Raw genomic sequence first — 461373 nt, 5'->3', positions numbered from 1 at the left:
AGGGAATGAAAAATGACACCAATGACGATGGCAATCGGCTATTTCGACCAAACCAACTATCCAATGCGGCAACCTTTTCGCTGCGCGCCCTCGTTGCTGCGATGGGTTTCCGTACAGCAACGGGCTTACGGGCATGAAAATCAGGTGGATTGAAAATGATAAGAAATCCTTGGCAACGCTTTCATCCGCCTGCACACGACCCCGGTGGCTTCAATCAATGACCCGAAACGTCAAATTGATTCGTTCCCCGATGGGTCGGGCCGTTTTGGGGATTTGGTGCAGCCAATGATGCTGGGTGGCGCCTTCCATCAATAAAAGACTCCCATGTTCAAGGAGTATTTTATGTTTCAGCTTGGAATCTTTTTTGTGTTTTAGGTGGAAAAAGCGTTCCTGACCCAAGGTGATGGAGGCAATAACGGGATTTACCCCCAATTCCTTTTCATCATCGGCATGCCAGCCGTTGCTGTCTTTTCCATCGCGATACAAATTCAACAGACAGGTAGTAAAATACACCGAGGTCATGGCTTCGATCTGTTGTTTGATGGCCAGTAGTTCCTTTGTAAATGCATGTGGTTCCATGGTAATGTTGGAGTAGGAGTACGCTTTGCCATTGTTTCCATAGAGCGCCGTCAAACGGGGTTGTGCATAGACTTTTCCAAATACCTTGATATCATCTTGCTGCCAGGGAACGGTGTCCCGCAATACCTTGAAGTAGAAATCGGCATCCTCCGACCCCATGAAATTGGGGAAATAACGGATATCACTATCCGGCAGATTCAAATTCCGTTCTTGGGAAAATAGCGTTGCCATTAATTCAAGACGGTCTTTAATTGGTTCCGATACTCTGACGGTGTCTGCCCGGTGAACTGCTTAAAGGACTTATTGAAATGGGAAAAGTTATTGAATCCGCTTTCAAAACAGACCTCGGTAATGCTCAAGGGTTGTTCGGCCAGCAATTTGGAAGCATGCACCAGTCGGTACTCGTTGACGAACTGAACAAAGGTTTTGTTCGTGATTTTCTTGAAATACCGGCAGAAGGAGGGAATGGTCATACTCACCATATCGGCCATGGTTTCCAGTGGAATTTCTTCCTGGAAATTGGATTTTACGTAGTTAAAGATGTTATTGATTCGGTCGTTGTCCTTTACCTCGGCCTCCATGGAGTACCCTTGTGCATTGAGTATCTTGTATTCCTTGGTACTCCCAAGATCGTTCAGGATGTTCAGGATCGAGAGCAAGCGCTGAAAATCGGTCTGATGCTCCAAAAGTTCCATTTCGGCACCAATTTTTTGCTTGATATCGCCATGGAAGGCAATCCCTCCCTTACTATTTTCAAATAGATTTTGAATTTTTTTCATTTCGGGTATGCCGAAAAAGTCATTGCCCAAAAAATCAAATTTCATTTGCACCACAGTTTCACTCTTATTGCCGGTAAGCTTATCGGTAAATCCGCAATGGGGTAGGTTGCTGCCGACTAGTATTAGGTCACCATCGGTATAGCAGGAAACATGACTTCCTATTTGTCGTTTGCCCGAACCCCCATTGACGTAGACCAGTTCGATTTCTGGATGGTAGTGCCACCGATTGTTTTGGTTCAATCGGTCTTCGTCAAATTTTACGTAGGTGAACGAATGCCCGAAAGTGGGTTCGATGGCCTCAAAGGCGGGTTTGTGTTGAATCATATTGCTCATACTTTATTGTTATAAAGTTATGGAAGCCCTTATGCGTAAGACGTTGTAAAATTACCCAAAATATGTGTAATATTACCCCTTAACGATAAATTAACTTTATAGCAGGATAAAATAGCACATAAATAGGAAAAAACTGTGGTAGTCAGCGGAGGTTCATGGCAGTAGATTTGCCTTGTAATTAATTGTTAACCAGTCTGCCGATGGTAGACGTAAAAAACAAAAATCATGAAAAAGACCGCAAAAACAACAGCCACAATCGCCTTGATGTTCAGTATGTTCATCGGGTTGGCGAACGAACCGAAAATCAGCACCGATACCACCAACCGGAGCCTTGATTTCGAAATGGCCGCTCCATCCGCGCAGACCATGGTACGTTTGATAGATGACAAGGAACAGGTTATTTATTCCGCAAATGTGGACACTCAAAGCGACTTTGCAAAACGGTTCGACCTATCAAAACTTCCTAACGGAAATTATTACCTGGTTGTCGAGGATGCCATAAAGGAACTCACCTTTACGCTTTCTTTGGATGCATCGAAGGTTGAGGTCATCGACCGCGATGAGGATACCAAGCCCGTATTCCGAAAAAAAGACGGGAAGTTGTATGTCAATCTTCTGAACCTCGATTTAAACAAAGTCGATATCATCGTCTATGATGGCGATGGTCGAAAGTTATTCTCGGAGCGTAGTACAGGGAAACAGATCGTTCAAAAAGCCTTCAACTTTGAAAACGCCTATAGCGATAGCTATATGGTCGTTGTCCGGGATAACGAAAAAACCTATTATGAGGACATTGTTGTGAAATAGTTTAATTTTGAGTTGAGTTGATTTGGACCCCTGAAGGACACTTTCCTTTGGGGGTTTTTATTGGCAGACACCGAACACCGTACGCTTGTAAGATTGCTCTGGCCGGTGGGGCGAATGATGGTATTTCCGAATAATTTCCGGACTGGCCCTATGAAAGGCTTATAACGGTAGATACACGTAGGCCCAGTACATCAGCGCAAATTGAAGGGGAATCCTAGCGATCAACACCCATTTGGAGAGGCCCATAGAGGCCCTTTCGTTGAACAACATGTGAAAATGTACCGGTAAAAAGAACGTGAGCATAACAATGATGCAGAAAACAGCAATATCCTTGGTTTCGGGGAAACATAATGCCGACCCTAGTACGATTTCCGCAAAACCGCTAAAACTTACCAAAAACTTATGGCCCGGTAGATATCCCGGTAAAATGCGCATATACATTTTTGGGCGCACAAAGTGCATGACGCCTGCAATTACATAGGTAATCGCCATTAGATATAGGTGCCAAGGATAGGGTAGGTCCATAGGTTAGGGGTTGCAGGTGTTGGTTTTTCTTCCAATCAGGTCCAGGAAACAACATGATTTAGGGTTCCAAGTCGAGAAATAGCTCGATGTCGTGTTTCTTCCAATTTCCTGTACCGCCCTTGGGGGAGGCTCCAAAATGATGACCTTTTACGTAATACTCTGCTTAATTTACTAAAAAAAAACGACACTAACCCCTTTCGTCCTGGTCGTACGTCCTTCCCCGTGCCGGTTTTAAGTAGCCCTTATGAAAGAAATTTCTTGAATCGCTCCTTCTTGTAAGCCGGAACCGAGGGGTTATCCAATGCCAATCGAATCATTTCAGGGCTTTTTTGTTTGGCATAGAGCAATTCAAAAAATTGTTTTACGGTGAGGGAGTTTTCACCTGGGCCGACTAATTGTACTTCGTCGCCGGTCTTTACTTCCCCTTCTTCCAGAATGCGCACATAGGTGCCCGAATAACCGTGTTCGATAAATTGTCGTAGCACCTGTTGGTCGCTGAAGCGCACCCCCAGTTTGTAGCAAGGCTCCCGAGGTTGGGAGACCTGTACCAAGGCGGTGCCTATGCTATAGATGTCCCCGATCCGCATGGTAGCTTCATCCATACCTTCGATGGTCAAATTTTCACCGAACATGCCCCAGTCCCATTTCAGCTGAGGGTACAAACCTTTCCAATAGGGGTAGTGGTCTTTCGAAAAAAGATAACAGGCCTTATTGACACCCCCATGATGCTTTCGGTCGATGACGGTATCTTTCGAAACATCCGAACGGGTTAGGTACAGGGGCCCGTCTACTGGATATTTGAAAATACCGGTTCGTTCTTCGGCCCCGTTCCATTGAAAGGTGGTAGGGTTGCCGAGATTGGTAGCGATCACTTTCATTTGGTAAAGATAGAAAACCTATTCCCACGAACCCATATCTTTATCCCAAGGCTTGTTTGCCCCAGCAACCCCTGCCACCATAAAAATGGCAAAGACGGGAGTCGTGGCGCTCGGCACTCTCCCTAAAAGTCCGTATTTTTATAGGCAATACACAAACAGTTCCTTTTGGAGGATATCAAGAAAAAAATACGATCCTACGTAGCCATCAATGATGCCGATTTGGACTATTCCCTCCAGTTTTACAAAAAAATGACGATTTCCAAAGGAAGGTTTTTAGTGCGTCCCGGACAGCCGATAAACCATTTCTATTTTATGCAGCACGGTTGTATGTGTTATTATATCCAGGACACATCCGGAATCAGGGTCATGGAATTTTTTACGGAAAATCAATTTTTTACAGACCTCTATGCGTATATCGAGGAGATTCCTTCGACTAGTTATCTGGAAGCGACCGAAGATTGTGTGGTTTATGCCATTTCAAAGGAGGACGCCTTAAAATCGTTCGATCATTCGCACAATTTGGAACGTTTTGGACGGCTGTCGATGCAAGATGGGTTCATGCAGCTCTTTCGTAGAAACAATCATTTAAAGAATCTCTCAAACCAGGAGCGCTACCTGCGATTACTCCAAAAACGCCCCGACCTTTTTCAACGGGTCCCCCAGTATCTGATCGCTTCCTATTTGGGCCTCACTCCGGTCGGACTCTCCAAGATCCGAAAAAGGTTGGTTGCATCCCAATAGTTCTCGTCGCTGTTGCTTCTTTTTGTGAGTTATGCATACCTTGGTTTTTTTCGTTATTTATCGCATCGGGCATCGGGCATCGGCCATTGGAAATGGAGTATCGAACATCCGTTTAGCCGTTCATTCTTACATCACTTATCTATCCCCCGTCAACTTTCTTCTTACCGCAAAACGGGCTATTTCGATAATTCAAGATTTATTAAACCAGTTTAACAGGAATTTCTCAAATAATCCACTAATTTCAAGGACTATTTTTAAAATTCATTGATATGGCACAGGAGTATTTGGATATGGATACCATCAAGTATTTGTTGTACGACGTACACGGCTTGAACGAACTATTGGCCTATGAGCGTTTTCAAGACCATGATATGGAGTCCCTGGGGCTCTTCATCGATTCGGTAAAGGAATTTGCCGATAGGGAGTTGTTCCCCTATTTCAAGGAGATGGATGAACATCCTGCCTATCATAAAGAAGGTACGGTAATCGTGCATAAGCAGGTAGATGTGATGATGAAAAAAGGAGGGGAAATGGGCTTGATCGCCGCCCCTTTTGACTATGAGCATGGGGGCTTGCAGTTGCCTGCCATGGCCTATACCACGGCGGCCTATATCCTAGACGCCGCCAATAACCATTTACCGGGTTACGCCGGACTCACCTTGGGGTCTGCCGAATTGATCGTCCATTTCGCCAATGAGGAACTGAATGCGACCTATGTTCCTAAAATGCTGGCCGGGGAATGGGGTGGTACCATGTGTTTGACCGAACCTCAGGCGGGCAGTTCCTTATCCGATATTACCACAAAGGCTATTCCTACCGATGAAGGCTATTACAAGATCAGCGGACAAAAAATATTTATCTCCGGTGGAGATACCCAATATGCGGAAAACATTGTGCATCTGGTTTTGGCGCGGATTGAAGGTGCTCCGGCGGGAACAAAAGGCATTTCGCTCTTCGTTGTGCCCAAAAATCGCCCAAATGCCGATGGATCCCTACAGTACAACGATGTGATGACCGTAGCGGATTTTCAAAAAATGGGACAACGGGGGTATTGTACCACCCACTTGGGATTCGGGGATAAAGACGATTGTCGGGGCTGGTTGGTCGGGGAGCCCCATCAAGGCCTAAAATACATGTTCCTGATGATGAACGGGGCCCGCATCGCAGTGGGAAGAGGTGCAGCGGCGATTGCCATGGCGGCCTACCAAGCCTCCCTGGAATACGCGAACGAGCGGCCGCAAGGAAGAAAACTGACCAGCACGGGAAAAAAGAATCCCGACGAAAATCAATCCTTGATCATCGAGCATCCCGATGTACGGAGAATGCTATTACTGCAAAAAGCGATTGCGGAGGCTTCCTTAAGTTTGGTGCTCTTGGCATCCCGTTATCAGGACATCAAGCAAGCAACGAATGATGAGTCCGAAAGAAACAAATACCACCTATTGCTCGAAATGATCATTCCGATCGTAAAAACCTATCCCTCCGAGGCCGGGGCCGTGGCCGTCAATAATGGACTGCAGGTATTGGGCGGTTACGGTTTCTGTTCTGATTTCATCCTTCAACAATATTACCGCGATATTCGAATTTCCGCTATTTATGAAGGAACCACGGGGATTCAATCCCAAGACCTTTTGGGACGAAAGATCACCATGGAAAATGGGAAGGCTTTGGCCCTGCTGGCCGCTGAAATTAGGGAAACCATGGGCACGGCATCGGCCTATGATGATTTAAAGCCTTATGCCGAAAAGCTGGGAGCCAAGCTAACACTGAGCCAGGAAGTGTTGAACTTTTTGATGCCTTTCGCGAAGAAAGGCGATTACGAGCGGTACCTGGCAGACGCCAACCTCTTTATGGAATTCCTGAGTATCGTGGTCATCGGCTGGCTATGGCTCGATATGGCCATCAAGGCAAAACAGCGTTTGCTTACCGGCGATATGAACTATTCGGAAGCGTTTTACGAAAGTAAGATCCATACGATGAAATTTTATTTCCGATATGAACTTCCCAAAACAACGGGACTCGCCGAGTCCTTAATGGATCCGGAGGCACTTACGGTAAAGACGGATAAGAAGGTGTTTGTTTAGGGAGGGGAGCAGGGAAGAAAGAGAATAGAGAATAGAAGAAAGAGAATCGAGGGGAGAGAAAAGAAAAGAGAGAATAGACAAAGGATCAAAGAAAAAAGATTTTTTTGCTTGAACCATAAACCATAAACCAATAGATGTCCAACATCAAACAGCAATTCAAGCTCGAAGGCAAAGTGGCCATTATCACCGGTTCGAGCAAAGGAATCGGGAAGGCCATCGCTAGGGGGCTAGCAGAAAATGGGGCTACCGTGGTGATCAGCAGTCGAGATCAGGACGCCTGCGATACCGTAGTCGCCGAGTTCGAAACAGCCGGACTTAAAGCCATAGGCATTGCCTGCCATATCGGTAAGGAAGACCAACGGCAAAATTTGGTCAAACAGACCGTTACCCAATTGGGCGGAATCGATATTTTGGTCAACAATGCCGCCATTAATCCAGTGTTTGGTCCGTTGGAAGATGCCGGGGAGGCTATTTTTGACAAGATCATGGAGGTAAACCTAAAAGCGCCCTGGATGCTATCAAATCGTGTACTGGCCAGTATGCGGGAGCGTGGTGGTGGAAGTATCATCAACATCGCATCGGTAGAAGCCCTGACCCCGGGCATGGGCCTCGGTTTGTATAGCACCAGCAAAGCGGCTTTATTGATGCTCACAAAAAACCAGGCAAAGGAATGGGGTAAGCATGGCATCCGATCAAATGCAGTATGTCCCGGTTTGATCAAGACCAAATTCAGTGCCGCCCTGTGGCAAAATGAAAAAATCCTTCAAAAAATAGAAAAGACCCTACCCTCGGGCCGTATGGGAATGCCCGAGGAAATGGAAGGACTCGTATGTTTATTGGCCTCCGATGCCGGGGCCTATATGACGGGCGGGGTCTATACCGCTGACGGGGGATATATGATAGCAGGATAACGAATGCACCACTATGGACTTTGAATACACCGAACGCTCAAAATCGCTGCAGGAAAAGCTGAAAGCCTTTATGGGAGAATATATTCTACCCGTAGAGCAGGAGGTATATGCCTTTCATTCCCATCCTGAAAACCGTTGGAAACGATGGCCCGGTTTGGAGGCCTTGAAGGAAAAAGCGAGGGGGGCCGGACTATGGAATTTGTTCTTGCCCAAAGACTATGGGGAGCTTAGCCCCGGATTGACCAATTTGGAATATGCCCCCTTGGCGGAAATCATGGGCCGGGTATTGTGGTCTTCCGAGGTTTTTAATTGTAGCGCCCCGGATACGGGGAATATGGAAGTCCTTGCGAAGTATGGAAATTTGAAACAACAACAGCAATGGCTGCAACCCTTGATGAAAGGGGAAATTCGTTCCGCTTTTTTGATGACAGAACCCCAAGTGGCGTCATCCGATGCAACAAATATTGAAACCTCGATTACCTTGGAGGGTGATGAATACGTCATCAACGGACAAAAGTGGTGGTCCTCTGGGGGAATGGATCCCCATTGTAAGCTGGCCATTGTCATGGGAAAGACCGATTTTGATGCCCCGAGGCACCAACAACAAAGTATGGTCTTGGTGCCGATGAATACTTCAGGGGTAAAAATTATAAGGCCACTCTCTGTTTTTGGCTATTACGATTCCCCGGAAGGCCATGCGGAGATTGAATTGAACAACGTTCGTGTTCCAAAAGAAAATCTCCTATTGGGAGAGGGGCGTGGTTTTGAAATTGCCCAAGGCCGATTGGGCCCTGGGCGCATACACCACTGTATGCGATTGATCGGTATGGCACAGCGCTCGGTAGAACTGATGTCTCAACGTGCTTCGGAACGGTTCGCCTTTGGTAAAACGTTCAAGGATTTTAGTAGTATTCGTCAGGAGATCGCCCGTTCGCAATGTGAAGTGGAACAAGCCAGACTACTGACCCTTTCGGCCGCCGACAAAATGGACAGAGCCGGAAATAAGGAAGCGAAGGATTTGATTGCGATGATCAAGATCGTTGCCCCCAATATGGCCTTAAAGGTCATCGATCGGGCGATACAGATTTATGGGGGAAAAGGGGTGGGTCCCGATACGCCTTTGGCCCACTATTTTGGGGTTGCCCGAATGCTTCGTCTTGCCGATGGCCCCGATGAGGTACATCTATACCAATTGGGAAAAAGTGTTATTAAAAAATACAGCGGCGAATAAGGCCTTAACAAGTATATACCGAATGGCGGAACAGTCCAACCAAAAAGTACGTAAGGGGGAAGCGCTCGACGAATCCGGCCTCAAGCGGTTTATGGCGGACCAAGGGCTTATACAACAGGTCAACAGCGAGCTTCAGGTGGAGCAGTTCACGCATGGCTACTCCAACCTGACCTATCTCCTGAGAATAGAGGACAAGGAATATGTCTTACGGCGTCCCCCTTATGGCGCGATTAAACGGGGCCACGATATGGGCCGCGAATTCAAGGTGCAAAAGACTATAAAGTCTGCGTTCCCCAAAGTGCCGATCATGTACGCTTATAGCGAGGACACGGCAAGTATCGGTTCGTCTTTTTACATCATGGAAAAGGTGAATGGGATCATCCTAAGCTATCAGGAAGCCAAAAGAAGAAAAATTCCAGCGAGCGACTATCGAACCATCGCCGATTCGTGGTTAGATACCATGGTCGAGCTGCATCAAGTCGATTACAAGGCAACCGGTTTAGGTGATTTGGGAAAGCCCGAAGGCTACGTTTCAAGGCAGGTGACCAATTGGGGGAAACAGTATCTGAAGGCAGCGACCGATGAGGTGCCTGCTGCCGAAAAGGTGATGCGTTGGATGGAAGAGCAGCAACCTACGAACTACAGGTACAGCCTGATTCATAACGACTACAAATACGACAACATCGTTTTTAAGGACGATCGTTGGAAAGAGGTCATCGCCGTACTCGACTGGGAAATGGCTACTTTGGGAGACCCTTTGATGGATTTGGGTACTTCCTTGGGATACTGGACCATGCACGGCGATCATGATTTTGTAAAACAGGGCATTCCTTCGCCCACCATTTTTGAGGGTAATCCGAGTCGAACCGAAATCGTGGGGCTGTATGCCCAAAAAAGTGGAAATCCTGTGAATCATGTCATCTTTTACTACGTTTACGGACTTTTTAAGATAGCCGTGATTGCCCAGCAGATTTATTATCGATACAAACATGGCTACACGACCGATCCGCGTTTTGCCAACCTGAACAAGGCCGCTGAACTGTGCTGCAATATTGCCCTGAGGGCAATTCAAACTAAAAAAATTGACTGATATGGGCAACGATTTGTACACCGATATCAACCCTGAGGCCTTACGGGCCTTGGCAGATTTTCCGGATGACCGTCCGTTATATATGTTGAACTACATGAAGTATGCGCCTATAGATCAAGAAACAGGGAAAACGGGGAAAGAGGTGTATCGGGAATATCTTGCGAAAGCGACTCCTTTTTTCGAAAATATAAACGCCCGAATCAGCTTTAAGGCCAAACCTTCGCTGATGATTATCGGCCCTGAAGACGAAGAGCTGTGGGATGAGGTTTTGATCGTCACCTACGACACCAAGGCCGAATTTTTCAAACTGATACAGATGGAAGGATATCCCGGGCACATTCGAAAAAAGGCCTTACAGGATTCAAGAATTATTTTTTGTCAATGAAGATGAATGAATTGAAATTGATTTGCTGAATCCAAGAAAAATCTCCTCCTTCGGAGGGACTAGGGAAGCATTATTGGAATAAAAGCATATGCAGGTAAAAAAAAAGATAGTTATTGTCACCGGAGCGGGTTCTGGGATAGGGGCTGCCACCGCCAAACATTTCGCACATCACGGCGCACAGGTAGTCGTTTCCGATTTGAAGATGGAAAAAGCGCAAAATACGGTGGATGCAATCGTGGGCACTGGAGGAAAGGCGATCACTTTCGAAGCGAACGTAGCCAACTATGAGGCCGTTGAAAACTTGGTCAATAAGACGGTGAGCCAATTTGGCCGTTTGGATGTGATGGTGAACAACGCTGGAATTGGCCCACGACAAATGACCAAGACCGCGGAGTATGCAATGGAGGATTGGGACAATGTCATCGCCGTGAATCAAACGGGCGTTTTTTACTGTATGAAGGTTGCCCTCAGGCAAATGTTGGAGCAGGGGGGCGGAAACATTGTGAACGTTGCCTCATTGGCCGGACTCAAGGCATCCCCCAATAACCTGTCGTATAGTGCAAGCAAATTCGCGGTGGTAGGGATGACCAAATCGGCCGCTATGGAATATGCCTCCAAAAATATTCGCATTAACGCGGTATGTCCCGGATATACCGAATCTGCCTTGTTGGATAAATTGTTGGCTGCCCGTCCCGATATGGACGACATCTTAAAAAGTGTCATTCCCATGAAACGCTATGGCGCTGCCGCCGAGATTGCCGAGGCTATTGTCTGGTTGGCATCCGACAGTACCCGGTTCATCACGGGACAGACGATTACCTTGGATGGGGGAACGTCTTTGTAGGTTGGGCAGAAAAGGGACTTGAGAGAATAGACAAAAGACAAGAGAAAAAGAATTGAGAGATTAAGGACGTAAAAGATAGTTGTTGGGCATATCCTGCAAAGAGGGTTGCTAAGGTGTAGGGATACAGATCATTATAGTAGTCTGTAGAAAAGGATAAAGTACGTCAAGCATCAGTGCCCTTTATGGTGTCCTACAATTTTTCCAAGGGGAGGTGCAGAACAAAAGTGTAATTATTTAGGACAAAAAATTTTCCGTAATGTAGGCAAATTTGTATCGAGTATATGTCAAATATAAATGCCGTTCATAGGGTCCTCCCCTTTTTTCAAGGGGAGGTGCCGAAGGCGGAGGGGTTTTTTCGAAAATTGGTACGTACGTGAAATACAGCGAAAATCAATATCATGGGTAAACGCCTTGATAGTATGAATCTGACAACCAGGCTTTAAGAGGATACAACATTAAAACAAACCATTGAAAACAGTACAACTAACAAAAAAGGAACGCTACACCATCGTACAGCTAAACAGGGGCAAGGTCAACGCCATCAACCATCACATGGTTAAGGAATTGAACGCTGCCTTTACCGATTTGGAGAACGATGACTCGGTAGAAGGGGTAATTTTGACCGGAATCCCACATTTCTTCTCCGCAGGTCTGGATGTCATTGAATTGTACGGCTATAATGAAACCGAAATAACTGCTTTTTTTACCGATTTTGGTACCCTTCACGTTCAAATGGCCCGATTTCCAAAACCGTTGATTTGTGCAATCCCCGGATATGCCCCGGCGGGAGGGTGTGTATTTGCCATAACGGCTGACTATCGCATTATGGCAGTAGGGGAAAAATATACGATTGGTTTGAACGAAGTAGCAGTAAATATCCAAATTTCCAATAATCTGATCCGTGCCTATTCATTTTGGATCGGTTCGGGCAAGGCCCATGAATTTATTCTGGATGGAAAACTGCTGAATGGGGAGGAGGCCCTGGAATGTGGGTTGGTGAATCAATTGGTGCCACTGGATCAGGTATTGCCGACGGCGGAAAAAAAGATGCAGCAGTATCTCCGCGCCGATACCGGCATTTTACGAAATACAAAGCGAAAATTACGAAACAGCTGGTTGGCCGAGCTGGAGAATGATGCATCCAAAGATTTAGGAGAAGCCATCGAATTGTGGTGGTCTCCTCGAATACGAACCAAAATGAAGGCTTTTGTGGAAAGTCTTCAGAAGAAATAACGTTAAAAATATAATACATGAACAAACAGTGGATATTGCGTAAACGCCCTGAGGGAATGCCCGATGCCTCGACCTGGTCGTTGGAATCGAAACCGATTCCGGAACCTGGGGAGGGCGAGGTATTGGTGCAGCAACATTACATCTCCCTTGACCCCGCTATGCGTGGCTGGATGAACGATGCCAAGTCGTACATCCCGCCGGTGGAATTAGGAGCCGTCATGCGGGCGGGATCGGTAGGCAAAGTGATTAAATCGAACAACCATCCGAAATTGAAGGAAGGGGATTTTGTAAGTGGATGGGGAGGGGTACAACAATACACGGTAACCGATGGGGAGAACTGGTATCCCGTAGACCCTGCGCTTGCACCATTACCTATGTATATCGGTACTTTGGGGATGCCGGGTATGACGGCTTATTTTGGTATTTTAAGGGAAGGAAAAATCAAGGAGGGCGATGTAGTTTTGGTGTCGGGTGCGGCCGGCGCGGTCGGTAGTATCGTGGGACAGATCGCCAAGATAAAAGGCTGTAGGGTCGTTGGTATTGCTGGAGGTGCGGCGAAGTGTAAATACGTGGTGGAAGAACTCGGTTTTGACGCCGCGATCGATTACAAATCGGAAGATATATATGATGCCTTGAAAAGGGAATGCCCCAAAGGCATCGATGTTTATTTTGACAATGTGGGCGGAGAGATTTTGGATGCTGCCTTGGCCAGACTGCGCATGAGGGCTAGGGTCGTGATTTGTGGGGCTATCTCCCAATACAATAACCGGGAAAACGTACGAGGGCCTAAAAACTATTTATCGCTCTTGGTCAACCGCGCCAGTATGAAGGGGATGATCGTATTCGATTATGCCGCCGACTACGGCAAAGCAGCCCAGGAGATGGGCCAATGGCTGAAGGAAGGTAAGCTAAAGAGCAAGGAAGACATCTATGAAGGCATCGAGAATTTTCCGGAGACCTTCACCCGCTTGTTCACTGGGGAAAAGATGGGGAAATTGGTGTTGAAAGTCTTGGAGGAATAGGCTCGATTTGGAAGAAGGATACGTTAAAAAGGTGTATACCGAGCCTTTCGGCAGGCTCAGAACAGGACTGTTGAAGGACACAAAAAAAGAAAATGAAAGCAATTGTTTGTAAGGCGTTCGGCCCGCCTTCGGGTTTGGAAGTGATTGAAATCGAAAGTCCCGAACCGAGGAAAAACGAGGTACTGGTCCGGGTAAAAGCCTGCGGGGTCAATTTTCCCGATACCTTGATCATCCAAGGGCTATATCAATTTAAACCAGCACTGCCCTTTACCCCCGGGAGCGATATTGCCGGAGTGGTAAAGCAGGTCGGGGAAGGAGTCACCCACGTAAAGGCGGGCGATGCGGTATTTGGCTTTGTTATGAACGGTGGTTTTGCCGAGGAGGTGATCGTGCCCGCGAACACCTGTTTTTTAAAACCGCCGCAAATGGACTTCCCGATTGCCGCGTCGTTTATGATGGCCTACGGGACCTCCTACCATGCACTAAAGGACAGGGGACATTTGAAAGAGGGGGAAACCCTTTTGATACTGGGTGCTTCCGGAGGGGTAGGTCTTGCAGCGGTGGAATTAGGAAAGTTGATGGGCGCCAAGGTCATTGCGGCAGCCTCCTCTAAAAGCAAACTGACGCTTTGCAAAAAATACGGGGCCGACAAAGTCATCAATTATTCGGAAGAGAACCTAAAGGACACCATAAAGGAATTAACCGATGGCAAAGGAGTCGATGTGGTTTATGATCCCGTCGGCGGCAACTATTCCGAAGCGGCTATTCGAGGCATGGCTTGGGAGGGGAGGTATTTGATCATCGGTTTTGCGGCGGGGGATATTCCGAAGATACCCTTGAATCTGCCGCTTTTGAAAGGCTGTGCCCTCGTCGGGGTTTTTTGGGGAAGTTTCGCCATGAAAACCCCCAAAACCAACCAACAAAACACCATCGAATTAATGCAATGGTACGAGCAGGGAAAGTTAAAACCGCATATCCATAAAGTCTACTCGTTGGAAGAGGCTCCAAAAGCCCTGGAAGAAATGATGCAACGAAAAGTGAAGGGAAAGGCAGTGATCGGCATGTAAACAAATGAAGCAAGGACATCATATAACATTTTTTGGAAGATCCCATGGCCCTAGTTCCACTTGCGGTTCGCTTCGCGCCACATGCGCAACGCCAAAAAAGCGTATGGCGATATTAGGGACACGCTAGAAATAAATCCCGAGGTCTTATGCCCTAAGCCTTACATCTGAAATCTAATATCTTAAATCGAACGAAGTATGCGATTAAAAAACAAAGTAGCGATCATCACCGGAGGTGCTCGGGGAATCGGAAAGGCAATCTCCGAGTTGTTTGCCCAAGAAGGGGCCTCGGTTATCATCTGGGACCTTTTGGAAGAGGGGGCCCAAACGGCCCAAGGCATCAACGCCAATGGAGGCAAGTCCGAATTTTTAAAAATATCGGTTACCGACAAGGCAGCCGTAAATGCCGCTGCGCAGGATATCCATTCCAGGTATGGGAAAATCGATATTTTAATTAATAACGCCGGCATCACCAGGGACAAGACACTACTAAAAATGAGCGAGAACGAATGGGATTCGGTTATCGACGTCAACCTTAAGGGAGTGTTCCTGTGTACCCAAGCGGTTTCAGCTTATATGAAAGAGGCGGGCTATGGGAGAATTATTTCTGCCGCCTCCAATGTGGGTTTAAGGGGTAATTTTGGGCAAACCAATTATTCCGCCACAAAGGCCGGTGTCATTGCCATGTCGAAAACCTGGACGATGGAACTGGGCAAGTACGGCATCACTGCAAATGCAGTGGCCCCTGGCTTCACCTTGACCGAGATGGTCAAGGCAATTCCTGCCCAGCATCTGGAAAGCATCAAAAAACAGATTCCCCTACAAAAAGCGGCCCAGCCGATAGACATTGCCTATGGATACCTCTACTTGGCTTCCGATGAGGCACAATATGTTTCCGGTATTTGTCTGACGATTGACGGGGGAATTTCAAGATAGATGGTATGGAAAAATTGATTTGTAGGAATTTTGAGGAATTCAGAAAACAGGAAGGACAAGACTTACCGATAGGACCATGGATTACGGTCACCCAAGACATGATCAACGCTTTCGCCGAGGCCACTTTGGATTTTCAATGGATTCATGTGGATGTGGAAAAGGCGAAGCACTATTCGCCCTTTAAAGCGCCCGTAGCCCATGGTTTTCTATCCGTTTCGCTCATCTCCAAGATGCTGGCGGATGTAGTGGAAGTACAAAGTGTACAAATGGGGGTGAACTACGGTTTGAATAAGGTGCGTTTTCCCCACCCCGTAGTGGTCGATAGTAGATTGCGATTTATGGGGAAGGTGGTGCAAATCGAAGACTATGGTTCGAATGGTTTAAAAGTTACCTGGGGGTGTACCATAGAGATAGAAGGAGCCCAAAAACCGGCCTGTGTCGCGGAATTTGTATCCCTCATGTTTGAATAATGGCGGAAATGAACAACTCTTTTCAAGTAAATAAGACCGATTTTTTTGAGTGTCGATTGGTAGCATCCCCACTACCTGAACTCAGTGAAGATGAAGTATTGTTGAGAATTGGCAGCTTTGCATTTACCAGTAATAATATCACCTACGCAGTGGTAGGTGACAAGTTGGGGTATTGGAAATTTTTTCCATCGGCCCATCCATGGGGCATAATCCCCGTTTGGGGTTTTGCCGAGGTAGTCGCATCCAAATATGCCAGTATTGCCGTCGGAGATCGGTATTATGGGTATTGGCCTATGAGGGCTTTCTTGAAGGTACGGCCTATTCGTGTAACATCCCATGGTTTTGTAGATGGAACCTTGCATAGAAAAGAATTGCCCCCAATCTATAATTTCTATCTCAAGGATGGGGATAGACGGAATAAAGAGTCTTCTGGCTACTATTCCATAATCAAGCCCTTGTTTACGACCGCTTATTTGAACTACCAATTTTTGAAAAAGGAGCTTTTTTTTGATGCTTCCCAAATCGTTCTGACCGGTGCATCTTCCAAAACAGCTTTGGGGATTGCATTTATGCTACATTTACACAAGAAAGAGCATGGAAAAAAGGTAGTGGCCCTTACCTCAAAACGGAATGCCGATTTTGTAAGGACTACGACGTTTTATGACAAAGTGGTAGCGTACGGGGATATTGCCAAGGAACTTGACAAGGAGGCATCCGTAATAATCGATTTAACCGGTAATACGAAGTTGTTGTTTCAATTGACTGAACAACTAGGCAATCGATTACAACATATCTCGTTGATCGGCTTGGCCGATTGGCAGTCTGCCGGTTCCAAGAAAGCGATTCCCAAATCGAAATTTTTCTTCGCGCCGGACCATGCCAGGAAGTTTTACACCGAGGTCGGACAGGAAGAAGCGAATCAACGTATCGAGATGGCACAAAAGGAATTCACCGCCCAGATGGAAAAATGGCTGGCGCTCCAATTTGTTGATTTCCAAAAAGGGATGGAATTCCTTTACCTTCAAATGCTCAAGGGAACGGTCGATCCCTCCAAGGGCTATGTAGTAACCTTAAATTTATCAGAATGAATGTTCTTTCCACTCCGACTTCGCTATTCGGGAACATCAGGGATTATCCTTTTTGTCCCCATTATTGCGAGGTGGCTCCTGGTCTTAACATGCACTATGTCGACGAGGGGAAAGGGAAAACGATATTGCTTTTACACGGTGAACCCAGCTGGTCGTACCTCTACCGAAAAATGATTCCGATTTTGGTCGAGGCGGGATTCAGGACCATTGCGCCCGATTTAATCGGTTTTGGGAAGTCCGACAAACCAATTGAGCCGTCCGCTTACAGTTTTGAAAAACATGTAACCTGGTTAAAAGCCCTCATTTCGCATTTGAAACTAACAGATATCAACCTGTTTTGTCAAGACTGGGGCGGTTTGGCCGGACTTCGCCTTGCGGCCGAAAATGAGCATCTGTTTGCCACGATTACAGCCTCGAATACGTTTGTACCCCGGACGGGAATGAAGGCCAATGAGGCTTTTTTGAAATGGCGTCATTTCTCCCAAACCACCCCGCATTTTCATGCAGGTGGCGTGTTGCAAATGGGAACGGTCTCCCGGTTGTCGGATGAGGTAATAGCTGCCTATGATGCTCCCTTTCCGGATGACTCCTATAAAGCGGGAGCCCGTATCTTTCCCAAACTGGTGCCTTTTGATGGTGACGATTTTGACAACCAATTACCTGCCTGTGATGCCGCATGGAAAGTGCTGGAACGTTGGGAAAAGCCGTTTTTGACGCTTTTTGGCGATTCGGACCCTATCATGCACGGGGCGGAAACCTATTTTCAGGCTAAGGTGCCAGGAGCCCAGGGACAACCCCATCGGATTATTAAAGGTGCCGGACATTTTATTCAGGAAGACAAAGGAGAGGAGTTGGCCTCGACTTTGGCCGATTTCATTGGCTCCTAAGGAAACCAATCGGCGTCGATTTTTTAAAAAACCCCGGCGCGATAAATCAAAGTTCTCTTACGACCTTTTTCCTATCAGCGCCTGATAGATGCAACCAAAAATTGGAGGGAACTAAAAAAGGGTACATCTATCATGGGGTTTTAGTGGGTGGGGGAATCGTCTTAATTCGGTACCGATTAGAAGTGATTTCCTTCGAAGCGCGCGCTTTCCGTGCCGACCGATTTAAATTCCATGATATGGAAAAGCAATAGCTGTTCACCAATGTTTTCCAGATCAAAAATGGTAGGGTCGTTCTCGGATTGCCAGAAAGTGGTGTCTCCTTTTTTTAGGCGAATCAAAGTTATTTTTCCATTGTTTGCCCTTGATATCGCCAATCCCCTGGTCATCGATATCCAACAACAGTCTGCATTTGATTTCCTGAACGGTAGTCGCTCATTTGGTAGGAGCACCACTTCCCAAACCCGTACATTGCCATTTTCGAATAGCAACTTTTGACCCAAGGAATCACTGATCGGCTTCTTTTGCAATTCCCAGAGTTTGGTCGACTCCCAAGAATCGAAATTGCCGGCAGGGTTTATTTCAACACATTCCATAGGCTACGCTTTGGTGATTTCTTACTGGTTTCATAAACTAAACTTCATATATAGTAACTAACAATAGCAAGGGGAGTATCATTACATCTTATCGTATCGTATCCCCTGCTGAAAGTGACACCGATTGCCGAACCATGCATTCCCATTCTATAAACCTACCCTGATACCAAGTAGGAAAACAGGAATGATTTGTAATCGGTTCATGTCTATTTCCACGGCTGCAAATATTCGGAAAGCAGTTCGGTACAGACCAATAATTTAACAGGGGAAGCGTTCGGATTTCTGAAATCAGAACCAATTCACCTATAGGATGGGCGTACAAGGTTCTTTTCAGGAATCCGTACCCTAATAAAAAGTCTTTTTTCAGTAATCGCAAGGTACATCGCTTGCCAGTGCCGTACAGGAAGTAGGATTATCCGATCTTTTAGGCACTAATTTTTTCCTTGTACTTGGTCGGCGTGGTTCCTGTCTCCTTCTTAAAAGCCGAGTAGAAGGCACTTTTGCTATGAAAACCTACCTCATTCCCAATTCCCTCTATGCTGAGATGGATTTCTTCCTGATTTCTGAGTAACTGTTCCGCTTTCTTGATTCGGAACCGATTCACATAGGTGTTGAAGTTTTGTTGTCGAATCGTATTGATGGCAGTGGAAATGCGTTTGGGATGAACCTTAAGTTTTTCCGCCAAATCTACAATAGTTAGTTCGGTGTGTATGAAGCTTTCCGATCGAACCATATGATTATCTATCTTTTCCATCAGCGCCTCCAACTCTTCGGTAGCGGTTGTTGTTGTGTTGACGGTTTCGGATGGGACCTGAAGTGGAATATGGTACCTTCCCCTTTCATCCAGCACTGACAATACGTTGCGCTGCACTACGCCGTGATAGGAAACCCAATAAATGGCTATCAGGTCAAAAACGGAAAAGAGAATTTTGAAATAATAGTTTGTGGTAGATATATAAAACAGAATGTGGATGATAACAGTAGTTATTAAACTGTAAATAAGAAAAACTCGGGCCCATTGCAATTCCTTTGATTCAATCAAGGAAAAGGAATTGTGTACCTCGATACGGTGGTGGTACAATAGCCTCAGATTCCAAACACCGATTGCCAACGAATAAAAAATCCCAATGTAGGTAAAGATGAGTACATACCACGGACTTTGGGAAATCATCAATTTTGTTTCGTAGGGCAGAAAAAAAATCACCAATTGTGCCAAAAACGATACAACGCCCGGTATCAATACCCAGTAGTGCGTTTTCTCATTGGAAAGTGCGCATACCTGCTGTGTGTATACAAAGAACAAAGGTAGGAGCAACCAGGAAAAATTAAATGGTAAAAGAAACAATGTAGGATAAACATCACTTACCTGTAGGCTTATGGCGATATACGATACCAATTTTAGGGATAGGAAGATTAAAAATAGCCCCAAGAAAAAGGTGCTTCGATATTTCCTTTTGTTTAAGACGATAAGGAGAACCCCTAAGGTGGTACCTTGGATAAGCCCGACCATGTCCAAAAAGGATTGAAAATTATAGTTTAGATTCCCTACCTCAAACATATCTTCAAGATAGCGAATTTTGACCCACCCACGTAGGATTTTAGCTATTCAATAAATGGAGAATAAAAAACCGGAGCCTTGCCCCGGTTTTCTTAAAACTCATTTTCTGGTAGATGATGGTCTACTCCTCCTTATCCATTTTTTTGGTCAGGAAGAAACCTATCAGTAAACTGATTCCGGCCATGGTAAAGATAGACCCTGGATAGGCAACATCCCCATCGACCCTCATTTCCTGAAGAATGGATCCGATAAAAATGGCCAACCCGGTTCCTACTAGCAACAAGGCGAAATTCAGTAGGAACACTTTCCAAAAGGGTAACCTGTTTTTTGGTTTGCCCGAAAGAAAAATACTGGCATCGGCCCCTTTCTCGATTAAAGCCATGCGCTCTTTGTTTCTGGTGGAGAAATAGAGATAGGTAATTGCGAATACTACTAGAAAAAAGCTAACTGGAACTATGATTGCTGCTGCCATTATGATTTTTTTTTAAGCCCGCCCATCGGCAGGTAGATTGATAAATAAACTCGTTTGCTATGTATGACGGCTATGGTTTGATCGAGGTTACACCTTGTACCATTTTTTTTAAAAACCTGTAACCTAATTTGTAATTTATACGTCCTATAGAACAAATGAGCCAAAACGCAGACCAACCCTGTATCGATCGAGTGATCAATGGCGACACACAAGCCTTTTCGGTATTAGTGGATCGCTACAAGTACATGGTGTATACGTTGGCGATGAAAATACTCCGGAACCACGAGGAGGCGGAGGAGGTATCACAGGACGTTTTTTTAAAGGTCTTCCAGGCATTGGCGTCTTTTAAAGGGGATTCCAAGTTTTCAACATGGATCTACAAGATTACCTATAACAAAAGCTTGGACTATCTCAAAAAGCAGGGAAGACATTTGAAGACAGCGTCGATCGATCAATTCAGGGAATACAATATCGCATCGCTAGACAATGCAATCGATGCATTGGAGGCAGACGATCGCAAGGTAACGATCAAAAATGCTATGAAAGAATTGGCCGAAGATGATGCGATTGTTTTGACATTACACTATTATGAAGAACTATCTTTAAAAGAAATAAGTAAAATAATGGGCATTGCGGCCGATACGGTAAAGGTACGTTTGTTTCGAAGTAGAAAACGCCTTGCCAAACTATTACAAGATCGCCTAGAACCGGAAACCCTTGGAAACTATGGAAAGAGATAAGGAAAAGGAATTGAATGATTTCATCAAAAAAGTGGTGAGCGAGGTTGGCGTGGAGTCACCTTCCCCCAACTTTACCGATTCGGTGCTATCCAAAATACAGGCCGGAAAACAGGCAGATACTGTTGCCTATACCCCTTTGATTTCCCGGACGGGCTGGTATCTAATGGGTGCCGTGGTAGTCGTCATCTTTGCCTTCATCATTTTGGGGAATGGCGAAATGGATATCCCATGGTTGGCGTCCTCTGACATTGAAACACTGTCGAACAACTTATTTCTGGAGGCATTTTCCAATCTTCAGGTTTCGAATACCGTCCTGTACGGGATGGCGGGATTGGCTTTCTTCGTTACCATCCAGGTAGTACTGCTAAAAAATCACTTTGGCAGGAGGCTCGTAGTAAGCTGATTGCATCGGTGATTTATCGACGACGATTCATCGAAAGGTATCGAAACCCGATTATGCTTACTTTTATGCGCAATGGCGATAATTACGTTTCTTTTGTTCACGGGTTTTGTGGCCTTCTATGCTACTTGGAAACTGCGCAGGGACAAACTGAATACCCGGGATGGGTATTTTTTAGGAGGTAGGTCCCTTACCGGGATAATTATTGCCGGATCTCTTTTATTAACCAATATCTCGACCGAACACCTAGTGGGCATGAACGGGTCTGCCTATCGAAATGGTGCCATTATCATCGCGTGGGAGGTGACCTCTGCCTTGGCGCTGGTAATTGCAGCGCTCTACTTTGCACCGAAGTACCTGAAAATGGGTCTCACTACCATTCCAGAGTTCTTGGAAAAGCGCTTTGACGGACTCACTCGAACCTTGGTGGCCCTTCTTTTGATCATTTCGTTCGTAGCGACCTTATTACCGATCGTGCTTTACACGGGGGCTTTGAATATCGAAGCGATCTTTGAAATATCCGATTTATTGAAGGTGAGTCAAAGGGAAGGTATTTGGATAACGATTCTCGTCGTTGGGAGTATCGGTGCGGTGTACGCCATTTTCGGAGGATTGAAGATGGTTGCCTATACCGATACGATTAACGGATTCGGTTTGCTGGTCGCCGGTTTGTTGGTCCCAATTCTGGCTTTGTTGAGCATTGGTGAAGGAAATCCCATAGAGGGCCTGTCGATGGTCTTTGAGAATAACCCCGCCAAATTCAACGTAATCAGCAAGGAAGCCGGTATCGGCCCTGGGGCAAGATCGGCTATTCTACCGTTCGAAGTAGTATTTACAGGATTAATGATCAATCAAATCTATTTTTGGGCCATGCACCAATCGATCATTCAACGGGTACTGGGAGCGGTAAATCTAAAGGAAGCACAAAAAGGATTGTTGTTTACCGGGCTTCTGAAAATTTTGGTGCCTTTGATCATCGTACTTCCCGGACTTATCGGTTTCTACTATTTTGGGGAAAGCCTATACGATACTCCGGATAGCGTATATCCAGAATTGGTGAAGAAAGTGCTTCCTCTTTGGTTGACCGGCTTTTTTGTCGCTGTCATGATGGGGGCTATTTTAAGCACTTTCAACAGTGCTTTGAACAGTGCCGCGACCGTATTCAGTTTGGGTATTTTCAAAAGGTACCTCCGGAAGGATATTAGCGATAGTAAGCTGGTGGTCATGGGAAAATGGACGTCTGCTATATTGGCGGTATTCGCTATTGGCATTGCACCCTTTGTCGCAAATGCACCTGAAGGCTTGTATCAGCTATTGCAGCAATTGAACGGTATTTTCTTCGTGCCCATCGCAAGTGTCATAATCGCAGGATTCCTGTTCCCGAAAGTATCTGCAGCGGGTGCAAAAATAGGCTTATTGTTCGGATTGCTCTTTTATGTCGTTACCTATTTTGTGTGGGAGATCGAGCTTCATTTTGTACACATTTGGGGCATCGAATTCGTCTTGAATATTCTGGTGATGCACTTGGCCTCCGCTATACTTCCCAAAGAGGACAGATTTGTTATGCAAGACGCTGGCCTGCTCGACCTGAAGCCTTGGAGGCACGCAAAGTCTTTCAGCCTGTTTTTGATCGCCTTTACCATTATTTTGTACCTTGTATTGGGCAATGTTTAAAAGAGACGAGAAATTGAAACAAGGGCGGTGGACGAAAAGAGAATTCACAGTAATCTGCCAAATAGGAAGTCATAGCCTTTTTTCTTGAACCGGTGTACGCTTTCATCCTTATAGCTAGGCTATTGTTGGAACATGTGTTTGACATTTGAATTGGAGCTTATCATGGAAAAAACCTTTAGAAACTACGATCAATCCGATGTAACCGCTGCCGTGCGCGAACACTATCGAAAAATGCGGAAAAATCAAACCGTGGAGTATGTAGGGCGAATGCATGAAAAGTACCTTACATTCGATAAACCGATGGATCTGTGGGATGCTATGGCACATCTGAACGATTTGATCGATGTAAGCGATCCCGATTTGAATCTCCCGAATGTCCAGCATCTCATTCAAAGTGCCGAAGCCATCCGCGCCGACGGCCGCCCCGATTGGATGCAGTTGACGGGGCTCATTCACGATTTGGGCAAAGTGATGTTCCTGTGGGGCAGCGATGAGGACGGTACCAGCCAAGATGAACAATGGGGAACCGTAGGCGATGTTTTCGTTGTGGGTTGTGCCCTGCCCGATACCTGTGTGTATCCTGAATTCAATTCGCTGAATCCCGATATGCGGGATGACCGCTACAATTCGCCCACCGGAATCTACGAAAAAGGATGCGGTCTCGATAAGCTGGAGCTGGCCTGGGGGCATGATGAATATCTTTATCAAGTGCTGAGCAAGCACGAGGAAAATGCGCTTCCCGAAGAGGCAATGGTAATGATTCGTTATCACTCCTTTTATCCCTGGCACACCGGAGGCAGCTATACCGAATTGTTGAGTGATAAAGACCGGTACTATTTGGAGATTATTCGTGACTTCAACAAATATGATCTCTATACCAAGAGTCAAAAGACGTATGATTTGGAGCAGATCAAGGATTATTACCAACCCATCGCCGAGGAGTATCTAGGTCAAGGACCGATTTATTGGTAGCATCCACCATGATGTTGTACACGACGAATGGTCGGTATCGGTGCGATTTGTTCCAAAAATGCCGGAAAAACAAGAAAGCCGCCCCAACGAAATCGTCGGGACGGCCACTATAGCTATAGTTAATGGTTTCTTGTAATAACAAGATCGACCCAAAGATAGTGTCTGGCAAAGCAGGGTAAAATACCGGGAAACCAGTATTTTTTAGGGAAAAAAATGAAAAAACCGCCCCGACTGTATCGTCAGGGCGGTTTTTGATAATTCCAAACGCTAAGGTCTATTTAACCATTTCATAACTACGTTTGATGAAATTGGTGAGTTCCTCGCCTTTCAATAAGCCTTTCGATAAACGCGCCAAATCGATGGATTGGTTGATCAAACGCTCCCGTTTTTTGGCCGTCTTGGTATTCAGGATTTCCCCGACGAGCTCGTGATTGGTATTCACGATCAAGTTGTACATGTCGGGCATGTTGCCCATGCCGAACATACCACCGCCACCGGTCTTCTGCATATCTTTCATGCGACGCATGAATTCGGGCTCCGTAATAATGAAGGGAGCGGCATCGCTATCCATGGCTTCTAACTGAATGGTATAGCTTTTGTCCTCAATAACCTCCTCTAAATTCGCTTTGAGTTTGTCCTTTTCTTCATCCGACAGTTTGGAAATCTGGGTATCCTCTTTTTTTATAAGATTATCGATATGGTCTGCATCCACCCTGGCAAAAGACAATTTTTCCTTGGAGGTTTCCAACTTTTGCATCAGGTGGGCGATGATGGGAGAATCCATCAGCAATACCTCGTAACCCTTGGCCTTGGCGGCTTCGATATAACTATGTTGGGCCTCTTTGTCAGATGCATATAAAACCACTAATTTGTCGTCCTTGTCGGTTTGGGTGTCCTTAATTTTCCCCTGGAGTTCCTCAAAGGTGAAATAGTGATTGTCTACCGTGGGATACAGGGCAAACTTCTCGGCTTTTTCAAAGAATTTCTCTTCCGAAAGCATTCCATATTCGATCACTATTTTGATATCGTTCCATTTTTTCTCGAAATCCTCCCGATTATTCTTGAAGAGCGAATTCAGTTTATCGGCAACCTTTCTGGTAATATAGGAAGATATCTTTTTAACGGCACCGTCTGCCTGTAGATAAGAACGCGATACGTTCAAGGGAATGTCGGGAGAGTCGATAACACCACGGAGCATGGTCAAAAATTCGGGAACGATTCCCTCTACATTATCCGTAACGAATACCTGGTTCTGATACAATTGGATTCTGTCTTTCTGAATGTTGAGGTCTTGTGTCAACTTCGGGAAGTAAAGGATTCCCGTGAGATTGAAAGGATAATCGACGTTTAAGTGAATATGGAATAAGGGCTCCTCGAACTGCATCGGGTAGAGTTCCCGATAAAAGGCGCTGTAATCCTCATCCTTTAAATCGGTGGGCTGCTTGGTCCATGCCGGGTTGGGATTGTTGATGATGTTGTCTACTTCCTTCGTGGGTGCCGGATCATCCTCTTTGGCATCTTCCGGTTTTGGAAGGGTCTCCGTCTTGGTGCCGAACTTGATTGGTATCGGCATAAACTTATTGTACTTTTTCAGCAATTCGGTGATACGGTGATCTTCGAGGAATTCTGTGGAGTCATCGGCAATGTGAAGAATGATTTCCGTACCCCGATTTTCTTTCTTTCCTTTCTTGATCGTAAATTTTGGTGAGCCGTCGCAACTCCAATGCACTGCAGGCTCGTCTTTGTAGCTCTTGGTTAGGATTTCCACTTTGTTGGCTACCATGAACGAGGAGTAAAAACCTAGCCCAAAATGACCAATGATACCCGTATCTTTCCCCCCATCCTCGTACTTATTCAAAAATTCCTCCGCTCCCGAAAAGGCTACCTCATTGATATATTTTTTCACCTCCTCCTCGGTCATCCCGATACCTTCGTCAATAATGTGTAATTTTTTTCCCTTTTTATCGACTTTTATCTCGATAATAGGATTACCGTACTCTACCTTGGCCTCTCCGATAGCGGTCAAATGTTTCAATTTTAGAGTGGCATCCGTCGCATTGGAAACCAGTTCCCGAAGGAAAATCTCGTGGTCGCTGTAAAGAAATTTTTTGATGAGTGGAAAAATGTTCTCCACCGAAACGTTGATTTTACCTGTTGCCATAATTATTAATTATTTGTTTTCTTCCCTGGAATCAGGGCATCCGATTTATTTTAATCTTGTAATTGGTTGCCGGGTTGTTGCCCGGGTGTTCACAAGCCTGTATCAGTCAAAAAAAATACCATTTTAGGATATCGTGACAAACTGACATTAGATGCCGTATTGGATGAGTAGGATACTGACAATGAAAAGTTTAACATATTTTTTTGTTTAATTATTTTTTAAATAAGTTAAACAATATTATATTTGTAGAGTGATTATGAGTTAGAATTGCTATGAAAAAGATTTTGATTGCATAATCATGTTTGATTATTTATTGGTTAGGTTGTTTGAAAACGTGTCTCCCCCCGGGGACACGTTTTTGTTGGAACACAATCGGTTTGGCAAACACTTAACACACAATCTTGGGCGATACCCGTAATTTTACAGGCAAATACTAGAAACCATGGCGACAAAGAAAACACAAAAAACCTCTGACGATACAATAATAGCGGCCTACATGGATTATGTCTTGGAACATGAGACAGTGCCGAGGTCCATTTATAAATTTTGTAAATCCAATGGAATCGAAGAAGCGGATTTCTACAGTTTTTTCGGGTCTATAGAGGGCCTTCAAAAAGCAATTTGGAATAAATTCTATACCACTACCGATACATTGCTTGAAAAAAATAAAGAGTATGAAAGCTTTTCCAACAAGGATAAAATGCTCACGTTCTTCTATTCTTTCTTCGAGCTATTGACCCTCAACAGGAGCTATGTTCTCTTCGCGTTGGAAGAGCAAAAGAACATGCTCAAGAATATGAACCAGCTTAAAGGGTTGCGACGTCACATAAAAGCATTTGCTACCGAGTTGATAGAAGATGCCAATGCCGATAAAAATCTGAAGATTACAAAACACAATCCCCGTTTGTTTTCGGAGGGGGCTTGGTTGGAATTCTTGTTTGTCTTGAAGTTTTGGATGGATGATGATTCCGCAGGCTTTGAAAAAACCGATATGGCTATTGAAAAATCCATCAATACTATTTTCGATGTATTCGATAATACCCCGCTTGAAAACATTATTGATTTTGGAAAATTTCTTTTTAAGGAAAAAATGTCGTGATGAAGGAGTTAGCCGTAACGATTAAAACGATACTGTAACGATTACCCCCGATAATTAGCCTATGAAAACACTGGATACTATTCCGACCGGTAAGATAGAACGAGCCAGTAAGCTGGTCAAGACCGGAGTAAAGATCGGTGGTAATTATGTGAAATACTACGGCAAGAAATTGGTAAATCCGGAACTCGATCGTAGTGAGCTTGATGAAAACAATGCAGGTGACATTTATGACGGCTTGAAAACCTTAAAAGGAAGCGCCTTGAAAGTTGCACAGATGTTGAGCATGGAGAAAAACCTACTGCCCAATGCCTATGTTGAAAAGTTCTCACTTTCCCAGTTCTCGGTTCCTCCTTTGTCCGCACCACTGGTACGCAAGACCTTTAAACAATATTTGGGCCAATACCCGGAAGAAATCTTCGATAGTTTTGAGCGCAATTCAATTAATGCGGCCAGTATTGGGCAAGTGCACAAAGCGACCAGGGATGGAAAGGAGTTGGCGGTAAAAATTCAGTATCCGGGAGTTGCCAAAAGTATTAGTAGCGATTTGGCTTTGGTGAAACCCATTGCCACGCGTATGTTCAATATCAAAGGGAAGGATTCGGAGAAATATTTCAAGGAGGTAGAGGATAAGCTTATCGAAGAGACCAACTACATACTCGAGGTGCAACAAAGCAAGGAAATCACAGAAGCCTGTAAGCACCTCGAAAACCTTGAATTTCCGAACTACTACGAAGAATGGTCCAGTGAGAAAATCATTACAATGGATTGGATGAAGGGGCTGCATTTGAGCGAGTTTGCCAAGACCGATTTTTCGAGGGATACGGGAAACCGTTTGGGACAAACCCTTTGGGATTTTTATATGTTCCAAATCCATGGATTGCGTAAGGTGCATGCAGACCCACATCCCGGAAATTTTTTAATCAGTGAAAAAGGTACGTTGATCGCGATTGATTTCGGATGTATCAAAGCCGTACCCGATGAATTCTACAATCCGTATTTTGAACTTGCCCAAAAGGAGAATATTGAAAATGATGAAATTTTCATGGAGAAGTTATACCAGTTGGAAATTCTGAACAAGGCCGATTCCCCCCAAGAAATCAAGTTCTTCAAAGCCCTTTTCAAGGAAATGTTGACCTTATTTACCGCACCCTTCAACGAGGAGCGCTTCGACTTCGGAGCGGATACCTTCTGGTCGAGGATAGCGGAATTGAGTGAACGATTTTCCAAAGACGAACAGTTGCGAAAAATGAACGGCAATCGCGGTTCAAAACACTTTCTTTATATGAACCGTACGTTCTTTGGTCTTTATAATCTATTACACGATCTAAGAGCGGAAGTAGTAGTCAACGGGTTTGAAAAATATCTTGACAGACCCCTTGTATCCACCAAAACTCCTCATTAATTATTTTCAGTATATTAGTTGGTGTGTTTCAAGGAGAACACTTTTAAAGAAACCAAATCAACCCTATAATGTATAACTCAAAGATTATCGGTCTCGGATACTATGTGCCCGAGAATGTGGTGACCAATGACGACCTTTCAAAGCTGATGGATACCAACGACGCTTGGATCCAGGAACGTACGGGGATCCAGGAACGGCGTCATGTTGTCAAGGGCAGTGGTGAAACCACCACTAGCATGGGCGTTGAGGCGGCAAAAGTAGCCATCGAGCGGGCCGGAATCGATAAAGACGATATCGATTTTATCATTTTTGCGACTTTGAGCCCGGATTACTATTTTCCGGGACCTGGTGTGCTGGTGCAACGAGATCTTGGAATCAAAACGGTCGGTGCCCTTGATGTAAGAAACCAATGTTCCGGATTTATTTATGCCATTTCGGTAGCTGATCAATATATAAAAAGTGGAATGTACAAGAATATCCTGGTTATTGGATCCGAACTACATTCGCACGGGCTGGACATGACAACCCGTGGCAGGGCCGTATCCGTTATCTTCGGGGACGGGGCCGGAGCCGCGGTTCTGAGTAGGGAAGAAGATACCACCAAAGGCATTTTATCAACCCACTTGCACTCCGAGGGGCAGCATGCGGAAGAACTGTCGGTAATCGCGCCAGGAATGGGCAGTCGATGGGTAACGGAGATTATTGCGGACAATGATCCGGATGACGAATCCTATTTTCCTTATATGAACGGCCAGTTTGTATTTAAAAATGCGGTGGTTCGCTTTAGTGAGGTAATTATGGAAGGGCTTGCCAGTAATGGTCTGAAGCCCGGGGATATCAATATGCTGATTCCCCATCAGGCCAACCTGCGAATATCCCAATTCGTGCAAAAGAAGTTTGGGTTAAACGATGATCAGGTTTTCAACAATATCATGCGCTATGGGAATACGACCGCCGCTTCCATACCTATTGCGTTGACCGAAGCTTGGGAACAGGGAAAAATCAAGGAAGGGGACCTCGTAGTCCTAGCCGCTTTTGGAAGTGGCTTTACGTGGGGTAGTGCTATTATAAGATGGTGATGATAGTCCCTTTGGGCAAATAACAAAGCCCCGACAGAATCGTCGGGGCTCCTTACATTGACAAATCAATGGATCAAGTTCACCAACCAATCCCTTGATCTATTGGTGTTTGTCAATTTTCTTTCTAATTTTTATGTTATCCAACATATGCTAACGCTTTTAACAACCGCCGTTTTCTAATAGACGATCGTTTTTGAAAGATGTTACATTGCCGGAAGTTTTTAAAGTCCCGATAGCGATGGAAGCGATTTTGAATTTGCAAATGTTTTGTATCCAAGTACGAGGTCGCTATTTTTGTTGAACAAAAAATAAAACCCTGGCATTGCTGCCAGGGTTCCTGTTACCGACTCCGCTATACTAAACACTAACCATTAACTATAAACATATAGCTTTGTCGATAACTAATATTTTAACAAAACCTAATACTATTTTGTCAATTCTTTTAATAGACGTACGTTCTCACCAATCGTTACAGCAATTACCAAAAATTTAACATCCTACACATATACATGCGCAAAACACTTGTTTTAGGAGCCTCTTTAAAATCGAATCGTTATAGTAATCTGGCGGTAAAACGCCTAAGGAACCATAACATCATTACTGAAGCTTTCGGTTTAAAAGAGGGTAACATCGGGGACGTACAAATAAAGACCAATTTAAGTGATTTTCAAAATATTCACACGGTTACTTTGTATATGAACAGAAGCCGTCAGCCTGATCTTTACGGGGGTTTGCTAAAATTGAGGCCACAAAGAGTCATCTTCAATCCAGGTACGGAAAACCCAGAATTTTATAAATTGCTAGAAGACAACGGGATAGAAGTACTAGTGGCTTGCACGCTCGTTTTATTGTCCACAGGTCAATATTGACGACCTTATCGAAATATCGTGATTGTTAAAATTTCAATTTTAACATTTCAACCCGTACCGCACATCGATTTTTTTAACTCTTTATCCAACTGCGTCCTCCGTAGTACCGCTTTTTTTAGTACGTATCAACCACAGCCCCAAGTAAGTAAGCAATCCGTTTATGGGTAGTAATTCATAGCCTACTTGATAGCCGCCCAACAAATCTGCGGGTACATTGGCGATTCCGAAGATTACCAGTACCGATAACAAAGCCACCGACCAAACAAGATTATCCTTTACCTGATGTTTCGTAAAAATCCCGAATGCAAAAAGACCAAGCAACGGGCCATAGGTATATCCGGCAACTTGTAAAAGCCCATCAATAACGTTGGTGTCCAGTACATGCTTGAATAGGATTACCACCAAAATGAGCAAAACACTCATCCCCACGTGCGTGGATTTTCTTATTTTTCGTTGTCGAATCTCCGGTTTTTTGTCAATCCCCAGGAAATCCACGCAAAAGGAAGTAGTCAAAGAAGTAAGTGCGCTGTCAGCGCTACTGTAGGCCGCAGCAATCAGTCCCAACATGAAAGTGATGGCCACCGTCATTCCAAGACCACTGTTCAAAGCGATTTCAGGGAAAAGTAAATCCGATTTTGGGGTACCGTCCAATAAGGGAATGCCAATCCCGAGTTTTTTGGCATAAATGAACAACAGTGCTCCCAAGAGCATGAAAACGAAGGTAACGACAACCAGGACCACGCTAAAACTGATCATATTCTTTTGGGCATCCTTCAAAGTCTTACAGGTGAGATTTTTTTGCATCATATCCTGATCCAAACCGGTCATACAGATGGTGATGAACATGCCGCCTAGAAACGACTTGATAAAATGATTTTTAGCAAAGAAATCATCCGTAAAGAAAACTTTGTTGTACGACTTTAGCTCTTCCGAGGCCAAGAACTGGCTAAAACTCCAATCCAGTTGTTCCAGGATGAAATAGATAGAAAGCAGCACCGAGACCAACATGAACAGCGTTTGTAGGGTGTCGGTCCATACAATGGTCTTGATTCCGCCCCTAAAGGTGTAGATCCAAATCAGCAAAATCGACAGGGTTACGGTGAGCTCGAAGGGTATGTTCCAAGCGTCGAACACGAACTGTTGCAGTACAATGGCGACCAAAAACAACCGGAATGAGGCCCCTAAAACGCGGGATACAAAAAAGGAGAGGGCCCCTACCTTGTAACTGACAAAGCCAAAGCGGGTATCGAGATACTCGTAAATCGAGGTGACGTTCTGTCGGTAATATATGGGCATGAGTACATAGGCCGTGACCAAGTATCCCACGAAATAGCCAAAGACAACCTGTAAATAGCTGAACTCGGAAGCTTCGACCCAACCGGGAACGGAAATAAACGTGACCCCGGAAAGAGAGGCGCCTACCATACCAAAGGCCACCAGATACCAAGGGGATTGTTTGCCCGCCTTGAAAAAATCGAGATTGGAATCGTTCTTTCCGGTAAAATAGGATATGAGTAAGAGTACAATGAAATAACTGCCTATGAGTACTAGAATATGGATGGGTGTCATTGAAATGAATTAACGAACGCAAAGTACGAAATAAGGCTTAACTTCAATGTGGTCGCGAGTTCTGTAATTATTTGTAGTAAAAGTAAAAATTGGTTGTAATTTTGTGCGTAAACCAGCATCATGGATTTTTCGTCTAAATTATTGGAAAACGCCGTTTACGAAATGTCCCAATTACCGGGTATCGGAAAGCGAACCGCACTGCGACTGGTACTGCACCTGCTCAAACAGCCTGCCGAGCAGACCGCACGTTTATCAGGTTCCTTGGAACAACTACGCAACACGGTGAGGTTTTGTAGCAACTGTTATAATATCTCGGATACGGAAATCTGTGAAATCTGTGCGAGCCCCAAAAGAGATCGAAGCCTTGTTTGCGTAGTCGAAGACATCCGCGATGTTATGGCTATTGAGAATACGAGCCAATTCAACGGTTTGTATCATGTACTAGGTGGAAAAATATCGCCTATGGAAGGGGTAGGGCCCCAAGAATTGAACATCGCCCCATTGATCGACAAGGCGAAAGGAGGCGAAATAAAAGAACTTATTTTTGCGTTGAGTCCTACGATGGAGGGAGACACCACCAATTTTTACATGTATAAACGATTGGAAGGCCTCGATATACGGACTTCGACTATTGCCAGGGGCATAGCGGTGGGTGATGAACTGGAGTATGCGGATGAGGTCACCTTGGGAAGAAGTATCCTTAATCGTATTCCGTTCGAAGGCTCTTTAAAATCATGATACCACGAATATTTTATGACATAAGTTCAGTAATAGCCCTTGATATTTGCTATTTTTGCAATCGAAACACAAAAAATCGCCAATAAACTACGAATATGTCAAAGTTTGAATTGAAACTACCCCGAATGGGAGAAAGCGTCGCGGAGGCCACTTTGACCTCATGGCTCAAAGAGGTAGGGGATACCATCGAGATGGACGAAGCAGTCCTGGAAATCGCGACCGACAAGGTAGATTCCGAGGTGCCCAGTGAGGTAGAGGGGGTGTTGGTCGAAAAGCTTTTTGAAGTCGATGATGTGATCAAGGTGGGTGAGACCATAGCGATAATTCAAATTGACGGAACTCCTAGTGAAAATGGTCAAAAACAAAACAACAGCACATCGGTAGCTACCGTTGATGAAGGAGAGGAAGGTACCGCGGGAACCGTCGCAGAACTTGAAAATACAGTAAAAATTGCAAAAGAAACGGTGGCCGCACCCGTATCGGTTTCCGAGGGCGGTGAGAACACCCCTGATCGTTTTTATTCCCCTTTGGTTAAAAACATTGCCAAGGCCGAGGGCATATCGATGGCCGAACTAGATGCTATCGTGGGTACAGGTAAAGAGGGGCGTGTTACAAAAAATGATATTTTGGCGCATCTCAAAAGTCGAAAGGATGTGCAGTCGGAAGTACCTTCCGCGGCACCGGCGTCACAGACAACATCACCCTCCGTGGCCGCGGTTTCGCAACAGCTGCCAAAGACCGATGTTTCAACCGTATCGGTAGCTGGCGGCGATGAGATTATCGAAATGACCCGAATGGGCAAATTGATTGCCAAACATATGGCCGAAAGCGTCGCTACCTCGGCACATGTCCAGAGCTTCATCGAAGTCGATGTCACCAATATCGTGAACTGGCGGTCAAAAATGAAAGACAGCTTCGAACAACGCGAAGGCGAAAAGCTGACCTTCACGCCCATTTTTATGGAGGCCGTTGCAAAGGCACTCAAGAAGTTCCCGATGATGAATATTTCAGTAGACGGCGACCGGGTCATCAAGAAAAAGAATATCAACATCGGTATGGCCGCAGCGCTGCCTGATGGAAACCTGATCGTTCCCGTCATTAAAAACGCCGATCAGCTCAATTTGGTGGGGATGGCCAAAGTAGTGAACGATTTGGCGATTCGGGCCCGAAACAACCAGCTAAAACCCGACGAGATTCGGGATGGTACCTATACGGTAACCAATGTCGGTACTTTTGGGAGTGTTTTCGGAACACCTATAATCAACCAACCCCAGGTAGGTATTTTGGCGCTAGGCGCCATTCGAAAGATACCGGCGGTCATCGAGACCAAGGAGGGTGATTTTATAGGAATACGTAGTAAGATGTATCTCTCCCATAGTTATGACCACCGTGTGGTCAATGGCGCCCTGGGCAGCATGTTCGCGAAGGCTGTGGCCGATTATCTCGAGGCTTGGGATCTGAATAGGGAAATCTAATCCTGTTTATAGCATCTTTTGTAAGCATGCCTTGGTTTGGGTATGCGCGATGTTTTCTACGAATAGCGCTAAGCGTTCTGTCTAAACCTGCTATTTTTGCAGCTTACCAAACGCCAAAATTTCATTTGATGAGCATCCACCCCCTCAGGACCCTTCTTTTAGGGTTCGTATTTTTTCACTGTGTTCCCGTGGCTCTAGGACAGTCCAAACCCATTAAAATGTTCTTGGAATGCAACTGCGAAAAAAATTACATTCGGCAGGAAATCGATTTTATCAGCCACGTTCGAGATCAAGATTTGGCCAACGTACAATTAAATATTTATGATATCGCGAACGGGAGTGGGGGTCGTACGTATAAGCTTGATTTTGTCGGAAAGGATGTTTACGATGGGGTGTTATTGAAACGGGAATATGATACCAATGCGAATATGACTCCCGATGAGGTGAGAAAAGGATTGGCAGTGGCCATAAAGTCGGGACTTTTAAGATATCTGGTCGATTCAGACCTTGGGGAAAACATCACCTATCAAATCAACCGGGACGGGCAAGCGAAACTACAGGATATCGATTTTGATGACCCGTGGAATAATTGGATTTTCGAAGTGTATGGAGCGGCCGAGTTGGAGAAGGAAGCGAGTCGACGCAATTTTGAGTACGAAGTCGGTTTCGAAACCGATCGGGTAACGGAAAAGTGGCGGATCCGCGGCGATTTCGAAATGAGCCAGGCAACCAGTAATTTTGTTCGTGATGAGGAGGAGTTTAGCAGTTCCAGGGAGCGTTACTACGGATTCGGAAGCGTAGTCAGGAGCTTGAGCGACCATTGGTCGGCCGGAATCTTTGCAGGGGCCGATTATAATACATTCAACAATTTGGATGTTGCCTTAAATCTGACGCCCGCCGTGGAATATAATATTTTTCCGTATCGGGAAGTCCTTCGACGGGAAATCGTGTTTGCCTATAAAATCGGCTATCTGCACAACGACTATATAGAAACGACCATTTTTGGAAAAGACCGGGAATCACTTTTTAACCACTCGTTGGATATTCAGGTCCGCTACCGCCAGCCTTGGGGCAATCTGTATTCCAGATTAAGGGCTTCCAGCTTTCTCAATGACTTTTCAAAAAATAGGACCCAGCTTTTTGGTCGACTGTCCATTCGAATTATCAAAGGGTTGGCGGTCCGATTTTCAGGTAGGGTAGAATACATTCAAGATCAAATCAACCTGCCGGCGGGAGATGCTTCCCTGGAAGACCTATTACTGCAACAAAAACAAATTGCAACCGATTTTGAATTGGGATTTAGTGTCGGACTCAGTTATACGTTCGGTTCCGCTTTCAATAATATCATTAATACCCGGTTGTAAGCGGGACCAGCGGGAGTTGTTGCACCGGGATTTAGGTCCTTTTAACCAGCTTTCTTTTCCGAGGGCAGCATCTATTTTCGACATATCTTCAAATAAAACCATCCGTATAGACTTCTTCAAACTATTCTAAGAACTATCTTTGCCAAAACAACGCCCCACATGCAGCTCAACCTCACAAAACCCATTTGTTTTTTCGATTTGGAGACGACGGGCACCAATGTTGCCAAAGATCGAATCGTCGAAATATCCATACTTAAAATTTTTCCGAACGGAAATAAAGAAAGCAAAACGTGGTTGGTGAATCCCGAAATGCCCATTCCAGCGGAGGCCTCCGCCGTACATGGAATTACCGATGAAAAAGTGGCCGGCGAGCCTACCTTTAGGGAGCTTTCAAAGGAGATTTATCAAATGATCAAGGACAGCGATTTAGGCGGATTCAACTCCGACCGTTTCGATATTCCCTTGTTGGCAGAGGAAATGCTTCGTGTAGGAGTCGATTTCGATATGAAAAATATGGTCTCGATCGATGTACAGACCATTTTTCATAAAATGGAAAAAAGAACCTTGGGGGCCGCTTACAAATTCTATTGCGGTAAGGAACTGACCGATGCCCATAGTGCCGAGGCAGATACCATAGCCACGTACGAGGTGTTGCTATCACAGCTAGAACGGTATCCGGAATTGGAAAACAACGTCAAAAAATTGGCTCAATTCTCTACCCATCGGCAATTTGTCGACTTTGCCGGATTCATAGGCCTAGATGAAGACGGAAATGAAATTTTCACCTTTGGAAAGCACAAGGGTAAAAAGGTTGATGAGGTGTTGGAGAAGGAGCCGGGATACTTCGGTTGGATTTTGAACGCCGATTTTCCATTGTATACGAAGAAGGTGTTGACACAAATAAAATTGAACAAACTGAACAACAAATTAGATTGAGAACAGGCTTATTTTCAGCGAAACGCTAAAGTATGTTTTCTAACCGCTTCACGCTTTATCCTTAATAATATGAAAATCATATGTATTGGCCGAAACTATTCGGCGCATATAGCCGAGCTCGCCAACGAGAGGCCTACCGACCCCGTGATTTTTATCAAACCGGATTCGGCGGTGCTGCCGAAGGAACAGGATTTTTATATTCCAGAGTTCTCCGATGACGTGCATTATGAAGTGGAGGTGTTGGTGAAAATTAAAAAGGTGGGGAAGCATATCGATGAAAGATTTGCCCATACTTACTACGACGAAATCGGTTTGGGAATCGATTTTACCGCAAGGGACCTTCAATCCAAACTAAAGGAAAAAGGCCTTCCTTGGGAAAAGGCCAAGGGCTTCGATGGGGCTGCGGTGATAGGCAAATGGCTGCCCAAAGAGGATTTTAAGGATTTGAACGACCTCAGGTTTTCCCTGTCGAAAAATGGGGAAACGGTACAAAATGGCCATACGGCCCAAATGCTTTGGAAAATCGATGAACTCATAGCCTATGTGTCCCGGTATTTTACACTGAAAAAGGGGGATATTATTTTTTCAGGTACACCGGCAGGTGTTGGTAGAATAAAGCCAAATGACTATCTTTCGGGAGTCTTGGAAGGGAATGAAATGTTCACCGTAAAAATTAAATGATGATCTATAGTTTGGATAAAATAAACGAGATGGCGGAAGGTGACCAGGAATTTGTCCAATCGGTGATTTCGGTCTTTCTGGAAGAAGTACCTACCGATCTTCAGGATTTGGAAAGTGCGCTTGAGGACAAGAATTATGAGCAAGTCTATAAACTGGCACATAAAATAAAGCCCAATGTGGATTTATTGGGTATGGAGCAGACCCGTGCCGCGGCACTCGAAATAGAGACCTTAGGGAAAAGTGAGGCCAATATGTCGGAGATAGAAAAGATATTTCCCGTTCTTCAAAAAGATATTGCGCAGGTGGTAGCGGAACTCAGGAAAGACTTCAACCTGTAATGCTTGCTGAAATCATTACTATAGGCGATGAGATTCTCATAGGCCAGATTATTGATACCAACTCTGCCTTTATTGCCAAGGAGCTCAATAAGATAGGAATATCCGTCTATCAGATTACCTCGGTTCAAGATGATCGGGAACACATCCTAAAAGCGTTGGAAGAGGCGGGCAACAATGCGGATATCGTAATCTGTACCGGAGGCCTGGGACCCACCAAGGATGATATTACCAAACATACCTTCTGTGAGTTTTTCAATGACTTTCTCGTAGAGGATGCCGATGTTCTGAAACATGTAGAGTACCTGTTCGCCAAATATATCACCACGACCAAAATATCCGATGTGAATCGAAAGCAGGCCATGGTTCCCTCAAGGGCCAAGGTCTTGAAAAACGAGTATGGTACGGCTCCAGGTATGTGGATGTCCAATAAAGACGCCGTGTATGTTTCACTTCCAGGGGTCCCCTTCGAGATGAGGGGATTGCTGAAAAACTATGTGATTCCTCTCATTATGGAAGAATTTCATCGTCCGCATATTATTCATAAAACCTTGATTACCTATGGTCTGGGAGAAAGTGCGATAGCTGAAAAAATAGATAATTGGGAAGACGCCCTCCCCCCTTTTGTTAAACTGGCGTATTTACCCAATCTTGGAAAAGTGCGATTACGGTTGACAGCCAAAGGTTCGGATAGGGAACTGTTGGAACGTACGATAGCGGAGGAATCCAAAAAACTATACCCGCTTATCGGGGATATCATATATGGAGTGGAAGATGAGGAAACCTTGGAAGAAGCCATTAAAAATTTATTTGCTTCAAAAAAGATGACCCTGGCGACCGCCGAAAGCTGTACAGGAGGTAAAATTGCCCAGCAGCTCACTTCGATACCGGGGGCCTCCGCTTATTTTAAGGGTAGTGTGGTGAGCTATGCCACCCAAACCAAAATCGAAGTATTAGGGGTGCCGGAAAAACTGATTCAGGAACATTCGGTAGTCAGCGAAGAAGTGGCCTTGGCTATGGCGAAAAATGCAAGGGAACTGCTCAAAACCGATTTTGCGGTTTCTACCACAGGAAATGCAGGACCGACCAAAGGGGATTCCGATGCGCCGATAGGTACGGTGGTAATAGGTGTCGCCTCTCCGTTGGGCGATTTTTCCGAACGGTTTATGATGGGGAACCATCGGGAAAGAATTGTGCAAAAGGCCGTTCATAAGGCCCTTGAATTGCTGCAAAAAGAAATTTCAAAAATCTGAAGTAGAATCTTGCCCGTCCCGCAAAAATGATATAAATTTGCAGCCTGTAAAAAAATCAGTGTAATGTCTAAAGTTTGTGAAGTTACCGGAAAGAAAGCGATGTTTGGGAACAACGTTTCGTTTTCGATCAACAAGACAAGAAGGAGATTTAACGTAAATCTTTCCAAGAAGCGTTTTTACATCCCTGAGGAAGACCGTTGGGTAACCCTAAAGGTGTCTGCCAAAGGCTTGAAAATCATCAACAAAAGAGGCATTTCCGCAGTTCTTAAAGAGGCAAAAGCAGAAGGATTGATCAAATAATCCAAAAAAGAAGACGACAATGGCAAAGAAAGGCAACAGGGTTCAGGTGATTTTGGAATGTACCGAGCATAAAGAGTCGGGGCAGCCAGGTACTTCACGGTACATCACCACCAAGAACAAGAAAAATACTCCGGAACGAATGGAGCTAAAGAAATACAACCCCATTCTACGCAGGATGACGGTTCACAAAGAAATAAAGTAAGATCTCATGGCAAAGAAAACGGTAGCAACCTTACAAACCAGTTCAAAAAGATTGACCAAGGCCATCAAGATGGTGAAATCACCAAAGACCGGGGCCTATTCATTTTCAGAAGCAATTATGCCTCCTGAAATGGTAAACGAGTGGTTGACCAAAAAATAGGTCAACAATACAAAATAGATGAAAGCTACTTCCGAAAGGAAGTAGCTTTTTTTATGGGCGAAATATCGATTCCAAGAGTTATTAATGTATGGAAACCTATGAACTCCTGTACTACGCCCGGGAAGGACTGGCCAAGTCAAAAATGATTTCAAGGTGCTCGTTCTTTGAACCGGACACCTACATGGGATTTGTAAGGGATCCTGAAAGACGGCCTCGGAAAACTTCGTCCTGATTTTTGCCTTTTACTTTCTTATATTTGAAACAACGTATTTAAGAAACTAATGAGCCTATTCAAGAATATATTTTCTTCCAAGAAAAAGGAAAGCCTGGACAAAGGATTGGAGAAATCCAAAACTACTTTTTTTAGTAAACTTAGCAAAGCGGTCGCTGGTAAGTCAAAGGTAGACGACGATGTACTCGACAATTTGGAAGAGGTTTTGGTAACCTCGGATGTTGGGGTCGATACGACCCTAAAGATAATAGAACGGATCGAGGCCCGGGTTGCCAAGGATAAATATATGGGCACCGATGAACTCAATATAATTTTAAGGGAAGAGATTGCCGGCCTTCTTTCGGAAACCAATTTGGGCGATGCCACTGAGATTAGCATACCTGAAGGAGTGAGGCCTTATGTGATTATGGTGGTGGGGGTAAATGGTGTTGGTAAAACCACTACGATCGGCAAGTTGGCCCATCAATTTAAAAACAAAGGATTTAAAGTAGTACTTGGAGCTGCGGATACCTTTAGGGCCGCTGCCATTGATCAGCTGCAAGTATGGGCGGATCGGGTAGATGTCCCCATCGTAAAGCAGAAAATGGGAAGTGATCCGGCTTCCGTTGCCTTTGACACCCTAAGTTCTGCGGTGTCCCAAGGTGCCGATGTCGTCATTATCGATACGGCCGGGCGCTTACACAACAAGGTAAACCTTATGAACGAGTTGACGAAGGTCAAACGAGTGATGCAGAAAGTGGTAGAAAATACCCCCCATGAGGTGCTCTTGGTGCTGGATGGCTCTACCGGCCAGAATGCGTTTGAACAGGCCAAACAATTTACAAAGGCCACGGAGGTCACGTCTTTGGCGGTTACCAAATTGGATGGAACGGCCAAAGGAGGCGTTGTGATCGGTATATCGGACCAGTTCCAGATTCCAGTAAAATACATCGGCGTAGGGGAAGGGATCGAAGACTTGCAAGTATTCAATAAATACGAATTCGTCGATTCGTTCTTTAGCAACAAAAGTTGAAAAGCGCGGTATGTATAGTATTGTTTCTTTTTTCGCCGCTTCTGTCGGCCCAAATCAATCATCCCAAGGCGAGCCCGTTTTCCACTGTCGTGCAGGAGGTGGGGCTAGCCACTTTGAAAGTTGAATATTCCAGACCGGCGGTTCGTGGCCGCACGATATTCGGTGATGTAGTTCCTTTCAATCGTATCTGGCGGGTCGGGGCCAATGCCTCGACCAAATTAACCGTGGATTCCGATGTCGTCGTACTGGAAAACATACTTCCCGCAGGGACCTACGCACTCTATGCCTTTCCCGATGAAGAGGAATGGCAGATTGTTTTTCATAAGAATACGACCCATTGGGGCGATGGGCGTAAAGCCTATAATCCCGAAGAAGATGCCTTTAGGGTGAAGGTGGTGCCAGAACAGGTTCCTACGTTTCAGGAAAATTTCTTGATCACATTTGATGTCCTTCAACACGGTTCGGTTCATATGATATGGCTTTGGGAACATACGAAGGTGACGATTCCGATGACCGTTGATACCCATAAATTGATGCTAAAAGAAATTGATGCAAGCCTATCCGATAGTCCAACTGCCCAGACATACTATGAAGCGGCGCGGTATCTTCAGGAACAGCAGACCGATTATACCGCAGCCCTTGACTACCTCAACAAAGCATTGGAATTGGGTGGTGACACCTACTATTTTCATCGGGTCAAGTCGTTGGTAGAGGCTGGTTTGGAGGACTATCCTTCGGCGATTGCCTCGGCGCAAAAGAGTCTGGAATTGGCAGAAAGGGAAGGAAAGGATGAGTTTGTGCGGATGAATCAAAAGAACATTGAAATCTGGAGCGGATTCTTGAATCGTGATAAGAAATGAGATACTACATACACTACCTAATACTGTTATTGATAGTTGCATGTAAGCAGGATCCAAAACCGGAAAAAGAAAAAGTGGTCCTATGGACACCTTATAACGATTCGACGGAAGTGGCCGACAACCAGGACCACGAAATCGCCAGAATGCGGTACAAATTGATCCAGTCGAAGGTGTTGGACAAAAATGAGGTGTTCGGGCCCTTGTATAAAGAAGTTTCCAGAATGTCCGATGGAGACTATATGGCACTTCGCCCCTTGATTTTGGAGCAGGACATCCCGACCATCCGTGCCTATATCGAGAGCGGTATGCTCACGTACGAAAAACTGGTTTTGTTCTATCTCTACCGAATTTACAAATACGAACTGGATAATACTACTACCTTGAACACGGTGATTGCATTAAATGCATCGGTGGTCGAAGAAGCTAGGAAGCTTGACCGTTTACGTGCCCGATTTCCTTCCCAAAAGCAGCACCCCATATACGGTATGCCCATTTTGCTGAAAGATAACATCAATACCTTGGGGATGAAAACCACCGCCGGGTCTATCGCTTTAGTGAACAATGAAGTGAACGACGCTTTTATCGTTAAGCAATTGAAATTAAACGGCGCCCTGATTTTGGGAAAGGTCAACCTGAGCGAGTGGGCCTATTACCTATGTCAAGGATGTCCGGTAGGGTATAGTGCCGTAGGAGGACAGACCCTGAATCCATATGGTCGTAGAATTTTTGAGACAGGCGGTTCCAGTTCGGGAAGCGGCACTGCGGTCGCTGCCAATTATGCGGTGGCGGCGGTCGGTACGGAGACGTCGGGATCTATTCTTTCCCCTAGTGGTCAAAATTCGGTTGTAGGATTAAAACCGACGATTGGATTGTTGGGCAGAAGTGGCATTGTGCCCATATCAAGTACCTTGGATACCCCAGGTCCCATGACCAAAAACGTTACCGACAACGCCATTCTCTTGTCTGCCATGACGGGCAGGGACGAGGCCGATAGCAAGTCGGTGGCAACCGATAAAACTTTTATCAATGAATTGGGCGAGGAGGTTTCTTTGGAAGGAAAACGTCTCGGGGCTATGAAGAATTTGATGGAAGGGAACCCGATGTATCGCGCTACCATTGAAAAACTTAGGGAGTCGGGTGCGAAAGTAGTGGAGTTCGATCCGCTGGAGATTCAGTTGAAAGCTTTTCTAAGCATTCTGAACATTGACATGCGGAATGATTTACCAGAGTATCTTACCCTTCATTCAGATAAAGATCGGGTACCGATCAGCTCAGTTGCCGATGTGGTCCAATTCAATGCGACCGATTCCCTTGTACGGATTCCCTATGGACAACAGTTGTTCCGAGGTATATTGAGCGATACGACCAGTGCTGCGGAATTGACAAGGATCAAGTCCCGTTTGGAACAGGAAGGACGTCGTTTCTTCGATGCCGCCTTGGACGAGTATGATTTGGATGCGGTACTGTCGATCAACAACTACCATGCGGGCTATGCCGCAGTAGCCAAATACCCTGCCCTAACCGTGCCTATGGGATATAAGGAAACAGGCGAACCTATGAACCTGACCTTTATTGCGAAACCCTTTCAGGAAGAGAAACTATTGTTGTTGGGAAGGGCCTTCGAACAAGCCACGCAAGTTCGTAAAATACCCGTTGGCATGGCTAATTGATCAAGGCATTGATTTTCTCCCAAAGTTCGTTGTCAAAACTGGAAGGACCCAACAGGGCTTCCCCGGCATCATCTCCCATTCGAACGATTACCAATCCTTTACTGGGAACGATATGTAATTTCTGGTCGTCCTTGCCGAGACCTGCTATGAGGTCATCGGGTGCGTTGGGAATCAATTTTCCCGGGAACTGCAGTTCCAGACCGGGGCTCCGATAACTTTCCTTTCCGTTGAGCCACCAAAGATATCCGTAAGACTTGTTCAGATCTTGGGAGGTATTTACCATTTCGTTGAAGTAGGCCGTGTCTGCAAGAATCTGGTTGTTATCCCAGGTTCCCATATTGAGATTCAGCAATCCAAAACGGGCCATACTTCTTGCCGTACTGTAGTATACCCGCGCATATCCCAATTGAACCCAGGCCCCGTTCATTCCGATGGCCTGTTTCAATTTGGTATCGAAATAGGAGTCGTAATCACCATCAATGGCCCCGGCCACAATGGCATGGTTCAAGGTATAGGGTGCGTTGTGATAGTACCAAAAACTGCCCGGATCATTCAAGAAGGTCAGGCAATTGGCATCGGTACAATTCTGATTGGCTACATTGTAATCCAAGCCCGTTGTCATACTAATATGATGCTTTATGGTAATCTTAGCCTCTTCATTCTCCGAAAGACTCGACCATCCCGAACCTAAATAGTTGGCCGAAGAATCATCCAACGACAAAAAACCTTCCTGCTGGGCCAATCCCACGATGAAGGCCGAAAGGGTCTTTCCTGCTGAATTCCAGGCATTGTTGCTGCTGGCTCCACTACCGTTCATATAGGCTTCGATAACGATTTTTCCATCTTTCAAGAGTAAAAATGCCTTGGTGTTTTTCGCCTCGAGAAAATCCAACAGCGGTTGTTCGGCTTCCATATTCCATCCCAACTCTGCAATCGATGTGGTTTCCCAAGTATCGGCGTCCAAGGGGGGAAAATAAAGACCTTCCACTTCCGGTTCGGGTCCGACCGGAGGTATGGTCGTATCCCCGCTATCCTTTGAACAGCCGAATACTAAAAAGGAAATACCGATTATAAGATGCACTGGGATTTTCATCGTCCTTGTTTTATGGTTTGACGCAACAAACGATTAAAAGGTTTAAATACGTAATCTTTGCGCCTCAAATTACCATAACGAGGAAAAAAGGCCTAGTAGTGTATGGAACACCTAATTTAAGCAGGCACCGGCTCGTAAAAAGTCGTGTTGAACCTACCTAACAGCAGCGGGCATTTTTAAAAAGATGAGATAATCGTTTATACCAAAGGGATCAAAAAAGATGCTAGACATCACAAATCGTGATGCCTTCCTTCAAAGCGGCAATCTTGTCCTCATAGGTGGGTATGAACTCTTGGGCAACGTATCCTTTATATCCTGTTTCGACAATGGCTTTCATGATGGCGGGATAGTTTAATTCTTGGGAATCGTTGATTTCGTGACGGCCCGGATTACCACCAGTATGGTAATGGCCGAAATATTGATGATAATCCTGAATATTCCGAATAATATCCCCTTCCATGATTTGCATATGATAGATGTCGTAAAGGAGTTTGAAGTTTTCCGAACCCAATTGTTTGCAGAGTTCAACACCCCACAAGGTATGGTCGCACATATAGTCTTTATGATCCACCTTCGAATTGAGCAATTCCATCTGAATAACGACCCCATGCTTTTCCGCCAGTGGTAGTATTTGTTTTAAACCGGTTACGCAATTTTGTAGTCCCTCTTCATCATCCATGCCGTTCCGATTACCGCTGAAGCAGATAAGGTTGGTATAACCGGCTTCGCCGACCTTCGGGATGATTTGGAGATAATCGGCGACCAATTCGGCGTGCAGTGTGGGGTCGTTCCACCCTTTTTCAATTCCCATGCCCGCGCCCCAGCACATCGAGGCATGAATGTCATATTTCTTGAGCAAAGGCCATTCTTCCGGCCCGGTAAGATCAATGGCTTTCATTCCCAATTCGTTCAAATCCTGTAGAAATTCTTCCAACGGAATCGAGTTATAGCACCAGTAGCAGGCACTGTGATTAATATTGCCCTTCAACTCAAAGGCAGTGGGTTTTGAGGTGGGTTTGGCTGTGGTCGTATTGCAGGCCAAGAGCCCTACCGAGGCGGCCGCCGAAGTACCGATAAATTTTCTTCTTTTCATGATTTTCGAATTAAGTCAAGAGGACAAAATGAACGGCCTGAAACGTTCCGCCCTAAATCATCAATATGTTATGCTCCCTGTTTTTTACGCTTTTATCCTTACGCTGTTTTCTATGGTCCAAACGCTGACCCTTAAAGATAACAATATTACCTTTATATATGGATTTGACTCCCGATACCGACAAATTGATCGAACTGGCCCACTACCGCATGCCTTTCGGTAAGTTTAAAGACCGATACTTGGTCGATTTGCCGGAAGCCTACCTGTTGTGGTTCAAACAAAAAGGCTATCCCGAAGGGAAACTGGGACAACTGCTCCAATCGATGACCGAAATCAAGATAAATGGGCTCGAACCGTTCATCAGAAAGATACAAAAAGATTTTCCAAGGCATTAACGATGATTTCTGCTGGCAATTTGTATTTTTGCTTGCGTTACGAATTCAACCGAACGCCTCATGTCTCAGACGAAATATATTTTTGTAACCGGCGGGGTTACCTCTTCCCTGGGGAAAGGAATCATCGCCGCTTCACTCGCCAAGCTACTTCAGGCGAGAGGTTATAAGACCACCATCCAAAAGCTTGACCCTTATATCAATGTTGATCCGGGTACCCTGAACCCCTACGAACATGGGGAGTGCTATGTAACCGATGATGGCGCGGAAACCGATTTGGATTTGGGACATTATGAGCGGTTTTTAAATGTAAAGACCTCCCAGGCCAATAATGTTACCACAGGCCGTATATATCAAAGTGTGATCGAAAAGGAACGACGGGGCGAATTTTTGGGAAAAACGGTACAGGTAGTGCCCCATATCACGAACGAGATCAAGGAACGTATCCAATTATTGGGCAATAGCGGTGAATACGATATTATCATCACGGAAATTGGCGGCACGGTCGGTGATATCGAATCGTTGCCATACATAGAAGCGGTACGTCAACTTTTATGGGAATTGGGGGATAACAATGGAATTGTCATCCACCTTACGCTGGTTCCCTTTTTATCCGCTGCTGGGGAGTTAAAGACCAAACCTACCCAGCATTCCGTAAAAACCTTGATGGAGAGTGGAATCAAAGCCGATATCCTGGTCTGTAGGACAGAACACGAAATTTCCGACGATATCAAGGACAAGTTGGCACTTTTTTGTAACGTGAAACGGGAGGCGGTCATACAATCGATCGATGCCTCGACCATTTATGACGTACCTATCATGATGCAAGAGGAAGGGCTGGATACGGTTGCCCTTCAAAAATTGGCGCTTTCCGACGATAAGGCCCCCAACTTGACCCAATGGAATGAATTTTTGCATCGGCATAAGCACCCAAAAAATGAAATCAATATCGGTTTAATAGGGAAGTATGTCGAATTGCAGGATTCCTATAAATCAATATTGGAATCGTTCATTCATGCGGGAGCGGTCAACGAGGTTCGGGTACAGGTTCGTTTCATACATTCGGAACATATCAACAAGAACAATCTCGAGAAGATGATGAACGGACTTGATGGCGTGCTGGTTGCTCCGGGTTTTGGCGAAAGAGGGGTTGAAGGTAAAATTCAAGCCGTTCGGTATGCCCGGGAAAATGGAATTCCGTTTTTGGGTATTTGCCTTGGAATGCAAATGGCGGTTATCGAATATGCCCGAAACCTATTAGGCCTTCCCCATGCCAATTCTACCGAAATGGATGAGAAAACGCCCGACCCTGTCATAAGCCTCATGGAAGAACAAAAGAGCATCACCAACAAAGGGGGGACTATGAGATTGGGTGCTTGGGATTGTGACCTGAAAGATGATAGTTTAGTTCATAAAATCTATGGTGGCGCAAGTTCCATCTCTGAAAGGCACCGTCATCGATATGAATTCAATAACCAATATTTGGAGCGGTTCGAGGAAGCGGGACTTGTCGCATCCGGAATCAATTCCGAAACAGGTTTGGTCGAAATTGTGGAGCTTCCTACCCATCCGTGGTTTATAGGTGTGCAATACCATCCGGAGTATAAGAGTACCGTTGCCAATCCGCATCCGCTTTTTGTTGGGTTTGTAAAAGCTGCCTTAAAGCATAAAAAACAACAAACGAATGCCAGTATGGCATAAACCGCACATTTGGACATATATTTGCGAATACTGAACTTGTTTCAGTATCCGAGCGGAGTTAAGACCAATTGCATATTCTTTTTTGTAACATAACCTATTCGCTCCAAACCAATAGTAAATTGAATTAGATGGAAGAAAAGAAAATCGATATTAATTCCATTATCGGCTTCGTGCTGATTTTTGGAATCTTAATATATACGTTTTACCAAAATCGCCCCACCGCGGAAGAGTTGGAGGCCGAAAAGGCAAAACAGGAACAGGTAGAGACGAAAACCGAAGCAGAAGAGGTGAAGGAGTCCCCAGTGGCAGCGCCCGAAAAAATAAATTTACAAGACTCAACCGCCGTCGCCGATTATCAAAGTTCAATTGGGGCGTTCGGGTATACAGCCCCTTCGGAGGGGACCACCGTTCTCGAAAACGATTTGGTTTTTTTGGAAATAGCCAATAAAGGAGGGGAAATCATTGAGGCGCGGATGAAAAAGTTCAAGACCTATGATTCCATTCCGGTCTATTTGGTAAAGGATGGTAATGCTTCCTTCGGATTGAATTTTTCGACTACCGACAATAGAGTACTCAGCTCCAAAGATTTGTACTTTGAGCCTTCCCTCAGTAAAAACGGAGAGAACCAAGTGTTATCGATGAAGGCCAAAGCCGGACCCAACAAGTTTTTGGAGTACCGTTACGAAATGAAACCTAACGACTATTTGGTCGATTTTACGATACGTTCACAAGGCCTAAACGGAGTGGTGAACGGCAATCAGCCCATTACGCTGGAATGGAAGCTTAAGGGAATACGCCACAACAAGAGCATCCAGTATGAAAACAGGTACACCCGATTGACCTATAACTATGAGGATGATAAAATTAGCAAACTCTCCGAAGGAAGCGACGATGAGGAAACCGAGGAAGCGGTGAAGTGGCTTTCATACCGGCAACACTTTTTCAGTTCTATATTGGCAACCAAGGAACCTTTTGAAAAAGCCGATTTGATCTCTAAAAATTTAGTAGAGGATGAGAATAAGGATGCAGGGTTCACAAAGGAATATACCTCCGTAGTACCGTTAGCACTGACAGGTGGTGAACTTTCAAAAAACATGCATTGGTATTATGGTCCTACCGATGTTGCGGTGCTCGACAATTATGAAGATTTGGGATTGGCCGATTCGATCCCTTTTGGATGGGGTATCTTCGGATGGATCAACCGGTATGTGTTTACACCGTTTTACTCGTTCCTCAGCTCTTTTTTGCCCTATGGGATTGCGATTGTCGTGATGACAATATTAGTGCGCTTGGCCATGTCTCCGGTTACTTATAAGTCCTATTTGTCCCAAGCCAAGATGAAGGTGTTGAAGCCGGAGATTACCGAGCTGGGTGAGAAGTACAAGGACAATGCCATGAAAAAACAGCAAGAGACCATGAAATTGTATAACAAGGCGGGGGTGAGTCCCATGAGCGGTTGCGTACCAGCTTTGTTGCAGATGCCTATCTTTTACGCGCTTTTCATGTTTTTTCCGACCTCTTTTGCCTTAAGACAGAAATCGTTTTTATGGGCCGAGGACCTTTCATCTTATGATACGATCGCCCAGTTGCCCTTCAATATTCCTTTTTATGGAGATCATATAAGTCTGTTTCCAATCTTGGCTTCGGTGGCTATCTTCTTTTATATGATGATGACTACCGGGCAGAATATGCCCACCCAACCTGGGATGCCCAATATGAAGTTCATCATGTACCTGATGCCATTTATGATGTTGATATTCTTCAATAATTATGCCTCCGGTTTGAGTTTGTATTATTTTGTTTCCAACCTGATTACCATCGGAATCATGTTGGTCATCAAGAACTTCATACTGGATGATGAAAAAATACATGCCCAGATACAGGTGAACAAAGCCAAGCCCAAAAAGGAGAATAAGTTCCAACGGAAGATGAGAGAGATGATGGAACAGGCCGAAGAGCAGAAAAAAGTAGGTCGAAGGTAATACTATCCTTTTATAAGAAGAAGTTAAAAAAAGCGCCGGTACCGGCGCTTTTTTCTTTTTTAAAACCTCGATCATCCCTTGACCTATTGATAATGGTAAACTAAATAGCAGCTTTTTTCGTTAAAAGGATATCGATTAAACCATTTTAAAATTAAGGGGTCTTACCCAAGAATAATCATTAAACTAAATTCAAATGAAAAATTTCAAATATGTAATCGGTCTGCTTTTGTTGTTCTTTCTTTTTCCGAACCAGCAAATAGAGGCACAGGTACGAAGTCCGAGGGCCAAAGTGGTTCGCGTAAAAGGTAGAAAGGCAAAAAGAAAAGTTAGAAGAAAAGTGCGAAGGCGCAATAGAAGGGTGGCACGAAGAACCTTACGTCGTTTACCGGCGGGTACGCGGGCAATCGCCTTTAGGAATATCAACTATCACCCAGTAGGCGGTATGTACTTTATTCCAAGGAACGGTATATATGTGCGCGCATTTCCTCCCAGAGGTTTCAGGCTTCGGATATTGCCAAGGAACGCCGTTAGAATTGCGGTAAGGGGCAATGCCTTTATGTATGCCGATGGGGTTTTCTATCAGGAAACCGGTAACGAATATGAGATAGTGGCTCCACCCAAAGGTGCCGTTGTGAACGAATTGCCCGAAGATGCCCAAGAAATCGATTTCAGCGGTGTATCCGCCTACGAACTCAACGATGCGGTCTATAAGGCCATAGAAGATGGTTACGAGGTTATAGAGGTCTTGGAAGAAGAAGATATGGAAGAATGAGCCACCTTTTTTAGTGTACGCCTGAAAACAAAAAACCCCGACGACATCGTCGGGGTTTTTAGCTTTAAGTAGGTTTAGTTTGGTAAGATTTGGGACTGTGAAAATGTGATTTATTTCCTACTAAAAAAAAACTAAGTTGTCAAGTGTCCGATTTTGTATGCTAACCGTTACCGTCTTGTGGTAAGCCTTTCTTCATTTCACAAAAAAAGAAAAAACTTCCAAGTAGCGGTGGCCCGTTACAAGGAAGTTTTTCAACAACCAATTTATCAATCAATCAACAAAAAATCATTTTAGTGCCGTATCGGAAGATGAAAAGCTTCCAGTACTTCTTGTGGCAGCAATACTTTGTCCACGACGTGAACAATACCGTTGCTTGCTAGCTGATCTGCCAGCGCAACATTGGCATCCGTAGTACTTCTATCCCTAATTTGAATCCCATGACCGGTAAGGGCAAACAAAGATTCTCCCTGTACAGTAACCAATTCCTGATGGTCGGTCAGGTCATCCGAGGCTATGGCGGCACCCACTACAACATGATAGGTCAACACGGCCGCTAACAATTCTTTTTCTTCATCGGTGTCAAAGTCGTCCAAACTGGTATAATCGTGACCCAACACATCCAATAAATCCGCAAAAGCCTGGTTGGTTGGTGCAAATACGGTAAAAGGACCATCGCCGCTCAACACCTCTACCAATCCGGCATCCGCTTGGATCAATGCATCGACCAACAAGCTCAAATCCGGAACCGATTGCGCCAAACCGACAATATTCGGTGTTGGTGGACTCAACAAATCCAATACTTCCTGAGGCAACAACACTTTGTCGACAATATGTACTACACCATTGCTTGCTTCCACGTCGGGAATCACTACGCTGGCATTGGTGTCGGTTGCGTCATCGACATGCACGGTTCCGTCCTTGATGTTGATAAGTACATTTTCCCCTTGGAACGTCTCAATCATTTGCCCGTTGCTCAAATCGGTAGAGAAGGCAGCGGTCCCGGCTACAACATGGTAGGTCAAAACTTTTACCAATAGGTCTTTTTCTTCGGCAGTGTCAAAATCCGCCAAACTGTTGAAGTCATCTCCCAACGCTTCCAACAAGGCTACGAAAGCTTCGTTGGTTGGGGCGAAAACGGTGAACGGACCGTCTCCCGATAAAGTCTCGACCAATCCAGCGTCCGCCTGTTGTAGAGCACCGACCAATAGACTTAGGTCGTCGGTTTCTATCGCTAGCTCCACAATGGTCTTTAAACTCAAGGAGGCTACGAAATCGATGGCAGATTGTGGTAACAATACTTTGTCAATGGTATGGGCCACTCCATTGGAAGCCATGATATCGGTACCGGTAATATTGGCATCGGTATCCGAAGCATCCCCGATAACGAAAGTATCCCCTGAAGCGATTACATCTATAGAATTTCCGGTAAGCGCAGTTTCAACAGAACCTTCTGCCAAATCGGCTTCCTTTACGGTAGCTCCAGCGATTACGTGGTACAATAAAATATCCTTCAATAGCATCATTTCAGCTTCGGTATCGAAATCGTCCAAACCGTTATAATCATCCCCAAGGATATCCAACAGTGTCACAAAGGCATCGTCGGTCGGGGCAAAAACCGTAAATGGGCCTTCACTGGACAAGGTCTCGGCCAAACCGGCTTTTATTACCGCGGCCTCGAGGATGGATAGTGCCTCGGTTTCCACCACAATTTCCACCAAATTTTTACTTTCCATTTCTTCGCCACTTAAGGCATCTAATACCTCTTGCGGCAACAGTACCTTGTCGATTAAGTGAACCACGCCATTACTCGCTTCGACATCGGGCAAGGTCACTTGTGCGTCATCCTCGGTGGCATCTTGAATGAATACGCCCCCTTCAAGACGTACGGTGACATCCTCACCTTGTAAAGTGCCAATCGCTTGCCCATCGGAGAGGTCGGTCGATTTGGCAGCCACCCCCGACACGACATGATAAGTAAGGATTTTGGCAAGTAGGGCTTTCTCCTCATCCGTATCGAAATCTTCCAAGGAATCGTAACCGTCCAGACTTTCCAATAGGACGGTAAAAGCGGTGTTGGTCGGCGCGAATACGGTATAAGTAGCCGTATCGTCGCTCAATGCTTCTACAAGACCGGCATCTGCTTGAACTAGCGCAGCAACCAAGGAGCTTAAGGATGCTTCACCGGAAGCTACTGCTGCTATAGTGTTGCCGTCGTCATTATTTCGTTCAATAACGTTATCATCGTCCTTGTCGCACGAAAATGCAAACAGCGTTAAAGTTGCGAGAAGCAACCTATTTTTTAAGCGGATAAATTTTTTCATAATGGTGTGCTTTTAAGATGTAATTGTTTAATTATTTCAAACTGGTTGCTCTGTTTCGGAAGCTATTCCCATCCGTAGAACGTTTTAAACCGAAGTAGCGCTTTGTTTCAGTTTTTTGTTTCAATTGTTGAGAAAAGCTTTGTTCTGTAAAACAGACGACCATTTTTGTTTAATTCTTAATAAAGATACTTGAACATAAATAAGGTTGCTTTTGTTTAATATAATTTTTGAAAAGTTTAACAAATTTGATAAAATATAATGGCTGTCTAGCCGGTGTATTTCATCGATCGTGCTTCATTGCAGCTGGTAGGAACAAAAAAAGACCACCGTATCGGGTGGTCTTTCCTTTTTGAAAAGGATGTGAATTTTTTTAAGAAACTAGTTTTCCGTATTGGGTATCAAAACGGCATCGATTACATGAATGACACCATTGCTAGTCTGGATGTCGGTTACGGGAATACGTGTGCCTGCAGTACCAGACCCGTCCGTTATTTCCAGGCTCCCGGCTACACTTAAAAACTCGATTTCATCTCCTTCCAGAGTGGTAACGGTTTGTCCGTCACTTATCGATGTAGATCTGATATTCCCTGGTACAACGTGGTGAGCCAAAACCGATAGCAGAAGATCTTCGGGAATATCGCTCGAAGAATTCCAATCCGGATTGCTATTCAAAAGAATCTCAAATGCCGTATTGCTTGGAATAAATAGCGTGAAAGGTCCGGTTGCAGTATCCAATTCCTCGTCCAAGTCGGTATTCGGAGATACTACGTCGATGGCCGTATCGAGCTCGCGAAAAGTATCGTCAACCGATACAAAGGTGGCCAAAGTGGGCAATCCTATGACCTCGTCGACAATATGGATGATGCCGTTCGAAGCTACAACATCGGCAGTAGTCACAGTAGCTCCCCCATTGAACTGAACACCGTTCGTTGCATCGAAATACATCGCCAAGTTGGTATCGGTTCCGGGACCGTCTGCCAAGGTTTGCAGGTAATTACGTTGGAGACTCACCAGTAGTGCCGATTCAATTCTTTCCAGAATAACATGATTGAGGAGAAGCTGCTGTAGTGTAGCAACAGGCACTTCGTCGAGACTGGCAAAACCCGCTTCCCCTAAGAAATTGTCAAAAGCGGTATTCGTTGGAGCCAGTACGGTGTAAAGCGTCGTACCTTGAAGGGTACTTACCAAATCGGCCCTTTCCAAAGCGGCCACCAAAGTCGAAAGATCGGGATTGCTTTGTGCAATCTCTACAATATTGGTATCGGGAATAGGAATTGTTGGAGGAGTATCGTCATCCAAATCGCAGGAAGCGGTGAAGACAAGTACCAATACCATGACCAATACGTTGGGAAAATTCAAATACTTTTTCATATCGATTTCTTTTATGATTTTTTTTAAGCAGTACAAGTTTATTGCACATTTTTTGGAAGAGCACTGTTCTTAAGAGAAGTTTAATAAACAGAGATCCGTCTCAACAGAGACGGATCTCACTTTCATTCACCACAAATCTAACTTCTTAATTGGTCGTATCCGGAAGAAGAACGGTATCTACAACATGTATCACTCCATTCCCTGCCTGTACGTCCACGGCAATAATACCAATACCATCATTACCTGCACCATCGACTACATCGGCAATGTTTCCATCGGTTCCTGGTAGCGTGATTGTAAAGGTATCTCCTTCCAGCGTAGCTGGAGTCACCGTATTGCCATCGGGGGTCAAGTCGCCGGAGCGAATATTGGCACCTCCAATAACATGATGTTGTAGAATCGGAGTCAGGTCATCCTCCATGGGGATTGCTGATAGGGCGGCGAAAGCCTCATTGGTAGGGGCGAATACCGTAAACGGCGCTGGGTCTGTGCCCGTAGGAGTGCTTAACACAGCTGCAAAGTCCGTAGCGGGAGTCAACTCGGTCAAGGCGCTTACCAAGGTTGAAAAGTTGGGATCTGCCAAGGCGAAGGTAACCACGGTAGGAATATCGATTACAGCATCAACGGCGTGGATTACTCCATTGGTCGCTACGATATCGGCAATGGCTACTGTACTCACACCATTCAAGTTAACACCATCATCCGTGTTGATATAAAGACTTAAGGCATCACCATCGGAGTTAACACCGGCGGTGGTTGCATAGCTATTGGTCAATGCGCTCGAAAAAGCGGCTGCCCCGACGATTACATGATTACTTAATATGTTGTCCAATTCATTGTTATCTGGATTATCAAAAGCCGTAAAAGCACTGTTTACCGGTGCAAAGACAGTAAATGTCTCATCGATATCCGATAATAGGTCGGTAAAGGTGGTATTACCATCAGCGGTCAAAGCGGCCACCAACTCGGTGAGATTTTCATTGAAAGTTGCATGATCGACGATATTGGGTAAGCCGATTACCTGGTCAACGATGTGTACCACTCCGTTCGTAGCTTCTACATCAGCGGTTACTACGGTAGCGTCATTTATTTTTACCCCGTTTGCAGTGTTGATATAGAGACTCAGTTCTTCCCCTCCAGGGCCTGAGGTGGCAAAAGACCTCACGTAGCCGCTGGAAAGATCCGCTGACAAATTTTTACCCGCGACAATATGATTTAGCAGTACTGCGGCCAAAACGTCTTCCGGCACGTCGGCCACGGAAGTAAACCCATTGTCAACAAGAAAGGTCTCGAAGGCAGCATTAGTGGGGGCAAAAACGGTAAACGGGCCTTCCGCTTCCAAGGCGGATACCAAATTCGCCTCTTGAAGAGCTGCTACTAGATTGGACAGGTCGGCTGTAGCCACGGCCAAATCAACGATATTGTCTCCTTCTTCCATGGGCGGGATGAAAGGATCATTGTCATCATCACTACAGGCTACAAAAACCGTGGATAGCGCTGTTAGGACAAAAATAGTTGTAAGTTTTAAATACTTTTTCATGGTACTTGTTTTAAGGATTATTAGTATTCGTTAATTATGATAGTTGTTCATCAATCAACAAAAAATTATTATTGTTTAATTAAAAAGAAAATAAATTAAACATAACGAAGATATCATCTTAAACGAAAGGTTGCTTTTGTTTATTCTTATTTATTAAAAGTTTAACAAAGGATAGCAACAGGTTGTTGCCAGACTTTCAGGTATTCCGGTCTATCCAATCAGTTGTCATAAGCAGATCACTCTATAAAGCCGAAGTGGCTTATTTCGATATCCCCCCAAAATGGGATATCCCATAGACGCTTTGCCACGTGCATTAACTTTGGTTTCCTTTCCTTTGTCCGAAATCCTTTGTGCATTACATTTTAGTTTGTCTTGTATACCAAAAAAAGGCCAAATACATTTTAGTACACTTCCTTCGCCAAAAAAGGCCATCCACGGCGAATTAAGAAATCGTTAACCTTTTTGATCCAACAAAAGTGCTTATCTGTATAAGAACAGGGGAGTAAAGAAACCTATAATTTGTATTTTTGCACATCAGCAAAGCAAGTGATGAAAAAAGTAGTAGTCGGACTTTCCGGCGGCGTAGATTCCAGTGTAGCGGCCTATCTCCTAAAAGAGCAGGGATATGAGGTCATTGGTCTTTTTATGAAGAATTGGCACGACGATTCCGTCACTATTTCCGAGGAATGCCCTTGGTTGGAGGACAGCAACGATGCCTTGATTGTAGCGGAGAAATTGGGTATTCCCTTTCAGACCGTTGACCTGAGTGCGGAGTACAAGGAACGGATCGTCGACTATATGTTCCACGAATACGAACGGGGCCGTACACCCAACCCCGACGTATTGTGCAATCGGGAAATCAAGTTTGATGTGTTCTTAAAATTAGCGCTGCAATTGGGTGCCGATTTCGTGGCAACCGGTCACTATTGCAGAAAAGGAATCATACACAATGAGGACGGAAGCGAGACCTACCAGCTTTTGACAGGAGTGGATGACAACAAGGATCAGTCATACTTCCTATGCCAACTTTCACAGGATCAGCTGGCAAGGACGTTGTTTCCCATAGGGGAGTTGAAAAAGCCCGAGGTACGTGAAATAGCTGCAGCGAACCAATTGGTTACTGCGGATAAGAAAGATTCACAAGGTCTTTGTTTTATTGGGAAAGTTCGGTTACCCGACTTCCTACAGCAAAAGTTGAAGCCAAAAAAAGGGGTTATCGTGGAAGTACCTTCGGATGCGCCTCAATTGAAAAAGGAAGTACCGTCTTTCCAGAACAAGGAAAAAGAATTGGCGTATTATTCGGAAAAACCGGTATACGATATTAAGGATGGTACCATTGTGGGGGAACACCAAGGTGCCCATTATTTTACCAAGGGGCAGCGAAAAGGACTGGATGTCGGTGGCACAAAAGAGCCGCTATTTGTAATCGAGACCGATGTGGAGGAAAATGTCATTTATACCGGTCAGGGTAAATCACATCCCGGTCTCTACCGAAGAACACTTTTTGTGTACAACGATGAGTTGCATTGGGTGCGGCCCGATTTGGGATTGAAAGTAGACGAGCGCATGGAAGTACAGGCCCGTATCCGCTATCGGCAACCTTTGGAGAAAGCAACCCTCTATAAGGTGGATAACGGCTTATATGTAGATTTTGAACACAGACAGTCGGCTATTACCGAAGGACAATTTGTCGCATGGTATATCGGCGATGAGTTAATAGGGTCGGGTGTTATCTCCTAAACTTCAACCGTCTGCTCAAGCAAGGTCCGGAACAGTGGACATATTGGACATTTCATTATCTGCCGATCTCATCATATCCTGATCAACTATTATGAACGATAGAATTACACAGCTTTTCGGAATTCGATATCCCATTGTTCAAGCCGGTATGGTATGGGCCAGTGGATGGCGTTTGGCATCTGCCGTTTCGAATGCTGGTGGTCTTGGCCTTTTAGGGGCTGGATCGATGTACCCGGAAGTGCTTCGCGAACACATCGGGAAATGTCAAAAAGCCACGACGAAACCTTTTGGTGTCAATGTTCCCATGTTGTATCCCGATATTGATCAATTGATGGATATCATCCTGGAAACAGGCGTGAAAATTGTGTTTACTTCAGCCGGAAATCCGAAAACGTGGACAACCCACTTGAAGGAGCGAGGTATCACGGTAGTGCATGTGGTCAGTAGTGTAAAGTTCGCGATGAAGGCAAAGGATGCAGGAGTCGATGCCGTGGTAGCGGAAGGTTTTGAGGCAGGCGGGCACAATGGAAGGGACGAGACTACTACCTTAACCTTGATTCCCGCGGTGAAAGAAAAGATTCGTATTCCCTTGATTGCTGCTGGCGGTATTGCCACTGGAAGCGCGATGTTGGCCGCCATGGTATTGGGCGCCGATGGCGTTCAGGTGGGAAGCCGGTTCGTGGCAAGTGAGGAGGCTTCGTCGCATCCTAGTTTCAAACAAAAAGTGGTGGAAGCAGGGGAAGGTGATACCCATTTGACCTTGAAGGAACTGGCCCCGGTTCGGCTGATAAAGAATAAGTTCTATCACGATGTGCAGCAAGCCTATGCTCAAGGGGCTTCAGTGGCGGAGCTAAAGGAATTATTGGGCCGTGCCCGCGCAAAACGGGGCATGTTTGAAGGTGATATGGAGGAAGGGGAGCTTGAAATCGGCCAGGTATCGGCCCTTATTCACGACGTCAAACCCGCCGCCCAAATTGTATCGGATATGATGCAGGAATTTGAAGCGGCCAAAAATCGAGTCGCACAACTCTAGTCAATCCCTACACTCGGTCGTTTTTAAGACCACTTTATAGCTCCCCATACCTTTAAGAGGAGGGTTCTTTCTTTAAACTCGCCAGGTAATGGATCAGATTCCGAAGTTCACGTTTGCTGATGAGACGTCCCATAGCTGGCATCGATGAGGGGGCGTTCGTTCTTTTATGGATACGGGAGAGGGCAATTTCCATCGGTTCGGCATCCGAGGTCCGAATTAAAAGTGCTTCTTGGTTCTCTTCTTCAAGGATACCCGTCACCTCTTGACCATCCTTCAAGGTAAGCGTTACATTGCCATAGCCAGGAGCCAAACGTGCGCTTGGTTCGATCAAGGATTCCAGGATTTGCTCCCTGCTCAAGATATTTCCGATATTATCCAAGGGTGGACCTACCTGACCCCCTGCACCGCCTACTGCGTGGCAACGGACGCATTGTGCCGTAGGATTGCTCGTGAATACGGAATATCCTGGCCACCAACTACCACCATAGAGGGTCTCTCTATAGGAATCAACCGAATGTCCCTTTCCTTTTAATACTTCCATTTGAGCAATTAGTTTGTTGGATTCGGACGCTTCAACCGCCTCCATGAGGTCTAAGGTAACGTCGGGGGAAAGCTGGTTCCGTTGTGCTTTTTGGATGAGGTTGCCCAAGACCGCTTCACTTTTTTCCAAAGGCATTTCTCCTAAAACGCCCAGCAAGCGTTGTTGCTCCCGAGATGTTCCGTTTCTAAAAAAAGAATTAACCAGCTCTGGGAGCCGCTCTTTTGAAATCTCCATTTTGTCGAGCAAGCCCACGGCGGTTTCCCGTACTTGTTGGGCTTTGTCGCCCATTCCCCAATTGAGGGCGGTTTCCATATCATCATACCCTAACCGCCCCAAAGCATCAAGCATGGCGGCGCGGACGTCGGGATTTTGATGTCTTTTCATCATCCGAACGAGTTCATCATTGTACGTATCGATTCCCAAGGAAGCCAAAGTTTTGGAGACGCCGACAAGAATATCCGGATTGGTATCCTCCAAGAATTTTGGAATTCCTTTCTCTATTTTTCCCTTGATGACTGCCGAATCCCTTTTGATTTCCCCGCGATAGCGACCGGTTACCCGGTCCAAAACGGAGGGATTTGCCCAACCGCCCAAAGCGGCCAAGGCCTCTCCCCTTAATTTAGGGTCAATATCGTTACGTTTGGCAAATATCAAAAGATTGTTGAGATGCTCATCTCCGCCTACACGTAGTGCCGCATTGATAGCACGGCGTAGTAGGGGTTCCGAGGTAAGTCCTTCTTTCACCAATAGTTTCGCCAGAGCGGGTAAGGCGGGTTCAATAGACCAATCGTCATTTATGGCTCGCGCCGCCTCCGTAACGATATACTCGTCCATGTCGTTTAAAAATTGTGCCACTCCCTCGTGCCGCAAGCGTCGCAAGACTAGGACAGCGCCCAATCGAAGGCTTCGGTTCGGATGGTCAGCCAATGCGAGGATGGGTTCCACCTTGCCAATTCGGGATAGGGCCAATACGGCTGCATGTCGTATGTAGACATCTTCGTCCTTGTTCGATTCCAAAAGTGCCAATAAGGAATCCACGGCTTCCTCATGACCGATGCGCCCCAACGCTTGCGCTGCAAAGAATTGTACTCGTGGATGTTCACTCTGTAGCAATGGCTCCAAATGGGTGCCCGCCAATCGATAGCGTACATCTCCTAAAACTTTTGCGGCCTGCGCGATAATCTCCGGATCCTCGTCGCTTAATAGTTCCAGCAGTGGTTTCGCATCATCGGGGTCGGAAGCGGCTATCTGACCAATGCCCCATATGGCATGGACACGGGCCAGTTGATCCGTTTCCTCCTTGAGCACCTTCTTTAAGGCACGATACCCCCAAAAGGTTCTCGTGGCCAGTTCGAACTGCGCTTTTTTTCGAATACGCATATCGGGATAGCGCAAAAGGGTTACTAATTCGTCGGTATCCTGGTCTTCATAGTCCAAGGTCATCAGGCGTTGTGTCTCTGCCCGTTCTTTTTCCAGGTCATTTTTATCGGGCGTCACATCCAACTTCCAGATGCGGCCATAGTTTTTGGTTCCCCACCCATTGATCCAGTCGGCCGCGTACAAAGCGCCGTCAGGTCCAAACTGGATGGCGGTGGGTAGCACGCCGCTTAATACATCGGTCTCTCCATCCAATTCAAAAGAAGCTCCTTTGGGTTTTAATCCGAAGGACCAAATATGTGACCGACCGGGGTCACCCACAAACTCCACCAAAAAGAATTTGTTCAGCCAATCGGTACCGAGGGCGGTTCCGGGATTGAAGGCCATCCCGGTTGGGCCGTTGTAGTAATTCATGATCGGGGGGATGATATAGGCCGCCTGCCCTTCCCAACGCGGGAGGTACAATTTCTCATCCATCCAAACCTTATAATCATTGTTCTTGGGGTCAGTGTATTTGCCATATTGCCAATTCGATCGCCAACCGGCATCGGAACCCTCCACGATATGCACCAATCGCTCGCTCTCTCCAGCATGATCGCCGTCGTTGTCGGAAGAAATGATATTCCCATAGGTATCAAAAACAAATTCATGGGTATTTCGCAATCCACGGGCGAAGACCTCAAAATCGCTACCGTCGGGATTGCATCGCACAATCATACCTTGGTTGGGGTAATGGTGCTTTTCACCATCGATCGTGGTGATACTGGCTCCGATATCGCCGATTCCCCAGTATATTTTTCCATCGGGCCCCTCGACGGCCCCCGACATCCCATGGGCACCAAAACCGATATGCACGGCAAATCCGTGCGCAATGGAAGTTTTCTCATCCAATACCCCGTCGTCATTCGTGTCCCAAAGTCGCCACATATCGGGACCCACACCAACGAATATGTCTTCATTCCGGACCAATAGGGCCCCGGCGACATCGGTAATTTCATCATTGAAATCCTCCAAAATACGGGTTGAAACATCGGCCAAGCCATCACCATCGGTGTCCTCCAATTTCCAAACTTCTTCCTTCTCCACGGTGAGGTCTTTCCAATCATGAATGCTATCGTTGTTGAGGTCGGGGAACCATTCGTTTTCTTCGCTCTTCTCGGGTGCGAAGGTCTCCCGAAGAAAGTTCCTGCGATCTTCGACGGTCTGTAACGAAATGGAAGGGGTCATCCAATGTTGGTACCCACGGATATCGAATTCCGAATTCTTTTGGCGATTGGTCCGGGTAAGATATACGTTACCCTGATCATCGATTTGCATGGCAATCGGGTCTGGCGCCAATGAGTCTGAGGCCCAAAGGGTCAATTCGAGCCCATCGGCCACTTTGGCCGCAATACCCTTCCTCGCGTCTTCGGCCTTGGTGCGGCCCAGAACGGAATCTTCTTGGATGGCCAAAGGAATCTCTTTGGGCTTGTCGGAGGAAGTAGTGCAGCCCGAGACGATACCAAGCACTGCAAAAAAGACTAATAGGTAAAGCGAGTTCAAACGGATTCTCATAGAGGGTCTATTGGTTTGCTGGTTATGATTGTTGGGTATTTTTTCGGACTTCATCCACGATTTCCCTTGCCCTGGCGACCTCATCGTTATTTACATAGATGTCGACCTGGTCGAGCATGGCACTGGCGAACCCAGCGAGACGGGCAGATTCCGCCTCGTCTTTGACTACCGCCTCGATACCCGTCTCGTGAAGCCGGGTGGCAATTCGTTTTCCCAATAAGTTGTTTCCACTGAAAATTTTTGCATAATCTGAGTCCATCTTCCTTTGTTTTAGAGCATGTTATTCATTTCATCGATATGGGCATGAAACCTTTTCAGGGTCGCTGCCAGTACCCCGATTTGTTCCTGGGCTTCGTTCCAATTTTTTTGTTCGATAGCTTCCCGTACCCCGGGGAGGGTCTTTACGCCATAACCGGTATAAAATCCAGGTGCATAGATTTGGTGTTTGTACCAAGAACGTCGGGGCAAGCCGGCATCCGATGTCAACGCCTGTTCTGCCAGCATCAATTTTTGGTTCATTTTTACCCGTTTATCCATTGATAGTTTCGAAATATCGGCTTCGCTCAAGGTTTGAATACTCGTTTCCAAGGCCGCAAGCTGGTTTTGTAATGGTGTGAAATCCAAAAAGGGGACCGCCTCTTTTTTCTCGGGTCTTACAAATGGCTTTTTGGGATCGGCCGCTAATTCGAAAACATTCTTATCGACCATGTTGTTATGTTTTTCTATTGCTTTCCGCATTTCGGTACACGATTTCATAATGTCATCCAAATAGCCTGAAACGGTGGCTTGCCATGGTTTAAAGGCAAAGGGCAGGACATCGGCATTCGCCAGTCGTAAGGTTATTCTTCCGGCAGTATTCGCCAATGTTACGCCATATTGGAATCCAGGATCTTTGAATCGGGTATAGTGAGGATAGGTATCGTAAATGGTATGGTACTCCCCCCCTGCATTTTCCCCTCCGAAACCGAGGTTCAAGGAGGCGATTCCCGCGTGCTGGATAAAGGGCGTGTAATCGGAACCGGAACCCAAAGCGTAAAGTTCGAACTCTTCCTTTCCACCGTTCACGAGATTGACGGCACTTCGACGTTCCTTGATGGAGACTCCTTTCTGGGGGTCGATAACCGCGCTGGCCACTTCACCGACCATCTGTTGGAGCGAGTGGGATCCGCCTGCTCCCAAGAATCCACGACCGTTTCCGTCGGTGTTGATGTATGCCACTACTTTCCGTTGCAATTCTTCCTTGTGGTCCTCGACCCATTCGGTGGATCCGATGAGCCCGGGCTCCTCTGCATCCCATGCACAATAGACGAGGGTTCGTTTTGGTTTGTTGCCTTTTCGGGCCAATTCCCCGATCGCCCGGGCTTCTTCCATGAGGGCGACCATACCGCTGATAGGATCATTGGCACCGTGTACCCAGGCGTCGTGGTGATTGCCCCGCATCACCCATTGATCGGGGTATTCACTTCCTTGTAAGGTAGCGATGACATTGTGGGCGGGGGTCAACTGCCAATCGAATTCCAATTTTAAATGCACCTTTGCCGGACCGGGCCCCACGTGATAGGTAATGGGGAGTCCGCCTTTCCATTTGTTGGGTGCGACGGGACCTTCCAAGGCTTCCAACAAGGGAAGGGCATCCTCATAGGAAATCGGCAATACCGGAATCTTGGTGATCGTAGGTGCCTGTTCTCGATCTAAACGTTTGGCGTCTTTGGTAGCTCCATAACCGGGTGTAAGCACATCCCCGGGATAGGTGGGCATATCCATCACCGAGCCCCGCTGAACCCCGGTCTTATTTTTAAAAGCGCCCTTGGGATATACATCGCCCCGTACGTAGCCATCATCCTGTGGGTCCGAATAGATGATGCATCCGATGGCTCCTTTTTCCGCCGCTAATTTCGGCTTAATGCCTCGCCAGGAACCTTGGTATTTGGCAATAACTATTTTTCCCTTGACGTCGATGCCCAGTTTGTCCAATTCCTCATAGTCTTTTGGAATTCCATAATTTACGAACACCAGCTCCGCTTCCACATCGCCATCCGTAGAGAATGCATTGTAACTCGGCAGCAAAGCATCCCCTTGGCCGGTAAATTCGTCTCCCTCGACCGGGACGGCTGTCAATTTGGCCTTGTAAGTAGTAGGTGCGGTCAGTTCGAGTAAACGGACTTTTGGGTACGGAAACAGTATGTGATAGGTCTCGATTTTGGCATCATAGCCCCAGGACTTGAATTGTTTTTGAATCCATTCCGCATTTTCACGGCCATAGTCCGTTCCTACCCAATGGGGTTCCGCAGCCATTTTCCGCATCCATTGGTCCAGATTGTCGGTATTGAGTTTTGCTTCAAACGCCTTTTCAAGTGTTAGCTGTTTTTTTGCGTTTTCAGGGGTGAAACCGGTGATAGCCTCCTGGGCGGTCGCAGTGCTTACGAATAACAGTAAAAAAAGTACAACGAAGGTACGCTTCATAGTGGTTGGGTTTTTAATTATTGAAAGTTACGGTATTTTGGACGGATTTGCCAATGCCGTTTAGTTCGTTTTCCCGGGTACCCGAAAGTCTCTCGAAGGGTCATCGATTACCAATACCCAATCGTTATTCTTCCCCGAAGTGGGGGGTTCGATTTCGACTTTTTCGGCACGGGTGATTTGCTCCGATCGGAAGGTATTTCCGGTTCGGGGATCGTACCACCAGCTGTTCAATTCCGCTGCCGCGAGGCTTGAAAGGTCAAGATGAACCGCTTTCCCTGTTGGAAAATAGATAAAGGCATAACTGCCTTCGGCATCACGGGTGGCAATCACATAGTCTTTGTTGTCTTCCTGCACTTCCAAAATCATAGACTGGTCGGGAATACGGCTTAGAAAGGGCCGGGACAGCATTAAGTTCTTTAAATGTTTGACCTGGTGGGCCATGGGGAGGTCCAAAGCCACCGGCCAAGGACGCAGTGGTTGGTTGATACCTTCCCGTTCCGTGGTATACATTTGCCACACGTCGTGGCATCCATAGGTCTGTCCGAACGCACCGGCAAAAACGTTCCAATATAGAATTCGGCGAATGTCCCCGGGAATGCTGTGGCCCAGTTCTTTGGCATTGAAACAGTTTGGATGGTCTTCATAGAGCGGTTCGCCATCGAGTACGGGTTTGGTCGGAACGCGTTGGTAATCGAGCGTGATTTTCCGGTATGTACCCTGATTGGCACAATGACCGGTTTGGTGCATGTTGAAATCCAGCCAAGGTTGGTCGTGGAACCAGGTTGAGGATCCCCCTCCCTCTTTGGGCTGTGGATGGAAGCTCATGAGGGTCGCTTCGTACCCTCCGGCCGCTTGGGCGATGCCCTCGGCCATTCGATTCCATACCGCCACATCGTTACTGCCTTCCCGTGGGTTGCGATCGCCCCCAATAACCCAAATAATATTGTTGTAATCTTTATATCGCGTCCCAATCCATCGCCCAAAGGTTTCAGCGTTTTCAGGGGTAAATACTTCCGGCCCTACACCCCAGCTATTTTTAAAAAGTTTATCGCCCCAGGTAGGGAGCAGCGCAATATACATTCCCAAACTATCCGCTTTTCGGATGATATAGTCCACATGTTCAAAGTATTCGGGATTGGGAGTGGTGGGGTCGTTATTCATCAGGGGTGTTTTTCCGTAGGTATTGGGGGTGTTGAGTCCGTCGATTTCCGCCAGGGCCACCGCTTGAATCACGTTAAAACCCTGTTCAGCCCTTTTGGTGAGGTACATGGTGGCTTCCTCCCGATTACAACGGTGAAAAAGTTCCCAAGCTGTATCGGCCATCCAAAAAAAAGGTGTGCCGTCCACGGTGACCAAAAAGCGCTGGTTGTCACTTACCCGTAGTTGCTGGGCAAGTCCATTAGAAAAGGTCAACAGGGCAACGATCAATACTATTCTCATACAGGAAAGGTTTTACTGATGGAAGATACCAAAATTATTTATTGCAGCCCTGAATAACCTAGGGTACAAGACAAAATTGGTCCAGTATGTAACCAATTCAATAAATGGTCGTCCTACCAATAAACAATCATCCATCAAATAAGGCTACATGAAAAAACGAACACTACTATCGCTCATTACTTTTTTAACGGTAAGTGCGACAAATCTCTATGCCCAAGATTTAGAAAAAATCTTTGACGACCTCGCCAGAACCCTCTATCAACCCGAAAGTCCGGGATTGACCGTTTTGGTCGCCAAGAACGATGATATTTTATACCGGAAAGCTTTTGGGATGGCCAATATGGAACTCAAAGTACCCATGAAGCCTGAAAACGTCTTTGAGCTGGGATCCATTACCAAACAATTTACCGCGGTGGCCATTTTGATGCTCATGGAACAAGGGAAGATAGACCTGCTAGACCCTATTACGACCTACGTGCCAGACTATCCTATGCAAGGAAAACAAATTACCATCCACCATCTGCTCAACCATACCTCAGGGATAAAAAGTTATACGGAGATGGGTGATTTAAGTTCCTTTGCCCGAAACGACAAAACGCCTACTGAGCTTATCGATTACTTCAAAAATGAACCGATGGATTTCAACCCGGGAGACGCATGGCATTACAACAATAGCGGTTATATCATTTTAGGCCATATCATTGAAGTGGTTTCCGGGATGTCTTATGCTGACTTTATCGAAACCAATATCTTTCAACCCTTAGGAATGACCAACTCCTATTACGGGAGCCATACACAATTGATTCGGAATCGGGCCAGTGGCTATATGCCCTCCGAATCGGGCTACCGCAATGCTGATTATCTTAGCATGACCTTACCCTATGCGGCAGGTTCGTTAATGTCCACCGTTGACGATATGTTTTTATGGTTCCAGGCCATTCGGGACAACACCTTGATCAGTGCCCAAAGCAAGGCCAAGGCTTTTACCGATACCAAGTTGAACAATGGTAAACCGACCCATTACGGCTATGGCTGGCAAATCGATGAAATCAATGGTGTTCAAAGTATCGAACACGGGGGCGGTATTTTTGGCTATGTGACACAAGGTGTATACGTACCTTCCGAGAACGTCTACGTTATCATCTTGACGAATCGCAACGGGAACTCCCCCCAGAGCACAGCGATAAAAATGGCGGCCCATGCTATTGGCGAACCTTTTCCATCACCAAAGAAGGCCGTGGCCTTATCGGACGCCCAACTTCAAAAATGGGTGGGTAATTATGATTTTGAAGGGGTGTATCGGAACATAACCCTGAGAGAGGGTAGCCTGTACAGTCAAAGGGAGGGGAGCGACCCGTTAAAGCTTTATCCGGTTTCGGAAAACGATTTTTACTTTGAGGACGGGTTGGCCCGGTACGTATTTGCCTTAGAGAATGGGCAGCGAACTGCCCTTTTTTCGCAACGTATCGATCAGGTCAAAGGCATGGAAACCGGTAAAAAACCTGCTACGGAAAAAGAAGTGATTACCATCGACCCTGCGGTGTTACCCGACTATGAAGGCACCTATGAACTACAACCCGGTTTTTCCATAGCGGTGACCGTAAAGGATGAAAAGCTATATGCCCAAGCTACGGGTCAGCCCGAATTTGAGATTTTTCCGGAGGCGAAGGATACTTTCTTTCTAAAGGTGGTTGCCGCCCAACTGGTGTTCGGTCGGGACGCGCAGGGAACCGTGGTCGAACTCACCCTAAAACAAGGGGGACAGGAGATAACAGGCGTGAGGAAGTAGTAGGCAGTTGGTACTGTTCGTTTGGTAGTGGGCAGCCTCTAAAAAATAGGGTCAAAGCAAAACGGATACGAAAAATCTTGTATTCGTAGGTAAGGCTGATTTTTGTATTTGAATTTGTCAATCCCTTATCTCCAGCTTGATCAAATTCGAATGGCCCTTGGCAATCATCCGACTGCGGTCGGCATTCCAGATTTCACAGTAGGTGTTGATGATCATATTGCCATTTTTGATGATGCTGGTCTTGGCGATGATGGTATCGCCTACCTTGGCCGATGCAAAATAATCGACCGCTAGGTTCACCGTGCTGTACCAGTTGGATTTTCCCAAGGAAAAGACTGCGGCTCCCACCGCATCGTCGATAATCGCCGCGGTAGTGCCGCCATGGAGAATTCCCATGGGATTGGTCATTTCTTCCCTGACGACGTAAGAAAACTCCAAGGCCCCTTCCTCCGCTTTAAGGAGGGTTGGATTCAACCAACGCATCAAGGGGGAAATCGAATCCGAAGCATCTTGTCCAATACGGGCTTTAAAGTGGGCTAAAGGCTTGTTCATGGGATGGGTTTTAAACATACAAAACTAGTCAAATTAGGATTTATTCACCAACGACGGCTCGTAGATTGTCATTAAAATTTCCGGTGAGAAACCTCATGTTACAGCGGAGAGCAAGAGGAAATGATTTTTGTGTAAGTTGGCACGAAAAGCGATAAATTGATACTCCTTGTTCCAAAATATCCCCTCGGGTCTACGCAACCTCTTCCACAAAATGATATCTTTTTGATATATTACGAAAACATCCTTCCTATGAAATCGCTATTTCTTTTTTGTATTTTTTTGATGATAGTTGGTTGCTCCGACAACGATAAATCGAATGTCGAAACCCCGGTTCCACTTCAGGCCGATGTGTATCCTCAAAAATGGTTGCTAACGGCGATGACCGGGAGTATCGCCAACGTGCCACCCACCACAGGCGAAGACCTGGAGTACCAAGAAACGATTCGGTTGCATTCCGATGGTACCTTTACAAAAATAAGGGAATATGATGGGGTAACCCTCCAAGCTTCAGGCGCCTTTGAAGTTGTGGAGAAAAGCGACGGTGACTACCTCATATTGACCTTTCCCGAGAAAAATGCCCTGGTAGGAAACTGCTCTAACGAGCCCAAGGAGTGGTTTCGTTTTGATTCCGACACCAAACTTATTGGTACTTGGTGGGCTTGTGACGGCCCTGGGCTGTTTTACGATCGTGTGGAATAGGAAATTCCGATACAGGCCCAAGCGTACCGTTCAAGGGTAGCGTTGCGACCAAATATTCCATGCTCAAAGTTTACCTGATGGCATCAATTGATGACTACGACCACTGACGGAGTCAAAAGGGGAAAGGGTAAATCGCTTAGAAATAGGGGATGAAAACTACCGTTCTTCAGGCGTACAGTTAAACATTTTTTCATATCTTTAAAAAGGTAATCCGGGGCCTACAAAAGGATTAAAGATTATTCTGCCCTTCCGATACCGGTTCTCCCCCTAGTTTTATAAAAGTCCGAAAGCTGACCGACTCCGATGAATATGAAGAATACGGGATTTACGAAACCTTGACAGGTGTATCCGAATAAACGTAAAAATGGTCGAGCAGCCTGTTTAGTTCTATTCCAATATTAATAAGTAATTCAATAGTTCATGCCTACCTATAGATATCTTAAAGGTTACACTCTCGACCCGAGTTTTTCTACGCTGCTATCGACCTATACCGTGAACGAAAAGGTGTACCGCGTACGCTGGGAAGATGGTGTGGAGCCCGGTCCCAAGGGAGACTATGTGGCCGTCATCGATTTCGACCCGGCAAACCAATGTTGGTACAGGCCGGTAGATATCAACCATGTGGAAGTACTTTCACAAAATGGCCTAAGCCCAAGCGAAGGAAATCCGCAGTTTCATCAGCAATTTGTGTACACGATTGCAATGAGGATAATCGAGGTTTTTGAGGATGCGTTAGGGAGAAAAATTATATGGCGTCCCAGATTATCCGAAGACGATACGGGGAAGTACAACGAAGAATACATCCCTCATTTAAAATTGTACCCCCATGCGTTGTTGGAGCCCAACGCCTACTATACCCCGGACAAGAAATCTATTCTGTTCGGTTATTTCAAAGCGAAAGACCTATTGCAAGGCATTAATGTTCCTGGTGGCACGGTATTTACCTGCTTGTCGCCGGATATCATTGCCCACGAAATGTGCCATGCAATTCTTGATAGTATCCATCCCCATTTTATCGAAAATACCAATGCGGACGTAGGGGCGTTTCACGAAGCTTTCGCCGATACGATTGCACTATTGGAACGATTGAACAATCGCGATCTTGTGGTGCATCAATTGGCATTTGCAAAGGGCAAGTTGGATAACGAGTCGATATTTGGGGAGTTGGCCACGCAGGTCGGACAAGCGATCGACTATGGCCACACCGCCCTGCGAAGCGCCATTGGTATTCAGTCCGAAGATGGCTGGGAGCGCAGGGTGCCCGACCGAACCGCACTGGGCAACGCTACGCAGGTACATGACCGCGGTGCTATATTCGTAGCATGTATTTTTGATGCTTTCATTCGGTTATATGACCATCGCACCAACGACCTTTTTCGAATAGCCAATCCGAACGGAAGTCCCGATAGACGACTGCACCCCGATCTCGTCCAAAGATTGGCGACGGAGGTGATGGAAATCAGTCAGAACTTATTGAAAATTTGCATACAGGCACTTGATTTTGTCCCTCCCTGTGATATTACTTTTGGCGACTATATACGCGCGCTGATCACTGCGGATTTCGAAATGGCCCCTGAAGATGATGGAGGGTACCGCGTAGCGTTGATCGAGGCATTCAGGGAGTGGGGTTTTCAGATAGATCGTGTAAACACGATGTCGGTAGATAGTCTTAGATGGAACCCCACCAGTGAAATGTTCGATTCGGAATTTGATACGCTCGCCTTATCCATCATTATTGAGAATCTGAAACCAATAATCAGGGAATTGTTGGGCTTAAAGGATCGGAAGAACATTTATGAAAAGACAAAGGAAATCAATGCCATCTTGCATGGGATCATTACGAAAGGATTAGATCCACAAAAGAAGGGTGAAAATCGCTTTGCAAGTAGTCTTACCGATTATTACAGCGCCTATGATTCCCAACTAGGCAGCCATCGGGAAAAGATAGAGCAGATGAAAGAAATGCATAACCCTGATTGGATCGGTTTCCTCGAGAAATTGGGCTTGTTGCCCACAATGAAACACGAGCACCGGTATGAAGGGGAACCCATTCCCTTTAATCCGGATTTCAAATTACAGGTATTGAATGTAAGACCCGTTTATCGTAGTAGTCGGGAGGGTATGCGGATCGATCAAGTGGTGGTTACCTTGTTGCAGACGATGCGGGTGGAAAAGAACGGACATGAGTTGGATGGTCTTAAGTTTAGGGGTGGTTGCACCTTGGTCTTTGATCTTTCCGAAAAATCAGTGTTGAACTATGCCATCGTAAAAAGGCTGGGAAGCCAAAGACGCTTGAAGGCGCAACTGGAGTATCAATTAGGAATGGATAATGTTTATTTGAACCAAGCCTCCTATATGGATTCGGACTTGGCCTTTCAGCCGTTAAGCATACAAAATCTACACGCCCATGAATAATGCTTTGACCACCAAGATTCGCATGTATCGCCTACATGAACTGGGTGATTGTTTTCTTTTGTCTTTTAATGATACTACAAGTGAAAGTCATGTTTTAATAGATTGTGGGTCGTTTCGGAATTCAAATGCTTCCTCCAAAAAATTCAAGGAGATAACAAGGGATATTCGAAAAATAGTGGGACCAAAAGGCATCGATTTAATCGTGGCGACGCATCAGCATAACGACCATATGTCGGGCTTTCAACATGCGCGAAAAGATTTTGAAAGTATCGGGGTAGAACAGGTATTCCTATCTTGGCTCGATGATGAAAACGATGCCCTGGCCCTCGATATCGGAGAGCAGCACAATAAGGTAACTCGACGACTACAAAGTATTCGGGGAAGATTAAAATCGGACAGAAGAAAGGAGTTGGCCCCCATACGGATGGCTTTGGATGAGGTAGTGGATGAAAGAAGTTTCGAAATCGACCACTCCTTTACGGGAAAAGCGACGCAATTTTTAAAGGAGGTCGGTACCCGACCGGTTCAATATTTGCGCCCGGGGCAAATTGTGAAGGTACCGAATATGTCAGAGGACTTGGTACGAATCCATGTGCTCGGGCCACCCCGTAACTATAAGGATATACGGTCTACAAACCCCAGAAAGGGAGAGTCCTATGACCGGCATTTGAGTTCGATCCTATTTTCGATCGATGAATTGAACAATGCGCTGAGCGATCAACGGGCCGACCCGAATTTTCCATTCAATGATAAATTCAAGGAAAAGCTTTCGAATAAAAAAAACTGGTCGAAGGATACGCTCGCCCAATGGAAGGATTACAATAAAGAATCCTGGCGGAATATTGATCTTGATTGGCTCAGCATTGCCAAACGATTTGCGCTCCACCTAAATTCCTATACCAATAATACGAGTCTGGTTTTGGCTTTTGAACTCGTGAAGTTAAAAAAGGTATTGCTATTTGTAGGTGATGCGCAGGCAGGAAATTGGCGGTCTTGGGACGCCATTGATTGGAAGGGAGATCATCCGTTGGATATGGATACCCTCTTAAGAAATACGGTGTTCTACAAAGTGGGCCATCATGGTAGCCATAACGCTACCTCGAAAAAAGCCCTGGATCGCATGACCCATGAAGATTTGGTCGCCTTTATCCCCGTCAATAAAAAGGACCCCAATCTGACCAAAAAAAATCCTTGGAGAATGCCGGCTAAAAATCTGTACAAAGCGTTGGACAAAAAAACCAAAGGTCGCATCGCACGGATGGATGAGGGCAAGGTGCAGCGCAAGAAGAACAATTGGAAAGCACGCAGCTTAAAAGTTGATCCTTTATTCGTTGAATATACCATCAAGGATTAAAAAGGGGTTATTTCGTTTAAAGCATCCGGTGGCTATAGAAATTGAAATACAATAAATTTGTTATCCCTTTGGTCATCATGGAAAAAACAATACGAGCGGGCCTTCGAATTGTATTTATTTCATAGAAATTCGTGCAATCGGTTGAATGTTTATAGTGGGAGCCAGTTCGTTGTAGGCGACTACCGCCAGTCTTGGAAAACGTTGCCGCAAGAGCTCCTTAAGGGTGGAACGAATGGCGGTGTAGGTCAAAAGGACCGGATTTTGAGCAGTAGGAGAGAGGTTTCCAAGTTCCAACTCTAGGGCTTTGACCAGTTTGTCTTGATCGGCTACCGATAACCGTTGGTTTTCTGTAATACTCGTTTCTACCATTTCCTCAATTGCTGGGTCTAATAAGTATACTACTAAGGTATTTCCACCTCTTGAATATTTATGGGTTAGGTAGTCTTTCATTGTACTTCGGACATATTCGGCCAGGAATTGAGGTGTTATTTGTACATTTTTCGCAACGGGAGGCAATACAGGGAGTCGGTCATCCAGGATGATATATTTTTTGGGATCGGTCTTGATATAGTCCATATCCAACATCGACATGCAGATCAAACGCAGGTTTCGTATCGATACTTCTTCGGAAAGAAGAAGTCTTAGGGTTTTGGTAATTATTGCAATGGGATATTTGTTTTTCAACACCTCCACCAATTTTGGCCATGCGCTGGAGAGTCTGTCGAGCTCGTCATGAACGAGTTTATTATTTACGAAACAGGCAGCGTAGTTTCTGAGAACACTACTAAAACAAAGTGTTAGATAACCCATAGGGTCCCAAGTGGAGAGTCCGGCCTGTTTTGCGATGGCAACATCTTCCTTGGCAATTATGGCACATTGTGATCCGTTTGCAGGATTCACCGTGGGAGTACCGTTTATACGCAACAGTTTTATACGTTCTACCGTATCGTTTACCAAGCACTCGTTTGCATCGATTCCGGAAAATGCCTCGGTCAACGAATCGTTCACCTGTATTTTATAAAGTCCTTTTTCCAAAGCATCGGTAAATCGAAGCTTGAATTTGGGATATCGTAGGCCGAGCTCGTAAAAAAGACCGTCTCTCATGAGCCCAAAGTTCCCTGCATCATCAAAAGCCCATTCTTCTGAGGTAATTGCCCTGAAATATTCCTTATTGATTAAAATGGATAGGTAATCCGAACTCAATTCGGCAATCAACGCTTCTCTTAGCATTTCCCGATTCGGCAGTTTACCATCGAAGAATTCATTGATCAATCTTGAAACAAATGGCTTATTTGACTTATCCGTGATCGAAATTCCTAGACGCTGAATTTCCATAAAGAGGCTCATCATGCTGGAATGGATTTCAGTTCCAGCATTTTGGGCATGGTCAGTTAGTTCCAGCGAATCCCAATAGTTGTTGAATTCCGTTTTAGTACGAAATAGTGTGGTATCTAACTGAACCCGGTTCATTTGCATTTGGGAATTTATTTCGTTTCGTTCCATATTTCTTCTTTCGCAATCACCATGAGGTCTGCAAACTCAAGTTTTATCAGTTCCCTGACATAAGGTCTCAATTCCGACCGCTCCACTTCTAGAACAATCTTCCGAAAGGGTTGGTTGGCTATCACCTCCCTTATTTCTGTAAGCACTTCTTGACATACAACCGGCTCCATTCCCAAAAATGTTTTGTTCTCGTCCTTTTTCAATTCATCCTGAATTTGCTGTTCGACCGACCTTGGAAGTTTGATGCGTTTTAGGTGGGGTTGGTTTCCGGGCAAAACTGATTTTAGATTCAATCTTATTTTTTGAATACGTTGCTTCTGGTCGACATGTAAATCGGTATCCATAAAATTTTGGATGATTACATCACGCTGGTTCGCGGGTACTTGCTCCTTTAATAGTCCCCTGAGAACCTGATCAAATAGTAGCAAAAGTTGGTTATCACTCTTTATCTCGTCAGCAAGGGTTCTTACGTCTGGGTCAAAGGCTTCAAAACCATTCAAATAATCATAGGTGTAATTCACATCATAAAAGAAATCCAATCTTTGGGCAAGCGCTAGGTCGAGATGAGCGATGATATATTTAAAGGGATCGTCCCAATATATGATATTATGCTCTTTCAGCGAGGATTCGTTGCTCCTAGCGACCCATGCCCCGGCAAACGGATATTGGATTTCATTATAAGTAAGTCCCAGTTTCTCAAGCTCCTCCGATGCCGATGGTACAAAAAACTCATTTTTTCGAACCGTCCCGGAACCGATCGGAATCTCATCAATTAAAATGTAGTAGGTACCGTCCGGAAGGTTGTTGTCATTTTCCCTGATACGAATCCCAGGGATTTGTACGTGGTATCGCTGCTGGAAGTCGTCCCGTAGGTTCGGTATGAATTCTTTGAAGACGGGCCACTCCAATTCTTCACCCTCCGGGACCATGTCAGTCCCAATTTCGATGGCGATCGGTGTTACGGCGAGGAAGTAGTTGGAAGTTTGTCCGTCGCCTAGACGCTTTATCCAATAGGTGTTTAGTAGATCCTGAATGCTCTTGATGAGATGGGTGATGTCCTGATCGTCGACATCTTGGAGACAAGCATTCATCAAATCATCTAATTTCCAAAATAAGCGATTGCTGGGTATACTCTCTAAAAGGGATGCTATAAACCCATCGTCGGCCAACGTTTTATCGTGCTGCTTTGATTCCTTCAAATGCAGCATGAGAAGGGCCTTTGCCTGCTTTCGTTGATTGACCCCTAGATACGCTAATAGTAGAAGTGCGCTTGCTTCCGGTCCTTCTACAAAACCGTCTTTAAGTTCCATGAGAACCGTATCGTATTCCGATTTTTTGAGTCTTTCCTTGGTTACCTCGATTATTTCTTTCCGAATTTCCTCAAGGGCAAATTTTGCATCGGGAAAATCTTTCATGAACCCTATCAATTCATGGTAGTACTTCGAGGCATGTGCATATTCCCCGTTTTCCCACGACCGTCTGGCCAAGCCAGCCTTTATGGTGAGCCATTGCACGCTGCCTGGATGGTATTTATTTTGCTCCAAGATATTTTTTAGCTCCTCGACCGACTCGTAGGTTTCCAGGGCATTGCTTTTTATTTGGTCGCGAAGCCTTTTGATCCAGCCGGTTTCGGTATTTCCGATGATTGCCGCCAATTCCTTTTCATGGGGTAGCTTACCAGCTTTCGCAAACTGTTTCAAGTGCCCCAATTTTTGTATGGTCAATTCAAGGGCTTCCGGTCTTTTCTCTACTCGCAAGTGATGTTCAAATTGATCCGTTGCATTGGATAGTTCGTTATCGTATAAGTAGAATAGTAAAAGGTGACTATCCAAATAGTAGGGATCACCAGACTTTGTAACGGCATCGGCGGCTATGGCTATGGCCTTTTTTGTTTCTCCAGTGATAAAGGCGGCCATGGCATAGGTATATTCTTGGCGCTGGATATTTTTATTCTTGGAAAGTTCCAAGATTTGAGCGGCACAATTTTTGGCTTCCCCGAAATCCTGGAGCAACCAGAAACATTCCATTTTTATGCCATGCGACCACACGTCAAGTGGTGTGTCTTTCAAATATTCATTAAAGAAGTGTAATGCTTTGTGATAATCACCCTTTATGTATGCTATGAATCCTTTCCATGCCAAGTAGGGATATTTTGTCTTATCCTCAAGGCGTGAAATATATTTTTCAGCCTCTTGGAAGCGGTACAAATTTAAAAGTACCTTGGTATATTCATCGATATTAACTATATCCTCGGGGTCATATTCCATTGCCTTCGTCAATGCCTCAAAGCTATTATGATATAAACCGATGTTGTTATAACATTTTCCGAGATCGGTCCATACGGTGGCTTTATTTTTTTCATAAATGATGGCGCGCTCGGCGTATAGTATTGATAGCCATGTATTCTGTAGAAATAGTGTTTCCTCAAAGTAGAATCCCAGATCGTGTATCCTACTACCCACAAGATAGCCCCAATACTGTTCCTTTTTTTCAATGACAAACCCCTGAGGTTGGCTAGACCAAACGCGATAAGCAAGGCCTACATAATAGGGATCGTTGTAAGGTGGCTCGTTAATCGTGCTCAACAGCTTATAGGAATCGGCCAAATGCCAGTACATCGGGTTGTGGGAAGGGTCAAGTTCAATGGCCTTCTCAATATAAAAGACGGCATGCTCATATTTTCCTTCCCAATAGCATTTTTTACCTGCCTCGTAAAATTGGTTTGCGGCTTCTTCTTTTTTTCCGTTGAATTCCAGGGAATAGCCGTCAAGCACATGGATTGCCTTTTCTGGATAGGTACTAGGAGCATTACTATCGACGTCATCAAGTATTCCCTCTTTTCTAACCTGCTCCAGATACTGCTCAAAAACCGTTTCTTCTTTGCCCATCAGTACATAAATAAAAGCTACGAAGTAGCGGGCATTTTGATCCTCTGGCCGTCTTTTTTTGATTAGTTGAAGTCTCTTTTGAATATTTTCTTCACTTTCTTCCGAAGCGTAATTTTCAAGAAACAATTGACTTCCTGCTATGATATTAAGCTGACCTTCGACGTATGCCTGGATTTTAAGGAATAAAAGGTGATGACTTGATGGATACGCCTCCGTGGCATCCTGCAATTCTTCAAAGGCGAGCGAATACCTGTGAAGGGCCAAATAACTTTCAATTTTAACGCTATATGAGAATTCGCTTGTATCCTTCGCTTTGAGTTGTTGAACGAAGAAGAGGGCGTCGTTCCATAGGCTATACATTAAATAACAAGAGGCAATCTGAGTAATTTCATCGGATGTGGGGGATGCGCCTCCCGTCTCCCATTTCAACCTGTAATCCTTTAATTTGTTTCTTGCCAAAAGGTGTTCTTCCGTCGCTATTAATGTCCTGATATAGAGAAGGGAAATTTTTGGCTTAAAATGGTTTTCTTTATCAGCAGCGATGGCGGCTTCCAGTTTTTCTTTGGCAAGTCGGAAATTTTTATTTTTATAGTGGATTTCACCCAATCCATGAAGAGCCTCGATTTGAAATTCGATGGGAGCATCTTTTGATAGTGAATTGAAGTGTTTTTCCGCGGCGGTCAAATCGTTGTTGGAAAGAAATACCTTTCCATGAAAAACATGCAATAGGGGCTCCAAAATCATTTCTTCGTCCCTACCCAAACCAGTAAACCGCTTTTGCTTAAAGTTGTCCTTACTGGCAGGGAGTTTTCCCGCATGGTCGTTTTCAATGACATGGCTTAGCTGATCCAAAAGCATAGAGAGATTTTGCTGTGAAGATTGAACTCCCTTGATACTGATAATTCCCTTTATATAAGACATGACCGCCTCGACAGGCCGTTTTTGATTTTCGTAGCACTGGCCCAAGGAATAAGCGATTTCCCAGCCAAAGGGGACACTTCCTTGCTGTTCCGAGGCTTTCCGAAAAGTTTTGATCGCATTTTCGAACTGATTATTTTGTACGTAAGATCGTGCAAGCTGGAAATAATTCCATCTTAGGGATTTAGCCGGGCCGTATTTACTTCTCAAGTGGTCCATCTGAAATTTTATTTTGGGTAGATCCACATATCAGATCGCTGCTTTTTGTATTTATCCAAGAGCTGTTCAATTTCTTCGTTTCCCAATTCGAAGAATTTGGTCAAAATATCATAAGCCATGGGTTCCAAATCGGTACCAAGTACATTTACCGTTGTGATGGCCGCACTATCTTTATAGGGGTTGCAAAAAATTATCATGTTTTCCCAGGGAAAGTTGTTTTCCTTGAAATTGTTATAGGATACAAGGATATCCTCATAGACGTCCTTGGTAGGTTTTTTTCCCCACTCTTCCAGCTGTTCGGCCAGTTTGCCCAACTTTTTAAAATCGACCACATGAGGCAACGCATTCTCATTGGCCGCAGTGTTCTCTCCTATCTTTTTTGGCTTTGATGGAATCTCGGTCTTTTGAATACCAATGGTTGGGGTTTCTTCATTGACTTTACCGAACGAACCTCCCATTGCAGGTTCAGTTCTTTCGACTTTTTTGGAGAAGGAGAAATCACAGTCAAAATTTAAATATATCAAGGGGCGACTGATTGGATTGTGGTTTCCCAATCTTCTGGAAAGGGGTAAGAACGATTTTCCAAGGTTGATTCCTTCCGCTAAATCAGTATAGAAATGTTTAAAAATTGCATACACCTTTTCATCGATTTCAAGGTTGAAGGGTAGTGAGATTACCGATGCAAAGGGACGCCTCCACGCTTCTAGAAATAATTTGGCGTTGTAGTCAAAAGTTTCATATTCGTTTGCCCCCGAAGTGGATTGTTGAATCAATACAAAAGTTTGATTGTTCGATCTATTTGGATGCTTTCCGACAAATTGAATAATGTCTTCCCTGTCTTCACGGTTCAAGTCGCCGATGATATGAATAATATGCGGCAATTCCCTTTCGTCCATAATTTCACGAACTCTTAGGCTTTTAGATTTAACGGCAAGCAAGGTTTCTTTGGTTTCCAAACCTTCCAGCTTCTTGCCTATGGCCGACATCGAATCATCGGCGACGACAAACCAAACTTGTAAACTGTTAAGCTGGGTTTCCCTGGCGTCGAGCTTCGTCAACTCTTTTCTGGTATCATCCCGAAATCTTCTGACGATTAAGTTGTACTTAGCAATGTTTCCCGGTTTTCCGTAGTCATCGGCCAAGCTTTCGGGACATCTCAAAAATTCCCACGGAATAGCCGAATAGTTGAACCTACCCTGTTGATATTTACTGACCAACTCTATCCTAATATCCCATCTTTTGGTCAAAGCTTGCCGAAATTGTTTCATTCGATCTCTCTCTAGTTCTCCTTCTTGTGAATGAAGCAACTCAAACAGGGACTCACCGATGGCGTTGACCGTTTCTTCCATATCGATTTGCTTATAGGAAGTTTTGTACAATACTTCGTTACAGGCCCGAAATACTGAAAAATCGTTATTGTAATCGACCACCACTCTTTCGGTCGACTCTAGTATTTCGACCACGTGTTTTTGGATGTCACCAACTTTTTGCAAGGCTGTTATATCAAATGAAACAGTAGCTCTGGGAGTTTCGCTGTGGAATATCGGGAGTAATTTATTATGATAGTGTTTCACTATCTTTTCAAATGCGTGCAGTGGAGTAAAAAGGAAACGACCTTGGTGCTCATTGTCCAATGGCCCTTGATTTTGTATCCCAAGAAGTGAGATTTTACTACCGGATAGCTGGAAAATACCTCCTCCCGACATGCCGCGAAGTTCGTCAATGGTAATGTTTTTTCTGTTTATGGCATCGAGCATTTGCCCCGACCTCTTTACACCACCCAAATCGAAATCAATAGGTTGATGGTTCACATACCACTTTGTATGATCGTCGGGAAATGCATTTCTTCTAAGACCTGGAATTCCCCCAAGAATACAGTCGCTATTTTCCTCCACCTTTTTGACCGGTCTAATCCAGTCTTCTACAATTGGTAAACGTTTTATAACTAAAATGGCGATGTCTGAGTCCTCTGATGGAAAATAATTTTCACCTTTTTGAAGTTCAATTTCCGATTCAATTTCCTTGTAACGATTTTTGATTTCATCAAAATAACGAATGCTCACCTTCGGCAGCAATACTTTATTCCCGTGATTTCTTTGGTAGAAAACATGGTCTGCGGTAAGGATATAGGTCTGGTCATTTTCAGGTTGAAAAAGTACTCCACTGCCGTCATTAAGACAAACTACGCATTTTCGTATGTCGTCGGGGGTTCTCATACAAATTCAAATTCTTTTTCAATTTCGAAGACATTGAATGGATACTCTTGATAATCGTACTTTGAGAATATTTCGGGCTTCGATCCTTTCTTATAATAGTTAAAATATAGGTTGCTGTTCGGTTTTAAATCTATTAAACGTGCCAACAACCTCTTATGTGGATGATAGTGTCGGTCTCCATTGGTACTGATGACAAAATTTTGACAGTCGATTTTATCAATTAAATCGGCACTCATATTTCCAGCACTGCCGTGATGGGCCAATTTCACTAATTCGTACTTTAATTTTTCTTCAGCGGTGAATACCTTCAAACCATCTTCAACGACCGAGGAATACGCATCGGCTAGAAACAAAAAGTTTTTATCTTTCCATTGCATTATGAAAGCTATGGAACTGGCGTTCGGTATACTTCTATCCTTTTCAAACACATCGTTCTTGACATGGTCTCTTAACGACATTGCATAGTCGTGTGATTTAGCCGCAGTATCCAAGTCCGGTTCCTTTTTCTTCCATTCTTTCAATAGCCGTTTGAGGTGTCCGATTTCCGGGGATATGATTTTAAATGTGAGTCCATATCGCTTTAATTCCTGTCCTTGTAAAATTGGCTGTTCGTGCCATTTGATGCCATGGGCCTTGATGTATTTTCCGAACTTAATCCCTTGTGCAACGCTGGTATCGGTAGACTCATCAGTATCTATCCTGTTTTCCAGGTCTTTGTTTTCCAATATTCCCAAGGAGCGTGCAATCATTCTGCCCGAATTGAACCAAATCTCACGAATCAATTCATGGGCTCCCTCGTCTTCTGCAAGCCATTTCAAGATACCGCCGATATGATCATCATCAATATGAGTTAAGATAAGCAGGTCGATTTTCTGTTTTTGGTTTCTTAAGTTCTCGGTTATTGTCTTCAGTTCCCCATATTCGGGAATTCCCACCGGCCCTATATCTTTTTTATAGGTGGCGCCCTCGCCTCCATCCACGAGAATGTTCCTCGGCCCCATGTCCGTATTGACAGTAATCAGAATGGAATCGCCTTTAAAGGCTTTCAAGAATCTAATTTTCATGTCGGACTTTGCTACATGATGAATTCTTTTTATTTGAACTCAAATTTTTGGGGGAAGACTTATAGCATGCGGTTACGGTTTTTGATCTATATGTTACGTACAAGGCCAACAAACCGTCTGTAATCGTTTGCAGCAACGGGCTTCTATGTACTCATTGCGTTTGGGTATCATAATTTACAAATCTTTTTTTAAGGCATCAAATAGCAAAGCGATAATCGTTAGGATGTTCTGGATACCGATTGTAGGGAGTCTTCCATACGCCATTCTTACAAAGTCGGGCCATCCGGATTCTAATTGTTTTTCTCCCTTCGAAGCGATTCCGTCCTAATACCCTTTGCAATCTTATCATATAGCTTTTGGGACAGACTTGGACTGTCATTGTCAATGGCATCCCATCTGGAACGAATATTTATTAGAAAGTCCTCAGGATTGTCGTTCATACCTTTCGGAAGGACCAAAAATTCTTCTATTTCCCGACGCAATGCCCCATATTTTTGGGAGGCCACCCTGTGCATTTCTTCTTTCTCACTATAATTTAAAAAAGTCTGAAGACCCGCGAAAACGGCGGCGGCTACCGAAAGGAACCCCACAAGTATTTTCACCCAGGTTTTGGGTGAACTATCCAGGGTTGCAAAAACACTGGTTCCCACGATGGTGGATAGGATAACCACCACAATGCCCAATACCCGGTGCCGCCGGTTCATGTGCGCGGCTGATCGTATATGGGCCTTATGACAGATACGAATGGCATATTGCCATTTTTGAAGTAGTTCGGAGGTATTCCCCTTTTGTGAATTTTCACTCGTTTTGGCTTTCATGTTCTTTAGTTTTTCTAGCTCGACCTGTTTTGCTATCAAAGGTTGACCACAAATTCCTTAAGGATTCTTATATAATATTCCTACCCTATGATGAACCGCCATCGAAATTTTTTATCTCAATAGGTAAAGGTCTTATCCTGTTTTTTAAGCTCTTTCTTGATTCCCTCCAAAATATCCTCCTTGATCAGGACATACTTCTTTCTTGCATAGGCCCTTAAGGTGGCATAGTACATCACGTTCACGATTTCGGCTCCCGTTATATCGTACTTTTCAGCGATTATTTTCCAATCGATATCGGCATGCGCCTTCATGTTCGATGGGGTACTCTGTGTCCATAGCTTAAAGCGTTCCTTAACACCGGGCAATGGAAAATGGATGACATTGTGAAACCGCCTTAGGAAGGCGTCGTCAATATTGTTTTTGAAGTTGGAGGCCAGTATTAACAGACCCTGAAAATCTTCAATACGCTGCAGCAGATAGGAGACCTCCTGATTGGCAAATTTGTCGTTGGAGCTTTGCACGTTGGTTCGTTTTCCAAAAAGCGCATCCGCCTCATCAAAAAATAGGATCCAATTCTTACGCTCCGCTCTATTGAATACCAATTCGATGTGTTTTTCGGTTTCCCCAATGTATTTCGATACCACTTGTGACAGATCGATTCGGTACACCGGTATCCCGAACTTCTTACCGAGTAGGGAAGCTGTCAAGGTTTTGCCTGTTCCCGCCTTTCCGTAGAAAAGCACCCGATATCCCGGTTTGATCCTTCTTCCGAAAATAGGATCTTTCAACACATTTTGATGATGTGCGACCCAGAGTTGGATATCATTGATGTTTTCTGCGGTCTGTGGATGCAACACAAGATCTTCCCACTCCATGGCGGTGGTGATCTTTCGCGCCGGAAACGCTACGCTATAGGCCGGGGCAGCTTCCTTTCCGAGCAGTATCCTTTCCAACCAATCGGGATCGGGAACCAGTCGACCGCTCATGGACGGTTCCCCATGGGGGGCGCCTTCTACCTGTAATAATCCGTAGGTGGCAAACAAAGCATCACTACTAAAGAGTTTTTGATACCGTAATCGCTCTTTGATATCGGTCCCGGCCAAAACATAAAGGGCCGTTTCCCCAGTTGGTAAAATACCCCGGTGCTGCTGTCCTTTGATTCCTCCAAATACGATGTACTCCCCACCATGGGGCAAGGCCTTTGCCATGACCTCTTCCAAAAAACCTGGCTTTACATAAGGAATGATTGACAATAACAAGATCAATTTCTCCTCAAAAGAAAAAGACGTTTGTAATTGCAATATTTTATCAAGATCGAGGCCAAATTTGGAGGTGTCATAATCGGACAGGACAAATGGACTTTGGTTTTGATCGGCGGTGATACGATTTAGGATCAGATTACCGAACTGCTCTATGGATTGGGTAAAATTGTCGGAATCCTTGCCGACAATTTTCATGGTGCGCTCTATGGGATGCATAACTCTTCAGCTTTTGAACTATTATGGGGGAACGCATTTTATCTGTATTAGAACAGAGTTTAGGGGAAGATTTTGTAGTTAAGATACTACATATTCGAGACTTACAAAAGCGGTTTGACGCTTTTATTCAGGTGCCTCCGGGGAGGGGACAGCAGCCGGTTCATCCTCACAATCCAAATCGACCGAAACATGAAAGGGGTCCAACGCATCACTTGCGGCTTGGGCACTCGCGCGCCTTGTGGCGGCATCGGCGTCATGAAGGCCCTGAACGTATTCCTGTATTCCGGCGCTACAGCCCGTATAGTTAATTGGCAGGGTCACGGTGCCATTGTATTGGTTAAAAGCCGTGACATGGTCTTGTTCGTGTGGCGCTATAACATTGTCGATGGCGTTTCTCACCCGTTCGTGTTGGCAGTCGGTCAATCCCTCCGGAACATCCGGTAGCGACACGGAGGTGGTGACGCTATAATTGATTTGTAGTTGCCCCGTATAGTGAAAGCAATCGTTTTCCGCACAACCAACACAGTCTTCGGATGGGGTCCGGGTCAGATTACGGGTCGATCCGATGCCGCCGTTAAAAGTCGCATCCGTACGGCCTTCGAAGGTTACCGAGTTGGCAAAGGCGGTTTTGGAGAAGGGTGTACCAAAGGTTTGAAAATCGGGCAGGCTTTCCGGGGTCATCATCAGCTGCTCTTCCTGTTCGGCTTCTTTTTCCATCACTGCCGTATCCTCTACAGGAGCCTGTTGCATACCTTCTTCCTTGGTGGGCTCCCCAGCATCTTCTTCGGGCATCATTTGGATTATATGCCTCCCGTTTTTCTGCTGCTGTACGTGTTTCAATTCATGGGCCAATAGTTGTTTGGACTCCACACTCCCTTCTTCGAAGTACTGTTTGTTAACCACGATATGGTTTTGCCAGGTAAAGGCCTTGGCGCCTATTTCCTTGGCGGCACTGGAGGCTTCTTGGTCCTGGTGCAAGCGAACCGCTCCAAAGTTATCGTTCATCCTTCCTTCGAAGAAAGCCCGGTTTTGTTTGGACAATGCGGTTCCTTTGCCATTAATGTTGTTCATGTAGGGCCCAAAAAAGCTTTTGGCCTTCGCGTTCGATTGCCCATCTGACTTTTTCTGCACTCCTTTCTTTTCCTCATCCCCACATTTTTCACATTTGCGCTGAACGGCCGCTTCAAAGAACTGCTCGTTTTGTGGTTTCTTTTGGGAGGGCTGTTGTTTTTTGACCCTACGTCTACGTTTTGGTGTTTTTTTTTTCATGGTTTCGTTATTACTTATTATTGATTGCTTTTTTTAGTTTGGTAACAATACTTTTAAGTGCTATCATTAATCCTATAAACTCACAGTGCTTAAGTTCGACTTTCAAATTGAGTTTATCATTTGAGTAATGAACATTAGTATGATACTAACTTTTGAAAAAGAGACTCCAGTTCGTTTTCAAATTTATCATCAAATACTTTGGGGTATGAATTAATAATGAATTCACAGTTTTCCCTGATTGCACTATTCTTTTTGTCTGATAAATCAATTTTTGTATAGAAATACTGCCAACCCCAAATACCTTTGGTTTTTTCGAGCAATCCTATATATTCATCAATTTGAATTTCCATTCTCAATGGAACATGACCTAAATTGAAAAGCCATAAATCTGGAGTTAATATTCGATCCTCAGTCATTTCCAAGCATACGCATCTAACGGTATCAGTTCCGAAGTAATCAAATGGTTTAAGCCGTTGAAAAAACTTTAATTCGGTTTCCTCTGTTTTGTCAGACCAAATTTCATTTTTCCATGCTCTACCGTCGTAACCGATCATCATATCCCTAAAATTAAGAAGTTGGATGTTTCCTTCCAGGTAATCAAATTTTGTTTCAATGTTCTTTGAATGAAATTGCCACTTAATTCTAAGGCCATTAAAGACGGTATAAATCGATTTGACCTTGTCATGGACTGTAACGGCATATTCGTATTCAAAATCACTAAATTGATAGCCCTTTATAGGATTGCCTATATCAATATAAACCTCTTCAAGTTTTTCCGATTCTAGTGAGCGACAGAGACTGATTAATTTATCTTTTATCATTGTTAATTATTAAATATTTCTTAGCATGCCTAAGCGAATAGCCTGAAGAAACCAATCTTCAATATTGGGATACTTCACTTGTAAGGCTAAAAATTCCGGGCTTGTTTTAAAATCATTCCAACTATCATATCCGCCTCTTCTATTTTTGGCGTTTAAAAGTTCCAAAAAGTCCCTTCGATTTGGTCTACCAGGAATTAGTTGGAGCTCATCAATCCAATAGTGAAGTGACATCGTGTTGATTGAGGGTACGGGGTCCCTGGTTCCAGGGGGGTCCGGTTTTGACACTGGGAAGACATTATCATAAATAACATCGCCTACTCTTACCCACTCATTTATGTCATTCTTTTCCTTAAAGCCATAACTTACCCTAATACCCTCTGCGAAATCAGTGAAACCTGGCTCCGAACGATATCCAGTTATTTCCCCCCTGTACCAAAGTACTCTGTTTTCGTTATGTACAAGATTAATTGCATTGCTCTCTGCCTGATTTACCATATTGGTATTTTCGGTTTTTTTACCTGGAGTAAGATTTCCGGTATCATTACCTGGTCCTCCTAATTCAGAGTGCACCAGGTGAAGCTTTACATAATAATTATCATAGTCCGGTATTGTCATTATATGTGTTGTCCAACCATCAGGATTCGCGGTAGGCCTTGGTGGTTTGCTACTTCCATTTTTTGTAAGTGGATCCGCTTCAACCCATGATGCTTTACCGCCAGAGGATCCCATCCTCACCACGGTTGCCGGTCTGGGACCTCGGGACGAGCCAACCCCTAAAACAACCAAGTGTGGAACAATCTCATCAAATTTTGCATTGAATTGCGTTTGCAAAGTGCTCTTTCTTTCTTGATCTGTTTCAGATGATAGCGAGGTTTTTATTGTCATTATTTCTTGGGAATATATTCTTGAAGCGTTGTTATGGGCATTTTGTTTTGTTGTTTGTGTGCTAGGGTTGGTAATCGCCGATATTTCTGTTTGCTTATTTGCAAGTAACGTTGGGAATGGCATTTCTTCGCTGGCAACCCAAAGTTGGGCGGATGATTCACTTCCTTTGAAGAAAATGCTATGAGACTCACCTTCAGCAGTAAATGTTTTCCGTAATCCCAACCAACCCAATACGGCATCAGCTGCACCCCGTACCGCTTCCCGACCACGTTCGACCACTCCTTCCCCAAACTCGATGACCCGTAACACTCCGTCAATGATGGGCCTTCCGATCCGTAGTGCTTTGGTCACCAGCCAATCGATGCCCTCGGTAATTTTCTCGCGGATATTTCCGATGATTTCCGCAAGTCTTCTGCCGATACCGCCCAGACCGACTTGGTTGGCCAGGAAACCAATCATTACAGGAATGCCACGTGCCATGGCCCCTTCCAAGAAATTGGCCGCGGCACTCACGTTACCAGCAGCAATCTCCGCAATACCGTTGACGAACGAATTCAAGATTTCCAACATGGCTCTGAGCTGTTCGATAAAGGATTGAATAGCCCTATAGATAGCGATGACACTATTGATGACGGCCATAATGCCCGTTGGATCCAACATACTCAGCAATTTGGTAGTGACACTGGCGATGATTCGGGTCATAATCCAATTTTTGGCGGCATCGAGCACCATGTTCCACAGCTCGCTCAACTTCTCCTGTACGTACTCCCAAATGGCAATCGGACCCCGATCGATGACATCCTTGATGAACGTCCAGATACCTGTTAATTTATCAACGGCACCCCTGATTTTGGCTACTTTTTCGGCCCCGATCTGTTCGGTTAGTTTTAACCAGACCCGTTCCATAATTCGATCCACACTAATACCCAGGATCTGCATAATGAGGTTCAGGATACTTCGGAAGCTGAGGTCTGGTGGCATTTGTATGCCCAATTCACCCAGAGAACCAAACAACCAAGTGGCCAGGCCGCTCATGAGGTGGGTGAGGATATTATCGAAAAACTGGGTGAAGCCCTGCTTGATACCCCTCAGGATATTTTTGAGGAAGCCGATAGGATCTCGCTTGATATTACCGAAGGCCTCCAGAGAACGTTGAATGATATTGTTCACCGTCTCGAAGGGGAAGTTCATTGCGATCAACAAGATTTCGACCGCTATTTGAACAACGGTCACTATGAACCGCACCAATCGGATGACCGGATCGCCGAAGGTGGCAACGATTCTTCTAAACACTTCCAACGGATTCAGGAAGTCGTTCCAATCCAACGATTCCCATAAACTGGTAAAGAGCCCCAGTATATACTCCAAAGTGAAATTGAGCTGGTTGACGGCCCGTTCGATTTTTTGAGTCATCTGATCGATTTTCCCACTTTCTTTTAGCTGCTGGAACTGGGCTTCCCCACCTTCCATCAAACTAAAGAAACCGTGTATGATGTTTTCTGTGTTACGCGGAACATCTTGTCTAGTAAACGGATCCATACCAATCAATACGGTGATGAGGAAGTAACCCCGTTGTTCCCTTGCAAAGGCACTTAGCCTGCTCAGCAGGGCATCCCTTAGAATGGCCAGCAACTGTATCATGGCATCCGTGATAAACGAGGTGATGCGCGCGATAGGAGTCAAGAAGGCCTGTGCAATTTCATTGAAGGTCTGTACAGGATGGAAGAGCGACTCAAATGTCAAGGCATCCCAAAGTACGTCAAAGATGTTGCCCACATCGGAAATCAAGGAAAGCGCGAGATCAATGCCTCGATCGATCCAAGCGGCACATTCGGCAAAGATGCCGTTCTCTTCCATTTGCCCTTTGATCTGGGTGCCGCGATCCCCAAGTGCCTTTAAACCGGCATTTAGAATATTGGTTCCGTTACGATCTACCGGTTCCTTGGTTACGGGGTCTTCCCCTAACAAGACGGTCAACAAATCCCAGGCATCCGGGAAAAACTCCTTGACAATGGTGGCCATGGTACTGATCGCAATGTCTGTGACCATGGAGAGGAAATCACCACCAACATCCGCGACGAAGTCAACGATGTCGGTGACAATTGATCGGAACAGGTCGGCCACATCGTTCATCACCCGCTCTGGATTGCCCACATCGTCGATACTCAACCGGTTCCAGAAATTCTCGAACCGGGTCTCGACATTGGCAATGAGGTTGGTGAATCTTGCAACGGACTCAAATAGCCAATTGGCAACGGGATTGATCGCCTCAAAATAGTCCAATACCCATTTTACCATCGTGCCCCCGATAGGAATAATGTCGAGTACGGCATCCAATAGGGTGAGGGGCGTTTTATTCACATTCCTGCCGGTAATGGGGTCATAGCCAAGAATGTAACTCAAAAGCGTGTACCCAGGAATTTCGACCACAAAATCCCGGACCCTATCCAACAACCAATCCTTGGCCGCTTCGAGCCCTTCCTCGATCAAATCCGCTACATCAGACGCTAGGCCGGAAACGGCATTCCATGCATCGCCCAACCAACCACCTTGGATCATGGTTCCCGGGGACTTGTTTCGTACCAGGGTAGCAGCGGGAGCAATGGGTTTGGTCTGAATATCGGCAGCTCCATCATCGGTTTCATAGTCAACCCCCATAGAGGCAAATCCGCCAGAACTACCCGTTTCGGAACGCTGTATCGTTTCTTCCTCCTGTTCTTTTTCAGGATGTTCCGATTTGGCCTGTATCATTTCCTCTTCCTCCTCTTTCTCGGCTCCTTCCGATTTTGCCTGCAATCCTTCCTCCTCGGTTTTACTTTCTGCTTTTCGACTAACGTTGTATTTTAGTTTCCGTAGTTCCTTGAATGTTTTTGGTTCGGTCTCTTCATCGCCATGCCTTGCATCCCGGAGTTTTCCGGTTTTGGCCACCAGGGGATTATAGAATGCCTGCCAGTTACTGATATCATGGGTCTGTACCTGGACCTCCCCTCCCAGGTTATCATCTCCGGCCGTGTTGCCGTTTACGCTTTTTACCCTATTAGGACCTTCCATACCCACTACTAGACCGTAGTGGGAACGTTTTTGTTTGAATGCCAAATCTCCGGGTTTCGGGGTGTACCCTGAAGGATATACCGATTCTTTTGGAATGAACTCTTCCCCTAATTTCCATTTAGGCATGGGTATACCGGCCTTGTTCAAGGCCCAGAAGGCAAAGATTCCACACCAACTGGGCATGGCATCGCGATTTTCTTTGACGTTGGGATCCGGTTGATTGGGCACCTGCCCCGGAATGATGGCTTTCTTTTTAATGTGTGGTCTGTAGACGACCCCTTTTTCCCCGGTGGGTCGGCTAACAATTTTATCCTTTCCGAAGGTGGTCTCAAAATATTCGATGAGACGTTCCCAACCATAGCGATAGCCATCTGACCCTTCTTTGTTGGCGATGACCTTTCCCTGCTCTGCCTGGGCCAGCTCAACAGCAGCCGTTAGCTGAGGTGCTACCTGTCTTTGAAGAATGGATTTGCGCTGTACGGCGGTGAAGATGTGTTTTCGCTGTAATTTGGCCATAACAGGGCTTGCCCCTTGCTGTATGGTATGTGTTAATTCATGCGCAAGAAGTGTCTGTCCCGCTTTTGAATCGGGATCGTATTTTCCGCTGTTGAAGTAGATATGGTTTCCGTAGGTAAAGGCATGCGCGTTTACTTGCTTACTCATCTGCTGAGCGCTCGTGTCGGTATGTATCCGCACACTACTGAAATCTGCCCCGAAACGGGTCGACATGAAGTTTCCAACGGACTTGCCCAAGGGCCTACCGCTGGAGGTTGAACTGTGCAATTGACTTTGGAATTGCGCGGCGCCACCCGGGGGACCACGGCCACTCAGCTGTATCACATCCGAGTGGTACATCGCAGGTGACCGTTGTTTGGATTTGGTTTGAAGGCTTTCTTCCTCTTCTTCGGAAGAAGTCTGCAAGGTAGTATTTGAATTTCGTTGAACAGTATCGGCCTGTTTTGTCTCGATGGCTGGTGATTCTTCCTCCTCATCCATCATTCGCTGCACCGAGAGGGAAGCGGTTTGAAGGGTTTCTTCCTCCTCTTCCTTGGATTCTTCCATTCGCTGTACCTCGGGGACAGCGGTCGGGGCCAGATCGATTTGTGTTTCAGGCATATTGACGACACGTTCGGCGACCAAGTCCGCTTCTTTTTCGAAGTGGTCGTCGGGCCGGTTCACCTTTAATTTAGGTTGTATGGCAGGTTGAAAAAAGGTTGGTTCAGGGGTAGGGGACACCGGCTCTTTTTGGGGTCCAAAAAAAGCTTGCTCCGTTTTGCGTTGAACGCTCAGAGCGGGTTTTGCCGTTTTTTCCGCTGTTGAAAACAAGGGGCGTTATTAACTTTTATTCCATTCCACAAAGAGGATGTTTGGCATCCAATCGTACTTTATTGTCGTATAGTTCCAAGGGATATAGTTGAGTAAAATATCTTCCGTTCGTTCGGTGATGTAGAGGTAGTCAAAGCCATTTTTGGTCTTTAATGTCCCTTGCCTCATCAAGAAAGTAGCCTGGAGTCCGGCCGGACTGGTATTTTTCAATGCCTCCCAATGGCCGATGACTGACTTTAACAACTCATTGATCTGGGCATCCCGTTTTTTTGAGGGCCTGATATTTGTAGCGCAATGGGTTCCCGGGGCCATTCCCGCCAGCACCTTGGGTAAGGTTAATTTCCATTCAAGGGCGCTGGTTTCCCCGGTGGCGAGGTAATGTAAAAGCATGGGTATGCTACTTCTTCTTCTCAGCTGCCCGTTAGTACCAATATGTCCCAAATTTCTGAGGAATTTGGGGAGAAAGGGTGCGAGCAATACAAGACCTGCCTGCCCTACATGGGCACCTTTTTCAATAAGCGGTGACGGTTCTTCCCCAAACCCCTTTTCGCGAACAGGGGCTTTTGTTTTTTTCAACTCGGTTACCGATTCATAAAAGGCCACTTTCATTTCTTGCTCCACTTCTGAGGGAAACCTAAGCTTTTTCCGTGTGAGCCCTTTGGAAACTTGTAGGCCTCTTAGAAGTCGAAATAGTAGGGGTTGTAAATTGTTTCCATTAGTGCCTAGTGTGAGGAAAACCCGGTAATAGAATTCCTCTAGATGAATTGGTTTAAAATAATCTGGGTGGTCCTGAATGAACCGTAGAGCAATTTTCAACTTATTCGAAGCCGCTTTGCCCAGTATTCGATCGAGCAGTATGCCTAAACCCCTGAGGCTTCTCAAGTTTGACAAGCGGTTAAATGCCCCCTCGTTACGAACGGTTTTAAAAAGTTGCTCCCTTAACCGCTTGTTTTCGGGAATGGTATCATATAAAACATTCACAAGATTATTCCAATGTTCATCGGTATAGTAGGTCGACAACTGTCCTGTTCTAATAAAATCAAGTACAATTGTAGCCTGGTATTCGGAAACAGCTGTCTCGGTCGTATCGCTTTGCCGAATGGCCTTTTTTAAACCATTGTATACCTTGTCCCAAACAATAGCCTGTATGTTCGATGGGTCCGAGAAAAAATCGGATTCCTGGTCTATGACAATATCTAACTCCAAAGTGGGAATCTGGACCATCGCGTCGGTGGCCGTCAGGTCTTCCGCATGATGGTCAATGGCTTTCAGGACATTTGTTTTGGCCCAGGAAACGAAAGCATCTCCGTTTCCCATATGGAGTGGTAGGGAGCTCAACTTAAAATGAAGCTCTGCGTTATCGATGGTATTTTGTGGTGCTACCGTCATATTTTAAACCGCCAATTCGGTAAGGATTTTGACCAACGCCTTCAAGAAATCGATGTACTTTGTTTTATGAGGGGTCTCGGTCTGCGTTTTTTGAAATTCTTTAAGGGTCGCCTCCAGCATCGACTGAAGAATTTCCTTTTCATCATCCTTGAAATCAATCTGCCCCCTCCACGAACTGAGATGGCCGACCATAATTTTTAAGGTATTCCCGGTTTTTACCTTGGCCTTGTCTATATCTTGATTCTGGCAACATGCATAGAATTGAACAAGCATTAATAGTACTTCATAAAGCATGAGGGCAAACCGTCTTAGTTCCGGCTTGGTCTGCACCATGGCATTTAGAATCCGCAGCATTTTCTGGATGACGGAAATCGAAAGGTCTGCAACCAATTTTTCAAACTGTTCTTTCTGCAGGAGGTCTTTAATTTCCGCAAACTTATTGATGAATGCTTCCACCAGCAACGCATATCCATCGACAGCATCCTTGAACTTGTCCGAGCTCACTTCGTCCAGCACTTTAAATTTATCCGCGATAGGACCAATTGGGGTACAGCTGCGTTCTTCGTCCGGAGTGTCTTCAAAAGAAACCGGCAAGGGTTGTGATTCGTTCTGGCAAGGACCATTCCCAGCTTTTAAGGTTACTGTGGCTGTTTGTAAATTCCCAAAACTGATGGGTCCGGGATCTCTGTCGGTAGAAGACTGTCCGTTCCCAAAATTCCACTGATAACTGTCCGCAAATTTGGTATCATTTTTAAAGGTGACCACCTTGTTCACATCATCCTTTGTATCGATTGCAATGCTTATTTCTGGCTTTTTGAAGACCGTCACCGTGATATTCTTTACATCGGCATTTACGGTATAGGTGATGACCACTTCTCTCGATGCGTCATTACCATCGGGTTTGAAATTGGTCGGATTGAATTTTTCATCGGTTGGTACAACGGTGCCATCCAATTTTAATTCGCCTCCCTCGGGGGCCAACTTAATTTCGTAATCGGTGTCGTCATCCTCACAATATTCCCTTAGTTTGATGTCCAGGCGAACATTTGTTTCCCCCGGGCCTGGCTCTTTGTCCCCCATGACGATGAAATTCATGGCCATGCAGGACGATTTGCACATATTGGGTACAAAGAAATCCGCAATGACGGTGCCTTCGGGAAATTCATTCACCAAGGCGGCCAACTCCTTATCGGTAAACGAATCCTTGCCAGCTGCGTCGGCAATCTCAAAAATATCATCGAGGCCTTCCGCCTTAACGGATTCCCCTCTTTTTCGGTAGTCTAGAATTGGGTTGCGTCCCGCTTTTTCAACACTTTTTCTAGCTTTAAGGTTGTTCATACTAAATCCAAAATCTCCTTCGGCTGAATTGCGCGTGGTGGAAAAGTTTCCATTGGGTGTAAAGCGTTCCGGGCCATCGGTATCAATAGCCGAGACTACTCGCCTCTCGTTGGTTAGCGCTACTTGTCTTATTTCAGGTTTATCGGTATATACAAGTATCAGGGTACCTCCGGTGGTGGTTCCGGCTTTGTGTTGTACTCCGGGATTTTTAAACGCATATAACGCGAACGTCTGGTTTGCGATAAATAGCACATAGTTGATGAGAAAATTTCGGAAAAGAACGTTAAAGACGTCGGCCTTGCATATCCGGATAATGGCATCCAAGCTTTCTTCCCACATGGCAGGCAATTCAAAATCCGGAATATTGTCTAAAGCCAGTAACATCACCGCGGCTACCCCCGAAGCATCTTCTAGCCGCTGTGTTAGGGTATTTATTTGGAGCTGTACCAACCCATCAGGGAGGGCTTCATAAATTTTTTCCAAATAGTACATCAAATAAATGGGGCTTAATAATTGGGCCTGTGCCGCGAGACCAACAGTCGCTGCTTGGCTCATGAAAGCTTGTGGGGTAATGTAGGGCTGATTTTTTAGTGGTGCGTAGAATGCATCGAAATCCGCTCCGTAAGTATTTGCAAAAGTTCTATAATTTGGAAACTCTTTTCTTACCAAAGTCGATTGGGGTAGATTGGTCGTAGCAACGGGAGGGGCCTGGGCATCGAGCTTTGGTAGATTGTAAAAATATGCCATTACCTTTATTATGGTACATCTCAATTCCGCGGCATGGGCATCGTATTGCGATTCAATATCGGCAAAGTAGCATCGTAGGTCAGCTGCAATATCCTTATTTCCGCTAATTAGATCGGCCAAACTGTTCGTGCTGGTAAGGAGACTTTGTATAAGGGCAAAAATGTCCCCGTTCAAAGCAACCACATCCATTGGCAGACGCTTTTGATATCGAACGCTGTTCACCTCGGCCAATGCATTTTTCCAATTCATCCCAATATGCCCCTCGACCCTGAGAAAATTAAAGGGTTCGAGGTCATAGTTTAATGGGTCTTTAAAATAGGGGTCGTTCGTATATTGATCGGCATCGTACGACAGGTTGTTTTTTCCTTTCCCGAGCTTGGATTTGCTAAAGTTCCAGTGGTCGTACAATTCGTTCGGGCCATTAAAGATGTCGTAATAATAAGGTATGGCCTTTTCCGAAAGGGGGATACTCCCGTAGCTGCTAGGGGTTATCCTTACGCCAAGGGGCTTGTTGGCGGAGCCAATAACCGCTCTAGGGTTACGGAGCTTTTCAATTAGTAAGGCGATTTTCTTTAGTAGAAACTTTATTCGTTCCTCGGAACAGCAATCGCATGCAAACGCAGGAGATTGAATCCAATGATGTCTAAAACCAAGCGGTGGAGCGATCGCGTTTCCCAAGATGAGGTGTCTCGGAAATAAATCTTCGTTAGGACAACAAAGGGCCAGACAGTCGTTGCACATTTTGCGAAGTTCCTGGTAAGCCATAATTAGATCTGAGAAGAAGTCAAAGTAATATTGCACATGCAACAACTGTTGCGCGTTGATACCGCCGTTGAACAAAAATGAAAACCTGTTTTTGAGTCCGCTGAACGGATTGTTTGGGTATTCATCCTTGATGTAATAACCCAAGGAGGCATAAGCGGCCCCAAGTACGTTTTCGACATTCAGCATAAAATCGCTGGTCAATACATTGAGAAAGTTTTTTAGGATGGCCGGGGAACTCAATAGCAGGGTGGCGGGCACATTGTATTTGGGCATTTTGATCTCTGGCCATTCTACACAGGAAGGTTCATGCAGGAACGGATCTTCGTCCCCTCCAAAGATGAGGTTGTCGATATCTTCCTGAGCCACAAGTAGCGGTCTATGCGTCACTTCTACGGTGCATCCCTTATCATCACAGGAATCGGGATCGCAGTTTTTGTTGTCTACCTTTAGCAGCTCCACAAAAACGACCACCACTTTATCTTCCAAAAAATCTGATGTAAGTGGTTTTTGGATTTCCGCCGCCCCGTCGTTGTGCAAGAGGTTCAAAGGAAACTTTTGGGTAGTATCCGCATTCAAAAAGGGCTCATAAAAGAATTCCTGTTCCGCTGAAAATTCATCATTGTAAAAGGTGTAGGTGGTTTCGGGAAACGGTACCAAATATCCTTTTGAGGTGACACCCACCCCATGGGAGATGGTCAACTCCGTACCATCGTCGTTTACACTTACTTCCATACCACATAGGATACCGATACCGATCAGGGTGGTCCTGGTAAGTCGTTGTTGGTCTTCCAAATAGCTGAACATTTGATTGAGGCTTTTCTCTGTAAGCACTTGATCTGCTACAAATTTTGGATACCGATCATGTTGAATAGATTGTGCCATAAGATTGTATTTTAGATGATAGTGCTATTTAACCGAACCCTGTTTTCATCGTCTCCATCTTCGCAATCGTGCAAGGTGGCCTGAGGGTACACACTTTTTAAATTTTTAAATGTTTCTATAAGTTTTACCAGCTTATCGTGCAAATCGATTTTATCGGGCTCCACTTTTGCCAGTTCGGAAAGCCAATCGCAATAATCTGTTTCGAATTCCTGTAATTGTTCCTCGGATACCCAGCAAATCTTTACTCCGAGGTGTGCCGGTGTTTCCAAACGGATGGTTTTTTCGGCGAATCTCCTAAATGCGATTCCCCCATTTGCAACACCCTGCTCCCCATTCAGCACTACGGTGATTCTAAAGGAGTAGGGGTCTTCCTCACCGCACAGGACGCAGTCCTTATCGATACAGATGGGGAGAAAGGGATCGCCCTCGGGTATTGTAATGGAAGGTGCATTTCTTGGGCGCAGCAGTATATGTTCCACTACGTAGACTTTTTCGCTGAGCACGATGTTGTCAATGAAACTTTCGATGCTGTCCTTGTGATTATCGGCATCGGCCTCAAGTGGAAATAGTTCCGGGGCCGTGGCGATGAGGTCTCCGTCTGTGTTTTCCAGCTGCACTGCAAATTCGGGACCGTCTGCGACTACGGAGAGGTGTGTTTTCAAGGCCAACTGTTCCAAGGCAAGTCCCACCGCGTCTTTCAGTTGATTTCGTAGATCGTACTCTTGGGATACGTCGCCGAACCCAATACCATGTAAGAGAGGTTTCCCAAGCTCATCTTCCAGAGTCCAATTCCCGTCCCATTTGCCGGAAACGTTTTTTGTTACCTCATATCGCACAAAGGAATGGGCGCCATTTAGGCCCAATACCACCCGTATGCGTTCACTTAGGCCAGCGGTATTTTCCGGGTGGCATACCATGGTTTCGTCTTTGTAATTGAATGCTTTGGCCCGATTGGAGGAAATTACCGGGAACTTTTCCAGAAAATTGATTTTGTCAAAAATAAGTTCCTCCTCTGCTTTTTCCTCAGAGCCATAGGCTTGGTAAAGCATTAATGCATAGTCGCTGAACGACTCTGAAAAGCGCGCTAGCAAATGGTCAAGGAACCCGTTTCTACGGTCTAGGAACTCGTTCCGGTTTTCTAACAAATCGTGGAAGGCGTTTTCATCGATAGCTACGTACAGTTCGGAAACCCCTTTTAGCTCTTCCTCGGCGAAAAGCCCCGCAAAATAACTTTTGGAGATGGTGGGGTTGATAGACAGGATATCCTTAAACCGTTCGAGTTGCTTCAGAAATACCGATAACAAATGTTCAAATAACAGTAAGTATGCCTTCAACTGTTTGGCATGCGCCTTGCGTTCCAGGGAGGAAGGTTCCTTTAATCCATGGGGTCCTACACCGTAGGTTTCAGGCAAATGATATTGCATGGGATAATGACCATTGTGGTCGATATAATCCCCTTTTGGAACTTCAAGGTCATTATCGGTCTGTTCTACCTTATTTTGCTGGCGGATGCCCTTCCATAATTGTAAGGTATCGTGCAATTCGTCCTGGTATGGGAGAAAGGGCAAATCGTTCTTAAAGACCAGTACCTTTGAAGCATGGATGTACAAACGTGGTTGATGGCCCGGCTCGATATGAAGTTCCCACGGCTGGGACTCTACCAAATTACCTGCATCATCGTATCGGGTCAGCGCTATGTTCTTTACAGCCACGATACCTTCCACATCCATTAAGATGTTGATGATGTCCGAGGTGTAAATAGTGGTCCGTAAATCGGAATTATCCAATTCTTCATCCAACACGAATCCATGATCTAGTTTTGGACCTTGGAAAATCTCCTCGGTGTATTTGCCATCGGAAAGTAACTCACTCAAGGTATAAAACTTGACGACCGGATTTAAATACTCCGTAATCAAATAATAGGCCTCCCCCAGTACCGCCTCGATATCGGCGTCGGCGCTCATCTCGATATCGGCACAGAGCCCAACGTCTACTACCGGTACCGTTGTAATGTTGCAATAGTCTTCCGCCAGGTTTCTATGGGCTTGTAGTACCGCGGTTGCCGCTTCGACCGCTTCGTTCGCTTTTTGAAGCTGATAGAGGTATTGGCTAAAGGGTCCGGTGACCGTCGTATCCTGAAATATGGTTGCAATGTCGCTTTTTTGGATGGTATTCCTCCCTTCTCCGGTCTTGAACCAGATTTTCACCGGTAGTTCTACCAAGCTAACGACTTCCGATCCAGGGTTTGTGTCAACGGTGTAGGTTACATCCACCCGTAACGGATCCCGAAGGGCTTTGTAGAATACGGCATCGGCTACGTCGAGGTTGTAGTTGGTAGGTACAATCGTTACTGTTTTGATATCGCCTGTCTTAATGACATTCATCAACGCGGTATCCAACTGGGCGATATGCCAGGGACTAAAACGGATTTCGGCCGTAGCCCTCTGTTTACCTCCGTCGAAGGAAAATTGATGAAATATCTTGCCACCGTTCAGATCTCCGTACTGTGAATCGACTTCGAGCTCTAATAAGGCATCCCAAAATCCCCTGATATGAATCGGGTGTTCCGTTTCCCCATAGGTGAGAACGCTATCCTTGCAATCGCCATAGAACCCTGGGTGGCAGGGGCAGGGGGTACATTGCATCCAAGCATTGGCAATACCGGGTCGATCAATGACGACCTTGCGCCAATCGTTATTCGTGAACGGATTGATAGTGAGTATTTCACGGGCGGTATAAAAACATTGGTCATCCCATTTGACTTCCTGATCGGTTCTGTAGGCCAATAAATCTTCAATGGAAAACCCCAATTTAAACCCAACTTCGGTTTGGGCAAAGCAGAGCAGTTCCAAAAGGGTGATCCCGGGATCGTGGATGTTATAATCGGTCCAGTAGGCGCTGCCTAATTTTTCAATCAGGTCGATTCCTTTTTTTCTTAGGGTAGCATAGTTCTCACTCTCCCTGAAATCTGGATTTTTTAATATGGTTACATGCTCATTCATCGTTACAATCTATCTCGGAAACTGTTTCGGGGGCCTTTAGACCCACTGCTAAATCGTGTTCAATGGCCGGAACCGAAACCAAAATAGACCTTGCCGTGGAGGCGATGACTTCATCTACTTTGGTGGTTTCCCCGGAGGATTTGATATGGAAGAGTTCAAAGTCGGTCAAGAAATCGACATAGGGTAATTCTTCAATAAAATCGATCAAGACCGATTGATGCACGCTGCCTCCAAAATTCAGGTCGGTATCGGAGGCAAAGGCCCACGGACTAAGGAAATTCATGATATCGTTTTGAATTACCCCTTTGTAGTAGTTGATATCGGGAAACTCGTCCCTTAAGGTAATCGAACACTTTACCTTTACTTCTTCAAAATCGGGTTGTGCCGTATGAATCTGAACCTGGCAGGAAGACCGTTGCCTTAAAAATTCCCCGATGTCCTTTAAAGTACTCTTCTTGGTATAGGGCTTTAGGGGATCGATGTCATTTCTATTCGCCAGGTCGGGTATGGTGATAACGGAAACGTGCCCTGGCGCCACCTCGTTATACACTAAAGTTCCTTCGCTGAGCGAACCTGTGATTTTGGTGTGGTTCAAACACTTCACCTTATAGATTTCGGGAAAAGACTGAAGTATCAGACGTTCAAAATCCCAAATCATAATGGCCCTATCCTTGTGTCGTAACCGTTCGGAGGCCCTAAGGTAGAATGCTTCGTCGTCTTCGGTGGGTTTTCCATCAAAACTGGTATAGGGCTGCTCTATTTTTTTGACCTTCGCTTCGGGTAATTGAAGTTTCTTGATTTCTCCTGCGGCCGTCAACATCGATTCGTATTCCTTGGTGTCTGGTATCACCCGCTGTACCTTGATGGCGTTAGGGTAGATACCGATGATTTTGGCTACCGCATCGGGGGCCTCTTTTACCGAACATCGAATCCATATAAGGGTATTCTCCAAGGCGGTATGTTCCAGGCTTGCGTCTTTTGGGATGATAAAATTGATAATTCCCGATTCGATCAAACCACTGGTATTGTCGCCGACGCCATCTTCGTCGAAGGTCTTCCACACATTATTTTCACCGAGATATTCCCAAAAGAGGTGTTCCTCCGGTTTTTCCAGTAACGGGGCCTCGCTTCCTTCCTGTAACTGAAATAGGATGGATTGGGTATCCCCGGGAGCTAAATTTTCCAGTCCGATAAACAAACTGCCTTGGGGCTTGTAGGTGCCACCGGTTTTGCTTAGAAACTTGGGCACTAATTTTGGATTTGTTTTCTGCAGTGCCTTGTGTTGTTCGCTATCGCCAAAAGGACCTACATGATAAAACTCGAGGGGCCTGTTTTTGAAGGTGGTGGTACTGGAAGTGTTGATATTCAGTTGACAACTGGCTTCGTAGCCGATGTTAAACGCTTCTAAAGTGGGTTTGTAAGGGTACTTTGGAGCGGTGATCGTATTCCCTTCAACTTTGGAGTAACTGATCAATGCATTGTAATAGTCCCGATGCCCAAAGTCATGGTTTAGACTTATTTTCAAAAAACCTTTACTGGAATTTGCTCCGTAGGTTTTCCAGTCTTCGTCTTTGGATAAGAACATTTCTTTTTCCGTGGAACCGGACAGATTTAGTTCCAAACCGACTTCCTGGGACACACTGCTACTTGACGACGGGATAAATACGCTTTTTTCGTCTTGAAGCTCTTCCCATTTGTTTTTGCTAAGCTTCAGGATTTTGATATTTGGAGTGACAGGGCCCGCAACACTGTTGAAGGATACGTAGGGTGCGCCACCATATCCATCAAAATCGATTGCACCCGTGTCTATGGTTCCCGAAGTGGTAAGCGGTAAATCTTTCCACTTAAAATTCAGTTGTAGTTTGGCCCCCGGCTTGTAAAAAATCTCATCACTACCGATAATAAAAGAATTGCCGACGGTAGGCTCCGGACCCCAAGGATGGAACGGTTTGGAAGGGTTCAACGGACTTGCATCGTTATGTAATTCGAGGTTTTTGACGCCTTTTTCGTTATAGCTACCGTTAATATCCCCGACCCTGACATTTAGAAGTACCGAATAGATCAAAGTATCGCTCAGGGTACTGTACGGAAAGTTTGAACCATCGGTATGATTCAAGACAATTTTCAATACCGGTTCGGTGGCGGTAAGACTTCCCATATGTACCTCCTTGTCGTAAGCAACAATAGGGTCTTTATCGGCCGGGATGGAAAGTACGAATCTCATCTGGTTTAGGGAGGGCCCGGTCTGTGTAGCAAGCGTATCGAGTTCCAACCATTCCTTTTCGGTCGTGATATAGGCACGGTATTCTGTATTACTTAACGTAAGCGACTTGCTCAAGTTCAGGGTCAAGGTGATTTCCCGCTCACCTTCCCTTAATCTTAAATAGTGGGAGGCAATGGCAAAACCAACTTCTGCTTTCGGCATGTTGATATGGGCCAATTCCGCATTTACATACTCTTTTATATGAAAGGGATGCCAAGCAATGACATCATCGGCCAGTTCCGCGCCCAGACCATCGGCACTGTTGATTATCGGAGCCGCAAATAGCCTCCCATCATTAATTTGGGTTCCTATAGTATCTTCCGGTCCACCGTAATACAGGGCGGCCAGATGTTTGATTTTAGCTTTGTTGAGCACAGTTTCACGAATGCTCTCATAGGTAATGATGTCACCATTGTCGTCTTTGGGCCCTAGAAATACGGTAGCATCCTTTACTGCATAGGTTGCCGTTACCTTGTTTAGTTCCATTACCAAAAAGGCGGCATCCGGGGATTGCGCCAAGGGTTGTAATCGGAGTACGTTTTTGTAGTAGAAATCCAAATGTCGTCCTGTGAGCTCATTTAAATGGGCTTTAGTATCTTCCAATAACTGCAGCCAAGTGAGGTAAAGTGCGTAATTCGGTTGGTGCTCAGGCCAATCGGTGAGGTACTTACTGAGATATTTCTGGGAATGCCTTGTGATAAAGGTAGCAGAAGCACTGATCTCATCCAGAATGCTGGTGAAGAAATTGTGCTGGGTCACATATTTGATGCGTTTTATAAAACTGGTTTCACCTCCGAAAATAGATTCATCTGGCAAAATCAGACCGTAATAAGTGGCGAAGTCCAAGCTGGCATCGTAACGCGCGCCATTTAAGTCGGATAAACCGGAGGCAATGAAAGCTTCGTGTGCAACGAGCGGCTCATGAAAGATTTCCAGGTCGCTCTCCGGGCCGGTAACGATCAAAACTTGCCCCGTGGGCGGATTGAGCGAAACTTTGTAGTAACTGAAGGCCCTTGATTCCAACGGTAATAACTTGGCACGAATATGATGTAAAAGGATGCTGTTGTATTCGGTATCGGTTTGGGTCAATTTAAAAAGACGGTCCACCACGCTGAAATAGGAGAAGATGATATCGAAAAGCTCGGTATATTTGCCCTTGAGGCCAACGTCCTCGGTTTCCAAAAATAACAGTACTTCCCTGATGTATCTTGACAGCTGCTCCGGAGAATAGCTGGCCACCAATGCCAACTGTGCACTGATATTCGAGTGAAAGAAAGGTTTCATAGTACCTACACTCGCATTGTTGGAGGCTGTATACCCTACATGATCCGAAAATTTAGCTGCCCAAACCATCCAGTCTTCGGTAGATTTATCCAGAATCTCCACTGAAGTCGGACTGAGTTTTGCCAAGGCCCTTTGGCCTTGACTGGTGCCGTTTCTAATCAATGGATTTTTATTTTTTGAACAGTCGCTCATTTTAGACCGCTAATGGATGATTGATGGTTAGAATATTCATTTCCGTTGCTTCTTCACTATAGAAGGGGAATACAAAGTTGAACCTGCTGTTGGTGGCACTGACCACGTACTCTAGGGAGATTAACAAAACACCTTCGTTTTGCCTGGAGTCATCCAGGGTAATTTTCTTGGCCTCTATCCGGGGTTCGAAATATAGGATGGCCGTTTTTATTCGCTCCTTGATCATGGTTTTGGTACCGGTATCCAGCGATTCAAACAACAAAGGTTCCATATGACAGCCATATTTGGGCTGCATCACCCGTTCCCCTGGTCTGGTAGTCAGTAAAATCTCCAGGCTTTTTTGGATATCATCATACAATTTGGTGGTTTCTACCCGTCCCGTCTCGCGATTGAACGATGGAGGGAAACTCCATCCTACCCCTATAAAACTATTCGCATTTTCCATTGCCATTTCCTTATCCGATTAAAACTGTAGGGGCCCCTGCGACGATGGTTCCTCCATGGGCCGTTGAATCCCCCATGCGGGCAGCAGGCATCCCACCGATCATGACGGTCGATGATCCCGCGATAATCGTATCTGGCGGGCCGACACAGGTACACATATCTCCCACACGTGCCGCCGGCATCCCCCCGATCAATACCGTAGCTGCCCCGGGAGGTAAGATAGGTCCGCCCACATGGGGTACGCCACCGGGGTTCACCATTGGACAAACATGCATATCGGTTATTCTTGCTGCGGGTGCTCCCATATTTTCTAATTTAATTGTAGAATACTTCCTTTTACCGTTGTGGCTCCGCTAGATGATAATTCAGCCGCTGCGCTTCCCTCGAATTTCGCATTGGCTCCTCCCTTGATTTCAGCATTGGCGCCCGATTCCATTTGCAGGTTCACAGAGGCATTGAGCTTGACATCCTTCATGCTTTCTATTTCGATGCCGCTATTGTTCATAATCAACTTGTTACCGTTGCTGTCTTCCAACGTAATACTGCTGTCATCATCGTTCATAAAGAATTTGTGGCCCCCGGGGGTTTCCAACAAGATCGATTTTTTATCATCATCAAATAGTAATTTCAGTCCCTCCCTTGATAGGTAACCTTTCTCATGGTTGTCGTCGGCCGCAGGGAACGGGGCGGTGTTTTTGCTGCTATGTACTTTCCCTAAAATGACTCCGAAACGTGGGTCGGCATTCAAGAATCCGACAATCACCTCATCCGCGATTTCCGGACGGGAGACCCAACCTCTGTTCTCGCCGGCATCCAAGGAACAAAGCCGCATCCAGGTACCTTCATCGCTGTCGTGTACCATGGGCAATCGCACCTGAATCCGCTCCTCGGCATCGGGATCCTCAAGGGCCGTCACGATACCGATATGCAATCCCTGTACGGCCGGAAGTAGACCCGATGCGAGTGGCTGTTCGAGCTCGAATTTTTCCGCAAATCGCTCCGGAACTTCACCGAACTGAATGAACGTTTCCCAATTTCCTTTTTCTATATGATGGCGTACTCCGGATACCATTACTTTTCCCTCAAAACGTTCCCCTACATTTTGCAATTCGATTAGTTGCCCAGGTAAAGGGGTGTGAATACCGTCGATTTTGAGCTTTCCCTTTATTTTGGCCAAACGCTGCTTTTGCAAGGTGCTATTGGCCCAAATTTGGAGTTCTTCGGCACCCAAGGCGGCATGCCGTATCTCAAGCTCATTATTATCGGTGGTGGCCGCCAAATCCGTGGCGGCCAGGTTTCCCGCCGCCGGTACCCCTGGGTCTTGGGCTTCACTGTTAACGGCCTCTTGATCCGCCGGACTCCAGCCGATCGATTTCAGGGCCTCGTACTGGTGTCTGGCATCGATTTCCGCATCGAGTTCCTTAATGGTGGCACCGTATGCCAAGGTCAGGACCGGTTCCTGTGAAAAATCGGGTGCCTTAAAACCAACGGTAGTGCCTTCCGTGGTGGTTATCCAAAAACCATTTTCCTCGGCCCTACATGCCATAAAGTCCCAATCGGTGCAGTTGAATTGCACTACCTCTTTATGGGTCATTTGTGTACTATCGGCTTTAAGCGTCAATCCGTGATCGCGACAAAGTTGATCTGCGATTTCATCATCCTTGGTATCATGGAAATAGTTGTTGTTGAGCTTGGTGGTCATCTTAATCGCTTCGTGCCTGCATTCTACCACCAAAGCGGAAACGTTCTTTCTTACTTTTATGCTGTGCTTTACCGTAATACCCTTAAAGACCGTTTCCTCGTCGTTTTGATACCCCGCCTGTATTTCAATTGGTTTGCCGGGCACGAGTTCCTCACTATTACTGGTAGTAAAGCCCTGTTCCGCCGCCGAACCATCCTGTAATAAAACAGTAGCCTTTGTAATACTATTGATTTCCTTTTGTATAACAATGCTCAGTACTTTGAACTGTTCTGAAATTTTATTGCCATCGACCAAAATCGTAAAGGTGGAAACCGATTTTGGTGCCGTACTCGGTATGGTATTCACTTCGCTCATGCTACAGGGGTGTTTTTCGTGATGGGAGGAAAAAAGATTTCGGTTCCCGGTGGGAGATTTCTAAAATTGGGGAGTTTATTGACTTGTGCTACTTGTAAATAGTAACTGGAACTTCCATAAATTTTGTAACACATCATCGGCAGGGTATCCCCTGACTTTATCAATCGATAATGGGTCATATCGGGCGATTCCCTGCGTTCCTCCGCCGTTCGTAGGTTGTCTTCGACGCTTCCGGTAAAGGTAACCTTGCATAGGGCCCTGATAGGCTTCCCGTCGGGGTTGAAGAGCTTGAAATTGATATTGAGTCCGGTACAACGCCCTTTGAAAAGCAAGCTTCCCCAGAGTACTTGGAAGTGTTTCGGTTCATGGATATCCCCCTCGTATTTGAGCAAAAGATCTCGTAATTCGGTGATATCGTCCTCGATCGATTCCCTTGGCTTGCCATCGATGATCCCGGAACTATCGATCAATAATTCAAAGGCAAATTCCTCTGGCTTTTTGACCGAGAAGCGTTGCTGCGAGCTACTGGTGCCCTGTCCCTGACCATCCTGATACTCTACCTTATAGTCCAATGAATAAGTCTCCGGGTTGAGCATTGCCGTAAAGGTTTCCTGTTCACTGGGCGCATCGGAATAGTCCGCATTCTTAAAGGCGATTATTTTAAGTTTTTCCAGTTTTCCAAGTGCCATTATCGTTCTTTTTTATCCTCCATGATTCGCATAACTTGCTCTACGACATCTTTTGCCAGTTTCTCGGGATCGGCCTTTTTACCAGCATCCTGTTCTGAAACAGGGGTACTACTACCTTCTCCTCCTTCGGACTTGGCTTGATTGACAGTGATACTCACTTTTAAATGGTTAATTTTCAAAGACATCCTATCCTTTTTGAACGGTGAAATAATTGTAGGCTATTTCGAGGGTTTCGACCATGACTGAATTCTCACTTGCGTTGAGATCGCTGACATTCCATTTTCGAGGCCAGGCTTTGAAGACCTTCCAGGTCATGAGGGGGTCATGGTCGCTATTCAGGAGGCTGATGTTCATTTCGGCAGGCTCGTACTCCCTATCGTACAAGGCACTTTTCACCCACTTGATAAGTTCTGAATCGAGCAGTAACCCTCTTTTTAGGGAAAGGTCCGAGAATTTACTTCGGCCTGGGAGTTTGTGCTCGAACAAGTTTTGGCCGCCTTCCTTGATATTTTCCACATCAAGTTCCATATTGAGTCCCCCGACACTTTGAAAACGTACATCGTTGTCATTGCCGATATTGATGAACTCGACCCTAAAGTGAAAGCCCACGGGAGGATAATACCCCCCTGCTTTATGTAAATCATCCTTTGCCACAATGGGTATATCTGTGAGATGTCTATTCGATGATCTTCAGGCCTTCATGGGCCAATTCCAATGTCTCCACTGCAATCTCATTGCCATCTGCCTTTAGGTCGCTCGCCTGTACCTTGATCGGAAATGCGTTCTTGATGCCCCAAGTCATGACGGGCTCGTGTTCCTCATTCAAAAGACTAATGGTGATATCCCTGCGTTCCACATTGGTGAGGTTGATGGTTTTCATCCAATTATAGAAATCGATATCGCCGGAATAAGTGCCGCGTTTCAATGTGATGTTGCTGAACTTGTGCATGCCGGGCATCTTGATTTTGTGGTATTCCGGACTGCTGCCTTCGCGATACTCTATGGGCTCCACCTGAAAGTCTAACCCGGTGACTTCGGTAAATCCAATTTTGGCGCCACTCCAGTCAACCCTGAAATGAAATTTAGTTAATGGATATGTTTCCATGATACTGTTTATTTATAGATTATTTTTTTGTTTGAAACTTCCCGATTACGATTCCGCCAGCTTGTGCGAGAATTGTAGGATAATGAATTCTGCAGGCCGTACGACCGCCATTCCAATTTCAACGATCATTCTGCCTTCCAGAATATCCACGGCCGACATTGTTTTGCCCAGACCGACCGCCACGTAGAAGGCATGCTCTGGTTTGGCACCCTGCAGTGCTCCCTGTCGCCATTGAAGGGTCAGGAAGTTCTCGATCATGGTCTGTACTTTGGTCCATGTATTGGCGTCGTTGGGTTCAAAAACGAAGGGCTCGGTCGATTTTTTACAGCTCTCCTCGACCATATTGAAAAATCGTCGGACGCTGATGTAACGCCACTCGTTGTCGTTCCCTGCGAGCGTTCTGGCTCCCCAGACCAGGGGACCTTTTCCGATGAAAGTGCGGATAGCGTTGATAGATTTACCCGCTACGGCGTCTACATTGATATTCGCCTGTTCTTCATGGCTGATTACTATAGAAGGTTCGCTCACCGAATTCAAACTTACGTTTGCAGGGGCTTTCCATACACCCCGTGAATTATCCACTTTTGCGTAAACACCTGCTATAGCACCGCTAGGGGGTAAGGTGTTGATGCTTCTAGTGATATGCTTTACCAGATTACTGATGACGGGATGCCTTTCATATAGGGCATCCTGCGCCGCTTTCTTGTATCTATTCGCAGCCCCCCTTACAGCATCGGCATACGCGATTAATTTTTCAAATTCCTTTAAAACATCATTCGCAATTTGTCGTGCCATGACAGGATGCGCCGTTGTGTCGGTAGGATCACCATAGTCTTTAGTAGTTGCAGAAATGCCGGATAAGGCGGAATCTACCCAAACGCTACTTGGTGCAGAACCTGCGCTATCTTGGTATAAGGGATAAACATCCGTAACTCCGGTAAGCCCATTTAAGGGGAACACATCAGTGTTTTTTTCAATTGCCACGATGCCCCGTATGGCACCTCGCCACATATTACTCGATAGCGCATACGTATTGATGTCAGGAGCAATATTGGTACCACTTATGTTTGGATCATTGTACAGATCTTGAAAACTCATGATCGCGTTTCGGCAAAATTCGAACAATGCCTGGATGGCTGGCAATACATTGGCGGAATCAGCGGCACCGTCTACGGTATTTTTGTATCCTAGGAACTTTTCCTTGATGGTTGAAGGCATGTTCGCTACCGTCACCGAATCATCAAAATTACCATCGGTCGTATTCGCTCGTTTAATGCTGGTGATTGTATTCTCCACAAGGGTTGCCTCACTTTCCGCTGCTTCATAACTATTTATCAGATCTAAGTGTTCACTTTCCGACGACAATTGGCTCAGATCGATATCACCTGACGAATCATCGATATTATCCTTGAATGAAGCGAGATCGATATCCCTTGGATAGGTCGCTATCACATAAGGAGTGTAGGCAGCACCATACTTTAGATTGTTTATACCAATATTATTTCTATAATTTTCGATGGCGGTATCCAAATCGTTTCCGGTAATGTTTTCCTTGAGATCAAAGAGTCCCACCCTATCCTGAAGCTTGGCACATTGTTCCAAGGCCATTTGTTGCAGACTATAAAAGTTGGCATCGTCGTTTCCGTTGGTAACAACATTGATGGCATCCGGGAATAGAATAATGGTAGGTTCATCATATTTTTCCAACGCTTTCACCCCAGCCCTGAGACCGGTAGGTGGTGCCGCATTTTCGTCCCCGTAGGATGGTGCCGTTCCGAATAACCCTACCGAAACTATGTAGCAATCCCCACCGCCGTTATCAAAAAATAACCGAAGACTGTCATATAGCAGGTACCTTTCCGTATTGGCAATACTTACACTGACGACCGCATAATTGTTGGTTTCGTCAACAACTGCACTTATGTCGTCAATCGGATGGTCACCACCGTAGAACTCCCTGAATTCGAGTAATGAAGATATACGGGTAGGTTTCAGGTGGAGAGATTCCCCTCTTTTTTCTGCTTTTTCCGTGTACCCTACGAAGGCCGGAATTGCCGTTTCCACTTGGGCAACGGAGGGCGGGAGTTTTGGAATCTCCTCGACATAAACACCCGGAGTTTTGTAAACTGTGGCCATAATGTGTGATTTTAATTGTTTTTATAAATTCAAAAATGTTTCGCTTACGATGTATTTGTCATCACCCTCCAGAATCGAGAGGTTCCGATGGCCCGGGACCTTTGTTTTCTGGAAAGTGTCCGACCCGTCATAGGCTATCGAAATAGTATCGATGGCCTTTTCGTTCATTCGAACAGGTAATTGACTTTGAAATATATTCCCCCCCAGACTGTCGAAAACGATTTTTCCGTCGTCGTCGGTGATATTGGTTACCTTGTTGGTTTTGCATTTATATTTTAACAAGTATTGGGCAGGGGCGAATCTGATTTTATAGTTGCGCGTTTCGATTTCCGTGTTTGCCGGGGCAACCGTAAAGAACGAGCCATCTTCTTTTAGAAACCGGTATTGGTCTTCCGTCGCCATGGCATCATTATGAATGTTGATAAGGCCCAAATACGATTTCCAGTCGTTTTCCGGTCTGAGATATAGGACTATTTCCTGGGTGGTATTGAGGATTACCTTATAGATTCCTTCCTCCAGGGGTAGGTTTTCCTCCGTACGAAAACTGAGCAAGACCTCTTTGATAATAGCCCCGGTGGGATTCTCTTCGGGTCCTATGGTTGTCTGTTTCACTTCGATATCGAAGTCTTTCGTAACGGGATTGTATTTGTTGTAGCTTAGGGTTACTCCCGTAGCCGGTGTGGTAAGGGCCACTATTTTTTCGGGTCCCGTAAACGACAAGGTAGTCGCCGGAGATACATAGCTTACTTTTTCCAGTTGCCTAAATTGGGACCCATTATTCAGATTTCCCGTATTGGCATCTATCTTTTGTAGGCATTCGTAGGCGGTATCTGATCCGCTACGAACCAAATCGTTGTATTTGTAGGCCTGCGTGGCATTGAATTGGGGAAGTTTTTCGTGTAGATAGAGCACATTCTCGACTGATTTGTTAGTACCATCAAGAATGGAAACGGCATTGCTGAAGTACAGCTTTATGTTGAACGGGTCTTCGGGGGCATAGTTGGTAATGTTGGAAAAATTAGGTCCGATCACCTCTAGAAAAAATTGAAGCGTGAAATCATTGTCCAACTGTAGAAAAGGCATGGTATCATCTAGATGCTTGATGAGGACATATAATTTGTTTTGAAAGAATTTCGAAATCAAGCCCGCACCTCGTAATGTTCTCCGTGTGGCAGACGTAGGTATAATGCGAAGGACTTCCGGTGTGGACACCGAAAAATAATCATGTTCTATTTCTATGGTAAACAGGGGTGTGTATCGCATAGGTATCAATTTATCGTGCTGGCAATGACACTCTTCTCCGTCTGTATTTCCCTTATTAGTCCGCCACCCATTTGGTTGGCTTCATCGGCAATGACCACCATTCTCATTTTGTAAAGGACCGATGGCAAATATTTCCCGCCGAGGGTACTCCAGAGGTGGTTCACCTGTTCAAAATTCATCGTGTAGAGTTCCAGGTGCAATTTCTCAATGCCCGGGTCCAAGGAAGGATAGCTGGCCTGTGAAAAGTAATTGTTGCTTTGGAAGCACTGTATCACATTGGAAATTCTACTGAGGGCGGCGGTATAATCATTTAGATTTACAGAGAACAGTATATAGAGGTTCACGAGAATCTTGGGGTTGGTATGAATAACTTTGTCAACCTGCCTATAGATGCCATCGGGATTTTTGGAAATCCGATCTTCCTCGATATTCACCAGTGTAATGATTACACCGGATGTGTCTTCCGTTTCGCTGGTTTCCCCGCTGTCTATGATTCTGGCAATGTTCCCTAGGACTGCGTACTTCTGTGTGGAAGCCCCAAGCAAGCCCTGAAGATATAAATCGGTTTGCTCCTCGATAAAAGACAACGCTTTGCTGATCATACCAACAACGATTAAGTTCAAGATACTAGTCAGGGGAATTTTTACCGGGGGAAAGAGTAGGGGTAGTAGGTGTTGGTGCCGATGGGTACCCCATCGTTTGTTACCTGCAAGATTTAAAGAAATAACCTTCAAAGCAATCCCCATTTTTGGGGATTTTTAATACGGTATGATTGAATATGACCTAACTAATTTCCTATAGGCAGATAAAAGCGGCTGCTTTTTTGATTAAGTGTGCGGTGTTCTTTACCTGAAATTTTTCAATCAGATTTTTACGGTGCGAAATGGCGGTATGATTGCTAATAAACAACATATCGGCAATTTCCTTGGATGAAAAACCATTGGCAATAAGCCGAAGCACCTCTTTTTCCCTCGTCGATATATGTAGGGACTGTTCGTTGGAAAATAGCGGGTTGTCGACCTTTTCGGAAAGCTCAAAATATTGCTCTATACGTTCCTTGTCGGTTACGTCGAAAAAGTAGTTAAGGGATAGGGTTTGTCTTTCCATTTTGTGCAGATGCATTTCATGTTTGATGCAAACCCGTTTAGCGTCGGAATTGGTCATGTGATATCTTAGGGTAAGCGGATTCCGGGTAAAGGGAAGTGCAAAATAATCGAATATACTATTTCGTATCCATAACGACTCCTTTGGATCAATTCTTGAAAGCCAAAAGCGCCAACCTTCCTCTATGAGTCTATCGCAATCTGGGCCAATAAGGGTTTTAAAACGACTATTGCAATGTAGAAAGTGGTCTGTCTCAATTTGATAGACGCAGATCATCAGGTTTTTGGAAAATTGACAGGTCTTCAGAATTTTGGAAATCCTGGTTTCAAGGGCACTTTCGAAAGAGGCCCTGGATTCTAGGCAATGGGTTGTCTCTGCTAAGTTCATTTTTGTGGGGCATTTTTATAAATGTACCAAAGAACTTACAACGGTTTATGCACATTTGTATGATCGGTTACTATTTGTATACGAACAGTAGGTAATTCTTTATTTGAAGTAATCTTAGACTGATGGTTTTTGAGGTATGCATTAGAGGTGAGAAGGAAAATGTTTAGGGTAGCTTTAGCTCGTATACGACTGTTTTGGAGGATTGCTTACTAGTTGGCAATCTGTTCGGCATGGCCATGGGAAAAATGCTATGGATACTCCAATCTTGGCATGGCAACTTTACTCCTCGCTTAAAAGTTCGTAGGGAAAGGCAACCACTTCTCCGGTAATCTTGTCGATGGGCATTTGGGCGTCTACGGCTTTCAAATGATCGCTCAGGTTTTTAGCCAGTTCGATGGCCTTCTCCTTATTTTGGTCCAATAGGTTGATAGTTTCCCCTATATCCTCTTGGAGATTGTACAGTTCCATACGCCTATCGGAATGAAAATAGATGAACTTCCAATCGCCCTTACGAATGGCACTTGCAGCGCCGATACCGGGTCCTTCCTGCCCCCATTGGTTCGGATAATGCCAATACAGGGGCCGTATGCCCTGATACCCGGCATCCTCCAATACCGAGGTAAAACTTTCCCCATCTATTTTTTGAAAGGTCTTCAAGCTATCGACACCTGCAATCTCTAGAATAGTGGGATAAAAATCCTCGATAATTACTGGGTAGTCAGTGACTGAATTGGGTTTTGTATGTTCGGGCCATTTTACCAACATCGGCTCCCGAATGCCCCCCTCGTACATAGAGCCCTTTCCGCTCGCAAGCGGCTTGTTATGGGTATTGGGTTCCCCACCCCTGGCATGCGCACTGAGGCCCCCATTGTCCGACATAAAGAGGATGACCGTGTTATCGGCGATGTTTTTATCCTCAAGGTATTGCATGACATCGCCCAGACTTTTATCCATTCCCTCTATCATGGAAGCGTATTTGGCCTCAATGGAATCCAACCCCCTTTCCAAATATTTTTGGACAAAGCGGTCATCTCCCGTAATGGGCGTATGCACGGCATAGTGCGATAGGTATAAAAAGAAGGGTTGTCCCTTAGTGACGGCCGTATCGACTGCCTTTAAAGCCTCGTTTGTAATGGCCTCGGTCAGAAAGATATCCTTTCCATGATATGCCTCTAATCCAGGTACGGCCCATACCTTTCTTTCCTCATTGCCATTGCCAAAATTTTCGGTTCCCAAATAGCTTCCAGGAGCCCCTGCGGCATGCCCGGCGATATTCACGTCAAAGCCAAGTTTTTTAGGGTCGGCGCCAGGGGTGTCGATGGCCCCTAAATGGGCCTTACCCGAGTGTACCGTATAGTAACCGACATCGTGCAGTGCTTGGGGTAGCGGCAATGCACGTACCGCAAGCGAATCGCCTGTAAAAGGACTCATTCCATTGACATTCCATAGCGGAAACTCTAAAGTGTCATGCGCCCTTTCCATTGGTTGAATACTATCTTTTCGAAGGGTCCAGTTCGTGACACGGTGCCTGGCCGCGTTCATTCCGGTCATCAAACTGATACGGGTAGGAGAGCAGACCGGGGTGGCGTAAGCTTGGGTAAATTTCATTCCTTGTGCCGCCAAGCGTTCCATATTCGGGGTATGATAACGGTCGTTGAAAGGGGTGGGCTGGTTCCAAAAAGGGACAGAGGTATCTTGCCATCCCATGTCGTCGACGAGGAAGAGCACGATGTTCGGAGGCGTTTCCCGAAGCTGGTCAGACTCGCACGAAATCATTAAAAACGACAAGATTATAAAGGGGAGTTTCAGTTTCTTCATACAAAGTTTTTAAGCGTCCTCCGCTCTAAAATACATAATCTATGACGATTATTTGGAATGCAATGAATTGTCGGGTTCCTATATTCGGAAGTCTTCCTATCTTTAGGGGAAAATCATCCTATGCTCACGATTAGTAAAATCAGTGGATGGCTGCCGCTGGCCTGTTCCTGCTTCTTCACGATTATCACAGGATGTTCCGAAAAAGAGGTCAACAAAGAGGAACAGCGGTCACTCGGCCCTCGGTTATACCTTACGACAATGGATCGGTCAAAGCTATTGGAAGCGCAGGCCATTGCAATTGGCAAAGCGGAGGATGCGGATGCCATTCTAACAATTGATTCGGCGACTACGTACCAGCAGATCGACGGTTTTGGGTATACCCTCACCGGGGGCAGTGCCCTTCATCTGAGCAACATGTCGAATGATGTAAGGACGGCCATTTTACAGGAGCTGTTCGGTAAAGACTCCAGCAGCATTCAGGTGAGTTATTTGCGATTGAGCGTAGGTGCCTCCGATCTGGATGAAAAGACATGGTCGTACAATGATTTACCCGACGGAGAAACCGATGTAACCCTCACCAGATTTTCTTTGGCGTATGATACCCTATATTTAATTCCCATATTGAAGGAAATACTGGAGATTTCCCCTAACATCAAGTTGATGGGCTCACCGTGGTCCCCTCCCGTTTGGATGAAGGATAATAAGGACACCCGTGGTGGAAGCCTTTTGCCCGAGTACCATGCGGTGTATGCCGACTATTTGGCCAAATACATACGGGAGATGGGAAAACAGGGGATAACCATCGATGCCCTTACCATACAAAATGAACCTTTACATCCCGGAAACAACCCGAGTCTTTTAATGCTTGGAGACCAACAAGCCGAGTTTATAAAAAATCATTTGGGACCCAAATTCATAGAGGAGGACATTAAAACCAAGATTGTCATTTACGACCATAATGCCGATAGACCCGATTATCCTATTGCTATTTTGAATGACCCGGATGCAGCACAGTACATTGATGGTTCGGCATTTCATTTGTACGGAGGAACCATCGATGCCCTGAGCGGGGTACACGAAGCACATCCTTCCAAAAACCTGTATTTCACGGAGCAATGGGTGGGCGCTCCGGGCAATTTTGCCGAAGATATGGCTTGGCATGTCGAGAACTTGATTATCGGGGCGACCCGAAATTGGAGCAGGACAGTCTTGGAATGGAATCTAGCCGCCGATGAAAACCAAGACCCCCATACCGACCGTGGTGGTTGTGACCGCTGTCTTGGAGCCCTTACCATCATAGGGGATCAGGTTATCAGGAATCCTGCATATTATATCATCGCACATGCTTCCAAGTTTGTCCCTCCCGGTTCGGTACGTATCGCCTCCGACTCGAATGGAATCATACCCAATGTAGCTTTTAAAACACCGGAGGGGTCTATGGTAGTTATTTTGCAGAACAAGGAAACAGGTGATAAGACAATTAGGTTGGAAATAAGCGAAACATCACTTACTGTCGTATTACCTGCACATTCGGTCGGTACGCTGGTCTTGTCTTGAACGAAAGGATTGGAAAGGATGTAAATGAAAATGTCGATTGAATCCTAAGCTATCGCTCTTTATAGCAGCTACCATGTTGAATGAGAGTACCTATTTGTCGATTGACTACCCTCACGATGAAAGGGGCAACAATTGGTGGTTGTGCTAAACGCTTTGAAGCGGGCACCAGAAATCCTACCTTTAAAGCCTCTAAGAATTTATGCAATATCGTGTACACTATCGTTGACATAGAGACTACCGGAAATGGCATCAAAGGCAACCGTATTACGGAAATTTCCATTTTCAAATACGATGGGCATGCCGTGGTCGACGAGTTTACCTCTTTGGTCGATCCCGAATGTGAGATTCCTTATTTCATCACGGGATTGACTGGTATCGATAACGAAACGGTTCGTGGAGCACCTAAATTGGAAGAAATCGCCACCCGGATTTTGGAAATTACCGAAGGTACAATATTTGTGGCCCATAGCGTTAATTTTGACTACAACGTCATCAAAAACGAGCTGAAGGGTATCGGAATCGACTTTGTGCGGAAAAAATTGTGCACGGTCAGACTTTCACGAAAATTAATCCCAGGTTATCGCTCCTATAGTTTGGGAAAACTCTGTTCCGCCTTGGACATTCCTTTGGAGAATAGGCACCGGGCCCGGGGAGATGCGCACGCTACGGTACTGCTTTTTGAAAAATTATTGCGTTCCGAAGGTGCCGAACCGGTATTCAAGTCTTTTTTGAACGCGCGTTCACAGGAAGCGACACTTCCACCTGAGTTGCCTAGGGAAACGTTTCAGAGGCTTCCTCCAAAGCCGGGAATCTATTATTTCAAGAATAGGGAAGGTTCTATTATCTACGTAGGGAAGGCCATCAATATTAAAAAAAGGGTATTGGGCCATTTTTATGATAAGTCGACCAAAGAGGTGCGTCTCTGCCGGGAAACGGCGGATATCGATTTCGAGCTATCCGGAAGCGAATTGTTGGCTTTACTTATGGAGTCTGCCGCTATAAAAAGACATTTCCCTATCTATAATCGGGCCCAAAAACGGACGGTACAACAATATGGTATTTTTGCCTATGAGGATCGCAAAGGAGTGGTGCACCTTGCCTATAATAAAATAAAAATGGTACCGAGGGCCGTTGCCATTTTTTACAGTCCCACGGCCTGCCGTTCGTATCTTCAGGAAATCTGTGAGACCTTTGGTCTTTGCCCGAAATTTTGTCACCTCCAGGAACGCAATGGAGGTTGTTCACACTATAGCATTACAAATTGCAAGGGGGTCTGCCGCGGCAAGGAGCCAATAGCTATTTACAATGAACGGGTAAAGGTGGCCATGGAAAGTATGGAGGTGAAGTATGAAGACGTATGTATCAAGGAAAAGGGCAGAACCCTTTCGGAAGATGCGTTCATACTTATTAAAAATGGTGTCTACCGTGGGTACGGCTTCATAGAAAAAATAGCGGGTATTCGTAGTGAGGCCGACATGGAGGCGTATCTGCAGCCACAAAAAAACACCTTGGAAACCCAAAGTATCATACAATCATATCTCAACAAGAATAAAGGGAATATCTCGATATTGGTCGAAAAGGTCGCCCAATGAGCTTTTAATCTTTCAGCTTTCTATACATGCGTATGACAAAAAGCATCCAAACCATAAAGACAATGGCTACAAAAATGGAATAAAAAAGAATAAAATCCATTATTTTTTGTGCTTAAAGTAATTCATAAAGCCAAGTATGGTCGGTGCCCAGAATGCTATAAAAATGGCATCCAATTTGTTCCCCGAAAGGAACATATATTCAGAGACAATAATAATCGATAGAACTACCAGGAGCATGATTACATTCATCGCCCCAACTCTCTCAATAAAATTTTTGATCATTTGGTCGTAAAGTAATTCTTATTAAAGATAGTTAAATTAACGGCTGCAAATGCTAAAATATTTATGATTTTCTTAACATTTGTAAAATTCGGAAAGAATATACCTATTTTTTGATACAAACGCATCAAAATTTGGTTCATTCGCAATTTTTATGCAATGAAGGGAGCTAAATACCACCTAAGTTTTGGTTTTTGAGGAATAAAATCAGCGTTTTTTACCGCTGTTCATTAAGGTGGTCATCACAGCGATCAAGATTATTACTACTAGGGCAAAGACCCCTATCATTAGAATTCCGTTGCTCCAGTCGACCAAGGGTAGCAAGTAATTTATCATGGCAAAAACCGAATTGATTAATACTGTTAAAATTAATGGGTTGCGCAGAGGTTGTATATGATATTTGTCAGCACTTGGATAATAAACCCTCACTTAATCCTATAAGGACCCTGAAATGGTTTTCACAGGCAAAGGCCTGAGCGTAAAGAGCCTGGGGACACCCCTATGGAAACCAATTTTTTGAAGATGTGGTGTTATTCTCTCTTTTTAACTTTACAGGTGTTCATTCCAAAAACAGCGTATAGCGGACAAAAACTAACCAGGCTGGTGAGTACGAAGATGGCAGCAATGGCCAACAGAATGTAGGCCAAAGTTCCGGAGACGACGTCAAAATAAATCAACAGTCCAGCTATAATGGCAATCATAATCCGAATAAGCCGATCTGCTTTTCCCATGTTTGTTTTCATATTCTTGTTTTATTGGTTAAGAAATTCGATAAATACCACTAACCCTGAGATGATGCCCAGACATAGCAGACAAATGAGTACTAATTTAACGACTTTACCCAACTTCATGGACAAATGTAGGAGCTGTCAACGGAATCTTATATGATTATCATCAGTTTTAGAGTGTAGTGGGGCACACGTAATCGGTCACCTTGGCACCGGCCGCTTTCATGCCCCCAAAACCGCCTTCTACGTTTATTAGGTTGTGAATACCCCGGCTTTTCAGTATCGATGCAGCAATGACCGATCGGTATCCACCAGCACAATGTAGGTAAAAATCATCTTCTTTTGAAAGTGTCGTCAAGTGTTCGTTGATGCTGCTTAGCGGGGTGTTTTCGGCGTTGACCACATGTTCCGATGCGTACTCACTTTCTTTGCGTACATCGAAAACGGGAGCATTTGTCTTATTGATTTTTTCCATCGCTTTTGCCGCGGTGTACGAGGTGATGGTGTCGTAGTCTTTGCCCGCTTTTTTCCAGGCTCCAAAACCACCCTTTAAAAAACCGATGGTACCGTCAAAGCCTACCCTTGATAATCGGGTGATGGCCTCCTCTTCCTTGCCTTCAGGAGTCACCAATAAGAGTGGTTGCCCGGTATCGGCTATTAGGGCGCCTACCCAAGGGGCAAAATCCCCGTTGAGTCCAATAAAAATGGATCTCGGGATGTGCCCTTTTACGAAATCGTCTTGGTGGCGCACATCCAGCACCACGGCACCGGTTTCGTTTGCAGCAACCTCAAAAGCGTTTGGTTCGAGGGCTGTGGTGCCTCTTTTGAGTACTTCTCCAATATCTTCATATCCTTCTTTGTTCATTTTAACGTTCAACGGAAAATACTTTGGAGGGGGCAAAAGGCCTTCCGTCACCTCTTCAATAAACTCCTCCTTCGTCATATCTGCCCTTAAGGCATAGTTCATTTTCTTTTGGTTGCCCAGAGTGTCTACGGTTTCCTTCATCATGTTCTTACCGCAAGCCGATCCTGCGCCATGAGCGGGATACACGATGACCTCATCTGCCAGAGGCATTATTTTTGTCCGCAAGCTATCGTATAATATACCGGCCAAATCTTCCTGGGTCATATCAGCTGCCTTTTGGGCCAAGTCGGGACGCCCAACGTCCCCTAAAAACAGGGTGTCCCCCGAAAATATAGCGTGGTCTTTTCCATCTTTATCCCTTAAAAGATAGGTAGTACTTTCCATGGTATGCCCTGGAGTGTGCAGCACTTTAATGGTTATTTCACCCAATTTGAACTCTTGACCGTCTTTGGCAATTATGGCATCAAAGCTTGGATTGGCGTTGGGCCCATAGATTATAGGGGCGCCGGTTTTTTGGGAGAGTGTTACGTGCCCACTCACGAAATCGGCATGGAAATGGGTTTCGAAAATATACTTAATACTCGCACCGTCGTTTTTGGCTCTCCTGATATAGGGTTCCACTTCGCGAAGTGGGTCTATAATGGCGACTTCCCCTTGGCTTTCGATATAGTAGGCCCCCTGTGCGAGACAACCGGTATAAATCTGTTCAATGTTCATAATACCACTTATTTCATTTCCGTTAAGCGGAAAATAGTTTGTTTGATTTCCTTTTCAACCAATTTTTGTAGTTGAATCTTGTAATAACCGCTGCAAAAATACATCGAATTCATTTTCTAATCTGTAACATCGGTTACCCGTGTCCCGTATTGGTGCGCTACCTTGTGCTGAAGGTCGTTCATACACTCCGGGTCATCAAATTGGTCCACCGCCTCTTTGATCCTTACAAAAAGACATTCGGTTTTCAGTACATCTATTATACCACTTCGATAGATGATATCCCTTGTCGGACCGATAGCCCCTGCAATATAGAATTGGAGTCCTCTGCGGTGCAATTCATCGATAACCTTGATCAAGGTGTTTGCCCCTGTAGCGTCGATATAGTTAATAGCCTCCGCATTTAGGATGACGGCCTTCAAGGCATTACCTTTTAGTGCTACATATTTCATCAGTTGTTTCTTGAAATAGTTGGAATTCCCAAAGTACAATTGGGCGTCGAATCGTACGATTAACAAATCATCCCGCAACACGGCCTCGTTCTTAAAACGTCGGATATTTTTATAGTAGTCCGAATTTCGGATATTGCCCAAGACTGCAAAGTGGGGTTTCGAGGTGCGAAAAACCATTAACAAGAGCGATAGTAGTACGCCAACGAGAATCCCCTCGGTAATACCAATGAAGAGTGTTGCCAAAAAGGTAATCAACAAGACCACCAATTCGTCTTTACGATGTATCCATAAACGTTTCGGATAGCCTATATCGATCAATCCCAAAACAGAGACCATGATGATACTTGCCAACGCGGCATTCGGCAAATAATAGAACAGAGGAGTGAGGAATAGCAAGGTAAGTACTACCAATAGTACACTGATGATTCCGGCCAGATTCGTCCGAGCTCCGGAGTCGTTATTGATGGCAGATCTCGAAAAACTGGCGGTAGAGATGTAGGATTGAAAAAATGCCCCTACGATATTAGAGCCACCGAGGGCTATCAATTCTTGGTTCGAATCAATATAATCGGTGTTGTTCTTTTCTTCAATGGCCTTTCCGATCGAAATGGTCTCCAAATAACCTACCAGTGCCAAGGTTAGCGCAATAGGCCAAATGTCCAAAACGTTTTTCGAAGTGATGTTGGGTACTTGGAAAGAAGGAAGCCCTTTTGGAACCATCCCGACAATTTCAACCCCATACTGCTCAAGATTCAAAAAATAAACGGCCAAGGTGCCCAGAAGTACTACCAAAAGGATAGCGGGAATTCGTTTATCCCATTTTTTCAGCAACACAATGAACAAGATGCCGATCAAACCAATAGTCAGGTCATAACCATTGGTATCCCCTAGCTTTTGAAAGGCATTGATGACCAATCGATGAAACTGGCTGCTTTTATCAATATCGACACCCAGTAAATGTTTGAGTTGACTAAATATGATAATAACGGCTGCGCCCGAGGTAAAACCGCTAATAACCGGTTTGGATAAAAAATTAACCAAAAATCCCATTCGAAAAAGGCCCAAAACCAATTGAACGACCCCTACAAGAAAGCCCAAAACTATGGCCATGGCTATGTAATTCTCGATTCCTGAAATCGCCAATGCACCGAGACCGGCGGCGACCAAAAGGGAATCCATGGCAACCGGTCCCATACCGACCTGGCGCGACGTGCCCAAAAAAGCATAGGTAAGTACCGGGTACAAGGATGCGTAAAGACCGTAGACGGGTGGGAGACCGGCTATCATAGCGTACGCCATTGCTTGCGGAACCAGCACAATACCTACGGTGAGACCGGCTACTAAATCTTTCGGGAAGTCGGTTTTTTTATAGTTCGGCAACCACCCTAGAAAGGGAAGGAATCTTTGCATAGTTCAAAGGTACTGCAAAAACTAAAATCGAATGGTGAACCTTAATGTAATAACCTTATGTTGTCTTAAAATGTATTATTCATGGAGTGCTGACGCCGAATTTTCGGTTTTATATTCTTTTGAAGACCACCAACGAATTCTTTTGTGTATTGGTCACCTTTTTAAAAAGTTCTTTTAGCCCCTCGTAATCGTCGGCAGGGAAATGGGTATTCTTTATCGATAAGTCAAAGGACAGGACCACATTGTTTTTATTTGAATCGTGATGGAAGCGATAGAGGACCTTTTTGTTTTCCCCGAGTGCCAGAGCCATTGGTTGGGGAATTTCTTGTATTTGATATCCTTCGGGAATTTCGATATTTACCTGGTACCGGTAGCTAACCGGATATCCAAAATCGATAGGATAGTTGCGCTCCTCCAATTGAAAGGGATTCTCATCGAAAAAACGGATTAAAAAAGGATTGAAATACACTCGGTCTCCCTGCAGAACATCTCCCATCTCGAACATAAACCGCTCGGCTACTTTTTCCTCGTCGCATCTTTCCTCAAATTTTCGATAGTCCGTGATTTCGTAGCTTCCTTCGAGTTCGCCCTCCATGGCGTCCAAGTATTTTTCCTTGCTGTATTCATCCAAGGTTTTACGCTTGTCAATTGCATTATAGCCTATCGTCATCACGTCAAAAATCCCGGTTGCCTCCCCTGCCTCCATGTTGAATTGTACGTTGGCCCTTATGGTGTATCGGTTTTTGGCTATTGGCTTTATGGTATGCCAATAACTATCATTCTTAAAATCCATCACCCTACCGTAATGGTTCAAGGCGCGGTAAGGAAGATAGCCGAAGGGATTGTATTTATCCGTGGCGTCCAATAGGTATTCTTTCCCATCAATGGTCGTTTTCGCCACGATATAATTAAAATCTTGCATTACCGGATGAACCTTTTTTGGCAATCCGTGCTGACGGGTCGATAGTAACATCAACTCGGTTTTAATATCCGCAGCGTTCAACAGGTTGATCAACGACATATTGATTTCCCAGGCATTCCCTTTTTTGGCATTGAACGCCTCTTTAACATCGGCATTGCCGTAGGTAGCGTATTCTCCGTTCCAATTGTAATGGCCTTTGACGAACTCATAGATCTTTTTCGCCCTGGTAATCGCATCACCCTGGGTCAATAAGCTTTCCGGCACGTTTCGCTCGAAGAAGCTCTTTTTGGTCAACTGCCTTCCGATATCGGCATCATGGCGAAATTCCCTGTCAACATCGTCCCATGTTTTCGTAAACCGATCGGTGGTACCATCGAACTTTCTCCATTCCGAAATCTCGAACTCGATTCGTGAGATATAATTTTGCTCGGACAGCATATACTTTTCATCGGCCTTAAAGGCGGGAATATCTTTCATAGCGTATTTTATTACCTCACAGTCCGCACTGTTTTTAAAGCCGGGGAGGTAAAAGCAGTGTTTTTTAATGGTAGCCTCGTTGGTATCCAAATTCAAATAGCCCATGAGTGCCCTATTGTAAAGATAATTCCCGGGAATGGTGGCATTGAACTCACTATAGAGTTTTGGAATATCCGACTGAAAGGTCCATCCGTCCAAACGGCTTAGATAAGGGGTTGTGATCGTATAGCGGTACTCTAGGATACTTCCTTTTTTAATATTGGGAAAGGTGAATTTTTTCACCCTCCATCTTTCCGATTCATCCGAAGTGAATATCTGTGATGGGAGTACGTTGAACTGCTCCTCCCCATTATGCGTTACCGCCTTGATTTTAATCAATTTTTCGGTCGAAGCTCCGTTGTGGTACAGATATATCGGAACAATTTCCCCATTGAATTTTTTCTCGTCCAACACCTTGATTTTTGAATGGAATTCCTTGACGATTACCAGACGCTCGTCGACCAGCTTGAAATAATTGTCCCCACGCTCATATAACACCACTGCCGGAGCATCGGGGTCTTTGTCATAGGACATCATTTCCTTTTCGATATAACTGATTTCGCCGAATGTATCGGGCATTTGAGCGTTGAGAACGAAAAGGGGAAACAATAAAAGGGCAACAAAGCGTATTCTGGGGGACATGGTCAAATGGTTTGGTTAGCAGGATAGTAACAAAAATAAAAGTGGATTATTGTAGCTGGTTCACCGTTTTTCGAAGGTTGACCAAATTCGTTAACAATTTCTCCAAATGATCGAGGTGTAGCATATTGGCACCGTCGCTTTTGGCAATGGAAGGGTCGAAGTGGGTTTCCATAAAAATTCCGTCGACCCCGGTTGCGATTCCAGCGCGGGCAATCGTTTCGATGAGCTCGGGGCGGCCTCCCGTGACCCCTGAAGACTGGTTGGGTCGTTGCAGGGAATGGGTTACGTCCAATACCACTGGCGCATACTGCTTCATGGTTGGGATTCCCCTAAAATCGACCACCATATCTTGATAGCCGAACATGGTACCGCGGTCGGTGACCATGACCTGCTCGTTACCCGAATCGGTCACCTTGGTCACGGCGTGCTTCATACTTTCGGGACTCATGAACTGGCCCTTCTTCAGGTTGATGGTCTTCCCGGTCTTGGCCGCCGCGACCACAAGATCGGTCTGGCGCACCAGAAATGCGGGAATCTGCAAGATATCAACATACTCGGCCGCCATGCCGGCATCCGACACTTCATGGATGTCCGTAACGGTCGGTACCGCAAAGGTTTCTGAAACCTTTCTTAGAATTTTCAGCGCTTTTTCATCCCCGATGCCCGTAAAAGAATCCACACGGCTACGGTTGGCCTTTTTAAAGCTTCCCTTAAAAACATAGGGTATTTTCAATCGGTCGGTTACCGAAACGACTTTTTCGGCGATACGTAGGGCCATTTCCTCTCCTTCAATGGCGCAAGGTCCGGAAAGCAGGAAGAAGTTGTCGCCGTCGGTGTGCTTTATCCGGGGAATCTGATTGAGTTCCATTTCTTAAAATTTGCACAAAGATAGTGTTTCCGTCGGGTTTCCTTTTTAGATTTATTCCCAACTAAACCAGAAACACATGCCGCAAAAATTACTCTTCATCGCCGTTATTCTTGGTGTTTTTACTACAAATGAAGTCCATGCCCAGATAAGGGAAAAAGGCGGGACTTTCGACCTTATTAACCTTGAAAGGCATCAGTTTACGTTTAACTTGTTAGGTCCAGGCCTGCGATATGAGCTGGGTTTATTCAGAAATGTTAGCGCATCGACCAGTTTCACACCCGGACTTGCCAGCTATCAAGAAGGGTATACTTTTGGCTATGCTTGGCATACAAGGCTTCGATACTATCATAATTTCGAGAACCGTTTGGATGTCAATAAGAATATTGTCGGTAATTCTGCGGATTACGTGGCCGTAGCGCGAAGTGTATTCTGGGGTCCGTTGCAATTCACCGATAATTTGGTAGATTCAAATGATTTTGCCATTGCCTTTTACGGTGGCGTCTATGGTATTCAGAGAACCAATAGAAAAGGTTTCAACTTCAATGTGGAACTAGGTGCCGGATATTACCGGGGAGACGGGGTGCCCAATGGCTATGGGCCGCTTTTGAACTTTACATTTGGTTGGACGCCGACCAAAAAAAAGAAATGAGGCGTTACAGCATCAATTTTTTAAGGGCTTCCATGTAGCCACGGCTTACTCGAATAACGTCTCCATTTTGCATGGTCACATCATACGATTTCCCGTACTTGTGTAATTCTTTGATGGCTTTTAATTGAATGATCGACGACCGATGCACCCGAATGAATTTCTCCGGATCGAGCTTATCTTCCAAAGCCGATATACCAAAATTGCTGAGGTATACCGGTTTGTGCAAATGAAGTTTGGAATAGTCCCCATAGGCTTCTATCCAGTAAATATCGTCCACCGCTACCGTAATCAACTTGTTATTATGCTGAACCAAAACACGTTCGGGAAACGATGGTTTTTCCATTAAAAGGCTTTGGGCAAGAGCCCCGATGGTGTCGGTGTTCTTTTCCAGTTTTTCGATGGCTTTCTGAAAACGATCCCGGGTATAGGGTTTTAGAAGGTAGTCTATCGCATGAACCTCAAAGGCTTGTAAGGCGTATTTATCGTAGGCAGTGGAGAATATTATTTGGGGCAGTTCCTCGAGGTGCTCAAGAACCTCAAAACCCGTCATTCCCGGCATCTGAACATCCAAAAAGACCAGATCTGGTTTAAATCGGTTAATCTCCTTCACGGCATCGACACCATTATTCGCTTCCGCCATCAATACCAATTCGGGAAAATCTGACATGTATTCCCTGATAAGCTTTCTCCCCGCTTTTTCGTCATCGACGATGATTACCTTTTTCATATCGAAAATACGATCTTAAGTCCTTGTGGATTATTGTCCAAGAACTCTAAATTGGTTTGATACATCTTTTGCAAACGCAGTTTTGTGTTTGTTAGTCCCACACCGCTGTTGAACAGCTTGCTTTTGTCCTTTACCCCAATTCCAGTATCGGAGATTTCGAATTTGAGCTTGTCTTTTTCCTTGAAAATTCTAACGGTAATCGTTCCACCTTCTATTAAGCTCGAAAGGCCGTGTTTTACCGAATTTTCGACTAGGGGTTGCAGAAGCATAGGGGGTATTTTTTCATCAAGGAGCTCGGATGGTACATCAATGATTACGTGTAGGCGTTCTTCAAAACGGGCTTTTTCCAAGTCCAAATATTTTTTTACGAATTCCAACTCCTGGGAGAGGGGTACCAATTCTTTTTGGCTCGCCTGTAATTGATAACGGAACAGATCGGATAGCTGGGCGATCATTTTTCGAGTTTGTTCGTTTTCGGGCGGAACGGAAGCATTTATGGTATTGAAGACGTTGTACAGAAAATGGGGATTTAATTGGGCTTTGATAGCGGCCAGTTCACTCTTAAGGGCAGCCTGTCGGAGTTCTCCCTCTACAAGAAGCTTGCGTTGATTTTCCTTGAAGTATCGGTAGGCGAAGTAAAAACCAAATTGGATTAAGAAAAAGAGAGTGGGAATATAGAGGTCCCATACTTCTCCCACACCGCGCAAACGTCCTAGCGCCAACATATCCACTATTATGTATCGAAGAGTTCTCACCACATATACCCCCATCGGAATTAACAGCAATACGGCAAGTACTTGGTACATGATTTTTTTCCGTCGTAGAAGGAAAATCCCAAAAAACCATATTACTAACGACATCAGGAAAAAGAACAAATATTGCATTCCCGAGCCATACCAATAATCGCGTACGTCGGTCCATCCCCAGAATCCTTCCTTATCGTACCCAAAGCCATTATACCAGAGAACAATCCGATAAAGAATCGAAAATAAAAAATAGAACAATAAAACGGCTAAAATTTCTTTTCCCCTACGTTTTCGAATGTTGTGTCCCATGGCCATTTGTTCCGCTAATTACTTTTTTCTTCGAATACCCACCACAATTCACCCTGTATGGGTTCATAGCTAATTTTCATGGTACCTTGGGGTGTGTCTATGAGATACATTCCTTGAATAGGCACCTCGTTTCCGTCGTACCAAGCCCGAACCTCCCCGTTAAAATAGCGAAAAACCAAGTCATTGTCGAAAACGAGCAATATGTTTTGTTCGCCCTTGTTTCCAGGTTCCAGAAATTCCTTGCGGAGCAGGGATACCGAGTTGCCTGATAAATTGCTCTTACGACCTTCCATAGTATCCCCATCATTTTTGGTACGCGAGTGCGTTTTCATCAGTATACGACCCGATGAGATTACATAACGGTCGGTGTCTGTTTTATAGGAGGGTGATACGATCAGCATATGTCTGGTCACGATCTTGTACGGAACCTCCAAGTCACCATCCGAAGCTACCAAGTCGCCATCACCGTTGAATAGATGGAAATCCGTACCGGGGGGATAATTGATTTCATTTTCCAGACCACCGTCCAATTCGATGGATAAATAGGATTGGTCTTGCGCTTGAAGCATCTTCAAACTTAGGAACAGTATTAATAGTGGTAATATTGATTTCATACGATGTAATTTTTAAAAACTTGCTCCACAAAAGTATTAGGTAAGGGAGGTTTGGGGAAACGGTATTCGACGAATGGACCTATGCGCAGATGAATCGCCCTTAGGCCATTCGTCGGGTTATAGGTCTATTGATAGGAAATTGTTTTCAATGACCCATCCATAGTTGGATTTTTGGGTATATCTAAAAAACAAACCAACATGAGAAGTGTCTTTGCCATATTTTGTCTTTATGCTATTACGGGAAATTCTTGGGCCCAATCAATTTCCGGAAGGCTCGTATCAGAGACCAAAGAGCCCGTGGCATACGCTACCGTCATCTTAAACGACGAAAAGGACAGTGTGCTGGTCAAGGCGACCACTAGTGGAGACACTGGTTTTTTTGAGCTCAAATCCCTGGCCCCGGGAACCTACCAGTTGATTATTTCCAGCATCGGTTTTGCCAGCTATTCCAGAGCCATAGGGCTTGCCGCACAAGACCTTGACCTAGGAACGATTACCATGGGTTCACAAACCGAAAATCTCGAAGAAGTAACGGTGGTGGGGGAGAAACCCATGGTACAGGTATTGGCCGACAAGACCGTATTTAACGTGGAGAATACCATCAATGCCACGGGTACCAGCGCTTTCGAATTATTGCGAAAAGCCCCAGGGGTTATCATCGATAATAACGGAGGTGTAATATTGGAAGGGAAGGCCGGGGTACAGTTCTATATCGATGGGAAACCATCTATACTTCAGGGAGAGGATTTGAATAATTATCTGGAAAGTTTACAGGCGACCGATATCGAGTCTTTGGAGATCATTACACAACCTTCCTCCAGATACGATGCCGCCGGCAATGCAGGTATCATTAACATCGTACTTAAGAAAGATAAGAGTTTGGGCACCAACGGCTCCGTTACTTCCGGGCTTACTATTGGAAATTTCAAAAGATACAACAATAGTCTCTCCTTCAATACTCGAGGAAAGAAAAGCAATCTGTATGGTACCTATAGTAACCGCTTTGGAAAGAATGCCAATTTTATCAATCTTTTTCGCCAGCAGTCAGGTACCGAATTCGATGCACGGACCAAGAGCGTTTATGACCAAAACAGCAACAACATAAAGCTAGGCTACGATTATTATGCGAGTGACAAAAGCACTTTTGGAGCTATCTTTAATGGTAATTTCAATAATGGTTTTGGAGAAAACAATTCTCGAACCCCGATTCGTCCGATCGGTGCCGTGGAGAACGACAGTGTATTGATAGCCGACAACCGAACATCTTTCAAATCCGCAAACATCAATGCAAATATCAACTATCGCTACGCCGATACCTTGGGGCATACGCTGAATATCGATATGGATTACGGGAAATACAAAAGCGATCGGAACGCTTTTCAGCCAAATTTCTATTTTAACGGTAGCGAAACCGAAGTCATCGATGAACGGATCACTAGGCAGGAAACACCCATTGAGATCGATATTGCGACTGCCAAAGTCGATTATGAGCAAAATTTTTTGAAAGGAGTACTGGCACTGGGGGTAAAGTTATCCATCGTCAAAACGGCCAATACGTTCGATTTTTTCAATATTGTCAATGATCGGGAATCGTTGGATGTACTACAAAGCAATCAGTTCGACTATGATGAGAACATCAATGCAGCCTACTTTAACTACAACCGAAAGTGGGGGAAATGGAACGTACAGTTGGGACTCCGGATGGAAAACACTATTTCTGACGGAAACCTTGTCAGTGGAAGATCCAACGCCAACAATCGGGTCGAACGCAACTATGTGGATTTTTTCCCCTCCGGCGGACTCACCTACCAACACAATCGGAACAATCAGCTTGCGCTTACCTACAGCAAGCGAATTCAACGGCCGAATTATCAATCGTTGAATCCGTTCGAGTATAAGATCGATGAACTATCATTTAGCAGGGGAAATCCCTTTTTACAACCCCAATATACCGATAACCTGAAACTATCACACACCTACAAATACCGATTGACCACTTCGATAAGCTATAGCTTTGTATCCGATTTTTTTGCCCGGGTCACCGTGGCGGAGGGAGAAAACCGTAATTTTTTAACCACCCTAAATGTTGCGAATCAGCAGATCATCAATCTGGGGGTTTCCTATCCGGGAAAAATCAATGATTGGTGGAACGTATACATTAGCTTGAATGCCTACCAGAGCAAATACGAGGCGACGAGTCCCGAGTTTTTACCCGTTACCCAGGAAACATTGAGTCTATATGCCCAGAATACGTTCAAGCTTCCAGCGGCGATACGAATGGAAGTTTCCGGCTGGTACAATTCCCCCTCGGTATGGGGAGGTACCTATCAAACCAAGGCTCTTGGCTCGTTGAACTTCGCTTTTCAAAGGAAGTTTTTACAGGATAAACTAACGGCTCGGCTCTCCTTCAACGATGTTCTTTATACCTCCCCGTGGAGCGGAACCACACAATTCGGTGATTTGTTCATTGATGGCAGTGGAGGAGGCGACAGCAGACAGCTTGCTTTTAGCTTGAGCTACAATTTCGGTAGCAAGGAAGTCAAGAAAGCTCGAGACCGACAAACAGGCTTGGAAGACGAAAAAGGACGTATCGAGGATTAATTGAGGATATTTTGGCCCAGTATTTGTTGCTAAGGATACGTTTCATTTGAATCCCGACCGACTATGCGAAAGTTGCCAATTTATTTCTTCCTGCTTTGTAACGCCTTGCTCATTGCCCAATCCGATAAAAATGTGGAGCCCCAGCTTTTTAAGGTAAATGCCCTACTACCTGGAGTTTCCTACGAACTGGGATTGGGAAAAAACATGACGTTCAGTTCGGATGCCCTCATAGCCTTTGCCGCAAGAGGCGGATCCGACCGGGATACGGAGTTTGGTTTATATCCTACTTTACAGGCCGATTTCAGATACTTTGTCAATATGGAAAGAAGAAAGGGAAAAGGCAAAAACATATCGGGAAATACGGGAAATTATTTGGCATTCGTAAATCAGGTTCAGTTCGGCACCCCCATTATTGGGGATTTGGAATTTAGCAGTAGCTATTACTACAATACAGGGATACTATACGGCATTCAGCGCACCCGAAAAAAGGGGTTCTACTGGGGTGTTTCTTTCGGACCGGGCTTTTATATAGATGAGTTTGATACCGATTTCGGACTCTTTCTCGATGCCAGACTGGGGTGGGTTATCGGTAAACCTAGAAAATAACCTCCTCAAAATCAATCATCTAAAAATAACACAACTTTGTGTTACCAAGCCAAAAATACCCCTATCTTTGCGCGCTCAAAACAAACGTATGTCTGTTACTAAAAATATTGCGATTATCGCACACGTTGACCACGGGAAGACTACCCTGGTCGATAAAATCATGTATCACTGCCGGTTGTTCCGTGACAACGAGAATACCGGAGAGTTGATCTTGGACAATAATGACCTCGAACGCGAAAGGGGTATCACCATTACCTCAAAGAACGTTTCAGTAGTTTATAAGGATACAAAAATCAATATTATCGATACCCCTGGTCACGCCGATTTTGGGGGGGAAGTAGAGCGGGTGTTGAACATGGCCGACGGTGTATTATTGTTGGTAGATGCGTTCGAGGGCCCGATGCCCCAGACCCGTTTTGTATTGCAAAAGGCAGTCGATTTGGGATTAAAACCTTGTGTGGTGATCAATAAGGTCGACAAGGAGAACTGTACCCCTGAAGAAGTGCATGAGAAAGTATTCGATTTGATGTTCGAATTGGGTGCCGAGGAATGGCAGCTCGATTTCCCTACCGTCTATGGTTCGGCAAAACACAACTGGATGAGCGAAGATTGGCAACATCCGACCGATACCATAGAACCCTTACTGGACATGGTTGTAGAACACATTCCCACTTTTGAACCCAAGGAAGGCAATACCCAAATGCTCATTACATCGCTCGATTTCTCCTCCTTTACCGGACGAATTGCTATCGGCAGATTACAGCGAGGTAGTTTAACCGAAGGACAACAGGTGTCGTTGGTGAAACGGGATGGAAGTATTGTCAAGTCAAAGGTGAAAGAACTCTTTACGTTCGAGGGTTTGGGAAGAAAAAAGGTGAAGGAAGTGGCTACAGGCGACATCTGTGCAATCGTAGGTTTGGAAGGTTTTGAAATCGGGGATACCATTGCGGATGCCGAAAACCCGGAAGGGTTACAGACCATTGCCATCGATGAACCTACCATGAGCATGTTGTTCACGATCAATGACAGTCCGTTTTTTGGGCAGGATGGCAAGTTCGTGACCTCTCGACATATCAAGGAGCGCTTGGAGCGCGAGTTGGAGAAGAATTTGGCACTCCGGGTCAGCGAGACCGACAGCGCCGATAAATTCCTGGTCTATGGCCGTGGGGTATTGCACCTTTCGGTATTGATTGAAACGATGCGGCGTGAGGGGTATGAATTGCAAATCGGACAGCCGCAGGTGATCATCAAGGAAATCGATGGGGTAAAATGCGAGCCAGTGGAATCGTTGACCATCGATCTGCCTGAGGAAGTATCCGGCAAAGCGGTCGAGATGGTCTCTATCAGGAAAGGCGAAATGACCAGTATGGAAGCCAAAGGTGACCGCATGGTTTGCGAATTTTTGATTCCTTCCCGAGGTATTATCGGTCTACGTAACCAATTGTTGACGGCGACGGCGGGAGAGGCTATTATGGCCCATCGATTTTTGGAGTACCAACCGATGAAAGGCGACATTCCACAGCGTCAGAACGGTTCTTTGGTTTCGATGGAGAATGGAAAAGCGATTCCCTATTCCATTGACAAACTGCAAGATCGAGGAAAGTTTTTCGTAGACCCCGGAGAGGATATTTACGAGGGGCAGGTCATCGGGGAGAATTCCCGTGGGGACGATATGACCATCAATATCACCAAGACCAAGAAGCTCTCAAACGTGCGTTCCGCTGGAGCCGATGATAAGGCGAAGATAGTGCCCGCCATTAAGTTTTCGTTGGAGGAGGCTTTGGAATACATCCAGAAAGACGAATATGTAGAGGTGACACCGAAGCACCTTCGTTTGCGAAAGATTTTCTTAAAGGAAGTAGACCGCAAACGGAACAAGATTGCCTAAGGCCTAATCTATTCAAAGAATGAAGCCCCTTGCAAATGCTCGGGGCTTTTTTGATTTCGACGGTTCTCTTCCTTTATCACTCCTAGGCAGGTCGCAGTCTTCGCATTCCGATGCTGATGGCTAATGGGGGAGGAATCCAAACGGATGCCTTTCCATCGGCCAAGACACTAAGAACGATACTTCGGCACAGTCGAGCGGTTCCTATTTTCGTTCGGGATGACAAGACGGTATTCATTTTTTTAAACCAATTCCGTCACACTTGCTATCTTTCTGAAGTCTAATTAAAAGGATGGTAAGGAAAACACTTGAAATACTGGTGGAAAATGCGAACCGGGGTGATAAAAAATCATTGGAGAGGGTAATCGTGGGCATCAAGGATATGGTCTATAATCTCTCCCTTCGGATGCTCCTGTTTCCGGAGGATGCCGAGGACGCCACCCAGGAGATTCTCGTAAAAATCGTAACGCATCTGAGTATGTTCAGGAACCAAAGTAAGTTCAAGACCTGGGTATATCGGATCGCAACCAATTACTTATTGACCATTAAGGGTAAAAAGAACAGGGAATTCGCCATGGACTTCGAGGCGTATGGAAAACTCATCGATACCGGCCATTCGGAAACCATTGCCTACACCCAAAATAAGGGGGAACAACGCTTGTTGGAGGAGGAGGTCAAGATAAGCTGTACCCATGGCATGCTTCAGTGTCTCAACGAATCGGGAAGATTGGTGTATATTCTTGGGGAAATCCTGGAATTCAATAGCATCGAGGGTGGTGAAATCTTAGGGATTACCCCTGAAAATTTTCGAAAACAACTATCAAGGGCCCGCTCAAAACTTCGAAATTTTCTACAATCGAAATGTGGATTGGCCAACGCGGACAACCCTTGCCGCTGCCACAGAAAGATCGACCATCTGATCAGTGAAAAATTAGTGCTTCCTGAAAAACTGCGGTTCGCTTACCAAAAAAAACGAAGTTTAGACTTGATGAAAACCATCGACACCTTGGAGCGCTCTGCTGCCATTTTTCGTTCCACTCCTCAATTTGCTACCCCTGAGAACGTGGTACGGAAGATAAGGGAAACGATTCACCTCTTATGAAGCCCTCAAAGTTCAATGTCAAGGAATTTCTGATGATTACCTTGATTACCAGTATCTGGGTAAACCTATCGGAAGTGTTTCGTTATTTCGTATTTGTAAAGCCAAGAACCAAAGCGTTCTTTGACTTTAAGGAAGGTATTGCCGAAATGAATTGGGGCATTTTCTCGGTTTGGGGTGCATGGGATATGCTCTTAACGGTAATGGTGGTGATTACCTTCTGGATGTTTGCAACCCTCTTCGGGAACAATCGGCGAACCGTACTTCTGGCAGGGACCTTCTCATGGGTTTTTCTTTTTGTCCTTTTTTGGATAGCAACTGCCAATATGGGGCTAGCAAACTGGGAGCTACTTCTGATCACCCTTCCCTTAAGCTGGTTAGAGATGGTGGTCGCTAGCTATATTGCTTCGAAACTGTATGCAAAATCCTTAAAAACAACCGCTGTATGAAATCTCCAAAAATAGTGGCCGTGCCCGAAAAAATGCAAAAATACTACGGTACGGGATCGATGCTACATCCCGAAATCGGAATGGTGGAAGAAGCCATTGCTTTGGTTCCCTTTGGAAAAGTTATCACTATCGATACTTTGGCAAGAGCGCTTGCCCAAACTTATGGGGCCGATGTCACTTGCCCTTTGCGAATAGGGAATCATCTAAAACGACTTTCAAAGACAGCAAGTCAACTGCCTTTTTGGAGAGTCGTCAGAACCGATGGCTACCTGATCAAGTTCGATAATTGGGAATACTGGGCCACGGTGTTGGCAAAGGAGGGTTTTGTGCTGAAATTCACGAAGTCAAATCAAGTCAAAGTAGGGATGCAATCACATCAACTATTTCAATTTTCAATAGGAGGTGCTGACCATTAATCTTTTGGTCCTTCGTGCAAGGCAGCCGCCGCGGCACCAACGATTCCGGCACTGTTTCGGAGTTCCGCGGGGATAACCCGGGTATCGATCGTGATATAATCCTTATACTCGTCAAAGTCCTTGGAAGCACCTCCGCCCAAAATAATAAGATCGGGTGAGACTAGTAATTCGACGAGCTCCAGAAATTTATTAAATCTTTTGCCCCATTGCTTATAGGTGAGTCCTTCCCGTTCCTTGGCCGAATCGGCGGCCCAAAGCTCTATTTTGGAATACTTTTTATAGGGAATCTGTCCTAATTCAAAGTTGGGTATGAGTTCCCCATCCCAAAAGGCGCCACTTCCGAGACCGGTACCTATGGTGATCATGATGACCAATCCCTTTTCACCTTTTCCAATACCGTAATTCATGGTGGCATAGCCGGCAGCGTCCGCGTCGTTCACAACGGTCACGGGTAAGCCTGTGTATTCGGAAAAAAGTTCCTTCACGTTGCAATTCATCCATTTCTTATGGAGATTGCCAGGGGATTTGCAGATGCCGTGTCTGATGATGGTTGGAAATCCGACTCCTACAGGGCCTTTGTGGTCAAAATGTTCGACGATTTCAGCCACTACTTTGGCCATCGGCTTGGGCTTTCTGGATGCCGGGGTAGGAATACGGTAGCGCTCCGTTATCATTTCCCCGGTGATTGAATTTACAAGAGCCCCTTTGATGCCGGAACCTCCGACATCGATTCCCAAAACTTCCATTAATTGGTTTTAAAAATTACGGCGTAAAAGTAACAAAAAAGATTCGCTCACCTACCAAATGGTTGTTATAGTAGTAGCCCTTTGTTGTGCAGATAGTCAAAAATAAGTTCATCCACTTTGGAAACCTTGTCCCTGTCGGCGTAGCGAAGCCATACCATTTCCTCAATTTCCGCATCGGGCTTCAGTTTACCTGCATAGTTACCGAAATAACAGGTCATCCGTACAAAAATTCCCGGTTGATGCCCATCGGCCTGTGCCTCAAAAATTCCCATAAATTTCAAGGTGGGTAGTTGGAGGTCAACACTCAATTCTTCCTTGATTTCCCTATAGAGCGCCTGGCCATCGGTTTCTCCGACCTCTCTTTTACCCCCGGGGATGTAATAGTTGACTTTGCCTTTACTCCGGGTACTAAGTATTTTTCCGTGCTCCAAATGTATCCACGCCAATTTGTCGATAATCTGATCGGAGGGCTCTATGTAGTAATCGATCGAGTTCAATGAATGGTTGGGATCGATGATGTCGAGTACCTTATCGATAAATTTTCCGAAACCGGTTAAGGTATCTAGCTGTTTGTTACGGCCCAAGGCACTCGAAATGGTCTCGTCGCGGTTTCCGAAAAGATACCCCTCTTTTTTTATCCAGAGCAGATTCAATAGATACATCATCATCACATTACCCAATTGATCGATCGAGATCGCGATCTTGAGGAGGTATTCACCCAGACCTCTTAGCCCTTTTGTAGATAGCGAATGAAACAGCCCATATACAAATCCTATGGGTCCGGTTACCACCAACAGGACAATAGATATTAAAAAGAGCAAAATCCCTATGAAGGGGTTGACTTTCCTATCGGCTTGATAGACTTGTTTCTTAATAATCATCATTGCTGCCCAAATTTAGTTTCATACAGTGTGTTGCCCTTGTTCCCTAATCTTAGGTGATACACCGAACCAGTACCCTCGAAATGAATCTTGATTCCTACTATTTTCTTTGCCTGCCCGGGTACTTTAAAGGTATACGCAAGTCGATTGTTCACAAGAATATCGAGTTGCCCATTTTCAGCGATGCATTCGAGGGTAGCTGCCTTCTTAAAATCAACGCCAAACCCGGAGAGGTCGGTTTTCTTGCCGTCTACACTTTGGTCGAATGCCATCAACGACAGTTCGGAGGTACATCCCTTATCGGACAGGGGGAAAATCATTGCGCCCCCATCATATAACAGGGTTATCTGGGCCCCTTGACACACATTGATGCCTTTGTAGTAATCGTTTTGAAGCGTCACGGAAAGTTCGAATTCGTTCGTGTAAAGTTCTCCGAAGTCCCTGACCTGATAAAAACCTACGACGGTTCGTGAAATACTTGGATTGATGGAATAAGTCTCCAACGTACGGGGAGAAATCGCCAGTCGATCGTTTTTGATATACGCTTCCCTTTGAAGGTAAATTGGAAGCGTATCCCTTTCGATAACCGCCAGCCAGTCGCTAGTAGGAATAAAAACATCATGTTCATTTACGATGGTGCCATCAACGACCAATTTTGCCTTGAAGAAACCGGGACGGTAATAGATGCAGGTCGCAATACTATCTTTTTGATTTACCTGGATCCTTTTTCTGGAATCCCAACTTTGTTGAATCTCGATTTTAGCGCCTTTTTCAGCAACGGATGCATTGTATTCAAAAACCACCGAATTTGGGATTCCATCGGCAACCGGTCGGCTGTTGAAGTAGAATTCCCGAGGTTTGTATGGTGTTTTCATATTTACGGGATCCGAGGCACTGCGCCAGATAAAACCAAACAACAGTCCTAAACATAGGATGCCCAAAACAAGATATGTACCGTACGATGTTAGCAGGGACTGTAGCGGTTTTTTTGCCGTTCTTTTATTCTCCCGACTCTTAACAAAGCTCCTCCAATTGTCGTGTCCCAAAAATTCCGAAAGAATATCCAAGGTGGCGATACTAGGATTGGCGACCCATTCGGCCCTGCCCCATATTCGTTTTAAAGTGGTAACACTAAGGCGTTTATGGGTAGTATTAAAAATTTGTTCGCTAAGCGCTTCAAAGTCCCTGTTCGTCCATGTGTCACCGCTTCCCCAGTCGAGTTTTTCCTCAATTGCCGCTACCAAACGGTTTTTCATATGTAAGGTCGATTTGTCCATAAATGTAACAAGGGCATTTCGGGCGATCGGCCTTGAACAGAATTAAACAGGATTGAACAAGACGAACAAGCGGCCGACCGGCATTAGGGGATTAATTTTAGCGTTCATCAAAGTTAATTTTAAAATGCAAATGGAACAAAAAGCGAACATCATGGTTAAAAAAGTATTTATTGGCATCGGCATGCTGCTACTCTGTAGTATGGCGAGCGGGCAAAGAAAAGGTAAAGGTAATGGAAGGGAAATCAAAGTTCCCATGACCGCCGAACATTGGTCGCCTACGACCGATAATGCAGCGTTTGTTACCCATCGGTCGGTACCGGCGGTACGCAGTAACAATGAGCAAGGGTTTGGTATAGCCCTGAAGGATTTTGAATTCACTGACGGAATTATCGAATACGATGTGGAGCTAATGGGGATGGGTTTTCCCGGAATCGTTTTTAGATCTTCAAAGGATTCGTTGAACTCCGAGATATTTTACATTCGCTATTTCGGTACTCCAGACCCATCCAAGAGAACCACGTTGCAGTACGCCTCGGTTCTAGACCGAGTGAACATGTGGGATATGACGGATGACTATCAGGCAGCGGCAACGATTTATGAAAAAAGATGGAACCATATAAAACTGGTAGTACATGGGAGGCAGATGAAAGTCTACGTAAACGACATGCAAGAAGCCGCTTTGCATGTTCCCGCCCTGGAAGGGGAAAATAGCTCGGGCGGTATCGAATTAACAGGGAACGTGATTTATGCCAATTTTAAGATACGACCCGACGCGACCGAAGATTTGACACCGGAACCAGGGTACGATGCCACTTACAACGACTCTCGCTATTTCCGCAATTGGCTGGTCACCGAACCGATGGTATTTCCCTTCGGGAGAGACCTGCTTGTAGGTATTCCCAGAAACCCGGGAGTCGCAATCGACACCATGTTGTTCGATAGTACGGCCGTATGGAGGCCTTTGAAAGCAGAACGTCGGGCTCTTGTAAACCTTACCCGATTGTATGGGGAAACCAAACAAGGGGAAAGAAGGTTGGCATGGATCAAAACGAAAATCACGTCCCAAAAGGAACAGGAACGGCGTATTGATATGGGCTTTAGCGATGAGGTGTGGGTCTTCATTAACGGACAACCATTGCATACCGATCAAAACTACTACGGATCCCCAGGAATGAAAGAACCGCGCGGTAGATGTACCATCGAAAACACTTCGTTTAAGCTACCCTTGCAGGAAGGCGAGAATGAATTGCTCATCGGAGTGACGAATTATTTCTTTGGTTGGGGTATTATTGCACGTTTGGATCAAGCAGACGGCCTGGAGTTTTAGCGCCATATCCGAGCGGATAAGTAAAACTAGGTCAGACCGCCCGTTGTACCACTTCAAAGACCTTTCCCCCATCACATTTCAAGGTTTTGGAAGGAAATTTTAATATGAGCGCATAGTCATGGGTCGCCATTAAGATGGTTCTGCCCGTTTTATTGATATCCTGTAATACCTTCATGACCTCGACACTGGTCTGGGGATCAAGGTTTCCGGTAGGTTCATCGGCGATAATCAATTCCGGGTCGTTTAAAAGAGATCGAGCGATGGCGATGCGCTGTTGTTCCCCTCCGGAAAGTTCGTGGGGGAACTTAAAACCCTTGGTCTTCATTCCTACCTTTTCGAGCACGCTCTCAATTTGGGTATTCATCTTTACCGTATCTTTCCAACCGGTTGCCTTCAGAACGAATTTGAGGTTGTTATTGATGTTGCGGTCAGGGAGTAATTTGAAATCCTGGAAAACGATCCCCAGCTTTCTACGCAAAAAGGGAATGTCTTTTTCCCGAAGCTTCTTCAGATCGAAGTCTACGATGCTACCTTCCCCTTTTTTCAATGGGATATCCCCATAAAGGGTTTTCATAAAGCTGCTTTTGCCGCTTCCGGTCTTACCGATAAGATATACAAATTCCCCGGATTTGATTTCCAGCGTCACATCCTGTAATACCAGGCTCTCTTTTTGAAAAATCGAGGCGTCCTGTAGCTGTAAAATAGTTTCCGACATGAAAGTTTACTTTTTTTCGGGATTGTTTTTTTGCCACACCCAATAGATAACATCCCTGAAATCGATTTTAGCGGCTTTCACCAATTTCGGTATTTCATTCAGTTGGCCATCGGCAAGGGTCAAAATGGCCTTCCTGGCGTTTAAAAGATTCCATTCGGATCGGGCCATTACATGTTCCAAGGTAAGCTCCGACAAAAGACTTTTTACCTTTTCCCTTTTTTTCAAGGTGTAGTCGGCAAGGATTTGTTCCTCAATTTCGTTGGCCATTTGCAACACATCCTCTTGTTGGTTCATCCCCTTTTTTGTTGATATAAAAGTAATAAGTTCCGTGGGATAAGAGATTGCCCTTACCAGAAAATCTTTTCCTTTGAAAAACCCAAAATATACTTAGGCACCATATTTGACGTTATATACTCTAGTAAATAGTTAGAACGCTATGTTTAAAAAAACAACCGCTTTTCTTCCCTTGTTCTTGGGAATGGTATTTGTTGGTTTTTCACAGGAAACCAAAGTCTATACCCACGACGATAAAGACTATCAAGATGCCCTGGCACTTTATAATAATGAGCAGTATCAAGCTGCACAGACCATCTTCGCCAAGGTAAAGAACAGTACCGATAATTTAGAAACCAAAGCGAATAGTGCTTACTACGAAGCCAATGCCGCAGTGCGTTTAAACCAGTTGGGAGCGGACCGGTTGATGGAGGATTTTGTAGAGAAATACCCCACCTCCACGAAGCGAAACTCGGCCTTTGCCGACGTGGCGGAATACTATTTTGAAACGGGAAAATATCCGTACGCGCTGAAATGGTACAACAAGGTCGACCAAAATGCGCTCTCCCGTAAGGAAATGGATAAGTTCAACTTTAATTACGGGTACTCCCTGTTTTCTTCCGGGAAGCAAAAGGAAGCGGAACGTTATTTGGACAAGGTGAGCGATTCCCCCGTTTATGGATCCCAGGCAAAATATTATATGGGTTACATTTCTTACCAACAAGATGACTATGAAGAGGCGAACCAACGTTTTGACGAGATCAATGACCCGGAGTTGTTGGAAGAAAAGCTTAGTTATTATCAGGCCGATATGAATTTTAAGCTGGGCAAGTTCGAGGAGGCCATTGCCTTGGCCAAGCAGCAAATCCCAAAATCGGACCGGACCGAAAAATCGGAACTCAATAAAATCATCGGCGAAAGTTATTTTAATCTAAACCAATACGCCAATGCGATTCCCTATTTGGAACAATACAGGGGAAAAAGGGGCAAATGGAGCAATACCGATTATTATTTGTTGGGATATAGCTACTACAAACAAGGCGATTTTGCCAATGCCATTCAGCAATTCAATAAAATTATCGGAGGCACCAATAGCGTATCGCAAAACGCGTATTACCATTTGGCGGAATGCTATTTGAAGTTGGATAAGAAACAGGAGGCACTCAATGCTTTTCGAAACGCCTCGCAAATGGATTTCTCCCCGGAAATACAAAAAGACGCCTATCTGAACTATGCCCGCCTCAGCTACGAGATAGGGAATGCTTATGAGCCCGTACCCCAGGTAATTTCCGATTATCTGGAAAAATACCCGAATGATTCCCATACCCAGGAGATGCAGGAGTTGTTGGTAGATTCGTATATCACCTCCAAAAATTTTGCCGGGGCAATGGAACTATTGGAAAAGAACAGGGGTTTTGCCAGTAAGGCCACCTACCAAAAAGTCGCCTATTACCGTGGGATTGAATTATTTCTAGACGGCGATCATGCCGGAGCCTCGGAGGCTTTGCAAAAATCGCTCGATAGTGCGGAGGATATGCTCTTTAAGGCAAGGGCCAGTTATTGGAAGGCAGAGTCGGATTATCTGCTCAATCGTTTTGATGAGGCATTGGCAAACTTCTTGGCTTTTCGGCAAAACCCAATGGCCTCGTCGACCGAAGAGTACAAGGAATTGAACTATAATTTGGCCTACACTTATTTCAAATTACGTGATTATCCGAAGGCCATTTCAAACTTCACCGATTTTACCGACTCCGGCAGTAACGATACCCAAAAACTATATGACGGATACCTCCGCTTGGGGGATAGTTACTTTGTGACCAGAAAGTATTGGCCCGCCATTGAAACCTATAACAATGCCCTGGCCTTATCAGGTCCCCAAAAAGATTATGCCGCTTATCAGAAGGCGATGAGTTATGGTTTTGTGGATAAAAGGGATACAAAAATTGAAGAGCTCGACCGTTTTGTGTCGGCCTATCCAAAGTCGACTTTAAAAGATGATGCATTGTTCGAACTGGGCAACACCTATGTCTCTACCGGACGCGAGCAGCAGGGCCTCCAGACCTACGATCGCTTGATCGATGAGTACAGAGGCAGCTCATTGGTGCCTCAGGCAATGATGCGACAAGGACTGGTGCACTATAACGCCAGTCGAAACGAACGGGCCCTAGGTAGATTTAAAAGTGTTGTGCGCGATTTTCCCAATACACAGGAAGCGGTGCAGGCCGTAGCGACCGCCAAGTTGATCTACGTGGATATGGGAAGGGTCGATGAATATGCCGCTTGGGTGAAAGATCTTGATTTTGTGGAAGTTACCGATTCCGAGTTGGACAATGCCACCTTCGAATCGGCCGACAAACAAAATCTGGAAGGTAAAAAAGAGGCGGCCATCAGGGGATATGAAAAATATATTCAGCAGTTCCCAAACGGATTGCATTCCATCAAGGCCAATTTCAACTTGGCGCAATTGTATTTCGCCAAAGGTCAGAAAGAAAAAGCGCTTCCCCATTATAAATTCGTAGCCGATAAGGGGGGGAGTGAATATGGTGAACAGGCATTGACCCGAGTGTGTGAAATCTATATAGGAAACAACGATTATGGGAACGCCCTACCGTATCTGGAGCGTTTGGAAGCCACGGCCGATATTCAACAGAACCGAACCTTTGCCCAGTCAAACTTGATGAAGGGCTATTACCAGCAAAAAAACTATGACCAGACCCTGGCCTATGCCGAAAAAGTGTTGTCGACTTCAAGTATCGACAATCGCATAAAAAGCGATGCACAAATCATGATTGCCCGTTCGGCCATTGCCACCGGCGATGTGGCCAAGGCGGAATCGGCCTATGAAGAGGTCCTTAAGATTGCAACGGGTGAAACGGCTGCCGAAGCCCTATATTACAATGCATATTTCATGAACCAATCGGGCGAATACGAAAACTCGAATAACGCTGTGCAGAAGTTGGCGAAAGATTACGCTGCGTACAAGGAATGGGGCGGTAAGGGACTCATAATCATGGCAAAAAACTTTTATGCATTGGGCGATGCCTATCAGGCGTCCTATATTTTGGAAAGCGTAATAGGGAATTTTAGCCAATATCCGGAAATCGTTTCGGAGGCGAAAGGCGAACTGGTCATTATTAAAGCAAAGGAAGCAAAAAGCAATTCATCGGTCGATCCGGGGAACTAACTAATAGAACACGGTATGCAAAAGCACATTTCATTTGTAATGATTTTCTTGTTGGGTGTGGTTTCGATAGGCAACGCCCAAGAAGAAGAAAGAGACTTGGGTACGGAGACGGTGACCGTAACGAAGGCTTATTCGCCTACTATTTCGGATGCCTTTAAAATCAAGTCGATGCCCAATCTGAACGATTCCATCGTCTTACAGAAAAAGAAAATTGAATACAGCATATTTTCAGTGCCTGTTGCCTCGACCTTTACCCCTGCCAAAGGAAAAGCCTCAAGGGTCAAGAAAGTGCCACCGCCCGAACTATTCAATTCCTATGCCTCCGCTGGGGGCGGTAACCCCGCAAATCTGATGGCCAAATTCTACACGAGTAGGACCATTGATCGTGAGTCGGGTTATACGGTAGGTCTCAGTCATAATTCTTCCCGGGGCGATATCGCGGGAGTTATTTTGGACAATGTGTATAGCGATACTGAATTTGAGGGCTCCTATAAAAAAAGAGATCGTGATTTCGATTGGGGCTTTGATATAGGGGCACAGCATCAACTATATAACTGGTACGGACTGCCGCCCGACACTTTTGATCCGACCACCTTTGGAGGGATCGATGAACGTCAAAACTATTTTATGGCAGAGGCCGGCGGGCATATCAACGTGGAAGACTCGTATTTTAAAAGTGCCCGATTGCGGTACCGTCGTTTTTGGGATGCCGTGAAATCGGGGGAGAACAGAATCGTTTTTCAGCCTGCCTTTGAATTTCCGGTATCGGAGGAAACTTTTGGCATTGCCCTAAAAGTCGACTATGTAAACGGCAGTTTTGAAAACGCTCCCTTGAATTTGCCGACGAATGATATGGGTAGTAATTATAGCAACCTACAGGTAGGAGTAAATCCAAGCCTTACTATGTTACGGGATGACCTCTCATTGAATCTTGGTGTTAACATTGTCTATGGCTTCGATGCGGAGCAAAGCGACAGCAACTTTTACATCTATCCGGCAGTCACCGCTTCTTATCGACTGTTGGACGAATTTGCCATCGTCTACGGTGGAATCGAAGGAGCGTTGCGGCAGAACTCCTATTATGGTTTTGTAGAGGAGAACCCTTTTGTATCGCCCACATTCGGCCTCGTACCCAATTTGAACATTGTGCCTACCGACCAACAGTACGATGCCTATTTGGGACTTAGAGGGCAACTTTTGCCGAATTTGAGTTACAATGTCAAAGGTTCTTATATCGCGGAAAATAGAAGGCCGTTGTTTTTGTTGAATCCCCAGAACACGGCACGCACCGACGAGAAAGGCTATTATTTTGGGAACTCCTTTACGGTGTTTTACGACGACATTGGAACCCTGGGTGTCTTTGGTGAGTTGAACGTTGATGTGAACCGTAACTTTACCATGGGGGTCAACGCCGAATACTTTAACTACAACACCGAAAGCGACAATCCCGCGTGGAACCTCCCAGAGGTAACCGCCTCTTTGTTCATGGATTACCAAATCGGGGAGAAGTGGTTCATGGGAGCAAACCTTTTTTATGTTGGGGAGCGGGAGGATGTAGCCACGGTAGCGACTCCAAGCGGCATATTTTCCGAGTTTCCGGCTACTATCCTGACGTTGGATAGCTTTTTTGATGCCAATGTGCACGTAGGCCACCGGTTGAGCAATCAATTATCGGTATTTCTGAAAGGGGCCAATCTGGCCAACAACAATTACCAGCGCTGGGCCAACTTTCCGGTCCAGGGTCTACAGGTATTGGCAGGGGCCACCTATAAGTTTGATTTTTAGATATTATCGACAGCTCCCCCTGTCTGTAAGAAAAAAAGTTGAATGGTACGGGTATTCGCTGTGAACGATACAATCTTCTTAAGGAACAAAGGGCTACAATGGCTAAGCATTTGACCTTTTTTGACCAATGACTCCCTCGAAAATCCTCTAAATTAGTGTTTTGAACATTTTATGAAATGATCAAACACTATCAACAATTTGACCTTTTTGGAAAGAAGATTTTTGAAAAGGCGATTATAGAGCCGCCATTTCGGGGCTTCTACCATATGCCCAACGAAGCCTGCTTTTTTTATTTAAAGGAAGGCAGTTGCAACCTATTCGCACCTTCATCAAAAGTAAAGATGAAGATAAAGGAAGGGGTGGTGTTGCAGTGCGGTAATTATCTTTTTGAGATGCTCAGTTCCGGCGAGTCGACCTATGGAGAAGCACTTGCCGTGCATCTACACCCCGAGGTCTTAAAAATGATTTATGACAAGGAATTCCCCGATTTTCTGTTGGAGGTAGATAAGGTACGGCCCTTGCGGATGGAACGGTATCCGGCGACCGAGCTGTTGCGGAACTATATTGAAAACCTGGAGTTTTATTTTGATAATCCACACCTGGTCAGTGACGAATTATTGAAACTCAAATTAAAGGAACTAATTTTGCTTTTGGCACGGACCGATAATGCCGAGACCGTGCGTACGGTCTTGGCCAGTTTGTTTTCCTCGGACGAAATAGGATTCAAAGAGGTTATTGAAAAAAATGTGTACAACAATTTGAATTTGGAAGAACTTGCACAATTGGCAAATCTTAGCCTTTCCTCGTTCAAGCGGGAATTTAAAAAACACTATAAAAGTCCCCCCGCGAAATACATCAAAAAAAGAAAACTCGAAAAAGCAAGCAAATTGCTTAAAGGTACCCGGATGCGGATTTCGGATATCGCCTATGACTGCGGCTTTTCCGATTTGGCACATTTTTCCAAGTCATTTCAACGGAACTTCCAGCTATCACCCACCTCATACCGAACGGACCTAATGACCAGATCTATGACCGAAACGAACAAGTGAAAGCATAGCGAAGTTCGAATCTTTGTAGCGTATAACCTTTAAACATACAAAGATGAAAAATTCAAGTCGTTTGGGTGCGCTATTGGTATTTGTAATTACCATGGCGGCACACGCCCAAGAACAGAAAAAAGTACAGGCCTTCAAAGTGAGCAAGGTAATCGATGTCCCTGCCGAACAGGTTTGGCAAATCATTGCCGAGGATTACGGTGCCATAGCCTATTCCCATCCCAAGATTATTTCTTCTGAATATGTAAACGGAAGTCTCATGGGAGGGGAAGGTGCGGAACGCGTCTGTAATTTTAATGAAAAGGGGACCAAGTTCCTAAAGGAGAAAATGGTAGACTATGACCCGGAAAACATGCGTTTTGTCAATAAGGTCTATCAGGCTGGTAAATTTCCGGTCGACCCCGATTATACCAAGGCCGTTTATAAGGTAGATGCAATGGCCGATAACAAGAGCCGAATATCCTTCGATATGCAGTACCGTACCAAACCGGCTATCATGGGCGGTATAGCGAAAGGCGGTTTCAAAAAACTTATAGAGGATTACTTCATTGCCATTGAACACCACGCCAAGACCGGCGAAAGGGTGACCAAGGAGAATTTCAAAGCAATCAAAAAACAATATGCCAAATGAAAAGCATAGCGCAGCACGCGAAGGGTTTCACCCTGCAGCCCGAAACCTTTAGGGTATCCCACGTTTTCGACAGAACGCCCGAACAGCTATGGCCCGAAATTGTGAACCACCGAGGGATGGTCGATTGGATGCCCGGCATCAGCTCCGTTGAAGTAATTCAAAATGAGGAAGGAACCGAGGGGCTCGGATGCAAAAGGGTATGTCAATTTGGAGCCGAAACCCTTCACGAGCGGATTATCCTCTGGGAAGAGAATGAAGCATATGGATATAAAATCGCCGATAATACCCTGATTTCGGACCATGTTGCCTACGTTACCCTACAGGCTCAGGGAAACGAACGTACGAAGGTCACCTGGATACAATACATGAAACCCAAGGGTAATTTCCTAAAACAATGGCTCATGAAAAAAGTGATGTTTCCAAAAACCCTTAAAAAAGGACTACGCAATTTGGAAAAACGTATGGTAGCTTAATTCAAATAATTGTTTAATTGTAACGTTATCATATAGAAAATCTTAGTCTTTATTTGGGAACGATGTATCTTCGTATTCTTGCTGCTTTTTTGGTTTTTTCACTTTTTTTGGGTTGTGGTACGGATGAACCGGTTGAAAATACGATAGAACCGCAATCATCAGGGGGCTGTAGTCAAGAGACACTATTGGAATCTTTTACCGATACGGAAGGGAACACCTTGTTTATTTATGAAAATGGGGAGGCTTATTTGGAGCGGAATGGTACCTGTGAATTTGCACTTCAATATTTTGATGACGACTTTTTATCCAAAAACTATGAAATTAGTGGCTCGGGAGCTTTCTTGAAAGCCGATGAAGGTCTAGTGCCTGTCAAAAATAATTTTGAGGAAGACTTTGAGGCAGAACCGAATTTTATCGATCTTTTTGTTTCCGATTTGGATGATGAACGTCTCTTTTGGACCAATTTTACCTTACAGGGTCCCATGGCAAAAGAAGTTTCCGACTACGTACGGTTGAGCCAATGTATTTTGTCGGGATCTTGTGATTTTCTGGACAACAGGATTGATATCACTTCGGATCCAATCGACCCGGGGAATCGGGTAGCGCGATTTGAAGCTGTAAGCCCAACGGTCGATATGGTAACCTCCAAGGCCAGTATGACTTCCATTTTAGGTTATTTTGCCAAAGGATCGCATATATGGTTCGAGGGCGATTATTTTATTGAAACTGGGATGCCCTATAGTCTTGTGGATTTCGAGAGTTCCTATTTCGAAGGTTCGCCAGGGCCAAGGGTCATTATTACCAATGGCAAATTGGCTTTCAATAATAAGTTTGGAGCCAAACTACAATACGAAACTACTTCCGGAATCATGGTTCCCTCGGGCGAATGGTTTACAGTGAAGGTACACCTCAAATTAAGTAATTCAGAAAATGGTATATTGGAGTTGTGGCAGAACGGTGAATTGGTAATAGCGGCAACTGGTATCAATCTGCAGACTGCCAATGGACTCCAGAATATTCTGGAGGTGGGTATTTCCGCTATCGATGAGGCGACCGTTCTCCTTATGGACAATATCAAAATCTCCGATACGGCTTTTTAACATGCTGGGTAAGACAACCCGAAATAGTTACTTTGGTCGAGGAAGTGGTACCGCTAATCCATAAATTCCTACTTTAGAGCTTATGAAAGTCCTATTGTGATGGCTCTTACAGGTGAAAAACGATTTCCACTACTCTTTTGCTTGGGTATCTTCGCGGTCGTAAATGCCCAAAATCTGGTAAAAAACCCCAGCTTTGAGGACCACACCGAGTGTCCTGAGCGTCTGGGCCTTTTCGATGCCAATGTAATCTCTTGGTCCTGTCCGACTATCGGAACCACTGACTATTTCAATGCCTGCAGTACCGCTATGGGGACGCCCGACAATTTTAAGGGGCGACAACCTGCCGACTTTGGGGATGGCTATGTCGGTCTTTATGTATACGCCCCTGATGACTATCGCGAGTACCTTCAGGCAGAGTTGACAGAGCCACTTAAAAAGGGGCAAAAATACCAGGTCTCCTTTTACGTGAGTCTCGCCGAAAAGTCCGACTCGGCCATTAAGGAATTTGGGGTACTGTTTTCAAATTTCGAACTCAAGATCAACACACAAAAAGACCTCTCCAAAAAGCGCCGCTATCAATTACCGGGACATCGGTACAATTATATGGAAATCGGCTACACAAACTTTTACGCCGACACCAAGGATTGGATTTTGGTCAGTACCCAGTTTACGGCAAAAGGCAATGAACGTTTTATGATGTTGGGGAATTTCAAGACCAATGCACGCACCCGATTGTTCAAGACCAAGAAAAAATCCAATCAGGGAGCCTACTATTATTTGGATATGGTCTCGGTAACCACGGCCAAAAAGCAAGACGAGCCGACCGAGCTTATCGCAATTGCGGATGGTAAGGAAACCAAGGATATCGAATTAGATCGCAACTATATTTTTAAGAATGTGCTTTTTGAGTTCGACAAATCGAACTTATTGGAGTCTTCGAAAATGGAACTCCAAAAGATCTATGCACTTTTACATTCCAATGCCAACCTTCATATTGTGATCAATGGGCATACCGACGATGTAGGAACGGAAATCTATAACCAGCGGCTTTCGAGGGACAGGGCCGCCGCAGTCGCCACATATCTACAAAAATTGGGTATCTCCAAGGAGCGCATCGATTGGCGGGGCTATGGCGGTGCAAAACCTATCAGCGAAAACGACACGGAGGAAGGCCGCCAGCAAAACCGACGGGTCGAGTTTGTCATTAGCAGAACCTCGGGCAAGGAGGCGGCTTTGAAATTGCAATGACAAACCAGTCTTGTTTCGCCGTACATTTTGAAGGAATTCACTATAGATGCCATTCTATTTTCTTCCAATAGTCAAAAAAAATTGAACTAACTTGTAAGTACAATTGATGACTATGGGATATCTAATTTCGGGCAACCTCAGTGGCTCGCTGCCACGCAGTTCCTTTGAGTTCCTGAGCAACGTATCGGTCAAAATCTATCGTACGCAAAAAGGAAAGGATAACCTAAGACCACCTAAAGGGGTGAAAGGTGACATCCAAGTGTTGGATGGGAATGAGGTAGCCTTCAAAAGGGAATTGCTTGTCGGGGAAGGTACCACCGATGCCAATGGCTACTATAAAGTAAAGTTGGCCGATACCTACAACCGTGGCCCGGTCAGCATCGATGTAGTGATTACCGAGGTGCCGTATCAAAAAGGGAAACAGGATAAGAGGGTACAGTGTTTGGTGAAAACGTTGCAACCCTTTTGGCGAAAACAATCCGAGCATCATCACTTCAGTTTTAACTACCGCTTCCCCTATGAATTTTGGGGTGTCCTAAGGGCCCAGTTCGATGCCTGGATGATCTTTGGCCATGTGAAATCGACTGGGAATATTCCAACGGTCGAGGGTTTGAGAGTTACTGCCTATGATGTTGATTGGATTACGGACGACCTTCTGGGTACCGCAGTGACCGACAGTTCCGGGTTTTTTCGTATTGATTATACCAGTTCGGATTTTAAGAAAACCTTCCTAACCCCCTTGATCAATGTAGAAACACCATTGACCGCCCTCCCGGGTCCAGGGGTTTATTTTAAGATTGCTTCCAAGGAAGGTGACCTACTCTTAGAAGAAGCCAGTACCATGGGAAAGACCGATGAACGAAAGAACGTTCCACACTGTTATTATGTGGAGTTATCCATAAATACAAAAAGATAAACACTATTGCCGGTACCCCGATTAATCCGGCTGACCCTTCCATCGAAGCTAAAAACCCCGTAACTTCGTATCATTATCGGCAGTAAAAAAAAGAAGCCAAGATTAACCAACTATTTAAAAAATGGAACTCAACCTAGCAGTACTCATCGATGGTGATAACATTCCCTCGGCCTATGTAAAGGAAATGATGGAGGAAATCGCCAAATATGGTAACCCCACCATTAAACGTATTTATGGTGATTGGACGAATCCTCGTTTGGGCAAATGGAAAAACATTCTTCTGGAAAATGCGATTACCCCGATCCAACAATACGGCTATACCCAAGGGAAGAATGCTACCGACTCCGCGATGATTATCGATGCCATGGATATTCTTTATTCTGGAAAGGTAAACGGGTTCTGTATCGTAAGCAGTGATAGCGATTTTACCCGATTGGCAACACGATTACGGGAGGCAGGGATGCAGGTATTTGGAATCGGGGAGCGAAAAACCCCGAATCCGTTTATCGTGGCTTGCGACAAATTCATCTATATCGAAATCCTAAAAAATCAATCGGAGGATGAGGATACTTCGGGTACGAAGACCCAATCGGCCGTTAAAAGCAGTGTCGATAAGATTACCGCAAAGGAAGTCCGATGGATTTCGAACACCATCAACGACTTGGCCGATGACGACGGCTGGGCCTTCTTGGGTGATGTGGGCAGTTTGCTACAGAAGAAACAACCAAATTTTGACTCAAGGAATTACGGATTTCAAAAATTAACCCCGTTGATCAGTTCCATACCTAACTTTGAGGTGGAACGCCGGGAAGATTCAAAGGGGCGTAAGAAGCTCATCTACGTAAAAATAAAGGAAAAACCGAAGCCTAAAAGACGTTCCAGGAAGTCCTGATACTGTCGTAAAGTTACCTCTTCCAATCCTACTCGTACCCATGATCAAAAAACTTTTTATGGCAAGTCTATCCGTTGCGATGCTTGCCTCCTGCAAAACCGAAGACAGAAAATCCGATGCAGTTTCAAACAAACCCATTGACAGCATTTTTGCCGAGTTTTACCAATTCAAAAAAAGCATCAATCCCATCGAGGCGACCAAAGCGGGATATTCCGGATACAACGATACGATAGCGAACTATATTTCCGACCGGTATCAGAAACATCTGGTTGAAAACTATGGTCGCTTCCTGGAGCAGCTCTCTGCCTACGACTCCACCGAACTAACGCCAGCCCAATGGATGAGCCTTCGTGTAATGCAGTGGGATTGTGCCATCAAAAAGGAAGGATTGACCAACAAACTGGTGACCATGGCGTCACCTATTTACGACCTCCCCAGTTTTGAGCTAATGCCCCTTATTCAGATTCAATCCCTACACCTTTATGTGGCGCAGTTGGCCGGGGGTACCAGCGTGCAACCTTTTGGGACGGTAAAGGATTATGACAATTGGCTCGAGCGGATCGACGATTACGTGATATTCTTGGATGCTTGCGTCGTAAAAATGAAGGAGGGTATCAAGCAAGGTGTGGTACTTCCAAAAAGCCTTACCAAAAAAATGATTCCCCAATTAACCGGGTTCATCGAGGCACCGGTGAAAAGGCACCTCTTTTACACGCCCATCCTGAATATGCCCGATACCTTTATCACCACCGAACGCGAACGGCTCGATAAAGCGTACACCAGTGCGATTACCGAGAAGTTGATTCCCGCCTATACGAGGTTGAACGATTTTTTAACCAACAGCTACGTACCCGCATGCAGGGAAACATCGGGGATTGGTGCGCTACCCCATGGACCGGAGACCTACCAGTATCTGATACGGTTGCATACTACCACCAACATGACCGCCGATGAAATCCATGAACTGGGAAAAAGCGAGGTCGCCCGTATTTCGGAGGAGATGGAAAAAGCCAAGAATGCCATTGGTTTTCAAGGGGACCTGAAGGCCTTTTTCGACCATGTTCGCAATCACGGGGAACAGATGCCCTTTACACAACCCGATCAGGTCATTGCCAATTTCAATAGCATCCGGGAACGCATCGATAAAAAATTGGGGCAGGTATTCGACCTGAAACCGAAGGCCGGTTTTGAAGTACGCCGTACGGAAGCTTTTCGGGAAGCCTCCGCCAGCGCCGAGTATGTACCGGGTTCAAAGGATGCCACACGTTCAGGAATTTTCTATGTACCCATTCCCGATGTACGGAATTACAATAAGTTCGCCGATGAGGCGCTTTTTTTGCATGAAGCTATTCCCGGTCACCATTACCAGTTATCGCTGCAACAGGAAAATGAGTCCTTGCCCGAATTCTTGCATCCGGAAAGCATGGGGGTCTTTGTAGAAGGGTGGGCGCTCTACGCGGAATCTTTGGGTAAGGAATTGGGACTTTATGAAGATCCTTATCAGTACTTCGGGATGCTTAGTATGGAGATGCACCGTGCCATACGATTGGTGGTGGATACTGGAATACATGCCAAGGGATGGACCAGGGAAGAGGCCATTCAATACTCTTTGGATCATGAGGCAGAGTCCGAGGAGGGTATTATCGCGGAAATTGAAAGGTACATGGCTACGCCGGGGCAGGCACTCTCTTATAAAATAGGACAACTTAAGATACGGGAACTACGCGACAAGGCAACTGCCTCTTTGGGAGATTCCTTTGAGGTAAAGGAGTTTCATAATCAGGTCCTGAACTCCGGGAGCCTTCCACTCATATTATTGGAGGAAAAAATTGAGGGATGGATTGCGTCTCAAAAGTAGGCCTGGCACGGTCATTGTTATGATAGCATAAATTATTTTGTTACATTTACCCCAGTAGCTTAGCAATAAAATATCAAACCATGAAAAGTATTTCCGCCTTTGTTCTTGTTACCTTGTTTTTAGTAATTTTTCCTACCAAGGCCAACGCATCCGAAACATGCGATAATGGTATGGATGCCATCGATACCGTTTTTGCCAAGGATGATTTGGTCGGAGGTTGGGCCTATACCGTGCAGGGAGCCCCAGCCGGTTATGAAAAAGGGTTTCTTTTAATCGTTAAGGAAGGCAAAGGGTACAAAGCGCAAATTCAGGTTGGCGGGGGAACTTTAATGGCAGAGAATATTTCCGTAAAGAAAAATACCATGACGTTCGATGTAATGGTAGAAGGTCAGAAAGTAGCTGTTGTGTTGACCGCGAATGGAAGCAAACTGACCGGAACCAGTACCTCGGCGGAAGGAGTCTTTCAAATCAGCGGTGAAAAAACATTATCTGCCGGATAATGGGTTGTCCTCATTCGGTGTTTAACAAGAATATCTCGGATCGCCCCCTGCAGATGCGTGTAAATCCAACCTTTCCCCTTATAAGATACATGCTTTCCCTTAAATTTTAGGGATGAAGCCTAATCATGACGATGCATTCAGGTTTTGCCCTTGGGATTCATGTCTTTTATTTATTTTTAGCGACTCTTAATACGAATGAGGATGAAAAAAGTATGGATACTGGTTCTCGCCTGTGTGCTATCCAGCTGCGAATATTTTAAGGAGAAAGTAGATTTGGTGGTCTTCAATGCCAATATCTATACGGTAGATGAGGGATTTTCAAAAGCACAGGCCTTTGCGATCAATAAAGGGAAATTTATCGCTGTCGGGTCTACGGAGGAAATAAGGGACGTATACACTTCAGACCGGCTATTCGATGCCGACGGTCGAACCATTACTCCAGGACTTATTGATGCCCATTGTCATTTTTACGGACTCGGTCTTAATCAACAGCTGGTCGATCTTACGGGGACCAAAAGTTATGGGGAAGTATTGGAAAGGGTACAACGGTTTCAAGAGGAGAACCCAAAAGAGTTCATTCAAGGTAGGGGGTGGGACCAGAACGATTGGGAAATCAAGGAATTTCCAACGAAAAAAGAACTCGACGAACGATATCCCGATATCCCGGTGGTCTTGGAACGTGTCGATGGTCATGCGTATTTGGTCAATCAAGCCGCTCTGGACAGGGCAGGAATCAAATGGAACACCAGGGTAGATGGCGGTGAAATCGTTAGAGGCCCCTTTGGCATTACCGGGGTCTTGGTAGACAATCCCATGCGTTTGATCGATTCCATTATGCCACCTCCAAACCTTCAAACAAAGGTACAGGCATTAAAAGATGCAGAGCGCATCTGTTTCAATTATGGGTTAACGACGGTAAACGATGCCGGACTTGACCGGGCTACTATTGAACTAATAGACAGCTTGCAGCAGATAGGCGAACTCTCGATTCGAGTATATGCGATGGTCAGCAACATCCCCGACGATGTAGACCACTTTATCTACAAAGGCCCCATGAAGACAGACCGGCTAAATGTAAGGTCGGTAAAAGTGTACGGCGATGGAGCCTTGGGGTCGAGAGGTGCCGTATTGAAAAAACCCTATACGGATAAATGGGGCCATTATGGTGCCATGGTAACGCCTGTGGAGGAAATCGAAAAGCTCGCGGAACGCATCGCCATTTCGGAATACCAAATGAATACCCATGCGATTGGGGACTCTGCCAATGCCGTTGTGTTGAGGTCCTATCAAAAAGTGTTGAAAGATCGTCCCGATAGAAGATGGAAGGTAGAACATGCCCAGCTGGTAGATTCCCTTGACTTCGATTATTTCGGCGAGGGCATCATCCCGTCCATCCAACCTACGCATGCCACTAGCGATATGTACTGGGCCGAGGATAGGGTAGGACCGGATAGAATGAAGGGTGCGTACGCGTACAAAAAACTGTTGGACAAAGCAGGAATGGTAGCGTTGGGAACCGATTTTCCCGTTGAGCGGGTGAGTCCGTTTCTAACCTTTTACGCGGCAGTGGCCCGAAAGGATACAGAGGGTTATCCCGAGGCTGGTTTTCAAATCCAGGATGCGCTCTCTAGGCAAGAGGCGTTAAAAGGTATGACCATTTGGGCGGCCCATTCAAACTTTGAGGAAAATGAAAAGGGAAGCATCGAGGTAGGTAAATTCGCAGACTTTACCATCTACAGCGCCGACCTGATGACAGTTCCTTTAAGCGAGATTCCGAACATACAGGCCGAGCAGACCTTTATTGGGGGCGAGGTCGCGGAGTAACCCTTACCCTTGGTGATTTATGGCGAATAAAAAACCCAAGGTCGAAAAACCTTGGGTTTGCAAATCCGTTCGTTTTTCTTTTACATCATGATCGGCACGGCAACGCGCGTCGTGTCCCATCCCATGACCATATGAACACCACCTTCGACCTCTTTGAAGGCAATGGAAAAGGCTTCCAATGACTTTTCGTCGCTAGACGCCGCGGCACTTACCCGTGCTACATCGCCGCCTTCTTTGTAGAAATAAGAGCCCCATTGGTTGAGATTGTCGTGCAAAATCACTGTCCACTCTTTTTCTCCTGGGATGGTCAGTAAGGCATAGGTTCCGGCTTTCACGTCTTGTCCACCAAAATTCACGTCCTTGTAGAACGTAATCTCGGGGGCTTCATTCGCACCGGTTCTCCATACCTCGCCCGGTTTGGCAAGTTCGGCAAGGGAGCGTCCCTTAAGCTGTGGACGGCTGTAAATGATACGCACCGCTTTGTCCGATACTTTGTAATCGGATGGGTAGGAAGCGGCATCCATGGGACTTTTATCCAATCCGCTGAATTCCTGTGCACTGGTTTCTGTTACGAATACCATGGCGACTGCCATGAGGGCAAGAGTAAATACTTTTTTCATCATAGTGTTTGTTTTAGTGTTTCAAAGCTAGTTAACTGAATTTTTACAATCCTTTAAAAAGTCGTTAAAATTCGGCCAACTTACAGAATAACCGAATTTTAATCGATAACAAAGGAATCGACAACTATCCATAACCCAAAGAAATGTTTGTGTAACAAATAATAACCAAATTAACTATATCTGTTTTATAATTAAAACAATAAATTCATCTTTGTATTCAAATTGATTGTAAAAAAGTTGTTATGTGTGGAATTGTATGTGCCTTTGATGTGAAGCAAAGTACGGAAACGTTGAGGCCTCAATTATTGGAAATGTCAAAAAAAGTGCGCCATCGCGGACCGGACTGGAGCGGTATTTACGCGGATGACAAGGCCATTTTGGCCCATGAGCGTTTAGCAATTGTAGATCCCGCTTCAGGCAAGCAACCCTTATTCAGTCCAGATGGAAAATTAATATTGGCGGCGAACGGTGAAATTTATAACCATAGGGAATTGCGGAAGCAGTTCGAGGGAACCTATCAGTTTCAAACGCAATCGGATTGTGAGGTCATTTTGGCACTGTATCAAAAAAAAGGCGTTGACTTCATCGACGAGATCAACGGTATCTTTGGTTTTGCGATTTATGATGCCGAAAAAGATGAATACTTCATCGCCCGTGATCATATGGGAATTATCCCCTTATATATCGGATGGGATCAGAACGGAACCTTTTATGTAGCCTCCGAATTAAAGGCTTTGGAGGGTACTTGTTCCAAAATTGAGTTATTTCCTCCAGGCCATTACCTCCACAGTAAGGAAGGCGAGTTGAAACGTTGGTATACACGGGATTGGATGGAGTATGAAGCGGTAAAGGAAAACGAGACCAGTATTAGAGCCGTCAAGGAAGCTTTGGAGGCAGCGGTCCATCGCCAGCTGATGAGTGATGTTCCTTATGGGGTATTGCTGTCGGGAGGGTTGGATTCCTCCGTTACCTCGGCCATTGCAAAAAAGTATGCCCAGAAACGGATCGAATCCGACGATGTCGCCGATGCTTGGTGGCCCCAGTTACATTCGTTCTCGGTAGGCTTGGAGGGGTCACCCGATTTGGCTGCGGCACGGAAAGTGGCCGACCATATCGGAACGGTGCATCACGAAATAAAATTTACCATTCAGGAAGGTCTGGATGCGATCAAGGATGTCATCTATAACTTGGAGACCTACGATATTACAACTATTCGCGCGTCCACGCCAATGTACCTGATGGCACGGGTCATCAAATCGATGGGTATCAAAATGGTGCTCTCCGGCGAAGGGGCCGACGAACTTTTTGGAGGCTATCTGTACTTTCACAAAGCTCCAAGCCCGAAAGACTTTCACGAAGAGACCGTCCGTAAGTTGGATAAGTTGCATATGTACGATTGCCTTCGGGCGAACAAATCCTTGGCCGCATGGGGCATTGAGGGCCGTGTGCCCTTTTTGGACAAGGAGTTTATGGATGTCGCCATGCGTATCAACCCCAAAGACAAAATGATCAACGGCGAACGAATGGAAAAGTGGGTAGTGCGTAAGGCTTTTGAGGATATGTTGCCCGAAAGCGTTGCCTGGCGACAGAAAGAACAGTTTTCGGACGGTGTAGGCTACAGCTGGATCGATACCTTGAAGGAAGTGGTTGAGAGGGAAGTCAGTGACGAACAATTGGCAAACGCACGTTTTAGATTTCCTTTGCAAACCCCCACCAATAAGGAGGAGTTCTATTACCGTTCGATATTCGAATCGCATTTTCCAAGTGATGCGGCCGCCCTGTGCGTACCGCAGGAACCCTCGGTAGCTTGTAGTACCAAAATCGCCTTGGAGTGGGATGCGGCATTCAAAAACATGAACGATCCCTCCGGAAGGGCGGTCGCACAAGTGCATGAGGATGCGTACGAAAAGTAGTGCTATGATATGAATTGTCGGTTTTAAAAGTTTGATATTGAAAACGAATAAAAATACCTGAAGACAAATTCTGTTTCATTCAGTTTTTATTTTAATTAGTCAATTGACCCTGATGTTACCGTCAGGGTCTTTTGGTCTTGAACAAGTCTGTTTTTCACTGCTGAAAATGATTGCTCGAAAGCTGCCTGTTTTTCAAATGTAATTTTCGTTTTTCCAATGTTTTACGGCCGGTTTTTTCCACATTTTCCTGTTGATAACTTCAAGTCGAATAAATGACCTAAACACTATATTTCATAGGGTTTTGCGTATATTTGTAGGGTTGCAAAATTTGAAGTTAAACGCTTTTCTTTTTTTGTTGGGAAAGCCTTTGATAAACAACCTTAAATATGAGCGAAGAAGCAGGTAAAAAGAAGAAGTATTCGGCCGATAGTATTCAGGCACTGGAGGGAATGGAGCATGTGCGCATGCGACCTTCCATGTATATCGGGGATGTGGGTCCAAGGGGGCTGCATCACTTGGTGTATGAGGTGGTCGACAACTCCATCGATGAGGCGATGGGAGGCCATTGTGATACGATCAGTGTCGTCATCAATGAAGATAATTCGATTACTACGAAGGATAATGGTCGTGGTATTCCCGTAGATATGCACAAGAAGGAGGGGATTTCCGCTTTGGAGGTCGTAATGACCAAAATTGGGGCAGGGGGAAAGTTTGACAAGGATTCCTATAAAGTATCCGGAGGTCTTCACGGTGTCGGGGTTTCCGTAGTAAACGCACTTTCAGACAGCCTTAAGGCAACGGTATATCGAGATGGCAAAATTTGGGAACAGGAGTATGAAAGGGGAAAAGCCCTATATCCGGTCAAGAGTGTAGGTGAGACTACAGAAAGAGGCACCATGGTCACTTTTCACCCGGACGACCAAATTTTTGAACAAACCATAGAATATAGCTACGAAACGCTTTCCAACAGAATGCGTGAGCTATCCTTTTTGAACAAAGGGGTGACCATTAGCATCATGGACAAACGCCAAAAAGATCCGGAAAGTGAAACGGGCTATGTAGGCGAAACTTTTTATTCGGATGAAGGTTTAAAGGAATTCGTCACGTTTTTGGATGGAAACCGGGAACAGCTCATTCAGAACATTATTTCGATTGAAGGTGAAAAGAACGGCATACCGGTGGAGGTTGCTATGGTCTACAATACGTCCTATACGGAAAACCTGCATTCCTATGTCAACAATATCAATACCCATGAAGGGGGAACCCACTTGTCTGGTTTCAGAAGGGGATTGACCACTACCTTAAAGAAGTATGCCGATTCATCGGGCATGTTGGATAAATTGAAGTTTGAGGTACAAGGGGATGATTTCAGGGAAGGTCTCACAGCTATCGTCTCGGTTAAAGTGGCAGAACCACAGTTCGAAGGACAGACCAAGACCAAATTAGGGAATAGGGAGGTGTCCTCCGCGGTTTCCCAAGCGGTTTCCGAAATGTTGACCGACTATTTGGAAGAACATCCGGACGATGCCAAGACTATCGTACAAAAAGTGATTTTGGCAGCACAGGCTCGACATGCAGCGACCAAGGCCCGCGAAATGGTCCAGCGAAAAACTGTTATGAGTATAGGTGGCCTCCCTGGAAAGCTTTCCGATTGTTCCGAACAGGATCCCACACTTTGTGAGGTGTTTCTGGTCGAGGGAGATTCCGCAGGTGGTACGGCCAAACAAGGTCGTGACCGGAACTTCCAAGCCATCCTTCCGTTGCGGGGAAAAATCCTAAACGTGGAGAAAGCCATGCCGCACCGGGTTTTCGAAAACGAGGAAATCAAGAACATCTATACGGCTCTCGGGGTGACCATAGGTACCGAGGAGGATAGCAAGGCACTTAATCTCGAAAAGTTGAGATACCACAAGGTGGTCATCATGTGTGATGCCGATGTTGATGGGAGCCATATCGAAACATTGATCTTGACCTTCTTCTACCGCTACATGAGAGAGCTTATCGAAGGAGGACATGTTTATATTGCTACCCCACCGCTGTATTTGGTGAAAAAGGGCACCAAAAAACAGTACGCCTGGGACGAAAAGGAACGTGATGCCATTGCCGATAGTTATAACGGCAACGTGAGTATTCAGCGTTACAAAGGTCTTGGGGAGATGAACGCGGAGCAACTGTGGGATACCACGATGAATCCTGAATTCCGGACACTTCGACAGGTTTCCATTGAAAACGCTACCGAGGCCGATCGTATTTTTTCGATGTTGATGGGCGATGAAGTACCCCCACGACGTGAGTTTATCGAGAAGAATGCCGTATATGCGAACATTGATGCATAGGAAACCCTACTTTCACAACAAAGACTCGTACGCATGGTACGGGTTTTTTAGTTTTGGGACAATTCTAATATTAATTCCAAATCTTTATGATGAAAGTAAAACTAGTATCAATGGTATTATTCGTGTCCGGCACGGTCTGTTTCGGACAGGAAGATTTAAAAGAACGTGAAAAACAGGCCGCCTTTGACCCGACCTATACCTCCTATTCCAGGAAAAAACCGGCTTATGTTACCTTAAAGGACGGCACCAAGTTGGAAGGTCATATCAAAGACCTTGATTATAAAAAAGGGCAAATAAAACGACTGAAAATCGAGGAAGAGGGTAAAAAGAAAGTAGAAATCGTAGCTGCTGATATTGCCGATTTGTACATGGCTCCCTCGGGAATGGAGAAACTTGGTAAGCAGAGTGCCTATTTTAACGATGCCACCAAATGGGGTAGAAGTGATGCCTCCAAGCATTTGAATAAAGGGTATACAATGTACACCAATCAGACCGTTTCCTTAAAGAATAAAAAAGATCCCGCCGAGTATCTAATGCAGGTAGTGAATCCCAAGTATAGCCAGGTCATACAGGTTTTTGCAGACCCGTTTGCGAAGCAAACGGCCAGTATCGGTGTCGGATCTTTAAAATTGGCCGGAGGCATCGCCAAGTCGTATTACATAAAGAAAGATGATTCGATTGTCTGGTTGACGAAGGGCAATTTTGATGAACATTATGACCGATTGTTTATGGACAATGAACAATTTAAGGCCAAGTATGCCGTCCACAAGTACAAGTGGAGTTTGCTAGGCGTTTATGTGCTTGACTATACCGAGTTTGTTCTAGCCGAAGAATCGGGTAATACAAAATAGCCTTTATCGGTACATAATACTAAAAACCCTGACATATTAAGAAATGTCAGGGTTTTTGCGTATTTAAGAGTGTGTAAAAGATTACTGTCTGATGGCGATGGTCGCTCCCTGGGCATCCTTCAGGATTTCGCCTTCCTCGGTTTCCTCCCTTGATACTATTTGGTTGGGAAGATCTGTTCCAGGATATGATATGGTGTACACACCATCTTCCTCGCTCCATTTAAAATCGGTTCGAATGGTCTCCTTGTAATTCACCTCATGATTGTATCGGCCCAAGTAGGCATCGTTAAAGGTCCATTTTTGCAGAATGGTTTGCTTTCCTGCTTGGTCGGCGGTCATTACCTCGACCTTTTCCCAATATCCGATAATCGGGTCGTTATTCTCCGGGATTCGAGAACAGTTACTCGCCAGTATGATGCCGATAATGGCCAATAGCGAAAATAGCTTTTTCATGATGTAGGTTAATTAAGATTCGGGGTTTCTTATAAATGCTAACGGCTTGGGAACAATTCGTATTGTCAAAATTCGACGTATGACAGCTTCTTCCGACTTTCTTCGTTGAACGGTTCTTTTTTTTAAGACTTCGTGCATTTCATCGACTAAAATCTCCCTCATTTACCTCGATTAAAGTCGCGCATTTTGTATCGTTTTAAAGGAAGATTGCGTAATTTTAACATCCCAAAAAAACAAGGAAATCAACGTTAAACATAAAACATAGAATATGAAAGTTACCGTAGTGGGTGCCGGCGCCGTAGGAGCAAGCTGTGCAGAGTACATCGCCATCAAAAATTTTGCATCGGAGGTCGTTTTGTTGGACATTAAAGAGGGTTATGCCGAAGGAAAGGCAATGGACCTGATGCAGTGCGCATCGTTAAACGGCTTTGACACCAAAATTACCGGGGTCACCAACGATTATTCGAAAACCGCCGGTAGCGATATTGCGGTCATCACTTCGGGAATTCCCCGTAAACCAGGCATGACAAGGGAAGAATTGATCGGTATCAACGCAGGGATTGTCAAAACAGTATCCTCTAGTTTGATCCAACATTCTCCGAATGTAATTATGATCGTGGTGAGCAATCCAATGGACACCATGACCTATTTGGTACACAAGACTACCGATCTACCCAAACACAGGATTATCGGTATGGGCGGAGCATTGGATAGTGCACGTTTTAAGTACCGGCTGGCGGAAGCAATGCAAGCTCCTATTTCCGATATCGACGGAATGGTCATCGGCGGACACAGCGATACTGGTATGGTGCCTTTGGCCTCCCATGCTACCCGAAACAGTATAAATGTGTCCGAATATTTGTCCGAGGAGCGATTGCAGCAGGTGGTCGAAGATACCAAGGTAGGCGGTGCGACCTTGACCAAGTTATTGGGTACGAGTGCCTGGTACGCCCCGGGAGCAGCGGTTTCCGCTTTGGTGCAGGCAATTGCCTGTGACCAAAAGAAGATGTTCCCCTGTTCTACCTATCTCGAAGGGGAATATGACCTGAACGATATCTGTATAGGGGTTCCCGTTATCCTAGGTCGCAACGGTATCGAACGAATCGTAGACGTTCCTTTGAGCGATGCCGAAAAGGCCAAAATGCAAGAAAGTGCCGAAGGGGTCAAAAAAACAAATGGCTTGTTGGAAGTATAGCAAACAAGTGCAGATTTAGAACGAAAAAGGGGCATCGCGAAACAAGCGATGCCCCTTTTGTTTTTAAGCATACAGCGGAATACCATGAACAAAAAAGTGCTTGTTTTTAACAGTGGGGCGGCCTCATTTCTTTTGGCAAACACCAGCAATAACTCTTAAATATGTTGTCAAATCCTACGGGAAAATCATATATTTGCAGGCTGTTAGAAAACGCATCCAATTAATTTACGTAACCAATGCAAAATAAAGGACTCATAAAGCTTTTCGCCCTATTGTTCGGGTTGGTGAGCATCTATCAATTATCCTATACCTTTATCACCAACAAAGTCGAGAACGAGGCGAAGACCTTTGCCGAAACGAGCATTCCGGCTACCGAGGACGATTATCTCTCCGAACGGGAGGCCCTAGAGGCGAAGTACTTGGATTCGATTGGCGACCAAAGTATTTTAGGCTTTACCAACTATAACGAAGCCAAAAAAAGAGAGCTTAACAAGGGTCTTGATTTAAAAGGAGGAATCAATGTTACGCTACAGATATCGGTGAAGGACATTTTAAAAGGACTCGCCAACAATACCAAAAATCCTGTTTTTAACAAAGCGCTGGCCGATGCCGACGCTGCTTCAAAGAATAGTGATGATACCTACCTAGAGTTGTTTTTTGAGGCTTTTGATAACATTAAGGGTGATACCAAACTCGCTTCGCCCGATATATTTTATACCCGTGGTCTGGAGGGTGAAATCAACGCCAATATGACCGATGATGAAGCGAAGCAGGTCATCAGAAGAAAAATTGACGAGTCCATCGAATCGGCATTTGAGGTGCTAAGGGAACGTATCGATGGTTTCGGGGTGACGCAACCTAATATTCAAAGAGAGGGAAACTCAGGCCGTATTTTGGTCGAATTGCCCGGGGCGCGAGACATTACAAGGGCACAAAGTCTTCTTTCCAGTACTGCCCAATTAGAGTTTTGGGAGACCTATCAACCCAACAACCAACAGTTACAACAGTTCTTTTTTCAAGCCAACGATGCCTTAAAGTCTTTGGTAGATACCGAGGAGCAAGAGCCAGAGATCAAGGAAGAGTCTGAAATAGATTCCCTACTATCCGATGTTTCCCAGGATTCGTTGGATTTGGCCACGCAGCGGAACCCACTTTTTGAGAAGTTTCAAATAGGGGCGCCCAGTTATGCCGTAGGTGTAGTTGCGGTTAAAGACACGGCGGAGGTAGGAAGCTATCTTCGAATGAAAGAGATAAGAAGGTTATTGCCCCCCGAATTACAATTTGTCAAATTTCTTTGGGAACGACCCAGTGAAGACTCCGAGGTTGTTGAGTTATATGCACTAAAATCGAACCGCGAAGGAGTTCCAAGAATAAGTGGGGATGTGGTGAGCGATGCTAGGGCCGACTTTGATATGGGAGGCAAACCGGCGGTTTCTATGAGCATGAATACCAAAGGAGCGAAAGAATGGGAAAAGTTGACCGGGGATGCCTACAATAATCAAACGGGGATTGCCATTGTACTCGACAACAAGGTCTATACTGCACCGGGTGTGTCCAGTGGACCTATTTCAGGGGGCAATTCGGAAATCACGGGAAATTTTACCGTAAACGAGACCAAGGATATTGCCAATGTGTTACGTGCCGGTAAGTTACCTGCTTCGGCCGAGATTATTCAATCGGAGATCGTAGGGCCCTCTTTGGGGCAGGAAGCCATCGATAGCGGTTTTATGTCGTTCTTGATTGCCATGGCCATCGTATTGGTATGGATGGTTTTCTACTATGGGAAGGCGGGTATCTTTGCCGATATAGCCCTGTTGTTGAACATACTTCTGATTTTTGGGGTGTTGACAAGTCTAGGGGCTGTATTGACCTTACCGGGAATCGCGGGTATCGTCTTGACCATCGGTATGTCGGTCGACGCGAACGTACTGATTTTTGAACGTATCAAGGAGGAGTTGGCCAAAGGTAAAGGGAAAGGCCAAGCAGTTTCGGATGGCTTCAACAATGCCCTGTCCTCTATTCTCGATGCGAACATAACCACAGGACTTACGGCGATTATTCTGTTTGTATTTGGTTCCGGTCCTATCAAGGGGTTCGCGACTACTTTGTTGATCGGTATCGTTACCTCCTTGTTCACTGCAATATTCATTACTAGATTATTGGTTGACTGGTATATCGGCGGAAAGAATCGACGATTGGATTTCTCTACCCCGTTGACCAAGAACCTCTTCAAGAACATGAATATCAATTTCTTGCAGAAAAGAAAGATTGCCTACGTAATCTCATTGATTTTAGTGGGAGTAGGTATCTTCTCTTTGGCGACCACTGGATTGCAACAAGGAGTCGATTTTATTGGAGGCCGCACCTACCAAATCCGTTTTGAGAAGCCAGTGAGCCCATCGGAGATCGCTTCTGAATTGAACACGGTCTTTGGTAGTGGCACACAGGTCAAAACCTACGGGGAAGACAACCAGATAAAAGTAACCACTCCTTACAAAGTCGATGTCGAAGGAATCGAGGTAGACAACGAGATTCAGGAAAAGTTGTTCACCTCCCTTCAAAAATACTTGCCCGACGGAATGACCCAGGCAAACTTCATAACCGGAGGTGGGGAAGATGCCTTGGGAATATTGCAGTCGATAAAAGTAGGTCCTACCATTGCCGATGATATCAAGAAAAATGCCTTTTTGGCGATTATTGGTTCGTTGGCGGTCGTATTCCTTTACATCCTGGTACGTTTCCGCAGGTGGCAGTTCTCATTGGGAGCGGTTGCGGCGGTATTCCATGATGTAATGATAGTACTTGGTATCTTCTCTTTATTGGGCACAGTGATGCCGTTTAACATGGAAATTGATCAAGCCTTTATCGCAGCAATCCTGACCGTAATCGGATATTCCCTGAACGATACGGTGGTGGTATTCGACCGTATTCGTGAGATTATAGGGGAAAAAGGCTGGAAAGCAGGGGAAAATATTAACCTGGCCTTAAACAGTACTTTGAGCAGAACCCTGAATACCTCATTGACTACCTTGGTGGTATTATTGGCTATCTTCACCTTCGGTGGTGAATCGCTCAGGGGTTTTATGTTCGCCATGATCATAGGTATCATCGTCGGTACCTATTCCTCGCTCTTTATCGCCACCCCGGTGATGTACGATACATTGAAAAAACAAATCACGTCACCTATCAAGGTAAAGGCGAAAGATAAAGGGAAAGAGAAAAAAGCAAAGGCTACGGCATAAGTATCCAGCAATGAAAAGTACGGCCGCCAATAAGTTTTCTATTGGCGGTTTTTTTATACCATCTTTCCAACCGACCCCATATTGGTCTTTTCCAACCGATAAACCCTATCGGGAAGTAAGCCCCGTTCCTTTCTGTGGGAAACAAATATAATTGCGGAGGCACTTTCCTTTGCAAACTTGTTCACAAGCTGTACAAAAAGATGGGCGCTAGTGTCATCGAGACCGGCCGTAGGTTCGTCCAGAATCAAAAGAACGGGATGTTTGATCATGGCACGGATGCACATCACCAAGCGTTTTTGCCCCATACTCAAATCGTGATAGAGGGTATCTTTCAAATGCCACATCTCGATTAGTTGTAACCATTCTTTTGCCAACCTTATTTGAGCCTCGGTAGGGGTTACATAAAGACCAATGGAATCGTGGAGCCCGCTAATGACCATATGTTCCACGGTGTGATACCCCGTGAATTTGTCGGTCATTGACGGGGTGAAATAACCGATTCTTTTTTTGATGTCCCATACACTTTCCCCACTGCCTTTTTTCCGGCCGAAAATGTAGAGTTCCTGCCCGTATCCTTTGGGATTTTCTCCAGTAATCATCGATAAAATGGTCGTTTTTCCACTACCGTTCTTACCACGAAGCTCCCAGAAGCTTCCTTTGTTGATGGTCCAGTTGATATTGTTTAGGATAGGCTTACCAGAATACGAAACAGATACATTTTTTAATTCGATCAACGCTTCACCTTCAAATTCGATCGGTTGGAGCGGGGTCGGAATGGTACCTTGAAAGGTCTTTGGCATCACTCGATTCGAGCCAACCTCTTTTTCATTTACAGGAACCAATAACTTTCCTTCCAGTTGGGCGATGGTATGTATGAAAGGAAGCAAGTCGTTCTTTCTACTGGCTATCTGGATGAGGGAAGTGGTATCGGCAATCGCTTGAAGTTTTTTCCTTAATGCCTTTTGTGCGTCACTGTCCAGATTATCAAACGGATTATCGAGAATGATAAAATCGGGATGTTGCTTCAGGATATGCGCTAACAGTGCCTTTTTCTGCTCCCCGCTTGACATCGTCTTTAACAACTGTGCGGTTTTGGAATTGATAATTTTCCTACCATGGCGTTCCTCCTCATCGATAAAGGCTTCCAGGGCCAGTTTGGAAAATAGGGCACCCTTTTGCGGTTTGAGAGATTCAAAGGTGGTGGGAACATTGCCCTGCAACAGCGAATCTATTAGGAATTGCTTTTGCGAGTTGTTATCGATAAGGATGGCCCAGTGCGCTTTGCTCATGCCAATATTCGATAAATGTTCACGGGGTTACTCTTATAAAAAGTAGTTTTATCCAATTGCATACCGACCCCCATTGCTACTTTTTGGGAAGGTATATTATCAATGTGGATGATGGATATCAAGGATTCGGCCAAATGGTTTTCGAATGTAAATTGCTTGCACTTGACGGCCGCTTCGGTGGCGTATCCTTTCTTCCAGAATTTGGGGAGTAGGGAATACGCGATTTCCACTTCTTGCTGCCCATCTACTTCCTGTACCAATAAACCTGCCAATCCGACCAATTCCTGGTTTTTTCGGTGAATCAAGGCCTGTCTTCCACCCAAATCGTTGCTATACCGATAAAAGGTACGCTTAAAGTCTTGTTGACAAGCTTCATTAGGGTCTTTCGGTAGACCCGACCAAAACGCCGAGGTACGGGAATCTTCATGAAAGGGCAACCAAGCATCGAAATCTGAAGGGAGCAATTTTCTAAATAATAAGCGCTCGGTTTCCAGGCCGTCCAATAACAACTCCATGAAGCTATCGTTTTCGGTATTCAATGCGGTCACCAATTTCAAGGCCCCATTGCCGGACTAAACCGGCGTTTACTTCAAGCACATATTTTACAGGGACTTTGGAAGAAAGGCCTTTCTCATCAAAAGGTTGTGCATTCTCTTGAAAACTGGCCAGTGTCAAGTCTTCTTTAATAAACAGTAGATCTAATGGGAATTCGGTATTCTTCATGTAAAAGGCGTGCATGGCCTCCCCTTCAAAGACAAACAACATTCCCTGGTTTTTTTCCATACCGCTACGATACATTAAACCGGTCTGGGTTTCATAGTCGTTATCGGCGATTTCGATATCCAAGGTGGTGATTAAACTATCTGTCCTTTGCTTGAAAATTGAGAGTTCCCCTTCTTTTTTAAAAACGACCTCTTCGGTCTTGATCGTTTTTTTAGGTTCGTCTTTGCAGGAAACGAACAAAAAACATCCCAGTAAGAGGAGTGTACTGAATTTAAGAATTCGAATCATGACCTTACAAATTTACGATTTATACAAAGGATGTTGAATACGCCCAAAGTCTACTTACGATTGTACGGCTAACAGACCCTACTTATTGTCTGCTTTTAGTTGGTCTGAACATAAAGTACAATCCGATAAGAATAAACGGGATACTCAACCACTGTCCGGTGGAGAGCAAACCGAGGGTTTCCTCAAAACCTCCCTGGCTTTTTTTCACGAATTCCACAAAGAAACGAACTGTCCATAACAAAATTAAAAACAGTCCGAAAAGGTATCCCAGTTTATTTTTTTTATCGGTCTTCCAATAAAGGTAGTAAAGCAGTATGAACACGAAAATATAAGCGACTCCTTCATAAAGTTGGGCCGGATGACGATACGGGATTTGGGCCAGGTATTCCGAGAAGGCCGGATTGTTCTCAATGGCATTGTAGGCCGCATTGACCGTTTTCTCCTTGGTAATCCCTAACGCCTTCGAAGGATGCATATCATCGGAATCGCGAACGAACCGGGTAGCGAAAAGAAACGATTCGTTGGTTACCTTGCCGTTGATTTCCGAATTAAAAAAGTTACCCAATCGCACAAAAAAGGCTCCGATGGCAAAAGGAACGACCATTCGGTCCAGTATCCACAACAGATTGAATCCAGGGTGTTTCCGCGTGTAGAGATACATGCCTAAAATTACTCCAATGGTAGCTCCATGACTCGCCAAACCGGTAAATCCCGTAAACTCATACCCTTTTATGAACCCGAACAACGCTCCGTCGCCGCTTTCTCGAATGGGCAACAAAATCTCTAATAAATGTTCGGAATAGTAGGGCCAATCATAAAAGAACACATGTCCCAAGCGCGCGCCCAACATCGTTGCCAACACGGTATAGATAAAGAGGGAGTCGAGTTGCTCTACCGTTTTGTTCTCATTTTTGAAAATGCGTTTCATGATGACCCATCCTACGGCAAAAGCGGTAATCCAAAGCAGGTTGTAATATTTGATTTGAAGGGGTCCTAGGGTGAACAAGGTTTCATTCGGATTCCAGGTAATGCCTAAAAGATACATAAGAGGTCGTTTTGATCGGCTAATATACTAAATAGACCTAAGACCGCTGCCGTTTTAAAAGAGCAGTAAGGATAAATGTCCCTATTACAAGGCAGATCTTTTTGGAATGAAATGCCTGATTATGACATTTCAACCAATTAGGGAACCGGATCATACCCTTTGCCTCCCCACGGGTGGCAACTGAAAATGCGTTTTAACGCTAGCCAACCACCTTTAAACAAGCCATGTTTTTTTAAGGCTTCCAAAGTGTACTGTGAACAAGTAGGGGAGTAGCGGCATGTGGCAGGGGTATAGGGAGATATGGCCAGCTGATAAAACCTGACCAGAAAAACAAAGGGAGCTATCAGGATTTTTTTCATTTTATCGCGGTTATTTGGTCGTCAGTCTTCTTCGTTACCCTGAGCTTACTTATTCGTTCGGTCCACTGGTCGTTATCCCGTACTCCAATAGGGTTCAAGTTTGGTTTAGGTCTGAGAGGGGTCTACCCTTTTGGGTAGAAGAAAAGACCCTTAGATTGTTGGAGGTAACTGCATCGACCATCCAGTTTTCGCCCATATTGACCGAAGGGTTCAAGAGACCGTAAAAGTCGTACCCTCTTTCCCGTCTTTTAGTTGAATGCCCAACGCGGCCAATTGATCACGTATCTTATCGGAGGTGTCGAAATCCTTGTTCGCCCTCGCTTCCATTCGTAGTTGGATCAACAGTTCTACGACCCCTGAAAGTTTGTTGGAATCCGTATTTTGAACGCTCTTTGCTTCCAATCCCAGTACTTCGAACACAAAGGCTTCTACACTTTGTTTGAGCAATTCCTTATCGGTTGCGCTGAGACTTTCTTTCCCTTCTTTTACCAGGTTGATGTGTTTTACGGCTTCGAACAAGTGTGCGATCAAAATTGGGGTGTTAAAATCGTCGTTCATGGCATCGTAGCATTGCTGCTTCCATGCGGTTACGTCAAAATCGCTCTTAGGACCGGTTTGTAAACCATTGAGGGTATCTACCGCTTCCATCAATCGGTTATAGCCTTTTTCGGAGGCCAACAACGCATCGTTGCTTAAATCCAGGATACTGGTATAATGTGCCTGCATCATGAAGAATCGTACTACAGCGGGGGCAAAGGGCTTGCTCAGGACGGAATTGTCCCCTGAGAATATTTCTCCTGGAAGTATATTGTTTCCCGTTGATTTGGCCATTTTTTTTCCGTTCATGGTAAGCATGTTGGCGTGCATCCAATATCGTACCGGTGAATGGCCGTAACTGGCCTCGGCCTGCGCAATCTCACATTCGTGGTGGGGAAACTTTAAATCCATTCCACCTCCATGAATGTCAAAGGTCTCACCCAAATATTTGGTACTCATCGCGGTACATTCCAGATGCCATCCCGGGAAACCGTCACCCCAAGGGGAGGGCCAACGCATAATATGCTGGGGCTCCGCCTTTTTCCACAAGGCAAAATCCTGTGGGTTCTTCTTCTCGTCCTGTGCCGTTAGCTCACGGGTGTTGGCAATCATATCCTCGAGCTTTCTGCCACTTAACTTCCCGTACTCGTACGATTCGTTGAAGGTTGCGACATCAAAATACACCGAACCATTAATTTCATAGGCGTAGCCCTTTTTTAGAATATCCTTAATGATTTCAATCTGCTCAATTATGTGCCCCGTTGCGGTCGGTTCGATACTAGGGGGTAGAAAATTGAACTTTTCCAGAATTTGATGAAAGTCTATGGTGTAGCGTTGTACCACTTCCATCGGTTCGAGCTTTTCCAAACGGGCTTTTTTGGCAATTTTGTCCTCGCCATCCTCCGCGTCGTCTACCAGGTGCCCGGCATCGGTAATATTTCGAACGTAGCGTACTTTGTAACCCAAGTGTTTCAGATACCTGAAAATCATATCGAACGACATGAACGTACGGCAATTTCCCAAATGAACATTGCTATAAACGGTAGGACCACAGACGTACATCCCTACGTGGCCTTCGTTAAGGGGTTCAAAAGCTTCTTTTTTACCGGAAAGTGAATTATAGATTTTAAGCGATTGGCTCTGGTACAATGGCATTACAAAGGAATACGATTAGAAATTGGTATCTAGGTTGATATAGTCTAAAAACTCACGACGAACCGATTCTTCCTGAAATCTTCCGCCATATTCCGCGGTCACCGTGCTGCTTTCAATGTCGCGTATGCCTCTCGAATTTACGCAGAGGTGCTTGGCATCGATGACACAGGCTACGTCTTTGGTCCCCAAAACGTTCTGGAGTTCCCGAACGATTTGAATATTCAGGCGTTCCTGTACCTGGGGCCGCTTTGCATAATAGTCTACGATACGGTTCATTTTGGATAAACCAACGACCGTTCCGTTGGAGATATAAGCGACATGTGCCTTTCCGACAATTGGCAAAAGATGGTGCTCGCAGGTAGAATATAGGGTTATGTTCTTTTCAACCAGCATCTCACCGTATTTGTACTTGTTCTTAAAGGTCGATGACTTGGGTCTCCGGTCGGGATGAAGTCCGCCAAATAGTTCTTTTACAAACATTTTGGCAACCCTATCGGGAGTTCCTTTTAAACTGTCGTCATCCAGGTCAAGCCCCAAGGTGAGCATCACTTCCCTGATATTTTCCCTGATGCGTGCTATTTTTTCATCATCGGTCAAAATAAATGCATCATCGCGTAGCGGGGTGTCTTCCGATGCCGAAACATGATCGTTTCCAATTTCCTCGAAATGCTCTTCCAATGTACTTTTTATTTTCATCTATTTAGGACTAAAACGAATCGCAAAGATATACATAATATGGCACTTTATGCCCTATTTGCCGTGATACACAACATAAATTCGTGTTAAGGAAAGCTCGATGTTATTTTTACAACTTCCAGTATTATACCTACTTATGAACCGTTTTGGTATTCTTACTATACTATTGATTTTTCTCGGGATGCAGGCTGGTCTAACCCAGGTTTCCTTAGACTGCGGGAACGCTATTCCCATTTGTAACAATACCCCGGTCAATGGCGGAACCAATGGCTTTGGTATCGATGATTTCAACGGTGATGGTGCCAGTGGTTGTTTGGAGCGAACTACCTCCGGTGCCATTGAATCGAACGCCGCCTGGTACCGATTTCGTACGGGGGCTTCGGGACAGCTTGGATTCAACATCGGTTTTGATGCTTCGGAGGATTGGGATTTTGCACTTTATCGTGTTGACGACTGTAATGCCCTGGGGAATCCCATCCGCTGTAATTTCTTTGACAATACGGACAACAACAGCTTCGTAGGGGTTGGAGAAGATCCTACCGGTGATGTCGGGAATTTTCAATACGAGGATTGGCTCCAGGTAACTCCGGGAGAGGACTATTACCTATTGATCAATAATTTTAGTAACACCAATTCAGGCTTTTCCATACAGTTTTCGGGCCAGATTTTTGTTACTAATCCATACGACGCGTTAGACTGTTCGATTATTAGCGAACTATTAGGTCCGCCTGTTGCCGCTTGCGAGGGAGAAACGGTAACCCTCGATGCCACGACCATGGGCGCTACTGTCTACAATTGGTATATAGACACGGGCGCTGGCTTTCAGCCCATCGTAGGCCAAAACAATGCTACTTTGGTTGTAACAACCACTGCATCATATCGTGTTCAGGTGATTACCCCTTCCAACAATAATATCGTTAGCGAAGTACAAGTCGCTTTTTCCCCGGTACCTATTGCAAATCCTATAAGCGATGCTGCCTCCTGTTCGGGTTTGTCTACCTTTGATCTTTCCCAAAAGGATGCCGAGGTGTTAGGTGCCCAGGACCCGAATTCTTACGTCGTAAGTTATTATGCCGACCTTGGAGATGCCAACAATGCTACCAATGCCTTACCTAAGCAGTATATTACCCAAGCTGGGGCACAAACGATATATGTACGGGTATCTTCCATCAACAACCCCAATTGTTTTGATGTGTCTGAGCAATTTCAGTTAGTTAATCTGGAGAGTCCGATACTCGATTTCCCCTCAGAGGCCTATTTATGTGCCGAGAACGGCAGTGTAACCATCGGGTTGGACCTATTGCAACCGAATTACAGTTATGCATGGGATTCGGGGGAGACCACCGCGGAGATAACCGTTTCCCAGCCAGGTGCCTATACCCTGACGGTTACGAACACGCAGGGTGGACTCAGCTGTGATGCAAACAGAACCGTTACGGTTACCAATTCCAATCCACCACAAATCATGGATGTGCTCATCGAGGACCTTCAAAAAAACAATACGGTTACCGTGGTGGCCAATGCAGAGGGGCCGTGGGAATACCAATTGGACGATCGCCCATTCCAAACCGGCAATGTCTTCGCAAACGTAACTCCTGGCACGCACAGCATTACGGTAAACGACCCGAATGGATGTGGTAGTGTAACGGAAGAAATCGTTGTGGTAGGCTTTCCCAAGTATTTCACCCCGAACGCCGATGGTATGAACGATCATTGGGGAATATCGGGTATCGAAAATTTGGAGGATCCTGAAATCTATATTTTTGACCGTTACGGAAAGCTACTGAACCATACCATTGGAAGCAATGGCCCCGGTTGGGACGGTACCTTTAATGGAAAACGTTTGCCTGCCGCCGACTATTGGTTCAAGCTTACGTACATTGATTCCGATGGCCAGCGGAGCACCGCAAAATATGTGAACAACCACTTTTCCCTCAAGCGTTAGCCCACCTTCTTAGTGCAGTGGATGCTGCATTTCATCGATTAACTGCATAAAATTTCGTCGAAGTATACTAAAACAGGGGTAACACCAGTTATTATTGCAACCCTCGGTATGTTAATTAGCCCCAATACCTATGCGAATACTTATAGTTTTCGGTTTTTTGCTGTGTACCCTTGGCGTACAAGCCCAAAATTCACCGGATTGTAGAACTGCCATTCCCGTTTGTGCCGATGCTCCGATAATTGCTTATCCCGACGGAAACGGAGATATCAATGACTTTGGAGATGACGATTTTAGACCAAGTGGATGTCTGGAAAAGGGAAGTAATGGCTCCGCAAATCTAGAGAATAATACCTCGTGGTTTGTTTTCAGGGCAGGCACCGGAGGACAACTAGGGTTCAATATTAGGGCTTTGTGCCCAGATGGAACTGACAATTGTAGTGTTAAATTAGCCGAATTTGATTTTGCACTCTATGGCCCGGATGTCGATTGCGCGGATATTACCAATAGAACTGCTTTGCCCATTCGTTGTAACTTTGAAGTAAACGAAACCGAATACACCGGTGTAGGAGTGAATCCAGAAAATGGAGCTGTAGGCGAACCTCCACTGATTCAAAATATGAATACATATGACGAATGGTTGCAGGTAGAACCTGGGGAGATATATTATTTGTTAATCAACAATTATACCACTTACCAGAATGGAAATCCTATAGAACCTTTTGAGCTCACCTTCACCGGAAGTTCCGTCGAGGCGGATCAAGATACAGCGCTGGATTGCACCTTACGGGATGAGTTTTTGGGACTGGATATCATTGCTTGTGAGGGCGACCCCGATATTCCCTTAAGTGCGCTTAACTCACCTGCCGGCCCCGATATTGTAAATGTCACCTGGTCCGTGGACTATGATGATGACGGTATTATTGATGTAGATGACTTATTGAGTGGTCCTGATGCAACAGAGTACATCGTTACTAGCCCGAACTCGGGAAGATATTTTGTGAATATCGAAACCAGTTTCGGAAATGTGACAGACGATATCCTAATTACCTTTTATGGAATTCCGGTATTGGATAGAGTAGAGATACTGGAAGATATTTTAGACGACGATACCCGGACCAATAATGTAGAAATTTTTGTCGATGGGGATAGCAGTTATGAGTATTCCGTTAATGGTAGCGAGTTTCAAGATGATCCGGTCTTCAACAATATCCCTGTAGGAATCAATACAGTAGTCATTAACGATAAAAACGGTTGCGGTACTACCGAACCCATCGAATTCTTAGTGGCTGGGTACCCCAAATTTTTTACCCCCAACAACGACGGGGTCAATGATGAGTGGCTGGTCTATGGTATAGAAACCTTGACCGATCCCGCCATCTTTATTTTTGACCGCTATGGTAAACTTTTGAAGCAGTTGGCGCCGAATTCCGGGGGATGGGACGGCACCTATAACGGTAGACCGATGCCATCGTCGGATTATTGGTTCAAGCTCGATTTTTCAAGGATGGAGGATGACGTGATGATTGCGCGGACCATACAGTCCCATTTCACATTGAAGCGATAAAAAAAAGGCCGGAAAACTTCCGGCCATCTTCAAACTTTCTTGACTCGTTTTTTTTAAAAATTAAAGGTATATCCTAAACTCACGTTGGTATTGACCCGTTCAATATTGGCGGGAGTGGGCAACCCGACATCAAACAATTGTAGATTTACGTCTTGCTCTGTTCTATTGATGGCAAGATCCAACCTACTACCTCCAAAATCATATCCGATACCTCCTGAGATGCCCATCAAATCACCTACGGTGTTCCCATCTTCATACGGGCTTTGCTCAAAACGATAGCCACCTCGGAGGCTGAAACGTTCAATACGATATTCCCCTCCGAGCCTTAAGGAAGATACAGCTGCCAACCGGGAGCCAATATCTGAATTCACGGTCGCAAAATTGGGATCATCGGTAGGTCTCAAACGGGCTTCGGACATATCCTGATAGCCGTAGTCCACACTCAGTAAACCATTCTTTCCGAATACCAGGGCCAAGCTTCCCGTCAATTTCCCAGGGGTTTTTAACGTATATCTAGGGAACAAATTGACAATATCAAAATTGATAAAACCAATATCGGAGTCCGCCAAATCCGAATCGATTCGCTGTGACAGATCATCGGTCAGACGATACCAGGTGGGCGACTGATAACTGGCCCCTACCCGTACGATATCATTCAATTTTACGATAGTCCCAAAGCTGAAGGAGAAACCGGAGCCTTGAGTCAGCAAATAATTATCGAAAGTGGTCCTCTGTATTTCGGAATCGGCATCGTACCCATCCTCGGTATAAAAGTCAAATCTTTCGTAAAGCACATTATGGAAATTGAGCGATGCCCCTAAATTGACCGCTTGTCGGTATTGTGTCGCCAAGTTTAAGGTAAATTTTCCGTTGTAACCTGCGCTACTTCTTAAAAAATCTTGGTTTACATTGCTGTATTGCGCGTTGGGACTGTATACGGTATTGTCATCTTCCAAGGCCTCCGGATCCAATATACCTCCGTAATAACCTAAAAAGGCTTGTTGATCGGCGAAACCTTGACTAGCTCCGATGTCCAAGTAGGCATCCTCGATAAATTCACCGTCTCTCAACAGAATATTTCCCAAAGGTAATCCTTGGGCAAAGGCGGAAAAATAATTATCGATTCCTTGTGGACTACTACCCCTCACCAATACGCGATCGTCGAAATTCTGGACTAAATCATAATTAAAAGCGAGGGCCAACCGGTTCCAATCCGAAGTATCGTCCGAATTGTTGAAGACCAGTACACCACCTATTTGATTGAGGTCCGTATCATCGAAACCGGATTCACTAAACCCGCCGAAATAGCTGGAAGTGTTTTCCCGATCGTAATAAGTTCCCGTGACCGTAAAAGAGCCATGATTAAAAATGCCAGATCCGGCAGGATTTACATTGAGTGCGGAAAGGTCGCCCCCCAGCGCTCCGAATGCTCCGCCCATTGCTTGAAAGCGGGGGGTTCCCTGCACATTCTCACTGCTATATCGAAGTACGTCCGAGATATTCTGTCCGTTCATAAACATACAAGACAGAAAGAATATGAAAATTGATACTCTTTTCATGGAAATAAAATTATGTTCTTGATGATTTTTAGGTGCTTAGCCCCTAGATCTGCCTCCTCCACGGCTGCTTCCTCCACGGCTTCCTCCACCTCTGGAGCCGCCGGATGATCGATAACCGCCTCCACCCGAACTCCGGAAACTTCCGCTACTTCTTGAGCTGCCCGAGCTTCGATAGCTTCCGCCACGACTACCGGAGCTTCTTCCCGAACTACGGTAGTTGCTGCTGCGAGGAGCCGAACTGCGGTACGATTGGTTCGACCTTGAACTTGAGCCCCTGTAGGCACCATTGCTACGGGTACGGCTGCCAGAACTCCTATAAGAAGAGCTACGTGGTGTAGCAGTTGACCTTCCTACCCTGGAAGAAGAACTCCGTGAGTAATTGCTGCTCCTTGGCGAGGTGCCGCGATAGGTCTGGTTACTTCTTGTGGCACTGTTGTATCGAGACCTTGAGGAACTGTTATATCTTGGCATTGCCCGAGTGCTTCTACTGCTGCGGTACGAGCGGTTTCGGTCTACCCCGACGGTTCTTCGCGACGCGACCCCGTTACGATAGTTTCTCGAACTTCTGCCCGCTGTATTACGGTTGACGTTCGCTGAGCTTCTATATCTTGAAGTTCCCCCATTGGCTCGGCTCAAGTTTCGATTTGAACGTCCCAAAATATTACCGCGTGAGCTATTCGATGCCAATGCTCTCGTATTGTTGTAATAGCCGCGACGCCCTCTATTAAAGGCTGCATTTCGTCGACCATACCCAAAATTATTCCATCCATTGTAATATCCGTAAGGTGGACACCAGGTATTGAAGCCTCCCCAGCCCCAGCCAGCACCCCAGCCCCAGCCCCAGCCAGCGCCCCAGCCCCAACCGTAGCCTCCCCAGCCCCAGTTGTTCCAACGGTTCCATCGGTTCCAGCCCCAGCCGTAGCCTCCCCAGCCCCAGTTGTTCCATCCCCAACCGTTCCATAGCCATGGAGAGCCAAAGCCCCAACCCCAACCGGCGCCCCAGCCCCAATTGTTGTCGTAAATATTGATACTTACATTGGTGGGGTTATCTCCCCACGCGGGCTGTCCCGTATAATCGTTCTCGCTTTGGTAATAATCGGTCAACTGACCTTCACTGACGCTATCGTTCGCTACCCCACTGCTATACGAATCGACATCGGTAAAGATCTCTCCCTCTAAAATTTCATCATACTGATCGGCCTGCTGTGCGAAATAGTCCGCATACACATTGTCTTGGTCCTGTACTCGTTGCCGCTTCGTAGGAACTTGCCGAGGGGGTCTTTCAACGCTCACGCGCCTATCGGCGGTGGTATATATACCATCATTATCATAATATGAGGCCTGTTGGTAAGAACCGCAGGATATGGCGAATACGCCCATCAATGCGAGTAGCAATGTGGTGCGCATTCGTTGGAGGGGTAGGGATTGTATCATCGTTTCAATTTTATATTGTTGGACATATTAAAAATAGTTAGTTTTACCCAATTATTTGTTAAGAGAGGGCACAATATCTGTGCCAAACTATAATCTATGGGAAAAAAATTAACGAAGCGCAACGAGGATTATTCCAAATGGTACAATGAATTGGTCGTGAAAGCTGATTTGGCCGAAAATTCGGGGGTTCGTGGCTGTATGGTCATAAAACCATACGGCTTCGCCATCTGGGAGAAAATGCAGGCCGGTTTGGACAAAATGTTTAAGGATACCGGCCACCAGAACGCCTATTTTCCCTTATTTATTCCCAAGTCGTATCTAAGTAAGGAGGCCAGCCATGTAGAGGGTTTTGCAAAGGAATGTGCGGTGGTTACGCATTATCGGTTGAAAAACGCGGAAGACGGGAGCGGAATCATTGTGGATCCGGAGGCCAAACTTGAGGAAGAGTTGATTGTTCGACCTACCTCGGAAACCATTATTTGGGATACCTACCGGAGATGGATACAATCGTATCGCGACCTTCCTTTGTTGATCAATCAATGGGCCAATGTGGTCCGTTGGGAAATGCGTACCCGTCTGTTCCTGCGAACCGCGGAGTTTTTGTGGCAAGAAGGCCACACCGCCCATGCCACCGAAAAGGAAGCCATCGAAGAGGCCGAATTGATATTGGATATCTATGCCGATTTTGCCGAGGATCACATGGCAGTACCGGTCATTAAGGGTACCAAGACCGAGAGCGAACGGTTTGCAGGAGCTTTGGATACCTATTGTATCGAGGCGTTGATGCAAGACGGTAAAGCTTTGCAGGCTGGAACTTCGCACTTTCTTGGGCAGAATTTTGCAAAGGCCTTTGATGTAAAATTTGCCACTAAGGAAGGTAAACAAGAATATGTTTGGGCCACTTCATGGGGCGTTTCAACCCGATTGATGGGAGCGCTTATCATGACCCATAGTGATGATAACGGACTGGTATTACCCCCAAAATTGGCACCGATTCAGGTCGTAATCGTTCCAATTTATAAAGGATTGGAGCAACTGGAGATTATTTCCGAAAAGGTGTCGCCACTTGTAAAGGAATTGAGAAAGAAGGGTATTTCAGTGAAATATGACGATCGCGATACCCAAAAGCCCGGTTTTAAGTTCAATGAGTATGAATTAAAAGGCGTTCCGGTGCGTTTGGCCATCGGGCAGCGCGATTTGGAAAACGGCACCTTCGAAGTCGCTCGAAGGGACACCTTGGAAAAGGAGACCGTGAAAATGGAAGAAGTGGTTGCCAAAATTGAATTCCTGATGGAAGATATCCAAAGCAATATCTATCAGAAGGCGTTCGATTTTAGGGCGGAACATATTACCGAGGTACAGACTTATACGGAATTCAAAAAAGTACTGGAAGACCAAGGCGGATTTATTTCGGCGCATTGGGACGGTACCAATGAGACCGAGGAGAAGATAAAAGAGGAGACCAAGGCGACCATACGTTGCATCCCCATTGATGCCCAAAAGGAAGAAGGAAAATGTATGGTTACAGGGAAGCCTTCCAATCGTAGGGTGTTGTTTGCAAAGGCGTATTGAATTCCCGGGGATTCAAATGCTCTTTTTTATGGCAAGATATCACGCTATCGAGCTTCTTGGTAGTTTCGCTAAAAAAAAATAGCTAGCTGTTGTACTAGTTAAAAATAATTGTATTTTTGCACCCGCCTGAATGACATTAAATTTAAAATTATTGATGTCGGGCAAGACCGCGTTTGCAGAAAATTGGCCCGTTCGTCTAGGGGTTAGGACGCCAGGTTTTCATCCTGGTAACAGGGGTTCGATTCCCCTACGGGCTACGAAAGTACGATGATGTTCGAAATAGGAAGTAGTTGGTATTAACACAGTACTTCGTATTTTTGATTTCGTATGTAAAAAATGGCCCGTTCGTCTAGGGGTTAGGACGCCAGGTTTTCATCCTGGTAACAGGGGTTCGATTCCCCTACGGGCTACAACAGTTCGCTGCTTAAGATGACAGGAACGTGTATAAAATAATTAAACGAGTAAGATGGCAAATCATAAGTCGGCATTAAAGAGAATTAGAAGAAACGAAGCGGTACGCTTGCGAAACCGTTATCAGCACAAAACCACCCGTAATGCAATCAAGAAATTACGTGGACTGGAAGACAAGAAAGAGGCCGAGGCCTTATTGCCCAGTGTGGTGAGTATGATCGATAGGTTGGCAAAACGGAATATCGTGCACGATAACAAGGCGGCCAACTTAAAGAGTAAATTGGCGAAGCACGTGGCAGCCCTCTAAGGCTGATACACTCTTGAATAATAAGAAAAATGCCCTGACGGTTCTCCGTAAGGGCATTTTTGGTTGTATATCTTATTCATAATCTTAGACGTCTACCCATTCTAATAAAGCCAATTATAAAAGCTGTATACATCAAGGCAATTAACAGATGGTGAAATTCTCCTACATAATAATATTCGTAGGATACGCGACTCCACAACCAATTTGACATAAGCAGGGGATAAAAGGAATAAAATATTAATAAGCCAGATCCTATCCATAATAACAGGTTCCTGCTATTGGTAGTTTTTTCTTCTCGAGACCTTAATTCCCTGAAATAAAGCAAAACGGCCATTATGAGAACAAACGATCCTACGGTTATAGCGTAGGTTTGGGGAAAGACGATAGGGTTTTGAAAGAATGGATTAATGATACTAACAATCACAAAAAGCAAAGCTCCAAACTGTATAAACTTCCGGTACCTCCTAGTTGCTATCACCTTCCAAAACACATGGTAGAAATACAAAAAGAAAATGATATCGAAAATATTAAAAATCAAGTTATTTGAATAGGAGTATGTTTCAATGTATGCAATTTGAAACCCTTCATAATCCCTAATTAAAAATCCAAGCACTTCTGACAAAAATGTATAGGCAATGATGATAGGAAAATATTTTAGTACAGTATCAAAGTATCTTCTATACCTAACAATCGACACAATCAATGCGACGGCGTAGATTATTAGAAAGTAATTATTTTTCAAAAAATCTACCACACATTCCTCTTTTCAAAAAAATTATAGATCAGACCACGATTGCCTAAAAATGGATTACTGCTCATGATATGGTGGTGGAGCACCGGTACCTCTGTTCAACGTTAGACTCTGCCCACCATCATACGGGAGTACCAATGCGATGTTACTGGTCGGAAGGCTTGGCCCAAAAGAAGCATACGCTTTGTCCTTAGAAGTTTCTACCTTCCCCACACCTTGCTTAACGGGCCCAAAATTATCTCCCAATAATACAGGCTTCGGATTCTCGGGGTCCGAATCGTCGATGTAGAATAAGTATTCCCGGTCTCCCTGTTTCAGGGCAGGGGAAATCATGATCGAGTTCTGTCTGGGATGCACATACTGGGTGCTATCGGGGTAGTTCGAAAAATAGAAACGAATCGTTGAGATGTCCACTTTGGCAGCTGCCGCCTGTTGTTCGATAAAGGTCATATAGTCCTTGATGGTTTGGTAATCATAATACACGTATCGGGCTACATCGAACTTGGCCGGAGCTTCTGCGGCCTCCCCTTTACCCTGATCATCTTCTTGCTGCATTTGTTGCATTTTTTCATCAATGCCGCGACGGTTGATCGAATCTTCGTAGCGCCGAATCAACGGCACCCTCCTTTTGGAATAATTGTCGTAGTAGTTTTTGGCCTCTCCGATGGTGACAATCTGTTTGGGAGGATCTACGGGTACTTCCTCACGTTTGTCCTCCACTTTTGGCTCGCAACCGGCGAGCCCTACTAATAGTAGTGTTGCAAGGAGAAATGGTACAGACTTCTTTCCATAGTTTTTCATGGTCGTGTTTTTAGTGGTTAAAAAAGAATTTAGCTGATGCAACAAGGGGGGAAATCGTTTGCAATTGCTACATAAAGATATTTATTTTAAGGATAATCGCACGTTAAATCAGAATTATTCCTTAAAAAACGAAATCCCAAATTCCAAATGGTCTGGCCACCTCGGAATTTGGGATTTCGTGTTTGATATTTTCCGCTTGAGCGGTACCTACTGACTCATGGTCATTAAAAATTCTTCGTTGTTCCTGGTTTGTTTGATGCGTTGTTCGATAAACTCCATCGCTTCCACAGGATTCATGTCCGCCAAGTACTTTCGTAATATCCACATGCGCTGAATGGTATTTTCATCCAACAACAAATCGTCTCTTCGCGTACTGGAGGAGGTAAGGTCGATAGCGGGGAAAATACGTCGGTTCGAAATCTTGCGATCTAGCTGTAGTTCCATATTACCCGTTCCCTTAAATTCCTCAAAGATTACCTCGTCCATTTTAGAACCGGTTTCCGTTAGGGCCGTTGCGATAATCGATAAAGATCCACCATTCTCGATATTACGGGCCGCCCCAAAGAAACGTTTTGGTTTATGCAGGGCATTGGCATCGACACCACCACTCAAAACTTTTCCCGATGCGGGTTGAACGGTGTTATAGGCCCTGGCCAGGCGGGTAATCGAGTCTAACAAGATAACTACATCGTGACCACACTCCACCAAACGTTTTGCCTTTTCCAATACGATGTTGGCCACCCGTACGTGTTCCACGGCCTCCTTGTCAAAAGTCGATGCGACCACTTCACCGCGTACGTTGCGCTGCATATCGGTCACCTCCTCGGGCCGTTCGTCTATTAATAGGATGATCTGGTATACTTCAGGATGATTGGCCGCAATGGCGTTGGCAATATCTTTCAACAACATCGTTTTACCCGTCTTGGGTTGGGAGACGATCATACCACGTTGGCCTTTTCCGATAGGGGAGAAAAGGTCCATGACACGGGTCGAAATACTGCTCTGTCTTTCTGCGATGTTGAATTTTTCCTGCGGGAACAGAGGGGTCAAATGCTCAAAGGCAACCCGGTCGCGAACCACTTGGGGGTCGATACCGTTAATTTTGTTCACCTTGATCAAAGGGAAGTATTTTTCACCTTCCTTTGGGGGTCTTACATTCCCCAGCACGGTATCCCCGGTCTTGAGTCCGAATAAGCGAATCTGGGACTGGGACACATAAATATCATCGGGGGAAGAGAGGTAGTTGTAATCCGAAGAACGTAAAAATCCATATCCATCCTGCATGATATCGAGCACGCCCTCGCTCTCTATGATGCTGTCGAACTCAAATTCAGGTTCTTTGTAGCGATTCTTCAGGTCCTTGTCAAAATTACTTTTATCGTAGTTCGATTGTTTTTGTTGGCGTTGCCCCTTACCGGATGCATTTTTATGCTGCTGGTGTTGGGTCTTATGCTGTTCTCTACGAGGATTGTTTTGCTCGGCCTTACTTTCCTTGACGGAATCCGTTTTCGAGGGTGCACTTTCCACCTCGACACGGGGTTTGGGGTTGGGACGTTTTTTATCCACTCGGGCTCTCTTTGGCTTTTGTTTTACTGGCTCCTCGGTCTTTCCTGGAGCGACCTCTGCCACTTTTTTGGGGTCGGCTGCCTGTAGGTCCAGAATTTGGTAAACGAGGTCTAGTTTTTTAAGGCTCTTGTATTTAGGGACCTTTAGTCCCGAAGCAATTTCCTGAAGCTCAGGTAGCTTTTTGGCTTTTAAATCTGAAATTTCAAACATCAAAAATCGTGTAAATTATACTTGTCTTGAGAACGTGTTGAAGTGTATTGTTATTTGGGTATTACTAGGGATCGATTTCCCTGCGGGTAAGTGTTATAACTAATAACGGCACAATAATACAAATTATTTTCAACTTTAAATGTATATTTTTAAAAAGACATGTATTTTTGCTGTCCAATTTGCGTTTAAGGGATGTTACAGAGAATACAGACCGTTTATTTGTTGATGGTAATCTTGTTAACGGGGTTGCTGCCATTCTGGCTCAACCTTTGGTTCGATGCACAGGGAAATGAGATTTTTGCCAGAAATGAAATTCTTATTTCCATCGCCTTTTATGCAAGCGCGGTATTGGCCTTGATCGCCATATTACTTTTTAAGAATAGAAAAAATCAATTTGTGTTGAACAGATTGAATATGATATTAAATCTTTTTTTACTGGGATTTTTCGTTTACCGATCGCTAAATTTATCTGGAGAGACCTCGGTTTCCGAGAAGGGTATTGGGATGCTGATTCCTGTATTTTCTATCGTTTTTTTGGTCCTGGCCAACAGGGCTATCAAAAAGGATGAGGATCTTGTAAAATCTGTGGATCGTTTGCGTTAAGCCTAACATCTTAGTAGTATTAGTGCGTAAGCCCAGGGGTAGTTCCCTGGGCTTTTTCGTACAACCATGCAACCGCTAGGTTGGATGGTTCGTTTTGACAGGTAGTGAAAGGAACCTCAGTCCTGCAAGAAGGTCCGATTCCTCAGATGAGGTAGCCAATGGGTATCCACCCTTTCATGATAAGCATCCTGGGAACCATTTCTGGCCTGATGTGCCGATCGGGGCAGCAATACGATTTCCTTCCGGTTTGAAAGTTGATTGATACCGGCGTAGATACCTTCGGGCGGACAGGTCTCGTCCAAAAGGCCGATTCCTACTAGAACCGGGCATGTGATATCGGGTACAAAATTCGCAACGTCGAAATACCTACTGGTCTCATGCACCTTCTGTTCGTTTTTGTTTTCGGTATTCGTATACCAATGCGGCCATCCGTCCTTTCTTCCAACAGCGGGGCCCATGGTGTCGAAACCGGCCGGCACCAAGGCCATGGAGGCGGTGACTTTTGGATGGAGTCCCGCTGTTACCAAAGCTTGCAATCCTCCCTGGCTCGCGCCCATTACTACTAAGGTCTCACCATCCCAATCCGGTCTTTCGGTCAAGTATTGTGCGGCCCGATAGCATGACAGGTACATGCGTAGGAAGTAACTTTTATCCCTATTTTCATTGTTGATGGCAGGATAGTTTTTCAGTGGCCCGTTGCTTTTCATCTCGTAAAAATCCTGCTCTCGATCAATGGGCAGATCATGTGGATTGATATTCAATACCAACCAACCTTTTTTTGCCTTATCGATAACCCATTCGGGTTGTAACGGATACACTCCGGCCCATTGCACTATAAGGAGTGCGGGAAGCTTCTCGACTTTTAATGGTTTGGCGAGTTGGCCCCGAATATGGCTTCGGTCGATATTTTTCATTTTGATGTGGTAGTATTCGATTTCTTTTTCTTCCTCTAGAAGAATGCGCTGCACTTGAGGTTGTTTTGGAACCGAGCGAAGCTGTTCGATTTTCCCGGCCCAAAAGGTGTCAAAGTCTGTTGGCTTTTCGACGGCCAGCGCTATTTTCTCCGGATCGGCAATAGCACCTCCGACTGTTTTGTGCCATTGATCTTTGGATTTCCAACGAAGGTCAAGCAGGATGGCCCCCGGTTTGGTAAATGTATATTGGACGGAAGCCTTGTTGTTTTCAAAATCGAGCAATCCCTCGGAAGTTACGGAGAGGCCTCCTTCTTTCAGCTTGTAGGTAACGGAATCGACCTGCGTTCCGGGTTCCAACTCCACGTTCCAGATAACCGTTTCACCTACTTCATAAATACCTTCAGGTAGGTCTGTGGTAATATGTAACTGGGCCTGTAAAAAGTGGAGGCTTCCTAAAAATAGGATAGCGCAGTGTACTATCAAGGTTATTTTTTGTCGCATCATTGCTGGTCTTATCAAAGAGGATTGTTTACAGTGCATCATGGGAATAAAAATAAGAAGATTATCGGTTGCCAATGGGTGCCATTTATCTTTTCCCCAATTCAATCACTTCCAAATCCTTGATATCGCTTCCGTCGATTACGAAGCGCAACATCGTACGAACTTGATGAAAACCGTGTTTGCCGCACGCTCCCGGATTCATGTGTAAAACGCCCAGTGATTTGTCCCACATTACCTTTAAAATATGCGAGTGGCCACAAATGAATAGTTTAGGGGGATTACTTTTAATCATCTCCCGTGTTCTTCGATTGTATTTGGGAGGGTATCCCCCGATATGGGTCATTAGCACATCGACCCCTTCACACATGAAGCGGTCGTTCAAGGGAAATTCCTGCTGAATAATGGCATTATCGATATTGCCATACACGGCGCGAACAGGTTTAATACTGGTCAGTGTATCGGTGACGGCCAGACTTCCGATATCACCGGCATGCCAGATTTCATCGGCTTGGCGCGCGTACTTTAGAATCGCCTCATCCAAATGGGAATGGGTATCGGATAACAGCAGGATCTTAGTCATTTTTAGGGTTCAACGTTGAAAGTGTGAAGCTTAACTTGAATTTAACGGGTCTCTTTACCATTCAACAAAGATTCAGGTATCTTTGCAATTGACAAAACTAACGGTTTCGCTTGAGATATTTTGTGCAATTTTCATACGTCGGTACGAGGTATCACGGCTGGCAGAAACAACCAAATGCGATTACGATACAGTCGGTGATGGAAGATGCCTTTTCCAAACTATTGGGTCGGCCGGTCACCCTAACCGGTGCTGGGCGTACCGATACGGGGGTACACGCGAGACAGCTATTTGCCCATTTCGATGTTGATACTATCGAGGACCAAGGGCGATTGGTGTATCGTTTGAACGCCTTTCTGCCAAAGGATATCGCAGTTCAGAAAATCTTTAAGGTACCCCATGATGCCCATGCCCGTTTTGATGCGACGGAACGTACGTACGAATATTGGGTGGTGCAGAAGAAAAATCCTTTTCTTTCGGAAGCTGCCCATTATGTTAAGTATCCATTGGATATCGGGAAAATGAACCAGGCGGCCGCCATTTTAAGAACGTACAGCGATTTTGAGTGTTTTTCCAAATCCAATACCGATGTAAAGACATATCGGTGCGATTTGCGATCGGCGTTCTGGAACGTAGAGAGCGAAACGCTTGTATTCACTATCACCGCAGACAGATTTTTACGTAATATGGTGCGTGCCATCGTGGGTACTTTATTGGAGGTCGGCTTAGGGAAAATGGTCCCCGAGGAGCTTCGTGAGGTGATTGTGGGCAAGGATCGATCTGCAGCAGGGGCTTCCGCGCCGGCAAAAGGTTTATATTTGACAAGGGTATTGTACCCTGAAAAGATTTTAAAGATCGATGGATAAGAATTCTGGAAAGGCTTTTGACTATAATTTGTTCAAACGGTTGATAGCGCATACAAAGCCTTATCGGTTTACGTTTTTTGGGGTTGCCTTAGCTGCGATATTGCTATCGTTGTTTGCCGTTGTATTTGCATCCTTCGCCGGTAGAATCGTAAACGACGCTATCAAAGTAAAGGATCCCGACAAACTTTTAATGCTCGTTTTGGCCATGTTCGGCGTATTATTGGGTCAGGTGATCAGTCAGCTGTGCTTTAACTACTATGCCAACTGGTTGGGAGAGTCGGTTATAAAGGATGTTCGGGTCGCTCTCTTCAAAAAAATGATCGGCTTTAAGATGCAGTATTTCGACACCTCCTCCATTGGGGTGCTGGTGACGAGGGCGGTGGCCGATATGCAACGGATTGGGGAAATCTTTAGTCAAGGATTCTTTGTAATAGTGGCCGATTTGCTGAAAATGTTGACCGCGGCCGCATTTATGGTGTACCTCAATTGGAAATTGGCCTTGTTGGTTTTCGCATTGCTCCCGATTATTTTGTACGCCACGCGATTGTTTCAAAAAGCCATGAAAAAAGCGTTTATCGAAGTTCGCGCTCAAGTGTCGAACCTGAATTCCTTTGTGCAGGAACGCATCACGGGGATGAAAATAGTACAGCTCTTTACGCGTGAGGAGATAGAGAAGGAAAATTTCAGAAAAATCAACGAAAAGCATCAAAACGCCTGGTTGAAAACGGTCTGGTACAACTCCATTTTCTTTCCGATTGCTGAAATCGTTACTGCAATCGCTATCGGATTGGTCGTTTATTTTGGGGTGCTGCAGGATTTGAACAGTATTAACCAAGATAATATAGGAACCATCGTTTCCTTTTTGTTCTTGATCGAGTTACTTTTTCGTCCGCTTCGGCAGATTGCCGATAAATTCAATACATTACAGATGGGGATGGTGGCCGCTAATAGGGTATTTGCCATTTTGGATACGGATAGTCATATTGAGGATACCGGTACCATTGTCAAAGATGACGTGAAGGGCGATATCGAGTTTAAGGATGTACGCTTTGGTTATTTGAAGGATGAGCAGGTATTGCACGGTGTGTCTTTCAACGCCAAGGTGGGCCAAACCGTGGCAATCGTTGGGGCAACGGGAGCCGGTAAGTCAACGATTATCAATCTGTTGAACAGATTTTATGAAATTGATTCCGGGGCTATTTTGGTCGATGGTATCGATATCAAGGAATATACCCTGGCTTCGCTTCGTTCGCACATAGCTATTGTTTTACAAGATGTTTTTCTCTTTGCCGATACGATCGCCAACAATATTTCCTTAATGGACGACTCCATTTCAGTAAAAGATATCGAAGCAGCGGCCAAGCAGATTGGCGTGCACGAGTTCATCAGTAGCCTCCCAGGGGGGTATGCCTATAACGTAAAGGAACGCGGGACCATGCTTTCGAGCGGACAGCGACAATTGATCGCTTTCCTACGGGCGTATGTCAGCAACCCGAGTGTTCTGGTGCTTGATGAGGCCACTTCCTCCGTAGATACCTATTCGGAGCAATTGATTCAACAAGCCACTGAAAAAATCACCCAGGGCCGCACCTCGATCATCATTGCTCACCGTTTGGCGACCATCAAAAAAGCGGACAAGATTTTGGTGATGGATGCAGGCAAAATCGTCGAGACCGGCACCCACAAGGAATTACTCAAAAAAGGAGGCTATTACAGCAAGCTCTACGAAGCCCAATTTTTAGCGGAAGAGGTGGTGTAAAAGTAGCCTTTGGCGATTCTTGGGTCCCTCACTGCTTGTTAACAACCATATAGGCCGCCATGGCAATGACTAAGGCAATAAACAAAACCAACAGAATTCCCAGGAAAATCAATAGCTTCAGGAGGGTTTGGGGAATAGTCAAGCCAAAAAGCCTTTTGAAGATATAGGTGAAATAGGCAATCTGAAAAAACATGTTGAAGAAGGTCACAACTTGAAAGGCCGGTGTATTCCAAATAGTTGCCAGATACAGTGCATTTACGAGGATTGATAGATGGGAATATCCGTAGACATTGATTACGAAATGTTCACTCAGGTTAAACTTTTTACTATTGATGAACACGAGCCGCGAAATCAATGCCAACAGCGGTAGGGTAGCGATATAAAAAAGACTTTGATATTCGAAGATGGTACTTGAAATATCCTGTGCCAGTGCGTTGGCCTCAGGCTTGGCATTAAGGGACTGTTGTTGAAAATCCAGGGCATCTGGAAAAAACTTTCGATATACAAATATAAAGAGTCCACCAAGGGTCACAGCGATGGTGAAATAAGAAATAGGGTTAAGATATTTTCGACGAACCCCGCGGATATAGCCACCTATGACAGCTTCGGGTTTCGAAAATAGATGAACAAATGTTCTTAGGAAGGTATTGTCAATATTTAAGAACCTTTCGGTAAAATCGTTCCAAATGTTCTTTATGGTAATTCTGTTGCGAATGACCTTGGCGCCACAATTGGCGCAATAGTTATAGTCTGCAAACAGTGATTTCTCGCAGTTTTTGCACTCCATTCGGTGGTTGGTTTAAATCAAATCCTCCTTTATCATCGAGGCCAAATCCGACATATCTTTGTACAGTATAAATTCCCCGTTCCTGATATAGGAGATATCGCCAGTTTCCTCACTCACTACCAGGGCAATGGCATCGGTTTTTTCGGTAATACCCACGGCGGCCCTATGGCGCAGTCCGAATCGTAGGGGAATCGTACGCTCATTCGATACCGGAAGTATTACACGGGTAGCTACAATATAATTATTCTCGATAATTACGGCACCATCGTGTAACGGGCTGTTTTTGTAAAAGATACTTTCGATAATGGGTTGGTTGATTTCGGTATACATTTTATCCCCTGTCGATTTTACAAAATCGAGAGAGTTATTACGTGCAAATACCAACAGAGCCCCGGTTTTAGAGGCGCTCATCTTCTCACAGGCCAATAGGACCGCATCTACATCGATACTGGTGGTAAGGCTCTCCTGTCTTAGAAATTTGAAATGCCTGATGAAATTCCGTTTGTTGGCCAAATTTGTCGATCCGATCATCAAAAGGAATTTCCTGATTTCCTGTTGAAATACAATAATCAAGGCAATGAGTCCTACCTGCATAAAGGCGCCCACCATGCTACTGATCATTTCCATACCCAGTAACTCGGTGAGTTTCCAAAAAGCCCACACGATTACAATGCCAATAAAAATATTAATAGCGACCGAACCGCGAACCAGTTTGTAGATGTAATAGAGAAGGATGGCTACAAGGATAATGTCGAGGACATCTGTAATTTTAAAATCGATAAAATTCAAAAAATCCAATCCTTGCCGTTTTGGTAAAATTATAAAAAATAGATGAACGAAAAATCGTTCGTTTTCTCAAATCAATCGTTGCATTAACTGCACACACTCCCTAGCCTCCTTCACATCGTGGGCCCTAAGGATGTTGGCTCCTTTGGTCAGCGTATAGGTGTGTAGGGCCGTGGAGCCATTCAGAGCCCCCTGCGCACTTGTCCCCAAGGCTTTATAGATCATCGATTTTCTACTGATCCCCACCAGCAGAGGATGCCCCAAAGTTTTAAACCGATCCAAATGTTGCAATAGTTCATAGTTTTGTTCCAGGGTTTTGGCGAAGCCGAAGCCAGGGTCGATAATCAGGTCATGCAGGCCCAAGGTATTTGCAACGGCTATCCTTTCCGAGAAAAACGACAATACCTCTATTAACAAATCGTCGTATTGGGTATGTTGCTGCATAGTCTTTGGGGTGCCCCGCATATGCATCATGACATAAGGTGCCTTATACTTGGCAATAGTGGGCAACATTTCCCCATCCTGAATTCCCGCTGAAATGTCGTTGATAATCGCAGCCCCCGCCTCAAGACTTTCTTTGGCCACCTTGCTTCGAAACGTGTCTATCGACAACAGGATATCCGGAAAATTTCGGAGCAATAGTTGTACCACTGGGAGCAATCTTTTGAGCTCTTCGATTTCGGATACAAAATCAGCTCCAGGCCGGGAGCTATAGGCACCGACATCGATGAAAGTGGCACCTTCGTTCAACATTTTTTCTACCTGTGAAAGAATGGTTTTTTCATTCTTGTATCTTCCTCCGTCGTAAAAAGAATCGGGCGTAATGTTGAGAATGCCCATGACCTTGGGAATAGTAAGGTCGATAAGAATTCCTTTGCAATTTAAGGTCATATTCCGAGGGCCATCGTTTGATAAACCAAGTTTAAAACACGAGATTTGCAGGCGAAGGTACCCATTTAAAAACCTTTGCTTTGAGCAATTCGATATTTTGAGCGAAATTTACGCAAATTACAGCGATTAAAATGCAGCATACTTCCGAACAATACGATGCGGTGATCAAAACCTGTCGGGACCTATACGAAAAGAAGATGAGCGATTATGGTAGTGCATGGCGTATTTTAAGGCTTCCGTCCTTGACCGATCAGATATTCATAAAGGCGCAACGCATTCGAAGTTTACAGGAAAACGAAGTTCGAAAAGTAGATGAGGACGAACGATCTGAATTCATTGGCATTATCAATTATTCGATCATGGCGCTGATTCAATTGGAGAAAGGCGTTGTGGAACAGCCAGATCTTTCCCTTGAGGAGGCTTTGACACTTTTTGACAGGCATACTGCCGAGACCAAATCCCTCATGGAAAAGAAAAACCACGATTATGGCGAGGCTTGGCGCGATATGAGGGTAAGCTCCTTGACCGACCTAATTCTGCAGAAAATACTAAGGGTCAAACAAATCGAAGATAACAAAGGGAAAACGTTGGTGAGTGAAGGGATTGACGCCAATTATCAAGATATGGTGAATTATGCGGTTTTTGCACTTATTCATTTAAACGCTAATGCAGCTTCATCGGCCAATCAAAGTACAGCATGAAATATATTGTAACGATCAGTAGAATTTTAGTCGGTGTATTGTTCATCATCAGTGGTTTTATCAAGCTGAACGACCCCGTGGGTTTCTCCTTCAAATTGGAGGAATACTTCAGCGCCGGGGTACTCGATTTGCCTTTCTTTGAACCGTATGCCCTGTACATTTCAATCTTTGTGGTGATTTTTGAGGTTCTTCTTGGGGTGATGCTTTTGATCGGTTTTAGGGTTAAATTCACGGTTTGGAGCCTTTTGTTGATGATTGTTGGTTTTACCTTCCTCACGTTCTATTCCGCCTATTTTAATAAAGTGACCGATTGTGGCTGTTTTGGGGATGCCCTGAAATTGACTCCTTGGCAATCCTTTACAAAGGATGTGGTGTTATTGGTGCTCATATTGGTTTTGTTCAAGGGTAGGGAATATATCAAACCTATTGCCGGTTCCAATACAAAACGGATCATCACTCTTGTCGCTTTGATACTATGTGCCTTGTACGCCAATTATGTGTTGAACCACCTTCCGGTAATCGATTTCCGTCCTTATAAGATTGGAGCCAATATTGAAGAAGGTATGAACGTTCCGGACGACGCTCCCCAAGCAATTTATGATTATGCTTGGAAGTTCAATGTAAACGGGGAGGAGCAGATTATCGTTACCCAAGGGGATTATCCCAGTGTTGATGGGGAGTTTATCGATGTCGAGACCACTGAGGTCCAGAAAGGATACGAACCACCCATTCATGATTTTACCGTTGAGCAAAATGGGGAGGACTTTGCGGCCAGCTTATTGCAAGAGCCTAAACTCGTAATGGTTATCGCCTATGACTTGCGGAAGACCAATGAAGATGTGTACGCTGAAATCAAGAAAATTACGGGTCAAGCGATTCAGAACGGTTATAGGGTCGTGGGCATGTCGGCCTCCGATACGGATCAGACCGCCCGTTTAGTGAAAGATCACCAACTTGACTTTGAGTTTTACTTTACCGATGAGACTACCTTGAAAACGATTGTACGTTCCAACCCGGGAGTGCTGGTGTTGGAAAAAGGGACCATAAAACAAAAAGTGCACTACAACGACCTGGACGAATTGGAATTTGATTGAGATATCACTAAAACTCACCGGGCTTTAAGAAATACCGTGAAGTAACAAATCAAGATGCGCCATTTCACGGAAATGCAGTGGCTCAAAAAGCGTTGAACAGGGAAAAAGAAAATATAATTAATGACAAAATATGAGAAGTAAAATCGTAGCAGGAAACTGGAAAATGAACAAAAATTTGATCGAGACCGAGGCCTTGTTGGCCGAACTTTCGGCCAAACTTCCCGATACCGATGCGGAGGTCATGGTGGCACCTACCTTTGTGAACTTGGTACCGGCAGTACGCAGTTTGGAACAGTCTATCATCGAGGTCATAGCACAAAATATGCACTTTGCCGAAAGTGGGGCGTACACGGGTGAAATTTCTGCCGATATGCTGTTGAATATAGGCGTGGATACGGTGATAATAGGGCATTCGGAACGTAGGGCCTATTTCGGGGAAACTGATGAAATACTGGCAAAGAAGGTTCAGGCCGCTTTGGAAAACAATATGAGGGTTGTCTTTTGTTTCGGCGAGGAATTGGAAGATCGTAGATCTGAAAATCACTTCGAAGTCGTGGAAAGTCAATTGAAAAATGCCCTTTTTTCCTTGGAGGTTTCATCATGGGGCAAGATTGTGTTGGCTTATGAGCCAGTTTGGGCCATTGGCACTGGAGAAACGGCAACTCCCGATCAAGCGCAGGAGATGCACGCCTTCATTCGTAAGACCATTACGGAAGCCTATGACGCCTCGGTTGCGAATAAAGTCTCCATTCTATATGGTGGAAGTGTAAAACCCGGAAATGCCCAAGAGATTTTTTCAAAACCCGACGTCGATGGCGGACTCATTGGTGGGGCTTCGTTGGTCGCAGATGATTTCGTGGCAATTATCAAGGCAATTTAAAATATAATTATAAGAACTATCACCTTTTTTGCTTCAGAATAGCAATACGAGTGAAGAGCATCTGAAGGGGGTATTCTTATGAATACTCCTTTTTTTTGATTTAGTAATCAATTATGTCTAACATCATATATATAGAATACACTTTTAGATTAAATCCGGTGCACCCGGTTTCGGATATTCTTATCGCGGAATTGGGCGAAGCGGGGTTCGAGAGTTTTGTCGAGGAAGAAGAAGGGGTTCTGGCCTATATTCAGAAAGAATGCTGGTCGCCAGACATACTTAACCCTATCCAGATACTGTCGAACGATGCTTTTCATATCGAATATCGTTTCAAGGAAATCGAACAGCAGAATTGGAATGCCACTTGGGAAAGTAATTTCGAACCGATACAAATTGGGAATCAATGCGTGGTACGGGCACCTTTTCATGAGCGACCGAATGTACGGTTCGATATTGTCATCATGCCCAAAATGAGTTTTGGTACCGGTCACCATGAAACAACCCATATGATGCTGCAACATATCCTAGATAACGACTTCGACAATAAGTCGGTCTTGGACATGGGAAGCGGAACAGGGGTACTCGCCATTTTGGCGGCAATGAAGGGCGCCAAGGCGATAGATGCCATCGATATTGACCATTGGTGCTATTTGAATGCCAAGGAAAACGTTCTTCGAAATAACGCTAGCCAAATCAAGGTATATGAAGGGGACGCAGACTTGATAGAGGCTAAAAAATATGATATTATCTTGGCGAATATCAATCGAAATATCCTGGTCCGGGATATCCCCATTTATGCGAACGCTATGAATAAGGACGGTATGCTCTTTTTGAGCGGATTTTATGAATCCGATATTGCCATAATTTCAACGAATTGTGAAAAGGTTGGACTGAAGCTTCAAAAAAAATTGAAAAAAAGTGATTGGGTTTCAATCAAGTACGTTTTTTCTTAAATAAATCATAAAAACAAGCATCTGTATTATGCGGTTTTCTCGTATATTAAGCAAGTATTGTAAGTGAATTCTTAAAAAATTCATTTTTAACCCCGAACATTTGTAATATGAGAAAATTTAAAATTTTAGTAGCAAGTACACTCTTTTTGTCATTGGCCGTTGCCTGTCAAAAAGATGAAGTAGCGCCAATTGAAGAACCTACGGCAGCTGAGGAAGTAGTTCAACAGTCGACCTTGGAATTGAATGATGAGGTAATAGGTGTATTCAAAAGGAACTTTTTCAATGTAGGCAATGTTAAGGTAGTGGACTTTATGCTTCCCGATGGCAGCTATGAAAGTCGCTATCAGGTAGAGGATGACATCACTTTTTCTGCCGAGCAATATGAAATTCTTGCAGCCCTGAACACCACTGAAAAGAATTATCACACTAATAATCTTGTCAGTAGTCCGAGAACGATATCGATTATTGGATATACGGGTGGTTCGAATGCGCTTTCAAGTAAAGAGCGAACGGCTTTGCAGTATGCGGTGAACAACTATAACCGTTTGAATCTGAGTATAAGCTTCTCTTTAACGTTTGGTACCAATTATCAAAATAAGGATATGGTGGTCTACTATAACCCCAATGCCTCAGGGAGCGGCGGGTCGGCAGGATTTCCCAGTGGAGGAAGACCCTTCAAGTTCGTGCAGATTTACGGATTGGATAATTTTAGCACCGACGTGAACGAGCATGTAATTACGCACGAAATAGGACATTCGGTCGGTTTTCGACATACTGATTGGTTTAGTCGCCAAAGCTGCGGTGAAAACACCAACGAAGGGGTGGGTAGCATTGGCGCCAACCCTATACCAGGTACCCCCGACGGGTATGACCCTACTTCTGTGATGTTGGCTTGCTTTAGCAACAATGAAGATGGGGAATTCAACAGTAATGATGTCACTGCATTGCGATATCTATATTAACCTGCCAAGTCATTTACAATACTGTTAAAAGTACCTGAAAGGGTACTTTTTTTCATTTCAGAGGTTTATATTTAGGGTATAGAAAGATTTCTAACCAAAAAAATTTCTATGGGTACCAAGGAAAAACTTCAAGAAGAATTACTTCTGGAGGAAGATACCGTAAAGCAACGAGAGATAGTACTGTATAATGATGACGTGAATACCTTCGATCATGTCATAGAAACCTTGATAGCCGTCTGTGAACATTCTCCCGAACAAGCGGAGCAGTGCTCCCTGATAGTACATTACAATGGTAAATGCACTGTAAAGACCGGGGAGTACGATGATTTAAAACCTCGGTGCAGTCGATTGCTACAGGCAGGGCTTAGCGCTGAAATTGTTTAAGTCGTTCGGAAGATTTCCCAAGCTATTTTTAGGATAAGGGGATATGCTATTGTCGTGTCCATGTGCTCATTCTTTTGTTTGGGTTTTATAAACCCCGATAGTCCCTAATAAGTTTGCGTCGACGTGTCCCCTGGTCATATTAAGATTGCTTGGCAATTAGAAATTAAATTGTTCCCATCATGAATACCCCGACTAGTGTGGCAACTTGTTTTTTAGGACTCCGTAAGCGAAGGTTCCCAAAATAGCGGCGGCGATAACGATGAGCATACTGAACACACCTGTTCCTACCAAAATGTACATAGGCCCGGGACAAGCGCCCGCCAAGGCCCATCCCAATCCGAAAATACTCCCCCCGAACAAGTACCTCGTAAAAGACCTTTCTTTTGGGGGGATTTGAATCACCTTGCCGTCTATGTTCTTAACCTTCATTTTTTTGATGAGCCAAACCCCGAGTCCGCCTAAGACTACCGCAGAGCCGATAATACCGTACATGTGAAACGATTGGAATTTGAACATCTCGATGATACGATACCAGGAAACAGCTTCTGACTTTACCAGAACAATCCCAAAAAAGATTCCGACCAAAAAGAATTTAATGAATTTCATTTGTTTGTTAAATTTTTTATATGATGACTACTAGCCAAAAATTAGGGGTAGTAAAAAGTGGGTCATCAATAATCCGCCGATAAAAAATCCGATGACGGCTATCAAGGAAGGTAATTGAAAATTACTCAATCCCGTGATTGCGTGGCCGGAGGTACACCCTCCTGCATATCTGGTGCCAAAACCTACCAAAAACCCGGCGATGATCAGAATGCCCATACCTTTGATGCTTAATACATAATCCCAATCATAGATTTCAGGTGGTAGCAGGCTTTGCCCGGCATCCTTGAATCCTAGCTCAGACAAATCGGCCACTGTTTGAGGGTTCAAGGCGATAGGGCGATGATCTGATAACAAATAGACCGCTATGAAACCGCCGATAAGGGCTCCGAGCACTACGGTGAGGTTCCATCTTTGGGCTTTCCAGTCAAATCGGAAAAAATCGGAATATTTTCCTGCACCACCGATTGTGCATAAAGTCCGTAAGTTAGATGACATGCCAAAGGTTTTCCCGAAGTATATCAATGAGAACATCACGATTGCGATAAGTGGGCCGGAGACATACCATGGCCACGGTTGAAGTATAAATTCCATACTCAATTTTTGCGCGAAGATAATCAGAATACCCGTCGGTCTGTGTAATGAATGTTACAAAATGGCGATGACCGGTCTTTTTATACGGTTAGAGCAACGGATTTTTTGACTAAATAGTCTTAAATGTTAATTTGTAGGAATTGATGTACTTAAACCACATTAGTAACGTTTGGTTTCCATAGGCTTTACGAATTGCAAATCGCCGAAAAAGTCTTAAACGTAACCTACTATTGTTTTGAGGGGCCTTATTATCGGATTGCTATCTATGTTATTTGTGCATTTGGGCTATTCCCAACGCGAAGCTGCTATTTGGTATTTTGGAAGCAATGCAGGGCTCGATTTCAATAGTGGTGTTCCGACGGTGCTTGAGGATGGCGCCTTGAATACGGCAGAAGGTTGTGCCACTATGGCCGACCCTATGGGTAATCTCTTGTTTTATACCGATGGCGTGACCGTCTGGAATCGTAACCACCGACCCATGCCGAACGGTGCCGGTCTAAAGGGACATGCTTCCAGTACGCAATCGGGTATCATTGTTCCTGTACCGAACCACCCTAGCCGTTATTATGTTTTTACTACAAATTTTCAACTACGGGACGGACTCTATTTTTCCGAGATCGATTTGGCCTTGAATGGGGGTTTGGGCGATGTGGTTAAAAAGAACATCCTTTTGAAAAAGACGGTTACCGAGAAATTGACAGCGGTGAAGCATCGTAACGGCGAAGATTTTTGGGTGTTGGCACATGATTGGGGCAACGACTCCTACTTGGCCTATCTGGTCACTGCTGCAGGAGTTAATCCCAATCCTGTCGTTAGCAACGTAGGCTTTAACTTGGATTACGCCAATTCTGGAAACGACGTTTTCAAAAGCAGGGGTTACCTTAAGACTTCGCCTGATGGGCGTAAATTGGCAGCATGCCATTCCTTTGTTGGGATCGAGTTGTTGGATTTCGATACGGAAACGGGAGGCGTTTCCAATCCGGAAGTATTGATGCAATCGAATGCGAAGGATTTTTACGGATTGGAGTTTTCACCCTATGGCGACCGCTTGTACATATCGATTATCAACGAAGATATCTTTCAATTTAATTTAAGGGAACGGAATATTGCAGCTTCAAGGATGCCGCTACATGTACCCTCTCAAATGACAGGTGCCCTGCAATTGGCTTTGGATGGCAAAATTTACGTGGCAGGGGCTGAAAAACTGGCAGTCATCGAATCTCCGGAAGAACTTGGACCGGCCTGTGGTTTCAAGGCCAATGTCATTAATTTGGGTACTGGACATGGTACATATGGCTTACCACCTTTTATTACCTCTTATTTTGATTTGGGTATACGGGCCAACGGATTTTGCTTTGGTGACACCACCCTGTTTTCGATAACGGCTACGGAACACATCGATACCGTGGCATGGGATTTCGGCGACGGACATACTGCCTCCATCCAGAATCCATTACATCATTATGATGCTCCGGGCGAGTATCTCGTGAGCGCTACAGTACAGATTGGAACCAGAATCAATACCGAGAAAAGGCGCATTGTTATTTATGAAAACCCGATGGCTTACAATGCCTCGTATGTGCAATGTGATTGGGATGAAACTGGTTTGTATTTTATCGATTTATCGGAGATGGACTCCCAAATTTTGAACGGGCAGGATCCCGATATGTTTGAGGTGTCGTACTTTCAAACCGGAAACGATGCCAGAGCTGGCGTGAGCGAGTTGGTCAAGGACCAGTATTCCAACACCGATAGGGTAGAGAAGCTGTACGCACGGGTCCAACATATCGATAATAAGGACTGCTATGCCCTTTCCGAGCTTGATATTTTGATTAAGGAGCTTCCTCGACCGGATTTGGAAGAATCTTATCTTGTTTGTCCGGAGGACCCGTTTCTGACCCTTGACGGCGGTGATTTTGATAGTTGGTCCTGGCGTGATGCACAGGAGAAAGAGTTGGCCAGTTCAAGAATGGTCGATATCACCGAACCAGGGACTTATAGTCTTACCGTGAACGGCGCTGAAAATGGGCAAGTTTGTGGAAACACGTTCTATTTTGAGGTGCGTCCCACCGTGGTGCCCCTCGATTTCGATGTAAGTGTGAATCATTTTTCAGAGAATATTACCTTAACTATTGCCATGGAAGGCAATGATGATTTTCAATATTCCTTGGATGGGGTACGGTTTCAAAAATCGAATCAGTTCGAGGTCGAACCGGGAAAATATACGGTGTTCGTGCGTGGCACTGCCAGGTGTAGAACGCTTTCGAAAGAGGTTATTGCCGTGGGCTATCAAAAGTTTTTCACCCCAAATAGCGATGGCATCAATGATTACTGGAAAATTACGGCGGGCGAGTACTTTCCCGAATCTACTGTATTCATATTCGACCGTTATGGAAAACTACTGCGGGAACTACGACCAGATGAGGAGGGTTGGGACGGTACCCATCAGGGATTGCCCATGCCCTCGTCTGACTACTGGTTCCGTTTTGAAAATATAGACGGTACTATATTCAAGGCACATTTTACCTTGAAAAGGTAGGATTGCCAAATGCCCATTTTCACCCTTGTAATTACTTCCCTTCCGACGACCGGGGCAAAGAAGCTCTCTTTCTGAGGTAGTTTTAAAAGAACGCCTGTTAAACCGTATGACATCCATGGCTTTTCCATCGCTTTGGAAGCGAAACTGGGAAATCCTAGGAATGAAGAATTGAGTGCAATTATTTGTTATTTTCTGACAATAGTCGTACTTTAAACTCACTTTCCCTCGTAAAGCAGCATAAGCGACTATTTTGTTGCGAACGAAGAGTTTCCCCTTCCTTAGATAATGTTAGGAGCTTTTGTCCAGGCCTCTAATGCTTTGAATCGATAAGGAGTGGTTGCGCTTTTGATATGTTTCCCCCGCTAGTAAGAAAGGATAGTAGTCCAAACGGTTTTTTGAGAATTGAGTTGATGATTGTCTTTGTAAATCTGGAAGATGAAAACGAGAATGTGATCCAACAGTGTTTCTCTTAGAAAAAGCACACTAGAATAAAATTCGATAAAATACGGAAGATAATTTTAGTAAAAACCTCTTACAATGGAAAAGCCGATTGCCGACCTTCACTGTCACCCATCTTTAAAGCCCACAAACAATAGCAAACTTCCCAATCTCTGGAAAGGCGCTAACAATATTTCGACCAGACGACTGTTTCGAAATCCAAGTTTGGGAGACCGACTTCGAAAATTGGCCATTGACTTATTCTTAAAAAACATGGCCAAATATACCCAATCGAACCTGGCGTCGTGTTATGAGGGGAATAACAAATTACTTTTTTTTGCACTATACCCCCCTGAAAGACCTTTTATGAAGCCGGCCCGACCGTTCCGAAAAGGTACACGGTCCCATCAGAAACTCTCGAAAAAGATTTTCAAGAATTTAGCCATCGATAGTAAGGTAATCCGTGCCCTCACGGGTTTTTCGGAAGAGACTGCAGCATCCTATCTCGATAATATCTATAATTCCGAGACCATCGACTACTTTGAAGACCTGCTGAATGAGTATCAACGCATTGTGAAGGAAAATGGGAAACCGTATCAGGTGCCCGGATACCCTACTCCCGCAAGACTAAAAATGATACGAAATTATAAGGAATACACCGAAACGAACAAATTTGAAATAGCCGGCATAATAACCGTTGAAGGTGCACATGCCCTTGCTAGGTACAAGAATGAGGATTTATTCGAAAAAGAAAACATTGAGGAATTGGATGACAATTCAAGATCGTTACTGGAACAAAGCTTTGTCAGCAACATTGAAACACTTAAGAACCCTGATGAGATGGCATATACACCTTTCTTTATTACTTTTTCGCATCATTTTAACAATTTGATTTCGGGGCACGCAAAAAGCTTTAAAGATGCACCCAACAAAATAATTCCAGGATTTTCAAATGTATTCGATCAACGAAAGGGGCTCGACAAGGGATTCACGGATTTTGGGAAGAAACTGATAACCGACCACCTATTGTCCAAAAAGAATGGTAAGCGCATATTGGTCGATACAAAACACATGTCTTTACAATGCAGGGACGAATATTTGGCCATCGTCAACAACTTTTGGAAGCAAAAAAAGGACAGGATACCCATTGTTTGTAGCCATACTGCGATCAATGGTATTTCTACCCGGGCGGAATCCAAAAAAAGAAAGGATACCAATCAGTTGGATCGGCGTGCTTACGTGAGTAGGTGGGACATCAACCTCACCGATGAGGACATTATTGATATTTTCGATTCCGATGGTATAATCGGGATATGTATGCACGACGGAAGAATGCCAGGTGGAAAATTTAAGGCCCTGGTAAAACAGGAAACAAGGGCCCATGGCAGTTTGGTACGCGTACAACGGTTGCATACCCAAATGTTCTTGACGAATATCTTCCACGTGGTACGAATAAATCTATCCCATATCATGGAGCTCAATAAAACCGCTACTCCTAAGAGGCATATGGAAGAGGCTTGGAAAACGGTTTGCCTAGGAACCGATTTTGACGGAATCATCGACCCCTTTGATCACTTCAACGCGGCCAATATGCTCAACGAGTTCAAGGTTCGCTGTAAGGAGGCGATCCAGTATAATTTTAATCCCATCGAGGAACGAAAAAGGGCAAAGATCTTACATGTTGGGGAGCACTCTTCGAGGCCTTACGGGAAGGCTGAACTGGAGGAATTGATGATGGGGATGACCCCACAGGAGATTGTAGACAAAGTGTTTTCGGATAACCTGCTATTCTTTATGAGCAAGTACTTTACCGATGAATATTTGATGTGATATTTCCTTTGAAGTCTGTGGGATGGGCGATACTATTGTCGGGGACCTTGAAGTCGTGTAGCCATGTTCCCTGCAGTGATTTGAATGGTTCATGCAAAACCCGCAAAAAAACAATTTTCAATCCACTGACTTTCTGTTGTAAGTGCGTAACCTCTGCAGAATTTCCTTCGGTGTTCCTTTGAACTCCCATGTAAAAATTTATTGACCGGATTGCCGTCGGTCCGATGGTATGCAAATGGGTCATTTGACTTTCATTTCGAAGCTAACAAACTCGAATTCTTACATAAAGAAATTTGGCGCATGAGTAGTGTCTCGCAAGGTGTTCGATTTATGCGGTTGGTAGTTTCAATTCGCTGTACGGTATAAAGGGAAAACACTCGCATTTTTTAGTACGGATGCTCTTGACGATGGGCAAACAGTCATTCAAAAATCTTTTGGAATGTACTTGACCCCTCCCAACAATTTCCCTTCCCTTAAACAATGACAACTAGGACTTACAAACAACTCTTTCAAGGGAGGGCAGTAGCTACCCTTTTAAAAAAGAAATTGGCTTTGAAGCAATTATGGAAACGATAGGTGTAGGGCATAAACACAGTTGATGTATGCCATAAATAATGATTTAAATCCAATCCATCAATCCCCATTCGAAATCAATCAGAAACTGATGTTAATCATTGTGGGAATTTCTTAACCAATTTTATTTTGATGTGTGAAATTCAAAGTGAGGTATTTTATACTGCCTTTGAAAAAGAACATAATCTTTAACCAGCACCCGTATTTACGCTGGGGTAACTTTTGTCGAATCTTTTAAATCTTAGACCAATGAAACTAAAATTTCTATTACTATTTGGAATCGTGGCTTTCTTTCTTGCTTGTGAAAAGGAGGCCATTCCTATGGAACTGAACAATCAACAAAATACCCTCGTTGATGAAGGTCTGGTGGAGATCCTGTTTACAAAAGGCAAACAATGGGATGCTCTTACCGAGCAATCCGCCCAAAAGGATAATCCGGTAACCAAGAAATTAAAAATCAGGACGTCGGGAACAATGTCTATGACCCCTGGTGCTGATGCATGCGAAGGATTTATTCAATTTAGTGCCAGCGGTGAGGGTAATGCAACACATTTGGGGCTTTTTACACTCGAATTGGATTATTGTACTGATGGAACTGCTCCCCTAGGTCCCATATTTGCGAAGCAGACCGCAGCAAATGGGGATCAGGTATTATCTGTTGTGGTCGGAGGGGATCCTACCGAAAATTCCTTGGATTTTTTAATTTATGGTGGTACTGGTAGGTTTGAGAACGCCACTGGTTTCGTCACATTATTTTTCGTATTTGATTACTTAAACCAAACCTTTGACAACTTTGGGGAAGGCACCATTACCTATTAGGAAATTATAGATTGGACACTAAAAAGGCCGTCGTCGGACCGGCATTTATCAAATTGACGATGGCCTACTCTTTGGACCATGGTCGGGGTGACATATAGATAATTCTCGACAAAAAATTGGTTGTGAGTACTACTCCCTACTTAGAACTTGGGATTGTCTCCCTATGACGGTATAAATCTGAGCCGGGCGTACTCTTGTAAGTAGGTTTCCAACGCAGGAAAAGGCCGCTATCAATCCATTCCAAGTGGTACGCAAGCGGTAGAATTTTTTTTGGTCTTTGAACATCCTTTATAACCATGTTATGCCCTACAGCTTTAGGACGTCTTTTGGATACTCCCCAACTAAAAAAGTCTCAAAATCGGAAATGGACTTGTATTCAAGTTGTCTCGAATAACGGTCTACAGACTTTCATATCGACTTTAGATATCGGTTTATATAGTTTTCGGTAATACCAAGGTTCCATATGGTGCCAATGGCTAGAGCTTATTCGATAATAGCAAGGCTGCAAATCGTCAATAGTTGTTGACGGTTAGAACCAAACCAATTCAAATAAAATGACAGTCCAAAAGCAATCAAACCTTGCAGAATCCCAGAATTTTCAAGGTTTTTTATTCGTTTGGTTTTTGCTCCCAGTGACTTCGGCAGATTACCTTCGGTGTTCCTTGAACTCCAATGTAAAAAAGTGGAAAGTTCGCCTCGCCCTAGTAGGCAGTGTAATTTTTGATTTCAATCCTTTTCCGAATACTAACGGATTTTGGCATAACTGAAACGAAAAATCCACTCCTTTGGGGAGTGGATTTTTTGCTATGGGTGACCCTGACAAGATTCGAACTTGTAACCTTCTGATTCGTAGTCAGATGCGCTATCCAGTTGCGCCACAGGGCCAATAAAAAAGAAGGTGTTTGTACACGCTACACCTTCTGAGCCGTAATCAGATTCGCTATTCTCCCGATACTTCGCGGGCGCTACGAGGCCATATAGTATTTTCTTTATTCGGGGTTGCAAATATATTTCTTTTTACATTTAACGGCAAGCTAAGTGCAATCGAATTCAATGGATTTTAAAAACTACATCAGGGATATTGATAATTTTCCCTCACCGGGCGTCGGTTTTAAGGATATTACACCCCTGTTACAGGATAAAACCGCTTTTCAGGAGGCCGCTAAGGCCTTATTGAAAATGGTGGATAACCAAAAGATCGATAAGGTCGTTGGTATGGAAAGCAGGGGATTTTTTTACGGTCCCATTCTCGCTTCGGAACTCAAGGCGGGATTTGTTCCTGTTCGCAAACTCGGAAAGTTACCGGCCGAAACAGTGGCGCAAACCTACAAACTCGAGTACGGTACGGATACCTTGGAGATGCATAAAGACAGTGTTCAAAAAGGCGATAGGATCTTGATTCATGATGATGTATTGGCCACTGGGGGTACGGCAGCCGCCGTATGTCAATTGGTCGAAAGACTCGGGGGCAGCATTGTACAATGTAATTTTTTGATCGAACTCGATTTTCTCAAGGGTATAGAGAAGTTGAACGGTTACGACGTCCGGTCCTTATTGCATTATTGATCCAATGCGTTGGTAGTAACATAATACCGCCAGCCGATAATCGCCAGTTGTAGCTTGGATGCCTTTGATAAATCCAATCGCTTTTTGGTATAGGAGGGAAGAAGCGTTTTGTTGACTTTCGCCAAAAATTGAAAAAGCGCTTTTTTCATTGGTTGTTTTTGCAAAGATAGTACTTCTGAAAAAGAAAGAATAAGACCGCCGACCGACGGTCTTATGATATATAGGCCTATATAGGGTTGCTTACAAAAAAGTCATAATCAATGAAAGCAACAATAACATCAGGATTTTAGCGAGTGCGATCATAGTAAAGGGGGTTTTTAGGTTAACCCTGAAGCTGTCTTTTGGATAGAACAGGGGAGAGTAATTAGTACTCAATAATCGATTATCCAAATAAGATATAGCAAACAAACAATGATATCCTAACAATTCGTTGAAAATTAATGAAATTGAATATAGTATTGAAACTAAAAAAATGATATAAGTTATGAAATGAAACATTAATTCCTTGAAAACTATAATAGATTGTAATTAAGAATAATCCGTTCTATTTCACTTTATAACAAATGAAGGGGCTTTTTAGGCACAACATTGTTTTGCAAGGAGGGTGTTGGTACTAAAAATCGTGCTTTTCGGTCTTTCGATCTTTTTAGGGTTCTTTTTTTCGCCGGTAATAGGAATGATTTGGCGATTGTTTTTAAACGGATTTCTTATTCTATCTTTGTTAAAAGTTCCTAGTAGACCTCAACCAATGCTGAACCTCCTTTTTATCATTTCAGGCCTTGTCCTATTAATAGCAGGGGGCAATTGGTTGTTGAAATCTTCCGTAGCACTTTCACTTCGATTAAACATCCCAAAAATTGTGATTGGGATGACCATCGTCTCTTTTGCCACCTCGGCGCCCGAACTTATCGTGAGTATCAAGGCTGCATTGGATGGTTTTCCCGATCTGTCCTTGGGTAACGTAGTAGGGTCGAATATTGCCAATTTAGGATTGGTTTTGGCCATCACCATCATTTTGGGAAATATTGATGTCACAAAGGTCTTTTATACCACCGATTGGCCGGTAATGATGCTGGCGTCTTCCCTGTTTTTTGGATTCATTTATTTTGATGGGGAACTACAGCAATACGAGGGCGTAATAATGGTGGTCATGTTGTTCCTTTTTTTGGTGTACCTACTCCGTTTTCAAAAGACGGCCGTAATAGATGAAGCACCGGAAGATGATACTCCCTTACCCCTGTACAAAACCGTACTTTTCTTAGGACTGGGTGGCACCGCATTATGGGGTGGTTCTGAACTTTTGGTCGATGGGGCGGTCGGCCTCGCAAAGACTTTTGGTGTGAGCGAAAGAATTATCGGAGTCACCATTATTTCCATAGGAACCAGCATTCCCGAGTTGGCCGCCTCTATTATTGCAGTAGTCAAAAAAGAAAAGGCCATTTCGTTGGGAAACCTCCTCGGCTCCAATATCTTTAATATTTTGGCGGTCCTTGGTATCACATCGATCATTACCCCGATCAGGGTCATGGACCGGCGATTGCTGGAGAACGATATTTTTTGGATGTTGGGTATTTCGTTCTTAATACTTCCCTTGGTATTTCTTCCCAAAGGATTGCGTCTGGGGTGGCGGGATGGTATAGTTCTTGTGGCATTGTACGGTACATTTGTGTATCTTACTGTAACGTAAAAACCTGCATGACCAATGGGAAGAAACTGTTGTTTTACACGATTTTTCTTCTTTTTCTTAGTAACCATCTATGCCCAGGAGGGAGATGATGCGACCCGAGGACGAATACTGGATGTCGAAACCCAGGAACCTGTAGTGTTTGCCACCATTAGAATAAAGGGAAAAGCCATTGGTGTTATCTCCAACCAAGATGGTGGTTTTCGCATTCCACCACGGTTTAGGGAAATGAGGGATACCTTGGTTATCTCCAGTATGGGATACCAGAAGAAGGAAATTCCAATATCGGGCCTGTCCCCGGAACATATCAATATTATAAGGCTTGCCCCCGGTGTCCTGAATCTGTCCGAAGCCATTGTTACGGGAAGGAAAAAAAGGAAACTTTCAGCTAAACAGATTGTCAGAAGGGCCATTGCCAACTTACAAAAGAATTATCCGCAAAAACCCTTTTCAACCATCGGCTACTATCGAGACTATCAATTGAAGGATGGAAACTATGTGAATCTGAACGAAGCCGTTCTTGAGGTGTTCGACCAAGGTTTTTCACGACTCGATTCAACAACAACAAAGGTGGGCATCTATGAGTACAAAAGGAATGCGGATTTTGAAAGGGACACCTTGGCTGATGATCCCTACGATTATGAAAGCTTACAGAAAATTGTGGACAATGCCTATCTATCAGGTTATGGCGGTAATGAGTTTTCGATTTTAAGGGTTCATGATGCGATAAGAAATTATAACGTGAACGCGTATTCATTTGTGAACCGTTTCGATATCGACCTTCTGAAAAATCATAGTTTCTCAAAGGATAACAGCACCTATCTCAACGGGGAGGCACTCTACACCGTAAAGTTTAGAAGACGATCTCCCAATTATAGTGCATTCGGTACTTTATATATTTCCCCCGGGGATTTTGCCATCCATAAAATGGAATATACTTTGTACGATGACAGAAAACGTTCACCTGACCGAAAATTGAACAAACACTTAGGAAATGGTCAATTGATTTTTGAAGTAACAACGGAATACCAGCGGCATGCCAACCGAAAGATGTACCTTAACTATATTTCTTTTAACAACAGTTTTATTTTATGGGAACCCCCAAAATTTAGGGTAGACTACAGTACAATAGATTTAAAAAGAAATCCACAAGGTACCTTGACCGATTTCAGACTTGAGCTGGTATTCAATCGAATCCCAAATGCTGATGAAGTTGTTGATGTAAAGAACTATTCCGTAAGGTATCAGGGTAAGCCATTGAAAATTAAGGCGGCAGGTCACATTGACGAAAAAGTATTTTTATTGCCTGATATCACCCAGGAAGAAAGGACTACCATGATGAGGGAAATTATTGAAGCCCGTGAAAAGGAACTCGATTTTAAGCAATTGTTTTCCATTGAAGTAAAACCCATCTATGATGTAGAGGGAAATAGGTTGCACGAGTGGAAAAAAAGGAATTACAATCAATTTCGTGAATATTTTGTACAACAGTTAAAGCCAAAGGTTGATTTACCCAATGAGGGCGAGTTTATGAACAGACGAAGGCCCATCTTTGAAGGTCAGCCCATTTCAAGACCTGAAAACTTTGACGATTATTGGATGAATACCCCTTTGAAAAGATTGATACAGTGACGAATAATTTTCTGTAAATGAACTATTCAAAAGGCACACTGTTTATCCGTATTCCCATCAGTGTCTAAAATTAAAAACCGCCTCCAAATCGGGTTTGGAAGCGGTTTTCATAACAACAATTGATTTAATTACTTATACATCGGCCGATTTGACGGTTTTCACGATTCTACCGGCAATTTTATACGGATCTCCGTTCGAGGCCGGCCTGCGATCTTCCAACCAACCTTTCCACCCGCTCTCTACGGTAGCGATAGGAATTCGAATCGAAGCCCCGCGGTCGGAGATTCCATAGCTGAATTCGTCAATCGATTGGGTTTCGTGATCTCCCGTTAAACGTTGATCATTAAATTCTCCGTATACGGCTATATGTTCCTTTACAACAGGTCTGAAGGCCTCACAGATTTTCTCATATACTTCCTTGGATCCAGCGGTTCTCAAGGTGGAGTTGGAGAAATTCGCGTGCATCCCCGAACCGTTCCAGTCCATATCCTTTCCTAGCGGTTTCGGATGGTACTCTATGTAATATCCGTAGTCCTCGGTCAATCTGTCCAACATATAGCGCGCTACCCAAAGTTCGTCTCCCGCTTTTTTGGCGCCTTTGGCGAACGTCTGGAATTCCCATTGGCCGCAAGCTACTTCCTGGTTGATGCCCTCAAAGTTGATACCCGCGGCAAGACACAGGTCTGCATGGCGCTCCACCAATTCCCTCCCGTGGGTATTCTTACCACCTACGGAGCAGTAGTACATTCCCTGTGGGGCAGGATAACCGCCCACCGGAAATCCCAAAGGAAGTTGGGTTCTGGTATCCATGATAAAGTACTCCTGCTCAAAACCGAACCAGAAGTCGTTATCGTCATCATCTATCGTAGCCCTCCCGTTCGACTCGTGAGGAGTGCCATCGGCGTTCAATACCTCGGTCATCACCAAATAGCCTGCTTCCCTAGCGGGGTCTGGAAAGATGGCAACAGGTTTTAACAAACAATCGGAAGAACCTCCTTCGGCCTGCCTTGTAGAACTTCCGTCAAAAGACCACATAGGACAATCCTCTAATTTGCCGCTAAAGTCATTTACGATTTTTGTTTTGCTTCGCATGTTCTGTGTGGGGAAGTATCCATCTAACCAGATATACTCCAATTTTGATTTGCTCATAATTTTCGGTAGTTAATTTTTAATTTAAAAGACCTACAAAAATACTTTTTTTGATAAACCAACCTTAAATTTTGGGGGGTAAATAGTTAACATTTTATTCTTTTTTTGGTTACCCCTGTTTTTTTAGGGGTATTTTGTGAAATATCTAATTTTTGATGCTAATTTTGGCAAGTTATCAACAGTTATGCCCAACCGATTAATTTCCTAAACATGTCCGAACAACGATTCCAGGCCATTACAGCCAGCCAACAAAGAAATCGAATCGATATCAAGGAGGAAACCCTGCGTTCCGAATTGTTCGCCAAGAATGTTTTCAATGAGCATAAGATGGTCCAACACCTCACCAAAGACGCTTTGGAAAGTGTAAAGGGGGCCATTCTTTCCGGTTCTAAAATCGATAGAAAAATCGCCGATCAGGTTGCGGAGGCCATGAAGGCGTGGGCCATATCGATGGGAGCTACCCATTACACCCATTGGTTTCAGCCGTTGACCGGTGCCACTGCGGAAAAACACGATGCCTTCTTCGATTTATTGCCCGACGGAAAAGCCTTGGAGAAGTTCGGGGGCAGACAGTTGGTACAACAAGAACCGGATGCCTCAAGTTTCCCGAGTGGTGGTATCCGGAACACATTCGAGGCGAGGGGATACACTGCTTGGGACCCCACGTCACCGGCATTTGTGTACGATACGACCTTGTGCATACCTACTATTTTCGTTTCCTATACCGGGGAAGCGCTCGACAACAAGGCACCCCTTCTTAGGGCGTTGCATGCAATGGATGAGGCAGCGACCGCCGTGGCAAAATACTTCGATAAAAACGTTTCAAAGGTCAATGCCACACTAGGTTGGGAGCAGGAATATTTTTTGATCGACAAGGCATTGGCCTATTCGCGCCCCGATATTCTAATGACCGGGCGTACGTTGATAGGGCGTTCGGCCGCCAAAGGGCAACAGTTGGATGATCATTATTTCGGGGTAATTCCCCAACGGGCCATTGGTTTTATGAAAGACTTGGAGCAGGAGTGTACTAAATTAGGGATTCCCGTAAAGACCAGACATAACGAAGTGGCCCCTAACCAGTTCGAGTTGGCACCGGTTTTTGAGGAGGCCAATCTTGCGGTAGACCATAACCTTTTGCTGATGGACGTCATGGAAAAAGTGGCGGACAAGCATCATTTCAAGGTACTTTTTCATGAAAAACCCTTTGCGGGAATCAATGGTTCGGGCAAACATAACAATTGGTCATTGGCCACCGATACGGGGGTAAATCTTTTGAGCCCGGGATCGACACCGATGAAGAATCTCCAATTTTTAACCTTTTTCATCAACACCATCAAGGCGGTAGATACGTATGAGGAATTGCTACGATCCTCGATTGCTTCGGCAAGTAACGATCACCGCTTGGGTGCCAACGAGGCACCCCCGGCCATATTGTCCATATTTATCGGAAAGCAATTGAGCGATGTCCTGGATGAACTCGAAGGCGTATCACACGGGAAACTTTCACCGGAGGAAAAAACGGAGCTCAAACTTAACGTAGTAGGCAAGATCCCAGAGATATTATTGGATAACACCGATCGCAATCGCACCTCGCCATTTGCATTTACCGGAAACAAGTTTGAGATGAGGGGGGTAGGGTCGAAGACCAATTGTGCCAAACCCATGACCATTCTGAACACCATTGTGGCAAGGCAATTGAAAGAGTTCAAAAAGGAAGTGGACGAATTGATCGATAAGAAGAACCTCAAAAAAGACGAGGCGATATTTAATGTGCTCCGTGAATACATCAAGAAATCAAAACGGATTCGTTTCGATGGTGACGGGTATAGCGAGGCTTGGGAAAAGGAAGCCAAAAGAAGAAAGCTGAGCAACAACAAGAGTACGCCCAAAGCCCTCCAGATACTTACCGCAAAGAAAAGTCTGGACCTGTTCAAATCAATGAAGGTAATGAGCGAGACCGAAGTCAGGGCACGGCAGGAAGTAGAACTGGAAGCATATATACTCCATATTCAAATCGAAGGCAGGATCTATGGGGAACTGGTCTACAATCATGTGATACCCTCCACCATTGAATACCAGAACCAGGTGATAAAAAATGTGTTGGGGATGAAAGAGATCTATGGGGCCGCACACATGACCTTTTCAGACGGTCAGTTAGCCATTATTGAACAAATTGCAACACATGTCGCCGAACTAAAGAAAAAGACCGATGCGATGACCGACGCCCGTAGAAAAGCGAACAAATTGGTGGATACCCACAAAAAAGCAGTAGCCTACTGTGAGAATGTACAACCGTATTTCGACCAAATTAGAGGACACTGTGATAAGTTGGAGCAGTTGGTCGATAACCGTTCCTGGCCTTTGACCAAGTATCGGGAGCTATTGTTCATCAAATAAAAACCGCTTCTTAATAGGATTTAATTACTATATCGACCGTAACTCGTATCGTCTTGTTTCTAGTTGACAAATGCTATTCGGAGATATGACTATTGGAATTTTCCGGTTGACCGTCGCCATATTTTTCCTAAAGGAGGTAAGAATGATTCTTTTTTAAAGTGATTGCCTATTTTTGTCAAAATTGTTTTCATGGGTTCTTCAGCAAGCGAAAGATATAAGCAACGGGGGGTTTCGGCCTCAAAGGAAGATGTGCACAATGCCATAAAAAATATTGATAAAGGGCTGTTTCCCAATGCATTTTGCAAGATTGTCCCCGATTACTTGACTCACGATGAAGCGTATTGTCTCGTGATGCACGCCGATGGTGCAGGTACCAAATCTTCGCTGGCCTATATGTATTGGAAGGAGACGGGCGACCTTTCGGTGTGGAAAGGCATTGCCCAGGATGCATTGATTATGAATATCGATGACTTGATATGCGTCGGTGCTACGGACGATATTCTTTTATCATCGACCATCGGACGAAATAAAAACCTGATTCCAGGGGAGGTGATTTCCGCAATCATCAATGGAACTGAAGAATTGATCCATGATTTAAGGGAACACGGGATAACCATCCATTCTACTGGCGGGGAGACGGCTGACGTAGGCGATTTGGTTCGGACAATAATAGTAGATTCTACCGTTACGGCGAGGATGAAACGAAGTCAAGTAATCGATAACGCCAATATCAAAGCAGGCGACGTGATCGTAGGCCTGGCGTCTTTTGGGCAGGCAACCTATGAAAAGGAATATAACGGAGGGATGGGAAGTAACGGACTCACTTCTGCCAGGCATGACGTGTTTTCAAAGTACTTGGCAGAAAAATATCCAGAGAGCTATGATTCGGCCGTACCCGGGAACTTAGTGTATTCAGGTAACACCAGATTAACCGATCCGGTGCCCGACACGCCTTTGGATGCGGGTAAATTGGTACTATCACCGACCCGAACCTATGCACCCATCGTCAAAGCCATTCTGGCCAAATATGGTTCTGATAGCATCCATGGGATGGTGCATTGCAGTGGCGGCGCGCAGACAAAGGTTCTTCATTTCATCGACCGACTTCATATTGTGAAAGACCATCTTTTTACGATACCCCCTTTGTTTAAATTAATACAGGAGCAATCCGGCACAGATTGGAAGGAGATGTACCAAGTTTTTAATTGTGGGCACCGCATGGAACTCTATGTGAATCCTACGGTCGCAGATCAGCTCATAGAAATCTCCGAGAGTTTCGGTGTTCCCGCGCAAATGGTGGGTAGGGTGGAAGAATCCAGTGTCAAAAAACTCACTATCGAAAGTGAGTTTGGTACCTTTATTTATAGTTAGAAGCACTGTAAATCCTTAATTATTACGACCGAAGTATATCCTCCGTAAAAACAGATTGCCGTCTTTTTTGCGTTCCATAGAATTGGCCGGAACCAACATTTATCGAATTATCGATATTCGCTATACGATTCCATTGTTTCATACGTTCTTTTAATATAAAAATAGGTTATGGAAAGAAAAGAGTTCTTAAGGAGTTTGGGAGCAGGCGCGGCGTTTGCATTGCTGTTTCCCTGTACGCAGGGATGTTCAAAGGATGATGAACCGGCCGGCAACATCAAGGATGTTCCTACAGGGGTTGATTTTACGGTAGACTTGACCTCCTCGGAGGCCTCCAATTTAAATACGAATGGTGGCTACATTCTGAAGAATGATGTTGTAGTGGCGAGAAATCTACAAGGTGAACTCATCGCTGCCAGCCAAATATGCAGCCATCAAGGATATGATCAAGTCACTTTCTTGAACCAAGATGGCGGTATCTTCTATTGCGATGTTCACGGCTCCCGTTTTGAGCAGGATGGAAGCCCCTTGAACCAAGTAGACGGCAACCCTGCCAAGCCCTTAAAAGTCTACAATACCGAACTAACAGGGGATATATTAAGAGTGTTCGAATAAAGAGTGGCATTGATTTTGTTTTGCAAAGCCCTATGACGAAGCAATTGCTTTTTCTGAGTCTTTTTTTAATGTCTTTTTCAGTGGTTTCCCAAAACTGGGAGAACAATTTCGAAGAAGCGGTTTCCCATGCAAAAGAAGAAGATAAACCGATTGTATTGGTCTTTTCCGGATCGGATTGGTGCGCTCCCTGTATTAAACTCGATAAGGAAATTTGGCAGTCGGAGCGATTTAAGAAATACGCCCATCAACACTATGTTTTGTACAAGGCCGATTTTCCAAGAAAAAAAAGTAATCGGTTATCGGAAGAGAAGATCGCAGAGCATGCGAAGCTTGCGGATCGTTTCAACCCCAGGGGACATTTCCCATTGGTCGTCGTTCTGAATGCCGAACGAACCGTCTTGGGTACTCTGGGATATGAAAAAACAACGCCTGAGAAGTATATTTCAAACCTAAATAAGTTCCTCAGGTGAGGGCGCTGATACCCTTGCTCTTTTGCTTTCTTGTCCTGAACGTCTTCGGGCAAGAACGTAAGTATGTCACAGTTAACCGAACCGTGAAGCTAATGGGTAGCCGGTTCGATATTACCGTGGTAGCCTTGAACGAGGAGCTGGGATACATCAATATAGACGAGGCGGTTGCCGAGATTACGCGAATAGAAAAAATAATCTCTTCCTGGGACCCCGATTCCGAAACGGCCCTGATCAACAAGAATGCCGGGGTAAAGCCGGTAAAGGTTAGCGAGGAATTGTTTAAACTCATTGAGCGGGCCAAGCAAATTTCGGAGATAACCGATGGTGCTTTCGACATCTCTTATGCATCGATGGACCAAATTTGGAAATTCGATGGTTCAATGAAACGAATGCCTACCGAAGCGGAGATTAGAAAATCGATCGCTAGGGTAGGCTACCGGAAAATCATCTTGAATCCTGAACGACAAACCGTTTTCTTGAGACAGCCCGGGATGAAAATATCCTTTGGGGCAATCGGAAAGGGTTATGCAGCCGACAAGGCCAAAGAGTTGTTGGTTTCCAAACAAGTCGTTGCGGGAATCATCAATGCTGCAGGAGATCTGACCACTTGGGGTACCAAGGCCAGTGGGGAAAAATGGTTGATTGGCATTGCGAATCCATTAAGCAAAGACAAGATTTTTTCATGGCTACCGATTGTCGAATCCTCGGTGGCTACTTCAGGGAACTATGAGAAATACGTGGTGTTCAATGGGAAGAAGTATACACACATTATCGATCCACGTACAGGGGTCCCCGCATCCGGTATCAGCAGCGTGTCGATTTTCGCTAAAAGTGCGGAACTTTGCGATGCGCTGGCCACCGCCGTTTTTATTATGGGAAAGGAATCGGGACTAGCTTTGATCAATCAATTGGGAGGTACCGAGGCAATCGTGGTCGATGACCAAAACAAAGTGCACAAAAGCAGCGGTATCCTATTTGAGAGCGACGACCCCTAAGATCCCCAAACGGAAAACAGGAAGGTCGATACGGGGACACCTGGCAAATATTGCCTAACTTAGCCTTTAAGCCGAGCCATCATGATACCGGATACCCACCTGACCGTCAATGAACAAATTACATTTTTCTATCAAAAACAAATGAGCCAACGGATAAAAAAAATAGTACTGATAGGAGTCGTTCTGATTGCCGCCTCCTCCTGTGCAGTGGTCAAGGAATATGAAAAAGTATACCTCAATGATGAGGAAATGCAGTTGAGCGCACATGGTACTGAACGGTTCGAAACGAACTTTCAGGTATATCGTGAAGCGGCCGCAGGTGCCAATGGCGGAAAAACAGGCGGTGGATGTGGATGTAATTGACCGGTTGAAGGTAAAAAAGAAAAGTTCAATGCCCCCAACAAACAGCTAACCCGTTCCAAGTTTGAAATACCTTTTCACCTTGTTCTTCGTCTTCGGCAGTCTGGCAATGCATTCCCAGACCGATGCTTCAGCCTATAAAAAAAGGGTGCTTGAAACCTCGGAAATCGATCTGCTTTTCAGTTACTACGGTCAAGATGGAAACAATGCGGCCGTTACTGGGGGGCAAGGCACCGAGGAACTTACCGATGCCACTTCCAGCGTGGTGGTAAGAATCCCGATGAACGAGGATGACGTGCTAACGGTCGACGTGGGTATTTCTGCCTATACCTCGGCCTCTTCAAGCAATGTCAACCCCTTGGATGGCGACCCTAATAGGCCTGTAAGCCCATTTAGCGCCTCCTCGGGCGCCTCCAGGAGCGATCAATTGATTCATTTTAATCCGTCGTATCAGCACAGTTCCGAGGACCGCAACTCGGTGTGGACGGGAAATGTGTACGTAGCATCCGAGTACGACTATTTTTCGGTCGGGGCGGGGGGAAGTTATGCCCATTTGTTCAACGAAAAAAATACGGAGTTTTCCATAGGCGCCAACGTTTTTCTTGACAAATGGAATCCACAGTATCCAATAGAACTGCGTACTGGATTTTTCGACTCCCGGACCGTGGGCAATGGTATGTATGATCCGATGTTCCAAGCGTTCACCAACGAAAATCGTAATTCCTATTCCCTTTCCTTGGGGCTTTCACAAATATTGGGGAAGAAACTGCAGGGATCTGTTTTTATGGATGTGGTATTGCAGAACGGACTCCTGAGCACCCCATTTCAAAGGGTATATTTTAATGATACGGAAAACTTCTTTATCGGTGAATTTCAACTGGCCGATGACGTGGAACGGCTGCCCGATTCCCGACTGAAGATTCCGATAGGAGCACGATTGAATTATTATCTAAACGATCGGTTGATCGTAAGAAGCTACTATCGTTTCTATTATGACGACTGGGGGATTACCGGACATACTGCCAATTTGGAAATTCCTGTAAAGTTGAGTGATTCCTTCACGATTTATCCTTCCTACCGCTTCTATAGTCAAACCGCAGCCGACTATTTCTATCAAAAAGAAGCGGCCCTTTCCACTTTTGATTTTTATACCTCCGACTACGATTTGTCGGAATTCAATGCGCATCAATACGGAATGGGCTTGCGATACAAGGATATTTTTACAAGAGCCAGTATCTTTAGTTTCGGACTAAAGACGGTAGACCTCCGTCTAAACAAGTACGATCGAAGTGACGGACTGAGCTCCTACATCGTGACTTTGGGAACTACCTTTCTCGGGAACTAGTAAGCACATAGCCTTCGTTGGCCAGATCTTGCTCGGTTTCAATGGTTTTGGAATAGCCATTTTTAAGAAAGTAAATTCGGTCGCTCACCTCTAAGATGTCCCGGTAAAAATGATCGGTGACCACGATTACACTGTCTTTCTTCTTCCGTGCCATTAAAGCTTTAAGCTTCTCTACGTATACTGGAGCCACAAACGAGAAGGGTTCGTCCAAAAAAATGATTTCCTTTTTGGCCGAGAGCACCAAATAGGTCTCCACCACCCGAAGCTCCCCGGAAGACAATTCCCGGATCCTCATCTTTTCATATTTTTTGAAAGATTCGAAATGTTCGATAAATGTGCGCCAGTCGAGGTCAAATAATTCAAAAGCATCGGAGATCCGTATTTTAGTGGGAAGTAATTGATGTTGGGGCAAGAAAACAACTTTTCCCGACTTGAATAGTTTTTGTCGTTGATGTATCCCATCTATCCGGATATGACTGTATTTGGCCTTAAGGCTACCAAACCATATTTTTAGAAGGGATGTTTTCCCAGACCCGTTGCGTCCCATAATTCCGGTTACCTTGCCCCGCTCGGCCTTAAGGTATACACCATACAAAATTTTGCGCTGGTCAAAACTGAGTTCCACGTTGTCGATTTCTACTATCAAAATAAATTCAAAATATATAGGGTTACGAGGGTAATTACCATATCCAAGAGAAAACCGAAAAAGAACAATCGGTTCTTTGAAATACCAAAGTTATGATAAAACATGAGCCGCTTTTTTAGCTTCGGATCCAGGTATATCACATAGAGCACAGCGGTCAAAACCAACTTCCCAAAAATAATGCCCGGAACGGAAAGTCGGCTTAGAAAGAAGAACAAGGAAAAAAAGAGGCTTGCCCAAAAATACGTTCCATAAAATCGCAGTGATAGTCGTAGGTGCTTAGAAGATAAAATGTTTGCGTCCAAACCGGAGGGATATCCATAAATGTACAAATTTATCGTAAATTCGCGTTTCAAGTAACGCTATTCCTGCTTTGCTGAACACCTTCATATGATCGATAAATTAAACATAGTCAAACAGCGTTTCGATGAGGTCGCCGATCTTATTATACAACCCGATATCATAGCGGACCAGAAGCGTTATGTGCAGTTGACTAAAGAATATAAAGACTTAAAACAGCTGGTCGATAAGCGAAGTCAATATATCGAATTAACCGGCAATATCAAGGAGGCCGAAGAGATTATTGCGGATGGTAGTGATACCGAGATGTTGGAGATGGCCAAAATGCAGTTGGAAGAAGCTAAGGAACAACTACCGCAATTAGAGGAAGAAATAAAGCTGATGTTGATACCCAAAGACCCGGAGGATGCCAAAGATGTGGTTGTAGAGATACGTGCCGGTACAGGGGGGGACGAAGCGAGTATTTTTGCCGGTGACCTCTTTCGGATGTACACCAAGTATTGCGAGTCAAAAGGCTGGAAAACGAATGTCATCGACTTAAGTGAGGGTACCAGCGGTGGTTTTAAGGAAATACAATTCGAGGTAACAGGGGAAGATGTCTACGGAACCTTAAAATTCGAGGCTGGTGTACACCGCGTACAACGCGTGCCACAAACCGAAACCCAGGGCAGGGTTCATACCAGCGCGGCAACCGTAATGGTATTGCCAGAGGCCGAGGATTTTGATGTTGAAATCGACCCCAAGGATGTACGGATCGATTTCTTTTGTTCTTCAGGACCAGGAGGACAATCTGTAAATACCACCTACTCGGCCGTTCGATTGACACATGTCCCGACCGGATTGGTCGCACAATGCCAGGATCAAAAATCACAGCACAAAAACAAGGAAAAAGCATTCAAGGTCCTACGGTCAAGATTGTACGATCTTGAATTGGCGAAAAAGCAGGAAGAGGATGCCGCAAAACGGAATTCGCAGGTAAGTAGCGGAGACCGATCTGCCAAAATCCGTACTTACAACTATCCGCAAGGTAGGGTAACCGATCACCGAATCGGGCTTACTTTGTACGATCTGCAAAATATAATAGATGGCGACATCCAAAAAATAATCGATGAATTGAGCTTGGTGGAGAACACTGAAAAGCTTAAGGAAGCCTCCGAAACGTTTTGAGCCGTCAGGAGACCTACCAAAAAGCCCCTAAGTTCAAATGTAGTCGAACATCCTGAATTTTCTAACCTCCCAAGGCGACACAAATGACCACCGAAGACCTCGTAGCACACATACATCGAAAACAATCATTTTTATGCATTGGCCTGGACACCGATCTCGAGAAGATTCCCCAGCATCTTTTGGAAGAAGAAGACCCGATTTTCGAGTTCAACAAAGGGATCATCGATGCGACCCATCACCTGTGCGTAGCCTACAAACCGAATATCGCATTCTACGAGGCCCATGGAGTCAAAGGATGGAAAGCCTTGGAAAAGACAATTCATTACCTCAATAAAAATCATCCGGAAATTTTTACGATTGCCGATGCCAAAAGAGGGGATATCGGAAATACTTCCACACGGTACGCCAAGGCCTTTTTTGAGAACCTACAGTTCGATTCGATTACAGTCGCTCCTTATATGGGAAAAGATTCCATAGAACCCTTTCTGGCATTCAAGGACAAACATACCATTTTGTTGGCCTTGACCTCCAATCAAGGGGCCTATGATTTTCAAACCCAAAAAACGGGGGAAGAAGAATTGTACATGAAGGTATTGAGAACTTCCAAAACCTATAAAAACGCTGAAAATCTAATGTATGTGGTAGGGGCTACCAAAGCCTCTTTTCTTACCGGGATACGCCGGGTTGTTCCGAACAGTTTTCTATTGGTCCCGGGCGTAGGGGCACAAGGAGGAAGTTTACAGGAAGTTTGCAAATACGGAATGAACAAGGATGTGGGGCTACTGGTTAATTCTTCGAGAGGAATTATATATGCTTCGCATACAACCGATTATGCGATAGCGGCCGCCGAGAAAGCCGGACTCATTCAGCAGCAAATGCAAGAAGTGCTACTGAAAAGCAAATGATCACTGTACGAGACCTTCCAATATTTTTTTAAGCTTCCGGGCTTTCTGCTCGAAAAACTCACCGAGTTTCGTATCGGTATATTCCATATTCGTGGCTTTTTCCACAAAATTTTGATATTGATACTCCAATAAGGCGATTGCCTTTCTTCCTGAGGTCATCGGGGTAACGGTTCCTACCCTGCAATATTGCTTTTCCATAGTCTTACGAATAGTTCTATCAAAGATACGTAGCAAAACCAGTTTTGGACTTAAGTAATCGGTATATTCAGCTAAAAATCAGTTCTTTTGATATTATTTTAACAATGGGGTCCTAAATTAGGTGGGAATACTTCTGCCGAATTGTTAAAAAAATCGATAAAAGTGTTTTTACGAGGAAAAGTTTAATACATTGCCCACGGATTTGTCATAAGGCAGGTTGGTAGAACACTATGCTCAATTACACGACTTATTTACGCCACGGGTCATCCCAGTGGGTAACCTTCGTACACGGTGCGGGTGGTAGTTCTTCAATATGGCATAAGCAGTTAAGGGAGTTCAAGAAACATTTTAATGTGTTATTGCTGGATTTAAGGGGACATGGAAATTCCAAACCCAACTTGAAGGACGCCTTCAACGACAAATACACCTTTGATTCCATTACCGATGATATCATTGAAGTCATTGATCACGAAAAGATTCACAGGTCACATTTCATAGGAATATCTTTGGGAACCATCCTTATTCGAAACCTCGCCGAAAGATATCCCAATAGGGTAGAGAGTATGGTGATGGGCGGAGCCATCATGAAGCTTGACTTAAGATCCCAGGTACTGATGCGACTCGGGATTATCTTCAAATCGATAGTTCCCTACCTTTGGTTGTATAAATTTTTCGCCTTCGTAATTATGCCAAACCGAAACCATCGGGAATCGAGATTATTATTTGTACGGGAAGCCAAGAAACTTTATCAAAAGGAATTCATAAGATGGTTTAAACTCACTTCCGAAATTAATCCGCTACTGCGTTTCTTTCGAGCTGCGGATATCAAAATTCCTACCCTTTACATTATGGGTGGCGAAGATTATCTTTTTTTGCCAACCGTTGAAAAAGTAGTACAAAAACATCAGATGAGCAGCTTGGTCACTATAGAATATTGTGGTCACGTAGTGAATGTAGAACAGCCTCAAATGTTCAACCATCTGGTCATTGGATACCTGAATAATTTGAAATAGTCAATTAAAAAATAGAGGGTACCCGTTAGGGTTTAAATTGTTTGCATATGCAAACTGCCAGTCGGAAGGAGTAGTAAAGCACAGCCCTGAATAATTGATGACTAATTCAAATAATACTCAAAAATGAAACAGAAGTTCTGTCTATGTAGAAGTATGCTTCAGGGCTGCTTTACTCAACTTTAAATTATGATGAAAGCCATGGGACGGCACCTTTTTTAGTTTGCAATCCCATAGCTCTATAATTGCGTAGTTTACCTGGATAATTTCACCTCTTGATACGGGAATCAGTTTATACAAGGAGCAGGATTTGGCCCAAATGGTCCCCTCACATCACCATCCGGTGTTTGTATGGTATATACATGCTCCTCTTCAAATGCACCGCTCGTATACGAAATCACTAACTGTGAAGTACCTGCAGGAACATCGACATTGAAGGTAGCGGCGGCTCCGGCGGTGAACGTATAATTCGTGGGTACCCCATCGATTTCGAAGGTAACGAAGGCGCCGTCCCATCCATCGCCAAAGAGATCTTGCATCTCAATAATCCAAGTGCCGGCCACAGTCGCATCGGTGATGGGCGAACACTTGACCAGCACGATAAAATTGAACGCTTGTCGCTGTTCAGGTTGCCCTGTTACGTTCGGGCTAAAATTATCAAAAGTGAACACAGAACCGTCGGTACCGGTAGCCGTTCCCAAAAATCGGATAAAATCCCCCCCTGAGATATCTTCAGTGCTTATACCCAAAGCATTGGCAATGTCGGTGTAGGGAATGGAAACCTGACTTGGAAAGGTAGTCACGGTTGTCAAGGATACCGTATCGCTTGCTACGCCCCCAGATTCCCGGCTAACTGAAAGTTCCCAAGAAGCCACGTTACCCTCCAGTGCATCAACCGTTCCGGTAAACGAACTAGTGGCGATATCACCTGCCGCAACAATGGGATTATCAATGATAATGCGCACGAAGGGCGATTTTGAATTCTCCAGATCTAAGAGGTTAATCGGTTTTTTATCCTCCTCTTCACAACCTATAAAGGCAATCGATACGATCAGAATTCCTAAAATTGTTTTTATTGTTTTTTTCATTTTGTTGTTTTTAAGATTATCGGGTCGTATTAGTCTACAAAGCCTTCTGGATTAGTATCCCAGAATACAGGGGTATCGGGCGCGGCTTTTTGCGAAAAGCTACTGTTACTGTCCGTGGCCGTTTGCGAATACCACATAGACCGTAAGAACGTACCCGAATCGGCCAGTACAAAACCAGGGGTGAGGTTGTCTGGCTGACCAGTTCTTCTATAGGTGTTGTAAGCCTCGATACCGTTGCCCCAAAGAGCGATAAAGTACTGCTCCACGATAATCCGTAATTTGTCCGTATCATCCCCCGAATCGTAGTTGGATAAAATCTCTGCGATGTGGGAATCAATAACCGCCGAAGACGGAGTAAATGTACTTCCGGCAGCCAAGGCTGCACCAAAATTTGTTACCGTGCCGATCGATTCCCTGATTCCACTTTCTAAGTAAGCCCTGGCATCTCCCGTGGTACCTAAGGTCAATGCAGCCTCGGCCAACATGAAGTTTGTATAGGAAGACATCATGATTGGCGAAATACCCGCTCCGGCGTAACCTTCCGTTATGGCAGCTGACCCGGAGACGTTTCTAAAGGAATCGTCATCGAAAGGTCCGCCGATCGGATAAACACCGTGCAGGGTCCTGAAGGCATCATCAGGTGGAATACCATCGTCATCCAAGTGGTTTCTACCCCAATAGCCATTCAAACCGTTGATGTTGGGTACCAAACAATAGGGCTCATCCGGGGCCCACCAGGAGGGAGTTGAGATTTCCGTAACACATTCCTTGGTGACTACGTCGGCACCGGAGAAATCGCTTACTTGGCGATAGAAGTAGTACCGTATCCGAGGATCGGGCTCTCCATATTGGTTTGCCATCAGGTCCATGAAATAATTACAGGTATAAAAGTCGGAACTGGGACCTGCACCATCGTAATTGGCATCAAACCAAGGATGCCTACTATCGGGTGCCGCGTTCGACGTACCCCACTGAAAAAAGAAATCGTCGCTCGAATCAAGAATCAGCTGGCCTCCTGAAATCAAACTGTTGATTACGGAGGTCGATTCGGCACTATTGACCAATCGGGTCTGGAGGTACAACTTTAGTCGCATTGTATTTGCCAGTTTAATCCATTGTCCTTCATCGCCTCCATAGAAAAGATCGTTCGTTGGCAAGACAAGCTCGTCCTTGTTCAAGTTGGCAATGGCATCCAAGAGAAGCTGATCGACCGCTTCATAAATCGATGCGCCGGAATCTACCGTAGGGTTTAGGATTCCCTCGCTACCCCTAAGGGCTTCCGAGTAGGGAACGTCCCCAAAGAAATCGACCATCGACATCATAATATACGCCTCAAGAATTTGGCCGATCGCCAAATGTGTGAATTGTTCCGCTTCCTCGGCAAGCGGATTCATAGTTCGAATATCGATTAAGGCCCGTGCATATACGTTGTCCCATAGACGATCGAAATCGGTGGGATCGTACATATCCCTATAGGTGGGGCCAAAACCGTGTTGCATGCGAACAGGTTCCATGCCGAACTGGCTGAGACCATTTTCGGCGCGACCTTCTTCACCTGAATGGATTTGGGCCGTCATAATCTGGATTTGGTTCAAAAAGAAATCAACGCTGGCCTGTTGTGGACTTAGGTCGTTCGGGCTATCGACCACTCGAAGCTCCGTAGTCTCACAGGCTGACAAAAGCAACAAAGCTCCCAATACCGAAGTAAGACTCGTTATTTTGAATATTTTTTTCATAGTATACTAGTTTTATGTCTTAATAGTTAGAAGCTGGCTCTTACGGTAAATCCGTAACGTCTGGCCGATGGTCCGGTGATATAATCAATTCCCTGTCCGTTACCCACACCTGCACTAGAGGCGTTGGTGTCGTAGTTAATGTTGTCGGGAAAGTTTACTGCCTTAAACCATAGATTCTGTCCCGATAAGGTAAAGGACAGCGCGCCGAAGGGTGTTTTCTCGAGCAGCTTTCTTGGAATGGAATAGCCCAATGAAGCTTCCTGCAATCGAATGGTAGTACCATCAAAAACGCTTAATTCATTAATATCGCCTCCAAAGTAAGTATTAAAGCCTAACTCGGTAGAACTGATGGCCACATTGTTAGGGGTCCCATCTGCAAAAACACCGGGAAGCACATAGTTCGCCTCCCTATCGATTGGATTGTCGGCATCTACCGTACCACGACCTATTAGCGAAGCTGCTGTCAAAGAGTAAATATCCCCCCCGTGTCGATAGGTAAAGTTGGCTGAAAGCGTGAGATTCTTATAGGTAAAGGTAGGAATCAAAGCAGTGGTCCAATCCGGATTGGGATCTCCGATTTCCGAAAGGGTATTATCTACAAGATACCGGCCATTTCCCCCTACGATTCGATTGCCGTTATCATCCTTCAAAAAAGTAGAACCAAGGAATACCCCAAAAGGTCTTCCTTCGACCGCATAGTTGGCAGCCTCCCCGGCGACGGCAAAGGTCAATAAAATGTTATTGGTGCCTTCTGCCAGGTCGGTAACCGTACTTTCGAGAGCGGTAAAGTTACCTGCAAGATTAAAACCGAACCGATCTTCGCCTCTCTTCAGAATATCCAAATCAAAGTCGACTTCTACCCCTTGGTTTTGTATCTCCCCAATATTTACAAAAGTACTTGTGAAACCGGTGGAGCTGTCCAACGTCTGTTGGGTAATCAAATCTTTGGTCGTCTTTTCATACAAACTCACATTGAGATTTAACCTGTTGAAGAACCGCATGTCCAAACCAACTTCCAATTCCCGGATACTTTCAGGCTTCAAGTCTCGGTTGCCCAAAGTATTTGATACCGTATTTCCAGAAATTACGTTTCCGTTGATATCAACGAGATTCCGTGCCCCAAGGGTAAGCACATCCCTAGTGTTGAAGGGCGTAGGAAATCCTGCCGAGGAACCGTACCCTAATCGCATCTTAAGATAGTTGAGTCCATCTCCTTGCATCCCCGGGAACGCAGCTGTCGGAATAAACGAAAGGCTTGCACCGGGATACAACAAGGAATTGTTTTCTCGTTCCAAGGTGGATGACCAGTCGTTTCGGGCAACAGCGTTCAAGTACAGGAAGTCTTTATAGCCCAAGGTGGCATCCACATATACCCCCACAAGGTTTTCCTCGAAATCTTGATTGATATTGATGCCGGAAAAAGAGTTGGTTGCCGAAGGAGTAGTGAAGTTGAAATGCTCCAACACCCCAAAGACCAATTGTCCCTGGCTCTCAAGTCCGTCTCTTGAAAATATATCCCTTCTACTATTGGCTCCTAAGGTAACTTTTAGGTTAAGGTCCTCAGAGAGGTTTTTATCGGCACTTAGGATAAGGTCGTGATTGCTAATGCTATTACGCGCCGCGGAAGTTCTTAAGATTCCCAAAACAGGACCATCGACCCCTCCTTTGTTCTGACCGTACGAGTTGAGTTCGGTATAGGTATCCAAACCGTACCGATAGGTCAAATTCATCCAGTCGTTCAATTCATAGGTCAACGACATATTTCCAAGAAAACGATCGGTGTTCTGGGAGGTCTTGGCATTGGCGACCGTCCAGTACGGGTTTTGGATATCGTTCCCTGAACGATAGTACAAACTTCTCCCGTCTGCTGCCTGAAAGGGCAGGTTGGTGAGATCGACGCTTCTGGGTGTATAAAGAATGTCCCCGAAAATCGCCCCTCCATCAAAGGCGGCCCCACTACCGGTACTTACCGCGTTGGGTGGTGATCGAAACCCCGTTCTGATGAAATTGAATACTCCGGCTACGGTTAACTTATTTGATAAACGCGCGTTGCCTCCTAGACTAAAATTATTTCTCAGTAAATCATTGCCCGGAGTAAAGCCGATGTCCTCGGTGCGCCCGTAGTTGGCGTTAAAAGTGACTTTCTCCGATCCGCCCCTAACATTTACCGAAGTACTATAGACATAGCCTGTTCTAAAAAATTCCTCGACCCCGTTATAGGGTTGGTAAGGGTAAGGGTCATCCAATAGATCCTCAAAACCGGCAATCAAGGTTGGATCGGCAATGAAGTTGAAAGGATGTTGGAGTATGGCCACTCCTCCGGGACCATCTCCGACGTATTGGGCAGCATTCGCAATCCCGTCATTATCGGTGCGGTCAAAACGGGGCCCCCAGTTGCTAAAGAAATAACCGAATCCTTGGTGGAAACCGCCTCCATAGTTATCCTGATAATCAGGAAGAATGGCCTTTGACTGGAACACCGATTGTGTCACGGTCACCTCGCTCTTACTAGAAGTTTCACCAGACCTGGAACCTTTGGTAGTTATCAGGATAACCCCGTTTCTACCTCGGTTACCATATAATACGGTAGCGCTGAGCCCTTTTAAAACACTTACGTTTTCGATATTGTTGGGGTCGATGTCCAAAAATCGACTTGATTCGGTGTTTCCATCCAAGAAGTTAGATTGAGTGTTGGTGCCACTATCGAATGGAATACCATCTACGATAAATAAGGGTTGATTCGATTGGGTAGCGGAAGAAAATCCACGAATAATAATATTGGTTCCGGATCCCGAGAGACCATTATTGGCAGTGATGTTCACCCCAGCGACTTTTCCGTTCAGAACACGGGCAATATCGGCCTCCGGTCTGGACTCCACTAAATCGGATTCCACCGTGGTCACCGCGTATCCTAAAGCCCGCCTTTCCCTGACGATTCCTTGGGCGGTAACGACCACTTCTTCCAAGGCTTGGGAATCCTCTTCCATTTGTAAATCAATTACGTTATCGGAGCCCACGGTAACCTCGACCGTTCTTTGCCCCAAGTAGGAGAAGACCAAAACGCTGCCCTCGGATACTGTTAGCGAATAATTACCGTCAAAATCGGTTTGGATTCCGTTGGTTGTTCCCTTTTCCAGAATGTTCACACCCGGTAAGGGTACACCATCCTGGTCGGTTACCGTACCGGAGACTGTTTTTTCTTGTGCAAATGCCAATGAAATTCCCATGAGGAAGAGCATACACAACCAGTTGCATTTTTTTTTTCATACGTTAGATTTTTAATGAAGTTAGTTTTGAATCAACTTAAATTAGGATGTATGGGATGGCGTGAAAACCGACTATTGAAGCCACTAATGAACACGCGTTGTAGACGTGAAGGTTGGTTTTAGAAAACTTTTAGAGAGTGAGTATTCCGAGCTATCTTAACATTTAACTTAGTCATTCAGGTCAAAGTAACTGCGTCTTAACAGTTTTTAAGGAAATCCTGATAAACGTTTACTTTTCCGATGATTCTTTACTTAGTGTTTACCTTCGGGGGTTTTGGTAAAGTGTGCCCCTGTCGCGGTAATGACCAAGTTGATTTCTTTTAAGATTTTTCGGTCCCTGGCGTTTGTAGGGTGGGCCATCGTCTTCGCCATATCGCCTTTTGGAATTCCAGGTGCCTCGCTCGCGAAATAAGAAAAGAACGAATACTGGCCTAGCCAGCGAATTAAGGCGAGGTGAACCTTAAAAAAGATATTATACGATTAAGGTAATATTCTTAAATTACAGAGGATGGGGAACGGTACGATTACCGTTGCCTAAGAGAAATAAATGGGGAGTGTAAAATGCAGCCCTGAACTGTTTTGATAGCTAATTCAAATAAATACTCTAAAAAATGAGACAGAAGAATATTTTTCAGAAGTAAGATTTCAGGGCTGCTGCCTTTACATTTGATTATTATGATATCAAAGAAAATTATAATTGCCCGTTTAGTAGGCAAACCCTATCAGCATTTACTTTTCCGAAGAACCCTTACGTGTATTTTACTTCCAGCTTGGATATGTTGCGCTGGTATTCGCTTGGGGTCAAATTAGTGTCCTTTTTGAATGCCTTGTTGAAGGTCACTTTATTGTTGAAGCCAACTTCATAGGCAATATCGATGATATTAAGATTTTTATGCTGGTCATTTTTCAGTAAGTACTTGGCTTCTTGAATTCTATACTTGTTGATCATTTCGTGAAAATTGACTCCGAAATGTTCGTTGATTACTTGGGAAGCATTATGCCGTGTCGTGTTCAGTTTGTCGGCAACCGTATCGAGGCTGATATCATTTTCCTTGTAGATTTTTTCAATTTCGAAAAGCCTTTCCAAGTTGTCCTTAAGTTCTTTCGACAAACTACTTGTCAATCCCGATTTTTCGTATTTGAAGAATAATTGGTTTTCGAAAGCGTAGAGCCCACTAAATACGGAAGGTTGTACGCTTGCCGAGAATCCCAAGTACATGACCATTAGCGACATTGATATAATGGGTAGATGGTAAAAGAGACCCGAAGAAATATGACTAACTATCAATATGCCATAAATACCATAGGTTACTATATATATGGCATGGATTGCCAACACATTTCTTTGCCAAATCTTGTTTGGTCTACTTAACTCTTTATTACTTTGCCCCTTAAGATATAACTTGCCGGCAAGGATTCCGTAAACCAACAGAGAAGTGAACTTTAGCGCCACGATGAGGGCGATGTAAGCAGAATCACCGGCATTGAGTCCTTCACTTACCCGCCTTAACATAAGGCCTAACTTATCTTCCCCGGACATGCCATAAATGGGTAGTAAGTAAAGCAATAACAATACCGTCGGAAGCAGATGGAGGAAATCTATTTTTCTAAATCGGTACTGTTGGGTAATCCTTTTAAAATAGAAATAGAACAACGGACCGTAGAGGAACGAAAAAGCCGTTGACATCAAATAGGTATGGGGAAACTCATATTGGTAATTGGTGATATTGAGACAGATATGAAAAATGAAAAAAGAATGAATGAAAATAAAACCACTGATCAGTCGTTTGGCAATACCATCGATTTTCTTTTTGAAATGAAGGATGAAGGCGATATAAAAACCGATAAGTGCCACGTAAAGGTACATGAACGACCAGATGGTGAAATTGGGAAGGTATTTTTCCTCCAATGCGATGAAATCGGGACTATTTCGAATAGCGTCGAAACCACTGTCCGACAAAATGTTGGTGCTGAGGTCTGTAAAGAGCGATTGCTCAAGAAGGCGGACCGCCTCTTCAGGGTTGCCCAGAGCCGAATAACTCAAAGCTAGTTTTTTGAATAGTATTGATTCCGGTGCGGCATGATCTTCCAGTGCTTGATTATAGCTGGCGATGGCCTCGGAAAAGTTACCCTGCGCATACAGCATATCGCCTTTTTTCAGCATGTCGACCTTTATGATAAGGCCTGTACCGATCGTAGAAATATTCTCCTTAATATCTATCGGGGGGATAGGGTATAGATGCATACAAGAGAACAATACCAACAAAAATATTGTCCCGGTCTGTCTCATGGATTCGATGATTGATGATTGATTGATGATGAACTAGCACCTTGAAATTAGTTAATTTATTAAAACGAAATCTTAAAAGTTTACTAAAAAGGTAAGCCCCGATAAGAAATTACCCATGTTTTAACAAAGAAATCGTAGAAAAAATGGGGTCTGAAAATAGGGAAATAAAAAAACCGGTGCTCCCACCGGTTTTAAACTAACTAACTCAAAAAATTACTAACTCAAAAATTCTTTGCAAATATCTCCTAAACTCGATAATGATACGTTAAATCAACTTTAGTAAATAGTTACTGTTGCCATTTTATTTTGTAACGTATTTATCTTCAATTTAGTATAGCTAGAATGATATTTTATTGGAATTGTTGGAATGGTATCGGCAACTGACAAAATACTATATGCTTTATCAGTCTTGCAACACAAAAACCTTTCTTAATAAATCCGTGGTCCGTGAGGCTACATTGGTACGAATTTCCCGTTCCTCCAGGGCAATCATGGTAAATACCCCCTCAAGTGCTTCCTGGGCAACATAGTCCGTGAGGTCGGGATTCACTTTCTTGGTAAGTGGTATACTGTTATACCTGCTGATAAGGTTGTTCCAGATTTGGTCCGCCCCCACCTTATCGAAGGAACTCTTGATGACCGGTTTAAACTTGTTGTATAAGGGGGTGCGCGTGGTATTCTCAAGATAACGCGTAGCAGCATTATCCGGTCCCATAAGAATATTTCTGGCATCGTCGAAGGTAATGCCCTTTACGGCATCAACGAAAATAGGGGTCGCTTCACCAACCGCATCCTCCGCGGCCCTATTCAGAACTTTCAAGCCTTCATCGGCAAGATCGGAAAGCCCTATATCCCTAAGGGTTTTGTCTACTTTCCGTAGTTCTTCTGGAAGTAAGATCTTTACCAGCTCATTCTTGAAAAAACCATCGGTTTGTGTCAACTTGCTTACCTGCTTGTCGATACCTTTGTCCAACGCTTCCCGGAGACCGTTCGCAATCTCTGCATTGCCAAGGCTTTCTGTGCCTTGGGGCAATTGGTTGACCACCTGTTGCAGCTCACCACAGCCCAGGGTAACGAAAATCATTAAAAAGGAAAAGATTCTTTTTATCATGGAATTGGTATTAAATTGAATATGCATGCACAGGGTTGTTACGAAAAAATTACTGTTTTATTGTTGTAGACCATTGTTTTTCTTTCAACATGTAGTTTTACCGCACGGGAGAGGACGATTTTTTCCAAATCCCTGCCTTTTGCGATAAAGTCATTGATACTGTGCGAGTGGGAGACTGTCGTGACATCTTGTTCAATGATAGGGCCTGCATCTAGCTCTTCCGTAACATAGTGGCTGGTGGCACCAATGATCTTAACCCCTCTTTCAAAAGCGGCATGGTAAGGTTTGGCCCCGGCAAACGCTGGCAAAAATGAATGGTGGATATTGATGATTTTATTGGGGTATCTGTCAATTAATGTTTTACTGACGATTTGCATATACCGAGCTAGAACAATGAAATCTACCTTATGCGATACTAAAAGCTCCAGTTGCGTCTTTTCCGCACTAGCTTTGGTTTCCTTGGTCATAGGAATATGGTAGAAGGGAACGCCGAATTGATCGGCAATGGATTTCAAGGTAGTATGATTACTGATAATGAACGGAATTTCAACCTGAAGCTCACCTGCATTGAACCTGCTCAACAGGTCATAAAGGCAATGGTTATACTTGGAGACAAACAGCGCCATTTTAGGTTTTTCGTTATGCGAGTGAATACTCCATTGCATTTGGTACGGTACGGCCAGTTTTTTACTAAACTCCCTGTTCAGGGTATCAAGGGTTGGGGCACTATGTTCAAAATCGCTTTCCAATCGCATAAAGAATACGTTCGCCTGCTTGTCGACATGTTGGTCAAGGTATACGATGTTCCCTCCCTTTGCCTGTATAAAACCGGTTACGGCATGCACGATTCCCGCTTGATCGTTACAATGTATGAGAATGGTAGTTTTCAAGGATACCAGTTTACATCGCAAAATTAGCGGATTAAACCTCCTTTCATACTAAAATCAATGCTTTTTTGATTGGATGGGATGTAATTATCCCTGACGGGAATCCCCGGAAAGTGCCTTGCGCCATTTCTTGAACGAGGACCGGAAACTTTTTATCTCGGCTCGTAGCAAATCTAGGTATTCTTTTTCCCTAACACCGTCCTTTTCCAAACCCGTGCAGTACGAATTTATATTTCGTATCATAATACCGATAAATGAAGCACGTCGCATTCGTTCTCTGTATGAGCTTGCCTGTTCGGCCTGGGCAATTTGTTGGGGAATCAAAATGGCGTCCGTCAACAAGGCGTCTGCAATGTGGTCTCTTAAACTCTTCGACTGGTATAATTTGAGCAGATCTTTGTTGAATGAGACATAGGATGCTATCTCCCTGCTCATGTTGCAGAGTTCCAAAGCTTTCCCGTATACAGGGAGCGATGTGAGATTCTTTTGGGACATACGTTCTCCTTCAAAAAATAGAAACATAAAGTTACATCCCATCTGGATTATTTATCTTTGGAATAATAAGCCTAAAAGTATTTTTACTTTTGATACAAAGAAAATAAATAAATAAAGTTTTGAATATTAAGATAGACGATTTGAACTGGGCGATCTTGAATTGCCTTCAAAAAAATGCAAGGGAATCTTTCGCCAATATCGGCCGTAAAGTTGGTCTTACACCCCCTGCCGTTGCCGAACGTGTGAAGAAGATGGAAGACATGGGGATTCTAGAGGGGTATCATGCCATGGTGTCCCATGTGCTGACCGGCCATCAGCTTAGGGCCATAATTACTTTACGTGCCTTTATGGGAAAATTAAAACCTTTTTTGGCGCTTGTGGCTACCTTGGATGAAGTAATCAATTGTTATCGGATTACAGGTAATGAGAACATCGTTATGGAAGTCGTTCTAAAAGACCAGTTTCATTTGGAGAAGTTTATTGATCGGTTGATTCAATACGGGGAAACCCGCACTCATATTATCCTATCAACGGTAGTTCGAAATGCCCATATTCGAAAAAATCAGTAAGGTTTTGCTTGTCGAATCATACACAGTGGATCTCATAGGACTTGTAATGGTTACACAGTGGTTAAGCAGTGCCAATACACGCATTTTAGTAACTTAGCCCGGAAACTTTCCGAAACTCATGATTTTAGAGTATGCCATTACCGCTATCGTATGTTTGATTACTGCCGTGGTCATTCAACGTATCTATAAACGGGAGCAACTCGCTGGTGCTGCCTCCCTGGGAAGTAAAGGAATCTTATGGTTTGGTTGGGCGATTTTTGTCTGGGGTTTTGGCGCTTTACTCAACTTGATGGTGGTTGTTGGTTTGGAAGGGTCCCCGAACAATAAATTGTTGACTTATGCAGGGGTATGTATCTCTCTTTTAAATTCGCTGTTCATCCTCTTGTCATTGCCATCGATTGAATATAAGGGGAAGCCCAATATGATCGTACGCTTCGTTGCCCGTTTTTCAGAGCGGGAGTTTATCTCAATTTATTTAGGGATTATAGCCATGTTGATCTTTGTATTCTTCGCTGCCTCCTACCAAAATGAGGCGATAAGCAACTCGTTCATCTGGTTGATCGATATTCCCATCTCGATTATAGTGGCCTTTGCACTACTTCATGCCCTAAATAGGGCTTTTAGTCATCGAAATATGCGCTTCATGTATCTCCCAAGTCTTGCGCTCTTCGTGCTGATTGTTATCGCGGTTACCCATCGTATTGTTCCAGCGAACAGGATTCCGACATTTATCGATGATGCCTCCTGGAAAGTATTGGGCACCGTTACCGCAATTTCGTTCAAATTTCTCTTTATTCTTTTGTTCTCCATTTTATTGTATAGCTGGAAGTTTTTATCGGAAAAGGAGGAAAAGCAATCCCATTTGGAGGTAACCCTGTTGGAAAAGCGGCAATTGGAAAAAATAAACAGGCAATTGCTACTGGCAAATGAAAGCCATCTCGATACCATTGTCAAATTAAAGGATGAACTGAACCAAATTACAGAGGCGAGCAAAATAGAACTTTCTGAGCGTCAAAAGGAAGTCTTGGGCAATCTAGCCGTTTGGGGTGCGCAAAAATCATATACCGAAATCGCAGAGGCCATGCATATTAGTGTAGACGGATTTCAGGCACATGTGCATCAGATTAAGAAAGTACTGAAAATCAGTGGTTCAGGCGGTAAGGGGCAATTGATCCAATATGCCCAAGAGAACGATTTGCTAAGGTATTCGACCTTGAAACCGCATTCGTAAATATCCCTTCCTTGTCCTGATTTTTTCCCATACTTAAGTAGTCGTTTTAAAAATTTGAACAGTAGGTAACCTTTTCCCATTCTTTTACAAGGCTCAAATTTGCTACCAAAACCCAAAGGGAAGCCATGGATTATCTTATCAAACCGACGATTGTTTTTTTACTTTCTTCTGCCCAAATGTCGATAGACGACCGAATCAACGAACAATTTGAGAACGTTACCGGTTGGTTTGTCGATGCGATTTTCTCCGAAATACCGATTACCGAGGAGGTGGGTATTCCTTGGGTTTTACTGGTGTTGATTTTAGGGGCAAGCTATTTTACTCTTTATTTCAAGGGAATCAACCTAGGCGGTTTTTCTACTTCCGTGAAAATTGTACAAGGAAAGTACGATGATCTGGAACCCGACCCGGTGGGTTCGTATACCGAGTCTTCATCCTCAGTGGAAGATGATATTCCAGATACCATCGGAATCGAAGGTCAATATGGGGAGGTTACCCATTTTCAGGCACTCACGGCCGCGTTATCCGCCACGGTAGGACTGGGTAATATTGCCGGTGTGGCGATCGCTTTGTCAGTTGGGGGTCCTGGAGCCACCTTTTGGATGGTTTTGGTGGGTTTCCTGGGAATGGCCTCTAAATTCGTGGAATGCACCTTGGGAGTAAAATACAGGGAGATCGATGAAAACGGAACGGTTTATGGTGGTCCCATGTATTATTTGAAAAAAGGTCTCAGGGAGAGGGGACTCGACAAATTTGGAAAAATATTGGCTGTTCTATTTGCGGTAATGTGCATTGGCGGTTCTTTCGGAGGCGGAAATATGTTTCAGGTAAATCAAGCATTTCAATTGTTTGAATATGTGAGCGGTGGTAAGGACAGTTTCATATTCGGTAAGGGATGGCTCTTCGGGTTGGTGATGGCCGGCCTGGTTGCTATCGTTATTATTGGGGGCATCAAAAAAATTGCCAAGGTCACAGATAAGATTGTGCCGGCCATGGTGGTCATATATGTCCTTGCGGTCCTTGCGGTCTTGGCCATCAATTACGAGGCCTTGCCAGGGGCTTTTCGGTCGATATTCGATGGGGCGTTCCGTCCGGAAGGAATCGCTGGTGGATTTGTCGGGGTACTCATTCAAGGCTTCAAACGCGCCGCTTTCTCCAACGAGGCCGGTATTGGCTCGGCTTCTATTGCCCATGCGGCGGTGAAGACCACGTATCCCGCGAGCGAAGGTATGGTGGCGCTGCTAGAACCATTTATAGATACCGTGGTGGTGTGCACCATGACCGCACTAGTGCTCATCGTCTCCGGACAACTGGTCATCGGAGCTACGATTTCCGATGCGCAGGGAGTGATATTAACATCCAATGCGTTAAAAAGCGGTATTTCCTGGTTTCCGTACTTGCTCTCTTTCGCAGTGATTCTTTTCGCTTTTTCCTCGATGATATCTTGGTCGTACTATGGCTACCAAGCGTGGTCGTTTCTTTTCGGAAGAGGGAAACGGATGGAGTATACTTATAAGACGTTGTTTTGTTTTTTCGTGATTGTGGGTGCCGCCGCAAGCCTTGGGTCCGTCACCGATTTTTCAGATGCCATGATATTTTCCATGTTGGTCCCGAATATGATAGGACTCTTTGTTTTACTCCCTAAAGTGAAGGAGGAACTTGTGGTTTATCGGCAGGCGATTGCCAATATCAAAACCCATGGTGAATAGTATCCAAGATGCAATAAAATCATGAACCTTCCTTAAAGATTGGAACCGCCATACAGGCAATATCTTCGTACCCGATGTTTTTCGCCACTATTGTTTCTTTTCGGTTTCCAATGGAATCTATCCAGACAATAGCGTATTTCGGCAAGGCATTTATTGGATTCCAAAACAAAAGAAATTTAAAATTTGTAGGAAAGCGATTAAATCCCTTATTTTAAACTATGGAATGGGAAAAATTCAATGAGTATTTACAGATTGCTATTGACAAAGCGGTGTTTTATCTCCCTAAGATCATTCTGGCCGGTATTATTCTATGGATTGGTTTCAAAGTGGTTAAAAAAGTGGTGCAACTCGTTGCACAAGCCCTTAAGAAAACAGGTTTTTCCGAAACGCTCCGCCCCTTCCTTTCTTCTACCGTAAGTGTTATTTTAAAGGGAGCCGTACTTTTTGTAATCGCTTCTATATTGGGTGCAGACCTGACGGGACTTTTCGCCATTCTGGCGGCCGCCGGTTTTGCCATTGGTATGGCCTTGCAAGGGAGCTTGGGGAACTTTGCGTCGGGTATTTTGATATTGACTTTAAAACCTTACAAAATAGGCGATTGGGTACAGGTAGAGGACAAATTCGGTAGGGTAAAGGAAATCGGTATTTTTAGTACCGATGTGTTGACCCCTGGAAACAAAATTTTAATCATTCCTAACTCAATGATCACTGATTCGGTGGTCACCAACTACTCCGAACGGGGAATGATACGCTTGGAATTGGAGGTGACCATGCCCTACGAGGAAAGCTTTCCAAGGGTACGGCAAATTATTCGAACCGCATTGGCCACGGTTTCCAAAATATTGTCGAGTCCCGAGCCGGAAATAGGAATCTTGAATTTCGACAGTCACAGCATTACCCTTATCGTGAGACCTTACGTGCTGCCGGATGATTTTTGGGAAGTTACCTTTAATGCCAATACCGCGATCAAGAAAGCATTCAACGCCAACAATGTGAAAATTGCGTACTCCGAGGGAGTTGAAATGGGCTTGATAGGGGAATGAATCGCAGTTACTTTTTAACCCATCTTCACCGAAACCACATAAATATTACTTAATTTTAAGAATCGGCCGCTTTGGCCCTATTTTTGATAATCGGTACTAGTGAAATACACATATTTCGATAAGCACTTGAATGGAACCCTAAAAATGTACCTAGCCAATTCAAAAAGTTGAAAGAAGTTCATTAATTACAAAGCGCAATATAAAAGGCAAATGAAACAATTTTTACTGGTATTGGCACTCGGGGCCGCTTTTTCCTCGACGGCGCAACTAACGCTGAGAAAAGGTATCGTTATAGATTCCATTCAAGTGAACGACACCATTCCAGAGGATTATGCCCTTTACATACCGAAACGTTTCGACGTTTCCAAAAAGTGGCCCGTAATCTTCATATTCGACATGCAGGGTAAGGGTCGCCAGGCCCTTGGTATGTTTCGCGAGGCGGCCGAGAAACAGGGATATATTCTAGCAGCCTCCAATAACATTCAGGATAGCCTTAGCATTGCGAAAAACATCCTCATATCGGGGCGTTTGCTCTCGAGTGTTGCCGCGCTATTACCGTTGGATCCCAATAGACTTTATGCTGCCGGCTTCGCGGCCGGGGGTCGCTTTGCGTCGATGGTGCCTACTTTCGTTAACGACATCAAAGGAGTGATTTCATGTGGGGCACCGATTGCGAACATGGAACTATTGAATAGCCGAAAACCCTTCCATTTTTTGGGCATTGTAGGGAACGAGGATTTCAATTATCCAGAAATGCTTTACCTCGAAAAAGAACTGAATAAAAAAGGATTTCCCAACCAGTTGCTAGTTTTTGATGGAGGTGCCGAATGGCCTTCTCCCGAATATATATCCAAGGCAATGGAAATGTTATCACTGGCCGAAATGGCCAAAAAAAATGTCGCTCGCGATAGTATTTTCATAGCCCGTACCTATAAGGAAAATCTGAACCATGTAAACCGTTTGATGACGGAACAAAAGCAATGGATGGCGCACGATTTACTTGAGGAATTAATCGATGTATACACACCCCTAAGGAATGTCGATTCACTGCGTACGAGTGCCAAAACGGTTAAGAGAAGCAGAGGATACCGGAGCCAAAACCGAAGTCAGAACACTGTTTTTTTCAAGGAATCCTTTATAAAAGACGATTATGACTACTATTTGGAGGAAGATATCCTTACCTATAATTACAACAACTTGGGCTGGTGGAACTATCAAATGGAGGAATTGGCGAAATATGAAAAAAGCGGCGACCGCTTTACCCGTCAAATGGGAAGAAGGCTCAACGGCTATCTCAATGCCTTGATCGAGGATAATATCGATTTGATTCGTTTACAGCAGCCTGTAGATATGGAAGCCTTGAACTTCCTGTATATGCTTAAGACCATTACCGAGCCGAACGCTTTCGAATATTATTTAAAGGTAATCTCCAATAGTGCCAAGGTAGATGACTATGGCACCGCCTTGTTCTATCTCGAAGAACTACTTAAAAACGGATATACCGATGTTGATAAACTCTATTCTTTGGAAGGTACGGCCCTTTTGCGTATTACACCGGAGTTCAATGATTTGATAGAGAAGTATCTAAAAGATGCCCGCTATGAGATTATTGAGGAATAAGATGGGGCACCTCACTCAACTTCCACTGGATGACCAAGCCTTTGGCAAGCGATTCGGCGATTTCTTTTCCGTATAGTTGTTCACAGAGGTAGAGGGCTGCCTCAAAACTCTTGGCACCACCTGCCGAGGTAATGTATTTACCATCATGCACAAATAGCACACTGTCTTTCACCTTGAGTTTAGGGAACATCGTTTTATACGCTTCAATGTCACTGGGAAAAGTGGTCGAAACAACCGAATCAAGCAACCCAGCCTTTGCAAGTACAAAAGCCCCATCGCAATGGCTGGTCACGAACAGTGCTTTTTGGTCAACTTTTTTGACGAAATTCAGCATCGCGGTATCCTTTAAATCACTATCCAAATGGTGCTCCGCACTAGGAACCACTAGAATATCGATCGGCGGAATTGAATCTTGGGTATAGTCAAAATCAGGTAGAATACGTACGCCCTCAAAAGTCGTTATGGGTTCTAGGGTGTTCGCCACTATAAAAGTATTCATGGCCTTGATGTTTTGGCGGTATTGGGTATGCTGAAAAATGTCGTAAGGAGCGGTAAACTCCGTATTATAGGTGCCGTTCATAATTAGAAAGGCAACGTTATAGCGGTTGGGTGCTAATTCGGGGAATGTTCTTTCAGTGGAGCTTTGGGAAGCATCGCCCTCTTTGGCTTGTCGTACGCAGCCCAGCGTCGAAAGGATACTAATCAAGATTATCGCTGCATTCTTCATTCATTCGGAATTTCTATGGGAAAGGTACGACCAATTTGTCAAAATCGATAAAACGGTAAAATTGTATTTTTGACAAATCGAATGTCACATACCATGCGTTACCTGTTCATTCTCTTACTACTACTACCAAGCTGTAAAGGCGATAGGAAATACCATGATGAGGTCGGGCAAACTATCGAAATGGTCGAAGATGACGCCTTGTCGAGCATCTTGGAATTTCAAAAAAAGTTGAATGCGGAGTTCAAAAACCCGGAGACGTCTCCTTTGCCGGACAGGTACCGAAAAGATTTTGAGTCGCTCGATTTTTTTACCCCGGATACGAATTATGTGGTGCGGGCAAAATTGGTTCGCACCCCGGAGGCCTTACCTTTCGATATGCCCACGACCACCGAAAGGGTTTCAAAAGAGCGGGTGTACGGCCTTGCACATTTCGTTTTGAAAGGCAGGCCCTATCAACTCGAGATGTATCAAAACGAGGAGTTGATACGGCAAGAAGGCTACGAAGACTATTTGTTTCTTCCCTTTGCCGATGCTACCAACGGGGAACAGACGTATGCAGGAGGTCGTTACATCGATTTGCGGATTCCCAAGGGAGATTCCATCATTATCGATTTTAATAAGGCCTATAATCCCTATTGCGTGTATAACAAAAAGTACTCCTGTCCGATCGTTCCCAGTGTAAACGCTTTGGACATTCCTATTTTGGCCGGAGTGAAGGATTTTGGCAAGGGTAAATAAAAATCCCGGCAGTTTCGGCTGACCGGGATTTTTTAACCAAGCAAACTATCAATTAGCAACTAATTATTTCCGTTGTTTAAAAGGAGTAGATGGCAGCTAAGTAGAACACTGCTAAATTATCTTGAGGGAGTCCATCACTGTCTATAAAAGGTTCGTTATCAGTCCAAGTATCCAATCGGATCTCAGGTTTGATTGTTAAATCGTCTATCGAATAACTCCCTGTTAAAGTAGCGGCAAAAACGCTTGGGGTGTCAACCCCGTCAACGTCTGAATGGAATCCGAAGTATTCACCCCTAAGTCCGATTGAAAAGCTATCGGAGGCGGCCAGCTGTGGGTATAAGGCCGCACCATAAAAACCTGCTGTAATCTCGGTTCCTTCGTCGTCGAAGGTATTGGTTTGGTAGGCTCCGTTAATTCCTAGAAAGAACTTTTCGGATAAATCAAAACCACCCGTGTAGTCTACCTCGAAGCCTAATCCGGCATCATCCAACAGTAAATTTAAATACTGTCCGGAGTATCCCAGTTGTGCACCAAAGGCATACTTTCCATCCGATGAGTTAAACTCGGTCAAGTCGGTCGGGTTCATTACGGCCAACATCAAGCTAAAGTCGTCCGATAAGGCAAAGTCTGCCTTTAAACCAGTGTGTGAGAAGGGCCCAAACGAGAATAGATGGGAAGTGCTGTAGTTGAAGTTTCCGGTCGGTGAAATGACCTCATAGCCCAAAAAGGTATTGAAGTTTCCGAAGGTCAGGGTCACTTTATCACTCACGTTCCAGTAGGCATATAGTTGATTGATCACATTTCCGGTAAGGGAGTATTGGGGAGAGTTGAATATGGCGTCGGTACCGCGTGGGCCAAAGACTAGATCGGCCACTGCACCAACTTTTCCCGTTTCATAGGAGGCAATGATGTTTGCCATGCCCAGTGCAAAACCGTCCAGATTGGCAAATGAGGTCAAGGGAGCGACCCCCTCGTCATTAGGCGCATTTAGATTGGTCTTGTAATAAGCGTCGATACTGCCGCCAAAAGTGAACTTCTTTTTTTCCTCTTCCTCTTCTTGTGCGAAGGAAAAAGTAGCGACTAGCAACATCAGTGCCAGGGTAAAACTATTTTTTACGAATTTTGTAATTGTAATCGTTTTCATATCTCAATAAGTTTAGATGGTCCTGTTTGATGAATTCAGGACGTTGTGTTTATGTTGTAGTGGAAAATGGTTATAGGACGGAGCGTTCTGCCAAACGCTCCGTCTGTTTTTATCGTTATTCGTTCATAAAATCCGGATAGGCATCCATACCGTGTTCGTGAATATCAAGCCCTTCGACCTCTTCTTCTTTGGAAACCCGAAGTCCCATAATGGCTTTCAAGGCTCCTAAAATAATACCTGCGCTAATGACACAGAACGCCCCGATAATCAATACCCCGTATAATTGCGTTAGAAACTGACCGGCACCTGCCTTGTCCCCAAAAATACCGACGGCCAAGGTTCCCCAGATGCCGCATATCAAGTGAACGGTGACAGCACCAACGGGATCATCCAATTTCAGTCGATCAATTAAGGCAACTCCGCCGACGATGATAAGTCCAGCAATAAAACCAATGACCACTGCTTCGTTCGGTGACATCAAATCGGCTCCGGCCGTGATACCTACCAAGCCTCCCAAAATACCGTTAAGGAACATAGTTAAATCAAGGTTTTTATATAACAAGGTAGACAGGAAAAAAGCTCCGAATCCACCTGCGGCAGCGGCCAAACTAGTGGTGACCAAAACCAGTGAGGTAAGAGCGGGATCGGCAGAGAGCACCGAACCCCCGTTAAACCCGAACCAGCCCAACCAAAGGATCAATACCCCTGCGGTCGCCATGGGAATACTGTGCCCGGGAATTGCTTTGGGTTTCCCATCCTCGCCGAATTTTCCATATCGTGCACCAAGGAGTGCAATGGCCACTAGGGCGGCCCAACCCCCAACGGAGTGAACCAAAGTAGAGCCGGCAAAATCGTAGAAACCCCAAGAATCCAAAAAGCCGCCGCCCCATTTCCAGGCGCCCACTATAGGATATACCAAGCCTACGTAAACAATGGTAAATAGCATAAACGCCCCGATTTTGATCCGCTCCGCGACGGCACCGGAAACGATGGTTGCCGCTGTGGCCGCAAACATACCCTGGAATAGGAAGTCGGTCCACCAAGTATAACCGCCATCGGCATAGTCGGGGGTCATACCTCCTTCCGGGGCCCCAATGCCAAAACCGGCAAACTTTAAAAATCCAGCATCACCGTCCTCAAATCCGGGATACATTAAGTTAAATCCGAAGGCGTAATAGAGTAGAAGTCCGCCAGTGATAATAAAAATGTTCTTGAATAAAATATTAATCGTGTTCTTTTGTCTGGTAAGCCCGATTTCCAAAAAGGCAAAACCGGTATGCATGAAAAATACCAATGCGGTACATAACATCATCCAAACATTGTTCGCTGTAAATAATCCTGTATCCATAATTATAAAATATCGTTAGTTGGTTTGCGTATTAATTGATTCCTGCGTGTCCGTTTTCCCTAGTGCGGATTCGATAGGCCTCTACCACCTCGGAAACGAAAATCTTTCCGTCTCCGACATTGCCCGTGTAGGCGGATTCCAAAATGGCATTGACGGTACGTTCCATAAATTCGTCCGATACCACAATTGATAAATACCTCCGTTGAATGTCGGTAGTACTGTAGGAGATGCCACGGTAAACATGACCTTGTTTTTCATTTCCCACCCCGGTGACGTCCCAATAACTAAAGAAGTTCACCTCGATTTGATGTAATGCCTTTTTGACATCATCAAACTTGGATTTTCTAATAATTGCCTCGATTTGTTTCATTTCTTTGATTTTTGTTAACGGCGGTAAATATATTTTAAAAAATTTAGTACCCTTGCTTTTTGAAGGGTGTGATAATGAATTTTTATACTTATGATAATAATACCCCCTCAATTTTAGGGGTAGTGGATTTTAGAAGGTAAAAAATTATAATATTAACGAACCGTTAACACGCGGAAATGCCAAAACCTCAAAAAAGACCTGGGCATTTACTTTTTTTCCTCTGTTTTGTTAAATAATCAACCAAAATGCTGATTATTTTTTAAAAAAGGCAAAAACCGTGAATCGAAAGGATTTTTATAACATTTTGGCCAACCATAGCCCCCCGGCTACCGCGGCAACACCTACGACGATGCTCGCTATGGTGTAGAAAGAAAAATGGAGTAATTCGCCTGAACGGAGCAGGGAGTGCTTCTCGAGGGCGAAAGTAGAGAAAGTGGTAAAACCACCACAGAAACCAGTTGTGAGTAAGAGGGTTTGACCTTGGGAGAGTAGATTCTCTTTTAGGGATAGCCCCAGGATGATCCCAATGAGAAGGCACCCGACTATATTGACCAAAAACGTACCTAGAAAAAAGTGTTGAAAATAGTCGTTCAGCGTTTTGCTCACAAAGTAGCGTAGCACGCTACCAATACCACCACCCAGAAAAACAAGTAGAAACGATTTCATCTTAGTCGTTTGTGATATGATTTATCAAAACAATAGTGGGTATAATATAGGGAAAGGACATAATATCGCCTATATCCATCTATCCCATCATTGTACATACCTTTAAAGGTATAAAACTAAACCGCTTTTTTGTACTTGGAAGAAACCAAATCTATCGGGTAGATTTTTGAATCGGTAGCATTGGAATCACCTTTGGTTGTTTTCCCAGCTTTTTCGGAAACTCCACTCAAGCTAAAAAACATAAAGAAGGCGTTGGCCCCGATTAAAATGAAAAGTATGGTAAAGAAAGTCATCATTTATTGCCCCTTTGTAAGATGATTAACGCAAAATTACGTTAATTGTTATGATATACGAGAGAAATCGGGATAATGTTGTCAAACCACTCATTTTTGTGGTGAGGGCAATATTTTTGTTAATTTTTGACAATATGCTTAATGCAAAACAGGATAATTATGAAAACCACAAAGAAAATACCTACCCATTTCACACCTTTGTAATTCTTTGCGTGTAATTTTTTATCCTTTCGATAGGTAAAAACGATTGCAATGGCAAAAACTACGATAAAAAGGAGCGCGAAAATGATTTGTCCGGTGCTGAACATATTCCTTATTTTTATGCAAAACTAACGTAAATTGTCTTTAGAATGAAAAGTAAGATTAGTGCCGTAGAATTGTTTCATGCCTCTTTCGGCCTTGGGATTTCCGATACGGTGAGGGCGAATCTAGGGCCTGAAAAGAACCAACTTCGTTTTAACCTTATGGACGAGGAAAATAAAGAGTATCTGGAAGCGGCCAATAACAATGACCTGGTCGAGGTAGCGGATGCTCTTGGGGATATGCTCTACATTCTTTGTGGTACCATACTGGAGCATGGCATGCAGCATAAGATAGAGGAAGTATTCGAGGAGATACAGCGAAGCAACATGAGTAAATTAGGAGCCGATGGGAAACCTATTTATAGGGAGGATGGCAAGGTTCTCAAAGGCCCCAACTATTTCAAACCTGATATTCAGGGAATTTTAGACAAATAAAAAAGAGCCGATCGGCCCTTTTTCCTATCAAACTGCTATACTTTATACCGCCATCCAAATTTGTCTTCCGAACGGTTAAACTGTATATCGGTAATCCGTTTCTTAAGGCGGGATGCATAGCTATCTTCAATTTCAGGAAGTTCATAATCGACCTCCTTGAAACCAAAACCGGCAATAGGCGAAATGACCGCCGCGGTACCAGCCCCGAACATTTCCTTTAAACTTCCATTCTTGGCGGCTTCGACCACTTCGCTCACGCTAATCTTCCTCACCTCGACCGGAATACCTTCGTCCCGGGCAATGTCCAGAACACTCTTTCGGGTTATGCCATCAAGGATGCGATCGCTGGTTGGTGCGGTTATCAAGGTGTCCCCTATGCGCACAAAAATGTTCATGGCACCGGCCTCCTCTATAAATTCGTGGGCGTGGTCGTCAGTCCATATTACCTGATTGTACCCTTTCCTTATAGCAAGTTGGGTCGGATAGAATTGCCCCGCGTAATTACCGCCGGCTTTTGCATACCCTACCCCTCCATTGGCGGCACGCGAGTATTTCTCTTCAATCAATACCTTGACTTTCCCTGAAAAGTAGGAGCCCGATGGTGCCAAACAAATAAGGAATTTGTATTCGTCGGCGGGCGAGGCATGAAAACCCTTACCCGAGGCGAATACAAAAGGACGTACATACAATGAACTACCTTCTTTTTGTGGAATCCATTGGGCATCGAGCTTTACCAAGGTTTTAAGGCCTTCCATGAAATATTCCTCGGGTAATTCCGGGATTGCCATGCGATTGGCTGAAATATTCAGCCGTTTAAAATTATCCAAAGGACGAAAGAGCCAGACTTGACCTTCACTGTCCTTGTAGGCCTTCATTCCCTCAAAAATCGACTGTCCGTAGTGAAATATTTTTGCGGATGGCTCCAAGCTAATGGCCTGGTAGGGAATAATTTTAGGAGGTTCCCATTGTCCGTCCTTATAATCGCAGACCAACATATGATCGGTAAAGACAGATCCAAAACTGAGATTGTCAAAATCAACTTGTTCAATTTTAGAGACTTCCGCCCTTTCTATCGGTATATTTAAGGTTGTAATAGCCATTTCTAAGGTATTTTTACAGACTAAAATTAGTTAAATATACGAATCAACACTTCCATTTAAGATCAAAAATGACCAATTTTGTTCTGTACTTTTAATTTTTGAGGGATATGAAAAGATTTAACATCTTACTTGTGATTTTCTTTGTGATGTGTGCCTGTAAAGGTCAGGATGGGCAAATTGACAAAAACCAAGAGCAACCGGTTGCCAAAAGAGCGAAGTTGTTTGGTGCCGCAGTTGATGAAAACGAGAGTCTTAGCACATCCGAAATGTCAGATCGCTATCGGGTTATGGCGGTCGCCGATACCGTACCGGCGAAATTTACAGCGGAGGTCGTAGAGGTATGTCAGGCCAAGGGTTGTTGGATGAAAGTGATGCTGAAAGATGGTCAGGAGGCAATGGTTCGCTTCAAGGACTACGGTTTTTTCATGCCAAAGGACATTGCTGGCCGGGAGGTGGTGGTCGACGGCTTGGCATTTATTGAAGAAATGAGTGTGGAGGATCAAATACATTATGCCCAGGATGCCGGACAGCCGGAAACCGAAATGGCAAAAATCACAAAACCCAAAAAAAATTTTGGTTTTGAAGCCAGTGGGGTCCTTTTGAAACAGTAGCTTGAAGCGCAGGATCATTACCACCGCCGATGGTTCAAAAACCATTCACTTGGAAGAATGGAATGAACAGTACCATTCAAAACACGGGGCTATCCAGGAAGCCTATCATGTGTTCATCAAGAATGGCCTTGCACTTTTCAAAAAACGGGACATTCACATTCTGGAAATAGGTTTTGGCACCGGACTCAATGCATTGATTACCCTATTGGAAGCGGGTAACTATCTTTTGAACGTACATTATACCGGGGTAGAGGCCTACCCTGTTGTTTCCGAAGAATGGCAGGCATTGAATTATATTTCCGAATTGAAGGCGGAAACGCTGAAACCCCACTTTAAGAAAATGCACGAATGTCCTTGGGGAAAAGAGGTCCTGATCTCCGATTATTTTTCATTTCAAAAGCAGCATAAAAAATTTGCGGCCGTTGCCGATGAGAATTTGTTCGATCTTATATATTTCGACGCATTTGGCGCCAGGGTGCAACCAGAATTGTGGACAGAAACCATTTTTGTCAAAATGTTCAAGGCAATGAAACCGAAGGGGGTATTGGTTACCTATTCCGCCAAAGGTAGCGTACGTCGCGCGATGCAGTCGGCCGGCTTTTTAGTGGAACGGCTTCCCGGTCCTCCCGGGAAACGGGAAATGCTAAGGGCTACGAAACCAAGGTAATGTTCTACATCGTGGAAATAGGATTCACTTCACTGCGTGCATCCATGGGTAAAAATTAAACAACTCTGTTAAATCGAAATTAAACTTGTGTTTCTTAGCTGCTAAAACCCATACTTTTGTCCTATGAAAGTTTTGATAACCGGTGCAACAGGACTCGTAGGAAGCGAGCTGACCTCACTTTGTCGTAGTAGGGGGATTGCCGTCAACTACCTTTCGACAAGTAAGGATAAATTGGTTACCGAGGAGACTTACAAAGGCTTCTATTGGAACCCCGATAGCCAAGAAATCGACATGGAATGTCTCAACGGTGTCTCTGCAATCATTAATTTGGCAGGAGCCAGTATTTCGAAGCGATGGACCTCCGAACATAAGAGAAAAGTGCTATCAAGTCGTATCAATACACTGAAAACACTTCATAAGGCATTAAAGCGGATCGATACCACTAATATTTCTTCATTTGTTTCAGCTTCTGCAATTGGGATTTATCCGGATTCCTTATCAGAGTATTACGAAGAGGATGATAATCGGGTCGATGACAGTTTTTTGGGAGACGTCGTGGCAGCATGGGAGCAGGAGGCCGATACTTTTACGGGGTTCGGCTTTCCGGTGGCAAAAATTAGGATTGGATTGGTCATGTCAAAGGAGGGAGGCGCCTTACCGGAGATGGCCAAGCCTATAAAGTACTATGTGGGTGCCGCCTTCGGGTCGGGGCAACAGTGGCAGTCCTGGATTCATATTCACGATTTAGCCCGAATTTTTCTTTTTGTAGTGGAAAACACCTTGGAGGGTGTCTATAATGGAGTCGGGCCTAATCCGGTCACCAATAATAAATTGATCAAAGAAATAGCGAAAGTGCTCAAAAAACCGTTGTTCCTGCCGAATATTCCCCAATTTGTACTGAAAACCATTCTCGGTGAAATGTCTTACATACTTTTTGCCAGTCAGCGTGTAAGCTCAAAAAAGATTGAGGAGGAAGGCTTTGTTTTCGACCATCAGAATATTTGTAAGGCCTTGGAAAACCTCTATAGTGAGCCAGGGACCACTGAAAATGACACTACGATATACCGTAAAGAGTATATTTAGTTGTCGTCCCTGCATTTCGTAATCATATATATCCGCCTATGGCGGATTTTCTTTTTCTCTTCTGATTTTTTTCCGGAAATGGACTTATCCAGGCCATCAATCCTGCTACAAAAGTATTTCCTATTGCTCGGATGATGGGATCGATGCAATCTGTTGAACGCACCTTCCCTTCGGATATAGGAAGTTTATATTGGACTCGTCTTGAATTTACGATTTAGGCGAACATAATGGGTTTTGCGGCCATGTATTGCCTTTTACCTAATGTGTAGCCCTTCTCTGTGGCTTAATAAAGCCTATCTCGGGCGGCAAAAGAAGGGTTTGTAGCGAATTTTGGAAACCGGGGACAAGTTCTTTGTGACATTTTGACATTTTTAAAGAATTGGCAGTACTTTTGCCTGCCTTAAGCAGTATAATTCAAAGGAAGTATTCTATGAGCGAAAAAGACAAAACTGAAAATATAGAGGACATACTCGATGGGGACGATACCCAGACACAGGAAATCGAGGACCGACAAACAGCTGGGGACACCCGGCAATCGGAAGATGAACAGGAAGAAATTTCCACAGAGGACCAACTTCGTGAGGAGTTGACCAAGGAGAAAGAGAAGTTCTTGCGTCTTTTTGCGGAATTTGAAAATTACAAAAAGCGTACCTCCAAAGAGCGGATGGAACTTTTTAGAACCGCCGGGCAGGAAGTGATGGTGGCATTGTTACCGGTGCTCGACGATTTTGACCGCGCGATGAAGGAATTGTCCAAATCCGACCACACAGAACTTTTTAAAGGGGTGGAGCTGATAAGGAACAAGTTCAAGGAAACCCTTAAATCGAAGGGTTTAGAGGAAATCAAGATAAATGCTGGCGACGCATTCGATGCCGAGGTGCACGATGCGATTACCCAAATACCTGCCCCGAGTAAAAAAATGAAGGGAAAAATCATCGACGTTGTGGAAAAAGGCTTTTCGCTTGGCGATAAAATTATTCGGCACCCAAAGGTGGTCGTTGGAAACTAAACAGTTATGAAAGAAGATTATTACGCCCTATTAGGGGTCGGAAAAGATGCTTCAGCGGCCGAAATAAAGAAAGCCTATCGCAAGAAAGCCATTCAATATCATCCCGATAAAAATCCGGGTGATGCAAAGGCCGAAGAAATGTTCAAGAAATCGGCCGAAGCCTACGAAGTATTGAGCGATCCCGACAAGCGGGCCCGTTATGACCAGTTTGGACACGCTGCTTTTGAGGGCGGTGGCGGTTTTGGCGGTGGTATGAACATGGACGACATTTTCAGCCAATTCGGTGATATTTTCGGAAGTGCGTTTGGTGGGAGCGGTGGTTTTGGCGGTTTTGGCGGTTTCGGAGGCGGCCAAAGAAGAACAAAAGGGAGTAACCTTCGAATCCGGGTAAAACTCAACCTGGAGGAAATTGCAAACGGTGTAGAGAAAAAAGTGAAGGTGCGAAGAAAGGTGCAAGCCGATGGAGTCACCTATAAAACTTGTGATACTTGTGGGGGTAGAGGGCAAGTGACCAAGGTTACCAACACCATTCTTGGAAGAATGCAGACGGCTGCAACCTGTAGTAGCTGTGGCGGAAGTGGGCAGCTATTGGATAAAAAACCCAGTGATGCAGACGCGCAAGGATTAAAAGTAAAGGAAGAAACGGTATCTATAAAAATACCCGCCGGTGTAGAGGAGGGCATGCAGCTAAAAGTAAGCGGCAAAGGCAACGATGCACCCGGAAACGGAGTTCCAGGGGATTTGTTGGTGGCCATTGAGACCGAGGATCACAAAACCCTAAAACGTGAAGGTGATAATCTTCACTACGATCTATACATCAGTATTTCGGAAGCCGTTTTGGGTACTTCCAAGGAGATTGACGCGGTAGGTGGAAAGGTTAGAATAAAACTGGAGCCAGGTATCCAATCGGGAAAAATACTTCGCCTCCGCGGAAAAGGGATTTCGAGCCTGAACGGATATGGAAGTGGAGACCTTCTGGTACATGTAAATGTTTGGACACCAAAAGAACTCAATAAAGAACAAAGGGAGTTTTTTGAACGGATGCGAAACAGCGAAAATTTTGAACCAAAACCGGAGAAATCCGATAAATCTTTCTTCGAAAAGGTTAAAGATATGTTCTCTTAACATATTTTAATTTCGATTTTAAAATAAAAACGTATATTTGGCTTGGTATTGGGGAACCAATACTAATTTTCTTTTTCATAGCAATTTTTTTCCCATCCTTAATCCTTTTAAGGGTGGGTTTTGTTTTTAGGATGCAGGGTTCGCCTTTGGCCATTAAAACAAAATAAAACATTTGGCTATCTTTGGTAAAATTTCTTCCATGAATAACATTTTGGTCACTGAAGAGGTTACCAAACAATTTGGAAATTACACCGCGCTTGACAAGGTCTCCTTGGAAATCCCCAAAAATAGCATCTATGGCCTGCTGGGGCCAAATGGTGCCGGAAAAACTACGCTGATCCGCATTATCAATCAGATTACGTACCCCGATAGTGGTACTGTTTTTTTTGACGGGGAACCCTTGATGCCGTCACATATCGCCAAGATAGGCTACTTGCCCGAGGAACGAGGCCTTTATAAAAGCATGAAGGTAGGTGAACAGGCGTTGTACCTTGCCCAATTGAAAGGCTTGGAAAAAGGGGAGGCCAAAAGACGACTTAAGTATTGGTTCGAACGACTGGAGATCGGGGATTGGTGGAACAAAAAAATACAGGAGCTTTCCAAAGGGATGGCGCAGAAAATTCAGTTTATAGTTACCGTACTTCACCAACCCAAATTACTCATATTTGACGAGCCTTTTAGTGGTTTCGATCCTATAAATGCCAATTTGATCAAAGATGAAATTTTGAATTTGAAGAGTCGGGGAACCTCTATCATATTTTCAACCCACAGAATGGAGTCCGTTGAAGAATTATGCGAGTACATCGCTTTGATACATGAATCCGAAAAAATATTGGACGGCAAGCTTTCGGAAATTAAAAAAGCTTACAAAAACAACAAGTTTCATGTTGGGATGGCGATAGATCAAGGGTCACTATTTCTTGAGGAAATGGAGCAGCGGTTCGACCTGGCCCATTCGACCTATGATCCGGTCGAAAAACAAATGAATTTTACCGTGCAGTTGCCCTCTGACGACTCGCGAGGACTATTGGGCTATCTCTCGACAAAGGGAAAGGTTAATCATTTCCAGGAAAGCATTCCTTCGGCCAATGAAATATTTATACAAACCGTTCAGCAAAAGGGAACGCATGCGTAAACTCCCATTGATTATAAAAAGGGAATATTTGGCCAAGGTCAGAAACAGGTCGTTTGTGATCATGACCTTCCTGAGCCCTATCCTTATGGTGGCAATGGTGGTGCTCATCGCCTATTTGACCAAATTGAACGATGGTGAAAAGCGGGTCGTTGCCATCTTGAACGAAAGCGATTATTTTTCAACCGATTTCCATACGACCGAAAGCGTGTCATATCTTCGGTTTTTTGATATCGATTTAGCAACGGCGAAAGATTCAACCGCAAATATGGGGTATTCCGGATTATTGTACATTCCTCATGAAACAGATTTGGAAATAGTGGCTAAAAGAGCGGTTTTTTATTCCAAAGATGCCCCGAGTTCTGTACTGCTCGATAAGATCGAAATGGTTTTTCAGGAACGTCTACGGCAAAGAAGACTTCAGAATATCGGGGTTTCCCCCAAAGATTTTGCCACGGTCGACGATCGCTTTGAAATGGACACTGCCACCTATTCAGGAGAAAAGAACCTAAAGCATATCAATGAGATCAAGGCGGCCATTGGAGGAGCATTCGGATACCTGATTATGATGTTTATCATTATTTATGGAGGCTTTGTCATGCGTAGCGTTATAGAGGAAAAGACCAGCCGTATCATCGAGGTCATAATTTCATCCGTGAAGCCCTTTCAACTGATGTTAGGTAAAATAATCGGCACTTCTTTGGCGGGGATTACACAGTTTGCGATTTGGATCATGTCGGCAGGCATATTATTGTTCGTTGCCCTTGCAATTTTGGATATAGAACCCACTTCGCTCACCGCGGGCCAAGATGTGGTTAATAGTGCGGCAGGTGAATTGGCGCCTCCGATTCCGGCGGTTGATGAGACCCTGGGGCTATATTCACAGGAGTTTTTTAAAATACCCTGGCTGATGCTGATCTGTTTCTTTCTTATTTATTTTGTTTTGGGCTATCTAATATATAGCTCAATCTATGCCGCCATCGGCGCCGCCGTAGATAACGAAACCGATACGCAGCAGTTTATCTTTCCTATCATACTACCCTTGATGCTGGCTATTTATGTAGGCTTCTTTTCAGTTTTCAACAATCCGCAGGGACCGATAGCGGTCGGTTTTTCCTTGTTTCCTTTGACCTCTCCCATTGTGATGTTGATGCGATTGCCTTGGGGAATAGGTGAGGGAGGGGTGCCCATATGGCAATTGCTGGTTTCCATCTTACTTTTAGTCGGTACGTTTATAGGGATTGTTTGGTTGGCGGCCAAGATATACAGAGTCGGTATTTTGATGTATGGTAAAAAACCAAGCTATAAAGAGTTGTTTAAATGGTTACGATATTGATGTTCTTTCAAGAAATACCTGAAAAGGTCGAGGAAATTATAAAGGACAACGTCTGGGGGACTATCAAGGAATTCTTGAACATGGGACTTCATCTTGGTGAAGGCGAGAATGCGATTCACATTACCATTGGCCTTTTATTGCTGCTCACCCTTGCGTTTCTTGTGACCAGCTTTGCCCTAAAATGGTTGCGACAACTTTTTACGCGTAAAATGCCGCCAGAGGATAAATTGAAATTTATCAGCATCTTCAAATTTATCAAATACTTCGTCTATATCGCGGTGGTGCTGGTGACCGTAAGTGCGGCAGGTATCGATATTACGATTCTTATTACAGCCTCCGCCGCTTTGTTTGTCGGTTTGGGATTGGCCTTACAAGAGCTTTTTCAGGACGTAATTGCCGGTATTTTCATCATTGTGGACAAATCACTTAACGTGGGCGACATTGTCGAAGTCGATGGTAAGGTCGGTCGCGTTTTTGAAATTAAATTACGCACTACCAGGGCAATCACAAGGGATGACAAAGTAATCATTATCCCCAACCATAAGTTCATTAGCGAAACAATCTATAATTACACCCAAAATCACAAAACTACGCGCGAATCGGTCAAAGTGGGTGTGGCTTACGGCAGTGATGTGAATCTGGTAACCAAAATTCTTGAAGAAGTGGCGCAGGAGCAAAGAGGGGTGCTCAAGAGTCCAAAACCGTTTGTGATTTTTGAGGATTTTGGGGATTCCGCCCTTTTGTTTTCCCTACAGTTTTATATCAACGATAGTTTTGGGGACCCGAAGATCAAGAGTGCCATGCGGTATGCCATCGATGCCAAATTCAGGGAGCAAAATATCACTATTCCGTTTCCCCAGAGAGATGTACATATCTATCAGAAGAACCGTAATTGATGGGGCGTCAACAACAGTTTTGGTCAAAGGCCATTTCAAATTTATTTTTCTTGTGCCTTTGGCTAACGGTTGCCGGTCAGACCCCGGATGTAGTTCGATTGGAGTACACCGTAGTTCCCGAAAACGGATTTGGAATTCGGACCAATCGTTACAGGGCAGTTATTAACGTCCCCTTCAAACTAACCGAGAACAACTATTTCATTACGGGTTTTGAATATAATCGCTATGAATTTGAAATAGATACCGAACTCCCTTTTGAATACGGAACCATCGAAAGACTTCATATTGTCGATATGAATCTTGGCTATCTTTTTAAACTGAATTCAAAATGGAGGGGCGCCGGCGTAATTACTCCTAGAGTAGCCTCCAATTTTGAGCAAGGAATTGAGAATAATGATTTCAGATTGAACGGCTCGGTATTCTTTTGGACCGAAAAAAAGGATATCGAGAGACCGTATCGCTTGATCTTAGGTTTGAGCTTCAATAGCGCTACTGGATTGCCCTATCCGTTACCGTTGATCAATTACAATAGGCGGTTTCACCCCAATTGGTCCTACACCTTGGGAGTGCCGCGAGCAGATTTGAAATACCACATCAAAGACAAACATGTATTTCAAACAGTATTGTTTTTGGATGGCTATTTTGTCAATATCCAGAACGATATCATTTTATCGGATAACACGATTGGCGCCTCCGTATCGCTTTCGGCCTTGGTTGCCGCTATAGGATATCAGTTTAAATTCACCAAGGCCATCTCTTTGTACACCTTAGCCGGCTACACCCTCGCACAGGAAGGCTTGATCAGGGATGGGAATAGGGATAGGGCATTTACCTTGAATGACGAAGGAAATTTTTATCTTCGAACCGGATTTAAAATATCAATTTTTTAAAAGCTACTACATGTCAAAAATTCTGGTAATAGAAGATGAGGCCGCCATCAGAAGGGTACTCGTTAAAATCCTTTCCGAGGAGAGTGATTCGTACATTGTCGAAGAAGCCGAAGACGGACTAAAGGGATTGGAAACCATAAAGGGCAACGACTATGACCTAGTACTCTGTGATATTAAAATGCCCAAGATGGATGGAGTAGAAGTACTGGAAGCCGCCAGAAAAATAAAGCCGGAGATTCCGTTTATTATGATTTCAGGGCATGGAGATCTGGATACTGCCGTGAGCACGATGCGGGCCGGCGCGTTCGACTATATTTCAAAGCCACCGGATTTAAATCGGTTATTGACCACGGTACGCAATGCCTTGGATCGTAAAGAGTTGGTGGTAGAAAATAAAATTCTCAAGAAAAAAGTAAGTAAGAACTATGAAATGGTGGGGAATAGCAAGGAAATCATTGCCATTAAGGACATGATCGAAAAAGTGGCCCCTACCGATGCCCGCGTACTTATTACCGGTGCAAACGGTACCGGAAAGGAACTGGTGGCCCATTGGTTACATGAGAAAAGTGCGAGAAATGGTGCGCCATTTATCGAAGTCAACTGCGCCGCCATACCCTCGGAACTTATAGAAAGCGAATTGTTCGGCCATGTAAAAGGAGCTTTTACCTCAGCCGTTAAAGATAGGGCGGGAAAGTTTGAGGCGGCCAACAAGGGTACCATTTTCTTGGATGAAATTGGTGACATGAGCCTTTCGGCACAGGCGAAGGTACTGCGGGCACTTCAAGAGAGCAAAATTTCCAGGGTCGGTAGCGACAAAGATATCAAGGTAGATGTGCGCGTATTGGCTGCGACCAACAAAGACTTGAAAAAGGAAATAGCAGAGAATAAGTTTCGGGAAGACCTATACCATCGTTTGGCCGTAATTCTTATTCAAGTACCTTCCCTGAACGAGAGGCGCGACGACATTCCCTTGCTTATTGAACACTTTGCACAGAAAATCGCTTCTGAGCAGGGTATTGCCCCTAAAACATTTTCGAAATCGGCTATCAAGCTATTGCAAGGCTATGACTGGACAGGCAATATCAGGGAACTTCGTAATGTTGTGGAACGATTGATTATTCTTGGGGGCAAGGAGGTGACCGAGGAAGATGTAAAACTGTTCGCAAGCAAATAACCTACACAGTATAGTCAAAAATCAATATGCAGTAAGTTTTTTTGGAACAGGTCGGGATGACTATCGTTCTCCCTTATAGCCTGGATGCCGCCAGTCGACAATCGCTTTTTTCGCAACTTTATTGCTTGCAATCACCAATTCGTTCCAAAGCTTCGGCGGTAATCTTTTGGGTTTGGAGATTATAGTATTTCTTTCCCTCCGAAAGGTCCGCATTTAATAATGCCCGTTCACATTCTTGATAGATTCGTTCTGCAAAGGCCTTAGCATCTTTACAATCGACCGTTTCAACTACCGTATTCAGGGACTCTCGATATTTTTCCAAAGCGATGTCGATTCTCCTCTTCATCTGGGCCTCGCTCGGTTTTTGGACCAATGGTACCGAAGATGCCTCTTTCTCAATGCTGTTGATAGCCAGATAGGCTTCGGAATGGCCGGTGTGTTTATCGTGTTTTTCCAAGGCTTCCAAACTTTCCAAGGTGTTTTCCAAAGCACGACTAAGCAGCTTCTTGGAGTCTTTTAGGGAATTGGCTTTGGTGGCTCTTTTGAGTAGGTAGGAACTCTCCTCGATTCCGATGGCTGCATAGTCACAACCACAGTCTTTCATCTGTTTTTTTGATTTCTCGATGGCATTTAGAGCCTTGTATACATGATATTTCGTTAAGTTGAGATCGTTTTTTGAAATCGCCTTTTCCGTCTGTGTCTTTACAAAAGTGATATTGGACCCGGCGTATTCGCACGCCTCGCTCGGCTTGAACGCTGAAAAGAGTACAAAAATGAGTGCGTAGCTTACTATATGTAACGCTTTCATGGCATGCATAATTAGGGGTAAAATTTGGGCATTTTACGGTGTAAAGGTAGTCGTAGCAAGGTGTTCGAACCTAGTTTTTTCGATGGATGGTGCCGTCTTTACGATATTTTGGACAAACTGGATATTTCGATTGATGAACGGTCATTTTTTTTAACAATATGTACCGTTCATCGATAAAATACTTTATATTTCCCGCATGGATGACATCAATATCGATACGTACAAGATTGTGGGCCCTACCGTGCTTTCCGACCGCAAAACGTACGAGGACTTTGGATTTTCCGAAAAGGAACTCAAAAAAAAGCTTAGGGAAATCAGACGAACCTTGGGAGATTTTCAAAATACCATGTACGCACATGGGGAATACAGTGTTTTAATATGTATTCAAGGGATGGATACCTCTGGAAAAGACAGTCTCATCCGAGAAGTGTTTAAAGACTTCAATGCAAGTGGGGTAGTGGTCCATAGTTTTAAGGTACCCACCGAACTAGAGTTGAAACACGACTACCTCTGGCGGCACTATATCGCCTTACCGGCAAAAGGGAAGTTTGGTATTTTTAACCGGACGCATTATGAAAATGTGCTGGTAACCCGGGTACATCCGGAATACATCTTGGGAGAAAATATCCCTGGCATCCATCAGGTGGAGGACATCGACCAGCGGTTTTGGGATAAAAGATTCGGTCAAATTAATAATTTCGAACGTCATCTCGCCGAAAATGGTACGCTTATCTTTAAGTTTTTCCTCCATCTTTCCAAAGAGGAGCAACGGCGGCGCCTATTAAGAAGGTTAGATCTGGAGGAAAAAAACTGGAAGTTCTCTCCGGGAGACCTAAAAGAACGGAAATTATGGGATAAGTATTACGCCTGTTATGAAGAGGCTATTGATCGTACCTCGAAAGCCCATGCCCCTTGGTACGTTATTCCGGCCGACAGTAAAAAGGGGGCAAGGGTAATTTTTGCTTCCATTTTGCTGCAGGAACTAAAAAAGTACGAGGATATCAAGGAACCGGAGCTGGAAGATGCGATTAAAGCGAATATAGATGCCTATAGGGCGCAATTACAAAAGGAGACGGAATGAAAAAAAAGGTCTTGGCTATTATCATGTGGTCGATTGTATGGCAGGGGGTTGCCCAAAGTGAGGATGAGAACCGATTAAGATCCATATTCGATACATCGCTAACCAAAGGAAAGGCCTATGATTGGCTTAACTATCTTTCGAACCAAATAGGGGGTCGACTCTCCGGCTCGGTGGAAGCACAGCTGGCCGTTGAGTATACCAAAGCCCAACTAGACTCCCTTGGCTTGGATAGGGTCTGGCTACAGCCGGTAAAAGTACCTAAATGGGTGCGTGGTACGCCCGAATTTGCCTTTGTGGAAACCAGCCCCGGTGTGACCACCAACGTGCCTATCTGTGCCTTGGGCGGTTCTGTTGCGACCCCATTGGGAGGCTTGAAAGCCAACGTTGTGGAGGTGCAGGGTATCGATGAATTGAAGAATTTAGGGGAAGAAAGGATTACAGGAAAAATTGTGTTCTTCAACCGTCCGATGGACCCCTCCTTGATCAACACCTTTCAGGCCTACTCCGGATGCGTAGACCAGCGCTATGCCGGTGCGCTGGAAGCCGCCCAATACGGCGCCGTCGGTGTCATCGTGCGCTCATTGAGTTTGCGCCTCGATGATTTTCCCCATACCGGTTCCATGAGTTATGGAGACTTACCGGTAAACCAAAGGATTCCCGCCGCCGCCATTAGTACCAAAGGGGCCCAATTACTGAGTACGACCCTAAAATTGAATCCAGAGACAAAATTTTATTTCAAACAAAATTGTAAGCAACTTGAGGATGTAGACTCCTTTAACGTCATAGGAGAAATTACAGGAACCACCTACCCTGATGAGGTTTTGTTGGTCGGGGGTCATTTGGATTCCTGGGATTTAGGGGATGGTGCCCATGACGATGGTGCCGGTTGTGTACAAAGCATGGAAGTACTAAGATTGTTGAAAAACACTGGATACCGGCCACAACGAACTATCCGGGCCGTGCTCTTTATGAACGAGGAAAATGGGCTACGGGGGGGGAATGAATATGCCAAAGTGGCCAAGACCAACCAGGAAAAACATGTTTTTGCCTTGGAGAGCGATTCCGGAGGTTTTACCCCGCGGGGATTTTCTTTTGATTGTTCAGAGGCGAATCTTCAAAAAGTGGGCCAATGGAAAACGCTTTTTGCACCTTATCTCATTCATTTCTTTGAAAAAGGATACAGTGGTGCGGATATCCGTCCGCTAAAACAAGAGGGTATGGTGTTGGCGGGTCTAAGGCCCGATTCCCAACGATATTTCGATCACCATCATGCGGCGAACGACACTTTTGAACATGTGAACAAAAGGGAGCTAGAACTAGGGGCCGCCGCTATGGCAAGCCTTGTATATCTTTTTGATAAATATGGAGTGGTATCGGATTGATGAAAACTGGGATTTGTTTGTATCCCAAAATCATAACTACCTGTCATAAACTTTTATAGCCCGAACAAAACAAGTACCTTTGCCGCTCATAAAAAATGAGCATCATGCAAGACGGTATCTACGCAAAATTCAATACTGCCAAAGGAGAAATTGTTGTCAAGCTTACACATGACAAAACCCCGGGAACGGTCGGTAATTTCGTGGCCTTGGCGGAAGGAACAAGAAAAAATACGGCCAAGTCCGAAGGGGAGCCTTACTACGATGGCTTGAAATTCCATAGGGTGATTCCTGATTTTATGATTCAGGGGGGCTGCCCCTTAGGCACGGGAACAGGGGATGCCGGTTATAAATTTGACGATGAGTTCCATCCCGACCTCACCCATAACGCCCCGGGAGTGCTTTCGATGGCCAATGCAGGTCCTGGCACTAATGGCAGCCAGTTTTTCATTACCCACGTGGCTACACCTTGGCTAGACAATAAGCATACGGTTTTTGGTCATGTTGTGACTGGCCAAGAAGTGGTCGACTCGATTGCCCAGGGGGATGTGATGGATAGTGTGGAGATTATAAGGGTTGGCGAAGAAGCGGAGAAGTGGAATGCTATGGAAGCTTTTAATAGTTTGGAAGCCAATAAGGTGAAAAGAATGGAAGAGGAAAAAGCAAGGCAAGCGGCCGAAATGGAGAAGGTGGCCGCGGGCTTTGATGAAACGGCAAGCGGACTCCGATATAAGATTATACAAAAAGGGAACGGTGCTAAAGCAGTAAGTGGCCAACAGGTATCGGTACACTATGAGGGGGCATTATTAAATGGTCAGGTATTCGATTCATCCTATAAAAGAAACCAACCCATTGCCTTTCAATTGGGGGTAGGTCAGGTAATACCTGGTTGGGACGAGGGTATTTCGCTACTTCAGGTAGGGGACAAGGCCCGTTTTGTAATACCCTCTAGCCTAGGTTATGGAAGTGCCGGTGCCGGTGGGGTAATTCCCCCTAATGCGACTCTCATATTCGATGTTGAATTGATGGAGGTCAAGTAGAAAGCTATCGCTCCCCGTACAAGGCAATGATGGGATATTACAATTAAAACTCTTCAAAACAAGGGTCTTTCCGCTTTTATTACAGATGTTCAACGTCTTTAAAAAAATAAGGCTGTTCTGCCAAGAAACTGTCACCAAATTGGTAAACTGGTAGCTTGTGGTTGTAGCATTAGGGGGGGTTAAAAGCGGTGCAGGGACCCTAAACGGATATGCGATTATTTTGTTTTACAACTACCCAGAGAGCCAGCGACATCAGTGGTAAGAATTGTTCTTGCAAGGTTTTGGCAATACCAAGAGCGTTTGAATGGATTTCAGATTGAAATACCCCCGCTGTTCAAAAAATAAACCGCTAGCATTGCGAAATACGGCTATTTCTTTTTCTGATCGGCATCGATAGGCGTTTCAACACTAACCATCAACAGTACTAGGTTAATGAGGATGAGTAAGATAAGAATTATGAAGAAGGTCGTCATTCGGGGTTTTTATCTAAAGATGAGCCATTTTATTCAAGAACAACTCAACGAAGAAAAACCCTACTTTATCGGGAAAATTTAAAAATTTTCCACTTCCATGGCACTGTACTTCATCAGAAGAATGTTGACGAGTACCAAGAAAGCAAGAATACCAAGAAAATAAATCATAATGGTTTGTTTACACGCCAGAAAATATCAAATGTTTAATTTTTAACGACTATAATTATCATTTAGTATAAAAACGTTAGACAAAATTAAACAATATGTAATTCTTATATTCATAAGAAATAGGTAAGTTATCTTAAAATTTTGCCCCATCGAATCCATGACTTATTCGAAAGGGCCGTTCTCCCATGGAACCCTTTAAAAAGTTTGTGCAGACCCTTAAAACACGGGGGTTCTTCCTAATGAAGTAATTGGAAATCATCTTGGTAAAACTTTGTCTAGTTCTTGTTACGGTCCGTAGTTATTAACAATACGGTGATGTTGACTAGGACCAAAAGGGATAGAATTATAAAAAATGCTATCATTTAAAATTATTGGGTTGGCTTTAGAAATCGCTACTACAACAAAACAGAGGAGGAATATAGATGTTTTGTTGAACGTTAGATTAAAAATTTAGCAGGGGTTTTGTACAAAGTTAAACAATTTTGCCGTAAGTAGTTTGATTTTCAATAATCATCAAAAAAAAGTCCCGACAAAAACTGTCGGGACTTATATAAAAAAAGTTTATGCGTACCTTAGTCTACTACCTTCACATTTACCGCGTTTAGTCCTTTTTTTCCTTGTTGTAGCTCAAATTCTACAACGTCACCTTCGCGTATTTCATCGATTAAACCAGAAATGTGTACAAAGTGATCTTCGCTTGAACCATCTTCAGTGATAAAGCCGTAACCTTTAGAATCATTGAAGAATTTTACTGTTCCTTTACTCATAATAAAAAATTAAAAATTAAATTAAAGCGCAAATATAACGCTAAATATTTTAAACCTATGGTTTTTTGGTAGTTATATTTCCCCAAACAGCAAGCACCATCGTAAATTAAGCCGTTGGGTCCGGTGTCATCCTTAAGTAAGGCTTTACCTCGTCTACTCCCTTGGGGAAAATTTCCCGGGCCTCGTCTGTCGGTATGGCCGGACTCACGACAACATCCTCACCGGATTCCCAATTGGCAGGGGTAGCGACTTTGTGATAAGCCGTTAGCTGTAGTGAGTCGATTACGCGGAGCAGCTCATAAAAATTACGTCCGGTGGAAGCCGGGTAGGTGAGAATTAACTTCACCGTTTTATCCGGGGCTATAATGAAGACTGATCGTACGGTTAGATTATTATCCGCATTGGGGTGAATCATATCGTAGAGATCGGATACTTTCTTATCGTCATCCGCAATGATCGGAAAATTGACCGTGGTCTGTTGCACCTCGTTGATGTCTTTGATCCATTCCGCATGCGAGTCGGCCCCGTCGACACTTAGGGCCAACATCTTCACATTTCGTTTGTCAAATTCTTCCTTGAATTTCGCGGCCGTACCCAGCTCAGTGGTGCAAACAGGGGTGAAATCTGCGGGATGTGAAAATAGGATTCCCCAAGAGTCCCCTAAATAATCGTATAAATTAATCGTTCCCATAGAACTGTCCGCCGTGAAATCGGGGGCGATATCGCCTAATCGTATTGTTGCCATTTTACAAGTATTAGATTGTTATATTTTATTATCCTATAAAATTAGTAGATTATATGGTAAAGCTCCATTTTTAAGGTTAAAAATGTATTAAAGTTCACTAACTTTGATTATGGAAAGTATTTCTTTAGAGCAATTGCGCTACCCGATCGGAAAGTTTAAAGCGCCTCAAGAGATAACCAGCGAGCACATTTCTGAGTGGATTGAAGTCTTGGAGACCCTGCCCGCCAGGTTACAGTACTTGGTCGAACACCTTACGGAAGAACAACTCGAAACCCCGTATCGACCTAATGGGTGGACCGTACGGCAACTGGTACATCACATTGCCGACAGTCATCATAACAGTTATATTCGTTTTAAATGGGCCTTGACCGAAAATTGCCCGACCATCAAGGCCTATGACGAGAAAGCATGGTCTGACCTCTTCGACGCACGGATTGCCCCGATTCAGATGTCGTTAGATCATTTGAAGGCGGTTCACGCCAAGTTGGTCTATTTCTTAAAAGGACTCTCACGGAACGATCTAAGGCGAAGCTTTATACATCCGGAAGGAAACGAGAAAACCTATTTAGATGAAAATATCGGCCGATATGCTTGGCACGGGAGTCACCATTATGCACATATTGAAGAACTATTAAAACGCCAGGGGTGGATTTAGGGTACGTTACTGATTCTAGGCTCCCATCTTGCCCTATGGTAAGTATATAGTCTTACCTTTAAACGGTAGCATGGGATTTTAGGATTTTATACATTACGTACATGGGGCGTTGATCGTTCAATACAGTCGGGAATTTTAGTTTTGTTTCCGAATGTATTGTAAATCCGTTTTTTAGATAAAATTGCAACGCAGGTCCGTTCTTCATGGTGTCGAGCCACACTATTTTTTTGTTCATCCCAAGAGCATACATTATAACGAAGTCCATAACTTTCTTCCCGATTCCTTTTCCCGAATGCTCGTTAAGTACGTAAATCTTATCGAGGAGTAGCGCCTTATCGGCCCCATAGGGTTCCAATGCCCTATTTTTGATAATTTTCACGATGCCCACAGGGGTGGTTTCATGATAAATCAGAAATAATTCCGTATTTGAATCTTTCTGCTCCTTTTTTAGCACCTCCAGTGTAAAGCTACTTTTCAGGTACGGACTCGAATCCCGATGTTCCCATAAATGAAGATAATGTTGGTTATATGCCTTCACGCCTACCCGTATATAGTTCTGGTACAAGGCCTCTTTAAGCGGTACGATAGCAAGTTCTTTAAGACACATTCCAGAATGATGGATTTTTATTGAATCCATTTGATATTACAGCCAATACTGGGTTTTTGTCGGGCGCTTACATCCCTACCCTCTAGAAGCGCATCCATTGCTTCCCTCAAATCGTTTCCCGTTAGCGGAATACCATTCCCGGGACGGGAATCGTCCAATTGTCCGCGATACACCAACCGCAAATTCTTATCGAACAAATAAAAATCAGGGGTACAGGCCGCATCATAAGCTTTGGCCACCAGTTGCGTGGCATCGTAGAGGTAAGGAAAGGTATATCCTTCCTCCATTGCTTTTTTTTTCATTAAATCCGGGGCATCCTGAGGGTAGTTAACGATATCATTACTCGATATCGCCAAAAAAGCGATTCCCTTCTCTTGATATAGCTTCCCCAGTTTACTGATCATTGGATTTACATGCACGACAAACGGACAATGATTACATATAAACATGATTACGGTTCCCTTTTCTCCCTTCATTTCATCGAGCGAGCAGATTTTTCCCGATACGGTATCCGGTAATTCAAACCCAGGGGCCAACGTGCCCAAGGGTAACATATTGCTAGGTGTTCTTGCCATCGTACTCTTTTAAATCTTAAAGTTAAAAGTATTTGATGGATTCTTGCGCATACGACCTTATTTTAAGGGAATGGTAAAACGAAAAATCACCCTGAAAGCGAACTACGGGCCACTCAAAACCTCTTTCTCGCTAGGGCAGATGGCAATGACTTCGGACTCTCCGTGCAAACAAACTACCGATTTTAGCGACGAATGTCTTATCTTGGATGCTGTTGGATATAGGGATAGTAGTAATGCTACAACCCTTAACGACAGTAACCAACGAACTAAAAATCGACCAAGCATTTGCCGGAAAACCTTCTAGATAGCGTACATCTAAATTTCGATACTGAAGCGCAGTGGATTTTAAACATCGCCTTGGCCTGTGTAATGTTCGGTATTGCCCTGGAAATTTCCATCAAAGACTTTAAGGGATTGTTTCAAAGGCCGAAACCTGTTCTTGTCGGTGTGGTAAGTCAGTTTGTTTTGCTACCGGCCATCACCTATCTGTTGGTCATAGCGACAGCACCTATGGCTAGTATGGCCCTGGGCATGTTTATGGTCGCCGCCTGCCCCGGGGGTAACGTGTCCAATTTCATCACCCATTTGGCCCATGGCAATACGGCGCTGTCTATAAGCCTCACGGCAATAGCGACGGTATTGGCGGTGGTTATGACTCCTTTAAACCTTCAATTCTGGGGTTCGTTACATGCCCCCACTGCTACCATCTTGAAGGATATAGCCATTTCACCAGTGGAAATGATAAAATTGGTATTCTTGTTGCTCGGTCTTCCCTTACTACTAGGGATGGGATTGAACCACATACGCCCTTTACTGGCGCGGCGACTGGGGGAAATACTAAAAATAGCCTCCCTCATATTTTTTATTTCCCTTATTTTCTTGGCCCTTTATAACAATCGAGACATTTTTGTAGACTATATTTTCTACGTGTTTTGGATAGTGTTGCTGCACAATCTACTCGCTTTTACCACAGGATTCTCATTCTCCAAATTGTTTGGCCTTTCGCAGAAAGACACGCGATCGATTACGATTGAAACCGGGATACAGAACTCCGGTCTGGGGTTGTTGTTGGTATTTACTTTCTTCGAAGGTCTGGGAGGAATGGCCCTTGTTGCCGCTTTTTGGGGCATCTGGCATTTGGTTTCCGGACTAATTTTGGCCACATTTTGGGGTTTTAGACCTTTGCAAAAAGAAAAATTGGCTTGAGAAATTTGGGATATAGCATACTAAAATTCTGGATAAAGAGTGGATTCTACCTTTATTACGGAAAGATTCAGATATCCGGACTCGAAAAGGTACCAAAAGATAAACCGGTCCTATTCCTGCCCAACCACCAAAGCGCCTTAATGGATGTATTGCTATTGGCGGTGGATTGTGGCCGTAAACCCTATTTTCTCACTCGATCCGATGTGTTCAGGAAAACATGGTTAAAACGTTTTTTCACCTATTTACGGATGATACCGATCTATCGCATAAGGGATGGTAGGGAAGCATTGAAAAATAATGATGCGGTATTTGCGCGATGTGCGGAAATCCTGGAAAGAAATCAAGCGATATTGATGTTCCCGGAGGCGAATCACAACATTAAGAGAAGGGTCCGCCCCCTTAGCAAAGGGTTTACACGTATTCTTTTTGGTGCGTTGGATAAAACCCCAAATTTGGACATTCAACTGGTACCTGTCGGACTGAACTATAGAAGCAATACGGGCTTTCCGGACCAGGTAGCCGTTCAGTTTGGGTCGGCTATTCCGGTTCTTCCCCTGTACGATAAGTCGAACATCCATACATCTACCAACACCATCAAGGCGCTGGTCGCCGAACGAATAAGCGGTTTAACGACCCACATTGATGATGAGGCAACATATGACGTCACCGTTGGGCGTTTGGATGCCCTAGGGGTCGATTATCTGAAACCTTCGGAGGTGAATGATACGATAGGCCGATTACCCCATATGGATCGGGGCAAGACTTCGCTACCGGTGGTGAACGGTTTGAAGCCGCTTTACAAAGGTATCTTTGTGCTGGCTAACCTACCCGTTGTACTTCTATGGTGGGGTTGGATGAAACCCAAAGTCTGGGAACGCGAATTTACCGCCACCATCCGTTTTGCCTTTTCGTTGCTGGCATTACCTGCTTACTATTTATTCCTTTTTCTTTCGATAGCTCTTCTACTAAATCCTTGGACAGCAATCTATAGCCTGTTGGGCCTTTTTCTGTTCAACTGGGCGTATGTTAAGCTAAGCTAATCTTGGATGTGTCAAAACCCGTTACATCATTCCACCAAAAAAGATAGCGTTCATCAATAGCTTATTGGTACCATACCAAAAAGCCCTGAAATTGGTGTTATCGGTAAATGCAATTACGCGCCCCTTACCCATACGCTGTACTTGAAATGGGACACTATTCTTGATCAAATCTAAATTTTCCTCCGAAATGTATCCGCTTAGCAGCGGGTCATCGGTATATTGAATAGGATTGTTGTAGCTATCCTTATTAGGCTCAATATAGATGTTCGTATTCCGAAAAAGTGCCAGTTTGTTATTTTTATACCCAAAGTTAATTGGATGGGAACGATCTTGTTTTGCCTCGAAAATGGCACCTCCTGTAACCTGGGCTCCGTTGAAATCACGTTTTTCCTCAAAGGAAATGTTCTTGGCTACGAGCGTATCTTTCTTGAACTCTAGTTTCATGAGTTCGTTTTTTTGAAGCCATTCGACCGCGTTTCGATACCCGATCAGGGTGCCCCCTGCCTTGACCCAATTTTTTAGTTTTTTGGCATCCGATTCACTCAGCGATCCATTGCCCCAGGCACTGGGTATGATGATATCGGTATACTTGCTTAGGTCGGCACGCCCAAAATAGGAGACGTCTATTTTGGTGAGCTTCATTTGGTAGCGGGTGTCGAATAGATGCCAGATTTCCCCAGCATCATAGGACCGGATGCCATCGCCGACGATAATGGCCACTTTTTGTTTTTTGACCGGATCAAAGTCATTGCTTCCCAAATCGATGCCTTTGGTAAGTCCTGTACCTACCGCTGTTATTTGAATCTTACTCTCCTTCGCAACTTTGTCAAGGAATTGATACAGCTCTTCTCCATTCAGCTTCTGGTTCTGTACCGGGACCATTATTGTGCCATAATCGTATTGCCGGCCTTCCAAAGTGAAGGGTGATTTGGCAACTTTGGCCCTAATCCCGTTATTGGTAATCGCATTTAATGCCCTCGGCGTATAATACTCATGCCATTCGAATAGATAGGCATAATTACTCGCTTTGTCAACCCCACCTGCAAGCTCTGTAAAATTCGCAACCTCAGGTCCGGCGTTGGCCAAAGATGATAATTCGGAATAGTCCACATTAAAAGCGAGGGGAAAGGTCCATGCCGAAATATCATAAAATAAACTATCGGTGAAAGTGGTTCGCTTTTCGAACATGGCCTGAATCAAACGGGGATTTTTCTGGTTCATGGGTACTACATAGCTATTTCCCTTTTTGAAGGCTTTCCCATCCAAGGTAACGTCATTGGCCAATTCATGGAATTTGATACCGTGGCGATTCAAGATCTCGGCAAAGTGCCATGTCTTGGCAGCATCCTTGCTGTCTCCGAAAACGATGGCCTTGGTTTTGCTCCTAGCCCCTTCGTTTCGTAAGCTGCTATAAAAGTCACGTTGGTATTGTAGGATTTTGGGACGCATTTCTTTAGCCGCTTCGATGGTTGACAAGGCCGTTGTAAACTGGTTTCGTATGGTGAAAGGAAAGGTCAGCAATCCATTCTCGCTTTCTTGGACATGCCCTCTGGAGCTACCCTGTTCGAAAAGGATACCGATACAGCCATTCACATCGGGAAAGGTGGATCCCTTCCCATAATAATAGTCGTCGTATCCTTCCTCCGAATAGTAAAGAGAGCCGATTTTGTCAAGCGCCCTGGCATGATAGGTCCCAATTTCGGCCGTGAGTTCCTGATTGATTTTCGGGGTCAAAGGATGTACCCGCGTGGGTTCTCCCGGCTGAAAGAAAAACGTGGAGTTGGTGCCCATTTCATGATGGTCGGTGAGGATGTTGGGCAACCATTTGTGAAAAGTCCTGATCCGAGCACGACTTTCGGGAAGTTGAACTGGCAGCCAATCGCGGTTCATGTCGAACCAATAGTGGTTCGTGCGACCACCTGGCCACACTTCATGATATTCCCTTTCATTATTGTCGGCGTTCAGATTGATGCTCTTGTTGGTGTTGGCCCAATAGGCAAAGCGCTGCAGGCCGTCGGGATTATAGGACGGATCCATTAGGATCACCATATCGTTCAATAACGCCTCGATTTCCGGTCCTTGGGCTGCAGCCAAGTAGTAGGCATAGGCCAATCCTGCATTGGCCCCACTGGGTTCATTGCCGTGTATGGAGAATCCCTGGTATACGATGATCGGCATTTCTTCCAAATTCAGTGAACCGGCGCCATTTTCACTCAATGCAATATGATCCATCCGGATTTTTTCCAGTTTTTGGTGGTTGTTGGGTGAGGTAACCGTGAGAAGTAAAATAGGCCTGCCCTCAAATGTCTCACCACGATTTTCTATAGAAATACGGTCACTGGCAGCTGCCAAGGTTCGCATGTAAAATTCCAGTTTATCGTGGGTTACATGCCATTCACCCACTTCATGGCCGATTACCTCCTTGGGGGTAGGAATATTGCTGTCATAAGTGATGTCTTGTGGAAGGTAGTAATTCAGGTCCAAGTTCTCCTGCGCTCTTGTGTTGATGCCTAGGAGTATCAGGGGAATCAATAAAAATCTTTTCATTTTTCCGTTGGGTTTAGTCAATGGTTAAATATAAAAAAACGGCCATTAAGAACAGGCCGTTTTAAACTTGATTTTTCAATCCGGAGACTTAGATATCATCAAAGTCGATATCCGTGAAGCTATCAGAGGGCGTGACCTCCCCGTTATTGGTGGTTCTGGGATCTTCCTCTTTTTTATAGTCTTTCTGATGTCTTTCGGAAATGACCTCTGTCCCCTTTTCATCGATAATATAATCCATCATCTCCGATACATGCTCCCTAAAGGCTTCAAAGTCTTCCTTATATAAGTATATCTTGTGTTTTTTATAATGGAAAGAGCCATCGTCGTGGGTAAACTTTTTGCTTTCAGTAATCGTAAGATAATAGTCTCCGGCCTTGGTGCTCCTTACATCGAAAAAGTACGTTCTTCTTCCAGCCCGTAAGACTTTGGAATATATTTCTTCCTGATCTTCAATGTTTCTTTCGCCCATTTCGTTTAGTGTCTAGTTATTTAAATAAGTGTTAATCTATCAAAAATGAAAAAAAAATGCGTATCGAACAACAATTTTTTAGTTTTCTTTCTCCGACAACTGGTTCAAATAAAGTTCTTTGTAGTATCCTTCTATCGCATTCAACTCCTCATGGGTTCCCTGCTGTATCAGTTGCCCATCTTCCAAAACCAATATCTTATCGGCGTTCTTCGCCGAGGAGACCCGATGGCTCACAATTAGGGTGGTACGATTTTGGGATGCCTGCTTGAGATTGTTCAGGATTTCTTCCTCGGTTTCCGTATCGACGGCCGATAGGCAATCATCGAACAAATATATTCTTGGGTCTTTCAACAGGGCACGGGCAATCGATACCCGTTGCTTTTGACCGCCACTTAAAGTGATGCCCCTTTCCCCAAGGACCGTATCGTATTGTTTGGAAAACCCTATTATGTTTTCATGTACCACGGCATTCTTTGCCACGGTAACCACTTCTTCATCGGTAGCGTTGTTCTTGCCAAATTTGATGTTATTGCTTATGGAGTCGGAAAAGAGGAAAGCGTCTTGCGGTACGGTTCCGATTGCTTCCCGAAGGCTGAACAAGTTCAAGTTTTTTATTGGAACATCGTCGATAAGTATCTCACCGCCGCTCACATCGTACAGTCGCGCTATTAATTCCAAAACGGTCGATTTTCCGGAACCTGTTTTTCCTAAAATGGCAACGGTTTCCCCAGGATGCACTGTGAACGAAAGATTTTTGAGAGCGGTAATTTCCGTATCCTCATAGGTGAAAGAAACATTTCTAAACTCTATTTTTCCTTCAATAGGTGTCGATTCGTCTACTTCATTTCTGATTTCGGGCTCCTCTTTCAAGAATTCATTGATTCTTTTTTGGGAGGCTTCCGCACGTTGCACGATAGAGGTGAGCCACCCTACGATGGCTACGGGCCACGTCAACATGTTCACATAAAGAATAAATTCGGCGATGATACCAATCGAGTCGATTTCCCCATTCATGTATTGCTTGCCGCCGATATAAATGACAAAAATATTGCTCACACCTATCAGCAAGATCATCAAGGGAAAGAACCAGGCATCGACCTTTGCCAAGTCAACACTTTTGCTTTTTCCTTCCGACGCCAATGTTTCCACATCGTCATGTATTTTGGGTTCCAAGCCATACGCTTTTATGACCGCGACCCCGGAAAATGATTCTTGGGTAAAGGTCGATAACCTGGAAAGAAACTCCTGAACCTTCGTACTTCTTTTATGGATGATCTTACTGATATTGTAAATCAAAAAAGAGAGTATGGGGAAAGGCGCTATCGTATACAGGGCAATGGTCGGGGCCTTTATAAACATCAGTGGTATCAAACAGGCGAAAAGGGTGAGGGCATTCATACCATACATAATGGCGGGGCCTGCATACAACCGTACTTGGTTGATATCCTCGCTGATACGATTCATCAAATCGCCGGTTCTATTCTTTTTGTAAAAATTGAGATTCAGATATTGATAATGGTCAAATACTTCGTTCTTTAGGTCATACTCGATATAGCGGGATACGTTGATAATGGTCTGTCGCATTAAAAAAGTGAATAGTCCCGATAAGAGGGCCGTGGCAAGAATGATCAAAATATACTCCAAGAGTAACCCCCGGGCCTCCTGCTCCAATAACTGATCTGCGCTGAAATCTTCAATTACTTCGATAGATTTCTTTACATAGGATGGCATGACCAATGAGAAGATTCGGGCAATAATCGTAATAATGACCCCTAGAAGCAGCTTTAGCCAGTACTTTTTGAAGTATTTGTTGAGGTATTTAAGTTCTTTCATTCAAGCGTTGCGCTAAGTCGGTAAAGATAGGCCTGTTGGTAGTACCTCGCAAGCGCCAAATGCAAAGAAAAACATAAACCGTTTGATTTCTTGTGGACTGGAGTAAACGGGAAGCATACCGTTTTCCATCCCATGTGATGATAAACGTACATTCAACGACCAGTATTGAAAATAGATTCCTATTTTTGCAGCCGTAACGAATAAACCCAATTCCATAAAAGTTCTTTAACATGCTAACAAGAAGGCATATTCGGGTAAAAGTGATGCAATGTATTTACGCCTTGACCCAATCCAAGGACGATTCTTTGGAGAAGCAAGAGAAGTTTCTCAAATCCAGCATAGAGAATATGTACACCCTCTACTTACTGCTTCTAAGCCTTTTGATAGAGCTGCACGGCATGGCGACCGACCAGTTACAACGCGCATCGAAGAAGTATTTATCCAACAGCTCGGATGCCTATCCGGATAAACAAAAGTTTATCAATAATCGCCTACTTCTACAATTGGTCAACAACAAAGCGCTAAAGAGCGAACTTGCCAAGCGTAAATTGAACAATTGGTATTTGAACGAAGAATACGTAAAATTAATTTACAAGGCCATTGTCGATAGTGCTATTTACAATGACTACATGAATTCGGGGAGTAGCTCCTACAAGGAGGACAAAAACTTGGTACTACAACTGTTCAGGGAAGTGATTGCCCCGAACGATAAGATTTACGAGTACTTTGAGGATAATAAACTCACTTGGGTCGATGACATTCCGATTGTAAACACTTTTTTGTTAAAGCAGTTTAAAAAAGTAACTGAGGGGCAAAACGAATCGTTCTTTTTACCAAAACTATTGAAAGATGAAGAAGACATGGTGTTTGCCCAAAATCTGTTGACCAAGACCTTGTTGAACGATGCCGAATGGGAGCGTGAAATAGAAGGAAAGACCCCCAATTGGGATAAAGATCGGATTGCGGATATCGATGGAGTGTTGTTAAAAATGGCTATTTGCGAATTACTTAATTTTCCGTCAATACCTGAGAAGGTGACCATTAATGAATTTTTGGAAATCGCAAAGGAGTATTCAACACCTAAGAGCAGTATCTTTATTAACGGTATATTGGATAAGTTGGTAAAGGAATACCGAACAGAGGGCAAACTTAACAAAGTGGGTAGAGGGCTATTATAAATTATTTCTTTAATTTTGCACTCGCGTAGGATAAAATAAAATACACAGGTGCTACGTTACCTAAGAGTGCAGGTTTACAGATGTTCATCGATAAACGGCACCTTAAGAAACTAACAATAAAAATAAAAATGATGAAAAGAATGTTTTTGGCCTTAGGAGCCATCGCAATGTTAAGTTTGACTTCCTGTAAGGAAAATGCCGCCAACAAAGTAAATACGGCGAATGTGGCCGAGGCTGCAGAAAGGGATGAAGCCGCAAAGTTGGTCCCGGTAATGACCTTTGAAAAGCAAGAGCATGATTTTGGGACCATTGATCAAGGTACGCCGCAAGAAACCATTTTTGCCTTTACCAATACCGGTAACGGACCATTGATTATAACAGATGCAAAAAGTAGCTGTGGTTGTACGGTTCCCGAATACCCGAAGAACAAGGCAATAGCTCCGGGTGAAAAAGGGGAACTATTGGTGAAATTCAACGGTTCCGGTCAAAATCAAGTGACCAAGACCATCACCATTACTGCCAATACCGAAAAAGGTTCCGAGTTACTTCGAATCAAAGCTTTTGTAAATCCGAAGAATGGAGGACCACAGGCGGCAGGACCGACCGTAGCCCAATAAGAACCAATAAGAATTACGTACGTATATGGGAGAGAATATAGGGCAATTTTTGCCGATGATTTTAATTTTTGTGGTGGCCTATTTCTTTATGATTCGCCCACAAATGAAACGCCAAAAAGATGAAAAGAGGTTTGCTGCCGAGTTAAAAAAAGGCGATCGTGTCATCACTAAAAGTGGTCTCCACGGTAAGATTATGGAGCTGAGCGAAAAAGATTCGTCCTGTATCCTGGAAACAATGGCAGGGAAGCTCAAGTTTGACCGTTCGGCCATTTCAATGGAGATGAGCAAAAAATTGAATACTCCCAAAGCGGTAAAGAAATAATCTCTTTATATGAGTATACAAGGGCCCCAACTTGAAAAAGTCGGGGCTTTTTAATTTCTGGAGGTAACAGAAAATTAAGTATCTTCAAGCAGATTAAATCAACAACTATGTATCACAGAAGACACTTTATAAAAAAAAGCGGTCTTGTCCTGGCAGGGACAGGCGCCGCATTTTTATTTCCGATGGAATTATTGGCACAAATGAGAAAGACCGTAAGCCCCAATGACCGTATCCAGGTCGGAGTCATCGGCTGCAAGGGTATGGGCTTTTCAGATCTTTCGTCAATGCTCAAGATCAATGAAGTGGAGGTAGTCGCCCTTTGCGACGTGGACGAAAGCGTACTGGGAATGCGTACCGCAGATCTGGAAAAAGCGGGTATCAAAAAACCTAAATGGTACAAAGATTACCGTCAACTATTGGACGATAAGGATATTGATGTGGTCATTATAGGCACACCGGACCATTGGCATTGCTTAATGTTGACCGATGCGCTACAGGCTGGTAAGGATGTGTATTGTGAAAAACCGATTGCAAATTCGATCCAAGAGGCCGATATTATGCTCAAGTATGTGAATTCCAGTGACCGAATGGTTCAAATAGGTCAGTGGCAGCGCAGTCAACCGCACTTTGTCGACGCCATTGAATTCGTACACTCCGGTGCTTTAGGTAATATTCGTTTGGCAAAGGCATGGGCGTACCAAGGGTGGATGAAACCCGTTCCAGTACTCCCCGATAGTGCCGTTCCCGAAGGAGTGGATTACGATATGTGGTTGGGTCCGGCACCAAAACGCCCTTTTAACGAGAATCGCTTCCACTTTAATTTCAGATGGTTCTGGGACTATGCAGGCGGACTTATGACCGACTGGGGTGTACATCTTATAGATTATGCGCTCTACGGCATGAAAGCCGGCACGCCAAAATCGGTGATGGCCATAGGCGGAAAGTTTGCCTATCCCGATGACGCCTCCGAGACACCCGATAGCCTGCAGACCGTTTTTGAATATGACGGATTCTCCATTTTATGGGAACACGCCACAGGCATTGATGGCGGCAACTATGGCAGAAACCACGGTATTGCCTTTATTGGTAACAACGGCACCTTGGTGCTCGATCGTAATGGTTGGGAAGTAATTCCCGAAAGGGAGTTCCAGGGATGGGATAAGGAACGAGAGAATAAAATCGACCCCATTCCCCTCAGAAAACGCGAGGGCAGCGGGCTCGATTTGCACACCGTGAATTTCATCGAGGCGGTCAAAAGTAGGGACGCCTCCAAGTTAACGGCACCCATACAAGTAGGATACGATGCGGCCTTGGTGTCGCACATGGGCAATGTGGCCTTTAAAACTGGAAATCGAATCTATTGGGATGAAACCGCGCATCGATTCAAGGAAGAGGCCGCAAACGAATTTGTCACCGCGAATTATCAGAATGGTTGGAAACTGCCAATACTTTGATAAATAACATCCCTTATCCTTCAAAATATCTGATAGTATATAATGTTTGGAATTTAGAATGTAACCAAAATCATCGATAGTGATCGTTGAGCCCTTTCCCGTCCAAAATCATGGGAAGTATTTTTTTCAAACGGCTTTGCCTCGTTTGCGTTCTCTTGGCGGTTGATATAAATTCCGCGTACTCTTTTTGTTTGGAAGGTGAAAGATTTTCGAACGATTTTTTATGGTCGGGACTGCCTTTGAGGGCTACGGTCAACTCCTGTGGCACGATTACTTTTGGAACCGACGTTGTTTTGGGCATCAGTTTGATTCCCTTTTTCTCGTTCTCAATGGCTTCATTCATATAGCTTAGCACCATGGTTTCATCGATGGTGTCGTTGTCGAAGAATTTCCAGTGCCGCATCGCCTGCGTTTTGCCTTCTTGCGCGTTCTCGAGAACGTTCTTTTCATCCTTTAGAAATACCCCATTAAAAAACCATATTCCAAAATGCTTTTTGAAGCGACAAATACCAAGCACATTTTTATTGTTGATGGTATAGGTGGGCAAACTCCATTTGTAAGTTTCCTCTAAATCGGTTTTTAAGGCCAATTCCCGCAGTTTCGCAATGCCCTCCTTGAATGGGTGGTCTTTCTCGAAATACGCTTCGACTTTTTCCAACATTTCCATAGTACTCACTATTTCGAGTGTATCGCTACGCAGGAATTAAATAATCCTAATTACCTATCGTATAAACGATTAACTCTTTGTTGCTACAAGTTCGCAAATTTTTACGATAACTTCAACCGCTTTCTGCATGCTCTCGACGGGAATGTATTCGTACTTTCCATGAAAATTATGTCCACCCGCAAAAATATTGGGACAGGGAAGTCCCATATAACTTAGTTGGGAACCATCGGTACCCCCACGGATAGGTTTGATGATAGGGGTCACACCCACCGCTTCCATCGCGGCCTTTGCAGTTTCTACGATATGAAAAACCGGTTCTACCTTTTCCCGCATGTTATAGTATTGGTCCTTTAGATCAATAGTGATGCAATTACCGTATAACTTGTTGAGTTTTTCGGTAATGTCCAACAATAGCTGCTTTCGTTTTTCGAACTGCTCGCGGTCGTGATCCCGTACAATCAGTTCGAACTCCGCATGTTCAATTTCCCCTTTCATATGGTGAATATGAAAAAAGCCTTCCCTTCCGGAAGTGTGTTGCGGGGTTTCTTCGATGGGCAATATCCACATGAATTCGTTGGCAATGCTAATCGCGTTTACCATTTTTCCTTTGGCATAACCGGGATGTACGCTTTTTCCCTTGATGACTACCTTCGCACTGGCAGCATTGAAGTTCTCATATTCCAATTCACCGATTTGGCTTCCGTCTATGGTATAGGCCCATTCGGCCCCGAATTTTTCCACATCGAATTTATGCGCACCCCTACCAATTTCCTCGTCGGGGGTAAACCCCACTCTTATTTTCCCATGTGGTATCTCCGGATTATTGATCAAGTATTCCATGGCGGTGATGATTTCGGTAATCCCGGCCTTATCATCGGCCCCTAAAAGTGTAGTGCCATCGGTGGTAATCAAGGTCTGACCTTTATAAAGAAGTAAATCCTCAAAATAATAAGGGGAGAGCACTATTTTTTCCGCTACATTGAGTACAATATCCCCGCCATCATAGTCCCGAATAATTTGAGGGCTCACCTTGGTGGCGGGGAAATCGGGAGAGGTATCGTAATGTGAGATAAAACCGATGACAGGTACCTCTGCGTCCATATTACTGGGGAGCGTAGCCATAATATAGCCGTTGTCATCGATCGTTACATCTTCCATACCGATTCGGGTAAGCTCATCTACCAACAGATCTGCGAGCACCCACTGTTTTTCTGTGCTAGGGGTAGTTTCGGAATGCGGATTGCTTTGGGTATCGATTTTTGCGTAACCGACAAATCGGTCAATAATGTACTGCATTTATATAATTTTTAGATAAAAATACTGTTTATATAGCAAACATACCTGAGGTTCTGAAACTCCAAAAAAAATGAATTTTAATACTTTTAAATTGATCCTGTTCTTTTGCTTCCTTCCCTTGATGGGGTGGGCCCAAGACTGCACCCTCGATGTCGGTGGAGAAAATTTCAATGCGATTACCGAGATTTTTCAATTGAATACCGAGCAAAAAGCAACAATGGAGACGCTACGGGGTGAGCTGCTTGTCACCAATAAGGCTTTCGAGGATGAGATTCAAAAACTTTTTGACCAACATCCCCAAAGTACGGAGGAAGATCTGATCACCTTGGCCAATAAATACAAGGTGCTTCAGCAAAAAATGGTGGATGCTTCCTGGGAAACGGATAAGATATTATTGTCAACTTTCAATCCAAAACAGTACCAGCTGTACCTTGATCTCTGTATGGAGGCTCTTCGCAAACCCATCAAAATTATTCCAGTATCTTATAAGGATAGTATCGCCCCGGAGTAATTAACGTGCAAATGTTAAAAAAATCGCGCTAGATAGGGAAAATAGTAGGATTGAGTTCGTATTTTTGCGTAAATCTTACCTTGGTTTATGTATAAGTTAATGATACGTCCTTTCTTTTTCCTACTTGATGCGGAAAGGGCACACCACCTCACATTCGGGCTGATTCGTTTTCTCTCTAACATTGGTTTTTCAAAAATCTTCCGGGCATTGTATACCATTAAGGACTCCAGACTGGAGCGAGAGGTATTTGGGCTAAAATTCGATAACCCGGTAGGTTTGGCTGCTGGTTTTGATAAAGATGCAAAACTCTTTAATGAACTGAGCGATTTCGGATTTGGCTTTATTGAGATCGGTACTGTGACTCCAAAGCCCCAAGAGGGCAATCCCAAGAAACGTCTGTTTAGGCTCAAGGCCGACGAAGCGATTATCAATCGAATGGGCTTTAATAATAAAGGCGTTTTCGATGCGGCTGAAAAACTGAAAAAAAACCACAAGGTATTGATCGGAGGCAACATAGGGAAAAATAAGGGTACCCCAAATGATATGGCTATCAAAGACTACCTGATCTGTTTTGATGCCCTATTTGAGCACGTAGACTATTTTGTTGTCAATGTGAGCTCCCCAAATACCCCTGGCTTAAGGGAACTTCAGGACAAGGAACCTTTGACCAATCTGCTTCTGGCGATGAAAAAGGAGAATCAAAAAGTTGCCGTTAAGAGCAAACACGGCAAGGAAAAACCGATTTTGTTGAAAATAGCCCCGGATCTTAGTGACGATCAGCTGCTTGATATTATCAAAATCGTTGAAACCACGAAGATTGATGGAATCATCGCCACTAATACGACCCTGGAACGCAAGAACCTGAAATCCGAGTTGGTATTTACCGAAGAAAAGGGTGGACTCAGTGGCAAGCCCCTGCGTGAACGAAGTACCGAAGTCATCCGTTTTTTAGCTGAAAAAAGCAAGAAGTCTTTCCCAATTATCGGGGTCGGGGGAATTATGAGTGCCGAGGATGCCCTAGAGAAGTTGGAAGCCGGAGCCGATTTAATTCAACTTTGGACCGGTTTTGTATATGAGGGCCCGGCTTTGGTAAAAAGAATCAACGAGGCGATTTTAAGGAAATACCAACAGTAACAGGGCGTTAGGATAGGGACTGCTTATTTTGCCCACTGCTCACTGTCGTGTCCAATAATCCATTACCAAGACATCGGCCAAGTGCGGACCCAGTAAATCCCCAAAGGCCTTATGGTCCGGATGAGGTAGGTATATGGCGCGACCTTCCTCGCTTCCAAAGGTAAGAAAGAAGCAATGGGTAAAGCCCTTTTCCAGACCTTCAGGGCTATTGTTCAATCCCCATTCATATCCTTGAATTTCGGGTATTTTTGAGGGTAGCGCTCCAAAGGCTTGCTCGATTTCGTTTACTTTTTCCTCGGGGGTTCCTTCTTTAAATTTGAAAAGTACGACATGGCGTAATACACTATCTTGTTGCATAATGACCGTTGCTTTTGGATGGTCGACCGATTTACTATTGAACGAAATAAAGGTTAATGATAAAAAAATAATCAATAATACGCTTGCCTGTACTTTAGTGCTCATTGCTTGGAATTTGGTGGAAGATATGAAAATAGTGTTGAAGTTCTGTAGGAATTTGTATTTTGCCCAAATTGAAAATAAGGTAGAACGATAGGAAGCTTGAGAATATTACCGTATGTGATTATGCCCTCGACCCTAGCTTCTGAACATTTCCCGTGAACTACGAAATCCTACATGCGTTTATACTTGCTACTGCCGCCCTGGCCGTTTCCCCTGGTCCGGACAATATTTATGTCATTACCCAAAGTATCACCAACGGAAAGAAATATGGGTTGGCCACCGTGGCGGGATTGATTTCCGGATGTTTGGTGCACACAACATTATTGGCCTTTGGGGTTTCTGCCTTGATCAAAGCCAATGATAGGCTATTTTTTGCCATTAAACTTTTCGGGGCCCTTTATCTCTTCTATTTGGCCTTTAAGGTGTTTCGTAGTGATGCGGTCGTACAGCTTTCCGGTGGGAAAGCGCCTCGAAAAAGCTTAGGACAGCTTTTTAAACAGGGATTGATTATGAATGTACTGAATCCGAAGGTTACCATATTCTTTCTAGCCTTTTTTCCGGGGTTTTTGTTCAGCGACACCTTGGGAACTGTTGTGCAGTTTTATGTTTTGGGACTTTTATTTATGTTCGTTTCCTTCCTCGTTTTTAGTTTAATTGCCATTCTCGCTGGGACTATTTCAGATTATTTAACCCAACATGCGGGAGCAGGGGTGTTTTTGAAATGGATGCAAATTATCGTCTTTTTGGGAATCGGTATTTATCTGTTGTTATCCGATAAATAGTCACTAATTTTGCCAGAACCCCTTTTAATTTTGGAGGAATAAAAGCCGTTCGAAATAAAATGGAGGAACCGGCTCCGATGCAATATCGGATTCTCTTGAATACCCCTAACTAATTGTTCAAGGCTAAAACAACCTATGCCAGAAACGGTCAAAATCATCGAATGTCCACGGGATGCCATGCAGGGCATTAAAACGTTTATCCCTACCGAGCATAAGGCGCGTTACCTCCAATCTCTTTTGGGCTGTGGTTTCGATACCCTCGACTTCGGGAGTTTTGTCTCCCCTAAGGCAATCCCACAAATGGCCGACACGGCGGAGGTACTTTCCCAACTGGATCTCTCCAGAACGAAAAGCAAATTATTGGCCATCGTGGCCAACGTACGTGGGGCAAGGGACGCAAGCCAACATCCGGAAATCGATTATCTTGGATATCCCTTTTCCATATCGGAAAACTTTCAAATGCGCAACACCCATAAAACGATTGCCCAGTCGGTCGAAATACTACGGGAGATTTTTAGTATCGCGAACGCTACGGGAAAAGAGGTGGTTACTTATATTTCCATGGGTTTTGGAAATCCCTATGGGGACCCTTGGGGAGTGGATGTGGTAGGGGAGTGGACAGAACGTCTGGCCGAAATGGGTGCCCGTATCCTGTCGCTTTCCGACACGGTAGGAACCTCTACCCCGGATACGATCGACTATCTTTTTTCAAATTTGATCCCAACATACCCTGAAATCGAGTTTGGTGCCCACCTGCACACCACCCCGACCACATGGCACCAAAAAGTAGATGCTGCCTACAAGGCCGGTTGCCGAAGGTTCGATGGTGCGGTCCAAGGTTTTGGGGGTTGTCCCATGGCCAAGGACGAGCTTACCGGGAATATGCCCACCGAGAAAATGCTGTCCTACTTTACAAAGGAAAAAGCGGAAACAGGGGTGAATTGGATGGTTTTTGAAGCCGCCTTCAACAAGGCCACGGAATTATTTTCAGTTTTCCATTAGCGCGACTTCCCGGTCGAATATAATCTCATAAGGCCTTAATGTTAAATCTCACTTTTTATTTAGATTTAATTTAAATAAAGCTTGTCCAAAACGGATTTGTACTTTAGATTTGCCACACTATTTAAAACAAGTCTAAATAAATATAGTTTCCGATGAATCGATTAAGACCTCTTCTGTTACTCACTTTTCTCGTCTCTTTAGCTTCCTGTAGTTCCGATGATAACGACCCCGTAAACCCGGTCGCCACGTGTAGCGATAACATTCAAAATGGTGATGAGACCGCTGTGGATTGCGGTGGCAGTTGCACACCCTGTACCACCGGCATCCAGAACCCGACCAGCTATACGTTTGAACGAAATGGGGAGTCAACGGTAGATTTTAGTGGACAGACCACCCGGTTGTTGATGAGCGAGGAAATTTTAGATTTATTATTGGAACCTACAACCACATCGGATGCGCTGTTGGCCATGTATGCACATGAGCAGGGAGTTGATAATTTCGAGAACACCGAGTTGAATGCTTCCGACAAAAACATCAAGAGTAAAACGGCCGCCTCGGTCGATTACTTTTCCTCGAATAGTGCTATTCAGGCTGTGGTAAGAGCCGATTTTGACGCATGGTTAATGGCGCAGGTAAACGAGGTATTTCCCAATTTCAATGTGGTGGCCAGCCCTGGTAATCCTGGTCAGTTGCCCGATGGTTCTTCGACTCGATATGTAAACGACAAAGGTTTGGAATACGACCAGCTGTTCAACAAAGGATTGATTGGCGCTTGGACTACCGATCAGGTATTGAATAACTATCTCAGTTTGGCCGTACTTGACGAGGGGAACAACCGCGACGAGAATGACGCCGATACGGTCGCCGAAGGAAAATCGTATACTACTATGGAACATAAGTGGGACGAGGCCTATGGCTACGTATACGGATTGAATGCCGATGCTGCCAATCCCAATGCCGACTTGGGTGCCGATAGTTTTTTGAACAAATACATCGGTCGGGTAGAGGGTGATACCGACTTTGAAGGCATTGCGGAGACCCTTTTTCAGGCCTTCAAATTGGGCCGGGCTGCGATTGTCGCAAAGAATTATGAGGTTCGAGATGCCCAAATAGCGATTATCAAGCAAAAGATTTCTGAAATCATTGCCATTCGGGCCGTTTACTATCTACAACAGGCGAAAAACTCGTTGACCCAGGAAACACCTGCCTATGGTACTGCCTTTCACGATTTATCCGAAGGCTATGGTTTTATTTACAGCCTACAGTTTACCAGAAGACCTGATGCGGAGACTCCTTATTTTTCGAAGGAGGAAGTCGACGCCTTTCTGTCCGATCTGATGAATGATGGTGACAACGGTTTGTGGGACGTGACCCCTGAAACCTTGGATGCTCTTTCGGTCGCCATCTCGGATCGCTTTCAATTTACTTTGGAAGAAGCTGCGGAATAGTAATGGGTCATTTATTATTAGGTTAAATGTTAATAAAAAGTGAAGACTAATTGCAATGAATTTAAGGTTGTTCTTTACTTTTGTTTACTTAGAATAAATAAAAATAAGCTATGAACCGTATTGTACTACTAACATTGTTTTCTATGGCTATTTTGGCCTGTTCTTCGGATAATGGGGAGGAAACCCCTCCTGTCGATGGAAAACCCGATGACCCCAAGGAAGTGACCTTTGAAAGGAGTACCCTATTGGTCAACTGGGCCGACAATATAATCATACCATCCTACGAAGCGTTCGTTACCGATCTTGATGGTCTCAACAGTGCTTTCGAAACCTTTAGGCCAGACGCAAGTACGGAAAACCTTTTGGCGCTGCGGAATGCATGGCTTGCTGCTTACAAAAGCTGGCAATGGGTCTCTATGTTCGAAATTGGTCCGGCGGAGAACGTAGGGCTGCGCTTGAACATTAACACATATCCCACCAACATCGACCGTATCGAACAGAATATCGTTAGTACGGGTTATGATCTTTCACTCCCTAGCAACAGGGAAGCCAAGGGTTTTCCCGCTTTGGACTATTTGATCAATGGCCTGGGGGAAAGTGATGAGGCCATCGTTTCCAAATACAACGAGGTCGATCGTGACGCGTTGATTTCCTACATCGAGGCTGTCCTGAACGATATGACCACTTTATCGAAAGAGGTGCTTGCCTCTTGGAAAGATGGTTATCGCGATTCCTTTATCGCGAACGACGGTTCTTCTGCAACGGCCTCTGTAGACCGTTTTGTGAACGATTATATCTTTTATTACGAAAAGTTTTTACGTGCCGGCAAAATGGGTATTCCGTTAGGGGTTTTTTCGGGCAGTGCACTTCCCGATAAGTTGGAAGCATATTACAAAGGAGACGCCTCCAATGTGCTTTTTTTGGAGGGATTATCGGCCGTACAGGATTTTTTTAACGGGAAGCATTTTGGAAAAAGTAGTTCCGGGGAGAGCTTGGCGTCTTATCTCGATGCATTGAACGAACTAAAGAACGGTGAAGACCTCACGGACCTCATTAACGGCCAATTTGACAAAGCCAGGGAAATGGTATCGGCCTTGGACCCTTTTCTTGAAGAATTGGAGAACAACGCAGTACCGACCCAGATGTCTTTGGCCTATGACGAAGTACAACGGGCCGTACCCTTATTAAAGGTCGACATGGTGTCGGCCATGAGTATCAGTATCGATTTTGTCGATGCCGACGGCGATTAGAAGATGGATTCCTTGAGAAAACGATACTTGACAAAATCAGTGGAGGCCGCCCCTTTGGCGGTCTTCCGCATTTTGTTCGGAACGATGATGTTTTTTAGTATCGTTCGTTTTTGGGGGTACGGTTGGATCGACAAACTGTATATTCGACCAAGCTTTTTCTTTTCATATTATGGTTTTGAGTGGGTAAAGCCCTTGGAAGGCTTCACCTATTTGTTATTTGCAATTTGCGGGCTATCTGCAATCCTTGTGGCCATCGGATACCGTTATCGTATGGCAATCGTGGTTTTTTTTCTGAGCTTCTCCTACATCGAACTTATGGACAAAACCACCTACCTAAATCACTATTACTTTATCAGCATTCTGAGTTTCTTGATGATATTCTTGCCCGCTAATTGTTATTACGCCCTGGACGCCAAAAGAAGTCCCGAGAGGGCATTCCAGTATATTCCCGTATGGGCAATAAATAGTCTAAAACTATTGTTGGGCATTGTTTATTTTTACGCGGGTCTCGCAAAATTGAATTCTGATTGGCTTCTCAAAGCTATGCCCCTCAAAATATGGCTTCCCTCGAAATTTGATATTCCCTTTCTAGGGGATTTGTTGGGTCGGGAATGGGTGCAGTACGCTTTCAGTTGGCTGGGCGCGGGCTATGACCTGGCGATACCATTCTTATTGTTGTACCGAAAGACCAGGCCTTTTGCCTTTGGGTTGGTGGTGGTTTTTCATGTCTTGACACGGGTTTTGTTCCCAATTGGGATGTTCCCTTATATCATGATCGTCTCCGCCTTGATTTTTTTTGATGCAAGAGTACACCATCAAATACTGATACTCTTGGATAAGGTACTCAAATGGGGGAAGGAATATTTTGATAATGAACGTGTCCTGAATTTTCCAAATACCGTTACAACTAGGCTGAAGCATGGTATTCTAGTTGTCTTTTTTACGATTCAAATAGTATTTCCCTTTCGCTACCTCCTATATCCCGGAGAACTCTTCTGGACCGAGGAAGGGTATCGCTTCTCATGGCGGGTTATGTTGATGGAAAAATCGGGCTATGCCCAGTTCAAGATTGTAGATGCAAAAAGCGGTCGGTGGTTCTATGTAGACAATGACGATTTTTTAACTCCTTTTCAAGAAAAACAAATGGCGTTTCAGCCCGATTTTATATTGGAGTATGCCCATTACCTAAAAAAACACTTTGAGAAAAAGAACGAGGGCCCCGTTCAAGTGTTTGTCGATAGTCGGGTGACGCTCAATGGACGGTTGAGCACAACCCTAGTAGACCCAACCGTCGACCTGGGAAAGGAAAAGGAATCGTTTCGCCACAAAAGCTGGATTTTACCATTTAAAGATGAGATTAAAGGGATATAGTTGTTTCATACTATTGCTACTTTCATACGCCGTTTACGGTCAAAACGCGATTGCCGGGAAGGTCACAAACCAAGGTGGCGACCCCATTCCCGATGCGGAGGTATACTTAAAGGAATTACAACGATTGGCGCGTACATCGCCCATGGGGGAATTTGAATTTTCCAATGTACCGGGCGGAAAATACACGTTGATTGTCTTTGCCTTCGAATATGCGGTGCATGAAGAGGAGCTGACCTTTGATAGGGCTTTGGAGGTCACAATTCAGCTACGTCCGGTTGAGACCGAAAAGCTTTCCGAGGTGGTATTGACCCAACGACGGGAACGTATTTTTGCGCTCCAACAATTAAAAAAGGTCGAGGGGACCGCTATTTATGCGGGTAAGAAAAGTGAAGTGGTATTATTGGATGGCCTCACCGGGAATTTGGCGGCCAACAACTCGCGCCAAATATACGGTCAGGTCGTTGGCCTTAACATCTATGACAACGGTGATGCCGGTCTGCAATTGAATATCGGTGGAAGGGGGCTCGACCCGAACCGAACCGCAAACTTCAACACCCGACAAAACGGGTACGATATAAGTGCAGATGTTTTAGGATACCCTGAAAGTTATTATACTCCTCCGGCCGAGGCATTGGAGGAAATACAAATTGTGAGAGGTGCGGCCTCTTTACAATACGGTACCCAGTTCGGAGGTTTGGTCAATTTTAAGTTTAAAAGACCAAATCCGAATAAGAAAATTGCATGGACCTCCCGGCAGACATTGGGTTCCTTTAATCTAAATACCACCTTCAATAGTCTGGCCGGTACCATCGGGAAATTTAGTTATTATACCTATTTCAACTACAAGGAAGGTGACGGATTTCGCCCCAATTCCGGATACCACAGCCGAAACTACTACGCCCATTTAGGGTATCGGTTGTCCGACCGTACCAAGATTACAGTGGAAACCACGTTTTTGAATTATTTGGCACAACAGCCGGGGGGGCTCACCGATGCCCAGTTTTTGGAAGACCCCACGTTTAGTAACCGTACACGGAATTGGTTCGATGTCGATTGGAAATTGTATTCCCTTCGGCTTGATCATCAATTTTCGTCCAAAACGGATTTCAGTCTGAACCTCTTCGGGCTGGATGCCTCCAGGAAAGCGCTGGGTTTTCGAACCAATCGGGTTTCCCAACCTGACGTACTTGAAGAACCTCGGGAATTGCTAATTGATAATTTTCAAAACTGGGGGGCCGAAGCCCGTGTGTTGACCCGCTACGGACTATGGGGAAAAGAATCGGCCCTATTACTCGGTTCCAAGTTCTACAAAACGCGGAACGATCAACGACAGGGTCCTGGCAGCAATGCGTCGAACGCCGATTTTCGCTTCGCGGACGATCAATTCCCTAACTATGAACGGCAGTCCGAGTTCGATTTTCCCAATTTGAACGTCGCCTTTTTCGGTGAAAACATTTTCAATATCACCGATAAACTTACGGTAACGCCCGGGTTTCGATTTGAATATATTAAAACGGAAAGCGAGGGTAGTTTCAGGAATATTGTGCTCGATTTGGCAGGAAATCCGCTTTTGAACGAGGAGATTGAGGACAACCGTGTTTTTGAGCGTAGTTTTGTGCTCTTGGGGGTAGGGGCTAGCTACAAAGCGACACCAAGTATGGAATTATATGGTAACATTTCCCAGAATTATCGATCGGTGACTTTTAACGATATCCGGGTAGTGAACCCTTCTTTTCAGATAGACTCGAACATAAGTGATGAAGACGGTTTTACCGCCGATTTAGGGTTTCGCGGCAGGTATCGGAATGCGTTGGCTTATGACGTAAGTGCCTTTGGATTATTGTATGATAATCGGTTGGGGGAAATTTTAAAGGCCCGTACCCGCATTGATGAAAATGGGGAGGAAATAGAGACAGGAGGTATCGTACGTTTTCGGGGTAATATCGGCACTGCTTTTATGTACGGACTCGAAAGCTTCGCCAATTGGAGCCTTAAAGAGACTTTTTTGCCCTATTCCGAAAAATTGAAACTGAACTATTTTATCAATCTGGCCTTGACCCGTTCGGAATATCTGTCCTCCGATGAAAACAATGTCGAGGGCAATGAGGTCGAGTTTATTCCTGCTGTCAACATGAAAACAGGCTTGAATTTAGGTTATGGCAATCTTCTAGGAAGTCTGCAGTATACCTATCTATCGAAACAATTCACCGACGCGACGAATGCCCAACAAGATATTAATGATAACCAACGTGGGATCGAGGGAGAAATCCCGGCGTACGATATCTTGGACATATCCTTGTCCTATACCTATAAGAAATGGCGTTTGGAGGCGGGTATCAATAACCTGCTCGATACTAGTTATTTTACTAGACGGGCTACTGGATATCCCGGACCCGGAATCATCCCGGCCGAACCGCGAACTTTTTACACGACACTTCAGTTTAAACTGTAAAAAAACAAATTGTAACAGTAGAAAAAACCCTTCCGATCCTATTGATGGATTTAGTGACTTTGCAATTCTACCGAACTGAAAAAATGAAGCCCCTGTACAAGAGTTGGCCACTTTTAAAAACGAAACCAAACCAAGTACCAAGTAGGTGATATTCCGGAAAACAACTGTTGCCATTTCCATAGTAACTTCACAGCCTAACTTTCGTATGCCCAGGTAGCCACAGTCTCGATATGGATTGCCGATTATGACGAAGAGGGAAACAAACATTTTAATATCTCGTAGTGGGACACTTACCATGCCAAGAAAAAATGTAAACCCAAGGAATAGATTGAAGAGGTCCAGGAAACAGAAATGGCTCTGGATTCCTAAGCTTGGCCACATGGGAATAGTAACGACGAATAATAGGAAGAAGGGATTGCACAGACAAAAGGCTGGGACGCAGGATGGGATGGTACAGCATTGGATTGGCGAAAACCTCGACTATTAGATACTTAAGCCCGTAATCCCGACAAACGGAATATACTGATAGTACCTCGGCCGAACCGGTATTTTGGTATTGTTTGGGTCTCTTTATTCTTTGTGCTAGCCGCATAGCGGTCTTTCCGCTTTTTTGATTACATTTGCACGCAATTAATCCTTAATTGCCATGCAAGCCCACCTCAATAAAATTGTCGGCGAAGGTCTCACTTACGACGACGTACTCTTGGTCCCCGCATTTTCGGAAGTATTGCCCCGCGAGGTCAACATTCAGTCAAAATTTACGCGAAATATCACCATTAATGTGCCTATCGTATCCGCTGCGATGGATACCGTGACAGAATCCCGTATGGCCATTGCCATGGCCCAGGAGGGTGGAATCGGGGTCTTACACAAAAATATGACCATCGAGCAACAGGCGATGAAGGTACGCAAGGTCAAAAGGGCCGAGAGCGGCATGATCATGGATCCCGTAACCCTTCCGACAACGGCACTGGTGAGGGATGCCAAAGCGAATATGGCCGAATTCAGCATTGGGGGTATTCCCATTGTCGATGATTGCGGGAAACTAATCGGTATCGTGACAAACCGGGATCTTCGATTCGAAAAAAACAACGAGCGCCCTATCTCCGAGGTCATGACCTCGGACAACTTGGTAACGGTTGCCGAGGGAACTTCCTTGGCCCAAGCCGAGGATATTCTTCAGGAGAATAAAATTGAGAAACTTCCAGTAGTTGACAAAGACTATAAGTTGGTAGGCCTGATCACCTTTCGGGACATCACCAAGCTTACCCAGAAGCCGATTGCGAATAAGGATCAATATGGTCGCCTACGTGTAGCGGCCGCCTTAGGTGTCACTGCGGATGCTGTGGAGCGTGCGGGTGCCTTGGTAGCGGCGGGGGTCGATGCCGTTGTTATCGATACCGCCCACGGACATACGAAGGGCGTCGTAAGTGTATTAAAGGAAGTGAAAGGGAAGTTCCCGCAATTGGAAGTCATTGTGGGAAATATTGCCACGGGAGAGGCTGCCAAGTATTTGGTTGAAGCCGGGGCCGATGCGGTGAAGGTGGGTATCGGACCGGGGTCTATCTGCACCACACGGGTAGTAGCGGGTGTGGGCTTTCCACAATTTTCCGCTGTCTTGGAAGTAGCCGCCGCCATCAAAGGAAGCGGTGTCCCCGTTATCGCCGATGGAGGTATTCGCTATACAGGCGATATTCCGAAGGCCCTTGCGGCCGGTGCCGATACCGTGATGTTGGGATCACTGTTGGCAGGTACCAAGGAATCTCCGGGAGAGACAATCATTTATGAAGGGCGCAAGTTTAAATCATATCGAGGCATGGGTTCCGTCGAGGCCATGAAGGAAGGTTCCAAAGACCGCTACTTTCAGGATGTAGAGGACGATATCAAAAAATTGGTACCCGAAGGTATTGTAGGTCGGGTACCCTACAAGGGCGATTTGTTCGAGAGCATCCATCAATTCGTAGGTGGACTCCGCGCCGGAATGGGTTATTGCGGTGCCAAGGACATTGCGACCCTACAGGAAACGGGACGGTTTGTAAAGATTACCTCCAGTGGTATCACTGAAAGCCATCCCCACCATGTGACCATCACCAAGGAGTCCCCGAATTACAGCAGGTAAAAAACGACAGATGGACTACGACAACAAAGCCGACGACTATTATACCCATATAAGGCCCGAGATGTTGGCATATCTTCCCGAGGGCTGTAAGACCTTATTGGATGTCGGCTGTGGGGAAGGCAACTTTGCCGGTCATATTAAGGAAAAACATCAGTTGGAAGCCTGGGGCATCGAGTTGATGCAAGAACCTGGACAGGAAGCCGAAAAAAAGCTGGACAAGGTCTTTATTGGTCCCGTAGAGGATTTTTTAAATCAGCTACCCGATCGGTATTTCGATGTCATTTACTGTAATGATGTCTTGGAACATCTGGTCGATCCCTATACTGTACTTTCCGTTTTAAGAAATAAACTGACCGATAGGGGCGTGGTCATCAGCTCCATTCCCAATTTCCGCTACCACGACGCCTTTAAAAAAGTCATCTTGCAAAAAAACTGGGACTACGAAGGCCATGGTATCTTTGACAAGACCCATATGCGCTTTTTCACCAAAAAAAGCATTGCCAAAATGTATCGGGAGCAGGGCTATACCATCTTAAAACATGAAGGTATCAACCGTACCCGATCGTTGAAGCCCTACCTCTACAATATTCCTTTTTTCTTTACCGCTATGGATATGTTCTATCTGCAATATGCTACCGTGGCGAAGCGGGCAGGGTAATTTAAGAAATAGGTCTGTTTGTATTTCTTGAATCTGTATCGGATTGATGCAAGGTCGCAATCGGTCGGTTTCACAAATCAGAAAGTTTGCTTTCCGCTTTTTGATGATACGGCTTGTATTTCTTGCCTTTTTGTTGGACTTTTAAAGATGTTTCAATCATGGGAACTATCGATCATACAACCTATGTTCCTACGTTGCCAGTCATTGCTGGAGAAAATAACAGGCTAAAAATCGAACCTAAAGATGACCAAGAGAGTACTGACTTATAAAAGAATTATAACTGGTGTACTGCTATTTTTATACCTCGCTTTTACGGGTACCATATGTCCTCAAGATGATTCAGATAGTTTTGGGGAAAGACCCCGGGATTCCGCCTTTAATACCTTGGTATGGTCGGATGAGTTTGATGGTGCAGGCCCAATAGATTCCGAGAAATGGTTTCACCAAACACAGCTTCCACCTGGCGGTAGTTGGTGGGGGGGATTAATACAACATTATACCGATAGGGAAGACAATTCCCATTTAAGAAAGGGGTATTTAAATCTTGTTGCAAAAAAAGAGCTATTCGAGGATCAGGGTGAAATAAAGCAGTATACCTCCGCTAGGTTAAATTCAAAATTTGCCTTCACCTATGGGCGGGTCGAGATTAAAGCAAAACTACCGGAAGGTATTGGCACATGGCCAGCTATATGGTTATTGAGTAAAAATATTAATGAAGATGGTGCCTACTGGGATAATCAAGGGTTTGGAACCGTGAATTGGCCAACCTGTGGTGAAATAGATATCCTCGAACATTGGGGAAAGAATCAAGATTATGTGTCCAGTGCCGTGCATAACGCATCAAGTTACGGACATGAGGTCATCAATCTTGGCGGACAAAATATATTGGATGCTTCAAATAAATTCCACATATATACACTTGAATGGTCAGAAGAGGAAATGGTATTTAGTGTCGATGGAGTGACACATTTTAAATATGAGCCATCAGATAAAAATTCCGATACCTGGCCATATGATTCTGATTATTATGTCATTTTGAATATAGCCATAGAACCTGATATTGATCCGGGGTTTATTGAAAGTACCATGGAAATAGATTACATCAGGATATATCAATAAAACGTCGACAATCGTGATAGAATTGTAAAAAGCTGATTAACAGTAAATTCGAAATCCTAGGAATTGGTCCTATTCAATGAAATAGGTTTGTAAATTATCGAAAAAGAGGAACGGTCGTATGTTATACATCATAAGCGGATCATCCAGATCCGGAAAGACCCTAATGGCAAAAAAGATATTGGCAGAAAAAGGAGTATCCTATTTGTTACTTGATTGGTTGGTAATGGGTTTTACAAATGGAATCCCTGAATATGGTATTCATGATAGATTATTTCCAGATGAGATAGCCTAAAGATGCTGGAGTTTTGTAAAAGCAATGTTTGAAAGTATGATCTATGTCGAAACTGATTGTGTTATTGAAGGAGAGGCGCTACTCCCTGAATTAATAGTTGAATTAAGGGATATATATCCTGATAGAATACCTATCTGCTTTGTGGCTTGTTCCGATGTAACGGTCGACAAAAAATTTGAAGACATCAAAAAATTTAGCAGGAAAAAAAAGGATTGGTTACTCAGTAAATCAAGCGAATACATTAGAGACCATGTGAACAACATGATAGCGCACAGTAAAAGCCTAAGGGAATCCTGCAAAGAACACGACATATCTTACTTCGATACCTCAAAGAATTTCATGGAGACCATTGAGGAGGCCACGGCCTACATGTTGGTAACAGCGTGAAAAGATACATGGGGGCAAAGGATATCGAAGAGGTGGTCGGATTAAATTCAATCGATTTAAAATTCCCCGAAATGAATTGATAGCACTGCCAATCATTGATAATTCCGCGAAAGACCTGAAGTTCGTCCGGGATAAAAGCTTATCTTGTTTAGGGAAATTCAATCGTTTCATTTGATACCTCAATTATGAAAAACTGCATTTACGTTTTGATTGCCCTCATCGGTCTCATCGCTTGCAAATCAGATCCAAATAAAAAATCCTCCGAGGAGGCCCAGACGGTTCCAATCGATGAGCAAACACTAAGAAAAATCGATGTCCACGCGCATTACCGCCATGCACGTGGCTATCTACCCACACTGTTCAATAATTGGAATATGAAAGCGGTACTGGTCGATGTTGCCAGGGAAGACTCCACCGGCGTAGTACGCAGTTGGACCCCATATCTAGACCTTGCACAGGCACAGCCAGATCTGTTTTATCTCTGTTCTTCCTTGATCGGTGTCGGTATCGATGACCCCGATTTCGCCCGAAAAAACATTGAACGCCTGAGTCAGGAAATCGATGCGGGTGCGAAAATGGTCAAAGTGTGGAAGAACTTTGGGATGGTCACCAAGGATGCCAGTGGTAATTTTATACAAATAGATGACACGCGCCTACAACCGATTTGGGATTTTTTGAAAGATAAAGGGATTCCCGTAATGGCCCATATAGCTGAACCATTGCAGGCTTGGAGGCCATTGGACCCAACCAGCCCCCATTATGGGTATTATAAGAACAACCCACAATACCATGCCTATAAGATTCCTGAAATCCCTTCATATGAGACCATTATCGCGGCAAGGGACCGATGGATTGAAAACAATCCGGACCTAGAAATTCTGTGCGCACATATCGGGAGTATGTCCCATGATGTGGATTTGGTCGCGGAACGACTCGACAAATTTCCCAACATGCAGGTAGAACTGGCGGCCAGGTTCGGGGATTTGGCCAAACAGGACTCCGAGAAGGTTCGGAGGTTTTTTGAAAAGTATCAAGATAGAATCCTATTTGGTTCCGATTACGGTAATTCTGAACCAGCGGACGAAATGACCCCCAAGGAGCTTGAAAATGAGCAAAAAGACCTCAATGCCAGTTATGAACGATTATGGAAGTATTTGAGTAGCAGCGACTCGCTCGAATTAAGGGGGCAGCAAACCGTTGGCCTAGAACTTCCTATGGATGTTTTGCAGAAGGTCTACTTTCAGAACACCGCCAACTTCCTATCGTTGCAATAGATGAAAAAGATACTAGTTAAGGTTCTATTCCTTCTCCTAACGTTGGGTACCATGCAGACTTTTTCACAAAACGAACGTGTCCGGGATTATGGCATCCGCATTGGCGTTCTGAAACCCGGGAAGAACAATGCGATTACGGACGTGGAGGGCGTGAAGGTGGGACATACGACCTTGATAGCCGGCGACAGCATTCGCACCGGGGTCACCGCTATTTTACCACATTCCGGAAATATTTTTCAATGGAAAGTACCCGCGGCGATTTATTTGGGAAATGGGTTCGGGAAATTGGCAGGTTATAGCCAGGTCAAGGAACTGGGAAATATCGAAACCCCCATTGTGTTAACGAACACCTTAAGTGTTCCCGTCGCATCCAATGCCTTGATCAGCTATACCTTGAATCAGGATGAAAATAAAGAGGTACGATCCGTTAACCCCGTGGTCGGGGAGACCAACGATGGTTGGTTGAACGATATCAGGGGCAGGCACATCAAAGAAGCAGATGTGCTGCAGGCCATTGAAAACGCAAAAGGCGGTCCGGTGGAGGAAGGCAACGTAGGTGCCGGTACGGGTACCCGGTGTTTTCAGTACAAGGGAGGTATCGGAACCGCCTCCCGCGTACTACCTGCTGCTTCCGGAGGATACACGGTCGGCGTATTGGTACAGACCAATTTCGGAGGTGTATTTGAGCTGAGTGGTATTCCCATTGCCAAAGAGCTGGATAATTACTCCCGAAGGTTTACCTATGATGTCGATGGTTCCTGTATGATGGTTGTGATGACCGATGCACCCTTGGAATCCAGAAACTTGGAACGCCTTGCAAAGCGGGCGATGATGGGCCTTGCAAAGACGGGAGGCATTGCCTCCAACGGTAGTGGTGATTACGTCATCGCAGTATCTACGGCCAAGGAAAATCGAATTCCGTATACACGTGATACCGGAATAATAGATACAAAACTACTCAGAAATGAGGGCATGACGCCCTTATTTCTGGCCACCATCGAGGCTACGGAGGAGGCCATTTTAAACTCCCTTTTTGCGGCGAATGACATGGTCGGTAGGAATCAACACCATGCAAAAGCCCTTCCCATTCACAAGGTCATTGAAATTATGGGGAAGTACAATAGGATCGAGAAAAACTAGTTGTAGAGGAGGCGTACCTCCCAAGACCATAAATAAAGGAACACTTATTTTCTGATAGAAGAATCCGCAATTCGAACTTATTTCCCTTGACCGGAATAGGTCTTCCAATCCTTTTCTTTGTAAATGTCATCCCCAAAGTACTTGGCGATGTCCAGGAACGGCTTTGGTTTTTGGTATCCGGGAACGGGAGACAACATATTCATTTCCTCATCAAGGAAAACAGTGGTCGGGTAGCTTAATTTACCTTGCAACAAGGCGGCGGCAAACTCATGATAACCTTTTCTCCCTGATGGGACAAACTTATAGGTCTTTCCTTTGAATTCTATGGGTTCCTTACCTTCGCCATCCAACTTCACCATATAGAAGTTATCCGACATATAGGCAGCTACCTCGGCATTCTGAAAGGTATCCTTATCCATTTTTTTGCACCATCCGCACCAATCGGTATAGACATCGACAAATATTTTTTTTGGATTTTTTTCAGTTTCGGCCAGCTTGGCCGCTTCATCCCAAGTGAGCCATTCGACCTCTTGAGCCTGGGCAGAAAGTGCCCACAGCCCTACAAAAAGGAACAATACAAATTGGTAAAATGAGGGGGCGATTCGTTTCATCGGTACAATTTTGTGGGATTAGTCCAAGAACTATACCAAAACTAACGAAAATAATCGAGGATTATTTCACACCTACTTGCTGCTTTTTGGTGGCAAACAAGTCCTTGATATCAATCTGGTTTTTAATAAGGTCGTCGAAATTCTCCCTTTCCCGTATCAAGATCGCTTTTCCGTCGTACCATAACACTTCGGCGGGGCGAAACCGGGAGTTGTAATTGCTGGCCATTGTAAAACAGTAGGCACCTGCATTTTTAAAACAAAGAATATCTCCTTCGGTAATTTCATTGATGCGACGATTGCTCGCGAAGGTGTCGGTTTCACAGATATAGCCCACGACGGAGTAATACCGTTCACGACCTTTCGGGTTCGAAATATTGATGATTTGGTGGGAAGCACCATATAACATGGGACGAATTAAATGATTGAATCCGGAGTCCACACTAGCAAAAACGGTCGAGGTAGTCTGTTTTACCACATTCACCTTTGTGAGAAAGTACCCTGCTTCACTCACCAAGAATTTACCGGGTTCGAATGCCAAGGTGAGTTCCTTGCCGTATTCCTTACAGAATTCGTTAAATCGATTGCTTAATTTTTTGCCCAACTCTTCTACATTCGTCTCAATATCCCCTTTTTTGTAGGGCACTTTGAAACCACTTCCGAAGTCGATAAAATCCAGGTTTTTAAAATTCTTGGCGGTCTCGAATAAAATTTCGGAAGCATACAGAAACACGTCGATGTCCAAAATATCACTACCGGTATGCATATGGATACCATTGATATTCATTTTGGTCAGTTCCACGATACGAAGTAGATGCGGAATCTGGTGAATACTAATTCCGAATTTTGAATCGATATGCCCTACTGAAATATTGGAATTTCCACCCGCCATAACATGTGGATTGATTCGGATACACACTGGAATATCCGGATGCTTACTTCCAAACTGTTCCAAAATCGAAAGATTATCGATGTTGATGCGTACCCCCAGTTTGGAGGCTTCCTCAATTTCTTCCAAGGAGACACCATTGGGGGTAAAGATGATCGATTCCGGTTTAAAACCGGCTAACAGTCCAAGCTGTACCTCTTGAATCGATACGGTATCCAAACCACTTCCCAAGCTATTCATTAACTTCAGGATGCTAATATTCGATAAAGCCTTTGCCGCATAGTTGAGCTTTAAATGTTTGACACCGCTAAATGCATTCGTCAACCGATGGAATTGCGAAATAATCTTTTCCGAATCGTAAACGTATATCGGATCTCCGTAGGTTTTCGCGATATCGAGCAAATCTGAATACTTCATATGAAAAATCTCTTTGAGGCTAATTTAGGCGCATTATTTAATACGTACAAAAAATCTTTTTAAAATATTACAAATAAAACAAATTGTTATATTTAAAACAAATAGAGGTGCCAATCAAATTTGTCACTGTGCAGTTCGAATTGTATTTTTAGAAAAAAATCGCATGGTATTACCATTATTCCCATTACAATCTATCTTCTTTCCCGGTGAGACCGTTCCGCTACACATTTTTGAGGAACGCTACAAACAGTTGATTCATGATTGCCGGTCCGAAGCGATTACCTTTGGAATTCCCGTTTACATCAATGACGGCCTCGCTTATGGCACGGAAGTACAGCTTGTGGAGGTGGTGACTACCTATGAAGGCGGGGAGATGGATGTCACCTGTGTGGCACGCCAGGTTTTTAAGGTGCTGACCTTTGAAAATCAATTGAACGGAAAATTATATGCCGGAGGCCGGGTACAGTTTCTTGAAAATGTCAATGATGCCGATAACACGATGCGAAAGGAAGTACTTTCAAAAATCGAAGAACTCTATCATTTGATGGAAGTACCCTTCACGCCAATACCAATCGACAAATTCCACAGTTTTGTGCTAGCGCACAAAATGGGCCTGTCGATGCAGCAAGAGTATGAGCTCCTGCTCATGACGAAGGAAAGTGACCGATTAGCCTATATCCGCGGACACCTATTGGCGACTATTGCGGTGTTGAAGGAGGTGGACCGTACCAAAAGGGCCATTGCTTTAAACGGCCATTTCAAAAATTTCGACCCTTTGGATTTCGAGGGATTGGAGATTACCGGGCAGTAGGTGATCATTATAGTCGTGATACCCCGGTTAATCATTTTCACAGCTTTCAATGATTAAATAGTTTCGACAGTTTATTGTCTGGACTCAAGCATAATGTACTATTTGTTGCCATGCATGTTATTATGCATCATTAGTGTAAATCCGATTCGTTTCCTATTTTTGCACCCGAACTTAAAGACACCGCATATATGAACCTTCACGAATACCAAGGAAAAGAGATTTTAGCAAGTTTTGGCGTCCGCATACAGCGTGGCCTTGTGGCCCATAACGCAAAGGAAGCGGTCGATGCCGCCAAACAGTTGACTGCCGAGACAGGGACCGGATGGCACGTCATCAAGGCACAGGTGCACGCAGGCGGCCGTGGCAAGGGTGGAGGTGTAAAACTGGCCAAGAACCTAAAGGAGGTCGAGGAGTTGGCCGGACAAATCATCGGTATGAACCTTGTAACCCCTCAGACTTCCGCCGAAGGGAAAAGGGTACATAAGGTGCTGGTAGCCGAAGACGTTTATTATCCGGGCGATAGCGAAACGAATGAATTCTATATGTCCGTTTTATTGAACAGGGGAACCGGTCGAAATATGATCATGTATTCCACCGAAGGGGGAATGGATATCGAAGAGGTAGCCGAAAAAACGCCCCATCTTATCTTCACCGAGGAAATAGACCCCGCAACGGGTCTGCTCCCTTTCCAAGCGAGAAAAATTGCCTTTAATCTAGGACTTTCGGGAACTGCCTTCAAGGAAATGACCAAGTTCGTAACTAACTTGTATAAAGCCTATGTGGAGAGTGATTCCAATATGTTCGAGATCAATCCTGTTTTAAAGACTTCGGATGATAAAATTATGGCGGTCGACGCCAAGGTATCGATAGACGACAATGCACTCTATCGCAGAAAGGCCTATGCCGAAATGCGCGATCTTCGGGAAGAGAATCCTATTGAGGTCGAAGCACGGGAAGTAGGGCTCAACTACGTAGATCTCGATGGCAACGTTGGTTGTATGGTCAATGGAGCAGGTTTGGCAATGGCAACGATGGATTTGATCAAGATGGCCGGTGGTGAACCTGCGAATTTTTTGGACGTAGGGGGAACTGCGGATGCCAAAAGGGTAGAGGAGGCCTTTCGAATTATTTTGAAAGACCCAGCGGTGAAAGCCATACTCATCAACATATTTGGCGGTATCGTTCGTTGCGACCGTGTGGCCCAAGGGGTGGTAGATGCCTATAAGAATATGGGGGATGCGATCAACGTACCCATCATTGTAAGATTGCAAGGCACCAATGCCGAATTGGCAAAAGAAATTATCGATAATTCCGGACTGGCGGTACACTCCGCGGTACAGTTCCAGGAAGCCGCCGACAAAGTGAAGGAGGTGCTCAGTTAATCAAGAATCAAAAAATGACGGTTGAAAGGGGCGTACGGATGTACGCCCCTTTTTTTGTACCAGCCCTTTTGTTTGATCTTCTCATTTCATTTATGAACAATAGGGGGTGGTGAAACTAAAATTTTGTTAATTGAAGTAGTTGGCTGTAACGATTTATAAAGGCTTGCAGTCTTTTAAGTAATTCATCAATCATCAATTATTAATCAGGTACTTGTTTTGCTTCCCAAGTGTCGAGCACTCGGGATTAAGAACGGGGCCACAAAAACGAACATCATGAGAAAAACTAGTTTAATGCTGGTAGCCGCAATGCTACTATCGAGTGGAAATTTATTTGCCTTCGGTCCAAAGGACACCAATCCGGCAGAGGAACTTAAGAATCAGGTTAAGGAACGCCTAAACGGCTATTTTGAGAAATCTACACATAAAGCCTTGGAGGCTTCGATATTATTTACGGTCAATAGGGAAGGCGAAATAGTCGTACTTTCCGTAGACACGGAGCACGAAGGCCTTGAAAGATTCGTGAAGGCACGCCTTAATTACCACAAGGTTTTGACCGATGGAGCCATCCAGGGCAGGAGGTACACTATTCCCTTGAGAGTAGAATCGTCGAGATACTAACTGGATTACGAGTTGTTGATTTAAAAGGCCGTGTTCTGAAATACTGCCTTTTAAATTAACTACGCCAGGTAAAGGCAAAGCCAACAACTGGTCGACGAGATTTGGTATTCGTCCTAACAATGTCAAGATATATTTATCTAAAATTCCGCATTTCACTACGTTTTGGGTAAAATTTGTTACTGTGTAAAAGAGTCATTCTTGCTAAAAAATATGTTAAAAAACATTTTTATTGTAACATTCTTAATTCCAAAGCGTCTTTTTAGTAATTCATCAATTAATCATTAATCAAGTTTTGTAATCACCGACCATCATCGGAGCAAAGCTAAAAAACGAAAATCATGAGAAAACTAAGTGTATTAGTTGTAGCTGCAATGCTATTGTCCACAGGGAGTCTATTAGCCAACGATGGAAAAAAAGGCAAAACCAAAAAAGCTTCCAAAACCGAAGTCAAGAGTCTATCCACTCAAATCGGTAAATTATTGAATTATAATAATTTTACGGAAGATGAAGCTGGAGAAACCGCCCAAGTATTGTTCACCCTGAACAGCGAAAAAGAAATCGTAGTCTTATCGGTAGATACCGAGGACGCGACCATGGACGCTTTTATCAAAAATCGGTTGAATTACCAAGAAGTAGATGTGGACGCCTATGAAGACGGTAAAAAATATACCGTTTCAGTACGCATTGATTCGTAAGAACTAAGAGTAATATTAAAATCCTGATTTGAACCCGATTGGCTTCGGAGTTTAGGTCAGGATTTCTTTTTTCCTCCCGATTGGGACGGCTTGTTCTTATATTTTACGGGAGAAAGTGGCGGATACGCTTTCTTTTTTTGCCTTTGTCCGAAGTCTTTTATTTTGCCGTCGGATCCCTGATTTTGGGTTTGGGCGGCTTCCTCTCGTCTTTTAAGGACATCCCCAGGGTATTTGGGTTGTTCCTTGGTCCCGCGCAGGTACAGCACCAGGCCGTTCAGAAAATTGCGCAGAATTTGGTCGCCACACTCCCTATAGTTGGGATGGTCTTCCTTCCTAAAGAAAGCACCCAGTTCACTTTTGCCAAGGTTAAAATCCACTAGTTTAAGAATCTCTAGGATATCCTCGTCTCTCAACATGAGGGCTACGCGGAGCTTTTTAAAAACGTCATTGTTGGTCATACCATTTGTTTTTGGAAAGGTATTACAAATTACCTATCCCCTCCAAAGCTGAATTCCCCTCTTTATACGAAATTGGGTTTTAAGGAGTTATATAAAAGTAATTATGGGACTCATCCTTTAATCCCATCAACCATGAGTACATATAAAGAAAAGTTGAGTATTCTCTCGGAAATGATTGCTTTTGCCAAAATCGACAAGGTGGTAGGAGATCCCGAGTACAACTTTTTGTTGGGCGTCGCTTCCCATTTGGGTGTTGATAGGAAAACCTTCGATTCGCTTTTCGAAATCGAGGTCGAACATGTGATTCCGAAGACCCAGGCCGACCGTATCATCCATTTCCATCGATTGGTATTGCTCATGAACGTAGACCGAAGACAGCTCGAAATAGAAGTAAGTCGTCTACATAATATAGGGCTTGGAATGGGACTTCCGCCATCTGCCATCGAACAGGTGCTTACCCTGATGCATCGATATCCCGATAAAATTGTACCACCCGAGGTACTGATCGATATTTTTAAAGCACATTACAATTAGAGCTTGTTCTCTCGAAGCCCAAACGTTCAAGTCTTCTTTCGCGTTATTTTAGTAGTTTTTCCCTTGGATTTCTCGCTCCTACGGTAGGCAATGGTCAAAATCTGCGTTGAAAAACAACAGTACACCGTCAAAAAGGCAGTATCGCCTCTTAAAAACACGCCAAAATGACACTTTTTACTATTGGTATGTCTTTTGCCTATTGAATATACGAAATCGAAAATGTTTAATTAAAAAGTATACATCATGTTAGTCAAAAGAAACAATATGTTATTCCCATCCTTGATGAATGAAATATTTAAACCAGATTGGTTTGGTGGAATGGAAAACTTTAATGGAGACCTTCCCGCGGTCAATATCAAGGAAGGCGAAAAAGATTTTGCGCTGGAGCTTGCAGCACCCGGTAGAAAAAAGGATGACTTCAATATCGAAATCGATAACGATGTTCTTACCGTGTCGTACGAGGTGAAGCACGAAGAGAAAAAAGAAGCGGAAAATTACACGCGAAGGGAGTTTACCCATAGCGCCTTTACTCGATCTTTTACGTTGCCCGAAACCATCGATGTTGATAAAATTGATGCCAAATATGAGGATGGTATCTTGACAGTGGCCCTACCCAAGAAAGAGGAAGCACTGCCAAAGCCAAAGAGAATGATAGAGTTGTCCTAATGGATTAAGAAAATTGTGAGTTTCCACCTCTCGGTGGAGTTCATAATGGTTGGTTTAGTTGGTTAGTTAGGAAGCGTCTCGACCGTTTGGTCGGGGCGCTTTTTTTTGGAAGGATTGATTCTGCCTTCTCCAGGGATCTCTTGAAAACTTCTGCGGTATTTAGTCGAAGGGCTCATCCAGAATTGCGAGACAGGTGATGATGCCTTCCATAAAATTTCCTAAACGGATGTTCTCATTGGGTCCATGGATATTGTTGTCGGGATTTGGAATTCGCACGGAAACGGCAGGGATCCCTAACGTTTCGATAAAGGGTGCTATGGGCTGAGATCCCCCAGTAGTACGCATGTTCACTACTTGATCTCCAAAGACTTTGGCCAAAGCCTTTTTTAAAAATAATCCGGTCGGGGAATCGATCGATGTTCTGAAGGGTGCCGACCCGACCCGATATTGAAACGAAGCCATTTTGGAATAGGTTTTCCGCTCTTCTTCGGTGGGAGTCGAACTGATCAGATGGTATCCACAATCTTTGATGTGGGCCTTCAGAAGTTCCATAAGGTGAATTCCGTCAGATTCCGGGACCAATCGCATATCAATTTCGGCAATCACCTCTGAAGGTATGATAGTCCGTACCTCATCGCCTACCCATGCCGAACGCAGTCCCCTGATATTGAGTGAGGGATACTGTAAGGACTCTTGATAACTATCGCCGATCGCATCAGGTTTGGCGATACCCAGTTGTAACTTGATACTGTCCAGATTTTCAGGAATATCGTTTAGGACTTCTTTTTCAGCAGCCGATAGTTCTATTCCGTCATAAAAGCCGGGCAGGGTTACCTTACCGTTTTTATCTTTTAAACTACCCAATACTTTGGAGGCTTCAAAAATAGGGTTGGGTGCAAAGTTGCCATATTGACCGCTATGTAGGGGGTATCTCGCCCCAAAGAACCTGATGGTGGCGGTTGCGATTCCTCTGGCACCATAGGTAAGGGTGGGTAGGTTTGATAAATGACGGGTGCCATCCATAATCAAAAGCATGTCCGCTATGAGTAGTCCTTGATGGTCGGTAACGGCTTTGGCAAGGTGGGGAGAGCCCATTTCTTCCTGATAATCCATAATGACCTTGACGTTGAAGCCGGGTTTCCGATTTAGTTCCTGCATGACCTGTAATGCACTGATGAAGGACATCGCGGGTCCTTTGGAGTCTGACGCAGAGCGGGCAAAAATCCTCCAATCCGGGTCGTATTCGTTTCTTAGTTTCTCGAAATCCAACAATTTCCAGTTGGTGCCTTCCTTCTTTTTCAATACTGCCTGGAACGGATTCGGTTGATCCCATTCGGTACTATCCGCCGGCTGTCCGTCAATTTGTAAATAAAAAAGGACTGTCTTCTCAGAGGTATGATTTTTTTTCTCGGCAAGGAGCAGAGGGGCGCCTTCGGTTGTAATAATTTGAGTTTCAAAACCAAGTTCGTCAAAAGTTTGTTGGCACCATCTCAAATTGGCTTCGACCTGTTGGGGAAAATGACCGTCGTTGGGAATCTCAAGGAAGGACTTCAATTCGAAGACGGCGTCGGAAAATTTATCGACGGCGGCACGTTCAATTGCTTCCTTGGACAAAGACTGCGTGTGTACCGCATGGCTCAAAAGGAACAGTATGGCCGTAACAAATAATAGGCTGGTGTTACGAAGGGCTATCATTGATTTTCAATGTTTTCAGTCCCCATGGGATTTCCATAAAGAAAAGATGTTTTGAGTAAATCTACAGATGCTGAAGAACTCCCGACATAGAGCTCATGAACCATCTCCTCGATTTTCCAGGTGTTTTCGCCCTCGCTATAATAGGCCAAGTCCTTGGTCGCCACCTTCAGCTCAACTTCCTTGCTTTCCCCTTTTTTCAAAGGTATTTTTTTAAAGGCCCTCAATATCTTGACCGGCCTGTCGATGTTTGAATTGGCAAAACCTACATAGGCCTGCACTATTTCCTCACCGTCCCGCTCACCGATATTGGAAATCGTTACCGAAACCGAAAGGCTGTCGACCTCCTTTGCATTGGGGGTATTCACCCTTAGGCTGTCGTAGGCAAACTGTGTATAGCTTAGACCATATCCAAAGGGATACGCGGTTTTGGACCCTTTCTTATCAAAAAGTGTATACCCGTGATAATACCCATATTCAAGTGATTCGGCGAAAGGGTCGAATTCCGGTAGGTCCGATTTTCGTTCGGGGATTATGAAGGGAAGCTTGCCGCTTGGATTGACCTTACCGAATAAGACGTTGGCAAGTGCGTTACCGCCTTCCATACCCGCGTACCAGGCGTACAGTATTGTGGGAACCTCATTTTTCCAATTCTCCATAATAACGGCACTCCCTGCCACGATCGCCACTACGGTATTCGAATTCGCTGCTGCCAGCGCCTTGATCATCGCTTCATCGTCTGTCGATAAGGTCAACTCGAACCGGTCTCCGCCACGGCCTCCGCTAACCTCTTCCGCCTTTAACCCTTTTTGTGAATCGGGATCGATTACGATATATTCCCCTTCGTCCTTTTTGGTATATCCCGCAAGGATCACAACGGCATCTGCCTCCGCAGCTTTTTTCTTGGCCTCCTCGAGGTCCGCGCCATCGGAAAACGAAACTGTTCCACCATTCTTTTCAACAAATGCCCGGATGCCCCGGTAGGGGGTGACGACGTAGGGTGCATTCACGTTGCTACTGCCTTCGTCACCGGTGTTTTCCAGGTCGGCGATGCGACCTATGACCGCTATTTTTTTGCCTCGCGCGGAAAGGGGCAACAGGGACTCATTTTTTAAAAGTACCATGCCTTTTTCGGCAACTTCCATAGCCAACGCTACATTCTTTTCCGCTGCCTTGACCTCTTCGGTGTACTTCATAGGGTCTTTTGCCAGCGCATAAGTAAGCTTGGTGCGTAGAATTCGGGTAACCATGGTATCGATGCGTTTCTCGCTTATATTCCCATCATTTAGTGCCTGTTGGATGGTGTTTCGGTAAACTGAATTTACGGGCATCTCTACATCCATTCCTGCTCGCACTCCTTTTACCCCTTCACGCAATCCCCAAAGCCAATCGGAACTGACGAAACCTTCAAACCCCCAGTCTTCACGAAGGATTTTCTCCAATAAGTATTTGTTGTGTCCACAATATTCTCCCCTAAATCGGTTATACGCACTCATGACCGACGCAGCCTTGCCTTCCTGCACTACCTTTTTGAATTGTGGTAGATATACTTCCCGTAGCGTTCTTTCGTCCATGGTGGCATCGATATAAAAACGGGCATTTTCGACATTATTGACCGCAAAGTGCTTTGGTGTCGACATGACATTATGCCGTTGCAGGTTCTTGGTGTAGGCCTTTCCCAATTCGCCGGATAGAAAAGGATCTTCCCCGTAGGACTCCTGCGCACGCCCCCAACCGGGATGCCTAAGGATGTTGATGCAGGGAGAGCCGCTGTAATTGGCGCCATTTGCCCTTATTTCCATACCTACTACGTCTGCCACACGTGCCTCAAGGGAAATATCCCAACTGGCGGCTCTTGCAATGGCCACGGGAAAACAGGTATTACCCTTGCCGACCACTGCGCCACGAGGGCCGTCGGAAAAAACAAAAGGTGGAATCCCAAGGCGTTCGTTTCTTCCACTATGAATGTGGGGAAACTTTTTGGCAACAAAGATATTGGTCAAAAATTTGGAGTAAACATTAAAGGTACCCTCTCCGGTCATTTGATCTACTTTTTCATCCAAGCTCATTTGAGAGACCAAATCTTTGGCTAAGGAATCAATTTGCCCTTTGGTCCGAATATCGGCAAAAGTTTCCTCTTCGACCTTTACATCGTACACTGTATAATTTAAATAAATCACTGCCCAAATCACGAGGCCCAAAAGGAGCAACAAAAGAAAAAATCCGATGAACTTTGAGATTTTCCTTAGGGTCTTCATGGGGTTGGTTTTTCGCTGTTCACGGCCTTGTTTTATATCTTTGCAATAAGAGGGAAGAAGTTCCTTATTTCGTGTTAATTCTGCTCCAAATGAGTAAAAACGTCATTTTAGACTTGTCTAAAATTTATTTTCAATTATCTAATAATCAGCTTATTGTTTTTAGTTATATAATTTTAAGCTTCCAACTTATAAAAAACGGCATGTAAAGGAGTGTTTTCACTCCTGATCTTGCAATATTTTTATTTCGTCGCGTAATTTTGCAGCGAGCATAAAATCCAATTCTTTGGCTGCTTTCTCCATTGATTTTCTTTTTTCCCGAATTAGTTTTTCTATTTGTTCCTTAGTCAAATATTCAAGATCTGGTTCCGCGGCGCGTAGTTCCTCTTTTTGATAATGATAGGTCGAAACCGAGTTCTTGGCGAGCGCACTATCCAAGCTTTTATTCAATGCCATTGGTGTAATATTGTGCTCGTGATTATAGGCGATCTGCTTCTCTCTTCGGTAGGTGGTTTCATCGATTGTCTTTCTCATACTCTCGGTAATCGTATCGGCGTACATGATCGCTTTTCCGTTAAGGTGTCTTGCAGCCCTTCCAACGGTTTGGGTCAACGAACGGTTGCTCCTCAAAAAACCTTCTTTGTCCGCGTCCAAAATGGCAACAAGGGAAACCTCTGGCAAATCGAGTCCCTCCCGCAGTAGATTCACCCCTATCAAAACATCGAAAATTCCTTTGCGAAGATCTTGCATGATTTCGACCCGTTCCAACGTATCGACATCGCTGTGAATATAACGGCAACGTATATTGATTCTATCCAAATATTTCGCCAATTCTTCCGCCATCCGTTTGGTCAAGGTCGTCACTAAGGTGCGTTCATCTTTTTCGACCCGTTGCTGTATTTCTTCTACCAAGTCGTCTATTTGGTTCAAACTGGGCCGTACTTCGATTATCGGATCTAAGAGTCCGGTTGGGCGAATCACCTGTTCCGCGTAGACACCTTCGCTTAGTTTGAGCTCATAATCCGCGGGTGTTGCACTTACATAAATGACTTGGTTCTGTAATGCCTCGAATTCCTCGAATTTCAAGGGGCGGTTGTCCATGGCCGCAGGTAATCGAAATCCGTAATCCACCAGATTCACCTTTCTTGAGCGGTCCCCACCGTACATGGCGTGTACTTGGGGAATGGTAACATGGCTCTCATCAATAATCATTAAATAGTCGTCGGGAAAGTAATCCAACAAACAGAAGGGACGGGTTCCGGGAGCCCGGCCGTCAAGATAGCGAGAGTAGTTTTCGATTCCCGAACAATACCCTAATTCACGAATCATCTCCAAATCAAAATTCGTTCTTTCCTCAAGCCGCTTGGCCTCCAGAGGTTTCCCTATCTCCTTGAAGTAATCTACTTGTTTTACCAAGTCATCCTGAATTTGGTGTATGGCATTCTGCAAGACCTCTTGGGAGGTCACGAACATGTTCGCCGGATAGATGTTGAGACTCTCGTAAACCTCGATCACATTGTTGTTAAAGGGATCAAATGCCTCTATTTCCTCTACTTCGTCCCCAAAAAAATGAATTCTGAACGCATGATCGGCGTAGCCTGGAAATACGTCCACCACGTCGCCCTTCACCCTGAAATTTCCATTTCGAAAGTCTGCTGTGGTCCTTGAGTAAAGACCTTGTACCAGTTGGTGCAGGAATTTTGTTCGTGCGATGACCTGGTCTTTTTTTATGCTGATGACATTTTTCTGAAATTCGATAGGGTTTCCAATACCATACAGACAAGAGACCGATGCCACGACCAACACATCCCTACGACCCGATAAAAGTGAGGAAGTTGTACTCAGACGCAGTTTTTCGATATCCTCATTAATCGAAAGATCTTTTTCGATATAGAGTCCGGAAGTAGGGATAAAAGCCTCCGGTTGGTAATAATCGTAATAAGAAACGAAATATTCTACCGCGTTTTCCGGAAAAAACTGCTTGAATTCGGAGTAGAGTTGGGCGGCCAACGTCTTATTATGAGCTAATACCAGCGTGGGTCTTTGAGTCTGTTCCACCACATTGGCGACCGTAAAGGTCTTACCGGATCCGGTGACTCCCAGAAGGGTTTGGTACCTTTCCCCGTCCTCGATACCATCCACCAATTGTTTGATGGCTTCCGGCTGGTCCCCCGTAGGTTCGAATTCTGAGACGACCTTGAATTTCATAATACCTCTGCTATGATTAAAAATTATTATCCAACGCCCCAAAAATACAAAAAGCACCCGTGCTTTGGATAGGGGACTTGGATTAATTGGGAACCACGATTTGGGTTAACTTCGGACTCAACCCTCGCCATTTTCGAATAGAATGCGTATCTTCAATACGAGACAGACTAGAAGTACAGTTAAAAATCAAAACGTATACCAATTAACTCTTTGCCTATGAAGAATAAAAGAGGGTATAATGGAGTGATTGTGGTCTGTCTCCTGTCCGCATTGTTCAGCCATACACTACATTCCCAAGACTTACTGAACCGAAGAAACGATCGTTTTCCCTACGTTCCCGGAAAAATCATCTCTTATTCAGATGCCGGTTATAAGGGAACGGTGTATATTAATGAGGAGGTACTTCCCGCGAAACTCGGAACCAAATCGAAAGTGGATTTCCTTCGATACAATGCCTATTTAGATCGTATGGAAATTAAGAAGAAGGGGGAAATGCATTATTTAGGTGACTTCTTGGATACGCCCGTTCATTTCACCGGAACTGGTAAAACCTATCAGTATCTGCGTTTTAAGGATAAGAATGAGGTTAAAAACGGGTATTTTGTGCTTGTTCATCGGGGTACCAATGTATCCCTATGGCTGAAGGAACGCATTATCCTTGCTCCCGAGGTAAAGCAACGCACGAGTTTTGATACGTATAAACCGCCCACCTTCAAACGCCTAAAAGATCAGTTTTATTTGGTGGCAGCAGCTAATCCGGCGCAACCTATACCCAGTAGGAAAAAACAATGGGTACGCTTTTTTTCAAAGTTTGATAAGGATATCGAAACCTTCATAAAACAGAATACGATGGATGTCGGGAACAGGGAAGACCTCATACGGATCGTTCAATATATAGATCAATAGCTTATCTTTTTAGGGTGAAGTGACCTTTGATTTCCTTATTGCTGAAGGAGATGGCACGGTACCAATAATCGGATTCCGGTAAGGGTTGTCCATTAGAATTACCGTTCCAGCCTTGGGATGTGGGATCGATTTGCGCCAAAAGTACCCCGTACCTATCAAAAATAAAGATTTTTTCTACATTTATTTCACCGCTCCCCCCAAGTGGCACAAACTGCCAAAAATCGTTGATACCATCTCCATTGGGCGTAAAGAACAACGGAAAGTTCTTCGCGGTCAACTCTCTTTCTACCGTTCTTTGGGCTGTGCCGCAACCGAATTTGTCCCGTACGAATACCATACGTTCGCCATCGGGTACGTTTTCAAACACGGGACTATCTTGATAGGGGCCATTTTCAAAATCCAAGGCATATTCATAATCCCCTCCACCACTGGCTTCGATGGTGATGCGAATGCCCGTGGCCTGCCGGATTACCTGCACCGAATTGATAGTAGGGGGATTGGAGAAGACTACCCGAAACTCCTTGGAGCTGCTACATTCGACCGTACTTCCAAACTCGTTTACGTTATTGTAGGCTTCCGAACGGTATCTTCCTATGTCCTCCAGTGCGACCTCCCTACTTTCCGAAAGTAGGGTTTCGGAACCATCAGCTTCTATTTGAAACCAACGAAATCCGCTAGCCAATGCCTCATTGGTTACTACGGTTGGGAGGTTTTCAGCACAGATACCCACAATATCCGGGATATCGTTCAAGGGAGCGTTTAGGGAACAGTCTACCGTGGGTACGCCGGTAGTGAAGCGTTCAGGGGTGCAGGAAGAGGCACTGCCGATATCGTTGTAGGGTATGATCGTTACATAGATATCCTGATCTAATGGAAATTCTTCTTGGGGTCGATATTCCAGCACGTTGCCGACGTCAAAATCATCGATTACTTCGGAGCCTCCTACAGTGGTTCCGATGGTAATACGATATCCTGTAGCGGTCGGGGCATAGTTCCAACGGATTGCAGTGTCCACATTGATGCCGGTCGCGTTGTTCGGTGGATCGCTCAATGAAGTGCAGGTTGGGGGGGTGGTAACCTCGACAGTTGTAAATACCTCTACCTGGCAAACCAGTAGCTGTTGATTTTCGAGGAACATACTTATGGTTACGTAGATAGGTATACCATCGGGCAAACCTACCTCTGGCGTAAAGGAGTTGGTGAGTCCCGCTGATCGTTGATTTAATATGTCCGTTCCACCGGGAGTGGTTCCCAAGGAAATAAGATAGCCAAAAATCCCATTCACCGAATTCCAAGTGATAGTCGGGTTAACGGGTACTTCCGTAGCCCCATTGATAGGATAGGTCAATTGTGGACATTCTTGCGCCTGTGTAATGACTCCAATCAAAAGTCCGAATGTGAAGAGCATTCCTTTTAGCATATCGCAACGTTTCCAATTAGCGTTTTAGGGTAAAATGCCCTTGAATTTGATCCTGATCTTCAAAAATGGCTTTATACCAATAGTCCGAGGAAGGTAAGGGCGTTCCGTTGAGATTTCCATCCCAACCCCTATCGTCAGGGTTTAGCTGAATTATAAAATTCCCCATTCTATCAAATAGATAGATTGTTTCAATGGCAATCTCCCCAATTTCAGGAGGGGGACTGAATTGCCAAAAGTCATGGACACCATCTCCATTCGGGGTGAAAAAATTTGGGAAGGCCTCCGAAAGGGCATATTGTAGGCTGTTTGCGGAGACAACACAACCGAGATCCTTGTCCCTTACATAAACCATGTTATTTCCCGATGGTACATTGTTGAAAACGTTACTATCCTGATAAGGTCCATCCACATTATTCAACGCATATTCATAATCCCCTGAACCACTAGCGTTTACGGTTAGTTGTACCGATTCGTTACCAGTTTGGGAATCAATCGAGTTGATTGTAGGGGGGGCGACAATTTCGAGTACAAAATCCTGTTGCGTAGGACAGGCCGTATTGGCCCCGTCCGGGTCTGAAAAATTAATAGCCTCCAATCGATATCTTCCTTCCTGAGTAAGTGTAACTTGGTCGGAATTGGATAGAAGTTCCAACTCTGAGCCGTCGTTGGGGGATAAGCGTACCCAACGGAATTGATCGGCTACCGCATCCGTCGAAAGAACGGTGGGCAAATCATTGGAACAAACCCTGAAGCTGTTCGGGAATTCTAGTTCGGGTCTCAGATCCTGTACCAATTCGTTGGTATTGCCATCAAAAAAAGGCCCACAGCCCTGTATGGTGGAGAATGATTCCTGAAGGCAGCCGATGGCATCCCCTCCGGCATTAAAAGGTACTATCGTTACGTAAATCGTACTGTTCGCTTCAAAATCGATGACCGTGATCTGGTTGGTACTATAGACCGCTCCGGAGACAACATTGTTTTCAAAAGGAGAGGTTCCTATAAAAAGCCTATAGCCGATTGCATCGGGTACTTCCTCCCAACTTAAATCGGGTGTCAGTGGTACGTTGGTTTCTCCGTTGAATGGCGTAATGAGTCTACTACATCCAGGCAGCTCTACCATTTCCCCTGTCATGAAGCTAAAAGTAGGGCAAATGACCGGGGCAGGACCGTTTTCATTTCGTGGAATGATTTGTACAAAAATCTCCTCTTCCAAAGGAAGATTCCCCGGGGGGTCGAACGAAGTCACATTTCCAACGTCCTGCGTGGGAACAATTTCACCCCCCCCCTGTGTAGTACCGATATTGATTGAATATCCTGTGGCCTTTGGAACATATTCCCAGGAAATAATCGCCTCTTGGTTTACATCGATGGCGTTATCCATGGGGGTGTTAATGGTAGCACATCCGGGGGCTACAAGCACCTCTTCCGTCGAAAATGACCCTAGGGCACAATCGATATCAGGCCTATTGAAAAAAAACAAGGTAATGGTGATGTAGAGCGTACGGTTTTCCGGCAATCCTACTGGTGGGGAATAGGTGGTTGCATTACCTACCGATATTCTATCGGCCCATTCCGTACCACCCGGGGTTTCGCCAATAGAAATCAGATAGCCATTGACCCCATCGACGGGTTCCCAAGAAATATCGCTTTCGACCAAAACGTTTTCGTCGCCTGGTATCGGACTGGTCAAGTTGGTACAATCTTGACCATAGCCCGCTAGTACCAGTAGTACTAGGGCTATCAATAGTAGTTCTCTTTTCATCGCAAATCAGTCTTCTAAGATACTAAAAGTCTATCTTTCGCGGGCAAAACGATCTTTAAATTCCCTAATGGTATCGATGTTCCACCCAAACCAATCGCTAACATTGGTTGATCGGGTACCTTGGGAAGCTTTTCCTGTAGAATGTTAACTTCCATAAAAGTTTACATAATAACATACCTGCTATCCCTGCATGCATCCGGCAGGCTGTGCAAAAAGGACAAACTAGTTTCGCTCTATGATGTTGTGTGAGAAAAAAGGATTTCCAGCTATCGGCCATTGTTCATCCTCTTGAAAGAGGATTTCTGCCATTCGATATCCGCTCCCTGCAGTTTATAGATCTCGCCTTTTCAATAAGGCATACGAGAAGTAAACGAAAACGGCTGTCCAAACCAGGACAACCAGTATTTCATACCATTGTACATGGTAGTCAAGGGAAAGCTTTTCCCCGATTTGGTCTGCCACCGTCTTTACCGCACCCAAGCGGGTAAAGGGTTCCTTAATGAGGTTGGACATCGATTCCAAGGGAAAAAAGTTTTTGATTTGATTGGCAGTTTCCCATGACATTACTTTCCATCCCAATAAACCGAAAACCAGCTGTTCCAATATGAGCCAAAGGATCAAAAAACCCAATGCGAATGCCGACCTTTTGACCAAAATGCCCAGAAATAGGCAAAAAGAGAAGAAACCGACCAACTTCACAAAAAAGGCCAATATGAATTCCAAATCGGAAAAAATGATGGCTATTTCGTTATAATCGGAATACAGTAGTCCCAAAACCAATGAGACAATAAAGACAAAGACGGTCGAAATTAGCGCAAAGGACACAACCGTCAAAAATTTTGAAAGAATAAACTCTTTTTTCGAAAGGCCGTCGATCAGGTTCTGTTTAATGGTTTTGTTGCTGTATTCGTTCGCCATCATCGAGACAATGACAATTGCTAGGAAAAGTTTGAAAATTGCGGCAACGAAGCTATTGAAATGCCATATATAAGGAAAATTGAAGATACCTTGTTCGGCTAAATGGAACTTAACGGGTCCAATGTCAAATTTGATGGCCGCTACCAAAGCAATTGAGGTAAGCAATACGAAATAGGAAATGATCAGTATTTTACTGGTCCTATTGTTCCAAAGCTTAATGAATTCTATTTGTAGTAAACGTATCATTTATCGGTCGTCGTTAGTTGGTTTGGGTTTTGGTCAGGGTCAGGAATTGTTCCTCAAGGCTTTCCTTGCGTTTTACGAGATGAGAGAGAAGAATTTCTTTTTCAAAGAGTGCCTTGTTGAGGTCCTCGGCCTTCATTTCCTCTCTGAGGAAGGCGGTGATCAGACCGCTTTCGACCTTTATTTCCCCGAAACTGGCGTTTCCTTGAAGGTATTTGAGCAGCGCTTCCTCCTGGGAGGTTTTTAGCTCGAAGAAACCGTGGCTTGCCAACATCCCGTCGACCCTGCCCGAATAAAGCTTTTCGCCTTTCCTAAGGATTACCACATGGCTACAAACCTTTTCTACCTCATCCAGCAAATGCGATGCAAGAAGGATCGTAGTACCTTGGGAAGCTATTTTTTTTATGATTTCCCTTATTTGGTGGATGCCTTGGGGGTCAAGTCCGTTTGTCGGTTCGTCTAATATCAGGATTTCAGGATCGTTCAAAAGGGCCGAAGCTATCGCGAGGCGTTGTTTCATTCCTAGCGAGTAGGTGCGAAACTTACTGTCCTTGCGCTCCAAAAGTCCCACCAGTTCCAATTTTTCCTCTACTTTGTCGTCGGAAACTTCCTTGATTTTACATACCAATTTCAGGTTCTGTACCGCAGTCATATAGGGGTAAAAGTTGGGTCTTTCAATAATTGCCCCCACTTTCTTCAAGGCATCATGGGTAGAGGTGGCACCATCAAACCAAGAAAATGTCCCGGAAGTCCGGTTGACTACGTTTAAAACGATGCCCAGCGTCGTCGATTTACCGCTCCCGTTAGGCCCCAAGATACCGTATACGTTTCCTTTTTCTATTTGGAACGATAAGTCTTTGACGGCAGTAAGTGCCCCGAATTTTTTCGTGAGATTATTGACAGAGAGTATGGTTTGCAAAATAGCGATGCTTTTAGAAGGTTGCTGTTAACTTGACGAAGAAACCTTAGATTTGTTACAGCACTGGTATAAATTTAAAGAGAGAATATGACCGATGAAAGATTAATGTCGAAGAAAAAGCCCGCTTATCCCATCAGCGAACGGCTCGATGTGTACCTTGGCCAATATAATCGCAAGATAGAGATACCTATATTTTATGATGATTTATTGCGGTTTTCCGGGTCGGTAGTGGTCTATGATAACGATGATGAGGATACTCTTTGGGTACGGGTGTATTATTCCGACACGGAACGGGTAGAAATCGACCAGAGCTTAAAGAAAGTGTATTCCATTCTTCACTCCGACGGTAGCAATCGCATCAATCCATATCTGAACGTAGATGCCGTCGACTACTGCACCTTTGGAAATTCCAAACCATTTCGTATTAAAATCAGGAATATCCTAAACGACAACTTCACCTATTTTTACGTTAAAAAGACCGATGCTTCAAGAGTGTACGGGCTTGAGTTGGAGCATATGCTTTCGCCCTACAATCTCAACTTTTTGGTGTACAAGGATACCCTTATCGAAGAGCATATCGCGGGTATTCCCGGGGACGTATTCATTAAGGATTTTTTGCCCAAATGCTCTGAATCCGAAAAGGCCCAATTAGCGAAAGAGTTTGTAAAGTTCAACGAGCGTTGTATGATTCGTCTATTGGGCGATATGCGTTCCTATAATTACGTAATCGTACCGGTAATTGATTTTGACCATGTTGTTTATCAGATACGGGCCATCGATTTCGACCAGCAGTGTTTTGAGGGAAAGCTAAAGGTATACCGCCCCCAATTTTTCAAGGAAAACTACTTGATGGTCGAATTGGTGCGAAGCAAACTTCAAAAGCATTCCGTAAACCAATACAAGGTCGAAGAACGGTCTATTGTGGCAAAGCGTATACTGAGCTCGGGAAATCGAATTAAGAAGTTGAGGGAAATCTGTAAACGGGACGATATATCCAACAAGGAGAACATCGATCTTCTCAAAATGCAGATTTATGACCTTACGCTGGATATAAACTTTAAAAAATGCCAAAAAATGGGGGAGATCTTAGATCTGGCCCTTGATTTCGTAAAGCGAAATTATGAGGGCGTCAGTATGCGACAGATTATAGAACGAAAATTCTAGAAACCCGGGGTGCACTCCCTAAAGCAAGCTCCTTTGTTCCAAAAATACACTAAAGAATTCCGCTATAATATCCAATTGGCCGTTCCCGTCATCATGGGGATGTTGGGCCACACCTTTGTCGCCTTTGCCGATAATGTGATGGTGGGCCAATTGGGTACGGCAGAGTTGGCGGCGGTCTCTTTGGGAAATAGTTTCGTATTTATTGCAATGTCTTTGGGAATCGGCTTCTCTACCGCTATTACCCCACTGGTTGCCGAGGCCGATGGTGCGGGAAACCCAGCATCGGGAAAAAGCGCCCTAAAGCATGGTCTAGTGCTCTGTGCTCTCTTGGGTCTGTCACTTTTCGTGCTCATATTATGTTGTAAGCCGTTGATGTATTACATGAAACAGCCACCGGAAGTAGTGGAACTCGCCATGCCCTATTTAGACCTGGTGGCTTTCTCGTTGGTACCTTTGATTATCTTTCAGGCATTCAAGCAGTTTTCAGAAGGATTGTCCCAGACCAAATACCCCATGTACGCGACCATAATCGCCAATGTGGTCAATATTGTTCTTAACTATCTTTTAATATTCGGTTCGTTCGGATTCCCGAAGTTGGGAATTGTCGGGGCGGCGATCGGAACCTTGGTTGCAAGAATATTGATGGTGGGCTATATCTGGTTTTTGCTAAGCAGTAAACATAAATTTCACGACTATGTGACGGCCTTTAATTTTAGGAAAATTGAAAAGAAGGTGATGCGGACGATCATTGGTCTTGGCTTTCCCTCGGCACTTCAAATGTTTTTCGAGGTGGCCATTTTTACTGTCGCTATTTGGCTCAGCGGGGTATTGGGAAAGAATGCCCAAGCAGCGAATCAAATTGCCCTGAATCTCAGTAGCATGACCTTTATGTTCGGAATGGGCCTGGGAGTCGCCGCCATGGTGCGGGTAGGGAATCAAAAGGGATTGCAAAATTTCCCTGACCTACGGCGTATCGCCCAATCGATTTTTTTACTGACTTTCCTGATCGAAATTGTTTTTGCTACCCTATTCCTTATCGGTAGAAATTGGTTCCCCACCTTATATCTTGATGTAAACGACGCAATTAATTTGGCCGATAACACCGAGGTGATCTTTCTTTCGGCACAGTTGCTGTTCGTAGCGGCATTCTTCCAAATCAGCGATGGAATACAGGTTGTCGTTCTAGGTGCTCTACGTGGACTACAGGATGTAAAGATCCCGACCCTGATTACTTTCATCGCGTATTGGATAATCGGTTTTCCGATATGTTATTATCTTGGATTACATACCGAACTAAAAAGTATAGGAATATGGATCGGGCTTTTGACCGGGCTCAGTGCATCGGCCATTATGTTGTATCTTCGATTTAATTATTTGACCAAAAGCTTGATTGCCGATAGCCAATAAGCTAAAAGAAAAATCGAATATGGAGCTACCGAAATTTTTGTTGGGCGATAACACCGACTATCCAACGGCCATTTTTATAGTACATACCGAATACCCCCGCTTTGTGATCAACCTTGAAAACGATGAGGTCGAATGGTTGGAGGATTTCAGTAGGGAAGATGAAAACGAACTGGAAACCGAAGCGGGGAATTTGATACAGCAGGCAACCGATTTTTATGACCGAGAGGTGTCCCGTTACGAAGAATAGGTGATATGCTGGAAGAGCTGATTAGATATGACAAGGAGCTTTTTCTTTATCTCAATAAGCTGGGCAGCCCTGCTTGGGATGGCTTTTGGCTGCTGATAACCAATAAGATAAGCCTTGTTTCCTTGATGCTTTACGCCGTGTTGCTCTATCTTGCCTATCGCAAATTCGGGCCCAAAAAGCTGTTGGTACTTCTCGTGGGTATTGTCCTTATGATTCTTATAACGGACCAATTGGCCAATTTTTTCAAATACGGGGTGCAGCGTCTTCGACCGTGTCATGATTCCGATGTGAATACAAGCATGCGGTTGGTAAAAGACTACTGTGGGGGTCAATTCGGATATTTTTCCGCCCACGCTTCCAACACGATGGCAGTAGCGATTTTCTTTAGTGTTTTGTTGAGTTCGAAATTCCGTTATATAGGAATTTTCTTGGTATTTTGGGCGTTTTTGGTAGCCTATAGCAGAATCTATATCGGCGTACATTTTCCCTTGGATGTACTTACAGGAGTCGGAATAGGCGCTATTTTTGGCTGGTTGTTTGCAAAGTTGGTTATATTTGCACTTGATAGATAAGCCATTACCCCACTTCAGAGGACTACCTTGATCATGAATGATGAGCCGATGCCGGAAGCTATGGTATGACCGTCAACTATGATGAATATCAATAGATGAAGTACCCCCTATGATATCCAATATCAGGTATTGGTTTTTGTTGTTTCTAGTTCTTCTGGTATACATTGCCGGAATGTTCGCAACATTATTCGAAAACGATTCCGCACAGTTTGCCACCATGGCGATGCGGATGGCTCAGGAAAACGACTTTTTAAACCTCTATAAAGGGCCAGAGGAGTATCTCGACAAGCCGCATATGCATTATTGGCTGGCGGCCCTTTCCTTTAAAATTTTTGGAATTTTTGACTGGGCTTATCGCCTTCCGGCTATCTTGGCGATACTTTTTGGCGGCTATAGCTGTTATGGTTTGGGAAGTTTGTTATATAATAACAATACGGGCAAACTTGCAGCCTTGATTTTTTTAACCTGCCAGACTATTGTACTATCGGTAATTGATGTGCGTACCGATGCGGTGTTGACCGGCTTCGCTATTTTTTCAATCTGGCAATTGGCCGCTTACATCGAAACCAGATCCGTCAAGAATATTATCCTAGGGGCTTTTGGGGCCGGTGTTGCATTTTCTACCAAAGGACAAATTGCTTTAGTGGTCATCGGGCTTCCCATATTATGTCATTTGGCCTATACCCGAAAATGGATTCGATTACTGAATTGGAAGGTACTTATCGCCCTCTTGGTTTTTAGTATCGCCATTACCCCAATGCTTTACGCTTATTACCACCAGTTTGATTTACATCCAGAGAAAATTATTCGCGGTAGGGGCGAACGAAGCGGTATCTTCTTCATATTCTGGGAGCAAAGTTTTGAACGTATGAGCGGGGAAGGTATCGGAAAGAACAGCAGTGATTACTTCTTTTTCTTTCACACCTTCCTTTGGGTATTTTTACCATGGACGGTCATAGGTCTTTTCGCTTTGTGCAGCAGAATAAAAACGTTGGTGAAACTGCGATTCGCCTTTAAACCGAATTATGAGTTTCTGACCTTGGGGGGCATCATATTGATTTTTATACTAATCAGTTTTGCCCAGTTCAAGCTACCCCACTACCTGAACATCACGATGCCCTTGTTCTCCGTATTATCCGCCTCTTATCTCTATAGCCTCTACAGGTTTACGAAAAGAAAAACCATCAAATGGGTTCTTGGAATTCAATATTTTGTTTTAGCAGTGGTTTTTGTTGCTTCCGTATTGATTTGTTTTTTTGTTTTTAAATTCGAGAATCCACTTAATTATATTTGGACGACTGCCTTGATTCTATTGGCCATTTTCTATAGTCTTAAACAGGAGGAGTACTATTTACGCATTATCACGGTGTCGGTGATTAGTTCGCTTTTACTAAACGCGGTTTTGAATTTCCATTTTTATCCCAATCTCTTAACGTATCAGGCGGGTAGCGAAATGGCCAAGGTAGTGGCTGAAAACGATATTCCCGTAGACAGGATTTACAAACTGTCCGAACGCTATACCTGGGCCCTTGATTTCTATAATAGGCGCCCCGTTATACTATCTTCCATAAAAGACATACAAAATAAGAGGAACATTTGGGTTTATGCTACCTCCATGGAGTTGCGGGAACTCAATAATTTGGGTTTTGATTGGGACCGTCAATTCACTAAAGACCAGTTTAGGATTACCCGCTTACAGGGAAAGTTTCTAGATCCGTCCACCAGAAAAAAAGTGGTGGAGAAAATGCACTTGATCCATATTTACTGATCAATTATCAAATTCCGGTGCGACTTAGTGGTCCTTCAAGAAACGGTCTCTTTTGTTTTGGTGGTCAACTCCGGTTTTTTAAAGTGGTAGCCGATTCCAAGTAACGATACAAAGGCGGTGATGAGAAAGAAAACCATACTAATACCTACGGAGGTATTTTCCGCTAAGCCGAACAGCTGGGCTCCGTAAAAGAAAGTTACCTCACGGCTTCCGATACCTCCTATGGTCAAGGGTATTACCGACACCATCGACGAAACCAGAAAAATAAAAAGATATGCCACCGTTTGCAAAGAGATGGAAAGTGCTTTTAGAATGAACCATGCGCTTATCAATTGTGCTAGCTGAACCAATGCCGAACAGGCGAATGATTTCCAGAAAACAGGTAGTGTATCTTTAAAAAAAGTTTTGTTTACCCACCAGAAAACAACGATAGAAAACAAACCCAACAATCCTACAAGAGGTTTGAACCTGGCCAGCGATTCGTCGTGTAGGAGCGTTGCCAATACGCAGGCATAGACGAATAGCAGCAACAATCCGCTTAGGCGATCTAGTAGCAAAACCGCTACCACCCGTTTGGTCTTTACCTTAAATTTTTGTTTAATGACATATCCCTTATATGCATCGCCCCCTATTCCCCCCGGTAAAAAAAGGTTGTAGAACATCCCCAAAAGGTACAGCTTCAAATTACTGATATGACTTAAGTAAATCTGAAGCTGATAGAGGTATAGGTTCAAGCGAAAAGCAGCGATGATTTTGGAAAGTACGAAGAAAAGAAGGGCCAGCGCCAAAAACTGCGGTCGGGTTTTCTTGAGTACATCGACCACATCGATCAAATCGATTTTGGTAAATATAAAGTAGAGCAAGGCGACACTGATAAGAATCTTGGCCGCCGTGACCAGTTGTTTACGATATGCTGCCACCTACGCTCACTTTTTTGATTCGGTAGGGTCGTTTATTTTGGGATTCGTAGTAGGTACGGATCAGAAGTTCCATAACGATGCCTATGGTAAATAACTGTATGCCGGCCAGTATGAACATCAGACCAAAAATTAGCAAGGGCCTAGTCCCGATATCCTGACCCAGATAGAATTTAATGAACAGCAAATAAATATTGATAAAAATCCCAATCAATATCAGTAGGAAACCAAAAATCCCGAAGAGGTGTATGGGCCGTTGAAAATACTTTCTGATGAAGAGCAATAGCATCATATCCGCTACTACTTTGAAAACCCGTTCCAGGCCATATTTAGAGACCCCTGCATGCCTTGCGTGATGCTTTACGGGTACCTGTTTGATTTGTGCCCCTTCCAAATAGGCCAGAAGATTTATGAAACGGTGCATTTCACCATATAGGTTCAATTCTTTAGCGATGTCCTTAGTGAATACCTTCAGGGCGCAACCATTGTCCTTGATGTCCATTTTGGTAACGCGACGCACCAGAAAATTGGCAATTTTCGAAGGTATCTTTTTTACGAACGAATCTTTCCGCTTTTGGCGAATGCCAGTCACTACATCATAGTCGTCGTTCACTGCAAATTCCAACATATCGGGAATATCGCTCGGATCGTTTTGTAGGTCACCGTCCATGGTAATGATATACTCGCCATTGGCATAATCGATTCCTGCTGCCAGGGCAAGGCTCTGACCATAGTTCTTTTTAAGCTCTATGAGATGCACCTTGGCATCGTTCATGTCCTTCACTGTTTTACGGGTGCGGTCTTTCGAAAAATCATCGACGTAGATTATTTCATATTGATACCCGATGAGACTGTCATGTATTTTTTGGGTAAGCAAGACCACATTGTCTTCCTCATTAAAAAGGGGAACTACGATCGATAACAGGTCGGTGGTCACTGGGTTCATGAAGCGGCTTTAATACGCGGGCAAAGTTATGTTTTTTATTTTAGTGACACCCTACTTTGATGAGGATGCAATATGATGGCAAAATTACTGGCCGGGCCAACCCTCCCGTGTAGGCCAGGCCTCGTCGATGAAAGCTTTATTGTTGGATTTGAGGATTTCCTTCGTTTTTTTATCATAATTAAACGGTGTCCCATCTTACACCGATTTCCTTCTCTGAAGCTCCAAAAGCGCTTCTGCCGCCCTAAAGGGCGAAATCTTGTTTTCCGCTACTTTGGAAAGAAACACCTCCAATTGGGACTTTATCGCTTCATGATTATAAAAATCGAACTTTAGCCGTTCCTCTATGGTCTGCAACAACCACTCTTTGTTCTGGATTTTCCTTTTTATTGAAAAATGACCCGATTTTTGTGCTTTCGCAACATAGTCTTCGATGATTTCCCATAGTTCATGTATACCGCGGTTTTCGGTGGCGGAGCAGGAGGATACGGTAGGAATCCATCCATTTTCCTTTGGGGGATATAATTGCAGGGCCCTTTTAAAATCTACTTCGGCGAGTTTGGCTCTTTTTAGGTTGTCTCCATCCGCCTTATTAATAACAATCGCATCGGCCATTTCGATGATACCGCGTTTGATTCCCTGAAGTTCATCCCCTGCCCCGGCCAGTTTTAGCAGTAAAAAGAAATCGACCATTCCATGAACGGCAGTTTCACTTTGACCCACTCCTACGGTTTCGACCATAATGATATCATAGCCCGCTGCCTCGCATAAGATGATCGTTTCTCTTGTTTTTCGTGCAACACCACCTAATGAGTCCCCGGAAGGGGAGGGGCGTACAAAAGCTCTTGCATCTTTGCTCAGCTCGGGCATGCGGGTTTTGTCGCCCATGATACTTCCTTTATTCCGACTACTGGTGGGATCAACGGCCAGTACCACTACTTTTTTACCTCGGTCGGTTAGGTTTTTACCGAGCGTCTCGATAAAAGTACTTTTACCAACTCCGGGTACTCCGGTAATTCCAATACGGATAGATCGGGTCTTCGCTGCAAGGCATTTTTCAACTAAGGTGTTTGCCCGCTCCCAGTGCGACTTTTTTGAGCTTTCGACCAAGGTGATGGCTTGGGCCAACACGGCCTTATTCCCGTTGCGAATGCCATTGAATAGATCCTCCTCCGAAAGTAAAGGCTTTCTACTTTCCTTTACCTTGGAAATATTAAACCGGTCGGTGTTTTTACGTGTGCTCAAAGTTATTTGTTGATCGGGACGCTCACCTCGGTATCGTCCCATGATAATACAAGCCGTAATTGATCGTCTTCAGCGAAATCGATGGTGAACTGCTCAACGGGTTGCGTTGTCTTTTTTGTATTTACAAATACCTGAACTACATCTTGGTCAGGGTCTCTTGTGGTCTCCTTTCCACCACTTATTAAGGTTACCCCCCAATCCGGAACCTCTTTGTTGAACATCACGGTCCACTGGTTAGCGCTCGGTTTGGTCCATAACGAGTAGGTGCCGGCCGGTAATTTTTTACCTTTAATGGTGATATCGGTACCGGTAGTGAAGGTCGTCGGCTCGTTTGCTCCGGTACGCCAAACAACATCATAGGGAACGAGTTTACCAAAGATGATCCTTCCTTTTTTGGAGGGACTCGAATAGTTTACTAATAGTTCCAAGCCGTTCTTGGAATAGGTGGCCGTTCTTTCGGGACTGTGTTTTTTGGTCTGTCTTTGCATGTAAGGCACTCCGACAAAATAGCCAAGGGCTCCCAGCACCAGAAGAATAATAACCAATTTTTTGAAAAATTTCATTTGTTTGCTTTTGTTTGGTCTAAGTTAAGAAATCAGTGGCGATTAAGGACCTTAGCTCCATAAAACGCCCGAATCGTGGTTTTTTAAACCGCCAATGGAAAAAAGAGCACTACCATGACCCAACTATTCGATGTCAAAGATGAACTGGGATTTATTTTTATAAATCTCGCCCGGTCGTAAGATACAGCTAGGAAATTCTGGGAAGTTTGGCGCATCGGGATAGTTTTGGGTCTCAAAACAAATGGCGGGCATATTGGGAGGCGTGTATACCACCATGGCAGGCTGGTCGGTCAATACTTCCATGGAAATACCGGAACGTTTTGAATGCAGTTTCGCCGCAACCTTTTCATTATCATCGATAATGACGGGTGTGTCGAGACGGGTGTTGCCGATAGTCGAACCGTTTCTAAAGTCATAAGGAGTATCCGCTACTTCCGCAATTTCCCCTGTAGGGAGACGTTGTTCGTCGAGGACGAGATAACGGGAACAATTTAACTGTAACTCATAATTGTTGACCGAAGAAGCATCATCCAAACGGAAATAGGAATGGTTGGTGAGATTGACGACGGTGGTTCGGTCGGTAACCGCTTTATGGGTAATCAATAATTTATTATTCTCTAGGCGGTATGTCACCGAAACTTTAAGATTACCTGGATACCCCTCCTCTAAATGTTTGCTCCAATATGATAGCCGGACAAAGGGGGTGTCCCCGTAGTCCACTTCTTCAAAGGTCCAGTACTTTTTGCCAAAACCTTCTTTGCCCCCATGTAGGTGTACGCCATTTTCCTGGTATAGTAAAAAGGTTTCCCTATCGAGTTCAAAAGTACCCTTTGAAATACGCCCTGCGAATCTTCCCACACAGGCCCCCAAAAATACCTGGTCATTGAGATATTTATCGGGATAGTCAAAACCAATTACGGCATTCACCGTGTTTCCCTTGGCATCCTTAATCAAAAGCTTTTGAATAATAGCCCCGTAATCGAGTACGATTAGGGTGATAAATGGATTGCTTATGGTGACCTGTTTCAACCTAGGTGCATTAAATTTGAGTAAAAATAGCTGTTTTTTGCAACATCGTATTTTTTTTGCCGTCCTTAAGATAACAGCAACGAAACCGACCAATGTTTCAGATCGATCTGGTAACTAAATGCAAACAGAACGACCGTAAAGCCCAATTAAAGCTTTACAAACAATATTGTGATGGTATGTTTTGCGTAGCCATGCGCTTTTTGAAGAATGAGGATGACGCGGAGGATGTTTTGCAGGAATCCTTTATCAAGGCGTTTGAGAAAATACATCAATTTAAGGGAGAGGTCACCTTTGGGGCCTGGCTGAAGAGAATAGTAGTGAATCGATGTATTGATTTTTTGAAGTCCAGGAAAGAGCGTTTGGTGGCACTGGACGAAAACTATATGCAGCTGGTTGAAGATGATGATTGGACTGTCGAAGAAGAGACGACCGTTGATGAAGTGAAGCAAGCCATAGCAGCGCTACCGGACAAATACAAGTTTGTGGTACAACTATACTTGATGGAGGGATATGATCACGAAGAGATTTCGGGGATTTTGGGAATTACCGCCAATACTTGTAGGACAAGGCTATTACGCGGGAAAGGTTTTTTAAGGAATATTTTAAAGGAGAAAGCATATGGCACGGGATCTTAGGGAGTTATTCAAGGAAGACAGGGAAAAAGACCAAACAAGGTACATCCTGCGAAAAGGCCATGAAAAACGATTTGCGGAACGACTCGAGGGTGCGATGCCCCCAGGTAAAAAGAAAGGGTTCCCCATCTTTCAAATTGCCGCCGCGGTAGCGGTTTTGGTAGCTTTGGGATTCTATTTTTTTTCTGGAAATACGGCTACCGAAGGTTCCGTGCCTACCACTGTGGTTGATATGGACAAAGAAGAAAAATCACCAAAATCCCTTTCGCTGGGCGATTTATCCCCCGACCTGAAAAAGGTAGAGGATTACTACGTGGCCAATATCAACCTAACGCTCGCCAAATTAGAGGTCTCCGAAGATAACAAAAGCTTGGTCGACAGTTTTATGGAGCAATTATCCGAATTGAATACCGAGTACGAAAGGCTCAATACCGAATTGAACACCATAGGCCCCAATGACCAGACGATTAATGCCCAAATCAAAAACTTGCAACTTCGCTTACAGCTATTGCAACGATTAAAAACAAAGTTGAACGAATTAAAAACATCAAAAAATGAACAGACTACAACAAGCACTATTTAAGACCCTATTGCTGCTGTGTTTCATCAGCACGGCGGCCTATGGGCAAAAACAAACGAAAACATATAAAGAGGTCTTTAACGCAGGCCCGGAAACCATTATCGATTTGAATACCAGCAATGCGGATATCGAATTTGAGACCACTGACGGCAATCAAATTGAAATCGAGGCGGTTATCGAACTGGAGGGCGCTTCCGAGGAGGAAGCCGAACGCTATTTCAAGGATGGTGCCATCGAAATCAAGGGGAATAGCCAAAAAGTAGAAATCAGGACCGGAACTGAAAAGAACTGGTTGTTTGCCCGGAACGCGCATGGTCCCGAAACATTTATCGTTAATGGAGCAAACGATTTTCAGTTCAAGTTCGATACCGACTCCTTGTTTACCGGATTGCCTTCATTGGATATGGAGTCTTTTGTGTACGACTTGGCCATTGTGGAGGAGATGCCCCCAATGCCTCGGTTACCCAGAAATAATTTTGACTATGAGGCTTTTAAAAAAGACGGGGAAAAATATCTGAAAGAGTGGCAAAAGGAATTCTCAAAAGGGTTCGATAAGGAATATGAAAAGCGTTTGGAGGAATGGAGCAAGCGCATAGAGGAACGCGCCAAGGCTAAGGAAAAGCAGTTAGAGAAACGAGAGAAAGCCCGTAAAGAGCGATTGGAGAAGATGGAGGAAGCCAGGCAACTACGGGAAGAAAAAAGAGCAGAGGCAATGGAAAAGATGGTAGAGGCAAGGGAGAAAAGTAGAGCTGCACTCGCAAAAGCCCGCGCAGAGAGAAATGTCATAATCCACAGCGATGGGCAGCACGATGCGCCTAGTATCTTTTATTTTTCTTCCGACGGTAAAAGTAAGAACTACAAGGTGAAAAAGACCATAAAAATTAAGATGCCCAAAGGCACCAAAATTCAAATGAACGTGCGCCATGGGGAGGTGAAATTGGCCGAAAATACCATGAATATCAACGCGAACCTATCCTATTCAAGTTTAAGCGCTGTCACCATTGATGGGGAGGAGACTACAATCGTAGCCTCCTATTCCCCAGTGACGGTACAAAATTGGAACTACGGTCAGCTGCGGGCAGACTATTCCGACCGGGTAGATTTACGGGAAGTGACCGACCTCAGGCTCAGTACCACTTCTTCCGATGTGACAATTGACCGTCTTTTAAAAAAGGCCTACATTACAAACAAATTCGGGCCGTTGCGGATTAACCATATCTCCAAAAACTTCAACGATATGGATATCTCCCTACAGAACGCCGAGCTATACTGCCAAACTCCGGAGACCCCTTTCGTCATCTATGTCAATAGTACCTCCTCAAAGTTTGTCTGCCCTAGCGACCTTACCCTTGACCGGACCAAAAACCTAAATACCGTAGTCCATAAAGGGTATCATATCAACAAAAACAAGGGAAGGAGCATTGTTATCAATTCCAAGTACAGTGATGTGATATTCGAATAGTTATTCGATAAGTATCAATGTCCCAAATAAATCTGCATTTATCCAAGCCTGATTTTTATCTTCTCCCGGTATAAAGACCGACCCTATAAAATTTTCCCGTTCCAAACTCCCATCGTTGTCACAATAGGCAAGGGCAAAGCCCATCTTTTTATTTTTGGAAAGCTTTTCAACATTGTTTTCGCTGTCTTCCTCGTAATTACCCGGATATACCTTCAAGGCTATTTCCCAAGTCATGGTCTGGTCTTCCTTCAACGATTCCATGGTCATATGATCATTGAATAGTAGTACCGTTTTATCGGTTGAAATATCGGTCACATTACCATCCAATGCCACATGATAGGCAAAGGCATTATGGCTGTATTGATGGAGTCCGCCCGAATTGTCTCCATCCATAAATATTTCCAGACAGTCATCGTCCCAATACAATTTTAATGGATCCTTCGTTTTGTCATAATAAACGTCATCCACTACTTCGACCAGGAGATACAAAGCATTCGCGTCCCAAGCCAGTTTATAGCGACCGTTAAAATCCTCATGGGTATAGGAATTGCCCATCCAGTTCTGGTCTATGGCATGCCAGGCCACTTGATCCCAGATGTGATCGTTAGGGCGCCCGTCCAGCGCAGGAGGTTGTTCCGCTCTTTTGACCTCAATGATGTGATGGTCTTTCTTTTTCTCGGTTTCGGTGCATGAACATAGCAAGGAAAGACAGCAGAATAGTGCGGCAGTTCTCATAGGTTAACGTCTTTGGGGTTGACATTTAAGAAATTAAAGATAGTAAATTCTTACATCATCTGAAGCAGAAAACAGGTTTCGTCAAAATTTAGTAGTGCATCGGAGTTTACCCTTTACGCTGTTCGGGCTATCTTTGCCTTATCTTTAGCATAAACTGGAATTCATGAAATTCGTTATTGCCCCGGATAAGTTTAAGGGATCTTTGACCGGATTCGAGTTTTGTGATGCCGTGGCCGAAGGACTTCGGAGCATCTTTCCCCATGCAGAAATCGTAAAAATGCCACTGGCAGATGGCGGTGATGGTACTATGGAAGTCGTAAGGCACTACCTAAAGGGTGAAAAGATTACGATTAAGGTACATGACCCGTTGTTTCGGCCGGTGGATGCATCCTATCTGTATTCGGGCAAAACGGATATCGCCTATATCGAAATGGCCGAGGCCTCGGGCCTAAAACTGCTCGGGGAAGAGGAACGGAATTGCCTTTATACCACTACCTTGGGTACCGGTGAGTTGATGGCCGATGCCATACGGCGAGGGGCTAAGGAACTAATTTTAGGGATTGGCGGTAGTGCTACCAATGATGTCGGAATAGGAATGGCGACCGCATTGGGATTCCGTTTCATGTCAGCGGACGAAGCGTTGTTGAAACCTGTTGGAGAAAATCTTTCAAAGGTCTCAAGAATTGATGCCTCCAGTGTACTCGATGGTTTGGATAGCGTGTCCTTCAAGGTTGCCTGCGACGTCACCAATCCGTTGTACGGGCCCAATGGGGCGGCCCACGTATACGCTAAACAGAAAGGCGCCTCGGAGGAAGCGATCGCGATTTTGGACCAGGGGCTTCGCCATTTTGCCAAAATCGTCTCGGAACAATGTAAGGTCGACCTTCAGCAAATGAAGGGAGCCGGTGCTGCGGGTGGTTTAGGGGCGGGAGCCCATTTGTTTTTAGGTGCCCAATTGACCTCTGGCATCGACCTGGTCAAGGCAGTGGCTGATTTTGATACCGTTATCGAGGGAGCTGATTGGATTATTACCGGGGAGGGCCGGCTAGATTCACAAACCCTATCGGGTAAAACCATAAACGGTGTGATACAATCCGCGGTGCAAAGGAATATTCCCGTCGCCGCCCTCTGCGGATCGGTCGATATTACGATGGCAGAGCAGGAAGCCCTGGGACTCACCTATGTAAGTTCCATTACAAGGGGCATCACAAATTTGCAAGAGGCCATGAAGTCCAGTTATGGGAACCTCGTCTTTGCCAGTTATAATTTTGCCAAGTTGCTGCGATAAATCGCTTTAAATTTGAGGGAAGGTATTGGATAAACAGATTTTCAAGATGTATTGGAATACGATAGCCGATATTTTAGGTAATAGCATTGGCAAAGCCTTCGAAAATCGATAACCCTTTACCTGTCATACCAAGATCAACGAAGTGCCTTATACGGTGCGGGTTTATTTGGAACAGAACCTCCTATGGAGATTAAAAGGCTGTTCAGGTAATGAACGGCCTCTTGTTGAATTGTCAAAATACCATTGCCGGCAGAAGATACTCCTTTAATATGTCTCTCGGTTGATTGCCTTTCCGATTTCTGAAATTCCCCGATGTGATGACCACCACGGACTCTAGCTCGGGAATTACGAAAATGAACTGGCCCCCGGCACCTCTCGCTTCCACCGTTTCAATCTTTTTTCCAGCGACCTTGTAGACATCATGCCACCAGAGATACCCATAGTCATTTTTGTCTACAACATCCTGTAGTTGCATGTGTTTTTTAAATGACTCCACCATCCATTTTTCAGATAGTATGCGCTTCCCGTTCCATATTCCCTTGTCCAGATAGAGTTGCCCAAATTTGAGTAGATCCCGAGGAGTTAGCATCATGCCCCCTCCAAAGTATGGGGTGACCTCCGTATCATCGGTCTGATTGATATAGTTGGTGATACCTAATGGGACAAATAACTTCTCATGCATATAGGATTCCAAAGGTTTTTCCAAACGGTCGCTTAAGCAAACTCCAAGGAGAAAGGGATTTGCCGATCCGTAATCCGCATAGGTCCCCGGCTCTTTTACCATAGGGGCCTCTAAAACGGTCTGCAACCAACTATTGGGATTATCGGGATTTTGGTAGTAGTCCTCGGAGGCTAAATCGTTCACATCCAATCCGGAGCTCATTGTCAAGAGATCTTTTATCCGTATTTTCGATTTTGTAGCATCTTTTGTATACTGATAGGTTTCCGGGATACAGTCATAAAGTTTAGCGTCGACACCTTCAATGATGCCGTCGTCTATTGCGATACCGATCATGGCAGATGAAATACTTTTGGATGCCGAACGCAAATCATGGGGTATGTCGGTGTTAAAGCCATCAAAGTAGGTTTCGAATACCAGTTTTCCTTGTTTCGCGATAAGAATGCTGTGCGTGTTTACAAGTTTATTTTCGAGTACATCGTCGATCAATCGCTGTAATTCAGCGTCGTTCAATCCGAAATCCCGGCCATCGGCAGTTTCCCACCCATCGGTCAATTGTGGGGGGGCGGCAGTACTTTGGCTGTTAACGATTGGGTCAGTTTGAAATTCTAAATTCTCTTCGGAATGGGTTAAGTCGATGTTGGTGATTAGGGCGTCGACGAGATAGATTTCCAATCCGATCCCCATCGGTGAAAGGGAAGCCCGAAACTTGAATCCGGTATTGTCATCTTTAAAAAAAAGAGTGTCGTTTTTCCTTTTAAAGCCGCTAGCCCATGTTCCCCTAAATCGCTGGTCCCCAAATATGGGATAGGCGACCAGTTGCGCGTTGTTGTTATTTTCGACGTATAGCAGAAAATCATCCGATAGGATGCCATCGTTGAACATAAAGGAGTTCCATGGACCTTCAAATGTATTAGGGGCCACTTCTCGTAGTTGTACGCTGTAAAAATACCGACCCGATTTGATGAAACCATTTAATGCTTGCCCGTTACAATCCTGATATAGGTCAAAGTATAATTGATTATCGATATTCAATTGTATATGGTCTTTACCGGTGGAATGCAGCTTTGTGTCCAGGAGTACTTTTTTGTTGGCAATTACGAGGTGATAGACGTCGGCTTCGAGCGCTTCCAAGGTGACCGTAAAATTAAAACTGTGTCGGTCCGGCAGGGTTCCGACCCAATTACCCTCATAATCATAGACATTTTGCTGCGCGCAACCGAACAAAATTGGAAAGGAGAACAATACTACAATACAGATGTGCTTTACCATAATTGAAATGATTTAGGCACCAAAGGTAGGTCGCCGATGTTCTTAAAAATTGTACCAAATTAACCTAGCGATATTTTTTTGGTTCCGCGGTAGACACTCGGATTCATTTTAAAGAAAGACTTAAACACACGATTGAAATGGCTTTGATCGGCAAAGCCTACCTGATATGCAATTTCCGTGAGGGAACGGGTAGGGTCCAAGATGAGGGGAATGGCCTTCTTTATTTTCTGTTGTCGTATATATTCTCCCAGGCTCATCGATAGGTATTTGGGTGCCGCTCTGGAGATATGTACCGGATGTACATCAAGCTGGTTTGAAAGATATTGAAGGCTAAAATCATGGGAGTCGTAGTGAAGGAGTTCCTTCAAGTGACCTATCCAAGAAGGAGTCTCGGCAGTGTTGGCTTCCTTGATTTTGCTTAATACCTCACAAATCTGTAGCAATAATACTTCAACCGATACGACCGAATAGCTATCCGGCATTGCGAATTCATGGAATAATTTCGCAAAAGCCAAGTGTACACGGGGATGTTCTATTAATTGGCTCCCTTCCAACAACTGTTGGGACACCCCCATCTTTTTCAACCAAGACCTTTCAAATTCCAAATGGAAACCGCTGGCCCGGTCGGAATGTTTCGATCCAAAATGAACCTCTTGCCAATTATTGAACATTAAACTGCCAGGTGGGCATAATGACTTCGCCTTTTTGTTGCAATCCATCATATTCCCCCGTAACACGTACATGAAATACGGATTCTCATGGTAGTGCCAATCAGTTTTATCGCCGGTATAGCTATAGTGGGATAATAGCACTCCGTCGAACGATACCTCCGAATTTGGGTTTCCGTAATATTGGCCTTTCGTTAATATTTTCATCTTCGATATCGTTGGATGAAGGATGTATGTATCATTGATTGCAGCAACCTATTTTTCGAGTACACACATCTTCATGATAATCAAATGACAGGATTCAACGGCGCAAATCGGCCAAAGACAGCCCAGTGTCCCGACTATCAAAAGGAATGCCCCCCATGCCTAGCCCTCCAAACCGTGGTGCCCTTTCCATTCAACGATTTTCTCCTCATGCATGGCGTCAAGGCCCATTTGTACACAGATGGCTGCTTTTGCTCCGGAGATGACATTCGAGATGGGTTCCGTAGTGTTTGCAATACTTTCCTTGAAATCCATAAGTGCCTGTTTGCTGGGATCGGCGTGGTCTACTTCAATGGGTATGCCTTTACCCTTGTCCCAAGCCACGGTAGCACCCGCGACCCCATCGACCTCTCCCATTTCCTTTTGATAGCTTCCTTCAGGGTAAAACCAAGCCTTTGTGTAGTCGAGGATAATACTTCCCTTATCGCCCAAAACCTTTATCCGATAGTCGTTCATCGCATTGCTGGTAAGGCAGGTGAACTTTGCTTTGATTCCTTTTGGATAGGTATAGATGAGGTGAATGTTGTCATAGGTTTCCCTGCCATCCTTCCAATAATCGATTCCACCTACCCCGATTACCTTTTCGGGTACGGAATCGGTGACCCAGTTAACAAAATCGATTTGATGGGAACATAGCTCCGCGACGAGTCCCCCGGAAAACTCACGGTACATACGCCAGTTGATCAAGCGTTCGAGCCCCGGCTCCGGTACCGGACGTCGCCAATCGCCGTTGCGGTTCCATTGGCATTCAAAAGCGGAAATGGTACCGACCTTTCCATTCTTAATCAAATCGACCACGTGGGTATATAGCCGTGAACTATGGTATTGGTGCCCGGTCTGGAAGATTTTATTGGAAGCCTGTGCCTTTGCGACCAGTTGTTCTATGCCCATAAAGCCTTTGGCCAAGGTCTTTTCACAATATACATGCTTGCCGGCATCCAGTGCATCGACCGCAATTTTGGAATGGGTGTTGAATGGGGTCGCAACCAACACGGCATCCAAATCGGGCTGTTCCAGCAGTTTGCGGTACTCCTTATATCCTGTAGCCTTTTTGCCGTCGACCTTGTTTAAGGCCTTGTTCAACCGAAAGGGTAAAATATCGCAACAGGCCGTTACTTCGAAATTTTCGATTTGATTGATCAAGGGAATCAATCCACCGCCGCGGTCCCCAGTACCGATGATTCCGATACGGAGGGTCTCGTTAGGACTTTTATCAAATACCTTTCCAAGGGCTACCGACGATGTTCCCAAGGCCGCAGTGGCCAAACTACCTTTTACTACGAATTCCCTTCTTTTCATTCTACTATTTTAATTTGCGGTTTACTGGCTACTTACACCTTTGGTTCCCATCCTTCGGCATACTCGCGTTTCCAGGCTTTCATTGCATTTGCACTATTAAGGACTTTTCCGGTGGTCGTATCTATTTTCAAGGTTTCCCCAACATCCTGTGCCATGTTGCCCAAATGACAGAGCATGGTAGAGATACTGGCGTCCTTGATCTCCGCATTCAGCGAAACGTCTTTGCGAATGGCATCGAAGAAATTGCCGACATGATTCACGTCCAGCTGACCTTCACCCCTGGTATTGGTTGTGGCACTGGCCCCGCGTTCAAATTCGAATTTGATGGGATTGCCCTGCAGATTATAGAGCTTATAAAAATTACGGTCTAACTGAATAGATCCTTTACTGCCATAGATGGTAATGCCCCTCCCAGGACGTTCCGGTTTCATGATACCGCGGCTGTGTCCGGTCCATGTAATAAACTTGTTGTCAGCAAATTGATAGGTTACCTGCTGGTTGTCTACGAATTGCCAATCATCGTCATAGGTATATTTTCCTCCAAAAGAGGTTACGGTATCGGGAAGGTCGACGCCCAGCGCCCATCGACAGATATCGATTTCATGGGTGCCATTGTTGTGTATTTCCCCGGTTCCCCAGGTTCGGAACCAATGCCAGTTGTACGGATGCACGTTATCTCGATAGGCTTCCCGCGGAGCCGGACCTTGCCAAAGCTCCCAATCCAATGTTTTGGGTACCTCGATGGTCTTACCGTTTCCGATGGAGCCACGATTGTTGGAATAATAGGCTTCCCCTTTATAAACGTCCCCGATAATACCATTTTTGATATCTTGGATGGCCATGATGGTCGTAGCCGCCGAACGCTGTTGATTGCCCATTTGTACCTTCAGGCCATATTTCTTTTGAGCTTCGACCAAAAGCATGTTTTCGTGGGCATTGTGGCTACAGGGTTTCTCCACATAAACATGTTTACCGGCTTGCATGGCCATGATGGCCATGGGAGCGTGCCAGTGTTCGGGCGTCGCAATAAACACGGCATCGACATCTTTGTCTTCCAATATTTTACGAAAGTCTTTTTCGACTTTGGGTACATAGCCGATATTTTCTTGACACCACGTATTGTGTGCCTCGATGATCGTATCGTCTACATCGCAATTGTAAAGAATCTTGGCATTGGGGTCTTTGTGGATGGCCAGCACGTGCGCCTTCGCTCTACTTCGTACCCCAACGACCGCACAATTGATATGGTCGTTGGCGCCTACTATCGTGGCGATACCCATCTGGGGGACTAGGAGTCCGCCTAAGGTAATGCCCGCGGTTCCGGCAGTGGTTTTTTTTATAAAAGTACGTCTTGTGGTCATGGTTATTCTTTTTCGATGGTTTTTATTTTGATATTCCGGAAGGAGACAAGGTCGCCGTGATCCTGCAGCAAAATGTGCCCTTTTTCCGATTCCCCGAAATTGGGCCATTTGGCGTATTTACTTTCCGAGACCAGTTTTCGATAGGCATCGCTACCGCGTTCATATTCCAATACCTTTACGCCATTGAGCCAATGTTCTACATGCCCATCCTTGGAAACGATATGGGCCGTATTCCATTCCCCGATGGGGTTCATCGGTTTATTGGGGTCCGCTTGTATGAGGTCATAGAGCGAGGCTACAGTGCGGCTTCCCTCATGGTTCCCTAGCTTGGCATCGGGGTGGCGGGGGTCGTCCAAAATCTGGTATTCCAATCCGATCGACGACCCCGGACCCTTGTTTAAATCGGTATCCACATAGTACTTGATACCGCTATTGGCACCCTCGGTAATCTTAAAGTCGACTTTGAGTTCAAAATCGCCGTACAATTCGGTGGTCACAATATCGCCACCTGCTGCCGACTCCTCGCCACCGGAAGGCAGTACGGTAAGGATGCCATCCTCGATGACCCAGCCCTCAGCGGGAAATTCATCCAATCGGGCGCCACGCCAACCGTTGGTAGTTTCACCGTCCCATAATAGCCTCCATCCATCATTCGCCTCCCCATGGGTCAATTGGTTTTTGGTAACGACGGGATGTAATGGGGATTTTTTAGCGTATTTCGAAAGACTGTCGGTAAGAATGCGGATATTTTTCCACATAATTTCGGTACCTTCTTTTTGGTCTTTACCGATAGAATGTACTTGCAGTCCAATGAATCCACTGTCTGTCATGTCATCGATGAGATGCGCTGCGGGCACCCCATTGATCCAGGTTTTCAGCGTGTCGCCAAGGGCCTCGATTCGATAATGGTTCCAATCGTTTTGTTTGAAAGCATTTTGAGCCTCCTGATTTTTTTCGAGGGTATGCAGCCATCCCCTTCGGGCCTCGTCGTAGATGCCAGCGCTCCAAGCCCTGCCCGAAGGGTCGATTTCTACCTGATAACCGTGAACACGACCATCCCGATAATACGGAAAGCTATTGCTTCGAATTTGTACCCCGGAATTCATGGTGGAATCGACCAAATACTCGAACTCCAAAATAAAATCATCGTACATCTTCTCAGTGGTCATGAATGAATTCGGGGTATCGTGGACTGTGGTGCCCACAATCATTCCGTCGCGCACCCCATACTTGGCCTCGCCTCCTTTTTGGGTCCATCCCGTCAGGGTTTCCCCATCGAACAAGGCAATCCAGGGGGTATCGTCTTTCGGGGTTTCTTCACATGCGAGGATTGTTACTGCAAGACATATAAGCCATAAAAATCGAGGTAGCGGTTTCATTGGTAGTTGTTTTAAGCTTTTAAAGATAGCTTGTAATATCGATAAATAAAAAAGCGACCGGTAAAGGTCGCTTTTGCTTGATTCGAGGTCATTATCCAATCAGTGGGCTTCTTCCTTCAAGTACTCTGGGAAATTTTTCTTAAATCGATTGAGCCTTGGAATCGATACATTGGTAATATAGGAATTGTTCGGATGCTTCTTTTCGTAATCTTGATGGTATTCCTCCGCATCGTAGAATTTTGTGAAGGGGGTCACTTCTGTGGTAATAGGCTCCCCACCATATACATTCTGGTCTTTCAACGCTTGCATATAGGCCATGATGATCTTCTTTTCCTCCTCGTTCTTGTAAAAGGCCACTGAGCGATACTGTGGTCCGCGATCGGGCCCTTGACGGTTTAAGGTGGTCGGGTCGTGCGATCCAAAAAACACTTGTACCAAAGCGGTAAAGGAAATCACTTCAGGGTCGTAATAGACCTTTACGGCCTCGGCATGGCTCGTTTGCCCCCTGGCAACCTGCTCATAGGTAGGATTTTCCTCAGTGCCCCCGGCATATCCGGAAACAACTTCCTGAACACCTTTGACGCTTTCGAAAATGGCTTCGACACACCAAAAACAACCACTGGCGAAATAAGCGGTTTCGTATTTACTCAAGTCCTGGGGGGACATTTTTTCGGTGTTTGGGGTGGCAGCAGTTTCGACCTCGGCGATATCCGCCTTTTTATTCTCCTTATCGTGGGATTGGCAACTGGTGGCAATGAACGTCAGAGACGCTATCAAAACGGTTTTGAAAGTCTTCATATAATTTTCTTTTTCAGCTTTGTAGCCCAAGTTACAAACTACTTACGGCAATGAGGGTTAAAAAATGTTAAAGGGAAACTTGGTCGTAGTCAGTTATAGGTACTCAGTGAACAGTAGGATGATGGCCTCTAAACTCCATTTTGTTGTATTTGTATTTAACATTTGGTTTTGAATTTACTTTTATACTTGCACTAGATATCCCTAGTTTTACAAATGTGAAAAACATCGCCGAACTGTTACGATCCGTTTCGGACAAGCCAATTCCCCCATTGGATTTGGCCATTCCACTGTCCGATTATACCCCTTTGGACCTATCAACGACCAATCCCGATTTGAAGACCATCGATAGTACCGATCCTATTGAATGTCAGGAATATATTGATAGGATTCTCACCAGAAATAATGCTACCGTCGCCTATGGGGGATATCTTGAAAAGCGTAATTTGTATAACGACAAGATCGGTTTTTCGAAAGGAAGCCCTCGGAATATTCATTTAGGTATTGATTTCTGGGCGGAAGCAGGCACAAAAGTGCTCGTGCCGGTCGCAGGAAAAATTCATAGTTTTCAAAATAACGCTACTAGTGGGGATTATGGCCCAACCATCATTTTGGAACATCGGTTGGGGAAAGTGACCTTCTACAGCCTGTACGGACATCTTTCCTTAGAATCCCTATACGGTCTACAAAAAAGAAAAGCTTTTAGGGCAGGGGAGTTGCTTGCTACCCTGGGCACTCCAGATATTAACGTCGACTATGCGCCCCATTTGCATTTTCAGCTCATCTTGGATATGGAAGGAAAAAAAGGCGACTATCCCGGTGTTTGCAGCGCCGAGGACTTGGAATTTTATTCGAAAAACTGTCCAAATCCCAACCTGCTACTGGGTTTTTAGCTGTACATATCGATAAAAGGATTGATTTTGTCGACGAACTGTTCCTACAACATAATATTTTTTCCTACAAAATGAAGTTATTCATCGATGGAAATGCATTTTATCGAGGAGATTGCTCCTTTTACCGAATATCCAGTCCTTCAAAAGATTTGCGCCCCGTTCCATTAAGAGACCAAACCTAAACTAAAATCGATGAAATTCTTAACCGTTATCCTATTTAGTTCGGCAGCTATCTTTACAAGCTTCGGACAGGACGCCGGGAAACCTAAGAACCCCGGGGTACCAGAAATGTCCGTTTTCACAATGGACACGTTGAAGCCCTTAATCGATGCTACCGACCTGTGGACCTATGTCTACCGTACCAAGGGGAGAAGGGTTAAAAAGGCATTGCTCTTCGAGACAAAAAGAAATAAAAAACTTGCCTAACACGCTTTCTTGCTTCTTTACGGATAGCACTTCCCAACATCTTCCCAGTAAAAAAGGCATGTACCTCCTACATAGCTCCGAACCTATGCGTAGTCATAATCCGTATAACCCTCGGCATCGGCCGTATAGAAAGTATCTTGATTTGGTTCTTGGAGCGGCAAATCTTCCTTCAACCGTTCAGGTAAATCGGGATTAGCGATAAACGGTCTGCCAAAGGCGACCAAATCCCCCTTACCGGCGCTAAGATCTTGTTCCGCACGTTCCTGATCATAACCCCCACTGAGAATAAATGTTCTCGAAAAGGCTTTTCTGAGTCCGTTTTTGATGGAGTCGGGCACTTCCGGCGCCCCCATCGAGGAATGGTCTACCAAATGTAGATATACCAATCCCAAATCATCCAAGGCGGTCGCCAAACTGATAAAGGAGTCGTTAACGCCCTCAAATTCCCCCAAGCCATTAAAAGCGCCGTAAGGAGATATTCGGATTCCCGTTTTATCGGCACCTATGGCTTGGGCAATGCCGGTAGCCACTTCAATGGCAAAACGATTTCGATTTTCGATACTTCCCCCGTATTCATCGGTTCGTTTGTTGGTAATCGGATTCAAGAATTGATCGATCAAATAACCGTTTGCGGCATGAATTTCTACACCGTCGAAACCTGCCTTGATGGCATTTCGTGCCGCTTGCACGTATTCCTCGATTGCCATTGCGATGTCTTTCCCGTCCATTGCCTTAGGTTCTGGGTAGGGTTGCATCCCATGTTGGTCGGTATACATTTGGTCTTCCAAAATAACGGCCGAGGGAGCCAAAACTGTACTGCCTTGCGGCATATTGTCCGGGTGGGACACCCTTCCCGTATGCATAATCTGAAGAAATATTTTTCCACCCTTATCGTGTACGGCACTGGTGACCTTCTTCCAGCCTTCCACTTGCAGGTCGTTGTAAACCCCGGGAATCCTGGCATAGCCAAGTCCGTTTGGAGAGGGCGAGGTACCTTCGGTAATAATCAATCCCGCGCCGGCACGTTGGGCGTAATAAGTGGCCATTAATTCGTTGGGGATATTGTTAATGGCCCTTGATCGGGTCATAGGGGCCATCACCATTCTGTTTTGTAAGGTAATTGATCCCAGAGAGTACTTTTCAAATAGCTTCATAGAGGTTTTATTTAGAGATTTTAAAAATAGTAAACGGCAAGAAAGCACTACAAACTTCTTTCTTAAATCATAGTTAAGGTTTGGAACTTTCCAACCACTTCCCAAAGAAAAAAAATACAGGTAGGTTCCATTGCATCAAATGCATTAAATGAAGACGCATTTGGAAACTCAAGAAGAAATTCAACCGACATTTTCTCGATAAAAAACCACTTCGACCGATAAGTGGTAAAAAGGAACAAATCCGTTTATCGAGCCTTTTTAACACTTCATCCGAACTTTTGTCATTTACCGAAAATTAGGGGTTTTTGAACGATTTGCCACCCCCCAAGGTACACTCGCGGGAGTTATTATTATAACAAAACACAAGTCATGAAAACCATCGCAACCTTCATCTTAGTTCTTTTCATCGGAGTCGCCGCACAGGCCAAGGAAACCACTCAAGAAGTAAAAGTAGCTGCTGTTGAAATGGGTATCGTAACCGATATCGTTGTGGAGCAGAAAATGACTTTTGAAAAAACGACCGAAGTAGCACGTTTGTATAAAAGAAGAAATACCTTGGTGAAAAAGGCACTTTCATTCAAGACCAAGAGAGACCGTGCTAAAATGGCCTAATCACTCGATAGTATTACTTTTTTAGTATCTCCCCTAATACCGCCCATACGTTTTCCATCACTTTTTTTTGACCCTCTGCGGTAGGGTGGATGCCGTCGGGCAAATTCAATTCCGGTCTACCGGCAACCCCATCCAATAAGAAGGGAATCAGTTGTAACCCGTTCTTTTCTGCCAGCTCGGGGAAGATGGTACGGAACTCCTTCGTATATTCCTGACCCATATTGGGGGGAATTTGCATTCCCGCCAACACAATTTTTGTTTCAGGATTTTTCTCCTTCACACGATCAATGATTGCCTGTAGGTTACTACGGGTTTCCTTTAAAGGAATTCCCCGAAGGCCATCATTGGCGCCCAGTTCCAGCACAAAAACATCTACTTTTTGATTCAGCACCCACTGTAACCGGTTCAATCCACCGGTGGTGGTTTCCCCGCTGAGTCCGGAATTAATCGCCGTATACTCCAACCCTAAGGAATCCAATCGGTCTTGTATCAAGGCCGGAAACGATTCTTCGGTATCGAGACCATAGCCCGCCGTAAGACTGTTGCCAAAGAATAGGATTACCTTGTCAGCGTTGTCGGTCGTAGTTTCCGTTTGGGTCTCGACCGATGGGCTCGTCTGTGGTTCCGCTTGTTTATTAGGGCTTTCACCACAAGCGCTGCATAGAAGCAATACTAAAAAATAACGAAACTTTAAGAAGGTCTGCATGGGTATTGGATGTTAAAATCGAAATCATTTTCTTATTTTTCCAACTTTTGGAAAAAAAACAATTTTGGGTACTATGGCAACAAAGATATTAAACGTTGAGAAGCTTGGGAAGACCTATACCAGTGGTTCCAAAAATTTGACGGTCTTGGACGATATTTCCTTTGATATCGAAGAAGGGGATACCTTTTCAATCGTGGGGCCGTCCGGTAGTGGTAAGACCACTTTGTTGGGCCTCTGTGCGGGACTCGACCAACCCGATTCGGGGACGGTAACGCTATGTGGAACGGAAATCAATTCGTTGAATGAAGACCAAAGGGCCGCCTTGCGAAACCGGAACGTAGGTTTTATTTTTCAAAATTTTCAACTGTTGCCCACCTTGACCGCTTTGGAAAATGTGGTCGTACCCTTAGAGTTGCAAGGAGTGAAAAAAGTAGGTGCTATCGGGACGGACCTACTGGAAAAAGTAGGTTTGGCAGATCGGCTTCATCATTATCCCTCCCAGTTGTCCGGTGGGGAGCAACAGCGGGTGGCGCTGGCCCGTGCTTTTTCGAACCGACCATCGATTCTCTTTGCCGATGAGCCTACCGGTAATCTCGACGAGGAAACGGGTGAGAAAGTTATACAGCTACTTTTTGAGTTGAACGAGGAGGCCGGTACTACCTTGGTCATTGTGACCCATGACCTGGACTTGGCCAAAAGAACCCAGCGCATTTTACGTTTGAAAGGCGGAAAAATAGTCGATAACCAATTGACTGAAGCCTTGTGAACGAATCCCCGAACATACCAAAAGCCAGCAATAGATGGCTGTTTAAAATGGCTTGGCGTGACGGTAGGGCCAGCATCCAAAGGCTGTTACTTTTTATGGCCTCGATCATCCTGGGCATTGCCGCCCTGGTTTCCATACAATCATTCGGGGGGAATCTGAAGGAGAATTTCACCCTGCAATCAAAATCCTTGATGGGTTCCGATTTTATCATCGTGAGCAGGCAACCACCGACCGAAAGGGTACAACAACTGATAGATTCCTTGGGGGGAGCAAACGCTACCGAGATCAATTTCCCGTCCATGGTGGCCTTTCCAGGGAAACAGGCAACCAAACTGGCCTTTGTGCGTGGTATCAACGGGGGGTATCCGTTTTACGGAAGTTTAGAGACCCAACCCCCATCCGCTGCCATCGATTATCAAGGAAATGGTGGCGCCCTGGTCGATGCCACCCTAATGTTGCAATACGACCTAAAGGTCGGGGACTCTATAAAAGTGGGGTTGGTGACCTTGCCGATTGCGGGATCCATAACCTCTGGACCAGGGAGCACTGGTGTCTCGACATCTGTAGCACCACCGATTTATATCCCCTATCGTTATATCGATGAGACCGGTTTGGTGCAGACGGGAAGTCGTGTGGAGTATAAGAATTATTTTGTGGCCAATCCTGAACCCGATTATGTGGCTTTGGCCAAAACGCTTGATCCCATACTAGATGCAGAAAACGCCGATTTGGACACCCACGAGTCCACCGGTCGCCGATTGGGCCGTCGTTACAACAATTTTGGAAAGTTCTTGAACTTGGTCGCCTTTATCGCCCTGTTATTGGGTTGTGTGGGAATCGCCAGTTCGGTGCATATTTATATCAAGGAAAAGCTAAGTTCGTTAGCGGTCTTAAAGTGCCTTGGAGCGACCCGTAAACAGACTTTTTTGATTTACCTGATTCAGATTGCCGGGATGGGATTCCTGGGCGGGCTCATCGGAACTGGTATCGGGCTGGGCCTTCAGCAGTTGTTCCCGTACATATTAAAGGACTTCTTACCGCTGGAACTCGAGGTTTCCGTCTCTTTGCAACCCTTGATCATCGGGCCGTTGCTTGGCTTGGTCATGTCGGTGCTGTTCGCCTTGTCGCCCTTGTTGGGTACGTGGTACGTATCTCCTTTACAGGCGCTACGCATACAGGAACATACCTCACCAAAGGCACGTAGGGTGACGATCATTGTCATGACCGCCATCTTAATATTCCTATTTGTCTTTTCCTTTTGGATTCTTAAAAACCTATCCTTTGCCCTTGCCTTCGTATTCGGTATTGTAGTAGTATTTTCGGTATTGGCCTTTGTGGCTTTCTTATTTATGAAGGCAGTGAAACGCTATTTCCCCGCTTCATGGGGCTTTACCGCCCGTCAAAGCCTGCTGAATCTTTATCGTCCGAACAATCAGACCTTGGTACTGCTCTTGGCAATAGGAGTGGGTAGCTTCTTGATCAGCACCCTCTATTTTACAAGGGATATCCTACGCGAACGAACTTCTTTGGAAGCAACCGGCAAAACTCCCAATCTGATCTTGATGGACGTGCAAACCGACCAGACGGAAGCGGCGGCGGCCAGTATTCGAAATAACGGACTCCCGGTCATCGACAACTTCCCCATTGTTACGATGCGAGTGCAGCGTATCAAAGGCCGTTCGGTCAACGATATACGGGAAGATACCACCTCTACCATCAACCGATGGATACTGAATCACGAATTTCGAACTACCTATCGGGATTCGCTGGTAGCTTCCGAGACACTCGCTTCCGGGGAATGGAATCCCGAATTTACGCAAGGAGACGCCATTCCTATCTCACTATCCGATAATGTGGCCAGGGATGCCCAAGTGGTCGAAGGCGATACCTTGGTTTTTAATGTACAGGGTGTTTTGATGGAAACCGTGGTTGCCAATACCCGGGCGGTGGACTGGGGCCGCATGCAGATGAATTTTTCCATCGTTTTTCCCAGGGGAGTTTTAGAGAATGCGCCTCAATTTCACGTTTTGAGTACAAGTGCGCCCAATGAAAAAACATCGGCCAAATTGCAGCGCGAACTCGTTCGAAAATTTCCCACGGTTTCTATCATCGACGTACGCCAACTGTTGGTGCTGGTACAGGATATTCTGGACAAGATTGCCTGGGTCATCAATTTTATGGCCTTCTTTAGTATCCTTACGGGAATTATCGTGTTGATCGGATCGGTACGTAATAGCAAATACCAACGGATTAAAGAGAATGTTTTGTTACGTACGTTGGGTGCCAAGAGCAAGCAGATCTTGAATATCACGGCGCTGGAGTATTTTTACTTAGGCGTGTTGGGAAGCGGTATTGGGATCGTGCTCTCTTTTTTTGGAAGTCAATTGCTGGCAAGCTTTGTTTTCGATACGGAATTTACCCCCTCATGGATTCCCTTTTTAATCGTCTTGCCCGGTATCACGGTGTTGGTATTGTTGATCGGACTCTTTAACAGCAGAAGTGTTTTGAATAGTCCCCCTTTGGAAGTATTGCGAAAAGAGGTGGCGTAATTCCTTATCTGGCTTATACCTTACTGCTCCAGCCAGGCCCGGAACTCCTTGGTTACCGAAGAACTTGTAATGGCATGTTCTTTGGCGCCCTTCATTTTCAGAGCCAATCTGTTTTTACTGTAAGGGGCTATCTGTTCGATGTGAAGGATATGGACCAACTGACTGCGGTTGATTCTGAAGAATGTTTTTGGATCAAGCTCGGATACGAGCGTCCCTATGTTTTTCGAGATACTGTGCAATTTTCCGTCGTGGTCGATAATCTGGCAAAAATCGCCTTGGGCCTGAATCAATGAAATAGTAACTGTTTCCAATAGTTTGATACCCTCCTTCTTTTTAATCGCAAAACGTTTTTTGTAACGTTCCTCCTTGGTGTCCAATACATTCCTTAGTTGTTCAAAGATTTCTGATGTAAGCGATTGGGGTTCGAACAGATCCTTGAATTTTTGAAGGGCCCTGTCAAAATCCCTTCTTGAATAGGGTTTTAGGATATAGGCGATGCCATTGGTCTGAAATGCTTCGAGCAAATGTTCATCATAGGCCGTGCAAAAGATAATCGGCGTTTTGGTCTCAATCTGATGAAATATTTCAAAGGAAGTACCATCCAAGAGTTTAATATCGGAAAGAATCAAGTCGTAGTTGGTCATGCCCCGTAGCAGTGTAATGCCCTCCTTTACGGTACGTACGTGTTCGTGCGAAAACGCTTCCCCAAAAAAATCGGTTAAATAAGCGATCAATTTTTGAAAGGCCGGTATTTCATCCTCTAACAGGAGTATGTGTAATTTTTTCGTGCTTTTCATTCTACAAGTGATAATAAGGGCATTTCAACTATAAATTCTTCCGGTCGATTCTCGATGTGCAATTTTTGATCGCTCAATAGGCGGTAACGCTTATCCAGATTCTGTAGTCCGGTTCCCAAGGATTCCTTGGAATAATGGTCCCCTGTCTTTGTATTGGTCACCCGAACCATTTGGTTGTTAATTTGGATTTTAGTGCGAACCGTGACATCCCCGACCGCCTTGTTATGTTTGACTACATTTTCCAATACTGTCAGCAAAGCGCCATGTGGGAGGTATTTTTCTTCTTCCGTTTCGTGTGACTGGATTCGAAAACTATAATCCGCCCCGAAACGGGTTTCGATGAGATAGAAATAATCCTTGGCCAGACCTAATTCTTCTTTCAAGGAGGCTACCTCTTCCTCCTTTTGATGGATTAAATATCGGTAGAGCGATGCCAGATGGGAAACATACTGCTTTACCTTTTCCTTTGGGGAGTAGTCGATCAGCGCGTCGATCGTATTCAGGCTATTATATAGAAAATGAGGGTCATACTGGGCACGGAGGGCCTTGAGTTCCATTTCTTTCTGGGAGTTTTGAAGTTGGGTATAGTCCAACTTATTCTCGTAGTATTTTTTACCCAGCAACAAGCCTACGGGCATAGCCACGTCGGGAGTGGAGTTATAGAAGCACTGGACCAGCATTTGTGGTAATGTTAAGTCCCACTCCCATGGCGGTTCCGAAGTATAGTAGTCGCGCAAAAGATCAAGAAATCCGACCAGACCCAAAATCGAGAAAGTAATCAGGAAGAAAAGGAGGTAGTCTTTTCTGCCGATCAGGAATCTTTGTAAAGCCCATACCATCAAGTAAATTAACACCAAGGTTTTTGCAACGAAACCGACCAATCCGGTCCATATTTCGAAGGAGGTGTAGTTTTCTACGTTATACCGATAGGCCAACCACCCCACTGCAATGAGCAGGTATGTTGTAATCAGGCGGTAGTCAAGACGATTGAATTTAAAACTGTTCATTCATTTAAGATTCAGGTGCCAATATAAAGAACTCATTTCAACTTGGATGACGGGTCGTTCTTTCATCCGATTTCAAAACAGTTCACGGCATCGCCAAGTAATTGAATACGGTCATGGGCAAGGAAGATTGATCGGCATTCGTAAAAATGATAAATCCCCATTTTGTGTCAGGTGAAAAGGCAAATAAACTGGTGTATCCCGGATTATTACCGCCATGTCCGAAGAATGTGCCCATCGGCAGGGTGGCCTTCGCAAAACCCAATGTCCAGTCGGTTACGCCGCCTTCTCGTTGCGGATGGTCTTCGGGGAGTACCACCTGGGTCTCGAAAAGCTTTTCATAGCCCGAGGCGGGCAGACCTTCCTTATTCATAAGGGCCACCAACCATTTTGAAAAGTCCATAGCCTCTGAATGAATAGAGAATGCGGCCCCAAAAATTCCTGGTTCATCGTCCTCTTTAACGGGTGCACCCTCGAGGTATCCTTTGGCCTTGTGTCTCCTATTGGCTTCATCCTGTAGGTACTTTGTATGTTTCAATCCCAAGGGAATCGCCACCTGTTCCTGATAGGCCTTTTCGAGCCCTTTATCATCGGTTTTAAGCAAATGCATCAGTACTTTGCCCAAGTATTGATAACCCTCCCCGGAATATTGGAAATCCGTACCAGGTTCAAAGGCTATGGTCAGTTGGTCTTTGCGCCAGTTGGGAAACCCCGTGGTATGGGATAGCACCATACGGGCGGTTATCTTTTTATAACGTTCATCGTAGGCAATATCCTCATAGGGTAGGTATTGGTAGAGAGGGGTGTCCAAATCCAAAAGTCCTTCTTCCACCAAACCCACTGTGAAATAACCGAATAAAGGTTTGGAAAGGGAGGCGCCCTCAAATATGGTTCTTTTGGTTACGGGCTTATTTTGTTTTAGGTCGGCGTATCCCATGGTCCGAGGGTAGACTACTTCCCCTTGATTGATGATGGCTATCGAAAGACCCGGGACTTGAAGGGTTTTCATCTGACCTTCCAAGAAGGCATCCATCGAGTCGATCGGTATTTCCCTTCCGAGGATATTTTGAAAAGTACCCACAGTAAGAGGGGCCTGTACCGCCTCCTGTTGACCAAAAAGGTGAATGGCGGATGTGAGCAAAATCGATAAAAGTAGTTTTACAAGCGTTGTCATGACTGTTCGTTTTTTTGATGTATTAATTTGGGACGAATATGGGGTATCATGGAGTTTTGGGAAAATAAATAACGGGGTATTGGTTGAATTTTGGGTCGAATCGGTGTAAAATAAGGATAGAAAAACCCGCTTCCCAATTCATTCCCGTAGTTTTGCGCTATCTTTTGTTAGCATGATTATGGATTCTTTTGACGATTTTAAGATTACCTCCAATCTACGGAACGCTCTGGATGATCTGGGTTTTGAGAAACCCACCCCGGTGCAGGAGCAAGCATTCCCCATAATCATGTCCGGCAGGGATGTCGTCGGAATTGCCCAGACCGGAACCGGTAAAACGGTGGCCTATCTATTGCCCTTACTACAGTCGTTACCTTTCTCGAAGGAAAAGGATCCACGAATTTTGATTCTGGTTCCTACCCGTGAATTGGTGATACAGGTAGTGGAAGAGGTTGTAAAATTGGCAACATACTCCTCGATAAAAGCCTTAGGCTTGTATGGGGGCACTAACATCAATACCCAAAAAACGGCCTTGGCGGAGGGAGCGGATGTGGTGGTCGCCACCCCCGGAAGGTTGTATGATTTGGTATTGAGTCGTGCACTGCAATTAAAGACCATCAAAAAATTGGTCATCGATGAGGTCGATGTGATGCTCGATCTGGGTTTTCGGTTTCAGCTGGTCAATATTTTTGAGCTGCTGCCCGAACGGCGTCAAAATATCATGTTCTCGGCAACGATGACCGACGATATCGATGCCCTGATACAAGACTTTTTTGTCGGGGTCCAAAAAATATCGATTGCCGTGAGTGGTACCCCATTGGGGAATATTGCCCAATACGGGTATGCGGTACCCAACTTTTACACGAAGGTGAACCTTTTGGCCCATCTACTTCAGGATGTTTCCGTTTATCAAAAGGTCTTGGTTTTTGTATCGAATAAACGTAAGGCCGATTTGGTATTCGAGCAGTTGCAGGAGCTATACGAGGAGGAAGCTGCCGTCATCCATTCCAACAAAACCCAGAATTATAGAATACGTTCCATCAAACAGTTCGATGAGGGCAAAAACAGGATATTGATCACGACCGATGTGATGGCACGTGGACTTGATCTCAATGAGATTTCCCATGTCATCAATTTGGATACACCCAGGTATCCCGAAAACTACATGCACCGCATCGGAAGAACGGGTAGGGCAGACAAGAAGGGTGTGGCGATTTTGTTCTACACCGAAAAGGAAATGGCCTTTAAGGAGGCCATCGAAACGTTGATGGATTACCAAATACCTATCTTAGAACTGCCGGAAGCTGTTGGGATTTCGCGCCAGCTCCTATCGGAAGAACGCCCAAAAACGATAGAGCCGGACAACCCCCACAAATTGGATCGCGACCAGGTACCAGGACCCAGCTTTCACGAAAAGTCGGAAAAAAATAAGAAAACGAACCAAGGAGGTTCCTACCGACGAAAGTTGAAGGCCAAATATAAAAAGCCTAAAAGTCGTGGCGACAAGAATTTTAATCGAAGGAAAAAGCGGTAATGTTTTCCCATAGACGTTGCCCGACCCTGTAGGGTGGCTTTCCCCAGCCCTAAAGGGAGGCCTAAGTGTCATTTCACTATTTCTTTTTAGGGCATCCCTTATGGGAGCGAGGGCCAGGTTCAATTTTCCCAAAGGCTTTCCCCGACCCTAAAGGGTGGCCTCTGTGTCATTTCACTATTTCTTTTTAAGGCATCCCTTCAGGGAGCGAGGTCCAGGTGCATTAAGGTCATCCCTTCAGGGAGCGAGGGCCAGTTTTCAGTTCCCAAAGGCTTTCCCCAGCCCTAAAGGGTGGCCTCTGTGTCATTTCACTATTTCTTTTTAAGGCATCCCTTCAGGGAGCGAGGGGCAGTTTTCAGTTCCCAAAGGCTTTCCCCAGCCCTAAAGGGTGGCCTCTGTGTCATTTCACTATTTCTTTTTAAGGCATCCCTTCAGGGAGTGAGGGCCAGGTTCATTTCGGCCATTCCTTCAGGGAGCGAGGGGCAGGTCCGTTTCAGGAATCAGTTTCAAGTTCGGTCTCCAATGCCAATTTAATTTTTTGCAGTATCGAATCTCTTTGGTGGAGTACTTCTTCATTGGAGAATCGTATCTCACGAATGTCAACGGAGTTCAGATAGTCTATCTTCCGTTTATCTCTTTCTTTTTGTTTCTTGGCCAAATGGTAACCGCCGTCCACTTCTATTGACAGCCTTTTCTGGTGGCAATAGAAATCCAAGATATAATAGTTAATAGGATGCTGTCTTCTAAACTTGAAGCCAAAAGGTTTGGTCTTTAGCGCTTCCCATAGGATTTTTTCAGGCTCGGTCATTCTCTGCCGCAATTTGGCAGCATTTTTAAATATCTGTGGCGGGGCGCCATCATGCATTCCGTTTATTTTGAGCCAGTCTTTCTTCATTTATTAAACATACTAAAAATGTCAAGTAGCGTCTTCTAGCTTGGCTTTAAGACGTTACCACTGACCTGAGGGACGGCCTTTCCCCAGCCCTAAAGGGAGGCCTAAGTGTCATTTCACTATTTCTTTTTAGGGCATCCCTTTAGCGATTGAGGACCGAGGTCATAAAACCCCCACCACCAAAAAGCCCAAATAAGTCCCCAACGCATTCCCCAGAGTGCCTACCAAAATGGCGGGCAATACCAGTTCCTTGCGATTGAAAGACTCTGCTAAGGCAATCGCCGTCGTGCCACCACCTATGTTGGCCTGGCTCACGATCGAGATCATCTCCCAATCACGATAGGCCAAACTCCCTAGGAGGATTATCAAAATACCATGGAGGACCACGGCAAGGCCGGCAAAAAGTAAAAGAGTCAGCCCTATTTGCTGCAATTCAACTACGGCACTGATTTCGCAATAGGCACCGATGACCGCAAGAAAGAGATACACCAAAAAAAGTCCCAGTGTATGGCTGCCCCCCAACTTGGAGACAAAGGGAATTTGCGCCAATAGAATACCGACGGTAGACAATGTCAGAATAAAAGGGATTTGTGGCAGTACCTGCTTTACCAGCTCGGATAGGTAAAAGGCACCTATTCCCAAAAAGGCCAACCACATAAGTGAATGCATGCCCAACTGGTCTTTATCTTCGGCTTCCAAGGTTTGCCGGGTCGCCTTCACTTTTTTATCCTTCCAAATACCGCGTAGAAGGGGAGGGAAGGCAAGTGTGACGATAATCCATAGGGTAGTGACTACATTATCCACCGCAATGGTACCTGCGTAGAGGACACCCCGCTCCTGAAAATCGTACTCGAGGGCGATGGCATTGAAGTTGACACTTCCCCCGGTATAAGTTCCCGTGAGCATTCCCGCAATGATATTGCCATCATCTCCGAGAATGTTTTGGGGCGATACGATATACCATGCGATCAAGATGCCCAAAACGGTTGCCAACGATCCAATTAAAAATAGGATGATCATAGGGGCTCCCGCTTTTTTGAGAGACTGTAAATTCACTCCCAACAGCAGGTAAAAAATGGAAATCGGCGCCAAGTAGGTAAAAATTCCTTCATACAGGGGTATGGTGTTCGAAGCGGATGGAATCAGTTTGAGGTTGGCCAATACCGCCGTAAAGAGAATCACTAGCAGTGCTGCGCCTACCTTACTCCCGACCTTTGTTTTTGCTACGTAAACCGATACGACCACCATCAAACAAAGCATTGCTAATACATAGAGGGGATGGTCGGTAAAGGTCATGGGGCTAAAGATATTAAAAAGCCTAGGGAACTTTTTAAAAACCGTAAAGCAAATGTGAAAATCGACGTTTATGAATGGGTGAAAGCCCCTTGAATGATAGGCAATCCTTAAAAAAGAAATACTATGAGAGTGGGTTTATTGGTCGGGACCAACGGGCGCTTTAATTTCATTGATCAGCGAAATTTGATAATCTATCAACTTCTTTTTATGTAGGAAGTACCCTCTGGATAGTAGATAGGCATAGTTGTTCAGGGCGGTAAACAGAATGGTAAGGTTGTCATCGAGATACGCCTCACCGCTAAAATAGGGCCATTCCTTCGAGAGAAACAATTCCAAATTCCGCTTGATTTCCCCCGTTAGTTCCGGAGCATAATGGGTATCGTCAAGTAACAGACCAAGTTCCGCCTTTAATTTCTTTTCAAAGGGCCTGCATCGATTAAGGTTGTCCTTGATTTCCTCTATCGGTGTCACGAAATTGATAAACTGTAGTTTTTCCGATAACTCGGTGTATATCCGGATCTTTTCATCATAGGCTTCATCAAATGAGAAGAAATCAAGATACATGGAGGATAGGCGTTCGGTCTTGCTCGTGCTTTCTGCTCTTCGAAAGTAACGGAAGATATTTATATCGTTCTGTAGAATTATCGCTTTAAGGGATTCCAATTCCTTGTCTAGTTTGGAGAGGAGTGAGGGGGTTTCTTTGCGTCGGTATTTTCGGCCGTCGTAATCGAACGTTTTGATACCTGCCGATCGATCGGTAGTCTGTCGGATGAGTTCCCGGTCGTTTTCAAGGGCAAGGTACTCACGGACCAAATCGACCATTTCATCGGAGAACAACTCGGAAAGTTGCCTGTCATCACCAATCGTAACATTGGTTACATCAAATTTCTCCGGATTCTTGTTGTCGTAATAACCATTGTAACGAGGGTCAAAACGATTGCTTAGAAAATCTTTTTCAAACGCCGATACAAAGCTTTCAAAGGGCAGTGTTTTTACTTCCCCTTCGTAATTCACCTTGCCAAATAATCGATTACTTAGCTTTCTTTGGGTGGCTTCCGCATCCTGCATGAGCGTATTGGCGAGTTGTTGTTCGGTAGATTCCTTCAAGATACCATTGCTTTCCAATCGTTCGATTCGTTGTTGGGTGCTCGGATGGGAAGCCCATTGATCTTCTACCACTAGTTTTGATTTGTTGAACTTCTTGATCGTATCGAAGGTAACGACTGGAAGTCCGTTCACCAGTGGTACTCCATCCTGCTTCGCGTAAAAACCCATTACAAAAGCCTGCTCTTTGTAGATATTGTTACTTTTCAGGTTCTCTTCAATCTTAGTCTCATAATGCGATAAGGCCATTTGCAAGGAGTGGTCGGCGACATCGGTGCGCATCAGCGCATTTTTCAGGGGAAGGTAGCCCGTAATGTGGGAGGCAATTTCATCGGCATGGAATTCCATTTCCCGAGACAATCCCAGATAGCTTTTGTTGACGAGGCCATACATGCCTTTTAATACCCATTGGATTCCCTGTATGATTTTCACCGCCAGCAGTACGAAAATCGAAAAGAATCCACTGGCACTGGCCCAACTTTGGATCATCGTATCAAATCCCTCATTTTCAAACAACATATTAAAAATGACTTGATTCACGTTGTATACATAGCTTCCCACCTTCATCGTTCTTTGGGAGAAATGGCCAAACTCATGGGCCAATATGGCTTTTAGCTCTTCTTCTTGCATGGTGTTGATCAGTCCCAGACCGATGACCAGATTCTTCTTCACGGGAAGGAACATGCTCCAAAAGTTGGAGTCGTAAAACACGGCTGCGTTCACTTCTGGCGATAGGTATACTTTCTTGGGAAAGGATGTACCGACCCTGTTTACGATTTCGTGAACCATTGCAAAAAGGGCCGGCTCCTCCGAAGCTGTAATTTCTGTCAGGTGTGATCGGTCTATTTTGTTTGACTTGAATAGAAATTTGACCAGGAAAATAAGTACTATGATTCCAAGACTGGCAAGCCCGATACCAAGTGCCAGGCCGAAAAAACTGCGTAACGAACCGATCAACGTGATACCACTGTAGATGGTAAGGGCGGTCAGCCCGATGGTCAAGATGAACAGCAAGAGGTAAACTAGTAGGAAGAGAAAGATGGCAGCAATCGCTTTGGCCGTATGTTTCTTAAATTCGGGGGAGGTTTCCACCTGGTTTTTGGTCATGGGTAGTTGGTTTGGCGTAAGGGTCGGTGCCAAATGTAACAATGCGCTGTAAGCTGTTCAACTTTTTGGGGAAAACAGTAATTTTTTTCGTTCAAAGGAAGGCCTTGCTTTTGATTCAGGAGCAATGTCTCCCTGCACAAAGGGACCGGTTCCGCTTTAAAATGACTTGCATAATGGCATCATAGATTATGTCAATATTAAAATAAACCAAAACATGATTCAAATCATGGGAGTGCAAGGGCATTTTGGTACATTTGGTAAACACACCTAAAAATATAGTACACTATGGATAATAACAGTAATCACAGCTCAAACGGCTCTGCATGGGACGTTAACGAGTCAAGTGCCAAATGCCCTTTCCTAAACGGGGAAATGTATCAGGCTGCAGGCGGGGGAACCACCAATCGCGACTGGTGGCCCAATATGCTCAACTTAAATATCCTTCGTCAGCATTCCCGTTTGGCCGACCCAATGGATAGCGATTTTAATTATGCCGAGGAATTCAAAAAATTGGATCTTGCCGCGGTCAAAAAAGATTTGACGGAATTGATGACCGATAGTAAGGAATGGTGGCCGGCCGATTGGGGACATTACGGTCCTTTCTTCATTCGGATGACCTGGCATGCGGCCGGTACCTATCGTATCGCCGATGGTCGGGGAGGGGGAGCCACCGGAAACCAACGTTTTGCTCCCTTGAACAGCTGGCCCGATAATGCCAACCTGGACAAAGCGCGTTTATTGCTCTGGCCCATCAAACAGAAATACGGCAAAAAACTTTCCTGGGCCGATTTGTTGATTTTGGCAGGGAACGTAGCGCACGAATCCATGGGATTGAAAACGTTTGGCTTTGCAGGAGGTCGCGAAGACATCTGGCAACCCGAGGAAGACATTTATTGGGGCTCTGAAACCGAATGGTTGGGCAACAAAGAGCGCTACAATGAAGACGGCACCTTGGAGAAACAGATGGGAGCCGCCCATATGGGGTTGATTTACGTAAATCCCGAAGGTCATAATGCCAATCCCGACCCGTTGGAAGCGGCTCATTACATTCGTGAAACCTTTGGCCGTATGGCCATGAACGACTATGAGACCGTTGCTTTGATCGCAGGCGGACATACCTTTGGTAAATGTCACGGAGCGGGGGTCGATGTCGAGCATTTGGAACCCGAACCGGCCGGGGCAGCGATCGAGATGCAGAGCGTAGGATGGAAAAATAATCTAGGGGACGGAGTGGGCGTACATACCATTACCAGTGGTATCGAAGGTACCTGGACCGATACCCCGACGCAATGGAGCCATACCTACTTGGAAAATCTGTACAAATATGATTGGGAATTGCATAAAGGTCCCGGAGGTGCTTGGCAATACCGACCGAAGGACAACGCGGGCGCGGGAACGGTACCCGATGCACACGATCCCAACAAGAAAAATGCACCGTTCATGTTGGTTACCGATATTTCACTTCGGATGGATCCGGAATACGGGAAAATATCGAAACACTTCTTGGAAAATCCTGAGGAGTTTGCCGACGCCTATGCCCGTGCTTGGTTCAAGCTGACGCACCGTGACATGGGGCCGTTGTCCCGCTATTTGGGACCCGAGGTACCCAAAGAGCAATTGATCTGGCAGGATCCAATCCCTGCCGTGGATCACGAATTGATCAATTCGAAAGATGTCGCCGCTCTCAAGAAAAACATACTGGCTTCCGGATTGTCTATTTCAGAATTGGTAGGTACCGCTTGGGCCTCCGCTGCTACCTATCGGGACTCCGATAAGCGTGGGGGTGCCAACGGCGCGCGCATTCGTTTGGCCCCGCAGAAAGATTGGGAAGTGAATAACCCGGAGCAACTGGCCAAAGTGCTCGATACCTTGGAACAAATCCAAAAGGAGTTCAATGAGGGCCAGGATGGTAACAAAAAAGTCTCCCTTGCCGATTTGATCGTCCTGGGTGGTTGTGCCGCAGTGGAAGAGGCTGCAGCGGCCGGCGGGCATGAGGTAACAGTTCCCTTTACGCCCGGTCGTACCGATGCTACCGAGGAAATGACCGATGCCGAAGCTTTTGACCACCTAAAACCTTGGGCAGACGGTTTTAGAAATTACAAGAACAAACAAGTGTCGACAAAGGCAGAGGAGCTATTGGTCGACAAAGCGCAGCTGTTGACGCTTACCGCACCGGAAATGACCGTTTTGGTGGGTGGCATGCGCGTGTTGGATACCAATTACGACGGATCTGCTCATGGGGTGCTCACCGATCGACCCGGAACCCTTTCCAATGACTTTTTTGTCAACTTGCTGACCATGGATACTGTTTGGCAACCCCTATCCGATAACCAGGAGTTGTTCGAGGGTACCGACCGGAAAACGGGTTCAAAACAATGGACCGGTACCCGGGCCGACTTAATTTTTGGTTCCAATGCCGAACTACGGGCTTTGGCGGAAGTATACGCTTGTTCGGATGCGAAGGAGAAGTTCGTAAACGATTTTGTGGCTGCGTGGGCAAAGGTGATGGACTTGGATCGTTTCGAGCTCGACTAGGCTCTATAAAGTAGTAGTAGTTCATAACATAGGAAATAGGTGGTCTGGAAACGGGCCACCTTTTTTGTTTGATGCTATGCCATTGACTTAGCGGTATCTTATACAACATTCACCGGACAACGCTTGTAATCAAGCCCCAAACCTTCCCCTTTAGCGAAAAAAAAGCCGATAAAAAGTCAATACCTTCGGTCAACGGTTTTTGACCCTCCATCCACTTATCGAAGCTTTTTTACACTTTATCCAAACTTTTGTCAACTACCGAAAAATAAGGTCGTTCGGCGAATGAAAACCATCCTGTAGGGAGGTTCGCGGTTATCTTTATGTAACCCAAATGTTCGTTATGAAGCCTATCTTAACCTTGATTCTAGTACTCACCTTCGGAGCTACTGCTCTGGCAAATACACAAAGCCATGATAAAGTTGACGTTATTGAAATGGGCCTTGTTCTGGATACTGGCGCTTACCGTCTTAACACTGCTACGGAAACTAAAACTGGCACCGAAACGAGTGTAGCCCGTTTGTACCGAAGAGAAAATACCCGCGTGTTGAAGGCACTTTCATTTACGACCAAACGCAACAAGGCCAAAATGGCCTAATACCCAAATAGTACACCCCCGAGTAAACCCTTAACCTATAATGATTATGATACTATTTGCCTTATTGACTGCTGCAGCCCTTGTGCTGACCTATATGTCTGTTTTTCCAAAAACAAAAGGGGTCTTACGGCCACTGCAAGTACCAACCGAAAAAAAGAAATAACCCAAGCAACCACTTTCAACGGGACCCACCCATCCCGCCCGTTCGTAGGAACAGGGCGGGTTTTTTGTTTGGGACAGACTCAAGCTAAATTATAATATCAATAAGGGCGTCAATTTTTCGTTCGCTTTGGTCGAAGACCATTTCACAGGGACAAAGTGTTTCGACAGGTCATTTGCGGAGTCTTTCGGCTTCACTCGAGACACAAACATCCCCGAAGGGCGCGACCTGACATCAGTGCTTGTTTTTAAATCATCGCTTTTAACATCGGGTATCCGATTTAACAAAAAACCCGGGTTCAAATGTCAAGTTGTAAACTTTGAACCTTGAATCCTCGTATTAGCAGCCAGATAACAAAGCTGAGTAAAAAAACGCCGTTTTGGACAAACAGGTAAAAGGACACTGGAATTTCAAAAAGTTGTAAGGCTCCCCCTGTAAAAACGATACCATTGGCGAGAAGGCCCCACACCGCTAACCAAGCGGGTACGAGCGCCGTTTTAAGAAGATAGAAGAACAATAGGCATCCGCCGATACCATACAGCATCAGTATAAGAAAATGCAGCCAGTAATACCCATGATAGAGCATATTGCCCAGACCAATAAGTGGTTGCCCGTCGGTAACCCCACTAGCGAAATCCTCACTGACCGAGAAGAGGGCTACGTGGAACACATTGCTAATGGCTACAATGACGAAGGTAACCAGCGCAATACCCAGATAGGCATGCGCCAGGCGTTCATTGTAGTCATTGATGAACGTAAATAGAAAGAGGGCGATGCCTACCGATAGGGCACTGGCTAAAAGGTCAAGCCCAATGGCCCATTGCATCTGTGTCATTCCTTCGTTTATACTGGTAAGAAATGCTCCGGTAGTAGTGTCGGCACTCGAAAGTCCTCTCTTCGAAGTACCGGTTCCTCCGATTAGGGCACTCGCTAAAAAAAGAAGGCCCAAGAGCCTCCCAGCATTTTTGGTTGGTTTCATGATGATCATTTTTTGATAGATACCCATTGGTAGCGTTTTGGGGATGTTTGTTACAAACTACTTTTGAACATCTGGCCCCCTTTTGAGAAGTATGGTACAGGTTTTTTGGCTTTGTGCTTTAGATTTGACGCTTTGCGCTCTTCGCTTTTGCGCATTACGCATAAGGCATTCAACCCTTTCCAATACCAACAACAATACAAAAGTTAAATGCAAACGTAAATTTGGGCCCAAACGCAGTTTTAATCGTAAATACGACTACCGAGAACCAACCACTGACCAACGTTCACTCTTTCACCCCCGGCTGCAGGATTTGATACCCTGTCTCCGCCTTTGCCTTGGCTACTTGGGCTTTGACCTCTTCCAATAGGGCTTTGGCATCGTAGATGATACCGTCCTTGATGGTGTATTTGACGCCTCCGGCCCGTACTACCTGATTGTCTTCCGTTAGTCGAACGGCACCCGTTCCATAGAGCACTTTTAGGTTGTTAAGGGGATTTTCTTGTACCACCACGAAGTCTGCCAACTTACCGATGGCCACGGTTCCGATTTTGTCGTCCGCACCGAGCGCCTCGGCGCCGTTCAGGGTAGCAGCCCGAATTACCTCCAGGGGATGGAAACCCGCCTCGCGTAATAGTTCCAATTCCCGGATATAGGCAAAACCGTATAGTTGGAAGATAAAACCGGAGTCGGAACCTGTGGTGACGCGACCGCCACGGTTTTTGTATTCGTTAATAAAGGTCATCCATAGTTGGTAGTTCTTTTTCCAGGCAACCTCTTGCTCCGTACCCCAATCGTGCCAGTAACTACCGTGTGAAATTTTACTGGGCTGATAAAACTCCCATAAAGAGGGGAGTGTATATTCTTCGTGCCATTCGGCTCTTCTCGCTCGTTGTAAGTCCCGGCTGGCCTCATAGATATTGAAGGTCGGATCTAAGGTGAAATCGAGCGCCAATAGCTCGTTCATCACGTTTTCCCAATGCTCGGAATAGGGTTTGGCCGCCTGCGCCCATAGTTTGCCCGCATTTTCAAAACGATGCTGTTCGTTCTGGTAGTTATAGTCCAAGGGATAGTCCTGCACCGTACGGTCATCGAATAGGGCCTCAGGGAGTCCGTACCAGTGTTCCATACTGGTGAGTCCCGCACGGGCGGAGTGTAAAACGTTCCATCGGGCTACGCTCAGCTGCGCATGGTGGCAGGCCGAACCGAGCCCCAGTTTTTTGTTCTCGTCAAGGGCAGCCGCCATGATTTCGGGCTCCGCGCCAAAGAACTTGATACCATCCGCCCCCTTTTTGGCGTTCGCTCGTACCCATTCCCGTGCCTGTTCCGGGGTGGAGATAGGAATATCATTTAAGGGATTGAAGGTCTTGCTGGTCTGCCCGAAACCGGTATAGGCATAGATTCTGGGGGCAACGATTTCGTTCTTGGCACTTTTTCGTTTAAGGTCCATCGTAAAATCGACCCCACGACCACTGGGTTCCCGTACGGTGGTAACACCGTGGCCCATCCAAAGTCTAAAAACGTAGTCGGGCTCCGCGCCTTGGGCCGTACCGCCGATATGGCCATGCATATCGATAAAGCCTGGCATTAAGTACATGCCGGTACAATCGAGTTCCTTCCCACCCGCTTTTAATTGTGGACGTTTAGAATCGTCGATCGCCACCCCGGGATAACCGACCACTTTAATATCCTTGATGATGTTGTTTTCGACTACGATATCGATGGGCCCCTGCGGTGGCGCCCCGTTGCCATTGATCAGCATGACGCCACGGATAATGAGCTGCGAATGAGGACCATCACCTTGGGCAGACTGGCCGGCGGAGGGGCAGATACCCAGTAGGAATGTGATGAGGGTAAACAGGAAGGTATATTTTTTCATAGGGTTAGGATATAAATTTCTTATTTAACTTCGAGTTCAAATGCAATACAATGATATTTTTTGGCCTACTCACTGCCGACTACCCTTTCCGAACGGCCCTGAGGCACATAAAGGCTGGAAACTCGTTTAATTCCTTAAAATGCTTCGGGTCGAATTTTTCGAATTCCGGTACGGGTTTTGGCTCTACGATCCTATCGAGATTGAAGCCATTGTTGATCAAGGGCATCAAGCAGGCCTCCAAGGGCCTTCGATAGCTACTCACTTCTACAGGACTTCCAAAGCCTTTCCAAACCGCCTTTACAGGCTCTATTTCAAAATAGCGTTCCGATTGAAAGTAGGTATATTCAAAAAACGGATGTTCAATCGATAACACCAAGGCGCCTCCGGGTTTCAATACCCGGTGGAATTCTTGCAAGGGCCCGTTCCAATCTTCGATGTAGTGCATTGCCAAGGCGCATATCACTGTATCGAATCGTGCATTTTCAAACATCCCTAGTGGCTGTGCCATATCGTGTACGAAGAAGCTCCCTTGGTCCCTGTTTCGGGTTTTGGCCAAAGCTACCATCCGTGGACTGATATCGAAACCGGTCACCTCGGCTCCTTCCGCCAGGAGTATTTCGGCATATTTTCCCGGTCCGCAAGCGGCATCCAGAATTTTTTGGTCTTTTACAGCCGGAATCAACTCGAGTGTGTTCGGCCGATCGTAATAGGCATTATGGGGCTTATGATCTATCAGGGCATTGTATTGTACCGCCAAGGTTTCATAAGCCGCGAGGATTTTTTCTTTGCTCATATCTAGGTTCGAAGACGAACGCGATTTTTAATATCGATTACTAACCACTAACTATTTCCAACTGCCACTACCCACTAAAATCACCCGCTAGTTTGCTTCCGGCACCCGGATTTTATCCCCTAGGAACAGCGCGTTCAGAAACAAACGGTTGGTACCGTACCAACTGCCCCTAAAGTTGGGATTGTCGGCAAAGAGCACGACCCGCCCACTACCTAGTGGGCTCACGACAAGCGAAGCGGAGGGTTTCAGGTTCTCCTCCAGGTTCTTCTTGGTAATAAACCCGTCGATCATGGGGTTATTATCATACTTGGCCACAGTAGCATATTCATTTTGACTAGGTCGTAACCATACGGTATTATTTTTATAGATGGGAATAGAAGTATCGTAATAGCCAAAGGCCAACGGGTGGGTCGTATCCAAATTAGCCCGAAGGATAATACCACCGACACTTTCCTTTCCGAGATTTTCCTCGGCATCCACGTAGGGCTTCCGGGTCACGGTCTTCGTCGAATCTTTTGTAATCGAATCGTTTTTTGCATCGGTCAGTTTTTCCTTGACCAATTTTTTTTCAATGGCCCATTTAGAGGCAGTCCCAATGGTAATCAGGGTATGGCCTTTGCTTACCCAATCCTTTATCTTTTGCTGCTGTTTGTCAGTAAGTTGATAGCGGCCCCCGACCATGACCATAACATTGTAGGTATCGAAATCGGCCCGGTCGAAGTTACGCATGGGGATTTTGGTGATGGGCATCCCCACACGCTTATCCAACAGATGCCAAACTTCCCCAGCTTCGTAGGCTCTGGTACCATTACCGATCAACATAAAGGCCTTTGGCTTTTTAAGCGGCCGAATGAAACGGCTTCCCAAATCGACCCCTTTGAGGCTGTACCCCGAATCGACCCCGTACATGGCTACCTGATATTTTTCCTGGGCCTTCCCCAACAGATCGAAAACAGCGGAGGCATCCTTTTTTTGAAGGGACACGGGGAGGACCAAGGTACCGTAGCCGAAATTCTTGCTATCGTTCCCTACTTTTACCGTAAAAGGCTTAAAAGCCGACGATACGACCAAGTCGTTTTCCTGAAGGTAATGGAGAACGGCCGGAGCGTTGTAGTCGTCCCAGTCGATGACATAGGCATAGTCCGATTGCTGAACGGGGACCACGGATACCAGTCCGTCCGTACTGGTAATCTGCTTGCCGCTGTTTACCGAAGTTACTGGTTGATACTTCATATTGTAAAAATTGGCGACCGACCAGGCCGAGGCGTCGTAATACACACTGTCCCGGTACGAATCATAGGTCTCAAACATGGTCTGTACCATTCGATATTGCGGTTGTCGTGTTGGAACCACGTAGCCCTCCCCGGATTTGTAGACCTCGATTTGATGTAGCAATAACTTATCGATAAAGGCTTTGGTGCGGTTGGGGTCATGGGTATCGCCGAAGGTGTAGCCTTTCACCCGGCTTTTGGACGCTCTGGTCAATGCGCTCTTGAAAAAGTCTTGTTGGTATTGGTGCATGTACGCCTTGTTTTTGACCGCGGTCTTGACCGTCGTTATACTGGAAGTAAACTGATTGCGGATGGTAAAGGGAAAGGTGATTTTTCCGAAAGCAGTGGTCTGCTCGTGCCCCCTGGAACTGGCCTGTTCGAACAAGAGACCGAGGCCACCCTGCAGATCGGGATAAGAAGACCCATAGCCCGGATAGGTGCCGTCGAACACCTCTTTGGTAAAATAAAAAGAACCGATACTATCGAGCGCTTTCGCAAATTCCGCTCCGAATAAATCGTTGAGGTAGCCATAGTTTTCTTTGGGCATGATCGGGTTCAACGAGCCATTGGCCTTCATGGGCTCAAAGAAATAAGTGCTTTGCGACCCCATTTCGTGAAAATCGGTTACCACATTGGGGTACCACTGGTGGTACCATGTGAGTTTCCCACGACTCTCAGGGTTGATGCCCAACAACCAATCCCGATTTAGATCGAACCAGTAGTGGTTGGTACGTCCGCCTGGCCAGTATTCGTTGTGTTCGGCGTCCTGTGGGTCGGCCACATTCGGTGTTCCTTGATAAGTATTGGCCCATTGGGTATGACGATCTCGCCCGTCTGGATTGATGGTCGGATCGATAAAGATGACGGCATTTTGGAGATAGTTGGCGATTTCCGGATTTTCGGAAGCGACAAGTGTATAGGCGGTTAACAGGGCCGCTTCGGAACTGGAAGGCTCATTGCCGTGCACGTTGTAGGCCAGATTGATGAAAATAGGAACCTCCCCGTAGTTCGATACGTTCTGTATAGGGTCGGTGAAGGCGAGATGCTGCTCCTTGATAGCTACCAAATTGGAAAGATTTTCGGGCGAGGTCACCGTAAGTATGACCAGTTTTCGTCCCTCATGGGTTTTTCCGTAATACTGGATGGAAGCCCTATCGGAGACTTCCGCCAATTTTTCCAGATAGGCAACAATTAAATCGTGCCGGGTGTGGTGGTCACCGATGCCATAGCCTAAAAAAGTTTCTGGAGAGGGAATGCTGGCGTTAAAAGGTTGGTATTTCTTATAAAAGTAGTCTTGTGCATTAAGGAGGGTGCTGCAGAATAGTAACAACAGAAGGAGTCTTTTTAGCATGGGATGGTTTTTGTATTAGGTGTTTAAATATAGGGATAAATCGGTTAGAATAATAGTTGAAAAAAACACTGATCACGATGGGAAATTGAAGGATTGTAATATCAAGGACGACACCAAAATCGCCTCTGCCTGTTGACCTCATAACTATCCTGCCATGGAGGGCAGTTGATCGCTGATTTCCTTAAAGTGGATGATGTAGTGCGTTCCTTTCTTGGAAGCGTCCCGTTTCAGGGAACCCCTTAATTGGCGCACTAGTTTATGAATTAGCTTCAGGCCCAGTGATTTCGAGTTCCTATGGGTCGTTTCCTCTGAAAATCCTACCCCGTTGTCCCCAATATACAGTTCAAAATCGTCCTGTTTCCCTTTTCGCATCCGAATAAAAATTTGCCCTTTGCTATCTTCTAAAATACCATATTTGAGGGTATTTGTGACCGCCTCGTTCACCAAGAGACCGAGGGGAATGGCGGTATCGATATTGAAAGTCATTTCCGGAATGTCGATGTCGAGGTCGATATTGGCGCTGGTACCCTTTACCGAACGCACCAGATGTTCAACCAGTTCACGTACATAGGAGCCGTAATCGATTTGGGTGCTATCTTCTCTCAAATAGAGCATTTCGTGAATCATGGCCATGGCAATCACCCTGTTCTGACTGCTTTTAAGCATTTTTTTGATATCCGCGTCCTGAATATTTCGGGATTGAAGGCTTAGTAAGCTCGAAATGGTCTGTAAATTATTCTTCACCCGATGATGCACCTCTTTGAGCAGGTTTTCCTTTTCTTTGATTTTTGCCTCGACCTCTTGTTTGGTCCGGAATAGTTTATCGTGCGCCTTTAATAAATCCCTTCCGAAAACACCTTCCATTAGGTAAATTGAAAATGTAAGACTCAGAAGACTAAATAAATCTTTTGAGGTAGCCGGCACTCCATCGACGATCCAACTAAAATTACCAGCGGTCAATAAATAAATCAGACCAATAATCACTAAAATAGCGTAAAGGTAAATTTTACCGAAAACACTTGTTGAGATGTAACCTGCCAAGACGATAACCGCTAGCACAAAAATAAACGGACTTTGGATACCTCCACTGTACATCGTAATGATCAAGGTGCTTATGAGCGATAAGACTGAAGTGACAATTGCCATTGCAACGAGATTTCGGTGCTTGTAAAAGGCAATGTTATTGCATAGGTTCAGCACGGAGTAGCCTAAGAAAACATAAGGTATGGGAGGGCTGACCTGCATATAATAATGACATGCCAACCCGAATAACAAGCTGAGAAACGCGGAAACATAATTGAATTTCAGCAACAAACGAGTCTTGTCCGCAATTCTGGAGTGGTCTTTCGGGGTTTTTTTCATACGTCGTATTACGGCTGTTGAAAGCCAAACACTAGGGGCGAAGTGGTATAAGATTAGGGCAAATGTGATAGGTTCAAAAACGAATACAATGGATGTAAATAGCTGCTTTTACACCAATGGATATCTCGATGCGCATATAAAGCTACTCATGTTTTGTGTTAAAATCAAAACTGAAACATGAAAATGCTTGATGCAAAGGTCTTTAAAGGCGAACAAGGACCTAATTCCAGAATTGACTAGGCCATACTTGGAATTTGATCGCTGATTTCCCTGAACTTCACTATATAATGGGTTCCTTTTTTGGAAAGATCTCGTATAATCGAGCCTCGAAGTTGTCTCGCCAGATTATGAATGAGTTTTAAGCCGAGGGATTTGGTGGTTTTATGGGTCACCTCTTCGGCAAAACCAATCCCATCGTCCCCGATATTCAATATATACTCCCCTTTGTCATCTTTACGTAACTTAATAAATATTTCGCCCTTGCTATCATCTACAATGCCGTATTTTAGGGCATTGGTCACCGCCTCGTTGATAAGCAGTCCGAGAGGAATAGCCGTGTCGATATTCAATTTCAAATCGGGGATATCGATATCCAAGGTGATATTACTACTAGTGCCCTTGATAGATCTAATAAGGTATTCGGCCAATTCCTGCACGTACGACTTGTATTCTATTTTACCAATGTCTTCCCTCATATACAACATTTCATGTACCATGGCCATCGAAATTACCCTGTTCTGGCTACTTTTCAGCAATTCCTTCACTTTTTTATCATCGTTGTTGCGGGATTGCAGGCTCAACAAACTCGATACGGTCTGTAGATTGTTTTTCACCCTATGGTGTACTTCCTTGAGCAAGGTCTCCTTTTCGGTAATCTTAGCTTCCAACTCGTCTTTGGTCTTATACAAGTTGTGATGCGAATTCAATAGGTTCTTGCCAAAAACCCCGCCCAACAGATAAACAGAAAACAATATGCTCAAAAGAGCAAAGAGATTTCTGGATTGTTCCGGAACTACATTGGTCACAAAGCTAAAATCGGCAATACTTTGGGAGTAGATCAACACGATGATCAATAGATTCAGATTGAGGTAGAGCGAACCATAAGCTTTGGTTGTCACATACCCTGCAACCACAATTAATGCCAATACAAAGATGAACGGGCTATTAATGCCTCCACTGTAAAGTGTGATGATTATCGCACCTGCCAACGTCATGATAGAAACGATGTTGTAGGTGAGCGTGAGATTCTTATGATATTTGTAGAGTAAGGTATTGACTAGGTTCAAAATCCCGAAGCCTAGAAAAACGTATGGGATTACCTGCTTGATGTCCAACACGAAAAAGCAAAGGGCCGCAAAAAAAAGGGTAAAGATGGAGGTGAAATAATTTACCTTTAAGACCAAGCGTGCCTTGTCCCTGAGCCTTTGTTCCAATTTCTTCTTCTTATCCATTGACGGGGGAGTGGATGTTGGTTTGTTGATCTGGTCGATATCCAAGCTACTCAATACTTTATATTGTAAATCTAAATATGTTTTGGCAGAAAATCCAATTTCTTACTGGCATATTTCTCATGTTTCATTTTAACCACGTTGCTTTTTTTCTATAGAAAAACCATGTGAAAATGGTACTAGCCTGATCTTTTGGGAGGTTAAGAACGTTTTGACTTTGGCCGAAGACTACTTAGATCCGAAATTTTAATAGGTTGCTTTTTTTCAATACTTTTTCTGGCAGCAATACCGATAAGGCACGACATGGCTCCATCCCTTAAACCGGCAGTTCGGTCAAATTCGTCTTTTTTGTCGGGAGTTTTTAGGATGTGGTCTTGCAATCGTTGGTCACCCCCACCGTGACCGCTTTTTTCCGTTGCCACATTAATAGTCTCATAGTCGTTCCATAGTTTGTGAACAATAATTGGCTCGATATCGAAGACTTCTTGACTTGATTGTTCCATTTCCTTGGCATGTAGCTCTTCCTGACCTAGTTGGATGTTCTTGTTGTAAGGGATATCGAGCCATGCCTCGATTCGCCCTTCGGTACCATTAAAGGCCACACGCCATCCTTCGAAAGGGGAGTAGGTGGTGAGCGAATAATTGACGATCGTGTTATTTGCATACTTTACCTGGGCGGACATCTTATCATAAATATCGATTTCTTCGCGGAAAAGACAGTTGTCCCGTATATATCCATCGGCATGCTCATGGTCAACGTATAACTTCTTGGCCATCCCATCCTTTAGAATATCCCAGTGGAAATCGCAGTTAGTCGTATGCTCACAGGAACGACAGTTTTTTCCACGAAAAGGCCCATTTTTTCCATAGAACTCCAAATCCCCATAGGCAAAAACCTCTTGGGGTTCGGAATCGATCCACCAATTCAATAGATCAAAATGATGGGTGGCTTTGTGAACCCATAACGAACCACTACTTTCCATTTGCCCGTGCCACCTCCTAAAGTAAGAGGCCCCGTGGTAGGTGTTTAGATACCAATGGAAATCGATCGAAACCAGCTTTCCGATGGTCTCGTTCTTCAAAAGTTGTTTGATTTTTGTTGCATAAGGGCTCCACCGGTAGTTAAACCCGACTATAAGGTTCTTTTCGGACTTTTTTTCGGCGTCCAGAATGGCCTGACACTTGATTTCGTCGGTAGTCAAGGGTTTTTCGGTCAACACGTCACATCCCATTTCCAAACCTTTGATGATGAATTCGTGGTGGGTGGAATCCTTGGTCGTAACGATGACCAAATCTGGTTTGGTAGTGGAGACCATTGTGACAAAATCCACAAAGGTAGGACAGGAGGCACCTATATATTCTTTTCCGAATTGTAGCCGACTGGGATTGTGGTCACAGAGTCCTACAAACTCTAAAATATCCGAATATTCATCGACCAAACGCTTGCCCCAAAAAGTGATGCCGCGAATACCGGTGCCTATCAAGGCCACTTTAAGTTTCTGGGAATGGCCAAAATCAAAGGCATGGATAGGAAGCGCCGAACTGGCTGCCAACATGCTAATGGAAGAGAGAAATTTTCGTCTGGAAGCGGTCATATCACAATAGCTTTTGTTTTAAAGATATTGATTTTTTGGATATGTCAGGGTCGGAAAACCTTTGTCTTGCAGAAGGTCAAGAACTATAAAATCCTAATGTTATTGGTTCTGGAACACAACCTGAACAATCGATTTAATGGGCATCGTCCGAGTGAAACATCAAAAAAGGCGACCCTACAGGTCGCCTTTTTTTGTCGAATGGAAGTCTTTAATGCTCTGTCAAAACCCATTCCCCCTTTTCAATAAGGGGTTCGGCTTGCTTGTATTTGAGTGTCTTGCTTTCGCCAGACATGACGTTCTTGATAGTGACCCGCTCGTTACGTCCTATTTTGGGTTGTTCCCTGACGATGGTTTCCGTCACCTGTGGACGTTGACGCTGTGTCTGGCCAGCAGCACGATTTCTAGCAGCCAACTCATCACTGTTTGGAATTTCTTCTTTCGTAGTCTTCAGATTTTCCTTGGGACGCCTTACCTCTCTAGCTGCTGAGATTTCATTAGGATTCGCGGTCGGTAATTCCCCTTTGAACAAGAACGATACGACCTCCTTGTTCACCTTGTCGATCATGCTCTTGAAGAGTTCAAAGGCCTCAAACTTGTAAATCAAAAGGGGATCTTTTTGTTCGTGTACCGCCAATTGAACCGATTGCTTCAATTCGTCCATTTTTCTCAAATGCGTCTTCCAGGCATCATCGATGATCGCCAAGGTGATGTTCTTCTCGAAATCGGTAACTAATTGCTTTCCGTCCGATTCATACGCTTCTTTCAGATTGGTAACGACGTTCAATGTTTTAATTCCATCGGTAAACGGCACTACGATACGTTCGAAATTGTTCGCATTGTCCTCATACACCTGCTTGATAACCGGGAAAGCGGTCTGTGCATTCCTTTCAATCTTATCCTGATAATGTTCGTAGGCGGTTTTGTAAACCGTGTTTGCAATCTCTTGCACGCCCATTTTGTCGAAATCGGCTTCTGAAATGGGGGATGTGATCGAGAAGTACTTGATCAGTTCGAACTCAAAGTTCTTAAAATCATTGGCCGCTTTGTTCGTGTCGGCGATGACTTCGCAGGTATCGTAGATCATATTGGCGATATCGACCTTAAGGCGTTCCCCTTGTAGGGCGTGGCGCCTTCTTTTGTAGACCACCTCACGTTGGGCGTTCATCACATCATCATATTCCAACAGACGTTTACGCACGCCAAAGTTATTTTCCTCCACTTTTTTCTGGGCACGTTCGATGGATTTTGTCATCATAGAATGCTGAATAACCTCGCCTTCTTCCAAGCCCATTTTGTCCATCATCTTGGCAACACGGTCCGAACCGAACAAACGCATCAGATTATCTTCCAATGATACGTAGAATTGCGAACTACCAGGATCTCCCTGACGGCCCGAACGTCCCCGAAGCTGTCTATCGACACGTCTTGAATCATGGCGCTCGGTGCCTACAATGGCGAGTCCGCCAGCAGCCTTTACCTCTTCCGTTAGTTTGATATCGGTACCACGTCCGGCCATGTTTGTTGCAATGGTTACGACCCCTGGTTTCCCGGCTTCGGCGACCACATCGGCTTCTTTCTTATGTAGCTTTGCGTTCAATACATTGTGTTCCACTTTTCGTATGGACAGCATACGCGATAGGAGTTCCGAAATCTCGACGGAAGTGGTACCGATCAGTACAGGTCTGCCTTCTTGCGATAACTTGGTGACCTCATCGATGATGGCATTGTATTTCTCACGTTTGGTCTTGTAGATCAAATCGTTACGGTCATCCCGGGCAATGGGTCGGTTGGTAGGAATTTCCATCACATCCAACTTATAGATTTCCCAGAATTCGCCTGCTTCCGTAATGGCCGTACCGGTCATACCCGCCAACTTCCTGTACATTCTAAAATAATTCTGCAAGGTAACGGTCGCAAAGGTTTGGGTCAGGGCTTCGATCTTTACATTCTCCTTGGCCTCGATGGCTTGATGTAATCCGTCGGAATACCTACGACCATCCATAATACGGCCGGTCTGCTCGTCGACGATCATCACCTTGTTGTCTATCACCACGTACTCCACATCCTTTTCAAAAAGGGTATAGGCCTTGAGCAACTGGCTCATGGTATGAATACGCTCGCTCTTTACGGTAAAGTCCTTAAAAAGCTCTTCTTTGAGTTCCGCTTCTTTTTCAATGTCAAGGTTCTGGCTTTCAATCTGGGCGATTTCGGCCCCGATATCGGGCATTATGAAAAAGTCTTTTCCTTGGGCCCCCGAGATATATTCGACTCCTTTATCGGTCAGTTCGATTTGGTTGTTTTTTTCATCGATGACGAACAACAGGTCTTCATCTACCTTAGGCATCTCCCTGTTGTTATCCTGCATATAGAAATTCTCGGTCTTTTGAAGCAATTGTTTTACACCTTCCTCACTCAAAAACTTGATGAGTGCTTTGTTTTTGGGAAGTCCGCGATGCACACGGAGTAGTAGGAATCCGCCTTCCTTGGTATCCCCTTCGGCAATCAGCTTTTTGGCTTCTGCCAGTACCCCGGTTAGATGCTGACGTTGCTTTTGCACGATATCGGCGATCTTGGGCTTTAATTCGTTAAACTCGTGGCGGTCTCCTTCAGGCACCGGACCCGAAATAATCAAGGGTGTACGGGCATCATCGACCAAGACCGAATCGACCTCATCAACGATTGCGTAGTGGTGTGGGCGCTGTACCAAATCTTTGGGTGTATGTGCCATGTTGTCCCGCAAGTAATCGAAACCAAATTCGTTGTTGGTACCGTAGGTGATATCGGAGTTATAGGCGGCACGCCTCCCTTCGGAGTTGGGCCGGTGGTGGTCGATACAATCTACCGAGAGCCCGTGAAATTCAAAAATAGGCCCCATCCAGGCGCTATCCCTTTTGGCCAGATAGTCGTTTACGGTTACTAAATGGGCACCTTTTCCCGCAAGGGCATTGAGATAAAGGGGTAGGGTGGCAACCAAGGTCTTACCTTCCCCGGTCTGCATCTCGGCGATCTTTCCTTGGTGCAATGCAATCCCTCCGATCAACTGTACATCGTAATGTACCATATCCCAAGTAACTTCCTTACCGGCGGCGTCCCACGAATTTTTCCAAACCGCTTGATCACCATCAAGGGTTACGTAGTCTTTGCTGCCAGAAAGTTGTCGATCAAATTCCGAGGCGGTCACCTGTATGGTTTCATTGGCGGCAAATCGCTTCGCGGTCTCTTTGACCACGGCAAAGGCCTCGGGAAGTATTTCATTCAAAGTATCCTCTGTTACTTTATAACCTTGGTCTTTGAGCTTGTCGATTTCACCATAGAGGTCTTCGTTTTTATCGATGTCGGTAGAATCTTTTACTTCTTGCTCCAAGGCCGCGATCTGATCATCCAACTCCTTACGGTTTTCGGCGATTTTGGCTTTGAACTCAATCGTTTTGGCCCGAAGTGCATCATGATCTAATGCCTCAAGGGCAGTTTCGAAGGACTTTATTTTATCGACCAAAGGTTGCAGTTGCTTCACATCCTTTTTTGATTTATCCCCGACAAAGGTCTTTAATATCGTATTTAAAAAACTCATAATGTAATGCTGTTTGTATGGTATGCCGGTCGAAGCCGAACTCTCATCGTTTGTGATGCGCCGAAGTACATAGCCTTTCTATTGTCAAAAGGCATTCCAATTTCCGGAATCGTCGAAAATACCTATATGAACTGCCAAAATTACAGAAAAGCTGGAACAAGCACATAAAAAAAGCCTCCAAAGGAGACTTTTCACAACAATTAACATAACTATTATTAATATTCATCCTCATTCCAGAGGTAATCTTCTTCGGTTGGATAGTCGGGCCAAATCTCTTCGATAGACTCATAGATTTCGCCACCCTCTTCTTCCATAGATTGAAGGTTTTCGACGACCTCCAAAGGCGCACCGGTTCGAATGGAATAATCTATCAATTCGTCTTTAGTGGCCGGCCAGGGCGCATCGCTTAAATAGGATGCCAATTCTAATGTCCAATACATGGTGATGGTTTGATTTTAAATTTTTGCAAAAGTAATTTTTAATAGGAAAAAGTCAAGTTTTTTCATAACTATTTCACGTAACTTATCAACACAATTTTCGATTTAATATTGTGTAGCGGCTAAAAATATGGAATTATCAATCCTTTTTGTCAGGAATCCACTTTATTTCGGTCGCTTTTAAATCTTGCGACAATTTTCGTGCCAATACGAAAAGGTAGTCGGAAAGTCTATTGAGGTACACCAAAACCATGTCTTCGAAGGGTTCCACCTCGTGTAAAAGGGTCGACATGCGTTCGGCCCTTCTACAAACGGTACGCGCCAAGTGACAGTATGACACCGTGGTATGCCCCCCTGGTAGAATAAAATGTGTCATAGGGGGGAGGCTTTTGTCCATCTCGTCGATTTCTTGCTCGAGCAGTATGATATCCTTTTCATTGATTTTTGGGATATTCAAACGCTCTTTACCACTTTTCAATAGTGCCTTTTTAGGTTCGGTCGCCAAAATTGCCCCTACAGTGAAAAGTTTTTCTTGGATCAAGGTGAGTATTTCTTTAGAGTGCGCATCGATATTTTGATCACGAACCAGACCCAACCACGAGTTGAGTTCATCGATGGTACCATAACTATTGATTCGAATATGGTGTTTGGGGACCCTTGTTCCTCCAAATAGTGCGGTCGTGCCCTCGTCTCCTGTTTTGGTATAAATTTTCATGTAGTAAGTTAAAATGCAAATTTAAGCATAAGACGAAGCTTAAACACGTACGCAGGTTATAAACGTTCATCGCTTCATTAATAAAGAAATGTGTTCTTAACTTTGATCAACGATTATTCCTCCTTATCTTTTCTTTTATAGTCTTCCATGAATTTTCTCGACTTGCGCTTTTTTGATTTGTTCCTGGTGGTGATAGTAACGATTAGGTAGAGTACGAACAGCGCTCCCAATATGAAATAAAATGTATTGTCCATCGCTTCGTGATTATAATACCTAAAATTAGGGGTTTATATCCGAATCTTAAAATGCTGCCTAGCCTGTTCTTTTCTTAAGAAGACCACACCACAATAATAGAGGTCAATGGTTACCGTTACAATGGGATTTGTCTTTATTTTTTTCCAAGCTGCACGATTTTTATTAGTCCCATGGATGTTGTCTACCACTATCACGGTATCATTGTGCACCATGTCAGCATCAAATGGCAGGTTTCCTAAGTTGGAAGCATCCATAAAGGCCATATCGAAGGGAGGCTCATTCATCCGAATCATGGGAAATTCCTTATCTATTCGATTTATAAGCGCCGCATCGACCGCGGGAAGCCCCAAACGCCCCACCTCAAAATATACAATACTCTTTAACAACACCCCAAGGGTCTTGTTCTTTCCAAGTTTTGGTTTTGCATAAAGACATTTTGTTAAATAACTATAAATAAAGGGGGAGTGCACCCCATGATGATTGGACGAAGTGACTAGGAATTTTAGGTATTTAAGAGGGTTCGGCACTGCTGTTTTTATTTTTTACCACTGGTTGCGACGTACCAAATAGCTGTTTTTGGTCATCCCTCCAACATTGCGGATAATTCGAACCATCGTTCGGTCTTGGTTTCTATGTCGTCGCCGATTTGTTTCAATTCCCTTGATAATTCGGCAATATCGTCTCCAGTCAGAGTATCCGAGATGAATTTTTGCTCGACCTGTTTCTTTCTAGCTTCTAGTTTTTGGATATCCTTTTCCAACTGTTTATGCTCTTTTTGTTCGGCGTAGGAGAGTTTGGCGGACTTATCCCCTGACTTCCAATTATTTTTATTCTCTTTAGGAGTGCCGTTTTGTTCTTTTTCCAACCGTTGCTCCACTACCATACTATCCTCATAGGCTCGGAAATCGGAATAGTTCCCGGGGAAGTCCTCGATAACCCCATTCCCACGAAACACGAAAAGATGATCTACGATCTTGTCCATAAAATAGCGATCGTGCGAAACTACGATCAGGCAGCCCGGGAAATCCAAAAGAAAGCTTTCCAAGACGTTCAAGGTAACGATATCCAAATCGTTGGTAGGCTCATCAAGAATAAGGAAATTCGGGTTTTGAATAAGTACCGTGCATAAATAGAGGCGTTTTCGCTCGCCCCCACTGAGCTTTTCAACATAATCATACTGTTTTTTACGGTCGAATAAAAAACGTTCCAACAGTTGTTGGGCAGAAATTTGTCGGCCTTTCATCAAAGGGATGTAATCCCCGAATTCCCTGATTACCTCGATAACCTTTTGCCCCTGCTTGACAGGGATGCCTTTTTGCGTATAATACCCGAATTTGATGGTATCGCCCACTACTACCTTACCGGCATCGGGTCGGTCGGTTCCCGTAATAATATTCAAAAAGGTCGATTTCCCCGTACCATTCTTTCCGATAATGCCTACCCGTTCCCCTTTGGTAAAGGTATAGTCGAACTTGTCCAAAATAGGTTTATCGGGATACGCCTTAACGAGTTTGTGCAGCTCCAGTATTTTGCTGCCCATTCGTTTCATGTTGATTTCGAGCTGTACCTCGTGCTCTTTTCTTCGTTTGTTCGCTTTCTCTTTGATGACCTTGAAATCGTCGATTCGTGATTTGGACTTGGTGGTACGGGCTTTGGGTTGGCGGCGCATCCAATCCAATTCTTTTTTAAAAAGTTGTTTCGATTTATGCAGCTCGGTAGCTTCCTGCTCCAATCGTGTCTCTTTTTTGTCGAGATAGTAAGAATAGTTTCCCTTGTACGGATAGAGCGTTCCATCGTCCAACTCGAGGATTTCATTGCATACGCGTTCCAAAAAATAACGGTCGTGAGTAACCATGAATAACGTCATGTTCTCCTTGGCAAAGTATTGTTCGAGCCATTCGATCATCTCAAGATCTAAGTGGTTGGTGGGCTCATCAAGAATTAACAGGTCGGGTCGATTTATCAAGGCATTGGCGAGCGCCAACCGCTTTTTCTGTCCTCCGGAAAGAAGGCCTACTTTTACATGGAGGTCCTCCAGTTTTAATTTGAAAAGGATTTGTTTATACTGGGTCTCGAAATCCCAAGCCGCAAAACGATCCATGGCCTCGAAGGCTTTTTGATAACCATCTTCATCCGCTGGATGGTCCAAGGCCTTTTCGTAGCTAGCGATTACCTGTAGTATTTCATTGTCCGATGCAAAAATAGTTTCTTCAACGGTGAGCTTGGGGTTCAGGTCGGGTTCTTGTTGTAGAAAGGAGGTTCTAATGCCCTTGCGGTAATTCACCCTTCCGGTATCTGGAACATCCAATCCCGATAAAATATTTAAGATGGACGTTTTGCCTGTCCCGTTTTTCGCAATCAATGCTATCTTTTGGTCCTTGTTGATGCCAAAAGAGAGATTTTCAAAGAGCACCAGTTCGCCAAAAGACTTGGATATGTTTTCTACGGTGACTAGGTTCATGATTTGAATAGGGGTTCGGATTGGGGATGTTGACGGGATATTGCCAATTTAACTACACATTTTCTGTTAATTCCCTGGATTTTTTTACCAAAAATAAATATCGGATCATCAAGGCTCCCAACAAAAATAGAATAAGGGGTGAAAAAATCTGTATCTCAAGCACCCATAGCAAAAGCGTTGTCAGAAGAAGTCCTACGAGCACCCATAGATACTGCGTGAACCATTTTGGGAATCGATCTTTGAAAAGCAAAAACGCTACTGCAAGATTCGGTGCAAACGCCCAAAATACATTGAAGTTCATCTTGGTAGCCTGGTGGTCGGTCGCAAACCAAAGAAATAGGATAAGGGATCCGGCGGCCCCAGTAACAAAAAACAATAGAAAATCGAGCCAGGCAGTTCTCTTTCGATGTAAGGCATCCCTAATGGTAATCCCAATGACCAGTAGCAAAAGCAATAGTAGCCAGAAGAGCGGTGAGCGCAGAAAATTTGAGTTGCTTTTGGAAGGAAGCTCTGCCAAAAGTTCACTTTCCGAATACACCATCGGTTTTCCATCGATAGAGGAGAAGGGAAGCTGTTTGAAAACATAAATAGGGAGGAACATATGTTCCCATGGTGTCGCTTGCCTATCGATTACCGAACCCAGGGCCAAATCAATACCAAAATTGGACCAGGAGTTGATGGTTAGGTTTTGATGTATTAGTTCCCGAAAGGTATACAGGGTATCGAGATGGTCATATTTCAAGGTCCAAGAAGCGCCTAATACGGTTTTAAGTGCATCAGGCACTCTTGTAGAACAGTTGTCGAACAAAAAATCATACTTGTAATAGCGGTTCTCCGGAAGATGATTGTTTTCTAAAAATTGGAAAAGTTCCGATCGCTGCTCTTCCGTAAGCTTGATCATCTGTTCCCTTACCCATCGGTTTTCCAGTCGATAGTTTTGTAGGAAGTCTTGAAATCGCTGCCTTCCCAATCGGTAATCGAGCTTTCCCCTTGTGAATTTTACATAGAAGTTGGGATCATCGAAATCGAAAAGTCCGTAATTGTAAACGATATCCAGACCGATAGTCGGATCTTGTAGCCTAATGGCACTATGCCCGAATTTTGAATGAAGCTCATCCGCCGTACCTACGGTGAGAACACTTACTTTTGATAGGGGAGACAGTTCGGGTGGCTGGGAATTACCGATAAGTACCCAGGCAACAAACAGGGAGAAAAGGTATGTTTTAAATTGCATTGATGCACTTTGGTTTACCGATTTGCAAATATCCGAATAAAATATAGGAACAAACGGTTTGATCAAAAATTGTGTTATTTTTATCAAAACTTACCGGCCATGAAGCGCTATATTCCCAATATCATTACCTTGCTGAATGTTTTCTGCGGTTGTGTGGCCACCGTTTTCGCGGTATTGAACCAACTGGAATTAGCGGCACTTTTTGTTTTTTTGGGCATCGTTTTCGATTGGTTCGACGGACTTGCTGCACGGATTTTGGATGTGCACAGTGAGTTGGGGATTCAGCTCGACTCCTTAGCGGATATGATTACAAGCGGACTTGTCCCTGGGATTGTGATGTTTCAATTGTTGGGCATGTCGATGACGGGGGGGTGGAATTTGAACTTCTCCGCTTCGATATCGGAATCGGTTTTATGGGTCGGTGGCAAATTTACGCCGCTACCATTTCTAGGCTTTCTGATTACCCTTGCCTCTGCGTATCGCTTGGCTAGGTTCAATATCGATGAGAATCAAGTGTCCTCTTTTATCGGTTTGCCAACACCGGCCAACGCGCTGATGATTCTGTCTTTTCCCCTGATATTGATGTATCAGCAGAATGAGGTATTGAACGAAATCATCCTCAACCAATGGTTTCTCATCGGAATCACGTTCTTGAGCGCTTTTTTGTTGAATTCCAAGATTGAGCTGTTTGCCTTTAAATTTAAGAATTGGGCCTTTAAGGAAAACGCCACACGCTATATCCTTATCATCGTTAGTTTGGTGTTGTTGTTGACCATGAAGTTCTTGGCGGTACCCATCATCGTGGTTTTTTATGTGATAGGCTCCATGGTCGGCAACATAGCCAGGTCTTGATACCGTACTTATTGAATCGTCTTTTATCAAGTGTAGCATAGTATGAAAAAAACCCTTCGAAATTTATTGTTATTCGCCCTGTTGGTCCTTTGCAATTCCCATGAACTTTTTTTAAGGTCGGAAAGCCATTTTTTAAAATCGAATAGCGCCTACGAGTTATTCTTGGTGAACGGTACATTTGATCAAAGTGAAAATGCCATTACCACGGACCGCATCGTTTTTCCAAAAATATTGGGACCCAATTTTGAAATGGTCCCGACCACCGATGCTTTTTCGTATCGAGACGATAAAACGTACCTCACTATGGTTACCGGTGAAGCCGGAACTTATGTCGCGGGTATCTCCACATTGCCCAGGGTATTGGAGATGACGTCGGTAGCATTCAATGATTACCTCGACCATGAAGGGTTGGATAGAACTATTGCGCTTCGCAAGGAGCAAGGCGAAACGGGCATGTCTGCCAAGGAACGGTACTCCAAACATGTGAAGGCTTTATTGCAGGTCGATGACAGGCGCAGCGATCATTTCAAAACCCGATTGGGATATCCCATCGAGTTCGTTCCCTTGGAAAATCCATTTGACAAAAAGGTGGGGGAGCCGATTTCTTTTTTACTTCTTAGGGACGGTAAGCCTTTGGCAGATCAAACGGTGCACTATAGCACTTCGGTTCCCGGGGAAGATGCCCATGAAGGGGAGAAATCGGTTAAGACCGACGCGGATGGTGTCTGCACGATAATCCCGGACCAAGCGGGTCCATGGTATGTGGCCACGATCCATATGCTCAAAAGTGGGGAGGCCGAGGTCGACTATGAGTCGAACTGGGCGACCTTGACCTTCGCCGTCCGATAGGTTGGTTTTTGGACCGGGACCCCGTTTAGAAATCCAGCTTCTTTTTACGCAGCTCGAAGTTCTGTCCCAAATATACTTTACGAACCATCTCATCCGCGGCGAGATCTTCGGGGTGTCCCGATTTAAGAATACCCCCTTCGAACATCAAATAAGAACGTTCCGTAATGGCTAAGGTTTCCTGTACGTTATGATCGGTAATGAGAATACCGATATTCTTGTTCTTTAGTTGGGCCACGATACGTTGAATGTCCTCGACCGCCACTGGGTCAACCCCGGCAAAGGGTTCGTCCAGCAAAATGAATTTGGGATCGGTAGCCAAGGCGCGTGCTATTTCGGTACGTCGGCGCTCACCTCCCGAGAGTAGGTCCCCCCTGTTTTTTCGTATATGGCCAAGGCCAAATTCCTCAATGAGCGACTCCATCTTCATCAACTGTTCTTTCTTACTCATTTTAGTGAGCTGTAACACACTTAAAATATTCTTTTCGATGCTCAGTTTTCGAAAAACAGAGGCTTCCTGTGCCAAATAACCGATGCCGTTCTGGGCCCTTTTGTACATTGGGAAATTGGTAATATCCATTCCATCCAAAAAAATCTTGCCCCCATTGGGTTTTACCAAGCCTACGATCATGTAAAATGAGGTGGTTTTTCCGGCACCGTTTGGCCCAAGCAGCCCTATGATTTCACCTTGATTTACCTCTAATGAAATTCCACGGACGACCTGTCGTCCGCTATAGGTTTTCATGATATTTTCGGCCCTTAGTTTCATTTTCAAGTTCAAGTGTCAAGTTCAATCAATAATCGCTTTTGTCCCCTGGAGGCATACCGATCATCTCCTGTCGATTCCAAGGGTTTCAAAACTAAGGTTAAACGGCTTTAACCAAAAACAATTACCTTTTATTTAACCTTCATGTTGTTCGGCCAATGGCTTTTTGTTCATCTTTTGTCAATGGGCCTCAACCGCTCAACCGGGTTTGACATCGGTTCCTGACTTTTTGGTTTTTGCGGCTTTTTTTGCTTCTTTTTTCAATACGCGACGTGAGATATAGATACTGACTTGGTACAAAATTAAGATAGGTACCGCTACGACTACTTGACTCGCGACATCGGGCGGGGTAATTACGGCAGAAAGTATGAGTACCACGACCAAGGATATCTTACGGTACTTTTTTAAGATCTCCGGGGTGACCAGCCCTACCTTGGTCAGAAAATACACGATGATTGGCAATTCAAAAATGAGTCCACATGCGATGACCGACGCCCTTACCGTAGACACATAAGAAGCCAGATCGAATTCATTGGTAACTTCCGAACTTACTTGGTAGGTGCCTAAAAAGTTGATGGATAAAGGAGCCACCACATAGTAGCCGAAAAGCGCCCCCAGGAAAAACAATAGGGAAGCGGTAAAAATAAAGCCCCTGGAGTTTTTTCGTTCTTTTTCATACAATCCCGGGCTGATGAATTTCCATAGCTCGTACAGCACATACGGAAAACCAACGATAAATCCGGCCCAAATCGAGGTCCATATATGGGCTGAAAACTGTCCGGACATCAGACGGCTTTGTATCGTGAAGGGAAGCTTATCGGCGCAAAAAGCCGAGTCGAAACCAAAGAAAGTAGCGATATTGCAAAAGAGCCGATAGGTGGGAAAGTCCATCTTCTTCGGACCGAACAAAACGGTGTCAAAGATGAAACCCCGCATTAGGAAAGCCACGCTGCCAATGATTACGATTGCCGCTACCGAGCGGATCAGGTGCCACCGCAGTTCTTCCAAATGGTCCAGGAACGACATTTCGTTCGGGTCGGTCGTAGTTGCTTTTGCCATTATAGGATACCTTCGTTGATTAGATTGTGCAAATGTACGACCCCTTCATAGGAGTCGCCCTTGACGGCCAATAACTGTGAAATGCCTTTGTCTTGCATCGATTCCAGTGCCTTAATGGCCAATACTTCGGTCCCGATCGTTTTGGGATTGGAGGTCATCACATCCTTTGCGGTGAGCCCATTGATGGAATCATATTTGTTCAGCATCCTACGAATATCACCATCAGTGACCACTCCGACAATTTTATCATTGTCAAGTACGGCCGCGACCCCCAACATTTTTTCGGAAATCTCTACTATGACTTGTTTAATATCGGTATCGATATGCACTTGGGGCTTTTGATTTATGGCTACAATATCGGCCACGGTAAGGTAGAGTCGTTTTCCCAAAGTACCGCCTGGATGGTATTTTGCAAAATCCTTACTGCTGAATCCCTTCAATTCCAATAGGCAAATGGCCAAGGCGTCGCCCATGACCAGTTGTGCGGTGGTACTGGTGGTGGGTGCCAAGTTGTTCGGGCAGGCTTCCTTGGCGACAAATGTATTTAGGATATAGTCGGCCTGATGTGCTAGAAAGGAATCGAGATTTCCCGTCATACCGATCAATTTATTCTTTCCCCTTTTGATCAAGGGGACCAACATCTTTATTTCAGGGGTACTGCCACTTTTGGAAATACAGATAACCACGTCGTTTTCTTGAATAGTGCCCAAGTCCCCATGAATTGCATCGCCGGCATGCATAAAAATAGCCGGGGTACCGGTCGAGTTCAAGGTGGCGACAATTTTGGAAGCGATGATAGCACTTTTTCCGATCCCTGTCACGACCACCCTCCCTTCAGAGGTGAAAATACAATCAACCGTGCTTGAAAAATCCGTATCGAGCAATTGGGCAAGATGCCCGATCGCCTCGCTTTGCATCCCGATGGTTTTCTTCGCTATGTCAAGTATAGCCTTGGGTTCGTTCAAAGTATTAATAAAATTATATGATTTTTATGTAAAAGAAAGTCTTATATTTAAAAATACAAAATTACACAATCTCAACATATCGCAGTTTTTATTCCTTATAAATCGATTTGGCGCGATTTCTGCACTAAAAAGATGAAAAATCCTTACCTTAAGGAAATGATTAAAAAGACGACAGACTTAGTTTTCAAATGAAAAATGATGCTACAGGTTTGAAAGATATCGATCTACACACACCCCTAAAACATTATTTTGGGTTCTCATCTTTCAAAGGCCTTCAAAAAGATGTGGTTCATAACATCTTAGACCGTAAAAATACGTTTGTAATTATGCCCACGGGGGGCGGAAAATCGCTGTGCTACCAACTGCCGGCTCTGATGCAGGAAGGTACGGCCATCGTGGTATCGCCCTTGATCGCCTTAATGAAGAACCAGGTAGATGCCATTCGGGGAATCTCTTCCGAAGATGGTGTTGCCCATGTCTTAAATTCCTCCCTTACCAAGTCCGAGGTTAAAAAAGTAAAGAAGGACATTAGCTCGGGCATTACCAAACTTCTATATGTCGCCCCGGAATCACTGACCAAAACAGAGTATGTTGATTTTTTGCAGTCCGTTACGATTTCTTTTTTGGCGGTCGATGAGGCGCATTGTATTTCGGAATGGGGGCATGATTTCAGGCCCGAGTATCGCAACTTGAGATCTATCGTCGACCGCCTGGGAGAAGATATTCCGATTATTGCGCTCACGGCAACGGCCACGCCCAAGGTACAGGAAGACATTATCAAAAATCTCGGTATTACGGGTGCTACCGTCTTCAAGGAGTCGTTTAACCGGCCTAATCTTTATTACGAGGTGCGGCCTAAAACGGCCAATGTTGACGCGGACATCATCCGATTTGTAAAACAGAACGAAGGCAAATCGGGCATTATCTACTGTCTGAGCCGCAAACGGGTCGAGGAACTCGCACAGGTGCTTCAGGTGAACGGTGTAAGCGCCGTTCCATATCACGCAGGGTTCGATGCCAAGACCCGATCCAAATATCAAGATATGTTCTTGATGCAGGATGTCGATGTGGTAGTGGCGACGATTGCCTTTGGGATGGGAATCGACAAACCCGATGTTCGCTTTGTTATTCACCACGACATCCCAAAAAGCATCGAAAGTTATTATCAAGAAACAGGCCGGGCAGGCAGGGATGGGGGTGAAGGCCACTGTTTGGCGTTCTACTCGTACAAGGACATCGAGAAACTTGAAAAATTTATGTCGGGCAAGCCTGTGGCGGAACAGGAAATAGGGAACGCATTATTGCAGGAAGTGGTTGCTTACGCAGAGACCTCCCTGTCACGGCGAAAGTTCATTCTTCACTATTTTGGGGAAGCGTTCGATGAGATAAATGGTGCGGGAGCCGATATGGACGATAATGTTCGTAATCCAAAAGAAAAAGAGGAAGCCAAGGATAATGTGGTAAAGCTGATTCAAGTAGTACAGGAGACCAAGGAAAAATTTAAATCGAAGGAAGTGGTCAATACCTTGGTCGGGAAGGTCAACGCCATGATGTCCTCACATAAGACCAATGAAAAAGAAGTATTCGGAATAGGAGCCGATAAGGACAAAAGTTATTGGATGGCCCTTATACGCCAAGTCTTGGTTGCGGGTATTCTAAGCAAGGAAATCGAACAATATGGTGTATTGCACGTTACCGAGAAAGGTCGGGAATTCCTAAAGGCACCCCAATCTTTCATGATGACCAAAGACCATGTCTACAGTGCCCAAAACGATGCCATCGTCAATGCTGCCAAAAGCGGCGGGGTGAGCGATGAGCGGCTACTAAAACAGCTTAAAGACCTTAGAAAGTCACAGGCGGATAAATTGGGCGTACCCCCTTTTGTCGTCTTTCAAGACCCTTCTTTGCAGGATATGGCGTTAAAATATCCCGTGACACTTTCAGAACTACAGAATATTTATGGGGTAGGGGAAGGAAAGGCAAAAAAATACGGTAAGCCGTTTGTTGATTTTATAGCTTCCTATGTCGAGGAGAATGACATTGTACGACCCGACGATTTGGTCGTGAAGAGCACAGGGGCCAACTCCGGCTTAAAACTGTATATCATCCAGAATGTCGACCGCAAGCTGCCGCTCGATGATATTGCCGCGTCCAAAGGAATCGAAATCGGTGAACTTATCAAGGAAATGGAACAGATAGTGTTCAGTGGCACCAGACTAAATCTAGGGTACTGGATCGACGAACTGTTCGATGAAGATCAACAAGAAGAGATACATGAATACTTCTTGGAGGCGGAGACCGATGATATCGAAACCGCCATTACCGAATTTGACGGCGATTATGACGACGAGGAACTGCGTTTGTACCGCTTGAAGTTCATCAGTGAAGTGGCCAACTAATATTTGCACGGGAAGACAATGCATTCAAGGAAAAGCCCCTGTTCAAGGCGGCTTTTTACACTTCTATAGTTTTCATTGATATATTGATAGATCATGTCCATGGTTTTCAAAGAAGGCATTGTCCAAATTATCTGCCTTTAGAACGAGTTCCTCGATGTTTTCAATAATGCTAATAAGAGGTCGATACAAATGCCGATAGGTGCACTTGGTGCGACAGGAAAATCCCGGAAAACAACCCCTATCGACTAAGGAGGACCTACCAAAAACCTGCTTTGATCAGGTTTTGGCCTTGTTGAAGCATGGTAACGTCGTTTTATTTATAGTATTCCGAACAGACAAGGATTAGCCTCAAACTCAATCGTTCCAAACGCCTTTGGCGCCACAAAACCTATGGCTCCATCAAATAAAATACCGTCGAAGAATTCTTCGACGGTATTTTTAAAGGTTATGATCAAGAGGTTTTTTAAGGGGCGGAGGTTCCTCCCTGATTTTTAGATCTTCGTAGCTGACGTTGTATTTTTTTGATGGCAGACTCAATCGATTTTTCGGGTTCAATGATGTTGTATTCTCCCCAAAAATCGGGGTCTGCAAAACCAATGGCTTCGTCGTTGAGTATAATCGACGTTTTCATGCGATCTCTGAATTTGGGCGTGGTACCTTCAATATTTTTCTCCCAGTCGGTAACTGCCATTTCGCATGTCATGCTGTAAACGGAATTGAACAGTCTCTTATCCCAATTGATTTTGAACTCCAATAAAACGTTACTGTAGCCGTAGTACCATTTGCCATCTTTTTCGCGGTAATCGACTCGATAGGCGACCTCCGTCGGCCATACCGATGCCTGGGCAGGCTTTTTGCGAACGAATAGTCGGGCAGCTTGGTCCTTGTCGGTAATATTAAGGGTATAAATGGCGCTGGTAAGAATCTTATTTTCAGCATCGATGTACAGCTTGCCTTGATACAGCGGTTCCCTGATCCAATCCTTTTGCTTGAATTCGATTATGTACAGTAATCGGTCGTTCACCCGGGTCGACTGTACGAAATCAAAGTCGTAATTCTCTATAGATTCATCGGTAAAAATATACTCTGGATACTTCATGATATCGACAAAAAGTGCATTGAAAGGCCCCCCCTGAAGTTTTAAGGCCACTGTGTCCAATTTGGAGTAATCGGTACTTTTTCGTGCTTTGTATAACTGCACGGCGTCGCGCCTATCCGTATTATAGGGACTTTTGTAGATGTTCACCACCGCCTCTGAAAGCGACACATTTTTTCTTCTTTTTTTTATCGTTTCCCGGTAAAAAGCAGTCATCAAGGTAGGGTCATCAAAATAATTCTCGCCCTTTTTTCTGAGGGTTTCCCTCACAAGGCTTTTTGCATCTTTGGGTACGCTGAGGTTCACTTCGGATAACTCCAATATAGACACCTCCATAAAAATTTTATTATTGCCGTCCGTTAGTTGTGCCAAAGGAAGGCGCACGGTCTTATATCCTAAAAACGAAACTACCACATTACCGTCGGTGACGTCTTTGGGCACCTTTAATGCGAATTCCCCTTCAGTATTACTAATGGTGCTGATATTGGTGTTCTCTAAAGAGAGCGTAGCGAACACAAGGGGCTTTTTGGTATCCCGGTCCAGTACTTCCCCTTTGTACTGATTAAAGGATGCTTCTTGCTGTTCATCTTGAAAGTAGACTGCAGCATTGGCCGTGTAGCTGACCCCTATCAGTGACAATACTAGTATTGCCATGACAAAGGATTTGGTTGAAAATAAGTTAGAATGTTTCATAATCAATTGCTTTCGTTTCATACAAATGCTTCTCTAAGTTACGGATTTTTACCCGGTTTTTATGTTAATATTTGCTTATAACTCCCCCTAAGACGGTGTTGAAAATCATGCATTGATTGTCGTTGGGGAAATGTGCCAAGTCCTAGTATTCCAATGCCGGATATTGTATTCCAGGCGTCAGACTTCCCTGGTGTGCCAGAGTATTACTGAAGGTTGCGGGAGTTGATTCGTACGGATATCGAAAACTACCCCTTTTCGTTACAACGAAGTGTAGGTGCGGATAGCCAGCCAGGCCTGTGTTTCCGCTCAAACCAATGGGATCACCCTTTTCGACCCGATCCCCGATTTCTACCAATGCCCCATTCTGGGTTAAATGCATATATTGTCCGTAAGTACCGTCGGAATGTGAAACCACCACCAGATTATTGGGAAAACCACCATCTTGTCCCGACTCTTCCACAAAAATGACCTGTCCCTCCCTCGCCGCGGTGATGGTGGTACCTATACCCATGTCAAAATCGATGGCATATTGATCCGGCTGTCCTGCGCTATGATAGGAACCACCGCAATGGGCTAGGTTCACGACATAGCCCGTACCCACAGGATAGGGCAGTACATACTCCGATAGTTCTGACGGGGTATATTCCTCCTCTCCACAGCTACCCGACCCATAAAGGTCGACAATAGTCTGGGCATCCGGTCTTTGGGTATCCTCATCGTCGGTCTTATCGCATTGTGGCGCCAATAGCAAAGCAAATGTCAATAGTAATAGATGGAAGGGTGATCTCATATTTTCTATTCTTTAGTTTTTATACTTGGTGATGGGAGGTACGGTACACCCATCTTACCGATAGTCATCAATCGTATTCTAGAATTCAAAGCTGCTTTAAAGTAGCAAAGGTTTCCCCGGTGGTTGTCTCTTCCTGTAAACGTTTACAAAATTCCCGGAAAATAGCCTTATGAAGCGTTTGCTTGTTGTCTGTAGGTAGTGGGGTTGACTTCGGTAAATTTTTTAAAGGCTTTGTAAAAAGACGCCCTGTTGTTAAAGCCCACATCGTAAGCGATTTGTGTCATGGTCAATCCGTTTTCTTCATTGTTCATCAACAAGTTCTTAGCCTCCTTTACCCTATACTTGTTAACAAAGTCGAAAAATGACAGATTGAAATGTTCATTGATGATTTGCGACGTATGATTTCTCGACAAGTTCATTAGCCTTGACAGGTCGTCTAGCCGAAGTTCATTGTTGAGATAAGGCTGTTCGACTTCCATTATCCTTATTAATTTTTTCTTCATTTCAAGTGATAAGGCCTCAGACAATCCTGTTTTTTGATACTTTATAAAGGGCAATATTTTCTGGATCGACTTTCCCTCGAACACCTCTGGCTGTACAAAACCAAAAAAGGCGAGCATGCCAATAAAAAAAACGATTATGATATCGACAAAATAGTCAAACTTGGGATCCATAAGATTGAACCTAGTAAGGAAAATGTAGAGTGCGAACATAAAGGAAAATCCGAAGTAGGAGCCCACGAACCATTTCATCCACTTATTTTCCCGAAACCCGACCTTTTTGCTACGCCAAAAACTGAAATAGGTGAAAAAGGCATAAAAAAATAGTAGGGCGATGACCAGCCAAATGCCGTAGCTAGGCCAAGAAACATAATTAAAGACGGTACCTTCCTGAACGACCCTTGCCTTTTCGGCAGTGCCCATAAGGTAAAATGGTGAAAGGGTGGCAACGATGATTAGCGTGGGTATTAAAAACCATAGGTCTTTCCAGCGCAACCCTTTTTCCGTGACCACCCTTCTTACGTAAATGAAGACTAACGGGCCGTATAGAGTCCATAATGGGAAATGGGCGAGATTGAAGTGTATAAAAAGTTCTTCCTTTATCCTCCCGGACCAACGCAGCGAATTGTTCAAGAGTTCCGTGGCAAAAAGAAAGGTATAGATGGCAAGAATTGCATTGGCGAAACGATCTCCTTTCTTTTTAAGTAAGAACAAGAGGGAAAGGACGAGTCCAAGAAATGCAAAACAAAGGAACAGTAGGATGATGAAATCCATCAACAGGTGTTTGTACCAAATATAGTACATGCCGCCTGGTAGATTGTCTCTTTTTGTAGGGTTTTGGGCTTAAGGGTAGCTGATTTTAAATGGGGCGCAGCCAATTTATTTTTATTGCATACATATTCGAATGACTCTTGTTAGCCGGTCCCCGTACTATGAGGGAAGGGGGTAGGGGTTCCATTTTTTCGTTTTCCGATTGCATTTCGGCAAGCATTTCAAGGGCTTTTCCCTGTTCTGCCGGTTACCATTCGGTCGATGTTCGGAGTAGCAATATCGGTAGCCGCAAAGCATCCAACATCCCCGTAGCCTGAATCATCGGCAAAATTGTGGATGATGTTCGGAACCCTTTTTTTGTACCTTTTTCGCTGGTCATGTTGACTGTGGGCCAAAATCAAAAATGGTGCCGAAGACAATCAAGACTGTCTTGTTTATAAGACAACATGATTTTCAATGAAAAGATACATGATATTACAGCCCTACCCAATTTAAATTTTTACTTGTAAACAACGGAGTGGTTTTTTCAGATTTTAATACCAGGATTGCTGATTTGGTCCCAAGGATTATTTATGCAATCAGAATAGTTTAGCTGTAAAAACGACACATTCTACAAGAAAAAGGCTGGCAAATAGATCGACCTTTCACCCATCCTGGGTTTTGGAGGAAGAAGCAACCAGTCTATTGATTTCCCTCAACTCCGCTTTCGTTAGATTACGCCATTTCCCTACCGGAATGTCCAGTTTTACGTTCATGATCCGAGTACGTTTGAGTTTGGTTACCTGATATCCTAGGTACTCGCACATACGACGAATCTGTCGGTTCAATCCTTGGGTGAGAATAATTTTAAACCGACAGGTGTCCAGTTGTTCCACCTCGCACTCCCTGGTGATGGTATCTAAAATCGGAACTCCTTTGCGCATTCGGTCCAAGAAGTTTTGAGTGATCGGTTTGTCAACGGTCACGAGGTATTCCTTTTCATGACGATTTCGGGCACGAAGGATCTTATTGACAATATCGCCATCGTTGGTTAAAAAGATGAGTCCTTCACTAGGCTTGTCCAATCGTCCTATCGGGAAAATCCGTTTTGGATAGTTGATGTAATCGATTATGTTATTTTTTTCGACTCCAGTGTCAGTGGTGCAAACGATACCAATGGGCTTATTAAAGGCAATGTACACCCGTTGGCCTTCAGGTTCGGAAATCAATTTGCCATCGACATGTACTTGATCGCCCGGCTTGATTTTGGTTCCCATTTCGGGAACTTCACCGTTTATGGTCACCCTTCCTTGTTCAATGAGCTTGTCGGCCGCTCTTCGGGAGCAGTACCCGACTTCGCTGAGGTATTTGTTTATGCGTACCACTTTGATTGCAATTTTTTTTTCGATGTATCGCCCGGATGCCTACATATTCACGAACTCAAAACCGGCCAGGGGAACGTTCCGAAGATCTATTTCGGTTTCGTTCAATAGAACCCCGTACTCCAGATAAGCCTTTAAATTGGCCAGCCAGAAGGTCCAGCCATTACTGCATCCATAATGTATATTGAGCTTACTTTCCTCGTCTGTAGGTATTTCGTACTGCCTTAGGGTTAAAAGTACTGAACTGCCTTTGTCCTCCAGGGTTACCGAAACCTTGGTCACTTCGGCGAACGAGAATTCGATAAAATCGATACCATTGGCCTGTAATACCTTCCCTTTTTCCTCATCGTCCCAATTATGCCATCTCCAAGTATACAGGTCACCTTTTTGGATATACTCCCTGGGGGTTCGTATTATACCTTTCCCGGTGCTATATCGTGCATCACTCAAAAACCAGGAAGTAATACCTTCGGAAGTTCCCCAACACCAATATAATTTTTTCATCGATGCCTTGATATATATTTTTTTGGTGAATGAATCAAAACTTAACTTGTGCATGCCGTTTATTTTTTACGGTTAAGTTCATAGCTATAGATTTCTCTGCCCAATTCCGCCAGAAACGGAATTCCGACTTCTTCGTATTCGTATTTGTCATCGTTAAAAACGCCATCTTTGTTTACCAAAATAGTAGCCGTTAAAAGAAACTCCACATCGTTTTCAGCGTCGGTGATATAGGCACAATCGGTCAAGGTACCATAGGCGAACCCTACCTTGTTATAGATTTTGATGTAGTTGGGGATAGTATCCTTCGTATCGCCGTAGATAAAGAATTTACAATAGCCATCGTAATACTCTTCGGGATCATAACCGACCTCTCTCGGTAGCGTATGCATTGCGGATAACAAAAATTCCCACTGCTGTTGACTCAGGTCAAAGCGTTCCTTCTCGTCAAATTGTCCTGGAAAAATGACCCTTTTCATAAGTGCGTGTTGCGCGTTTATGGGATAGTAATTCTTTAGGCTAAAATCAAAAGGCTCCTCTACCAGTTCATCCTCTGTATAATACCCTATTCCCTTTTGAATTTTGTTCAATTGCAGTGGTTCGGGCACCGAGTTGATCGTTGGTTTGGTCGTTGCAGTGGTACTGTCGTTCAAATAGACGATTAAAGGTTTTGTGGTGACGTCATCGGTATGGTACCCCAACCGATGTGAGATTCGGACAGGGAAAATACCTTTTTTCAATAATGTTTCATTGATGGCATCCTGCCCTAAAAATTCCAATAATCGATTGTTGGCTTCGTTATCACTGACCGCGAATATTTGAGAAACGGCGGTTGCAAAAGTAGTCTCCACCGAATCCCCTTCCACATAAAAACGGGTGTTTCTATCCAAGGTATCCGTTTGATTAAGATGCTCCAGGGCCAGCACGGCAGTTGGAAATTTTACCGTGCTGGCGGGGTAAAAATAATTCCGTTCGTTTACCTGAAAATCATAATCCGTAAATAAAATGCTATCGTTGCGCCGGTCGATTTGGGTGTAGCGGATCTGCACCTCAAACCGGTCTATACTGTCCATTACCCTTTTAATATTCGGATTTTCAGAGGCCAATGCCTCCTCTATGGGATTCACACGGCTTCCGCTTTGGTCACAGGCTCCCGCAGCAAACAGGAGACTGAAAAATAAGGACAAGTAACTCTTTCTCATTTAGTATCGGGTTGTTTAGCGATTCATTTATTCCTCGTATAGCTCTCCACGGTGTGGTTTGAGGGCATCCCGGACCGAAATCATATGAGGTTCCTCCACGACCATAAAAGCCAGGCTGTGCATTTCATGTAGATGTTGATGACCCGTAATCTTCAAGGATAGGGCTTCCATAGCGATGAATTCCTTTAAATGCTTTTCGTGGTGTTCGGCCGTTTTGGCGGCGGCGGGACCCTTGAAATCCCATATCAGTTTTATGCGTCTGTTCAACCTAATTCGTTTTTAATGCAACGCTGCCATTAGTGGTCCCTAAGGTACTAAAATAAGTAGGTTATGTAAAAAACCGTTAAGGAACAATGTAACTATTTGCCCACCATTTGGTAATTGCTATTTTTGCAAGATGCGATTTTCAATAATACGTAGTAAATCGATTTTTTTCTGGATGGTATCCTCCGTTATGGTGCTGGTTTTGAGTTCTTGCGGCGGTATGTTTTCTAAAAACAAGGAAGAGCAGCCCTTGGCTAGGGTCGGAGAGGCATTTCTTTACCCATCCGATGTTACCCCCCTATTATCCAATGCTGTTTCCAAGGAAGACAGTGCATCGTTCGTGACGAATTATATCAATAATTGGGCCTCGAAACAATTGCTGTTGGCGAAGGCCAAAATAAATCTTCCCGAAGACAAATTGACCGAATTTGATAAACTGGTAGACAACTACAGAAACGATTTGTATACCCGTGCTTACAAGGAGGCCCTCGTACAACAAGGTAGCGATTCGACGGTTAGTAAAAGTCAGCTAAGGGAGTTTTATAATAAAGAAAAACAAAACTTTAGGCTCAATGAAAAAATAGTACGACTCCGGTTTATAGAACTTCCCAAACAGTTTTTGAACAAAGATGAGGTCATTGAAAAATTGAAACGTTTTAATAAAGAGGATGTCACCTATCTTGATTCTATCGGGGTGCAGTTTAAGAAGTTGAATTTTAACGATTCTATTTGGGTAAGGGCGTCGCGGGTAATCGATGAGATTCCCCCATTGTCTCGCGAAAACGAAGGACGATACTTAAAAAAATCACAATTTTTTGAGTTGGAGGATGCAAAGGGGGTATATTTGACCAAGATTATCGATGTACTAAACCCCAACGACATTGCACCGCTTTCTTTTATAGAACCCACCATCAAGCAGGTACTCTTAAGTCGAAGAAAACTTGACTACATACGAAAGCTCGAAACCGAAATCATAGATGAGGCTATTAAGGATAAAGATTTTGAAGTATATGCAAAAGATTAACAGATTTGTTATTGTAATTTGTTCCTTATTATTGTCCAATACCATACTGGCGCAGGTAGCGGATAGTATTCCCGATACCCAGATCGAGCCTCCAGAGATGGTAGTGGAGGCGGATACCAATATCAGAAAGGATACCACGAATAAATTCAAAAGGGTCAAGCTCGATGGGATCGCCGCGGTAGTAGGGGATTATGTAATCCTGGAATCCGATATTGAAAAAACCTTGATCGACCTAAAAAGCCAAGGGGCTTCTACCGAGGATATCACTAGATGTGGATTACTTGGAAAATTAATGGAAGACCGTTTGTATGCCCACCAGGCCGTACAAGACAGTATTTTGGTGTCCGATGATGAGGTGAATGCTACTGGCGAACGGCAGATACAGTCATTGGTACAGCAAATCGGTTCCATGGAGAAGGTGTTACGATACTATAAAAAAACAGACGAAGCCAGTTTTCGGCAAGAGCTTTATAAAATTAACAAGTTGCGCATGTTATCCGAAAAAATGCAACAGGATATCATCGCCGAAATTGAAATAACACCGGAGGAAGTACGACAGTTTTTTAATAAGATTCCAGAAGACCAACGACCTGTTTTTGGTGCGGAACTTGAAATCGCCCAGATTGTAAAGCAGCCGAAACCAACGCAAACGGAGGTGCAAGCGGTTATCGATAAATTAAATAAGATCAAGGCCGATGTAGAGGATAATGACGCAAGTTTTAGCGTGAAGGCCATCTTGTATTCACAGGGGCCTACAAAATCCAAAGGAGGTCTTATCGAAGGCATTACCAAGAGCTCCGGTTATGTGAAGGAGTTCAAGGATGTTGCGTTCAGTTTGAATGAAGGTGAAGTGTCCGATCCCTTCGAGACCATGTTCGGCTATCATATTATGTACATCGAAAAAATTAGGGGACAGGAAAGAGATGTGCGACACATTCTAATTCAACCGGATATTTCCAAAAAGGCACTGGAAAATGCTCGAATGGAATTGGATAGTATTCGTCAACAAATTATTGATGGCAAGTATACATTCGCTGAAGCAGCGCTAAATTTTTCCGACGAAGAGGAGACCAAATTCGACGGTGGTGTTCTACGGAATCCCATTAACTTTGATTCCCGTTTCGAATTGACCAAAATGGATCCGACGCTATACAATCAGGTGCGTAACTTAAAGGACGACGAGATTTCGAGACCTATTCTGGAACAGGATGAGCGCGGAGGCGGACCTTCTTATAAGTTATTGAAAGTGACCAATAGATACGACGAGCACGTAGCCGATTTTTCCAAGGATTATATCAAAATTCAACAACTGGCAAAAACGGAGAAGCAATACAATGCTATCAAAAAGTGGATGGATAAGCATATTGATGATACCTACATTAGCGTAAACGAATCCAGAAGAGACTGTGAATTTGCCAACAACTGGGTCAAGGAATAATATGTCGGACGTTACTGCAATCAATAATCTCGTTCAAAGGCATCAGGAGTTGAGGCAAGAAATTGCGAAGGCCATCGTAGGCCAGAATGAGGTTATTGAACAAATTTTACTATCAATTTATTCCGGAGGGCATTCACTGCTCATCGGTGTACCCGGTTTGGCAAAGACTTTAATGGTAAATACCATTGCGAAGACCTTAGGACTTGATTTTAAAAGAATACAGTTCACCCCTGATCTAATGCCCAGTGATATTTTGGGAAGTGAGGTATTGGATCAGAATAGAAATTTCAAGTTCATCAAAGGACCTATTTTTTCCAACATTATTCTGGCCGATGAAATCAACAGGACACCACCCAAAACCCAGGCAGCACTCTTGGAGGCGATGCAGGAACGCTCGGTGACTATTGCAGGACAACAGCATCGACTGGAATTGCCTTATTTTGTGCTTGCTACCCAAAACCCTATTGAACAGGAAGGAACCTATCCCTTGCCCGAGGCGCAGTTGGATCGCTTTATGTTCGCTATCGAACTAAAATATCCATCGGTGACCGAGGAAATCGAGGTGGTAAAGACCACGACCGATGACAATGTTCCAGAAATCAATGCGCTATTCAACGCCCAGGAGATTTTGGAAATACATCATTTGGTACGACGCATCCCGGTTCCGGACAATGTGGTGGAATATGCGGTTCGTTTGGTAAATTCAACCAGACCTAATTTGGAGTCGGCCGGGGATTTTGTAAAGCAATACATCGATTGGGGTGCCGGGCCAAGAGCTTCTCAGAACCTCGTATTAGGGGCCAAGGCCCATGCTGCGATCAATGGAAAATATTCACCGGATATTGAAAATGTAAAGGCGGTGGCGAGGGGCATATTGCGTCACAGGATTATAAAAAACTACAAGGCCGAGGCCGAGGGGATTTCCGAAGAAGATATCATTAACAAGCTTCTGTAATTAAAATCATCAACGCATGAAAAAAGCATTGGACATTTTCTCTGAACAGTCCGATGCCTATAAAAAGTTCCGTCCTGCCTACCCGATGGAACTCTATTCAGATATTTTGAAACATGTACCGGACACCGCTTGTTGCTGGGATTGCGGTACGGGTAACGGGCAGGTAGCACTGGTGTTATCCCACTATTTTGATGAGGTGTTCGCAACGGATATCAGTGAGGCCCAGTTGGCAAGGGCTGAAAGAAGGGACACCATTCGCTACAAGGTCGAAAGAGCCGAACACACCAGCTTTGATGACAATACTTTTGATTTAATCACGGTAGCACAGGCCCTTCATTGGTTTGATTTTCAAGCCTTTAACAAAGAGGTGCGAAGAGTGTCTAAAAATGGGGGTCTTATAAGTGCGTGGGGCTATGGCCTTTTGAAAATTTCCGAGCCTATTGACAAGGTCATCAACCATTTTTATAGGCAGGTGGTCGGCCTATATTGGAACAGTGAGCGAAGGCATGTCGAGAATAGCTACGGGAGCATTCCCTTCGATTTTCGGGAAATACCGGTAGAATCCGAGAGGGCCGTGACGGTGCAATGGGGTCTGGCGCATTTAGAGGGCTATTTTAACTCTTGGTCGAGTGTACAAAGTTTCAAGCGGTACAATAAAGGCAAGAATCCGGTGAAAGATTTGATGAACAACATACGACCTTTATGGGGCAGTGATGAAAAAAGGAAAATCAACTTTCCTATTTTCATGAAGCTGGGAAGGGTTCTCAAGTAGGTCCGCCGAATTTTTACCCAGAATTATTATCTCTTTTTGCGGCTTTCATTTGTCGATGATTGAATAAGAAACCCGTGTTTTTTTATTCTTTGGAATACATACTTTCATAGACCAAAAATTTTATTTCCCATAGGGATTTTCTTAATTTTACGGAATTGTTCAAAATTTAAAACACTAGAGAATGGCATTTGATATCGACATGATCAAAGGGGTATACGCCACGATGGCGGAACGCGTTAATAAGGCTAGGGATATCGTTGGCAAGCCGCTAACGCTTTCCGAAAAAATATTGTATTCCCATCTGTGGGACGGTACTCCGAGCAAGGCCTTTGTTCGTGGTAAGGATTATGTTGACTTCGCTCCCGATCGTATCGCTTGTCAAGATGCCACTGCCCAAATGGCACTCTTGCAATTTATGCAGGCCGGCAAGACCAAGGTAGCTGTGCCCACCACCGTACACTGCGACCATTTGATTCAAGCAAAAAGCGGGGCGGCGGCAGACTTAAAGATGGCCAATTCGACCAGTGCCGAAGTATTCGATTTTTTGGAGTCGGTCTCCAATAAGTACGGTATCGGTTTTTGGAAACCCGGTGCAGGGATTATTCATCAGGTGGTATTGGAAAATTATGCTTTTCCCGGGGGAATGATGATAGGCACCGATTCACACACCGTCAATGCAGGCGGATTGGGAATGGTCGCCATTGGAGTAGGAGGTGCCGATGCCGTTGATGTGATGGCGGGAATGGCATGGGAATTAAAGTTCCCAAAGTTAATTGGAGTAAGGTTGACCGGAAAGATTTCCGGCTGGACCGCACCAAAGGATGTCATCCTAAAAGTAGCTGAAATTTTAACCGTAAAAGGAGGTACCGGTGCCATCGTAGAATATTTTGGCCCCGGAGCTTTGTCGCTATCATGTACCGGGAAGGGAACCATCTGTAACATGGGTGCCGAAATAGGGGCAACTACCTCTACATTTGGGTATGACGAGGCTATGGAGCGTTATCTCCGTGCTACCGATCGGGCCGATGTGGCGGAAGCGGCCAATGCCGTTAAGGAACATTTGACCGCAGATGCCGAGGTATATGCCAATCCAGAAGATTATTTTGATCAGGTCATCGATATCGACCTGTCGAAGTTAGGTCCTTTATTAAACGGACCCTTTACACCGGATTTGTCTACAAATGTCGGAAGCGAGATGACTGACAAAGCGACGAAGAACGAGTGGCCATTACAAGTAGAATGGGGCTTAATCGGTTCTTGTACCAACTCTTCCTACGAAGACCTGAGCAGGGCTTCCTCAATAGCACAACAGGCACTGGACAAAGGGTTGAAGACCAAGGCCGAATTTGGAATCAATCCCGGTTCCGAGCAAGTTCGATATACCGCGGAGCGGGACGGAATACTGCAGGTATTCGAAAAATTGGATGCAAAGATATTCACCAATGCCTGCGGCCCCTGTATTGGCCAATGGGCACGTTACAGTGATCCCAAGAATGCCCCTAAAAACAGCATTGTACATTCATTCAACAGAAACTTCGCAAAACGGGCCGATGGGAATCCAAATACACATGCCTTTGTTGCGTCTCCCGAGATAACGGCGGCAATTGCCATCGCAGGAAGGTTAGACTTTAACCCGATATCCGATACGTTGATCAATGAGAATGGCGAAGAAGTTAAATTCGATGAGCCTACCGGTTGGGAGCTGCCTCCAAAAGGTTTTGAAGTGGAGGATGCAGGTTATTTGGAGCCCATTGCAGATGGATCCGGTGTCGAAGTAAAGGTAGATCCCAGCTCAGAGCGACTTCAGTTGCTCGAACCTTTTGTTCCGATAACCCATGGGGATTTACAGGGAATGAAGTTGTTGATAAAAGCTTTTGGTAAATGTACTACCGACCACATCTCCATGGCTGGACCGTGGCTTCGTTTCAGGGGGCACTTAGACAATATTGCCAATAATACCTTGATTGGCGCTGTGAATGCGTTTAATAAAAAGACCAATTTTGTCAAGAATCAATTGACCGGGGAGTACGGTGGCGTACCCGATACCCAGAGAGCCTACAAGGCAGCGGGAATCAAGTCGATTGTTGTGGGAGACCACAATTATGGGGAGGGTTCCTCAAGGGAGCACGCGGCCATGCAACCGAGGCACCTAGGCGTTGCTGCGGTACTGGTCAAATCGTTCGCCCGTATTCACGAGACCAATTTGAAGAAACAGGGAATGCTGGCGTTAACCTTTGTCGATGAGAACGATTATGATCTCATCCAGGAAGATGATACCTTTAACTTTATGGATATAGCCGATTTTAAACCGGACACTCCTTTAACCATAGAAGTAGTGCATTCCGATGGAAGTAAAGACCTGATCAAAGTAAATCATACTTACAATGACGCCCAAATAGGTTGGTTTAGGGAAGGTTCGGCCCTCAATGTGATCAAAAGGGAAAATGCGGCTTGAGGCCCTCATAAATTAGTTGAAAAAACTCCTATGATAGCATGGGAGTTTTTTAGTTTGAAAACCTATATGAAAAAAAGCACATTTTTTACCCTGTTGGTTATTGGCCTTGTTCTATCCTTGTTTCTGACCCCGTTGGGATACCAGGGAAAAGTGTTGCTTAACCGGCTTTTTTCCTTTACTCCTGGTATCGTTGCGCCTGAAAACCGCGAAACCCTCCCAAATTACAATTGGAAATTGAAAGACCCCAACTGGGAATTCTTTAGTTTTGAAAAATCAAGGGGTAAGGTAATTTTCATCAATTTCTGGGCCTCTTGGCGTTTGCCCTGTGCGGCCGAATTGCAGGATATCCAAAGATTATATGAGGATTATGGCGATCGTGTCGATTTTTATATCATTACCAATGAAGAACGACCTCCCGTCCAGGATTTCATGCAACAAAAGAAATTTACCTTTCCGGTTACCTACCTCATCATCGGCGAACCTGCCCCCGTGGCGACAGAGCCGGTACCCTCTTCCTATATCATTGACAAAAAAGGAAATATCGTAGTACGGGCCGATGACATTGCCGATTGGGATAATCGTACGATTCGGGAATTGTTGGACAAGCTACTCGCGGAATGATCCAGTTTTCCAAAAGACAGTTGTTATCGTACCTGCCATGGATTTTTTTGTCGGTTTTGTTTTTGTTTACTCCGCTTGGTTTCCACATCAAGGTTTATTTTGCTCGATTAACCGCCGTCAGCCCTACGGAATTATCACAAAATGATAGGGTTCAACTAACCGATGACCATTGGGAATTAACCCATATCAACGGCGCCAAGGTCAATCTCTCGGATTACAAAGGCCGGGTAACCATCGTAAATTTTTGGGCTACCTGGTGCCCTCCATGTATTGCCGAAATTCCAAGCTTTGAGAAATTAGCTGGGAGCTATCAGGATACGATAGCATTCTTCTTTGTAGCTGAAGACGACCCACAGAAGGTCTCCGCATTCATAGAAAAAAAAGAACTATCGTTACCCGTGTATTTTAAAAATACCGAAACTCCGCAAGCATTTCGTTCTAAATCGATACCCGCTACCTATGTCATTGATAAAACAGGACAAATCGTTCTAAGCAAAGTTGGGGCGGCTGATTGGAATAGTGAAAAAACAAAGGTACTTTTAGAAAGGCTCCTAAAGGAATGATTCCTTACGGATAATTATAAATAGAATGTCCCAGATAACGACCCTTACATTTTTCCGATATCCAAGTTTTAGGAGCAAGTTATGGGCCTTTGGGATGATGCAGTTTGGGCACGCACCACTGGCCAGAACCAAAGGACTCCAATTCTACAAACTTATGGGAAGCGGCAAGGCAGGCTTCAATCCCTTTCCTGACTGGTCGGTCTATGCGTTGTTGCAGGTATGGGATTCAGAGGAAGAGGCCAATGCCTTCTTCGAACATTCCAGCTTGATGCATCGCTATCGAAAAGGAAGTTCTGAGCAATGGACGCTTTATATGAAAAGTATTTCCGCCAAAGGTGAATGGGGAGGAGGGAACCCTTTCCAAAAAACCACGGATTTAGACAAACAGAACCCTTATATTTCCGTAATTACCAGAGCCACCATTAAATCTAAACTCTTATGGAAGTTCTGGAAATTCGTGCCTATCTCACAAAGACCCCTGAAGGGCAACAGGGGGTTACTGTTTACAAAAGGCATAGGGGAAGTACCTTTCACGCAAATGGCGACTTTTAGTCTGTGGCAAGACAAACAATCTTTAATGGATTTTGCCTACAACAGCAAAGAACACCAAAATGCTATAAAGAAAACACGGGAAATGGACTGGTATAAAGAGGAACTATTTTCCCGTTTTCAACCGTACCGGTCGGTGGGAAGTTGGAACGGGAGCAATCCTTTGGGGATGCTTTTGTAAAACACGTATTCTTATCAGGTTCCTGCAAGGGAACCCTTTTGGTACTATAGTAGCACAAGACCGCTCTGATATGATTACCATTATTTCGTTATTCACCGAAGTTTTGGTAGAATCCTTGAAAATTCGGGCTATTCGTGTCAAGTCGTGATTCTGACTCCACCAATTATCATCTATTTCTAGACGTGAGGTTAAGGTTTTAAATAGAAAAAAAGATATCCAAAAAATACCAACTGGGCCAAATAGAGATGAAGACTGAAACGATAATTTCCCTTTATCCCAGTAAAATGTAGCACTGTCTGAAACAGCAATGCCAAGGCGAACCAACAAACGTAGTTCATCCATCCGGCAAGGCCTCCGGAGAAAGTCCAAAAATCGAATACGGGGGCGGTGTGTTCCATTAAATAATCCAAAAACAACATCAGCAGGCTCGCTGCGGTTATTTTTACGAGAGGAGACTTTGCGAACTTTGACGCTATGATAGCGGTAATAAAGGTGAGAACAGCCCAGTTTACACCGATAAGATAAGGCACTCCGTCTAGTTTGGGACCAAAATTAGCCCCATAAGCATAGTCACCGAAAAGAATGCCGTAGTTGACACCAAGCCATTCCGCAAACATTCCCACGGTGAAAAAAAAGCCAAAGGCTATATATTTCCTAAGGCTATTGATTGGGTAAACCCATAGAAAGAGGATTAAAACAATCATTAAATTTATCGGGGTCTTCGACACGAACCAGTCTTGGTGGCCAAGATGGATACCGATCAGTGCCGATAGGTGAAATAGCCATATAATAAAGATGGCAAAAGGGGTCTTATATGTAGGAAGCTTCTCGACCATTCTGTCTATACTTCAGGAACTAGGTCCCCGACGATTTTTGCCGACAATAAACAGAGTGGTATACCACCTCCCGGGTGTACCGACCCCCCGCAGAAATATAAATTTTTGATTTTTCTACTGAAATTCGGGTGCCTCAAGAAAGCGGCAAATTGATTGTTGCTAGCCGCGCCATAAAGAGCCCCTCGATACGAACTGGTGTCGTTCTCTATGCCTACGGGATCTAAAATATGTTCAACCGTAATCAATTTCTCCAGGTCTATTTTTAAAACTCGATTTATTTTTTCTATAATTTGTTGTCGTGCCCGCTTCTTGAGGGCTTCCCAGTCTTGTCCGTGGTTTCCAGGGGCATTGATCATGACAAACCAGTTTTCATGTCGTTGAGGGGCATCGGTCTTTTCTTCCTTACTCGTGATATTGATGTATACGGTAGGATCCTCAAATAGGGTCCTTTTCTCAAAAATCGCCCTGAATTCCCTAGGATAGTCCTTGGTGAACAGGATATTATGAAGGTCTAACTCCGGAAATTCCCGGGATATTCCCCAATAAAAAATAAGGGCAGAACTTGATCTTTCTTGCTCAAGCACCTTCTTGGGATGTTTTTGGGATTTTAAAAGCTTTTTATAGGTTGGATATATATCCATGTTCGACACGACAATGTCGGACAGGTAGGTTGAATTTTCGGTAATTACCCCGGTGGCCTTTCCGTTTTCAACGACTATTTCATGAACTTTTTCATTGAATTTGAAATCGATGCCTTTCGATTGTCCTAATTCAAATAAACTCTGGCTTATTCGGTGCATGCCCCCTTTGGGGTAAAAGGTTCCGTAGTGCATTTCGAGATGGGGAATCATCGACATGATACCGGGAGTTTTATAGGGAGAAGAACCGTTGTAGGTAGCATAGCGGTTGAACAGTTGCACCAATTTAGAATTTTTAAAGGTACGTTCGTTGGTGCGGTTCAAGGTGCTGGCAACATCCAAGGAACCTAGTCGCGCCATTGCCTTCATAGTATCTGCAGAGAGGTAAGTGTTCAGCTTGTGTAACGACTTTTCAAGAAAAAGTCCGGCTGTGAGGTCGTACTTTTTTCGATTTCGATCCAAGTATTTTTGAAGATGTTCTGGAGCTTCGTTAAAAGTTTTGGCCGCATTATGGATAAAGTCGGTCTTATCGGCAAAGGCCGAAAATCGAACGCCGTCTTCCCAAAAATAGTTGCAGACTACTTCTTTTCTATGGTATTGGAACCATTCGGAGGGTTGAAGACCGTACAATTCGAACAATTCGGTCACATATTGGGGCATGGTGAAGAGCGAAGGCCCTAAATCAAAACGGTAACCTTTCAGGTCGATGGCATGAAGCTTTCCCCCCGGATAGTCGTTTGCCTCTAAGACAGTGACATCATACCCTTTTTTACGCAAACGCAAAGCAGTAGCGATACCCCCTATACCGGCACCGACGATCAGGGCTTTGGTCATGCCTATTTCTTGAAGTATTTCAAAGGTACAACCAGCATTCCGAAGCATTCACCGTCTTCCTTCCCCAAATGTTTATGGTGTATTTTATGGGCCCGTCGTACGCCTCTGGCATACCAGTGGTTGGCATTTCGGAACAGTTTGAAACGTTGGTGAATAAAGATGTCGTGTACAATAAAATAAGCGGCGCCATATGCCATGATTCCAAAGCCAATTGGCCAACCGTACCAAAAGTTGGTATTGGCGGCCAGCATGATGAAGCCCATACTCACAACAGCATAAAATATGAAAAAAACATCGTTTCGTTCGAACCATGAACCGTGATCTTTGTGGTGGTGATCTTTGTGAAGACTCCACAGAAATCCATGCATAATATATTTATGGGTAAACCACGCCATAAATTCCATAATTGAGAAAACTATCAGAAAAACCAATATCCAAACTGCAACTTGCATCTAGACCAAATTCAATTTATAGTTTACATAAGATGTTGCCAAAAGCCCGAATTTTTGATAATTCGGCACTCGTATCCGGGCATTTTTTATTTCTAGAGGAGGCGTGTTCTGAAGTTTTTGAAGTAATTTATAATAGTATTTATAGGCCGTATATACACCGAACTTCGCCTCGTTCGGAAGCTGTTCAATTCCTTGATACCCTAAGGTAAAATCTGCCTTTATTTCATCAACAATCTGCTTTTTCGACCGCTCATCCAATTCCATGAGGTTGGTATTGGGAAAATAAGTACGGTTAAGTCCTTCAAAATCAGCTTTTAAATCTCTCAAGAAATTCACCTTTTGAAACGCCGACCCCAAAGACATAGCCGATTGTTTTAGTTCCTCATAGCGTTCCTCATCACCCTTAACAAAAACCTTCAGGCACATAAGCCCTACAACATCCGCCGAACCGTAGATGTATTGCTTGTATTCGGCATCGGTACGATAGATAGTTTTGTGAAGGTCCATCTCCATACTTTTCATGAACGAATCTACCAAATGTCGGGGAATATCGTATTTGTGAAAAGTATGCTGAAACGAATTCAGGATAGGGTTCAGACTTATCTTATCGGTGATGGCATCTTCCAAGGCCTGTTCGAACTTGGTGAACAAGACTTCCTTATTATAATCGTGAAACGTATCGACAATCTCATCGGCAAACCGAACAAAACCGTAAATATTATAAATATCCTTCCTTATCGACGCCCCTAACATTTTAGTTGCCAAAGCAAACGATGTGCTGTAGGACTGCGTCACAATCTTGCTACATTGGTAGGAAACGGAATCAAAAATAGCTTTCATGACTTAATTATTTTTTGAAATTAGTTCCGACACCAATTTGCCCGAAATCAGCGAAGGCGGTACCCCCGGTCCAGGGACTGTGAGCTGTCCGGTAAAAAACAGATTTTTCACCTTTTTACTCTTCAGCTTGGGCCTAAGGAAAGCCGTTTGCAATAGTGTGTTGGCCATTCCGTACGCATTTCCCTTGTAGGAATTGTATTCCTGTACGAAATCAATCACACAAAATGACTCTTTAAATATAATGTTATTTTTTACATCCTCGCCAGTACGTTTTTCGAATCTATCGATGATAATATCAAAATATTGGTTTCGAAGTTCCGGGGTATCCTCCAAGTCAGGGGCAATGGGAACCAGGAAAAAGCCCGTTTCACAACCCTCGGGAGCCATGGAACCATCGGTAACCGAAGGAAAATTTACATAGAACAACGGATCTGTAGGCCACTTAGGATGATCATAAATTTCAGCTGCATGTCGCTCGAAATCGGTATCAAAGAACAAGTTGTGATGTTCGATATTCTTCAATTTTTTATTGAAACCGACATAAAATAAAAGCGAGGAGGGAGCAAACGTCTTCCCGTCCCAGTACGACTCCGAGTACTGACGATATTGTTTGTCAAGTAACGTCTCCGAGTGATGGTAATCGGCCCCGCTCAGAACAAAATCGGTATCAATTTGTTTTCCTGAAACCGTGATTCCCTTTACTTTTCCATGTTCCACATGAATTTTTTCAACGGGACTGTCGGTATACACTTGAACTCCCAATTCTTCTGCCAAAGTTTTCATTGCCTTTACGATTTCGTACATACCACCCTTGGGATGCCAGGTTCCCAATCCAAAATCCGCATAGTTCATAAAACTGTAGAATGAGGGGGTATTACTTGGCTTTGCCCCCAGAAACAATACAGGAAACTCCAGGGTGGAAATCAATTTGGGATTCTTAAATTTCTTGCGTACCTGTCCGCTGATTGTTTTGAAGAACTGGTCGACGCGCATTACGGTTTCAGGTGTGACCAACTCAAAAGGTGATATCCCTGGCCGCAATACCACTTTATTAATGGCGATATCATAGTTCTCCTGGGCCTGTTCGATGAATTTTCTGAGATGGCGGGAGCTGCCCTCTTCAATACGCTCAAACTCCTCGCAGATTTTATCCATTGTATCACCGATGGTAATTACATCGTCTGAAAAGAAAATTTTATAGGCAGGGCTCAGTTTATCAAGAATGTAATAATCCGATCTTTGTTTACCGAAATCCTGAAAGAATTTATCAAAAATATCAGGCATCCAATACCAACTTGGACCGATGTCAAATGTAAATCCTTGCTTCACGAATTGCCGACATCTTCCCCCTATCGTAGTATTCTTCTCATAAATTGAAACGTCGAAACCCTCTTTCGCCAAATAGCAAGATGCTGAAAGCGAAGAGAAACCAGAACCTATTATGGTTACTTTTTTGTTCATATAGTCAGTTGGCTGTTGTTACGCTTGCGTTATAATTCTTCTATGACCCGTTGAATCGAGGTAAAGGTTTTCACGCAATCGGGCAATGTTTTTTCATCCAAATACTGGTTTTGGCGACCAAGAATCCATAATTTGGAAGTAGTGTTGTTTTCTTGGGCCATCTTATGAAAATCCGCCACGTATTTGTTGATATGGTCTTTGGTAGGGACCACCGTAAAGTAAGACAGGAAATAAAGATTGTCAAAATATTTCATCACGTCCTTCAAGTTCTCCATGGGAATGGTCTGGCCTAAATAAATGGATTTGTAACCACGCAACACAATCTCATAATTGACATAAAGCAAACCTATCTCATGAATTTCATTCTCAGGAAGAAATGGCACGAACACCTTATCGGTTTTCGTAGGTTCAAGATGCTGCAGTTTTTCCGTATTGGTCTGAATTTTCTGCTTGATCAAGCCCGTAACGAAATGCTCATGCGCCGGACTTATGGTATCGGTTTGCCATAAAAGACCCAGTTCGTTTAGCAAAGGGATAAACACTTCACTGAATATTTCCCGAAACGAACGTTCCGCGAGAAGGCCGTTGTAGGTATTGACGAACAATGTTTGGTCAAAATTGATCATGGATAGCTTAAAGGCATTGATTGCGTGGTTTTTAACGCTGTTTTTGGCTACGATTTCCTTGACCATCAGAGGTATGTCTTCTTCTTTTATTCGGGCTATTTTTGAGATTTTGTACCCGTTATTGTATAGCATGGTCACATTCAATAGTTTTTGTAGGCTGGCCAAACTATAGGTACGTATGTTCGTCTCGGTTCTTTCCGGTTTCAAGAGATTATAACGTTTTTCCCATATTCTTATCGTGTGGGCTTTTATACCGGAGAGATTTTCCAAGTCCCGAATGCTAAAGAATTTTTTAACGTTGTTCATCCTTTTAGGTAATTTGTTGAACAAATTTACAATTTTATCTAAGTTGTTATCAGTAAGGAACGTTAATTTTTTTTAAGATTAGGCCGGAAATAGATGGAATACTAACAAATTGTCACACAAAAATGTTGTTTGCAATAAAAAGTGCGGTCTTTTAAGTGAACCAATGAATACTCCATAGGAAGCGATACTGAAAGGTCCCGATATGCCAAATAGCAATTTCAGACGGTTACACCTGTATTGCTTCGAGAGGATTTAGAGTAGGTAGTAAAAAAAGACCGTCGTTTAGGACGGTCTTAAGTGCGCACGAGAAGACTCGAACTTCCACGGCCTAATGGCCACTAGCCCCTCAAGCTAGCGCGTCTACCAATTCCGCCACGTGCGCCTGTCCGGGAAGGAGCGCAAATATAAAACCCTTTTTTTAAAGGGTAAAACTTGTTCTTCAATAATTCACGTTAAGTAGATAGTATTCCTGCGTATACTCGACCGCTGTTGTAAATAAAAGGCGAGTGGGTCCCAAGCTTTACTAAAATCTTAACACTTACATCGTCTTATTTTCGATAGTTTTGAAAAAAACTGCTTTATGAAAACTTCCGCAATGTTCTGGGTAGCGATGACTACCATTGTTTTAATCATGGTTACCATTATGGTAAGTATGGGCTTTTCCTTCAATTGGGTGTTCTATGTAACCGTACTGGGTCAGGCAATGGTCGTATACATGGTGTACCGGGTGCTGATCGATGATTATAAGACCGACAAGACTTTCGATGATTTCTACGAAGATTACCCGATAGGAAGACGTCTTAACTAGAGAAAGACACCTCGTTCTCCTTCTTATTTCTCGAAGGGATATTCATACCGAGTTCCGGGATTACCAATAACGGTATCTGCGTATGGAAAGCCATACGTTTTACTACAGGTTCACGAGTCATTCTTTCCACATAACTGTGCTGATAATTCAGCATGGCTAGCAGGTGAATGTCCAATTCCTCCGTAAAAACCTCTAGCGTCTTGGAGACCGAATTTAGTTCGGAAACCGTATGAACGTAATGTTCCACGGTTTTCAGGTATTTGCGCAGCATATTTAGATTGAACTGCTGTAGTTCGGTAAGCGCCTTGATTTCGTATTGTACATAAACCACTCTGATGACCGCGTTGAAAGCATTGGCCATATCAATGATGGGCTGAAGCTCGGATTCCGTGTAAAAGCGGTTGAAGTCGGTTGCAAAGGCAATTTCGGTCGGTTTTGTAAACTCAAAGTGATTCGGAATGGCAAGAACCGGACAATTTTTGACAGCTTTGATGATACGCACCGTATTACTTCCCATGAACACCTCTTCCAAGCCCGAGGCACCCTTGGTCCCCGTAACGACGAGATCGATATTCTCCCGTTCCACAACCTCCCTAATTTCATCTACCAACATGCTGAACGAAGAAATGGTCTTAAAGGTATGTAGCGGATTACCGTACGTTTCCTTTATACGTTTCAAAAGTTTGTCAAGTCCTCTTTTCGAATACGAGTGTGCCCCGTCTTCCATGGTATTTGCACCCATTGAGGCAGCCATAAACCGACTGCTCGCAATGGCGGGGGTATAGGTATTCAAAAGATGAAATACACATGGCTGATCTTGAAAAAGCTCAATAACATACCGGGTAGCGTTCCACGCATTTTCTGAAAAGTCTGTGGGCAATAATATATTCTTCATGGTATTTCTAGCTGAATGATACTGTAAAAATAGAACGGTAAGGAAACTGAAACTATGACATAAGTCAGCTTTTAAACTAACTTTTGGAACCAATTTTGAAGCCTATTAAATAGTACGTTTTTAATAGTTTAACACGAAATACTCTGAGATTATGGAAAAACAACCTGTCAAAGTTTCAGTAGTCGGTAGGGGAAAGAATAATTATTATCGAATTAAATTTCCCAATTTGCAAGTTCCTATCAATGTTAATGAAGAGCTGTATCAAAAAATGCTTCACAGCCAAGAGTATCGATTCGTTGACCGAACGACCAAGCAAACGGAGCTGCCTTGAGTGTAGCCGCTCCCAAAAATGTAAATGAAAAAGTCCGAATATCCCAAATTCGGACTTTTTTATGATTATGCCTTACGTAGCTGAGGTATTAGCTGTCGGGAGTCGCTTTTATTCTCAAAATCCTTCTACCAAATCAAGCAATTTTCGCTCTTCTGCGATGCCAATTTTTTTACCCGAGGTTTTGATGTACCCTTTCTTCTTAAATTCCGAAATAATCCGGATACAGGATTCGGTTGCAGTACCCACCACGTTGGCAATATCTTCCCTGGAAAGGGTCAAAGCGAGAAAACCATCGGCATCTTCCCCGAAATTATTTTTGAGATAGAGAAAGGCTTCCGCGACCCTTTGCTTCACCGTTTTTTGGGAAATATTAACGATTACATCATCGGCTTCCCGCAGGTCATGGGCCATATGCCTCAGTACTTCGACCGTAAAGGCAGGGTTGGCATTCAGAGTGGTCACAATGTTATCTTTTGGTATAAAACACACCTCCATGTCATTTACCGCCACCGCACTTAGGTTGGTAGATTCTTCCGCAATTACCGAACGCTGGCCGATGACCTCGCCTTTGGTAGCCAGTTTTACGATTTGATCTTTGCCATTGGCGCTTAATTTGGAAAGTTTTGAAACCCCGTTGCGAACACAGAACACACCATCGAGTTTTTCCCCTTCCTCAAAGAGTGCCTCCCCTTTTTTGAGTTTTTTGGTGATTTTTGAATCGGAGACCTTTTTGAGTTCTTCCTTGTTCATGGCCCGTAAAGCGTTGAATTGTCGTACGATACAGTTTTCACATCTACTCTCGAACTCGTTGCCCATAATGTAAGTATTTACCTGACTTATAAAGGTAATATTAAGAATATATTCAAAAACTGACAAATATCATACTTTAAAAAAATGGTGGGTTTCAACTTTGTGCCAGGTATGATCAAATGTAATAATGGCTAAACACGAATGTTATCATTGCGGTGACGACTGCTATCCTGTTCGAGTGGAATTCGATGATAAGAATTTCTGCTGCAATGGATGCAAGACGGTCTACGAGATTTTTTCCAGCAATGACCTTACGTACTATTATGATTTGCAAACGGCAGCCGGAGCCTCCCCCAAAGCCATCGAGGGAAAATACGATTTTCTCGAATCCGATGCCATTGTTGAAAAACTAACGGAGTTCAATGATGAAGATTTACAGATAGTCAACCTATATATTCCACATATACATTGTAGTTCCTGTATCTGGGTGCTGGAAAACCTGAACAAATTGAATCCGAATATTTCGCTTGCCCAGGTAGATTTTCCAAAAAAGACGGTTCGCGTTACCTACAACAGTTCCCAAATATCCTTGAAAGAAGTGGTCCTGCTCCTCGCGCGAATCGGATATGAACCTTATATTTCCCTGGATGATTTCGATAACAAAAAGAAAGGGGCCGATCGTAGTTTGATCTACAAGCTAGGAGTGGCGGGATTTGCTTTCGGCAACGTCATGTTCCTTTCGTTTCCCGAGTATTTCGATTTATCATCAAACCATGCTTCAGGGGGCGAATATTGGTTGAACCAATACGAAAGTGTCTTTCGCTGGCTCATGTTCGCTTTTTCGATTCCGGTTGTTTTTTATGCCGGGAGTGGCTATTTTATCGCTGCCTATAAAGGGCTGCGCGCCCATCTGCTGAATATCGATGTACCCATAGCATTGGGTATTCTGGTGTTATTCCTAAGGAGCACGGTTGAAATCATTTTTGATTGGGGCCCTGGTTTTTTTGACAGCCTTACGGGATTGGTATTCTTCTTGCTCCTCGGAAAGTTCTTCCAGCAAAAAACCTATTCGTTCCTATCGTTTGAACGGGATTATAAGTCCTATTTTCCGATAGCGGTCACAAGGATTACTTCGGAAGGGAAAGAGAAGACTACCCAAGTAAACGAGATCAAACAAGGAGACCGTTTGTTGATTCGTAACGAAGAGCTGATTCCGGTAGATGGGATATTGATGAGCGATAGTGCCCGAATCGACTACAGTTTCGTCACGGGGGAATCAGAGCCGGTGCGCAAGCGATCAGGCGACAAAGTTTTCGCTGGAGGAAAACAACTGCAGGGCGCCATCGAAATGGAAGCCTTGAAATCGGTCTCCCAGAGTTATTTGACCCAACTATGGAGCAATTCGGTATTTCAAACCGATAAGGCGGGCAAGTTCCAAACCTTGACCGATAGTATTGGAAAACGTTTTACCCTTGCCGTCCTTTCGATTGCTGCCGTGGCAACATCCTATTGGCTCTATCATGATCCTGCTAAGGCTATGAATGTTTTTACGGCAGTTCTAATTATTGCTTGCCCCTGTGCTATTGCGTTGGCCGCTCCATTTACGTTGGGTAACATGCTCCGTATTTTTGGCCGAAAAAAGTTCTATCTCAAAGACACCCGGACCATTGAACAGTTGGCCCAAATAGACACCGCTATTTTTGATAAAACAGGTACGATCACTACGGCAAAAAAAAGCACGGCCACCTACGAGGGAATGCCTTTGACAGCGGAAGAAGAATCGCTTCTAAAAAATACCTTAAGGGCCTCGAACCATCCGCTTAGCCGTAGTCTGTACGATATGCTCTCCAAACAGAATATCAGCACGCTGGATGAATACGAGGAACACTTGGGTAAGGGAGTGGAAGGAACCATCGGCAAAGAACATATGAAAATCGGTTCCGCCGAGTTTGTTGGGCAACAGCATACCAACGATTCGTTGAACACTTCGGTGCACATTAGTAGTAATGACACTTATAAAGGCCGGTATGTTTTTCATAATCACTATCGAAAAGGGGTCTCCGATGTTTTTAGAACTATGTCAAAGAACTTGGATTTAGCCATTCTATCGGGTGACAATGAAGGTGAAAAAACACGCTTGGAAGAGCTATTACCTAAACTCGTTCCCCTCTATTTCAATCAAAAACCGGAAGATAAGCTCACCTTTATCGAATCGCTGCAGACCCAAGGAAAGAAGGTTTTAATGGTTGGTGACGGACTTAATGATGCAGGTGCCTTGGCCCAGGCCGAAGTGGGAATTGCCATTTCTGAAAATGTGAATGTGTTCTCTCCCGCCTGCGATGGTATTTTGGATGCCTCGAAGTTCCAACAACTCTACAGCTACCTCCTAGCTTCGAGGAAGGCGATGAAAATCATAAAGCTAAGTTTTGTGTTATCACTATTGTACAATGTAATTGGACTTTACTTTGCCGTAACCGGACAATTGCAACCGGTAATCGCGGCAATCTTGATGCCCCTTAGTTCTATTAGCGTGGTACTGTTCACGACCGTACTAACCAATTTAATAGGAAAAAAGCTAACATAGACCAAACCAGACAACTATGAAAATACTCAGTAGGTTCTATCAGAAATGGATTGTTGAACGGATTAAAGGTCGGAATACCCTTTTGGCCATTTCAATCGGTGTCGTATATCTGTGGTTCGGCTTTCTCAAATTCTTTCCAGAGGTGAGTCCGGCCGAGGGCCTTGCCAAGAATACGATACACGCATTGACGTTTGGTTTCATTGGGGATCAAGTATCGATAATTCTTTTGGCCATACTGGAGGTGGGTATCGGTCTGTTGTTTGTGCTGAACATCTTTAAAAAAACCGCTATCTATGTCGCGCTGATCCACATGGCCTGTACGTTCACGCCCTTTTTGCTTTTTGTGGAGGATTCATTCGTAGCGGCCCCGTTCATCCCGACCTTGCTGGGCCAGTACATCGGTAAAAATATCATCATCGTGGGAGCTTTGTTAACGCTCTTGTATACCGGCACGTCGACATCGCGACAAAATGGGTTGAACAAAAAAAAAGGGAAATGACAAACCTGATAAAAGTCATATTTATTGGCTTGTCGGTCTGTTAGTTTTACACCATAATTCAGGTAGGTATGAGTGTTATTTATGTGTTACTGGCCATCAGTATACTGGTGGCGGTCATCTTTTTCACAGCATTTATTCTGGCGGTAAAAAACGGTCAGTACGATGATTCGTATACACCGTCGGTGCGCATGTTGTTCGAAGATGAACTGGTAAGACCTTCCGCACCGACCAACAGGGAAAAGAAGGATGCCGATAAGAAGGCGAAAAAAGAGAAAATCCAACTAAATAAACAAGTATAATTATGGAAGTACAGCAGTTTTATTACGATAATAAAATCGTAAAGAATTTTCTCTACGCGACCATGCTGTGGGGTATCGTAGGGTTTTTGGTAGGGCTCATTTTGGCACTCATGTTTTTGTTCCCCAACATGACCGATGGTATTTCATGGTTGAGTTTCGGGCGCTTAAGGCCGTTGCATACCAATGCAGTCATCTTCGCTTTCGTAGGCAACGCAATGTTCGCCGGGGTGTATTATTCTACTCAGCGGCTGCTCAAGGCACGCATGTTCAACGATACCTTGAGTAAGATTAATTTTTGGGGCTGGCAACTGATTATTGTGGCTGCCGCAATTACGCTTCCCCTTGGATATACAACGTCCAAGGAATATGCCGAATTGGAATGGCCCATTGATATCGCCATTACTCTCATATGGGTAGTTTTTGCCATTAATTTCATAGGAACCATGCTCAAGAGACGCCAACGGCATCTTTATGTTGCCATTTGGTTCTACCTGGCCACTATCGTAACGGTCGCCGTACTCCATATTTTCAACAGTCTGGAACTACCGGTCAATGCCCTTAAAAGTTATTCGGTATATGCTGGGGTTCAGGACGCACTGGTACAGTGGTGGTATGGTCACAATGCGGTGGCATTTTTCTTGACTACCCCATTCCTGGGCTTGATGTACTATTTTGTGCCCAAGGCGGCCAATCGTCCCGTCTATTCATATCGTCTCTCGATCGTGCACTTCTGGTCTTTGATTTTCATCTATATCTGGGCGGGCCCACACCACTTATTGTATTCGGCCTTGCCTGATTGGGCCCAAAACCTAGGGGTTGCCTTTTCGGTGATGCTGATTGCCCCTTCCTGGGGAGGTATGATCAACGGTCTTTTGACCCTTCGAGGTGCATGGGACAAGGTACGTACCGATCCTACCTTAAAGTTTATGGTAGTAGCGATTACAGGTTATGGTATGGCTACTTTTGAGGGGCCTATGTTATCGCTTAAAAACGTGAACGCCATTGCCCACTTCAGCGACTGGATCATCGCTCACGTGCATGTTGGTGCTCTGGCTTGGAACGGTTTTTTAACCTTCGGGATGATTTATTGGTTAGTACCCAAAATGTTCAAGACCCGGTTGGCATCAGTGGGTCTGGCCAACTTCCATTTCTGGATCGGTACCCTCGGTATCATTTTGTATGCGCTACCGATGTACGTAGCTGGCTTTACCCAAGCTTTGATGTGGAAAGACTTTAATCCCGACGGAAGCTTGGTGTATGGCAATTTCCTGGAAACGGTCAATGAGATCATGCCCATGTATTGGATGCGGGCCATCGGAGGTTCCATGTACATCATCGGCGCCTGTGTGATGGTTTACAATGTAGTAATAACGATAAAAGCCGGTGGTAAGGTAGAAGATGAATTGGCAGAGGCCGCTGCCCTTACACGGGTATCTTCCAAACGAACAGTAGGGGAGACGTTCCACACCTGGTTGGAACGGAAGCCCATTCAGTTGACCATCTTGGCCACGGTTGCCATTTTGATAGGAGGTATTATTCAAATTGTACCCACACTGCTGGTCAAATCGAATATCCCGACCATTACCAGTGTTACTCCCTATACTCCTCTGGAACTGGAGGGTAGGGACCTCTACATTCGTGAAGGATGTGTCGGTTGTCACTCGCAAATGGTTCGTCCGTTCCGCAGTGAGGTCGAGCGGTACGGTGAGTATGCCAAAGCAGGGGAATTCGTGTATGACCATCCGTTCCTTTGGGGCAGCAAGCGAACCGGCCCAGACCTTTTACGGGTGGGGGGCAAGTACTCCGATAACTGGCACTTGAACCATATGTACGATCCACAGAGTACTTCCTCGGGTTCCATTATGCCTTCCTATTCCTGGTTGGTACGAAACGAACACGACCGTAGTGCGATCAAAGATAAGATGGAGGCGATGGTGAGCCTGGGCGTACCTTACACAGAAGAGGATATTGCAAACGCTGAAACCTCAATGGATGAACAGGCCACCCAAATTGAGAAAAACCTGTACTCCGATCCCGATTTTGCGAAAAGCTACGAAGCCGATAAGAAGTATGCCGAGGAAAACGGCGAACCTTTCATAGAAATGAAAAATCGCGAAATCGTTGCCATGATCGCTTACCTACAACGATTGGGTACGGATATCAAGGTCAAGGAAACCGAAGAATTATTGTCGGAGAATAAATAAAAAGGTAGAACAGAGAAAAAAGAGAATAGAAAACCGACCGTAGGAATGAGGTCTCCATTCTATACTCTCTTCTCTAATAAAAAAGAAAAACATGCTAAAATTTGTAAAGGGTTATATGGAAACCATCGACGGGGTGGCTACCTATCCCATGATATCGTTGCTCATCTTCTTTGTGTTTTTTGCAGTGCTGTTTTGGTGGGTGTTAACCGCTTCCAAGGCACATATCAAAGAGGTAAGTGAGATTCCGTTGGATGAGACCGATATAGAAAATAGATAAAAGAAAATGTAAGAATCGGAATTTAGAAATTCAATTTTCTTCAATTGCTCCTAAAAAGACAACCATAAAAATCAATAAAATGAAAAATAGCTCGACCTGGTGGATTAAAATCCCCGTACTATTATTCCTCATCTGGGGATTGATGGAGTACTTTATAGACTCTGGCGACCAACCTGCGATCATTAAATACCCTGAAGCGCAGTTTTTTATGCTGATGGCGTTTCTATTGTTAATCGCCATAGCACTGATATTGCAGTCTGTTGAGAACATCATGTTTCAAACGTTATCGGAAGAGGCCAAAGAGCGCTATTTGGAGTCCAAATCCAAGGCTTGGGAGTGGAAGTGGGGCAAGAAAATGTATCAAAAATTATTGGGATCCAAACCTATTGAAGCCGAGGGCGAGATTATTTTGGACCACAATTATGATGGTATCCGCGAATTGGATAACAAGCTCCCGCCATGGTGGGTGTACATGTTCTATGCAACCATTGTTTTCGGGGTAGTTTACTTGGCACGCTTTCATGTATTCGGTGATTACGATCAAGATACGGAATACCTGACCGAGGTCACGATAGCCGAGGCCGAGATCGCTGAATATAAAAAGAATGCCAAGGACTTGGTGGATGTCAATACGGTGGAATTACTGACCGATGCCTCTGATTTAAGTGCCGGAAAAGCGATTTTTGAGACCAATTGCGTAGTCTGTCATATGGCAGATGGCGGAGGAGGAATCGGCCCCAATCTCACTGATCCAAACTGGATTTTGGGTGGTGGCATCAAGAATGTTTTTAATACTATTTCCGAGGGTGGCCGTGACGGGAAGGGAATGGTCGCTTGGAAACAAAGCCTTAAACCTGCGGAGATGGCCCAAGTTGCCAGCTATGTTCTAACGTTCCAAGGTTCCACGCCTGCAAATCCGAAAGCGCCCGAGGGTGATATTTGGGTCGATCCCCATATGGAAACAGCAGCTCCCGCGGTTGATTCCGTAAAAATCAACGTTGAGATAGATACTTTGGAGTTCAAAAAAACAATTGATGAAGAAGGAACCGTTATAGAGCGACCCTAAGCTTAAGCGGGCATAAGGAAGTAAATTGATTGTACCCCAAACGTTCAACAGAATCGTATAGGCGGCGAAAATGACACAGAACCAGGACAACTTTAGGGATTCTATCGGTACCATCGACGAAGAAGGCAAACGTGCATGGATATTCCCTAAAAAACCAAGTGGCAAGTTTTATGAGTATCGCAAGTACGTGAGCTATTTCCTGTTGGCTTTTCTGTTCGCCGCGCCATTCATCAAAGTCAACGGAAATCAGTTCTTGATGTTTAATGTGTTGGAGCGTCGCTTCAATATTTTTGGGTTTCCATTTTGGCCACAGGATTTTCATTTGTTCGTAATCTCAATGATTATCGGGGTCATTTTCATCGCCTTGTTCACCGTCGCCTATGGACGCATTTTCTGTGGATGGATGTGCCCGCAGACCATCTTTATGGAAATGGTTTTTCGACGCATCGAATACTGGATCGACGGGGACCGCGGCGCACAGATTAAATTAGACCGCCAACCTTGGAATGCCGAAAAAATTCGAAAAAGGGTCATTAAGTGGATTGTCTTTTTTATCATTTCATTCTTAATTGCCAACGTATTTTTAGCGTATTTAATCGGTAGTGATCGCTTGATGCAGTATGTCATCGATGGGCCGCTACAGCACGTTGGTACGCTAATCCCGTTACTTATTTTTACTGCGGTATTCTATTTTGTATTTGCTTGGTTTCGGGAACAGGTCTGTATCATCGCCTGTCCGTATGGCAGGATGCAAGGGGTGTTACTTGATAATAAATCGATTGTGGTCGCCTATGATTATAAACGGGGGGAAGGAGAGCAGGGTCGGAAAAAATTTCGCAAGAACGAAGACCGTCAAGCCTTGGGACATGGTGATTGTATAGATTGTTTTCAATGCGTCAACGTTTGTCCCACAGGAATCGACATTCGAAATGGTACCCAATTGGAATGCGTGAACTGCACAGCTTGTATCGACGCTTGCGATGCTATCATGGACAAGGTAAACCTTCCAAAAGGGTTGATTCGGTATGCCAGTGAAGACGAGATCACCAAAAAGGAGAAATTTAGGTTTACTCCCCGTTTGAAAGGGTACACCGCCGTGCTTACCATCTTGAGCGGGGTACTGATCGGTATGCTGTTCCTTAGAAATGAGCTCGAAGCAAACATTTTGCGACTACCCGGACAGTTGTACGAGCATAAGGAAGGAAATATCATCAGTAATGTGTACACCTATAAATTAGTGAATAAAACTACGAAGGATGTTAACGACGTGCACTTTGCATTATTATCACATAAGGGTACGGTGAAATTGGTACGCAATGAGGATTTTCGGGTCCCTGCCCAGGATTTGGCCGAGGGAACCCTTTTTATAGAAATCAATAATGCCGCGATAAAAAGCGATAAGGAAAAGGTAAAGGTCGGGGTATACAGCGGAGACGAATTGATTGAAACCACCACCACTGCTTTTTTAGCACCTAGAAGTTATAAATAAGAGGAAAGAAAAATAAATCATGAAAATAAACTGGGGAACAGCCATCGTTATCGCATTCATAGCTTTTATTAGCTTCATTCTGTTTTTTGTAATCCGAATGGCCACCGAAAATCGGGCTAACCACGACTTGGTGACCAAAGAGTATTACAAGGCCGAACTGGCCTATCAACAGGAAATAGATGCGGAGAAGAAGGCCATGGAAGATGGACTTCAATTGAAACTGAAAAAAACCCCTGATGGACTACAAATCGTTTTCCCTGAGACCGTAGAACCAAAAAATGTAAAAGGAACAGTGTCCCTATATAGACCATCTAATAAACACCTGGATTTTGACTTACCCATAAGTTTATCCAGTACACATTTGCTCATACCTGACAAACGTTTGTTAGATGGTCGCTGGGACATTAAAGTGCAGTGGGAGTATATCGGTGAGTCCTATTTGCACAAAGAGAGCATAACCTATTAAAAAAACAAGGATTCAGAACCAAGAAGAAAGACTTGCCACCGATTTCCGGTTGGCAAGCTGGCAAGTCAAAATGGTCTTGGTTCGTTTCGCAGCAATCTGAAACAACATGTTACTATCGGCTATCGCATTGGGACTTTTGGGAAGCTTGCACTGTATTGGCATGTGCGGCCCCATTGCGTTTATGCTACCTGTCGATAGAACGAACCACTATAAAAAATTTTACCAGACGCTGCTGTATCACCTAGGTCGATTAATGGCCTACGCAACCATGGGATTGGTTTTCGGGTTGATGGGAAAAGGTTTGTATGTTTTTGGAATGCAACAACGGTTATCTATCATTATCGGAATATCAATGATTGTATTTATACTACTACCCTATAAGACTCTTCATAAATACAATTTATCGAAGCCCCTTTATAAGATGGTCTCAAAAGTAAAAAACCGATTGGGTCAGGAACTTAAAAAGAAAACCCCAGATACGTTTCTGACCATCGGTTTTTTGAACGGTTTTCTTCCTTGTGGATTGGTTTACATGGCATTATTTGGTGCCATTGCCATGGGTAATGCCGCTCAGGGGAGTCTGTATATGATGTTGTTTGGTCTTGGTACGATACCTCTAATGACCACGGCTATCTACTTTAGTGGTTTCTTAAAGGAAACTGTAAAACAGCGAATTAGAAAGCTCATTCCTGCTTTTGTAGTCGTTATCGGAGCCCTTTTCGTACTTCGAGGTTTGGGATTGGGCATTCCTTATGTGTCCCCAGAACCTGTCGCGCAAATGGCGACTTCCCAAATCGAATGTCATCCTTAATCAACTAAGTGCCATGAAATGAAAGTCCTTCCGAACGATATCGTATTAAGACCAAGATTTCAAATGGAACTTTCGGGCCAAAAGGAGACCTATTTGTCCGCCTTTGAAAAATCGAAGAAACCACCCTTCCTCATCAAGCGAATCGACGACCATGTTTTTATAAAGTTCAATAAGGAAATGAATCATTTCTGGTCTCCACAACTGCATCTGGAGATCATCGAAATAGATAGGAAAAACTGTAAATTGTTTGGATTGTTCGGCCCGAATCCAACGTTATGGACTTTCTTTATGTTCCTTCATTTTGGGATTGCCACCCTGTTTATAATCTTGGGGATATGGGCCTACTCCAGTGCCTCCTTGGATCGATCCTATGGCCTTCAGGTCGGACTCATGGGATTCATGGTTTTGTTATGGATAGCCTTCTACATCTTCGGTAGGTTAGGGAAAAGACAGGGAAAACCCCAGATGCGTCAATTATATCAATTTATGATGGAGATATTGCTATAAGTCGAGTACAACCATGTTGAAAGGGGAGAGCTGTGTCATCAAAAAATTGATATATATATATTATTTTTGCACACCCTAAAACCAAGTAAATAATTTAAAGAGATGAAGTTTTTTTTAGTTTTAGTTTTGTTTACATCCACCTGTTTTTCAGTAGGTAGTGCACAGGAACCATCCGAGGGAGAAGGTCCAAAAGGTATCGAAAACGTGGCATACCAATGGGGTGGAATGGCCTTGAAGGCCACCGCAAACGATACCGAACGTTTTCAACCTAGACCAACGGTGACATCACGCTATCTGGGACTGATCTTTATTTCCGTTTTTGATGCATGGTCTCGCTATGACCAAACGGCGATACCGGTTTATTTGTCAGATGTTGAGCGAAGACCCGTTAGCGAACGGAATCTGAAGAATAAGGAAATTGCTATCAGCTACGCTGCTTATGGAACCATGAAGGAGTATTATTATTCCGATACGGAGCTGTTTCGAAAAATGATGGTAGGTCTTGGTCTTGATCCTGATAACACCTCATTAGACCCCAACACCCCTCAGGGAGTTGGAAATCTAGCGGCCAAAGCGGTCATTGAGGCTCGTAAAAATGATGGGAGCAATCAATATGGCGAAGTAGAGGGCTCCGATGGCGAACCCTATTTCGACTATACCAACTATCGTCCGGTAAACTCAGCAGATGAGAACAGTGATATCAACCGTTGGCAGCCCAAGTATTTTTCCGATGGGAAAGGAGGGGAATATGCCCCTGGATGTCTCACACCTTTTTGGCAGCATGTAGCGCCTATTGCCTTGAAATCGGCCGATCAGTTTCGCCCGGGCCCTCCTCCGATGGTCGGTTCCGAACAGTTGGAAAAGGAAGTAAAGGAAGTCATCGACCTGCAGGCAAACCTGACCGATGAGGACAAAGCCTTGGTAGAGTTTATGCGAGACGGGCCACAATCGGTACAGCAAGCGGGACATTGGTTGAAGTTCGCCCAGGACGTATCCAGAAGGGACAACCACACGTTGGATGAAGATGTCAAAATGTACTTTCTAACCCAGGTTACCGCCATGGATGCCTTTATCGCCTCCTGGGACTCCAAAATGTACTACGACTATGCACGACCGTATGCGCTTGTTCATGACTACTATCAAAATCAGGTAATAAAGGCTTGGGGCGGTCCAGGTAAAGGTATAGTAGCGATGAAGGGCCAAGAATGGCGCCCTTATTCCCCTGACACCTTTCTTTGCCCCCCTTTCCCCAGCTATACCTCTGGTCATAGCACTGTCAGTGGTGCATGTGGGGAAGCCTTGCGGCTTTTTACGGGAGACGATTATTTTGGTGAAGAAGTGGAGCTTATTCCCGGATCTTTGACCGAAACCGACCCAGCGAATTATGGTGAACCGGTGATTATAAAGTTTCCCACCTTTACCGAAGCGGCCGACATGGCTGGTATGTCACGGGTGATGGGGGGATATCATATTCAAGCGGATAATGTGGCAGGCTTACAATTGGGTAGGGATGTGGCCGGAGCGGTTTGGAAATTTTACAACCATCATTTGGGCAAGCAGGGAAACCAATAATAAACGCTAGAAACGGAAGAAAAGGGAAATCATAAATTGATTTCCCTTTTTACACTTAGTCATAAAAAATGAAACTTATCATAGTTTCCCAAAACATTCGGTCGGAAATTTGTAGTGCATTACAGTAGGATATAAAACAGACTAAAATGAAAATAGTTTCAAAAGAGGAAGCAGTATCGATTATAAAATCAGGGGACAGGGTATTTCTTCATGGTGCCGCTATGACCCCAAACGAATTGATAGACGCTCTGTGTGAGCGACATCGTGCGTTAAAAGACGTTGAGCTTATCTCTATCCACACCGAAGGGGAAGCGAAATATACCCAAGAGCCCTACTGTAAATCTCTGAAATTAAACTCCTGTTTCGTTGGCGGCAATGTTAGAAAAGGTGTCAATTCGTTAAGAGCCGACTACATCCCTATATTCCTAAGCGAGATACCGTTGTTATTCCATAAGAACATCCTTCCGTTGGACGTGGCCATCGTTCAAGTATCCCCGCCCGATCGCCATGGGTACTGTTCACTCGGCGTATCGGTCGATGTGGCGCTTCCAGCTGTTAGAACGGCTAAAAGAATAATTGCCCAAATCAATCCGTATGTGCCCAGAACCCACGGTACAGGCATTGTTCATATCGACCAGATCCAATTTGCGATAGAGGTCAACCGTCCAATCCATGAATATAACCCCGCCAATATTTCGAACTTGGAGCATCAGATCGGTGCCCATGTCGCTTCCCTTATTGAAGATGGTGCCACGCTACAGACAGGTATCGGTAGTATTCCCAATGCGGTGTTAACGAACTTAACCAACCATAAAAATCTAGGAATCCATACCGAGATGTTTTCCGATGGGGTATTACCCCTCTTGAAAAGTGGTGTGATCACAGGTGCGGAAAAAGTGATTAAAAAGGGGAAAATTGTAAGTTGTTTTGCGGCGGGTTCACGCGAGCTCTATGATTTCATCGATGACAATCCTATTTGTGATTTCAGGGATTCGGGCTATACCAATGATACGGCCCGGATTCGAAGAAACCCCAAGGTGACGGCTATCAACAGCGCCATTGAGATAGACTTGACAGGTCAAGTCTGCGCCGACACCATTGGAAGTTATCAGTTTTCGGGAGTCGGGGGCCAAATGGACTTCATTCGAGGAGCCTCGCTTTCGGAAGGCGGCAAACCGATTTTTGCCATATCCTCGACCACGAACAAAGGTGTTTCCAAGATAGTACCGTTTTTAAAGGAAGGTGCAGGGGTCACGACCACACGGGCTCACGTACATTTCGTTGCCACCGAATACGGGGTAGTGAATCTCTATGGAAAGAACCTTAAACAACGTGCGAGGGCCTTAATTTCAATTGCACACCCAGAGCACAAAGAACCTCTGGAAAAAGCTGCTTATGAGCGATTTAATCGCTGAAAGCAGTATCTTGACCTTGTGGATAAAGCCGAAATCAAGAAAAGAGCAGATGTAAAACTATTAGTAGAAACATTCTATGCCAAAGTAAGAAGCGACCCAAAGCTGGGTCCAATTTTCAACGGCATTATTACCGACTGGGATGGTCATTTGAAATTGCTGACCGATTTCTGGGATACACAACTCTTTTTAAAACGGAAATACAATGGCAATCCTGTGGCCGTGCACCAAGAAGTCGATGATAAAATGAATCATACCGTTACTCCCGAGCATTTCGGGATATGGCTCAACCTATGGTTTGCGACGATCGATGAACTTTTTGAAGGCGAAACCGCTTGGATCGCCAAAAATCGGGCCCAGAAGATGTCTACCATGTTATACATGAAGATTTATGAACATAGGAACAAACATTGAACACGATAGATTCTATATCTTTATACTTAAATAGTAAGGTATGCACATTGTTTCGTGGAACGTCAACGGTATTAGGGCCGTAGTTAAAAAAGACTTTTTTGAATCGATTGCAGCGTTGGAACCCGATATTCTTTGTTTGCAGGAAACGAAAGCACAGGACGATGAAGTCGGTAACGCATTGACTCCCATGGATTCGTTTAAAGGTTATTACAATTCAGCAGAGAAGAAAGGTTATTCGGGAACCGCTTTGTTGACCAAAATAGCCCCCCTTGGGGTAAAGTCCGATATGGGAATCGCAGCGCATGATACCGAGGGAAGGGTTCAATGTGCCGAATACCCCGATTTTTATTTGGTCAACGTTTATGTTCCTAACTCGGGTCAAAAGCTCGATCGACTCGATTATCGAAAAAAATGGGATGCCGATTTCCTGCAGTACCTCCAAAATCTGGAAAAATCAAAACCGGTGATTGTCTGTGGTGATATGAACGTAGCCCACAGGCCCATCGATTTAAAAAATGATAAGGCCAACTACAATAAAACGGCAGGCTATACCCAGATAGAGATAGACGGGATGGACAATTTCGTCAATTCGGGCTTGGTAGATTCCTTTCGACTTTTACATCCCGATGAGGTCGCCTACACCTATTGGAGTTATCGCTTTAAGGCACGGGAACGCAATACAGGATGGCGAATCGACTATTTTTTGGTGAGCCAGGCACTTATCGATAAGGTTAGAGCCGTAGATATCTATTCCGAAGTACTTGGTTCCGATCATTGTCCTATTGGTCTTACTATCGATATTTAAGTATTTTTCTATTGAAAAAATAGGAAAGTAACTCTTACCGGGATGACAGACCTTAGACGAGTTCAATATCTATAATAATTAGTTCCTCTACCTACGTGCTTAGCCCCTAAAAAGAGGAACGGGAGTAATCCTTGTCCGCTCCATGACTTGGTAGGGGATACCAAGACCCGTTTCGTTAAAAAAAGGGAGGAGACTACAATCAACGATTTGATTGCCGATATTGAAGCAGGAAAGAGTTTTTTACCTATATAAAAGTTGAAGACGAGAAATGAACCGTGGCATCGTCATAAAAAAGGGCCTTCCGAATAGAAGGCCCTTTTTGTCCGCTAAAGAACACTAAATAATAAAATATTATATTTTAAATGTCACTACAGGAATTTTGGAGTGGTTCGCAATATCTTCCCCGATACTTCCCATAAAGAAATGGGAAAGTCCCCTGCGACCATGGGTCGGAATCCCAATGATATCCGCACTGATACTTTCGCTGTAGTTCAAAATACCTTTTTCAACGCTATAATCATTGTAAATTTCCACCTGTTTACCGATATTTCCCTGACTAAGGAATTGATTGATGCGTTTGTACGCATCTTTATTGCTCAGGAAATCGTCGCCCGGAACATTAATGTATACCAATTCCATTTCCGCGGACAGCATCTCGGCGAAATCCTTGGCCCTATGAAACGCTTTCAAGCTTTCTTCCTTGAAATCGCTGGCAAAAACGAAGCGGTCGATTTTGAAATCTTCCAATTCCTCCTTGATGACCAATACTGGAATATTGGCATTTCGAACTACTTTTTCAGCATTGGAGCCAACAAATATTTCCTTAAGTCCGTCACTTCCATGTGAGCCCATGATAATCATATCCGCCCCATGTTTATCAGCTACCTCATTGACTTCGCTGAATACTTTGAAATGCTTGATAATAGGGGTTACCGCTACTCCTTTTAGGTAAGGTTTGGCCAAAAATTCATTGAATCTTTTTTCGGCCAGTTTGAGCAAAAAAACCGTCTGTTCGGGGTGGAAGCCTTCCGAGGAAGAGATGATTGCTTGGTTCAACTCCAACATATGAAGCGCGAGGATTTCAGATCCGTGTTTTTTAGCAAGCGAAGCTGCTACTTTTAAGGCATATTCGGATTGTTCCGAGAAATCGATAGGTACTATTATTTTTTTCATAACTAGTTGTTTAAGGCCAGAGTGAATAGAACGCTGAAATTAGCCAAGTTATTTTGATCTTCTATCCGTTATCATCAAATTATGTTCTTTACCCAATATCATCTTTTTTGGCATCAATCGCAAAACTTTCATTTAAAAGTATCCTTCGGAAACCTGACCATCCAGCTCCCTAATTCATATAGTCATCGAGAATAACTTAGTTTCCGGTGCCCTTCGCTGGAGCCGTAAATCGAAGGCCATACAAATATTTCTGATAAAAGGTCGTCCTTTTTTGGTTACCCGTAACCGCGAATGGGTAATTTCTGCCAGACCATCCGATGCTATTTCCTGAAGCCGTTCCAACACTGCGGGTAACTCTGCAAAATAGCTACCTTCTTCGTTCCAGGACGTTTCGAAACGGCACATCAGATTTAATACGTGCTTTCTAATAATTCGATCTTCTTCGGAAAGGAGATGGCCCCGGTAAATGGGAAGCACCCCATTTTCAACCAAATGCCGGTACTCTTCTAGATTTTTTACGTTCTGGGCAAAACCGTACCAGCTGTCACCGATGCTCGATGCTCCCAAACCGACCATCAACTGGGTTTTTGAGGCGGTATACCCCATAAAGTTCCGGTGCAAACTTCCCGATTGCATCGATTTGTACAACGTATCGGTCGGCAGGGCGAAATGATCCATTCCAATTTCCTGGTAACCCACTTTTGCCAAAAGCTTCTTGCCTTTCTCGTACTGTAACCTTTTTTCTTCCGGCGAGGGCAAGTCGGTATCCTTATACCCTCTTTGACCATTGCCCCGCATCCATGGCACGTGGGCATAGCTATAGAAGGCTAACCGGTCTGGCATCAGTTCCTTAGTCTTTAAAATAGTCTGTTCTACATGCTGCAGGGTCTGAAAGGGCAGCCCGAAAATGATATCGTGTCCGATTGATAGGTAACCTATTTCCCGGGCTTCGTTGGTAACGCGTTTGACGTTTTCAAAAGACTGTATGCGGTTAATCGCTTTTTGTACAGTTTCGTTATAATCCTGTACTCCAAAACTGACCCTTCTAAATCCTACTTCGTATAAGGCTTTCAGGTGTGCTTTGGTGGTATTGTTCGGATGACCCTCAAAACTGAATTCGTACCTTTCGGCGTAATCGGCCGATTTGAAAATTCCATTGATCAGCCACTTTAAGTTTTGCGGAGTGAAAAAGGTTGGGGTACCTCCGCCCAAATGCAATTCCTTGATAATAGGTCGTGCTGAAAAAAGATCACAATATAGTTTCCATTCCCTTAATAGGGTTTGTATGTAGGGAACCTCGACATCGTGTCGTTTGGTAATCCGTTTATGACAGCCGCAAAAAGTGCACATGCTTTCACAAAATGGTAAATGAATATAAAGGCTGATGCCTTTGGACGCATTGCTCTCGTCAAAACTATGTTGCAGGGTGTTTTCCCATTTTTTCCCTGAAAAGGTCTTCATATCCCAATAGGGAACGGTGGGGTAACTAGTATAACGGGGTCCGGGAATGTTATACTTCTGAACTAGCGTACACATAGATTTGCTTCGGTTTTGATGCAAACATAGTCCCGTATTCAGAGACAAAACATGATAAATGTCATACCGCAGCTTTGAGGACCGAGATGTTAACCCGGGTTCTGGAGGTTATTTTTGATACCTTGCAGCAAGGTGCCGGAACGATTCGGTTTCAAGCAAACCACGGAGCGAATAAACTGACCAATGTCATGTAATGTTGCCCCCAGGTATGCTATTTTAGCGCTATCATTTGGTTCTTTGAAAATTATAACGACAGAATTTTTGGTGTTCGGGGGAACCGCCAAACAATCTTGTGGCTAGATGCTGATAGTACTTCTTACTTTTCATAACGGTGTCCGATCTAAAGGCACGTATCAATTAAAATAGAGAATGTATCCGATACTGCCTGCGGCCTATGAAACGGGGATGGCTACCTTCCTATTACTGTTATAACAATTAATTTTAAGAATGACATACTACCATAAAACAACACTAAAAGGGTTTACTTTTGACGAGGTAATCCAAAAAACTACCGAGGCCCTTAAATCAGCAGGCTTTGGTATACTGACCGAAATTGATTTAAAAGCCACCTTTAAGAAGAAGTTGGATGCAGATTTCTATAACTACGTAATTTTAGGCGCCTGTAATCCATCTTTCGCCTATCGCGCGTTACAGTCAGAGGACAAAATCGGGACCATGCTACCCTGCAATGTCATTGTGCAGGAAAAAGAGGCGGGTGCCATCGAGGTGGCTGCGGTCAACCCTATGGCCTCTATGCAAGCGGTTCAAAATGAGGAACTGGGTCAATTGGCCGAAGAGGTAAACAGTATCTTGGAAGGAGTGGTAACTAACATAGGATCTTGAAAATTTGATACAACCAATCTATGGGAGAGCATAAAGTAAAACGTATCGGCAAGCAAGAGGAGCGTATGGCCTTTATACAACATTTATTGAATGATGTACAGGCCCTTGAGCAACTTGTGAAAAAAGGCTTGATCGAGGACGATGTTGTACGTATAGGCGCGGAACAGGAATTTTGTTTGGTTACCAAGGATTGGCGTCCGTCCAAAAAAGCAATGGAGATCCTTAAAGATATTGATGAGCCTCATTTTACGACCGAACTGGCCCGGTACAATCTGGAAATCAACCTAGATCCGCTCGTGTTGGAAAAGGACTGCTTTCGAAAAATGATGTCACAGCTAAAATCGTTGTTGACCCTAGCCTCTGAAATTGCGGACCGGCATGATACCAGGGTCGTATTGACAGGAATACTACCGACTATCAGCAAGAAAGAACTGCATAAAGACTTTATGACCCCAAGCCCAAGGTATGACGCACTCAATGAAGTGATGCGACAATTTCGGGGGTCGGACTTCTCGTTGCATCTAAAAGGTGTTGATGAGCTTTCGGTTACCCACGATTCGGTGTTATTTGAAGCGTGTAATACTAGTTTTCAGATGCACTTGCAGATTCCTTCCCACGATTTTATCAAAAGTTACAATTGGGCACAGGCAATTGCCGGTCCTGTCATGGGAATCTGTTGTAACTCACCCCTTTTAATGGGGCGGGAGCTGTGGTACGAAACCCGTATCGCCCTGTTTCAGCAAAGTTTGGATACCCGAAGTTCTTCCTATGCCATAAAGGATCAGCAACCAAGGGTAGCATTTGGAACTAGATGGGCAACCGGTTCGGCTACAGCGGTTTTTAAGGAGGATATCGCTTTACATGAGGTGGCCCTTTCCAAGCCCATTCAGGCAAATGCACTCGATGAAATAAAAAAAGGAAAGATTCCGAAGTTGGATGCCCTAAAACTTCATAATGGTACCGTGTACCGTTGGAACCGTCCCTGTTACGGGATAGGAGGAGGGAAGCCCCATTTGCGCATTGAAAATCGATATATTCCTTCCGGACCCTCGGTTGTCGATGAGATAGCCAATTTTGTTTTTTGGGTCGGATTAATGGTAGGAAGACCATCGGAGTTCGACGATATGCCCGGTTGTATGGATTTTCGGGATGCAAAGTCTAATTTTATAAAAGCTGCACGGACTGGAAAGGAATCCGTCTTGATATGGAAAAATAAATGCTACTCCGTGAGAAAGTTGGTCATCGAAGAGCTGTTGCCCATTGCCCGGGAGGGATTGCGAAAAAAAGAGGTCGAGGAGGAGGATATAGACTTTTTCCTAAAAGTGATTGAGGACCGTGCGAACGGAACCACCGGTGCCCGATGGCAAATAGACAATTATCGAAAACTCACCACAGGCATGAAGCGTGATGACGCCCTGGTCATGCTTACCAAGAACATCAACGATAACCAGCAAAATGGGAAAGTCGTAAACGATTGGCCTGAGGTACCCATAATCAAGCCCGATACGGCAACCTTGGTAGGTCATATCATGTCTACTGCGCTATTTACCGTGCACGAAGAAGATCTCTCCGATTTGGCGACTAGCATTATGAATTGGAGAAACATTCATCACATGCCCGTGGTAGGGCGTTCGGGCGAACTTGTAGGCTTGCTTACATGGACCCATATGGAGAAATATAGGTCAAAGAAAAGTGATAAAGAGGTTAGTAGAGTGGCCGATATCATGGTAAAAAAGGTATATTATGTGGGTACGACAACCCCGATAAATGAGGCCGTTGAATTAATGAAGGAACATCAAATAGGATGTCTGCCCGTGGTTTCTGAAGGAATCCTGGTAGGTATAATCAGTAAGAACGACATAGTATCATCAAGTTATGGCCAAGGCATACAGCAAAGCACTGAAGAAATCCATTGAACTCAAACGGATTTTGGGAAAGGTGCGGGGCGATGAGGATGGCCCAACGATCATTTTCATTGCCGGAATGCACGGTAACGAACCTTCCGGGGTTTTCGCTTTGAAAGAGGTGTTCGATAGCATTGAAGAAAGGAAACTTCCTATAAGGGGAACATGCTATGCGATTGTCGGAAATATCAAGGCGCTCGATAAGGGAATCCGTTTTTTGGATGAAGATTTGAACCGGATATGGGATACTCGGCGTATGGAGGCGTTGCTGAGTGGAAAGTCTGGGAAAATTACCAAGGAAACACCCGAACAACTTGAAATTTATGAGCTACTGCGCACCATTCTTGATACCGAGAACGGTCCTTTTTATTTTATCGACCTCCATACGACCTCGAGCAAGACCATTCCTTTTACGCTGGTCAATGACACCTTGTTGAATCGAAGGTTTGTGTCGCAATATCCGGTACCGATGATTTTGGGCATCGAAGAATATCTCGAGGGTCCCCTATTGAGCTACATAAACGAACTGGGGTATGTTGCCTTTGGTTATGAAAGTGGGGAACACGATGAATTGAGGTCGATAGAATATCACGTAGCCTTCATTTATTTGACCCTTGCATTTACCGGTTGTATCGATAAAAGTACAATCGACTTTGATAGGTATTACCAACTTTTGGCCAATACATCTAACCATACCAAGGATACCTATGAGATTTTTGCAACCCATAAGATTTTGGGGAATGAGGATTTTAAAATGAACCCTGGTTTCGATAATTTTCAGCACGTACGGAAAAACCAGGCTTTGGCTACTAGCAACCAAAAGACAATTGTCGCAATTGATACAGGTCGTATTTTTATGCCCTTGTACCAATGCCATGGGGATGATGGCTTTTTTATCATCCGAAGAATTCCCAAGTTCTTTTTGAACCTATCGGCAGTTTTGAGGAAAGTCAAGTTCGACAGGTTATTGCCCCTGCTTCCCGGGATATCGGTACACCCTGATCGGCGGGAGACCTTGTTGGTAAATCGCAAGGTAGCTCGCTTTTTTGCCAAGCAGTTCTTTCATTTGTTGGGCTATCGTAGCAGACAGCTTGATCCGACCCACTTAATTATCAAAAATAGGGAAACGCATTCTAGAAGAAAGGAGTATATAGGCGCCGGTGCCTGGGTCGACAGGAACAATTGATTTTGATATAAGCCGCTCGTTCATTCTAGGCACCAAAAGACCGGACAAGTATCGATGAACCGAAAATGATACTTATCCGGCCTAACAAGTCGGCCTAAATCGGCACTATGCCATCTCGGCTTCTTTGTCCCTGCTTTTGGCAAGCTTTTCAATCAGGTCGGGTACTTTCTCGAATGCAGCTGCTAGACCATGGGTCTTTCCGGCTTCAAGAAAGGATATTTCTTCCCCCTTAGTTACTAAAAAACCAATGGGTTCGATACCCACTCCGGCAGCTGCGCCGCCTCCTTGGCCTTTTCCTTTTTTAGGCTCGGCACCTTCACCGCCGCCTGAACCAAAGCCCATACCGACCTTAATGACCGGTACACACTTGAATTCACCTAACTCAAATTGTTCTCCTACGACAGTGTCTGTCTTTGCTTCGGACTTTATGAAGTCGGTCACCTTTCCCAATAATTCCTCAAAATGTAGTTCCATAGTGTTTTATTTAGAGATTAATAAATGATTGAATCATACGTATCGGCCTGTTCTGCAATTGAAGCATCAGTCTGTTGCGCCCCTCAAAATTAACATGGCATCCACTGCCATAATAGTTAAGGAAAGTGGCAACCGGGTATATTTTGGCATTCAATAAACAATCTCCGGTATCAAAATCAATAAGAAATTTTTGAACCCGGAACGACTTGACAAAACGTATTCCTTGTCGAAAGGAAATGGTTTTCCATCTCTTCCTTGTCCTTTTGATACGCGTGTCCTTCCCGATGGCCTTCTTCCCTTTGGACCTGCTTTTGTATTGAAGCGGATAAAAGTAGAAAGTAAAGAACAACATCCGCAGTTTTATCCGTAGTAGCTTTTCTTCATGTGTTTCTATACACGCCTTTGCCAATCCCCGTAATTGCAGCTCATAGCGGTTCGAGGCCGTATCGATTAAAATAATGATCGGTATCAGTAGTACGGAAATGACCAAGACTATCAATAGGGCAAAAAGCCAGGCAAAAATCATGTCATATACTTTCTGCAAAGGAAGTGCGATTGTCTTCGGAATGCAATGATCTAGGTCAGGCTAGGGTAACTTTTTGTCAGGTACCGGTATTTTTTTGATAGCTTGGACCGTAAGGAATGCAATGCCCAATTGAAATAAGAAACCCCGACAGGATTGGTCGGGGTCCAAGGTCTAAAAATACTGCTGAAAGTTCAGTCGTCTGTCAACTTTTTAACGAGCTCGTGTCCTAAATATATACGGTCATAGACTAAATAGTACCTTACTTTTTCTAAAGTCGACGGGTGCTTTTACAGGCTCAACAACTGCTCGTTATATTCAAAGGTCCTCTCCTTCCTATCCGGACCTTGGTACCGGCAATGTGAAATAGGATGACCGATACGCCAAAGTTCTTTTTTTGCCTTTTCGAATGCAGCGATACTATCGTACACAAAAGAAAGGGTCCTTTGCTCCAAGTCGATATCCAAAATCCGGATATCCATAATACGGCTGAGGTTTCGAACAATGGTGTTTTTGCACTCGGGTGTTTGTAAGTCTTCGATTTCTGCGATGGCTCTCATGATAGTAGGGTTTTTTGGGGTTTCGGCAAAATTATGGAAAGTGCCTTGGCCCTGAAATGATTTAAATCATGTGGATGGACATTTTTGTTTGGTTGATTTGTATCTTGGGTCAAGAATTGTCAAGGATGAAAGAGCAACTTGTTTTAGGAATCGATTTGGGCGGAACCTATACCAAAATAGGGGTAGTTACCAAAGACGGAAGCATTATAGCGACCCGCAAATTCAAAACCGGGGCCAAGGCTCCCTTTCCGGATTTCTTGAAAAACCTAGAACGAGAGCTGAGCGGTTTAAAGGATACACTGGATTCCTCCCATGAACTTATCGCCATTGGTATCGGAGCGCCGAATGCAAATGCCAACTCCGGCAATATGGAACAGGCCCCCAACTTTCGCTGGGGTGATGCCGTACCCATTGTATCCGAGGTGGAAAAAATACTGCGATTACCTGTGGCCATTGCCAACGATGCAAACGCCTCCGCTCTGGGGGAACAGCAATTCGGCATGGGCAAAGGCATGGATAATTTTGTGGTGATTACCCTGGGTACCGGTTTGGGAAGTGGTATTATTTCCCATGGGAAGCTGCTAACCGGGGCACACGGGATGGCCGGCGAGTTGGGGCATGTGAATGTAGACCCCAGTCCCAATGCAAGACAGTGCAACTGTGGCCTAAAAGGGTGTTTGGAAACCTATGTTTCGGTCACTGGCATGCGGCGTACCATTTTTGAACTGATTGCTGAAATGCGAGACGATTCGCCCCTTCGAAGCATCAGTTTCGAGGAGATGACCGGGGAGATCATTTCCGATTGCGCCCTAAATGGGGATCCCATTGCGCTCAAGGCTTTTGAAAAGACCGCGGAAACGCTTGGCGTACAGTTGGCGGATACCGCTGCCCACCTAGATCCGGAGGCCTTCATTCTTCTTGGTGGACTCAGTAAAGCGGGCGATATTTTGTTGAAACCGACCATTGCCAGTATGGAGCGAAATCTATTCAATGCCTATACGGGTAAGATTAGGGTACTTATCTCGGATACCCCGGGGGATAATGCAGTACTTGGTCCTGCAGCGTTAGGTTGGCAAAGGATTACTGATGGATAATACGCCCATCGCCCATTTCGATAATTCGATCGGTCTGGTCGGCAAAATCATGGTCATGGGTTACTACCAAAAGCGAAAGATTTTGCTCCCTAACCAAATCCTTGAAGATATTCAAGACATTTTCCGCGTTCATACTGTCCAAATTGCCGGTGGGTTCATCGCCCATGATGATAGCAGGGTCATTGATCAAGGCCCGGGCGATGGCCACTCGTTGTTTTTGTCCGCCAGAGATTCGGGAGGCCAGTTTGTGGGCCTGGTCATCAATGTGCAGTAGCTTCAATTTTTCCATAGCATCGTGTCGTATTTCCCCCAGTGATTTGATTCCCAGCTTTTTGGCAGGTAGCATTACATTTTCCAAGACCGTAAACTCAGACAGGAGATAGTGAAACTGGAACACAAAACCAATATGTTTGTTTCGGATGCGCGCCAGTTCTTCATGCGGTTTTCCGGTAATCTTTTCTCCCATGAACATCAAATCGCCTTCATAATCGGTATCCATAGTAGATAGAATATAAAGGAGCGTAGACTTACCACAGCCCGATTTCCCCATAATGGATACAAACTCCCCATTGTTGATTTTGAAATTGATATCCTTTAAAACATGAAACAATACAGGCTCCCTAAAGTATTTATTGATGTTACGGGCTTCTAAAATCGTATCGTTCCCCATGGCTATTGTCCTCTAATAATTTCGACCGGGTCGATTTTTTGAGCCTTTCTCGAGGGTAGATAACCAGCTAGGAAGGTAGAGACCATTGCGAAGGTAATACCGATGACATAATACCAAGGATTAAAATTGACAGGATAGGTTTTAATAGTGGGAAGAGCATCGGTCTCAAAGGGAAGATTGTCGATTACAACAGACATCCCAAAACCGATCATCAGTCCCAATATGCCTCCAATAAGCCCGATAAGTATGGCCTGACTGATAAAGACGTATTTCACATCCCTTCCTGAAAACCCCGTAGCCTTCAGAATGGCAATATCGTTCATTTTTTCGTAGATGAGCATGTTCAAAATATTATAGATGCCAAAACCTGCCACAATCAATAGGGTAATCGATACTGCGTAAGTAATCAGGTTTCGTATCGACGTACCCGTCTCGAACTGGGCGTTGGCGGTCTTAATGTCGATGGCGGTGAGTTTAAATTGTTTTTCGATAAATTGTGCCATGGGTACGGCTTGCTCGATATCAAAAAGTTTAACGTTGATATCGGTGATATAGTTCTGCGGCTCACCCAAAATACGTTGAACCGTCTTGAGGCTGGCAAAGCTTTGAATATTGTCGATATCGGCCAATCCACTTTGATAGATGCCCACTATTTTCAGGGGAAAAATGGCACCTCCGACAGTACTGACCTGTACAGTGTTGCCAACATCCAATGACATTTTATCCGCTACGCCAGATCCGATGAGGATACCATTTTCGATATTATTAAGGGCCTGCGGGGTGCCTTTTACTACGTACTGTCCGAAATTGAAAAGCCGTACTTCTTCCAGTACATCGATACCTACTAAATTTCCTCCAAGTTCGATGGAGCCCGATATATAAAAAATTTGTGCCCGTAATTGGGGAATGGCCCCCTTTACATCAGGATTGGCATTGAGTTGCGACATCAAGGGCAGGGCATTGTGAATTTTGGCCTGGGTGAATTTGGGTTTTACCGATTGAACTACCTTGAAACCATCTGTGATCTTCGTGTACAGGTCGATAGGCTGCGTTGCCGATGGTTTGATTTCATTATAAATGTGTACATGGGGCGTTCGGTTAAGGATGAGTCCGTCCAGAAGTCCGTTAAGTCCCGTCATAAAACTTACCAAGATGATGAAGGTCCCGATACCGAAGGTGACACCCAACGCCGCTATGGCTGTCTGTTTGATCCGGGATAGTAGATGCGTTTTGGAAATACTCAATATGACTTTGCAGTTGATCATTGCTTAGGTTTGTAGATTATGGTCGTCTCATCGATGCCAGATAAAATTTCGACCTCTCGAAGATTCCGGGTACCGGTCTTTACTTCTGTGGTGCCTTCATCGGTTAGTACCGTACTATCGTCTAACAGATATTCCAATGGAATGGTAAGCACGTTTTCTTTTTGATCTATGATTATGTTGGCTTCGCCGGCGAGTCCGGGATACAGTACCTCCGGAGCTTCGTTAAAGACAGCCTCCACCTTGAAGGTCTGATTGCGTTCGTCTTTTTTAGGATAGATTTTTGCGACTTTGCCCTCGAAAACTTGATTGGCATACGCATCCAGGGTAATCAATACTTTTTGACCGGTGTTAAGTTGTACGATATCTACTTCGTCTACCAACAGTTCGACCACAAAAACGCTAGCGCTTCCCAGACTGGCCAACGGTTGCTGGGCCGTAATGATTTCCCCGACATTTTTATAAATGGCATATGCCCTTCCATTGATTTTGCTCAGGATGGTAAAATCTTTTGTGCTTACAAGCGCCGACCGATAACTATTCGTTGCCTGTTGCAAACGGTTTAGCAAATCGTTTTTGGTACGGTCATAATTATTTTTGAGTACTTGTAGATTGTTGGCGGAAGCTTTATAATTCAGTTGAATATTATCGAACTCCGCCTGAGATCCTATTTTCTGTTCCCAAAGACGCTTCTGACGCATATAGTTGACCGAATCGTTCATGAACTTTAAACGCGCGGTTTGAATTTCTTTTTCCAAACCGCCGAGGACCGCCGCATTACCATTATAGTCGTCCCTTGCCTTTTGAAGGTTCAGTTTGGCATTCTCTTTATTTAGGTCAGGGGTCTTGTTGAAGATTTGGAACAGGGGCTGCCCTTTTGAAACGGTATCCCCTTCCTGAACAAATTGGATATCCAAAATACCGGCTACCGATGAATAGACCTCATATAGGCTATCGGGTTGCACGATGGCCGATGCGTACACCGATTCCGTCAATGTCTTCTTTTCGGGAGTTATCCCTTCGTTTTTTGAACCACAGGAAAGTAATAGCAGCGATATTGATGAGAGTACGATTTTTTGGATCATAGCGCTAGCAGCTGTATTAAAGAGGTTCAAAACCAAAGCATTTCGGTAAGTTACAATTTTTCATGATTCCCATATGCTCCAAAATGCTACTTCAAACCCGGTTATAAAGTGGACCAACAGGAAAACCTATGCAGATCTTAAACTGTTCCGCAGCACTTTTTGGTGTTCCAATACGGTACCGATCATACCAAAAATATCGCTTTTTACAGCTTTGAATTCCCCCATAAAACGGTTGAATTTTTCCTTCAAAATTTCCTGCGTCTTCATTAGTTCAGAACTGGCTCCTAGGTTTGGAATATCCGGGGTCGAGTCGAAGTGTTGCAGATGGGTTCTGGTACGGTCCAATAATTTTCCACAAGAATATCTGAGGTCTTCAAAACGTTGGATTTCTTCCCTGATCTCATCAAGATTTTCGTAACGGATCAATTCCTCGTAAAAATGGTCCAGTAGATGTTTTGTAAAAGAAAGATCTTGTGCAAAAAACAAGATATCCGAAATCCATTCCTCTATCTGTAGCTGTAGTTCTTGCCGATTGGCCTCCTGTTGTGTTTCCATCAATGCGTTGTATTTTTTGTTTGTTTCAAAAGTAAACGGGTGACCATTGATATGAAATGACATTTATCATCCGAAATAGCCTCTTCATTTGTTTTTTGAAAAACACAGGATTATTTTCAAATGATATGATTATCGTCATTTCTTGATGGTTCGAGAGGGTATACCTTTATGTCCTTAACCATATTCCTCATCTATATGTTACAGATTCTAATACCAACCGATTTTTCCGAGAATTCATGGAATGCCATCAAGTATGGTATGGCTTTGTACCAAAACTCAAAATGTACCTTTCATTTAGTCCATATTCATCCGATACCGCCTTATTCGGGTGCAGGTTCCTCGGTACGGGCAAAGGCCCAGATTTATGAGGAGCATGTCTTAAAGGATAGTAAAGAGCAACTTCAGCAGCTCTTACAACGCATTAAGGAACTGCCATTCAATACCGATCATATTTTCATTACTTCCGCAAAACATGATTTTTTTGTGGAGTCCATCAAGCGGGAATCCGAAGAACGGAAAATCGATATGATCATCATGGGAACAAAAGGCGCGTCGGGACTCAAAAAAGTAGCAATGGGCAGCAACACGGGGGATGTGATTACCAAAGTAAAATGCCCCTTATTGGCGGTTCCCGAGGAGGCTAAATTTACCGAACCCAAGGAAATCGTATTTCCTACCGATTATCATATCTCCTACGACGTGAAAGTTTTGGATACCCTTATGGCAATGGCCAAGATGAACAAATCGGCCATTCGGGTGTTGCATATATCCAGGAAAGGAGAGGAATTGAGCCCCGAGCAAATAAAAAACAAGGATTTCTTGGACGACTACCTAGTAGATTTCGAACACAGCTTTCATTCCTTGACCGGTACCAAACTGGAAGCGGCAGTTCAGTGTTTTACCGAGAGTAGGGAGGTAGACATGATCGCGATGGTCGCCAAGAGCCTTAACTTTTTCCAACGAATCCTTTTTCGCCCCACCGTAGAGGAAATAAGCTATCACACCAAAATTCCGTTTTTAGTACTACATGAATAAGAGGTTCATCGTTTCAGGTGCCAGGGTTTCGGTTGCGTTTGCAAGTCTCATCTTTCGTCAAGTGAAAGACCTTACCACATTGATGATATCATTTTTTTGAAGCACGCCGGACTGCCGCCAAACCTGTTTTCCGTTTTTGAACAGCAGCATTGTAGGAACACCCCTCACATGATATCTTTGGGCCACTGACTGGTTTTTGTCCACATCGATCTTCACGATCTTTACCGCTTCCCCCAATTCATCCTTCACCTGTTTTAGGATAGGGGCAAGCATTTTGCAAGGTCCGCACCATTCTGCAAAAAAATCTACCAGTACGGGTGTTCTCGAATCGACTATTTTATCAAAACTACTTTTCATTCGTGGCTTAATTTGGGAAGCAAGTTATAAAAAACTGGAAAAGTGGAACTGATCAATATCATGGTTTTAGAGAGGGGTGACCGTTAACTTTAGCAGACAAAAAAAGCGAAGAGTATGAGAAAGGTAATCATTCCGACCGACTTTTCAGATAATGCGTACAACGCCGTTCGCTACGCGGTTTCCTTATTCAAGGAGGTTGACTGCACCTTTTATCTGGTACATACCTACACCCCCGCTATTTATCAGTCGGATTATATGTTGGATAGTCCCGGGCAATTTGGATTGGCGACCCTATTACAGGAGCAGGCCTTAGAGCGCTTAAAAGAATTACGGACCAAACTGGAAAATGAGTTCAAAAACCCTCGACACCAATTCGTACCGCATGCTGCATTTAACCTATTGGTCGACGAACTGCGTGATATGGTCGAAAAGGAAAATGCCGATTTGATTATTATGGGAACGAAAGGTGCTACCGGCGCCAAGGAGATATTACTGGGCACCCATGCCGTTCATGTGATCAAAAAAACCAACTGTCCGATTATCGTGGTTCCACCACAGTTCGAGTACGAAAATCCAAAGGAAATTTTATTTCCTACCGACTATGAAATCGATTACGGGGAGGAACGGTTCGCACAGCTTTTGGCAATAGCCGATGACCATATCTCGCGATTTGAAGTGATACATGTATCTTCGGGCTATGATCTTACCGATAAGCAGTTGAGGAATAAAGCAAAATTAGATGAATTATTAGGTCGTCGCGCGCATTTGTTTCATGAGATGCCCAGTCAAAATGTGGTTGCTGCCATCAACAATTTTCAATTAAAGAATCGTATCAATCTATTGGCGATGGTACGTAACAAGCATACTTTTTTCGAACGATTATTTCTAGAGCCGATCATCAAAAAAGTAGGATTTCATGTAACGGTACCTTTTATGGTAATCCCGTAAGTAAGCGAGGTTCCGAGAAACAAGGTATCGGCAGGTAAGTTGGCAAACACAGGATTTTAAATTAAATTAACGTGCCCACTGGTTGCCTACTTTTAGCTGATTTAAATAAAGATTATGAAAAACATCCTCATCCCAACCGATTTCTCGAACAACGCCTATAATGCCTTGTTCTACGCTACGGCACTGTTTCATCACCACGAATGCACTTTTTTTATTCTGAATTCCTTTACTGAGGTAACACCATTGAAAAGCGTAAGCCTTTCAAACGGAAAGCATAAAAGCCTCATCGAACAGCTTGGTGATGAATCGGTCGAAGGATTGCAACATAGCATGCACCGCATCAATTTGGATGATGATAACCCCAAGCACCGATTTGAATTGCTTTCCAGAAAAGGTAGTTTTATCAATACGCTGCAACATGCAGTTGCTGAAAACGACATTGACCTGGTGGTGATGGGAACAACCGGGGCAACAGGCAACACCTCCGTTTTTTTGGGAAGTAACACGACAAAAGCCATGGCCGCGCTCAAAGCTTGCCCTGTATTGGCGATTCCATTGGAAAAGGAGTTTTCGATGCCCTACGAAATTGCTTTTGCCAGCGACTATAGAAGAAATTTCGATGCAAAAATCCTAGAACCGTTACGGTTTATGTCAAAGCTATGTAGCGCGGCCGTACGTATCGTACATATCAACGAGCAAGAACGTCTTGACAAACAACAAGAGGGAAACCTGAATACCCTGTTGGCATATATGAAACCGTTACCGCACTCAATACATTGGATGCCCCATTTTGCAAGTAAGACGAAGACCCTTCAAACGTTTTTGGATGAATTGGGAATTGGTATGCTGGCAATGATACGGTACGAACACGGCTTTGTCAAAAAGCTTTTACGCGAGCCGGTAATCGAAAAAATGGCTTTTCACTTATCCATTCCTTTTTTAGTGATTCCGGCCGAGGACTGATCTTGGTCATAGCATAGCTGCTAAACAGATTCTATTTTTATTGAAGAATTTTATAAGCAGATAGTTATGGACAAGAGAATTTTATTACCTACCGATTTTTCTCGGAATGCCTTAAATGCTATTCGATATGCCCTAGATCTCTATGCAAACCAGACATGCGATTTTTATTTCTTGAATGCGTACCAGGTTAGTGGCTATTCAATTGATAGTATGATGGTACCCGAACCGGGGGAAAGGGCCTATGAGATGGCCAAGAAGGAATCGGAAGCGGGTTTTGTCAAATTGATGGATATCCTTGAATTACATAACGACGATCCCAAACATACGTATCATACAATTTCTACTTTCAACTCTTTGTTATATGCCATAAAAACGACCATTGCCAAGAAAGACATCGACATAGTGGTAATGGGTACCAAGGGCGCGACAGGCGCAGAGGATGTTATTTTCGGTACCAATACCGTGGATGCGATGGAAAAAGTAACCGAATGTCCTGTTTTGGCAATTCCCGACAATGTGCGATTTGCCGCTCCCAAGGAAATCGTTTTTCCAACCGATTTTAAAACCAGCTTCAAGCGCAGGGAACTTAATTACCTGTTAGAGATAGCCAAGCACCACCACGCAGCGATCCGGGTACTTCATATTGCCGAAAAATCGGAGCTGAATCGGGAACAACTAAGCAACAGGGAACTGCTTCAATCTATTTTGGAAGATGTGGATTACAGCTTCCACACCTTGACCGATCTCGGCGTACAAACGGGTATCAGTGCCTTTATCGACAGTAGGGGTAGCGATATGATCGCTTTTGTAAATCGAAAACATAGCTTTCTGGGCAGTCTGTTTTCAAGGCCCCTGGTGAAGGAAATGGGGTACTATTCAAAAATCCCCGTATTAACCTTACACGATGTCTCCTAAAACAACTCGCATGAAGAACATCGGAATATGGATGGATCAAGAAAAGGCCCATATCGTTGAGTTAATGGAAGAAAGGGAAAAAATGCAGACCCTTTTTTCCGAAATGGAATTTTTTAATCCCAAAGGAGGTTCAGGGACCCGATTTAAAGGAGGTCCTCAAGATGTAGTCCAAGATAGTAGGTATCTGGAACGTGAGAAACATCAATTGGCGGCCTATTTTGAAAAAATCGTAAATGAAATCAAAGATGCCGAAAACATAGCACTTTTCGGTCCGGCGGAAACAGCGGAGAAATTTCGAAAGGAATTGAACGATAAATATCAATCGTTGGGGGCAAAAGTAAGAACCGTTACCAAGGCGGACAGCATGACCGATAACCAAATAAAAGCCTTGGTACGTGATTTTTTTGGTCGATAGACCACCACCTCGGCGCAAGTGGTCGGAATCCGTTGTAACACGGCAGCTGACCAATATCATTTCAAAACCAACAGGAGAACGCTAGTTTTAGTCTAAACAGTTTTCAATGGCCCAAACGCAGAATCATACCAAAGCATCAAAAGCCAAAAAGATAGACGAGCTCAGCTTGGAACTACGGCAATGGAAATCTAGTTTTAGGTTCATGAGAGACGAGATTACCTTCATTGAACATTTGTTGAACTCCTATGCTTTTCAACCCAATACCCCGAATCTCTTTGAACGCTTGAGTGATTATCTGGACCGAATAAAGAAGGTTACTATCAAGGCTATTGATGTAAAGGCAGCCATTCTACAGTACGAAAAGGAATTGGGGGGTATGATGGAGTGTATGACCGATGACTGTTACGAAGACTATTGTACCAAACATAACAGGATAAAAGCCGAAACAGCAGATTGTCTAGAAGATTTCCATAATCTGAAATCAGAAATATTCAACTATGCGGGAGGAATTTTAAAACGGAGAAAACCCGATCATACATAGGTTACAAGTATATTTTACGGACCAACTTATTACATCCTTCCAAAGCTAGGAAACTGTTTCGCTGATGTTATCAAAAGTAAATGGAAAAGAGGCTTTATTCATCTGGCCCGGATGTGGTTCCGAGCTTATAAAAAAGTACACCATGAAAAAACGATTGCTCGTATTACTATTGGTTCTATTGGGATGTTCCTCGGTCTCCTTAGTCGAAAACTGGAAAAATCCAGATATAGCGGAGTTCGATGCCAACAAAGTTCTTGTAATAGGGATGACCCAGAGCGCATCGGCACGCCTCGATTTTGAGAACAAGTTGAAAAAAGAGTTCCTAAAGAGAGGTGTCAAGGCAGAACGAAGCATCGATTTATTCGAAGATGAGTTCACGAATACATGGAGATCCGAAGAAGAATTAAGGACTTTTGAAACATGGTTGCTAGACCAGAATTTTGATGCTATTCTCTTGACCAAGGTGGTGGGATCTGAAACCAAGCAGGCTTTTAGAAAAAGCATTCTTGATTTAGACGAATATTATGGAAGATTTCGGGACGACTATATTCGACACCAGGAGATTTATTACGATGAAAATTATTATGAGGAGTTCCAAGTATACCACGCCGAAACTTCCCTATACTGTATATGTGAGGGAGAAGAGCGCTCTTTGATATGGCGTGGCGCCATAGATATAACCGATCCAAAAGATGTCGAAAAAACAGTAAATGATTATGTGAAACTGGTAGTGTTGGCATTAAAGGAACAGAACCTAATCCTTAAAAGCGAGGACAACAATGAAATTACTGGTCTATAGCGCAAAAGATTATGAGATTCCCTTTTTGGGCAGGGCGAACAAAAACCTTCACAAAGTTTCGTATACCAAGGACGCCCTTGATTCCCATACAGCCATTCAGGCGATGGGGTATAAGGCGATATCTATTTTCTCCGGGGACGATGCATCGCTCGTAGTATTGGAGAAACTATGGGATTTGGGAGTACGGTACATCACCCTACGTTCAGCAGGATATAACAACATACACATCAAGGCGGCCAAACGATTCGGATTCAAAGTGGCGAATGCCCCCGAATATTCCCCCCATGCAATCGCGGAACATGCTGTGGCACTTTTATTGGCGTTGAATAGGAAACTGGTTTTGGCAGCTACCCGTGTGCGAAACTATAATTTTCTACAGGAGGGGCTCATGGGGGTCAATCTCTACGATAAGACTGTAGGGGTGATAGGAACCGGTCGTATCGGTAGTGTGATGGTTAAGATCTTATACGGCTTTGGATGTAAGATTCTTGCTTGCGACCTTGTTCCGAATACCGACCTTGTAAAGCGGTATGATGTCACCTATACCGATTTGGAAGTTCTTTGCAAAAAATCGGATGTCATTAGTTTACATATACCCCTTACCTATGAGAACTACTATCTGATTAATAAAAGAATATTGGCGCTCATGAAACAAGATGCGATATTGGTAAATACCGCCAGAGGGGCGATCGTCGAAACCAAAGCGCTGATACACGCACTGGAAAATGGCAAAATTGGCGGGTACTGCACCGATGTCTATGAAAGGGAAAAAGGTACTTTCTATAGAGATCACTCCAAAAGGGGTTTGGAAGACGAGCAACTGAAGAAGCTGTTGTCATTCCCAAATATATTACTCACCCCGCATCACGCCTACATGACCAAGGAAGCATTGACCAATATCGCCGAAATCACTTTTTACAACATCGATTGCTGGGAGGAGGGTAAAAAAAGCAAGAACGAATTGGGATATGAAACAATTGTTTCTTCCTGATCCAACCCAGTTGTTTTATGGGCGATGGAACATCTCTTTATTCATAGTAGCGGACTGAAGATTTTGGCGATCCCTTCCTTCAATCGTTCAAGCCATGGTCGTTGTCGATGGGTGTCATAGGTTAAATGAATACTTTTCGAGCAGTCCAAAAGATAATCGTCCCGTAACGCCTTGGCGAAATTACTATCATAGACGATGGCGTTGACCTCGTAGTTCTGCTCAAAACTTCTGACATCCATGTTGGCGGTGCCTACAGACGCTACAAAATCGTCACAGACCATTAGCTTGCTATGCAAGAATCCGTGGGGAAAAAGATAAATTTTGACACTAGCCCTCAACAATTCCTCGAAATAGGAACGTACGCTCCAGTTCACTAATGAACTATCGTTTTTTTCGGAGATTAGCAACCGCACGTCGACCCCGCTTAGTGCGGCCGTTTCCAGGCCAGTAAGTATGGCTTGGCCAGGGATGATATATGGGTTGGTGATGTAAAGGTACTTTCTTGCATTGTTGATGATGGAAAAATAAACCTCTTCGATGGTTGGAAAATCGTCATCGGGACCGCTGGAAACGATTTGTACGTCAGTGGCGCCCATACCGGTAGTTTGAAAAACGGAGTCAATGGCAACAGGCCTACGACCATCTACCAACTGCCAATCTTCCAAAAAAACACGGTTGAGGTCTGCCGCGGCCGGACCTTCGATCCGTAAATGCATATCGTGCCAATGGCCCAATGTGGGGTCTCCCTTTAGGTATTTATCCGAGATATTGATGCCGCCCGTAAAGGCCACTTTGCCATCGACCACTATTATTTTTCGGTGGTTCCGATAATTGACCGATCGAAGGAATCGACCGAATCTAAAGGGGAGGAACGGAACGACCTCTACCCCGATTTCCTGTAATTTTGTAAGATATGGTCTACTTAGCGAAAAACTACCCACCCCATCGTAGATCAACCGAATCTGTACTCCGGCCGCCTCTTTTCTGCGAAAGACCTCCAACAGGGAATCGGCCAAGCTGCCCTCTTCGAAAATATAATACTGCAAATGAATAAAATGTTGGGCTTTCTCCAAGGCCTCAAAAATGCTTTCAAAAGTAGTCTTCCCGTCCTTAAGATATACAAGGGAATTGCCCGTAGTAGGGGAAAAGCCACAATTCTTTTCTATAAGCCGTACTATTTTTTGGTAGTGGGAGTATTCATTCGGAAGGGTGAAGTCAACAGGGTTTGCAACCCCAACACCGGGCTTTTTAAGCCGAAACAATTTGTTCTTTCGGCGATTTCTTCCGATCATCAGATACAACAAAATACCCCCTACGGGAATGGTGAAGATGGCCAACAACCAGGCCAAGGTCTTTGCTGGTCGTACCCCGTTAACCAACAGGCTGATTACAATAATCAGTGCGGTGATGATATATAATATGACGAGTATGGTATAGAGCATATACAACGAACAATCCAGTTTTGTGACAGTGACCTTGATGCGAAATCACCCTGTGAACCTAACCCCTTGATAAGGCCTAACATACGGATTGTTACCGGGTTAAATTAAGGAAAAGTTATAAAAGCTTGTACATCGTCACCAAAGCGATTTACAAAAGTAGCGGACGATTTCGTTTACGTAAATAATAATGCCAAAGAAAAAAAGAAGCCAAGGAACGAAGCGGTCTCCAATGTTCGGACAAAGCACTGATTTCTTCCTTTGATTGGGCAGCGGTGAGTTCTTTTACCGTGTGGATGATGGCGATATCCCCGATGGGGAAGATGTCTTTGGATTGTAGGCAAAACATGAGATACACATCGGCTGTCCAATTACCGATACCCTTGATTTGGGTAAGTTGCCGTCTTATTTCAGGTTCGTCCAATTCCCATAACCCCTTTAGATCCAGTTCTCCGTTGATGATGGATGAGGAGAGAGACCTCAAGTAAGACGCTTTCTGTTTGCTGATATGACATTTTCGCATCTCCTGGTCGGTCAACTTCAAGAGATATGCTGGTTTGAATTCGGGAACATAGGCCTTCAATCTTTCGAAATGGGCACGGGCAGAGGCTAAACTCACCTGTTGTTCCAAAATGATTTTTGATAAGGATACAAATCCTGGGGGCCTCTTCATTTCAGGGGGTGGTCCGTAGGTGCTGTGGATAAAGCTGAACACTGTGTGTTCCCTGATTAGTTTTTGAATATCCTGCTTGTTTGCTATGGTGTCCAAAGGGATGAAAGCTGAAGGGTGAACGTGACGTCAATTTATGGTCGAAATGAAGTGCAAAGGTATTCCATCACCTAAGAGTAATTTGTTGGTATCAATGAGGAATAGGCTTTGCGGCCCGGTTACATATCATAAAAAAGCCCTTACCATTAGGTTGGGCTTTTGACTAAATCGGTGACCTGGCTGGGGCTCGAACCCAGGACCCTCTCCTTAAAAGGGAGATGCTCTACCAACTGAGCTACCAGGTCAATAAAACACTCGGAAAGTTTCTTCCTTAGCGGCTGCAAATATAAGATCAATAATTTATTTAGCAAGTCGATTTTACGAGAAATTTGCCTTTTCTTTGAAATTGAAAAGAAAACGTTCATTTTTACAAAAATCAAGCTCGTGAAAATCATTTTGTTAGGGTATATGGGGAGTGGTAAATCCACGGTTGGCAAACTACTCGCGAAACAAATGGGATTGGAATTCATCGATTTGGATGACTTTATAGAGGAGGAAGAGGAGCAGAAAATAGCGACCATTTTCAAAGTGAAGGGCGAAATCTATTTTCGGAACAAAGAATCCGAATATCTGAAGAAAATAATTCAGCAAAAGAAAGATCTCGTGATCGCTACCGGGGGAGGAACACCTTGTTACGGTGACAATCTAGAAACGCTTCTCAAGACTACCGACCACATTTTTTATTTAAAAGTATCCCTAAATGGTTTGGTAGAACGCCTGGGCAAGGAAAAAATGCAACGTCCCTTAATCAAAGACATCCCGAATGGGGAACTACCCGAATTTATAGGGAAACATCTGTTCGAAAGGAGCTTTTTTTATAATCGTGCCACCCATATTATATCCAGCGATGGTAAAACAGCCGAGGAAATTGCTATGGAAATCGGAAAATTCTTAGTTTAGAAAGACGCGGTCGTTCTTCGTCTCAAATGTAACATGTACGTGTTCGTGCAACGAGGTAGACAAGGAAATTCCCTTATAATCGGCCTTCACAGGATATTTCTTGTGGTTTCGGTTAACCAAGACCGCAGTCTTTAATTGTTTCAAGGGAGTTTTTAAAAAATGGTGCACTCCATAGATCAGGGTAGTACCGGAATTTAATACGTCATCTACCAGTACAATCGATTTATCCCTGTACGCTGCCTCTTTCATTGAAGTAGTTACGCCGCTGCCCAATGGATCGCTTTTATCCATATACACCGTGCAGAGTAGGATGTCAGCTTCGGTAATTTTTCGCAATACGGATTGTATTTTCTTGGCAAAATTTAATCCCCCGCCTTCGATTCCGGCAATAACGATTTCCTTTTCCTCGACATTGGCCTCGTAGATCTGATAGGCGATACGTCGAATGGTGTGCTGTATTTGTTGATGTGTCAGAATAGGGTTGTCCATGACGTCCTGCGTTTTCTCGATGACCGGGATTTAAATGCTCCGAGGCTTACATCGCTATTTATAAGTCGCTTCCTCACAAATACCTCGCGGGTTTTCCCGGGGTTGTTTGTAAATCAAAGATAACGAAGCTTTTGATAAGTTCGGCGTTTGCCCCGATAGACTATTCTTCCTCATGGGAATCATTTTCAAGGAAATCAGCATGGGTATCGATATAGCCTTCAATTTCGCGTCGATCTTTTTTAGTAGGCCTACCCAACCCTTTTTTACGGTAATAGTCTTTTGACAATTTGAGCAGTTCGTTTTTCTCGAAGGCTTCCTTGTGCGTAGTATCCTTGCGATATATCGACCAACTTAGCCCCAACGCGACTAGGTGGGATATCCAATACCGTGAGTTGATAGTTAATTTGATTTTTGCGTACGATTATTTTATCCATGGGGTATACCTCCCGTGACGGTTTTACAACAAGGTCATTTACCTTGACCTGTCCCTTTTTACAGGCGGTGGAGGCTATGTTTCTGGTCTTGAAGTACCGAGTGCTCCAGAGGTATTTGTCTATACGCATCTACTATCCAAATTCTTTGTTAAGACGCTCACAAAAATAACTGAAAATTGTATCTTGCGGCCCTAAAAGCAGCTAATATCGTACAGATGGGCAGAAGATTTATTTTTTTCTTTATTTGGATTACGGCCTTGATTTGGTCATGTGGGGATGACGATAATGGCGGTCCGGAGCTAATTGTGGTTCCACCTCGGACGCTAAGCGAAGTTTTTGCGGAAGATAATGCGGCTATTGTAGCATTTTTACAGACCCATTTTTACAATTATGAGGAATTCGAAAATCCACCGGAAGGTTTTGATTATCGAATTCGCATCGATACCATTGCCGGGGACAATGCCGATAAGACCTCGATATTCGATATGCAAGATCCCCAATTACAAACTCAGACCATTACTGTGAGGTCCGAAGACTTTGGATTGGATGACAACGAAGAAGTTGAGCATACCCTGTATTATTTGGAGGCGGAGACAGGAGTGGGGGAGAACCCGACTTTTGTGGATTCATTGTATCTACGGTACCAAGGAACGCTTTTAGACGGTACTATATTCGATAGTAATCTAGGAGCTCCTATTTGGCTCGACCTTCAGGGTACCCTCACCCAGTCTAATCCCGGAACGATAAGGGGCTTTAAAAACGGCTTGCCGAAATTTAGACCGGGCGGTATGATCAACGTGAATGAAGACGGTACTTTTGACGTAGAGGGATTTGGTTCTGGAGTCCTATTTATGCCTTCTGGATTGGCTTATTTCCGTGGAACCCAACCAGGAAGCGCCTATGCACCTTTGATTTTTACCGTAGAACTGCTGGTTGCCAATACGGCAGACCATGACCGTGACGGTGTGCCGACCTTCATGGAAGATTTGGACAACGATGAAAACTTGATAAACGATAATACCGATTCCGACGGTTTTCCCAATTATCTGGACAATGACGACGATGGTGATGAAGTGGCAACGAGAGACGAAATAGTTATCAACCCTGATGGTTCCGTTACGTTACCCGACACCGATGGTGACGGCATTCCTGATTATTTAGATAGTGACAGCTAGTGCAGCTTGCTTAGTTGTGAAGACTTGAAGTCATTGAAAAGGAAAAGGCCCTGATATCGAATCAAGGCCTTTTCCTTTTGGTTCCGTGGATATAAATAATTATTAGAGCTTGAGGGAAGCGGAGAAAATAACCTGTGAAGGTCGGGAATCGACCCTTCCGGAAATATCGGTTACATTGTTCCCTACAAATTCCGCCTCATTTTCAGAGAACCCTCGTTCATACCGTACATCGAGACCTAACCTACCTAAATTAACGCCAGCCCCTAAATGCAGACCCACCGTAAAATCATTTTCCGCGTCGTTAATACTAAAGTCCTCCAAATCATTCTCCAACATATACTGAAAAGCGGGTCCGGCAAAAACATGTAAGGGTCCAATAACCTTGACACCCACCAAGACAGGTAAATCCAACTTGGAGATGTCATAGTCGTTGGTGCTTCCACTCACATCATAGCTACTGGAAGTTCTGGTATAAATCAACTCTGGCCGAATATACAGGCTGGACAGTTCAAGTTTTCCGAAAACACCGAAGTGATACCCCACTTTTCCATCGGCGCCCTGTACAATATTTTCCGCCCCGTCGCCGACCGAAGCGATCAGGTCGCCATTCTGGTTGTAGTTGAGCCCGGCTTTTATACCGAAACCTGAATCTTTTTGTGCAAATGCGGTAAAGCCAATACATGCGATAGCCGCTGAAAGAAGTACTCTTTTGTTGAATTTCATAATGTGCTCGTTTTAGTACGTTTCGTGGTATCAAAAACGATACCACTGTCATTTTCTCTTCAATACCCTATGAACGGCCTCGTATATGGCTTTATTGTTTAAACCGTATTTCTCCATGAGTTGGGATGGGGTGCCACTTTCACCAAAAGTGTCCTGTGTAGCGACGAATTCCTGGGGCGCAGGATGCCGGGTTGCAAGTACTCTAGCGATACTTTCTCCCAATCCGCCCAGATAGTTATGTTCTTCGGCAGTAACGACACAACCCGTTTTTTTAACAGACTTTAACACGGCAGCATCGTCCAAGGGTTTGATAGTATGAATATTGACCACTTCGGCCGAAATACCTTCACTTTCCAAATTTTCGGCAGCGATCAATGCCTCCCAAACCAAATGTCCGGTAGCGATGATGGTCACGTCGGTACCTTCGTTCAACAATAAGGCTTTGCCGATTTCGAATTTTTGGTCTACCGGGGTGAAATTAGCGACCTTAGGCCGTCCGAAACGCAGATATACCGGTCCCTGGTGTTCTGCGATGGCAATCGTAGCCGCTTTGGTCTGGTTGTAATCACAGGGGTTGATCACTGTCATCCCCGGAAGCATTTTCATTAACCCGATGTCTTCCAAAATTTGATGGGTGGCCCCATCTTCCCCCAGGGTAATTCCAGCATGTGAAGCACAGATTTTTACATTCTTCCCGGAGTAGGCGATCGATTGTCGTATTTGGTCGTAGACCCTTCCAGTAGCGAAATTCGCAAAGGTACTGGCAAACGGTATCTTACCCCCAATGGTGAGTCCCGCGGCGATGCCCATCATATTGGCTTCGGCAATGCCTACCTGAAAAAAACGCTCCGGGTGCTCATCGATAAACGGTTGAATCTTTAGAGATCCCACCAAATCGGCGCAAAGCGCAACGACCTTTGGGTTGGTTCTTCCCAGTTCGGTCATTCCGGCACCATAGCCACTTCGTGTATCGTTTTTTCCTTGATCTACGTATTTTGTCATAAGAATTTTTTTATTTCCACTCTCGACCCAGCTCAGGATAAACTTTGGCGAGAGTCAAACTTACAATGATTTAAAGTCTATTAATAGTCCCCTAGTGTCTCCGCATTCTGTGAGAGTCCCTCGGCCAATTGCTCATCATTTGGGGCTTTCCCGTGCCATGCATGGGTATGCATCATAAAGTCGACACCATGACCCATGATCGTACGCAACAGTACGCAAACAGGCTTACCTTTTCCAGTTCTTGTTTTCGCCTCCTGCATTCCTTTGATGACAGCCTCGAGGTTATTTCCCTCCTCGATTTCGAGTACATCCCATCCAAAAGCTTCAAATTTGGCTTTTAAATCGCCCATTGGCAATACATCCTCGGTGGCTCCATCGATTTGTTGTCCGTTTAGATCCACGGTCGAAATCAAGTTATCGACCTTGTTTCCGGCTGCGTACATGATGGCCTCCCAATTTTGACCTTCCTGCAGCTCACCGTCTCCGTGAAGGCTAAAGATCAAGTGAGGGTCTTTATTTAATTTTTTGGATAAGGCAGCCCCAATAGCTACCGACATTCCTTGGCCGAGCGAACCTGATGCGATACGAACTCCCGGAAGACCTTCATGTGTCGTCGGATGCCCCTGTAGACGGGAATTGATGAGTCGAAAAGTGTTTAATTCGTCAATGGGAAAATATCCCTTTCTTGCCAAGACGCTATAATAAACAGGTGAGATATGGCCGTTGGATAGAAAGAAAAGATCTTCCCCGATTCCATCCATATCGAAACCTTCCTTCAATTCCATGATTTCATGATAAAGGGCAATAAAAAACTCGGTACATCCCAATGACCCTCCAGGATGGCCCGAATTTACCTTATGTACCATCCGCAAGATATCCCGCCGCGTTTGCAGCACTAAATCTTCAAGTTCTTTTGTTGTTGGCATTGCTTATTTTTTGAGATGTTCAAAAGTAGTGGCATTCTTTTGGGTAGGCAAGGAGGAGTTATCATATTTTATCAACGGGAAAAACAGGGGCAAATTCAAAATCAGGTTGGAGTGTCAAATGCTAGCTGGCTGCTATTGCCCGAGTCACGGTCACACAGGCAAATTTATTTTTTTGTTAAGGAACAACTAGGGGCTAGTTGTCTATCTTTGCGACCATAATTTACAATTTGAAATTTAGCTTACACCATATTGATTCCCGTAGCAAGGCACGTGCTGGAACTATGATTACCGATCACGGGGCTATCGAAACCCCGATTTTTATGCCCGTAGGTACGGTGGCTTCCGTAAAAGGGGTGCACCAAAGAGAGTTAAAGGAAGAAATTAATCCCGATATAATCTTGGGCAACACCTATCATTTGTTTCTTCGGCCCAAGATTGATATCCTGAAACAGGCTGGTGGGCTCCACAAATTTATGGGATGGGATAGAAATATTCTAACCGATAGCGGTGGTTATCAAGTCTATTCACTTTCGGCGAATAGAAAAATCAAGGAGGAAGGCGTCAAGTTCAAGTCCCATATCGATGGATCTACGCATTTTTTCACACCCGAAAATGTAATGGAAATACAACGAATTATTGGGGCCGATATCATTATGGCTTTTGACGAATGTACACCATATCCTTGTGACTACGGCTATGCCAAGCGCTCTATGCACATGACCCACCGTTGGTTAGATCGCTGTATGGCGCATTTGGAAAAAACCCCTTTTGAATATGATTATGCCCAAACCTTTTTTCCTATTGTTCAGGGTTCCACTTACACCGATTTACGAAGACAATCTGCAGAATATATTGCAGGGGTAGGCGCCGAGGGCAATGCCATTGGTGGACTTTCGGTAGGGGAACCTGCTGAGGAAATGTATGCTATGACCGAGGTAGTCTGCGATATATTGCCCACAGACAAACCAAGGTATTTGATGGGTGTGGGCACACCGATTAATATTTTGGAAAACATTGCCTTGGGTATTGATATGTTCGATTGCGTAATGCCTACAAGGAATGCACGTAACGGAATGTTATTCACCGCCCATGGAACCATCAATATCAAAAACAAAAAATGGGAAGACGATTTCTCGCCACTGGATGAGATGGGGATGACCTTCGTAGACCAGGAATACTCAAAAGCCTATTTGAGGCATCTGTTCGCCGCCAACGAATATCTGGGAAAACAAATTGCGACCATTCATAACCTCGGATTCTACTTGTGGTTGGTTCGTGAGGCTAGAAAACATATTTTAGCGGGTGACTTTTCGAGTTGGAAGAATCGAATGGTACAACAAATGGACAAACGACTGTAATCGTGACGATTTTAGACAAGTATATCTTAAAGCGATATCTTATTACGTTTGCCGTGATGATCATGCTTTTCGTCCCTATTGGAATCATGGCGAATTTGGCCGAACAGATCGGAAAAATGATCGACAACGAGGCTCCCGTAAACGAAATCTTGATCTATTATGGCAATTTCACGATTTATATTGGTAGTCTCTTGTTCCCTATTTTTCTTTTTCTGTCCATTATATTTTTTACGTCAAAATTGGCCAGCAACACCGAAATCGTTGCCATTTTGAGTTCCGGGGTCTCTTTTGCACGCTTTTTGAGGCCGTATTTGATAGGGGCCTCGATTATTGCGGTGCTGATGTTCCTAATGGCGATGTTTATCGTACCAAAGGCTAGTGCCGGATTCAACGAATTCAAGTATAAATATTTGAAACGGGGAAGGGAAGACCGCGTTACGACCAATATTTTTACCCAATTGAATGAGACCGACTTTATCTATGTGAGCAGTTTCAATCCTGCCCGAAAAAGTGGTAATAATTTTACCTTTGAGCGCTTCAACAAGGATAACCAGCTCGATTTCAAGATTTCTGCCAATATGATTCGATGGATCGAGAAAGATTCTACCTACCGCCTCACTTCGTACCAAAAAAGAAAACTTAGGGGAAACAGGGAGATTATGGAGACCAAGCGAAGGCTAGATACCGTGTTCAATTTTAAAATAGACGATCTTACCCCGGTTTCTTATGTGGCAGAGACCAAGGACTTGTTCGAATTAAACCAATTTATTGAGGACCAGAAGAAAAAAGGAGCTTCCAATATCAACGCCTACAAGCTGGTGAAATACAAACGTTGGGCCCTCCCAGTGAGTGCGTTCATTTTAACGATAATCGCAGTTGCCGTGTCATCTATTAAACGACGGGGTGGAATGGGCGTTAATTTGGCCTTTGGTATCTTTGTCGCCTTCATCTTCATTTTTTTTGACAAGGTGTTCGGAACGCTGGCAGAACAGGCGGGTTTCTCCCCGCTATTGGCCGTAATCATTCCAAACGTTTTTTTTGGTGTCCTGGCGCTTTACCTCCTTCAAAATGCCAAACGCTAAGATAAAAGATTATCTTCATTTACATTTTATCGTCTTCATCTGGGGCTTTACAGCCGTGTTGGGTAAGCTCATTACCATTGCGGCATTACCGTTGGTCTGGTATCGCATGTTGATAGCTACCATCATCATACTCATATTTGTCAAAGCAAGAAGATTTCCCTTCACGCTGTCGGGAAGAAACGGTCGTTGGATGGTTTTGGCGGGAATTGCCATAGCCCTGCATTGGGTTACTTTTTTTATGGCCATAAAGGTGGCTACGGTATCGGTAGCGTTGGCAACGATGTCGACCGGGGCATTTTTTACGGCCGTTTTGGAACCCATTTGGTACGGTCGTAAGGTGATTGCCTATGAAATTATTTTCGGGATGATAGTCATGATAGGCCTAGCAATTATTTTTAGGGTGGAAAGCCAATATGCCTTCGGTATTGGCTTGGCTTTGATCTCGGCCTTTCTTTCCGCAATTTTTTCACTGGTCAATGGACAATTGGTCCGAAGTGAAAAGCCATCGGTAATTTCGTTGTATGAATTGGGCATCGGGGCACTCTTCCTATCGATATATTTGGCGGCAACAGGTGGTTTTACTACCGACCTCTTAAGACTATCGACAAATGATTGGCTGTTTATTTTCATACTGTCATCCATCTGTACTGCCTATGCCTTTATAGCATCGGTCAAGGTCATGCGTCATTTATCGCCCTATACCGTGATGCTGACCGTAAATCTGGAACCTGTTTATGGGATTGTTTTGGCCTTTCTTCTATTGGGAGACGAAGAAAAAATGAGCCCGATGTTCTATCTGGGAGCACTTATTATCCTAGGTACCGTAGTGTTAAACGGTATACTAAAAACCAAAGATGGGTTAAAAAAATGATGATTAGGGAACCGTTCTATAGAATGTTTTATATTTGCCGATACAACGAACTAAACCGATCATGAAGTATGGAATATTTGGATTTTGAACTCCCGATCAAAGAGCTCGAAGAGCAGCTGGACAAGTGTATGGTGATTGGGGAGGAAAGTGATGTTGACGTCAGTGAAACCTGCAAACAGATTGAGAAAAAGCTTAGTGAAACCCGAAAAGAGATTTACAGGAACCTAACCGCCTGGCAACGGGTACAACTCTCTAGACACCCTAATCGACCTTATACCTTGGACTATATCCGCGCGATATGTGGCGATACCTTTTTGGAGATGCACGGTGACAGAAATGTCAAGGACGACAAAGCGATGATCGGTGGTCTTGGAAAGATTGGAGATCAAAGTTACATGTTCATTGGGCAACAAAAAGGATACAATACGAAAACCCGTCAATATCGCAATTTTGGGATGGCGAACCCGGAAGGCTATAGAAAAGCATTGCGTTTAATGAAATCCGCTGAGAAATTCAATATTCCCGTGGTGTGCCTGATCGATACCCCGGGAGCCTATCCCGGCATCGAAGCGGAACAACGTGGTCAAGGCGAGGCCATCGCCAGAAATATCCTGGAAATGACCCGGCTAAAAGTGCCGATCATCGTTGTGATCATTGGGGAAGGTGCTTCGGGAGGCGCGTTGGGCATCGGTGTGGGTGATGTGGTCTTGATGTTGGAAAATACGTGGTATTCGGTAATATCGCCCGAATCGTGTTCCTCTATTCTTTGGAGGAGTTGGGAATTTAAGGAAACCGCTGCCGAAGCACTGAAATTAACATCGACCGATATGAAAAAATTGAAGTTGATAGACGAAATAGTTCGAGAACCGGAAGGAGGCGCACATACCAATCGGGAGAAGACCTTCCAAACGGTCAAAAACAAGATTGCCGCCCATTTTGAACAACTGGAAAAGTTATCACCAAAAGAATTGGTAAATGCCCGGATGGAAAAATATGCCAATATGGGTGTTTTTAACGGATAAACGGCGTTTTTATCAAGCTGAAAAAAAACCGGGAATTTTCATTCCTGGTTTTTTTTCGTTATCAACATAAAACTGTAACTTATCAACAGCCTAATTGTGAATGAACTGTTGATATCGGAATAGGCATATCGATGTTAACTTAAGGTTAATTGTATATTTTCGTTGCCATGGAAAGAACCGACCCCATTATTGCCCGTAAGATCGACAAATCAACGCTGATTGGTTTGGAGCGAGGTAAAATACCTCCGCAAGCCGTTGATTTAGAGGAGGTTGTGCTTGGAGCGATGATGATTGACAAAAAAGGGGTCGATGAAGTAATAGATATCCTACATCCAGATGTTTTCTACAAAGACGCACATCGCTTTATCTATGAGGCGATTTTCAAATTATTTGAAACTTCCGAACCGGTCGATTTATTAACCGTTTCTTCCCAATTGAAGAAAGACGGGCGGTTGGATTCCGTCGGAGGGGATTTTTACCTCATCAAACTCACCCAAAAAGTGGCTTCCTCGGCCCATATTGAGTTTCATGCACGAATTATCCTCCAAAAATATATACAACGCAGCCTCATCAAAATATCCAACGAGATTATTGAGGAAGCCTATGATGATAGTACCGATGTCTTTGATTTGTTGGACGATGCCGAATCCAAATTGTACGACGTTACCCAGGGTAATTTGAAACGTTCTGCGGAAACCGCTCAAAATTTGGTCATACAGGCAAAGAAACGCATCGAGGAAATCGCTAACAAGGAAGGTTTGAGCGGTATACCCTCCGGTTTTGACAAAGTGGATAAATTGACTTCCGGTTGGCAACCCAGTGACCTGATAATTGTGGCAGCTCGGCCCGGTATGGGTAAAACGGCGCTCACACTTTCCATGGCACGGAACATTGCCGTGAATTCCGAAATTCCCGTGGCTTTCTTTTCCTTGGAAATGTCCTCGGTACAGTTGATTACCCGTTTGATTTCCTCCGAGACCGGGCTTTCCTCGGAGAAACTAAGAACCGGAAGACTCGAAAAACATGAATGGGAACAGCTGAACGTAAAGGTAAAAGCGTTGGAGAAAGCTCCGCTGTTTATCGATGACACGCCTTCACTTTCTATTTTTGATCTGCGTGCAAAGGCGAGACGCTTGGCCTCCCAGCACGGCATAAAGTTAATCGTTATCGATTACTTACAGTTGATGACCGCAGGCGGAAGCCAAAAAGGGGGCAATCGGGAGCAAGAGATATCAACGATTTCCAGAAATCTCAAAGCACTGGCAAAAGAACTCAATGTCCCGGTCATCGCCCTTTCCCAGCTATCAAGGGCAGTGGAGACCAGAGGAGGAAGCAAACGACCAATTCTATCGGACCTAAGGGAGTCGGGAGCCATTGAGCAGGACGCCGATATCGTCTCCTTTATCTATCGTCCCGAGTACTACAAAATTGACGAGTGGGACGATGAAGAGCGCACGCCAACCCAAGGACAGGCGGAGTTCATCGTGGCAAAGCACCGTAATGGGGGGCTAGACAATATACGATTGAAGTTTGTGGGTAACCTCGGTAAGTTCGATAATCTTGATGACTTTGATTCACCCTTTGAGTTTCAGTCCAAGATGAACGCGAATGATGAAAATCCGTTTATCACCAAAAACCTTCCCGGTGCCGACGAAGCCTTCGGAAGTTCCATGAACGATCCCCTGGATCCCGAGGAAGACAATGATGTGCCTTTCTAAGCAACCGGACACCTCCAATATCTGGCATTTTCTTGGATTCTTTGCGGTGCGTTTCGTTAACACCTGTATCTATTGGAATAATCCGGTTGACCAGATAAACACTTTGACCGTTAAAATCATGTCAATGTAAGGCTGCGATAATTCACGTTTGACATTTAATCGTAACTTTATCGTAAAAGCCCTGGGTAAAAAGGGGTGCGATTTTGATTCTATGATGAACACACGTCTTTTTTCCTTACTCTTTCTGCTATGCTCTTTTTCAACCTATGCCTCTTCCCTCCTGATTCCGATGGATGCCGAGAGCCAAAAAAATCATTTAAAGGCATACGGAATTACCTATTGGGTGCTTACCAAGCAGCAGAAGGTACAGTGGTTACTCAACTATCGGGGTGGTTCTTTTTTGTTGCCCGACGGGGATAACATCCGAAAGGAATGCCAGATACGGGGGGTGTCGTTCGAGATTTTGTCCGATGACCAGACACAGCGCATCCTGGATGGTATTAGCAGTCCGTCGCTGAACCAGGAAGCCGTTATTTTGGAAAAAGCACCAAAAATTGCGGTATATTCCCCAAAGGGAAACCAACCCTGGGACGATGCCGTGACCATGGTATTGAGTTATGCCGAAATACCCTACGAGACAGTATATGATGAGGAAGTTTTGAACGACAAATTGGTACTTTTCGATTGGCTGCATCTGCACCATGAAGATTTTACCGGACAATACGGAAAGTTCTACGGCGCCTATCGTGCGGCTCCCTGGTATATCGAACAAAAGCAGGCAGCGGAAACCTTGGCTGCGAAATTGGGTTTCGATAAGGTTTCGGAGGAAAAAAGGGCCGTTGCCCTAAAAATCCGCAATTATGTCATAGGGGGTGGGTTTATGTTCGCCATGTGTTCCGCCACCGATAGTTTTGACATTGCCCTAGCAGCGGACGGCGTGGATATTTGTGAACCTATGTTCGATGGGGATCCCTCGGATGCCAATTATCAGGCAAAACTGGATTTCAAGAAAACGTTTGCATTTCAGGATTTTGTTTTGGAAAGAAGTCCTTTGCAATATGAATTTTCATCCATTGACATGACCACCAAGCGCGGCAACGTTCCCAAGGAGTCGGATTACTTTTCCTTAATGGACTTCTCAGCCAAATGGGATCCGGTACCCACTATGCTTTGTCAGAACCATACGGCCCTTGTTAAAGGGTTTATGGGGCAGACCACGGCCTTTCAGAGGAAAACGGTTAAACCGACCGTTATGGTGTTGGGCGAAAATAAAATCAATGGTGAGGCCCGCTATATACACGGCATCAAGGGAAAAGGATTTTTCACTTTTTATGGGGGCCATGATCCGGAGGATTATCAACATAGGGTAGGGGACCCAAAAACGGAATTGGAACTACACCCGACCTCGCCCGGTTACCGACTTATCCTTAATAACGTGCTCTTTCCGGCCGCACAGAAAAAGAAACAGAAGACCTAAGATGCAAGTAGCTTTTTGAGAATAGTCTCTACTCCTAATTCATCATTGCTCAAAGTATGGTAGTTAGCCATCTTTTTAACGTTTGGATGAGCGTTGGCCATGGCAAAACTAAATTCTCCCAGCGCCAGCATTTCCAGGTCATTGTTATAATCCCCAAATACCATGGTCTCTGCAGGCGTTATTTTATGAAGTTCCTGTACCTTTTGCAACGCATACCCCTTATGGGCGTTGGAGCTCGAAATGTCGACCCAGTTTTCACCCGATACCTTGACTTTCAAATCCCCTTCTAAATGCTTTACGTAAGGGTAAATATGTTTTTCTGAGCTTACATGGTGATAGATGGCAATCTTCAAGACCTCTCCTTGGTAGGCTCTTAAATCTGGAAGAACCTCGTATTTTGTATAGTATTCCTCTAATTTTTCGATAAATGTAGCATCGGTATCCATTAAATGGGCGTTGTGCTTTCCACACAGAACCGGATGAACGTTTGGCACTTTCCCAAGTATGTCAAGAATTTCATTCTTGGCGCTATGGGCCAGAGGTGTGGCAAGCAATTCCTGTTCTTCCATTACCACAAAACCTCCATTCTCCGCAATTACGATAATATCATTTTGGATAGGGCGCAATTTGTCGACAATGCTACTGTATTGTCTTCCACTGGCGGCGACAAATAGGATATCGCGCTGTTTCAGCTCGTGAAAAAGTGTAAAAAAACAATCGCTTACTTCATGCTTGGAGTTCAGCAAAGTACCGTCCATATCGGTAACGACCATTTTTATTTTGGAAAAATCCATGCTATGTTGGTTTTGAAGAGGCAAAGATATTTGTTACGGGTAAGATAATCGTTTAGTTTTAACAAGTTTTACCATCGTTCGACTATAACAGCAAATTATGAAGATGTATCAAAAAGAAATTAAGCTCCCATCACATCCAAGGGGCTATCATTTGATAACCGAAAGTATTCTCCGATCGATACCCCAAATAAGGGAAATACAGACGGGAATGCTCCAAGTATTCATCAAACATACTTCCGCCAGTCTTACAATCAATGAAAATGCAGACTCTTCGGTACGCATCGATTTTGAAAGCCATATGAACGTGGTGGTGCCCGAAAACGCTTCGTATTACGTCCATACCTATGAAGGACCCGACGATATGCCCGCCCATATCAAGGCGTCTTTGATGGGGGCTTCCGTTCAAATCCCCATATCCAATGGGAAACTGAACCTTGGCGTTTGGCAGGGTGTTTATCTCTGTGAGCATCGCGACAATGCGTCTGAAAGAAATTTGGTGTTAACGGCCTTCGGGGCATAAAAAAATCCGATTCATTTGAATCGGATTTTTCGGCAAGTGAGATGTTCAAAATTTATTTTACCTTATCGACAACGGCTTTAAAAGCTTCCGGATGGTTCATGGCCAGATCGGCCAAAACCTTTCTGTTCAATTCGATTCCGTTCGCCTTTACCTTACCCATAAATTGGGAGTAAGACATACCATGCATCCTGGCACCCGCGTTGATACGGGTAATCCATAAGGCGCGAAAATTTCTCTTTTTGTTCTTTCGGTCGCGATAGGCATACAACATCGCTTTTTCAACCGCGTTCTTGGCGACCGTCCAAACATTCTTTCGTCTTCCAAAGTAACCTTTGGCTTGCTTCATCACCTTTTTTCTTCTGGCTCTGGAAGCTACTGCATTTACTGATCTTGGCATAATTTTTAATTTTTTGTAGCAGGCGGGCGATAATCGCCACTTGATGGCTCACTCAAACGGTAACGTAGTTTTTCGTGATGTGCCCAACTCCATGGTTAATATTAAACTACCTGAAAGCGATTACTTTAACCGTAATTGCTCTTTGATATTGCTGACATCCGCCTCATGTACCAAGGTGGAATGTGTCAAAGCAAGCTTCCGCTTCTTGGATTTCTTGGTCAAAATATGACTTTTGAAAGCGTGCTTTCGTTTGATTTTGCCGGTACCGGTCAGCTTAAACCGCTTCTTGGCGCTGGACTTTGTTTTTTGTTTAGGCATTTTTTCCTATTTAATATGAATCTCACTTACTTGTTAAAAAATAATCCTTGGACCGGGTCATTTCGGACACAGTCGAAGGATACGCTGAACAAATCCCTTAAAATAGGACCTTGAACAGGATATGATTGGAAGTAACTATAAAGTCACTCTGTTTTATTTTTTGGTCTTCGGTGCAATGAACATCGTCATTCGCTTCCCTTCCAACTTGGGCATCTGTTCTACCTTGCCCCATTCTTCCAATTCCGACGCCAATCGTAACAATAAAATTTCACCTTGGTCTTTATAAACTATCGATCTTCCCTTAAAAAAGACGTAGGCTTTTAATTTAGCACCGTCTTTTAGAAACTTCTCGGCGTGCTTCTTCTTGAACTCGTAATCGTGGTCATCGGTATTCGGACCAAACCTAATCTCCTTCACGACTACTTTGGAGGCCTTCGCCTTCATCAACTTTTCACGTTTCTTCTGTTCGTAAAGAAACTTTTTGTAATCGATAATCTTACATACCGGCGGGTCTGCCTTTGGTGAAATCTCCACCAAATCCAATCCTTCTTCCTCGGCCTTGTCCAATGCAACCCTTATTGGGTAGATGCCCACTTCGACATTATCTCCCACCAGTCGTACTTGGGGCGCTAGAATTTTCTCATTGATTTTATGAGGGTTTTTGTTCTCCCTCCTAGGTTGGGGCCTAAATCTTTTACGTATTGCTATGACTTATACTTTTTTAGTTAAACTTTTAATAATTTTAAAACGACTTTAAGGTACTATTTATTTCGGTATTCACCAAGTTCCTAAAATCATTCAAACTGATTGCGCCCAAATCCTCCCCTCCGTGTTTACGAACGGAAATTGTTTCATTGGCCTCTTCATTCTCCCCGACAATCAACATAAACGGGATTTTGTTCATTTCTGCCTCCCGTATTTTCTTGCCAACGGTTTCGTTTCTATTATCAATGAGGGCGCGAATTTCGTTATTTTCCAAGGAATTTAAAACTTTTTCGGCATATTTTTCATGCTTCTCGCTCACGGAAAGGATAATAGCCTGATCGGGAATCAACCATAAAGGGAAATTACCACCGGTGTGCTCAAGCAAGAGGGCGATAAAACGTTCCATACTGCCGAAGGGTGCACGGTGTATCATTACGGGCCGATGCATTTCATTGTCGCTACCTTTATAAGTAAGGTCGAAACGCTCGGGTAAGTTGTAGTCGACCTGAATGGTTCCCAGTTGCCAGTTCCTTCCCAACGCGTCCCTGACCATAAAATCCAACTTTGGACCATAGAAGGCCGCTTCGCCCGATTCGATAACATAGTCCAGTCCCTTTTCCCTGGCAGCGTTGATGATGGCATTTTCAGCTTTTTCCCAGTTTTCGACCGATCCGATATATTTCTCCGGAGTTTCAAGGTCACGCACCGATACTTGGGCGGTAAAGTTTTCGAATCCAAGGGATCCCAAGACGTAAAGCGATAGGTCGATGACATTTTTAAATTCCTGGTCTAATTGCTCCGGTGTGCAGAAAATATGGGCATCGTCCTGGGTAAAGCCGCGAACCCTTGTCAACCCATGTAGCTCACCACTCTGTTCATATCGATACACTGTGCCGAACTCGGCATATCTTTTTGGAAGTTCCCGATAGCTAAAAGGTCTATGTTTAAATATCTCACAATGATGGGGACAGTTCATCGGTTTCAATAAAAACTCCTCATCCTCCTTCGGGGTGTGAATGGGCTGAAAACTATCGGCGCCATATTTTTCATAGTGTCCCGAAGTCACGTACAATTCCTTTTGTCCGATATGCGGGCTCACCACCATTTCATAGCCGGCTTTCTTTTGTGCCTTTTTGAGAAACTGTTCCAAACGTTCGCGTAAGGCGGCCCCTTTAGGAAGCCATAAAGGCAATCCTTGACCTACTTTTTGCGAAAAGGTGAATAGTTCCAGTTCCCTTCCCAGTTTTCTGTGATCTCTTTTCTTGGCCTCCTCGAGCATTTCGAGATACTCGGTTAGCTCTTTTTGTTTGGGGAAAGAGATGCCATATACCCGGGTTAGCATCTTGTTGTTCTCATCGCCTTGGTAATACGCTCCGGCAACGCTCAATATTTTGACCGCTTTTACGATTCCTGTGTTGGGAATGTGACCACCTCTACAAAGGTCGGTAAAGGTCGAATGGTCACAGAAAGTGATGGTGCCGTCTTCTAAATTTTGAATGAGGTCAACCTTGTATTCGTTTTTACCTTTATAGTATTCCAATGCCTCTGCCTTGCTTACTTCCCGCATCTGAAAGTCGTGCTTGCCACGGGCGATCTCGAGCATTTTATCCTCAATGGCCTTGAAATCCTTGTCCGAAATACTATCCTCTCCTAAATCGACATCGTAATAAAAACCGTTTTCGATGGCTGGCCCGACCCACAGTTTCACTTGGGGATATAACTCTTCCAAAGCCTGTGCCAGAATATGGGCCGAAGAATGCCAAAAAGCGGTCTTGCCCTCCGGATCTCTCCAAGTATAGAGCACCAAGGCGCCATCCTCCTGCAATGGCGTGGTCGACTCTATGATGGTACCGTTAAATTTTGCGGAGATAACATTTCTTGCCAGTCCCTCGCTGATATCCCTCGCGACATCCATCGGTGTACTCCCCTTGGCATGCTCCTTGATCGACCCGTCGGGTAATGTAATTTTGATCATTCGCTTGTTTTGACAATAAGACGGCAAAGATAATACCTAGTATCCACGCCTACAATATATGAGGTAAGGTTTTTAGGCGTTCCCAACTTTTTGAAAAGTTGGTCGGGCTTTTCACTATATCCCTCATCACCTGCCAAAAAAGATGGCTGGTGCTCGGGGATGCCGTTGCAATCCCTAACGCTTTATTAGCCATCGTAGGATCTTCCTTTTGGCACTATGCCGATTTGTTGACCGGGCAGATGGTGAATACTGTATAAGTTTTAAACCTATTCCTTGCCCAAACGAATAATTTAGGTTATTTTTAATGCCCTTTTGAAAATAAGTGTCTGGGGTAATTGGCTTACTTTTAAGCTGTTGAATTAGGAGGGAAAAATTATTTCAAATCTTTTTTCAAATTTTATTTTTAATTCAAAAAACCCTCTTATATTTGCACCCGCTTTGGGGCTATGAGGGGTATGATGAAGGGGATTGCCCGGGCGAGTTTGGTAGTTCATTGACAGATTGTAAAGACAACGGGCCCGGTCCCGCCGCCGATGGGCGGCTTGGACGGGGCCTCAAGAGAATTTGAACCGGGCGAGACGGGGCCGGGACGGGTTTTTCGGAGTGGGCACTTGTACTTATATAAGAATCGACAATGAAGAGTTTGATCCTGGCTCAGGATGAACGCT

406 protein-coding genes, 5 tRNA genes and 1 pseudogene are annotated in these 461373 nt (G+C 44.6%); 217 read left to right on the top strand and 195 right to left on the bottom strand.

Annotation, left to right across the window (positions count from 1 at the left end):
- Positions 1–210: 210 nt before the first annotated feature.
- A complete protein-coding gene (locus tag FK220_RS02055) occupies positions 211–810 on the bottom strand; it encodes an alpha-ketoglutarate-dependent dioxygenase AlkB family protein (protein WP_152572616.1) in 600 nt (199 codons plus the stop codon).
- Positions 810–1682, bottom strand: a complete 873-nt coding sequence (locus FK220_RS02050; RefSeq protein WP_152573629.1) for an AraC family transcriptional regulator — start codon at positions 1680–1682, stop codon at positions 810–812. Before FK220_RS02050 ends, FK220_RS02055 begins: the two co-directional genes overlap by 1 nt.
- Before the next feature lie 234 nt (positions 1683–1916).
- On the opposite strand from FK220_RS02050, the gene FK220_RS02045 reads away from it, so the two are divergent.
- Complete coding sequence (locus FK220_RS02045; protein ID WP_152572615.1) at positions 1917–2498, top strand: hypothetical protein; 582 nt, start codon at positions 1917–1919, stop codon at positions 2496–2498.
- Between the two features lie 159 nt (positions 2499–2657).
- Here the strand turns inward: FK220_RS02045 and FK220_RS02040 are convergent, their stop codons facing one another.
- Positions 2658–3023 carry a DoxX family protein gene (locus FK220_RS02040; protein WP_152572614.1) on the bottom strand — a complete coding sequence of 122 codons (366 nt, stop codon included), beginning with the start codon at positions 3021–3023 and terminating at the stop codon, positions 2658–2660.
- A 242-nt stretch (positions 3024–3265) separates the two neighbouring features.
- Entirely contained in the window at positions 3266–3901 is a 636-nt protein-coding gene (locus FK220_RS02035) for an MOSC domain-containing protein (RefSeq protein WP_152572613.1), read from the bottom strand.
- Positions 3902–4066: 165 nt separating this feature from the next.
- Here FK220_RS02035 and FK220_RS02030 point away from each other — a divergent pair, with 165 nt between their 5' ends.
- The 14 genes from FK220_RS02030 to FK220_RS01965 all read left to right on the top strand — a co-directional run bounded on the left by FK220_RS02030 (position 4067) and on the right by FK220_RS01965 (position 17887).
- On the top strand, positions 4067–4642 hold the full coding sequence (locus FK220_RS02030; protein ID WP_152572612.1) for a Crp/Fnr family transcriptional regulator: 576 nt from the start codon (positions 4067–4069) through the stop codon (positions 4640–4642).
- A gap of 269 nt (positions 4643–4911) precedes the next feature.
- Positions 4912–6726, top strand: coding sequence for an acyl-CoA dehydrogenase (locus FK220_RS02025; RefSeq protein WP_152572611.1), 1815 nt, complete (start codon positions 4912–4914; stop codon positions 6724–6726).
- A 134-nt stretch (positions 6727–6860) separates the two neighbouring features.
- Entirely contained in the window at positions 6861–7637 is a 777-nt protein-coding gene (locus FK220_RS02020) for an SDR family NAD(P)-dependent oxidoreductase (RefSeq protein ID WP_152572610.1), read from the top strand.
- A 13-nt stretch (positions 7638–7650) separates the two neighbouring features.
- The gene (locus tag FK220_RS02015; RefSeq protein ID WP_152572609.1) at positions 7651–8868 is read left to right on the top strand and encodes an acyl-CoA dehydrogenase family protein; all 1218 of its coding nucleotides are present in this window, start codon (positions 7651–7653) and stop codon (positions 8866–8868) included.
- A 22-nt stretch (positions 8869–8890) separates the two neighbouring features.
- Positions 8891–9958, top strand: coding sequence for a phosphotransferase family protein (locus tag FK220_RS02010; RefSeq protein WP_152572608.1), 1068 nt, complete (start codon positions 8891–8893; stop codon positions 9956–9958).
- A 1-nt stretch (position 9959) separates the two neighbouring features.
- Positions 9960–10343, top strand: coding sequence for a hypothetical protein (locus FK220_RS02005; protein WP_152572607.1), 384 nt, complete (start codon positions 9960–9962; stop codon positions 10341–10343).
- 88 nt (positions 10344–10431) lie between these two features.
- A complete protein-coding gene (locus FK220_RS02000; RefSeq protein ID WP_152572606.1) occupies positions 10432–11187 on the top strand; it encodes an SDR family NAD(P)-dependent oxidoreductase in 756 nt (251 codons plus the stop codon).
- A gap of 468 nt (positions 11188–11655) precedes the next feature.
- Positions 11656–12420, top strand: coding sequence for an enoyl-CoA hydratase/isomerase family protein (locus FK220_RS01995; protein ID WP_152572605.1), 765 nt, complete (start codon positions 11656–11658; stop codon positions 12418–12420).
- Between the two features lie 17 nt (positions 12421–12437).
- Positions 12438–13442 carry an NADP-dependent oxidoreductase gene (locus FK220_RS01990; protein WP_152572604.1) on the top strand — a complete coding sequence of 335 codons (1005 nt, stop codon included), beginning with the start codon at positions 12438–12440 and terminating at the stop codon, positions 13440–13442.
- Positions 13443–13534: 92 nt separating this feature from the next.
- Positions 13535–14509, top strand: a complete 975-nt coding sequence (locus FK220_RS01985) for an NADPH:quinone oxidoreductase family protein (RefSeq protein ID WP_152572603.1) — start codon at positions 13535–13537, stop codon at positions 14507–14509.
- A gap of 195 nt (positions 14510–14704) precedes the next feature.
- Positions 14705–15442, top strand: a complete 738-nt coding sequence (fabG, locus tag FK220_RS01980) for a 3-oxoacyl-ACP reductase FabG (protein WP_152572602.1) — start codon at positions 14705–14707, stop codon at positions 15440–15442.
- Positions 15443–15447: 5 nt separating this feature from the next.
- Positions 15448–15912, top strand: a complete 465-nt coding sequence (locus FK220_RS01975) for a MaoC family dehydratase (protein ID WP_152572601.1) — start codon at positions 15448–15450, stop codon at positions 15910–15912.
- A gap of 8 nt (positions 15913–15920) precedes the next feature.
- Positions 15921–17000: a DUF2855 family protein gene (locus FK220_RS01970; RefSeq protein WP_166204735.1), complete on the top strand. Its 1080-nt coding sequence runs from the start codon at positions 15921–15923 to the stop codon at positions 16998–17000.
- Positions 16997–17887 carry a haloalkane dehalogenase gene (locus tag FK220_RS01965; RefSeq protein WP_152572599.1) on the top strand — a complete coding sequence of 297 codons (891 nt, stop codon included), beginning with the start codon at positions 16997–16999 and terminating at the stop codon, positions 17885–17887. Before FK220_RS01970 ends, FK220_RS01965 begins: the two co-directional genes overlap by 4 nt.
- A gap of 176 nt (positions 17888–18063) precedes the next feature.
- Here FK220_RS01965 and FK220_RS01960 read toward each other — a convergent pair whose 3' ends face one another.
- The 3 genes from FK220_RS01960 to FK220_RS01950 all read right to left on the bottom strand — a co-directional run bounded on the left by FK220_RS01960 (position 18064) and on the right by FK220_RS01950 (position 20510).
- Positions 18064–18480: a hypothetical protein gene (locus FK220_RS01960; protein ID WP_152572598.1), complete on the bottom strand. Its 417-nt coding sequence runs from the start codon at positions 18478–18480 to the stop codon at positions 18064–18066.
- 424 nt (positions 18481–18904) lie between these two features.
- Positions 18905–20038 (bottom strand): helix-turn-helix domain-containing protein, encoded by a 1134-nt coding sequence (locus FK220_RS01955; RefSeq protein WP_152572597.1) that lies wholly within the window; start codon positions 20036–20038, stop codon positions 18905–18907.
- Positions 20039–20159: 121 nt separating this feature from the next.
- Positions 20160–20510: a DUF6249 domain-containing protein gene (locus FK220_RS01950; RefSeq protein WP_152572596.1), complete on the bottom strand. Its 351-nt coding sequence runs from the start codon at positions 20508–20510 to the stop codon at positions 20160–20162.
- A 155-nt stretch (positions 20511–20665) separates the two neighbouring features.
- Between FK220_RS01950 and FK220_RS01945 the strand changes: the two genes are divergently transcribed.
- From FK220_RS01945 to FK220_RS01930, 4 genes are all read left to right on the top strand, one after another.
- Positions 20666–21250: an RNA polymerase sigma factor gene (locus FK220_RS01945; protein WP_152572595.1), complete on the top strand. Its 585-nt coding sequence runs from the start codon at positions 20666–20668 to the stop codon at positions 21248–21250.
- Positions 21237–21653 (top strand): hypothetical protein, encoded by a 417-nt coding sequence (locus tag FK220_RS01940; RefSeq protein ID WP_152572594.1) that lies wholly within the window; start codon positions 21237–21239, stop codon positions 21651–21653. The genes FK220_RS01945 and FK220_RS01940 overlap by 14 nt, the downstream gene beginning before the upstream one ends.
- 72 nt (positions 21654–21725) lie before the next feature.
- Positions 21726–23324, top strand: a complete 1599-nt coding sequence (locus FK220_RS01935) for a solute:sodium symporter family transporter (protein WP_152572593.1) — start codon at positions 21726–21728, stop codon at positions 23322–23324.
- Between the two features lie 162 nt (positions 23325–23486).
- Positions 23487–24296 carry an inositol oxygenase gene (locus FK220_RS01930; RefSeq protein ID WP_238718868.1) on the top strand — a complete coding sequence of 270 codons (810 nt, stop codon included), beginning with the start codon at positions 23487–23489 and terminating at the stop codon, positions 24294–24296.
- 274 nt (positions 24297–24570) lie between these two features.
- Here FK220_RS01930 and htpG read toward each other — a convergent pair whose 3' ends face one another.
- Positions 24571–26457 carry a molecular chaperone HtpG gene (gene htpG, locus FK220_RS01925; RefSeq protein WP_152572592.1) on the bottom strand — a complete coding sequence of 629 codons (1887 nt, stop codon included), beginning with the start codon at positions 26455–26457 and terminating at the stop codon, positions 24571–24573.
- Between the two features lie 442 nt (positions 26458–26899).
- Here htpG and FK220_RS01920 point away from each other — a divergent pair, with 442 nt between their 5' ends.
- The 4 genes from FK220_RS01920 (at position 26900) to FK220_RS01905 (ending at position 30906) form a co-directional block, all read left to right on the top strand.
- Entirely contained in the window at positions 26900–27556 is a 657-nt protein-coding gene (locus FK220_RS01920; protein WP_152572591.1) for a TetR family transcriptional regulator C-terminal domain-containing protein, read from the top strand.
- A 61-nt stretch (positions 27557–27617) separates the two neighbouring features.
- A complete protein-coding gene (locus tag FK220_RS01915) occupies positions 27618–28958 on the top strand; it encodes an ABC1 kinase family protein (protein ID WP_152572590.1) in 1341 nt (446 codons plus the stop codon).
- Positions 28959–29026: 68 nt separating this feature from the next.
- On the top strand, positions 29027–30037 hold the full coding sequence (locus tag FK220_RS01910; RefSeq protein WP_152572589.1) for a 3-oxoacyl-ACP synthase III family protein: 1011 nt from the start codon (positions 29027–29029) through the stop codon (positions 30035–30037).
- 509 nt (positions 30038–30546) lie between these two features.
- Positions 30547–30906 (top strand): CoA-binding protein, encoded by a 360-nt coding sequence (locus FK220_RS01905; protein ID WP_152572588.1) that lies wholly within the window; start codon positions 30547–30549, stop codon positions 30904–30906.
- A gap of 81 nt (positions 30907–30987) precedes the next feature.
- Here the strand turns inward: FK220_RS01905 and FK220_RS01900 are convergent, their stop codons facing one another.
- Positions 30988–32475, bottom strand: a complete 1488-nt coding sequence (locus FK220_RS01900) for a sodium:solute symporter (protein ID WP_152572587.1) — start codon at positions 32473–32475, stop codon at positions 30988–30990.
- 120 nt (positions 32476–32595) lie between these two features.
- Between FK220_RS01900 and recR the strand changes: the two genes are divergently transcribed.
- The 13 genes from recR (at position 32596) to FK220_RS01835 (ending at position 43692) form a co-directional block, all read left to right on the top strand.
- Positions 32596–33213 carry a recombination mediator RecR gene (gene recR, locus FK220_RS01895; RefSeq protein ID WP_152572586.1) on the top strand — a complete coding sequence of 206 codons (618 nt, stop codon included), beginning with the start codon at positions 32596–32598 and terminating at the stop codon, positions 33211–33213.
- 95 nt (positions 33214–33308) lie between these two features.
- Complete coding sequence (locus tag FK220_RS01890) at positions 33309–34688, top strand: dihydrolipoamide acetyltransferase family protein (RefSeq protein ID WP_152572585.1); 1380 nt, start codon at positions 33309–33311, stop codon at positions 34686–34688.
- 128 nt (positions 34689–34816) lie between these two features.
- Positions 34817–36052 carry a DUF481 domain-containing protein gene (locus FK220_RS01885; protein ID WP_166204733.1) on the top strand — a complete coding sequence of 412 codons (1236 nt, stop codon included), beginning with the start codon at positions 34817–34819 and terminating at the stop codon, positions 36050–36052.
- 159 nt (positions 36053–36211) lie between these two features.
- Positions 36212–36988: a 3'-5' exonuclease gene (locus FK220_RS01880; RefSeq protein WP_152572583.1), complete on the top strand. Its 777-nt coding sequence runs from the start codon at positions 36212–36214 to the stop codon at positions 36986–36988.
- A gap of 69 nt (positions 36989–37057) precedes the next feature.
- Complete coding sequence (locus tag FK220_RS01875; RefSeq protein ID WP_152572582.1) at positions 37058–37669, top strand: fumarylacetoacetate hydrolase family protein; 612 nt, start codon at positions 37058–37060, stop codon at positions 37667–37669.
- Positions 37669–38007 (top strand): Hpt domain-containing protein, encoded by a 339-nt coding sequence (locus FK220_RS01870; RefSeq protein WP_152573627.1) that lies wholly within the window; start codon positions 37669–37671, stop codon positions 38005–38007. Before FK220_RS01875 ends, FK220_RS01870 begins: the two co-directional genes overlap by 1 nt.
- Positions 38007–39257, top strand: coding sequence for a competence/damage-inducible protein A (locus FK220_RS01865; RefSeq protein ID WP_152572581.1), 1251 nt, complete (start codon positions 38007–38009; stop codon positions 39255–39257). Before FK220_RS01870 ends, FK220_RS01865 begins: the two co-directional genes overlap by 1 nt.
- A gap of 63 nt (positions 39258–39320) precedes the next feature.
- Positions 39321–39557: a 50S ribosomal protein L28 gene (gene rpmB, locus FK220_RS01860; protein WP_152572580.1), complete on the top strand. Its 237-nt coding sequence runs from the start codon at positions 39321–39323 to the stop codon at positions 39555–39557.
- A gap of 19 nt (positions 39558–39576) precedes the next feature.
- Positions 39577–39759: a 50S ribosomal protein L33 gene (rpmG, locus tag FK220_RS01855; protein ID WP_152572579.1), complete on the top strand. Its 183-nt coding sequence runs from the start codon at positions 39577–39579 to the stop codon at positions 39757–39759.
- 6 nt (positions 39760–39765) lie between these two features.
- Positions 39766–39918, top strand: coding sequence for a DUF4295 domain-containing protein (locus tag FK220_RS01850; protein WP_152572578.1), 153 nt, complete (start codon positions 39766–39768; stop codon positions 39916–39918).
- A gap of 281 nt (positions 39919–40199) precedes the next feature.
- Positions 40200–41162, top strand: a complete 963-nt coding sequence (gene ftsY / locus FK220_RS01845) for a signal recognition particle-docking protein FtsY (protein ID WP_152572577.1) — start codon at positions 40200–40202, stop codon at positions 41160–41162.
- Positions 41159–42022, top strand: coding sequence for a DUF2911 domain-containing protein (locus tag FK220_RS01840; RefSeq protein WP_152572576.1), 864 nt, complete (start codon positions 41159–41161; stop codon positions 42020–42022). The genes ftsY and FK220_RS01840 overlap by 4 nt, the downstream gene beginning before the upstream one ends.
- Positions 42019–43692 (top strand): amidase family protein, encoded by a 1674-nt coding sequence (locus FK220_RS01835; protein WP_152572575.1) that lies wholly within the window; start codon positions 42019–42021, stop codon positions 43690–43692. Before FK220_RS01840 ends, FK220_RS01835 begins: the two co-directional genes overlap by 4 nt.
- Here the strand turns inward: FK220_RS01835 and FK220_RS01830 are convergent.
- Complete coding sequence (locus tag FK220_RS01830) at positions 43685–44785, bottom strand: serine hydrolase domain-containing protein (protein WP_152572574.1); 1101 nt, start codon at positions 44783–44785, stop codon at positions 43685–43687. The genes FK220_RS01835 and FK220_RS01830 overlap by 8 nt on opposite strands.
- 223 nt (positions 44786–45008) lie before the next feature.
- Positions 45009–45878: a hydroxypyruvate isomerase family protein gene (locus tag FK220_RS01825; RefSeq protein WP_152572573.1), complete on the bottom strand. Its 870-nt coding sequence runs from the start codon at positions 45876–45878 to the stop codon at positions 45009–45011.
- Positions 45879–46036: 158 nt separating this feature from the next.
- On the opposite strand from FK220_RS01825, the gene FK220_RS01820 reads away from it, so the two are divergent.
- The 4 genes from FK220_RS01820 to FK220_RS01805 all read left to right on the top strand — a co-directional run bounded on the left by FK220_RS01820 (position 46037) and on the right by FK220_RS01805 (position 50725).
- On the top strand, positions 46037–46273 hold the full coding sequence (locus tag FK220_RS01820; RefSeq protein WP_152572572.1) for a DUF3820 family protein: 237 nt from the start codon (positions 46037–46039) through the stop codon (positions 46271–46273).
- Positions 46274–46333: 60 nt separating this feature from the next.
- Positions 46334–47971: a CTP synthase gene (locus tag FK220_RS01815; RefSeq protein ID WP_152572571.1), complete on the top strand. Its 1638-nt coding sequence runs from the start codon at positions 46334–46336 to the stop codon at positions 47969–47971.
- Positions 47972–48099: 128 nt separating this feature from the next.
- On the top strand, positions 48100–49953 hold the full coding sequence (yidC, locus tag FK220_RS01810; protein ID WP_152572570.1) for a membrane protein insertase YidC: 1854 nt from the start codon (positions 48100–48102) through the stop codon (positions 49951–49953).
- Positions 49954–50146: 193 nt separating this feature from the next.
- Positions 50147–50725: a DUF6515 family protein gene (locus FK220_RS01805; RefSeq protein ID WP_152572569.1), complete on the top strand. Its 579-nt coding sequence runs from the start codon at positions 50147–50149 to the stop codon at positions 50723–50725.
- Positions 50726–51015: 290 nt separating this feature from the next.
- Here the strand turns inward: FK220_RS01805 and FK220_RS01800 are convergent, their stop codons facing one another.
- The 3 genes from FK220_RS01800 to FK220_RS01790 form a co-directional block, all read right to left on the bottom strand.
- Positions 51016–53046: a fasciclin domain-containing protein gene (locus FK220_RS01800; RefSeq protein WP_152572568.1), complete on the bottom strand. Its 2031-nt coding sequence runs from the start codon at positions 53044–53046 to the stop codon at positions 51016–51018.
- Between the two features lie 378 nt (positions 53047–53424).
- Positions 53425–54417 (bottom strand): fasciclin domain-containing protein, encoded by a 993-nt coding sequence (locus FK220_RS01795; RefSeq protein ID WP_152572567.1) that lies wholly within the window; start codon positions 54415–54417, stop codon positions 53425–53427.
- Positions 54418–54562: 145 nt separating this feature from the next.
- A complete protein-coding gene (locus FK220_RS01790) occupies positions 54563–55957 on the bottom strand; it encodes a fasciclin domain-containing protein (protein ID WP_152572566.1) in 1395 nt (464 codons plus the stop codon).
- Positions 55958–56506: 549 nt separating this feature from the next.
- Between FK220_RS01790 and mnmA the strand changes: the two genes are divergently transcribed.
- Together mnmA and FK220_RS01780 are read left to right on the top strand one after the other, a co-directional pair.
- Complete coding sequence (mnmA, locus tag FK220_RS01785; RefSeq protein WP_152572565.1) at positions 56507–57697, top strand: tRNA 2-thiouridine(34) synthase MnmA; 1191 nt, start codon at positions 56507–56509, stop codon at positions 57695–57697.
- Positions 57698–57788: 91 nt separating this feature from the next.
- A complete protein-coding gene (locus FK220_RS01780) occupies positions 57789–58730 on the top strand; it encodes an NAD(P)H-dependent flavin oxidoreductase (protein ID WP_152572564.1) in 942 nt (313 codons plus the stop codon).
- 52 nt (positions 58731–58782) lie between these two features.
- Here the strand turns inward: FK220_RS01780 and FK220_RS01775 are convergent, their stop codons facing one another.
- The 4 genes from FK220_RS01775 to FK220_RS01760 are packed head-to-tail and all read right to left on the bottom strand — an operon-like array spanning position 58783 to position 66105.
- Positions 58783–62202: a HEAT repeat domain-containing protein gene (locus FK220_RS01775; protein ID WP_152572563.1), complete on the bottom strand. Its 3420-nt coding sequence runs from the start codon at positions 62200–62202 to the stop codon at positions 58783–58785.
- A gap of 22 nt (positions 62203–62224) precedes the next feature.
- The gene (locus tag FK220_RS01770; RefSeq protein WP_152572562.1) at positions 62225–62461 is read right to left on the bottom strand and encodes a putative signal transducing protein; all 237 of its coding nucleotides are present in this window, start codon (positions 62459–62461) and stop codon (positions 62225–62227) included.
- 11 nt (positions 62462–62472) lie between these two features.
- Positions 62473–64665, bottom strand: coding sequence for a M28 family metallopeptidase (locus FK220_RS01765; RefSeq protein WP_152572561.1), 2193 nt, complete (start codon positions 64663–64665; stop codon positions 62473–62475).
- A 60-nt stretch (positions 64666–64725) separates the two neighbouring features.
- Positions 64726–66105, bottom strand: a complete 1380-nt coding sequence (locus tag FK220_RS01760; protein WP_152572560.1) for a glycoside hydrolase family 140 protein — start codon at positions 66103–66105, stop codon at positions 64726–64728.
- 148 nt (positions 66106–66253) lie between these two features.
- Between FK220_RS01760 and FK220_RS01755 the strand changes: the two genes are divergently transcribed.
- A complete protein-coding gene (locus FK220_RS01755; RefSeq protein ID WP_152572559.1) occupies positions 66254–67894 on the top strand; it encodes a serine hydrolase in 1641 nt (546 codons plus the stop codon).
- Between the two features lie 117 nt (positions 67895–68011).
- On the opposite strand, the gene FK220_RS01750 is transcribed toward FK220_RS01755, so the two are convergent.
- Positions 68012–68446, bottom strand: coding sequence for a PaaI family thioesterase (locus FK220_RS01750; protein WP_152572558.1), 435 nt, complete (start codon positions 68444–68446; stop codon positions 68012–68014).
- Positions 68447–68695: 249 nt separating this feature from the next.
- Between FK220_RS01750 and FK220_RS01745 the strand changes: the two genes are divergently transcribed.
- The 3 genes from FK220_RS01745 to FK220_RS01735 all read left to right on the top strand — a co-directional run bounded on the left by FK220_RS01745 (position 68696) and on the right by FK220_RS01735 (position 72914).
- A complete protein-coding gene (locus FK220_RS01745; RefSeq protein WP_152572557.1) occupies positions 68696–69145 on the top strand; it encodes a hypothetical protein in 450 nt (149 codons plus the stop codon).
- Between the two features lie 420 nt (positions 69146–69565).
- Positions 69566–71560 carry a gluzincin family metallopeptidase gene (locus tag FK220_RS01740; RefSeq protein ID WP_152572556.1) on the top strand — a complete coding sequence of 665 codons (1995 nt, stop codon included), beginning with the start codon at positions 69566–69568 and terminating at the stop codon, positions 71558–71560.
- Positions 71553–72914 (top strand): MBL fold metallo-hydrolase, encoded by a 1362-nt coding sequence (locus FK220_RS01735; RefSeq protein ID WP_152572555.1) that lies wholly within the window; start codon positions 71553–71555, stop codon positions 72912–72914. The genes FK220_RS01740 and FK220_RS01735 overlap by 8 nt, the downstream gene beginning before the upstream one ends.
- 114 nt (positions 72915–73028) lie before the next feature.
- Here FK220_RS01735 and FK220_RS01730 read toward each other — a convergent pair whose 3' ends face one another.
- From FK220_RS01730 to FK220_RS01610, 25 genes are all read right to left on the bottom strand, one after another.
- A complete protein-coding gene (locus tag FK220_RS01730) occupies positions 73029–74417 on the bottom strand; it encodes an FHIPEP family type III secretion protein (RefSeq protein WP_152572554.1) in 1389 nt (462 codons plus the stop codon).
- Positions 74399–78442 (bottom strand): FHIPEP family type III secretion protein, encoded by a 4044-nt coding sequence (locus FK220_RS01725; protein WP_152572553.1) that lies wholly within the window; start codon positions 78440–78442, stop codon positions 74399–74401. Before FK220_RS01725 ends, FK220_RS01730 begins: the two co-directional genes overlap by 19 nt.
- A gap of 8 nt (positions 78443–78450) precedes the next feature.
- On the bottom strand, positions 78451–80658 hold the full coding sequence (locus FK220_RS01720; RefSeq protein ID WP_152572552.1) for a hypothetical protein: 2208 nt from the start codon (positions 80656–80658) through the stop codon (positions 78451–78453).
- Positions 80655–81722, bottom strand: a complete 1068-nt coding sequence (locus tag FK220_RS01715) for a ComEC/Rec2 family competence protein (protein WP_152572551.1) — start codon at positions 81720–81722, stop codon at positions 80655–80657. The genes FK220_RS01720 and FK220_RS01715 overlap by 4 nt, the downstream gene beginning before the upstream one ends.
- Before the next feature lie 290 nt (positions 81723–82012).
- Positions 82013–82540 (bottom strand): DUF4231 domain-containing protein, encoded by a 528-nt coding sequence (locus FK220_RS01710; protein WP_152572550.1) that lies wholly within the window; start codon positions 82538–82540, stop codon positions 82013–82015.
- A 116-nt stretch (positions 82541–82656) separates the two neighbouring features.
- Positions 82657–84018: an ATP-binding protein gene (locus tag FK220_RS01705; RefSeq protein ID WP_152572549.1), complete on the bottom strand. Its 1362-nt coding sequence runs from the start codon at positions 84016–84018 to the stop codon at positions 82657–82659.
- Positions 84019–84141: 123 nt separating this feature from the next.
- Positions 84142–85287: an eCIS core domain-containing protein gene (locus FK220_RS01700; protein ID WP_152572548.1), complete on the bottom strand. Its 1146-nt coding sequence runs from the start codon at positions 85285–85287 to the stop codon at positions 84142–84144.
- 134 nt (positions 85288–85421) lie between these two features.
- Positions 85422–86108 (bottom strand): hypothetical protein, encoded by a 687-nt coding sequence (locus FK220_RS01695; protein WP_152572547.1) that lies wholly within the window; start codon positions 86106–86108, stop codon positions 85422–85424.
- 9 nt (positions 86109–86117) lie between these two features.
- Positions 86118–91370 carry an eCIS core domain-containing protein gene (locus FK220_RS01690; RefSeq protein WP_238718867.1) on the bottom strand — a complete coding sequence of 1751 codons (5253 nt, stop codon included), beginning with the start codon at positions 91368–91370 and terminating at the stop codon, positions 86118–86120.
- Positions 91371–91379: 9 nt separating this feature from the next.
- A complete protein-coding gene (locus FK220_RS01685) occupies positions 91380–92759 on the bottom strand; it encodes a contractile injection system tape measure protein (protein ID WP_152572546.1) in 1380 nt (459 codons plus the stop codon).
- 3 nt (positions 92760–92762) lie between these two features.
- Positions 92763–96491 (bottom strand): PKD domain-containing protein, encoded by a 3729-nt coding sequence (locus tag FK220_RS01680; protein WP_152572545.1) that lies wholly within the window; start codon positions 96489–96491, stop codon positions 92763–92765.
- Between the two features lie 11 nt (positions 96492–96502).
- Positions 96503–99493 (bottom strand): hypothetical protein, encoded by a 2991-nt coding sequence (locus FK220_RS01675; protein WP_152572544.1) that lies wholly within the window; start codon positions 99491–99493, stop codon positions 96503–96505.
- Positions 99486–103202 carry a baseplate J/gp47 family protein gene (locus tag FK220_RS01670; protein ID WP_166204731.1) on the bottom strand — a complete coding sequence of 1239 codons (3717 nt, stop codon included), beginning with the start codon at positions 103200–103202 and terminating at the stop codon, positions 99486–99488. The genes FK220_RS01675 and FK220_RS01670 overlap by 8 nt, the downstream gene beginning before the upstream one ends.
- Positions 103203–103233: 31 nt before the next feature.
- On the bottom strand, positions 103234–103683 hold the full coding sequence (locus FK220_RS01665) for a GPW/gp25 family protein (RefSeq protein ID WP_238718866.1): 450 nt from the start codon (positions 103681–103683) through the stop codon (positions 103234–103236).
- A gap of 4 nt (positions 103684–103687) precedes the next feature.
- On the bottom strand, positions 103688–103981 hold the full coding sequence (locus tag FK220_RS01660) for a PAAR domain-containing protein (protein ID WP_152572542.1): 294 nt from the start codon (positions 103979–103981) through the stop codon (positions 103688–103690).
- Between the two features lie 5 nt (positions 103982–103986).
- Positions 103987–105732 (bottom strand): type VI secretion system tip protein VgrG, encoded by a 1746-nt coding sequence (gene vgrG, locus FK220_RS01655; protein WP_152572541.1) that lies wholly within the window; start codon positions 105730–105732, stop codon positions 103987–103989.
- A complete protein-coding gene (locus FK220_RS01650) occupies positions 105729–106421 on the bottom strand; it encodes a CIS tube protein (protein ID WP_152572540.1) in 693 nt (230 codons plus the stop codon). Before FK220_RS01650 ends, vgrG begins: the two co-directional genes overlap by 4 nt.
- Complete coding sequence (locus FK220_RS01645; protein WP_152572539.1) at positions 106421–106606, bottom strand: DUF5908 family protein; 186 nt, start codon at positions 106604–106606, stop codon at positions 106421–106423. The genes FK220_RS01650 and FK220_RS01645 overlap by 1 nt, the downstream gene beginning before the upstream one ends.
- A gap of 1 nt (position 106607) precedes the next feature.
- A complete protein-coding gene (locus FK220_RS01640; protein ID WP_152572538.1) occupies positions 106608–107075 on the bottom strand; it encodes a phage tail protein in 468 nt (155 codons plus the stop codon).
- 22 nt (positions 107076–107097) lie between these two features.
- Positions 107098–107526 (bottom strand): phage tail protein, encoded by a 429-nt coding sequence (locus FK220_RS01635; RefSeq protein ID WP_152572537.1) that lies wholly within the window; start codon positions 107524–107526, stop codon positions 107098–107100.
- A 45-nt stretch (positions 107527–107571) separates the two neighbouring features.
- The gene (locus tag FK220_RS01630) at positions 107572–109662 is read right to left on the bottom strand and encodes a phage tail sheath family protein (RefSeq protein ID WP_152572536.1); all 2091 of its coding nucleotides are present in this window, start codon (positions 109660–109662) and stop codon (positions 107572–107574) included.
- Positions 109663–109683: 21 nt separating this feature from the next.
- Positions 109684–110925 (bottom strand): hypothetical protein, encoded by a 1242-nt coding sequence (locus FK220_RS01625; protein ID WP_152572535.1) that lies wholly within the window; start codon positions 110923–110925, stop codon positions 109684–109686.
- A gap of 5 nt (positions 110926–110930) precedes the next feature.
- On the bottom strand, positions 110931–111671 hold the full coding sequence (locus FK220_RS01620) for a DUF4255 domain-containing protein (protein ID WP_152572534.1): 741 nt from the start codon (positions 111669–111671) through the stop codon (positions 110931–110933).
- Between the two features lie 49 nt (positions 111672–111720).
- A complete protein-coding gene (locus tag FK220_RS01615) occupies positions 111721–112416 on the bottom strand; it encodes a response regulator transcription factor (protein WP_238718865.1) in 696 nt (231 codons plus the stop codon).
- 279 nt (positions 112417–112695) lie between these two features.
- Positions 112696–114234 carry a sulfatase gene (locus FK220_RS01610; RefSeq protein ID WP_152572533.1) on the bottom strand — a complete coding sequence of 513 codons (1539 nt, stop codon included), beginning with the start codon at positions 114232–114234 and terminating at the stop codon, positions 112696–112698.
- A gap of 120 nt (positions 114235–114354) precedes the next feature.
- Here FK220_RS01610 and FK220_RS01605 point away from each other — a divergent pair, with 120 nt between their 5' ends.
- Both FK220_RS01605 and FK220_RS01600 read left to right on the top strand, forming a co-directional pair.
- Complete coding sequence (locus FK220_RS01605; RefSeq protein WP_152572532.1) at positions 114355–115791, top strand: glycoside hydrolase family 30 protein; 1437 nt, start codon at positions 114355–114357, stop codon at positions 115789–115791.
- Between the two features lie 209 nt (positions 115792–116000).
- Positions 116001–117383, top strand: coding sequence for a 3'-5' exonuclease family protein (locus FK220_RS01600; RefSeq protein WP_152573623.1), 1383 nt, complete (start codon positions 116001–116003; stop codon positions 117381–117383).
- Positions 117384–117869: 486 nt separating this feature from the next.
- Here FK220_RS01600 and FK220_RS20165 read toward each other — a convergent pair whose 3' ends face one another.
- From FK220_RS20165 to kdsA, 6 genes are all read right to left on the bottom strand, one after another.
- The gene (locus FK220_RS20165) at positions 117870–117998 is read right to left on the bottom strand and encodes a hypothetical protein (protein ID WP_262887889.1); all 129 of its coding nucleotides are present in this window, start codon (positions 117996–117998) and stop codon (positions 117870–117872) included.
- Positions 117999–118192: 194 nt separating this feature from the next.
- On the bottom strand, positions 118193–118405 hold the full coding sequence (locus FK220_RS01595) for a YgaP family membrane protein (protein ID WP_152572530.1): 213 nt from the start codon (positions 118403–118405) through the stop codon (positions 118193–118195).
- A gap of 157 nt (positions 118406–118562) precedes the next feature.
- Positions 118563–119972: an MBL fold metallo-hydrolase gene (locus tag FK220_RS01590; RefSeq protein ID WP_152572529.1), complete on the bottom strand. Its 1410-nt coding sequence runs from the start codon at positions 119970–119972 to the stop codon at positions 118563–118565.
- A gap of 116 nt (positions 119973–120088) precedes the next feature.
- A complete protein-coding gene (locus FK220_RS01585; RefSeq protein WP_152572528.1) occupies positions 120089–121831 on the bottom strand; it encodes a SulP family inorganic anion transporter in 1743 nt (580 codons plus the stop codon).
- Positions 121832–121940: 109 nt separating this feature from the next.
- On the bottom strand, positions 121941–123911 hold the full coding sequence (locus tag FK220_RS01580; protein ID WP_152572527.1) for a DUF3857 domain-containing protein: 1971 nt from the start codon (positions 123909–123911) through the stop codon (positions 121941–121943).
- 46 nt (positions 123912–123957) lie between these two features.
- Positions 123958–124779 carry a 3-deoxy-8-phosphooctulonate synthase gene (gene kdsA / locus FK220_RS01575; protein WP_152572526.1) on the bottom strand — a complete coding sequence of 274 codons (822 nt, stop codon included), beginning with the start codon at positions 124777–124779 and terminating at the stop codon, positions 123958–123960.
- A gap of 76 nt (positions 124780–124855) precedes the next feature.
- On the opposite strand from kdsA, the gene FK220_RS01570 reads away from it, so the two are divergent.
- Complete coding sequence (locus tag FK220_RS01570) at positions 124856–125428, top strand: hypothetical protein (protein WP_152572525.1); 573 nt, start codon at positions 124856–124858, stop codon at positions 125426–125428.
- A gap of 4 nt (positions 125429–125432) precedes the next feature.
- Here FK220_RS01570 and FK220_RS01565 read toward each other — a convergent pair whose 3' ends face one another.
- From FK220_RS01565 to FK220_RS01555, 3 genes are read right to left on the bottom strand one after another with little or no spacing between them, the layout of a single operon-like run.
- A complete protein-coding gene (locus FK220_RS01565) occupies positions 125433–126155 on the bottom strand; it encodes a LytR/AlgR family response regulator transcription factor (RefSeq protein ID WP_152572524.1) in 723 nt (240 codons plus the stop codon).
- Positions 126152–127210 (bottom strand): sensor histidine kinase, encoded by a 1059-nt coding sequence (locus FK220_RS01560; protein ID WP_152572523.1) that lies wholly within the window; start codon positions 127208–127210, stop codon positions 126152–126154. The genes FK220_RS01565 and FK220_RS01560 overlap by 4 nt, the downstream gene beginning before the upstream one ends.
- A 14-nt stretch (positions 127211–127224) precedes the next feature.
- Positions 127225–127824, bottom strand: a complete 600-nt coding sequence (locus FK220_RS01555) for a hypothetical protein (protein ID WP_152572522.1) — start codon at positions 127822–127824, stop codon at positions 127225–127227.
- Positions 127825–128022: 198 nt separating this feature from the next.
- Here FK220_RS01555 and FK220_RS01550 point away from each other — a divergent pair, with 198 nt between their 5' ends.
- The 3 genes from FK220_RS01550 to typA all read left to right on the top strand — a co-directional run bounded on the left by FK220_RS01550 (position 128023) and on the right by typA (position 132919).
- Positions 128023–130425, top strand: coding sequence for a TonB-dependent receptor domain-containing protein (locus tag FK220_RS01550; RefSeq protein ID WP_152572521.1), 2403 nt, complete (start codon positions 128023–128025; stop codon positions 130423–130425).
- 63 nt (positions 130426–130488) lie between these two features.
- Entirely contained in the window at positions 130489–131031 is a 543-nt protein-coding gene (locus tag FK220_RS01545) for a hypothetical protein (protein ID WP_152572520.1), read from the top strand.
- 88 nt (positions 131032–131119) lie between these two features.
- Positions 131120–132919: a translational GTPase TypA gene (gene typA / locus FK220_RS01540; RefSeq protein WP_152572519.1), complete on the top strand. Its 1800-nt coding sequence runs from the start codon at positions 131120–131122 to the stop codon at positions 132917–132919.
- Positions 132920–133001: 82 nt separating this feature from the next.
- Here typA and FK220_RS01535 read toward each other — a convergent pair whose 3' ends face one another.
- On the bottom strand, positions 133002–133154 hold the full coding sequence (locus FK220_RS01535; RefSeq protein WP_166204729.1) for a hypothetical protein: 153 nt from the start codon (positions 133152–133154) through the stop codon (positions 133002–133004).
- Positions 133155–133208: 54 nt separating this feature from the next.
- On the opposite strand from FK220_RS01535, the gene FK220_RS01530 reads away from it, so the two are divergent.
- The 3 genes from FK220_RS01530 to FK220_RS01520 are packed head-to-tail and all read left to right on the top strand — an operon-like array spanning position 133209 to position 134880.
- Positions 133209–134018: an RNA polymerase sigma factor gene (locus FK220_RS01530; protein ID WP_152572518.1), complete on the top strand. Its 810-nt coding sequence runs from the start codon at positions 133209–133211 to the stop codon at positions 134016–134018.
- The gene (locus tag FK220_RS01525) at positions 134015–134464 is read left to right on the top strand and encodes a hypothetical protein (protein ID WP_152572517.1); all 450 of its coding nucleotides are present in this window, start codon (positions 134015–134017) and stop codon (positions 134462–134464) included. The genes FK220_RS01530 and FK220_RS01525 overlap by 4 nt, the downstream gene beginning before the upstream one ends.
- Positions 134461–134880 (top strand): MGMT family protein, encoded by a 420-nt coding sequence (locus tag FK220_RS01520; protein WP_152572516.1) that lies wholly within the window; start codon positions 134461–134463, stop codon positions 134878–134880. Before FK220_RS01525 ends, FK220_RS01520 begins: the two co-directional genes overlap by 4 nt.
- Here the strand turns inward: FK220_RS01520 and ppgK are convergent.
- From ppgK to FK220_RS01505, 3 genes are all read right to left on the bottom strand, one after another.
- The gene (ppgK, locus tag FK220_RS01515) at positions 134877–135626 is read right to left on the bottom strand and encodes a polyphosphate--glucose phosphotransferase (RefSeq protein WP_152572515.1); all 750 of its coding nucleotides are present in this window, start codon (positions 135624–135626) and stop codon (positions 134877–134879) included. The two genes, FK220_RS01520 and ppgK, sit on opposite strands and share 4 nt — an antisense overlap.
- Positions 135627–135691: 65 nt before the next feature.
- Complete coding sequence (locus tag FK220_RS20230; RefSeq protein WP_317168297.1) at positions 135692–136510, bottom strand: NUDIX hydrolase; 819 nt, start codon at positions 136508–136510, stop codon at positions 135692–135694.
- Positions 136507–137763: a hypothetical protein gene (locus FK220_RS01505; RefSeq protein ID WP_152572514.1), complete on the bottom strand. Its 1257-nt coding sequence runs from the start codon at positions 137761–137763 to the stop codon at positions 136507–136509. The genes FK220_RS20230 and FK220_RS01505 overlap by 4 nt, the downstream gene beginning before the upstream one ends.
- 172 nt (positions 137764–137935) lie before the next feature.
- On the opposite strand from FK220_RS01505, the gene FK220_RS01500 reads away from it, so the two are divergent.
- Entirely contained in the window at positions 137936–139111 is a 1176-nt protein-coding gene (locus tag FK220_RS01500) for a family 16 glycoside hydrolase (protein WP_152572513.1), read from the top strand.
- 31 nt (positions 139112–139142) lie between these two features.
- On the opposite strand, the gene FK220_RS01495 is transcribed toward FK220_RS01500, so the two are convergent.
- Together FK220_RS01495 and FK220_RS01490 are read right to left on the bottom strand one after the other, a co-directional pair.
- The gene (locus FK220_RS01495) at positions 139143–139826 is read right to left on the bottom strand and encodes a cell division ATP-binding protein FtsE (RefSeq protein ID WP_152572512.1); all 684 of its coding nucleotides are present in this window, start codon (positions 139824–139826) and stop codon (positions 139143–139145) included.
- Positions 139827–139832: 6 nt separating this feature from the next.
- Entirely contained in the window at positions 139833–140120 is a 288-nt protein-coding gene (locus tag FK220_RS01490; protein WP_152572511.1) for a hypothetical protein, read from the bottom strand.
- A gap of 142 nt (positions 140121–140262) precedes the next feature.
- Here FK220_RS01490 and FK220_RS01485 point away from each other — a divergent pair, with 142 nt between their 5' ends.
- From FK220_RS01485 to FK220_RS01430, 12 genes are all read left to right on the top strand, one after another.
- Positions 140263–143283, top strand: a complete 3021-nt coding sequence (locus FK220_RS01485; protein ID WP_152572510.1) for a tetratricopeptide repeat protein — start codon at positions 140263–140265, stop codon at positions 143281–143283.
- Positions 143284–143298: 15 nt separating this feature from the next.
- Positions 143299–145068: a TonB-dependent receptor gene (locus FK220_RS01480; protein WP_152572509.1), complete on the top strand. Its 1770-nt coding sequence runs from the start codon at positions 143299–143301 to the stop codon at positions 145066–145068.
- 176 nt (positions 145069–145244) lie between these two features.
- Positions 145245–146117, top strand: coding sequence for a helix-turn-helix domain-containing protein (locus FK220_RS01475; protein ID WP_152572508.1), 873 nt, complete (start codon positions 145245–145247; stop codon positions 146115–146117).
- A 52-nt stretch (positions 146118–146169) separates the two neighbouring features.
- On the top strand, positions 146170–146754 hold the full coding sequence (locus FK220_RS01470) for an SRPBCC family protein (RefSeq protein ID WP_152572507.1): 585 nt from the start codon (positions 146170–146172) through the stop codon (positions 146752–146754).
- Positions 146751–147227 (top strand): SRPBCC family protein, encoded by a 477-nt coding sequence (locus FK220_RS01465; protein WP_152572506.1) that lies wholly within the window; start codon positions 146751–146753, stop codon positions 147225–147227. Before FK220_RS01470 ends, FK220_RS01465 begins: the two co-directional genes overlap by 4 nt.
- A gap of 62 nt (positions 147228–147289) precedes the next feature.
- Positions 147290–148327, top strand: a complete 1038-nt coding sequence (locus FK220_RS01460) for a heparin lyase I family protein (protein ID WP_152572505.1) — start codon at positions 147290–147292, stop codon at positions 148325–148327.
- 99 nt (positions 148328–148426) lie between these two features.
- A complete protein-coding gene (locus FK220_RS01455) occupies positions 148427–149575 on the top strand; it encodes an OmpA family protein (protein WP_152572504.1) in 1149 nt (382 codons plus the stop codon).
- Between the two features lie 112 nt (positions 149576–149687).
- Entirely contained in the window at positions 149688–150491 is an 804-nt protein-coding gene (locus tag FK220_RS01450; protein WP_152572503.1) for a transthyretin-like family protein, read from the top strand.
- 121 nt (positions 150492–150612) lie between these two features.
- A complete protein-coding gene (locus tag FK220_RS01445; protein WP_152572502.1) occupies positions 150613–151383 on the top strand; it encodes an NYN domain-containing protein in 771 nt (256 codons plus the stop codon).
- A gap of 58 nt (positions 151384–151441) precedes the next feature.
- The gene (locus FK220_RS01440; protein WP_238718863.1) at positions 151442–153241 is read left to right on the top strand and encodes a DUF885 domain-containing protein; all 1800 of its coding nucleotides are present in this window, start codon (positions 151442–151444) and stop codon (positions 153239–153241) included.
- Positions 153242–153321: 80 nt separating this feature from the next.
- On the top strand, positions 153322–153741 hold the full coding sequence (locus tag FK220_RS01435; protein WP_152572501.1) for a hypothetical protein: 420 nt from the start codon (positions 153322–153324) through the stop codon (positions 153739–153741).
- A gap of 201 nt (positions 153742–153942) precedes the next feature.
- Entirely contained in the window at positions 153943–155565 is a 1623-nt protein-coding gene (locus FK220_RS01430; RefSeq protein ID WP_152572500.1) for an amidohydrolase, read from the top strand.
- 80 nt (positions 155566–155645) lie between these two features.
- Here the strand turns inward: FK220_RS01430 and FK220_RS01425 are convergent, their stop codons facing one another.
- Complete coding sequence (locus tag FK220_RS01425; protein ID WP_152573620.1) at positions 155646–156185, bottom strand: DUF2911 domain-containing protein; 540 nt, start codon at positions 156183–156185, stop codon at positions 155646–155648.
- A 242-nt stretch (positions 156186–156427) separates the two neighbouring features.
- Between FK220_RS01425 and asnB the strand changes: the two genes are divergently transcribed.
- The 3 genes from asnB (at position 156428) to FK220_RS01410 (ending at position 161285) form a co-directional block, all read left to right on the top strand.
- The gene (gene asnB / locus FK220_RS01420; protein ID WP_152572499.1) at positions 156428–158098 is read left to right on the top strand and encodes an asparagine synthase B; all 1671 of its coding nucleotides are present in this window, start codon (positions 156428–156430) and stop codon (positions 158096–158098) included.
- A 386-nt stretch (positions 158099–158484) separates the two neighbouring features.
- Complete coding sequence (gene gyrB / locus FK220_RS01415) at positions 158485–160434, top strand: DNA topoisomerase (ATP-hydrolyzing) subunit B (RefSeq protein ID WP_152572498.1); 1950 nt, start codon at positions 158485–158487, stop codon at positions 160432–160434.
- A 110-nt stretch (positions 160435–160544) separates the two neighbouring features.
- Entirely contained in the window at positions 160545–161285 is a 741-nt protein-coding gene (locus tag FK220_RS01410) for a hypothetical protein (protein WP_152572497.1), read from the top strand.
- 81 nt (positions 161286–161366) lie between these two features.
- Here FK220_RS01410 and FK220_RS01405 read toward each other — a convergent pair whose 3' ends face one another.
- The gene (locus FK220_RS01405) at positions 161367–161738 is read right to left on the bottom strand and encodes a hypothetical protein (RefSeq protein WP_152572496.1); all 372 of its coding nucleotides are present in this window, start codon (positions 161736–161738) and stop codon (positions 161367–161369) included.
- A 268-nt stretch (positions 161739–162006) separates the two neighbouring features.
- Here FK220_RS01405 and mdh point away from each other — a divergent pair, with 268 nt between their 5' ends.
- Both mdh and secDF read left to right on the top strand, forming a co-directional pair.
- Positions 162007–162933, top strand: a complete 927-nt coding sequence (gene mdh / locus FK220_RS01400; RefSeq protein ID WP_152572495.1) for a malate dehydrogenase — start codon at positions 162007–162009, stop codon at positions 162931–162933.
- Between the two features lie 236 nt (positions 162934–163169).
- Positions 163170–166175: a protein translocase subunit SecDF gene (secDF, locus tag FK220_RS01395; protein ID WP_152572494.1), complete on the top strand. Its 3006-nt coding sequence runs from the start codon at positions 163170–163172 to the stop codon at positions 166173–166175.
- A gap of 53 nt (positions 166176–166228) precedes the next feature.
- Here the strand turns inward: secDF and FK220_RS01390 are convergent, their stop codons facing one another.
- From FK220_RS01390 to folE, 7 genes are all read right to left on the bottom strand, one after another.
- Complete coding sequence (locus FK220_RS01390; protein ID WP_152572493.1) at positions 166229–167464, bottom strand: ATP-binding cassette domain-containing protein; 1236 nt, start codon at positions 167462–167464, stop codon at positions 166229–166231.
- Positions 167461–167979, bottom strand: a complete 519-nt coding sequence (locus tag FK220_RS01385; RefSeq protein ID WP_152572492.1) for a GNAT family N-acetyltransferase — start codon at positions 167977–167979, stop codon at positions 167461–167463. The genes FK220_RS01390 and FK220_RS01385 overlap by 4 nt, the downstream gene beginning before the upstream one ends.
- 4 nt (positions 167980–167983) lie before the next feature.
- Entirely contained in the window at positions 167984–168475 is a 492-nt protein-coding gene (locus FK220_RS01380; RefSeq protein ID WP_152572491.1) for a DUF192 domain-containing protein, read from the bottom strand.
- An 82-nt stretch (positions 168476–168557) separates the two neighbouring features.
- Positions 168558–169520: a prolipoprotein diacylglyceryl transferase gene (lgt, locus tag FK220_RS01375; RefSeq protein ID WP_152572490.1), complete on the bottom strand. Its 963-nt coding sequence runs from the start codon at positions 169518–169520 to the stop codon at positions 168558–168560.
- Positions 169521–169657: 137 nt separating this feature from the next.
- Entirely contained in the window at positions 169658–169879 is a 222-nt protein-coding gene (yidD, locus tag FK220_RS01370) for a membrane protein insertion efficiency factor YidD (protein WP_152572489.1), read from the bottom strand.
- Positions 169880–170089: 210 nt separating this feature from the next.
- The gene (gene cysS / locus FK220_RS01365) at positions 170090–171571 is read right to left on the bottom strand and encodes a cysteine--tRNA ligase (RefSeq protein WP_152572488.1); all 1482 of its coding nucleotides are present in this window, start codon (positions 171569–171571) and stop codon (positions 170090–170092) included.
- A gap of 15 nt (positions 171572–171586) precedes the next feature.
- The gene (gene folE / locus FK220_RS01360; RefSeq protein WP_152572487.1) at positions 171587–172267 is read right to left on the bottom strand and encodes a GTP cyclohydrolase I FolE; all 681 of its coding nucleotides are present in this window, start codon (positions 172265–172267) and stop codon (positions 171587–171589) included.
- A 100-nt stretch (positions 172268–172367) separates the two neighbouring features.
- On the opposite strand from folE, the gene FK220_RS01355 reads away from it, so the two are divergent.
- The gene (locus tag FK220_RS01355) at positions 172368–174212 is read left to right on the top strand and encodes a T9SS type B sorting domain-containing protein (protein ID WP_238718862.1); all 1845 of its coding nucleotides are present in this window, start codon (positions 172368–172370) and stop codon (positions 174210–174212) included.
- A gap of 130 nt (positions 174213–174342) precedes the next feature.
- Positions 174343–175776, top strand: a complete 1434-nt coding sequence (locus FK220_RS01350) for a T9SS type B sorting domain-containing protein (RefSeq protein ID WP_152572486.1) — start codon at positions 174343–174345, stop codon at positions 175774–175776.
- Positions 175777–175829: 53 nt separating this feature from the next.
- Here FK220_RS01350 and FK220_RS01345 read toward each other — a convergent pair whose 3' ends face one another.
- Complete coding sequence (locus tag FK220_RS01345) at positions 175830–177335, bottom strand: OmpP1/FadL family transporter (protein WP_152572485.1); 1506 nt, start codon at positions 177333–177335, stop codon at positions 175830–175832.
- A 36-nt stretch (positions 177336–177371) separates the two neighbouring features.
- Positions 177372–178769, bottom strand: a complete 1398-nt coding sequence (locus FK220_RS01340; RefSeq protein WP_152572484.1) for a hypothetical protein — start codon at positions 178767–178769, stop codon at positions 177372–177374.
- 96 nt (positions 178770–178865) lie between these two features.
- Between FK220_RS01340 and proS the strand changes: the two genes are divergently transcribed.
- The 4 genes from proS to rpsT all read left to right on the top strand — a co-directional run bounded on the left by proS (position 178866) and on the right by rpsT (position 181059).
- On the top strand, positions 178866–180341 hold the full coding sequence (proS, locus tag FK220_RS01335) for a proline--tRNA ligase (RefSeq protein ID WP_152572483.1): 1476 nt from the start codon (positions 178866–178868) through the stop codon (positions 180339–180341).
- A gap of 185 nt (positions 180342–180526) precedes the next feature.
- A tRNA-Glu gene (locus FK220_RS01330) sits at positions 180527–180598 on the top strand.
- Between the two features lie 81 nt (positions 180599–180679).
- Positions 180680–180751 (top strand) — tRNA-Glu (locus FK220_RS01325).
- A gap of 56 nt (positions 180752–180807) precedes the next feature.
- Positions 180808–181059, top strand: coding sequence for a 30S ribosomal protein S20 (gene rpsT, locus FK220_RS01320; protein WP_152572482.1), 252 nt, complete (start codon positions 180808–180810; stop codon positions 181057–181059).
- 808 nt (positions 181060–181867) lie between these two features.
- Here rpsT and FK220_RS01315 read toward each other — a convergent pair.
- Positions 181868–182611 carry a hypothetical protein gene (locus tag FK220_RS01315; protein WP_152572480.1) on the bottom strand — a complete coding sequence of 248 codons (744 nt, stop codon included), beginning with the start codon at positions 182609–182611 and terminating at the stop codon, positions 181868–181870.
- A 207-nt stretch (positions 182612–182818) separates the two neighbouring features.
- Positions 182819–184387 carry a transcription termination factor Rho gene (gene rho, locus FK220_RS01310; protein WP_152572479.1) on the bottom strand — a complete coding sequence of 523 codons (1569 nt, stop codon included), beginning with the start codon at positions 184385–184387 and terminating at the stop codon, positions 182819–182821.
- Positions 184388–184579: 192 nt separating this feature from the next.
- Between rho and FK220_RS01305 the strand changes: the two genes are divergently transcribed.
- Positions 184580–184990 carry a DUF4293 domain-containing protein gene (locus FK220_RS01305; protein WP_152572478.1) on the top strand — a complete coding sequence of 137 codons (411 nt, stop codon included), beginning with the start codon at positions 184580–184582 and terminating at the stop codon, positions 184988–184990.
- A 116-nt stretch (positions 184991–185106) separates the two neighbouring features.
- Here the strand turns inward: FK220_RS01305 and FK220_RS01300 are convergent, their stop codons facing one another.
- Both FK220_RS01300 and FK220_RS01295 read right to left on the bottom strand, forming a co-directional pair.
- Positions 185107–186423 carry an acetylxylan esterase gene (locus FK220_RS01300; RefSeq protein ID WP_166204727.1) on the bottom strand — a complete coding sequence of 439 codons (1317 nt, stop codon included), beginning with the start codon at positions 186421–186423 and terminating at the stop codon, positions 185107–185109.
- Positions 186424–186490: 67 nt separating this feature from the next.
- A complete protein-coding gene (locus FK220_RS01295) occupies positions 186491–186985 on the bottom strand; it encodes a metallophosphoesterase family protein (protein WP_152572476.1) in 495 nt (164 codons plus the stop codon).
- 110 nt (positions 186986–187095) lie between these two features.
- On the opposite strand from FK220_RS01295, the gene truA reads away from it, so the two are divergent.
- Entirely contained in the window at positions 187096–187848 is a 753-nt protein-coding gene (gene truA / locus FK220_RS01290) for a tRNA pseudouridine(38-40) synthase TruA (protein WP_152572475.1), read from the top strand.
- On the top strand, positions 187841–189607 hold the full coding sequence (locus FK220_RS01285) for an ABC transporter ATP-binding protein (RefSeq protein ID WP_152572474.1): 1767 nt from the start codon (positions 187841–187843) through the stop codon (positions 189605–189607). The genes truA and FK220_RS01285 overlap by 8 nt, the downstream gene beginning before the upstream one ends.
- A gap of 28 nt (positions 189608–189635) precedes the next feature.
- On the opposite strand, the gene FK220_RS01280 is transcribed toward FK220_RS01285, so the two are convergent.
- The 3 genes from FK220_RS01280 to folP are packed head-to-tail and all read right to left on the bottom strand — an operon-like array spanning position 189636 to position 192071.
- Complete coding sequence (locus tag FK220_RS01280) at positions 189636–190394, bottom strand: DUF3667 domain-containing protein (protein WP_152572473.1); 759 nt, start codon at positions 190392–190394, stop codon at positions 189636–189638.
- Between the two features lie 12 nt (positions 190395–190406).
- Positions 190407–191192 carry a diadenylate cyclase gene (locus tag FK220_RS01275; protein WP_152572472.1) on the bottom strand — a complete coding sequence of 262 codons (786 nt, stop codon included), beginning with the start codon at positions 191190–191192 and terminating at the stop codon, positions 190407–190409.
- 57 nt (positions 191193–191249) lie between these two features.
- A complete protein-coding gene (folP, locus tag FK220_RS01270) occupies positions 191250–192071 on the bottom strand; it encodes a dihydropteroate synthase (protein WP_152572471.1) in 822 nt (273 codons plus the stop codon).
- A 131-nt stretch (positions 192072–192202) separates the two neighbouring features.
- On the opposite strand from folP, the gene FK220_RS01265 reads away from it, so the two are divergent.
- The 6 genes from FK220_RS01265 (at position 192203) to FK220_RS01240 (ending at position 197045) form a co-directional block, all read left to right on the top strand.
- Positions 192203–192772: a DUF1599 domain-containing protein gene (locus tag FK220_RS01265; RefSeq protein ID WP_152572470.1), complete on the top strand. Its 570-nt coding sequence runs from the start codon at positions 192203–192205 to the stop codon at positions 192770–192772.
- Positions 192769–193866 carry a BT_3928 family protein gene (locus tag FK220_RS01260; protein WP_152572469.1) on the top strand — a complete coding sequence of 366 codons (1098 nt, stop codon included), beginning with the start codon at positions 192769–192771 and terminating at the stop codon, positions 193864–193866. The genes FK220_RS01265 and FK220_RS01260 overlap by 4 nt, the downstream gene beginning before the upstream one ends.
- A gap of 130 nt (positions 193867–193996) precedes the next feature.
- Complete coding sequence (gene tpiA, locus FK220_RS01255; protein ID WP_152572468.1) at positions 193997–194746, top strand: triose-phosphate isomerase; 750 nt, start codon at positions 193997–193999, stop codon at positions 194744–194746.
- A gap of 113 nt (positions 194747–194859) precedes the next feature.
- The gene (prmA, locus tag FK220_RS01250; protein ID WP_152572467.1) at positions 194860–195699 is read left to right on the top strand and encodes a 50S ribosomal protein L11 methyltransferase; all 840 of its coding nucleotides are present in this window, start codon (positions 194860–194862) and stop codon (positions 195697–195699) included.
- A gap of 107 nt (positions 195700–195806) precedes the next feature.
- A complete protein-coding gene (locus tag FK220_RS01245; protein WP_152572466.1) occupies positions 195807–196661 on the top strand; it encodes a M57 family metalloprotease in 855 nt (284 codons plus the stop codon).
- A 108-nt stretch (positions 196662–196769) separates the two neighbouring features.
- The gene (locus tag FK220_RS01240) at positions 196770–197045 is read left to right on the top strand and encodes an ATP-dependent Clp protease adaptor ClpS (protein ID WP_152572465.1); all 276 of its coding nucleotides are present in this window, start codon (positions 196770–196772) and stop codon (positions 197043–197045) included.
- A 192-nt stretch (positions 197046–197237) separates the two neighbouring features.
- On the opposite strand, the gene FK220_RS01235 is transcribed toward FK220_RS01240, so the two are convergent.
- Together FK220_RS01235 and FK220_RS01230 are read right to left on the bottom strand one after the other, a co-directional pair.
- Positions 197238–197651 (bottom strand): DUF6691 family protein, encoded by a 414-nt coding sequence (locus FK220_RS01235; protein WP_152572464.1) that lies wholly within the window; start codon positions 197649–197651, stop codon positions 197238–197240.
- A gap of 30 nt (positions 197652–197681) precedes the next feature.
- Positions 197682–198242: a YeeE/YedE family protein gene (locus tag FK220_RS01230; protein ID WP_152572463.1), complete on the bottom strand. Its 561-nt coding sequence runs from the start codon at positions 198240–198242 to the stop codon at positions 197682–197684.
- Positions 198243–198477: 235 nt separating this feature from the next.
- On the opposite strand from FK220_RS01230, the gene FK220_RS01225 reads away from it, so the two are divergent.
- The 3 genes from FK220_RS01225 to FK220_RS01215 all read left to right on the top strand — a co-directional run bounded on the left by FK220_RS01225 (position 198478) and on the right by FK220_RS01215 (position 204441).
- Complete coding sequence (locus FK220_RS01225; protein ID WP_152572462.1) at positions 198478–200781, top strand: T9SS type B sorting domain-containing protein; 2304 nt, start codon at positions 198478–198480, stop codon at positions 200779–200781.
- 537 nt (positions 200782–201318) lie between these two features.
- Entirely contained in the window at positions 201319–203049 is a 1731-nt protein-coding gene (locus FK220_RS01220; RefSeq protein ID WP_152572461.1) for an amidohydrolase family protein, read from the top strand.
- Between the two features lie 822 nt (positions 203050–203871).
- Positions 203872–204441 carry a hypothetical protein gene (locus tag FK220_RS01215; RefSeq protein ID WP_152572460.1) on the top strand — a complete coding sequence of 190 codons (570 nt, stop codon included), beginning with the start codon at positions 203872–203874 and terminating at the stop codon, positions 204439–204441.
- Positions 204442–205252: 811 nt separating this feature from the next.
- Here the strand turns inward: FK220_RS01215 and FK220_RS01210 are convergent.
- A tRNA-Arg gene (locus tag FK220_RS01210) sits at positions 205253–205326 on the bottom strand.
- Positions 205327–205494: 168 nt separating this feature from the next.
- On the opposite strand from FK220_RS01210, the gene FK220_RS01205 reads away from it, so the two are divergent.
- Complete coding sequence (locus tag FK220_RS01205) at positions 205495–206007, top strand: adenine phosphoribosyltransferase (RefSeq protein ID WP_152572459.1); 513 nt, start codon at positions 205495–205497, stop codon at positions 206005–206007.
- Here FK220_RS01205 and FK220_RS01200 read toward each other — a convergent pair.
- The gene (locus FK220_RS01200; protein WP_152572458.1) at positions 206001–206156 is read right to left on the bottom strand and encodes an SsrA-binding protein; all 156 of its coding nucleotides are present in this window, start codon (positions 206154–206156) and stop codon (positions 206001–206003) included. The genes FK220_RS01205 and FK220_RS01200 overlap by 7 nt on opposite strands.
- 599 nt (positions 206157–206755) lie before the next feature.
- Here FK220_RS01200 and FK220_RS01195 point away from each other — a divergent pair.
- Together FK220_RS01195 and FK220_RS01190 are read left to right on the top strand one after the other, a co-directional pair.
- Entirely contained in the window at positions 206756–207694 is a 939-nt protein-coding gene (locus FK220_RS01195; RefSeq protein ID WP_152572457.1) for a calcium/sodium antiporter, read from the top strand.
- 15 nt (positions 207695–207709) lie between these two features.
- Positions 207710–209323 (top strand): carboxypeptidase-like regulatory domain-containing protein, encoded by a 1614-nt coding sequence (locus FK220_RS01190; RefSeq protein WP_152572456.1) that lies wholly within the window; start codon positions 207710–207712, stop codon positions 209321–209323.
- A gap of 132 nt (positions 209324–209455) precedes the next feature.
- Here FK220_RS01190 and FK220_RS01185 read toward each other — a convergent pair whose 3' ends face one another.
- Entirely contained in the window at positions 209456–210472 is a 1017-nt protein-coding gene (locus FK220_RS01185) for a glutamine synthetase beta-grasp domain-containing protein (RefSeq protein ID WP_152572455.1), read from the bottom strand.
- A gap of 210 nt (positions 210473–210682) precedes the next feature.
- On the opposite strand from FK220_RS01185, the gene FK220_RS01180 reads away from it, so the two are divergent.
- The 7 genes from FK220_RS01180 (at position 210683) to FK220_RS01150 (ending at position 218022) form a co-directional block, all read left to right on the top strand.
- Positions 210683–212869 (top strand): glutamine synthetase III family protein, encoded by a 2187-nt coding sequence (locus FK220_RS01180; protein WP_152572454.1) that lies wholly within the window; start codon positions 210683–210685, stop codon positions 212867–212869.
- 189 nt (positions 212870–213058) lie between these two features.
- Positions 213059–214240: an AIR synthase related protein gene (locus FK220_RS01175; protein ID WP_152572453.1), complete on the top strand. Its 1182-nt coding sequence runs from the start codon at positions 213059–213061 to the stop codon at positions 214238–214240.
- 168 nt (positions 214241–214408) lie between these two features.
- A complete protein-coding gene (locus FK220_RS01170; protein ID WP_152572452.1) occupies positions 214409–214852 on the top strand; it encodes a QcrA and Rieske domain-containing protein in 444 nt (147 codons plus the stop codon).
- A 32-nt stretch (positions 214853–214884) separates the two neighbouring features.
- The gene (locus FK220_RS01165; protein WP_152572451.1) at positions 214885–215322 is read left to right on the top strand and encodes a thioredoxin family protein; all 438 of its coding nucleotides are present in this window, start codon (positions 214885–214887) and stop codon (positions 215320–215322) included.
- Complete coding sequence (locus tag FK220_RS01160; protein ID WP_394352403.1) at positions 215319–216317, top strand: FAD:protein FMN transferase; 999 nt, start codon at positions 215319–215321, stop codon at positions 216315–216317. Before FK220_RS01165 ends, FK220_RS01160 begins: the two co-directional genes overlap by 4 nt.
- Before the next feature lie 141 nt (positions 216318–216458).
- On the top strand, positions 216459–216680 hold the full coding sequence (locus FK220_RS01155) for a DUF4266 domain-containing protein (RefSeq protein WP_238718932.1): 222 nt from the start codon (positions 216459–216461) through the stop codon (positions 216678–216680).
- 106 nt (positions 216681–216786) lie between these two features.
- The gene (locus FK220_RS01150) at positions 216787–218022 is read left to right on the top strand and encodes a DUF3570 domain-containing protein (RefSeq protein WP_152573616.1); all 1236 of its coding nucleotides are present in this window, start codon (positions 216787–216789) and stop codon (positions 218020–218022) included.
- On the opposite strand, the gene FK220_RS01145 is transcribed toward FK220_RS01150, so the two are convergent.
- Entirely contained in the window at positions 218003–218668 is a 666-nt protein-coding gene (locus tag FK220_RS01145; protein WP_152572450.1) for an ATP-binding cassette domain-containing protein, read from the bottom strand. The two genes, FK220_RS01150 and FK220_RS01145, sit on opposite strands and share 20 nt — an antisense overlap.
- Positions 218669–219055: 387 nt before the next feature.
- On the opposite strand from FK220_RS01145, the gene prfA reads away from it, so the two are divergent.
- The gene (prfA, locus tag FK220_RS01140) at positions 219056–220132 is read left to right on the top strand and encodes a peptide chain release factor 1 (RefSeq protein WP_152572449.1); all 1077 of its coding nucleotides are present in this window, start codon (positions 219056–219058) and stop codon (positions 220130–220132) included.
- 83 nt (positions 220133–220215) lie between these two features.
- The gene (gene pyrF / locus FK220_RS01135) at positions 220216–221037 is read left to right on the top strand and encodes an orotidine-5'-phosphate decarboxylase (protein WP_152572448.1); all 822 of its coding nucleotides are present in this window, start codon (positions 220216–220218) and stop codon (positions 221035–221037) included.
- Here pyrF and FK220_RS01130 read toward each other — a convergent pair whose 3' ends face one another.
- Positions 221038–221235 carry a hypothetical protein gene (locus tag FK220_RS01130; protein WP_152572447.1) on the bottom strand — a complete coding sequence of 66 codons (198 nt, stop codon included), beginning with the start codon at positions 221233–221235 and terminating at the stop codon, positions 221038–221040.
- A 230-nt stretch (positions 221236–221465) separates the two neighbouring features.
- Between FK220_RS01130 and FK220_RS01125 the strand changes: the two genes are divergently transcribed.
- Positions 221466–222248 carry an alpha/beta fold hydrolase gene (locus FK220_RS01125; protein ID WP_152572446.1) on the top strand — a complete coding sequence of 261 codons (783 nt, stop codon included), beginning with the start codon at positions 221466–221468 and terminating at the stop codon, positions 222246–222248.
- A 284-nt stretch (positions 222249–222532) separates the two neighbouring features.
- Here FK220_RS01125 and FK220_RS01120 read toward each other — a convergent pair whose 3' ends face one another.
- The 7 genes from FK220_RS01120 to FK220_RS01090 all read right to left on the bottom strand — a co-directional run bounded on the left by FK220_RS01120 (position 222533) and on the right by FK220_RS01090 (position 233160).
- A complete protein-coding gene (locus tag FK220_RS01120; protein ID WP_152572445.1) occupies positions 222533–223333 on the bottom strand; it encodes a hypothetical protein in 801 nt (266 codons plus the stop codon).
- A 29-nt stretch (positions 223334–223362) separates the two neighbouring features.
- Positions 223363–225069: a SusD/RagB family nutrient-binding outer membrane lipoprotein gene (locus tag FK220_RS01115; protein ID WP_152572444.1), complete on the bottom strand. Its 1707-nt coding sequence runs from the start codon at positions 225067–225069 to the stop codon at positions 223363–223365.
- Positions 225070–225095: 26 nt separating this feature from the next.
- Complete coding sequence (locus FK220_RS01110) at positions 225096–228308, bottom strand: SusC/RagA family TonB-linked outer membrane protein (RefSeq protein ID WP_238718861.1); 3213 nt, start codon at positions 228306–228308, stop codon at positions 225096–225098.
- 775 nt (positions 228309–229083) lie between these two features.
- Positions 229084–230625 carry an AraC family transcriptional regulator gene (locus FK220_RS01105; RefSeq protein ID WP_152572443.1) on the bottom strand — a complete coding sequence of 514 codons (1542 nt, stop codon included), beginning with the start codon at positions 230623–230625 and terminating at the stop codon, positions 229084–229086.
- A gap of 403 nt (positions 230626–231028) precedes the next feature.
- Positions 231029–231736 carry a DUF4197 domain-containing protein gene (locus tag FK220_RS01100; RefSeq protein WP_152572442.1) on the bottom strand — a complete coding sequence of 236 codons (708 nt, stop codon included), beginning with the start codon at positions 231734–231736 and terminating at the stop codon, positions 231029–231031.
- A 38-nt stretch (positions 231737–231774) separates the two neighbouring features.
- Complete coding sequence (gene purU / locus FK220_RS01095) at positions 231775–232626, bottom strand: formyltetrahydrofolate deformylase (protein ID WP_152572441.1); 852 nt, start codon at positions 232624–232626, stop codon at positions 231775–231777.
- An 84-nt stretch (positions 232627–232710) separates the two neighbouring features.
- A complete protein-coding gene (locus FK220_RS01090) occupies positions 232711–233160 on the bottom strand; it encodes a hypothetical protein (protein WP_317168295.1) in 450 nt (149 codons plus the stop codon).
- A 77-nt stretch (positions 233161–233237) separates the two neighbouring features.
- Here FK220_RS01090 and FK220_RS01085 point away from each other — a divergent pair, with 77 nt between their 5' ends.
- The 5 genes from FK220_RS01085 to FK220_RS01065 all read left to right on the top strand — a co-directional run bounded on the left by FK220_RS01085 (position 233238) and on the right by FK220_RS01065 (position 239290).
- Positions 233238–233687: an Lrp/AsnC family transcriptional regulator gene (locus FK220_RS01085; RefSeq protein ID WP_152572440.1), complete on the top strand. Its 450-nt coding sequence runs from the start codon at positions 233238–233240 to the stop codon at positions 233685–233687.
- A gap of 118 nt (positions 233688–233805) precedes the next feature.
- Positions 233806–234918, top strand: a complete 1113-nt coding sequence (locus FK220_RS01080) for a helix-turn-helix domain-containing protein (protein WP_152572439.1) — start codon at positions 233806–233808, stop codon at positions 234916–234918.
- A gap of 125 nt (positions 234919–235043) precedes the next feature.
- The gene (locus FK220_RS01075; protein WP_152572438.1) at positions 235044–236627 is read left to right on the top strand and encodes an alanine/glycine:cation symporter family protein; all 1584 of its coding nucleotides are present in this window, start codon (positions 235044–235046) and stop codon (positions 236625–236627) included.
- Positions 236628–236845: 218 nt separating this feature from the next.
- Positions 236846–237670, top strand: a complete 825-nt coding sequence (locus tag FK220_RS01070) for a mechanosensitive ion channel family protein (RefSeq protein WP_152572437.1) — start codon at positions 236846–236848, stop codon at positions 237668–237670.
- A 210-nt stretch (positions 237671–237880) separates the two neighbouring features.
- Positions 237881–239290: an alpha/beta hydrolase gene (locus FK220_RS01065; protein ID WP_152572436.1), complete on the top strand. Its 1410-nt coding sequence runs from the start codon at positions 237881–237883 to the stop codon at positions 239288–239290.
- Here the strand turns inward: FK220_RS01065 and FK220_RS01060 are convergent.
- Positions 239277–240017, bottom strand: coding sequence for a DJ-1/PfpI family protein (locus FK220_RS01060; RefSeq protein ID WP_152572435.1), 741 nt, complete (start codon positions 240015–240017; stop codon positions 239277–239279). The genes FK220_RS01065 and FK220_RS01060 overlap by 14 nt on opposite strands.
- Positions 240018–240110: 93 nt before the next feature.
- On the opposite strand from FK220_RS01060, the gene FK220_RS01055 reads away from it, so the two are divergent.
- The gene (locus FK220_RS01055; protein WP_152573613.1) at positions 240111–240755 is read left to right on the top strand and encodes a DUF1684 domain-containing protein; all 645 of its coding nucleotides are present in this window, start codon (positions 240111–240113) and stop codon (positions 240753–240755) included.
- A gap of 76 nt (positions 240756–240831) precedes the next feature.
- On the opposite strand, the gene FK220_RS01050 is transcribed toward FK220_RS01055, so the two are convergent.
- The 5 genes from FK220_RS01050 to FK220_RS01030 all read right to left on the bottom strand — a co-directional run bounded on the left by FK220_RS01050 (position 240832) and on the right by FK220_RS01030 (position 244579).
- Entirely contained in the window at positions 240832–241899 is a 1068-nt protein-coding gene (locus FK220_RS01050; RefSeq protein WP_152572434.1) for an outer membrane beta-barrel protein, read from the bottom strand.
- A 115-nt stretch (positions 241900–242014) separates the two neighbouring features.
- Positions 242015–243247, bottom strand: coding sequence for an ammonium transporter (locus tag FK220_RS01045; protein WP_152572433.1), 1233 nt, complete (start codon positions 243245–243247; stop codon positions 242015–242017).
- Positions 243248–243278: 31 nt separating this feature from the next.
- Positions 243279–243617 carry a P-II family nitrogen regulator gene (locus tag FK220_RS01040; protein ID WP_152572432.1) on the bottom strand — a complete coding sequence of 113 codons (339 nt, stop codon included), beginning with the start codon at positions 243615–243617 and terminating at the stop codon, positions 243279–243281.
- A gap of 294 nt (positions 243618–243911) precedes the next feature.
- Positions 243912–244283, bottom strand: coding sequence for a fluoride efflux transporter CrcB (gene crcB, locus FK220_RS01035; RefSeq protein ID WP_152572431.1), 372 nt, complete (start codon positions 244281–244283; stop codon positions 243912–243914).
- 116 nt (positions 244284–244399) lie between these two features.
- Positions 244400–244579, bottom strand: coding sequence for a hypothetical protein (locus FK220_RS01030; protein WP_152572430.1), 180 nt, complete (start codon positions 244577–244579; stop codon positions 244400–244402).
- 347 nt (positions 244580–244926) lie between these two features.
- Between FK220_RS01030 and FK220_RS01025 the strand changes: the two genes are divergently transcribed.
- The gene (locus FK220_RS01025; protein WP_152572428.1) at positions 244927–245313 is read left to right on the top strand and encodes a pyrophosphohydrolase domain-containing protein; all 387 of its coding nucleotides are present in this window, start codon (positions 244927–244929) and stop codon (positions 245311–245313) included.
- Positions 245314–245348: 35 nt separating this feature from the next.
- Here the strand turns inward: FK220_RS01025 and FK220_RS01020 are convergent, their stop codons facing one another.
- Entirely contained in the window at positions 245349–246413 is a 1065-nt protein-coding gene (locus tag FK220_RS01020; RefSeq protein ID WP_152572427.1) for a branched-chain amino acid aminotransferase, read from the bottom strand.
- A gap of 107 nt (positions 246414–246520) precedes the next feature.
- Between FK220_RS01020 and FK220_RS01015 the strand changes: the two genes are divergently transcribed.
- The 10 genes from FK220_RS01015 to FK220_RS00970 all read left to right on the top strand — a co-directional run bounded on the left by FK220_RS01015 (position 246521) and on the right by FK220_RS00970 (position 256336).
- The gene (locus FK220_RS01015; protein WP_152572426.1) at positions 246521–247024 is read left to right on the top strand and encodes a DUF4920 domain-containing protein; all 504 of its coding nucleotides are present in this window, start codon (positions 246521–246523) and stop codon (positions 247022–247024) included.
- A gap of 1 nt (position 247025) precedes the next feature.
- Positions 247026–247691: a tRNA (5-methylaminomethyl-2-thiouridine)(34)-methyltransferase MnmD gene (mnmD, locus tag FK220_RS01010; RefSeq protein ID WP_152572425.1), complete on the top strand. Its 666-nt coding sequence runs from the start codon at positions 247026–247028 to the stop codon at positions 247689–247691.
- Positions 247692–247814: 123 nt separating this feature from the next.
- Positions 247815–248774, top strand: a complete 960-nt coding sequence (locus tag FK220_RS01005; RefSeq protein WP_152572424.1) for a TIGR01777 family oxidoreductase — start codon at positions 247815–247817, stop codon at positions 248772–248774.
- Between the two features lie 430 nt (positions 248775–249204).
- On the top strand, positions 249205–249783 hold the full coding sequence (locus FK220_RS01000) for a nucleotide exchange factor GrpE (RefSeq protein ID WP_152572423.1): 579 nt from the start codon (positions 249205–249207) through the stop codon (positions 249781–249783).
- 6 nt (positions 249784–249789) lie between these two features.
- Positions 249790–250908 (top strand): molecular chaperone DnaJ, encoded by a 1119-nt coding sequence (gene dnaJ, locus FK220_RS00995; protein ID WP_152572422.1) that lies wholly within the window; start codon positions 249790–249792, stop codon positions 250906–250908.
- 199 nt (positions 250909–251107) lie between these two features.
- On the top strand, positions 251108–252043 hold the full coding sequence (locus FK220_RS00990) for an ABC transporter ATP-binding protein (RefSeq protein WP_152572421.1): 936 nt from the start codon (positions 251108–251110) through the stop codon (positions 252041–252043).
- Positions 252036–253376 (top strand): ABC transporter permease, encoded by a 1341-nt coding sequence (locus FK220_RS00985; RefSeq protein WP_152572420.1) that lies wholly within the window; start codon positions 252036–252038, stop codon positions 253374–253376. Before FK220_RS00990 ends, FK220_RS00985 begins: the two co-directional genes overlap by 8 nt.
- Positions 253361–254272: a mechanosensitive ion channel family protein gene (locus FK220_RS00980; RefSeq protein WP_152572419.1), complete on the top strand. Its 912-nt coding sequence runs from the start codon at positions 253361–253363 to the stop codon at positions 254270–254272. The genes FK220_RS00985 and FK220_RS00980 overlap by 16 nt, the downstream gene beginning before the upstream one ends.
- Positions 254272–255162, top strand: coding sequence for a DUF6268 family outer membrane beta-barrel protein (locus tag FK220_RS00975; protein ID WP_238718860.1), 891 nt, complete (start codon positions 254272–254274; stop codon positions 255160–255162). The genes FK220_RS00980 and FK220_RS00975 overlap by 1 nt, the downstream gene beginning before the upstream one ends.
- A 10-nt stretch (positions 255163–255172) precedes the next feature.
- Positions 255173–256336: a sigma-54-dependent transcriptional regulator gene (locus FK220_RS00970; protein ID WP_152572418.1), complete on the top strand. Its 1164-nt coding sequence runs from the start codon at positions 255173–255175 to the stop codon at positions 256334–256336.
- A 118-nt stretch (positions 256337–256454) separates the two neighbouring features.
- Here the strand turns inward: FK220_RS00970 and FK220_RS00965 are convergent, their stop codons facing one another.
- Positions 256455–257144 (bottom strand): hypothetical protein, encoded by a 690-nt coding sequence (locus FK220_RS00965; RefSeq protein WP_152572417.1) that lies wholly within the window; start codon positions 257142–257144, stop codon positions 256455–256457.
- Positions 257145–257340: 196 nt separating this feature from the next.
- On the opposite strand from FK220_RS00965, the gene FK220_RS00960 reads away from it, so the two are divergent.
- The 3 genes from FK220_RS00960 (at position 257341) to FK220_RS00950 (ending at position 260644) form a co-directional block, all read left to right on the top strand.
- Positions 257341–258225 (top strand): PPK2 family polyphosphate kinase, encoded by an 885-nt coding sequence (locus FK220_RS00960; RefSeq protein ID WP_152572416.1) that lies wholly within the window; start codon positions 257341–257343, stop codon positions 258223–258225.
- Positions 258222–259607 carry a M28 family peptidase gene (locus FK220_RS00955; protein ID WP_152572415.1) on the top strand — a complete coding sequence of 462 codons (1386 nt, stop codon included), beginning with the start codon at positions 258222–258224 and terminating at the stop codon, positions 259605–259607. Before FK220_RS00960 ends, FK220_RS00955 begins: the two co-directional genes overlap by 4 nt.
- A gap of 104 nt (positions 259608–259711) precedes the next feature.
- Positions 259712–260644: a peptidylprolyl isomerase gene (locus FK220_RS00950; RefSeq protein ID WP_152572414.1), complete on the top strand. Its 933-nt coding sequence runs from the start codon at positions 259712–259714 to the stop codon at positions 260642–260644.
- A gap of 1213 nt (positions 260645–261857) precedes the next feature.
- Here FK220_RS00950 and FK220_RS00945 read toward each other — a convergent pair.
- Together FK220_RS00945 and FK220_RS00940 are read right to left on the bottom strand one after the other, a co-directional pair.
- Entirely contained in the window at positions 261858–262052 is a 195-nt protein-coding gene (locus tag FK220_RS00945; RefSeq protein ID WP_013994176.1) for a cold-shock protein, read from the bottom strand.
- 106 nt (positions 262053–262158) lie between these two features.
- The gene (locus tag FK220_RS00940; protein WP_152572413.1) at positions 262159–262797 is read right to left on the bottom strand and encodes a peroxiredoxin; all 639 of its coding nucleotides are present in this window, start codon (positions 262795–262797) and stop codon (positions 262159–262161) included.
- Positions 262798–262906: 109 nt separating this feature from the next.
- Between FK220_RS00940 and FK220_RS00935 the strand changes: the two genes are divergently transcribed.
- Positions 262907–263452 carry a YfiT family bacillithiol transferase gene (locus FK220_RS00935; protein ID WP_152572412.1) on the top strand — a complete coding sequence of 182 codons (546 nt, stop codon included), beginning with the start codon at positions 262907–262909 and terminating at the stop codon, positions 263450–263452.
- A 58-nt stretch (positions 263453–263510) separates the two neighbouring features.
- Here FK220_RS00935 and FK220_RS00930 read toward each other — a convergent pair whose 3' ends face one another.
- Entirely contained in the window at positions 263511–264059 is a 549-nt protein-coding gene (locus FK220_RS00930; RefSeq protein ID WP_166204725.1) for a GNAT family N-acetyltransferase, read from the bottom strand.
- 17 nt (positions 264060–264076) lie between these two features.
- Positions 264077–264634: a thioredoxin family protein gene (locus FK220_RS00925; protein ID WP_152572410.1), complete on the bottom strand. Its 558-nt coding sequence runs from the start codon at positions 264632–264634 to the stop codon at positions 264077–264079.
- A gap of 285 nt (positions 264635–264919) precedes the next feature.
- On the opposite strand from FK220_RS00925, the gene FK220_RS00920 reads away from it, so the two are divergent.
- Complete coding sequence (locus FK220_RS00920) at positions 264920–265840, top strand: bile acid:sodium symporter family protein (protein ID WP_152572409.1); 921 nt, start codon at positions 264920–264922, stop codon at positions 265838–265840.
- Positions 265837–266880, top strand: coding sequence for a lysophospholipid acyltransferase family protein (locus tag FK220_RS00915; protein ID WP_166204723.1), 1044 nt, complete (start codon positions 265837–265839; stop codon positions 266878–266880). The genes FK220_RS00920 and FK220_RS00915 overlap by 4 nt, the downstream gene beginning before the upstream one ends.
- A gap of 21 nt (positions 266881–266901) precedes the next feature.
- Here FK220_RS00915 and FK220_RS00910 read toward each other — a convergent pair whose 3' ends face one another.
- The 3 genes from FK220_RS00910 to FK220_RS00900 all read right to left on the bottom strand — a co-directional run bounded on the left by FK220_RS00910 (position 266902) and on the right by FK220_RS00900 (position 271729).
- On the bottom strand, positions 266902–269427 hold the full coding sequence (locus FK220_RS00910; RefSeq protein WP_152572407.1) for a M14 family metallopeptidase: 2526 nt from the start codon (positions 269425–269427) through the stop codon (positions 266902–266904).
- Positions 269428–269515: 88 nt separating this feature from the next.
- Positions 269516–269896, bottom strand: coding sequence for a PUR family DNA/RNA-binding protein (locus tag FK220_RS00905; protein ID WP_152572406.1), 381 nt, complete (start codon positions 269894–269896; stop codon positions 269516–269518).
- A gap of 78 nt (positions 269897–269974) precedes the next feature.
- A complete protein-coding gene (locus FK220_RS00900) occupies positions 269975–271729 on the bottom strand; it encodes an ABC transporter ATP-binding protein (protein ID WP_152572405.1) in 1755 nt (584 codons plus the stop codon).
- A gap of 230 nt (positions 271730–271959) precedes the next feature.
- On the opposite strand from FK220_RS00900, the gene nusB reads away from it, so the two are divergent.
- The 4 genes from nusB (at position 271960) to FK220_RS00880 (ending at position 275300) form a co-directional block, all read left to right on the top strand.
- Complete coding sequence (gene nusB / locus FK220_RS00895) at positions 271960–272907, top strand: transcription antitermination factor NusB (RefSeq protein ID WP_152572404.1); 948 nt, start codon at positions 271960–271962, stop codon at positions 272905–272907.
- A 131-nt stretch (positions 272908–273038) separates the two neighbouring features.
- A complete protein-coding gene (locus FK220_RS00890) occupies positions 273039–273524 on the top strand; it encodes a DUF1573 domain-containing protein (RefSeq protein WP_152573611.1) in 486 nt (161 codons plus the stop codon).
- A 25-nt stretch (positions 273525–273549) separates the two neighbouring features.
- On the top strand, positions 273550–273846 hold the full coding sequence (gene yajC / locus FK220_RS00885; RefSeq protein ID WP_152572403.1) for a preprotein translocase subunit YajC: 297 nt from the start codon (positions 273550–273552) through the stop codon (positions 273844–273846).
- Between the two features lie 107 nt (positions 273847–273953).
- Positions 273954–275300, top strand: a complete 1347-nt coding sequence (locus FK220_RS00880) for a Gfo/Idh/MocA family protein (RefSeq protein WP_152572402.1) — start codon at positions 273954–273956, stop codon at positions 275298–275300.
- A gap of 70 nt (positions 275301–275370) precedes the next feature.
- On the opposite strand, the gene FK220_RS00875 is transcribed toward FK220_RS00880, so the two are convergent.
- The gene (locus FK220_RS00875; protein WP_152572401.1) at positions 275371–275967 is read right to left on the bottom strand and encodes a YdeI/OmpD-associated family protein; all 597 of its coding nucleotides are present in this window, start codon (positions 275965–275967) and stop codon (positions 275371–275373) included.
- Between the two features lie 69 nt (positions 275968–276036).
- On the bottom strand, positions 276037–277263 hold the full coding sequence (pepT, locus tag FK220_RS00870; protein WP_152572400.1) for a peptidase T: 1227 nt from the start codon (positions 277261–277263) through the stop codon (positions 276037–276039).
- A gap of 70 nt (positions 277264–277333) precedes the next feature.
- Between pepT and FK220_RS00865 the strand changes: the two genes are divergently transcribed.
- A complete protein-coding gene (locus FK220_RS00865; protein ID WP_152572399.1) occupies positions 277334–277774 on the top strand; it encodes a hypothetical protein in 441 nt (146 codons plus the stop codon).
- Between the two features lie 87 nt (positions 277775–277861).
- Complete coding sequence (locus FK220_RS00860; RefSeq protein WP_152572398.1) at positions 277862–278908, top strand: quinone-dependent dihydroorotate dehydrogenase; 1047 nt, start codon at positions 277862–277864, stop codon at positions 278906–278908.
- Positions 278909–278947: 39 nt separating this feature from the next.
- Here the strand turns inward: FK220_RS00860 and FK220_RS00855 are convergent, their stop codons facing one another.
- Positions 278948–279265 (bottom strand): Dabb family protein, encoded by a 318-nt coding sequence (locus FK220_RS00855; RefSeq protein WP_394352414.1) that lies wholly within the window; start codon positions 279263–279265, stop codon positions 278948–278950.
- 257 nt (positions 279266–279522) lie between these two features.
- Between FK220_RS00855 and FK220_RS00850 the strand changes: the two genes are divergently transcribed.
- The 13 genes from FK220_RS00850 (at position 279523) to FK220_RS00790 (ending at position 294661) form a co-directional block, all read left to right on the top strand.
- On the top strand, positions 279523–280149 hold the full coding sequence (locus FK220_RS00850; RefSeq protein ID WP_152572396.1) for a LysE family translocator: 627 nt from the start codon (positions 279523–279525) through the stop codon (positions 280147–280149).
- Between the two features lie 135 nt (positions 280150–280284).
- Entirely contained in the window at positions 280285–281151 is an 867-nt protein-coding gene (locus FK220_RS00845) for a hydroxymethylglutaryl-CoA lyase (protein ID WP_152572395.1), read from the top strand.
- A 152-nt stretch (positions 281152–281303) separates the two neighbouring features.
- Positions 281304–282599 carry a DUF4856 domain-containing protein gene (locus FK220_RS00840; protein ID WP_152572394.1) on the top strand — a complete coding sequence of 432 codons (1296 nt, stop codon included), beginning with the start codon at positions 281304–281306 and terminating at the stop codon, positions 282597–282599.
- Between the two features lie 110 nt (positions 282600–282709).
- Positions 282710–283849, top strand: a complete 1140-nt coding sequence (locus FK220_RS00835) for an imelysin family protein (RefSeq protein WP_152572393.1) — start codon at positions 282710–282712, stop codon at positions 283847–283849.
- A gap of 3 nt (positions 283850–283852) precedes the next feature.
- Positions 283853–285220, top strand: a complete 1368-nt coding sequence (locus FK220_RS00830) for an HTTM domain-containing protein (RefSeq protein WP_152572392.1) — start codon at positions 283853–283855, stop codon at positions 285218–285220.
- Complete coding sequence (locus tag FK220_RS00825; protein WP_152572391.1) at positions 285201–287672, top strand: TonB-dependent receptor domain-containing protein; 2472 nt, start codon at positions 285201–285203, stop codon at positions 287670–287672. Before FK220_RS00830 ends, FK220_RS00825 begins: the two co-directional genes overlap by 20 nt.
- 646 nt (positions 287673–288318) lie before the next feature.
- Entirely contained in the window at positions 288319–289791 is a 1473-nt protein-coding gene (gene guaB, locus FK220_RS00820; protein ID WP_152572390.1) for an IMP dehydrogenase, read from the top strand.
- Positions 289792–289801: 10 nt separating this feature from the next.
- Complete coding sequence (locus FK220_RS00815) at positions 289802–290449, top strand: class I SAM-dependent methyltransferase (protein WP_152572389.1); 648 nt, start codon at positions 289802–289804, stop codon at positions 290447–290449.
- 243 nt (positions 290450–290692) lie between these two features.
- Positions 290693–291568, top strand: a complete 876-nt coding sequence (locus tag FK220_RS00810; RefSeq protein WP_152572388.1) for a glycoside hydrolase family 16 protein — start codon at positions 290693–290695, stop codon at positions 291566–291568.
- 118 nt (positions 291569–291686) lie between these two features.
- A complete protein-coding gene (locus tag FK220_RS00805) occupies positions 291687–291860 on the top strand; it encodes a hypothetical protein (RefSeq protein WP_166204721.1) in 174 nt (57 codons plus the stop codon).
- A 36-nt stretch (positions 291861–291896) separates the two neighbouring features.
- The gene (locus FK220_RS00800) at positions 291897–292247 is read left to right on the top strand and encodes a hypothetical protein (RefSeq protein WP_152572387.1); all 351 of its coding nucleotides are present in this window, start codon (positions 291897–291899) and stop codon (positions 292245–292247) included.
- A 185-nt stretch (positions 292248–292432) separates the two neighbouring features.
- Positions 292433–293521: an amidohydrolase family protein gene (locus FK220_RS00795; RefSeq protein WP_152572386.1), complete on the top strand. Its 1089-nt coding sequence runs from the start codon at positions 292433–292435 to the stop codon at positions 293519–293521.
- The gene (locus tag FK220_RS00790; RefSeq protein WP_152572385.1) at positions 293522–294661 is read left to right on the top strand and encodes a DmpA family aminopeptidase; all 1140 of its coding nucleotides are present in this window, start codon (positions 293522–293524) and stop codon (positions 294659–294661) included.
- 77 nt (positions 294662–294738) lie between these two features.
- Here the strand turns inward: FK220_RS00790 and FK220_RS00785 are convergent, their stop codons facing one another.
- Both FK220_RS00785 and lysA read right to left on the bottom strand, forming a co-directional pair.
- Positions 294739–295272, bottom strand: a complete 534-nt coding sequence (locus FK220_RS00785) for a thioredoxin family protein (protein ID WP_152572384.1) — start codon at positions 295270–295272, stop codon at positions 294739–294741.
- A gap of 61 nt (positions 295273–295333) precedes the next feature.
- Positions 295334–296575 (bottom strand): diaminopimelate decarboxylase, encoded by a 1242-nt coding sequence (lysA, locus tag FK220_RS00780; protein WP_152572383.1) that lies wholly within the window; start codon positions 296573–296575, stop codon positions 295334–295336.
- A 163-nt stretch (positions 296576–296738) separates the two neighbouring features.
- On the opposite strand from lysA, the gene FK220_RS00775 reads away from it, so the two are divergent.
- The 4 genes from FK220_RS00775 (at position 296739) to FK220_RS00760 (ending at position 300081) form a co-directional block, all read left to right on the top strand.
- Entirely contained in the window at positions 296739–297386 is a 648-nt protein-coding gene (locus tag FK220_RS00775) for an LON peptidase substrate-binding domain-containing protein (RefSeq protein ID WP_152572382.1), read from the top strand.
- A 188-nt stretch (positions 297387–297574) separates the two neighbouring features.
- A complete protein-coding gene (sucC, locus tag FK220_RS00770) occupies positions 297575–298768 on the top strand; it encodes an ADP-forming succinate--CoA ligase subunit beta (RefSeq protein WP_152572381.1) in 1194 nt (397 codons plus the stop codon).
- 273 nt (positions 298769–299041) lie between these two features.
- Positions 299042–299386 carry a hypothetical protein gene (locus FK220_RS00765; protein WP_152572380.1) on the top strand — a complete coding sequence of 115 codons (345 nt, stop codon included), beginning with the start codon at positions 299042–299044 and terminating at the stop codon, positions 299384–299386.
- 338 nt (positions 299387–299724) lie between these two features.
- Positions 299725–300081, top strand: a complete 357-nt coding sequence (locus FK220_RS00760; RefSeq protein ID WP_152572379.1) for a hypothetical protein — start codon at positions 299725–299727, stop codon at positions 300079–300081.
- Between the two features lie 56 nt (positions 300082–300137).
- Here FK220_RS00760 and FK220_RS00755 read toward each other — a convergent pair whose 3' ends face one another.
- Entirely contained in the window at positions 300138–300539 is a 402-nt protein-coding gene (locus FK220_RS00755; protein ID WP_152572378.1) for a DUF1456 family protein, read from the bottom strand.
- 132 nt (positions 300540–300671) lie between these two features.
- On the opposite strand from FK220_RS00755, the gene FK220_RS00750 reads away from it, so the two are divergent.
- Together FK220_RS00750 and FK220_RS00745 are read left to right on the top strand one after the other, a co-directional pair.
- Positions 300672–301073, top strand: coding sequence for a TerB family tellurite resistance protein (locus FK220_RS00750; protein WP_152572377.1), 402 nt, complete (start codon positions 300672–300674; stop codon positions 301071–301073).
- Between the two features lie 243 nt (positions 301074–301316).
- Positions 301317–301739 carry an Hsp20/alpha crystallin family protein gene (locus FK220_RS00745; RefSeq protein ID WP_238718859.1) on the top strand — a complete coding sequence of 141 codons (423 nt, stop codon included), beginning with the start codon at positions 301317–301319 and terminating at the stop codon, positions 301737–301739.
- Positions 301740–301898: 159 nt separating this feature from the next.
- Here FK220_RS00745 and FK220_RS00740 read toward each other — a convergent pair whose 3' ends face one another.
- The 3 genes from FK220_RS00740 to uvrB all read right to left on the bottom strand — a co-directional run bounded on the left by FK220_RS00740 (position 301899) and on the right by uvrB (position 307894).
- Positions 301899–303434, bottom strand: a complete 1536-nt coding sequence (locus FK220_RS00740; protein ID WP_152572375.1) for a M20/M25/M40 family metallo-hydrolase — start codon at positions 303432–303434, stop codon at positions 301899–301901.
- The gene (locus FK220_RS00735) at positions 303431–305689 is read right to left on the bottom strand and encodes a beta-glucosidase family protein (RefSeq protein WP_152572374.1); all 2259 of its coding nucleotides are present in this window, start codon (positions 305687–305689) and stop codon (positions 303431–303433) included. The genes FK220_RS00740 and FK220_RS00735 overlap by 4 nt, the downstream gene beginning before the upstream one ends.
- Before the next feature lie 216 nt (positions 305690–305905).
- Entirely contained in the window at positions 305906–307894 is a 1989-nt protein-coding gene (gene uvrB / locus FK220_RS00730) for an excinuclease ABC subunit UvrB (protein WP_152572373.1), read from the bottom strand.
- Positions 307895–308110: 216 nt separating this feature from the next.
- On the opposite strand from uvrB, the gene FK220_RS00725 reads away from it, so the two are divergent.
- Complete coding sequence (locus tag FK220_RS00725) at positions 308111–308800, top strand: hypothetical protein (RefSeq protein ID WP_152572372.1); 690 nt, start codon at positions 308111–308113, stop codon at positions 308798–308800.
- A 1-nt stretch (position 308801) separates the two neighbouring features.
- Here FK220_RS00725 and FK220_RS00720 read toward each other — a convergent pair whose 3' ends face one another.
- The 4 genes from FK220_RS00720 to FK220_RS00705 form a co-directional block, all read right to left on the bottom strand.
- A complete protein-coding gene (locus FK220_RS00720) occupies positions 308802–310220 on the bottom strand; it encodes a T9SS type B sorting domain-containing protein (RefSeq protein ID WP_152572371.1) in 1419 nt (472 codons plus the stop codon).
- A 16-nt stretch (positions 310221–310236) separates the two neighbouring features.
- Entirely contained in the window at positions 310237–311982 is a 1746-nt protein-coding gene (locus FK220_RS00715; protein ID WP_152572370.1) for a T9SS type B sorting domain-containing protein, read from the bottom strand.
- A 330-nt stretch (positions 311983–312312) separates the two neighbouring features.
- Positions 312313–313146 (bottom strand): ABC transporter permease, encoded by an 834-nt coding sequence (locus tag FK220_RS00710; protein WP_152572369.1) that lies wholly within the window; start codon positions 313144–313146, stop codon positions 312313–312315.
- A gap of 13 nt (positions 313147–313159) precedes the next feature.
- Positions 313160–314062 (bottom strand): ABC transporter ATP-binding protein, encoded by a 903-nt coding sequence (locus tag FK220_RS00705; protein WP_152572368.1) that lies wholly within the window; start codon positions 314060–314062, stop codon positions 313160–313162.
- A gap of 87 nt (positions 314063–314149) precedes the next feature.
- Here FK220_RS00705 and FK220_RS00700 point away from each other — a divergent pair, with 87 nt between their 5' ends.
- From FK220_RS00700 to FK220_RS00680, 5 genes are all read left to right on the top strand, one after another.
- The gene (locus tag FK220_RS00700) at positions 314150–315226 is read left to right on the top strand and encodes a hypothetical protein (RefSeq protein WP_152572367.1); all 1077 of its coding nucleotides are present in this window, start codon (positions 314150–314152) and stop codon (positions 315224–315226) included.
- A gap of 33 nt (positions 315227–315259) precedes the next feature.
- Positions 315260–316633 carry an MATE family efflux transporter gene (locus FK220_RS00695; protein WP_238718858.1) on the top strand — a complete coding sequence of 458 codons (1374 nt, stop codon included), beginning with the start codon at positions 315260–315262 and terminating at the stop codon, positions 316631–316633.
- Positions 316634–316652: 19 nt separating this feature from the next.
- Positions 316653–316880, top strand: coding sequence for a hypothetical protein (locus FK220_RS00690; RefSeq protein WP_152572366.1), 228 nt, complete (start codon positions 316653–316655; stop codon positions 316878–316880).
- Between the two features lie 5 nt (positions 316881–316885).
- Complete coding sequence (locus FK220_RS00685) at positions 316886–317452, top strand: phosphatase PAP2 family protein (RefSeq protein WP_152572365.1); 567 nt, start codon at positions 316886–316888, stop codon at positions 317450–317452.
- A 172-nt stretch (positions 317453–317624) separates the two neighbouring features.
- Complete coding sequence (locus FK220_RS00680) at positions 317625–319220, top strand: ArnT family glycosyltransferase (protein WP_317168292.1); 1596 nt, start codon at positions 317625–317627, stop codon at positions 319218–319220.
- 35 nt (positions 319221–319255) lie between these two features.
- Here FK220_RS00680 and FK220_RS00675 read toward each other — a convergent pair whose 3' ends face one another.
- The 5 genes from FK220_RS00675 to FK220_RS00655 all read right to left on the bottom strand — a co-directional run bounded on the left by FK220_RS00675 (position 319256) and on the right by FK220_RS00655 (position 323917).
- Positions 319256–320140 carry a lysylphosphatidylglycerol synthase transmembrane domain-containing protein gene (locus FK220_RS00675; RefSeq protein ID WP_152572363.1) on the bottom strand — a complete coding sequence of 295 codons (885 nt, stop codon included), beginning with the start codon at positions 320138–320140 and terminating at the stop codon, positions 319256–319258.
- Positions 320124–321083: a glycosyltransferase family 2 protein gene (locus FK220_RS00670; RefSeq protein WP_152572362.1), complete on the bottom strand. Its 960-nt coding sequence runs from the start codon at positions 321081–321083 to the stop codon at positions 320124–320126. The genes FK220_RS00675 and FK220_RS00670 overlap by 17 nt, the downstream gene beginning before the upstream one ends.
- Before the next feature lie 195 nt (positions 321084–321278).
- Positions 321279–322325 carry a methylmalonyl Co-A mutase-associated GTPase MeaB gene (gene meaB, locus FK220_RS00665; RefSeq protein ID WP_238718857.1) on the bottom strand — a complete coding sequence of 349 codons (1047 nt, stop codon included), beginning with the start codon at positions 322323–322325 and terminating at the stop codon, positions 321279–321281.
- 2 nt (positions 322326–322327) lie between these two features.
- Positions 322328–322888, bottom strand: coding sequence for a DUF2911 domain-containing protein (locus FK220_RS00660; RefSeq protein WP_152572360.1), 561 nt, complete (start codon positions 322886–322888; stop codon positions 322328–322330).
- Between the two features lie 123 nt (positions 322889–323011).
- Entirely contained in the window at positions 323012–323917 is a 906-nt protein-coding gene (locus FK220_RS00655; protein ID WP_152572359.1) for an aldose epimerase family protein, read from the bottom strand.
- 92 nt (positions 323918–324009) lie between these two features.
- On the opposite strand from FK220_RS00655, the gene FK220_RS00650 reads away from it, so the two are divergent.
- The 3 genes from FK220_RS00650 to FK220_RS00640 are packed head-to-tail and all read left to right on the top strand — an operon-like array spanning position 324010 to position 326591.
- On the top strand, positions 324010–324552 hold the full coding sequence (locus FK220_RS00650) for an RNA polymerase sigma factor (protein ID WP_152572358.1): 543 nt from the start codon (positions 324010–324012) through the stop codon (positions 324550–324552).
- Positions 324536–325132: a hypothetical protein gene (locus FK220_RS00645; RefSeq protein ID WP_152572357.1), complete on the top strand. Its 597-nt coding sequence runs from the start codon at positions 324536–324538 to the stop codon at positions 325130–325132. Before FK220_RS00650 ends, FK220_RS00645 begins: the two co-directional genes overlap by 17 nt.
- On the top strand, positions 325104–326591 hold the full coding sequence (locus FK220_RS00640) for a hypothetical protein (protein WP_152572356.1): 1488 nt from the start codon (positions 325104–325106) through the stop codon (positions 326589–326591). Before FK220_RS00645 ends, FK220_RS00640 begins: the two co-directional genes overlap by 29 nt.
- Here FK220_RS00640 and FK220_RS00635 read toward each other — a convergent pair whose 3' ends face one another.
- Positions 326592–327326 (bottom strand): sugar-binding protein, encoded by a 735-nt coding sequence (locus FK220_RS00635; RefSeq protein ID WP_152572355.1) that lies wholly within the window; start codon positions 327324–327326, stop codon positions 326592–326594. It lies immediately after the preceding gene.
- Between the two features lie 163 nt (positions 327327–327489).
- Between FK220_RS00635 and FK220_RS00630 the strand changes: the two genes are divergently transcribed.
- Positions 327490–328614 (top strand): glycerate kinase, encoded by a 1125-nt coding sequence (locus FK220_RS00630; protein ID WP_152572354.1) that lies wholly within the window; start codon positions 327490–327492, stop codon positions 328612–328614.
- Positions 328615–328846: 232 nt separating this feature from the next.
- On the opposite strand, the gene FK220_RS00625 is transcribed toward FK220_RS00630, so the two are convergent.
- The 6 genes from FK220_RS00625 to msrA all read right to left on the bottom strand — a co-directional run bounded on the left by FK220_RS00625 (position 328847) and on the right by msrA (position 336334).
- The gene (locus FK220_RS00625) at positions 328847–330565 is read right to left on the bottom strand and encodes a serine hydrolase domain-containing protein (protein WP_152572353.1); all 1719 of its coding nucleotides are present in this window, start codon (positions 330563–330565) and stop codon (positions 328847–328849) included.
- Between the two features lie 59 nt (positions 330566–330624).
- On the bottom strand, positions 330625–331440 hold the full coding sequence (locus tag FK220_RS00620; RefSeq protein WP_152572352.1) for a helix-turn-helix domain-containing protein: 816 nt from the start codon (positions 331438–331440) through the stop codon (positions 330625–330627).
- Positions 331441–331599: 159 nt separating this feature from the next.
- The gene (locus FK220_RS00615) at positions 331600–332796 is read right to left on the bottom strand and encodes a Gfo/Idh/MocA family protein (RefSeq protein ID WP_152572351.1); all 1197 of its coding nucleotides are present in this window, start codon (positions 332794–332796) and stop codon (positions 331600–331602) included.
- Positions 332797–332828: 32 nt separating this feature from the next.
- Complete coding sequence (locus FK220_RS00610; RefSeq protein ID WP_152572350.1) at positions 332829–334157, bottom strand: Gfo/Idh/MocA family oxidoreductase; 1329 nt, start codon at positions 334155–334157, stop codon at positions 332829–332831.
- Between the two features lie 2 nt (positions 334158–334159).
- A complete protein-coding gene (locus FK220_RS00605) occupies positions 334160–335536 on the bottom strand; it encodes a 3-keto-disaccharide hydrolase (RefSeq protein WP_152572349.1) in 1377 nt (458 codons plus the stop codon).
- 99 nt (positions 335537–335635) lie between these two features.
- The gene (gene msrA / locus FK220_RS00600; protein ID WP_152572348.1) at positions 335636–336334 is read right to left on the bottom strand and encodes a peptide-methionine (S)-S-oxide reductase MsrA; all 699 of its coding nucleotides are present in this window, start codon (positions 336332–336334) and stop codon (positions 335636–335638) included.
- 215 nt (positions 336335–336549) lie between these two features.
- Between msrA and FK220_RS00595 the strand changes: the two genes are divergently transcribed.
- Together FK220_RS00595 and FK220_RS00590 are read left to right on the top strand one after the other, a co-directional pair.
- The gene (locus tag FK220_RS00595; RefSeq protein ID WP_152572347.1) at positions 336550–337224 is read left to right on the top strand and encodes a peptidoglycan DD-metalloendopeptidase family protein; all 675 of its coding nucleotides are present in this window, start codon (positions 336550–336552) and stop codon (positions 337222–337224) included.
- Between the two features lie 192 nt (positions 337225–337416).
- The gene (locus tag FK220_RS00590; RefSeq protein ID WP_152572346.1) at positions 337417–337650 is read left to right on the top strand and encodes a hypothetical protein; all 234 of its coding nucleotides are present in this window, start codon (positions 337417–337419) and stop codon (positions 337648–337650) included.
- Between the two features lie 83 nt (positions 337651–337733).
- Here FK220_RS00590 and FK220_RS00585 read toward each other — a convergent pair whose 3' ends face one another.
- Positions 337734–338804 carry an alkene reductase gene (locus tag FK220_RS00585; RefSeq protein WP_152572345.1) on the bottom strand — a complete coding sequence of 357 codons (1071 nt, stop codon included), beginning with the start codon at positions 338802–338804 and terminating at the stop codon, positions 337734–337736.
- A gap of 369 nt (positions 338805–339173) precedes the next feature.
- Between FK220_RS00585 and FK220_RS00580 the strand changes: the two genes are divergently transcribed.
- On the top strand, positions 339174–339416 hold the full coding sequence (locus tag FK220_RS00580; protein WP_152572344.1) for a hypothetical protein: 243 nt from the start codon (positions 339174–339176) through the stop codon (positions 339414–339416).
- Positions 339417–339429: 13 nt separating this feature from the next.
- On the opposite strand, the gene FK220_RS00575 is transcribed toward FK220_RS00580, so the two are convergent.
- Positions 339430–340122, bottom strand: a complete 693-nt coding sequence (locus FK220_RS00575) for an arylesterase (RefSeq protein WP_152572343.1) — start codon at positions 340120–340122, stop codon at positions 339430–339432.
- 73 nt (positions 340123–340195) lie between these two features.
- On the opposite strand from FK220_RS00575, the gene FK220_RS00570 reads away from it, so the two are divergent.
- Complete coding sequence (locus FK220_RS00570; protein ID WP_152572342.1) at positions 340196–340888, top strand: ABC transporter ATP-binding protein; 693 nt, start codon at positions 340196–340198, stop codon at positions 340886–340888.
- 47 nt (positions 340889–340935) lie between these two features.
- Positions 340936–343437: an ABC transporter permease gene (locus tag FK220_RS00565; protein WP_152573609.1), complete on the top strand. Its 2502-nt coding sequence runs from the start codon at positions 340936–340938 to the stop codon at positions 343435–343437.
- Between the two features lie 20 nt (positions 343438–343457).
- Here FK220_RS00565 and FK220_RS00560 read toward each other — a convergent pair whose 3' ends face one another.
- From FK220_RS00560 to FK220_RS00550, 3 genes are all read right to left on the bottom strand, one after another.
- Positions 343458–344234 carry a LytR/AlgR family response regulator transcription factor gene (locus FK220_RS00560; RefSeq protein WP_152572341.1) on the bottom strand — a complete coding sequence of 259 codons (777 nt, stop codon included), beginning with the start codon at positions 344232–344234 and terminating at the stop codon, positions 343458–343460.
- Positions 344231–345241: a sensor histidine kinase gene (locus FK220_RS00555; protein ID WP_152572340.1), complete on the bottom strand. Its 1011-nt coding sequence runs from the start codon at positions 345239–345241 to the stop codon at positions 344231–344233. Before FK220_RS00555 ends, FK220_RS00560 begins: the two co-directional genes overlap by 4 nt.
- A gap of 82 nt (positions 345242–345323) precedes the next feature.
- Positions 345324–346412: a serine hydrolase domain-containing protein gene (locus tag FK220_RS00550; RefSeq protein WP_152572339.1), complete on the bottom strand. Its 1089-nt coding sequence runs from the start codon at positions 346410–346412 to the stop codon at positions 345324–345326.
- A gap of 178 nt (positions 346413–346590) precedes the next feature.
- Between FK220_RS00550 and FK220_RS00545 the strand changes: the two genes are divergently transcribed.
- Positions 346591–347943, top strand: coding sequence for a DEAD/DEAH box helicase (locus tag FK220_RS00545; protein WP_152572338.1), 1353 nt, complete (start codon positions 346591–346593; stop codon positions 347941–347943).
- A 490-nt stretch (positions 347944–348433) separates the two neighbouring features.
- Here the strand turns inward: FK220_RS00545 and FK220_RS00540 are convergent, their stop codons facing one another.
- The 3 genes from FK220_RS00540 to FK220_RS00530 all read right to left on the bottom strand — a co-directional run bounded on the left by FK220_RS00540 (position 348434) and on the right by FK220_RS00530 (position 352339).
- Positions 348434–348835: an endonuclease domain-containing protein gene (locus tag FK220_RS00540; protein ID WP_238718856.1), complete on the bottom strand. Its 402-nt coding sequence runs from the start codon at positions 348833–348835 to the stop codon at positions 348434–348436.
- 159 nt (positions 348836–348994) lie between these two features.
- On the bottom strand, positions 348995–350128 hold the full coding sequence (locus FK220_RS00535) for a DUF819 family protein (protein ID WP_238718855.1): 1134 nt from the start codon (positions 350126–350128) through the stop codon (positions 348995–348997).
- 135 nt (positions 350129–350263) lie between these two features.
- On the bottom strand, positions 350264–352339 hold the full coding sequence (locus FK220_RS00530) for a M48 family metalloprotease (protein WP_152572337.1): 2076 nt from the start codon (positions 352337–352339) through the stop codon (positions 350264–350266).
- Positions 352340–352624: 285 nt separating this feature from the next.
- Here FK220_RS00530 and katG point away from each other — a divergent pair, with 285 nt between their 5' ends.
- Both katG and FK220_RS00520 read left to right on the top strand, forming a co-directional pair.
- Positions 352625–354874, top strand: a complete 2250-nt coding sequence (gene katG / locus FK220_RS00525; protein ID WP_152572336.1) for a catalase/peroxidase HPI — start codon at positions 352625–352627, stop codon at positions 354872–354874.
- A gap of 340 nt (positions 354875–355214) precedes the next feature.
- The gene (locus tag FK220_RS00520) at positions 355215–355469 is read left to right on the top strand and encodes a hypothetical protein (RefSeq protein WP_152572335.1); all 255 of its coding nucleotides are present in this window, start codon (positions 355215–355217) and stop codon (positions 355467–355469) included.
- Between the two features lie 458 nt (positions 355470–355927).
- Here the strand turns inward: FK220_RS00520 and FK220_RS00515 are convergent, their stop codons facing one another.
- The 14 genes from FK220_RS00515 to FK220_RS00450 all read right to left on the bottom strand — a co-directional run bounded on the left by FK220_RS00515 (position 355928) and on the right by FK220_RS00450 (position 374977).
- Positions 355928–356608, bottom strand: a complete 681-nt coding sequence (locus FK220_RS00515) for a DUF4386 domain-containing protein (protein WP_166204719.1) — start codon at positions 356606–356608, stop codon at positions 355928–355930.
- 283 nt (positions 356609–356891) lie between these two features.
- A complete protein-coding gene (locus FK220_RS00510; protein ID WP_152572333.1) occupies positions 356892–358484 on the bottom strand; it encodes an amidohydrolase family protein in 1593 nt (530 codons plus the stop codon).
- A gap of 79 nt (positions 358485–358563) precedes the next feature.
- Positions 358564–359277 (bottom strand): class I SAM-dependent methyltransferase, encoded by a 714-nt coding sequence (locus tag FK220_RS00505; protein WP_152572332.1) that lies wholly within the window; start codon positions 359275–359277, stop codon positions 358564–358566.
- Positions 359278–359364: 87 nt separating this feature from the next.
- On the bottom strand, positions 359365–361899 hold the full coding sequence (locus tag FK220_RS00500) for a M14 metallopeptidase family protein (protein ID WP_152572331.1): 2535 nt from the start codon (positions 361897–361899) through the stop codon (positions 359365–359367).
- A 144-nt stretch (positions 361900–362043) separates the two neighbouring features.
- Entirely contained in the window at positions 362044–363261 is a 1218-nt protein-coding gene (locus FK220_RS00495; RefSeq protein ID WP_152572330.1) for a sensor histidine kinase, read from the bottom strand.
- 236 nt (positions 363262–363497) lie between these two features.
- Entirely contained in the window at positions 363498–364712 is a 1215-nt protein-coding gene (locus FK220_RS00490) for a sensor histidine kinase (protein WP_152572329.1), read from the bottom strand.
- A 197-nt stretch (positions 364713–364909) separates the two neighbouring features.
- Positions 364910–366304: a Gfo/Idh/MocA family oxidoreductase gene (locus FK220_RS00485; protein WP_152572328.1), complete on the bottom strand. Its 1395-nt coding sequence runs from the start codon at positions 366302–366304 to the stop codon at positions 364910–364912.
- A 208-nt stretch (positions 366305–366512) separates the two neighbouring features.
- Positions 366513–369875 carry a preprotein translocase subunit SecA gene (secA, locus tag FK220_RS00480; protein ID WP_152572327.1) on the bottom strand — a complete coding sequence of 1121 codons (3363 nt, stop codon included), beginning with the start codon at positions 369873–369875 and terminating at the stop codon, positions 366513–366515.
- Positions 369876–370090: 215 nt separating this feature from the next.
- A complete protein-coding gene (locus tag FK220_RS00475) occupies positions 370091–370315 on the bottom strand; it encodes a DUF2795 domain-containing protein (RefSeq protein ID WP_013994285.1) in 225 nt (74 codons plus the stop codon).
- Positions 370316–370451: 136 nt separating this feature from the next.
- A complete protein-coding gene (locus FK220_RS00470; protein ID WP_152572326.1) occupies positions 370452–371027 on the bottom strand; it encodes a cob(I)yrinic acid a,c-diamide adenosyltransferase in 576 nt (191 codons plus the stop codon).
- A 113-nt stretch (positions 371028–371140) separates the two neighbouring features.
- The gene (locus tag FK220_RS00465) at positions 371141–371281 is read right to left on the bottom strand and encodes a hypothetical protein (RefSeq protein WP_166204717.1); all 141 of its coding nucleotides are present in this window, start codon (positions 371279–371281) and stop codon (positions 371141–371143) included.
- 33 nt (positions 371282–371314) lie between these two features.
- Positions 371315–371668: an O-methyltransferase gene (locus tag FK220_RS00460; RefSeq protein ID WP_152572325.1), complete on the bottom strand. Its 354-nt coding sequence runs from the start codon at positions 371666–371668 to the stop codon at positions 371315–371317.
- A gap of 194 nt (positions 371669–371862) precedes the next feature.
- Positions 371863–373743 (bottom strand): ABC-F family ATP-binding cassette domain-containing protein, encoded by a 1881-nt coding sequence (locus FK220_RS00455; RefSeq protein ID WP_152572324.1) that lies wholly within the window; start codon positions 373741–373743, stop codon positions 371863–371865.
- 52 nt (positions 373744–373795) lie between these two features.
- Positions 373796–374977 carry a lipoprotein N-acyltransferase Lnb domain-containing protein gene (locus tag FK220_RS00450; RefSeq protein WP_152572323.1) on the bottom strand — a complete coding sequence of 394 codons (1182 nt, stop codon included), beginning with the start codon at positions 374975–374977 and terminating at the stop codon, positions 373796–373798.
- 99 nt (positions 374978–375076) lie between these two features.
- Here FK220_RS00450 and FK220_RS00445 point away from each other — a divergent pair, with 99 nt between their 5' ends.
- Positions 375077–375829 (top strand): CDP-alcohol phosphatidyltransferase family protein, encoded by a 753-nt coding sequence (locus tag FK220_RS00445; protein WP_152572322.1) that lies wholly within the window; start codon positions 375077–375079, stop codon positions 375827–375829.
- Positions 375830–375871: 42 nt separating this feature from the next.
- The gene (locus FK220_RS00440; RefSeq protein ID WP_152572321.1) at positions 375872–376678 is read left to right on the top strand and encodes a DUF4198 domain-containing protein; all 807 of its coding nucleotides are present in this window, start codon (positions 375872–375874) and stop codon (positions 376676–376678) included.
- 25 nt (positions 376679–376703) lie between these two features.
- On the opposite strand, the gene lptB is transcribed toward FK220_RS00440, so the two are convergent.
- The 3 genes from lptB to FK220_RS00425 form a co-directional block, all read right to left on the bottom strand.
- Positions 376704–377444 (bottom strand): LPS export ABC transporter ATP-binding protein, encoded by a 741-nt coding sequence (lptB, locus tag FK220_RS00435; RefSeq protein WP_152572320.1) that lies wholly within the window; start codon positions 377442–377444, stop codon positions 376704–376706.
- Positions 377445–377639: 195 nt separating this feature from the next.
- Positions 377640–378500, bottom strand: coding sequence for a twin-arginine translocase subunit TatC (gene tatC / locus FK220_RS00430; RefSeq protein WP_152572319.1), 861 nt, complete (start codon positions 378498–378500; stop codon positions 377640–377642).
- On the bottom strand, positions 378500–379465 hold the full coding sequence (locus tag FK220_RS00425) for a KpsF/GutQ family sugar-phosphate isomerase (RefSeq protein ID WP_152572318.1): 966 nt from the start codon (positions 379463–379465) through the stop codon (positions 378500–378502). The genes tatC and FK220_RS00425 overlap by 1 nt, the downstream gene beginning before the upstream one ends.
- A gap of 188 nt (positions 379466–379653) precedes the next feature.
- Here FK220_RS00425 and recQ point away from each other — a divergent pair, with 188 nt between their 5' ends.
- Complete coding sequence (recQ, locus tag FK220_RS00420; RefSeq protein ID WP_152572317.1) at positions 379654–381864, top strand: DNA helicase RecQ; 2211 nt, start codon at positions 379654–379656, stop codon at positions 381862–381864.
- 463 nt (positions 381865–382327) lie between these two features.
- Here recQ and FK220_RS00415 read toward each other — a convergent pair whose 3' ends face one another.
- From FK220_RS00415 to FK220_RS00385, 7 genes are all read right to left on the bottom strand, one after another.
- A complete protein-coding gene (locus tag FK220_RS00415) occupies positions 382328–383614 on the bottom strand; it encodes a carboxypeptidase-like regulatory domain-containing protein (RefSeq protein ID WP_317168290.1) in 1287 nt (428 codons plus the stop codon).
- Positions 383615–383795: 181 nt separating this feature from the next.
- Positions 383796–384443, bottom strand: coding sequence for a M23 family metallopeptidase (locus tag FK220_RS00410; RefSeq protein WP_152572315.1), 648 nt, complete (start codon positions 384441–384443; stop codon positions 383796–383798).
- A 167-nt stretch (positions 384444–384610) separates the two neighbouring features.
- Positions 384611–385717, bottom strand: a complete 1107-nt coding sequence (locus FK220_RS00405; RefSeq protein WP_166204715.1) for a helix-turn-helix domain-containing protein — start codon at positions 385715–385717, stop codon at positions 384611–384613.
- Between the two features lie 641 nt (positions 385718–386358).
- A complete protein-coding gene (gene rluF, locus FK220_RS00400; protein ID WP_152572312.1) occupies positions 386359–387084 on the bottom strand; it encodes a 23S rRNA pseudouridine(2604) synthase RluF in 726 nt (241 codons plus the stop codon).
- A gap of 33 nt (positions 387085–387117) precedes the next feature.
- Positions 387118–387633 (bottom strand): SRPBCC family protein, encoded by a 516-nt coding sequence (locus FK220_RS00395; RefSeq protein WP_152572311.1) that lies wholly within the window; start codon positions 387631–387633, stop codon positions 387118–387120.
- A 5-nt stretch (positions 387634–387638) separates the two neighbouring features.
- The gene (locus FK220_RS00390) at positions 387639–388778 is read right to left on the bottom strand and encodes a serine hydrolase (protein ID WP_152572310.1); all 1140 of its coding nucleotides are present in this window, start codon (positions 388776–388778) and stop codon (positions 387639–387641) included.
- A gap of 27 nt (positions 388779–388805) precedes the next feature.
- The gene (locus tag FK220_RS00385; RefSeq protein ID WP_152572309.1) at positions 388806–389045 is read right to left on the bottom strand and encodes a hypothetical protein; all 240 of its coding nucleotides are present in this window, start codon (positions 389043–389045) and stop codon (positions 388806–388808) included.
- A gap of 130 nt (positions 389046–389175) precedes the next feature.
- Here FK220_RS00385 and FK220_RS00380 point away from each other — a divergent pair, with 130 nt between their 5' ends.
- The 8 genes from FK220_RS00380 to FK220_RS00345 all read left to right on the top strand — a co-directional run bounded on the left by FK220_RS00380 (position 389176) and on the right by FK220_RS00345 (position 397600).
- The gene (locus tag FK220_RS00380; RefSeq protein ID WP_152572308.1) at positions 389176–390066 is read left to right on the top strand and encodes a peptidyl-prolyl cis-trans isomerase; all 891 of its coding nucleotides are present in this window, start codon (positions 389176–389178) and stop codon (positions 390064–390066) included.
- Positions 390053–391504 (top strand): peptidylprolyl isomerase, encoded by a 1452-nt coding sequence (locus FK220_RS00375; RefSeq protein ID WP_152572307.1) that lies wholly within the window; start codon positions 390053–390055, stop codon positions 391502–391504. The genes FK220_RS00380 and FK220_RS00375 overlap by 14 nt, the downstream gene beginning before the upstream one ends.
- Before the next feature lies 1 nt (position 391505).
- Positions 391506–392459, top strand: coding sequence for an AAA family ATPase (locus FK220_RS00370; protein ID WP_152572306.1), 954 nt, complete (start codon positions 391506–391508; stop codon positions 392457–392459).
- 16 nt (positions 392460–392475) lie between these two features.
- Positions 392476–393231, top strand: coding sequence for a class I SAM-dependent methyltransferase (locus FK220_RS00365; RefSeq protein ID WP_152572305.1), 756 nt, complete (start codon positions 392476–392478; stop codon positions 393229–393231).
- A 181-nt stretch (positions 393232–393412) separates the two neighbouring features.
- Positions 393413–395686 carry an aconitate hydratase gene (locus tag FK220_RS00360; RefSeq protein WP_152572304.1) on the top strand — a complete coding sequence of 758 codons (2274 nt, stop codon included), beginning with the start codon at positions 393413–393415 and terminating at the stop codon, positions 395684–395686.
- A 66-nt stretch (positions 395687–395752) separates the two neighbouring features.
- Positions 395753–396307: a TlpA family protein disulfide reductase gene (locus FK220_RS00355; RefSeq protein ID WP_152572303.1), complete on the top strand. Its 555-nt coding sequence runs from the start codon at positions 395753–395755 to the stop codon at positions 396305–396307.
- Positions 396304–396870, top strand: a complete 567-nt coding sequence (locus tag FK220_RS00350) for a TlpA family protein disulfide reductase (protein WP_152572302.1) — start codon at positions 396304–396306, stop codon at positions 396868–396870. The genes FK220_RS00355 and FK220_RS00350 overlap by 4 nt, the downstream gene beginning before the upstream one ends.
- 25 nt (positions 396871–396895) lie before the next feature.
- Positions 396896–397600, top strand: a complete 705-nt coding sequence (locus FK220_RS00345; RefSeq protein WP_152572301.1) for a DUF3291 domain-containing protein — start codon at positions 396896–396898, stop codon at positions 397598–397600.
- 188 nt (positions 397601–397788) lie between these two features.
- Here FK220_RS00345 and FK220_RS00340 read toward each other — a convergent pair whose 3' ends face one another.
- The 7 genes from FK220_RS00340 to FK220_RS00310 form a co-directional block, all read right to left on the bottom strand.
- Positions 397789–398436 carry a carotenoid biosynthesis protein gene (locus FK220_RS00340; RefSeq protein WP_152572300.1) on the bottom strand — a complete coding sequence of 216 codons (648 nt, stop codon included), beginning with the start codon at positions 398434–398436 and terminating at the stop codon, positions 397789–397791.
- 5 nt (positions 398437–398441) lie between these two features.
- Positions 398442–399908 carry a 1-hydroxycarotenoid 3,4-desaturase CrtD gene (gene crtD, locus FK220_RS00335; RefSeq protein ID WP_152572299.1) on the bottom strand — a complete coding sequence of 489 codons (1467 nt, stop codon included), beginning with the start codon at positions 399906–399908 and terminating at the stop codon, positions 398442–398444.
- 2 nt (positions 399909–399910) lie between these two features.
- Positions 399911–400360, bottom strand: coding sequence for a sterol desaturase family protein (locus tag FK220_RS00330; protein WP_152572298.1), 450 nt, complete (start codon positions 400358–400360; stop codon positions 399911–399913).
- Positions 400361–401200 carry a phytoene/squalene synthase family protein gene (locus tag FK220_RS00325; RefSeq protein ID WP_152572297.1) on the bottom strand — a complete coding sequence of 280 codons (840 nt, stop codon included), beginning with the start codon at positions 401198–401200 and terminating at the stop codon, positions 400361–400363. It lies immediately after the preceding gene.
- 3 nt (positions 401201–401203) lie between these two features.
- Positions 401204–402661, bottom strand: coding sequence for a phytoene desaturase family protein (locus FK220_RS00320; RefSeq protein WP_152572296.1), 1458 nt, complete (start codon positions 402659–402661; stop codon positions 401204–401206).
- A 29-nt stretch (positions 402662–402690) separates the two neighbouring features.
- Positions 402691–403593, bottom strand: a complete 903-nt coding sequence (locus FK220_RS00315; RefSeq protein ID WP_152572295.1) for a MerR family transcriptional regulator — start codon at positions 403591–403593, stop codon at positions 402691–402693.
- A gap of 298 nt (positions 403594–403891) precedes the next feature.
- Positions 403892–403975, bottom strand: a tRNA-Leu gene (locus tag FK220_RS00310).
- Between the two features lie 198 nt (positions 403976–404173).
- On the opposite strand from FK220_RS00310, the gene FK220_RS00305 reads away from it, so the two are divergent.
- On the top strand, positions 404174–404401 hold the full coding sequence (locus FK220_RS00305; RefSeq protein WP_152572294.1) for a hypothetical protein: 228 nt from the start codon (positions 404174–404176) through the stop codon (positions 404399–404401).
- Here the strand turns inward: FK220_RS00305 and FK220_RS00300 are convergent.
- Together FK220_RS00300 and FK220_RS00295 are read right to left on the bottom strand one after the other, a co-directional pair.
- Entirely contained in the window at positions 404394–405296 is a 903-nt protein-coding gene (locus FK220_RS00300; RefSeq protein ID WP_152572293.1) for a universal stress protein, read from the bottom strand. The two genes, FK220_RS00305 and FK220_RS00300, sit on opposite strands and share 8 nt — an antisense overlap.
- A gap of 445 nt (positions 405297–405741) precedes the next feature.
- Entirely contained in the window at positions 405742–406443 is a 702-nt protein-coding gene (locus FK220_RS00295; protein ID WP_238718854.1) for a Crp/Fnr family transcriptional regulator, read from the bottom strand.
- 121 nt (positions 406444–406564) lie between these two features.
- Here FK220_RS00295 and FK220_RS00290 point away from each other — a divergent pair, with 121 nt between their 5' ends.
- The 14 genes from FK220_RS00290 to FK220_RS00225 all read left to right on the top strand — a co-directional run bounded on the left by FK220_RS00290 (position 406565) and on the right by FK220_RS00225 (position 420782).
- Entirely contained in the window at positions 406565–408961 is a 2397-nt protein-coding gene (locus FK220_RS00290) for a heavy metal translocating P-type ATPase (RefSeq protein ID WP_152572291.1), read from the top strand.
- A gap of 16 nt (positions 408962–408977) precedes the next feature.
- Complete coding sequence (locus tag FK220_RS00285; protein WP_238718853.1) at positions 408978–409460, top strand: hypothetical protein; 483 nt, start codon at positions 408978–408980, stop codon at positions 409458–409460.
- Positions 409461–409528: 68 nt separating this feature from the next.
- Entirely contained in the window at positions 409529–409759 is a 231-nt protein-coding gene (gene ccoS / locus FK220_RS00280; RefSeq protein ID WP_152572290.1) for a cbb3-type cytochrome oxidase assembly protein CcoS, read from the top strand.
- 2 nt (positions 409760–409761) lie between these two features.
- Positions 409762–411963, top strand: a complete 2202-nt coding sequence (gene ccoN / locus FK220_RS00275) for a cytochrome-c oxidase, cbb3-type subunit I (RefSeq protein ID WP_152572289.1) — start codon at positions 409762–409764, stop codon at positions 411961–411963.
- 91 nt (positions 411964–412054) lie between these two features.
- A complete protein-coding gene (locus tag FK220_RS00270) occupies positions 412055–412240 on the top strand; it encodes a CcoQ/FixQ family Cbb3-type cytochrome c oxidase assembly chaperone (protein ID WP_152572288.1) in 186 nt (61 codons plus the stop codon).
- Between the two features lie 79 nt (positions 412241–412319).
- Complete coding sequence (locus tag FK220_RS00265) at positions 412320–413306, top strand: cbb3-type cytochrome c oxidase N-terminal domain-containing protein (RefSeq protein ID WP_152572287.1); 987 nt, start codon at positions 412320–412322, stop codon at positions 413304–413306.
- A gap of 70 nt (positions 413307–413376) precedes the next feature.
- Positions 413377–414795, top strand: a complete 1419-nt coding sequence (ccoG, locus tag FK220_RS00260) for a cytochrome c oxidase accessory protein CcoG (protein ID WP_152572286.1) — start codon at positions 413377–413379, stop codon at positions 414793–414795.
- Between the two features lie 19 nt (positions 414796–414814).
- Positions 414815–415261, top strand: coding sequence for a FixH family protein (locus FK220_RS00255; protein ID WP_152572285.1), 447 nt, complete (start codon positions 414815–414817; stop codon positions 415259–415261).
- A gap of 106 nt (positions 415262–415367) precedes the next feature.
- Positions 415368–416072, top strand: a complete 705-nt coding sequence (locus tag FK220_RS00250) for a sulfite exporter TauE/SafE family protein (protein ID WP_152572284.1) — start codon at positions 415368–415370, stop codon at positions 416070–416072.
- A gap of 18 nt (positions 416073–416090) precedes the next feature.
- Positions 416091–416579 (top strand): GTP-binding protein, encoded by a 489-nt coding sequence (locus tag FK220_RS00245; protein WP_152572283.1) that lies wholly within the window; start codon positions 416091–416093, stop codon positions 416577–416579.
- A 102-nt stretch (positions 416580–416681) separates the two neighbouring features.
- Entirely contained in the window at positions 416682–418151 is a 1470-nt protein-coding gene (locus FK220_RS00240; RefSeq protein ID WP_152572282.1) for a vanadium-dependent haloperoxidase, read from the top strand.
- Positions 418152–418297: 146 nt separating this feature from the next.
- Positions 418298–419566 carry an acetyl-CoA hydrolase/transferase family protein gene (locus tag FK220_RS00235; protein WP_152572281.1) on the top strand — a complete coding sequence of 423 codons (1269 nt, stop codon included), beginning with the start codon at positions 418298–418300 and terminating at the stop codon, positions 419564–419566.
- An 18-nt stretch (positions 419567–419584) separates the two neighbouring features.
- Positions 419585–419977, top strand: a complete 393-nt coding sequence (locus FK220_RS00230; protein ID WP_152572280.1) for a group III truncated hemoglobin — start codon at positions 419585–419587, stop codon at positions 419975–419977.
- Between the two features lie 40 nt (positions 419978–420017).
- Positions 420018–420782: an exodeoxyribonuclease III gene (locus tag FK220_RS00225; RefSeq protein ID WP_152572279.1), complete on the top strand. Its 765-nt coding sequence runs from the start codon at positions 420018–420020 to the stop codon at positions 420780–420782.
- A 351-nt stretch (positions 420783–421133) separates the two neighbouring features.
- Here the strand turns inward: FK220_RS00225 and FK220_RS00220 are convergent, their stop codons facing one another.
- Both FK220_RS00220 and hemN read right to left on the bottom strand, forming a co-directional pair.
- Positions 421134–421955 carry a universal stress protein gene (locus FK220_RS00220; protein ID WP_152572278.1) on the bottom strand — a complete coding sequence of 274 codons (822 nt, stop codon included), beginning with the start codon at positions 421953–421955 and terminating at the stop codon, positions 421134–421136.
- Positions 421956–422129: 174 nt separating this feature from the next.
- A complete protein-coding gene (hemN, locus tag FK220_RS00215; protein WP_152572277.1) occupies positions 422130–423491 on the bottom strand; it encodes an oxygen-independent coproporphyrinogen III oxidase in 1362 nt (453 codons plus the stop codon).
- Positions 423492–423938: 447 nt separating this feature from the next.
- Between hemN and FK220_RS00210 the strand changes: the two genes are divergently transcribed.
- From FK220_RS00210 to FK220_RS00200, 3 genes are read left to right on the top strand one after another with little or no spacing between them, the layout of a single operon-like run.
- Positions 423939–424334, top strand: coding sequence for a DUF302 domain-containing protein (locus FK220_RS00210; protein WP_152572276.1), 396 nt, complete (start codon positions 423939–423941; stop codon positions 424332–424334).
- 20 nt (positions 424335–424354) lie between these two features.
- Entirely contained in the window at positions 424355–426250 is a 1896-nt protein-coding gene (locus FK220_RS00205; RefSeq protein ID WP_152572275.1) for a CBS domain-containing protein, read from the top strand.
- Entirely contained in the window at positions 426210–427424 is a 1215-nt protein-coding gene (locus FK220_RS00200; RefSeq protein ID WP_152572274.1) for a succinylglutamate desuccinylase/aspartoacylase family protein, read from the top strand. Before FK220_RS00205 ends, FK220_RS00200 begins: the two co-directional genes overlap by 41 nt.
- Before the next feature lie 105 nt (positions 427425–427529).
- Here FK220_RS00200 and FK220_RS00195 read toward each other — a convergent pair whose 3' ends face one another.
- The 3 genes from FK220_RS00195 to FK220_RS00185 form a co-directional block, all read right to left on the bottom strand.
- Positions 427530–427898, bottom strand: coding sequence for a GerW family sporulation protein (locus FK220_RS00195; RefSeq protein ID WP_152572273.1), 369 nt, complete (start codon positions 427896–427898; stop codon positions 427530–427532).
- 10 nt (positions 427899–427908) lie between these two features.
- Positions 427909–428442, bottom strand: a complete 534-nt coding sequence (locus FK220_RS00190; protein WP_152572272.1) for a hypothetical protein — start codon at positions 428440–428442, stop codon at positions 427909–427911.
- A 269-nt stretch (positions 428443–428711) separates the two neighbouring features.
- On the bottom strand, positions 428712–428981 hold the full coding sequence (locus FK220_RS00185) for a hypothetical protein (RefSeq protein WP_152572271.1): 270 nt from the start codon (positions 428979–428981) through the stop codon (positions 428712–428714).
- A 125-nt stretch (positions 428982–429106) separates the two neighbouring features.
- Here FK220_RS00185 and FK220_RS00180 point away from each other — a divergent pair, with 125 nt between their 5' ends.
- On the top strand, positions 429107–430075 hold the full coding sequence (locus FK220_RS00180; RefSeq protein ID WP_166204713.1) for an ROK family protein: 969 nt from the start codon (positions 429107–429109) through the stop codon (positions 430073–430075).
- Here FK220_RS00180 and FK220_RS00175 read toward each other — a convergent pair.
- From FK220_RS00175 to FK220_RS00160, 4 genes are all read right to left on the bottom strand, one after another.
- Positions 430062–430745 (bottom strand): ABC transporter ATP-binding protein, encoded by a 684-nt coding sequence (locus FK220_RS00175; protein ID WP_152572269.1) that lies wholly within the window; start codon positions 430743–430745, stop codon positions 430062–430064. The two genes, FK220_RS00180 and FK220_RS00175, sit on opposite strands and share 14 nt — an antisense overlap.
- Before the next feature lie 2 nt (positions 430746–430747).
- The gene (locus FK220_RS00170) at positions 430748–432010 is read right to left on the bottom strand and encodes an ABC transporter permease (protein WP_152572268.1); all 1263 of its coding nucleotides are present in this window, start codon (positions 432008–432010) and stop codon (positions 430748–430750) included.
- Positions 432007–433092: an efflux RND transporter periplasmic adaptor subunit gene (locus FK220_RS00165; protein WP_152572267.1), complete on the bottom strand. Its 1086-nt coding sequence runs from the start codon at positions 433090–433092 to the stop codon at positions 432007–432009. Before FK220_RS00165 ends, FK220_RS00170 begins: the two co-directional genes overlap by 4 nt.
- 126 nt (positions 433093–433218) lie before the next feature.
- The gene (locus tag FK220_RS00160; RefSeq protein ID WP_152572266.1) at positions 433219–433647 is read right to left on the bottom strand and encodes a hypothetical protein; all 429 of its coding nucleotides are present in this window, start codon (positions 433645–433647) and stop codon (positions 433219–433221) included.
- Positions 433648–433842: 195 nt separating this feature from the next.
- Here FK220_RS00160 and FK220_RS00155 point away from each other — a divergent pair, with 195 nt between their 5' ends.
- On the top strand, positions 433843–434682 hold the full coding sequence (locus tag FK220_RS00155) for a universal stress protein (RefSeq protein ID WP_152572265.1): 840 nt from the start codon (positions 433843–433845) through the stop codon (positions 434680–434682).
- 57 nt (positions 434683–434739) lie between these two features.
- Here FK220_RS00155 and trxA read toward each other — a convergent pair whose 3' ends face one another.
- Positions 434740–435039 carry a thioredoxin gene (trxA, locus tag FK220_RS00150; protein ID WP_152572264.1) on the bottom strand — a complete coding sequence of 100 codons (300 nt, stop codon included), beginning with the start codon at positions 435037–435039 and terminating at the stop codon, positions 434740–434742.
- 114 nt (positions 435040–435153) lie between these two features.
- Between trxA and FK220_RS00145 the strand changes: the two genes are divergently transcribed.
- The 7 genes from FK220_RS00145 (at position 435154) to FK220_RS00115 (ending at position 440611) form a co-directional block, all read left to right on the top strand.
- On the top strand, positions 435154–435987 hold the full coding sequence (locus tag FK220_RS00145; RefSeq protein ID WP_152572263.1) for a universal stress protein: 834 nt from the start codon (positions 435154–435156) through the stop codon (positions 435985–435987).
- A 114-nt stretch (positions 435988–436101) separates the two neighbouring features.
- Entirely contained in the window at positions 436102–436950 is an 849-nt protein-coding gene (locus FK220_RS00140) for a universal stress protein (RefSeq protein WP_152572262.1), read from the top strand.
- A 66-nt stretch (positions 436951–437016) separates the two neighbouring features.
- Positions 437017–437865, top strand: coding sequence for a universal stress protein (locus FK220_RS00135; protein ID WP_152572261.1), 849 nt, complete (start codon positions 437017–437019; stop codon positions 437863–437865).
- A 10-nt stretch (positions 437866–437875) separates the two neighbouring features.
- Positions 437876–438280: a hypothetical protein gene (locus FK220_RS00130; protein ID WP_152572260.1), complete on the top strand. Its 405-nt coding sequence runs from the start codon at positions 437876–437878 to the stop codon at positions 438278–438280.
- Between the two features lie 106 nt (positions 438281–438386).
- On the top strand, positions 438387–438821 hold the full coding sequence (locus tag FK220_RS00125; protein WP_152572259.1) for a hypothetical protein: 435 nt from the start codon (positions 438387–438389) through the stop codon (positions 438819–438821).
- 142 nt (positions 438822–438963) lie between these two features.
- Positions 438964–439620, top strand: a complete 657-nt coding sequence (locus FK220_RS00120; protein ID WP_152572258.1) for a hypothetical protein — start codon at positions 438964–438966, stop codon at positions 439618–439620.
- On the top strand, positions 439601–440611 hold the full coding sequence (locus FK220_RS00115) for a 2-hydroxyacid dehydrogenase (protein ID WP_152572257.1): 1011 nt from the start codon (positions 439601–439603) through the stop codon (positions 440609–440611). The genes FK220_RS00120 and FK220_RS00115 overlap by 20 nt, the downstream gene beginning before the upstream one ends.
- Before the next feature lie 41 nt (positions 440612–440652).
- Here FK220_RS00115 and cls read toward each other — a convergent pair whose 3' ends face one another.
- The 3 genes from cls to FK220_RS00100 form a co-directional block, all read right to left on the bottom strand.
- Positions 440653–442053, bottom strand: a complete 1401-nt coding sequence (cls, locus tag FK220_RS00110; RefSeq protein WP_152572256.1) for a cardiolipin synthase — start codon at positions 442051–442053, stop codon at positions 440653–440655.
- 148 nt (positions 442054–442201) lie between these two features.
- The gene (locus FK220_RS00105; RefSeq protein ID WP_238718852.1) at positions 442202–442819 is read right to left on the bottom strand and encodes a DNA-3-methyladenine glycosylase family protein; all 618 of its coding nucleotides are present in this window, start codon (positions 442817–442819) and stop codon (positions 442202–442204) included.
- Between the two features lie 172 nt (positions 442820–442991).
- Positions 442992–443064: transfer RNA gene (locus tag FK220_RS00100), tRNA-Lys, on the bottom strand.
- A gap of 139 nt (positions 443065–443203) precedes the next feature.
- Here FK220_RS00100 and FK220_RS00095 point away from each other — a divergent pair.
- A complete protein-coding gene (locus FK220_RS00095; RefSeq protein WP_152572255.1) occupies positions 443204–443719 on the top strand; it encodes a shikimate kinase in 516 nt (171 codons plus the stop codon).
- Here the strand turns inward: FK220_RS00095 and FK220_RS00090 are convergent.
- Positions 443711–444208 (bottom strand): phosphoribosyltransferase domain-containing protein, encoded by a 498-nt coding sequence (locus FK220_RS00090; protein WP_152572254.1) that lies wholly within the window; start codon positions 444206–444208, stop codon positions 443711–443713. The two genes, FK220_RS00095 and FK220_RS00090, sit on opposite strands and share 9 nt — an antisense overlap.
- A 160-nt stretch (positions 444209–444368) precedes the next feature.
- A pseudogene (locus FK220_RS00085) lies at positions 444369–444771 on the bottom strand (RNA-binding S4 domain-containing protein).
- Positions 444772–444857: 86 nt separating this feature from the next.
- Here FK220_RS00085 and FK220_RS00080 point away from each other — a divergent pair.
- On the top strand, positions 444858–445817 hold the full coding sequence (locus FK220_RS00080; protein ID WP_152572253.1) for an FKBP-type peptidyl-prolyl cis-trans isomerase: 960 nt from the start codon (positions 444858–444860) through the stop codon (positions 445815–445817).
- Positions 445818–445919: 102 nt separating this feature from the next.
- Here FK220_RS00080 and FK220_RS00075 read toward each other — a convergent pair whose 3' ends face one another.
- From FK220_RS00075 to FK220_RS00065, 3 genes are all read right to left on the bottom strand, one after another.
- Positions 445920–446540, bottom strand: a complete 621-nt coding sequence (locus FK220_RS00075) for a porin family protein (protein WP_152572252.1) — start codon at positions 446538–446540, stop codon at positions 445920–445922.
- 48 nt (positions 446541–446588) lie between these two features.
- Positions 446589–447542: a transketolase family protein gene (locus FK220_RS00070; protein WP_152572251.1), complete on the bottom strand. Its 954-nt coding sequence runs from the start codon at positions 447540–447542 to the stop codon at positions 446589–446591.
- Positions 447543–447622: 80 nt separating this feature from the next.
- Positions 447623–448468, bottom strand: a complete 846-nt coding sequence (locus FK220_RS00065; protein WP_152572250.1) for a transketolase — start codon at positions 448466–448468, stop codon at positions 447623–447625.
- A gap of 227 nt (positions 448469–448695) precedes the next feature.
- Here FK220_RS00065 and tgt point away from each other — a divergent pair, with 227 nt between their 5' ends.
- The 6 genes from tgt (at position 448696) to FK220_RS00035 (ending at position 455996) form a co-directional block, all read left to right on the top strand.
- Positions 448696–449826 (top strand): tRNA guanosine(34) transglycosylase Tgt, encoded by a 1131-nt coding sequence (tgt, locus tag FK220_RS00060; RefSeq protein ID WP_152572249.1) that lies wholly within the window; start codon positions 448696–448698, stop codon positions 449824–449826.
- Between the two features lie 2 nt (positions 449827–449828).
- Positions 449829–450908 carry an LptF/LptG family permease gene (locus FK220_RS00055; RefSeq protein ID WP_152572248.1) on the top strand — a complete coding sequence of 360 codons (1080 nt, stop codon included), beginning with the start codon at positions 449829–449831 and terminating at the stop codon, positions 450906–450908.
- A complete protein-coding gene (locus FK220_RS00050) occupies positions 450895–451779 on the top strand; it encodes a DMT family transporter (protein WP_152572247.1) in 885 nt (294 codons plus the stop codon). The genes FK220_RS00055 and FK220_RS00050 overlap by 14 nt, the downstream gene beginning before the upstream one ends.
- 68 nt (positions 451780–451847) lie before the next feature.
- The gene (locus FK220_RS00045) at positions 451848–452801 is read left to right on the top strand and encodes an acetyl-CoA carboxylase carboxyltransferase subunit alpha (RefSeq protein WP_152572246.1); all 954 of its coding nucleotides are present in this window, start codon (positions 451848–451850) and stop codon (positions 452799–452801) included.
- A 167-nt stretch (positions 452802–452968) separates the two neighbouring features.
- Positions 452969–454519 carry a replicative DNA helicase gene (gene dnaB, locus FK220_RS00040; RefSeq protein ID WP_152572245.1) on the top strand — a complete coding sequence of 517 codons (1551 nt, stop codon included), beginning with the start codon at positions 452969–452971 and terminating at the stop codon, positions 454517–454519.
- A gap of 214 nt (positions 454520–454733) precedes the next feature.
- Positions 454734–455996, top strand: coding sequence for an asparagine synthetase B (locus FK220_RS00035; protein WP_152573603.1), 1263 nt, complete (start codon positions 454734–454736; stop codon positions 455994–455996).
- On the opposite strand, the gene FK220_RS00030 is transcribed toward FK220_RS00035, so the two are convergent.
- Positions 455993–456790, bottom strand: a complete 798-nt coding sequence (locus FK220_RS00030; RefSeq protein WP_152572244.1) for an HAD family hydrolase — start codon at positions 456788–456790, stop codon at positions 455993–455995. The two genes, FK220_RS00035 and FK220_RS00030, sit on opposite strands and share 4 nt — an antisense overlap.
- A gap of 97 nt (positions 456791–456887) precedes the next feature.
- On the opposite strand from FK220_RS00030, the gene FK220_RS00025 reads away from it, so the two are divergent.
- On the top strand, positions 456888–457310 hold the full coding sequence (locus FK220_RS00025; RefSeq protein WP_152572243.1) for a secondary thiamine-phosphate synthase enzyme YjbQ: 423 nt from the start codon (positions 456888–456890) through the stop codon (positions 457308–457310).
- Between the two features lie 52 nt (positions 457311–457362).
- Here FK220_RS00025 and rplT read toward each other — a convergent pair whose 3' ends face one another.
- The 4 genes from rplT to thrS form a co-directional block, all read right to left on the bottom strand.
- Positions 457363–457707 carry a 50S ribosomal protein L20 gene (gene rplT / locus FK220_RS00020; RefSeq protein ID WP_152572242.1) on the bottom strand — a complete coding sequence of 115 codons (345 nt, stop codon included), beginning with the start codon at positions 457705–457707 and terminating at the stop codon, positions 457363–457365.
- A 120-nt stretch (positions 457708–457827) separates the two neighbouring features.
- Positions 457828–458025 (bottom strand): 50S ribosomal protein L35, encoded by a 198-nt coding sequence (gene rpmI, locus FK220_RS00015; RefSeq protein WP_152572241.1) that lies wholly within the window; start codon positions 458023–458025, stop codon positions 457828–457830.
- A gap of 153 nt (positions 458026–458178) precedes the next feature.
- The gene (gene infC / locus FK220_RS00010; RefSeq protein ID WP_152572240.1) at positions 458179–458733 is read right to left on the bottom strand and encodes a translation initiation factor IF-3; all 555 of its coding nucleotides are present in this window, start codon (positions 458731–458733) and stop codon (positions 458179–458181) included.
- A gap of 34 nt (positions 458734–458767) precedes the next feature.
- On the bottom strand, positions 458768–460705 hold the full coding sequence (thrS, locus tag FK220_RS00005; RefSeq protein ID WP_152572239.1) for a threonine--tRNA ligase: 1938 nt from the start codon (positions 460703–460705) through the stop codon (positions 458768–458770).
- Between the last annotated feature and the right edge of the window lie 668 nt (positions 460706–461373).

Origin of the sequence: Pelagihabitans pacificus (assembly GCF_009371985.2) — a bacterium.
Classification (GTDB): domain Bacteria; phylum Bacteroidota; class Bacteroidia; order Flavobacteriales; family Flavobacteriaceae; genus Pelagihabitans; species Pelagihabitans pacificus.
This window is presented reverse-complemented; position numbering and strand designations above follow the sequence as displayed.

Excerpts from the sequence above, each read along its gene's own strand:
- FK220_RS01605 (WP_152572532.1), top strand. The coding sequence starts at position 114,355 with ATGCTCACGATTAGTAAAATCAGTGGATGGCTGCCGCTGGCCTGTTCC.
- FK220_RS01835 (WP_152572575.1), top strand. The coding sequence starts at position 42,019 with ATGAGATACTACATACACTACCTAATACTGTTATTGATAGTTGCATGT.
- FK220_RS00925 (WP_152572410.1), bottom strand. The coding sequence starts at position 264,634 with ATGGCAAGAACACCTAGCAATATGTTACCCTTGGGCACGTTGGCCCCT.
- rho (WP_152572479.1), bottom strand. The coding sequence starts at position 184,387 with ATGTTTGAAATTTCAGATTTAAAAGCCAAAAAGCTACCTGAGCTTCAG.
- FK220_RS00960 (WP_152572416.1), top strand. The coding sequence starts at position 257,341 with ATGGATGACATCAATATCGATACGTACAAGATTGTGGGCCCTACCGTG.
- FK220_RS00570 (WP_152572342.1), top strand. The coding sequence starts at position 340,196 with ATGGCAACAAAGATATTAAACGTTGAGAAGCTTGGGAAGACCTATACC.
- FK220_RS01345 (WP_152572485.1), bottom strand. The coding sequence starts at position 177,335 with ATGAAAAGAGTATCAATTTTCATATTCTTTCTGTCTTGTATGTTTATG.
- FK220_RS01915 (WP_152572590.1), top strand. The coding sequence starts at position 27,618 with ATGAAAACACTGGATACTATTCCGACCGGTAAGATAGAACGAGCCAGT.
- FK220_RS01215 (WP_152572460.1), top strand. The coding sequence starts at position 203,872 with ATGAAACTAAAATTTCTATTACTATTTGGAATCGTGGCTTTCTTTCTT.
- FK220_RS00195 (WP_152572273.1), bottom strand. The coding sequence starts at position 427,898 with ATGGAACTACATTTTGAGGAATTATTGGGAAAGGTGACCGACTTCATA.
- FK220_RS01435 (WP_152572501.1), top strand. The coding sequence starts at position 153,322 with ATGAAAAGTATTTCCGCCTTTGTTCTTGTTACCTTGTTTTTAGTAATT.
- folP (WP_152572471.1), bottom strand. The coding sequence starts at position 192,071 with ATGACCTTAAATTGCAAAGGAATTCTTATCGACCTTACTATTCCCAAG.
- FK220_RS01905 (WP_152572588.1), top strand. The coding sequence starts at position 30,547 with ATGCGCAAAACACTTGTTTTAGGAGCCTCTTTAAAATCGAATCGTTAT.
- FK220_RS01305 (WP_152572478.1), top strand. The coding sequence starts at position 184,580 with ATGTTACAGAGAATACAGACCGTTTATTTGTTGATGGTAATCTTGTTA.
- FK220_RS00750 (WP_152572377.1), top strand. The coding sequence starts at position 300,672 with ATGAGTACATATAAAGAAAAGTTGAGTATTCTCTCGGAAATGATTGCT.
- FK220_RS01030 (WP_152572430.1), bottom strand. The coding sequence starts at position 244,579 with ATGATGACTTTCTTTACCATACTTTTCATTTTAATCGGGGCCAACGCC.
- FK220_RS00025 (WP_152572243.1), top strand. The coding sequence starts at position 456,888 with ATGAAGATGTATCAAAAAGAAATTAAGCTCCCATCACATCCAAGGGGC.
- FK220_RS01185 (WP_152572455.1), bottom strand. The coding sequence starts at position 210,472 with ATGAGCAAATCAAAATTGGAGTATATCTGGTTAGATGGATACTTCCCC.
- tpiA (WP_152572468.1), top strand. The coding sequence starts at position 193,997 with ATGAGAAGTAAAATCGTAGCAGGAAACTGGAAAATGAACAAAAATTTG.
- FK220_RS00175 (WP_152572269.1), bottom strand. The coding sequence starts at position 430,745 with ATGGGGAACGATACGATTTTAGAAGCCCGTAACATCAATAAATACTTT.
- FK220_RS00980 (WP_152572419.1), top strand. The coding sequence starts at position 253,361 with ATGGTTACGATATTGATGTTCTTTCAAGAAATACCTGAAAAGGTCGAG.
- FK220_RS01475 (WP_152572508.1), top strand. The coding sequence starts at position 145,245 with ATGATCAAACACTATCAACAATTTGACCTTTTTGGAAAGAAGATTTTT.
- FK220_RS01635 (WP_152572537.1), bottom strand. The coding sequence starts at position 107,526 with ATGGAAACATATCCATTAACTAAATTTCATTTCAGGGTTGACTGGAGT.
- FK220_RS02000 (WP_152572606.1), top strand. The coding sequence starts at position 10,432 with ATGCAGGTAAAAAAAAAGATAGTTATTGTCACCGGAGCGGGTTCTGGG.
- FK220_RS00700 (WP_152572367.1), top strand. The coding sequence starts at position 314,150 with ATGACCGATGAAAGATTAATGTCGAAGAAAAAGCCCGCTTATCCCATC.
- FK220_RS01695 (WP_152572547.1), bottom strand. The coding sequence starts at position 86,108 with ATGATAAAAGATAAATTAATCAGTCTCTGTCGCTCACTAGAATCGGAA.
- FK220_RS01055 (WP_152573613.1), top strand. The coding sequence starts at position 240,111 with ATGCGTTACCTGTTCATTCTCTTACTACTACTACCAAGCTGTAAAGGC.
- ccoG (WP_152572286.1), top strand. The coding sequence starts at position 413,377 with ATGACACAGAACCAGGACAACTTTAGGGATTCTATCGGTACCATCGAC.
- FK220_RS20230 (WP_317168297.1), bottom strand. The coding sequence starts at position 136,510 with ATGATGATTATTAAGAAACAAGTCTATCAAGCCGATAGGAAAGTCAAC.
- FK220_RS01870 (WP_152573627.1), top strand. The coding sequence starts at position 37,669 with ATGATCTATAGTTTGGATAAAATAAACGAGATGGCGGAAGGTGACCAG.
- FK220_RS00755 (WP_152572378.1), bottom strand. The coding sequence starts at position 300,539 with ATGACCAACAATGACGTTTTTAAAAAGCTCCGCGTAGCCCTCATGTTG.
- FK220_RS01060 (WP_152572435.1), bottom strand. The coding sequence starts at position 240,017 with ATGAAGAATGCAGCGATAATCTTGATTAGTATCCTTTCGACGCTGGGC.
- FK220_RS01735 (WP_152572555.1), top strand. The coding sequence starts at position 71,553 with ATGAATAATGCTTTGACCACCAAGATTCGCATGTATCGCCTACATGAA.
- hemN (WP_152572277.1), bottom strand. The coding sequence starts at position 423,491 with ATGTGTACGCTAGTTCAGAAGTATAACATTCCCGGACCCCGTTATACT.
- FK220_RS01460 (WP_152572505.1), top strand. The coding sequence starts at position 147,290 with ATGTATCTTCGTATTCTTGCTGCTTTTTTGGTTTTTTCACTTTTTTTG.
- FK220_RS01955 (WP_152572597.1), bottom strand. The coding sequence starts at position 20,038 with ATGTTTGAGGTAGGGAATCTAAACTATAATTTTCAATCCTTTTTGGAC.
- FK220_RS00545 (WP_152572338.1), top strand. The coding sequence starts at position 346,591 with ATGGATTCTTTTGACGATTTTAAGATTACCTCCAATCTACGGAACGCT.
- mdh (WP_152572495.1), top strand. The coding sequence starts at position 162,007 with ATGAAAGTTACCGTAGTGGGTGCCGGCGCCGTAGGAGCAAGCTGTGCA.
- asnB (WP_152572499.1), top strand. The coding sequence starts at position 156,428 with ATGTGTGGAATTGTATGTGCCTTTGATGTGAAGCAAAGTACGGAAACG.
- FK220_RS01920 (WP_152572591.1), top strand. The coding sequence starts at position 26,900 with ATGGCGACAAAGAAAACACAAAAAACCTCTGACGATACAATAATAGCG.
- FK220_RS00660 (WP_152572360.1), bottom strand. The coding sequence starts at position 322,888 with ATGAAATTTTTCAAAAAATTGGTTATTATTCTTCTGGTGCTGGGAGCC.
- FK220_RS01005 (WP_152572424.1), top strand. The coding sequence starts at position 247,815 with ATGAAAGTTTTGATAACCGGTGCAACAGGACTCGTAGGAAGCGAGCTG.
- folE (WP_152572487.1), bottom strand. The coding sequence starts at position 172,267 with ATGAAAATAAAAAGTACATTGGAAGAGCATTTCGAGGAAATTGGAAAC.
- proS (WP_152572483.1), top strand. The coding sequence starts at position 178,866 with ATGGGAAAAAAATTAACGAAGCGCAACGAGGATTATTCCAAATGGTAC.
- FK220_RS01620 (WP_152572534.1), bottom strand. The coding sequence starts at position 111,671 with ATGGGGATTGCTTTGAAGGTTATTTCTTTAAATCTTGCAGGTAACAAA.
- FK220_RS01070 (WP_152572437.1), top strand. The coding sequence starts at position 236,846 with ATGGAATGGGAAAAATTCAATGAGTATTTACAGATTGCTATTGACAAA.
- FK220_RS01725 (WP_152572553.1), bottom strand. The coding sequence starts at position 78,442 with ATGGACCACTTGAGAAGTAAATACGGCCCGGCTAAATCCCTAAGATGG.
- FK220_RS01265 (WP_152572470.1), top strand. The coding sequence starts at position 192,203 with ATGCAGCATACTTCCGAACAATACGATGCGGTGATCAAAACCTGTCGG.
- FK220_RS00560 (WP_152572341.1), bottom strand. The coding sequence starts at position 344,234 with ATGAAAAGCACGAAAAAATTACACATACTCCTGTTAGAGGATGAAATA.
- FK220_RS01765 (WP_152572561.1), bottom strand. The coding sequence starts at position 64,665 with ATGAAGCGTACCTTCGTTGTACTTTTTTTACTGTTATTCGTAAGCACT.
- FK220_RS00765 (WP_152572380.1), top strand. The coding sequence starts at position 299,042 with ATGAGAAAAACTAGTTTAATGCTGGTAGCCGCAATGCTACTATCGAGT.
- FK220_RS00270 (WP_152572288.1), top strand. The coding sequence starts at position 412,055 with ATGCTAAAATTTGTAAAGGGTTATATGGAAACCATCGACGGGGTGGCT.
- FK220_RS00670 (WP_152572362.1), bottom strand. The coding sequence starts at position 321,083 with ATGAACCCAGTGACCACCGACCTGTTATCGATCGTAGTTCCCCTTTTT.
- FK220_RS01790 (WP_152572566.1), bottom strand. The coding sequence starts at position 55,957 with ATGAAAAAGTATTTAAAACTTACAACTATTTTTGTCCTAACAGCGCTA.
- FK220_RS00220 (WP_152572278.1), bottom strand. The coding sequence starts at position 421,955 with ATGAAAAAAATAATAGTACCTATCGATTTCTCGGAACAATCCGAATAT.
- FK220_RS00520 (WP_152572335.1), top strand. The coding sequence starts at position 355,215 with ATGAAGCCTATCTTAACCTTGATTCTAGTACTCACCTTCGGAGCTACT.
- sucC (WP_152572381.1), top strand. The coding sequence starts at position 297,575 with ATGAACCTTCACGAATACCAAGGAAAAGAGATTTTAGCAAGTTTTGGC.
- FK220_RS00740 (WP_152572375.1), bottom strand. The coding sequence starts at position 303,434 with ATGATAGCCCTTCGTAACACCAGCCTATTATTTGTTACGGCCATACTG.
- FK220_RS00405 (WP_166204715.1), bottom strand. The coding sequence starts at position 385,717 with ATGGATTTCATCATCCTACTGTTCCTTTGTTTTGCATTTCTTGGACTC.
- vgrG (WP_152572541.1), bottom strand. The coding sequence starts at position 105,732 with ATGAGCGAAGTGAATACCATACCGAGTACGGCACCAAAATCGGTTTCC.
- FK220_RS00075 (WP_152572252.1), bottom strand. The coding sequence starts at position 446,540 with ATGAAATTCAACAAAAGAGTACTTCTTTCAGCGGCTATCGCATGTATT.
- FK220_RS01450 (WP_152572503.1), top strand. The coding sequence starts at position 149,688 with ATGGGATATCTAATTTCGGGCAACCTCAGTGGCTCGCTGCCACGCAGT.
- FK220_RS01960 (WP_152572598.1), bottom strand. The coding sequence starts at position 18,480 with ATGGAATGTGTTGAAATAAACCCTGCCGGCAATTTCGATTCTTGGGAG.
- nusB (WP_152572404.1), top strand. The coding sequence starts at position 271,960 with ATGCTAACAAGAAGGCATATTCGGGTAAAAGTGATGCAATGTATTTAC.
- yidC (WP_152572570.1), top strand. The coding sequence starts at position 48,100 with ATGGAAGAAAAGAAAATCGATATTAATTCCATTATCGGCTTCGTGCTG.
- lptB (WP_152572320.1), bottom strand. The coding sequence starts at position 377,444 with ATGAAACTAAGGGCCGAAAATATCATGAAAACCTATAGCGGACGACAG.
- FK220_RS00170 (WP_152572268.1), bottom strand. The coding sequence starts at position 432,010 with ATGATCAACTGCAAAGTCATATTGAGTATTTCCAAAACGCATCTACTA.
- FK220_RS01075 (WP_152572438.1), top strand. The coding sequence starts at position 235,044 with ATGGATTATCTTATCAAACCGACGATTGTTTTTTTACTTTCTTCTGCC.
- FK220_RS01480 (WP_152572509.1), top strand. The coding sequence starts at position 143,299 with ATGCAAAAGCACATTTCATTTGTAATGATTTTCTTGTTGGGTGTGGTT.
- FK220_RS01340 (WP_152572484.1), bottom strand. The coding sequence starts at position 178,769 with ATGATACAATCCCTACCCCTCCAACGAATGCGCACCACATTGCTACTC.
- FK220_RS00305 (WP_152572294.1), top strand. The coding sequence starts at position 404,174 with ATGAAAACTTCCGCAATGTTCTGGGTAGCGATGACTACCATTGTTTTA.
- FK220_RS00900 (WP_152572405.1), bottom strand. The coding sequence starts at position 271,729 with ATGAAAGAACTTAAATACCTCAACAAATACTTCAAAAAGTACTGGCTA.
- FK220_RS00285 (WP_238718853.1), top strand. The coding sequence starts at position 408,978 with ATGAAAATACTCAGTAGGTTCTATCAGAAATGGATTGTTGAACGGATT.
- FK220_RS00775 (WP_152572382.1), top strand. The coding sequence starts at position 296,739 with ATGGTATTACCATTATTCCCATTACAATCTATCTTCTTTCCCGGTGAG.
- FK220_RS01890 (WP_152572585.1), top strand. The coding sequence starts at position 33,309 with ATGTCAAAGTTTGAATTGAAACTACCCCGAATGGGAGAAAGCGTCGCG.
- FK220_RS01280 (WP_152572473.1), bottom strand. The coding sequence starts at position 190,394 with ATGGAGTGCAAAAACTGCGAGAAATCACTGTTTGCAGACTATAACTAT.
- FK220_RS00910 (WP_152572407.1), bottom strand. The coding sequence starts at position 269,427 with ATGAAAAGATTTTTATTGATTCCCCTGATACTCCTAGGCATCAACACA.
- FK220_RS01985 (WP_152572603.1), top strand. The coding sequence starts at position 13,535 with ATGAAAGCAATTGTTTGTAAGGCGTTCGGCCCGCCTTCGGGTTTGGAA.
- FK220_RS01795 (WP_152572567.1), bottom strand. The coding sequence starts at position 54,417 with ATGAAAAAGTATTTGAATTTTCCCAACGTATTGGTCATGGTATTGGTA.
- FK220_RS00245 (WP_152572283.1), top strand. The coding sequence starts at position 416,091 with ATGAAAGTCCTTCCGAACGATATCGTATTAAGACCAAGATTTCAAATG.
- FK220_RS01770 (WP_152572562.1), bottom strand. The coding sequence starts at position 62,461 with ATGGACTCAGATTATGCAAAAATTTTCAGTGGAAACAACTTATTGGGA.
- FK220_RS02015 (WP_152572609.1), top strand. The coding sequence starts at position 7,651 with ATGGACTTTGAATACACCGAACGCTCAAAATCGCTGCAGGAAAAGCTG.
- FK220_RS01455 (WP_152572504.1), top strand. The coding sequence starts at position 148,427 with ATGGCTCTTACAGGTGAAAAACGATTTCCACTACTCTTTTGCTTGGGT.
- FK220_RS00575 (WP_152572343.1), bottom strand. The coding sequence starts at position 340,122 with ATGCAGACCTTCTTAAAGTTTCGTTATTTTTTAGTATTGCTTCTATGC.
- FK220_RS01165 (WP_152572451.1), top strand. The coding sequence starts at position 214,885 with ATGACGAAGCAATTGCTTTTTCTGAGTCTTTTTTTAATGTCTTTTTCA.
- FK220_RS00585 (WP_152572345.1), bottom strand. The coding sequence starts at position 338,804 with ATGAAGCTATTTGAAAAGTACTCTCTGGGATCAATTACCTTACAAAAC.
- FK220_RS00535 (WP_238718855.1), bottom strand. The coding sequence starts at position 350,128 with ATGACCTTTACCGACCATCCCCTCTATGTATTAGCAATGCTTTGTTTG.
- FK220_RS01015 (WP_152572426.1), top strand. The coding sequence starts at position 246,521 with ATGAAAAGATTTAACATCTTACTTGTGATTTTCTTTGTGATGTGTGCC.
- FK220_RS01615 (WP_238718865.1), bottom strand. The coding sequence starts at position 112,416 with ATGAACTTAGCAGAGACAACCCATTGCCTAGAATCCAGGGCCTCTTTC.
- FK220_RS00940 (WP_152572413.1), bottom strand. The coding sequence starts at position 262,797 with ATGGCAACAATACGATTAGGCGATATCGCCCCCGATTTCACGGCGGAC.
- FK220_RS00125 (WP_152572259.1), top strand. The coding sequence starts at position 438,387 with ATGGCCCAAACGCAGAATCATACCAAAGCATCAAAAGCCAAAAAGATA.
- FK220_RS00580 (WP_152572344.1), top strand. The coding sequence starts at position 339,174 with ATGAAAACCATCGCAACCTTCATCTTAGTTCTTTTCATCGGAGTCGCC.
- crcB (WP_152572431.1), bottom strand. The coding sequence starts at position 244,283 with ATGAAATCGTTTCTACTTGTTTTTCTGGGTGGTGGTATTGGTAGCGTG.
- FK220_RS00380 (WP_152572308.1), top strand. The coding sequence starts at position 389,176 with ATGCGATTTTCAATAATACGTAGTAAATCGATTTTTTTCTGGATGGTA.
- FK220_RS01130 (WP_152572447.1), bottom strand. The coding sequence starts at position 221,235 with ATGGAAAAGCAATATTGCAGGGTAGGAACCGTTACCCCGATGACCTCA.
- FK220_RS01595 (WP_152572530.1), bottom strand. The coding sequence starts at position 118,405 with ATGAAAACAAACATGGGAAAAGCAGATCGGCTTATTCGGATTATGATT.
- FK220_RS00640 (WP_152572356.1), top strand. The coding sequence starts at position 325,104 with ATGAACAGACTACAACAAGCACTATTTAAGACCCTATTGCTGCTGTGT.
- FK220_RS00840 (WP_152572394.1), top strand. The coding sequence starts at position 281,304 with ATGAATCGATTAAGACCTCTTCTGTTACTCACTTTTCTCGTCTCTTTA.
- FK220_RS01590 (WP_152572529.1), bottom strand. The coding sequence starts at position 119,972 with ATGAACATTGAACAGATTTATACCGGTTGTCTCGCACAGGGGGCCTAC.
- FK220_RS00790 (WP_152572385.1), top strand. The coding sequence starts at position 293,522 with ATGAAAAAGATACTAGTTAAGGTTCTATTCCTTCTCCTAACGTTGGGT.
- FK220_RS01710 (WP_152572550.1), bottom strand. The coding sequence starts at position 82,540 with ATGAAAGCCAAAACGAGTGAAAATTCACAAAAGGGGAATACCTCCGAA.
- FK220_RS01000 (WP_152572423.1), top strand. The coding sequence starts at position 249,205 with ATGAGCGAAAAAGACAAAACTGAAAATATAGAGGACATACTCGATGGG.
- FK220_RS00800 (WP_152572387.1), top strand. The coding sequence starts at position 291,897 with ATGATCTATGTCGAAACTGATTGTGTTATTGAAGGAGAGGCGCTACTC.
- FK220_RS00415 (WP_317168290.1), bottom strand. The coding sequence starts at position 383,614 with ATGGCAATACTAGTATTGTCACTGATAGGGGTCAGCTACACGGCCAAT.
- dnaB (WP_152572245.1), top strand. The coding sequence starts at position 452,969 with ATGGAAAGAACCGACCCCATTATTGCCCGTAAGATCGACAAATCAACG.
- FK220_RS00130 (WP_152572260.1), top strand. The coding sequence starts at position 437,876 with ATGAAGAACATCGGAATATGGATGGATCAAGAAAAGGCCCATATCGTT.
- FK220_RS00345 (WP_152572301.1), top strand. The coding sequence starts at position 396,896 with ATGTCCCAGATAACGACCCTTACATTTTTCCGATATCCAAGTTTTAGG.
- FK220_RS02040 (WP_152572614.1), bottom strand. The coding sequence starts at position 3,023 with ATGGACCTACCCTATCCTTGGCACCTATATCTAATGGCGATTACCTAT.
- FK220_RS01865 (WP_152572581.1), top strand. The coding sequence starts at position 38,007 with ATGCTTGCTGAAATCATTACTATAGGCGATGAGATTCTCATAGGCCAG.
- rpmB (WP_152572580.1), top strand. The coding sequence starts at position 39,321 with ATGTCTAAAGTTTGTGAAGTTACCGGAAAGAAAGCGATGTTTGGGAAC.
- FK220_RS01220 (WP_152572461.1), top strand. The coding sequence starts at position 201,319 with ATGGAAAAGCCGATTGCCGACCTTCACTGTCACCCATCTTTAAAGCCC.
- FK220_RS00680 (WP_317168292.1), top strand. The coding sequence starts at position 317,625 with ATGTTCGCAACATTATTCGAAAACGATTCCGCACAGTTTGCCACCATG.
- FK220_RS00390 (WP_152572310.1), bottom strand. The coding sequence starts at position 388,778 with ATGAGAAAGAGTTACTTGTCCTTATTTTTCAGTCTCCTGTTTGCTGCG.
- trxA (WP_152572264.1), bottom strand. The coding sequence starts at position 435,039 with ATGAAAAGTAGTTTTGATAAAATAGTCGATTCGAGAACACCCGTACTG.
- FK220_RS01685 (WP_152572546.1), bottom strand. The coding sequence starts at position 92,759 with ATGACGGTAGCACCACAAAATACCATCGATAACGCAGAGCTTCATTTT.
- FK220_RS01545 (WP_152572520.1), top strand. The coding sequence starts at position 130,489 with ATGCGAAAGTTGCCAATTTATTTCTTCCTGCTTTGTAACGCCTTGCTC.
- FK220_RS01970 (WP_166204735.1), top strand. The coding sequence starts at position 15,921 with ATGAACAACTCTTTTCAAGTAAATAAGACCGATTTTTTTGAGTGTCGA.
- FK220_RS00165 (WP_152572267.1), bottom strand. The coding sequence starts at position 433,092 with ATGATCCAAAAAATCGTACTCTCATCAATATCGCTGCTATTACTTTCC.
- FK220_RS01610 (WP_152572533.1), bottom strand. The coding sequence starts at position 114,234 with ATGAAGAAACTGAAACTCCCCTTTATAATCTTGTCGTTTTTAATGATT.
- FK220_RS00550 (WP_152572339.1), bottom strand. The coding sequence starts at position 346,412 with ATGACAACGCTTGTAAAACTACTTTTATCGATTTTGCTCACATCCGCC.
- lgt (WP_152572490.1), bottom strand. The coding sequence starts at position 169,520 with ATGTATCTTTTAGGCATTACCTGGAATCCGAATGAAACCTTGTTCACC.
- FK220_RS00065 (WP_152572250.1), bottom strand. The coding sequence starts at position 448,468 with ATGCCAACAACAAAAGAACTTGAAGATTTAGTGCTGCAAACGCGGCGG.
- FK220_RS00685 (WP_152572365.1), top strand. The coding sequence starts at position 316,886 with ATGCTGGAAGAGCTGATTAGATATGACAAGGAGCTTTTTCTTTATCTC.
- FK220_RS00340 (WP_152572300.1), bottom strand. The coding sequence starts at position 398,436 with ATGGTCGAGAAGCTTCCTACATATAAGACCCCTTTTGCCATCTTTATT.
- FK220_RS01495 (WP_152572512.1), bottom strand. The coding sequence starts at position 139,826 with ATGTCGGAAACTATTTTACAGCTACAGGACGCCTCGATTTTTCAAAAA.
- secA (WP_152572327.1), bottom strand. The coding sequence starts at position 369,875 with ATGAGTTTTTTAAATACGATATTAAAGACCTTTGTCGGGGATAAATCA.
- FK220_RS00650 (WP_152572358.1), top strand. The coding sequence starts at position 324,010 with ATGTTTCAGATCGATCTGGTAACTAAATGCAAACAGAACGACCGTAAA.
- FK220_RS01040 (WP_152572432.1), bottom strand. The coding sequence starts at position 243,617 with ATGAAACAAATCGAGGCAATTATTAGAAAATCCAAGTTTGATGATGTC.
- FK220_RS00715 (WP_152572370.1), bottom strand. The coding sequence starts at position 311,982 with ATGAAAAGAGAACTACTATTGATAGCCCTAGTACTACTGGTACTAGCG.
- FK220_RS01705 (WP_152572549.1), bottom strand. The coding sequence starts at position 84,018 with ATGCATCCCATAGAGCGCACCATGAAAATTGTCGGCAAGGATTCCGAC.
- FK220_RS01730 (WP_152572554.1), bottom strand. The coding sequence starts at position 74,417 with ATGGAACGAAACGAAATAAATTCCCAAATGCAAATGAACCGGGTTCAG.
- FK220_RS01175 (WP_152572453.1), top strand. The coding sequence starts at position 213,059 with ATGGGTTCTTCAGCAAGCGAAAGATATAAGCAACGGGGGGTTTCGGCC.
- FK220_RS01500 (WP_152572513.1), top strand. The coding sequence starts at position 137,936 with ATGGTTAAAAAAGTATTTATTGGCATCGGCATGCTGCTACTCTGTAGT.
- FK220_RS00255 (WP_152572285.1), top strand. The coding sequence starts at position 414,815 with ATGAAAATAAACTGGGGAACAGCCATCGTTATCGCATTCATAGCTTTT.
- FK220_RS01090 (WP_317168295.1), bottom strand. The coding sequence starts at position 233,160 with ATGGGATGTAACTTTATGTTTCTATTTTTTGAAGGAGAACGTATGTCC.
- FK220_RS02045 (WP_152572615.1), top strand. The coding sequence starts at position 1,917 with ATGAAAAAGACCGCAAAAACAACAGCCACAATCGCCTTGATGTTCAGT.
- FK220_RS00815 (WP_152572389.1), top strand. The coding sequence starts at position 289,802 with ATGGACTACGACAACAAAGCCGACGACTATTATACCCATATAAGGCCC.
- FK220_RS01760 (WP_152572560.1), bottom strand. The coding sequence starts at position 66,105 with ATGAGAATAGTATTGATCGTTGCCCTGTTGACCTTTTCTAATGGACTT.
- FK220_RS00330 (WP_152572298.1), bottom strand. The coding sequence starts at position 400,360 with ATGCAAGTTGCAGTTTGGATATTGGTTTTTCTGATAGTTTTCTCAATT.
- FK220_RS01405 (WP_152572496.1), bottom strand. The coding sequence starts at position 161,738 with ATGAAAAAGCTATTTTCGCTATTGGCCATTATCGGCATCATACTGGCG.
- FK220_RS01560 (WP_152572523.1), bottom strand. The coding sequence starts at position 127,210 with ATGGGACACAACATTCGAAAACGTAGGGGAAAAGAAATTTTAGCCGTT.
- FK220_RS01965 (WP_152572599.1), top strand. The coding sequence starts at position 16,997 with ATGAATGTTCTTTCCACTCCGACTTCGCTATTCGGGAACATCAGGGAT.
- FK220_RS01315 (WP_152572480.1), bottom strand. The coding sequence starts at position 182,611 with ATGAAAAACTATGGAAAGAAGTCTGTACCATTTCTCCTTGCAACACTA.
- FK220_RS01930 (WP_238718868.1), top strand. The coding sequence starts at position 23,487 with ATGGAAAAAACCTTTAGAAACTACGATCAATCCGATGTAACCGCTGCC.
- FK220_RS01650 (WP_152572540.1), bottom strand. The coding sequence starts at position 106,421 with ATGGCACTTGGAAAACTGGAAAAACTTAAAATAATCGCCTTTAAGAAT.
- FK220_RS01025 (WP_152572428.1), top strand. The coding sequence starts at position 244,927 with ATGAAAAGTAAGATTAGTGCCGTAGAATTGTTTCATGCCTCTTTCGGC.
- FK220_RS01720 (WP_152572552.1), bottom strand. The coding sequence starts at position 80,658 with ATGAGAACCCCCGACGACATACGAAAATGCGTAGTTTGTCTTAATGAC.
- FK220_RS00200 (WP_152572274.1), top strand. The coding sequence starts at position 426,210 with ATGGCCAAGGCATACAGCAAAGCACTGAAGAAATCCATTGAACTCAAA.
- FK220_RS00485 (WP_152572328.1), bottom strand. The coding sequence starts at position 366,304 with ATGACCGCTTCCAGACGAAAATTTCTCTCTTCCATTAGCATGTTGGCA.
- FK220_RS01820 (WP_152572572.1), top strand. The coding sequence starts at position 46,037 with ATGGATTTGACTCCCGATACCGACAAATTGATCGAACTGGCCCACTAC.
- FK220_RS01115 (WP_152572444.1), bottom strand. The coding sequence starts at position 225,069 with ATGAAAAAAATATTCAAAATAACGAGTCTTACTTCGGTATTGGGAGCT.
- FK220_RS00990 (WP_152572421.1), top strand. The coding sequence starts at position 251,108 with ATGAATAACATTTTGGTCACTGAAGAGGTTACCAAACAATTTGGAAAT.
- FK220_RS01940 (WP_152572594.1), top strand. The coding sequence starts at position 21,237 with ATGGAAAGAGATAAGGAAAAGGAATTGAATGATTTCATCAAAAAAGTG.
- FK220_RS01485 (WP_152572510.1), top strand. The coding sequence starts at position 140,263 with ATGTTTAAAAAAACAACCGCTTTTCTTCCCTTGTTCTTGGGAATGGTA.
- FK220_RS01120 (WP_152572445.1), bottom strand. The coding sequence starts at position 223,333 with ATGAAAAAAACAATAAAAACAATTTTAGGAATTCTGATCGTATCGATT.
- FK220_RS01625 (WP_152572535.1), bottom strand. The coding sequence starts at position 110,925 with ATGCGATACACACCCCTGTTTACCATAGAAATAGAACATGATTATTTT.
- FK220_RS01505 (WP_152572514.1), bottom strand. The coding sequence starts at position 137,763 with ATGAAAAACCGTTTGGTAGCGGCAATTGAGGAAAAACTCGACTGGGGA.
- FK220_RS01285 (WP_152572474.1), top strand. The coding sequence starts at position 187,841 with ATGGATAAGAATTCTGGAAAGGCTTTTGACTATAATTTGTTCAAACGG.
- FK220_RS01230 (WP_152572463.1), bottom strand. The coding sequence starts at position 198,242 with ATGGAATTTATACTTCAACCGTGGCCATGGTATGTCTCCGGCCCACTT.
- pepT (WP_152572400.1), bottom strand. The coding sequence starts at position 277,263 with ATGCAGTACATTATTGACCGATTTGTCGGTTACGCAAAAATCGATACC.
- FK220_RS00880 (WP_152572402.1), top strand. The coding sequence starts at position 273,954 with ATGTATCACAGAAGACACTTTATAAAAAAAAGCGGTCTTGTCCTGGCA.
- FK220_RS01385 (WP_152572492.1), bottom strand. The coding sequence starts at position 167,979 with ATGGAGTTGTTATTGGACGGCCTGGAAACCGAGCGCTTATTATTTAGA.
- mnmA (WP_152572565.1), top strand. The coding sequence starts at position 56,507 with ATGAAAAAAGTAGTAGTCGGACTTTCCGGCGGCGTAGATTCCAGTGTA.
- FK220_RS00440 (WP_152572321.1), top strand. The coding sequence starts at position 375,872 with ATGAAAAAAACCCTTCGAAATTTATTGTTATTCGCCCTGTTGGTCCTT.
- FK220_RS00395 (WP_152572311.1), bottom strand. The coding sequence starts at position 387,633 with ATGCACAAGTTAAGTTTTGATTCATTCACCAAAAAAATATATATCAAG.
- FK220_RS00265 (WP_152572287.1), top strand. The coding sequence starts at position 412,320 with ATGAAAAATAGCTCGACCTGGTGGATTAAAATCCCCGTACTATTATTC.
- FK220_RS00490 (WP_152572329.1), bottom strand. The coding sequence starts at position 364,712 with ATGGATAAGAAGAAGAAATTGGAACAAAGGCTCAGGGACAAGGCACGC.
- prfA (WP_152572449.1), top strand. The coding sequence starts at position 219,056 with ATGATCGATAAATTAAACATAGTCAAACAGCGTTTCGATGAGGTCGCC.
- FK220_RS01900 (WP_152572587.1), bottom strand. The coding sequence starts at position 32,475 with ATGACACCCATCCATATTCTAGTACTCATAGGCAGTTATTTCATTGTA.
- FK220_RS00030 (WP_152572244.1), bottom strand. The coding sequence starts at position 456,790 with ATGGATTTTTCCAAAATAAAAATGGTCGTTACCGATATGGACGGTACT.
- FK220_RS00865 (WP_152572399.1), top strand. The coding sequence starts at position 277,334 with ATGAATTTTAATACTTTTAAATTGATCCTGTTCTTTTGCTTCCTTCCC.
- FK220_RS01110 (WP_238718861.1), bottom strand. The coding sequence starts at position 228,308 with ATGCTCTTCCTCATGGGAATTTCATTGGCATTTGCACAAGAAAAAACA.
- FK220_RS00890 (WP_152573611.1), top strand. The coding sequence starts at position 273,039 with ATGAAAAGAATGTTTTTGGCCTTAGGAGCCATCGCAATGTTAAGTTTG.
- FK220_RS00090 (WP_152572254.1), bottom strand. The coding sequence starts at position 444,208 with ATGGACAACCCTATTCTGACACATCAACAAATACAGCACACCATTCGA.
- FK220_RS01570 (WP_152572525.1), top strand. The coding sequence starts at position 124,856 with ATGCCGCAAAAATTACTCTTCATCGCCGTTATTCTTGGTGTTTTTACT.
- FK220_RS00945 (WP_013994176.1), bottom strand. The coding sequence starts at position 262,052 with ATGAGTAAAGGAACAGTAAAATTCTTCAATGATTCTAAAGGTTACGGC.
- FK220_RS00975 (WP_238718860.1), top strand. The coding sequence starts at position 254,272 with ATGGGGCGTCAACAACAGTTTTGGTCAAAGGCCATTTCAAATTTATTT.
- FK220_RS00050 (WP_152572247.1), top strand. The coding sequence starts at position 450,895 with ATGCCAAACGCTAAGATAAAAGATTATCTTCATTTACATTTTATCGTC.
- ccoS (WP_152572290.1), top strand. The coding sequence starts at position 409,529 with ATGAGTGTTATTTATGTGTTACTGGCCATCAGTATACTGGTGGCGGTC.
- ftsY (WP_152572577.1), top strand. The coding sequence starts at position 40,200 with ATGAGCCTATTCAAGAATATATTTTCTTCCAAGAAAAAGGAAAGCCTG.
- FK220_RS02010 (WP_152572608.1), top strand. The coding sequence starts at position 8,891 with ATGGCGGAACAGTCCAACCAAAAAGTACGTAAGGGGGAAGCGCTCGAC.
- prmA (WP_152572467.1), top strand. The coding sequence starts at position 194,860 with ATGTCTAACATCATATATATAGAATACACTTTTAGATTAAATCCGGTG.
- FK220_RS01200 (WP_152572458.1), bottom strand. The coding sequence starts at position 206,156 with ATGAAAAAAGCGCTTTTTCAATTTTTGGCGAAAGTCAACAAAACGCTT.
- FK220_RS02035 (WP_152572613.1), bottom strand. The coding sequence starts at position 3,901 with ATGAAAGTGATCGCTACCAATCTCGGCAACCCTACCACCTTTCAATGG.
- FK220_RS00140 (WP_152572262.1), top strand. The coding sequence starts at position 436,102 with ATGAAAAACATCCTCATCCCAACCGATTTCTCGAACAACGCCTATAAT.
- secDF (WP_152572494.1), top strand. The coding sequence starts at position 163,170 with ATGCAAAATAAAGGACTCATAAAGCTTTTCGCCCTATTGTTCGGGTTG.
- FK220_RS00635 (WP_152572355.1), bottom strand. The coding sequence starts at position 327,326 with ATGAGAACTGCCGCACTATTCTGCTGTCTTTCCTTGCTATGTTCATGC.
- FK220_RS01380 (WP_152572491.1), bottom strand. The coding sequence starts at position 168,475 with ATGATTCGAATTCTTAAATTCAGTACACTCCTCTTACTGGGATGTTTT.
- FK220_RS01750 (WP_152572558.1), bottom strand. The coding sequence starts at position 68,446 with ATGAACAAGCCTTTAGCCCACTTTAAAGCCCGTATTGGACAAGATGCT.
- FK220_RS00835 (WP_152572393.1), top strand. The coding sequence starts at position 282,710 with ATGAACCGTATTGTACTACTAACATTGTTTTCTATGGCTATTTTGGCC.
- FK220_RS01520 (WP_152572516.1), top strand. The coding sequence starts at position 134,461 with ATGAAATCTCCAAAAATAGTGGCCGTGCCCGAAAAAATGCAAAAATAC.
- FK220_RS00475 (WP_013994285.1), bottom strand. The coding sequence starts at position 370,315 with ATGTATTGGACATTAGAATTGGCATCCTATTTAAGCGATGCGCCCTGG.
- FK220_RS00250 (WP_152572284.1), top strand. The coding sequence starts at position 415,368 with ATGTTACTATCGGCTATCGCATTGGGACTTTTGGGAAGCTTGCACTGT.
- FK220_RS00205 (WP_152572275.1), top strand. The coding sequence starts at position 424,355 with ATGGGAGAGCATAAAGTAAAACGTATCGGCAAGCAAGAGGAGCGTATG.
- FK220_RS01470 (WP_152572507.1), top strand. The coding sequence starts at position 146,170 with ATGAAAAATTCAAGTCGTTTGGGTGCGCTATTGGTATTTGTAATTACC.
- FK220_RS00240 (WP_152572282.1), top strand. The coding sequence starts at position 416,682 with ATGAAGTTTTTTTTAGTTTTAGTTTTGTTTACATCCACCTGTTTTTCA.
- FK220_RS00445 (WP_152572322.1), top strand. The coding sequence starts at position 375,077 with ATGAAGCGCTATATTCCCAATATCATTACCTTGCTGAATGTTTTCTGC.
- FK220_RS00625 (WP_152572353.1), bottom strand. The coding sequence starts at position 330,565 with ATGGTAAAGCACATCTGTATTGTAGTATTGTTCTCCTTTCCAATTTTG.
- FK220_RS00710 (WP_152572369.1), bottom strand. The coding sequence starts at position 313,146 with ATGATACGTTTACTACAAATAGAATTCATTAAGCTTTGGAACAATAGG.
- FK220_RS00290 (WP_152572291.1), top strand. The coding sequence starts at position 406,565 with ATGGCTAAACACGAATGTTATCATTGCGGTGACGACTGCTATCCTGTT.
- FK220_RS02025 (WP_152572611.1), top strand. The coding sequence starts at position 4,912 with ATGGCACAGGAGTATTTGGATATGGATACCATCAAGTATTTGTTGTAC.
- FK220_RS00145 (WP_152572263.1), top strand. The coding sequence starts at position 435,154 with ATGAGAAAGGTAATCATTCCGACCGACTTTTCAGATAATGCGTACAAC.
- FK220_RS01555 (WP_152572522.1), bottom strand. The coding sequence starts at position 127,824 with ATGAAATCAATATTACCACTATTAATACTGTTCCTAAGTTTGAAGATG.
- FK220_RS01080 (WP_152572439.1), top strand. The coding sequence starts at position 233,806 with ATGATTTTAGAGTATGCCATTACCGCTATCGTATGTTTGATTACTGCC.
- recQ (WP_152572317.1), top strand. The coding sequence starts at position 379,654 with ATGAAAAATGATGCTACAGGTTTGAAAGATATCGATCTACACACACCC.
- FK220_RS01410 (WP_152572497.1), top strand. The coding sequence starts at position 160,545 with ATGGTATTATTCGTGTCCGGCACGGTCTGTTTCGGACAGGAAGATTTA.
- FK220_RS01565 (WP_152572524.1), bottom strand. The coding sequence starts at position 126,155 with ATGAAAAAGGTAATCATCGTCGATGACGAAAAAGCGGGGAGAAAGCTT.
- FK220_RS01045 (WP_152572433.1), bottom strand. The coding sequence starts at position 243,247 with ATGGATACAGGATTATTTACAGCGAACAATGTTTGGATGATGTTATGT.
- recR (WP_152572586.1), top strand. The coding sequence starts at position 32,596 with ATGGATTTTTCGTCTAAATTATTGGAAAACGCCGTTTACGAAATGTCC.
- FK220_RS01235 (WP_152572464.1), bottom strand. The coding sequence starts at position 197,651 with ATGAAATTCATTAAATTCTTTTTGGTCGGAATCTTTTTTGGGATTGTT.
- FK220_RS01445 (WP_152572502.1), top strand. The coding sequence starts at position 150,613 with ATGGAACTCAACCTAGCAGTACTCATCGATGGTGATAACATTCCCTCG.
- FK220_RS00115 (WP_152572257.1), top strand. The coding sequence starts at position 439,601 with ATGAAATTACTGGTCTATAGCGCAAAAGATTATGAGATTCCCTTTTTG.
- FK220_RS01105 (WP_152572443.1), bottom strand. The coding sequence starts at position 230,625 with ATGAGACAGACCGGGACAATATTTTTGTTGGTATTGTTCTCTTGTATG.
- cls (WP_152572256.1), bottom strand. The coding sequence starts at position 442,053 with ATGCTCTATACCATACTCGTCATATTATATATCATCACCGCACTGATT.
- FK220_RS01975 (WP_152572601.1), top strand. The coding sequence starts at position 15,448 with ATGGAAAAATTGATTTGTAGGAATTTTGAGGAATTCAGAAAACAGGAA.
- FK220_RS01805 (WP_152572569.1), top strand. The coding sequence starts at position 50,147 with ATGAAAAATTTCAAATATGTAATCGGTCTGCTTTTGTTGTTCTTTCTT.
- FK220_RS01390 (WP_152572493.1), bottom strand. The coding sequence starts at position 167,464 with ATGAGCAAAGCGCACTGGGCCATCCTTATCGATAACAACTCGCAAAAG.
- rpsT (WP_152572482.1), top strand. The coding sequence starts at position 180,808 with ATGGCAAATCATAAGTCGGCATTAAAGAGAATTAGAAGAAACGAAGCG.
- FK220_RS01425 (WP_152573620.1), bottom strand. The coding sequence starts at position 156,185 with ATGAAAAAAGTATTTACTCTTGCCCTCATGGCAGTCGCCATGGTATTC.
- ppgK (WP_152572515.1), bottom strand. The coding sequence starts at position 135,626 with ATGGAAGTTTTGGGAATCGATGTCGGAGGTTCCGGCATCAAAGGGGCT.
- FK220_RS00155 (WP_152572265.1), top strand. The coding sequence starts at position 433,843 with ATGTTACAGATTCTAATACCAACCGATTTTTCCGAGAATTCATGGAAT.
- FK220_RS00825 (WP_152572391.1), top strand. The coding sequence starts at position 285,201 with ATGAGATTAAAGGGATATAGTTGTTTCATACTATTGCTACTTTCATAC.
- FK220_RS00515 (WP_166204719.1), bottom strand. The coding sequence starts at position 356,608 with ATGAAACCAACCAAAAATGCTGGGAGGCTCTTGGGCCTTCTTTTTTTA.
- FK220_RS01100 (WP_152572442.1), bottom strand. The coding sequence starts at position 231,736 with ATGATAAAAAGAATCTTTTCCTTTTTAATGATTTTCGTTACCCTGGGC.
- FK220_RS01885 (WP_166204733.1), top strand. The coding sequence starts at position 34,817 with ATGAGCATCCACCCCCTCAGGACCCTTCTTTTAGGGTTCGTATTTTTT.
- FK220_RS00320 (WP_152572296.1), bottom strand. The coding sequence starts at position 402,661 with ATGAACAAAAAAGTAACCATAATAGGTTCTGGTTTCTCTTCGCTTTCA.
- FK220_RS01180 (WP_152572454.1), top strand. The coding sequence starts at position 210,683 with ATGTCCGAACAACGATTCCAGGCCATTACAGCCAGCCAACAAAGAAAT.
- guaB (WP_152572390.1), top strand. The coding sequence starts at position 288,319 with ATGCAAGCCCACCTCAATAAAATTGTCGGCGAAGGTCTCACTTACGAC.
- msrA (WP_152572348.1), bottom strand. The coding sequence starts at position 336,334 with ATGAAGACTTTCAAAACCGTTTTGATAGCGTCTCTGACGTTCATTGCC.
- FK220_RS00735 (WP_152572374.1), bottom strand. The coding sequence starts at position 305,689 with ATGAAGACCCTAAGGAAAATCTCAAAGTTCATCGGATTTTTTCTTTTG.
- FK220_RS01755 (WP_152572559.1), top strand. The coding sequence starts at position 66,254 with ATGAAAAAACGAACACTACTATCGCTCATTACTTTTTTAACGGTAAGT.
- lysA (WP_152572383.1), bottom strand. The coding sequence starts at position 296,575 with ATGAAGTATTCAGATTTGCTCGATATCGCGAAAACCTACGGAGATCCG.
- FK220_RS00970 (WP_152572418.1), top strand. The coding sequence starts at position 255,173 with ATGTCAAAAATTCTGGTAATAGAAGATGAGGCCGCCATCAGAAGGGTA.
- FK220_RS01195 (WP_152572457.1), top strand. The coding sequence starts at position 206,756 with ATGCTGAACCTCCTTTTTATCATTTCAGGCCTTGTCCTATTAATAGCA.
- FK220_RS00070 (WP_152572251.1), bottom strand. The coding sequence starts at position 447,542 with ATGACAAAATACGTAGATCAAGGAAAAAACGATACACGAAGTGGCTAT.
- FK220_RS00905 (WP_152572406.1), bottom strand. The coding sequence starts at position 269,896 with ATGGGCGAAAGAAACATTGAAGATCAGGAAGAAATATATTCCAAAGTC.
- FK220_RS01660 (WP_152572542.1), bottom strand. The coding sequence starts at position 103,981 with ATGGGAGCACCCGCAGCAAGAATAACCGATATGCATGTTTGTCCAATG.
- FK220_RS01465 (WP_152572506.1), top strand. The coding sequence starts at position 146,751 with ATGAAAAGCATAGCGCAGCACGCGAAGGGTTTCACCCTGCAGCCCGAA.
- FK220_RS00035 (WP_152573603.1), top strand. The coding sequence starts at position 454,734 with ATGAACACACGTCTTTTTTCCTTACTCTTTCTGCTATGCTCTTTTTCA.
- FK220_RS02055 (WP_152572616.1), bottom strand. The coding sequence starts at position 810 with ATGGCAACGCTATTTTCCCAAGAACGGAATTTGAATCTGCCGGATAGT.
- FK220_RS00720 (WP_152572371.1), bottom strand. The coding sequence starts at position 310,220 with ATGCTAAAAGGAATGCTCTTCACATTCGGACTTTTGATTGGAGTCATT.
- crtD (WP_152572299.1), bottom strand. The coding sequence starts at position 399,908 with ATGACCAAAGCCCTGATCGTCGGTGCCGGTATAGGGGGTATCGCTACT.
- FK220_RS00620 (WP_152572352.1), bottom strand. The coding sequence starts at position 331,440 with ATGAAAATATTAACGAAAGGCCAATATTACGGAAACCCAAATTCGGAG.
- FK220_RS01490 (WP_152572511.1), bottom strand. The coding sequence starts at position 140,120 with ATGAACCAACAAGAGGATGTGTTGCAAATGGCCAACGAAATTGAGGAA.
- rpmI (WP_152572241.1), bottom strand. The coding sequence starts at position 458,025 with ATGCCTAAACAAAAAACAAAGTCCAGCGCCAAGAAGCGGTTTAAGCTG.
- FK220_RS00360 (WP_152572304.1), top strand. The coding sequence starts at position 393,413 with ATGGCATTTGATATCGACATGATCAAAGGGGTATACGCCACGATGGCG.
- FK220_RS01240 (WP_152572465.1), top strand. The coding sequence starts at position 196,770 with ATGGGTACCAAGGAAAAACTTCAAGAAGAATTACTTCTGGAGGAAGAT.
- FK220_RS00315 (WP_152572295.1), bottom strand. The coding sequence starts at position 403,593 with ATGAACAACGTTAAAAAATTCTTTAGCATTCGGGACTTGGAAAATCTC.
- FK220_RS00135 (WP_152572261.1), top strand. The coding sequence starts at position 437,017 with ATGGACAAGAGAATTTTATTACCTACCGATTTTTCTCGGAATGCCTTA.
- FK220_RS01525 (WP_152572517.1), top strand. The coding sequence starts at position 134,015 with ATGAAGCCCTCAAAGTTCAATGTCAAGGAATTTCTGATGATTACCTTG.
- FK220_RS00355 (WP_152572303.1), top strand. The coding sequence starts at position 395,753 with ATGAAAAAAAGCACATTTTTTACCCTGTTGGTTATTGGCCTTGTTCTA.
- FK220_RS00690 (WP_152572366.1), top strand. The coding sequence starts at position 316,653 with ATGGAGCTACCGAAATTTTTGTTGGGCGATAACACCGACTATCCAACG.
- dnaJ (WP_152572422.1), top strand. The coding sequence starts at position 249,790 with ATGAAAGAAGATTATTACGCCCTATTAGGGGTCGGAAAAGATGCTTCA.
- FK220_RS01260 (WP_152572469.1), top strand. The coding sequence starts at position 192,769 with ATGAAATATATTGTAACGATCAGTAGAATTTTAGTCGGTGTATTGTTC.
- FK220_RS01815 (WP_152572571.1), top strand. The coding sequence starts at position 46,334 with ATGTCTCAGACGAAATATATTTTTGTAACCGGCGGGGTTACCTCTTCC.
- kdsA (WP_152572526.1), bottom strand. The coding sequence starts at position 124,779 with ATGGAACTCAATCAGATTCCCCGGATAAAGCACACCGACGGCGACAAC.
- FK220_RS00370 (WP_152572306.1), top strand. The coding sequence starts at position 391,506 with ATGTCGGACGTTACTGCAATCAATAATCTCGTTCAAAGGCATCAGGAG.
- cysS (WP_152572488.1), bottom strand. The coding sequence starts at position 171,571 with ATGCCATTGTACCAGAGCCAATCGCTTAAAATCTATAATTCACTTTCC.
- FK220_RS01050 (WP_152572434.1), bottom strand. The coding sequence starts at position 241,899 with ATGAAAACGATTACAATTACAAAATTCGTAAAAAATAGTTTTACCCTG.
- FK220_RS00530 (WP_152572337.1), bottom strand. The coding sequence starts at position 352,339 with ATGACCAAAAACCAGGTGGAAACCTCCCCCGAATTTAAGAAACATACG.
- FK220_RS01150 (WP_152573616.1), top strand. The coding sequence starts at position 216,787 with ATGCATTCCCAGACCGATGCTTCAGCCTATAAAAAAAGGGTGCTTGAA.
- FK220_RS00965 (WP_152572417.1), bottom strand. The coding sequence starts at position 257,144 with ATGAAAGCGTTACATATAGTAAGCTACGCACTCATTTTTGTACTCTTT.
- FK220_RS00045 (WP_152572246.1), top strand. The coding sequence starts at position 451,848 with ATGGAATATTTGGATTTTGAACTCCCGATCAAAGAGCTCGAAGAGCAG.
- FK220_RS01170 (WP_152572452.1), top strand. The coding sequence starts at position 214,409 with ATGGAAAGAAAAGAGTTCTTAAGGAGTTTGGGAGCAGGCGCGGCGTTT.
- FK220_RS00510 (WP_152572333.1), bottom strand. The coding sequence starts at position 358,484 with ATGAAAAAATATACCTTCCTGTTTACCCTCATCACATTCCTACTGGGT.
- FK220_RS01775 (WP_152572563.1), bottom strand. The coding sequence starts at position 62,202 with ATGAGAATCCGTTTGAACTCGCTTTACCTATTAGTCTTTTTTGCAGTG.
- typA (WP_152572519.1), top strand. The coding sequence starts at position 131,120 with ATGTCTGTTACTAAAAATATTGCGATTATCGCACACGTTGACCACGGG.
- FK220_RS01645 (WP_152572539.1), bottom strand. The coding sequence starts at position 106,606 with ATGTCTTTGAAAATTAACCATTTAAAAGTGAGTATCACTGTCAATCAA.
- FK220_RS01295 (WP_152572476.1), bottom strand. The coding sequence starts at position 186,985 with ATGACTAAGATCCTGCTGTTATCCGATACCCATTCCCATTTGGATGAG.
- FK220_RS00500 (WP_152572331.1), bottom strand. The coding sequence starts at position 361,899 with ATGCTAAAAAGACTCCTTCTGTTGTTACTATTCTGCAGCACCCTCCTT.
- FK220_RS01430 (WP_152572500.1), top strand. The coding sequence starts at position 153,943 with ATGAAAAAAGTATGGATACTGGTTCTCGCCTGTGTGCTATCCAGCTGC.
- FK220_RS00935 (WP_152572412.1), top strand. The coding sequence starts at position 262,907 with ATGGAAAGTATTTCTTTAGAGCAATTGCGCTACCCGATCGGAAAGTTT.
- FK220_RS00365 (WP_152572305.1), top strand. The coding sequence starts at position 392,476 with ATGAAAAAAGCATTGGACATTTTCTCTGAACAGTCCGATGCCTATAAA.
- FK220_RS02050 (WP_152573629.1), bottom strand. The coding sequence starts at position 1,682 with ATGATTCAACACAAACCCGCCTTTGAGGCCATCGAACCCACTTTCGGG.
- FK220_RS00555 (WP_152572340.1), bottom strand. The coding sequence starts at position 345,241 with ATGAACAGTTTTAAATTCAATCGTCTTGACTACCGCCTGATTACAACA.
- FK220_RS20165 (WP_262887889.1), bottom strand. The coding sequence starts at position 117,998 with ATGATAAATTACTTGCTACCCTTGGTCGACTGGAGCAACGGAATTCTA.
- FK220_RS00325 (WP_152572297.1), bottom strand. The coding sequence starts at position 401,200 with ATGAAAGCTATTTTTGATTCCGTTTCCTACCAATGTAGCAAGATTGTG.
- FK220_RS00745 (WP_238718859.1), top strand. The coding sequence starts at position 301,317 with ATGTTAGTCAAAAGAAACAATATGTTATTCCCATCCTTGATGAATGAA.
- FK220_RS01945 (WP_152572595.1), top strand. The coding sequence starts at position 20,666 with ATGAGCCAAAACGCAGACCAACCCTGTATCGATCGAGTGATCAATGGC.
- uvrB (WP_152572373.1), bottom strand. The coding sequence starts at position 307,894 with ATGAAATTCAAGGTCGTCTCAGAATTCGAACCTACGGGGGACCAGCCG.
- FK220_RS00785 (WP_152572384.1), bottom strand. The coding sequence starts at position 295,272 with ATGAAACGAATCGCCCCCTCATTTTACCAATTTGTATTGTTCCTTTTT.
- FK220_RS00760 (WP_152572379.1), top strand. The coding sequence starts at position 299,725 with ATGAGAAAACTAAGTGTATTAGTTGTAGCTGCAATGCTATTGTCCACA.
- FK220_RS01355 (WP_238718862.1), top strand. The coding sequence starts at position 172,368 with ATGTTATTTTTACAACTTCCAGTATTATACCTACTTATGAACCGTTTT.
- FK220_RS01440 (WP_238718863.1), top strand. The coding sequence starts at position 151,442 with ATGGCAAGTCTATCCGTTGCGATGCTTGCCTCCTGCAAAACCGAAGAC.
- FK220_RS00180 (WP_166204713.1), top strand. The coding sequence starts at position 429,107 with ATGAAAGAGCAACTTGTTTTAGGAATCGATTTGGGCGGAACCTATACC.
- FK220_RS00955 (WP_152572415.1), top strand. The coding sequence starts at position 258,222 with ATGAAAAAAAAGGTCTTGGCTATTATCATGTGGTCGATTGTATGGCAG.
- FK220_RS01665 (WP_238718866.1), bottom strand. The coding sequence starts at position 103,683 with ATGGCAATGGAAAATGCGAATAGTTTTATAGGGGTAGGATGGAGTTTC.
- htpG (WP_152572592.1), bottom strand. The coding sequence starts at position 26,457 with ATGGCAACAGGTAAAATCAACGTTTCGGTGGAGAACATTTTTCCACTC.
- FK220_RS01585 (WP_152572528.1), bottom strand. The coding sequence starts at position 121,831 with ATGCAAAGATTCCTTCCCTTTCTAGGGTGGTTGCCGAACTATAAAAAA.
- FK220_RS01800 (WP_152572568.1), bottom strand. The coding sequence starts at position 53,046 with ATGAAAAAATTTATCCGCTTAAAAAATAGGTTGCTTCTCGCAACTTTA.
- FK220_RS01875 (WP_152572582.1), top strand. The coding sequence starts at position 37,058 with ATGAAAATCATATGTATTGGCCGAAACTATTCGGCGCATATAGCCGAG.
- FK220_RS00590 (WP_152572346.1), top strand. The coding sequence starts at position 337,417 with ATGAAATTCTTAACCGTTATCCTATTTAGTTCGGCAGCTATCTTTACA.
- FK220_RS00465 (WP_166204717.1), bottom strand. The coding sequence starts at position 371,281 with ATGGACAATACATTTTATTTCATATTGGGAGCGCTGTTCGTACTCTAC.
- FK220_RS01910 (WP_152572589.1), top strand. The coding sequence starts at position 29,027 with ATGTATAACTCAAAGATTATCGGTCTCGGATACTATGTGCCCGAGAAT.
- FK220_RS00810 (WP_152572388.1), top strand. The coding sequence starts at position 290,693 with ATGACCAAGAGAGTACTGACTTATAAAAGAATTATAACTGGTGTACTG.
- rpmG (WP_152572579.1), top strand. The coding sequence starts at position 39,577 with ATGGCAAAGAAAGGCAACAGGGTTCAGGTGATTTTGGAATGTACCGAG.
- FK220_RS00455 (WP_152572324.1), bottom strand. The coding sequence starts at position 373,743 with ATGAACCTAGTCACCGTAGAAAACATATCCAAGTCTTTTGGCGAACTG.
- FK220_RS00985 (WP_152572420.1), top strand. The coding sequence starts at position 252,036 with ATGCGTAAACTCCCATTGATTATAAAAAGGGAATATTTGGCCAAGGTC.
- FK220_RS01550 (WP_152572521.1), top strand. The coding sequence starts at position 128,023 with ATGAGAAGTGTCTTTGCCATATTTTGTCTTTATGCTATTACGGGAAAT.
- FK220_RS00470 (WP_152572326.1), bottom strand. The coding sequence starts at position 371,027 with ATGAAAATTTATACCAAAACAGGAGACGAGGGCACGACCGCACTATTT.
- FK220_RS01245 (WP_152572466.1), top strand. The coding sequence starts at position 195,807 with ATGAGAAAATTTAAAATTTTAGTAGCAAGTACACTCTTTTTGTCATTG.
- FK220_RS00185 (WP_152572271.1), bottom strand. The coding sequence starts at position 428,981 with ATGAGAGCCATCGCAGAAATCGAAGACTTACAAACACCCGAGTGCAAA.
- ccoN (WP_152572289.1), top strand. The coding sequence starts at position 409,762 with ATGGAAGTACAGCAGTTTTATTACGATAATAAAATCGTAAAGAATTTT.
- FK220_RS01700 (WP_152572548.1), bottom strand. The coding sequence starts at position 85,287 with ATGAAAAAAAAAACACCAAAACGTAGACGTAGGGTCAAAAAACAACAG.
- FK220_RS00805 (WP_166204721.1), top strand. The coding sequence starts at position 291,687 with ATGTTATACATCATAAGCGGATCATCCAGATCCGGAAAGACCCTAATG.
- FK220_RS01745 (WP_152572557.1), top strand. The coding sequence starts at position 68,696 with ATGAAATCGCTATTTCTTTTTTGTATTTTTTTGATGATAGTTGGTTGC.
- FK220_RS00235 (WP_152572281.1), top strand. The coding sequence starts at position 418,298 with ATGAAAATAGTTTCAAAAGAGGAAGCAGTATCGATTATAAAATCAGGG.
- FK220_RS00645 (WP_152572357.1), top strand. The coding sequence starts at position 324,536 with ATGGCACGGGATCTTAGGGAGTTATTCAAGGAAGACAGGGAAAAAGAC.
- FK220_RS01680 (WP_152572545.1), bottom strand. The coding sequence starts at position 96,491 with ATGGCACAATCTATTCAACATGATCGGTATCCAAAATTTGTAGCAGAT.
- FK220_RS00120 (WP_152572258.1), top strand. The coding sequence starts at position 438,964 with ATGAAAAAACGATTGCTCGTATTACTATTGGTTCTATTGGGATGTTCC.
- rplT (WP_152572242.1), bottom strand. The coding sequence starts at position 457,707 with ATGCCAAGATCAGTAAATGCAGTAGCTTCCAGAGCCAGAAGAAAAAAG.
- FK220_RS00845 (WP_152572395.1), top strand. The coding sequence starts at position 280,285 with ATGCCAGAAACGGTCAAAATCATCGAATGTCCACGGGATGCCATGCAG.
- FK220_RS02020 (WP_152572610.1), top strand. The coding sequence starts at position 6,861 with ATGTCCAACATCAAACAGCAATTCAAGCTCGAAGGCAAAGTGGCCATT.
- FK220_RS01065 (WP_152572436.1), top strand. The coding sequence starts at position 237,881 with ATGAAACAATTTTTACTGGTATTGGCACTCGGGGCCGCTTTTTCCTCG.
- FK220_RS00860 (WP_152572398.1), top strand. The coding sequence starts at position 277,862 with ATGTATAAGTTAATGATACGTCCTTTCTTTTTCCTACTTGATGCGGAA.
- FK220_RS01990 (WP_152572604.1), top strand. The coding sequence starts at position 12,438 with ATGAACAAACAGTGGATATTGCGTAAACGCCCTGAGGGAATGCCCGAT.
- FK220_RS01190 (WP_152572456.1), top strand. The coding sequence starts at position 207,710 with ATGGGAAGAAACTGTTGTTTTACACGATTTTTCTTCTTTTTCTTAGTA.
- fabG (WP_152572602.1), top strand. The coding sequence starts at position 14,705 with ATGCGATTAAAAAACAAAGTAGCGATCATCACCGGAGGTGCTCGGGGA.
- FK220_RS00295 (WP_238718854.1), bottom strand. The coding sequence starts at position 406,443 with ATGGGCAACGAGTTCGAGAGTAGATGTGAAAACTGTATCGTACGACAA.
- FK220_RS01675 (WP_152572544.1), bottom strand. The coding sequence starts at position 99,493 with ATGAATGAGCATGTAACCATATTAAAAAATCCAGATTTCAGGGAGAGT.
- FK220_RS01935 (WP_152572593.1), top strand. The coding sequence starts at position 21,726 with ATGGCGATAATTACGTTTCTTTTGTTCACGGGTTTTGTGGCCTTCTAT.
- yajC (WP_152572403.1), top strand. The coding sequence starts at position 273,550 with ATGGGAGAGAATATAGGGCAATTTTTGCCGATGATTTTAATTTTTGTG.
- FK220_RS01950 (WP_152572596.1), bottom strand. The coding sequence starts at position 20,510 with ATGGCAGCAGCAATCATAGTTCCAGTTAGCTTTTTTCTAGTAGTATTC.
- FK220_RS00210 (WP_152572276.1), top strand. The coding sequence starts at position 423,939 with ATGACATACTACCATAAAACAACACTAAAAGGGTTTACTTTTGACGAG.
- FK220_RS00795 (WP_152572386.1), top strand. The coding sequence starts at position 292,433 with ATGAAAAACTGCATTTACGTTTTGATTGCCCTCATCGGTCTCATCGCT.
- thrS (WP_152572239.1), bottom strand. The coding sequence starts at position 460,705 with ATGATCAAAATTACATTACCCGACGGGTCGATCAAGGAGCATGCCAAG.
- FK220_RS00830 (WP_152572392.1), top strand. The coding sequence starts at position 283,853 with ATGGATTCCTTGAGAAAACGATACTTGACAAAATCAGTGGAGGCCGCC.
- FK220_RS02005 (WP_152572607.1), top strand. The coding sequence starts at position 9,960 with ATGGGCAACGATTTGTACACCGATATCAACCCTGAGGCCTTACGGGCC.
- FK220_RS01125 (WP_152572446.1), top strand. The coding sequence starts at position 221,466 with ATGCTCAATTACACGACTTATTTACGCCACGGGTCATCCCAGTGGGTA.
- FK220_RS01830 (WP_152572574.1), bottom strand. The coding sequence starts at position 44,785 with ATGAAAATCCCAGTGCATCTTATAATCGGTATTTCCTTTTTAGTATTC.
- FK220_RS00225 (WP_152572279.1), top strand. The coding sequence starts at position 420,018 with ATGCACATTGTTTCGTGGAACGTCAACGGTATTAGGGCCGTAGTTAAA.
- FK220_RS01740 (WP_152572556.1), top strand. The coding sequence starts at position 69,566 with ATGCCTACCTATAGATATCTTAAAGGTTACACTCTCGACCCGAGTTTT.
- FK220_RS00725 (WP_152572372.1), top strand. The coding sequence starts at position 308,111 with ATGAAGAATAAAAGAGGGTATAATGGAGTGATTGTGGTCTGTCTCCTG.
- FK220_RS00080 (WP_152572253.1), top strand. The coding sequence starts at position 444,858 with ATGGGCAGAAGATTTATTTTTTTCTTTATTTGGATTACGGCCTTGATT.
- tatC (WP_152572319.1), bottom strand. The coding sequence starts at position 378,500 with ATGGCAAAAGCAACTACGACCGACCCGAACGAAATGTCGTTCCTGGAC.
- FK220_RS00350 (WP_152572302.1), top strand. The coding sequence starts at position 396,304 with ATGATCCAGTTTTCCAAAAGACAGTTGTTATCGTACCTGCCATGGATT.
- FK220_RS00300 (WP_152572293.1), bottom strand. The coding sequence starts at position 405,296 with ATGAAGAATATATTATTGCCCACAGACTTTTCAGAAAATGCGTGGAAC.
- FK220_RS01535 (WP_166204729.1), bottom strand. The coding sequence starts at position 133,154 with ATGAATACCGTCTTGTCATCCCGAACGAAAATAGGAACCGCTCGACTG.
- katG (WP_152572336.1), top strand. The coding sequence starts at position 352,625 with ATGGATAATAACAGTAATCACAGCTCAAACGGCTCTGCATGGGACGTT.
- FK220_RS01020 (WP_152572427.1), bottom strand. The coding sequence starts at position 246,413 with ATGGCTATTACAACCTTAAATATACCGATAGAAAGGGCGGAAGTCTCT.
- pyrF (WP_152572448.1), top strand. The coding sequence starts at position 220,216 with ATGACCACCGAAGACCTCGTAGCACACATACATCGAAAACAATCATTT.
- FK220_RS01155 (WP_238718932.1), top strand. The coding sequence starts at position 216,459 with ATGAGCCAACGGATAAAAAAAATAGTACTGATAGGAGTCGTTCTGATT.
- gyrB (WP_152572498.1), top strand. The coding sequence starts at position 158,485 with ATGAGCGAAGAAGCAGGTAAAAAGAAGAAGTATTCGGCCGATAGTATT.
- FK220_RS00540 (WP_238718856.1), bottom strand. The coding sequence starts at position 348,835 with ATGAAGAAAGACTGGCTCAAAATAAACGGAATGCATGATGGCGCCCCG.
- FK220_RS01350 (WP_152572486.1), top strand. The coding sequence starts at position 174,343 with ATGCGAATACTTATAGTTTTCGGTTTTTTGCTGTGTACCCTTGGCGTA.
- FK220_RS00930 (WP_166204725.1), bottom strand. The coding sequence starts at position 264,059 with ATGTGTCTTAAAGAACTTGCTATCGTACCGCTTAAAGAGGCCTTGTAC.
- FK220_RS01715 (WP_152572551.1), bottom strand. The coding sequence starts at position 81,722 with ATGAAAATTAGATTCTTGAAAGCCTTTAAAGGCGATTCCATTCTGATT.
- FK220_RS01530 (WP_152572518.1), top strand. The coding sequence starts at position 133,209 with ATGGTAAGGAAAACACTTGAAATACTGGTGGAAAATGCGAACCGGGGT.
- FK220_RS01780 (WP_152572564.1), top strand. The coding sequence starts at position 57,789 with ATGAACGATAGAATTACACAGCTTTTCGGAATTCGATATCCCATTGTT.
- FK220_RS00410 (WP_152572315.1), bottom strand. The coding sequence starts at position 384,443 with ATGAGATCACCCTTCCATCTATTACTATTGACATTTGCTTTGCTATTG.
- FK220_RS00610 (WP_152572350.1), bottom strand. The coding sequence starts at position 334,157 with ATGACCACAAGACGTACTTTTATAAAAAAAACCACTGCCGGAACCGCG.
- yidD (WP_152572489.1), bottom strand. The coding sequence starts at position 169,879 with ATGAAAAAAATCCTGATAGCTCCCTTTGTTTTTCTGGTCAGGTTTTAT.
- FK220_RS00495 (WP_152572330.1), bottom strand. The coding sequence starts at position 363,261 with ATGAAAAAAACCCCGAAAGACCACTCCAGAATTGCGGACAAGACTCGT.
- FK220_RS00160 (WP_152572266.1), bottom strand. The coding sequence starts at position 433,647 with ATGGAAACACAACAGGAGGCCAATCGGCAAGAACTACAGCTACAGATA.
- FK220_RS00615 (WP_152572351.1), bottom strand. The coding sequence starts at position 332,796 with ATGAAAAGAAGGGAATTCGTAGTAAAAGGTAGTTTGGCCACTGCGGCC.
- FK220_RS00565 (WP_152573609.1), top strand. The coding sequence starts at position 340,936 with ATGGCTTGGCGTGACGGTAGGGCCAGCATCCAAAGGCTGTTACTTTTT.
- FK220_RS00875 (WP_152572401.1), bottom strand. The coding sequence starts at position 275,967 with ATGGAAATGTTGGAAAAAGTCGAAGCGTATTTCGAGAAAGACCACCCA.
- FK220_RS00605 (WP_152572349.1), bottom strand. The coding sequence starts at position 335,536 with ATGAAACCGCTACCTCGATTTTTATGGCTTATATGTCTTGCAGTAACA.
- FK220_RS01825 (WP_152572573.1), bottom strand. The coding sequence starts at position 45,878 with ATGAAAAGAAGAAAATTTATCGGTACTTCGGCGGCCGCCTCGGTAGGG.
- FK220_RS00450 (WP_152572323.1), bottom strand. The coding sequence starts at position 374,977 with ATGCAATTTAAAACATACCTTTTCTCCCTGTTTGTTGCCTGGGTACTT.
- FK220_RS01850 (WP_152572578.1), top strand. The coding sequence starts at position 39,766 with ATGGCAAAGAAAACGGTAGCAACCTTACAAACCAGTTCAAAAAGATTG.
- FK220_RS01580 (WP_152572527.1), bottom strand. The coding sequence starts at position 123,911 with ATGTCCCCCAGAATACGCTTTGTTGCCCTTTTATTGTTTCCCCTTTTC.
- FK220_RS01880 (WP_152572583.1), top strand. The coding sequence starts at position 36,212 with ATGCAGCTCAACCTCACAAAACCCATTTGTTTTTTCGATTTGGAGACG.
- FK220_RS01205 (WP_152572459.1), top strand. The coding sequence starts at position 205,495 with ATGGATTTTAAAAACTACATCAGGGATATTGATAATTTTCCCTCACCG.
- FK220_RS00855 (WP_394352414.1), bottom strand. The coding sequence starts at position 279,265 with ATGCAACAAGATAGTGTATTACGCCATGTCGTACTTTTCAAATTTAAA.
- FK220_RS00950 (WP_152572414.1), top strand. The coding sequence starts at position 259,712 with ATGCAAGACGGTATCTACGCAAAATTCAATACTGCCAAAGGAGAAATT.
- FK220_RS00630 (WP_152572354.1), top strand. The coding sequence starts at position 327,490 with ATGAAATTCGTTATTGCCCCGGATAAGTTTAAGGGATCTTTGACCGGA.
- FK220_RS00505 (WP_152572332.1), bottom strand. The coding sequence starts at position 359,277 with ATGAGCAAAGAAAAAATCCTCGCGGCTTATGAAACCTTGGCGGTACAA.
- FK220_RS01630 (WP_152572536.1), bottom strand. The coding sequence starts at position 109,662 with ATGGCCACAGTTTACAAAACTCCGGGTGTTTATGTCGAGGAGATTCCA.
- FK220_RS00375 (WP_152572307.1), top strand. The coding sequence starts at position 390,053 with ATGCAAAAGATTAACAGATTTGTTATTGTAATTTGTTCCTTATTATTG.